The organism is Winogradskyella sp. SM1960 (genome assembly GCF_020179375.1).
Classification (GTDB): Bacteria; Bacteroidota; Bacteroidia; order Flavobacteriales; family Flavobacteriaceae; genus Winogradskyella; species Winogradskyella marina.
Genome location: NZ_JAICBG010000001.1, coordinates 288,358 through 749,730, shown reverse-complemented (window position 1 = coordinate 749,730; position 461,373 = coordinate 288,358). Strand labels below are relative to the sequence as shown.

The following is a 461,373-nucleotide window of genomic DNA, read 5'->3' as shown; positions in this document are numbered from 1 at the left end:
TAGGTATGTATGAAGTAGCACCAGAAGATTTTGCCTTAACAGAATTTGTATGTGTGTCAAAACAGCCGCATCAGCAAATTATTAGAGCAGGCTTAGATTTAATGTTAGAAGAAATCGGTTAAAAAATAGATAATGGGTTTAAAACAAAACTTACATAACATAAGAGAAAAATATAAAGGAACAAAGATGGCACCTGCCTTCAACGCCTTACATACGTTTCTTTATACGCCTAATGATACTGCACATGGTGGTACACACATTAAGGCGGCAGACGATTTAAAGCGTACCATGAACACGGTTATAATGGCATTAGTTCCGTGTTTAATTTTTGGTATGTTCAATGCAGGTTATCAGCATTACTTAGCTGTAGGAGAAATTGAAGCTGTAACTAGCGGTTTCTTTAGTAGCGAATTTTGGACCTTACAAAACTTTAGTTTAGGGTTTTGGAAGATACTTCCTATACTACTTATTTCTTATGGTGTTGGACTAGGAATTGAATTCCTATTCGCTGTAATTAAAGGCCACGAAGTAGAAGAAGGTTATTTAGTAACAGGGATGTTAGTGCCGTTAATTGTACCAATCGATATTCCATTATGGATGTTAGTGGTGGCTGTTGCTTTCGGTGTTGTTATCGGAAAAGAAGTCTTTGGAGGAACTGGGATGAATATTCTAAACCCTGCCTTAACCATTAGAGCATTCTTATTCTTTGCTTATCCTACTTGGATGAGTGGTGATAAAGTTTGGGTTGAAGGTGCTACAGAACGCGCTAAAGAAATAATTGCAGGATCTAATGCAGATGCCATTTCGGGAGAAACCATACTAGGTGGATTAGCACAATCACATCCTATTGACTATTCAGTAGCGGATATGTTTTTTGGGTTTATTCCTGGGTCAATTGGTGAAACATCGACACTATTAATATTATTAGGTGGTTTATTCCTAATCTTTACTAAGATAGGTAGCTGGAGAATCATGTTGAGTTCTGTAATAGGTGCATTAGTTATGGGGTATATTTTTAACCTTGTAGTTGCAGCAGGATGGATTACAGAAACAAGTAATTTTTACGGCTTAATGAATACGGAATTCTGGCATCATTTATTAATTGGAGGTATGGCATTTGGTATTGTTTATATGGCTACAGATCCAGTAACAGCATCACAAACAAATAAAGGGAAATGGATTTATGGTTTCTTAATCGGGTTTATATCGATTATGATTCGTGTATTTAATCCAGCCTACCCAGAAGGTGTGATGTTAGCAATATTGTTAATGAATGTGTTTGCACCTACTATTGATCATTATGTGGTTCAAGGTAATGTGAAAAGAAGATTAAAAAGAGGAAAATTAAAAACAGCTTAAGTTATGGCAATCGATACAGATAAAAATAGTTACACCGTTATTTTTTCTATCGTGATGGTAGTGGTTGTAGGCTCGATACTTGCAGGACTTGCTTCAGGATTAAAACCTTTAGTGGATGCTAATAAACGTTTTGAAAAACAACAAAATATATTGTACGCCATGGGTATTAATGCCAATGAAGGTACAAGTGATGTTGCTTTTATTTCTACCGATGAAGTAGAAGATAAATTTGAGAGTACTATTACAAAGCAATATGTAATTGAAGGTACAGAAGCTTCAGAAAACTCAGAAGCCTATTTAATAGATATTAAAAAAGAAGAGGCTAAAGCTAAAGACCCTAACTACAAACGAAAATTACCATTGTTTGAAGGTGAAAAAGACGGAGAACCTATCTATGTTATTCCAATTAGAGGAAAAGGATTATGGGATGCCATTTGGGGATTTGTTGCAGTAGATAAATCTATGACTGTTCAAGGCGTGTTTTTTGATCATGCAGGTGAAACACCTGGTTTGGGAGCAGAAATTAAACAACGTTATTTTATGGACGATTTTGAAGGAGAAAGCTTATTTGATGAGTCGGGTGCTTTTAAAGGTATTACTGTAGCTAAAGGTAATGCTGATCCTAAAAACGAAAGAAAAACGGATAATGCCGTTGATGCAATTGCTGGTGCAACGATTACTGGTGATGGTATAACCGCGATGATTAAGAAAGATTTAAAAATGTACGTGCCTTATTTCAAGACATTAAAATAAAAATGTATGGGACTTTTATCAAAAAAAGATAGTAAACTTATAATGGACCCCTTAGCGGACAACAACCCTATTACCATTCAGGTATTAGGTATCTGTTCTGCTTTAGCTATTACAGCGCAGTTAAAGCCATCAATAGTAATGGCCATTTCTGTAATGTTTGTTATGGGCGTTGGAAACGTGGTTATTTCGTTAATGCGAAATATCATTCCTTCAAAGATTAGAATTATTGTACAACTTGTTGTTGTTGCAACTTTAGTTATTATAGTGGATCAAGTGCTCAAAGCTTATGCGTATAGCTTAAGTAAAGAACTATCGGTGTTTATTGGCTTAATTATTACCAACTGTATCATCATGGGACGTTTTGAAGCTTTTGCTTTAGCTAACGGTACATGGAGATCCTTTTTAGATGGTATTGGTAACGCTTTAGGTTATGGTGTTATTCTTATTATAGTTGGGTTCTTTAGAGAGTTATTAGGATCAGGAACATTGTTCGGTTTCAAAGTCCTTGGAGATTCAGTTGAGAAAACAGGATTATACGCTATAGGCTACGAAAACAATGGATTTATGGTATTACCTCCAATGGCATTAATAGTGGTAGGTATTATTATTTGGGTACAACGTAGTAGAAATAAAGAATTAATAGAAGACTAAACGAGTTGGCAGTAAAACAGTAATCAGTAGGCGGTTTATGCTTGTACTGAAAACTGCGCACTGAGAACTGAAGACTTATAGAAAATGGAACATATAGAATTATTTTTTAAATCGATATTTGTAGATAACATGGTATTTGCATACTTCTTAGGTATGTGTTCATACTTAGCAGTATCTAAAAAAGTATCTACGGCTGTAGGATTAGGAGCCGCTGTTATATTTGTACTCGCAATAACAGTACCTTTAAACTGGTTGTTAGATCAGTATTTATTACAAGAAGGTGCCTTAACTTGGTTAGGTCCAGAATTTGCCGATTACGATTTAAGTTTCTTGTCTTTTATTATGTTTATTGCAACCATTGCTACGATGGTACAATTAGTAGAAATTATTGTTGAGAAATTTTCACCATCATTATACAATTCATTAGGTATATTTTTACCGTTAATTGCTGTGAACTGTGCGATTTTAGGGGGCTCATTATTTATGCAGTCAAGAGAGATTGAAACTTTAGGTTTAGCACTAAATTATGGTATAGGATCAGGAATTGGATGGTTTTTAGCGATTGTAGCTATCGCAGCAATTAGAGAGAAAATTAGATATAGCAATGTGCCACCAGCTTTAAGAGGTTTAGGAATTACCTTTATCATAACAGGTTTAATGGCTATTGGTTTTATGAGTTTTGGAGGTATGCTTACTGGAGGCGAAGAAGAAGCTACAGAGGAAACTGAAGAAAACACTGTTGGCATGGTGACTGCTATTGCTGATGAAAAAGACGAGGCATCTAGTCTTGTTATTAAAACAATTAACGATACGGATAAAAATTAATAAGGAATATGGTATTAGCAGCAAGCACAATAGGAACGGTCATCGCTACAGTTGTCGCGTTTTTAGTAGTTACTTTATTATTGGTATCGCTTTTACTTGTAGTGAAGCAAAAATTGTCTCCATCAGGACCAGTTAAAATCACTATTAATGGTGAACGTGAAATAGAAGTTGGATCTGGAGGAACGTTATTAAATACCTTAGGAGCTGAAAAAATATTCTTACCATCTGCATGTGGTGGTGGTGGTACATGTATTCAGTGTGAGTGTCATGTATTAGAAGGTGGAGGTGAAGCTTTACCAACAGAAACACCACATTTTAGTAGAAAAGAATTAGCTGAAGGTGCACGTTTATCTTGCCAAGTAAAAGTAAAGCAGGATATGGAAATTACCATTCCTGAAGAAGTTTTCGGAATTAAGAAATGGGAAGCAACGGTTGTACGTAACTATAATGTAGCGTCATTTATTAAGGAATTTGTAGTTGAAATTCCTGAAGATATGGGCTATAAAGCTGGTGGTTACATTCAGATAGAAATTCCAGAATGTGAAGTGAAGTTTGAAGACATGGATATTACAGCACATCCTGAAGAGCACGAAACACCAGATAAGTTTCAAGCTGAATGGGACAAGTTTAATCTGTGGCCATTAGTAATGAAAAATACAGAAACTGTAGAAAGAGCTTACTCTATGGCATCTTACCCTGCAGAAGGACGTGAGATTATGTTAAATGTACGTATTGCGACGCCACCATGGGATCGTAATAAAAATGGATGGATGGATGTTAATCCTGGTATTGCATCGTCTTATATATTTAACCAAAAACCAGGTGATAAAGTAATTATTTCTGGCCCTTATGGTGAATTCTTTATCAACGAGTCAGAATCTGAAATGCTTTACGTTGGTGGTGGTGCAGGTATGGCACCAATGCGTTCGCACTTATATCACTTATTCAAAACCTTGAAAACGGGTCGTAAAGTAACGTATTGGTATGGTGGTCGTTCTAAACGTGAGTTGTTCTATTTAGAGCATTTTGAAGCGTTAGAAAGAGATTTCCCTAACTTTAAATTTTACTTAGCATTATCTGAACCAATGGAAGAAGATAACTGGAAAGTAAAAGAAAATATCGATGCACCAGGAGATGGTTTCGTAGGATTTATTCACAACTGTGTTATAGATAACTATTTAAATCATCATGAAGCACCAGAAGATATTGAATTGTATTTCTGTGGACCACCATTAATGAACCAAGCGGTTCAGAAAATGGGTGAAGATTTCGGAATCCCAGATGAGCATATTAGATTTGATGACTTTGGAGGATAATATCCGATAAGTCTAGAATTAATTCATATTAAAAAAGCCAATACTTTATTAGAGTATTGGCTTTTTTTATTAGAGTAAAGGCGTTTAGAAATACGATGTAGTAAACACTATGAATTAGAACAGTACTTGTGGGACGCTAATGATGTCATGCTTAATTCTTATTTCAATCTTCATGATTAATTGAATGCTTATAAAAAGTATTTAAGTAAGTTAGAAGATATCTGTTTTAAACTATTAGTAGTTAGCAGCTGATTTTTTAAAAGTAAGAAATGAATTATAACACTAAGATTATCATTAGTACTGCAGGCGACATCAATCTGAGATGTGTTTTTTTAAATGGATATAAAATGTAGTGCCTTCATTAACTTGACTTTTTACTTCAATTTTTCCACCAATAGCTTCAATTTGATTTTTTGTTATAAACAATCCTATACCGCGTGCATCTTTGTGCTTATGAAAAGTTTTATACATGCCAAAAAGACTCTCACCATATTTATTTAAATCGATACCTTGGCCATAATCTTTTATTTTTAGAATAACAAAATCATTCTCCATGTCGAAGTTGATGTCAATCTTCGCTGGTTCGTTTGGCTTTTTATATTTAATAGCATTCGTTAAAAAGTTTAAAACAATACTATCTACATATGCCGGAACACCTTCTATATAAAGTTGTGGATCTATATGAATACTTATTTTGGTTTTAGATTGTAGAATAAGTGCGGATATATTTGAGAGCGCTTTATTTAAACTATCTAATACATTAATCGGTTCTGTTTTTAAATCCTTTTGAATGTTAATGGTTGCGACTTCATTTAAATGACCTACAGTTTCGCCTAGTTGGTCTACAGCAAGTTCTATGAGTGGGAAAATTTCATTCTCAGTAGTTTCAGGCAAATCCATTTTTACGATATCTAGTAACATATCTAAGTTACCATAATGTGACCTTAAATTATGTGATACGATATGCGCAAAATTTAACAAGCGTTTATTTTGGTTTTCAGTTGTAGCTAATAATTTAGATACCTTTTTGCTCTTTTTCTCAATTTCAGATAAGTCACTAATTTGAGCTACAAAATGAGACGGTTTCTCATTTCTATGTTTTATAATTGTCGTCGATAAAAGCGCTGGAATAACCTTGCCCTTTTTGTGAATATAGCTTTTTTCGGTCTGAAAATTATCGATGTCTCCGTTAAGCAATTCTTTCATAGCCTGACGTCCTTGTTCCACATCTTTGGGATGGGTAATATCTTGAAATGTTAATTGTTTTAGTTCTTTTTTACTATAACCAAGCATATCACAAAGACTTTGATTAACGTCTATCCAGGTGCCATTTAAATCTAAAATAGCCATACCCACTAATGCTGTTTCAAACGTTTTACGGAGAAGTTGTTCTTTATAAGCTAATGCTCTAGCAGTCCTTGTCTTTTCATCAATATCTTGAAAAAGCCCTTGTACTTTTATGCACTCATTATTTTCAACTATAGGTGTTCCAATAACTCTAACCCATTTATCTTTTCCTGTTGCGGTAACAATTTGGACTTCGACATCATACGCTTTGTGCTTTTCAATACAATCAGTAAATGCTTTAGAAATTAGATTTAAACTATCTCCAGTTTTGTAAAAATTAAGTCCCTGTTCAACAGTGGGTTCATAATCTTGAGAAACTCCATGAAGTTTTTTTGTTTGAGAACTCCAATTAACCGTATGTAGATTTGGGTCATATTCCCACGTGCCTATAGAAGCATGTTCTTGAATGAAATCGAACAGGTAAGATTCCTTTTTATTATGCGATATGTTAGTTTTATTAGTATTCAAAACATTTAGTTGTATTGATTACGGCTTAATAAATATAAGATTTAATCTTTAAATTATAGGTGATTTATATCAGGTAATGCGCTAAAGTTGATTGTACTCAGTAATTTTTTTCACTATTTATACTCCATAATCAAATATACGCTTGTAGTCTTGCCAATATTTAATACGTCATGTGAAGTTACGGAATCTTTGCTAAAAACATAACCCGTTGGCACATCTACATCGCGCGTACCTGCCTGATCTGTAATTCTAAATTTACCTCCAACTAAGGTATAGCCCACATGTGGATTGTGGTAGTGTTTCTCATGGCCAACACCAGGCTCAAAAGTGCATTTAAGAACACGTAGTTCGTCGTTGTCTTCTAAAACCTCGCAGACTGCATCACCTTTCCAACCCGCTTCTAATGGGTCTGGTAAAGGCTTGTTTTTTTTGCAACCAATAAGCAATATGATGATTCCTAAACATAGATTGAAATGAGCGAGTTTTAGTTTCATATTTGATATAAATTTATAAAGTTAATTTTGTTGTATAACAAATCTAATAAGTATAACGTTCTATGTAGTATGAAAAAGGTTTTACTTATCGGTTTAATATTAGTATCGGTGGGAGTGCTGGCATTTCAATTTCAGCCTATAAAAAAAGCAGTTACTATTGTTACATCTAGTATTGAAACACCAAGTCTTGTTAATAAAGATAGCTTATCTATTTTAACTCGAGTGAATGTTCCTGAAGGTTATAAACGTGTGGTTTATCCTGAAGGAAGCTTTCAAGAGTATCTTAGACATTATAAATTAAAACCTTATGGAAGCAAAGTCATTAATTACGATGATTCAGAATATTTCTGGCAAGGAGGCCATATTGGTGTTTTAGAAATACCTGTACCTAAAAATGGTTTGCAACAATGTGCAGATGCATTGATTAGAGTTCGAAGTGAATACCTCTGGGATAACAACAGAAAAGATGAAATAGGTTTTAACTTTACTTCAGGTCACTACTGCTCTTGGACCAAATACGCCGAAGGTTTTAGACCAAAAATTAATGGTAATAAAGTAACGTTTCATAAAACGGCAAGCGCAAATACTTCAAAAGAAAATTTCTATAACTACTTGAATTTAATCTACATGTATTCGGGAACTTTATCACTTTATAATGAACTTGAATCTGTAAAAGCCAAAGATTTGAAATTGGGTGATATGTTGATTAAAGGAGGAAGTCCAGGACATATTGTTATGATTTGTGATGAAATCATAAACGAAAATGGAGATAAGTTATACCTCTTATTTCAAGGTAATACACCTGCGCAATCAGTTCATTTAGTGAAGAATCTTGAAGATGCTACTATTTCTCCTTGGTATCAACTTAAAGATGATGCTGTAATTTCGGTGTCTAATTATACGTTTAGTAGTGCAAAGTTTGTTCGGTTTAAGTAACAAGTTTGTATTTTTGTAGTATGAGTAAGCCATTAACACCACAAGAAGTACATAATCTCGCCATGAACCATGTTGGTAAAGACCTTGAAGCTCGTGGTTTTGAGTTCGTAGCTATCAATTCTAAGCTAAAACGTCATCCTCAATTTGTGTGTATTGATAAAAATAGTCAGTATTATTTTGTTGTAGTAAGAGCTGTAATTTTACCAGATAATCCTAATAATTATGATGTGGTTTGGATGGAAACCTTCAAAAAACACGCTTTTGAAAAAGATGCTAAAGTCCTTTATGCTGGTGTTGGATTAGGAAATCCAGATGGTGAAGATTTGCCCATTTATTTAAACGAAGAATACCTTATTGAATATAACGGCATTCAAGTCATAGAAATGAATTTGAATTAACCAATTCCTGCAAAAGCAGGACTCTTATTAATAAAACACCAAGATTTTAGTTTTTAATATGAATAAAATTTTACTTTCATTTAGCCTTTTATTACTGGTTTTTTCTTGTCAACAAGAACCAAAAAACATCAAATTATCAGGTCCAGTTTTTGGAACCTCGTATAGCGCTCAGTACCATTCTGAAGATGACATAAACTATAAAGAACAATTTGATAGTCTTTTTAATGTCGTTAACGAATCCATGTCAACTTATATGCCTGAGTCAACGATTTCAAGACTAAATAAAGGAGAAGAGGTGATGGTGGACAAGCATTTTACACGTGTTTTTGAAAATGCAAAACTCATTTATAGAATGACCGAAGGTGCTTTTGATCCCACAATAGGAGCTGTCGTTAACGCTTGGGATTTTGGACCAGAAGGCAAAATAACTAACGTTGATAGTACAGCCATTGATAGTTTAATGAAGTCTGTTGGTTTTAATAGAATGGGGCTTAAAAATGGTAAGCTTATAAAGAGCAGTCCTTCGTTTTTAGATTTTAATGCCATAGCCAAAGGCTATGGTGTAGATGTCCTTGGTGAGTTTCTTGAAGCAAAAGGTGTTACCGATTATTTAGTTGAAATAGGAGGAGAGATTCGTGCTAGAGGAATTAATCTTGAAAAACAATCGCCTTGGAAAGTGGGCATCGATGATCCCAATTTTGAAGGCGAACAATCCTATTCTAAAGTGATTCCGCTTCAAGATGAAGCGATGGCAACCTCTGGAACCTATCGTAAATTTAAAGTTGATGAAAAAGGGAATCGTTATGCGCATATCATAGATACAAAAACAGGTTACCCTAGTAAAACCAATATACTAAGTGTTTCTGTTCTCGCAGAAGATTGTATGACGGCAGATGCGTATGCCACGGCGTTTCAAGCTATGGGAATTGAAAACGTAACAGAATTTTTATACAGACATTCAGAATTAAAAGCGTTTATCATTTTTGAGAATGATAAGAATGCGCTTGAAACGGTGTCGTTAAATGACTTTCCGGACTAGAAAAACCGCCATTCAGCAGTTAAAAACCCACTTTTAAAAGCTAATAGGCTTTCAGTTTGTATTTTATTGTAGTTTTATCTGCAATATTATGATGCTGAAGAAAATTCTCTTTTTTATATTATTTCAATTGTGCTTAGGTTATACGCAAGCACAAGAGCCCGTGTCTGTGCAGCTCACTGAAAAAGATGGCTTACCAGACAAAGAGTTCTATAATATTATCGAAGACCGTAATGGGTTTATTTGGTTAGCTGCAGATAAAGGACTTTTTAGATATGATGGAAAAGTATTTAAAAACTACAGCAATCGAGAAAAAAGAGGCTTATCTGTTTTTGAACCTGTAGAAGACCAATTAGGGCGTATTTGGTGTAATAATATTTCCGGACAATTCTTCTATGTAGAGAATGACCAACTTATTACGTTTATTGATCTCGGAAAAGAACTTAATGGAGAGCTTTCAAATTTTGTAGTTACAGCAGAAAATCTAATAGTTTTTACCAAATATAGGATTTATTATGTCAATTTATTGAGTAAGAAAGTCACCACAGCATATGAAACGGATTTCGTTTTTGGTATGCCTTTCGAGTATAATAATGACATTCTTTTTGGGGCGTTTGATAATTTATGTAAACTAAGCAAAGGTTATAAAAAAGAAAATCTTTTTAAGATCGAATTACCAAAGCCTAAAAAGAACGGCAACTTTAATGTTAGTGAAAAATCAAAGCTTTTTAAGTTAGGGGCTACGTTATTTTTGAGAAGGGAACATAACGAAAAAAATCGTTTTTTTAAGCTCGATTTAAATAAGAATCAATACACTGAAATCCATGATTTCGAGGTGCTTTCCGATCAGCGGTATCTCTCGTGTTTTGAAAATAATGGACAGTTATGGGTCGCTACAACTAATGGTGTTTTAGTGTATTCGTATAAAAATGACATATTCAAATTAGAAAAGCAATTTTTAGAACCTTATCACATTACCAAAATTATAAAAGATAAAGATGATAATTTTTGGTTTACGACGCTGAATAATGGTGTGTTTGTTATTCCTAATATTCATATTGAACGATTAAATATTTCGGAAAGTAATCGTAATATAAGTGGTCTAGAAAAGATAGATGATAACACCTTGTTTTTTGGTACTAAGAGTGGCGATGTTGGTTTCTATGATATAATAAATCATACAGAAGATATTATAGATTTGCCATCAACAGCGCGAGTTTCAGCCATAAAATACCATGCAAAAGAACAGTGGACTTTTATTAGCAAAGATGATGGTGGTTTTTTGTTAGATAACAACACAAAACAAGTTGCTGCCTTTAGTAATTTTCGAGCAGCAAAGAGTTTGTCTATTATAAATAATGAAAACCTATTATTTGTAAACTATGCCAATGTACGTTTATTAGATAGTGAGAATTTTAATAAAGAAGGTGAGGATATTTCTTCAAATAAAAGGACGTTTACCTCATTTTATGATCCAGAATACCAAAGTACTTATATTGGTTTTGTAGACGATTTAGTAATTTATGATAGTGATTGGATACCAAATCATATTAGGAATAATGATCAATCTATTTTTGCTACAACGCTAACCAAAACGACTAATGGAATGATTTGGGCTGCCACATTTAAAGATGGAATTTATGGTATAGCGCATGATAAAGTGGTGTCTCATTTTTCAACTGATAATGGTTTAGTATCTAACCGTATCGAAAACATTAAAGCGGATGACCATACATTATGGATAGCTACAGATAAAGGGATTCAATTATTAGATGTAGAAACCAAAAAAATAAAAACCTTAACGAAAAGAGATGGTATCGTGTCGTATGATATTTCTGGTATAGAAATTTTAGATAATACGGTTGTGTTTTCTTCTAATTTAGGATTGTTTAGAATTGATAAAAAGCTAGTATTTAAAGCACCAATACAACATAACGTCTATTTTAGTCAATTAGAAATTAATGAAGAACCTACAGACTTAAAGTCAAATTATGATCTGGATTACGATCAAAATACAATTAACATTGAATTTAATGTGAATGGGTTTCAATTTAATCAGAAGGGAACATATACCTATCGCTTATTAGGATTAAATACCGATTGGGTTTCAACAGAAACAGGAATTAATTCCGTTAAATACAATAGCTTGCCTGCCGGAAATTATACCTTTCAGGTAAAACCTGTACTTGATTTTGAAAGTAGTGATAACACGATAAAAGCACTTAAATTTTCAATTAAAAGACCATTTTGGAAAACATGGTGGTTTATTTCAGGCTTGTCAATTTTGGTATTGGGTTCAACAGTTGTGTTTTACCGAAGAAAAATAAAACAGAAGGAACAACAACGACAAATTGAAATAAAGCAACTGTCCTTAGACAATGAGTTGATTAATTTAAAATTGGAAAATTTACGGTCTCAAATGAATCCGCATTTTATATTTAATGCGCTTAATTCTATTCAAGAATATATTGTGTTGAATCAAAAAATATTAGCAAGTATATACTTGGGTAAATTTGCAGATTTAATAAGAACATACCTAAACCATAGCACCAAAGGACGCATTACCCTTCAAGAAGAAATTGATTGTTTAGAAATGTATTTAGAATTAGAGAAATTACGTTTCGAAGATAAATTAGAGTATGCTATTAATAGTTCTGGTAGTTTAACCAATGGAGAGGTTTATATTCCAACAATGCTCATTCAGCCTTATGTAGAAAATGCACTAAAGCATGGTTTATTACATCGTAAAACAGACCGTATTTTGAAGATTGATTTTATTATTAATGACAAAACAAAAACAGTTAAATGCGTCATTATAGATAATGGTGTTGGAAGAGATAAGGCAGAAGCGTTTAAAGCCCGAAAAAACAAAAAGCATAAATCCTTCGCTACAAAAGCCACACAAGACCGATTGGCATTATTTAATTATGGTAAACAAAAGCAAGTCGGTGTTACCATTACAGATTTGTTTGAAGATGACCAACCATCTGGAACACAAGTAGAAATTAATATTCCATTTACAACCTAAACCTAGAATTATGAACGTAGTAATTATAGACGATGAGCCAAAGGCTAGAAAATTACTTGAAATTTTAATAAGAGAAAACTGTTCTAAAATTACATCTATTTTTACGGCTGAAGATTTAATAAGTGGTGTAGACATTATAAAGCGAGAAAAACCACAAATCGTATTTTTAGATATTGAAATGCCTGAGCATTCGGGTTTAGAAATCTTTGATTTTATTGATAGCGCAAGCTCTAATTTTGAAATCATTTTCACAACGGCTTATAGCGAGTATGCCATTAAAGCCTTTGAGTTATCTGCTGTAGATTATTTATTAAAACCATTGCGAGTAGATAAATTAGTCGACGCTATTGAAAAAGCGATAGCTAATATTGGGAAATCTCATATTAATTTAAAGTTAGAAGAACTTCAGAAAAGCCTTAAATCTTCAAACTTCAAAAAAATAGCACTTCCAATAGAAGGAGGTATAAAGTTTGTCAATTTTGAAGATGTTATTCTCTTTAAGGCAGATGGTATGTATACAAGTGTACATATTCAAAATGCATCAGAATTATTAATCAGCAAACCACTGAAACATTTTGAAGAATTATTGGAAGCTATTCCTACATTTTACAGACCACATCGTTCTTACTTAATTAATCTTAAATACATCCACGAATACTCTAAAAGAGATGGTGGTTACATTGTTATGGACAATGGAGAAACTGTTTCTGTATCAAAAGATAAAAAAGAGGAGTTTTTAACTATTGTTCAGCATATTGGGTAGCATACTTAAACTATTGGTTTTGAGTAAGTGTTTTAGAAGTTGAAAACGGCATTTCAGAAGTTGACACCGTTTCATTACCCTCTCATAGTAGATATTTGTTTTCTAAATCTTAAAATAAATCTATTATGAAAAAAATTACATTTTTTCACGAACACATAATCTATAAATGTCCCGTGAGTAAAACAAAATTACTTATACTACTGCTTGCAGTATTTACAATGAGTGTAAATGCCCAGACCTTTGATTGGGAGACAGGTACATTACTAAGTTTTGGTTCATCTAATCAAAACATTATTGCAAAGCAAATTGTTGATGGTTACGAAGTTAACTTTTCGGCCAGTAGTAGTGGTACACCTATTCTGCTTGGTACTTTTAATCAAGGTACTACAGGCAAGGCTGTTATGAATCAGCAACCTCAACAAGTGGTTCGATTAGCTTTTTTTCCTGCAGTAGATATTCAAAGCCTCAAAGCTTTTTCTGCTAATGCTAGTACTGTTAACTGGACTTTTACACCAGTTAATAGCCCAGGTAATGTCGTTGTAACTGCCAATGTTGCTCAAAATGCTGTTACAGTGAACTTAAATTGGACTAATGTTAGTATAATAGATATAACAGCAACTAATGGAAGCTCACATAGTTTTGGAGTTGATGATATCGTATTTACACCTTATGCACCACCTTGCATAGTAAACATACCAGATGCCAACTTTAAAGCTGCCCTTGTTGCAAATACAGCAATAAATACCAATGGAGATACGGAAATACAATGTAGTGAAGCAATTGCTTATACAGGAACAATTAGTCTTTATAATCATTCTATTTCAGATTTAACAGGAATTGAATCTTTTGTTAACCTGACAAATTTAGCTTGTCAAAATAATTTATTAACTAGTGTAGACTTATCTCAAAATACCGCATTAACGGTTTTAAATCTTGCAGACAATTTATTAACAAGTTTAGACCTTTCTCAAAATACGGCATTAACAGGTTTTACTTGTGCTAATAACTCAATAACAAATTTAGATCTTTCTAGCAATATAGCTTTAAATACAATTACTGTACATAGTAATGCATTAGTATATTTAAATGTTGCAAATGGTAATAATTCATCTATTCCAGCAGGATTTGATTTTTACGCACTAAATAACCCAGATTTAACATGTATTCAAGTGGATGATGTTTCTTATAGCACAGCAAATTGGACTAATATAGATCCGCAAACTAGTTTTAGCACAAATTGCCCACCTTGCACAGTAAGCATACCAGACGCCAACTTTAAAGCAGCACTTGTTGCGAATACAGCAATAAACACGGATAACGATACAGAAATTAGTTGCGTAGAAGCAACAGCTTTTACTGGAACAATTAGTGTAAGTGGTCAAGGTATTTCTGATTTGACAGGTCTTGAAAGTTTTGTTAATCTGACTGAATTAATCGCTAACGATAATCAACTTACAACTATAGATGTTTCTAATAATATAGTTTTAGAAACTCTGTATGTTAGTTTAAATAATTTAACCTCTATAGATGTTTCTTCCAACACAGCTTTAGAACAGTTAAGTCTTTTTTCTAATAGTTTAACGAGTATTGATATTAGTGATAATGCGTTATTAACTTTCTTAGGTGTCGCTCAAAATAATTTAACCAGTTTAAATACTGCAAATGGTAATAACAGTAACTTTACGTATTTTGAAGCAACAGGAAACTCAAACTTAACCTGCATTCAAATAGACGCAGGTTTTACACCACCAGCAGCTTGGCAAAAAGACGCAGCAACAAGCTATAGTGATGATTGCGCAGCACTAAGCGTCAATGATTTTAATCTAAATTCAGTTTCTATAAGTCCAAACCCAGCAAATTCAATGTTAAACATAGAAATGAATCAAGCGTATAAGCAAGCCACTATCTTTACCGTTTTAGGAAAAGAAGTTTTAAAAACTCAAGATAAAACTATAAATGTGTCTGGCTTATCTAAAGGTTTATTTTTAATTAAGATTGAAAACGAATCAGGTAACGTTTTAATCAGGCGTTTTATTAAAGAGTAACAATTAATAGTAATTGTGTTTTTAATCTCGTAAGTGTAATGCTTACGAGATTTTTTTGCTTTAGAAGTTGAAAACGGCATTTCAGAAACTCACCCCATTTTAATGAAGCTTCATAGTAGATATTTGTTTTCTAAATCTTAAAATATAACCCATTATGAAAACAAAATTATTTTTTTTATTACTTATAACATCATTTTTTAGTTTTGCTCAAATACCAACAACAAATTTAGTTGCAAAGTATGATTTTGATAACGGAGCATTAACCGATGCTATTAATAATGTTAGTCTTACTAAAACAGGAACAGCATCAACGACCATAACAGATAGAAATGGAATTGCCAATGCTGCTATATCTTTAAATGGAGATGATTTATCAAGACCAGATATAGAGTTTGATATCAATAATGGTACTAATCCTTATTTACCCAAAACAATTAGTTTTTGGTTAAAAACAACAACCAATGATTCTAGCCAAAGAATTATTTATCATGATAATGACCAATCAAGCCTTACAGATTCAGATTATTTAGGAGTAAAAATCTATTTAGAGAACGGTCAGGTCAATGCTGTAAATAGAGCAGGATCTAACGGGAATGTTTTTACACACCCAGCAAATATTGCAGATAATCAATGGCACCATGTGGTAGTTCAAGCATTTTCAACTTATACAACGCCAATTGATTCGTATGCGGCTACTAGATTTATAACATATATTTATGTAGACAATGTTAAGATTGGATCTAGTGGGTATAATAGAAATGGTCCTAATGTTGCCGTTTTAAATAAACATGTTGGAGATATTGTTTTTTCGCGTTTAAGAGATACTTCTATTGCTTCTAATGATAAGTATGAAGATGGCATAGATGAGGTGTTAATTTATACGCATCTATTAACAGATTCAGAAGTGTCTCTATTAGGTGGATTTACTGGTACTTTATATGTTGATGCCAATGCTACAGGAACCAATACTGGCGCTTCTTGGGCAAATGCATTTACAAATTTACAAGATGCTCTAAACTCAAGTTCAGAGGGAAATATTTGGGTAGCCAAAGGTGTTTACAAACCAAGCGCCACAGATACAGATGCTAGTTTTATGGTTGACACCAGCATATATGGTGGTTTTGCTGGAAATGAAGTCTACTTTTTAGATAGAGATATGAGTCTTATACATACGACTAATGCAACCATACTAAGTGGAGATTTATCGGGTAATGATCCTACAACTTCTGTAGGTTATAATGACGCTACAAGAAGTGATAATAGTAAACATGTGGTTGAAGTATCGAGTAATGATATAGAAATTAATGGTTTTACGATCCAAGATGGGCATGCAGATGCGATAACTGGAGATGATAGATTTGGTGCAGGAATTTTTAAACCACTTTCAGTAACCAGTTTATCCATAAAGAATTGTACCATAAAAAATAATGTAGCGCTTTCAGGGGCGGGTTTATCGCTCAGTTGTAATGATACATCTAATATGATAATAGATGCTTGTGTTTTTGAAGGCAACTTAGCAAACACAGGTGCTGGGTTAGATTATCATATGTCTTCAACCAATAAAGATATGACCATTAGCATAACCAATTCAGTATTTAATAATAATAGAACAGATGATGATGCTGTAAAAAACAGAAAAGGTCAAGGAGCGTCAGCAGCAAGATTAAGAGCTTATTTTTCAGGAGTAACCTTAAATGCTACTATCGCCAATAATACATTTGTTAACAATAGTAGTTTGGGCGATTCGGGTAGCAGTATAGCAGGGAATTTCCCGGTTGTAGGTATTTCTTATTATGGTGGTGGTTTTGGAAATATTACTGTAGCAAATAATATATTTTGGGATAATATTACACATTCAAATCAAGTTGCTATAGCTATTGGTAGAATGCATAATGCATATACAGCATTACAATCAACTAATAGCCAAAGATTAGTTGAAAATAATACAGATGAAGATGGGTTTTCTACTTTTACAGGAACAACTAATACAAGTTCTTCAAATCCTAATTTGAATTCTAACTTTCAATTATCTACAGGCTCATCAGCTATCGACACAGGAAATAATACCTATGTCAATACAGCAACAGACTTATTAGGCAATCAACGTATTTTTAATACTACAGTAGATCGTGGAGCTTATGAGTACGATCCGTCTTTAGGGATTAATGATTTAATAGTTAATGAAAACGAAATCAAATTATACCCTAACCCAACCACGTCAATTTTAAATATTAAAATGACTCAAAACTTGAAACAAGTATCAATTTATTCTGTTTTAGGATCTGAGGTATTAAGAACTCAAAATGAAACTATTGATGTTTCAGGATTATCTAATGAAATATTCTTAATTAAAATCGAAGATGAAAACGGAAACGTTTCAACTAAACGATTTGTGAAGAAATAAAAGTGCTATTAATCAATTGAAGAAAGTTGGGCTAAATAATTTTAGTTCAACTTTTCTTTTTGTATGAAGTATTTAAAACAAAACAAACTAGAACTATTTCTTGTGATATTCTATTTCGTTATCGGGATTATAGTCATGTGGATTTTCTGAATCTATAACGCATTAATCAATACCAAGAGCCAACCCGTAACTAACAGCAAGCCACCAATCGGTGTAATAGGACCTAAAAACCGAAGTTTCTTTCCTTTAGCATCAGATAAAACCAAACCGTAAATACTAAACGAAAATAGTATAATCCCAATTGTAAAACACCAATAGGTTGCTGAGGTCGAGTTAGTTGCACTTAGACCCAGTGCTAATAATACGATAGCGTGATACATTTGATATTTCACACCAACTTCAAAACTATGCAATTGATCCGTAGATAAAATTTTCTTTAAAGCATGTGCACCAAAAGCACCAAAGATTACAGCTAACATACCGAATATAGCACCTGTAGCAATTATAATGTGTTGTGTCATTTTAATAAATTATTTTATTTATAAACTCTAAGGCCTGCGTTGTCATTTCGACAGAGCGAGGAACGCGTGACGAGAAATCTCATAATAATGCAATTCCTCTTCGTTAGGTGCGTTAAATATATACTTTTAATCTACAGTAGATTATTTAAAAACTACAGGAATAATTTCACCTTTAGCCAAACAGTATTTCGTTATCTCGTCTTCTGAAAGTTGAGACGTATAGTCTACTTCTTCAACCCTAAAACCAATAGAACGTAGCTTGTCAAAATAATCACGACCATACACACGAACGTGATCATATTGTCCAAAGATTTTAGCGCGTTCATCTCTGTCTGTTATAGAATCATCTTCAAAAGTCACCTCACGATTTAAATCTTGTGGAATCTGAAAAATACCATAACCACCAGGCTTCATCACTCTGTATAATTCTTGCATCGCTTTAGTGTCATCAGGAATATGTTCTAACACATGATTACATAAAATAACATCATAACTGTTATCCTCAAAAGGCAAATCGCAAATATCGGCTTTCACGTCTGCAATTGGTGATAATAAATCTGTAGTGGTATAATTGATATTTTTAAGATCTCTAAACCGTTTTAAAAAACATTGTTCTGGTGCAAAGTGGAGGACGCTTAATGCTGAACTTGATTCAGTATCTCGTGAAAAGAAATCCGTTTCATTATTAAGATACAACCATAATAAGCGGTGACGTTCTAAGCTTAATGTTGAAGGAGATAACACATTGTTTCTTTGGTTGCCATAACCATAAGGTAAAAAGGTTTTGAAACTTTTACCATCAATTGGGTCTGTGTAGGTGTTTCCCTTTAAGAAAAATGCTAAAATTGGGCGTGCTATGTAACTTAACCTTATGAGTAAAGGTCTTGGAATGGTGTTTAATATTATTTTGAAGAGTTTTTTCATTGTTACGCAGAGATTCACGGAGAGACAGAGAGGTTCACGGAGTGCTTACTCAGATGTGTTTATGAATCGTTTTATACCGTTTTTTAAAAGTTTAGTATTGAAATTGAATAATAGTCCAATAGGATAATCTCCTAATTTCTTGTAAGTCAGTATTTGAGTAGTATGTACATCTGTGAATTTTTCAACTGTTTTGAGCTCAATAACTATTTTGTTTTCTACTAATATATCAATTCTGTAACCGTGATCTAAAGTGATATCTTTATAAATAATAGGTCTTGAAACTTCTTTTTGAACTGAATAGCCTAGTGCTTTTAATTCATAAAATAAACAGTCCTGATAAGCGGATTCTAAAAGGCCTGGGCCAAGTTCTTTATGCACTTCTATAGCTGCTCCTATAATATTTTCCGTAATTTTATCGTATACCATAATATCAAAATTATACTCAAAACGCTCCGTGAATCTCCGTGAAAACTCTAAGTATCTCTGAGAAATAACTATTTGGTGATAGTAAGAAACAATACCGTTACTTAATTCAGAAAATAAAAATAATATTTACGCTTCTATCTGACTAGAAATTAAATTATAAATACCATCCCAAAGTGCAATTCTATGTTGTAAAGCCGCTTTAGCAACCTCTAAAACGTCATTCCATTTTTGTTTATCAGTACCACATAACTCTTCAATCATTTGTAATGATAAAGGTCCATGTTCATCACCATCTAATTCAATATGACGTTTTAAATAGTAAGTTAATTTGCTATAAGTGTTGTCACTTGTTTTAGATTGATTGATAATTTGAAAAAACATATCAGGAATAACATCTTCACGACCAAAAGTAAATGCCGAAGCTATTTTATGAGGTTCGTCTGTTGCAATCACTTGGAACGTATAGTCAATGAAATTTGAAGTTTCTGTATTTAATTCAACTTTATTAACGGTGTTTTTTATAGAAAAACCATTTTGAATATGACATACAAAATTCTCGATTTGTGTGGTGCTTGCATTAATTTGGTGCATCGCTTCTAGATACATTTCATAATGACTTTTAGGTTCACCTAATTCGTTGATATCGCTTTCTTCTCCAAGTACTATTTCATTTATAAAACGTGCAGTCGATGGATTTTGAACAGGGCTCCAAGGTACCGATGTGTTTGTTAGATGATTTTGAAGCGCTTTTAGTAAAGACATAAAATCCCAAACGGCAAACACGTGTTGCTCCATAAATGTTTTTACATCTTCAATAGAAGTTAAAGTACTATACAGTTTATGATTATTGAGATCTGCTCTTAAGCCGATTAATTCTTTTTCTATGTGTTCAATGCTCATAAAAATTATTGTTTAAAGCTCTAATGCCTTCTGTCTAAAAGCATCCTCTTCATCAGAAACAATCCCTAAAGCCTCATGTACATACTTAAAAGTCGATAAAATCTCAGGTTTTCCATCTACAATAGCCACATCATGCTCAAAATGAACACTTGGTTTTCCGTCTTGCGTCACAATCGTCCAACCGTCTTTTAATTGCTTTACTTTATGCGTTCCTAAGTTTATCATAGGTTCGATAGCAACCACCATACCTTCAATAAACTTTTTACCACGACCACGTCTTCCGTAGTTTGGCATTTCAGGATCTTCGTGCATTTTTCTACCTAGACCATGACCTACCAATTCTCTTACAACACCATAACCTTGCGCTTCCGTATATTGCTGTATGGCATAACCAACATCTCCAACACGATTGCCTACTTTTAACTGCTCAATACCTTTGTAAAGCGATTCTTTGGTAATCTTTATTAATTTTTTGGTCTCTTCGGCAACGTTACCAATTTCAAATGTATAGGCATGATCTCCATAAAACCCATTCATAAATGAACCACAGTCAATAGAAACAATATCTCCATCTTTTAATGGAACATCTGTTGGTAAACCATGAACAACAGCTTCATTAACACTACAAAGTAAGGAAGAAGGGCAGTCGTAAAGCCCTTTGAAACCAGGTAAAGCACCATGATCTCTAATAAATTCTTCGGCTATTTTGTCTAAGTGATTTGTGGTAACACCTTCTTTTGTTTCTTTCGCCAACATACCTAAAGTTTTAGATACGATAAGCGCACTTTGACGCATTAATTCAATTTCCTCTGCTGTTTTTACTATAATCATGTTTCAAAATATTGAGCGGCAAAGATAGGCAATCCCATTTCCTGATTAAAATTACTGCTAAAGAAAATGAGGAATATTTAGTTGATATTATATTGAATAGTCATGTGTAATGCTGTTATAATAAAACCGAAAGACCTATGTGGTGGTGTATGATCATTTCAAAACATGATAAATAACAGTTTTTAAATGACGACTTTACTATAAGTTTGCAGTCCAAAAATGTGTAGACCATGTATAAAACTGTTACCGCAGAAGAAGCTTTAAAAGTAGTAAAGTCTAATGATCGTGTATATATTCAAGCAGCAGCGGCAGCGCCTCAACTACTTGTAAATGCACTATCTGCAAGACATGAAGAATTACGAAATGTGGAAGTGTGTCATTTACATACCGAAGGAGAAGCTCCATATGCAAATCCTGAGTTAAGAGATAGTTTTCATGTGAATTCTTTCTTTATAGGGAAAAATGTAAGACATACACTAAAAGCAGGTAACGGCTCTTATACTCCTGTTTTTTTAAGTGAATTACCACGTTTGTTTCAACAACGCATATTAGATTTAGATGTGGTTTTAATTCATGTATCTGTTCCAGATCGTCATGGCTATTGTTCGTTAGGTGTGTCTGTAGAAGCAACATTAGCAGCGATTGATAATGCAAAAACAGTAATCGCTCAAGTCAATCCACAAATGCCAAGAACGCATGGTGCAGGTATTATACACTTGTCTGAAATTGATTATTTTGTAGAAGCCAACGAAGCGTTGCCTCAGCATCATATGGCAGAACCTAATGCTATAGAAAGTAAAATAGGAAATTTTGTCGCTGACTTGATTGAGGATAGAAGCACTTTACAAATGGGTATTGGATCTATCCCTAATGCCGTCTTAACGCGTTTAACAAATCATAAAGATCTAGGTTTACACACCGAAATGTTCTCAGATGGTGTTATAGATTTAATTTTGAATAACGTTATTACCGGTAATTATAAAAAAATTAATAGAGGTCGTGCACTGTCAACATTTTTAATAGGTTCAAAACGTTTATACGATTATGTAGATGACAATCCATTTGTAGAAATGCGCGCTTCAAATTATACAAATAATGCGGCTTACATTAAGCAAAACCCTAAGATGGTGGCTATCAACTCTGCTATTGAAGTTGATTTAACAGGGCAGGTTTGCGCAGATTCTATCGGTTCTGATATGTATTCGGGTGTCGGTGGACAAATGGATTTTATTAGAGGAGCGTCATTAAGTGATGGAGGTAAAGCAATTATTGCCTTACCATCTGTAACTAAAAAGGGCATTAGTAGAATTGTTCCTAGTTTAAAACAAGGAGCAGGAGTTGTTACCACGAGAGCACATGTTCAATATGTGGTAACAGAATATGGTATTGCTAACTTGTATGGTAAAACGATTAAAAATAGGGTGAAAGCCTTGGTAGATATAGCGCATCCAGACCACAGGGAATCTATTGATAGAACGTATTTTGATTTAATAAAATAATAAAAGGCTTAAAACTGCCACCACTTTTTTGGTGCTGGAGGAAGTTTTGGTTCCTCGTTGGTGATGATTTGATAAACTTCTCCCCAACCAAGAATACCACCTATATTTCTATCGTCTATAAATAAGTCTGCATGAATTTTTCTACTGCGACTATAATCGTATTTTTCCTCTGGAAAACTAGCATTTACGGCATAAAATTCTATACCATTTTCTTTACAGAAATCAACAGCTTCTTGTAATTTGGCACCACATCTATAGGTCCAAAGAATTAATCGGTGACCATCCTCTTGAAGCCGTTTTAAAGTTTCAAAAGCGAAGATGCGTGTTTTACCGATCTTCGGATAAGCATCATCTACTATGGTGCCATCAAAATCTACAGCTATTATTAATCTATTTTGAAAATTCATGCTATTTAAAGTATCTGGGTCTGGCGTAAAGTTACAACAATAAGAAAACTAAACAAGGCTTTCTCTAGTCATTGCCTTTGGTTGCGGTATGCCAATTAACTTTAAAATAGTAGGTGCAATATCCCCTAAAATACCATCTTTAATAGTTTTTAAATCGTTGTCTATTAAAATAACAGGAACAGGGTTTGTGGTATGGGCTGTATTTGGTGTACCATCTGGATTTATCATCGTTTCACAGTTACCATGATCTGCAATTAAAATGGTGGTGTAATCATTTTCTAAAGCTGTAGTCACAACTTCTTTGACACATTTATCTACATGTTCGCAGGCTTCAATAGCGGCTTGCATTACACCTGTATGGCCAACCATATCACCATTGGCAAAATTTAAACACACAAAATCAACGTCTCCTTTTTTAAGTTCAGGAACTAATGCATCTGTTAGTTCGTAAACACTCATTTCTGGTTTTAAATCGTAGGTGGCTACCTTTGGAGAGTTTCTTAGAATTCTAGTTTCTCCTTCAAATGGTTTTTCTTGTCCACCTGAAAAGAAAAACGTAACATGAGGATATTTCTCAGTTTCAGCAATACGAATTTGTTTTTTATCATGACTTTCTAAAACTTCACCTAAAGTTTCAGTAAGATTATCTTTATTAAAAACAACGTTTATACCTTCAAAAGTACTATCGTAATTGGTGATAGTCACATAATTAAGATTCATTTTGTGCATATTGTACTCATGAAAATCTTTTTGTGTTAATGCTTCTGTCAGTTGTCTTCCACGATCGGTTCTAAAATTGAAAAAGATAACAACATCATCCTCTTTAATGGTGGTTACAGGTTGGTTATCACTATCTGTAACAATTAACGGTTTAATAAATTCGTCAGTGATGTCGTTTTCGTAATTAGTCTCTATGGATTTTAAAACATTTTGAGTTTTTTCACCTTCACCATTGACTAATGCATCATAAACAGTTTTTACGCGTTCCCAACGTTTATCTCTATCCATAGCATAATAACGTCCTGAGACTGAGGCTAGTTTGCCAGAAGTCTTTTTGAGGTGATCTTCTAAATTAGAAATAAAACCAGCTCCAGATTTTGGGTCTACATCTCTTCCATCTGTAAAGGCATGAACATAGACATTTTCTAAACCATAATCATGTGTAGCATTGAGCAAGCCATAAAGGTGATTGATGTGCGAATGCACGCCACCATCACTAACCAACCCTAATAGGTGAACATTTTTATTGTTGGCTTTAGCATATTCAAAAGCTGTTTTTAAAACAGGTTCTTCACGGAGTGTATTGTTTTCAACAGCGAGGTTAATCTTAACTAAATCTTGATAAACAATACGACCAGCTCCTAAATTCATGTGACCAACTTCACTGTTTCCCATTTGTCCTTCTGGTAATCCTACATGGAGTCCATCAGTTCTTAGGCTGGCATTAGGGTATTTAGTGTACAGAGAATCTATAAATGGAGTTTGTGCATTGTCTATAGCTGAAACTTTAGGATCGGGTGATTTTCCCCAACCATCTAAAATCATTAAAATAACCTTTTTGTTCATGTGAAATTGTTTTGGGTATCAAAGATAATACATACATCACTACAACAAATCTGTAAGTTGAAAAAATTTAAAATGTTAACGCTAATTTAAGGTTTACTAAATGAATTGGAATGTATTGTTTATAAATAGACATGGTGTTAACAGAGTTGCTTTCAGAGTGTTAAATAAATGTTATAAAATATTTATTGTGTAACACTTCTGGTTATCGGTCGTCTATTTAGTATAATCAAAAAACAATCAATTAAATTTAAAATCTTTCATCATGAAAAAAACAGTAATCGTATTAGCCTTAGCATTAGGCTTTTCAATGTCCAATGTTAATGCATCTAATGACCTTTTAACTTCAGATTTGAATGAAGTCATTGTAAAAACTATTGAAGTAAGTCCTTTATGTAAGGCTGTTGCAACCGGTAATTTAGAAGAAGTGAATAAGCTTATAAAAGCGGGTGCAAATGTCAATGCCAAATCTAATGGTATGATGCCCATTCACTATGCCGCAAAATATAATCGTGTAGAAATTATTAAAGTATTAATCACGGCTGGTTCTAAAATTCACCAATCGTGTGATAAAGGCTATACAGTAGTAAGACACGCACAAAAATCAAATGCTAAAGATGCAGAAATGTTTCTTAAGCGTTTTAAAAACAAAGATGTCTAGGAGTAGACAATTATTTGAGTTAGTTAGTTGAAAAAAGCGTCCTAAGGGCGCTTTTTTGTTTGTGTAAATGAACTACTTTTATATTTTAATTATTCAATTTGACATACGAATTTAAAATAATTCCTAATAGTAATCTCGATCAAATTATCCCTTTAGTTTATGAACTAAACGAAGAGAAAGTAGATAAAGAATTACTAAAGTCGCGTTTTGATGATATGAAGCAGCAAAACTATAAGTGTGCAGGTGTATTTAAAGCAAATAAACTGGTTGGTATTTCTGGATTATGGTTTTCTACACGACATTATATTGGGAAATCCATAGAGTTAGATCATGTATACCTATTACCAGAACATAGAGGGAACGGTTTAGGAAAACAGTTTATGGCTTGGATATACAATTATGCTAAGGAGCATGGTTGTAGTTCAGTAGAATTAAATACCTATGTTCAAAATCATCCGTCCCATAAATTTTATTTTAAAGAGGGCTTTAAAATTTTAGGCTATCACTTTTTAAAAAAGCTATAGTTTATTTTAAAAATTCCAAATCAGAATTAGTTTCAATTTCATACGGAGCTTTATTGTATTCAAAAATTCGAGCTTGCAAAGTTCCTTTTAAAGTACGTTTGTTTCCAGTAACTGTAATCCAACTGCCTTCACGCAAACCAATTACGGGTTGATTATTGTATGCATGAAATTCCTTAATCCGTGTTTCTCTGGTTTCGCCCATATGCGTACTGCCTTCTATTGGATCTAGGTAATGCGGATTAATATTAAATGGCACCAGTCCTAAAGTTTTAAAACTTGGAGGATACATAATTGGCATATCGTTAGTGGTATTCATAGTTAAGCCACAGATGTTGCTGCCTGCACTTGTCCCTAAATAAGGCGTGCCATTAGTAACTGCCGTTTTTATAGGTGACAGTACGTTGTTTTTATACAGTTGAGACACTAAAACAAAGGTGTTGCCACCACCAACAAAAATGCCTTGAGCGTTTTCTATAGCATCTTCAGGACTACTACATTCGTGAATACCCTTTATTGTTTTGCCAATTTTAGCAAATGCTTTAGCTGCAGTTTTTGTATAGTCGTCATGCGAAATACCACCTGGTCTAGCATAGGGAATAAATAAAATTTCTTTAGCAGATTTAAAATGAACAGCGAGTTCGTCCAATAAATACTCTAAATAACCACTACCATGTATTGTAGAGGTACTTGCAATAATAATTGATTTCAAAATTTAATGTTTTAATTGTATATTTTACAAAGTAAGATAATCTTTCTTTAAAGTACTATTTTCTCATTTAACAAACATTTACCAGTATTTTCCTATGAGAACTGAAGAATAAATCCGAAATTTAGTACAAGAATTTAAATTCTCAAACAGCATGTTTAAATTATTTTCAATTTAGAGCCTAATAAATAACGAACAGCATGTGATAAGTCAACACCCTAAATACAACCACATGAAAAAAGTATTACTCTTATTATTCGCCATATCAACGTTAACCGCCTTTAGTCAAGATGTTGATAGAATAACCGTAAACGGAAGAATTGTGGTGGCTTCTGATGACAAAGAAGGTGTCGCTGTTTTTAACTCATCATCTAATCAAGGAACTTATACAGATAAGGAAGGTGATTTTGAAATCAAAGTTGCACTAAATGATGTGGTAGAGTTTGGTGCACTTCAGTTTAAAGATTTTAATGTTACCATTTCAGAAAAGGTATTAGCGTCTAAACGATTAACGGTTATCCTTGTAGAAGAAGTTAACAAGTTAGATGAAGTTGTTTTACTGCCATTTGACCTCACTGGAAACTTAGAAGCAGATTTAGAGAATGTAAGAACCTACAACGTAAGTTTAGATGATGTCTATTTTGGATTAGATAATATTGAAGATTTTGAGTTTTCTACAGATTACAAAACCGAAACCGATAATTTGGCTTTTAAGGAGTATAATCCTGGAATGGAGCATATGATTGACTTAGTGAATGTGGCAGGGTTTTTAATTAAACAAGTGGTTAATACAGATAAAGAAAGCGCTAAAAATAACAGAGCCTTACAATTAGAAAAAACACCCTTTAAGAAAGCACTAGATACTTACAGTGTTAATTATATTCATAATAATTTTGAAATTCCATTAGATAAAGTCGATGCATTTATTGATTACGTTGAGCAAGAAGGAATAGAAGCAAGCTTGTTTGAAGACAATAATGAGATGCAACTTTTAGAACGTATTTCTCAGTTAAGTAAAGCATTTTTAAAAGGAACTCGTGAAAAAGAGTAAAATTCTTTGTGTTTTTACGGCCTTATTATGCGTGTTTTATGCAAACGCACAGCGAAGTGAGTTAAATGGAAAATTAATTGCTAATGATGAGGTAGAAGGACTTCATATTCAAAATAAAACAGCAGCAAAATATACGATTTCTAATGAAGACGGTAGTTTCGTAATTCCGGCTAAGGCACAAGATACTTTAGTTATTTCGGGAGTTAAATATCAAACCCAAGACGTTATTATTTCAAAATCCATGGTCGATGCTGAAGCAGTATTTGTTCAGTTAATTGAGAATATTAGTGAGTTAAATGAAGTCATTGTTGGTAAGATTTTAACAGGAAGTTTAGAATCTGATATTGAAAATTCTGATGCAAAACCCGAAATTAATTTTTACGATTTAGGAATTCCTGGATATAAAGGAAAACCACTCACTCAAAACGAACGAAAATTGCATGATGCAGAATCAGGAGGTCCAATTTATACCGGATTAGGTGTCAATGTTCATAAATTACTCAATAGAATTAGTGGTAGAACAAAAAAGCTAAAAGCTACTGTTGAATTAGACAGTAGAAGTGCTTGCATTCAACATTTAAAAAACAATTTTGAATCCTATATTTTTGAAAACGATTCTTTAGCAGAAAACCTACGGACAGAGTATTTTTTGTTTTGTCAAGAAGACGACGAATTTTTAAAACTATGTCAACAAAATAACGATATTGCACTATTAGAATTTTTGCAAGCAAAGCTTAAAGTTTATCAAGAAAATAGAAAATCAAAAACTATAGATTAACTTTGGAATGCGTTTTGTAAATCTATAATTCACCCTTAAAATTCAACATGAAGTTAGTACCTATCCTAATCGTTTTTTTATGTCTTCCATTTTTAATTTCTAATAGCGATACTCACGAGTATTATGTTAGTGTAACAGAAATAGAATACGTAAAAGAGCAACAATCTCTTCAAATAATAAGTCAAATATTTATCGATGATTTTGAAACTTTATTGCGTAAGCGATACGATGAACAAATAACGCTCGCCATTAAAGATGAAGCAGAAATGGTAGATACCTATATGAATCGGTATTTGTCTGATAAATTAAAAGTTACTGTAAATGGTGAGGCTTTAAATTTCAAATTTATAGGAAAAGAATATAAAGACGATATTACATATTGTTATTTAGAAATAGAAAACGTTTCTAATATTGAATCTATTGCTCTAACCAATCAAATCTTATTCGATGTATTTTTGGACCAACAAAATATAGTGCGGTTAAAAATTCAAGATAGAAATAAGAGCTTTTTACTAGTTCCAGAGAATGATTCTTGCGTGTTAAATTTAAATTAAAAAACTGTTAAAGCCATCTTAAATTCATATTTTAGTCACCATTATAATAACAAAAACTTTTATGAAAATTTTTAAATTCTTTTTATGCGCTTTGTTGTTTGCGTCGTATAGTGCTTATGCTCAGGATGATGTAAAAACAGAACGTCAGCAAGGGCACACCAATGAAAACAAATTCAAACAACTATACGATGAGTTTTCTACTCCAAACGTATATAGAACAGGTTCTGGAGCGCCTGGGCCAGGTTATTATCAGCAGCAAGCAGATTATAAAATGGATATTGAAATTGATGACGAAAATGCAAAGTTATATGGAGATGAAATTATTACATATACCAATAATTCTCCAGACGAATTAAAGTATTTATGGGTGCAATTAGATCAGAATATGCGTGCAGAAGATTCTAAGACACCTCTGATTAGTGGTTCTGGAATTCAACCAGCAACAACATCTTCAAGAGCTGTAAGTTCTTATTTAAAAGCACCACTTGATAGAGGTTTTAATATTGAGCACGTAAAAGATGTTAATGGTAAAGATTTACCACACATGATTAACAGAACAATGATGCGTGTTGAGTTACCTAAAGTAATGAAAACAGGAGATAAGTTTTCTTTCAACATAAAATGGAATTACAATATTAATAATCACGTTACTGAAGGAGGTCGCTCAGGATACGAGTATTTTGAAGAAAACGATAACCGAATTTATGTTATTGCTCAGTTTTATCCACGTATGGCAGTTTATAATGATGTCGAAGGATGGCAGAATTCTCAATTTTGGGGACGTGATGAGTTTGCGTTACCATTCGGTGATTTTGATGTGAATATTACAGTGCCAGCAGATCATATTTTAGATGGAACAGGTCATTTAGTAAATCGTGAAGAAGTATTTACTAAAGAGATGATGAAGCGTTACAAAAAAGCTAAAAAATCTTATGATGAACCTGTGATGATTGTAACACAGGAAGAAGCAGAAAAAACTGAAAAATCTAAAAGTAAAGACAAAAAGACTTGGAAGCTTTCTGCACAAATGGTTCGTGATTTTGGTTTTGCAACCTCACGTAAATTCTTATGGGATATGATGGCTGTTAAATTAGAAACTAAGGAGGTTATGGCAGTGTCTTTGTATTCTAAAGAAGGAAACCCTCTATGGGGTAAATGGTCTACTAAAACGGTTGCCAGTACTTTTAAATCATTTTCTCGTATGACTTTTGATTATCCTTATCACAAATCAATTTCGGTACATGCACCAATGGGAATGGAGTATCCTATGATCTCTTTTAATTTTGGACGCCCAGATGAGGAAGGCAACTATTCAGACAGAACAAAATACGGAATGATTAGTGTAATTATTCATGAAGTAGGTCATAACTGGTTCCCTATGATTGTTAATAGTGATGAGCGTCAATGGACATGGATGGACGAAGGTTTAAACACATTTACCCAATACGTGGCAGAGCAAGACTTTGCGGAATGGTATCCGGAAGCATTGTCACCAGGCGATAAAACTTATCCTTCTAGACGTGGACCTGCTAAAAATATTGTGAGATATATGGGAGGTAATCAAGACTATATTGCACCAATTATGACTAAAGGTTTAAATACCTACCAATTTGGAAATAATGCCTATGGTAAACCAGCTACAGCATTAAATATTTTAAGAGAAACGGTAATGGGACGTGAACTTTTTGATTATGCCTTTAAAGAGTATGCTAACCGATGGAAGTTTAAACACCCAACACCAGAAGATTTTTTCCGTACCATGGAAGATGCCTCTGCATTTGATTTAGATTGGTTTTGGAGAGGTTGGTTTTATACAACAGATTATACTGATATTGGTATAAAAGAAGTTAAGAAATTTGCGGTAACTACAACGCCTAATGACAATGGGAAAAGACTAGCAGAACGCTACAATAGAGATCCTAATAGTTTAGTATATTTTATTGAAGAAGGAGCAGAAGGTTTTGATGATGCGATGAAAGCAAACACATCTATTAACGATTTACCGACAGTAAAAGAATACATAATGGATAACTTTACTCCAGAAGAGCAGAAGACAATGAAAACGGCTCCAAAGTACTTTTATCAAATTACATTCGATAAACCTGGTGGATTAGTTATGCCATTAATTGTAGAATTTACTTATGCTGATGGCACTACAACTAGAGAAACTTATCCTGCTCAAATATGGAGACTGAATGATAAGGAAGTACAGAAAGCTATTGCTAGCGACAAAGAAATTGTAGCTATCCAAGTAGATCCAGATTTAGAAACTGCAGATGTTGATACTACTAATAATTCTTGGCCTAGAGAAGTAGGAGAAAGCGATTTTGATAAGTTTAAAAATCAGGTAAGAGATTAATAATACAAGAGATTTAAATTTAAGTCAACCTTTTTTAGGTTGGCTTTTTTTTTATTTTTAATTTCAAGTGGGTTAATTCACAAACTCATTCTATATTTGCAACGTGATACATCAACAAACAATATTATTCATTGGAGGTGCCGAAATAATGGTAATACTATTAATAGTGGTATTAGTATTTGGTGCAGATAAACTTCCGGAGATAGCACGAGGCTTGGGTAAAGGTATGCGTCAAATAAGAGATGCGTCTAATGATATTAAGCAAGAAGTGACTAAAAGTGCAAAGGAGAATAACATCATAGATAAGGATGTTACAAAGAATGTGAAGGAAGAGATCGATAAAATTAAGGATGATCTTGAAGACTTTACAGGTTCCTTAAAACGAAACAAATAATTGTATATTTCATAAAATAGTATTCTAATTTTTGTTATTAGTACAATTTAACCTATCAATTAGTGTGATTTATTTAATATATTTAGAGAAATGATTAAATCTCTAAATTTTATTATATGAAAAAAATGTACACATTGGTAGTGCTTGTAATGGCAATTACCATAGCGTCTTGTTCTAAAGATGCTATTATTGAATCTGAAACTGAAGCAGTTCAATTCTCAAAAGACCCTTTAACCGTTGAGCAAATAAACCAACGTATTAGCGAAAGCATTAGAACCACAGGTGATTTTGATTGGAATAAAGAAGATGCTCATTTTTTATGGAGCGCATTAACTTATGGCCAAAATGTACTTACTGTTGGTTATGGAGAAGAAGGTCAGAGTTTTAGTGAAGAAGGAGATACTGATCTTGAAAGTAAAAAAAACAGTTTAATCGCTACGATTCTTAATGAAGAACAAGTTGCTAAAGAAGATTTTAAACTGAAGGAAGATGATATTCTAACCGTGTTTGATGCAGAAGTTACAAAGCTCGAAACCATTATTGCTTTAAGAGAAAGTGAGTATGTTAGGTATTTAGAGCCAAATGGCTATAATCAATATACTGATGTGCAACAAAAATCGAGTTCTGGCTGTGATACAAGTGGAGATTCAATTAATTCAGCACACTATTCTACCATTGCACCTAATAATGCTCAAGTATCATGGCATTTTGATGAGCATAACATTCGTGATGCATGGAATATTTCAACAGGTTCTGGTGTTACCATTGGATTAATTGATACTGGTGTTTCAAAGTCACAAACACTATTAAATTCAGTAGGGATTAATGATGGCTATTCATCAGGACGATTTGTTCAAAAATATGGCACCTTTATAGATTCCAATTGGTGGTGGTCTAGTAATTACGACGGTCCACATGATAAATGTGGTCATGGAACAGCAATGGGTTCTACTATGGCAGCACCTAGAAATGATAACGGAATGCCAGTAGGTGTAGCTTATAATTCCAACTTAGTGGCTTATAGAGCTACGGAAGATGTACTTTTAAATGATTATCATGAGCGAAAAGGTGTTTCTCAAGCCTTGAAAGATTTAGGTAATAGAAGTGATGTAAAAATAATTTCTATGTCAATAGGATATGTGTGGTCTATTGGTAATGTTAAAGATGCCGTGAGATACGCTTACAGTAAAGGTAAATTAATTTTTGCCGCAGGAGGAACTTCTACAAGTTTCACCAATGGTTATGGTGTTATTTTTCCAGCTACGATGAGTGAAACTGTAGCAGTCACTGGTGTTAATGATGGAAGTAATTATGAGCGTTGTGATACGTGTCATAGCGGAAGTAAAATAGATTTTACAATTATCATGGAAGGAGATAATAACACAAGTAAAGCTCCACCAGTATTGGGCTTTTATGATGGACAGCGTCGCTACACAGGCGGATCTTCAGTAGCAACAGCAACAACAGCAGGTATAGCCGCTTTAATATGGTCTAAATATCCAAGTTGGAGTAGAACACAAGTGCTTAATAGACTAAAGCAGTCTTCTGAGTTTTATCCTAACAAAAATAGCAGCTTCGGTTATGGAAATATTGATGCTTTAGAAGCTGTACAGTAATAGTTGTTAAATTTATTTAAACAAAAAACCTCTTCAATTTGAAGAGGTTTTTTTGTTAGGATACCGAAGATTTAAATATGTTAAGGTAGTAATTTACAATAGGTTGTTCTATAAGTTCTTTTTATTCATATTCATAATGGAATATTATGGCTTCTGCATTGGCGATGTCTTTTTCGGTAATTAATGCTTTACAACATTGAGCTAAATCAAGATCACTTTTAAAAACAGATCCTATTCTTAGTCTAAAAATATTTAAAGGTGTCTTGTCACCTAATAAATAGCAATTAATACAGTCGGTTCTATTTCCAATGAATGACAATTTTCTAAAAAACTCCTTTCAATAGCATTTATTTGTATTCTATTTTTAAAGTAGTGTTGAAGGATGAATCGTTTTTCTAACGTAATCATTGAGTTAGTGAAAAAATCTTCGTTGTCTTATATTGACAAAGCGAAATCCAATGGTTAAGGTTAGTATTAATTATTAGATCTGTGGTTCTTAAAGCGGTTTTAAACCTGCGAGTTTATATTTTTCTGCTAATTGTTAAGCCATCTCTTATCGGAAGAAGAACGGTTTCAATACGCTCATCATTTTTAAGAAGCGTATTATAATCTAAAACAGCTTTGGTCGATTTATCCTTCTTATCTAAAGGTTCTACAACTTTTCCATGCCATAAAACATTATCAGAAAGAATAACACCACCTGTATTTAGTTTATCTATTATTAGATGATAATAATTTGAATAGTTAGGTTTATCAGCGTCAATGAATATTAAATCAAAAGTTTCGTCTAATTGTGGAATAATATCTAGTGCACTGCCTGTGTGCTGAATTATCTGATGTCCATAGTCAGATTTATCAAAATAGTTTCTCTGAAAATCAACCAATTCTTCATTAATATCTATGGTGTGAAGCGTTCCGTTTTCTTGAAGCCCTTCAGCTAAACATAATGTAGCGTAACCCGTAAATGTGCCTAATTCTAAAATGGTTTTTGGTCTAATTAGCTTAGAAATCATACTCAAAATACGACCTTGATATGGACCACTAAGCATAATAGGTTGTAACACTTTCTGGTAGGTTTCTCTTGTGAGTTGTTGTAGTAGTTTGGGTTCTTGTTCAGAATGATCAACTACATATTTATCTAAGTTTTCGGGTAAGAAATGCATAGCGTATAAATTAAAAGTATAAGACTAAAGAAAGCGTTAAGATAAAATTCTATCTACTAATTTCTTTTTAGCAGCGTCATCATCTCCACATAACCATTGTATAACATTATCTTCCCAAATAGCATCACTTTCTGTTTCAGTTATAATTTTTCTATCTATCGCTAAATCTAAAATTTTTCCAGGATATGAGGACTGCTTTTCACTTTCCATTTCACCTAATGGATAAGGATCATCTAATCCCATTAAGACTTGTTTAGAGCCTTGGTTTCTAATTAAGAGTTCTAAGCCACCAGTATCATGTACTAAAGTATCAAAGAATATATTTTTATGACCAACGGCTTTTCTTGGGTGACTCTTACCTTCAAATAAATCTGGTCGTCCATCAAAGCCTTGGATGCGTCTTCCTAAATTAATTTGTGCCAATTGTCCACCATGAGCAAAACAAGTTCTCATATTTGGATATTTATCTTGGTAACCATTTAAAGTTAAAAAGTGATACGCATCTCCACATTGTGCTAACATCCAAATTAAGTGAAAACGCCAAGACGTGTTTTCTAATTTTATAAACTTCTCGCCATCATAAGGATGGATTTCTACAGCCAAATTATATTTGTTCGCCATCTCAAAAATGGGTTCATTTTCTTCATCAAAAATGCAACGCCAAGTACCTATGGAATCCATGTAATGCGTTGGTAAACACAATAATTGCATGCCTAAAACTTCTACGCAACGCTCAATTTCCCAACAAGCACTTCTTACAAATCCTGGATGAACTACAAAACCACAGGTAAATTTACTCGGATGATTATGTTGCACTTTGGCATTAAAATCATTCTGAAAGCGCAAGGCTTGCTTCATTTCTTCAACCCTTAAACCATTGCCATAAAGTTGAGATAAATTTAGAACAACAGCATGGTCTAGCTTGTTGCGTTCCATCCATTCTAACTTTTCATCTAAGAAAAAACTAGAATCTGTAATAGGACGATTCCAATCCTTTTGAAGCATGAATTTTCGGTCTTTATCTACCCAAAAAATACCTTTATCTTGCATAAACTGAGGTATTTCTTCAGGATAGGGAAGAAGGTGTGAGTGACCGTTGATTCTTAATTTACGTTTTGTCATATTTTATATGTCAAGCTGAGCGCAGTCAAAGCATCTCAGAATTTTTATTCATTTAACTTATTTACAAAGATAAAGTGTCTTCTTATTAATTCAGAATTGTATTATTCTTCCAATTGCACCTTCTTAGGTGGCTCCATTACAGTGCCACAATTAGGACATTCTCGTTTGGCTTTATCTCCATAATATTTATCGAATATTACAGGCATATCAGTTTCAATGTTTTCTACTGTAAAGTCTTCTTCGTAAAGTTTTGTGGTACAATTTTCACAAAACCAAAGTAACGCATCTTGTACACCTTTGTCTCTAGGGTATTCAATAACTAAGCCGACAGTATTAGCTCCACGCTGTGGTGAATGCGGCACTTTTGGAGGTAATAGAAAAATTTCACCTTCTTTAATTTGAATATCTTTAGGTTCACCATTGTCTATGATTTTAAGTACCATATCACCTTCAATTTGATGAAAAAACTCTGGTGTTTCGTTATAGTGATAATCTTTTCTATTGTTTGGGCCACCGACGACCATTACAATAAAATCACCATCTTTCCATACCACTTTATTACCAACAGGTGGTTTTAGTAAATGACGATTGTCTTCGATCCAGGCTTTAAAATTTATGGGAGGATATATTTTGCTCATGGTTATATTATTGCTTTTTGTCATAAAGTTACAAAGATTTTGTCCGTCCGCCATCTACAGGCAAATTAATACCATTAATATAAGCAGCGCGCTCACTTGCCAAAAAGGTTATAGCGTCTGCTAATTCTTCTGGCTTCGCAAAGCGTTTTGCAGGAACAGTACTTTTCATAGCATCCGCAGATTCTTCCTCTGTTTTACCTGATTTAGCCGATTTGTTTTTTATGATTTCAGACAGTCGGTCTGTTCCTGTAGCTCCAGGTAAAACGTTGTTTACCGTAATACCAAATTGACCAAGCTCATTAGCCAAAGTTTTACTCCAATTGGCAACGGCTCCTCTAATGGTGTTACTCACACCAAGACCATCTAAAGGTTGCTTTACAGACGTTGAAATCACATTCACAAGTCGTCCATAACCTTCTTCCTTCATAAAAGGAACAACCGTTTGTGCTAATACATGATTGCATTTTAAATGTTGTGTAAAAGCCGATTCAAATTCTTCAACTTCAGCTGAAAAAATAGGGCCACCTTTTGGACCACCTGTATTATTCACTAAGATGTGAAAACCATGATGTTTAGAAATATAGTCTGAAACCTTTGACTTCAATTCCATTGGATTCGAAAAATCAGCCACAATATAATCATGTGGTCGTTGCTGAGGTAATTCTGAAAGTGTCGCTTTTAGCTTGTCTTCGTTTCTTGCAATTAGTGTGATTTGTACACCTTCTGCAGCTAATGCCATTGCAGTTGCTTTTCCTATGCCTGCTGTGCTTCCACAGACTAGTGCGTATTTGTTGTTTAATTCTAGATTCATAATATTTGTTTTGTCTGGTCGAGCGCAGTCGAGACCTACTTAGTTTTCAGGATTATAATTTGAATGTGTTGCATTTCTACATTCTGATAAAATTTGTAACAAATCAAATTCTCCATTGGCTAAGGCATATTTCTTTTTTGCACTCCACTTTTTTATCTTCTTTTCAAAGTATATTGCTTGTTCAATATCGTTAAATTCTTGGTGAAATATTAGTTTTAAAGGTCTTCTTTTAAAAGTGAAACAATTTTTATTTAGACCTTTTTGATGCTCTTCAAATCGTCTAGAAATATTATTTGTAACACCTGTATAAGTTAAATTGTCTGAACACTGAAGTATATAAACATAATAGAGTTTCATAATAAAATTTGAATTTCATAAATAGGTCTCGACTGCGCTCGACCAGACAATATTCAACTATTTATCTGTCAGTATTTTATACAAACATTCTTAGCCTCCGTAAAAAATCGTAAGGCTTCAAATCCACCTTCTCTACCAACACCTGACGCTTTTACACCTCCAAAAGGGGTTCGTAAATCGCGCATCATCCACGTATTTACCCAAATAATGCCTGCTTGTAATTGGTTGCTTAACTTCATGGTGCGTTTTAAATTGTTGGTCCATAAGGTAGCTGATAAACCGTATTTCACTTTGTTTGCCATTTCTAAAACCTCGTCTTCTGTGTTGAACGGCATAATCGTAACCACAGGTCCAAAAATTTCTTCTTGGTTGACTCTACAGTCGTCAGACTCTACTTCGATAACCGTTGGTTCTAAATAATAACCGTTTTCAAATCCTGCAACAGTAACATCATTGCCTCCACATAGTACAATTCCATTTTCTGCTTTTGCAATGTTGATATAATTTTTTACTTTTTCAAGATGTGGTTTTGAAACTAAAGCTCCAATATTAGTATCAGCTTCAGATGGATGACCAACTTTTAAAGCTTGTACTTTTTGAACAAAGTCTTTTTTGAATTTTTCATAAATAGAAGCTTCCACAAAAATTCGACTTCCACATAAACAAATCTGTCCTTGATTGGCAAACGATGAACGAACCGTTGTAGTTAACATATCATCATAATCGCAATCGGCGAAAATGATGTTTGGGTTTTTTCCACCTAATTCTAGTGATAATTTTTTAAATAGTGGCGCAGCGACTTTGGCAATGTGTGCTCCTGTTGCTGTGCCTCCTGTAAAAGAAATGGCTTTAATATCTGGATGTTCAATAATCGCTTGACCTGTTGAGGTTCCAAGTCCATGAACAATATTAAGTACTCCTTTTGGTAAACCGGCTTCATTACAAATTTCGCCTAATAAATAAGCTGTCATTGGTGTGACTTCACTTGGTTTTGCAACCACACAATTTCCTGCGGCTAAAGCTGGAGCTATTTTCCATGTGAATAAATAAAGCGGCAAGTTCCAAGGACTGATACAGCCAACAACACCAATGGGTTGACGTAAGGTATAATTAATGGCTTGTTGTCCAACAGAATCATGACTTTCACTTGCAAATTGGGTAATCGCATTTCCGAAAAAACGGAAGTTACTTGCGGCTCTAGGAATATCAACAGCTTTTGCTAATGAAATAGGTTTGCCGTTGTCTTTACTTTCGGCTTTTGCAAAACGGTCTAAATTAGCTTCTAGTAATTCTGAAATTTTAATTAGAATCCTACTACGTTCTTCGAGCGTTGTTTTGCTCCATGTTGGAAATGCAGTTTTTGCAGCATTGTATGCATTTTCAACATCTTCTTTTGATGAGTTTGGAATTTGTCCGTAGATTTCTCCGTCTGAAGGGTTGTAGTTATCTATCCAATTGTCTTGAATTGGGTTATGGGAGTTTCCGTTTATGTAGTTTTGAATGTTCATTTATAATGCATCACAATGAGAAATCAATAAAATACTATCATTAGTAAGTTCCTCTCTTTTTTTCTTCAGAAAGTTGTTGAGCTCATCTTGGTTTTTGATTAGATCGATACTTAAGTCTCCTATTTTTTTTGAAATTTCGGTTTTATATTTTTCGAGATTAGAATCTGAATTCCAACTTAATAAAATCAAACTACAATTTTCTGCATATCGCTCATTATAAATAGAAACAGAATTCGGCTGTTTAATTTTTAATAAATTATATTCTTCATTAGAAAGTTCAAATATTCGTTCTGTAGCACCAAAATCTAAATAATCATTTATTCTTATTCGAGAATAATTAGTGAGATTTATCGTTTTTTTAAATTCGGTTTTAGTGAAGTCAAGAGAAAGTCCATCAATTAATACAGTAGAAATTGAAGAATATAAAGTTACTGTGTCCTTTTCTATAAATTCCTTAAACTTTGTATCACTGAGGTAGGTTTGTTCAATATTATTATATGTGTAATGATAAAGGTATCCATAAATTGTATCTCCAGAATTTGAGACCAAAGTTAGATTAAAGCGATATGCATTTCCAGCATCAGCAAAAGAAACTAATGATATTAATAAGAAAATAGACAACGCAATCTGTTTCATTTTACGATTTTTTATAAGCCATAACCTTTATCTCAACAACCAAATCTGGATGCGGTAATTGATGCACAGCAACGGTTGTTCGGGTTGGACCTGTTTCTTTTTCAAAGAATTCTGCGTAAGCTTTGTTGTAATCTGCAAAGTCATTCATGTTCACTAAAAAAGAGGTGACATCAACGACATCTTTTAAGGTAGCTCCAACTTTGGCTAAATTCTTTTCTATGTTTTTTAAGACTTCTTGCGTTTGGGTATATGCGTTTAAACGTTTTGTTCCCATCTCATCAATGATATCTACACCTGCAATTGTGTTGTCTGCGCGTCGAGAACTTGTTCCTGAAACGAAGATAAAATCTCCGACTTGTTTTACGTGTGGATATGCGCCTCTTGGTGTTACTCCTGTTCCTTTGGAAGTGGGTTTTGTATTGTTACTCATAATTTTGTGTTATCCGTCATTGTGAATCACGTTTTTTTTTTTTTTTTTCGTGATGTGGCAATCTGCTTATTTTCTTATTTTGTTCATTTGCCTTGATGCAAACGAACCAAAAATCACGATCAATCTGAGGAAATTCCTTCGGAACATTCGCTTTCGGAATTCCGTGCTTGAAGCTTCGCTTCGCATCTACATTCCTTCGCTCTTTATTTCTGCAGATTGATGTTCAATTCTTTGAATTGATTTGGGACATTAACTTTTATTAAATTTTGTTTTCTTCCCTAGTTGTTTTTAATTTTTCAGCTAACAGCTAACAGCTAACAGCTAACAGCTAACAGCTAACAGCTAACAGCTAACAGCTAACAGCTAACAGCTAAAGTCCCGCAATCCTATCATCTTCTAAAATCGCCTCAGTTTCTCTGATTACTTTTTCTAAAATCTCTTTTAAATCATCTTTGGATGAGATTATTTTATCGGTCAGCATGTTTAAAATAGCTTTGTCTTGTGCTCTACCCTTTAACATGGCATGTCTGTAGCCTATGTTTTCATTAAAGGTAACTAAACTATATTTTGAGGAATAGTTATCTGGGAATTCTTTTTCTAAAGCCATTTCAATTTTTCGTTTTTCTTGAAAAATCGGATTCGCCACATGACCTTTCATTTCATGGAAATTATCAATTGCTAAATCGGCAATAGCATCTGTATCTTTTTTCCTGTTTTTCTCGTAGGCTTTAAATGTTTCTTCCCAACTGTTCAGATTTTGGTCAAGAACCTTATCAAATTCTACAACATCTTCAAAAGAGGCATTCATACCTTGACCATAAAACGGTACAATGGCGTGTGCAGAATCTCCCATTAATAAGGTGTTTCCTTTGTAATGCCATGGCGAACACTTTACGGTTCCTAAGGCAGCGGTTGGGTTAGCGAAAAAGTCATCCACTAAATTGGGCATAATTGCTAAAGCATCTGGGAATTCTTTTTGGAAAAATTCAGTTACCACTTCAGGTGTGGTTAAATTATTGAAATTGTATTCTCCTTTATCATAACTTAAAAATAAAGTGACTGTAAAACTACCATCTAAATTTGGTAAGGCAATCAACATAAAACTACTTCTTGGCCAAATATGCAAAGCATTCTTGTAGGTTTTGTAATCGCCAGTTTCAGTGGGTAAAAAGGACAATTCCTTATAACCATGACTTAAATAATCTTGTGAAAAACTGAATAGGAATTTTTGACCTAAATAATAACTCTTTCGTAACGCTGAACCTGCTCCATCAGTTGCGATAATGACGTCTGCATCCTCTACAAATTCAGCTTTTGTGTTGTAATCTTTGAATAGAGCTGTGGTTTTTTCAAAATCAACGGATTGACATTTTTTGTTGAAATGAATGGTAACATTGTCGTGTTTTTCAGCTTCGTTTAATAGTAAACTGTTGAGTTCGCCTCTCGATATAGAATTGATGTATTCGTAATCTCTTCCGCTGTAATTAGATAGAATGGTGTTGCCTTCTTTGTCATGCAACATCCTACCATTCATTGGAATGCAGAGTGCCTTTACTTTGTCTTCTATGCCAACGAGTTTCATGGCTTTGTTGCCGCGATCTGAAAAGGCTAAATTTATAGATCGACCAGCTGATATGTCTGTGGTTCTTAAATCTGGACGCATTTCGTAAACGGTTACGTTGTAGCCTCTTTGTCCTAGTCGTAGTGCTAAAAGGCTTCCGCAAAGTCCTGCTCCTATGATTAGTATGTTTTGTTGTTTATTACTCATTCTATTTTTCTTGCTGTCACATTGAGCGCAGTCGAAGTGCTCTCAACGTTATGTTTTATGTTTGTTCATTTTGCCTTGATGCAAAACGAACCAAAAGATCACAATCAATCTGAGGAAATTCCTTCGGAACATTCACTTTCAAAGCTACATGCTTGAAGCTTCGCTTCGCAGTTACGCTTTTCGCTCATTATTTCTGCAGATTGATGTTCAATTCTATGAATTGATTTGGGATTTGAATGTTGAATTCCTTTTTTCTTCAATCCTAAATTAATTCTTTTTTTACAAATTTATTAGACTTTTATAATCTTGGTGATTGGTTTTTGTTTTCATTTTTGTCTGGTCGAGCGCAGTCGAGATTGAATTAAAACCTCTCGACTGTGCACGGAATGATATTTAGTTTTTATTCAAAATAGTTTTCATCTTTTCAACCATCATATACACATCTTCAAATGAATTATACAAAGGAACTGGTGCGCATCTAATGACATCTGGTTCTCGCCAATCGCTAATGACTCCGGCTTCGGTTAATTTATCATGTAAGGATTTGTCAGCATTCAAAACTTGAATTGATAGCTGACAACCACGTTCATCAGGACTTTCTGGTGTGATGATTCTAATGGTACCTTCTCCTAACTGTTTTAATAAAAATTCGAAATAACCAGTAAGCTTTTTTGATTTGTTAGTTAGCTTTTCAATACCTACTTCATTGAACATATCTAATGAGGCTTTAATTGCAGCCATGGATAAAATTGGTGGGTTACTGAGTTGCCAGCCTTCGGCACCAGGTAACACATCAAATTCATGCCGCATATTAAAACGTGTAGATTTATTATGACTCCACCAACCTGTAAATCGGTTGAGGTTTTTATCGTAAGCATGTCTTTCGTGAACAAAACAACCGGATAAACTTCCTGGTCCTGAATTCATATACTTATACGTACACCAAACTGCAAAATCGGCTCCCGAATTGTGTAAATCTAAATTCACGTTTCCTGCTCCATGTGCACAATCAAACCCTACTTTACAACCATAATTATGACCTAAATCAGTAATGCGTTTAAAATCGAAAAACTGGCCAGTATAGTAATTCACGCCTCCAACCATTATAAGCGCAATCTCATTTCCGTGTGCTTCTAGGATTTTTTCTAAATCTTCGTAACGTAATAACTCTTCGTCTTCTCTAGGTTTCCAAAGGATTAAACCTTCTTTATCATCATAACCGTGATGTCTTAATTGCGATTCTACAGCATACTTATCAGAAGGAAAGGCATCACTTTCAATTAAAATTTTATAACGTTCCTTGGTCGGTTTATAAAACGAGGCCATCATAAAATGAAGATTGGCCGTTAAGGAATTCATTGTTACAACTTCAATCGGTTTTGCACCAACTAATTTCGCGGTTGCTTCTGTAAGAAATTCATGATAAGGCAACCAAGGATTTTTGGCATCCGTATGACCTTCAACACCAAGTTTTGCCCAATCTTCTAATTCTTGATTGATGTATGCTTTGGTTGATTTTGGTTGCAATCCAAGTGAATTTCCACAGAGGTAAATAAGGTCGTTTCCATCGGTGTCTTTTGGAATGTGAAACTGATTTCTGTACTGAGATAATTCGTCTATTTCGTCTTGTTGTTTTGCGTAATCAAGACCATGTTTGTAGTTGGACAAAGTAAGATGTTTTTCGGATTGTAACAAAAATAGCATAATTAAATGATATTTTAATTATGTATCTAAGCTGTCATTTTAATATAATTAATTCAGAAGAAATAATTGGTATAATTGATTTTTTCTGAGTAGATTTATTGTAATCAATCAACCGAACAAATTATATATGCTGAAGAACCTTTGGTATTCATATCATCACTGGTATATTAAATACAGTCACTTCTCTAAAGAAGAAGGACAAGATGAATTATCATATTTCAGAAATAAACTATTTGTTTCTATATTGATCATCTTGTTGCCGATAGGTGTTTTTTCCTATATTTCTACTGCGATAACTGTTATAATTTTAGAAAAATGGTTTGTGTTTTATTTAGATACAGTTGCTATCGCTGTAATTTGTTTTCTGTTTTTTAATAATAAACTCAGTATTAACACTAAGAAAACCCTGTTTTCTATAAACTTATTTATACTAGCATTTGCATTAACTGCTTCTATTGGATTAAAAAGTAGTAGTGGACTCCTGTTATTTATGGTTTGTGTTTTAGTTACGCTGTACAGTGGTAAGAAAGCGGGTATGTTTACGGTGTTGGTTTCGAGTATTTGCTATGCGTTAATTCTTGTCTTCCATTATTTTAAAATTTTTGAATTTCCCATATTTAAAGATGAACTATTTAATGTATTATTAATTGTATTTATAAATAATATCCTATTTATTTTAGGGACTGTTTTTTCGGTTTCATTTTTAATAGACCATTTGCATAACGCACTTTTAAAAGAACACCAATTACAGGAAGAACTTTTGGAAAAGCATAAAAATGTAGTTCTTGCTAAAGAGCGAGCAGAGGAATCCGATCAATTAAAATCTGCTTTTTTAACCAATATGAGCCATGAAATTAGAACACCAATGTATGGTATTTTGGGTAGTGCGGAACTTTTAAAAGAATATCATAAACAAGATGAGGAATACCAAGAGTATGTTAAAGTAATTGAAGGTAGTGGTAATGAGTTACTCGATGTTATTACAGACATTTTAAACATATCTAAAATTGAAACGGGTCTAATGACCGTTAAAAACACCGTGTTTAATGTTAATGATATTATTGAAGGTTTGTATAAAGTGTTTTTACATGAAGCAGAATTAAAGAACGTTCAATTTAATTTGAATAATCAAATTCCGAAAAAAGAACAACTCATAAAGTCAGATAGAGAAAAACTTACTGCTGTACTTAAGCATTTAATAGAAAATGCCATAAAATATACTTCAAAAGGCGATAGTATTTTACTTTACTGCAATGTAAATTCTAATACGTCTCAAATAGAGTTTTTAATAAAAGACACGGGTGTAGGAATTCCGGAAGATAAAAAAGAAACTATTTTTAATCCTTTTTATCAAGTAGATGTTGGTAACAGAGAAGCACTTCATGGATCTGGTATTGGATTGTCTATTTCAAAAGCGTATGTTGAAATGTTAGGTGGACGTTTAGTTTTAGAAAGTGAAATAGGTGTTGGGACCTCTTTTAGGTTTTACATTTCAAATACCTCTGAAAATAATTAAACTAAAAAAACACTTTAACAGAATAGCTAAAGTGTTTTGTATATATAGACGCCCTAAGGCGGAAAATGTAAGCTATACGTATCAAAGTGAAACTCTGTACGTGAATCTTACATTATAGGTTACGAAAATACGGTCTTATTTCTGGTCGTCCAAAGTAATCTTAACATCTGTAAAATTTAGATTCCAATTACCACCTTCCATTTTATGGTTTGTAGCTATTTTAATACCGTTGTAATCGTTGTAGTTTTCAAACGTTGTGCTTAGTGATGGTTCTTCAGAGTTTCCTTTTCTATAAGCCCATTCTCGGATTATATAATCGTCGTCGTAATATATGTCATAAGCATCGCCAGGAGTATAACCTCCTTTCTGAGGATATGTTAACGTTATTAATTTTAGGGTTTTATTATAAATTGGGGATGTTACAAATTTTGGTTCTGATATCGTTGCTGTTGAATCCCATACCAGTTGAAAGGGTACAAGTAGCCAGAATTTATCATTAATAAATGCCTTATCAGTACTGATGTAACTGCTGTCTATTTTATGTCTAACATATGCAATGGGTGTTTCACTAGTTGACATTTTTACTTTATTTTCTTTAGGATTCCATGTCCATGAACGACCTTTTCCTTGAACAGAATCTCTATTTACTTGAAAGGTGAATTTTACTTCAGAGACATTTTGCCATTGTTCAAAACCATGTGCGTTGGCAATTTTTTCTGCGATAGATAATTCTTTAAACTCTTCTTTATGGTTTTCTTTTGACGTTTTTTGTTGGTCAGATTTACAATTTGAAACAAGAAGTAAACAAATGAGACTAAGATATATTGATTTCATATTAAAAAAGTTATAGTAATTTGCAGGCTAAATTAACCAACCATGAAAGACAAGCCTAACTATTTTGAAGTTAATAGAGCTACTTGGAACAAAAAAGTAGCCATACATGCACAAAGTGATATGTATAATTTAGAGGCTTTTAAAAAGGGAGAAACATCATTGATGCCTTATGAATTGAAGGCTTTAGGTGATGTAAAAGGTAAATCGTTACTGCATTTACAATGTCATTTTGGTCAAGATACACTGAGTTGGAGTAGAATGGGAGCAAAGTGTGTAGGTGTAGATTTAAGTGATGAAGGTGTAAAATTAGCCCAACAATTAAATAAAGAATTACAGCTTGATGCTGAGTTTGTGTGTTGTAATGTTTTAGATACTTCAGAACATATTAAGGAAACGTTCGATATTGTATTTACAAGTTACGGAACCATTGGTTGGTTACCTGATTTAAAACCTTGGGCAAAAATGATTGCTGAACGTTTAAAAGTTGGTGGGATGTTTTATATTGTAGAATTTCACCCTATCGCTTGGATGTTTGATTATACAAATGGCAAAGCCGAAATGAAATATCATTACAGTCAAGATGAGGTGATTTATGAGGAATATGAAGGGACTTATGCTAATCAAACTTCAAAAATGGTGAGTAAGGAATACGGTTGGAATCATGGATTAAGCGACGTTGTTAATGCTCTAATTGAAGCCGGATTACAAATCGATTACCTCAATGAATATGATGAAAGTCCATATGATGTGTTTCCAGATTTAATAAGAACGGAAGCAGGAATGTATACCATGAAGAATCAATTGTTTCCAATGATTTTTGAGTTGAAGGCAATAAAATTATAAAAACAAACCTGTCAAGTTTTAAAAACCTGATAGGGCTATTACGGTTATATTAATGCTTCTCATCATCCTTTAACAATTCAGGAAATTTAGCTTTAAATCGGTTTAGCCTTGGAATAGATACATTTCTAATGTAACCATTATTGGGGTTTCTACGCTCATAATTTTGATGGTAATCTTCACCAACCCAAAACTTTTGAAATGGATATACTTCAGCAGCAATAGTTGCATCTAAACTTTTAGATAGTGCTGCTTTTTTTTCTTCAATGATTTTCTTTTGTTCCTCGTTTTGATAAAAGATAATAGAACGATATTGTGAGCCATGATCTGGACCTTGACCGTTAACTTGAGTTGGGTTTTGAGATCCAAAATACACATCGACTAAGGTCGAAAAACTAACCACTTCAGGGTCGTAAATAATTTCGACAGCTTCGGCATGCCCTGTTCGTCCTGTGTTGCTTTGTTCGTAGGTTGGGTTTTCTGTAAATCCACCTGCATATCCTGAAATAGATTCTTCAACACCTTTCACGCTTTCGTAAATGGCTTCAACACACCAAAAACAACCACTTGCAAAATATGCTCTGGCTTTGCCATCTTTTAATGGAACTACAACAGGTTCTGCATCAATAACAGCTTGTTGTTTAGGATTTGTTTGTGCTTGGTTATGGCAATTGAATAATACAGTAAGTGCAATTATGCTGAGCAATTTTTTCATTTATGTTGAGTTTGTTTCAGGATCTTATTCATTACAACCCTGAGTTGATTTTTCTTTTTTTTAATAGTCGTAATAAGATACAAATCCTTAAAGCCAACTATTCTAAAATTAACATAAATAAAAAAAGCCCTTGCAAATGCAAAGGCTTAGATATATTATGTATTGAATGCTTATTTACTAAGTTTAGTAAATAATTTATTCATTTTTACTTTTTCTTCTTCTGCTAAATCAGCATCTACAAGAATACGACCACTATGTTCGTCAGTAATTACTTTTTTACGAGAAGCAATTTCTACTTGTATTTGAGGTGGAATCGTAAAGAAAGAACCACCAGAAGCACCACGCTCAATAGCAACAACAGCTAAACCATTTTTAACGTTGTTTCTAATTCTGAGGTATGCTTTAACTAAACGGTCATCAATTTTCTTTTGATACTTTTCAGATTCGTTGTTAAGAGCTTCTTCTTCTTTTTCAGTTTCCTTTAAGATTTCGTTAAGCTCACCTTTTTTGTGCTTTAAGTGTGCAGTACGATCTTTTAAACGCTCTTTAGTTTCAGAAATAACTTCTTTTTTCTGCTCTATCTGAACTTTAAATTCTTTAATGTGCTTTTCTGCCAATTGAATTTCTAACTCTTGAAATTCAACTTCTTTAGTTAGTGAGTTGTATTCTCTGTTATTTCTAACATTTTTCTGCTGCTCACTATATTTTTTGATTAAAGTCTTAGCTTCTTCGATTAAGTTTTTCTTAGCCTTAATCTCTTCATCAATAATAGTTAGGCTATCATTTAGCTTATCCATTCTTAAGTTAAGCCCTTCAACTTCGTCTTCTAAATCTCTAACTTCTAATGGAAGTTCTCCTCTGACATTTCTTATTTCGTCTACTCTAGAGTCAATTAATTGTAAATCATATAGTGTTCTTAATCGCTCTTCAACAGAAACTTCAGCTTTTTTTGCCATAATTATAAATACTTTATCGGATTTGTATTTGTCTTTGATAAAATGATTGCAAAATTAGTGATTTTTTTTGAGAGATAGTCTACTAAAAACGATTTTGTGAACTGTTCGCTTTCATAATGTCCAATATCTGCCAAAATAAGGTCGTTTTCGGCTCTAAAAAAATCATGATATTTTAAGTCGGCTGTGACTAAAATATCAGCATTGGCCGCTTTTGCAGCCGAAATAGCAAAACTACCTGAGCCACCTAAAACCGCAATGCGTTTAATCGGTTTATTTAATGATTTTGAATACCTAATACAATCTGTATTCATTTTGTTTTTTATAAAATTAAGACAATCCTCTGTATTCATAGCGTCATTTAGCTCGCCAATCATACCTATACCGATATGTTGATTGGTGTTTTCTAAGGTCGAAATTTCATAAGCAACTTCTTCATATGGATGTGCTTCAAAAAGCGCTTGTAATAGGTTTGGTTCTAAATGTTTTTTGAAAGTTACAGAAATGGCGACTTCTTTTTCAGTATGTAACTCACCTTTTTTACCAATAACAGGATTAGAATTTTCATTTCCTAAGTAAGTACCTTCTCCTTCAACATTAAAACTACACGATTCGTAATTGCCAATATTTCCTGCTCCAGCATTAAACAAGGCCGTTCTTAAGGCTTCTGCATTTACTTTTGGAACATAGGTTTGTAATTTTTTAATGGTACCAGATTGTGGTATGAGAATCTTTTTATTCGTTAATCCTAATTGATCACATATAATAGAATTAACCCCTTGAAACGCATTGTCTAAAGCCGTATGAATAGAAAATATAGCAATATTATGTTGAATCGCTTTTATAACCACACGCTCTACATATGTTTTTCCGGTTAATTTTTTTAAGCCTGAAAAGATAATAGGGTGGAAGCTTACAATAAGATTGCAATTAGTCTCAATAGCTTCATCAACAACAGCTTCGAGTGTATCTAATGTCACAAGAATACCTGAGACCTCTTGATTTTTATCTCCAACTAAAAGTCCGACATTGTCAAAATCTTCAGCATAAGCTAAAGGTGCTAAGTTGTGCAAGTGATTAATTACGTCTTGTATAATCATAAGTGTATATTTGTTTCAAAAATAATATAATTTAGTAACCGTGAAGATTATCCGCATCATATTGTTTCCTATTGTGCCAATTTATTACCTAATCACTAGGTTACGTAATTGGTTGTACGATGTTGGAGTAAAACCGTCTCAGTCTTATGATTTTCCTGTGATTTGCGTTGGAAACCTTAGTACAGGTGGAACGGGAAAAACACCAATGATAGAGTATTTAATTCGCTTGTTAAAAGACGAGAAATCACTGGCCACATTAAGCAGAGGTTATAAGCGTAAAACGAATGGTTTTATTTTAGCAGACGACAAGGCAAATGCAGATACTATTGGCGACGAACCTTTTCAGTTTCATAGAAAATTTAATGACCTTACTGTTGCTGTTGATGCAGATAGGCAAAATGGTATTGCAGAACTTATGACCTTAGATGATCAGCCCGATGTTATTTTATTGGATGATGCTTTTCAACACAGAAAAGTAAAGGCAGGATTCAATATTCTGTTAACCGCATATAACAACCTTTATTATAAAGATATTGTGTTGCCATCGGGTAATTTAAGAGAGCCAAGGTCTGGTGCAAACCGCGCAGATTTAATTGTGGTCACAAAGTGTCATAAAGATATTTCGGATGCAGAAAAGTTAAAAATTGCTTCAAAGTTAAGCCTTAAAGATAATCAGGAAGTATTTTTTAGTTATGTTGATTATGCGAAAAATGTAGTATCAGAATCAGCTGCTTTAGAGCTAAGTACACTACCAAAATTTACTTTAGTTACAGGAATAGCTAATGCACAACCATTGGTTCGTTTTTTAGTAGAAAAAGGCTTAAAGTTTGATCATTTGGAATTTGGTGATCATTATAATTTTAGAGCGTCTGATATTGAAAAATTGAATTCAAAATCATTGATAATTACAACTGAAAAAGATTATGTAAGATTAAGCAGTTATGGAAGTTTAAAAGATAAGTTGTTCTTTTTACCTATTGAATTAAAAATAGATAATGCGGCACAATTTAATGCAGCCGTTAAAGCGTTTGTTAACTAAAGAAACTAGAGACTATCTTTTCTCCAGAAAGTGCTGCGTGCAATTTGTCTTCAAAATCTTCTTGCTTGAATGGTTTAGAAATAATATCGTCAAAACCAGCGTCACCAAACTCATGCATTTTATCTTCTAACGTTACAGCTGTTAGGGCAAATATGGTGAGTTCTTTATCGAAAGTTCTAATGATTTTTGTGGCTTCTAATCCACTTATACCTGGCATATGAATATCCATTAAAACGACATCGTATGTTGTGTTCTGCACTTGTTCAACTGCAGCTTCACCATTGTCTACAACGTCACAATAAAGATCCATTTTATTCAGAATCTTCTTAGTAATCATTTGATTGATTTTGTTGTCTTCTACAATGAGAATCTTAACCTTGCTTAAATCCAATCCTTCCATCTTATTTGCTTTATTAACTTCTTCTACTTCGGTTTTGTCGACCACTTCATCATACTCTAAAGGAATTTCAAAATAGAATGTTGTGCCTTTACCAAGCTCACTCTTTAAATGAATTGTTCCTTTAAGGATTTGAATTAGTCCTTTTACAATAGATAAACCTAAACCAGTACCTCCATACTTTCTGTTAATCTGTACAGAACCTTGAGAGAAACTCTCAAACATGTGGTCTTGTTTTTCTTTTGTAATACCTATGCCATTATCTTCAATTTCGAAGCGTAGCTTGTACATGTTGTCTTTTAGATCAACTTTACAAGCTCTCACCCAGATGTCTCCATCTTTTGTGAATTTAATAGCATTTCCAAGTAGGTTAATTAAGATTTGGGAAATTTTTAATTGGTCACCAACAAATGTTTCTGGTAACCCTTTTTCATATTCTAAATGAATATTAGTATTCTGATCCTTAGCAGAATTGCTAAGTGCCGAGATAACATTTTCTAATTTGTTTTTAAGATTAAAATGTTCTGGATCAATTTCAACTTTATTGGCTTCAATTTTATTAATTTGAAGAATATCGTTGATAAAGGTTAATAGGTAATCTCCAGAAAACTTTAAGGATTTTAAGTGTGGCACTTGATGTTCTTTTGGATCTTCATCCAATAACATATTAGTAAGTCCTGTTACAGCATACAACGGTGTACGCAACTCATGTGTAACGGTAGATAAGAAGTTAGCTTTTGTTTTAGAGGCTAATTCTGCTTTTTCTTTTGCAACAATAAGTTCATCATTTTTTTTGTGAAGCATAGTGTTGGTGTTCAACCTAATATTATTGTTTTTATACAGCGATAAGGTTAACAACGATAAAATTGTTATTAATGCAATACTTAATATTGTAGTTATTCTGGTAAATGCACTTTCTGCACTTACTTCGTCTATTTGTGCTTTTAATTGCGCATTTTCGGCATCCTTGTAATTGCTGATAGATTCACCAGATATACTTGTTGTTATATTTTCTCGTTTTACATTTAGTATAGAGTCTGATAAATGAATATGCTTTTTAATGTACTCATGAGCACTTTTATAGCTTCCATTTTGTTCGTGAATATCACTTAAGGTTACAAAGGCTTCATTTATATTTTCTATTAACTTTTGTGACTGTGCAATAGTTAAACCTTCTTCGGTTTGTGCTAAAGCTATTTTTGTATTATGAAGTGCACTATATACTTTTCCGCTTTGAATCAAAGCACTACTCAGACGACGCTTTTGGTCGTACTTCTTAGCTATGATTATGGTTCTTTCGAGCTTTGATTTAGCATCTTCATAATTTTTTTGTGCAATAAGAGCTTTAGCTTCGTTCAGTGTAACTTCTGAGACATATTCTTCTAAATCTACTTGCTCAAAAAGGTTTCTTGCCGATTTGAAATACACTAAAGCTTTGTCGTATTCTTGTTTTGTACTTAAAATGACGCCTTTTATATTATAGGTAATGGCGAGATTGCCATAATCATCAATTTCGCGTTGAATTTTTATTGCTTTACTAAGAGAAATCGTAGCTTGATCTTCCTCTCCAACTAAAAACTGAACTTTGGCGATTTTGGTATGCGTTTTACCTTGGCTAGATTTATCGTCAATTGTTACTGCAATATCTAATGCTTTTACAAGGTTGTCTTTAGCACTATAATACTTGCCTCGATCACTGTCTAATTTTGCTTGATTTATATGTTCATTAAGCCTCAAAGACAGAATGTCCTCATCTTCTACACTGGCTTCTTGTGCAAAAATAAGACTACAAAAACATGCTAAAAAAACAAATATGTAATATTTGATCTGGGACATTCAGCTCACTTTAGGTTTGAACAAATATAATTATTTATTCGATAAAAGTGATTGTTTGTTCGATAAATCGCAAATTAAATCTAAAATTCTTGAACTATAACCAGTTTCATTATCGTACCAACCGACTATTTTTACCATGTTTCCTATAACAGAAGTCATTTGCGCATCAAAGATACATGAGCTTGGGTTTCCAACAATATCTATAGATACAATTGGGTCTTCGGTATATTCAATAATTCCTTTTAGGCCATTATTGGCTGCATTTTTAAATATTTCGTTAACTTTTTTAATCGTTGTTGGTTGTTCAACATTTATTGTAATGTCTGTTAATGAGCCGTTTGCAACAGGAACTCTAATACCACAACCACCTATAACATCAGATAAATCAGGAAATATTTTTGTCAATGCTTTTGCTGCTCCTGTTGTAGTTGGCACAATAGATTGTCCTGCAGCTCTTGCACGTCTTAAATCTTTATGAGGTTGATCGTGCAGACTTTGATCTGTTGTGTAAGAATGAATAGTTGTTATGTAGGCTTGTTTAATGCCAAGATGTTCTTTTATTAATGCAATCATTGGTGCTGCATTATTAGTTGTACAAGAAGCGTTTGACAATATGGTTTCTGTACCATCTATAGTTTGATCGTTAACGCCTAATACAATAGTTTTAATATCGTCTTCTAACGCTGGAACTGATAAAATAACGCGTTTGACTCCATTTGTAATATGGTGTTGAAGTTCTGCTTTGGTTTTGAACTTTCCTGTGGATTCTATTACAAAATCGGGTTGTACTTGCGACCAATTAATATTTTTGGGATGTGATTCTCCATATAGAGGAATGGGGTCTCCATTAACAATTAAATGATGTTCGTCGAAAGAAATGGTGTCTGTTAAAACGCCATGAATACTATCATATTTTAATAAATGACTTAAAGTTCTGGTATCAGCCAAATCATTTATTCCAACGACACGAATTTGTGGATGCTTTAAAGCTAGTCTAAATACACGTCGGCCAATTCTGCCAAATCCGTTTATGGCTATAGTTATCATTAGTTAATATGTTTTTGTGCTTTGTACGAAGATCTAACTAATGCACTACTTTCTACATGTCTAAAGCCTAGTTCTAAACCAATAGCTTTATATTCATCAAACTGATCAGGGTTTATAAATTGCTTTACAGGTAAGTGCTTTTTACTCGGTTGTAAATACTGACCAATCGTAACAACGTCGACATCATGAGCTCTTAAATCGTGAAGGGTTTGAATGACCTCTTCGCGCTCTTCTCCCAAACCCAACATAATGCCAGATTTAGTTCTGCGTTGCCCTTGTGCTTTTAAGTATTTTAAAACGCCTAGACTACGATCGTACTTTGCTTGTATTCTCACCTCTCGGGTTAATCTTCTTACGGTTTCAATATTATGAGATACTACTTCTGGCGCCACATCAATAATACGGTCAATGTGTTTTTCAACACCTTGAAAATCTGGAATAAGTGTTTCAAGCGTGGTTTCAGGATTCATCCGTCTTACAGCTTTTACGGTTTCTGCCCACATAATGCTTCCCATGTCTTTTAAGTCATCTCTATCAACACTGGTTAAAACAGCATGTTTAATTTGCATTAGTTTTATGGACCGAGCCACTTTTTCTGGTTCATCCCAATCAACTGTTTCTGGTCGACCTGTTTTTACACCACAAAATCCACAAGAACGTGTACATACATTTCCTAAAATCATAAACGTAGCTGTACCTTCTCCCCAGCATTCTCCCATATTAGGACAACTTCCCGACGTACAAATTGTATTTAATTTATACTTGTCTACTAAGGTTCTAAGTTCTGTATATTTTTTGCCTGTAGGTAATTTTACTCTTAACCATTTTGGCTTTCTTTCTGGTAAAATATTTGAAGCAACTTTCGTTTCCATGCAATTATCAATTTCAAGTCACAAAGATACAAAGTAAATAATAAAGATAGGGTATTGAATTGAGAGATGCCAGATGCTAAAGCCACTGATAAAAATGATTTTTAGCCTGGATAGAATATGAAGTTTTAAATGAGGTCTCTAGCTTTTTGGGGTGTATTTACTAGAAATTAATGTATAGTTGATTATGGCAAAAAAGGTGTTGTAGAAATAAATCGATAGTCGCAATGTTAATTAATAAACCCATTTACGGAGCAAATGCCAAATAGAATATATGGTACGGATTGTTAAAATTAAAATCTGCTCTAACTCTTGTAAATTCTACTAAGTACGAAACACCAATTACAACAGCGGCAAATAATAAACGGAGACCTAGTTTTTGAAAGTTGAAGACATTAGCTTTTAACTATAATTTCGGCTAATAATTTCTTGGCTCTCAAAAGTTTTACTTTCACGTTGTTAATGGGCTCGTTAAGCTCAATAGATATTTCTTTGTAACTCAATTCTTGAAAATACCGTAAATTAATAATTTCCTGATAATGTGGTTTTAATTTTTTGATGTCACGTAAAAGATTTGCAAGGTTTTGCTCAGTGATAATCTTATCTTCAGGTGTAGGTGAATTGTCAACAATATCTAAATAACGGTATTCGTTGTCCTTAGAGGTGTTGTTAATTGTGTTTTTCTGTTTTCTAACTAGATCAATATGAATATTTTTTGAAATAGTAATCAGCCATGTTTTAAACTTATAAGCGTCATTATAGGTGTCAATCTTATCGAATGCTTTAGAAAATGTCTGTATGGTAATGTCTTCAGCATCATTTTCATTCATGGTACGTTTAAGTTGAAACGCATAAACATCACTCCAATATGTGTCTAGCAAAAAATTGAATGCTATTTGATTATTGTTTTTCGCTTTATTTATGGCTTCTTTTACTTCCAATGCTTTGGCTTAGATATCAGATTAGCTATAAAGATACTTAATTGTGTAGTAATGAGAAATAATTCTAAAATTGGCATAAATAGAATGAGGTCTGATTCTTTAAACTTTTTTGCGGTAAACCCAAAGCATAACCATTGAATTATAAAGCGTAAACTAATTAATGCAACAATCCAAGGCCATGAAAACCCTATAATTAGTAAAGAACTACCTAAAATCCAAAATAGTAAATTGGTAATATAAAATAGCCCTAATAAATATTGATGCTTTAATTTGTAAAATTTAGCGGTACTAATATGTCTTCGTTTTTGAAGAATCCATGCTTTAAAAGATGTTTTCGGCTCTGAAATTGTAAAACTGTCATTTGTAAAACAAATTGATGTGTTAGACGCATTTGCGACTTCATTTATAAATAAATCATCATCACCAGATTTGATAGACATATGGTTGTTAAAACCATTATTATTGAAAAACAACTCTTTTCTATAAGCCATATTACGACCAACTCCCATATATGGTATTCCCATTTTGGTATAGGAGAAATACTGTAAGGCTGTCATTACAGTTTCAAATCTTATAAGCTTATTTAAGATTGAAAACTTCTTTTTAGAATAAGCTCCATAACCTAAAACAATAGAATTTTCATTTGAAAAATGACTGCTTATTTGTGCCAACCATTGATCAGAATTCGGTGAACAATCGGCATCTGTAAATACTAAAAAATCATGTTTAGAAGCTTTTATGCCTAAAGTAAGTGCGTATTTTTTATTTCCCCAAAAAGCTTCATTAGATTTTACATCAACAAGTTTAATGTTGGTGTTTTCCGCATCAAAAGATTTCATTGTTTCTAATGTATCGTCGTACGAACTATCGTTGACTAAAACAATTTCGAAATTTGAATAAGCTTGGCTTAATATGGACGGAATATTTTTCTTTAGATTCTCAGATTCATTTTTAGCACAGATAATTATAGATATTGGGATGTGCTTTTTTAGTCGTGTTTCGGCACGTTTAATACTAAAAGAAAATAGAAAACTAAGGTAATATGTTATTTGAATACTAACAACTGCAATAAATGCATAAAATAGTATTGAGGGAAATACCATTAATGCTTATGAATGTTGAGGTTCGCTACAGTCTTTATATTCTTCTGGTGATTTTCCGCAAAACCCACAAGCTTCACCTTCTTTATTAAGCATAGGGTTTTGGCTTGCACAAGTACCTGCAAATTTACCGTCTTTTTTTGCCCATATTTTAATGGCGATTCCGGCCACTGCAAGAGCTAATAATCCTAATGTAAGTAGTAGTAATTTCATCTGTTTTTGTCTGTTATTTTTTAATTGCCAGATGGAACATCTATAACAATTCCTTTAGTAAACAAGTATTGGATGTTAAGATGTTTCATCTTAAATGGAATGCAAAGATAGTGCTTTTACATTTATTTTCTTACTCATTTCGATGTGACTTAACTTGTTGATTATGTGTCATACTGCTAATACATATTTTTACTAACTAATTAATTTAAGAATTATGAAAAAATTATTCGCAGAGTTCTTCGGAACGTTTTGGCTTGTATTTGGAGGTTGTGGTAGTGCAATTTTTGCTGCAGGATTTCCTGAATTAGGAATTGGATTTCTAGGAGTTGCTTTGGCATTTGGTCTTACTGTATTAACAATGGCTTTTGCTGTAGGTCACATTTCAGGTGGTCATTTTAATCCGGCTGTATCTATTGGGCTTTGGGCTGGAGGAAAGTTTGAAGCTAAAGATTTATTGGGATATATTATTGCTCAAGTTATTGGAGCTGTTGCAGCTGCAGGTGTGCTGTATCTTATAGTTTCTGGTAAAGCAGATTTTAATGGAGTAGGAGGATTTGCTGCTAATGGCTATGATGATTTGTCGCCAGGAGGATTTAGTATGATGTCTGCATTAGTCGCTGAAGTGGTTTTAACGGCATTCTTTTTAATTGTTATTTTAGGTAGTACAAACGTTAGAGCTCCTAAAGGTTTCGCTCCTATTGCTATTGGATTAGCCTTAACCTTAATTCACTTAATTAGTATTCCTATTACAAATACATCTGTAAATCCGGCAAGATCATTAAGTCAGGCTATATTTGCAGAAGGAGCGTATATGTCTCAAGTATGGTTGTTTTGGGTAGCTCCTATAGTGGGTGCTGTTATTGGAGGTATTATCCATAAATCATTTTTTGAAAAAGAGTAAACTTTTTTAAATTTCAAGTAAAAAAAAGAGGCACAATTAAAACTGTGCCTCTTTTTTTTTAGGTAATTACCTTACTGCTTATCTTTTAATGAAATTTCAGCAACTTCTGTGTCATTTTCTTTGGCATTGTCTTTTTTGCCAATTTTAATACTAAGTGCTAATGCATCTTCCATATAAGGGATCTGCTTTAACTTACGGTCAGATTCATCTAAAATACCTAGATTAACCATTCTATCTTGCAACTCAGCCCAAATTTGGTACTCCTGCTCTTTTGGTAACTGAGGTAAAGTAATTACATCAATCATAGAGGTTTTTTCAATAGGGTTAATGTAGGCTACCGTTTTAAGATTCTTAGCACGATCGTTACCGTTAATAACATACTTCTTAGAATCTGGATTGTTGAGTTTTAGCAACTCTCTAGATAATTCATCTAATTTTGAATTGTTATTTTCAATATCGCTGCGTAAGTCATAAATCTCATCAACTACTACATTGTTTTCGCTATTCAATTCAATGTTTTTTTGATAGAGCATAAACGAAGTCGCTGCAAATAAAATAGCTGCTGCACTTGCTGCAATACTGTACCAAGGTGTTTTTCTGTCTTGTACTAACTGAATTACTTTAGTGTCATTTGTTTCTTCTAAGGCATCTAAAATGTCTTCTAAACTATTCTTTGGTACATCTACAGCACCTGCTTTTGCAATAATCTCTAAATTATCTTGAAGCTTTTCATAAGCCTGAGCTGCTTCTGGATACTTAGAAATGAAGTGTTCTACTTCTTTGGATTCTTCCAAAGAAATGTCTCCAACCAAATACTTATTAAGTAGGTCAGAATTTAAAAAGTGTTGTAATTTTTTTTCCATGATCAAATAATTTATGGATTGTAAACCTTTTTCAGTTCTCTTAATCCTATTTTTAATCTAGACTTAACTGTGCCAAGTGGAATATCTAATTCGTCGCTGGCTTCTTGTTGCGTCATCCCTTGAAAAAACAAGGCATCTAACACAATTTGATATTTTTCTTCTAGTCTCCCAACATGTTCTTTGATGTCCATGACATCTTGGTTAAAGTTTGTTGTTGGTAATATATATACGTTAGAAGTGTCAATTTGGACTTCTTTATGGTATCGGTTATTAAAACTACGCAGTTTATCAATGGCTGTATTTCTAGCAATACGAAATAACCAAGTAAAGAGTTTAGCTTTGGAAGCATCGTACTTTGAAGCGTTTTTCCACACTTTTACAAAGGTTTCTTGTAACGCGTCTTGTGCAACTTCTTCATTCACTGTTATTTTTAAAATAACACCATAAAGACTATTGGAATAATTGTCATAAAGCAAATTCAAAGCGCGTTTATCTCCTTGTTGGAGATATTCAATGATTTTTTTTTCTGTAGGTGTTATACTCAAAGTGTTAAAGTATTGTTTTTTGTAGGTTAAATAGTCTAAATCAGGTTTCTGAACGTAAATATACTTAAATACACCATATAGGTGCTTAATATATACTATTAGAATGATTTTTTCTTCATAAGAGGTTGATTAATAGCATTTTCAAAAGAATTATTCTAAATTCAAAAGTCACAATTCAAAATTGTGACTTTTGCTTTATATAATATTTACTTCAGTTTCTATTCTAATATTAAATATTCGTTTTACTGTTTTTTGAATTAATTGTGCTAAGTCAAAAATTTCCTTCCCACTGGCATTGCCGTAATTAACTAAAACTAAGGCTTGTTTATTGTGGACACCATAATCATTAAATCGCTTTCCTTTAAATCCAGCTTTTTCAATAAGCCATCCTGCAGGTACTTTTATAGCTTCATCTGATATTTTATAAGAAGGCACATCTGGAAAATTGCATTCTAATTCACTAAATTCTTCAGCCGAAATAATAGGGTTTTTAAAAAAACTACCACTATTACCAATCTCATTTGGGTCTGGCAGTTTACTTTGTCTAATAGCAATTACAGCATTTGAAACGTCTTGAATCGTTGGTGCTTTTATACCGTTAACATCTAATTCGTTTCTTATAACACCATAATCTGTGTGTAATTGATGTTTGGTCTTGGTAAGTTTAAGGTTAACACTTGTAATGATGTATTGATTTTTTAAGCCTTGTTTAAAAATAGACTCTCTATAGCCAAAGTTGCAATCAGAATTTGTAAATGTTCTTACGGACTGATCATCGATTTTTATGGCTTCACAACTCACAAAAACATCTTTAAGCTCAACTCCATATGCCCCAATATTTTGAATAGGAGCTGTACCTATATTACCAGGAATTAAAGATAAATTTTCAATACCTCCATAGTTGTGTTCCAAACACCAAAGGACAAAATTATGCCAGTTTTCACCAGCCATTGCTTTAATAATAACTGAGTTTTCAGTGTTACTAACGATTTCTATGCCTTTTAGGTTAATATGAAGCACCAAGGCTTCAATATCTTTAGTTAATAACATATTGCTTCCTCCACCTAAAACAAATAATGGCGTTTTGTAATGCTTTTTTAAAACATTATAAAGCGTGTCAAGGTCTTTAATATCACAATAAGACTGCGCCTTAGCATTGATACCAAAAGTGTTAAACGACTTTAGAGAAGCATTATTAATAATAGTCATTAGTCTTTATATGCCTTTAATGCTTTTTCTAGAATATTTACGGCAATTGTTAAACTCTCATTATTTAACACATAAGCGATTCGTATTTGGTTGAGTCCAACACCAGGAGTAGAATAAAACCCAGCAGCAGGAGCTACCATTACGGTATTGCCGTTATCATCAAAGGATTCTAATAGCCACTTTGCAAAATTATCAGAGTTTTTAACCGGTAATTCTGCAATACAGTAAAACGCTCCATTAGGTTTAGCCACTTTTACACCTTCAATTTTTTCTAAGGCCGAAATTACTGTGTTTCTACGTTTTACATATTCCTCTTTTACATCATCAAAATAACTTTGAGGTGTGTCTAAAGCTGCTTCGCTTGCAATTTGTGCTAAAGTCGGTGGACTCAATCTTGCTTGTGCAAATTTTAAAGCTGTTTTTATGAAGTCTTTATTTTTCGATACTAAATAACCAATACGTGCACCACACATACTATAACGTTTAGATACGGAATCAATAACTATAGCGTGTTCTTCTAATCCTGGTTCTTGGAGAACAGAATAATGTTCAATGCCATCGTAAACAAACTCTCTATAAACTTCGTCAGCTATTAAAAATAAATCGTGCTTTTTAACTATAGCAGCAAGTTGTTTTATTTCTTCTTTAGAATATAAATAACCAGTTGGATTACCTGGATTACAAATTAAAATAGCCTTTGTTTTTGGCGTGATTAATTTTTCAAACTCATCAATTGGAGGCAGTGCAAAATTATCTTCAATTTTAGAAATTACAGGCACAACATTCACACCAGAAGCTGTTGAAAACCCATTGTAATTAGCATAAAATGGCTCAGGAATTATAACTTCGTCACCGACGTCCATAATGCTTCCAAAAGCAAATAAAAGTGCTTCACTTCCTCCTGTGGTTACAATAATGTCGTCATGCGAAACCGAAATAGAATTGCGTTTGTAATAATCTGCAATTTTTATTCTGTAGCTTTCAGAACCTTCAGATCTACTATATGCTAATGTTTCTATAGTTGCATTTTTAATAGCATCGAGAGCTACTTGCGGAGTTTTTATATCTGGTTGACCTATGTTTAGGTAGTAAATGTTTTTTCCTTTTTTTTGAGCTTCTTCTGCGTAAGGAACCAATTTTCTAATTGGTGATTCTGGCATCTGGATGCCTTTGTTTGATATTGTTGGCATGTGGTATTAGTTTTAAATTGCTAAGTTCTGAAAATTCTTAAGGTTAATAGAAAAAATACATAAAAAAATGAGCTCTCAAATTGAAAGCTCATCTTTTATCTATTATTAATATACTAGATTATTGCTCAAGCATACTTTTACTTTTCTTTTCTAAAACACTAGTCTTATTAGGGTCAACTACTAATCCTTTTATTTTCAATGCTACTGTTGGTGTTTCAGCATTGGAAAAAACAGTAATTGTCTTTCTAATAGGGTTGACTCTTTTTGTGTCGTATTTTACTTCGATTTCCCCTGTTTCACCTGGCATAATTGGTCCTTTAGGTTTTTTAGGTACTGTACAACCGCAAGTCGATTTCACATTAGAGATAACCAAAGGAGCATCACCTGTATTGGTAAACTCAAATGTTCTTACTCCATCAGCACCTTTTTCTATGGTACCGTAGTCTATAACATCTGTCTTAAACTCTATTTTTGCAACTTTCTCTTGTGCAAAAGCACCAACGCTCATTAGTCCTACAAATAATACTGCTATTAAATTTTTCATCATTTTATTTTTAAAATTGATAATTCAAAACTACTTACTTTTTCCTTTCAATCAAAATTTATTAGATGTAATACACTCCATTTAACAGAAATTTTGGCTTATTACCCCATATTCTTACACTAATAATTTTTCGAAAAAGGAATTATAAGTACTTTTGCTCGTTATAATCTAAGTATTACAAAAACAATACCAAAATATGGAAATTCCATCTAAATATAATGCATCTTCAGTTGAAAATAAATGGTACAACTACTGGATGCAGCACAATTATTTTCACTCTACACCAGATGAAAGAGAACCATACACCATTGTAATTCCTCCACCAAATGTAACTGGAGTGTTACACATGGGACATATGTTGAATAACACGATTCAAGATGTTTTAATTCGTCGTGCACGTTTATTGGGTAAAAATGCGTGTTGGGTTCCTGGTACGGATCATGCTTCAATTGCCACAGAAGCTAAGGTTGTTGCCAAGTTGAAGGAACAAGGTATTGATAAAAATGATTTGTCGCGTGCAGAATTTTTAGAGCATGCCTGGGAATGGACTGATGAATATGGAGGAGTCATCTTAGAGCAACTTAAAAAATTAGGCTGTTCTTGTGATTGGGATCGTACGAAGTTTACAATGGATGACGATATGTCTGAAGCGGTAATAAAGGTATTTGTAGATTTATATAACAAAGGCCTTATTTATAGAGGTTACCGAATGGTTAACTGGGATCCTGAAGCTAAAACGACCTTATCAGACGAGGAAGTCATCCATGTAGAAAAACAAGGCTTATTATATTATTTAGAATATAAAGTTGAAGGAAGCGATGAAAAATTAACCATAGCAACTACACGACCAGAAACCATTTTTGGTGATACAGCGATTTGTATTAACCCAAATGATGAACGATTCACGCATTTAAAAGGTAAAAAAGCGATTGTGCCTATTTGTGGACGCGTTATTCCTATTATTGAAGATGAGTATGTCGATATTGAATTTGGAACAGGTTGTCTTAAAGTAACTCCTGCTCACGATGAAAATGATAAAGTTTTAGGGGATAGACACCAACTAGAAGTGGTTGATATTTTTAATGCTGATGCGAGTTTGAATAGTTTCGGAATGCATTACGAAGGTCAAGATCGTTTTGTCGTAAGAAAAGGAATCGTTAAAGAATTAGAAGAAGCTGGTATTTTGGTTAAAACTGAGAGCCACGTTAATAAAGTCGGAACTTCTGAACGTACAAAAGCAGTAATCGAACCGAGATTAAGCGACCAATGGTTTTTAAAAATGGAAGATTTAGCCAAACCAGCTATTGATGCCGTTTTAAAAACAGGTGATGTCAAATTGTTTCCTAAGAAATTTGAAAATACGTACAGACATTGGATGGAGAATATTCGCGATTGGAATATCTCACGTCAGTTACTTTGGGGACAACAAATTCCTGCGTATTTCTATGGCGATGGGAAAGAAGATTTTGTGGTTGCAGAAAGTATTGAGGAAGCGATTAAGCTTGCAAGAGTAAAAACTTCTAACTCCGAGCTTCAAGCTTCAGACTTAACTCAAGACACAGACGCACTAGATACTTGGTTTAGTTCATGGCTATGGCCAATGAGCGTGTTCGATGGTATTAGAAACCCTGAAAATGAAGAAATAAAATATTATTATCCAACAAACGATTTAGTAACTGGACCAGATATTTTATTTTTCTGGGTAGCGCGAATGATTATTGCTGGTTATGAATATAAAGACGAAAGGCCTTTTGAAAATGTGTATTTAACAGGGTTAGTTAGAGATAAGCAAAGACGAAAAATGTCTAAATCTCTTGGTAATTCACCCGATGCTTTAAAACTTATTGAAGAATATACAGCGGATGGAGTACGAGTAGGGTTACTATTAAGTTCTGCTGCCGGAAACGATTTAATGTTTGATGAAGCCTTATGTCAACAAGGTAAAGGTTTTGGTCATAAAATATGGAATGCTTTTCAGTTAACGAATCTTTGGGAGGTAGCAGATATTGAACAACCAAACTCTAGTAAGATTGCTTTAGAATGGTACGAAGCTAAATTTCAGTCTGTACTGGTCGAAATAGAAGATCATTTTAGTAAATACAGACTAAGTGATGCACTAATGTCAATTTACAAGTTGATTTACGATGATTTTTGTGGTTGGATGTTAGAAATGGTAAAACCGGCTTATCAACAACCTATAGATAGAACAACCTATGAGAAAGTGATGTCTATTTTTGAAGATAACTTAAAAATAGTTCACCCTTTTATGCCCTTCTTAACGGAAGATATATGGCAATATATTAAAGAGCGTTCTCCAGAAGATGCCTTAATTGTTGCAAAGTGGCCAGAAGCAAAACCGATTAATACCACATTAATATCAGAGTTTGATTTTGCATCAGAGGTTATTTCAGGAATTAGAAACATTAGAAAACAAAAGAACATAGCGTTTAAGGATGCCATTGGATTTTCGGTGGTAAATAACGAAAATGCTTCCACAACGTTTGATGCTGTAATTGCTAAACTAGGCAACTTAGAAAGCTTTGACTATGTGAAAGAACCTGTAGAAGGAGCTCTAACCTTTAGAGTAAAATCGAATGAGTATTTTATTCCGATGGAAGGTAGTATAGATGTTGAGGCTGAGATTACAAAACTAACGGAAGAATTAAAATATACAGAAGGGTTCTTAAAATCAGTACAAAAGAAATTGTCTAACGAGCGTTTCGTAGCAGGAGCACCGGAGCAAGTTGTAGCTGCTGAAAAGAAAAAAGAAGCAGATGCCTTAGCTAAGATTGAAACAATTCAAGCGAGTTTAACAAGTTTGAAGTAGAATATTTAATTCCAAACCTACTAGGTTTAAAAACCTAGTAGGTTTTAGTTTGTTGGTATAATAATTTCTTCATCTAGCAAAATAATACTAAAGTCTGGCTTTGCTTCAGAAATATTGACTTTAAAATATTTATTTAAATAATTTTTAGAATTATTACCAAGTGCTTTTGTGTCTTCGTATGTTCTACCTTCAAAAGTGTATTCATATCTAATATGTCTCGTTGATTTGCTGTTTCGATATTGGTCTATCACTTTACCAATGACTTCTATTTTATGTTTTTTTATTTCTGTCTTTTCAAAATAAGCATTTAGTTGAAAAATAAGAGAACCCAAAACAATTAAACCAAAGAGTACAAAGAAGAATGGTTTTGTAATTGGTTCATCAAGTTTCATACATCTACCACTCGTTAATCTTATTACTATCTAGCTTCACAAATATAAACAGCAAAATAGTAAAGCCCCAAAGTCCGGAGCCGCCATAACTAAAGAAGGGTAGTGGGATACCAACTGTTGGGATTAAGCCCATTACCATTCCAATATTTATCGTAAAATGCACAAATAGAATAGACGCAACTCCATAACCATACACACGACTAAACTGTGACTTTTGACCTTCAGCTAAGTATAAAACCCTAAGAATAAGGAGTACAAAAATGATAACCACAAAACTGGTTCCTAAAAATCCCCATTCCTCACCTACAGTACTAAATATATAATCGGTATGTTGTTCGGGTACAAACTTACCTGTGGTCCTCGTGCCTTGTAAAAAGCCTTTTCCAGAAAAACCACCAGAACTAATAGCTTGTTCAGATTGAATAAGGTTATAAGCTTCTGCTTTTTTCATACGTTCTAGTTTGGCTGGATCTTTTTCTAATCGCAACCAAAGACTAATTCTATTCTGCTGATGTGCTTTTAAGCCATGTTCATAAAACAACTTTACACCGTAAGAGAATGCTAAAGAGACTAGAAGTATAACAATATACTGTATGATGGAACCTCTTTTTTTCTTTCTAATAAAATAGAGACTCATAAGAATTATAGTAGCCACAATGGCTGTTATAACTATGCCAAATTTTAATGCTAAAACGGCTAATACAATTAGGGATAAAGCGATAATTAAGTATACTTGTTGTAAGCCTTCACGATAAAAAACAAAGAAAAATGCTAAATAAACAATGGTACTTCCGGCGTCATTTTGAAGTAAAATAAGTATGGCAGGAATAAGAATAATAGCGGCAACCTTAAGCTGATCTTTAATGGTTGTCATGTTAGTTTGTAAGTCACTAATATATCTAGCTACCGCTAATGCAGTGGCAAACTTAGCAAATTCACTAGGTTGTATGGTCATGCTACCAATACCATACCATGAGCGTGCTCCATTAACATCCTTTCCAAAGATAAATAAGCCAATTAAGGACAACATAGCGATGATGTAAATTATACTGGCAAACTGTTCGTAAAACTTAGCTTCTAAGGAAAGAATTATCACAATAAGTAAGAAGGTTAGACCAATAAATATGAGGTGCTTACCGTAGAGTTGACTCGTATCAAAATAACTGGTAATTTCTCCAACATGAGAAGCCGATAAAATATTAAGATACCCAAAAGCAAGTAATAGTAAAAATAGAATGATGGTAATCCAATCAAACTTAAAATGTCTTTGGTTTTCTCTTAACATGAAAAATTATAATTTAACGTCACTTTCGTTTTGGGTTGCTACCGGATAATTTTCTTCCGTAGCGTAATTTTCAATTACCTGAAGTGTTGTTTCACCGTTAATTTTAAAGGGTTCTCCAGAATACGGTTTTTTGTATTCATTTTCTAAACTATGCGTTAAAATCCACCGTTCTAAATCCGTTCTTGTAATATGGCCCTTAATGTGTTTTTCAATCATTAAACTTGCCATTCGGCCAGCAAAACGACTGCCCCAATATCCATTTTCAACAAAAACGGCAAGGGCTATTTTTGGGTTGTCTTTTGGTGCAAAAGCGACAAATATGGAGTGGTCGGTAAGTTGCGTTTTAACGCTGTCTATTCTTGTAAAGTTTTCTGCCGTACCTGTTTTTCCACAGATTTCAATATCTGGAACTTGAAGATATCGGGCTGTTCCATTGTTATAAACATCAAACATACCCTGTACTACTGGTTCAAAATGACGTTTGTCTATTGTGGTGTATTTAGGTGTTTTGTACTTTTTAGGAATAGTATCACCTTCAATATTTTTAATAATATGAGGCGTGTAATAATACCCTCGATTCCCAATAGCTGCCACCATATTGGCTAGTTGAATTGGCGTTGCTTCAACTTCTCCTTGGCCAATAGCATTAGACACAATATAGGTGGATCCCCAACGATTGTCTCCGTATGCTCTATCGTAGTAATCACCATCAGGAATTCTACCTGGTTGTCCCACAGATAAATCGTTATTCAAGTAATTACCTAAGCCAAAACTTTTTGCGTGCTCTGCCCAAATATTCATTCCTTCTCCTACATCATCATATTTATCAACAACACGGCGATAAACATTTATAAAATAAGCATTACACGATTGAGCGATACCATCATTCATAGCAATTGGGCTTCTGTGGTAGTGACAACCTGTAAGTTTTCTACTACCATAATAATATCCCATTCTGCATGGAAATGTTTCGTTAACTGTAACAACTTCTTCTTGTAATCCAATAAGTGCATTGATGACTTTAAATGGTGATCCAGGTGGATATTGAGCTTGTAAACCTCTATCGAACGTTGGTTTGTTTACTTTGTCTAGGAATAAGCTTGAAAAGTTTTTATTACGCTCTCTTCCCACTAATAAGTTAGGATTGTAACTTGGACCTGTGACCATGGCGAGAATTTCACCACTACTTGGGTCAATGGCAACGATACCACCACGTTTATGCTTCATTAACAATTCTCCGTAGGCTTGTAACTCTGAATCGATAGTAATTGTGATGTCTTTTCCTGGTTGAGGCAAGGTATCTAGTGTCCCTTCTTTAAAAGGCCCAATGTTTTTATTAAATCGATTTTTTTGAATGAATTTTATACCTTTAACTCCTCTTAAGGTGTTTTCGTAGGTTTTCTCAATGCCTTGTTTTCCAATAAGGTCTCCTAGCGAATAATAAGGGTCGTTTACAATAGTTTTACGATTAACCTCTCCAAGGTCACCAAGTACGTTAGCACCAATATTTGTTTGGTATGATCTCAGTGAACGTTTCTGAATATAAAAACCTTCAAATTTTCTCATTTTTTCTTGAAGAACAGCATAATCTCTTTTTGAAAGTTGTGGTACAAACGGAGAAGGAAGTCTAGGAGAGTAATGCGTGGCTTTTTCTAATTTACTATCGTAATCCTCTCGTGTAATTTTTAGAAGATTACAAAATTCTTGAATTTCCAAAGAATCTAATGGAGCCACTTCTCTAGGAATTACCATAACATCGTAAGACGGCTGGTTGGCAACTAATAATTTTCCATTTCGATCGTAGACGTAACCACGTTTAGGGTAATGGTATTCCTTTCTAATGGCATTGTCTTCAAAAACATTGTAGGCGTCATTATCATAGACCTGAAGATAAAACAAACGCGCAATAAAAACAAGACCAACAAAGATCACAGTTGTTAATAAAAGCAGTTTTCTCATTTTCGGTTTCGGCTAAATAAAATTATTATCAATACACTTAGAAGTGTCGTGAAGATACTAGAAAATAACGTCTTTTTTAAGGTTATTAGTATGTTGGAAATGTTAAATATTTCTAGAGAAAATAAAATTAAATGATGAATAACAGTCCCTAATGAAATATAAGTAATTAAGCTACCTATATCTGTCGTGCTAAACTTTATACTGTGGTGCTCGTATAACATTCCAAATGAGCTTTTTAAAAGTATAGGTCTAATATAAGCCAAACTTACTGCGGCTGCAGCATGTACTCCTCCAGAATCTGAGAATAAATCCACAAGTAAGCCTAGTAAAAAGCTAACAATTAAAAGCGCTAATCGTTCTTCTCTAATCGGAAATAGAAAGATGAAAATGATATAGATATAAGGATTTATATACCCTAAAAAATCGATATGATTACATATGACCACTTGTACTAATAGTAGTAGAATAAATCGTGTGATATTGATACCAGCAATACTATTCATTACTTTTATTTTCTAAGGATTGAATTTCGGTACGGTCTAAGTTTTCTAAAATATAAACGGTTCCGATGTTAGTCATGTCATTAAACAATTTTACTTGTATAGTGTAGGTATCTCCACTAATATCGGTTTCAAAACTAGTAATTGTACCAATGCCAATGCCTTTTGGGAAAATTGATGATTCACCTCCCGTTTCAATAGTGTCTCCAACTTTTACAGGTGCAAATTGCGATACATCTTCTAGCTGAACATAAACAGGAGATTTGCCATCCCAAGTTAAAGAGCCAATATGATTCGTGGTTTTAATTTTAGCATTAATCTGGCTTTTTACATTTAAAATAGATAATACTGTAGAATAGTTGTTAGACGTATTGTCGATAATACCAATTATGCCATTGGACGTCATTACACCAAAATCTTGCTTAATACTATCGTTTTTACCTTTGTTTAAAGTAAGAATATTATGAGATAAAGAGTAACTGTTTTTATAAAGTTCTGCAATTGTAACTCGGTATAGCCCTTTTGAATACGAACTGTCTATATATGTTGAGTCCTCAATACCAGCAGTATTAAAAAGCTGTTCTCTTAGAAGTCTATTTTCTTCAGACAGAATATCATTGGTTGTTTTTAAATCGAAATACTGATCTACAGAATTCATTGTTCTATACACTCCACCAGTTAAAAAATTGGCAGAATTAATGAATTTACTTCTGTGATAAGAATGCGATTGAATGGTTAGAGCTAAAGCAATACTAAAAAGCAATAAAAACAACAGAAATGTTTTGTTTCTTATAACAAAATTAATAATTTGTTGCATTATTTATGGCTTATTTAATCAATATGCTTTTGTATTTAGGTAAGTTTTTAAGCACAATACCAGTACCTCTAACTACAGCTCTTAACGGATCTTCAGCAATGTACACTGGTAAGTCTGTTTTTTGAGATAAACGCTTATCTAATCCTCTTAACATTGAGCCTCCACCTGCTAAATATATACCTGTGTTATAAATATCAGCAGCTAATTCTGGAGGTGTTTGAGATAACGTTTCCATTACAGAATCTTCAATACGTAAAATAGATTTATCTAAAGCTTTTGCAATTTCACGAAACGATATCTGAACTTGTTTAGGTTTTCCTGTTAATAAATCACGACCTTGAACACTCATATCCTCTGGCGGTAATTCTAAATCTTCAGTAGCGGCACCAATCTGTATTTTTATTTTTTCAGCCGTTCTATCCCCAACATATAAATTGTGTTGCGTACGCATGTAATAGATAATATCATTTGTAAAAACATCTCCTGCAACTTTTACAGATTTGTCACAAACAATACCTCCAAGAGCAATTACTGCGATTTCGGTAGTTCCACCACCTATATCTACAATCATATTTCCTTTCGGCTGCATAATATCTACACCAATACCAATTGCTGCTGCCATTGGTTCGTGAATTAAATAGACTTCTTTTCCGTTTACACGCTCACAAGATTCTTTTACTGCTCGCATTTCAACTTCGGTAATACCAGAAGGAATACAAACCACCATACGTAAAGCCGGATTGAAAAATTTCTTCTTCAACGCAGGTATGTTTTTTATAAACATACTAATCATTTGCTCAGAAGCATCAAAATCAGCAATTACACCATCTTTTAATGGACGAATTGTTTTAATGTTTTCGTGTGTTTTTCCTTGCATCATGTTGGCTTCTTTACCAACGGCTATGATTTTTCCGCTAATGCGGTCTCTTGCTACTATCGATGGATTGTCAACAACAACTTTGTCATTGTGTATTATCAGTGTATTTGCGGTTCCTAAATCTATGGCTATCTCTTCCGTTAGGAAATCAAAAAATCCCATGCGCTATTCTTAATTATTTGGGTTGTTCGTGTGTAATTCTTAAGACTATCTGTAAAAGTAGTAAAATATACGTTATTTATATGTTTAAAGATGTTTATTGCTGAATTTTTTTTATTTTTTCTTACTCATTATTAATAAAATAAATGAGATGAGGACTTTGGCAAAAAAAAAGAACCCAAAATTAAGATGATTTACATCTCTATTTTGGGTTCTGAAATGATGGTTCTAATGTTTAAAATGACGTGTTCCTGTCATTACCATAGCCACATTATTGTCGTTACAATAATCAATACTTAGTTGGTCTTTTATTGAGCCTCCTGGTTGAATTACAGCTGTAATTCCTGCATTATCCGCAATTTCTACACAATCTGGAAATGGAAAAAAGGCATCACTTGCCATAACGGCTCCGTTTAAATCAAATTTAAAGGACTGGGCTTTGTGAATCGCTTGGTTTAAAGCATCAACACGACTTGTTTGTCCTGTGCCACTTGCACATAATTGTTTGCCTTTAACAAGAACAATGGTATTAGATTTTGTGTGCTTACAGATTTTTGAAGCAAATATTAAATCGTCTAGCTCTTCAGTAGTTGCCGTTTTATTTGTTACCGGTTTTAAACCTTCAAGTGTGTCTGTTATGTTATTTCTATCTTGAACTAAAACACCATTTAAGCAACTTCTAACGTTGGTTTGTGGCATTTCAATATCATTCAAAATTAAAAGGATTCTATTTTTCTTTCCTTTTAAAATGTCTAAGGCTTCGGCAGAAAAAGAAGGTGCAATAACAACTTCACAGAATAGTTTATGAATTTCTTCAGCAGTGGCTACATCAATTTCCGAATTACTGATTAACACTCCGCCAAAAGCAGAAACAGGATCACCTGCTAAAGCATCTACATAAGCTTGATGTAACGTATCGCGTTGTGCTAATCCACAAGCGTTGTTGTGTTTTAAAACGGCAAATGTTGGTGCGTCGTTTTTAAATTCTAACATTAAATTAACGGCTGCATCAACGTCTAAAAGATTATTGTAGCTTAATTCTTTACCATGTAGTTTTGTGAAAATTTCATCAAAATCACCGAAGAAAAAGCCTTTTTGATGTGGGTTTTCACCATAACGCAATACCTTTCCGTTGTTTTCTGAGATTTTTAAAGATGGAATTTCTTGGTTTTTGTTGAAGTAATTAAAGATTGCAGAATCATAATGTGACGATACATTAAATGCTTTCGCTGCAAATTGCTTTCTGTCTTCTTCAGACGTCTCCCCGTTTTTAGTTTCTAATAGCTCTAAAAATTCAGCATAATCATCAACGGAAGATACACATGTAACGTCTGCATAATTTTTAGCTGCAGCTCTAATCAAAGAAATACCACCAATATCAATTTTTTCAATAATATCTTGGTTGCTTGCTCCAGAAGCAACTGTTTTTTCAAACGGATATAAATCAACAATAACCACATCGATTTGCGGAATGTCAAATTCTTTTAGCTCAGCAACATCACCATCGTGGTTTTGACGATTTAAGATACCGCCAAAAACTTTTGGGTGTAACGTTTTTACACGTCCACCAAGAATTGAAGGATAAGACGTTACGTCTTCTACAGGTACGACATCGATACCTAAGTCTTTAATAAATTTTTCTGTTCCTCCTGTGGAATATATCGTAACGTTGAGGTCGTTTAATTTTTTTACGATAGGTGCTAATCCATCTTTACTAAATACCGAAATTAGTGCCGATGAAATGGTTTTGTTGCTCATAATGTTGTGTTGTGTTTTTGATGCTGCAAAAGTACGCATATTCAAAAAGAAAAACTTAATCTAAAAATGAGTTTCTTTAAGTTTTTTGTAACAATATATTGTTGAAAACGTCCTATCTTTAAAATGTTATAAAACAAACCTTGCATGCTGGTCTATTTACGTTTATTAAAAGAGAGTTTTTCATTTGCGATAAATGCGCTTCGCACCAATAAACTAAGGACCTTCTTGTCACTTTTAGGAGTTACAGTTGGGATATTTTCTATTATAGCTGTTTTAGCTGCGGTTGATTCATTAGACAAAACGATACAAGGTCAACTGAGTTCTTTAGACAGTAATACCATGTATTTAGCGAATATGTCTTTTGGTCCAACAGACGTGCCGCGTTGGCAAAGAGAAACTTTTGATGAGGTCTCTTTTAATGAATATAGAAGTATAAAATCGTCTGTTGCAGAAGCGGAGCATGTAGCATTACAGTTGTTTGTAAAACGCGAAAATATTAGGTACGAATCTGAATTGGTAAGCAGTGTAAATACGGTTGTAGTTTCACATGAGTTTATTGATATACAAGTTATGGAATTTGAAAAGGGGCGTTTTTACAACGAGTCTGAATCTAATTCTGGTCGACCTGTTGTCGTTATAGGATCAGAAATTGCAAAATCTCTTTTTGGTGAGTTAGAACCCATCGGTAAAAAAGTACGCTTGTATGGTCAGAAGTTTACCGTTATCGGAGTCGTTAAAAAAGAGGGATCTGGTTTGTTTGGAGATAGTAATGATGTTTCAATATTTCTTCCAGCTAATTATGTGAGAAATCGATATGGTGATAATAACCCTTTTATGAAATATATTGTAATCATTAAACCTGAAAAAGGTGCAGATGTTGAAGGGGTAAAAGCCGAAATCACACAAGTAATGCGAACTAAACGAGGTTTGAAACCTGATGAAATTGACACATTTTTTATCAGTGTTTTGTCCGGATTTCAGGATGTTATTGATACTATAATAGGTAGTTTAAATCTAATAGGTTGGGTTATTAGTGGTTTTTCACTTTTAGTAGGTGGTTTCGGAATTGCCAATATTATGTTTGTAAGCGTTAAAGAACGAACGAATCTGATAGGAATACAGAAATCATTAGGTGCTAAGAATAAGTTTATATTGTTTCAGTTTTTATTTGAAGCTGTTATTCTTGCTGTAGTTGGCGGCTTAGTAGGTTTGGTTTTAGTATGGATAGGAACTATAATAGGAAGTAGTGCTGTAGAGGAATTTGAATTTGTACTATCGCCTCAAAATATGGCTCTTGGATTTTTTATATCTTCAATAATAGGCTTAATATCAGGTGTTATTCCTGCATTATCGGCTTCACGCTTAGATCCTGTAGAAGCGATACGTACAGGAATGTAGTTTTTCCTTTTAACAAAAGTAATCTGAGTACTTTTAGTTGAGTATACTTGCTACTTTTTTGCACACAAATTCTAAAAATCGTTCATCTGCTTCAGTAAATGGGTCCGGAGTGTTAGAGTCTATATCAATTTGACCTATATTTTCATCATTCACAAAGATAGGAATTACAATTTCTGCCTTAACGGTAATACTACACGCAATATAATTATCTTGTGCAGCCACATCTGGCACTACAAAGTTTTTGTTACTAATGGCAACTTGTCCGCAAATACCTTTACCAAACGGTATTATAGTATGATCTGTTGGCTCACCAACGTAAGGGCCTAATTTTAATTCGTTTTTGTCTCCGTTTTTAAAGTAAAACCCAACCCAATTATAATAACTTATATTAGCTTCTAGAGTTTCACAAATTTTTAATAAACGTTGATCTACAGAAAGGTTACTCTGTTCAATAATAGATTTTATTTCGGGCTTTAACTCTTGTAAATTCATAGGTGTAAAAAACTTTTTGCAAAAGTATCTAAAATACACTGTTTTAAAATACTGTTTTTATAAATTTAACACCAAACTAACATTAGAAACTTTTGAAGGCACTTTTAGTAAAATATAAATCTGTAATTCGTTTTATAGTCACTTTTTTGATTGTTTATGGTGTTTTAACTATAGGTTATAATCTCTATTTAAATGTGTCAGATGGTTCTCAGTTTTATCCGGATTACTTAACCCATTTAGTGGCAGAACAAACCAATGTTTTATTAAATGGTTTGGGTTATGAGTCTCGTATTATGCCACATCCCAATGAACCGTCAATGAAACTGATTATTAACGGAAAGTACTTGGCACGAGTTATTGAAGGCTGTAATGCCATAAGCGTCATTATTTTGTTTTTGTCTTTTATAATTGCTTTTGCAGGTAAAATTAAAACTACCGTATTATATGGCTTAGCAGGTAGTATAATTATTTATGCATTCAATTTAATTAGGATTGTAATTTTATCCATAGGACTTTATCATTATCCATGGAGAAGAGAAATTCTACATTCTGTAATTTTCCCATTGATAATTTATGGTACTGTTTTTCTGCTTTGGATGGTTTGGGTGAATCGATTTTCTAAAAAGTTGAATCAAAATGAGTAAAATAGTCACCTATATAATAGTTGGAATTCTGATCTTGCTTTTAATTTTAATAAGAGCTTTTGAAAACATTCTATTTTACGACCCATATTTGTCGTTCTTTGAAAATGACTATTTATATATGGATAGCCCAAGACGAGAAATTGCTAAACTTGTGTTGTATACAACATTGCGATTTGTTTTAAATACTGTGATTTCTTTAGGTATTTTATACATCATCTTTAAAGATAAAAGCATTGTTAAGTTTTCGGTTTTAATATTTTCCATAGCGTATGTTTTATTACTCATTCCTTTTTTATATTTTGTAATAAATCCTAAGCAAGAAGATTACTACTTGTTTTTTAATATTAGACGATTTTTAATTCAGCCAATTGGGTTAATTTTGCTTTTGCCAGCTTTTTATTACCATAAGCTAAATCGTTAAATGTTATTAAATCGTATGCTGAGAATTTAATAATTTTGTAGCTTTGCATCGTGAAATTTTCATACACATATAAAACATTTTCTGTAGTCCTATCGTTATTGGTGTTGTTATCAACCTTATCATTAACCATAGAAAAACACTTTTGTGGTGATGTTTTAATTGATGTTGCTATATTTTCAGAATCTGAAAAGTGCGAAGATGATATTGCTATCAATGATGATTTGAATGAATCAAAGACCATTATAAACGATTGTTGTAAAGATGAAATTGATGTTATTGAAGGACTTTCTGAAATAATCATTACATCGTTTGAAGACTTTGAGGTTATTCAACAACACGTTTTAATAGCTTATAGCTATTCTTACCTTAATCTTTTTGAAGACGTATCAAATCAAGTCATTCCTCACAAAGATTATGTTTCACCGCTACTCATTAAGGATATACAAGTCCTAGATGAAACTTACCTAATTTGATTTAAATATAACTTTTTGAAACATTAAAATAGTGCAGTTTATGCACGATTAAGTTATACTTATAAATCAAACAAATGAAAAGATATTTAGTTATTAAATTCTTGTTCTTGTCGCTTATGTTATCAGCACAAGACCAATTAAAAGGCGTTGTTTTAGAAACTAGCAGCGGAAAAGAAATGCCATTACCTGGTGCAAATGTTTACTGGTTAGATTCCTCAATCGGAGCAATTACAGCTGAAGACGGCACATTTACATTACCATATAAGTTTTCATATAACGAGTTAGTTATTAGTTATGTAGGCTTTAAAACAGATACGTTAATAGTTAATAAAAACAAGCACATAAAACATGTGCTTCAAGCTAGCGACGAGTTAGATGCTGTAGAAATCACATCGCGAAATCAAGCAACCCAAAAATCCTACTTAAAAGCCGCCAATACATTTACAGTTACTAGTGATGAGCTGCTAAAAGCGGCTTGCTGTAACTTGGCAGAAAGCTTTGAAACCAACCCATCTATTGATGTTAATTTTGCTGATGCGGTTACAGGAACACGACAAATAAAGATGTTGGGTTTAACCTCTCCGTATATTTTGATTGCAACGGAGAATATTCCTGCTATTAGAGGCGCATCTCAGGCTTATGGTTTAAGTTTTATTCCTGGTACTTGGGTAGAAAGTATTCAGATTACCAAAGGAACAGGAAGTGTGGTTAATGGTTTTGAGAGTATTGCTGGTCAAATAAATGCCGAACTTGTTAAACCTTCAACCGATGATAAACTTTTTGTAAATCTTTATGGAGCTTCTAGCGAGCGGTTAGAGCTAAACACGCATTTTAATACTAAAGTGTCTGAGAAGTGGAGTACAGGTTTGTACTTGCATGGTAATACGCATCAAGAAAAGCACGATGTTAATGACGACGGGTTTTTAGATATGCCACTTTACAATCAGATTAATGTTATGAACCGTTGGCAATATACCAACCCCGAAAAAGGCATTGTTACCTTCATTAATTTGAAATACCTAAATGATGAAAAACAGGCAGGTGAAGTCGATTTTGATCCAGATACGGATAGTGGAACAACTAATGCTTGGGGAAGCGAAATAAATTCTGAACGTTTTGAATTGACAACAAAATTAGGTTATGTTAATCCGGAAATTCCATATCAAAGCCTTGGAGCTCAAATGGCGTTTAGTCATCATGAACAAGATTCGTATTTTGGTTTGAACCAATATGATATTCAGCATAATAGTTTTTATTCTAATGTAATTTATAGTTCTATTATTTCAGATTCGCGTCATAAAGTCAAGACAGGTTTGAGTTTTACTTACGATCATTTTGATGAATTGGTGAATACAACGGATTATGAACGTACGGAAAATTCCGTAGGTGGATTTTTTGAGTATGCTTTCGATAACTTAGATAATTTAACAATGACAGCTGGCATACGAGCCGATCAGCACAATAGATTAGGCTTTTTTGTAACACCTCGTTTCCATTTGCGTTATACACCTTGGGAGAAATCAGCGTTAAGATTCTCAATAGGAAGAGGAAAACGAAGTGCTAATATTTTTGCTGAAAACCAAAATATGTTTGCGAGCTCTAGACAAATCAACATATTAAATTCAGGCGGAAAAGTTTATGGGTTAGATCCTGAAATTGCATGGAATTATGGAATAAGCTATTTACAAGGCTTTAACCTCTTTGATAGAAAAGCAGATGTTACTTTCGATTTTTATAGGACTGATTTTCAGAATCAAGTGGTGGTCGATTGGGAAAACCCCTTTGAAGTTAACTTTTATAATTTAGAAGGAGATAGCTATGCTAATAGTTTTCAGTTTGAATTTAATTATAACGCTTTTGAGCATTTTGATTTACGAATGGCATATAAGTATTATGACATACAAACTGATTATGAATCTGGTCAATTAGAAAAACCACTAGTGCCAAAGCATCGCTTATTTACTAATGCATCTTATGAAACGGAAATAAAGAATAATTCGCAGTGGAAATTTGATGCGACCTATAATTGGTTAAGTGCGCAACGTTTTCCGAGTACAGATTTAAGTGCGCCGCAATATCAATTGCCAGACGAAACACCAACGGTAGGAACGTTGAATTTACAAGTCACTAAAGTATTTTCTCCAAAATTTGAAGTATATTTAGGAGGAGAAAATGTGACTAATGTGCGTCAAGACAATCCTGTAATAGGCGCAGATAATCCATTTGGCTCAAATTTTGATAGTAATTTTGTGTACGGTCCAATTTTTGGCAGTATGTATTATGCAGGATTGCGTTTTAGGATAAAGTAACCAATTCTTACCAGCGCAGTCATTTAATAAACAGAAAAATTTAATTGTAAACAAATAGGTTTCTGCTTTGGCAGGAATGATAAAAATCAAATAATATGAAAAACGTAATTTTAATCTTTACATTATTAGTAACTACACTAGCATTTGCACAAGACAAAAACAAAAAAGCGACAATAGAAGTTGATGGTGTTTGTGGTATGTGTAAAGAGCGCATTGAAAAAGCAGCGATTAGAACCAAAGGTGTAAAATCTGCTGTGTGGACAATCAGCACACATGAGTTGAAACTTATTTTTGATGAGCGTAAAACGAATTTAAAAACCATTTCTAAAAAGGTAGCTTCTGTTGGTCATGACACCAAAGAAATTAAAGCTACAGAAGAACAATACAATTCAATACACGCTTGTTGTAAGTATCGCGATGAACAAGTTAGAAAAGACCATGACGTCGAGGAGAAAGAAGACGGTCAATAAAATTATTTTAGATAGGTTATAAAATAATTAAGAAAGCCCGAATGACAATTCGGGCTTTTTTTTATGTGGTGTTGTATGCTTTATAACTTCTAATTAAAACAAAAGCCTTTGATGAAAATCAAAGGCTTTTTTAACTTTATAGTGTTATACACACTGATGTTATTTGTACCAGTATATAATTTATGTGTTTGTTCTATACAAACTACATCATTCCTGGCATTCCGCCTCCACCCATTGGTGGCATAGCAGCAGGTGCATCTTCTTTAATATCTACTAAAGCACACTCCGTTGTTAAGATCATACCAGCTACAGATGCGGCGTTTTCTAATGCAATACGTGTTACTTTCTTAGGATCGATGATTCCAGCTTTAAGCATATCTACATAAGTTTCAGTTTTAGCATCGTAACCGAAGTCTTTTTTGCCTTCTAAAACTTTATTGATAACTACAGAACCTTCTCCACCAGCATTTTCTACGATAGTACGTAATGGAGATTCAATTGCTCTATTCACAATTTGTACTCCTGTAGTTTCATCTAAATTGTCAGTAGTTATTTTTTCTAACGTTTCCTTAGATCTCACTAATGCAACTCCACCACCAGCAACAATGCCTTCTTCAACTGCAGCTCGTGTAGCATGTAAAGCATCGTCAACGCGATCTTTCTTTTCTTTCATTTCTACTTCAGAAGCAGCGCCAACATAAAGTACAGCAACTCCGCCAGCTAATTTAGCTAAACGTTCTTGAAGTTTTTCTTTATCGTAATCAGAAGTTGTTGTTTCTATCTGCGCTTTAATTTGATTTACTCTAGCTTTAATATCAGCCGCTTTTCCTTCACCATTAACAATGGTAGTATTGTCTTTGTCAATCGTTACAGTTTCAGCCGTACCTAACATTGATAAGTCTGCATTTTCTAAAGAGAAACCTCTTTCTTCAGAAATAACAACACCACCAGTAAGGATAGCGATATCTTCTAACATTGCTTTACGTCTGTCTCCAAAACCTGGTGCTTTTACTGCAGCGATTTTAAGACCACCACGTAATTTGTTTACAACTAAAGTGGCTAAGGCTTGTCCTTCAACATCTTCTGCGATGATTAACAATGGACGTCCAGATTGTGCAACTGGTTCTAAAATTGGAAGAATTTCCTGTAAGTTTGAAATCTTCTTATCAAATAATAAAATGTATGGATTTTCTAAATCAGCAATCATTTTATCAGAATCGGTAACGAAGTATGGTGATAAATATCCTCTGTCAAACTGCATACCTTCAACCACGTCAACGTAAGTTTCCATGCCTTTAGCTTCTTCTACAGTAATTACACCTTCTTTACCAACTTTTCCGAATGCCTTAGCGATTAAATCACCAATAGTATCGTCGTTGTTAGCAGAAATAGCTGCTACTTGCTTAATCTTGTCAGAATCGCTACCTACTTTTTTAGATTGCTTGTCAAGGTCTTTTACAATGGCTTCAACAGCTTTGTCAATACCACGTTTTAAATCCATTGGATTTGCGCCAGCAGCAACGTTTTTTAGACCTTCTTTTACGATAGCTTGCGCTAAAACAGTTGCGGTAGTTGTACCATCACCTGCTAAGTCGTTAGTTTTAGAAGCGACTTCTTTTACCATTTGCGCTCCCATGTTTTCAAGCTCATGCTCAAGTTCAATTTCTTTTGCTACAGAAACACCATCTTTAGTGACTTGTGGTGCACCAAATGATTTACCAATAATCACATTACGACCTTTTGGGCCTAATGTTACTTTTACTGCGTTTGCTAAAGCATCAACACCACGTTTTAATCCGTCGCGTGCTTCAATATCGAATTTTATATCTTTTGCCATTTTTAATGTTTTTGTCATTCCTGCGAAGGCAGGAATCTATTTATTTAATTTTAGATTTTGGATTCCGCATCAAGTGCGGAATGACAGAATTTAAGTTTGTTATGGTTAAATAATTGCAAGAATATCGCTCTCACGCATCATTAAATAATCTTTGCCTTCTAACTTAAGCTCAGTGCCTCCGTATTTTCCATAGAGAACAGTGTCACCAACCTTTACCGTTAAAGGTTCGTCTTTTTTACCATTACCAATGGCAATTACAGTTCCTTTTTGTGGTTTTTCTTTTGCATTATCTGGAATAATAATACCTGAAGCTGTTTTAGTTTCGGCCTCCTTTGGTTCTACAAGAACACGATCTGCTAATGGTTTAATGTTTAAGCCCATTTGTTATATGTTTTTAGTTGTTTAATTATTAATGCTACTGTCCTTTGACAGGCAGGTTGGTTTAGTTCGAAAATTATGCCAAGGCAGAAAGTCTGACAAAGTTTCAGACCCTAATTGTCGAACGTTATAGAATAAAAAAAGCCAACTTAAAAAAGTTGGCTTCATGTATTTATGGAAATAACCTTGTTATTGTCCTGATGTATCTTCTGAGGTTCCTGCATCGTTAGTTGTAGGTGCTGGAGTCGACATTGGCATTTCTGTTGTTTCGTCTGCATCGTAAGCCTTAGATTCGATGTTTCCACCAGAATTAATGGTTAAATTAGATGCTAAGATTAAAACGATTAATGCTGTTGCTAAAAACCATGTACTCTTATCTAAAAAGTCACCAGTTTTTTGAACTCCACCCATTTGCTGTGTGCCACCACCACCAAAAGATGATGATAAACCTCCGCCTTTAGGGTTTTGTACCATAATTACTATAACAAGTAAGAAGGCAACGATTACGATTAGTATTAGAAAAATTGAAAATGCACTCATTTTATTTTGTATTATTATCTTTTAACTCTTGTACCAATTTTATTTGGTGTGCAAAGAAACTACTTTTTTCTGGATATTTCAAACTTAAAATTTTGTAAGATTGAATTGCCTTATCATAGTTTTTTTGTTCTAAATATATTCGTGCCAAAGTTTCAGTCATTAAACTGTCTGAAATAGCGTTGTCATTGTTAACTAGCTTAGGCTTTGGTGTGTTGTCAGAGATGGGTTTAATCTTTGGGTTTTCGGTTATAAACTTATCTATAAGAGCTAGTTTTTTGTCAAGTGGAGATTCGGTTTCGGGTTTTGAAACGTCATTTTCTGCCTCAATTTCTGTTTCAGATTCTAGTTCTGAATCAACTTTAGCTTCATTTTTATCTCTGTTTATAGGTTTAAAACTCGTAATTTTTAGCCATTCTGTAAATGAATGATTTTCAGTTTTATCAAATTCTAAAGGTTTCCCAATTTCGAGTTCTTTTTCTGGTGTTATGTTTTTAACATCAACAGCAATAATTGAATCTTCAATTTTTGGTTCTAATCGAGGTTTTGGTAATGGTTTTACCTCAAATAGTCCTGGATCTAAAACACCTTCTGTTGCCTTAATGTGTTCTTTTAAAGCATCATCTATAGTAACGCTTTTATTAACAGAAATATCATCTACTTCATTAACTTCTATAGCTTTTATATATTCTGTATTCTGTTTTATTTGTTCAGATATTTCATTTTGATTGAAAACAGCCGACGTAATATATTCGAAAAGCACACTGCGATCTGTAGTATGAGCAGCTGTGATTTTTAAAGCATTATTGTATTTATAACTTTCCTTCTGTTTTAAGCCTTTAAGGTATAAAGCTCTTAAAGGTTGAAAATAAGGATACTCTTTAATTGCCGAAGAAAGCGTTTCGGTCTGAGATGCTGTAATGGCTTCTGGGTGTTGTAATAAATATGTAAGGTCTTGAAGCTGCATAGTTTTACCAATCTGCTAATGTAGCGTTGAGAATGTCTTGTGTGAGTCGTTCTAAAATTTCATCGAAAGCAGTGTCTTTTATACTTCCTGAAAGCTGTGCTGCTGCAGGATAATCATAAAAAAAGGAAAAACGTTGCTCCAAATCTTTTTCTTCATCTTTAGTGTTAATATAACGTACATTGACACTTATAGTTAATCTGTTTTGAGCAGCTGTATTCTCAGCTGTAGCGGTCATTGGTGAAATACGGTATTCTACAATTTCACCTTCATAAATAACTTCTCCTCCTGAGAGTACGAGTTGAGCACTAGTTTGATTTAAAATACGGACTTGAAGTGCATCTGTAAAGTCTCTATCCAAACCAGGTTCTACCAAATCGGCATTATTCTGAAAGAAATTAACCTGAAACGTTTCTGGTGTTTCTGTAATTCCTGTAAAAGAATAGTTCACCTTACAACCAAAGGATAAAAGGCAAATGGCAATTATAAAAAGATATTTGAATGCGTTCATTTAATAGATGTTTGGTTTCTTTAGAGTTATCAACTTCAAAAAGATTAGTATCTTATTGTTGCTGTCATAAACTTTTCTTAAAGATCAAATTGTTTAATTTTTCTGTAGAGTGTTCGTTCACTAATGCCTAATTCTGCGGCAGCTAATTTACGTTTTCCGCTATGGCGTTCTAATGATTTTTTAATTAACTCTAATTCTTTATCGTGTAAAGATAAGGTTTCCTCTTCTTCAATTTCTTCAGCAAAATGATATTTGTCTTCCGTTTCGGGCTCAATTTCTTCTATAGTTTCTTTGTGTTCTGGAATTGATAATATTTCTAAATCTTCAACTGCAGCTTCAAACGCTTCATCCTTATCTTCGCCATATATTTTCTGAATTAAATGCTCGTTGTCTTTTTGAACATCGGAATTACTTCCTTTTTTCATAAGTTCCATGGTGAGTTTTTTAAGATCGCTGAGATCTCCTTTCATGTCAAATAAAACTTTGTATAAAATTTCACGTTCACTACTAAAATCACTTTCAGATTTAGACGTATTCACTATGGCTGGTAAATTACTGCCAGTGTTAGGTAAATAATTCTGAATTGTATTACCGTTTATAGTACGATCTTGCTCTAAAACAGAAACTTGTTCTGCCACATTTCGTAATTGTCTAATATTTCCATTCCACCTATATTTTACTAGTAAGCTAATGGCGTCATCAGTTAATTTAACCGTTGGCATCTTATATTTTAATGCAAAATCACTGGCAAATTTTCTGAATAACAAATGAATATCGTCTTTACGATCTCTTAAAGGTGGTAAGTTAATTTCAACAGTACTTAGTCTGTAATATAAATCTTCCCTGAATTTTTCTTTTTTAATAGCTTCAAACATATTAATATTTGTCGCTGCCACAATTCTAACATTGGTTTTTTGAACCTTACTAGAACCTACTTTAATAAATTCTCCATTTTCTAAGACACGTAATAAACGCACTTGGGTTGTTAATGGTAATTCACCCACTTCATCTAAAAAAATGGTGCCTTCATCTGCAACTTCAAAATACCCAGAACGCGTTGATGTAGCTCCTGTAAAGGCTCCTTTTTCGTGTCCAAATAGCTCACTATCAATGGTGCCTTCGGGAATAGCACCACAGTTCACTGCAATATATTTACCGTGTTTTCTGTGTGATAATTGGTGTATTATTTTTGGGATACTCTCTTTTCCTACACCACTTTCTCCTGTTACTAAAACCGAAATATCAGTAGGTGCAACTTGAATCGCTTTCTCAATAGAACGATTAAGTTTAGGGTCGTTTCCTATAATACCGAAACGTTGTTTTATGGCTTGTATAGATTCCATCTTTAATTAATATATGAAAATACTTCGTTGAACTCAAAAGATAATTCAGGGCCGAAATTATAAGCGATATCTCTACTTTTTATTCTGCCAGCAGTATTGTATTCTAAATCAAAATTAAACGCTGTACCATTGAATGAAGCTCCATTCCAATTGTTTGTAGAAAGAAATTGTGCAATTTGACCTCCAATTTCATCTGAATAATCATCCTTCAAAAAGGTTAAAATGTAATTGTCTTCATAAATGACTTGTAATGGGTTTGATTTATCGTCAAACTGATACGTTGTATTGCTTTGTGTTTCACCAGTAGTTGTGCTACTAGTAATATTACCTGCGGCATTGTAAGCAACTGTTTCAGTCTGAATAGAAAATTCTCCATCAAACGATTCTTTTTTAATAACACGATCTTGTCCGTCTACTGTAAATTGCGTAGAAATAGTAGAGCCAGGTTCTGTTCTTGTAATTATGTTTCCGTCGTATGTGAAGTTGTAGTTGTAATCGTCTTCGTCGTTATCATAATAATCATATGTTATATTAGAAACAACTCCATTGGTGTAGGTTATAACAGTTTCGTTTGTAGTAACTCCTGCTGAATTTACAGATTTATCGTTAATAATTTGTCCTGAACTATTTCGGGTTATAATGACATCTTCGTTTTCAAATGGGCTTCCATTAGCAGATAATGCGTTGGTTCCAGATGCAATTTTATTATTAGAAATATGTAATTCTGAATTGGTAATCGTTTCAATAGGAGCTCCAAAAAACACCACATTAATCTTTGTATCTAATTCATAAACCGACATGGATAAGTCAGCGCTCTCGCTACCTCCTCCTTGGTTACCACCTCCTTCTTGGTTGTAAGCCGAGTCTAAAGGCTCAATATTACAAGAGGTAATTAAAGTTAACGTGAATAATACTAAGGCTAATTTTTTCATTGATGTTTTATTTTTTTTACTTCTCATAGCTATAAGAATTTAGTTGTTGGTAATCTCTTTTTTATTTCGAATAACCTATCAATTAAATAGTTTTCTAAATTATTCAGTTATGCCTTGAAGCTAGTAATACGAATAGGTTATTGTGTTTGTAACTTCGCCTGTAACTGTATTCGTAATTGTTGCAGAAACAGGATAATTATCATTGTTGTATATATAAGTATACACGTCTGTGACCCCTTGAGCATCGGTTTTACTTAACACATTATTTGGTGACATGTCTACAATGTTATAGTCATCCATAAAGTAAAGTGCTAATTTGTAATTGTCCATAGTTTCAGCAATCGGATTTTTTTTGTCGTCATAGGTAAAAGTATTACTGTAATCAGCTTGAGAACCAAAATTTATGGTGGTATGACTTTCAATCATGTTGAAATTGGCATCATATTCATAATCTGTTATATTCCATACCGAGTTATCATTGTTTATCAAGGTGGACTTCTTTTGTGTTAAATACTTTAAATTATCTAAACTAAATGTCCATTGAATATTTAAATCATCTTCTTCTATACCTGATTCTAATAGGTCATTATAATTAATGGTGTTATTATCTATGATAATGTTAGCATCCGTTTGATAACCAAATGTGACATAGTGATAATTAGAAATATCAGTACTAGTATAGGTTAGGTCTGCAAATGACTCTTCAGTCCCATAGGTGTGATATGAACTTATTAATTTATCGTCGTTTGAATATTCAAATTTAGACAGAATATAATTATACGCAGAAAGCGCACTAGTATCTGTTATAGAATCTAACCTTCCGTTTATATCGAAATAAAAATTACGCTCATTATTGTCTCCAATATCTTTGATGTGTTTTATAATTAGCGTGTTTGGAGTTTCATTTTCAGAATCTTGAATGTCATCAGTGTTACATGAAAATAAAACTGCAAATAATACGATATAAAACGTGAATTTCATGTTAATTGTTTTTTGAATAACCTACGGCTTTTCCAATAAGCGTAGCACTTGTGCAATCTGTAATTAACACATTAACAAAATCTCCAACTTTATAATGTTCCTTAGGGAAAACAGCAACCGTATTGTCTGAGGTTCTTCCAGACCATTCTAAATCCGATTTTTTTGAGGCCTTTTCAATTAAGACTTCTACCGTTTTATTAAGGTGAGATCTAGTATTCATCGCGCTATACTTACGTTCTAATTGAATAATTTCGCTTAGTCGACGTTTTTTAATTTTTTCTGGGACATCATCTTCCATTTTACGACCAGCTAATGTTCCTGGACGTTCAGAATAGGTAAACATATAACCAAAATTATACTTTACATATTCCATTAAAGATAAGGTGTCTTGATGATCTTCTTCTGTTTCTGTTGGAAAACCAGCGATTAAATCTACACTGATTGAGCATTCAGGAATTAATCGTTTTATATTATCGATAATTTCAAAATATTCCTCACGCGTGTGCAAACGATTCATTTCTTTTAAAATACGATCGCTTCCGCTTTGTACAGGTAAATGAATGTGTTTACATATATTATCGTACTTCGCCATGGTTTCAATAACATCCATGGTAAAATCTTGTGGATTAGACGTAGAAAATCGGATTCGCATTTTTGGCTGAGCCTTAGCACATAACTCTAAAAGTTTAGCAAAATTTACAGCTGTAGCTTTTTGAAGATCAGAAGCGTTATTAAAATCTTTTTTCAAGCCTCCTCCATACCAAAGATAACTATCTACGTTTTGTCCTAGAAGGGTGATTTCTCTAAACCCTTTAGACCATAAATCATTAACTTCTTCAATAATACTTTGTGGATCTCTACTACGTTCTCTTCCACGTGTAAATGGAACAACACAGAACGTACACATATTATCACAACCACGAGTTATTGAAACAAATGCCGTTATGCCATTGGTGTTAAGCCTTACGGGTGAAATATCTCCATAAGTTTCTTCTTTAGAAAGAATAACGTTAATGGCGTCTCTTCCTTCTTCAACTTCGGCAAGCAAATTAGGTAAATCCTTGTAAGCATCTGGTCCTACAACCAAATCCACGATTTTCTCTTCATCTAAAAATTTCGTTTTTAGACGTTCTGCCATACAGCCCAAAACACCAACTTTCATTTTTGGGTTAATACGCTTTACAGCATTATATTCTTGCAATCGCTTTCTAACGGTTTGCTCTGCTTTATCTCTAATAGAGCAGGTGTTAACTAAAACAAGATCTGCTTCTTCAAGGGTTTGTGTTGTGTTGAAACCTTGTTCAGAAAGAATGGAAGCTACAATTTCGCTGTCACTAAAATTCATTGCACAGCCGTAACTCTCAATGAATAGTTTGCGTTGGTTGCCTTCTTTTTTGTCTATGACTAGGGTTTCTCCTTGTTTATTTTCGTCTATTATTTTTTCCATCAGTTATAGTGAATACTTCTAAATCTCAATAAGCATGCAAAGGTAATACTATTTTATTGATTGTGACAAAGTGGCAGTTATAATGTTTTATTAAACCTTAAAAGTCGTAAGGCTAAAGTTTTTTTGAATATGTAAAGAAAATAGATTTCTTTTGGCGAACTAACCAAATAAATAAAAATGAATAGTACAGAAATTAAAGGTCGAATTGACGATGCGAATGCTTTAGACTTTGGGCTTATATTTAATCAATCTATAGCGTTGTTTAAAAAAGTTTGGGTACAAGGCTTGGTGATTTTACTATTAAATATGGTGTTGGCCATACCAGTAATAATGATTGTTTATATACCGCTATTGTTCTTTGGTTTTGTTAGTGCTTTTACTTTTGATAGTAATTATGATTCTTATGGTCACGCAGGTATGAGTGTTGTTATGGTTATTGTGGTTGTGTTAGTTTATGCTTTTATGATAGTAGCCATGAGTGCCATTGGGCTTGGATTAAAAGCAGCATTTTATCGTATATGTCAACTTAAAGACTTAGAACAACTAGGTAAAGAAGATTATTTTTATTTCTTCAAAAAACCGTATTTAGTTAAAACGATTAAGTTGGGAGTTGCGTATTCAGGCATTTCGCTTTTAGCGGCTATGTTATGTTTTCTACCCATTCTATACGTCATAGTGCCACTATCTTTTGTCGTTATTGTCTATGCTTTTAATCCAGATTTATCCATATCGGAAATCATTAAATTGGGGTTTGATCTCGGTAATAAAAAATGGTTGCTTGCTTTCGGTCTTATGTTTATCTCTGGGTTTTTAGCAATAGTAATTGGTTTTTTAATGTGTGGTTTTGGTGTCTACGTCACAACTTCGTTTGTTCAGTTGCCATCTTATTTTATTTATAAGGACGTGGTTGGATTTGATAATGACAATGATCAAATGAGGCGAATTGAGCAATTATCTACCTTTTAACGCAACCCTTTATCAAATTATGCATCTATAAAGAAACAGTTTTATGAGTTTGAAAAAAATCACAGTATTTTCTTTGTTTTGTTTATTGTTGCTGAATTTTCAATGTGATGAAGATGATTTGTCAACGAAATCATGTGGATTAGTGGTCGTAAGTAATAATGAAACATATGACAATGCAGAATCGGATCATTATGATGTATTAGATGTTAACTTATATGGTCATTGTTTAGTGTTTAATATCAGTTCAAGTGGCTGCGATGGTAGTTCTTGGGATTTATCGTTAATAGATTCAGAAAATATTGCTGAGTCGATGCCTCCACAACGTTATTTAAAACTGACACTTACTAATAATGAAGACTGCTTAACAGTTATAGAAAAAACGGAGCCATTTAATTTAACACAGTTACAGGTAGATGGCTCAAATGAAGTTTTGTTAAACATTGAAGGTTTATCAGAACCTATTTTATATGTCTATTAAATAAGATTAAATATTTTTTTTAATCCTAAAAGCCTTGCAAATCGTAAGGCTTTTTCTGTGTTTTACATTCATTTAATTGCGTTAAAATGTATGGTATTTACGACCAAATTAGGTTTGTATCTTAATTTTCACATACATTTGTAAACGCAAAATTTTAAGAATGTCAAAAAATCTCGTTATTGTTGAGTCACCTGCAAAGGCTAAAACTATTGAAAAATTTTTAGGTAAAGATTTTAAAGTGGAGTCCAGTTTTGGACACATTGCAGATTTACCATCCAAAGAATTAGGGGTAGATGTCGAAGGAGACTTTATGCCTAATTATCAGGTGTCTAAGGACAAAAAGGATGTCGTTAAAAAACTAAAAGAATTAGCAAAAAAAGCGGATATTGTATGGTTAGCGAGTGATGAGGATCGGGAAGGAGAGGCTATTGCTTGGCATTTGGCAGAAACTTTAAAATTAGATAAAGATAAAACGAAGCGAATTGTATTTCATGAGATTACTAAAAGCGCGATTAATAAAGCCATTGAAAATCCAAGGAGTATAGATTATAACTTAGTAGATGCACAACAAGCAAGACGTGTTTTAGACCGTATTGTAGGTTATGAATTATCTCCGGTTTTATGGAGAAAAGTGAAAGGTGGCTTATCTGCTGGTCGTGTACAGTCGGTTTCTGTACGTTTAATTGTAGAACGTGAACGCGCTGTACAAGCTTTTGAAGCAAAAGCATCGTATAGAGTGGATGCAGAGTTTACAAATGAAAACGGCAATTCATTCAAAGCAAAATTACCTAAGAATTTTAGTTCAGAAAAAGAAGCCTTAAAATTTTTAAATGATAATATAGGAGCATCTTACGAAGTTTCAGATTTACAAAAGAAACCAGCAAAAAAATCACCTGCTGCGCCATTTACAACGTCAACACTTCAGCAAGAAGCGTCACGTAAATTAGGATTTTCTGTGAGTAGAACGATGCAAAATGCACAACGTTTGTACGAAGCTGGTCTTATTACTTATATGAGAACAGATAGTGTTAATTTATCTGATGAAGCTAAAAAAGGAGCGGAGAACGAAATTATTTCGGCCTATGGTTCTAAGTTTAGTAACCCAAAAAATTATAAAGGAAAATCTAAAGGAGCACAAGAAGCACACGAAGCAATTAGACCAACAGATTTTTCAAATCATACTGTTAATGCAGAGCGCGATCAGGCAAGATTGTACGATTTAATCTGGAAACGAGCTATTGCATCTCAAATGAGTGATGCAAAATTGGAACGTACCAACCTTAAAATTCAGATTAATGCAGAAAATAAGATTAGTGAGCAATTCACTGCAAATGGTGAAATCATAACATTTGAAGGATTCCTTAAAGTCTATTTAGAAGGAACCGATGATGAAGATACTGAGCAAGAAGGTATTTTGCCAGATTTAAAAGTAGGTGAGGCACTTCAAAATAAATATATTACAGCAACCGAACGTTTTACAAGACCTCCGGCAAGATTTACTGAAGCCTCATTAGTAAAGCAATTAGAAGAATTAGGTATTGGTCGTCCGTCAACGTATGCACCAACAATTTCTACCATTCAGAATAGAAACTATATTGAAAAAGGAACGCATGAAGGTGACCAGAGAACTTACAAGCAATTAGTTTTTGAAGATCAAAAGATAAAAGACAATACACTATCAGAACAAACAGGTTCTAATAAAGGTAAATTGGTGCCAACAGATATTGGTATGATTGTTACTGATTTCTTAGTGAATCATTTTGAAAGCATATTAGATTACAACTTTACTGCTAAAGTAGAAGATAAGTTTGATGATATTGCGGAAGGAAAAGAAGATTGGCGAGAAATGATGAAAGATTTCTATAAAGGCTTTCATCCACAAGTTGAAGATGTGCAAGAAAATGCTGAACGCGAGTCTGGAGAACGTATTTTAGGTACAGATCCAAAAACAGGTAGACAAGTTAGTGTGCGTTTAGGGAAGTTTGGGCCTATGGTTCAGCTTGGTGTTCAAGACGAGGAGGAAAAACCAAAGTTTGCGTCATTATCGCCAGACCAACAATTAAATTCCATTACGTATGAAGAGGCTATGGATTTATTTAAGCTTCCAAAAGCACTTGGTCATTATAAGGAGGAAGAAGTAGAAGTTAACAACGGTCGTTTTGGACCTTATGTTCGTTTTGGGAAAAAGTTTGTATCGCTTCCAAAAGGAGTAGATCCGTTGAGTGTTGATATGGATGAAGCAATGATATATATTAAGGAGAAAGAATTAGCAGATGCTCCTATATATATGTATAAAGATTTAGAGGTTACCAAAGGTAAAGGACGTTTTGGGCCATTTATAAAATGGAACAATATGTTTATAAATGTGAATAAAAAGTACGATTGGGATAATTTATCTGAAGAAGACATTGTAACTTTGATCGAAGAAAAGATACAAAAAGAAATTGATAAGGTTATTCATAACTGGGAAGATGAAGGTGTAAGAGTAGAGAAAGCACGTTGGGGAAGACATAACATTATTAAGGGTAAACAAAAAGTAGAGTTAGCCAAAACGGTAGATGTGAGTAAAATGACGCTAGAGAAAGCATTAGGCATTCTCGAAAAAAATGCGCCAAAAAAGAAAACTACCAAAAAGAAAGCAACAAAGAAGAAGACGGCTACAAAGAAAAAAACGACCACAAAAAAGAAGTAATTGAGTATGAATTTTAATTTCCTTACGCCTGTTTCAGATGCGATTTTAGCTCATAACGAACTAACAGCGCAACAAGCGCTAGGAAAAAAAATCAAGGTTCATTCGCGTCAAAACGGAATTCCAGATTTGGAAGACGTTCAAATGGCGATTATCGGAGTTCAAGAAAATAGAAATGATGTTAATTATATAGGTGCTCCTATTAATTTCGATACGATTCGAAAAACACTTTACACGCTATTTCCTGGAAATTGGCATACTACAATAGCAGACCTTGGTGATATTGAACCAGGCGAAACAGTTGAAGATACTTATTTTGCAATTCGCACTGCAATTACTGTTTTGGTAGAAAAAGGCATTATACCTATTGTGTTGGGAGGAAGTCAAGATTTAACGTATGCCAATTACCGTGCGTACGATTCTATTCTACCAATGGTTAACGTTGTAAGTGTAGATACAAATTTTGATTTAGGTGATGCCAACCTTCCTATAAAGAATAATAGTTATGTAGGTAAAGTCATTGTAGAAGAGCCCTATAATTTGTTTAATTACACAACAATAGGATATCAAACATACTTTAACTCCCAAGAAGAAATAGATCTCATAGAAAAGCTGTACTTTGAGGCCTACCGATTAGGAGAGATTTCTGGAGACATAAGTAGAGTAGAACCGTTAATGCGAGATGCGCATATTGTTTCAGTAGATTTAAAATCAGTTAGAGCTGCTGAGGTAAGTGAAAATCAGAAATATTCACCAAATGGTTTTTCAGGAAAAGAAATATGTGCTATTAGTAGGTATGCTGGTATAAGTAATAAGGTCACCTCTTTTGGTATTTATGAATATAACGTATCTAAGAATGATAGTGCAACCGCAATGTTGGTAGCACAAATGATATGGTACTTTATAGAAGGAGTTAATTGTAGAGTGAAAGATGACGATTTTAAAAATGAAAACCATTACCAAAAGTATAATGTATTAGTTGATAATGATGAATTAATATTTTATAAGAGTTTAAAAACAGGTCGTTGGTGGATAGAGATTCCGTTTTTGCCAAACGTTAATAATAAATTAAAAAAGCATACGTTATTACCATGCATGCATTCCGATTATGTGCATGCAACTCAAGGTGAAATACCAGAACGCTGGTATAAAGCTTACAGGAAAAATAGCTTTTGAAATGCGCATTTTATCGGATTTTAACATAAGTTTAATCGACGAAATGCTTATTTTAAGGGTGAAGTGTAAAAAAAAGAGAAAAAAAGTTGTTTATTCGGAAATATATAAATATGTTTACGACCTCAAAAATAATAAGGACTAATTTAACCTAGAGTTACTATGAATATTAAGAAGTTTATTTTACTAACCACAGTACTAGTTATGGTAGCCAGTTGTAATTCTGGTGATCGTGGACAATTGGTTGGTGTACAAGGTAAAAAATGGCACCCGGAAAAGCCCTATGGAATGACCTTGGTACCTGGAGGTGCTTTTATTATGGGTAAATCAGATGATGATTTAGCTGGAGTACAAGATGCCCCAACAAGAACAGCAACAGTTCGTGCATTTTACATGGATGAAACTGAGATTACAAATAGCGAGTATCGTCAATTTGTAGAGTGGGTAAGAGATTCTACTCTAAGATTAAAATTAGCTGAGATGGCTGACTTAGAAGGTAAAACACCAGGAAATGGAGATATTGGTGAATTTGCATATGTAGACGCAGATCCAGAAAATCTTAACGCTTACGAAAGCTACATGGTGAATACCTATGGTAATCAGCAAAGAAAAATTAATAGAGACGTAGATTTACACTTTAGCACGGATGACTATCCAGATGAATTGTATGCTGAGGTAATGGATGGTATGTACTTACCATTAGAAGAGTCATATAATGGTCAACGTACTTGGGATGTAAAGCAATTTAAGTTCCAGTATACCTATATGGATATTCAAAAAGCCGCTAAAAATAGAGGGTTAAAGCGATCTGAGGTTGTAGTTCAGCAAGAAGTTGAAGTATATCCAGATACAACAGCTTGGATTAGAGATTTTGCATATTCTTATAATGAACCAATGCATAACGATTATTTTTGGCATGATGCTTATGGAGATTATCCGGTTGTAGGTGTATCTTGGAAGCAAGCGCAAGCGTTCTGTCAGTGGAGAACGTTATATCACAATGCCGATAGAAAGAAGAGAGGTAGACAACCAGTAAACTCATACAGATTACCATCAGAAGCAGAGTGGGAATATGCTGCACGTGGAGGTTTACAAGGAGCATCGTATCCTTGGGGTGGACCATATACTAAAAACGACAGAGGTTGTTTTATGGCAAACTTTAAACCATTACGTGGAGATTATGCTGCAGATCAGGCATTATATACTGTAGAAGCAGATGCTTACGATCCTAATGATTTCAACTTGTATAATATGGCAGGTAATGTTTCAGAATGGGTAAATGGTTCTTACGATCCTGCATCATATGAATATGCTTCATCAATTAATCCTAATGTAAACGATCCTGATAATGCTCGTAAAGTAGTAAGAGGTGGATCTTGGAAAGATGTTGCTTATTTCTTACAAGTAAGCTCTAGAGATTATGAATATGCAGATTCTGCAAGAAGCTATATCGGATTTAGAACAGTTCAAGATTATATGGGAACTGAAGTCACTAAAAACGCAGCAACAAATTAACCTAAACTTAACTTAAAACTAAATATTAATCCTAAATGAGTATTAATTAACCAAGCTCATTTGAAAACAAAAACTTAAAAATCATGGCACAAAAGAAATTATCAACAATGAATATGGTCTACGGACTTGGAGCTGCAATTGTAATCCTTGGAGCGTTATTTAAAATTCAGCACTGGCCTTATGCATCCCTTATTTTAACTATAGGTATGATTGTTGAAGCTTTAGTATTTACAATTTCAGCATTTGAAAAGCAAGGAGACGACTTAGATTGGTCACTTGTATATCCAGAATTAGCTGGTGGACAAACCTTAGGAGCAAAAAAGAAAGCTGTTGAGGCACCAAAAGATGCTGAAGGAATGTTATCTAAAAAATTAGACAACTTATTAAAAGATGCTAAAATTGATGGTGCGCTTATGGCAAGCTTAGGAGATAGCATTAAAAACTTTGAAGGAGCAGCAAAAGGAATCTCTCCAACTGTTGATTCAATGGCAGCACAAAAGAAATACAGTGAAGAAATGTCTTTAGCGGCAGCTCAAATGGAGTCTTTAAATAGCCTTTATAAAGTACAAATGGACAGTGCAAACCGTCAAGCTGCAATTAATGAAGAAGCTGTAGAAAATGCTACTAAATTAAAAGAGCAAATGCAATCTTTAGCTTCTAACTTATCATCTTTAAATGGTGTGTATGGTGGTATGCTATCTGCAATGAACAAAAACTAATTGGTTTTTATAATCAAAATTAATTATTAACAATTAAAAACTAATTAGAAATGGCAGGAGGAAAACTATCCGCAAGGCAAAAAATGATTAACTTAATGTACTTAGTATTTATTGCTATGATGGCAATGAATATGTCTAAAGAAGTATTATCTGCATTTGGGTTAATGGAAGCAAAATTTGCTGATGCGAATGAATCTACGGCAGAACGAAATGATATGTTGTTGGCCGAACTAGAAAGAAAAGGAGAAGAAAACCCTGAAGCATTTAAGGCTTCAGCGGCAAGAGCACAACAGGTGAAAATAGCATCTGATAAGTTCTTTACTTATCTTGAGTCCCTTAAAAGAGATATTATCGAAACTGGTGAATATGAATTAGATGAGAACGGTAAATTACCTTTCGAAGCTATGGATAAAACCGATATTCTTGATGAAGCTTGGTTTACAGGAGATCGTCTTACTAAAAAAGGCGAAGAAGTAATGGCGAATTTAAACCAGTACAAAAGTGCAATCAATGATATCTTAGCTAAAGATGAGAGCTATAGAGGTAGAGCTGAAGCTTTTGAAAAAACATTTAGTACAGCACAAGAAGAGAATAAAGATGGTAAAAAAATCGATTGGTTAAACTATAACTTTCAAGGTTACCCAGCGATTGCATCTTATACTAAGTTAACAGCATTACAGAATGATGTTAGAGTTACAGAGTCTGATATGTTTAGTTTATTTCTAGGTAATATCGTTTCTGAAGCAACAACACTTAATAACTATCAAGCCATTGTATTAGCTGATAAGTCTGCATTTTTTGCAGGAGAGCAGTTTCAAGGTAGAGTTGTAATTGGTAAGTATGCTAATGTACCGCCAACAGCATTAACGGTTCAAGGACAAGAGGTTAACCTAAGTGAAGCAATTGATTCTACAGGTGCTGCAACATTAGGTTTTAATGTTGGTAATGTTGGTGAACATGAAATTAATGGTGAGTTTACTTTTATTGAAAACAATGAAGAGTTAAAAATTCCAATTAAAGCAAACTATGTGGTTGTACCAAGACCAAATTCTGCAACAATTTCTGCAGATAAGATGAACGTTGTTTATCGTGGTGTTGCTAACCCAATGACTATTTCTTTTGCTGGTGTACCAGACAATAAAGTAAGAGCTTCAGGTGCTGGACTATCACCTGCAGGTAGTGGTGGAAAATATGTTATGAATCCAGGTACTGGTAGAGAAGTAACAATTAATGTAACTGCTACTTTAGACGATGGTTCACCTGCTAGTGATCAAAAAACCTTTAGAATTAAAGATATTCCAAAGCCAACTGGTACTATTTCAGGACAAGATGGTATGGTAAGATTACCAAAAAGAAATATAGAAATTGGTACTGTTGGTGCTAAGTTAGACGACTTTGTATTTGATTTACCAATTAATGTAACATCATTCCAAGTTAAAGTTCCGGGTCAGCCTACAGTAAATGTTGCTGGTACTAAAATGAACAGTCAAGCTAAAGCAGCAATTGGTAGAGCACGTACTGGTGATGTAGTTACAATTTTTAATATTAAAGCGAAGATAACTGGAAATTCTAGTTATAATCTAAAGGGTGTATCTCCTGTAACAATTGAGGTATCTAACTAAGATAATTAATCGCAGTTAAAAAGAAAATCCCAAATTATAATAAACGACAAGATGAATTTAAAAAGCTTTTTATGTATAGGAATAGGTGTTTTAGCCGCAAACAGTATGTTTGCTCAGGCTAATATCCTAAATGCAAAAATACCAGAAGAAATTGGTATGAAAACTGAAGCGCAGTTACTTCTAGATAACGATAAGCCTTTAGAATATGGATATGTCGGAGACAGAGATATTTTGTTTTCTAAAATGACTTGGGAAAAAATTGTTCTAGATGAGCGTGCTAACTTTCCGTTATACTTTCCTATTGAAGATAACTTAGGCGATGATAGAAAATCATTGTATATGGTATTAAAGGAAAATATCGAGAATGGCACTATTCCAAAGGTATATGCAGATGCCTATTTTACTGAAGAACGTACCATGGAGGATTTGGCACCTGCTTTAGTAATGGAAAGAGTTCTTGATGTAGGAATTGATTGGATGAATGCAGAAGGTGTTACTGATACAGCTCTTGTACCAGAAGAATACAAAGTTCGTAGAGAGATTGGACCAGCAGACATTAAATCGTATTTAGTAAAAGGACTTTGGTACTTTGATAAACGTCAAGGAGAATTAAAATATCGTATTCTTGGTATTGCACCTGCAGCACCAGATGTGAATTTTATTGACTCTGATGATGAAATGAATAAAGAACCAATTGGTTTGTATTGGGTGTTTTTTCCAGAAATAAGAGATATTCTTCATGAGGCTAAAGCTTTCAATAATAAGAATAGCGCAGTGCCTTTATCTTTCGATCATTTATTAAATAGCAGACGCTTTAGTGGTATTATCTACAAAGAAGAAAATGTTTATGGTGATAGAGAAGTAAAAGAGTATGTGGCTGAAAATGCATTAATGCAACTTTTAGAATCAGAACGAATCAAAGATAAAATCAGAAACTTTGAACAAGATATGTGGAGTTACTAATTAGCTTCAACATAAAACAATATAAACGCTCACTTTTTAAGTGGGCGTTTTTTTTATATCGAAATGTTTGGGATATTATGATTGCACCAAACATAATTTGCGCCTTGCGACGTTAGGAATATAGATTTATTTACTTTTGTGCTAATGTTAAAAAAATGAAGGAAGTAGATTATATCATAGTAGGTTGTGGGTTAGCTAGTATAGCATTTTGTGAAGAATTGCGTGTACACAATAAAACATTTGTTGTGTTTGATGATAGCTCACAAAAATCATCTATAGTAGCAGCCGGATTATATAATCCTGTTATACTTAAGCGATTTTCAAAGGTTTGGAAAGCAAAAGAACAGTTAGCCTTAGCGCGTCCTTTATATTCTAAAATTGAAAACGAATTAAAGATTAAAATAGATTATGAACTCTCCATCTTAAGACGTTTCATATCAATAGAAGAACAAAATAAATGGTTTACAGCCTCAGATAAGCCGTCATTAGAGCCTTTTCTATCTACAAATTTGATTAAAAATTCGTCTGAATATATTGATGCGAATTTTGGGTTTGGTGAAGTGTTACACGCAGGCCGAATTGATACCGAAACATTAATCCTAAATTATAAAGCGTTTTTAAAATCCAATAACAGTCTGTTTGAAACATCATTTGTTTATAACAACATACAGTTTGAAAATGATGACATTCATTATGAAAATTTAAAAACGAATCAAATTGTTTTTGCGGAAGGCTTTGGTGTGAAACAGAACCCATATTTTAATCACCTTCCTCTTACAGGTTCAAAAGGTGAAATTTTAACGATAAAAGCACCAGATTTAAAAATTGATTACGCCATTAAATCTTCAGTTTTTGTTATTCCACTTGGAAATGATTTGTATAATGTAGGTGCAACTTATGATAATAACGATAAGTCTAATGTGCCTACAGAAAAAGCAAAAGAAGAGTTGCTATTGAAACTGGGAAAATTTTTAACATGTAATTTCGAAGTCGTAGATCATATTGCAGGAGTAAGACCAACCGTTAAAGATAGAAGACCTTTAGTGGGAAGACATTTTAAGCATAACAACTTATATGTGTTAAATGGGTTAGGAACACGAGGGGTTATGATAGCACCTTATGTGTCTAAGCAACTTTTCAAGTTAATTGAAACCAATGAATCTTTAGATTCTGAAATTGATATCAACAGATTTAATGAAAAATAGAACTAAATAGAAGAGCGATTTTTAGTCACGTGGTTCATTCAATTTTAGGATTTTGCCTTTGTACTTTTCTCAGCTAATTCTTTATCATAACTCATAAAGATATTAATCCAAATATTTCGAGATAGACGCATTATTACAGGGAAAAGCCCAATTAAGGTAGCCATAATAGCAACAAATGCAGTAATAAGCGAAGATCCTAAAATGTTATAACTAATTATAAACGCGGCTACGGCAAAAGCAATACCAACAGCATAACTCACATACATAGACCCATAGAAAAAGGAAGGCTCAATCTGATATTTTGTTTTACAGTGGGAGCAGGTCTTGTTCATTTTTATGACTTCAGTAATCGCATAAGGGTTTTTGTTTTGATACATAGATTCTTGGTGACATTTAGGACATACACCAAAAAGTATACTATAAAGTTTCATTCCTTTTCTAATCATAACTAAAACCTTTATTTTTGCGAATTATAACCATGCAAAGATAAAATTTTATTAGTTAAGCATTGTAACAATTGTAACGCAAAGTACAGTTGAAATTTTAAACTATTTATGTTAAATATTCATAACCTTTCTATATCATTCCAAGGAGAATACCTCTTTGAAGAAATTACTTTTAAGCTAGGTCTTGGCGATCGTATTGGTTTAATAGGTAAAAATGGAGCAGGCAAATCGACCATGCTTCGTATTTTGTCTAAAGAACAAGAAGCCGATTCTGGTCAGATTGCTGCAGACAAGGATATGAAAATTGGATTCTTAAAACAAGATATTGATTTCGATCTAGGAAAAACCGTATTAGAGGAATCCTATCAAGCATTTAAAGACATAAAAAAATGCGAAGCCCAACTCGAAGAAATTAACACACAACTGGCCGAACGTACAGATTATGAGAGTGATTCTTATCATCAGTTAATGGTTGATTTGAATGATGTACAACATCAATACGAAATATTAGGAGGTTATAACTACCAAGGTGAAACTGAGAAAATTCTTCAAGGTTTAGGATTTAAGCGTGAAGACTTTGATAAGCTAACAGATACCTTTTCTGGTGGTTGGAGAATGCGAATAGAGTTAGCAAAGCTTTTACTTCAAAACAACGATTTATTATTGTTAGATGAGCCAACCAACCACTTAGATATAGAATCTATTATTTGGTTAGAAAATTTCTTAAAAAGTTATAGTGGAGCAGTAGTAATCGTATCGCACGATAAAATGTTTTTAGATAACGTTACAAATCGTACCATCGAAATCTCTTTAGGTCGTATTTACGATTACAATAAACCATACACCAAATTTTTAGAGCTGAGAAAAGAAATGAAGGTGCAGCAATTGGCAGCTCAAAAAAACCAAGAGAAAAAGATTGAGCAAACCGAAAAACTCATTGAAAAGTTTAGAGCAAAAGCTTCAAAAGCTACAATGGCACAATCGCTAATAAAAAAATTAGATAAGATTGATCGTATTGAAGTAGATGAAGATGATAATAGTGTAATGGCTTTAAATTTTCCGGTGTCAATTACACCTGGAAAAGTGGTTGTTGAGATAGAAAATGTCTCAAAATCGTATGGAGATTTACAAGTGCTACACAATGTAAATTTAGCAGTTCCTAGAGATATTAAAACAGCTTTTGTTGGTCAAAACGGACAAGGAAAATCAACATTGGCTAAAATTATAGTTGGAGAAATTGAGCACGAAGGCCACTTAAATTTGGGTCATAATGTGCAAATAGGCTATTTCGCGCAAAATCAGGCAGAATATTTAGACGGTAATAAAACGGTTTTAGATACTATGATCGATGCTGCCAATGAAACCAATAGAAGTAAGGTTCGAGATATTTTAGGGTCGTTCTTATTTAGAGGAGAGGAAGCTGAGAAATATGTTAAGGTGCTTTCTGGTGGTGAACGAAATCGTTTGGCTCTGGCGAAACTATTATTACAGCCTTTGAACGTCCTTATTATGGATGAGCCAACCAACCACTTAGATATTAAATCTAAGAATGTTTTAAAAGAAGCTTTAACGAAATTTGAAGGGACTTTGATATTAGTGTCTCACGATAGGGATTTTCTTCAGGGTTTAACAGATACGGTTTATGAATTTAAAGATCAAAACATCAAAGAGTATTTAGGTGATATAGATTTTTACTTAGAACAACGTAATCTCGAAAATCTAAGAGAAGCCGAAAAAAGAACGGTCGTTGCCAACAAACCCAAAGAAAGCAATAAACAGAGTTACGAAGATCAAAAGAAATTAAAGTCTTTAAATAATAAGTTGAGTAATATTGAGTCTAAAATTAGTCAACTAGAAAAAGACATTAAAAATGACGATATTAAACTCGCTACAAATTATGATGAAACTGCTGCTAATCCAGCATTTTTTGATACGTATCAAAGTAAGAAGAAATCCTTAGGTAAGCTAATGGAAGACTGGGAGTCCATTCAGTTTCAACTCGATGAAATATCGTAGTCTACACTGCGTTTTTAAGTTTTTTTTAACGACTTGGCGTCAACAATTGAATATTTTTGTCTTCTATTCATTTAGTTTTAAAATTGCGAATAGAAACTAATTCATTAAAAACGAAACAATGAGAAAAATTCTTCTATTTGTAATTGGCGTCATTATAATTTTAGCAGCTAGTGTTGGTGCTTATTTTATTATAGAAAGTAATACAAAAGAAAAGCCAGAAGTTTCAAAAGTCGTAAAAACGGTTTTTGTAGATACGATAAAAAATAGCACTGTACCTGTTATAATTCCTGCAAATGGAAATCTTCTAGCTAAGAATAGGTTAGAGCTTTATTCTGAGGTGCAAGGTGTGTTTGAAAATAGTGCTAGTGACTTTAAAGCTGGTGAGACTTACAGAAAAGGACAATTACTTATTCGTATTAACTCTAATGAATACTACGCTTCAGTTCAATCTGCTAAAAGTGAGTTATACAATCTTATAACCTCTTTAATGCCAGATTTAAGATTAGATTATCCAAATGCTTTTCCTGTTTGGAATACGTATCTTCAAAATTTTGATATGAATAAAAGTGTGGCTGCTTTGCCAGAGTCTTCTGATGAAAAAGTTAATTATTTTATCACAGGTCGTGGAGTGCAATCAGCATATTATAATGTAAAAAATCTTGAGCAACGTTTATCTAAGTATAGGATCTACGCACCATACAATGGTATTTTAACCGAAAGTTTAGTTAACAAAGGAACGTTGGTTAGACCTGGTCAAAAACTTGGAGAATTTATTGATACTTCCGTTTATGAATTAGAATTAGCCATAGGTAGCACCTACAGTGATTTGTTGTCAATAGGTGAAAAAGTGAAACTTAATACGTTAAATAAACAATCTAATTATACTGGTGTCGTTTCTAGAATAAATGGTCGTATTGATCAAGCCACACAAACCGTTACAGTTTTTGTAGAGGTTGAAGGCGACAATTTAAAAGAAGGTATGTATCTAGAAGCTCAACTTGAAGCTGAAGAAATTCCGAACGCCATAAAAATTTCAAGAACACTCTTGGTAGATCAATCTAAAGTTTTTGTCTTAAGAGACAGTGTTCTAGATATAATTGATGTCAAACCTATATATTTTTCATCTAAGGATGTTATTATAAAAGGTGTGCCAGATGATGCCGTAATACTTTCAAGATCTATTCCTGGTGCTTATGCTGGTATGTTAGTGAAAGTAAATGAAGAATCTGTAAATACGACTCAATCAAACGAAACTGCACAATAGAATGAGAAAAATAATCACTTATTTTATAAAATACGATGTTGCAGTAAACGTCATCATTATAGCCATTGTCATTTTTGGTATTTTAGGAATGTCTCACCTAAAATCGTCGTACTTTCCACTACAAGACGCGGAGATTGTTTCAATAAATATTGCATATCCTGGTGCTGCGCCTCAAGAGATTGAAGAAGGTATTGTGCTAAAAATTGAAGATAATCTTAAAGGGCTTATTGGTATTGAGCGTGTGACATCGACGTCTCGAGAAAGTGGAGGTAGTATTACCGTTGAAATTGAAACCGACGAGGATATTAATAATATGCTTGCCGAAATTAAGAATGCGGTAGATCGTGTGCCCAACTTTCCTTCAGGTATGGAACCTTTGGTAGTTGCCAAACAAGAACGTGTAAGGCAAACCATAGATTTTGCAATTAGTGGAGACAACATTGAGCTTGCTACTTTAAAACAAATAGGACGAGACATAGAGAATGACCTTCGTGCTATGGAAGGTATATCGCAAATTGAAATAACGGGTTATCCCGAGGAAGAAATAGAGATTGCAGTTAGAGAAAATGACCTTTTAGCTTATAATATTACGTTTGGTGAAGTTGCGCGAGCTGTTTCACAATCTAATATCCTAACCACAGGTGGTAATATAAAAACAGATAGTGAAGATTATTTAATAAGAGCTAATAACCGATCTTATTATGGAGACGAACTGAATATTCTTCCTGTTAGAGCACGTGAGGATGGTACTGTTGTTAGACTACAAGATGTTGCAACCGTTAGAGATCGTTTTTCAGAAACACCAAATGCTTCCTTTTTTAATGGCAATGTTGCTGTAAATATTGAAATTACAAATACCAATAGTGAAGACTTAATTTCAACAGCCGGTAAGGTTAATACGTATATCGATGAGTTTAATCAGAAATATACTGGAGTTCAAATTGACGTCGTTAGTGATTCGTCTATTCGTTTAAATCAAAGAACAAAATTACTTTTAGAAAATGGTGTTATGGGAGTTATTTTGGTGCTCTTATTTTTATCAATATTTCTAAATACAAGAATGGCTTTTTGGGTGGCTTTTGGCTTACCTATTTCATTTTTAGGAATGTTTATGTTTGCTGCTCAGTTTAACGTTACTATTAATGTCTTGTCTCTATTTGGGATGATTATTGTCATCGGTATTTTGGTGGATGATGCCATTGTTATTGCCGAAAATATTTATCAGCATTATGAAGAAGGTAAACCTAGAGTCCAAGCTGCCGTTGATGGCACAATGGAAGTGTTACCTGCAGTACTTTCAGCAATTACAACAACGATTTTAGCATTTTCAACGTTCTTATTCTTAGAAGGTCGAATGGGTGAATTCTTCAGTGAAGTTTCTGTTATTGTTATACTTATATTAATCATTTCGTTGATTGAAGCATTAATTATTTTACCTGCGCATATAGCGCATTCTAAAGCTTTATTGAAAATATCAGCAGCAGACAGAAAAGAAAAAACAGGTATTGCCAAAGTATTTGTAAAACTGCGAAACCTCAATGAGTATGGTGATCAATTTATGGTGTATTGTCGCGATAAGATTTATAGTCCAACTCTAAAGTTTGTACTTAAACAACGCTTTATTACGTTTGCTATACTTATCGCTTTAATGATTTTAACCATTGCAGCAAATCAAGGAGGTGTTATAAAAACGTCTTTCTTCCCAAGTATTGCGAGTGATCGTGTAAGTATTAATTTATTAATGCCAGAGGGTACAAACCCTAAAATAACCGACTCCATTATCACTTTGGTTGAAGGTGCAGCATGGCGCGTTAATGAGGATTTTAGTAAAAACCAATCAGGAAACAAGCAAGTAGTAGAAAACATTACAAAACGTGTTGGTCCAGGAAACAACAAAGCAAGTATAAATGTTAACCTTTTACCAGGTGAGGAACGGGATTTTGGTTCGCCAGAAATTACAAATGCCATACGAGAAGAAGTAGGAGAAGTTTATGGTGTAGAGAGTTTAACCTTTGGTTCTGGTGGTAACTTTGGTGGTTCGCCTATTTCAATTTCGTTATTAGGAAATAATACCGAAGAACTTAAAAACGCTAAAACAGAATTGCGTAGGGTGTTACAAGAGAACGCATTGTTAGCTGATATTTCAGATACCGATCCAGAAGGAATTAAAGAAATAAATGTTGAACTTAACGAAACGGCATATGCACTTGGCCTAAACCTTCAGGAGGTAATGAGTCAGGTAAGAGCAGGTTTCTTTGGTTTACAAGCACAACGTTTCCAAAGAGGTCAAGATGAAATTCGTGTTTGGGTAAGATATGATAGAACCGATAGAGCGTCAATAAACAACTTGGACGAAATGCGTATTGTGTCACCATTGGGACAACGAGTACCGTTTGGAGAAATTGCAACCTATACTATAATGAGAGGTGACGAAAGTATAAAACACCTCAATGGGCAACGAGAAATACAAGTTAATGCTGATTTAAAAGATCCTAACGGAAGTTCTGCAGAAATTCTTCTTGAAATACAGAATACGGTTATGCCAGATATACTTTCAAAATACCCAACAGTTGGTGTGTCTTACGAAGGTCAAAATAGAGAAGCAGGAAAACTAACACGATCAGCAAAAACTGCTGTCCCAGTCATCATATTTTTAATCTATGTGGTTATCGCATTTACGTTTAGAAGTTATAGCCAGCCATTATTATTAATTTTTATGATTCCATTCAGTTTTATAGCAGTGGCTTGGGGACATTGGATTCACGATTTTCCTGTTAACATTCTTTCAGCGTTAGGTATTATAGCACTTATTGGTATTATGGTAAATGATGGATTGGTATTGATAAGTAAGTTTAATTCATTTTTAAAAATGGGATTAACATTCGATAACGCATTGTTTGAAGCTGGTAAAGCACGATTCAGAGCTATATTTTTAACATCAGTAACCACTATTGCTGGTATTGCACCATTACTGTTAGAAAAAAGTAGACAAGCACAGTTTTTAAAACCTATGGCAATTTCTATTGCTTACGGTATTGCTATAGCAACCGTTTTAACTTTAGTTATTTTACCACTTTTATTGTCTGCAACTAACAGTTTTAAAACGAATAAAAAATGGTTGATTACAGGCGATAAAATTTCAAAAGAAGAAGTAGAACGCGCCATAATAGAACAAAAAAATGATGATGAACATTAAAACCTATATTGTATTTAGTTTTGTTTTCTTCGGATTCATTGCAACCGCACAGGATGTGTTGACTACTGACGAAGCCATGAAACTTGCTTTAGAGCACAATTACGGTATCAAAATAGCCACAAATACTGTTGAAGTGGCAGACAATAATCAAGGCATTTTAAATTCTGGTTATTTACCAACACTTACTGGTAATGCTGGTGCTTCAATTGATGTACAAAACTCAGATGGTGAGTTGGCCAATGGAGAAACACGTGTAGCAGATGGAGCAGAGACGAGGCGTTATAATGCGTCAATTAATTTAAATTACACCTTGTTTGATGGTATGGGTCGTTTGTACAACTACAAGCGTCTAAAGGAAGAATATTTATTGTCTGAGTTAGAAGCGCGTCAAACCATTGAAACAACTATGGTGCAATTGTTTTCTATCTATTATACCATTGCACAGCTCTCTGAAAATTCAGATGTACTTGAAGAAACGCTTATTATTTCTAAAGATCGCTTAAGACGGTCTGGTTATCAGTTTGATTATGGACAAAATACCAAACTAGATGTTTTAAATGCTGAAGTAGATATAAATAACGACAGTATTAGTGTAATAAATATAAAACAACAATTAAAAAATACGAAGCGCGATCTCAATGTTGTTTTAGGCAATAAAAAATCCGAAGAATTCCGAGTTGAGACCGAACTTAATTTTCTACTTGAACTTAACAAGGAGACACTTTTAGAAAAAATGAAAGCTAATAATGTGTCGTTATTACAAGCTGAAAGTAATATAAATATTAGTGAATACGATATTAAAACAAGTAAAGCACAATTTTTACCAACGGTTGGTTTAGTGGGTTCTTACGGATGGAACGAGTCCACCAACAACAGTCCATTAGCCTTTACTTTGCAAAACACAAATACAGGAGTATCTGCAGGTTTAAATTTAACTTGGAATTTGTTTGATGGAGGTGGAACCATCACTCGTGTAAAGAATACTAAACTATTTCTTGAAAATCAGAAACTACAAAAAGAGCAATTAATTATAGATATTGAACGAAACTTTAATAATGCTTGGGACAATTACCAAAATAAATTATTGATTTTTCAAGTACAGGAAGACAATATTAAAACCGCACAAAATAATTTTGACCGTACTGAAGAAAAATTCAAATTAGGTCAAGTGACTTCTATCGAATTTAGACAAGCCCAACTCAATCTATTAAATGCAGAATTAAGCCGAAATCAAGCAAAATATGATGCAAAATTAGCTGAGTTAGATGTGCTTCAAATTAGTGGAGAATTGTTAAATGTTCAATTTTAATCTAAACTGGACTTATGGAAGAACACTTTTTTCAATGTCCATATTGTTGGGAGCAGATTTCTATGCTTGTAGATGTTTCTCTAAGGCATCAAAAATATATTGAAGATTGTGAGATTTGTTGCAATCCTATTCAAATTTCTATATCCGTAGAAAGCCAGGAAATCGTAAGCTTTCAGGTCGACGATATAGGTCAATAATTGTGTTTGTTTTACTTGTTTGTTATAGGTGCAAATTTTGAAATAGTGCATTTCGTCGAAAAAATTTGCAGTTTAAAGGATATATACTTAGGTTTGTATTGTTATTGTGTCCCTCCACAAAATCTTATCAACTATGAAGACACTTAAAATAACATTAGTATTCTGCTTAATTTCATTATTCTCATTTGCAGAAGTTTCACAAGAACAAAAAGCAGCACTTGTAGATTTATACAAGGCAACTAACGGTGATTCTTGGAGTCATTCTTGGAACTTGGAAGAATCTGTTTCAACATGGCATGGCATAACTATTGAAGATCAAAATGTTGTTGGAATCAACTTAAGTTTCAATGGTTTAAAAGGGGAACTTCCAGAGTCTATTTCAAAACTAAAACATTTAAAAATACTTAACTTATCATTCAATAAATTAAGTGGTGAATTACCCAGTTCTTTGGTATGCTTGAAAAAGTTAGAAGAGTTAAAATTATTCTCAAATATATTTAGTGGAACTATTCCTTCAGATATCGGAAAATTATCAAATTTAAAATCATTAGAATTGTTTAATAATGATTTTTCTGGGGAAATTCCGTTGTCTATAGGAAGCTTAACACGTTTAGAAAGCCTAATATTAAGTAGTAATAAATTGAGAGGTACGCTTCCTTCAAGTTTATCGCGATTAAAATCTTTAAAAGTATTAAGCGTTTTTGATAACCAATTATTAGGAAAGATTCCTTCATCTATTGGAGGGCTTGTAGAACTAGAAGAATTAGTATTATCTAATAATGCTTTTTATGGCGAACTTCCAACTGAGTTAGCACAGTTAACAAATCTAAAAACATTACTGTTGAGTGAAAATCAATTTAAAGGTAATTTTGCAGCGTTAAAAGATAAGCTTCCAAATATTGTTGATTTCGATTTAGACGATGTTAATAGTAAAGGAGCGTTAGCTACATTAGATACAGAGGATGACGACGACTAATTTTTGCCATATTATAAATTTATGATCATAGCGCTCAAATAAAAATTGAGCGTTATTTTTTGGTTTAGATTTTGGTATTCGAAAAAAAGTATTATCTTTGCAGTCCTAAAATGATATAGTCGGCATTATGAACCGAAAGTTAAGAGCTAAGTTTATCAATTTTTGAATTACATCGCGGGATAGAGCAGTAGGTAGCTCGTCGGGCTCATAACCCGAAGGTCACTGGTTCGAGTCCAGTTCCCGCTACTAGAAAAATCAAGCCTTCACAGAAATGTGGAGGCTTTTTTGTGTCTTAGACTCAACCATAGAGTAGGTTAATCAGAAGCATTAACAATCAAATGTTTTGAACTAAGTAAGGTTAGTTGTTATCCATAATTTTATCTCAAGAAAGTTAGAAGCAATTAGTTGCTGTTATAGGCTTTCTAAAAACAAAATGTTTAACCAAAAAAATAAAATTATGAAAATTAGAAATTTAATAGTAACGATAGCATTTATGTTCGTAACTGTATTCGCTTTTTCTCAAAATAAAGATGATATGCGTGTTATGAAAGATGCAGATAAGGCAATTTCAACTTTAAAAAGTTCAGATAAAGGATTAAATAAATTTTTTAGTAACGCTTCTGGCTATGTTGTCTTTCCTAATGTTGGTGAAGCCGCATTAATTGTTGGAGGTGCTTCGGGTAATGGTGTGGTATATGACAATGGTGTAGCCATAGGAATGTCTGATGTAAAAAAAATAGATGTTGGGCTGCAAGCCGGAGGTGAGGCTTATACACAAGTCATCTTTTTTGAAACAGATGATGCACTTAATGAGTTTAAACAAGGTAACTTTGAGTTTTCGGCTGAAGCAAAGGTTGTCATTGTAGAAGAAGGAGCTAGCAAAGCTGCTAATTACGATGATGGTGTTGTCGTTTTTATTCATCCTAAAGCAGGTGCAATGGCAGATGTTTCTATAGGTGGTCAGAAATTTAGCTACTCAGAATTTTAAATTAAACCAAAAAATTTAATATTAAAAAAAGCCGATTTTTATAGTCGGCTTTTTTGTATTTTTAATTCTTGTAATATCTCAAAACATTTTAGGGAGGAGATATGATATTGATGTGATGCTATTTTAATTAGAATAGACATTAATTATGTAATACATACCACGATGAAATTATTTTTAAAGTTTGATTACACTACGGTTTGTAATAGAGTTATTGAAGAACAGCTCAAAATGTTTAATTTTAAGTATCAGCAGACCGCTTTTGGAGAAATAGAACTGTTAGAAAAAGTAACGAGCAAGCAACTTCAAGAATTTAATAGTAGTATTGAAAATTACGGTATTTCTCTTATTGAAGATTCTAAAAAAATAATGGTCCAAAAAATTAAAGATGTTATAAGAGATATGGTCCTTAATAAAGAAAATGATGTCATTGTGAAAACGTCAGTATTTCTTTCCGAAAAATTGAATCACAACTATAGTTATTTATCCAATCTGTTTTCTGAAGTGACTTATACGTCTATAGAAAATTACGTGATTTTGCAAAAAATAGAATATACAAAAACATTACTGGTGAAGCAAGATTTATCGCTTACCGAAATAGCCTATAAACTCAATTACTCTAGTGTGGCGCATTTAAGTAAGCAGTTTAAAAATACAACAGGAATAACACCATCTGCTTTTCAGCGTATAGTAGCAAAGCGAAAAGAAAGCCATTTACAATAATTTATTAGGTTTTATAATTATGATAAAAGAATATATGAAAATAGCCTTAGCGGACGATGATGAAGATGACAGATTCTTTTTCACAGAAGCCTTCGATGAGTTAAAGGTAAAAAGTAAAGTCTCTACTTTTAAAGATGGCATTGAACTAATGCATTATTTAGAACAAGCCGAAAATGAACTTCCAGATTTGTTGTTTTTAGATTTAAATATGCCTAAAAAATCAGGGATTTCTTGCTTACAAGACATCAAAGCTAATAGTAGATTAAAAGATTTAGTTATTGCTATTTATTCCACATCTTCTTCTGAAGAAGATGTAGAACACACCTTTGTTCTTGGAGCTAATATTTATATAAAGAAACCTAATGATTTTGAAAAATTAAAGAAAGTACTTTCTGAAGTGGTCACTACAAATTGGCAATACATAACAAGTGGCTTAAATAAAGATAATTTTTTATTACGCTTATAAATGATAAGAATAACTCCTAGTAAACTTTTAAAAATTGTATTTGGTGTAGGCCTTTTTGTGATATTATGCATTGGTGGTTTTACATATAAACATATTCAAGAACTTTCAGAGTCTACTGAGGAGGTTAACGATACCCAAACTTTACGAACTGAGTTAGAACATATGGTATATAACCTTAAAGAAGCCGAAGTAGGTCATAGAGGTTTTTTGCTAACTCACGATTCTTTATTTCTAAAACCTTATCACGAAAGTCGATTAAAAATAGATCAAAACCTTAAAAGGTTAGATACGTTAATTGTTAAGGATAAAGCTCAGCGAGAAAATCTAAACCAACTAGAACAAGATATAGTTAAACGATTTATAATATTTAATAAATCTTTAAACATTGCCACAGACGATGAAATATTGACAAAAGACATCTTATTGTTGCTGCATGAAGGAAAAATAAAAATGTCGCGTATACGTAACGATATATCTGTAATGTTAGAATTAGAAAACAAATTACTACATGAACAACAGAAAAAAAATGAAGAAGCAATTGGTATTACACCTTTGTTTTTATACAGCATATTAATTCTTACCTTATTGCTTTTATTGTTGGCTTATGCTAAAATTAACAAAGATCTTATGGTTCTAAAAAAAACGAATAAGGATCTTAAAATATTTAAAACATTAACAGAACAGGCCGAAATAGTTAGTAAAAGCGGTACATGGATGTGGAAAATAAAAGACAATACATATCACTTTTCAGATAATTTGTATAAACTATTAGGTACAGAGCCGCAATCTTTTGAACCAAACTTAGAAAGTATTTTTAAATATGTACACGAAGATGATGCTGAAGATTTGAGGCAAGAAATAAGCAATATGATAAAAAACGAAGACTTACCTTTTGTAACCTTTCGTATTGTGCAACCAAACGGGGCAACTAAACATCTTAAAGCACATGCAAAGCTTATTGATATTGGGTTTGAAGAAAAACAATTATTAGGAGTTGCTGTAGATGTCACGGATGAGTTTGATAGTTTTAATCTTATTCAAGAACGCAACCAAGAATTAGAACGTAATAATAAAGAACTGTCTGATTTTAATTATGTAGCCAGTCATGATTTACAGGAGCCACTAAGAAAAATACAAACTTTTATTTCACGATTAGAAACTAATGATGGCGAACAAATTTCAGAAAAAGGACAATTTTACATATCTAAAATAAAGTCATCTTCAGCAAGAATGCGAATGTTAATCGAAGATTTACTACAGTATTCACGCACTAATAATGCCGACAAAGATTATGTGAATACCAACATAAATATGCTATTAGAACACGCTAAACACGAACTCTCTGATAGTATAGAAAGTAAAGGTGCTATTATTACTAATGATAACCTGCCAAATCTTGAAGTTGTTGCATTTCAGATACAACAATTGTTTATCAACCTAATTAGTAATTCTCTCAAATATTCAAAAGAAGGTATAGCACCTGTAATAAATATCACGCATCAAGAAGTGCGGACTAATACGGTTAAAGACATAGAGAAATCACTCTTCAAATATCACCATAAGATCTCATTTAAAGACAATGGTATTGGTTTCGAACAAGTTTACGCTAAGAATATATTTGAGCTTTTTAATAGGTTACATGGAAAAACTGAATATTCTGGAACAGGAATAGGCTTGGCCATTTGTAAAAAAATAGTCGAAAACCATAATGGTGTAATCGTTGCAGAAGCAGAACCAAACATCGGTACTACAATTACCATTTATTTGCCATTTTTAAAATAGTATAATATATTTTTAAAATTGTATAATAGAAACCACCTTCTATTACTGACATTTGTTCTAAGTAATTTAACAGTATTATATTCAGCTACTTCTCTTATTAAGTCCTCTGTTTTGTTAAAGCCTTAATTAAAATGTATACACGTCATGAAAACTTTTCTTAGCATTATATTGGTGTTATTAATAATTCTTTGGGCACTTGGTTATTTTGTTTTTATGTTTACATCGGCAATTCACTTTCTATTGCTAATTTCTGCCATTGTCTTATGGCTATTAAATAGGAAATTTAAAGACAATTAAAGCTCATAACTTCTCAATGCTTTAGTGATTACTGATTTCAATTACCGCTCTTAAATTGTAAGTCTCTTATTTTCAGAGCTCTTATAGGATGTTAATCAATCAAATAATCGATTTATTATGTTTTGTTTAACAATAAAACTGAATGTTGTAACAAAACCTCAGAATTGTATAACACATAACCTGCCTTTGTGTCTTTACTTTGTAGTATCAAAAACTAAAACTAAAATTCTTAATGAAAATTACAAAAACACACATCAAAAAGCAATTCGCTAAAGTGGGAAAAATATTCCCGAAACCAATTCTTGGCGGAGCTGTACTAGCGGATTCTAAAAAAAGTAAGAAATAAAGAATTTAACGCAACCGCAACAAACTACAAACTAATCAATGTCTAACCAAAAATCAGTACTCATGAAAACCATAGAAATTAAAGCAAATAATTTACAGTCAATGTTTACCACGCTAAAAAGAAAGATAGGAGGTACATTTACTTTACAACGTAATGAAGGTGAGCTACACATTGATAGCACGTTTGGAAAAGGTATCATTAGAGGTATAGAATTAGAGCGCAATACGACTTTTGTTGAGTTTGATCTGAAGTTTAATGAGGATGTTGAGTTTATTTTCGCGAGTCCACAACAATCAGTGGTTAATTTTCTGTATTGTGCAGAAGGTAAATTGGCTCATGCATTTAATAGTGACAAAACGAAAAAAACAGTAGAAACTTTTCAAACAGGAATTGCCGCAAATATGGTATCAGAAAAAAATCATATTTATTTTTATAAAGATGTATTTGTGAATTCTACATTAATTTCGGTGAATACTTCAAAATTAAGTACATCAAAACATCGTATTAATAAAATGGTATCTGAAATTTTTAATACAGATACATCCAATGACTATAGTTTTGTTGGCTCTTATAATTTAAAAATTGCAGATAGTATTAAGCAGTTACAAGCAATAAAACAACAGGGAGTTGTGAGAACATTGTTAATTCAAGGTTTAGTTAATCTTATACTAGCTTTAGAAATAGAGCAACATTCTTTAGATATGAAACGTGCAGCGCAGCCTAAAGGTTCGCTAACTGCTTACGAGTTAAAACAAGTAAAAGAATTGTCAGATTATATTAATAATTTCCCAGAAACTAATCTGAATGTCATTGAGTTGGCCGCAAAAATAGCTTTAAGTCCGGCAAAAGTACAAGAAGGCTTTAAGCTTATGCATGGCAAAACTTTAAATAGTTATATACGTTTTGTAAGAGTGAAAAAATCTGAAGAACTTATTAAAACGACAGATTTAAATATTTCAGAAATAGTGTACTCATTAGGATTCTCTAGTAGAAGTTATTTCTCTAAAATTTTTAAAGAGCAATACAATTGTTCACCAATAAATTACAAACAAAACATTAAGTTAGCTGCAACAGCATAATTATATATCCAAAAGTGGTTGTGAAAAATTATAATTTAAGATTTTTCACAACCACTTTTATTAAGAACGCATTTAAGCATTTAAATGAGTTCTTTTTTTATTTATAGGAATAGATATCGTCAAATTTATATTTTTGAATTATGAACGATAACTTTACAAATGAATTTTTCGGTATAGGAATCCAAAATGGTAAAACACCTGAAAATCTAGGTGTCCTTTGGAGATCTGCTCAAAACCTTGGAGCGAGTTTTATTTTTACTATTGGTAATCGCTATGCTAAACAAGCATGTGATACACACAATGCCGTAAAGTCAATGCCTTATTTTCATTACGATACTTTTGAAGATTTCTTTAATAATATCCCAAAAGGAGCAAGATTGGTGGGTGTTGAATTAACAGATGAGGCTGAGGCTTTAGAAACGTTTAAGCATCCAAGACGATGCGTGTACTTGCTTGGAGCCGAAGATCATGGTTTGTCTAAACAAGCCATTGAGAAAAGTCATTTTTTAGTTAAGTTTAATTCCCAATTAAGCCTTAATGTGTCCGTTGCAGGCAGTATTGTAATGTACGATAGAGGTATCGCTAAACCAAGAGTTTAATAGTAATCACTAGATACAAAACACAAAAAAACCTTGAACGTTCAATTCAAGGTTTTTTTAATTTATTTTTAGTTTAAAGTCTATCCATTCATAGAAATTAAGAACTCTTCATTATTTCGGGTTTGTTTAAAGCGATCATTAATAAATTCCATCGCTTCAACCGGATTCATATCTGCAAGATACTTACGCATTACCCACATTCTCTGAATAGTATTCTCGTCTAATAATATATCATCACGTCTTGTGCTCGATGATGTTAAATCAATAGCTGGGAAAATACGACGGTTAGAAATCTTACGATCTAACTGAAGCTCCATGTTACCAGTTCCTTTGAATTCTTCAAATATAACTTCATCCATTTTAGAACCTGTCTCTGTTAATGCTGTTGCAATAATGGTTAATGAACCACCATTTTCGATATTACGAGCAGCACCAAAAAAGCGTTTTGGTTTGTGTAGAGCATTGGCATCAACACCACCAGAAAGAATCTTTCCAGAGGCTGGTTGAACCGTATTATAGGCTCTTGCTAAACGTGTAATAGAATCTAATAAAATCACTACATCATGGCCACATTCTACCAATCGTTTCGCTTTTTCTAAAACGATATTAGCAATTCTAACATGCTCATGCGCTTCTTTGTCAAATGTAGACGCAATGACTTCGCCACGAACGTTACGTTGCATATCCGTAACTTCTTCAGGACGTTCATCAATTAATAAAATCATTTGATAAACTTCAGGATGGTTAGCCGCAATAGCATTTGCAACATCCTTAAGAAGCATTGTTTTACCTGTTTTTGGTTGCGATACAATCATACCACGTTGTCCTTTACCTATTGGTGAGAACAAATCCATAATACGTGTAGAAATCGTCGCTTGTTTTTCTGCTAAATTAAATTTCTCTTGTGGAAATAATGGAGTTAAATGTTCAAAAGCAACTCTATCTCTAACAACGTTAGGGTTTTGGCCGTTAATTTTACTGACCCTAATTAATGGGAAGTATTTTTCACCTTCTTTTGGAGGTCTTACATGCCCAAGAACCGTATCACCTGTTTTTAATCCAAATAATCTAATTTGAGATTGCGATACATAAATATCATCTGGAGATGACAAATAGTTATAATCCGAAGATCGTAAAAAACCATAGCCATCTTGCATGATATCTAAAACACCCTCACTTTCAATAATCGCATCGAATTCAAAGTCTGGCTCACGATAGCGATTTCTGCTATCCTTGTTGCCATTGTTTTTAGAATTGTTATTGTGTGAGTTATTATCTTTAGAACGTGATGGCCTGTTGTCCTTATTCTGTGAACGTCTTTTATCGTCCTTTCGAGGATTTGGCTTCTTTTGATCTTGAGATTTATTATTGGATTTATCAGTATTCGTTTTATCCTCTTTAGGTTTGTTTTCTTGTGGCTTACGCTCTTGAGGTTTGCGAGGTTTAGGCTTGTCTTTAGCTTGTGGTTTAGCTTTTGTGCCTTCCTCTTTATCTGTAAACTCTAAGGATTTTTGGTCCTTTTGGTCCTTAGTGTCTTTTGGCTTTTGTGGAACTCGAGCACGCTTTTTGGTCGGTTTATTCTCCGGTTGTTTTGGTGCTGAAGTAGTTTCGGTATCGACTTTGGCCTTTACTGCACTAGGATTTGCAGCTTGGTAATCTAAAATTTGATAAACCAAGTCTAATTTTTTTTGTGTACGGTATTTTGGTACCTTTAGTTGTTTTGCTATTTCCTGTAATTCTGGAAGTTTTTTAGCTTTTAACTGTGAAATTTCAAACATTCGTATGTTGTATATGTATTATAATTTTGATATTATTAATTCAATATTTTCTAAATGAAATAAAAAGAAAAAAAGTGAGATTAATTTGGAAGATTAGAACGATGCAACTCAGTATGTTACTTCTTTCTATTGCAATAATACAATTTTATTTTAAATTAATTTCTATCTTTTTAAAAAATAAACTACTAATTTTGCATTCGTTTTAGAGTTAAAGATATGATTCAACGCATTCAGACCTTATATTTGTTTTTAGCAGCTGTGATTTCAGCTGGCTTAATATTCGTGTTTCATTTGTGGACAAACAATGACGATGTAAAAATTTACGCACTAGATAATTATTTGTATTTAGGTTTATTTTTAGGATCGGCTTTATTATCTTTGGCTTCGATTTTTAGATTTAAAGACAGAAAATCCCAGTTTATTTTGGGACGACTCAATATAGTATTAAACTTTATTTTACTAGGAATCTTTGTATATCAATCGCTAAACTTATCTGGAGAAATTAACGTTTCTGAGAAAGGTATTGGGATTCTTCTTCCTATTTTTTCTATTGTGTGTTTAGTCTTGGCTAACAAGGCTATTAAAAAGGATGAAGAACTTGTAAAATCTGTAGATCGATTACGATAGACCTAAAATCTTAGTAGTATTAGTGTGAAAAACCCAAACGCTGCCGTTTGGGTTTTTTTTATTTTTATTTAACGCTTTTCAAACTCTATAACTTCTAAGTCTTTTATTTGTTTTCCATCAATCTTAAACCGTAACATGGTTCTTACGTTATGAAAGCCATGTTTGCCTACTGCGCCAGGATTCATGTGTAGTAAATTTAGCTTTTTATCTGGCATTACTTTTAATATATGAGAATGGCCAGTAATAAAAATATCTGGCGGATTGTTAAGTAATGCGTCTCGTACCTTGTTATTATATTTAGGAGGATAACCACCAATATGTGTAATCCAAACATTGACGTCTTCACACATAAATCTGTTATGAAGCGGAAATTCTACACGTACTTTGGTATCGTCAATATTGCCATACACTGCTTTTAATGGTTTAAGTTTTTTTATGCTATCAGTAACATTTAAATCACCAATATCACCTGCATGCCACACTTCATCTGCTTGTTTAACATGTTTTAAAATGGCATCGTCTATGTAACTATGTGTGTCTGATAAAAGGAGTATTTTTTTCAAGAAAATGTTTGATTTAATTCGAAATTACGTTTCAAGTAAGTATTACTATTGCTTTTTCGATTCTAAATAATACGTTAATGAGATTCCTGCGTTCACAGGAATAGAGTAACTTTGCACTTTAACAAAAGTAAGATTTCTATTGCGATTTTTCATTGAACTTTCATATAATGGTAAAGCCTATCATGGTTGGCAAAATCAACCTAACGCTATTTCGGTACAAGAAGTATTAGAAAAAGCATTGTCTACCATTTTGAAAACCGACATCTCAATTATGGGTGCAGGTAGAACAGATTCAGGTGTGCATGCCTCACAAATGTTTGCGCATTTTGATTATGAAGGTGATTTTAAGTCCATAGATATCGTTTTTAAACTCAATTCGTTTTTACCAAAAGATATTGCGGTAAGTGCTGTATTTGAAGTTAAACCAGAAGTACATGCTAGGTTTTACGCAACGAGTAGAACGTATCACTATAAAATTTCTACGTCTAAAAATGTATTTAACTACGATTTTGCATACCAAATACAATTGCCTTTAGATATAGATGCGATGAATGAAGCTTGTAAGATCTTATTTCAGTATAAAGATTTTCAATGCTTTTCTAAGACAAATACAGACGTAAAAACGTATAATTGTGAAATAAAAGAAGCGCATTGGACAAAAATTAATGACCAACTTGTCTTTACAATCACAGCCGACCGATTTCTAAGAAATATGGTTAGAGCGATTGTTGGCACTATGGTGAATATTGGTTTAGGAAAAATGAAAGCTGAAGAATTACACGCAGTTATTGCTTCAAAGAGTAGGAGTGAAGCTGGATTTTCAGTACCAGCACACGGCTTGTATTTAGTGAAAATTGTGTACCCTGAAAGTATAAAAAATTATTAAAGTGATTTCCGTTTTTACGGAAAGTAGATACCGAAAATAGTTCGGCATAAGATGGCAGAAAAAGGTAAAAAAATATTTGATGTTTCGTTGTTTAAACGATTATTGCAGTACATAAAACCGTATCGAACGGTTTTTATAGTGTCATTAATATGCGTAATTGGCTTGGCACTTTTTGGTGCTTTTAGACCGTATGTATTAAAGGAGGCTATAGATGTTAAAATAGCTAATAAGGAGTACAATGGGTTTGTGGTTTATATGCTCATAATGTTAGCCTTATTGGTGTTAGAAGTCGTTTCGCAATTGCTCTTTATTTATTATGCGAGTTGGTTAGGACAATCTGTGGTTAGAGATATTAGAGTTAAATTATTTAAGCACATGCTTAAATTTAAAATGACCTATTTTGATAAATCATCTGTAGGTGTTTTAATCACAAGAGCCGTTACAGATATGGAGCGTATTGCTGATATATTTGGACAAGGACTCTTTATGATTTTTAGTGATGTGTTAAAAATGTTGGTCGTTGCTGGTTTTATGTCTTTTATAAACTTAAAGTTAAGTCTTATTGTTTTTACGACCATGCCAATAGTTTTGTTTGCTACTAAAATTTTTCAGAAGTATATGAAAATTGCTTTTGAAGATGTACGTACCGAAGTTTCAAACTTAAATTCCTTTGTGCAAGAACGTGTCACAGGCATGAAAATTCTACAATTATTTACACGAGAAGATGTAGAGTATAAAAAGTTTAAAGCCATTAATGAACGTCATAAAAAAGGATGGTTAAAAACGGTTTGGTATAATTCTATTTTCTTTCCTATTGCTGAATTTTTAGCCTCTTTAACCATGGCCATGGTAATTTTGGTTGGTGGCTTTGATGCCATTTCAGGAAGTGGAGGAACCACCTTAGGCGAGTTAATTTCTTTCACCATGTTTATTCCTATGTTATTTAGACCTTTAAATCAAGTAGCGAATAAGTTTAATACCCTTCAAATGGGAATGGTTGCTGCAGATCGTGTTTTTAAAGTGCTAGATACAAGCTCTAATATTGATGATTCTGGTACTATTGAAGCCAATCACTTTAAAGGCACAATTGCATTTGAAGCTGTTCGATTCGCTTATATTAAAGATGAAGAAGTATTAAAAGGAATTTCGTTTAATGTTGAAGCAGGTGAGACGGTTGCCATAGTTGGTGCAACTGGAGCTGGAAAATCGACCATCATTAATTTATTAAATCGTTTTTACGATATTAATTCAGGAACCATTAAAATTGATGATACTGATATTAAGGATATGACGATTAGTTCGCTTAGAAGTCAGATTGCGGTTGTATTACAAGATGTGTTTTTGTTTGCAGATACTATTCTTAATAATATTACCCTAAATAGCGAGGATATTACCGAAGACGATGTGGTAAATGCGGCAAAGGCTATTGGAATACATGATTTTATTTCAAGTCTTCCAAATGGCTATCAATACAATGTGAAAGAACGTGGTGTCATGTTATCTTCTGGTCAGCGTCAATTAATTTCGTTTTTAAGAGCATATGTAACCAATCCTAGTATTTTAATTTTAGATGAAGCGACCTCTTCTGTAGATTCGCATTCCGAACAATTAATACAAGATGCCACCGATAAAATAACAAAAGGCAGAACTTCAATTGTAATTGCACACCGATTGGCAACGATACAACAGGCCGATAAAATTATTGTTATGGATGCTGGTGAAATTGTTGAAATTGGGACACACAAAACCCTTTTAGAAAAAGAATCGGGATATTACAAAAAACTATATGAAGTCCAGTTTCTGAAGGCTGAGGCGGTTTAATCTATTGATTATTTAGCGTGTTCTATCGAAGCTTTTTTGAACTTCAAAAATGTTTTGCATAAAGGCAGAATCTTTGTATAGTAATGCCACAACAACGTTAACAGTAGTCATCTTGTTCTTCAAGTTGCGTATGGCAGTTTTTACAATTCATTCTTATATTTTGAAATTGCCACTTAGATATAATATTAAAAAGAGTAACATTATTGCAATAAAATAGATAACCACGTATACGAACATTACCATTAAAAACTTGGCGAAAGTACTCCAGAAATCTTCATTAAATACTTTTTTTAATATGAAAGCCAAATAGATGAAGGTAGGTAAGCCAAGAAGACTAGATACAATTAGATAATTCATACCTGTCACTAAGAATAATATGCTTAAGACCGCAGTTATTATGATGATTTGAGCGGAGTAATATAGGTTTAAGACTAAATGTTCTGTGAAATTAAAACGTCTATCGCCTAAAATAAGATATACAAGCCATGTTGCTAACGCAGATACAGGAACACCTAAAATATATATTAAACCTTGATATTTTGTGAACAAGTCTGAATTAAAACCTGGTAAAGGATTAATGTCTTTTTCTGGATTGATAAAACCTGGCGTAAAATCTAATGCGTCTTTAAAAAATGTAGTTATTAAAAATACCTGAATACCAGCAAGAGTTAAAGAAATTGCAAAATACTGAAGAACATCAATATATTTTTTTCGTGTACCATTAATGTAACCAACAATTACAGATTCAGGTTGTTTAAATAGATCAAAGAAAGTGCGAAAAAATTTATTGTCAATCGAAATAAACTGTTCATTAACTTGTTGTGCAATTATTTTAGGCTGAAGTCGATTATTAATTATTTTTGCACCACATTCATCACAAAATTTTTGTGTGTCTTTAAGGCTGTTATCGCAGTTTTTACATCTCACTAGCCTAAATCTTCTTTAATTTTTTGAGTTAATTCGCTAGTGTTTTTAAAGATTACAAATTCACCATTTTTTATATATGAAATCTGACCTGTTTCTTCACTTACACAAAGTGCAATCGCATCTGTTTTTTCGGTAATACCAATGGCAGCTCTATGGCGTAAGCCAAAACGCTCTGGTATGTGTTTTTCGTTGTTAACAGGAAGAATAACACGTGTCGCTTTTACAACATTGTTGTCTATTATAATAGCTCCATCGTGTAATGGGCTGTTTTTAAAAAAGATACTTTCTATTATAGGTTGCGAGACTAAGATATTCATTTCGTCTCCTGTATTGGTTAGAAAGTCTAAGTTATTGTTACGTTCAAGTACAATTAAAGCTCCTGTATTTGAAGCTCCCATTTTGTTACAAGCATTAATAATGGCATCAACATCTGTTGTGGTTTGATCGTCGTTTTTAAGGAATTTAAAATTTTTAAAAAGATTACGTTTGCCTCCAATATTAGTAGAGCCAACCATTAACAGAAACTTTCTAATCTCAGGTTGAAACACCACGATTAGTGCAATAATTCCAACTTTCATAAAACCATCAAAAATGCTATAGAGCATGTACATGTTGAGGTAGTCGGTTAATCGCCAAGCAAAATAGATAATAAGAATACCAATAAAAATATTGATGGCAACGGTTCCTTTTACAAGTTTGTAAATGTAGTAGAGTAGGATAGCCACGAGGAAGACATCCACAAAATCTATAAATCTAAAATCCCAAAGTTGTAAGTTTTCCAAAAGGTAGGTGTTTCTGCTAATTTAAGAATTTATGTTTAGTAGTGAAGAAAAAGGTAGTCAATAATTCTTTTTTACTAGACCTTGCAGGTTTTTTATATTGGTTGAATGTAGTCGAAATCAAACTTAATTGAGTCTTCTCGTTAGTTTATGTATTCTTTGTTTGAAATAAGTTGACCAAACGATGCAAGTTCCTTTTTTACAGTTATATAATCTTGAAAAGTCATAGATTCATTGAAAATTAGAACAAATTTCACCGTGTTGTCATACTCTTTATAAATTTCGTTTAATGAAGACTTAAAGTTTTCTTTTGAAAATTCAAAATTAATATCAACAGAAGTACTTATATGGACATCTTTTAGACTTTCTATGGTTACATAGCAAAAATTCGCATCATTTAAAACAGGATAGTCTTCAATAAAATAGTAAACATCCGTAAACTCCAAAAATCCTAAATTCTGAATACTAGTATCATTACAAGTAAAATAATTTTTAGCATCCTCATTTTTATGCATTTTAGCGTTACGCTTTTTTTCTTGCATCATTATAATTTTAGGAATGGCTTGTTTTAATGTTAAGCGCTTATCCACATTCACTAACCAATTGGTAGTGCTAATTAAGTTTTTTCGATTTAATAACGTAGAATCTGGTTCTGTTTCATCATAAAATATATATGCAGGCGAAACGTCTAAAACTTCCGTGACTGTCGCATTTTCAATTTCAGGAAGTAATAAGGTGCGTTCGTTGTTGCAACTGAACAGTAAAAGAATAGTAAGTAAATAGATGTAGCGCATTTTTTTTGTAATAATTTAAGATTCTATTTTTTATTTCAGACAGACCTTCAAGGTTATGAAAACCTTCTAGACCTTAGGTTAAGACTTGTTTAGCTGATTAAAAAGGGTGACACATTCCATAGCTTCCTTCACATCATGCACACGTAAAATTTTGGCACCTTTCTGTAAAGCAACCATGTGCAAAGCCGTTGTTCCATTCAGTGCGTCTTCAGCGGTTGAATTTAATGTTTTGTAAATCATGGATTTTCTTGATACTCCAGCTAAAAGAGGTTTGTCTATTAGTTGAAGTAATTCCATTTGATTTAATAATTCAAAATTTTGTGTTCTAGATTTTGCAAACCCGAATCCAGGATCTATAATAATATCATTTATTTTGTCTTGGTGTGCAGCTGCGATACGTTCCGCAAAATAGGCGATGACTTCTTTGGTTAAGTCTTTATAATCTGTTTGTTGTTGCATGTTTTTCGGGTTTCCTCTCATGTGCATCATAATATAAGGAACTCCTAATTTTCCAACGGTAGACAGCATGTTATCATCGAGCTGTCCTGCAGAAATATCATTAATTAATGCAGCACCAGTTTCAATACTTCGTTTGGCGACGTCACTTCTAAACGTGTCTATAGAAATTAATGCTTCAGGAAAATGTTTCAGAATTAATTCAATTATTGGAAGTACACGTTTTAATTCTTCTTCTTTACTAACATCATCTGCATGTGGTCTAGAACTATAACCACCAATATCAATAAAAGTTGCTCCAGCGTTCAGCATAGTTTCAACTTGGGTCAAAACCTCAGAGTCGTTCTTGTATTTTCCACCATCAAAAAACGAATCTGGAGTGATATTCAAAATTCCCATCACTTTTGGAGTGGATAAATCGATAAGTTGGCCTTTGCAATTTATAGTCATTTCTTCGTTTAAGATTCAAAATTTAAAATTCAAAGTTGAACTAAATTCTTAAAAACTTTGAATTTAGATCGCAGAACTTTGAACTCTTAACTATTTGTCCGAAATTTACGGAAATTTACGCGATAATCGCGATTTGTAAATTTCTAGTGATTCGTTATGCTATTTATTTGGAAACGCAAATACTTAAGTAATACCTTACAAGAAAATATTTTTTAATAGATGCAAGATACTTCAAAACAATACGATACTATTATCGCAAAATGTAGAGCGCTTTTTGTCAATAAAATGAGTGATTATGGTAGTGCATGGCGTATTTTAAGATTGCCATCATTAACCGATCAGATTTTTATAAAAGCACAACGCATAAGAGGTTTGCAGCAAAATGCCGTTAGAAAAGTAGATGAAGGTGAAGTAAGTGAGTTTATAGGTATTATTAATTATTGTATAATGGCGTTGATTCAGTTAGAAAAAGGCGTTGTAGAACAACCCGATTTAAATACTGAAGAGGCTGCGAAACTTTATGATGAAAAAACGGCACTCACAAAACAATTAATGCTCAATAAGAATCACGATTATGGTGAAGCTTGGAGAGATATGCGTGTAAGCTCCTTGACCGATTTAATTTTACAGAAATTACTACGCGTTAAGCAGATTGAAGATAACGCAGGTAAAACAATTGTTAGCGAAGGGATTGATGCCAATTACCAAGACATGATTAACTATGCGATTTTTGCTTTAATTCACTTAAACGAAGCTAATTAATTTGTCATTCCTGAGAAGGCAGGAATCCAGTTAAATATAAACAACCTTAAAGTAGGTTTCTGCTTTGCAGGAATAAAAAGAAATTATGAAATACATAGTACAACTTAGTCGAATTTTTACAGGAATATTATTCATCATCTCAGGATTCATTAAATTGAATGACCCATTAGGCTTTTCGTACAAACTTGAAGAGTACTTTGGTTCTGATGTTTTAAATATCGAATTTCTAATTCCGTATGCACTTGGTATTTCAGTGATTGTTGTGGTGTTTGAAGTGGTCTTAGGTGTGTTCTTATTAATTGGTTATAAACCAAAATTCACAGTTTGGAGCTTATTATTAATGATTATCTTTTTTACATTCCTTACATTTTATTCGGCGTATTTCGATAAAGTAAAAGACTGTGGTTGCTTTGGTGATGCCTTAAAACTTACACCTTGGGAGAGTTTTACAAAAGATGTCGTCTTATTGGTGCTGACTTTAATTTTGTTCATTGGTGTTAAACACATTAAGCCTATTTTTTCAAAATTACCAACAACAGTAATTGCGCTGTTGAGTTTTATTGCATCGCTTTGGTTTGGATACCATGTGTTAATGCATTTACCGTCTATTGATTTTAGAGCGTATGCCATTGGCAAAAATTTACCAGAGCAAATGGAAACACCTGAAGATGCTCAAAAACCAATTTTGGAATATACTTGGACTTTTAATGTTGATGGCGAAGAACAAGAAATTGTGACTAATGGAAGTTATCCAACTGTTGATGGTGAGTTTATTGGTGTAGAAACCAAAACTATTGACGAAGGTTATACACCTGCAATTCAAGATTTATCAATTGAATCTGAAGACGAAAACTTAACCGATTATTTCTTAGGGAAAGAAAAGTTAGTGATGATTACTATGTATAATGTAACCAAAGGTGAAGCCGAAGGTATGGCGAAGTTAAAACCCTTCACTGACGAAGCCATTAAAAAAGGATACACTGTAATAGGTTTGTCTTCTTCAGGACCTGCAGATAAAGCTCAAATTAAAGCAGATTATAACTTAAATTTTGATATTTATTTATGTGATGAAAAGGTGGTTAAAACCATCGTGCGTGCGAATCCTGGCGTAATAGTGTTAAACACAGGTACTGTAACGCAGAAAGCACATTGGAATGACTTAGACGATATTGAATTGTAGTTGACATGTTGAGTCTGCTGTCTCATTTTACAGATAAAATTATTTAATCTGAATTTGAAAATTATAATAACTAACTTTTTTGATACGATATTTATTTAACAAAATAGGTTACGCTTTCATCACTTTATTAGGTGTTATAACTGTCATTTTCTTTTTGTTTAATAAACTTGGTGATCCTGCAAAAATGATGTTAGGGCAAAACCAATCAGAAGAGCAAGTTATTGCTGTAAAAAAGAAATATGGATTTGATAAACCAATAGGAACCCAGTTTTTATACTACCTGAACGATTTATCGCCAATTTCATTTCACTCTACAAGAACAACAGGTCATTATACGTCGTTAGGAATAAATAAATACACGTATTCTAAACTTTTTTCAACAGACAAAATAGCTGTCGTATTAAAGTTTCCATATTTAAGAGAATCCTTTGCGAAACAAGGAAAAAAGGTCAGTCAGATTATTGGTGAGACCATTCCCAATACATTTGTTTTAGCTCTTTCTGCTATTATCATTGCGATTATTTTAGGTGTTGTTTTCGGAATTATTTCAGCATTGTATAAAGATACTTGGATAGATAAAACCATTCAGGTACTAAGTACGTTTGGTATGAGTGTGCCATCGTTTTTTAGTGCTATTTTATTTGCTTGGCTATTTGGTTTTGTGTTACATAAATACACCAATTTAGAAATGACAGGTAGTTTATATGAACTCGATGATTTTGGTGAAAAAATGAGCATTCAATGGAAAAACTTAATCCTACCAGCAATCGTACTTGGCATTAGGCCATTAGCAGTTGTAATTCAGTTAATGCGAAATTCACTTTTAGAAGTGTTAAATCAAGATTATATAAGAACAGCAAGAGCCAAAGGATTGAGCGAGTTTAAGGTCATTAAAAATCATGCTGTAAAAAATGCATTGAATCCTGTGGTTACAGCTATTTCTGGTTGGTTTGCCTCTATGTTAGCCGGAGCCGTATTTGTAGAATACATTTTTGGTTGGAATGGACTAGGGAAAGAAATTGTAAACGCACTTAATACATTAGACTTGCCCGTAATTATGGGAGCTGTATTAGTCATTGCTATAATATTCATTACAATTAATATTTTGGTAGATGTAATTTACGCGTGGTTAGATCCTAAGGTGAAGCTATCATAACGAAATACTTACTGTAGTCAATTTACTTTCACCTTTATTATGTTATTTTTGTGTACTAAAATTAAAAATTCAATATACTTATATTATGAGAAAACATATCGTAGCCGGAAACTGGAAAATGAATAACGATTTACCTCAAACGGAGCTTTTAATAGCAGATTTATTAAAGCAAAACCAAACATCAGATGCTGAGGTGATGATTGCACCAACGTTTACCAACTTATGGCAGGCGTTTGAATCTTTAAGACAAGAGTCTGTAGAGGTTATTGCTCAAAATATGCACTTTGCAGAAAATGGAGCTTATACAGGTGAGATTAGCGCAAGCATGTTAAAAAGTATAGGTATTAAAACTGTTATTTTAGGTCATAGTGAACGTCGTGCTTATTTTAACGAAACGGATGAATCTTTGGCTAAGAAAGTAGATGCTGCTTTAGCTAATAATATGCGAACTATCTTTTGTTTTGGTGAAGAATTAGTAGATAGAAAAGCTGAAAACCATGAGTCTGTTGTTGAAGGGCAAATTAAAAACGCACTTTTTCATTTAGAAGCCGACGCTTTTAAAAGTATCGTTTTGGCTTACGAACCAGTTTGGGCTATCGGAACAGGTGAAACGGCAAGTCCTGAACAAGCACAAGATATGCATGCCTTTATCAGAAAAACATTAGCAAACAAGTATGGAAACGATGTGGCTGATTCTGTTTCAATATTATATGGTGGAAGTGTAAAACCAGGAAACGCCAAAGAGATATTTGGTAAGCCAGATGTTGATGGTGGATTAATTGGTGGAGCTGCCTTAAAAGCAGAAGATTTTTATGCGATTGTAAACGCATTCTAAAACCTTAATTTTATTCAGGCATAAAAAAAGTCCTTAAACAATTGTTTAATAGCAATTGCTTAAGGACTTTTTTAGTGTCTAACATCTCGTTAACTCAATAAAGGTTGTTATATCCCTATCTCAATCTGAAAACGTAAATACCAATCATTAGATGTGCTAGAATCTATATAAGAATATTCACTATTTGTAATTTCAGCTTGTAATTTTAAAGCGTGTTCCCAAATGTATTTGGTGACACCAAGACTATACTGATTAGTTTGTGGTGTTAAAGCTTCTATATCTTTATGAGGTTCTTGGTAAGAATACCGTCCTACTAGCTCGTAATTACTTAAAAACATATAACTTAATTGGGTGTCAAAACCACTACCAGTAAAGACATATCTAGATTCTGACATGTCATCTGGATTTACAGTAATAGGATCATCAGAAATTCTATTCATATAAGCCGTTTGAAATGCCCAACCATTATATTTTACTATAGCATCTAATAATACAGATTGCATATCGCGTTTTTCAAATAAGTCCTCACCAATTGTTCCACGTGTTCGTCGCGCATTGTTATTGTAATGGTAAACACCAGATAGCATTAATTTTGGGGTGTCTTCTCGTTTTAAATCCCCTTCAAATAATGTTCCATTACTTTTAAAAGATCCAAAAGGAAAAAGTTCTAATCGACCAGTAAATGCTAATCCGTTATCGGGTTCTTTCGTCCAATTTCTACCTTCACCTGTACTAATGGCTGTTTTTATGTTGTATGATAACTTGTCTTCAAGCTCATTTAAATAATAGACTTGTAATCCAAAATCTCTATCAATATTAAAGCGTGCATTGTTTATAGAGCGATCGGTGAGTTGTAAAGCACCAGATGAGTTTATACGTTGCCTATTTCCAGGGAGTTTGGTTTGCCCGAAACCAATGTTCCAATGTTCATTAGGTCTGTAAAAGACGATAGCATCTCTAATAATGTTAAGGTTGTCTCCATCTTCAATAGCACCAACATCATTTGGTGAAAACGATAATTGAACAACATAAATAATACTAGGATCACCGACATAACCATCAAAACGTAAGCGCATACGTCTTATCATAGCTTCGTAGCCGTCATCTTCCTCATCATTGTTTAAATAGGTTAATCTGTTTTGCATTCTAAAGCGAATGTTTAGCTTAAAAATACTGTCTGGTGATGTAATACCCAAACCTTTACCATAACTGTAATAAGGTAATGCAGATAATTTAATGTCGTTATTGTCTTGAGCAATAGCTATTTGAGATAACGCTAAAAATAGAATGCCTATAATATACTTGTTCATGTAAATGTTATTTTAATGCAAAAATAATAGTAACTAAATTAAGGATTAGTAAATTTGCAAAAAAAATATTAAATGTCTGAAATATATATTGGCTATACCTTTTGTGTAAAACCCTTACAGCCAGCTGTTGAGATTTTAATTGCTGAATTAGGATACGCAGGTTTTGAAAGTTTTGTTGAAAATGAACAAGGTGTAATAGCTTATATTCAAAAAGACGAATGGAATGAAAACATTCTAGATGATATTTATATTTTAAATTCAGACGAATTTGAGATTTCATACACGTTTGAAGACATAGAGCAAACCAATTGGAATGAAGAATGGGAGAAAAATTTTAATCCTATTGTCGTTGATGATGTGGTTTCCGTACGTGCTCCTTTTCATGAGAAACCAGATACTAAGTTCGATTTGGTTATTGAGCCTAAAATGAGTTTTGGAACAGGTCATCATGAAACGACACACATGATGATTCAACATATTCTAAAAAATGATTTTAAAGGTAAAACTGTTTTAGATATGGGTTGCGGAACAGGTGTTTTAGCAATTTTGGCAGAGCAGGTTGGTGCTCGTAAACTTGATGCTATTGATATAGATAACTGGTGTTATTTAAATAGTATAGAGAATGTAGAACGAAATGATTGTAAGCATATTTCGGTTTATGAAGGTGATGTTAAATTGTTAAAAGGTAAAAAATACGATACTATTATAGCAAACATCAATAGAAACATATTGTTGGCTGATATCTCAGAATATGCTAAGTGTTTAAATGAAAATGGGTCACTGTTTTTAAGTGGTTTTTACGAACAGGATATTCCAATAATTGAAGCAGAATGCAATAAACAGATGTTAAAATTAGAGGAAACTCTCCAAAAAGGGCAGTGGGTTTCATTAAAATTTATAAATTAGTAGTAATTAAAATAGAGTCTGTCAGACTAAGCGCATAAGAATTGCTTAAAAAGATATCTACTATGACTAAAGAAAAATATTCAGAAGAACTACTTCTGCAAGAAGAAGATTTAAAGCAAAACGAAATAGTATTATTTAATGACGAGGTCAATACTTTTGACCATGTTATAAATACACTTATTTATGCTTGCGACCACATGCCAGAACAAGCAGAGCAATGTGCCTTATTAGTACATTATAAAGGAAAGTGTACGGTTAAAACGGGGCCATACGAAGATTTAGAGCCACGGTGTTCCAAGCTTTTACAAGCCGGACTTAGTGCTGAAATAGTTTAAATAAAAATCCCACAATGCGTGGGATTTTTTATTTTTATAGACGGTTATATTCATATTCTCATATCAACAACGCGATTCTGGTAGTTACCCGAAACGTGACAAGAAATCTTATAAATTAAAGGTTGCCCTTCGTGTCTCACCGGAATGACAATAGGTGCTTTCATCGTCATTCTGCCAACAGCAAAACTCACAAAAAATATTGCCTTTTTAGGTAATGCGTATGCCTCTCCATTAGCTGGATAGCCTAATTGCAATAATTTATTTTTCACAGCTTTAAATCTGTTATCTGATGATGACTTAAAACTTACTTCGTCGGTATCGTTATCAACTTTAACGTCAGAAACACCATGTAATTTAGATAATTAGATGATGATAGTGTTTGCATAACCACCACATTTTAAGTGTGTTTTTGGAAATCCTTAAGTTTATAACGTAGTAGGACAAACAAAATCGGTTGTCTTTAAGTCCGTGTTTTGAATAGCTCCAAATCCACCAGCAACATCAATAAGTTTGTCATAACCTCTAGCTTTTAATATGGATGCAGCAATCACAGAACGGTAACCACCTGCGCAATGCACATAATAGGTTTTGTCCTTGCTTACTTCGCTCATCTTTTCATTGATAAAGTCTAATGATAAGTGTTGCGCATCGACAATATGAGATGATAAGTATTCACCATCCTTACGAACATCTAAAATATTAACAGAGTTTTCGTTTGCTCTTTTGGCAAGTTCTTCAGCCGAAATAGAATCTAATGTTTCAACATCTTTACCTGCTTTTCTCCATGCTTCTAATCCACCTTCAAGATAGCCTAAGGTGTTATCATAACCAACACGAGAAAGTCTTGTAACAGCTTCTTCAGATTTACCTTCAGGAACGACTAAAACAATCGGTTGCTTTATATCTTTAATTAAAGCTCCGACCCAAGGTGCAAACCCTCCATTCAATCCAATAAAAATAGAATTAGGAATGTGGCCTTTTATAAAATCGGCTTGCGTTCTAACATCTAAAACCAAAGCCGACTCATGATTTGCCATAGCTTCAAAAGCCTCAGGATTGAGCGCAACATTACCAGTTTTTAAAACAGTATCAAAAGCATCATACCCCATTTTGTTCATCATGGCGTTTTTTGCAAAATACTGTGGAGGTGGAGCGATACCATCTAAAACTTCTTTTACAAATTCAGCTTTAGTCATATCTTCTCTCAGTGCATAGTTTGTTTTTTTCTGTTCGCCTAAAACACCAACCGTTTCTTTGCTGAGGTTTTTTCCACAAGCAGAACCTGCACCATGAGCAGGATAAACGATAACGTCATCTGCAAGGGGCATAATTTTATTTCGAAGCGAATCGAATAACATGGCCGCTAAATCTTCCTTAGTTAAGTCTGACTTAATAGCTAAATCTGGCCGTCCAACATCACCTAAAAACAACGTGTCACCAGAAAAAATAGCGTGATCTTTTCCATCTTCATCAATTAATAAGTACGTCGCAGATTCTAAGGTATGTCCTGGTGTGTGTAACACTTTAATGGTCACATTACCTAATTTTAATTCTTCACCATCCTTAGCTGTATGAATGTCATATTCGGTCGTTGCTCCAGGACCAAATACGATAGTAGCACCAGTTTCTTTCGCTAAATCTACATGACCAGAAACAAAATCGGCATGAAAGTGTGTTTCTAAAATATATTTAATTTTCGCATTACTGTCTTTTGCCTTATCAATATATTGCTGTATCTCTCTAAGAGGATCAATGATAGCAACCTCACCTTCAGATTCAATATAATAAGCACCTTGTGCTAAACAGCCTGTATATAATTGTTCTATTTTCATTCTTTATGTATTTGTTTTACAAATTTACTAAACTTCATTTTTAGACATGTGATAATTATCACAAACTGTGTTAAAAGAGCTCTTTAAACAAGATGTATATTGCCATGACTATCGTAAAGTATCCAAAGCCTCTTTTTAAACGTTTGGCACTTATTTTTTTTGATAATGCTAATCCTATAAAAATTCCAATAATAGAAATAAGGGTAAACGTAATTAAAAATTCCCAGTTGATATTCAGGGTTTTTAAATCGCCTAAAAATCCTATTAGCGATTGTATGGCAATAATAAATAAGGATGTACTTATCGCTTTTTTAATCGGTAGTTTTACCAATAGAACTAATGCAGGTACAATTAAAAATCCGCCTCCAGCACCAACTAAGCCTGCTAATGCACCTATTCCAATGGCTTGTGTACCAATTGCAAAATAGTGTGAGCTATCAAATTGTTTAACGGTATCTTCACTAATAACGTTTTTGGATTTAATCATTGACCAACCTGCTAATAGCATCGTAATAGAAAATATCAACATAATTAAAAGTGAATTGGTAAGTGAAAAACCACCTAGAGTAAAAATCACTTCTGGTAAGTTAGGTATAACTAAGCTTCTTACCATAAAGATTGTAATTATGGAGGGTATGGCAAATATGATAGCAGTTTTAAAATCAATACTATTTTTCTTTATGTTTCTAACGGTACCGACTAAAGCCGTACTACCAACAACAAATAGTGAATAGCCAGTAGCAACTATTGGACTGAAATTTAAAAAATATACTAAAATAGGCACCGTTAAAATAGAACCTCCTCCGCCTATTAGACCTAAAACAAGTCCAACAATTAGTGCGCCGATATAACCTAAAATCTCAACGAGTTCCATTTTAATGTGGTAATTTATCTTTTAATAATCCGTAAACATAAGTGCCTAATAATGCTGCAGCAATAACAATTAGAATTGAAAAAGCTCCTGTGCCAATTAGAATGTACATTGGTCCAGGACATGCACCAGATAAAGCCCAGCCTAATCCAAAGATTATACCTCCTAGCATATATCGGGTAAAACCACGGTCTTTTAAAGGTACTCTCAACGATTTGCCTTCTGTGGTTTTAATTTTTTTATTTTTTGAAAGTAAAAGGATAATAATACCTGTTGTAACGGCTGTTCCTATGATGCCATACATATGAAAGGATTGAAACTTAAACATTTCAAAAATACGATACCACGATACAGCTTCAGACTTTACTAAAACAATTCCGAAGAAAATACCTACGCTAAAAAATTTTATATACTTACCCATAATTAAAAGAGAATTGGAAAAATAAGGTGAATCATAATTAAGCCTCCGACAAAGAAACCTATAACAGCAATAAGTGAGGGTAGTTGTAAACTACTTAATCCTGTGATGGCGTGGCCAGAAGTGCAACCACCTGCGTAACGTGTACCAAAGCCAACAAGAAATCCGCCAACAACAAGTATAGAAATGCCTTTAATACTAAAGACGGCATCCCAACTAAATAATTCTGGAGGTAATAAGCTTTGCCCAAAATCACTAAATCCAAGTGCAGACAAATCTTTTATAGTGGCTTCACTCAAATCCATATTTATGGGGTTTGACAATAGATAGTGGGCAATAAAACCGCCAACAATAGCGCCTAAAACGACGACTAAGTTCCATTTATGGTTTTGCCAATCGTAATTGAAAAAGGCAACACGTTTTCCGGCTCCTCCCATAGCACACATAGTTCTAAGGTTAGATGACATCCCAAAGGTTTTGCCAAAATAGAGTAGTAGATACATAACGATTGCAATACATGGTCCGGAAACATACCAAGGCCAAGGTTGTAAAATATAATCCATAATTTTAATTTGATTCAATAAATAATAGGGTTCTGTAGTTTAGACTGTGCGTTAAAAGTTACTAAAATTCTAAGACAAGAATTTTGTTTCTTCCAAGTTCAATTTTATTCTCTCGCTCTAATTGTTTTAATAAACGCGAAATGACGACTCGAGACGTATTTAAATCTTCCGCAATTTCTTGGTGTGTGATTTCTAAACTTGTGGATGCAGATAGTTTTACTTGATCTGTAAGGTATTTGAATAAGCGTTCATCCATTTTCATAAATGCGAGCGTGTCAATGGTTTCTAGCATTTCGTCAAATCGAATTTGATAACTTTGTAGTATGAAGTTTCTCCAGCTCTCATTAGAGTTAAACCACAATTTCATATTTTCAATAGGTATCATTATAACTGTTGCGTCTTCATCTGCAATGGCTCTAATTTTACTTACAGACTTAACCATGCAACAGGTTAATGACATGGCACATGTGTCTCCAGATTCTAAAACATACAGCAAAAGTTCATCTCCATCATTATCTTCGCGTAAAACTTTAATGTTTCCTTTGATTAAAAGTGGAATGAATTTTAAATCTTGACCAATATCTATAATAATATCTGCTTTTTTAAAAGATTTTAATAAAGCAACATTAGCTATATTATCGATTGTTTCTGAATCGAATAAGTAATGAAAAGGTTCGAGTAGTTCTTTTGAAATCATACTTCAAAAATAGTAATTTAAAAATTTGAATTAAATAGTTTGGCTATGATTTAATAAAAGTATTATATTTGCACCCACTTAAAACGGCCTCGTGGCGCAACTGAATAGCGCACTTGATTACGGCTCAAGAGGTTACAGGTTTGAATCCTGTCGAGGTCACTAGTGTTTATAAGGGTTTCAAGAAATTGAAGCCCTTTTTATTTATCTCTTTTTCACATTATTTGCCCAAAACATATAAAAAACCACGCAAGTCTAAAAAATGATTTACGTGGTTTTATAATGTATTTAGTTTGTGAAATGACCACTTATTCGTCTATCAATAAATTTAAATTTACTGTAATATTATCTCGTGTCGCCTTACTAAAAGGGCAAATTTCGTGTGCTTTTTCTACTAAGTCTTCACCTGTTTTTAAATCCACTCCTGGAATGTAACAATCTAAAGTGGCTTCTAAGAAAAAACCATCATCGTCTTTACAAAATCCTATGGTCGCAGATACACTTAATGCTTCGTTATCTATAGTTATCTTTTCGTTTTCAGCAATGGCTTGTATCGCTCCGCCAAAACATGCTCCGTAAGCAGCTCCAAAAAGTTGTTCAGGGTTTGTACCGTTTCCACCATCGCCTCCCATTGCTTTTGGCACGGAAAGATTATGATCTAAAGGACCATCTTCAGACGTAATATGTCCTGCTCTACCTCCTTCAGCTTTTGTGGTCGTTTCATATAATGTTTTCATAATTAATTGGTTTTTGTGTTAATGTACTAAAGATAATACGACAGAGCAGCCTAATAAAATCTATAGTCTTAAAGTTGTCTTAAACTTAGGATTGCAAATAAACGCTGTTTTGAGTATTCTTAATGCCTAAAGGCCGTTGTAAAGAAATACTTTTAATATTTATGAAATAATTGTTTAAACGCTGAGGTTGCCTTTATACAGAGGAGTAAAACGTTAAGTTTTAATTATGCAATGCATTTTTAGTAACATAAACGCGCCAACCTATTATAGCAAGTTGTAGTTTAGACGCTTTGCTAAGGTCTAATTGTTTTTTGGTATAAGATGGAAGTATGGCTTTGTTAAGTTTTGCCAGAAGTTTAAAGATTTTAGTTTTCATTGTAAGTTGAATTTTAAATCTTTAGCAAAAATAGTAAAACTTATTCTAGAACTAAGTTTTACATGTTTTGATTGGTGGTTTGGTTGAAATTTAGATTATTACTAAAATAAATTCAATAATTAGGTTTGTTAGTGTCATCATAATTTTTTTGGTTTTAAAGGTTAATAAAATACACTGTTTGTTTGATTGAGTTTTCAATATATAATCTAAACCTGTATTGTTCCAAATGTTTTAGTATAAATCAATGAAATTGAATTCTAATTTATAACTAAAAAGATTGTTTGTGTTTCGATATTTTATAAGCTGTCTATAGAAAAGTTTCATATTAAAACCTTATAATGTGTTTGTGGTTTCGATTTTATGGTTTTTAAGGGCTGTTTTAGGCTTGTTTTAAAAATCGTAGAGGTGTTTTGTGTCTAAAACACTCATTTTCTTATATTTCATTGTTTTTAAGTTTTGATAAACTGATAAATTTCATGTTTTAAGTCGTCTATTTTTTGTATTTAATTTATGCATAACAGTTAGACTTAATAATATTCTATCTTTGTAAAAAATATAGAGATGAAAAAAATTACGTTTGCAGTATTGTTATTAATTTCTGGGTTGAGCTGGTCTCAAGTTTTAATAATTAACGAACTAGAAGCCGATAGTCCTGGCATTGATACTCATGAGTTTATTGAGTTAAAATCTGAAACTCCAAACTTTTCAACCGATGGTTATATATTAGTTTTTTTTAACGGATCGAGTAGTGGTGGTGATCGCAGCTATTTTACATATGACTTAAATGGGTTAACAACAGATATTAACGGGTTGTTAGTTATAGGGAGTTCTAACATAACGCCTTTTCCGCAGGCCTTAATGTCTGAAAATGTGATTCAGAATGGGCCAGATGCTGTTGGTATTTATCAAGCTTCAATTTTTGACTTCCCAGAAGAAACATTAGCAACTCAAGACAATTTAATTGATGCGATGGTTTATGGGACAAATGATGCTGATGCTACTGGCTTATTAGATAAGCTTGGTGAAACTACGCAACACAATGACAGTGGTACTAATGCTAACCCAAAATCAATTCAGCGATTTGTAGATGAGATGGGAGTTGAAACATATGCGTCGGCAACTCCAACTCCAAGAAGAGAGAATGATGGCTCTGGTATTGCCATAAATGCGATTCATATTTCTGTATTAGAAACACAAATAGGTGAAGGGGATGATTTTGAGATCACATTCACAGCAGATACCAACATGACTTCGGATTTAAATTTCAATATAAGTTTAGATAATTACGGATTTAATACCTCCGATTATACAGGAAATACAAGTTTAACAATCTTAACAGGTGAGAATACGACAAGTACTACAATTACACTAATTGATGATGAATTAGATGAAGGTGATGAGGTTTTAAAAATTAGATTTTTAGATTTAGTAGAACCTATTGTCGCTAATAATGGAGATGTTGAAGTACGTGTTGTAGATAATGATTGGACAGTTGCCGCTTGGGGAACACCATTAGATCCTACATATGGTATTGTTGAAAGTACACAACCAAATGGTTACTATAATAGTTTAGATGGTTTGGAAGATCTTGCATTAAGACAAGCGTTACAAGACATTGTAGCAGACCCAAATGTGGTTAGAGCACAGACCTATGCAGATGTTAATGATATTTTAAAAGAGGCAGATCAAAATCCTGCTCATAGTAATCAGGTTTGGTTGGTTTATTTAGAGGAAGGTAGACCTAAGTTAGACATTCAATCGAGTTCATTAAGCACTGGGAAATGGAATAGAGAACATACGTTTCCGAGATCTCGAGGTGGCTTTTATAGTATAGAAGAAGATGAAATCGCAGATGGTATTGATATTTATTGGACAACAGAAGCAGATTCTTTACGTCATGGTAACTCTGATGTACACGCTTTAAGAGCTGCAGATGGTCCTGAGAACAGTAGTAGAAATAATCAGTTTTACGGTGAATATAATGGGCCAACAGGTACTGCTGGAATGTTTAAAGGTGATGTCGCAAGGGGTGTTTTTTATATGGCAGTGCGTTACAATGGGTTAGAAATAGTGAACGGTTTTCCGGAAGGGAATGTTGGACAGTTTGGTGATTTAGAAACATTGTTAGAATGGCACAGAAATGATCCACCAGACGATTTTGAAATGAATAGAAATAACGTAATTTATGAATGGCAGAAGAATAGAAACCCGTTTATAGACCAGCCAGATATGATAGAATATATTTGGGGAAATATGATTGGTGAAACATGGAACCAACCATTAAGTGTAGATGATGCTACAGCACTTAAAGTTGCTATTCACCCTAATCCTACAGCAGGACGTGTTTATTTTTCTGGTTTAAATGCTACAGCAGATATCGAAGTGTACGCTATGGATGGAAAACTTTTAAAGCGTGTTCAAGGAATTGAAGAGTTTGTAGATTTAGAGGTTGCTTCAGGAATATACCTTTTAAAACTAACGAGTGATAATCGTTCTGTGATTAAGAAGGTTATTGTAGAGTAATAAAAATCCTTAATACATTAGAAAGCCAAACTGAATGATTTTAGTTTGGCTTTTTATTTTTAATAGAAAAGAACTAGCTATGGTTGTTTTGTTCTAGCAATTAATGCACCATCAGACTTACCATATTCTATATTTGGAATACCGTCGTTTACTTTCCAGGTTGCGCTAGCTTTGCTACCGTCTTTATCGTCCAAACTAATTTTTATGCTGGTAATTTCTCCAGCTTTATTGCGTTTTAATTTTGAGTATTTAACAGTAATTCCATTGTTTTTGAGATTCATTTTATGATTGTCTAATACTTCATCTGTAGTGTATTTTGAAATATATGCGATAGAGGCATTTTTTGAAGCATCTTCATCATCTATAAAAGTTACACTTGTAATTTCAGATCTCGTAATCTGCTCTAGATTATCTTTCTTTGTGATGACGACATTTTCTTTTGTTGTTAATTCAATGACACCATTTTTACCTTTTTCGCCATATTTATGAATAGCTTTCTCGTCTTTTAAAACAGTTACGCTCTCAATATTTTCAGGAGAAATAGATTTTAAATAATCCGATGAAACTTCTTTGCCATTAAAAAGGACTAATGGTTTTGGGTTTTGAAAATAATTGTTTTGAGTACTATAAGTTTTTTTGTTTGTAGCATCATAGATTACAATGTCTTTACTTATGATTTCAGGTTGTGATCCATCTTCATAATAAAAATCAGATGTCTCATTAGTTAGACGTTTTACCTCTGAAGAATCTATAGAGAAATATATACTGTCTTGCGCATTCTTAGTGGTTTTCATATTCTTAAAGAATGTATTGTTTTTCGATGTTTGAGTTTTTATATATGTACTGTCTTCGACAATTACCACTATACTGTCTTGATCTATAGCTTGCTTTTGACCGCTTTGCGACTGATTGTGGATTTCTTCAACGATAAGCATTGTTTTTATATGATTGTCATCTTGAATTGCTCCAACACTAAAATTTCCATCATCAGTCACTTTAAATTCGAAAGGGTTAATACCTTCTGTGTCTTTAACACTATAATTTGCGGTGCCATTTGGTGTTTTAAAATCAATATTAATATTTGAAATTTCGTTTTGACTATTGCGCTTCAAACGTTTTATGGTCATAGTCACATTTTTAGACTTTAACCATGTTTTTATTTTGTCAATGCTTTTGTCAGTTGAGTTTTTTGTGAACTTTACCTTAATGGTTTCTGATGTAATAGAATCTTGTTTTGCTGCGGAAGTTTCTTTAGATTGTAAAGTATTGATTTGTTTAGAATCGTTAGTTTGAGTTTCAACATAAACAGTTTCTGAATTCATACTCATCATGAGTCCAGCTAAAAGCGGTAATACAAATACATATTTCCATTGATTTTTCTTGTTTGATCTCGATTTGTTTAACATAAGGATTCGTTTTTTGATTGATGAATTATAAAAGTTATTAGATAATATGCTGTGATGATTAGCAATACTAGTTTTTAACAATAAATGCTGATAGTCCTTTTTAGAATGAGAACTATTTAGACTTTTAAAATCAGCAATATATTCTAAGTTTTGGCGCACTTCTTTTCTGTATAACCAAATCAAAGGATTGAACCAGAAAACAACACAAGCTAATTGTGTTAACAGAATATCTATGGAATGTAATTGGTTAACATGAATTTTTTCATGCGTTAAAATAAGTTGAAGTTCTTTGTTTTCATATGTTTCAGGATTATAAATGATCCATTTAAAAAATGAAAACGGTGAGATGTTGTGGTTTACAATGACGTAAGTAAAATGTTGGTCTTTACGCTTTGGGTTTTTTAACAGCAGTGAAACTAAAGAACTAAACTGAAATACAAATTGAATGCTAAATACTACCAACCCAATACCATATAGTATAGGTATGAGGCTATACCAATCAAACGAGGTAGAAGGTTGTGCTGCAACAAAACTTGAAGGTGTAGATGGTATAAATGTAGTTGTTTGCGTTATGATAGGCTCAATAGGAACATAGATGGGAATTACAATTAACGGAAAAACCAATGCAAGTAGTAATCCCATTAAAAGGAACCATCTGTTGTGTTCAAAAAATGTTTCCTTCTTCAGAAAAACGTAAAAACACAAATACATTAAAATGATTACGGCTGAAGCTTTTAATAGATATTCCATAATTATTTTTTATTTTCTATTAATGCTATAATCTCTTTTAGCTCATCAACACTTATTTTTTCTTCTTTAGCAAAAAAGGAAACCACGTTTTTATAAGAGCTATTAAAATAATTTTCAATAGCGGTATTCATAAACTTGGTTTTATAGTCCTCCTTTGTAACTATAGGAAAATATTGATGTGTTTTTCCATAGGCATTGTAGCTAACATATCCTTTTTCTTCAAGATTGCGTATTATGGTAGACAAGGTGTTGTAATGTGGTTTGTCTGTAGTTATCTCTGCTAATACATCTTTCACGAAGGCTTTTTCTAGCCTCCACAAAATATGCATTATTTCTTCTTCTTTGTTTGTTAGCTTTTGCATAGGAATGAAGTCTATTATTAATAGTGTTCTTCAAAAGTACAACTATTTTTTTAGTTACACAACTATAAATATAGTTACATAACGAATAATATAGTTGTATTGAGTGTGAAAATGAAATATTATCTTTGCGCTTTTAACAGAAGTTGGGATATTAAAAAATTAGATAGAGAATGAGTGTGTTTCTTGTATTAGCTGGTTTAGCGTTGTTGGTTGTTGGTGGAGATTTTTTAGTGAGAGCGTCGGTTGGCTTATCATTTAAACTGAAACTATCTAAGTTGGTAATAGGGATGACAGTTGTGTCTTTTGCAACTTCTGCACCTGAGTTATTAGTGAGTTTACAAGCAGCTTTAGATGGAGTGTCAGATATATCCTTGGGTAATGTTATAGGTTCTAATATTGCAAATATTGGGCTAGTCTTAGGTATTACAGCAATCATCTCTCCATTGGCAGTAGATAAAGATTTCTACAAGTTAAATTGGCCAATGATGATGTTGATTTCCTTTGTGTTGTATTATTTCTTATTAAATGACAACATTTTAACCGCGTTAGAAGGAGCGATTTTGTTTGTAGCCCTAATTGTATTTTTATTTATTTTAATTCGGAGTTCTAGGAAATCTACGAAAGCAAATTTAGAGGAGGTAGACGATGCCTTAGCTGTAGTTTCTAATTTTAAAATTGGGATGTGGTTATTGATTGGTGCAGCCGGATTGTATTTTGGATCTGAGTGGTTAGTAAAAGGTGCTAAAGACTTGGCGGAAACTGTAGGTATTAGCGATTATGCAATTTCGGTTACTGTTATTGCAATTGGAACAAGTGTGCCAGAACTAGCAGCATCAGTAATTGCGGCATTAAAAAAGGAGAAAGCATTATCTTTAGGAAATCTTATTGGGTCCAATATTTTTAATATAGCATCTGTTTTGGGTTTAACTGCGATTATAAAACCAATTGCTGTGAATCCAGAAACTCCAGAAATACTATCAACTAACATTTGGTGGATGATTGCTTATGCAGCTATTTTAATACCGTTAATAATTATCCCAAAACGATTTGAAATAGGAAGAATAAAAGGCATGCTATTGTTTGGTGGCTATATCGTTTTTATATTTTTAGCTTTAAAATAAGCGATACATTTGCTTTTGTAATGTGAAAAAATGGTCTACAAAGTTGAGGTTTCTTATCGAATTGATTACGATATAAGTAATAGTTACAAAATGATTCTACTCTGATTTGAGAAGGTTTACTGCGGCCTAGTTATAACTAGTATGTTTTAACAACATCTTTACGAGCGTCTTTAATATAGACTGTGCTACACGCATTAAATTTCTGTATACTAATCCTATATGTTGAATGCAATAGCACTTAAATTGGTAGCCACTATTTAAATTTATGTATTGTCATAAAGAAAGCCACCTGAGAATTGAATCTCAGGTGGCTTTTTTATTTGTAAATAGAATTGCTATTTAAAGTCGGTATTTATTTAGTTACAACAAACTTCTTAGTAATACTTGTATTACCTGTTGTAATCTTATAAATGTATAAACCTGAAGCTAAACTACTAGCATTGAACTCAGCTTTGTACACTTTACCAGGATAAGCTTCTTCATTGAACACCTGACCAACATTACGACCATTTATATCAAATACTTCGATTAGAACGTCACCTGTTGCATTAGGCGTAAATTCAATATATGAAACACTGTTTGTTGGGTTAGGGTAAGTTCTAAATCCAATTTCTTCAGCATCTAATGTCTCTACATTTAGCGCATTGTAGTGAGCCTCAGCATAAGCTGCATAGTTAAACTCTTCGCAAGTTCCAACAGCAATTACACCATCTAAATCATAGCCATCGTGAGTTTTTGTTAGCTCATTATTGTTTACAATTTTCACATAGTTGATGAAGTCAAAATCGCCCGCATCTGAAATGTCAATTGCATTATTTGACTTACATACAGTACCTGCATAATGATAATTAATATTGTCAGCAGAAACTAAAACATCAGCATACTCTTTATAAGTATCACAACCCCAAGTGTTTTGGAATGTAGTTTCAATAACCACTAAGTCTGGTCCTTCTGTATTGTATACTGCGCCACCAAAAGTTAAAGTGATTTCGCCACCGTAACCAAGTGAAGTAAATACATATTCGTCAGTTTGTTCTGGAACACCAAGTACATTTTCTGGAGTTTCAGTTCTGATAGCGTCAATAACACCACCATTTTTTGTAGTTCCTTCAACATAGTTAAAATAAGCTACTGGGTAACAACCTGCTGGTGTTGGCTCTATTGGTTCGTTACAACCTGTTAAAGCTATAACCCCGTCTAAATCGAATCCGTCAGTAGAAATAGAATCAGTAGGTGTTGTGTCTATTATCTTTACTTCTGAAATATAAGTTAGTGCAATTGGGGCATCACTAATATCTAAATCTCCTGAATCACCTGTACGTACTGATCCTATTAAATAAAAGTCAATACCATTTTGAGAAACGTAAACATCAGCAGATTCTGGGTAAGCTGCGTACGAAGCATTGTCATAAGTAGTTTCAACAACTCTAATGTCTGAACCTTCGTTGTTATATACAACACCATCAAAGCTAATAGTAACTTCTCCACCGTGACCTAACGATAAAAAATTAACTGTGTCATCCATTTCTGGTTCTCCTAAAGCTTGGTTAGTGTCCATACGCTCTAACGTTTTTATAGTCTCTCCATTATCATCCTTTCCTGGTATGTAATCAAAAGCTTCTGAGCCATAACAAACTTCAGCAGGAATATCTTCACAACCGTTAACTGCTTCAATACCATCTAAATCATAGCCATCACCTGATCCAGTTGTCGTATCTGTAATTCTGATTTGTGTAATGTAATCTAAGTCAACAGCATCAAGGTCAATATCTCCATCACGGCATATTGTACCATATTCAACCCATGTTGAACCGTCTTGAGATAATTCAATTAAAGCTTGCTCATCATCACTAGAACCACAGTTATCTCCACTAAATGAAGTTTCATAAATTGCGATATCAGTTCCAGGTTGGTTGAATACTGCTCCACCTAACTCTAGCGTAATACTTCCGTTGATACCTAAAGAGTAAAAACCTCCAGGTTCGTTAGCTTTATCTGGTGCGTGTAATGCAGCATTTACATCTGAACGATCCGCATTAACAGCAGTTCCTTCTGATGTAGTTCCTTGTGTAGAAGTAATGACTTCAACGGCATTACAGTTTTCTTGTGGACTGTCTTGAGCGTTTAATCCCATTGTCATAAAAATAGCTGCTCCACATAAAACTGGAAGCACCTGTTTAGTAATTCTTTTCATAAGTACATAAATTTGGTTAATAACAAGCACGAAGTTAAAGTAGGAAAGATGTTTTGATGTAAATAAAACGAGGACTGTATTGGAATACTCGATGAAATGACAGAGTTTACCTTAAACCGTTAAAATAACCGATGAAATTTAGATTGTTGTGAGTTAGGTGTAAATAAGGAAATTACACTGTATTCATTTAGTTATATATATATATAAGGAGTGAATAATTATATATAGAGGAGTGTATTTTGCTGATTACTAAGAGTAAAATTGGTAGGGCAGCTATGGTATAAGATTATTGTAAGAAAAATATATCGCTTAATCAATGGAATAAATTGTGGTGCAAAGGACCAGCTATCGCTATTGTGTGTGGCTTTTATAAGAGATAGCTATAGACAAAAAAAGTCGTTTAGAATTTATAATCTAAACGACTTTTTGATATTTATAATAGGCTTAAGACTATTAAGAAATCTTAGCGTTATTTACGGTTTTAATAATTCTACCTGCAATCTTGTATGGATCACCGTTAGAAGCAGGTCGTCTATCTTCTAACCAACCTTTCCAGCCTTTTTCAACTGTAATAATTGGAATTCGGATTGAAGCTCCTCTATCAGAAACACCATAACTAAAATCGTTAATAGAAGCTGTTTCATGATCACCAGTTAATCGTTCATCATTAAATTCACCATATACATCCATGTGTTCATCAGTAACAGGTCTAAATGCTTCACAAATTTTCTCGTAAGTTTCTTTAGATCCACATGTTCTTAGAACGGAATTAGAGAAGTTAGCGTGCATACCAGAACCATTCCAATCTCCTTTTACAGGCTTAGGGTGATACTCAATATAATACTCATACTTTTCAGTTAAACGATCTAAAAGGTATCTGGCAATCCAAATTTCATCACCAGCTTTTTTAGCTCCTTTAGCAAATAATTGAAATTCCCATTGTCCTGGTGCAACTTCTTGGTTAATACCTTCAAAGTTTAAACCAGCATCTATACAAAGGTCTGCATGTTCTTCAACAATATCTCTTCCCCAAGTATAACGTCCTCCAACAGAACAATAATATTGTCCTTGTGGACCAGGAAAACCACCTCTAGGGAAACCTAATGGTAAATCTGTTTTAGAATCCATTAAAAAGTATTCTTGTTCAAATCCAAACCAGAAATCATCATTGTCATCATCAATTGTAGCTCTTGCATTAGATGGGTGTGGAGTTCCGTCAGCGCTTAAAACTTCTGACATAATTAAAAATCCATTCTTTCTTACAGGATCTGGATATATAGCAACAGGTTTTAACAAACAATCCGAAGCACCACCAGAAGCTTGCTCAGTTGAAGATCCATCAAAAGACCATATCTCACAATCTTCTAATTTTCCGCTAAAGTCTTCTACAACCTTAGTTTTGCTTCTCATATTTTGGGTTGGTTCATGGCCATCTAGCCATATGTACTCTAGTTTTGATTTACTCATTGTTGTGTTTTTATTAAAAATTTATTTGTTACAAATATTACTTTTATTTCTTTGTCATCAAAAAAATGAGGGTGATTTATGGTGTATTTGCTTAATTTTTATCAATGACCCTATTTTTGTGTGGGTGTGCTAACAATTTTTTAAAAAAATTGTATTTTTGACCTCTAAAAATAATAATATGTCAACACTTAGATTTCATGCTGTAAAAGCATCTTTAAAAAGAAAGCCACTAAAGATAAAAGATAAGAAACGTCGTTCTGAAATTTTCGGAGCAAATGTATTTAATGAGGTCGCTATGCGTCAGTATTTAACTAAGACAGCGCTAAATAGTGTTTTGGAAGCTATTGAAAAAGGGACTAAAATAAATCGTCATGTGGCAGATCATATTTCTACAGGAATGAAAGAATGGGCCATTTCTAAAGGAGCCACACATTATACGCACTGGTTTCAGCCATTAACGGGAGCAACTGCAGAAAAGCATGATGCATTTTTTGAAACTATTGGAGATGGTCTCGCCATTGAAAAGTTTGGAGGTAATCAACTTGTACAACAAGAGCCAGATGCTTCTAGTTTTCCAAATGGTGGTATTAGAAACACGTTTGAAGCAAGAGGATATACAGCATGGGATCCTACATCACCTGCTTTTATTTATGATAAAACTTTATGTATTCCAACTGTTTTTGTGGCCTACACAGGTGAAGCCTTAGATTTTAAAACTCCACTTTTACGTGCATTACAGGCTGTTGATAATGCAGCTGTAGCGGTTTGTAAATACTTTGATAAGAACGTAAAGCGCGTAAGTACATCCTTAGGGTGGGAGCAAGAGTATTTTTTAATAGATGCTGCTTTAGCAAGTTCTAGACCAGATATTCTATTTACAGGTAAAACATTATTGGGACACTCACCTGCCAAAGGTCAACAACTCGACGATCATTATTTTGGTACCATTCCAGCGCGAGCAATGTCGTATATGCGCGATTTAGAACACCAATGTATGTTATTGGGTATTCCTGTGAAAACAAGACATAATGAAGTTGCACCAAACCAATTTGAATTAGCTCCTATTTTTGAAGAAGCGAATCTGGCAGTTGATCATAATACGCTTTTAATGGATATTATGCAGAAAATTGCTAAACGTCATGGTTTTACTGTGTTAATGCACGAAAAACCATTTGCAGGTGTTAACGGTTCTGGAAAACATAATAACTGGAGTTTGTCAACCAATACAGGAGTTAACTTATTGTCTCCTGGAAAAACACCAATGAGTAATCTTCAATTTTTAACCTTCTTTATTAATACCATTAAAGCAGTACAGACACATGAAGAATTACTAAGAGCAGCTATTGCTTCTGCGAGTAATGATCATCGATTAGGAGCAAATGAAGCGCCTCCTGCTATTATTTCTATTTTTATAGGAAAGCAACTGACTAAAGTGCTAGGAGAGCTAGAAACGGTAACAAAAGGAAAGTTATCTCCAAAGGAAATTACAGACCTAAAACTTAATGTCGTTGGTAAAATACCGGAGGTTATTTTAGATAATACAGATAGAAATAGAACATCATCATTTGCTTTTACGGGTAATAAGTTTGAGTTTAGAGCGGTTGGTTCTACTGCTAACTGTGCTAATCCAATGACGGTTTTAAGTACTATTGTTGCAAAACAACTCAAGGACTTTAAAGTTGAAGTCGATGAATTAATCGATAAGAAAACAATGAAAAAGGATGATGCTATTTTTAATGTATTAAGAGAATACATTAAAACATCTAAAGCGATTCTTTTTGAAGGCAATGGTTATAGCGAAGCTTGGGAAAAAGAAGCCAAAAAACGAGGATTAAGTAATAATAAAACAACTCCAGAAGCCCTTAAGATTAAAAAAGCGAAATCTACAATAGAGCTATTTGATAGCTTAGGAGTTATGAATAAAGTAGAGTCCGAATCGCGCTATGAAATAGAAATAGAAGATTACAGTCTTCATATTCAAATAGAAAGTAGAGTTATTGCTGATATTGCTAGAAATCATGTTGTACCAACAGCTGTGAGATATCAAAATATTTTGTTAGAAAATGTTACAGGTCTTAAATCTATTTATGGTGAAAAATTTAAAGATTATGCAAAAGCACAATTAGTACTAATTGAAGAAATATCAGAACATATCGAAACAATTAATACTACTGTAACTAAAATGACAGAAGCCCGAAAAGTATGTAATAAAGAAACGAGTTTAGAAAAGAGAGCAGATGGCTATTGTAATATGGTAAAGCCATTGTTTGAAGACATTAGATATCATTGTGATAAGCTGGAGATAATGATAGATGATGAGCTGTGGCCATTAACCAAATATAGAGAGTTATTGTTTACTAAATAATATGCAGAATACAACTTAAAGTTAATAAGGTTACATGATGAAATACGTATTTATACGTACATTGAATGATGATTTATTTGCGTTTTGTGTAGTTTGTCGATTACATTAAACTAGTTGTCGAAAAGGTGGTGTTTTCATGTTAAATATTTCTGGATAGTCTGATTTACAACACGTTTATTTCGTATTTTTGTAGGGCTATTAATCAATATTTGTAAAAATGAAAAAGTTACTACTTAGTGTAGCTATTCTTGTTGGAGCAACTCTTATTTTATCACAAGACAATTCAGATGAATTGAAAAATGTTAATAATAATGATGTTGCGAGTGTACAGGTAGAGCTACCAACAGATCTTAAAAAATAAGATAAAATAATTAGGTGAAATTTACCTTTTATTTAAAAAGATAAAATCGATAATAATTCGGTTTTATCTTTTTTTTTGCTTCAATAGGCGTTAATTCCAACCTAATCATTCCTTATAATTAAACGCAATCCTTATTTTTGCACCACCAATACTAATAAATTGTACCATGAGCAATTCGGTGAGTAAAAGATATGCGCAAAGAGGTGTTTCTGCTTCAAAAGAAGACGTCCATAATGCTATTAAAAATATAGATAAAGGGTTGTTCCCTAAAGCGTTCTGTAAGATAGTTCCAGATTATTTAACTAATGATAACGACTATTGTCTAATAATGCATGCTGATGGAGCAGGGACAAAATCATCATTGGCTTATATGTACTGGAAAGAAACTGGAGATATCTCAGTTTGGAAAGGTATTGCTCAAGACGCATTAATAATGAATATTGACGATTTGCTTTGTGTTGGTGCAACAGATAATATAATGCTATCTTCAACCATAGGAAGAAATAAAAACTTAATTCCTGGAGACGTCATTTCTGCAATTATCAATGGAACAGAAGATTTAATTCAAGATTTAAAATCATTTGGTGTAACTATTCACTCAACTGGTGGAGAAACAGCAGATGTTGGAGATTTGGTGAGAACGATTATTGTAGATTCTACAGTGACAGCGCGCATGAAGCGTTCAGATGTTATTGATAATGCGAATATAGTAGCAGGTGATGTTATTGTTGGTTTAGAATCTTTTGGACAAGCCTCTTACGAAACCGAATATAATGGTGGTATGGGAAGCAATGGTTTAACATCTGCTAGGCACGATGTGTTTTCAAAGTATTTAGCCGAAAAATATCCTGAAAGTTATGATGCTGCTGTTCCTAAAGATTTGGTCTATTCCGGACAAACAAAATTAACAGACAGTGTTGAAAATGCTCCAATAGATGCCGGGAAGTTAGTGTTGTCGCCAACAAGAACCTACGCTCCAATTATAAAAGCGATTTTAAACACCTACAATAGTGATTCTGTTCATGGTATGGTACATTGTAGTGGTGGTGCACAAACTAAGATCCTTCATTTTATTGATGAGCTGCATATTGTTAAAGATAATATGTTCGAAGTTCCACCGTTATTTAAACTCATTCAAGAGCAATCTAAAACAGATTGGAAAGAAATGTATCAAGTATTTAACTGTGGTCATAGAATGGAGTTGTATGTAAAACCTGAGATAGCAAATGCTATCATTGAGATTTCAAAATCGTTTAATGTCGATGCTAAAATAATAGGTAGAGTAGAAGCCTCCGATAAAAAACAACTTACCATTTCTAGTGAATACGGAACATTTACATATTAATTTTATTTAAGCATGAAAATTTATTCTTGGTTTGTCTTTGGTGTATTTATCTTATGTTCTAGCGTGCTTTTTGCTCAGCCAGATTCTTTATACTTTCAAAAGAAAAAAAATGAACCTGTTCAGTTGGGTTGGAGAACAAAAAAAGAAGTTGGCTTAAACCTTAATCAAGTTTCTTTTACCAATTGGAATTCTGGTGGTGCTAATTCTATTTCGGGTATTGTAACAGGTAAAGCTGAAGCAAAATATAAACAAAAAAAATGGTATTGGAATTCGAACTTCAATATACGTTATGGTTTAAATAAACAAGAGGAATTAAATATTAGAAAAACAGAGGATGTTATTGAGGTGATTTCTAATGTTGGATTAGAAATTGACCCGAAAAGTAATTGGTTTTATTCTGCAAAATTTAGTTTTAATTCACAGTTAGCTAAAGGGTATAGTTATCCTAATAGAGATGATGCCATTTCAAAATTTATGGCGCCTGGTTATATGTTTTTTGGTGTAGGAATGGAGTATGGACGATTTATTGAGCGTTTATCATTCTACGCGTCGCCATTTACGTTAAAAACAACCTTTGTGTTAGATGATGATTTGGCTAATAAAGGGGCTTTTGGTGTAGATCCAGCTATATATGATTTGGAAGGCAACATTCTTAGAGATGGAAAAAAAGTAAGACAAGAATTGGGGATTTTATTTACCAATCAGTACGAAGAAGAAGTTTTTGAGAATATAAAAATCACTAGCCTTTTGCGTCTGTATACCGATTATATTAATAGTTTTGGGAATATAGATTTAGAGTGGGAATTAAACTTAGATATGAAAGTTAATAAATTTGTAAAAGCAACTTTAGGGTCGCACCTCAGGTATGACGATGATATCAAAGTAGAAGTAGAAACAAACGAGGTTACCAATGAAGAAAATGTTATTGTTGGTGCAAAATTGCAATGGAAGCAGATATTAGGTGTTGGTGTTGTTGTGGATTTGGATAACATTATCAGATCCAATAGATCATCTTAATTTAAACGTGTTACAAGCATCCTGTGCTTAAGTATTTGTAATCTTCCAATTCAGTAAGCTTATTAATCTTTTTAGTAGTACCATTTTTAAGTAAATAAATAGTGTCAGATGCCTCAATGATATGTTGATACATATGATCTGAAATAATGATAGCTTTCTCTTTTTTTTCGTCTTCAATAAGTTGTTTTACAGTCTCAATGTGTAGCGGTGATAAATGTGAAAATGGTTCGTCCAAAAACACGATTTCGCTTTTGGTTTTTAAAACAATATACGTTTCAATAATTCGGCGTTCTCCACCAGATAAATCATTGAATTTAGAACTTTTGTAGATAGAAAAGGCTTCAAAACCCTGAATAAAAGTTTTCCAATCGAGACCATGTAGTGTAAAAACAAAAGACAACTTCATTTCACCTGGAATAAAATTGTATTGTGGTAAATACATCACAATTCCTGTTGTGTGTAAAGGCTTTAAAAGTGGTTTTCCATCTAATCTAACAAGCATATACTTCGGCTTTAGATTTCCAAAGGCAATATTGAGTAAACAAGTTTTTCCACAGCCGTTTCTACCTAATATAGCTGTAACTTTTCCTGTTTCAGCTTTAAGGTAAATACCATTTAAAATACGTTTGTTTTTAAAGTAAAGTTCTACATTGTCTAATTCAAATATCATGTTGTTGTCAAGTGAATTCTTTAAGTATCGTAATAAAAATAATGGTAAAGATACAGTCTACTATAAATACAACAGAAAAAAGCTTAAGCGTAGAAATTCCTAAATTCTTGTAAAAAGTTAATTTTCTTTTATTATTAGTTTCGCTGACATAATACCATGCAAAAACCGTAAGAAATAATTTGGTTATTAAGGCAGGCGCGATAACTGGATTAAAAAAACCGATAATAGCATTAGCAATAAAAGACCAAACCACAAACTGTTTGTAAAAAGTGAGTATAGCTAGGAAACGATACATACTTATAATAACGTTAGTTATGTTCAATTTATTTTTAACAGAATAGGAAAACCCAAATATTTTAGAAAATAGAACCACGCAACAGGCCATAAGATGTATGATGAATAAGATTAGTTGTTAATTGGTTAAATAAAAATCACAAATTTAATCAGTGTGTTATACTTGGGGCTTAATTCTATATTCTAACAGCGAAGCGGTCTAATATCTTAAATTTATCGTATTTTTGAACTTCAATTTTTGAAGAGAGATGTTAGAGAAAATACAGATTATAAAACAACGCTTCGATGAGGTAAACGACCTTATCATTCAACCAGATATCATATCAGATCAGCAACGCTATACAAAGCTGATGAAGGAATATAAAGACCTTAAGCTTATTGTAGATAAAGGCGAAGTTTATAGAGAAGCACTTGATAATGTTTCTGAAGCCGAAGAAATCATTGCAGATGGTTCTGATGATGAAATGGTAGAAATGGCCAAAATGCAGCTTGAAGAAGCTAAAGAAGCAATTGAAAAACTAGAAGAGGAAATTCGCTTTATGTTGATTCCTAAGGATCCAGACGATGCTAAAAATGTTGTCGTTGAAGTACGTGCAGGAACAGGTGGAGATGAAGCTAGTATTTTTGCAGGTGACTTATACAGAATGTATTCTAAATATTGTAGTGATAAAGGATGGAAAGTCGATGTCGTAAGTCAGAGTGACGGAACATCTGGTGGTTTTAAAGAAATTATTTTCGAAGTTTCTGGCGAAGATGTTTATGGCACACTAAAGTTTGAAGCTGGTGTTCACCGTGTACAACGTGTACCGCAAACCGAAACGCAAGGTCGTGTGCATACAAGTGCTGCAACGGTTATGGTATTGCCAGAAGCAGAAGAGATTGATTTTGAACTCGATATGACCGAAGTGCGTATTGAGCGAACAACATCAACAGGTCCTGGAGGTCAGTCGGTAAATACAACCTATTCTGCTATTAAGTTACATCACGAACCAACTGGCATGATTGTAAGTTGCCAAGATCAAAAGTCGTCACACAAAAACTTAGAAAAAGCATTAAAGGTTTTACGTTCGCGTTTGTATGAAAGAGAACTAGAAAAACAACGAGAAGAAGATTCTGCTAAACGTAAAAGTATGGTAAGTTCTGGTGATAGAAGTGCTAAAATTAGAACTTATAACTATGCGCAAGGACGTGTAACAGATCACAGAATTGGATTAACACTTTATGATTTATCGAACATCATAAATGGTGATATTCAAAAAATAATAGACGAATTAATGTTGGCTGAAAACACAGAGCTGTTGAAGGCTAATGATGATGTAATTTAAATTGAAGCCTCGTTTTTGAGGCTTTTTTTATAATATGACAACACAACAACTCATTACCCAAATCCACAAAAAGAAATCCTTCCTTTGTATAGGATTAGACGTCGATTTAACTAAAATACCAAAGCATTTATTAAAAGAAGACGATCCAATATTTGCTTTTAATAAAGCTATAATTGATGCCACACATCATCTTTGTGTGGCTTACAAACCCAATACAGCGTTTTACGAAGCTTACGGCATTAAGGGCTGGCAAGCTTTAGAAAAAACCATAAAGTATCTCAATAAAAACCATCCTGAAATTTATACGATTGCAGATGCCAAACGCGGAGATATAGGCAATACAAGTACCATGTATGCCAAAGCATTTTTTGAAGATTTAGGGTTTGATAGTGTAACTGTTGCACCGTATATGGGGAAGGATTCAGTAGAGCCTTTTTTAGCCTTCAAAGACAAGCATACGATCCTTTTAGCCTTAACATCTAACCAAGGAGCTTTCGATTTTCAAACAAAAGAGATAGATGGTGTAGAGTTATACAAGCAAGTGTTAGAGACCTCTAAATCTTGGGAAAATTCTGAAAACTTAATGTATGTGGTTGGTGCAACTAAAGCTGAGTTTTTAGGAGATATTCGTAAAATTATTCCAGATAGCTTTTTGTTAGTGCCCGGTGTTGGTGCACAAGGAGGAAATCTTCAAGAGGTTTGTAAATATGGTATGAATGATGCTGTCGGATTATTAATTAATTCGTCGCGAGGGATTATTTATGCTTCACAAGATGAAAATTTCGCTGAAGCTGCTGCTAAAAAAGCTGAAGAATTACAGTTGCAGATGGCTTTTGAATTGTAGACCATCATTAACTAAAAGGATAGCTGCGTAAATTGTCCTCTTGAGGATTACTGAAAAACAAAAAGTTTTTTGTTTTTCAAGTACCTAGCGTAGCTCTTAGGGGTGTTCTTGAAGTAGCTTTTTAAGGTGCCTGATTTTATAATTTTCGATAAAGCTCTATGACGTACAAAGACCAACTCAAAAGAGACATCCAACTCAAAAATACACCCAAACGCATCATCTCGTTAGTACCATCGCAAACCGAGTTGTTAGTTGATTTAGGTTTGGAAGCTTCAATCGTTGGTGTCACAAAATTCTGTGTGCACCCAAAACATATGCGACTATCTAAAGCGGTTGTTGGAGGTACAAAGCAAATCCATATTGAAAAAATAAAAGCCCTTTATCCAGATATTATTCTATGCAATAAAGAGGAAAACACAAAGGAAATGATTTCGGAATTGGAAGATATAGCTCCAGTTCATATCAGTGATATTTATAACCTCGAAGATTGTTTTGAATTAATTTCCATGTATGGGGAAATTTTTAATATTACAAGAACAACGTCAACGTTAGTAGCAAATATTAAATTACAACGCGAAGCATTTCAAGTTCAACTTCAAAACAAAGACAAGTTAAAAGTTGCTTATTTCATTTGGAAAAATCCTTGGATGGTTGCAGCTTCAAACAACTTTATAGATGTTATGATCAAAGAAGCTGGGTTTATAAATGTTTTTGAAGATGAAACACGCTATCCAGAAATCGACTTAAATAATTCAACATTAAATGAAGCAGATCTCATCTTTTTGTCTAGTGAACCTTTTCCATTTAAGGAGGATCACATTATAGAATTTCAAAAGGAGTTTCCAGAAAAAACTATTAAAATTGTGGATGGTGAGTTGTTTTCTTGGTATGGTAGTCGGTTGTTACTGTCGTATTCGTATTTTCAAACCCTTCACGATAAGACATAAAAAAGTCGATACCTAACTACAAATACCGACTTCAAAACTAACTAATCTATAATCTAACTAACTCATTCTTTTGCACTGCAAAGATGGTAAGTTTACGCGTTTTGAAGGTTATGCTAATGTTAGGATATAATTAAGTATGAATTAATTAAGTTGGCTTGATTTGAGTTTCCGAGCTATTGACTACGAATCCTAATTTATTAATTTTATGAAGTACTTTTGTGGCTTGGTATTCAGAAAAATCACTTAAAGCATGATCGGTTTGTCTTAAATTGTAAGCATCTTCAATAAGTTGAATGTACTTTTTCTTAAGCTTTATCCGTCTTTTTAATAATTTACCTCTATAGTTCACAACTAAATTTTAATAAATACATTAGTAAATTACTAAAATTTAGCTAGAATTATTGTTTTTTATTAAAAAAATTAGAAAATTAATTGAAGACTTGTCATTTAGTCTTGTAGGGCAAATACCTTCTTTAGTAAATCTGATCCACGAGAAGAAACCTTCGTTCTAATTTCTTTTTCTTCAACGGCAATCATGGTATACACACCTTTTAAAGCTTCTTGGGTAACGTAATCCGTTAAATCCGGATTTACATTATTTGTTAATGGAATATTGTTGTATTTAGTTATTAGATTAGACCATATTTGATCGGCACCAACTTTACTAAACGAATTATTAATAACAGGCTTAAACTTGCTGTAAAGTTCCGTTTCAGTTTTTGATGTCAAATATGATGTTGCTGCATTATCTTCTCCTAATAGAATGTTTTTAGCATCATCAAAAGTGATGTCTTTTACAGCATTTACAAAAATTGGAGTTGCTTCAGAAACCGCATCTTCAGCAGCTCGGTTCAATACTTTTAACCCTTCGTCAGCTAAACTACTTAATCCAATTTTACGCAGTGCACTATCTACTTTTTGTAATTCTTCAGGCAAAAGGATTTTTACCAATTCATTTTTAAAGAAACCATCTTCAGCGGTTAATTTAGTTACTTGTTTCTCAATTCCTGTGTCTAAGGCTTCTCTTAAACCTGCAGCAATATCAGCATTTCCTATTACACCACCTGCGCCTTGTGGTAAAGAGTCTACAACCTGCTGTAATTCAGCACATGCTGTTAAATTGAAAATAACGAATAGGGCAAAAATTCTTTTAATCATAATTAAAGTCTTATTTTTTTTGTAAAGATAATTTATAAAGCCAAAACCATTTCAAATTTTAGTCTATAAATTAATAAAATGTATTACTCAGCGTAAATGTTACTTAATTAATAGACACCAATTAATACAATTAGTCACATTCAATTTATGAGAAAATAATAGTCTTATTATTGTACACCATAACTTTTCTATTCGCATGAAGTTTAATCGCATTAGACAATACAATTTTTTCCAAATCACGACCCTTTGCTATCAAATCTTTTATGGAATACGTATGTGATACATGTGCAATATCTTGTTCTATAATCGGTCCTGCATCCAATTCTTCAGTTATATAATGACTTGTAGATCCAATAATTTTTACGCCGCGTTTGTAAGCAGAATGATAAGGTTTTGCACCAACAAAAGCAGGTAAAAACGAATGGTGAATATTAATAATTTTGTTCGGATATTTATCAATTAAAGTTTTAGATACAATTTGCATATAACGCGCTAAAACAATAAAATCAATAGCGTGTTTTTCTAATAGTTCTAATTGTTTCTGTTCGGCCTCATGCTTCGTCGCTTTTGTTACTGGAACATGATAAAACGGAATATTAAAGTTATCTGCAATCGGTTTTAAATCGAGATGATTACTTAATATAAAAGGAATTTCTAAAAACAATTCACCAGAATTATAACGTCCTAAAATATCATATAAACAGTGGTCGTATTTAGACACAAATAAAGCCATTTTAGGTTTTCTCTCAGCAGAATACATGCGCCACTTAAGTTTATATTTTTCTACTAAGGTGCTTTTGAATAGCTCCTTAAATTTATCGAGAGAAAAAATACCAGATGAAAACTCACATGCCAATCGCATAAAAAAGATATTCTGTTCTCTATCAACATGCTGATCAATATAAACAATATTACCATCGTTTGAAGCCATAAAACTCGTTACCGAAGCAATAATATTCGGTTGATCTGCGCAATGAATAAGTAGTGTAATTTTATGCATAAATCTAATCTTGAATGAATTGATAAAATTAATTAAAATTGAAAGCATTACCGACTTTCTGTAAGTTTTAGATATTTTTCGATTGATGCCCTAAATTTTTGAATATTCCGTAAATTTGTCACTCAAATTAGCAAGATTTTTACGAATGGAACAAGTTGCACCTTATAACCCAAAACATAAAGTACGAATAGTAACAGCTGCATCACTCTTTGATGGACATGATGCTGCCATAAATATTATGCGTCGTATTATCCAATCTACAGGAGTGGAAGTGATTCATTTGGGTCACGATCGCAGTGTAGAAGAAGTGGTTAATACAGCCATACAAGAAGATGCAAATGCTATTGCATTAACCTCTTATCAAGGTGGACATAACGAGTATTTTAAATACATGTATGATTTGCTAAAGGAAAAAGGAGCAGAACATATCAAAATTTTTGGAGGTGGAGGAGGAGTGATTCTTCCAGAAGAAATTAAAGAATTAATGGATTATGGAATTACCAGAATCTATTCTCCAGATGATGGAAGAGCACTTGGTTTACAAGGCATGATTAACGATTTGGTACAACAATCTGATTTTGCCATCGGAGATAAATTAAACGATGAAGGTAAAACGCTTCATGAAAAAAATCCGAAGTCTATAGCAAGAGTAATTTCTTCGGCAGAAAATTACCCAGATGTTGCTAAAGATACTTTAGAAGCCATTCACGAAAAAAATAAAACATCAAAAACACCAGTGCTTGGCATAACAGGAACAGGTGGAGCCGGAAAATCCTCTTTAGTTGATGAGTTAGTACGTCGTTTTTTAATTGATTTTCCTGAGAAAACAGTTGGATTAGTGTCTGTAGATCCTTCAAAACGAAAAACAGGTGGTGCACTTTTAGGAGATAGAATTCGTATGAATGCCATTAATTCACCTCGTGTTTACATGCGTAGTTTAGCAACGCGTCAATCTAATTTAGCATTATCTAAATACGTCAATGAAGCTGTTGAGGTTTTAAAAGCGGCCGAATATGATTTAATTATTTTGGAAACATCTGGGATCGGTCAATCAGATACCGAAATTATAGAACATTCAGATGTGTCGCTTTACGTAATGACACCAGAATTTGGTGCTGCCACACAACTTGAAAAAATTGATATGCTCGATTTTGCAGACTTAGTTGCCATCAATAAGTTTGACAAACGAGGAGCGCTCGATGCACTTCGTGATGTGAAAAAGCAGTATATGCGAAATCATAATATGTGGCACGCAGATCCTAATACAATGCCAGTTTTCGGAACTATTGCATCGCAATTTAATGATCCTGGAATGAATACGCTTTATAAAGCGGTTATGGATAAAATGGCAGAGAAAACAGAAACAGATTTAAACTCAACTTTTGAAATATCAAAAGAAATGAGTGAGAAGATTTTTGTTATTCCACCATCAAGAACACGTTATTTATCCGAAATAGCAGAGAACAATAGAGCTTACGATAAAACAGCAAATGAGCAAGTTGAAGTTGCTCAGAAATTATATGGCATATATAAAACTATTTGTTCGGTTGGAAATGTCACCATGAGCACAGTAGAAAAATCATTTATTGGAAAATTAGGACTAAATGAAGAGGAAATTCTCAGTCAAGTTGAAGACGAAAGTTCAAAAGACTTTTTAGGACTTTTAATTAAAGAATTCGACCGTGTAAAACTCAACTTAGATCCATACAATTGGGAAATAATTACGGGTTGGGATGAAAAGGTCAATCGTTATAAAGATCCAATTTATACTTTCAAAGTAAGAGATAAAGAAATTAAAATAGAAACGCATACAGAGTCACTTTCACATACTCAAATTCCTAAAGTAGCTTTACCAAAATACCAAGCTTGGGGAGATATTTTAAGATGGTGTTTACAAGAAAATGTACCAGGAGAATTTCCTTATGCAGCAGGTTTGTATCCTTTTAAAAGAACAGGAGAAGATCCTGCAAGAATGTTTGCAGGCGAAGGTGGTCCAGAACGTACCAACAGACGTTTTCATTATGTAAGTGAAGGTTTGCCAGCAAAACGATTATCAACGGCTTTTGATAGTGTAACGCTTTATGGAAATGATCCGGATTTACGTCCAGATATTTATGGTAAAATAGGAAATGCAGGTGTTTCTATTTGCTGTTTGGATGATGCCAAAAAATTGTATTCTGGTTTCGATTTAGCACATGTAATGACGTCGGTTAGTATGACGATTAATGGTCCTGCTCCAATGTTATTAGGCTTTTTTATGAATGCTGCTATTGACCAACAATGTGAGCTTTATATTAAAGAAAATGGATTAGAAAAAGATGTAGAAAAGAAAATTGCGGCAATTTATAAAGGAAAAGAGCGTCCGCAATACAACGGAAAACTTCCTGAAGGAAATAATGGTTTAGGCTTAATGCTTTTAGGTGTTACAGGCGATCAAGTTTTGCCTGCAGATGTATATGCCGAGATCAAAAAGAACACTATTGCTCAGGTTAGAGGAACGGTTCAAGCTGATATTTTAAAAGAAGATCAGGCGCAAAACACCTGTATTTTCTCAACAGAATTTGCATTGCGTTTAATGGGAGATGTTCAAGAGTATTTTATTGAAAATAATGTGCGTAATTTTTATTCGGTTTCTATTTCTGGATATCACATTGCTGAAGCTGGAGCTAATCCTATAACGCAGTTAGCATTAACATTATCTAACGGATTTACTTATGTGGAATACTATCTTTCAAGAGGAATGGATATCAATAAATTTGGACCAAATTTATCGTTCTTCTTTTCAAACGGAATAGATCCAGAATACGCAGTTATTGGTCGTGTAGCTCGTAAGATTTGGTCTAAAGCCATGAAGCACAAATATGGAGCAAATCCTAGAGCACAAATGTTGAAATATCATATTCAAACCTCTGGTCGTAGTTTACATGCTCAGGAAATTGATTTTAATGATATCAGAACCACACTTCAGGCTTTATATGCTATTTATGATAATTGTAACTCATTGCATACCAATGCTTATGATGAAGCGATTACGACACCAACAGAAGAGTCAGTTCGCAGAGCCATGGCCATTCAGTTGATTATTAATAAGGAATTAGGATTAGCTAAGAATGAAAACCCAATTCAAGGGTCTTTTATTATTGAAGAGTTAACCGATTTAGTTGAAGAAGCTGTATTGTTAGAATTCGATCGTATCACAGAACGAGGTGGAGTGCTTGGCGCAATGGAAACCATGTACCAACGTAGTAAAATTCAAGAGGAAAGCTTGTATTATGAAACTTTGAAGCATAATGGGCAATTTCCAATTATTGGTGTGAATACGTTTTTAAGCAGTAAAGGTTCGCCTACGGTTCAACCAGCAGAAGTAATAAGAGCAACCGAAGAAGAAAAGAAATTCCAGATAAATACCTTAGAGAAGTTGCATGAGGCTTATGATTCGGAAGACATATTAAAAGAATTGCAAAGCAAAGCCATTAATAATGAAAATATTTTTGAAGCATTAATGGAAGTTTGTAAAGTGTGTTCGTTAGGTCAGATCACATCAGCATTGTTTGAAGTTGGAGGTCAGTATCGCCGAAATATGTAAGCAGAGAACCACATTTTGCTTTTCGCAAAAAGTGTGTGAATCGCTTATCCCAAATTGGTTTTGGGATCTCAGAGAACCACGTTTTGCTTTTCGCAAAATGTGTGTGAATCGCTTATCCCAAATTAGCTTTGGGATCTCAGAGAACCACATTTTGCTTTTTGCAAAATGTGTGTGAATCGCTTATCCCAAATTGGTTTTGGGATCTCAGAGAACCACGTTTTGCTTTTTGCAAAACAAGCAAACTAAAAATATATAATTTAAAAGCGTTTCGTTTATCGAAACGCTTTTTTTACATTCAATAAAAGTTTTACCAATGCATCATACTTTTAAAGCCCAAGTCAATTGGACAATCAACGAAGGAGAAAGCACTAAGAATCCCAGAACGTTCAGTAGAAACCATAAAGTAACAAAAGGGAATAAAGTTTCCGATTTACAAGTTTCAGCAGCAAAACCGTTTCGAGGTGATGATACATTATTTAATCCTGAAGATTTATTGTTATCAGCTTTAATATCGTGCCATATGATGTCATATTTATATGTTTGTGCACAGCATCAAATTGAAGTTTTGAGTTATACAGATACGTCAGAAGGCGATTTAGTAGTCGAAGCAAATGGCAGTGGAAGTTTTAAAATGGTAAGATTAAAACCTATAGTCACCATAAAAGATGGAAGCCAAAAAGATTTAGCTTTAAGTCTTCACAATAAGGCCAATGAACTCTGTTTTATTGCCAATTCTTGTAATTTTCCTATCTATCATGACGCTACTATTGTGGTAGAATAATTCCACTTAAAAAAAATAGTCACATTTTTTGCATCTTTTCAACAATCTCATCGTCTATTAGATGAACAATAAAACGTAATATCATGAAAAATAAAGATTGTACTTGCGACTGTGAAGGTTGCAAAAAAGGAAATTGCAATAATTGTACCTGTGAAAATTGCACTTGTACTAACTGTAATTGTTAAATCATTAAATCAGTTCGGATACAAATTTTGGTATTCGAGCTGATTCTTATTACCTTTAAGTATGACCACAAAACAGGTTTGGGATAGTTATGCAGATGATTTAAAACGCTTTATTTTAAGTAAAGTGAAACAGGCTTCTATTGCTGAAGATATTTTGCAAGAAACGTTTATAAAAGTCCATACTAAATTACATACGCTTAATGATGACAGTAAGTTAAAGTCTTGGCTGTTTTCCGTAGCGAGATATACGGTTTTAGACTATTTTAGAACAACGAAACAAGAGTTGCCAGTTGAAGATTTAGAAGTAGCAACTACACCGACTACGCAAGCACATTCCGAACACGACTGCCTTAGAGGCATTATAAAAAGCTTACCAAAAAAATACAGAGACCCATTGTTTTTGTCTGATATAAAAGGCATGAAGCAACAAGAGATAGCCAATCAATTACACTTGCCTTTAGCTACGGTTAAATCTCAAATTCAACGTGCAAGAAAACAAATAGCACAAGGCTTTATGGACTGTTGTGGCTTTAAAATGAATGATGAAGGTCATTTAGTTGGCGAAATTCAAGATAAAGCAGACTGTAAAGTTTGTCAATAATAGTATCTTTGAAAATTAAAAGCTAAATCATCAAATTAGCTGTTCTCATAAATTCCACAAATGTCTTTCAAAAAACTGCACCCTTTATTAAAAGAATCTTTAACTAACGTTGGTTATGAAACCTCAAATGCGTTTCAGAAAAAAGTATTACCTACATTAAAAAGTGGGTCAGATGCTTATATGATTGCTCCAAAAGAAAGTGGTAAAACGATAGCACTCATAATTTCTACTATTCATAAATTAAAGGCAGCAGCTTTTGAAGATTCGCCACGTGCCATTATAGTTGTAAAAGATAAAACCGACGCCTTAGCTTTAAAGGAGCAGTTTGAAGTTTTTACAAAGAACACCGATTTAAGAGTTTATGCGCTTTATGACGGTTATGATATTGAAAAGCAAAAAACGGAAGTTTACTATGGCCAAGATATCGTAATTGCATCTCCAGCACGTTTAAGTAAGCTCTATTTTTTAAATGGTATTCACTTAGGAGAAGTTCAGTTGTTTGCTATAGAAGATGCTGATTATTTAGGAAGACAAAACGCTTACAATCATATTTTGCGTCTTTCGGAAAGTATTCAAAAATGCCAATATATAATTATTGCAGACACGATGAATTCTAAAATTAAGAATTATCAGAACAGTTTTATGTGCAATGCGCACATTTTAAAAGGGAAATAATGCTTATAAAGTCAACATCCACGTACGTTGCAGTTTCTTGAACTTTTTTAATTCACCACGAAGAATAGGTAAATAATCTCTACCGTTACTATTCGATTTTTCAAGCCGTCTACAATTACTATACAAACGTGTCGTTAAGCGATCTAAACTTTCTAAATGTTTACTTTTTTTGTCTGAACAATTTTCTCGTTCAGCACTTATAATTTGTGGTGCAAGATTGGTAGATTGCTGAATAATATCACCAGTAAAATAGATATGTTCATCTTCTGAACCATCAGAATTTAAATAGGATAAGTCCTGATTAAGGTAAGTAGATATACTTCTGGATAGTACAATAATATCCATAGCCTTTTGATATATAGGCAAATCCGAAAATTGTGTAGGTAGATGGTAACTCATAATTTCAATAGCAATTGTAACGAAATTAAGGACTAAATTTGAAAATAAACTTTAATATTTAAAGTGAATTTATATATTTGCTTTAAATATTATGTTTTTTTAGTTAAATTTCTTTAAATGAGTATTGATAGTTTAAATTGGAAGATTTTAAAATGTTTGCAGCAAAATGCACGTATGTCTAGCGCAGAAATAGGACGACGTGTTGGTATTACTTCTCCTGCCGTTTCAGAACGTATAAAAAAGATGGAAGATGCTGAAATTATTCAAGGATATACCACGTTTGTTTCGCCTTTTGAAGCTGGTTATCAATTAAAAGCCTTAATCACTTTAAGGGCATTTATGGGCATGTTGAAACCCTTTTTAGAAAAGGTGAAAACCTATGATGAAGTAGTGAATTGCTACAGAATCACAGGAAACGAAAACATAGTGATGGAAGTGGTGCTTAAAAATCAGAAGCACCTTGAGATTTTTATAGATCAATTAATAAGTTACGGCGAAACCAAAACACAAATTGTGCTGTCTCATGTGGTGAAGTATAAAGAGATAAAACCACTTTCGTAGAGGCAAATCTTGATTTATTCCAATTTATTATAGAAATAATGTTCTCCAAATATTAATCAGCTTTATTTTCGATGGCTTTTGCGATCATCTTCGCATGAACTCTAGAGTTTTCAATAAACCATTTATGAGTTTCCATGCCTCCGCAAATCACACCTGCTAAATACAAGCCTTTTACATTAGATTCCATAGTTTCAAAATTATAAGTCGGAATATGCTTTTCATCCTCAGAAAATTCAATACCAGCGTTTGCTAAAAATTTAAAATTAGGTTGGTATCCTGTGAGTGCCATCACAAAATCGTTAGCAATAGTTTTTTCTCCTTCTGGTGTATTAATACTAATTTCTGTAGGTTTAATGGCTTTAATTTCAGAATTAAAATAGGCTTTAATGCTGCCTTCTTCAATTCGGTTTTCAATATCTGGTTTTACCCAATATTTTACGCGTTCTCCAATTGCTTCACCTCTTACAATCATGGTAACATGGCCACCTTTTCTATAGATTTCAAGTGCTGCATCTACAGACGAATTACTAGCACCAACAACCGCAACATCTTGTAAGGTAAACGGATGCGCTTCTTTGTAATAATGAAACACTTTTGGTAAATCTTCGCCAGGAACGTTCAATAAATTCGGTAAGCCATAAAATCCTGTAGCAATGATGACGTTTGTTGCAGAGTAGCTAGCTTTATCGGATTGTATTTTAAATCCGTGTTCTGTTTTGTTGAGGTCAGTAACGGTTTCATAGAGATTTATATTTAAGGCATTTGACGTAGTCACTCGCCTATAATATTCCAAAGCTTCGTTTCGTGTTGGTTTTGGGTTATTACTGATAAAGGGAATGTTATCGATTTCCAATTTTTCGGACGTAGAAAAAAAGGTCATATTTAAAGGGTAGTTGAATAATGAGTTGGTTAGTGCTCCTTTTTCAAGAACTACATAATTCAAATTTTGCTTTTTTATTTCTAAAGCACAAGCAATTCCGATTGGTCCTGCTCCAATAATTAAAACGTCTAAATGTAAGTTTTTCATAAGTGTTTAAAATTACGCTTAATGTCGATAATTATAAAATCTACGCTATTAAATATCTCTATAAAACCAAAATGAAAATCTATATGTTGTATTTTTGAAGTTTAAAATTTAATTGATATGCGAATTTTAATTGTCTTATTTACGTTAGCTCTTTTTGCGAGTTGTTCTGAAAACAAAAAAATGATTGTTCATGAAACTCCGTTTCAGGAAAAAATGAACACTGAATTTAAAGACGCTTCAGTATCACCTCTAAAATCTAAAGATTTAAAAGGTTTTAAAGGTTTAGATTTTTTTACTTATGATTCTACTTTTGTGGTGACAGCATCTTTAAAACGCACACCAAATACTGAATGGTTTGATATGAGAACAACCACAGACCGCATATCTAAAGAGCGCGTTTTTGGGATTGTAACCTTTGAGTTAAAAGGAAAAACATTTCAGTTAAACACGTATCAAGGTAAAGAACTATCAGAACAAGAAGGATTTGAGAATTATTTGTTTCTACCTTTTTTAGATCATACCAATGGGACTTCAACCTATAAAGGTGGGCGTTATATTGACTTAGAAATACCTAAAGGGAATACCATTGAAATAGATTTTAACTCAGCTTACAATCCGTATTGTGCTTATGACGAAAAATATTCTTGTCCAATAGTTCCAATGGAAAATTATGTAGCAGTTGACGTTGAAGCAGGTGTAAAGGCCTTTGTTAGCGTGTATGATGAAGATTAATGTGGTTTTTACGAATTAGCATTAATCCTTTATAGTGTTTTTTCAACCAAGTAATTTTCAAAAATTACACCTTTATGCGTTTTCTTTTGTTTTTTAATGACTTCAAAATAGTTGTTGTCAAAAAAAGGTAAAGCCGTTTTACTTACATCTGATTTTAGGATTTCAAAATCAGTCATCATTACTTGAGATTCTATAATTCGCAATAATTTTGAACCGATCCCTTGGCGCTGATAATCTTTATGTACAAATAGTCCGTCTAGGTAATTTCCATTTTTCAAATAGGCAAAACCAACCATATTCGATTCGATTTCAGCAATAATAAAATAGTACTTATCAATTCTTTTTTTCCACTCTTCCAGATCATCAGCACTAGAAGCCCATGCGTTAATCTGCTTTTCGGAATAATGCTTCTTGTTAATATGGGTAACAGTATCTCTAAAAAGTGACGTAATTTCAAGGCTATCTTCTAGGGTAGCAGGTCTTATTTGTATCATTATTTTAGTCTAAATATACTGCCAAAAGATAAAACGCGCTGAAAAAAGTAAAAACTTTGCTCTGCATGATCTGCCGAATCATTTGTTGTTCTTATGTTATTCATATCAATATAGCCACCTTTAGCATTTAATTGTATGAAAAAGTGTTTAAAGAATGTAAGATTTAAGCCAATATTAGCGGAAAGTCCATAACCAGACACATGAAATTCATCATATCTGTCCTTTTGTAATAATGTTGTATTGGTTCTAGGAAATAAAAGCCCTCCGCCAATACCTTCGGTTACATTTACTTGAAATTTATCCGTATTGCTGATATGAAATAATGATGAAATATCATCATATCTCGCAATTTCGGTATAGATGAAGTTGAGCCCGTCCGTATGTTCAAATTTCAATAAATCACTAGAAATAAATACATTTTCATTATTAAATTCACCATTGTAATTGCTTCCTGGTTCGTTGTCAGGTAAATTAATATAACCGTTTACATTTCTATTTCTGTCTCTATTCATAACATATTTCATATGGTCTAAACCAATTGAGATGGTGTAATGATCTGAGATAAAATATCCCAACTTAGCATTTGTTTGAGGAATGGTCATTCGAGACGGGTTAATATAATCGATATGCCAACCTTTAGGTTTGTCTTTTGCTGTAGCGTCACTTATGGTAAAATCATAGTCATCACCTTTAAATCGAATATCCGATTTTGAATAGGCGCCTCTATTTCCTCCCCAACTAATAAATAGTTTCCCTTTATTAGAGGATGAGTATTTTGGTATTTCTTGAATTTGGCTGTATGCAATTGTGCATAACAAAATGAATCCTAAGCTTAGAATTCTATTTAAATAGTTCATAAGTAACTTCCGTAAGGATATGGGTAGACGTTAATCTTACACCTTACTTACAATAACTAAGAAAATAGTAGTTATAATGCTGTAATTGTTTTTCTAATAGCCACTAAATTAGATAATAAACCTTCCAAATTATCCAAGTGCAGCATATTAGCTCCATCACTTTTAGCATTTGCAGGATCAAAATGGGTTTCAATAAATAAGCCATCAACATTATTAACCACACCAGCTCTGGCAATGGTTTCAATCATATCTGGTCGTCCGCCAGTAACGCCAATACTTTGATTAGGTTGTTGTAAAGAATGTGTCACATCTAAAACCGTTGGTGCATATTTACGCATGGTTGGGATACCTCTAAAATCTACAATCATATCTTGGTAGCCAAACATAGTGCCTCTATCCGTAATCCAAGCGTTTTCGTTTCCTGCATCCTTTACTTTTTGAACCGCATGTTTCATGGCTTCAGGACTCATAAATTGGCCTTTTTTTAAGTTTACTACTTTTCCTGTTTCAGCAGCTGCGACAACTAAATCGGTTTGTCGTACTAAAAATGCCGGAATTTGTAATACATCAACATATTCTGCAGCCATAGCAGCATCCGACGCTTCATGGATATCAGTAACGGTGGGTACATCAAAAGTTTCAGAAACTTTTCTAAGAATTTTTAAGGCTTTTTCGTTTCCAATACCTGTAAAACTGTCTATTCTGCTTCGGTTTGCTTTCTTAAAACTGCCTTTAAAAACATAAGGAATTTCAAGTTTGTCTGTGATAGTGATTACTTTTTCAGCAATACGTAAGGCCATGTCTTCGCCTTCAATAGCGCATGGTCCACAAAGTAGAAAGAAGTTTTTGGAATTAGTGTGTTTTAGTTTCGGAATTGTTATCAAAGCTTTAGACTTAAATTGTTAAGTGGCAAAGATACGATTCTGTAGGTTTAGTTGAAACTATGAATATGGATTATAGCGTTATTTTAATATTGTGTCTGCAGGTGTCGTCTAAATAGCAAGAAAAGTTAATAATTTCTATGAATTTATATATGGAAAATGAAACAAGTCTAACCTCTTGGACCTAAAAGCAAAACGGACTTATTTCTGTTTTTAAAACACCTTCTTAATACTATTTCTTACTATCCAAAGCGACATTACAAAGTTACCAACAACTAAAAGGCCTCCGTAAAACAATAAATTTTTCGATGTTTCTGTCCAATGAATAATGTTAAGCAAATCAGATAGATAAGCTAAAATGAGATAAGAGGATAGGCAAACAAAGACAATACCTAAAGAGAAATTTAATTTCCTGCTTGGTTTAATGAGTTGCCATAAAAACGGAATACCAAACAATAATATTGGGTAGGCAGAAATACCTTCTAATTTATTCATGTTTGTAAACCAATATACTATTATTGATAAAAAATAGAGGTAAGGAATGAATTTTGTGTACTTGCTTAGGGTATTCATCTGTTAATTTTTTAGGGTTCAAATTAATCTCGAAAAATATAGCTGTATTTTCTTAAATAGCGATAGGCATTGTAATACAAGCTTTAAGCTACTAATCAATTATTTAGCGTAAGATACAAATTCAAATTATGAGATAATGAAATAATAACATTTTATTAACGAAAAAAAAAGAATTAGCCGTACATTTGCACGCTTAAAAATTGGCATCAGTTATGACAAAGATTAAAAATATTGCAATTATTGCACACGTCGATCACGGGAAAACAACATTGGTAGATAAAATCATGTACCACTGTCAGTTGTTTCGTGAAAACGAAAACACAGGCGACCTTATTCTAGATAATAATGATTTAGAACGCGAAAGAGGTATTACAATTACGTCTAAAAACGTTTCTGTTATTTACAAGGACACTAAAATTAATGTTATCGATACTCCTGGTCACGCCGATTTTGGTGGAGAAGTAGAACGTGTCTTAAACATGGCTGATGGTGTTTTATTATTAGTAGATGCTTTTGAAGGGCCAATGCCACAAACGCGTTTTGTATTGCAGAAAGCCATTGACTTAGGTCTTAAGCCTTGTGTGGTTGTAAACAAAGTGGATAAAGAAAACTGTACACCAGATGAAGTACACGAAAAAGTTTTTGACTTAATGTTTGAACTTGGTGCTGAAGAATGGCAGTTAGATTTCCCTACAGTTTACGGTTCTGCAAAGAACAACTGGATGAGTGATGATTGGAAAAATGAGACTGAGAATATTGAGCCATTATTAGATATGGTGATAGAGCATATCCCTGAGCCAAAATTTGATGAAGGGACTACACAGATGTTAATTACATCTTTAGACTTCTCTTCTTTTACAGGACGAATTGCTATTGGTCGTTTAACTAGAGGTGGTTTAAAAGTGAACCAACAGATTTCTTTAGTAAAAAGAGACGGTTCTATTGTAAAGAGTAAGATTAAAGAATTACATACGTTTGAAGGTGTTGGCCGATTAAAGGTTGACGAAGTTCAAACAGGTGATATTTGTGCTATTGTAGGTTTAGAAGGTTTTGAAATTGGTGATACTGTTGCTGATGCTGAAAATCCTGAAGGTTTAAAAACGATTGCTATTGATGAGCCAACAATGAGCATGTTGTTTACAATTAACGATTCACCTTTCTTCGGGAAAGATGGAAAGTTTGTAACATCGCGTCATATTAAAGACCGTTTAACTAAAGAGCTTGAAAAGAACTTAGCATTACGTGTTGAAGAAACAGATAGTGCAGATAAGTTTATGGTTTTTGGTCGTGGTGTATTACACTTATCGGTATTAATTGAAACGATGCGTCGTGAAGGTTACGAACTTCAAATTGGACAACCACAAGTTATCATCAAAGAAGTAGATGGTGTAAAATGTGAGCCTTTTGAAGAGATGACTATCGACTTACCAGAAAACGTTTCTGGGAAAGCTATTGAAATGGTGACTTTGCGTAAAGGTGAAATGACAAGTATGGAAGCTAAAGGCGACCGTATGGTTTGTCAGTTCGTTGTACCTTCTCGTGGTATTATTGGTTTACGTAACCAATTATTAACGGCGACGGCAGGTGAAGCTATTATGGCACACCGTTTTGTAGATTACAGACCGCTTAAAGGAGGAATTCCAGAACGTCAAAATGGATCGTTAGTATCTATGGAAAACGGACAAGCGATTCCTTATTCTATTGATAAATTACAAGATAGAGGTAAGTTTTTCGTTGATCCAGGTGAAGATATTTACGAAGGTCAGGTTATTGGTGAAAACTCGCGTCAAGATGATATGACGGTTAACGTAACTAAAACTAAAAAGTTAAGTAACGTACGTTCTTCTGGTGCAGATGATAAAGCTAAGATTGTACCAGCAATTAAGTTCTCTTTAGAAGAAGCTTTAGAATATATTCAAAAAGATGAATATGTTGAGGTTACACCTAATCACTTAAGATTACGTAAGATTTATTTGAAAGAAGTAGATCGTAAGCGTAATAAGAATATGTAATAGATATTGTTAAGAATATAAATTTGAAAAAGAGAAATGCTGAAGGGTGTTTCTCTTTTTTTTTATGCGCCCTACCTCTTCTCGTTAATAATAGAAACATATCTTAATATGAACTAACTCAGCACAAATAATTAATAAGGTTTTACATAAATACTATTAGTTGATTAGATAAATCATTATAAATGAAAATCTAAATCTTTAATGGTTATTTAGTCTCTTCCAATATAAATTACCTTAATTTCTATATTTTTACCACTTTTACATATTAATATATCGTAATGCACCAAAGACTAACCAAACTGTCTTATTTTCTTTCATTAATCAGAGTTCAGCAATGGATTAAAAATCTTTTTGTCTTTTTACCCATGTTTTTTAATAAGCAGTTAGTTTCATTTGATAGTCTTATAAGTGCCACGATTGCTTTTTTTTTGTTTTCATTTATTGCTAGTTCTATCTACTGTTTCAATGATATTGTAGATTTAGAATTCGACAAACAGCATAAGTCAAAGAAAAACAGGGTTTTAGCAAGTGGATTGGTTTCAATAAACGAAGCCAGAATCTGTATGTTTGTTTGTTCATTATTAGGACTTGGTTTGTCATATTACTTGAGTGGATTCGATTTATTTTTGGTACTTACGATTTATTTTCTCATTAATGTTTTATATACCTTAATTTTTAAGAAAATTATGGTTTTAGATGTTATGTTTATTGCTGCCAGTTTTGTGTTAAGATTATTGGCAGGTGGAGTTGCTACGAATACTGAATTGTCTTATTGGATTATAATAATGGTAACCTTATTAGCCCTTTTTCTAGCTTTTGCTAAGCGAAGAGATGAGGTTGTTATATATATGGAAGATAAAATTCTAGTTAGAAGTAATATAGATAAGTACTCTCTAAAATTTTTGGATTCTATTTTAACGGTTTTATCTTTAGCGATTACAATGTTTTATTTAGCTTACACTTTTTCACCTGAGACTAAAGCTCAATTTAATAGTGATTATATATGGCTTACTTCAATATTCGTGATTTTAGGATTGTTTAGATATGGTCGGTTGATTAAATTAAGACAAAATTACGTCAATCCTACAAAAATTCTATTGAAAGATAAAGCAATGCAATTTATTGTATTCAGTTGGATTATTAGTTTTTATATCATCATATATACCTAAAATTTAATTGTGAAATTACTTAAAAAACTTTCAAACCTTTACAACAATTATACTTTAAGTACTAATATAGGGTTTATCGCAATTGTTATGTTATTGCTAGCATTGCAAGGTTTTGATGTTGTGGATGAAGGCTGGTACATGACTTTTTATCAGCAGTTTTTTAATCATCCAGAAACTGTAGAGTATAATTTTGTGTTTTATCTTACAGGGGTTATTGGCGGTGTTTGGTATGAGTTATTTCCTCAAGGTGGTATTTTATCCTTTAGGGTTTTAGCATTATTCTGTATTGTTTTAACCTTTGTTTTTTCTTACAAAATATTAATTCAATACATGTCTAAGCATTGTGTTGTCATCGGCCTGTTAATGGTTCTATTTGTTAACGATTTCGGTTATGTTGCCTTTTATTATAATCAATTATCTAGTCTAATTGCCATATTAACGATCTACTTTTTACTGAGAGGTTTAGATAGGAATAGTATAATTTATATAATTCTAGCAGGTTTTTTAACAGCAATCAATGTTTTCTCAAGACTACCTAATCTTACACTTTTTGCATTTAGCCTTGTGTTTCCTGCTCAATTATTATGGAATAAATATGTAGGCTTTAAGTATTGGTTTAAACAAACTATAATGTATGGAATAGGTGCTGTTATTGGTTTTTTAATCATGTATTTGATTATTTCGTCATTTGGGCATTTGGAGATTATGCAGAATTCAATTTTAAATATTTTAGATAAAGGACAAAATACAGGAAGCAATCACAATTTTTCGAAACTTTTAAATGTGTACTTTGCAGAATACCGCTTAATTCTTAAAGTATTTTTAAAAATACTTGCAGCATCGGTAGTTATAGTTTTAGCTAAAAACTTACTGTTTAAGAACATTATAGGTGTATACCTTTGGTACACAATGGCTATTCTATTGTTTATTTTTGTTTTTAGAGATAATTCAATATACACCTTATATGCACTAAGTTTAATTGGGTCCTTGAGTTTGTTAATGTTTAAAACAGTGACGTCAGATTATAAGTTGTTGAGTTTGTTAGCCCTTATAATGATGCTGTTTTTACCTTTAGGCAGTGACGGTGGTATTCATAATGTTGGCTACGTCTGTATTTGGGTTGCGTTACCACTATTTTTTTATGTGATTAATCACTCTGATGAGTTGTATTTTAAATGGATAAATAAGAAAATTCAGCCTAATTCATTGATTAGTAAAAAGATGTTATTAAGTGTTTTGCCTTTAATGGTTGTAGGCTATTTTGCGTATAAAGTGTACAAGATTTCAAATGAATCATATTTTGATTTTGGAAGTCGTTTTGATAAGGTATATGCCATTGATAATAAACTTGCAAATGGTGTTTATACAACTAAAGAAAGAGCGGAAATATTTAATGAATTATTATCTGTTCTTAAAAAATATGTTAGCAAAAACGATTACTTATTGGCGTATGATAAAATTCCGATGGTAAACTTTTTGACAGAAACAAAACCATATATGTATATCTCTTGGGTGTGGGTTTATGATGGGGTCATGTTTAAAAAACAATTAGAAAGAGCTGAAACAGAAATTGACATTTTGCCTATAGTAGTACAACAAAAATTTGAAACGATTGGTCAGTTTTCCACTCCAGATCCTTACTACATGTCAGAATCAAAAGAGGAGGATTATAGATATAATAGAAATCGCGTTAAAGCGATGAATGATTTTTTAGAAAGGAACAATTACAAGATAGTTTGGAGTAACGACTATTTCAATATATATCAATCAAACTAAAATCTATAAATGAAAAAAATTATTGCTTTTGATTTTGATGGAACTTTAACTAAAAAAGATACATTTATTGAATTTATAAAATTTTCTAAAGGAAGTTTAAGATTCTACATAAATGCACCATTCATTGGATTTGTGTGGTATTTATCAAAATTGAAAATAATAAAAACTCATAATGCTAAAGCATTTGTTTTTTCAATTTTTTTTAAAGGTGAAAGTTTAATAAAGTTTGATAAATATTGTTTTGATTTTATTAATAAAATAGAATCCAATCTTAGAGATGATGCTAAAGTTGTAATAGAAGATCATTTCTTAAAGGGGAATGAAGTAATAATAGTTAGTGCTTCAGTAGAAAATTGGATAAAGCCTTGGGCAAAAGCTAACGGGATTAATATGGTTCTTGCAACAAAGATTGAAACTAATAATCAAGGTAAATTAACGGGTAAATTCGCTACTAAAAATTGTATTGGAGACGAAAAAGTAAAACGTTTCTTAGGTGTATTTCCTAATAGGGAATTATATCATTTAACAGTCTATGGTGATAGTAAAGGAGATAAAAACTTAATGAGTATAGCTGATAAAACATTTTGGAAAACGTTGAAGTAATTTAGTTGTAAAATAAAATTTAGAACAATTGTACTTGAAATAGCAATCAGAGATACATTTTTAATTCTTTAGAGTTTTTCATTTTAAACAATAACCCATCATAAGTAACTTCACTCGTAGTTTTTTTATTTACTTTAGTCACAAATTAAACCTAAAGATTATTTTCTCAGTAAAAAAATATCAATCGAACTTACAACCAGAATGGGATGCGTTTGTGAAAACTGCAAAAAATGCGACGTTCTTGTTTCAGCGCGGTTTTATGGATTATCACAGTGATCGTTTTAAAGATTGCTCTGTAATGATTTATAAAGAAGATAAGCTTTATGCATTGTTACCAGCAAATAGTGTGGGAGATACAGTGATTTCTCATCAAGGGTTGACTTATGGTAGTTTTGTGCTTCAAGATAAATCCAAGTTTTTCTATGCTTTTGAGGCTTTTAAAGCCATGCTGTCATTTTATGAAAATGAAGGTTTAAAAACATTAGAAATAAAGGTGATTCCAACCTTTTATAATAGAATGCCTTCAGACGAATTAGATTATTTTCTGTATAAAGCCAATGCGCAGTTAGTAAAAAAGGATGTGTTGATGGTTATTGATTATACACATAAATTACGCTTTCAAAAAAACAGAAGAGAAGGGGTTAATAAGGCGCTACGTTCTGGACTAGAACTTAAGGTAGATACTAATTTTAAAGACTTTTGGATAGATGTTTTAATTCCTAATTTAGAAAGAAAACACGGCATTAAACCTGTACATTCCTTAGAAGAAATAGAACTATTATCGTCTCGTTTTCCAGAACATATTAAGCAAGTCAATGTTTATAAAGATGGAAAAGTTGTTGCCGGAACAACGGTGTTTTTAACTGAAACAACGGTTCATCCTCAGTATGTATCTGGTAACTTAGATAAAAATGCATATGGTAGTTTAGATCTTGCTTACGATTTTATCATTAACAAAATGTGTGATGATAAGCGTTATTTTGACTTTAATATTTCGAGTGAAGACAATGGAAGGAAAATAAATGAAGGTCTTATTTTTTGGAAAGAAAGTTGTGGCGCACGAAGTTTTACAGCAAATACGTTTAGTATAGCAACGAACGTTTATAAAACATTAGAGATTTCACGAACATGATTTTAGTTCGATGTTTTCAATATTAAAACCTATGATTAAATTCTTAGATCTACATAAAATTAATAACCGTTTTCGCGATGCTTTTCAAGCCTCGTTTAGTAAATCTATGGATGATGCGCATTTTGTTTTAGGTCAAAATGTTACAGCGTTTGAAAATGAGTTTGCTGCCTATTGCGGAACAGAACATTGTGTAGGTACAGCAAATGGCTTAGATGCGTTGACCTTAATTTTAAAAGGCTATGTAGAACTCGGAAAATTACAAAAAGGGGATAAGGTAATTGTTCCTGCAAATACCTTTATAGCGACTATTTTATCGGTTTTACATGCGGAATTAGTACCTGTTTTGGTGGAACCAGATGCTGATACTTATAATATTTCTATACACACAGATAAATCAATATTTATAGGCGCAAAAGCTATTATAATGGTTCACCTTTATGGACAATTGGCAGATGCCGAATACTTTAAAAAGATAGCTAAGGATTATAATTGCTTTTTAATTGAAGATGCTGCGCAGGCGCATGGAGCGGTTGCAAATTCCCAAATTCCAAATTCCAAATCCCAAGAACTAATTGTCAAATCCCAAAAGCCAAAAGCTAATAAAGCAGGAAACCTTTCCGACGCTGCAGCATTTAGTTTTTATCCAACAAAAAACTTAGGAGCGCTTGGAGATGGTGGAGCTGTGACTACAAGCGATTCAGAATTAGTTGAGGTCATAAAACTATTACGTAATTACGGAAGTATAGAAAAATACACAAATAAAATTATCGGCTTCAACAGTCGGTTAGATGATATGCAAGCGGCTTTTTTGAGGATAAAATTGGAGACCTTAGATAAAGACAATGAGCGACGACGCGACATTGCTAAAGCGTATTTGAGAGGTATTACAAATTCAAAAATAAAACTTCCGTTCTATGATGGTTCTAAAAATCATGTGTTCTATGCATTTGTGATCGAGGTTGATGATAGAGCGCTTTTCACTGCGTTTTTAGATAAAAATCAAATAGAATGGTTAATTCATTATCCAATTCCACCACATCAACAAGAAGCATTACAAGGTTTTTCGTATAATAATCTTCCGCTTACAGAAAAGATTCATAAAAGAATTATAAGTTTGCCTATGAGTCCTGTGATGACAGAACAAGAGATTCAAACGGTCATAGATGTTTTAAATACCTATTAATTGAAGAGACTTTTCCAATATATAAACAACGAAGTTCTGGTAAACGCAGCGCGTTTAAATGTAGCTAATCTTAGCCTTAGAATTGTAACAGGTATTCTGGTTTCAAAATTTATCGCCGTTTATATAGGACCACAAGGCATGGCGCTTATTGGTAACTTACGGAATTTTATGAGTGCCTTGCAGTCGCTATCTATTTCTGGACTTTACAAAGGTGTCGTTAAATTTGTGAGTAAAGTTAAAGACGATGTCGCTGAGCTAACCAAAACCTTATCTACCGTATTTTACTTAGGATTTTTCTCGTCTGTATTTTTGGCATTGTTATGTTATTACAATGCAGAGTTTATAAATGACTTCATTTTTTCTTCAAGTTATCGCTATACATATATCATTAAAACGCTGGCTATTGTACTGCCGTTCTATGCCTTAAATATGTTTACTTTTTCCATAATGAATGGGTTCTCTAAACATAAGTATCTACTCATTATTAACATTCTTGGTCAGATTTTAGGGCTTTTAGTCACATTATTATTAATCTACCAAGATAATATAGATGGTGCCTTACTAGCCATAGTAATTACGCCAGCACTTAATTTATTAATTACCATTGTTGGTATTGCGTTTAGACGAAGTTTAGTATCGCATATTAAAATCACCCAAGTTAGTTTTTCGGTTATAAATAAATTAAGTCCTTATATGATAATGGCGTTGGTTAGTGCTATTGCGCTGCCTATTGTAATGATTATTATTAGAAATTACCTTATAGATGAAACAGGCATAAAAGCTGCTGGTTACTGGACAGCCATGACACGTGTTTCAGATTATTATTTAATGTTTTTTAATTCATTAATGGCACTTTATATTTTGCCTCGTTTTTCGGAAATTAATACCAAAATCGCCTTTAGAAAAGAAGTGTTTAGTTTTTATAAAACGATTATGCCACCATTTTTAATATTACTTCTTGTTATTTATTTGAGTAGATCGCTATTGATAACTGTTTTATTTACTGAAGATTTTAGACCTGTTGAAGACTTATTCGGATTTCAAATATTGGGTGATATAGCACGTGTGCTTTCTATGGTGATTGTCTATCAATTCTTAGCTAAAAAGATGTTTGCGCATTTCTTGATTTTAGAAGTGTTTTTGTTCATTATGCTATACTTCTCTAGTGTTTATCTCATTGATGAATTTGGGCTAAAAGGTGCTGTAATGGGGCATTGTTTGAGTTATGTTATGTACTTCGGTATAATAGTATTACTTTTTAGTAGTTCTTTGTTTGGTGTAATAGACGAAGAAGGAACAGCCGATCATTAAAAGTAGCCGCGTGAAACTTCCAAAATTTATTAGTAGTAATATAGTGCTTAAGATCACCTCGCTTAACGCTGTGGTGATTACTATTCGATTAATAGTTTCTGCGTTTATTCAACGTTTACTTGCAATTACTGTTGGAGAAGCGGGTTATGCAAGTATTGGTCAGGTAAGGAACGTTTTAGCGATGCTCACCAGCACATCTACTTTAGGAACGTTTAATGGTGTTGTAAAATACGTGGCTGAATTTAAAAGCAATCAGCCAGAACTTTCTAAAGTGTTTTCTACAGTTTCCGTTTTTGCCATTATTGGTTCTTTAATTTCTGCAGCTGTTTTATTCTTTGGATCATCGTATTTGTCCGATTATCTTTTTCAGTCCCAAGATTATATTTATATTTTTCAGTTATTAGCTGTTATTGTACCTTTTATTGCTGTAGGTCGTGTTGTCAATGCTGTGGTTAGTGGTTTGTCAGATTATAAACGCTATGCTAAAATTGAATTAATAAGCTACCTTTTGGCCACAGGCGCACTGGTTATTGGATTGTATACATCTGAATTACAAGGAGTGATTATTGCCATTGCCTTGGCACCTGTTATTCAGCTCATCGTTTTAGCCTTCGTTTTTGGAAAGACATTAAATGCCCATGTAAAATTAAAGTCACTTAACTTAAATGTCTTATACAAAAATAAATTGTTGGCTTTTACCTTAATGTCTTTTATTTCTACGTTTTTATTGAATTATGTAGAATTGTTTATCAGAACCTTAGTAGCGGATGAAATCAGTATTAATGAAGCTGGTTATTGGACAGCTATAACATTTATTTCTAAAAATTATATGGTATTTGCAACTGGATTGTTTACACTATATGTGCTTCCAAAATTTGCGAGTATTCATAATAAGCATGAATTCAAGGTTGAGGTTTTCAATATTTACAAAACAATTCTGCCTATTTTTGGTATAGGTATGCTTTTGGTTTATCTTCTTAAAGATTACATCATTCTGCTTATTTATCCTGATTTCTCAGGAATGAAACCTTTATTTAAATGGCAATTGTTAGGTGATTTTGTGAGATTAGGAGCCTTAGTATTATCACATCAATTTTTGGCGAAACGATTGGTGAAAAGTTTTGTGATTACTGAGATAGTGTCCTTAACATTGTTTTTTGTACTGTCTAAAGTGTTTATTCAGTATTACGGAACGGAAGGCATTGTTATTGCACATTTCGTAAGATATATTATTTACTTTATCATGGTCTTTTTCGTCATAAAAATTTATTTTAGTAATCATAAAAATAAGTCTACAGATGGAGAAAACATGTAAGTTATTTATTGATAATAAACCTTTTGAATTTAAAGTGGAGGGTGATTTCTTTTGGGGAAAACCTGAATTACTTTATCAACAACAAGATAATGTTTTGTCTAAAATACCTTGGGAAAATGAGGGTTTTAATTGTGTTAAAGCATTTGAAGATCCTGATTTTTTAAAACTGCAGGAATCTGTAAAAACTATTATAATTGATGCTTTAAAAACGAATAATGTAGCTGCAGATCATAAATCATTTGACTTAAAGGATTATCACAATTATGTGACTACTGATGCACTACACAATCAAGTGATCTCTATAACACGTAGTCTTGAAACTTCAGATTTTGATTTTGATATAGACTTATTAGCAAAACGGTTTGGAAACATTTTAGGGTACAAACTAACTTCTTATGTAGAAGAGCTTAAAAAATCACATATTCAAATTAGAATAAGTAGACCAAACTCTTTAGATATAAATCCTCCGCATAGAGATGGTTATTTAAGCTTTTGGGAAGATATTGTTAATGTATGGTTACCTATTGCAGGCTGTAATGAAAAATCATCTTTGCCAGTAGTAGCAAAAAGCCATCTTATACCAGAAAACGAAATTTTAAGAACAGAAAGTAAGGGTGCAAAAATTAACGGTAATATTTATAATGTGCCTTGTATTTTAGAGACAAAATCTGGTGAGATTAAGATGACGAGACCCAACCCAAAGGAAGGTGAAGCCCTGTTGTTTTCTCCGTTTTTAATACATGGTGCTGCTGTAAACGAAAATGAAAATATTACAAGAGTATCTTTAGAACTTCGATTTCCAAAACAAAAGAATTAAGACCATTTTTCTAAAAATAACTTTGCATTCTCGGTATGATCATGATACTGTTTTACAAACTGACGTGCATTTTTTGAAATGTCAATTATTTTCTCAGGGTTTTCAATGAGCCATTCTAGTTTTGAAGCAATTTCTTGGGCGTCGGGTAGCGCATTTATAACAATTGTATTTGGTTTTACATTATAATAGGCTTCCCATTCCTTTTCAGCTCCCGTAAACACTACTTTTCCTTTTGCCATAGCTTCTAAGGCATTGTAGCCTTGATCGTATGCGTAGATTTGGTCTAATAGAATATGAGCAGTGTCAAAAGCTCTGATGTATTCTTTGTAAGGTAAATTTTCAACTTTAATTATATTGACTTTTGTTTTGTATTTGGCCTCAATTATATCTAATGCGGCATTAAAAATGTCATGTCCTTTTTTAAAATAACTGGCTCTATTTATACCATGAAAAATTGTTATTTTTTCCTCTAGATTAGGTTCCTGATACGGTATGCTATCAACATTTATAATATGAGGAATCATTCCTAAATGCTTTTCATTCTGTTTTAAAGGAATGTAATAATCGAGATCAGAACTAATAACACCTTCAACTTTATTGTAAATATGATGGTGTAATTTCACAAATTCGGGCGTTACATATTTTAGTCCTAGGGAGAAGTCTGTAGGCTTTACACGGCCTTCAAAATAAGGAGTATGTATTGAGTATCTGAATTTTTTGTCAAGCGAGAATTTTACACTAGAATAGTCTGTGCCACAAGATAAGATGTATGCCTTCTTGTTCCAACTCGTTAATAAGTCAAATATCTTTTGTTCATCTTTAGCAGAACAAAGAAATGATGACTCGTTTATAAATTGAATAATGTCATAGTTTTCAAGTCGGCTTTTATGCTTTAATAGCTGTTTTTTTAAGTGAATGAAATATAAATCAATATTTAATAATCGCATTATTAAAGCTCTTAACTTTTTTAGCGGTCCTATTCTAAATTTTTGATTTATTTCTATGTCAACATTTACTTTTTTAAAGCCATCGCACAAACCAACAACTACTGCTTCATGACCCAAGTTTTGCAGTCCTTCTTTTAAATATTTGTGAGATCTGTTGTATTCGCCAACTAATAAGATTTTCATGCGTAAATTCTAATTATTTTAAGCTAAATTATGGAACATTTTCAAGAATAATATAAATAGAGAATATCATTGAAATATAGATGTTACATTTGTATCAAAGATACTCGATAATGTTAAAAGCTTATAATAAAAAGATCTGTATTGTTGTGTCCTCTTTAGGAAAAGGTGGTGCCGAACGCTCTTCTGGCTTATTATCTCAAATGCTTTTTGACGTCGGTTATGATGTACATGTCGTTAGTGTACTTAATGATATTGAGTTTCCGTTTAAAGGTAAGTTGCTTAATCTCGGTGAATTAAAAGATAAGAATGATACTAGGCAAGGAAGGTTTCAGCGTTTAAAGGTTTTGAAAGCATATTTAAAAGCCAACGATTTTGATTTTATCATAGATAACCGAACCAGAATTGGTAGTATAAAAGAATTTATTATATCTCAATTCATATATAATCCTAAGAAAACAATTTATTGTGTTCGTAGTTATAATGTTGATTTATATATTAATCCTAATCGTGTTTTAGCAAGATTAATTTATGGTAATGCTTTTAAAATAGTGGGTGTTTCTAAGGCAATAGCAAACAACGTAACCGAACGTTTTAGTTTGGATAATGTAACATCGATTTATAACGCTGTATCCGCCGACAATAAATCGATAGTAACGGAAAAAAAAGAAGACTATATTTTATTTTTTGGTCGTTTAGATGATGATGTTAAAAATATTTCGTTGTTATTAGATGGTTATGCTAAATCTAAATTACCAAATTATAATATTAAGCTTAAAATCTTAGGTGAAGGTAAAGATTTTGAAAAATTAAGAACAAAAACTAAGGATTTAAACTTAACGTCATCAGTAGAGTTTTTACCTTATGTAATTAACCCTTCAACATTAGTTAAATCTGCTTTGTTTACCTTGTTAACAAGTAGGTATGAAGGTTTTCCGAGATCTGTTTTAGAATCATTAGCATTAGGAACTCCTGTAATTGCAGTAGATTGTAAATCAGGACCAAACGAAATTATTCAGAATCGTCAAAATGGTCTTTTAATTGAAAACTATAATCCTGAAGCTTTAGCAGACGCTATGAGCCTTTTGTACGAGGATAAAGGCCTATATTTACATATAAAAGAGAATGCAAAATCTAGTGTAGCACATTTTTCTGAAGCTTACATTGTAAAACAATGGCAAAAATTATTGAATTAAAATAATGACATGAATACTATAAATAACGTAAAAATAATTAATATCCCAAAAGTTCATGACGAGCGTGGTAATTTAGCGGTTATAGAAAAAGACACCATTCCATTTTCTATTAAACGAGTATATTATTTATATGATGTGCCAAATGATAGTTTTAGAGGTGGACACGCACACAAAGAACAAGAATCCGTTATTATTGCTTTAAGTGGGAGTTTTGAAGTCATAGTAGATGATGGAAAAACGAAGAAGCGAATCATGCTTAATAAGCCCAATCAAGGCTTGTATGTACCTGTACAAATTTGGAGAGAAATTGAAAACTTTTCTTCAGGGGCTGTGTGCTTGGTATTAGCATCTACAGACTACGATGAAAATGAATATATACGTGAGTATAGTAAATTTTGTAATCAATTTTTAGGATAAATTAACCATCCTCCTCCTAGGGATTGTAATTGAAGTAATAATAGAAGTATCCATTTTGGTGATTTTAAAAGTAAACGTTGTCTAAGACTTAAACTATTCACATCTAAATTGGAAGTGTAAAATATATAGTTCTTTTTATCATTTTTCAATATACTGAATATTGCCAATGAATATCTATTTCTATCCAAAAATGTTTTTAAATCAGAATTGTCTTTTTCCTCTTCAAAATACTTATTAAACTTTGGTTTTTTGTCTATATTAAAATTTGTATTAGATAAGCTATAATCATCATAATTATAGCAAGCCAAAGGTTTATTTATGAATAGTATCTTAAAATGAAGTCCAAATCTAATCCACATATCAGTATCTTCTCCTGTTGCAATTGATATATCAAATAGACCTGTTTTTTCTAGTACAGATATATTAAAAACAACACTCGAACTTGTAATTAAGGTATACTTCTTACTAGCTTTAAAATAATTATGTAAACCATAGGTTTCAGCTTGGTTAAAACTATACGTAACCGGAGTGAGGTTATTTTTATATTTCTGAACAATTCCTGTAGCGAAAATATTTGTTTTAGGAAATTTCTGAATCGCATCATACATATGTTGCAGATAAGTGGGATCCCAAGTATCATCGCCATCTAAGAGCGCAATATAATCTGATTTTGCTCCTTTTATACCAGTGTTTCTTGCATTTGAGGCTCCTTGATTCAGTATTGATATTAGCGTGATGCGTTTGTCGCTAAAAGCGTTTATAGTTTTTTCGCTGTTATCAGTAGAACCATCATTGACGACAATAATTTCAAAATCTTTGAATGTTTGATGTAATACACTTTCAATTGTAGCCTGAATGTGCTTTTCCTTATTATAAACGGTTATGATTACAGAAAAAAATGCCATTTACTTTTTTGAATTTAAACCGCAATAATAACTCAATCTGAATAGGTCAAAAATTAAAAGCGATGGATTTTTGCCAAGTAAGTTTTTCTTGAACCTATGGTTATATTTACGGTAAACAAATGAAAGTAATTTTGAAATACCAGTGTTTTTAATTTTAGAATACACCTTTGTAATCCGCGTGTAGTCTGCAGGTAGCAAATCTTGTTGAATGAATAAATCAATGGCTTTTACAGAGTCTAAGGATTTTTCTAAAAAGATTTTACTGTTTTCTAAACCTAGATGATAAACAGGATTTTCTATATGTTCAATTTTAACCTTCGATGCTTTTAAATGGTATGAAAACAACGTGTCTTCATGGCGTAAATTAGGTATGTCTTCATTAAAACGCACCGAATCAAAAACGCGTTTATGTATTAAGAAACTTAAAGTTAAAAAGCTTAAATAGGTATTTTTGTTTCGAGCATCGGCAGACAGGGCTTCTCTTTTGTTTCCGTAAATCCATCGTAAAAGTTGCGCATCATCCACACGTTTTTCTTGGTATAAAATACCTCCATATATAACCTCTGATTTTTCTGAGATTGCACTAAGATACGTGTTTATAAAATCATCAGTTTTAGGTAAGACATCTGCATCTAGAAAGAGACACCAGTCGTATTTGGCATCGTTAGCCAATTTATTTCTAATAGCGCTTCGACCAATATTTTGAGGTAGAATGCGATATTCACAATGAGAAAAGGTATTTATAATGCTGTTACTTTCTTGTAAATTACGATTGTCAGAACAGTCATCATAACATAGTATTTCGAAGGTGGTATCTGTTTTTGTTAACTGCTTATGTATTTCGGAAACTAGGTCTGAAATATTATAATTATAAACAGGAATTAGTACAGAAATCATAACTTTTTACAAGGGGTAAAAAAGGACTTAAGAAATGCTTTAACTTTTACGTTGTACCACTTCAAAGACTTTATTTTCGTCGCATTTCAAGGTTTTACTTGGGTATTTTAAAAGCAAGGCATAATCGTGAGTTGCCATTAAAATAGTATTACCGTTTTTATTGATATCTTGAAGCACTTCCATGACTTCAATACTGGTTTGAGGATCTAAATTACCGGTTGGCTCATCGGCTAAAATTAATTCAGGATCGTTAAGTAAAGCACGTGCAATTGCAATACGTTGTTGTTCACCTCCAGAAAGTTCATGAGGATATTTAAAGCCTTTAGTTGTCATGGCAACCTTATTTAAAACAACTTCTATTCGGTCTTTAATACGGTTCTTTTCTTTCCAGCCAGTAGCTTTTAATACAAATTCTAAATTGCCATTAATGGTGCGATCAGGTAATAATTTAAAATCCTGAAATACAATACCCAATTTTCGTCTTAAAAATGGGATGTCTTTTTCCTTCATGGTTTTTAAATTAAAATCAACAATAGAACCTTCGCCCTCAGTTAATTCTAAATCGCCATAAAGTGTTTTCATAAAACTACTTTTTCCACTTCCGGTTTTACCAATAAGATACACAAAATCACCCTTTTGCATTTTAAAGTTTACTTTAGATAGCACCATGCTATCACCTTGATAAATCGTTGCATCTTTAAGTTCTAAAACCGTTTCGGACATAGTATAGGTATAAATAAATTGGTAAGTGTAAATGTATTGCTAATAAACTAATTTCCAAAAACTAAATTCCACTTTCCAATCGCGAATTCTTGATGTAAACGCACATCTTATAGTTCAATTGTCTCTAAAGCTTAAAATAATCAATATAATTCTGTAAATCTTTATCACCACGACCAGATAAACTAATCACCACTACATCATCAGGTTTAAAGGTTTTATGTTTAAAAATGGCTAAAGCATGAGAACTTTCAATAGCCGGAATAATACCTTCTAACTGCGTTAATTCTAATCCAGAAGTCATCGCTTCATCATCTGTAGCCGAATAAAATTCACCACGACCAGTTTTGTATAAATGCGAATGTAAAGGCCCAACACCAGGATAATCTAATCCGGCTGAAATAGAGTAAGGCTCTGTAATTTGACCGTCTGTAGTTTGCATTAATAAGGTTTTACAGCCGTGAATAATACCTTCTTTTCCTAATACCGAAGTGGCTGCACTTTCTCCAGAATGAATTCCTTTTCCGGCAGCTTCTATAGCGATGATACCAACGTTTTCATCATCTAAAAAATGATGATAAGTTCCTGCTGCATTACTTCCTCCTCCAATACAAGCTACGACGTAATCTGGGTTTTCTCTACCTTCTTTTTCTTTTAATTGCCATTTTATTTCTTCTGAAATGACGGACTGAAACTGCGTCACCATATCTGGATAAGGGTGTGGTCCAATAGCAGAACCGATAATATAATGCGTATCCACAGGATTGTTTATCCAATCGCGAATGGCTTCGTTAGTCGCATCTTTTAACGTGCGACTTCCTGATAATGCAGGAACCACTTTAGCGCCCAACATTTTCATTCGAGCTACATTTGGTGCTTGTCTTGCAATATCAATCTCGCCCATGTAAACCACGCATTCAATACCAGTTAAGGCACAAACGGTTGCTGTAGCTACACCATGTTGACCAGCTCCTGTTTCGGCAATAATGCGCTTTTTACCGAGTCGTTTTGCCATTAAAATTTGACCAATAGTATTGTTGATTTTGTGTGCACCTGTATGGTTGAGGTCTTCGCGTTTTAAATAAACCTTAGTATTATATTTTTCGGAAAGTCGTTTGGCAAAATAGAGTGGTGAAGGACGACCAACATAATCTTTTAAAAGTTGATTAAATTCTTCTTGAAACTCAGGTTCAGCCATAACTTTTAAATAATTTTGGCGTAATTCTTCTACATTTGGGTAGAGCATTTCTGGGATGTATGCTCCTCCAAATTCTCCGTAATAACCTTTTTCGCTGATGTGATATGTGTTTTTCATAATCCTCTGTCATTCCTGCAAAGGCAGGAATCTATTTGTTTTAATTGTCATTGTGGATTCCGCTTCAAGTGCGGAATGACAAATGTGTTTTAAATTGTATTTGTCAGTTCGGGTGATTTCGAGTTTTGTGGAAATTGTATCGAGAACATTTGAAATTACTTCTCGATACAATTTTTTCATCCTTCAAAAATCACTCGAAGTGACCTGTGTTTTAAATTTTTCTAATGCTGCAATGTTCTTTAATCCTGGTTCAATTTCAAATTTGCTGTTTACATCAATAGCGTAACAATATTGTGATTCCGGTTTTTGTAGGAATGCCAAAACGCTTTCAACTTCATTTATTCCAATACCTCCGCTTAAAAAATAGGGTTTTGTAGATGGATAGTCTTTTAACACATTCCAATTGAACGTAAAGCCATTTCCACCTGGCAATTTACCTTTGGTATCGAATAGAAAATAGTCGATTACGTCTTCGTAGGCTTCTAATTGTTTAAAGTTGAATTCATCTTTAATGCTAAACACCTTGATGATTTCTATTACATCGTTTTTAGGCTTCAATTGAGATTCCGAAACAAGTTCGGCATGACAAACTTTTCTGAGTTTGTCACAATATTCTGGTGATTCATTTCCGTGAAGTTGCACTGCGTGTAGATTATGTTTTGATATCATGTCAACAATAAAATCTACTTTAGCATTCACAAAAACACCTACTTTTTTAATGGTTTTGGGTAATTCAGGAATGGTGGTATTAAAATGTCTAGCTGATTGATCATAAAATATAAAGCCCAAATAGTCGGGTTGCAAATTTGCAACAGCTTGGATATTGTCTTTATATTTCATGCCACAGACTTTTAGTTTCATTTTATTCTCGTGAAAGCGGGAATCACACCACGCTTTTTAATTTTTGTCATTCCTGCGAAGGCAGGAATCTATTAATTTAGTTGTTTATTATGGGTTCCGTATCAAGTACGGAATGCCAGTTTTCTTATTTAATATATTCCAGCGAAAGCGGAAATCTCATCACGCATTCGACTTTTTAAATTTTTAAATTGAGACCTGCTAGGTTTTATAAACCTGCTAGGTCTTTTATAAATATAGTAGCACTCTCTCCAGGATTATCTGTCTTCATAAAATTCTCTCCAATCAAAAAGCCTTTAAATCCGTAAGGTTGTAATTCTTTAATGGCTTCAACTGTGCTAATACCACTTTCAGATATTTTTACAAAATCGTCTGGTATTAATTGACTTAGTTGTTTTGAAGTGTCTAAACTGACTTCAAACGTTTTTAAATTTCTATTATTTACACCCAACATATCTAAGGAAGGCATAATGGATTTGTGTAATTCTTCTTCATTATGAACCTCTAATAATACATCGAGATTTAAACTTTTGGCGAGTTCTGAAAATAGTTTTATTTCAGCTTTAGTTAGAATGGCTGCAATAAGTAAAATAACATCCGCACCATAAGCTTTAGCTTCAAGAATTTGATATTCATCAATTATAAACTCTTTTCTTAAAAGCGGTAAACTAGCACTTGCTCGAGCTATTAATAAATCGTCTAAAGATCCACCAAAATATTTACCATCAGTTAAAATAGACATACCACAAACTCCTGCATTTTCATAACCAGAAGCCACATCTTGTACATTTAAACTGTAGTTAATAACTGATTTTGATGGCGAGCGTCTTTTGTGCTCTGCAATAATTCCCGATTTACTGTTTCTTAAATTTGAAGTTAAAGATATGGTTGCTCTATTGAACAATATGGATTGCTCAAGTTGCGAAACGGGAATTAATGATTTACGTAAATTAACCTCCTTACGTTTATCAACTACAATTTTATCTAAGATATTCATTTACTAAGTGCTATTAATGTATCTAAACTTTCTTTGGCTTTACCACTTTTTAAAGATTTTTTAGCCAATTTAAAACCGTCTTTATGTGATATTTGTTTTGCCGTCGCAATCGCTAACCCTGCATTGGCACAAACTACATTGTTTTGAGCTTCTGTGCCATTACCTTCTATGATTTTAACGAATAGTTTTGCAGCTTGTTCTACAGTACTTCCTCCAAATATTTCGGATTGTTCAATTTGTTTAACATCTAAAAAGCTAGGCTCAAATAAAGTTTCAGACGTATTAGTAACGACCTTGGTTTTTCCTGTTAATGAGATTTCATCATAACCATCTAAAGCATGAACAATAGCATAATTTTTATCTGATTCTTGATATAAATAACTGTATAATCTCAATAGTTCAAGATTAAAAACACCGACCATTTGATTTTTAGGAAATGCAGGATTGACCATAGGCCCTAACATGTTAAAAAATGTTTTTACACCAAGTTCTTTTCGGATTGGTGCCACATTTTTCATGGCTGGATGAAATAAAGGTGCATGTAATACACAGATACCAGCTTCATCGATACTTCGTTTTAAAAAGTCAGTATCATTAGTGAATTTTATACCTAAACTTTCCATAACGTTAGATGAGCCACAGGCTGAAGATACTCCGTAATTACCGTGTTTTGTAACATGAATTCCTGCACCTGCAGTAACAAATGAAGATAATGTTGAAATGTTGAAGGTGTCTTTGCCATCGCCTCCTGTTCCGCACAAATCTATAGTGTCGTAACCGTTTAAATCTACGGGAATACAAAGTTCTAAAAGGGCATCTCTAAAGCCTCTGAGTTCTTCAGTAGTTATGCTTCGCATCATGTAAACGGTTAGGAAAGATGCAATTTGACTTTGGTTGTATTTTCCTTCGGAAATGTTAACCAATACGTTTTTTGCTTCTTCACTTGAGATGCTTTCTTGATTGATGAGTCTGTTTAGTATTTGTTTCATATAAATGTTCCGTAAAGCGGAATATCTTTTTAAATGTAATTTCTATTCTTTCTTTTTATCACTGTTCATTTTGCCTTGTTGCACAACCCTTCGACTACGCTAAGGATAAACCAAGCCAAAAATCACGATCAAAATTAGGAAATTACTCATTGATTTTTATTTCTTCAATAAGGAATTCGTGGATGCGAAGCATTTGCTGCGCACCATTCGCTTTCAAAGCTACATGCTTGAAGCTTCGCTTCGCAGTTCCGCTTCTTCGCTCATTATTTCTGAAAATCGTTGTTTCCGACTATGTCGGAATTTGGGACATTAATATTTATTAAATTTTGTTTTCTTCCCAATTAATATTTTAAGTTTTCCAACTTCCAACTTCCAACTTCCAACTTCCAACTTCCAACTTCTAACTTCTCACTTCTAACCCTCATTCACCCAATTCTTCAAAATCTGCTTTCCATTTGGTGTTAAAACAGATTCAGGATGGTACTGAACCCCTTTCACATCATAAACCTTATGTCGCAATGACATAATTTGTCCGTTTTGGTCAAAAGAAGTGGCTTCTAAAGATTCAGGTAAATTAGTGTTAACTACCCAAGAATGGTATCTACCAACCTCAAATGTTTTATCTAAACCTGTAAAAAGTGATTCATCATCAACCGAAACCGTCACATGTGTTGCTACACCATGATAAACGGTATCTAAATTCTCTAGTGAACCACCAAAAACTTCACCAATAGCTTGTTGTCCTAAGCATACACCCAAAATACTTTTAGTTGGCGCATAGGTGGCTATAATTTCTTTCAGTAAACCTGCTTCATCTGGGATTCCAGGACCAGGTGATAAGACAATTTTATCGAAAGCCTCGACTTCTTCTAGTGTTAATTTATCGTTTCGTTTTACGGTGACATCACAATCTAAATCTTCTAAATAATGAACGAGATTATAGGTGAAACTGTCGTAATTGTCTATGACTAATATTTTTTTCATCTGAATGTTCCCATGCAAATGGGAATCTTTTTAATTATACTTTAATCTTTTAAAATGGATTCCTGCCTACGCAGGAATGACAAATTAACTAAATACTTTCTGCCTGTTCAATCGCTTTTGTTAAGGCACCAAGTTTATTATAAACTTCTTGTAATTCGCTTTCTGGATTTGATTTTGCAACTAAACCTGCACCTGCTTGCCAAAATAATTTATGATCTTGACTTAAGAAAGTTCTTATCATAATAGCGTGGTTAAAATTACCATTAAAATCCATAAAGCCAATTGCTCCACCATAGTAACCTCTACTGGTTTTTTCATATTTTTCAATCAACTGCATAGCTTTGTGTTTTGGTGCTCCACTTAGAGTTCCTGCCGGAAACGTATCTGCAACCACTTGCATGGTATCTGTATTTTCATGAATAGTTCCAGTAACCTTACTCACTAAGTGAATAACATGCGAGAAGAATTGTACTTCTCTGTAATTTTCAACAGTAACATTACTGCCATGTCTGCTGAGATCATTTCTGGCTAAATCTACAAGCATTACATGTTCACTATTTTCCTTTTTATCTTTTATTAATTCTTCTGCGAGTTCTGCATCTTTAAGGTCGTTTCCACTGCGTTTAAAAGTGCCTGCAATAGGATGAATTTCAGCTTTTCCTTCACTCACTACTAATTGAGCTTCTGGCGAACTTCCAAATATTTTGAAATTCCCATAATCAAAATAGAAGAGGTAAGGTGAGGGGTTAATACTTCTAAGTGCACGATAGACATTAAATTCGTCTCCACTAAATTGTTGCGAAAACTGTTTAGATAATACCAACTGAAATACATCTCCTCTGCCACAATGTTTTTTTGCGAGTTCTACATTCGCTTTATATTCGTCATCCGTGAGGTTAGATTTAATGTCGCCTTTTGGTTTAAAATCGTACGATGCATACTGACGCGTTTGTATTAATTGTAAGATGTCATCGATATTATTTTCGTTATGAAAACAATGTGCAAAAATATATGCTTCATTCTTTTGATGATTAATCGCGATTATATTTTGATAAACCGCATAATATATTTCTGGAATACTAACTGAATTATCTTTTTTTGAAATCTCAATGTCTTCAAAATATTTTACAGCGTCGTAAGCCGTATAACCAAAAATGCCGTTGTTAATAAATTTGAATTCTTCGTTAGCATCTACTTTAAAACGTTGCGTAAATTTGTGAATTTCTTCAACAACACCAACAGTTTCAACAAAATTACTTTTAGAACTACCATCTGGATACGTTTGGTAAATGGTATCGCCTTCCACTTTTATAGAAGCAATAGGATTACAACAGATATATGAAAAGCTATTGTCGTTGGCGTGATAATCACTACTTTCTAAGAGAATACTATTAGGAAACTTATCTCTAATTTTTAGATAGATACTCACAGGAGTAATTGTGTCTGCTAAAATTTTTTTATAATGTGTGTTTAAACTAAATGTTTTCATTTTATGTCAAATTCAATATCTCTTTAAACAGAGATGCGTTTCAATATAATAGCTTCTTAAGCCATGTTAAATTAAAAAAGGCTTGTCGTGAAGACAAGCCTTTTTTTATATAAGTATTACATACCAAGGATTAGTTCACGAACGTAAGTTTGAGAAATTCCACCACCAAGTATGATTTGTATTTGTTTTCATAATATGGTCAAATATAGAAATGATAATTTATAAATTCAAATATTTGTTTTAATTTTTATAAATTATTCAAAAGTGAAGTTGTAAATTTTTAAAATAACTGAAGTCTAAACGACTTTGAAACTACATTATATAGTCTGTTACACGAATTGTTTTCTGCGTTTTAGAAATAGTATAGATTTTATTTTAAGTTGAAATTTGTTAAATATTGAAGTTAGAATGTAACACTTCTCATTTTTTTTCGTCTATATCATAATGAAATGTTAATTTTGCTAAAAATATAGAATAGAAAAATGGCTGATTTATCACAAGAAGAATGGACAAAACAATTAGAAGCAGATACTAATGCTGTTGTTTTAGACGTTAGAACACAAGATGAAGTTGATCAAGGAATGATTCCTAATGCAATTCATATTGATATATTTAAAGGACAAGGTTTTATTAATGAAGTTGAAGAATTAGATAAATCTAAAAACTATTATGTGTATTGTAAGTCTGGGAATAGAAGTGGACAAGCTTGTGCAATTATGAATCAATTAGAAATTGAAAACGCCTATAACCTTTTAGGTGGATTTAGTGAGTGGGAAGGTGACGTTGCTTAAAACTATAATATTATTATAAATAACCATGAAAAAAGTCGTTACAATTTGTTGTTTCCTATTAATGGTCGGTCTTTGCACGAGTTGCTTAGATAAGGTCCTTAGTAATAAAGAGGTACAACTTGTATCTGCTGATGAAATGGAATCTATTTTAGAGCAAGAAGATGTGCAATTAATAGATGTTAGAACACCAAAAGAGTATGAAGAGATGCATATCGCAAACTCTCAGAATATAGACTTTATGTCACCTACGTTTGATGAGGATATTTCAAAACTCGATAAAAGTAAACCCGTAATTTTGTATTGTAAATCTGGTGGAAGAAGCGCGAGATGTGCAAAGAAATTAAAAGACGCTGGATTTGAAAAAATCTATGACCTTGAAGGTGGAATTTCAAAATGGAAACACTCAGATAAACTGAATATTAAAGTTAAATCATAATCTTACCAACCGAACTAAGTGTTCGGTTTTTTTATACTCTATATTATACTTCTTTAAATCTTAAGGTTTTTATAAATTAGACGACTGTAATCTGAAAACAGAATAACATCTGTTACATTTGCAAAATTAACCTGTCGTATATGGATTTTAAAAAAGTATTTCTGCTGTGCCTTTTGGCATTTTGTTTTTCATTTAATTTATACTCTCAAGTTTTCGACCCTGTAAAATGGGAGACTAAGGTTGAGAAAGTTTCTGATACAGAATACGATTTAATTTCAACGGCTACGATAGATGCTGGTTGGCATTTGTATTCTCAAAATGTACCAGAAAATGGACCAATTCCTACTGGTTTTTCATTTACAGAAAATGATAGTTTTGAGTTAGTCGGTGAAACAACTGAAGATGAAGGTGAAATTGTTGATGATCCTGTTTTTGAGATGAAAATTAAATTTTTTGATCATAAAGCAGAGTTTGTACAACGCATTAAGGTTTTAAACAACGAATTATCATTAGTAGAAGGAGAAGTAGAGTTTATGGTTTGCGACGACCAAAGATGTTTACCACCAACGTTTATAGATCTTCAATTTAATATAAAGGACGCTAAGGGTGTTGAGGACGATGCTCCACAACTGTCTTTAGGTTTACCAAGCTCTACTAATGTCGTTGGAGGAACACCTAGAATTTTAGAGCCTGTTAAATGGAGTACTTCGGTTGAAAAAATTTCTGATTCTGAATTTGTTCTGGTAACATCTGCAACCATAGATAATGGCTGGAAACTATACTCGCAGAGTGTTGATGAAGGAGGTCCAATACCAACAAGTTTTGAATATACATTGAAAGATGGTGTAGAATTAGATGGTAATACTGTTGAAGAAAAAGGTGAGAAAAGTTTGGATAAGGTCTTCGATATGGAGATTAAATACTTTAAAACCAAAACAAACTTTAGACAGAAAATTAAAGTTGTAAATGTAGATATTGCGTCAGTTACAGGTGAAGTTAGTTTTATGGCTTGTGATGATGTTGAGTGTTTGGCTCCAACGTATGTTGATTTAAATTTCGATTTAACGTCAACCACTGCAGAAACAAAAGGTATAGATGACAAGTATGAATCTGGTACAGCAGATTCTGAAGAAGAAGATTCTAGCAGAGGCTTGTGGTCTATTTTTATTATCGCTTTTTTATCAGGTTTTGTGGCTTTGTTAACACCTTGTGTGTTTCCTATGATACCAATGACGGTAAGTTTCTTTATAAAACAAAGTCAATCTAAAGCAAGAGGCATAAGAAATGCTGTAATTTATGGTTTATCAATTGTTGTTATCTATGTCTTATTAGGAACTATAATAACGGCTATTTTTGGTGCTGATGCCTTAAATGCTTTAGCAACAAACGTCTGGTTTAATGTCATTTTCTTTATATTATTAGTGGTTTTTGCCATCTCGTTTTTAGGCGCTTTCGAAATTGTGCTTCCAAATTCTTGGGCAAACAAAGCCGATAAACAAGCTGACAGAGGAGGTCTTTTAGGCATATTTTTTATGGCTTTAGCTTTAGCGATAGTCTCTTTTTCTTGTACAGGTCCTATAGTAGGAACTATTTTAGTTGAAGCGGCTTCAAAAGGCGGTGTTGCTCCTGTAATTGGAATGTTAGGATTTTCTTCGGCAATTGCCTTACCATTTGCTTTATTCGCAGCGTTTCCTGGTTGGTTAAATTCCTTACCAAAATCTGGTGGTTGGTTAAATACCGTGAAAGTGGTTTTAGGATTTCTAGAATTGGCATTGGCTTTTAAATTTTTATCACAAGCCGATTTAGTCTTACAACTACATTTCTTAGAACGTGAAGTATTTATCGCGATTTGGATTGCTATTTTTGGAACGCTTTCACTGTACCTTTTTGGTAAAATTCAATTGCCTCACGATTCGCCTTTAAAGCATATTTCCGTAGGGCGTTTACTACTAGGTTTACTCACATTAACGTTTACCATATATATGATTCCTGGACTTTGGGGAGCACCTTTAAAAATTATAAGTGCGTTTCCACCTCCATTAGATTATTCAGAATCTCCTTATGGTGTCGGAAATTCTAGAGGTGGAGGTGCCGCGAGTACCACAGATATTCCCGAAGGTGCACATTTATTAGCTCCACACGATATTTTAGCTTTTAACGATTACGAAACTGGTTTAGCATATGCTAAAAAAGTAGGAAAACCTGTGATGTTAGATTTTACAGGTTGGGCTTGTGTAAATTGTCGTAAAATGGAACAAAATGTTTGGGTAGATCCTAGCGTTTTATCTCACCTAAAGAATGATATCGTTCTTATTTCATTGTATGTTGATGAGCAAATTGATTTTCCTGAAGGTGAAGCACCAGACTCTAAATTACGACCAGGTAAAAAATTAAGAAATGTTGGGCAAAAATGGAGCGAATTCCAAACTATTAGATATAAAACCAATACGCAGCCTTATTATGTGTTAATGGATCATAATGAAGAAAATCTAAACGAACCAACAGCTTACACACCAAATATTGATGAATATGACGCTTGGTTAAAAGAGGGTATTGGGAATTTTAAGGATTAAAACACCAAACTAAAAACAGAACCTTCTCCTTCTACACTCTTAACGAGGATGCGACCTTTATGAAGTAACATAATTTGCTTACACAGACTTAATCCAATACCACTTCCTGCGGTTTTACTGGTAAAGAAAGGGACAAAGATGTTTTCTAAAATGTCTTGTGGAATTCCAGAGCCATTGTCATAAACTTTTATAACGATATCTCTATTTGGGTTTTGAGCCGCTTGAACTTTAATTTTGGCGTCATCTTTATGTTTGCAAGCATCAACCGCATTTAAAATAAGATTGATAAGCACTTGCTCAATAAGGTGTGTATCAATATCTAACTCTAATTTTGGAGTTGAAATATGGAAGGCGATGTCAATATTTTTAGCTTTTATTGACGGTTCCATCAGATGTTGAATGTTGGTAAACACCTCTTCAATCTTAACACGTTGTAAGTTAAGGTGTGTCACTTTACTCAAACTTCTATAGGTTTTTGCAAATTTTAAAAGCCCTTCACTTCGGTTTTTAATGGTTTTTACGCCAGCATTTAAGTCTTCTAACTCTAAACGTGTTTCTTCAGGGTGATTAATGGCGAGTTGTAAATTTTGTTGAAGTGTATCGGCTAAAGAAGAAATTGGAGCAATGGAATTCATGATTTCATGTGTCATCACACTTAATAATTTCTTCCATGATTCCGATTCATTTTTATTCAACGTGTTATCAATATCTTGAATAACAATTAATTTAAAAGCATCGTCCTTAACCTGAAAAACCGTATCTGAAATTAAAATTTTTATACTTTCATTTTGAAGCGCAATAGAAATAGAATCAGGTTCTCGATGATAGGTTTCAAAAACGGTATTGAAGAGTTCTGGTTTTCTGTTTTCAACAAAGCGTATATTTTTAAAAGACGGTACATCTAGAATATCTCCAAATGGTTCATTACTCCAGAGGACGTCTCCAGATTCTAGGTTGTATGCAATAATCCCAATATCTACCATTTCTAAAATCTTCTGAAGGTAAACGTATTGCGCTTCGTTCTGTGAATTAATTTCTTTTATAGTTCGGTTTATTTCGTTAAAACCAGTATATAAAAATCGGATGTCTTTTGGTCCTCTATCTTCCGGAAACCATCTTGAAAAATCACGGTATTTAACCGCTTCAAAAAAGTCGTCTATGACAACAAAACGACGTTTTACAAAGGAATAGGTGTTTATGAGTAAATACAGTAGAGCGATGCTTATAATGGCAATATAAGTCGCTTGGTCGTTGTAAATAAAATATACTAATGCAAGTATGACACCTACTAAAAGGAGCACTCTAAAAAAGAGCCAAAGAATGTAACTTCTATAGTTCATACTTTTCTAATCTTCGGTATAAAGCTGCTCTGGTAATCCCTAAATCTTTAGCCGATTTAGACACATTGCCTTTGTTTTTTTCAAGAACTTTTAAAATGGCATTTTTTTCTATAGCGTCTAAGTTTAAACTTTGAGTTTCAATATTTGTAGCTGTCGGCGAACGTTCTATGGTTGAAAAGACTAAGTCTTCTGGTTTTAAAACCGAACCATCAGTCATGATAATTGCACGTTCTAAAACATATTGAAGCTCTCTCACGTTACCAGGAAAGTCGTGTTTTTTTAATTTTGAAATAAATCCAGAATCAAACGAAAACGGACTCTTATTATATTTTTCGGCATATAAGGCCACAAAATGATGTGCTAATTCAGTGATGTCTGTGCCACGATCTCTTAGTGGTGGCGCAATAATATCAACCGTATTAATTCTGTAAATTAAATCTTTCCGGAATTTTTTTTCATCCGCTAAAACTTGTGGATTAATATTTGTCGCACAGATTAAACGGATATTAATGGAAATAGGTTCATTTGATCCCAAGGGAGTGACTTGTCTATTTTGTAAAACAGTAAGTAATCTTGCCTGCTGACTTAAGCTAATATTTCCTATTTCATCTAAAAACAAAGTGCCGCCATTGGCTGCTTCAAATCGGCCTTTTCGATCTTCTCTGGCATCTGTAAAAGCCCCTTTTTTATACCCGAATAATTCACTTTCGAATAAAGATTCTGTTAAAGCACCAACATCTACTTTTACAAAAGGTTGGTGTTTTCTATTGGAGTTATCATGAAGTGCACGCGCTATTAAATCTTTACCTGTGCCATTTTCACCAAGGATTAAAACATTAGCATCTGTTGGAGCCACTTTTTTAAGTTTTGTAAAAACATCAGTCATCACATCGCTATCTCCAATAATTTCAACAGAATTATTGTGAAGTTGATTCTTTTTAATGTTTTGAGATGTTTTCAGCTCAAGAATCGTAGTCATGGTTTCTACGATTTTTTCATTTTTCCAAGGTTTCATTAAAAAGTCGGAAGCACCTTCTTTTAAACCTCTAATCGCTAAATCAATATCAGCATAAGCCGTCATTAGAATTACAGAGGTTTCAGGTTTTTGTTGTCTAATTTTATTCAACCAAAAAATCCCTTCATTACCTGTATTCACTAAACCATTAAAATTCATGTCAAGAATAATAATGTCATAATTAGCCTGTTCTATTTGAGACGAAATATTACTCGGATTCTTTTCAGTAACCACTTCCTTAACCAATGGTTTTAATAGCAAGCGCAATGCTGTTAAGACATCAACATCATCATCGATAACTAATATTGTAGCGTTTTTTAATACCATCACTCGATAATCGAGATTTATTGATTAGGAAGTCCTTAGAAAGCCAACTGTCATTTTTTATAAATTACGTATAGAACTCATTCTAAGGCTGTGTTTACAATATTACGATTTTATCTTGGGCTTATAAAAATTACAAAACCTTAATTTAAAGTGTCTTAAAAAGTGTGCATTTTCGAACATAAAGTGTATCAAAAACGAACACTTTTAATTTTGGTTAAAATAGTAAATTCTTGAAAATCAATATTTTGAGTTTTTGGCATTATCTTCACTATATAAACAGTATAAATCAAAACATACAAATGGACGTTCCAATTCAAAAGAAGAAATTTTCAACTCAGAAACTAGGTTTAGCTTTAGCGATTTTATCAATTATAGCTTTAATCGTGTATGTTATTTTACAAACGTCAGGTGGTTCTAAATTGAACGTTGATAAAGAACGAATTTCAATTAATACAGTAAGCGAAAATGTATTTCAAGAAAATATTCCTGTGAATGGTATTGTACTACCTATTACCACCATTTATTTAGATGCCCTAGAAGGAGGAAGAGTAGAAGAGAAGTTTGTTGAAGATGGCGCCATGTTAAAGAAAGGAGAGCCAATTTTAAGATTGTCTAATACCGATTTAGAATTGAGTCTTATTAATCAGGAAACTTCGGTGTATAATCTATTAACGCAAATGCAGATTTCTCAAAATGCGGCACGTCAGAATACCATTAACCGACAGAATCAATTTACAGATGTTGAAAATAATCTTATTGAAGCCGAACGTGTTTACAATTTAAACAAACGTTTATACGAAAAAGGGGCGATAGGACGAATGGATTATGAATCGTCTGAAAATAATTATGAGTATCAAAAAGAGCGAATGAAGCTGGCCAAACAAGTCTTATCTGAAGATACTATTGCGTCTAAGTTAGAAGTTAACCAAGCTAAAAACTCATATGCTAGAACCCAAAGTGCTTTAGAATTAATGCGAAAAAAGGTGGGAGATTTAGTGGTTAGAGCACCAATTGATGGGCAGTTAACCTCTTTAGATGCTGAAATCGGACAATCCATAAATAAAGGCACGCGACTAGGTCAGGTGGATGTGACCACGGGTTACAAAGTAAGAGTGGATATTGATGAACATTATATTTCTAGAATATACACTGGTCAAACCGGAACCTTCACTTTAAATAATAAAAGCTACACTTTAGAAATTAAAAAAGTATTTACACAGGTTACTAATGGACGTTTTCAAGTAGATATGAAATTTCAAGGTGATGTACCAGAAGGTATTAGAAGAGGGCAAGATCTTCAAATTAGAGTGGCTTTAAGCGCGGAAAAAGAGGCGTTGTTAGTTGCTAAAGGTGGCTTTTTTCAAAAAACGGGCGGCAATTGGATTTTTAAAGTGAGCGAAGATGGAAACACAGCATACAAAGTAAACATTAGATTAGGCAGTCAGAACACAGAATACTACGAAATCTTAGACGGTTTAAATCCTGGAGATAAAGTCGTGACATCGAGTTATGACGCTTTTGGTGATACGGAAGAGTTGATTTTGAAATAGCAGATAAAAGAAAGTATAAAATTTACATAAAATAAATATCACATTATTACGCTGATGATCCTTATGTGGATTGTCCCCTTGAGGATTAGTGAGAAACAAAATGTTTTTTGTTTTGAAGCTACCGAGCCTAGCTCTTAGGGGTGTTATTTAGAGATAAAGTAGAATGCCTAAAATAATTTAAAACAAAACAGATTCCTGCCTTCGCAGGAATAGTAAAAACGAATATAATGATACAAATAAAAGACCTAGAAAAATTCTATAAAACTGAAGAAGTACAAACCATCGCCTTAAACAAATTATCATTTGACGTTAAAGAAGGTGAGTTTGTGGCTATAATGGGACCTTCAGGATGTGGGAAATCGACCTTACTTAATATTTTGGGTTTACTCGATGATCCAGATGGAGGCAGTTTTATGTTCAACGGAACAGAAGTCGCAGGTTACAATGAGCGTAAACGTTCCGAATTACGTAAACATAATATCGGTTTTGTGTTTCAAAGTTTCAACCTAATCGATGAGCTTACGGTGTTTGAAAACGTAGAATTACCATTAATCTACACAGGTGTAAAACCAGCGCAACGAAAAGAACAAGTGGAAGCCGTTTTAGAAAAAATGCAAATTATGCATCGTCGTAATCACTTTCCGCAACAATTATCTGGTGGTCAACAACAACGTGTGGCTGTTGCCAGAGCTGTGGTCAATAAACCAAAACTAATTCTTGCAGATGAGCCAACAGGAAATTTAGATAGTACCAATGGAAATGAGGTAATGGATTTATTAATCGATCTTAACGAAGCCGGAACCACCATCATCATGGTAACACACAGTGAGCATGATGCAAAATACAGTCATAGAATTATTAGAATGTTAGATGGACAAAAAGTAACAGAAAATATTTTGGCTTAATATAATAGACCTGTCAGGTTTTTAAAACCTGACAGGTCTGGAATCAATCAATCAATCAATCAATCAATCAATCAGGTGGAAATACTTCAGTACGTCATCAACCAACCAATTAACCAACCAATCTGTGCTGAAGTGTCAAAGCCAAATCAATCAGATGCTGAAACTAGTTCAGTACAAAGCGAACAGTAATTTATAGAAATCATGATTAAAAATTATTTCAAAATAGCCTGGAGGAACCTTATGAAGCATAAAGTGTTTTCTCTAATCAATATCATAGGTCTTACCATTGGTCTAAGTGCGTCTTTTGTAATTGGGTTAATGGTATATTACGATGCTACTTTTGATGACTTTCATAAAGATGGCGATCGTATTAGTAGAGTAGTTACTGATTTTTATGGTCCAGAAGGTAAGTATACCAATTCTGGTGTAACATTGGCACTTGAAGAAGCAATAAAGGACAATTCGAATTTTGAAATTATAAGTGGATTTTATATAGAGCGGCCTTCAAAAGTTGAAAATAAAACATTGAGTTCAGAATTCAAATGGCCAAACTTTGTTATTTATACCGATGCCAATTATTTTAAAATTTTTGATTATCACTTTTTAGCAGGAGATAAGGAAAGTAGTCTTACAAGTCCAAATAATGTTATTTTATCAGAAAAACGTGCTGCCGATTATTTTCCTAATACTGCCCCTTCAGACATCATAGGGAAAACCTTAGTTTATAACGATTCTATAAATGTTACAGTAACAGGAATTGTAGAAAATTTAAAAGGAAGAACAGATTTTGTTTTTGAAGAATTTATATCAAAACCCACACTTTTACAAACACGATTACGAGAAAATATTCTAAATAAAAATTGGAATAGTACCAATTCAAATTCACAACTTTTTGTAAAAATTAAGACCAACGCAGACATAGAGAGCATTCAAAATACCTTTGATAAATTAGCTAAAGCACATGCTGATGAAGAATCAAAAAAATATGGAGAAGAACGTAAGTTTGTATTACAACCTTTAGCTGACATTCATTTTAATGAAGCTTATGGTATTTATGATTGGAGTAGAGGACAAGCGAGTAAATCACTATTAATAAACCTAGCTTTAGTGGCTGTATTTTTGCTCTTATTGGGCTGTATTAATTTTATAAATCTAAATACTGCCCAAGCCTCACAACGTGCTAAAGAAATTGGGATTCGAAAAACTTTAGGCAGTTCAAAAAAACAACTTATTGGTCAGTTTATGGGGGAAACCTTTTTGCTGGTTGTTATTTCTGCTTTATTATCGCTGTTGCTTTCCGGATGGTTAATTACAGTATTTTCAGATTTTGTACCCGAAGGTCTAGATTTTGAGCTTTTTAAATCACCGTTGATTATAGCAAGTTGTATTCTTTTATTAGTCATTGTAACCTTTTTGTCTGGTTTTTATCCTGCTTTAGTACTCTCTAACTTTAATACGGTTTCGGTTTTAAAAAATCATTTAGCTGTTGGACAGAAAAAAGCAAGGCTTCGTAAATTTTTAACGGTATTTCAATTTACAATTGCTCAAGTATTTATTATAGCAACCTTGTTAGTAGGTAAGCAAATAAACTTTTTACTTACAAAAGATATGGGGTTTAAAACAGAGGCAATTGTTTCGGTTTATAGTCCTAGAAATGAACGAGGTATTGAAAAGAAAAAACGTTATGCTGAAACTTTAAAAAAAATTCCAGAATTAAAACAAATAAGTATTGGTGGTCCACCACCAGCGTCATATAATGTGTCTAGCTCGGTGATGACCTATATCGGAAAGGAAAAAGAGGTGAATACAGATATACAATTTTTATATGGTGATGAAAATTATTTAAAACTTTTTGAATTGGATTTGCTCGCCGGAAGAAATATCATCAACGATACTATTAAAGAACTCGTAATTAATGAAACCTGTAGAAAAATTTTAGGTTTTAAGAGTTCTGAAGAAGCTATTGGAAAAACAGTTAATATTGACGGAAATAACATTCCTATAATTGGAGTGATGTCCGATTTTTTTCAACGTTCTTTAAAAAATGATATTAAGCCTATGGCATTACGAGGAGATTGGTACCGACCAAATTACAGCCAGTTCGCAGGGGTTCATCTAGCATTTCAAAATGAATTTTCCGAAGGTTTATCGACCACGCTTTCTAAAATTGAAAATGCTTATAAATCGGTTTACACTGAAACTGATGATTATCGTGTAGAATTTTTAGATGAAACCATTCAGCGATTTTATAATAGAGAACAAAAGTTGTCTAAACTCTTAAATTGGGCTACAGGTTTATCCATTCTTATAAGTTGTTTAGGTTTATTGGGCTTAGTGATTTATACCACAAACCGTCGCGTAAAAGAAATAGGAGTGCGTAAAGTTTTAGGAGCGTCATTGTTACAAATTAATGCGTTGTTGTGTAAAGAATTTTTAATTCTAGTTGCTGTAGCTTTTATCATTGCGGCACCAATTGCGTATTACGGTATTCATCATTGGTTACAAGATTTTGCTTATAAAAGGAGTATCAGTTTATGGGTGTTTTTAGTCAGTGGATTAGCCATGATTTTCTTTGCGCTGTTGGTGATTAGTGTAAAAACGCTGCAGGCGGCAAATGCAAATCCTGTGGATTCTTTACGCTCGGAATAAAGTGTTCATTTACGAACAAAAAGTGTATCAAAAGCGAACAGTTTTAAAATTCAAAACAAATGTAAAGCACTGTTAAATAGGTTTTAGTGATTTCGGCATCATCTTAACTATACTGTAAGTAGATGTCATCAATCAAATTCAATAAATAATGTTTATGATTTTAAATTATATAAAAATAGCATTCAGAACCTTACGAAAAAATAAGGGTTATAGTTTTCTGAATATTTTCGGGTTGGCCATAGGAATTACATGTGCGAGTCTCATATTTCTTTGGGTTGAAGATGAGGTAAGTTACGATTCAAATTTTGAAAACCAAGATCAGGTGTATTACGTGCCAACCCATCAGGAATACGAGGGAGAATGGAGGACTTTTAATTCTACACCTGGACCACTCGCAGAGGTAATGAAAACCGAAATTCCTGGTGTTGCAAAAGCATCACGAACAAAACATAGAGATTTATTGTTTTCGGTAGGTGATAATGCTATTAATAGCAGAGGCCGTTATGTAGATGAAGATTTTATAGATATCTTCAGTTTAAAATTTGTTGAAGGCAATGCGAGTGACGCTTTTAGAAGCCCTGAAGCCATTGTTATTACACAAGACACTGCAGAACAACTTTATGGTAAAAACACCAAGGTATTAAGTAAGGTTTTAAGAGTAGATAACACGGATAATTATTTGATTTCTGGTGTGATTGAAAATTTCCCAAAAAACGTCACATTTCCTGTCAATTGGATTGCACCTTTTAAACGTTGGGGTTCCGATAAAGAATGGACTAATGAGTATGGCAGTTTTTTCGCAGATACATTTGTAGCATTAGCACCTGAAGCTGATTTTGAAACTGTAGATGTACAAGTCAGAGAGTTGCTTGAGAAAAAAACAGGAGATAACGATTCTAAAGCATTTTTACATTCCATAAAAGATTGGCATTTGCGAGACCATTTTGAAAACGGAAAGCAAGTTGGTGGTCGTATTGATTCCGTAAGATTATTTACGGTCATCGCTTTAATTATTTTACTCATTGCCTGTATCAACTTTATGAATTTATCCACAGCACGAAGCGAAAAACGTGCTAATGAAGTTGGCGTGCGGAAAGCCATGGGTTCTGGTCGCACACGATTAATGATTCAGTTTATAACCGAAGCCTTGATGTTAGCTTTTATAGCGAGTTTAGTAAGTGTGTTGTTACTTTTTGTGTTGTTACCGCAATTCAATTTACTTATAGAAAAAGATTTGATTTTAGGATTGTCTCAACCATTTCACATCATATTTTTATTAGGAATTACCTTGGTGTGCGGCATCTTCGCAGGCTTATATCCAGCATTTTATTTATCATCATTTAAACCCGTTGAGGTGTTAAAAGGATTGAAAGTTACACAAGGGTCTGCGAATTTTATTCGAAAAGGTTTAGTGGTTGGGCAGTTTACCATTTCCATCGTATTTATTATTTGTACCATTTTGGTGTTTCAACAAATTCAGCATGTAAAAAACAGAGCTTTAGGTTTTGATAAGGACCAATTGATTTCATTAAATGTTAATGGCACCATGATTGAAAAGTTTGATGTCATTAAACAAGATTTAATTAACTCAGGAGCAGTATCAAGTGTAGGCTTAAACAATTCAGGAATTTTAAATGGTGGCAATAATGGTTCTAACTTAACTTGGACAGGTGGTACAGACACAGAAGATGTTCTTATTTTCTTTAGATATATCAGTTCAGATTTCTTTGAAACTGCAGGTATGGAAATCGTTGAAGGTCGTGGGTTTTATGAAAACATGGCAAAAGACAGTACGAGTGTTTTAATTACTGAATCCTTTGCAAAACTCATGGGACAAGGCAGTGCTATTGGTAAAAAGATAGATAGAGGAGATGAGTATACCGTTGTAGGTGTCGTAAAAGATTACCTTTTTGAAGACATGTATGGACAAAGTGATCCTGTACTATTTTTTAACTACCATGGTGAAGCTAATTTTATGTATTTAAAAACAAATCCTAACATAACTGTAAATGAGGTGCTGTCACAAGTTGAAGCGATAATGAAAAAGCATAATCCAGCATTTCCGTTTGAATATCATTTTGTCGATGATGCTTACAATGCCAAATTTAAAAGTGAACAACTCATCGGGAAATTATCTCAGCTTTTTGCACTATTAGCGATTCTTATTTCATGTTTGGGACTTTTTGGATTGGCAGCTTATACGGCAGAACAGCGTAGTAAGGAAATTGGAGTTCGTAAAGTTTTGGGCGCAAGTGTCGCTGGAATTGTAAAACTATTATCAAAAGATTTTTTAAAACTCGTTGGTCTTGCTATTGTAATTGCCATTCCTATGGCTTGGTATGTTATGGATAATTGGCTCGGAAATTATGCATATCGTATAGAAATCAATTGGTGGATTTTTGTGATCGCAGGAGTGGTTGCGATATTAATAGCTATTGTAACCGTAAGTTTTCAGGCTGTAAAAGCTGCATTGGCAAATCCTGTAGATAGTTTGAAAACAGAATAAATAATATATGCTGAATTAGTTTCAGTAACGCAATCAAAATAAAATGAAAAACACACTATTAAGTATAAACGAAGCCTCACGAACAGTGAATTCCGGAAGCAATAAAGTCACATTACTAGATAACATTAATCTTAATGTGGAAGAAGGTGAGTTTATCTCACTTATGGGACCATCAGGTTCTGGGAAATCTACCTTGTTAAATTGTATTGGAATGTTAGATAGTTTTACCGACTGTGGCTATACGTTTCTTGGAGAACCGGTGCATCGCATGAAAGAAAAAAACCGATCTAAACTCTACAAAGAATATATAGGATTTGTGTTTCAAGCTTATCATTTAATAGATGAACTTACGGTGTACGAAAACATTGAAACACCATTGCTCTACAAAAATATAAAATCTTCGGAACGAAAAGCGATGGTGGCCGATATGCTAGATCGATTTAATATTGTTGGTAAAAAAGATTTATTTCCTATGCAATTAAGTGGTGGGCAACAGCAATTAGTTGGTATTGCGAGAGCCTTAATAGGACAACCTAAATTGATTTTAGCCGATGAACCCACAGGGAACTTAAACTCAAAGCAAAGCGGCGACATTATGGAACTATTTGCGCAATTGAATAAAGAAGGCGTAACGATTATACAAGCCACACATTCTGAACGAAATGCGGCTTATGGCTCTCGAATCATTAATCTTCTGGATGGTAAAATAGTTTCATAAAAGAGATATAGATAATAAAATCCTCATTGAATTTGTAACCCAAAAGTTGAATATTTAGATTGTCCCCTCGAGGGGACTTTAGGGGTGTTTTTTTAATAAAACAATAGTCATGATACATAAACTTGTAATACTAATCATCATTGTTCTAATGAGCTGGGCTGGTTTTGCTCAAAATAAAACGGATAAAAGCTATTCTTTAGAGGACTGTATTTCAATAGCCTTAGAAAATAATATCGATTTAAAATCAACCCATTTACAAGCCAATTCAGCGAAAGTAAATTATCAACAGTCTAAAGCTAATTTGCTGCCAAGTCTTAATGGAAACTTTAGTCTGGGTGTTAATGATGGAAGAAGTATTAACCCATTTACCAACGCTTATATCAATCAGGAATTAACCTTTTCAGACTTAGGTTTAAGTTTAGATATGACGATTTTTAATGGCTTTCGATTATTGAATTCGGCTAAACAAAACCGATTGAATAAAAAAGCTTCAGAATTAGAAATTGAAGCAGCGCAACAAGATTTAGTATTAAATGTAACCTTAGCATATCTTCAAGTTTTAAATGCCAAAGATGTTTTGGAGTTGGCCAAATCTCGATTGTCAACAACTCAAGAACAACTAACCATTCAAAAAGAATTTTTCGATAATGAATCTGGAAACCCAGCAGATTATACAGATGTTTTAGGACAAAAGGCAAGTGATGAAACCAATATTCTAGTATCTGAAAGTAATTTGAATAATGCAAAACTAAACCTTGCACAATTATTGAATATAGACGAACAATTAAACTTAGACCGACATAGTTTAATCCTAGATTTTGAAAAATACAAATTATCAGCAGATGAGGTATTTTCTGAAGCTTTACAAAATCTAGCCACTTTTAAAGCCAAAACATTACAAATCGAAGCCGCAAAAAAAGGAGTTAGTGTAGCGAAATCTCAATTTACACCAAAAATTTCCCTTTTTGGAGGAGTAAATACCAATTACTCAAGTGCCGCAGAGCTGTTTACAGCAACAGGATCAAATATTGTGGAAACTGGTAATTTCGTTACTGTAGATGGACAAAATTTACCCATCATGACAGAGCAAACTAGTTTTACGTCAGACGCTATTAGTTACAGTGACCAATTAGATAATAACTTAAATACCGTGGTTGGTATAGCTGTTAGTGTGCCGCTTTTTAACGGGTTTAGAGCAAAACATAATATGGCTTTAGAAAAAATTAAAGTAGAAGAATCCATCATGGAGTTAGAACGTACGCATGTAGATATTAAAAATGCTATAGCGCAAGTTCATTTTGATATGGAAGCGGTTTACAAACGTTATCAAAGTTTAGAAAAACAAGTGGAAGCTTATAAAGAGTCTTATAGAATTAACGATATACGTTTTAAAAATGGAGTATCTAATTTCTTAAATTATATTACTAGTAAAAATAATTTAGACAATGCAAAAGTAAATTTAGCAAATGCCAAATATGAATATGTATTGCATACGAAAGTATTAGATTATTATAGAGGAATAGTTTTTGGTAATTAATTCCATTCTAAGTTGCTGCGCTCCTCCCAATAATGTTCGGGAGAAACAGCTAGTGATTTTAAGGTATTAACTTCTTCTGTCGTTAATTTAAAATCTAAAGCTTTTAAGTTTTGTTTTAATTGATTAGAATCTGATGCGCCACTTAATACCAAATTAGGATTTAAATAATCCATGATGAAACGGATGGCAATGGCATCATTACCTACTTTATATTTGTTAGAAAGCGTTTCTAAGTAATCAAAAGCCTCAACATAATTCTGAAAGCTATCATTTCTAAATACACGTCCATTTGCTAAAGCTTCTTTAATTATTATCGTTTTTCCGTCGTCTAATAGAGCTTTTAAAACAGTATAGGTTGATGGTTCAAGAAGATTAAATGTCACTTGGAAACTGTCAAACAAATCTTCACCATTAAAACTAATTTTTCGAGCTTCTTCAATGATTTTTACTTGTTCTGTTCCACTCGATGATAGTCCGATTTTAAGTTGGTGTTCTTCTTTTAGTTCGTATAATCTAGCGAGAACAGCATCATTGGTTAAAACTCCACTATCTAAGGTAGCAGAATGAATTTGATAGATTTTTAAATTTGGTAAAAGTCCTTTGGAAACACCCCATTGTTCGTTTAACTTTTCAATAGAATGTTCTTTAATTTCATGCTTGCCAGAAAATCCAACCTCCCAATTGGCGACATAGGTATAACCAAATTTTGTAGACAGGCTCACGTCTTTATGGTTTCTAGAGGTATTCCAATCTAACAAAAATTGTTCGCCCAAACCGTATGATGGAGCAACATCAAAATCTCTAATTCCCATTTGGTAACTGTCATCTAAAACCTGAGTTGCATTCATTTTAAACGCAGCAACAGATTTATCAATATCATTTTTAGACCTAATATTAATATAATCTGGACGACCTAAAGCGGCTAAACCTAATCCTATTTTAGTAGTGCTCATTATTTTATGTGTGCTTTATTTTATTTGGGATGACATCAAAATTTACGTGATTTGAAAAATTCTTCAATAATAGTTTCAATTTAGGATTTATAAAGCGTTCGCAAAAAGGTTTTTCAGGATTTTTTTGATAGTAATTCTGAATGGCTTCTCGAGATGGTTTAAACACTGAAAACGGTAATACTTGTGTTATAATCGTATTTTCGAAATCTGCTTGGAGCATCTGCAATATATTTTCAATTTTAGCTTTTTGAATGTCTGAAAAATAATAAACTGCAGAACGGTATTTATCTCGCATAGCATGTGCAGACGTGCTTTTGTGTGTATATAAATGAATTTTAATTAAGGTTTGAAGAGAAATCGCTTCAGGATTAAAATGAACAACAACAGCTTCAGAAAATGTTTGGTTTTCATTTGTAGATGCTATAAAGCCTTGTGATACGTTTGTAACTCCTTTTAACGCTTGAAAAACAGCTTCTGTACACCAATGGCAACCACCTCCTAATGCTATTTTAGCTTCTGTATACATGTATTTAATTACGATGGATAGTGTTTTTATTATAAATCCAATTATCGTATGGTTTCTAAAAAGTCGATTGCAGAACTAGCATAGAGGTGAAAATCGTTATACAGCACATTGTTATGCGTATCTATAAAAATAAACCATGGTGTTCCGCCAGTTTTATAATTGGTTAAAATATTACTTTGTGATTTGTCATCTTTCCCAGCATCATGACCAAAAGGAATCTTTAAATCATATTGTTTTTGAGTGGCTAACATTTTATCGAAAGTATTAATTTCGTAACCTTCAAAAACAGTTTGAATGGCTAAAAATACAACCTTATCATTTCCTTCTAAAGCATCAACCATTGTTTTTAAATTAGGGAAACCCTTACTGTGGCAACCACGACACCAGCTTTGAAAACAGAATAAGACTTTAAATTTTCCTTCTAAATCTGATAGATTAATGGCTTTCGCTTTATTGCCATTGGCATCTACCCAATGATTAACATTAAATTCGGGTGCTCTAAACAATTCTTGAGTTCTAATTGACATCTTATGGTTTTTTGCATTAGACGTATTAACACTTCAGGCCATTCTATAACTGAATTGCCTGAGTGTTGTTTATTACCTAAGTTCAGTCTAAGCCGATTTTAATTTGTCGGCATGAAGCTTTCTTAGTTTCGCTATTTTTGGGTCAATGACAAAACTGCAATATCCAAAATCAGGATTGTTCTCATAAAAATCTTGATGTTCTTGTTCTGCTTCATAAAAAGTTGGAACAGCTGATAATTCAGTGACTATAGGATTCGGATAATGTGGTTCTAATTCTTTTATCACAATTTCTGCGACAGTCTTTTGTTTATCATCATGATAATAAATCACAGAACGATATTGTGTGCCACGATCAGCTCCTTGTCTGTTAAGTGTTGTTGGATCGTGTGTAGTCATAAAAATGATTAGAATATCTTCATAAGTTATTATGTTAGCATCAAAAGTAACTTGAACGACTTCTGCATGGCCAGTTAACCCAGAACAAATTTCTCTGTATGTAGGTCTGCCAGGTACATTGCCTCCAGAATATCCTGAAACCACTTTTTCTACACCTTTTACTTCCTGAAAAACGGCTTCTGTACACCAAAAGCAGCCTCCGCCCACTGTGGCGATTTGTAAGTTTTTAGTTATCATTTGGCAGTCTCCTTGTCTATAATCATAGATTCTGAATTAACGCAATAACGCAAACCACTCGGTTCTGGTCCATCTGGAAACACATGACCTAAATGAGCGTCGCAAGTATTACACATTACCTCTACACGTACCATTCCTAACGTGGTATCTCGTTCGTATTTAATGGCATTTTCTTTAATAGGCTGTGTAAAACTTGGCCATCCAGTGCCAGAACTAAATTTAATTGTAGAATCAAATAAGGGAGTGTCACAACAGACACAATTGTATTTGCCTTCGTCATAGGTGGTACAAAGTTCGCCACTGTGCGCTCGCTCAGTTCCTTTTTGTCTTGTGATTCTATATTGCTCTGGAGACAACTGGGCTCTCCATTCGGCTTCTGTTTTTTCAACTCGTCTGTCTGGAGTTGGGTTTCCTTTAACGGAAAAGTTGATGATATCTTTCCAAGTTAACATAAGTAAATGTCCTTTCTGGTTTTAATGAATTAATTTTTATGTTTAAGGTAACTGTAGTCGAAATGGTATTCAATTCCTTGCAGTTACAAATTCTATCTAATTTACCACTTTTAAATTACATTATAATAGAGCTAAGCTAATGATTCACGTTAAGTTTTTCTTAAATACTCATAAAACATAGTCCATCATTCTTTTTTCTGTATGATAAATAATAGTTTTGCAGCACATTTAAATGAAAATAAGAAGTTTATGAGTTTAGTAAAAGAAAATGATACAGTAAAAGTACATTATACTGGGAAATTAAAAAACGGACAAGTCTTTGATAGTTCTTTAGAGCGTGAGCCTTTAGAGTTTACATTAGGACAAGGTATGTTAATTCCTGGTTTTGAAAAAGCTGTTATCGATATGAAAGTGAACGATAAAAAAACAGTAGATATCCCTGTAACTGAAGCTTATGGTGAAGTGAGACAAGAGTTATTTCACAAAGTTGAGAATGCACAACTTCCTGAAGAAGTAAAGCCAGAAGTTGGTTTAGGATTAGTATCTAAAGATGCACAAGGTAATGAGCATCCATTCAAAATTGTTGAGGTAAATGAGGATCATATTGTTGTTGATGGAAACCATCCATTAGCAGGACAAGAGTTGGTATTTGATCTTGAATTAGTTGAGATTAAATAAACACGAATTGTTTAGCATATAAGAGACCTGTGATGTAATTTTCGCAGGTCTTTTTTTATTTATAAAAGGGCGAGCTCTTAGTTCTAAAATAAATTCATTTTATTTAAATCATTTAATTAATGCGCCATTTAATTACGTTATTTATAGGAATTGAGCTTTTTTCATACAGCTCCACAACACAAAATTCTGAAATTTCCTTTGCAGATAATCCTGTTGTTGCACATAGAGGTGCATGGAAAGCCAAAGACTTACCACAAAATTCAGTGGCAGCATTAAAAGAAGCCATTGACTTAAAATGTACAGGTTCTGAGTTTGATGTTCGTATGACGGCAGATAACATATTAATTGTAACGCACGATGCCGATTATGCTGGTTTAGATATTGAAACTTCAACCTATAACGAATTAGCCAAACACAAGTTGCCAAATGGTGAGATACTGCCAACTTTAAGAGATTATATTGTTGCAGGTATGACCAATAATAGCACAACAGCATTAGTGTGCGAATTAAAACCTTCTAAAATTGAAGGTCGTAATATACGTATTGCTGAAAAAACTGTAGCCTTAGTTAAAGAACTAGAAGCTGAGGCTTATATCTCTTATTATATAAGTTTTAGTTACGAGCTTATTAAACGTATTAAAGACATTGAACCTAAATCGAAAGTCTTATATCTCGATGGATCAAAATCTCCACAAGAATTAAAAACTGATGGTATAACAGGATTAGATTATGCCGTTTGGAAACTAAAAAATAATAAGCATTGGATTGTAGAAGCTAAAGTTTTAGATCTTAAATTGAATTCGTGGACTGTAAATAAACAAAATGATATCGACTGGTTATTAACAGAAGAATTTGATTATATAACCACAGATGAACCAGAATTAACCTTTGAAAGACTAAAGGTGATTTCTAAGAGTATTATTAAAGAGTAATATTCAGTATATTTAAGGTTTAGGTGAATTATTAGAAAAACGAATACATGAATCGAATTATATTAGTCACTCTTAGTCTTGTGGTTTTAGGTTGTAACCCAAAATTGTATCAACCGGAATCTAGAAATGATAACGATAGTCTCAAGGTAATGACTTACAATATACGCTTAGATCTCGCTTCAGATGGTGAAAATGCATGGCCAAACCGAAAAGATTTTTTAAACACTCAGGTGTTATTTCTAAGTCCAGACATTCTTGGAGTTCAGGAAGCGAGGCCAAATCAAATTTCAGATTTAAATGCTGCTTTACCAGATTATAACTTTATAGGTGAAGGAAGAGATGGAAATGGAGAAGGTGAATTTTCTGCTATCTATTACAATTCTAAAACACTTAAAGTTGAAGAACAACACACGTTTTGGCTGTCTTTAACACCTAACATTGTCTCAAAAGGTTGGGACGCTGCATACCCAAGAGTTTGCACTTATGGATTATTTTCGTCGGTAGAGAATGATGAAAAATTCTGGGTGTTTAATACACATCTAGATCATGTAGGTAGTGAAGCGCAACACCAAGGTATAAAACTAATTTTACAAAAAATAGCTTCAGAAAACACCGAAAATTATCCTGTATTTCTCATGGGTGATTTTAATGTTGAACCTAACAGTGATGTTGTAGCAGAACTATTACCAACCTTGTCAGATGCTAAAGAAGTAGCGGCCGTAAAGTTTGGTGCAGATGGTACATTTAATGGCTTTAATTATAACGAACCTGTAACAAGACGAATCGATTATATTTTCGTTTCAAAAACACCACATGTCAAGGTGCATAAATATGCTGTATTTTCTAGTGCAATAGATTTTAAGTTTCCTTCAGATCACTTTCCTGTTTATATTGAAGTTGATTTAAAATAGGTATTAGTTAACTGCAATCACTAAAACGATATGCTTTGTAAAAATTAAATACTATTGTTGTTCTTTGTCAACTAACACATCTACTGTGGCGACCGTTCTAAAGGCGGTATGATCAGATCTAGAATCTGCACTCGTTCCCATTTATGCTGAAATTCTATAACTTGCACAATAGAGTGCATGACATAGGAATGAACCACCTTTAATAATGTATTCAATTGCGTAGAACATAGGCCATCCGAAATTAAATTCGTCTTATGTTTTACTCACTTTAACTGCGTTGTTCACGTACACTCCAATCCTGTAAATACAACATTTTGTGCTTTCAGCCCAAGTACTTTTAAACAACAAAGCTCAACAAGTAAAACTTGTTGAGCTTCTTATGCTTAAAATCACAACCTAGTTGTGCTTAATTGTGGAGTCGGAGAGAATCGAACTCTCGTCCAAACAAGTAACCAAAGGGCTTTCTACACGTTTATTCTTTTCTTGGGTTTTCGACTTAAAGCTGGTTAAAGACAACCCACTTTAAGCTTAGCTTTTTAATCTCGAAAGGGCATCAAAGCACTACCCAATCTTAGTCAATTTTTACGATGCCTCATGCAGAAACGCCACTGACTAGGGCTTTTCGGAGACATTTAGCCTTCCTACCTAGTAGGAATGAGCACGAATCTTACTATAATTCAGATTATGCAGCTAAAGCGTAGTTATTCTCGCCGTTTAAAATTTGGTCTAGCCTTTTAGGTGTGTCAATGCCATTACACCACGTGCTTACCATTTAATTAATCTCGCTGTCAAAACCAGTCGACCCCATAAGTTTCTGCGAAAGCAGAAATCTTACTAAGATTTATTATCTGAATAAGGAATGCAAAATTAATGAAAATAATAATGCAAAGGCTATACCAAACTTGTTTTATAAATTTCTTAACTTATATGGTTTCAAATTTATTTTGAATTAGTCGATTGATTAATAAAAATTTTAAAATGAAAAACTCATTTGCTACCCTTGTGAGGTCCTGCTTGTGTTTAAGTTTAATGTATGAATAATTAAAGGTTGTCAATAAAAAAATCTTATTGTTTTTTAAAACAATGAATTAAAGATTTAATTACTTTATTGAATGCTTTTAGTAAGACCTCGTGTGATGATATTAGCTCGTTTCGTTGTATTAAGGTAAATCCTAAAAAAAAAATCAAAGAATATCAGATTTTGTTTAAAAGTTTTTCGAAACTCTTTCCGAAAAGTAAGAACATAATACTGTTACTATTTGCCTTTGTGTTTTTACGGATAATTGAAAATGCTTTAGTTATTTGTGCCTCTACCGTTTTAATTGAAACATTTAGGTATTCCGCAATTTCAATGTTCGTTAATCCTTCTTGTTTACTTAATAAAAACGTCTGTTTACATTTAGGAGGTAGATTTTCTATTTCTGTTTTTACTAAATCGATTAATTTTTCAAAACGAGGTTTATGATCTTCTTCCTCCAAAATAGTATCAAGTGCATCAATATATTTTTTTTCGAGTATAACTGTAGATTTCATTTTACGATATTGATCTATAAACTCATTATAAGTTAATTTATAGAGAAACCGCTGTATAACAAATTCGCTTTTAAGCTTATGGCGTTGTTGCCATGTGCGAATAAATACATTTTGCACTATATCTTGTGCCAAATCGTGGTCATGCGATAAGCTAAATGCATAAACACATAATTTTTGGTTGTACTGCTTCACTAAAAAAGTGTAGGCATTTGTGTTTCCGCTTTTTAGCGCTTCAATTAACTTTGTATTATCTCTTGAAAAATCTAGCATTATGTAATATTTCATTGGGAAATTAATAAAAATTTTAAGAATAAGTAAGGGTAGTGAAGATTTCCTTCGTTATAGTATAAAGAAGTTAGAATAGATGATTTCAAAAAAAATAAAAAAGATAATAGTAAAATACCTTACAAATGAGGCAACTTCAACAGAATTAGATACGCTAACATTATGGTTAGATAATCCTAAAAATGAGACGTTGTTTAATGATTTTGTAAAAGTTAATTATGCTATTAATTATAATATGAAAGCGTATGATTCTAAAACAACAGAGTTACAAGTTTTAAAGTTTATAAATAAAGATAAAAGGACTAAGCGTTTGGCTAAGAGAAAAGCATCTTTTTTAAAGTATGCTGCATTAATACTTGTTTTCTTAGCGTTAGGTTACGGTTATCTCGAATTGTATTCTAACAAAAACGATAAACTTGTTTTTCCAACTGAAGTTATAACGCTTAAGTTAGATAATGGGAAAACGAAGACTATTGATGACAATGATTCTAATGATATTGTGGATGACGAAGGTCATATTATAGGGATTCAATCTGGTAAAAAAATAGAGTATTTTACTCAAGAAAAAAAATCAGTATTGGTTTACAATACGCTAACGGTTCCTTATGGTAAAAAGTTCGAAATTAAATTAGCAGATGGTACCATTGTAAACTTAAACGCAGGCTCCTCGTTAAAATACCCCGTTAATTTTGTAGAAGGAAAACACCGAAATGTATTTTTAGAAGGTGAAGCATTTTTCAAGGTAGCAAAAGATGCTAAGCACCCATTTGTAGTTAATGCAAATGAAATAGATGTGCGGGTCTTAGGTACAGAGTTTAACATTTCGTCATATTCAGAAGATGAAAATATTAATACCGTTTTAGTCGAAGGCTCAGTCAGTGTTTATAAAGCTAATGCAGTCTATAATGTAGAGAATTCAACATTACTAAAGCCAGGGTATAAAGCGGCTTGGAGTAAAGTGGATCGTAAAATACAAGTTTCTAAAGCGGATGTTGAGTCTCATTTAGCTTGGCTAAATGGTAGACTTATTCTTAAGGAAGTAGAGTTTAAAGCTATTTTAAAGAAATTAGAACGACAGTATAATGTCAAATTTATAAATCATAATAAATCATTGGAAAATAGATTTTTTACGGCAAAATTTGATAATGAGGATATCGATCAAGTGATGGAAAGCTTGAGCTACTCAGGAAATTTCACTTATAAATTTAATAAAGATACAATCATCATTAACTCTAAAAAAAAATAAGGCCTATGCTATAAACTTAAAATGTAATTATTTCTATTTAAGTAGATCTACTTTTAATTTTATTATCGCGGCTCAATCTATACGCTATAATGAAAAAATCGGAAAATGTTGGAGCATTTCCCGATCTTAAAAAAGTGATTTACATGTCTAACACATTAAAATCAAATCAAAAGTATGCAAAAAAATATCATTGAGATAGGTAAAATGCTATATCTCCCTAAACTAAGTTTAAAAATGAAGCTCACTTCCATTTTGCTTTTTTTTACCTTATTGCAAATCCATGCAACATCAAACTCACAAAATGTTAAGATATCATTGGATTGTAATGAGATGAAATTAGAATCTATTTTAAGTCAAATAGAGAAAAAGACTGATTTTAAATTTTTGTATGAAAAAACTATTTTAGATAATGATAAGCTTCTAAATATTTCTACAAAAAATGAGAAACTATCACGTGTTTTAAAAACGATATTTGATAATACTGACATCGATTATCGTATTGTTAAAAAACAGATTGTCTTGCGAAGAGGTCAAGGAAATCCAATCCAATTGAATACGTCTGCAGCTCAGAGTCAGATTACAGGATCAGTAAGAGATAAAAATGGTACGTTATTACCAGGCGCAACAGTATTGGAAAAAGGGACAGATAATGGTGTTATTACGGATTTAGACGGAAATTACAGTTTAAATATATCTCAGAGTCCTGTAACAATTGTCGTGTCATTTGTCGGATATGAAACAAAGGAAATTGAAGCTAAGAATGGTGATGTTATAAATATAGTACTGCAAGAATCAATTACAGGGCTTGAGGAAGCCGTTATAATTGGTTATGGGAAAGTTAAAAGAGAAAGCTTAACAGGTTCAGTTGGTACTGTTGATATGAAAAATATTACAAGTCAGGCACCTACAGTAAATTTAGATAATGCACTGCAAGGACAAATTGCAGGGGTTAATGTTACAAGCTCTTCAGGACAGCCAGGTGCAGCGGCGAGAATTAGAATTAGAGGAACTACTTCTTTACTAGGATCAAACCAACCCTTATATGTTATTGATGGTATTCCTGTGGCTCCCAATAGTAATATTCCTTCAGGTGGATCAGAAGGCAATAATTTGGGGTCTGAATTAAACCAAGAAGGTATTAGTACTCCTATTGGTAATATCAATGCTTCTGATATTGAATCTATAAGTGTTTTAAAAGATGCATCAGCTGCTGCTATATACGGATCAAGAGCGGCCAATGGAGTTATTATAATAAACACCAGACAAGGGACATTTTCGAGTAAAACAAAATTTCAACTTAATATCTCTACAAGTACGCAAAGTGCGCAAACCTTAGATGTTCTAAATGCGAGTCAGTTTAGGAACGTTTTAACAACTGCTGTGGGTAATGGTACAAGAGATGATGCATTCACTAGGTCAGTATTAGATGGTTCTTATTTTGGTGACGCAAATACAAATTGGGAAGATGAGTTAAGTCCTGGGGCGCCAATATCTAGTAACTATAATTTAAATGTACGTGGTGGTTCAGAAAAGTCCAGATACTCTATGACTTTAGGTATTAATACACAAGATGGTGTTTATGAAAATACTGGGTTTAATAGGTATAATTTCTCGACTAATCTTGATACTAAGATTAATGACAATTGGACCATTGGATCTAAAATAAATTTATCTTCTTCTGATCAAGACGCGGTAGATGGAGGGCTAACACAGCTTATTTATGATTTTAGACCAGACGTGCCAGTTTTTGATACCGATGGAAATTATTCGTTTTCACCACAGTATACGCAAGAAAATCCAGTAGCCCGTTCTAAAGCACTTAATAATAATAAAACATTCTTATTATTAGGATCTATATATACAGAGTTAGAGTTGGCAGAGGGATTAAATTTTAAAACCTTATTCTCTTTAAATTATAATGATGGTAATCAAAAGAGTTTTTATCCCGAATTTACTTTTGTTGGCGGTTGGAACCGCAACTTTGGAAATGGAGATGGTTATGCTCAGGAAAGTAGAAGTCGTAGTACAAGTACGTTATTTCAAAATACACTATCCTATGATAAGCTAATCGGAAAACACAATATTAGTGCTGTAATTGGAGCTTCTTTTGAAAAGAATAAAAGTTCAAATGTAAAAGTTTGGGGTGAAGGTTTTTTTAATGAAGTATTAACAAATATAACTAGTGCCACTGTTTTTTCGGATGGATCATCATACGAAACCTATTCAGGGTTAGCCTCCTATTTTGGACGTGTTAATTATGATTTTGATGACAAATATTTGTTGACGTTATCTGCAAGAGTAGATGGTTCTTCAAAGTTTGCGAAAGATAATCAATATGCCTTTTTTCCTGCGGCTGCGGCGGCTTGGAGACTTTCAAATGAAGAGTTTTTAATGAATGTTGATTTTATTGACGAGTTAAAATTGAGGGCAAGTATAGGAACTACTGGCCAACAAGATTTTGGAGATTACGCGTGGAGAACGCTTTTTGAAGGAGAGGATTATGGGCCAGACCCATCTGTTATTATAACTCAATTAGGGAATGATAAATTAAAATGGGAGAGAACAGAACAAATAGATTTCGGGCTTGATTTTACCTTTTTTAAAGGTAGATTTAGTGGAGGTATTGGGTATTATTCAAAAGAAACAAAAGATGCATTATTTACCTCAATCACACCGGGGAATACGGGGTATAATAGGATAATTGCCAATATTGGTAATACCCAAAATTCAGGTGTAGAGTTAGAATTAAAAGGTGACGTTATAACTTCTAAGAATTTTAATTGGAATGTATCATTCAACATCAGTAAAAACGAAAACAAATTAACCAAAATATCTGATGATTTTAGAGATGAAGATGGTTTCTTAACCGGTTTTCCTGGTGGTGGACGCTTAAAAGAAGGAAGTCCAATAGGCTTAATATATGGTTATGTTGCCGAGGGGCTTTTTCAAGATCAAGCTGCTATCGATGCTTTAAATGCAAGTTCTCCTTCAGGAGTTTATCAAAATATCCAAACCGCTCCAGGGGATTTAAAATTTAAAGATTTAACGGGGCCAGATGGTGTACCAGATGGTATAATAACCAACTTAGATCAAACAGTTATAGGAGATACGCAGCCAGATTTCTTTGGTGGGTTTAATAACACTTTTCAGTATAAAGGGTTTGCATTATCTACCTTCTTTACATTTTCAGTAGGTAATGATATTGAAGCTTTTGGTTTAGCTAGAGGGACGAATTTTGGAAGTACATTTATTGGTGAGAATAAGGAGACTAGTGTTTTAAATGCATGGACTCCAGATAATAGAAACACCAATATCCCTCGATCGGTTTATTTTGACCCAAATAATAATGATAGAACATCTTCTCATTATGTTTATGATGCTTCTTACATAAGATTAAAAACGCTAAGCTTTAGTTATACCTTTTCAAAAAAGGATATTGAAACGCTTAATTTTTTAGATACAATGTCTATATTTTTCTCTGCTCAAAACTTATTTACAATAACAGATTATCCAGGTGCAGATCCAGAAGCTTCTAATTTATTTAATAATGATATTAGTTCTGGTAGAGATAATAATCGTTTCCCTATTTCAAAAGTATTCACAATGGGATTAAATATTGCATTTTAAAAACAATTAAATTATGAAAAAAATAATTATTTATAGTCTAGTTATATGTCTCTTTACATCTTGCGAATTAGTAGATGTTTTAGAAAATGATCCCCCAAACAATTTAGTAGAAGAAAACGTGGTGCAAAGTGAAACAGATGCAAGAGCACTACTAAATGGTGTTTATACAACTATAACTTCTAGAATTAATGATAAATATTATATGTTCTCAGAGTTAATTCCTAGTGCTATGATAGGATCTATGAATGGCTCAGGGACAGGAACAAGTCATATTCAGTTTTCCAATAACTCATTAGAATTTGATAATATCTACGTTAGAGATTATTGGTTAATGTTTTATAAAACAATGGATATAGCAAATAATACCATTAAACAAACCAATCAACTTTCTGGAAATTTAATTTCAGAGACTTCCAGAAAAGAAATAATTGGAGAAGCACGCTTTTTAAGAGCAATGTCTACGTTTGATGCCCTCAGATATTATGGTCAGTTTTTTGAAGAAAGTAGTAATTTGGGGATCGTATTACGAACAGAGCCTAGCAATTTTGTTACTAGAAATAAAGCAAGAAATACAGTTGCAGAATGTTATGAGCAAATACTATTAGATTTGGATGCCGCAATTTTAGATGCGCCAGATTATTCCGTGACCTATCGCGCCTCAAAAACAGCAGCAAAAGCTTTAAAAGCAAAAGTGTTGTTATATCAGGGTAAATATGCAGAAGCTGCAGCTTTAGCAGACCAGGTGATAAACGATGGTACAACAAGCTTAGCGCCCGACTTTGAATCTGTTTTTAGCCAGGGTTTAAATTCTTCAGAAATGATTTTAATGACGTACCGAGATGCAAATTCAGATACAGAAGATAACAATCGTAAACGCTTTTATTCTGGTATTCCTCCTACAGATAATTGGTTTACAGCTATCATGGATACAGATCCTAGAAAAGCCTATACTTACAACGATTCGGATATTTTAAAAACGAATAATGAGGAGGTCTTTAGACCAACTTATTTCTTACGTCTAGCTGAAATGTATCTTATAAAAGCAGAAGGCTTAGCTTTTAGTGGTGCATCTTTAGCAGACGCCAGTGCTCCTTTGAATATTATTAGAAATCGTGCAGGTATTGGTAATACTTCAGCAGCAAATATAGAAGCACTTAAAGAAGACATTTTTAATGAAATAGCAAGAGAACTTGCTTTTGAGAACGGAAGTGAATGGTTTGCAGCGATTCGGTTTAATAAAGCAATGCTACTTAAACCTTCTATAATTAGCTCTAACCAATATATTTTGCCTATTCCTGAAGAAGAAATAAATGGTAATGGCTCCATTACATTTACAGATCAGAACCCTGGTTACGAATAACAAATATTGGTTAGTCTCAGTAGATTACCCCTAGCAGAGTTTTAATTTTCTTTTTAAAGAATTTAAGACTCTGTTTTTAAAAATGATTTAAGATTTTACAATCATGGATACTTACTAATTAAGCTATCCATTAGAATAATATTGAAAAATTTTAAGACTTATAAATAATTTTAATAATAACAATTCATGAAAAACAGAACAGTAATTTTAATAACACTTTTGCTCTTTTTAAGTTTTAGTCTGCCGGCTCAAATAAAGGATTTAAATCGTAAAATACCTACAGACCCAACAGTAAAAATTGGTAAACTAGCTAATGGGTTAACTTATTACATAAAACAAAATGCAAAACCTAAAAATAAAGCAGAATTAAGATTAGTAATTAATGCAGGTTCTATTTTAGAAGAAGATGACCAGCAAGGGTTAGCACATTTTGTAGAACATATGGCTTTTAATGGAACTAAAAGTTTCGAAAAAAATGAACTTATTAATTATCTACAAGGCCTTGGTGTTGAATTTGGGGCAGACTTAAATGCACACACTGGTTTTGATGAAACGGTTTATAAATTATCAGTACCAACTGATGAAGAAACGTTTAATACCAGTTTACAGGTTTTAAGAGATTGGGCAGATGGTATTACTTTTGAAGATGAAGAGATTGATAATGAAAGAGGGATTGTGGCAGAAGAGCTTAGGGCTAGAAGTGGTGCTCCTATGCGTATGTATTATCAGTCTATTCCTAAAATAACCAACAATTCGAGATACGCTAAGAGGTTACCAATTGGTACAACGGATGTTATTTTAAATTCTGAATATGATGCCATGAAACGTTTCTACAAAGATTGGTATCGTCCAGATTTAATGGCTTTGGTATTAGTCGGAGATTTTGATGTGCATAAAACAGAGAAAAAAGTAAAAGAATTATTCAGTGGTATGCAACTTATTGATAACCCAAAAGAAAGAGTGTATTATGAAATTCCTGACAATAAAGAACCTGTTATAACAGTGATTACAGATAAAGAAGCATCGGGTGTGAGTATTTCTTTATTTAGCAAAAAAGACGAAACCGAAGTAATAACACTTAATGACTATCGTAACGAGGTTTTAAAATATTTATATTCAGCAATGTTACGCCAAAGGTTAAATGAAATTGGCTTACAACCTGATGCCCCTTTCTTAAGTGCCATTGCTGGTATAGGTGATTTTCTAGGAAATAAAGATGCTTTTTTATTAAAAGCAAGTCTTAAAGAAGATAAAATTACGGAAGGAATCGAAGCGTTATTAGTGGAAAGTGAACGCGTTAAGAGGTTTGGATTCACTAATACAGAGCTGGTACGTTTTAAAGAACAGTTGTTAAACGGTGCAGATATGCGCAGAAAAGAGAATGGAAAAATTAACACAAAATATTACGTAGAACAGTATATTGATAATTTTACAGATAGTAAAGCGATTCCAAGTGATGCGTTTATTTACCAGTTTTACAAAGAAGTTTTTCCAACAATTACCGTTGAAGAGATCAATAACTTAAGCAATGATTGGATAAAAACAGATAATGTGGCCGTAGTTCTAAATGCTATTGACAAAGAAAATTTAAAATTACCTACAGAGGAAGACATTGAAGCAATACTTAAAAAGGTTAGTTTACAGCCTCTAGAAGCTTATGAAGACGCGCTTAGTGATATTAAATTAATGACTAATGAGCCAACTCCTGGAAAGGTAATTAGTGAAACCTATAACGAAGATGTTGATGTTACGACGTGGAAACTAGCAAATGGAATCACTATAATTGCTAAGCCTACTAAATTTCAGAACGATTTAATTTCAATGAGTGGGTTTAGACCAGGAGGAAGTTCTTTGGCCCCAGATTCTCTATATATTTCAGCCAGAAATGCAGGAAATATTATTGGGTCTAGCGGTGTTAATGGCATATCTGAATCTGACCTTAATAAATTGAACATGGGGAAAACAGTGAGAGTTACCCCAAACATAACGTTCTACGATGATTTATTCTCAGGTTCAAGTTCGTCAAAAGACTTAGAGACAATGTTGCAAATGGTCCATTTGTATATCACAAGTCCGAACAAGGATGAAGGTGTGTTTAATTCGAAAAAAGCAAATTTAAAATCCATTTATAAAGATCAGGATAAAAGTCCAGGAAACTTTTTTGATAATCAGATAAGTGAAATTATGACCAAAGGCCATCTTAGAGGCGTGCCTTTAACAGTGCAACAGATTGAGGATGGACTAAACATCGATGATGCATTTAAGTTTTATAAAGAGCGTTTGGCATCAGCAAATGGGTTCACCTTTGTTTTTGTAGGGAGTATTGACCTTAAAAATTTAAGAGCGTTTACAGCAAAGTATTTAGGGAGTCTACCGTCAGACCTAGAAAAAGAGAGCACATGGAAAGATATAGGGATGCGTTATACTAATACGGTTGTTAAAAAGACGTTTCTCAAAGGAGTTGAAAATAAAAGTATTGTAGACATGCGATTTACTAATAATTTTGACTTTTCTCTTAAAGAAAAAAATAAACTAAGTTTACTTGGTAAATTGCTTAAAATTAAACTTACTGAAGAAATGCGAGAAAAAATGTCTGGTGTTTATGGTGTACAAGTTGCTGGTTATGCATCTGACATACCTTACGGTTGGTATAGAATGAATATACGTTTTACTTGCGATCCAAATAATGTAGAGAAATTAGTGCATAAAGTGTTGGAAGAAATTAAAAAAATCCAAAAAGATGGAGCTACTGAAGCAGATTTGTATAAAATAAAAGAGGCTGAATTAGCTAATCATAAAGAGTTCTTAGAAATTAACGCCTACTGGATAAATAAATTGAGAGAAGCCGTCAAATATGATTTAAAATTAGAATCTATTTTAGACTCTGAAGCAGAAATAAATAATATTGACTCTAATATGTTTAAAGATGCCGCGAATACATATTTTAATATGAATAATTATGCAGAGTTTGTTTTAAAACCAGAAGCTTCACAGCAAGAATAAAACCATTAAAAAACTATTTTATTATAAACCCAGTGCGCTTCATAAGCCACTGGGTTTTTCTTTATAAATGCTTTTATTTTAATCTTATTTTTTTTGTTATGTCTTGGAGAAACTCCCACTAGGTAGAGCGTAATGCTACAAATAAGAACAAGTAAAAGGGGGGGCTTAAGTTTATGTTGTATCAGTGCTTTAGTTGAATGTTAATCATGATTTTTTATTGAATTATAAAGTCTCTTTGTGCTTTTTATTTTTAGCTCAAGAAAATTCTAGAAGTTGCTTTAAAATTGAAATACATTACGGTAATTAGTATAAGATGTTAAATGATATTAATTTGCTCATAAATATTAATCACACTATTTTCGTGAAAACTATAATTTTCCCATTTTTTTGGGAATGATAATTCCATTAACATGACATTCGCCATCATAAAAGAACGTAAAAATCCGCCAGATAGACGTGTGGTCTTTTCACCTGAGCATTTAGCTGAAGCAAGAGCACAATTTCCAAAGGCTAATTTTATTGTAGAATCTTCGGATATCAGAATTTTTCCAGATGAAGCCTATAGTACACTAGGATTTGAAGTGTTAGATGATGTGTCTCATGCTGATGTAATGATTGGTGTAAAAGAAGTGCCGATTGAAAATTTAATACCGAATAAAAAATATTTCTATTTCTCTCACACTATTAAAGAGCAACCATACAACAGAAAACTGTTAGTAGCTATGTTAGAGAAAAACATAGAAATGTACGATCATGAAACCATTGTTAAAAAAAGTAATGCGCGTTTAATTGGTTTTGGACGTTATGCAGGTTTAGTAGGCGCCTATAATGGTTTTAGAGCTTTGGGATTACGAGACGGATTATTTGAATTACCTAAAGTTGAAACACTAGCCGATTTAAACGAAGTTAAAGCTGAATTAGATAAAATAACCATTCCTAATATTAAAATTTTATTATCAGGAACAGGCAAAGTGGCCTATGGAGCTAAAGAGATTTTAGATCATTTAGGAATAAAACAAATTAGTGATGCTTTGTATTTAACCTCTCAATTTACAGAGCCCGTTTATGTCATGGCTGATGTGATGGAATATGCCAAACGAACCGATGGTAAAGTAGGAGATAAGTTTAAATTTTATAAAGATCCATCGGGTTACGAAAGTAATTTTATGCCTTATGCTAAAGAGACCGATTATTTTATTGCAGGTCACTTTTATGGAAATAATGCACCGTATTTGTTTACAAGAGAAGATGCTAAACATCCGGATTTTAAAATTAATTTGGTAGCTGATATTTCTTGTGATATTGATGGTCCTGTGGCAAGTACCATACGACCGTCAACCATAGCAGATCCTTTTTATGGTTACGATCCTAATACAGAAAAGGAAGTGGCTTACGATGCTAAAGGTGCGATTACTGTTATGGCTGTAGATAATTTGCCATGTGAATTACCAAAAGATGCCAGTGAAGGATTTGGTGAAACATTTTTAGAACATGTCATACCTGCTTTCTTTAATAATGATGAACGCGACATCTTAAAACGTGCTAAGATTACAGAAAATGGTGAATTGACAAAAAGATTCAGTTATTTACAAGATTATGTAAATGGTAAATAAAAAAAAGAGGCATTCTTAATTAAGATGCCTCTTTTTTTTATGGTGATGATGTTAGTTTATGATTTCTATCATCGTATTAATTTTACTAACCTCTTTATCTGCAGAGCCACTAAAACCGACAGAAATAAAGTTGATTCTTCCACTTGGTCCTACGATGATTTTAGTTGGTATTCCAGTTATATCGTAAGCATTTGCTACAGTGTGATTTCCGTTTTCTTCTTTTGGATCAATAAGTACATTAAAATCATAGTCGTTATCTGATATAAATTTTGATACTTTTTCTATGCGATCTTTACCATCTTCAAGAGTGTCTATAAATAGAAATTCTATAGTCTCATCGTTTTTGTATTTAGTCACAGCTTTTTGCATACCTGGAAAAGAAGCGATGCAAGGGCCACACCATGTTGCCCAAAAATCTAAAATAACAGTTTTGCCTTTTAAAGATGATAAGGTAACGTCATCTCCATCTAGATTCTTTAAAGTAAAATCAGGTGCCTCTTTGTCTATAAGTGTTTTCTTTAGGGCTTCAATCTCAGCTGCCTTAGCTGTTTCTTCAAGTTTAGCCAACATCATATCCGCATCTTTGGTATCATCAACATTTTTAACAGCTTCTAAATAATAGGAATTTAATTTTGCAGTGCTTCGCCCTTCTTCAATAAACTCAGTAGCGTTTTCAACAACGGCTTCATATTGTTCATCAGCCATTAAATACTGAATATAACGTTCGTTCATTTCTCCGTTAGCATCATCTTCAACCGCAATAGATTGATATGTTATGGCTTCCTTTATATCATCATTTTTAAAAGCTAGTAAGGCATAAGTGTCTGCATACATACCATACGTTTGCTTTAAGCTGTTTTCGTATTGCTTAGGGCTGTAAAAGTCTGGCTTATTTGCAAGAGCTACTTGTTCAGCTTCAACCAAATCTAAAGATTGTTTTGATAATGCCATGGCAGCTTCAATATCTTCACCTTTTTCAGCTTTTGGCCAAGCAATGCTGTTATAAATCGAGGCTTTAGAATACGCATCATCCATTAGGTTTAAGTACTCGTGAAAAGCGTCTTCATTTCCGTTGTTGTAATTAGCTAAGGCAATATTTTGGATGATGTATTTACCATCTGAATGGTTTAAAATTGCTTCTTTGTGGGTTTTAAAAATAGTTTCTTTAGAGTCTAAATTTTTGGCATCAAAATAAGAATTGATTATTGGTCTAAATGCTAGACTACTATTGGGATATTTTTCTGAAATAATGTTGAGAATACTGTCATTTCGTTCAGAATCTCGTAGACCGGAATAAATACGAGATAACATCTCATAATCTTCAAGAGATTCAATTTTAGTGGTTTGATATTTTGAAAGATAGACGTCGCCAAGATCTGAAAGTTGACTAGCATCGACTTGCCTCGCTAAATAAAAGTGAGAATTAATCCAATCTTTAGTTAATTCTGGATACTTTTCAATAGTCGTCGCAATAGCTGACAAAGCATTTTCAGCATCTCCCGTTATACCAAAGTTTTTACCAGAAGAAAAGGCATAGTATTCTTTTGCAGCGTCCTCATCTTTTGCTACTTGTCCGTCACTGTTTACAACAGAAAAAAGGTAACCGTCCGCATTGTTATCGTCATAAGTATCGTCTACTTTAAAATTAAACGCAATAACCGAAATACTATCTGGAACCGTAATGGTTGCCGAATTATTTTCAAATTCTAAATCGTAAGGATAGTGTTTAGCATGATTAACTTGATAATAAAAACTGTCGTCGAGGTCGCCATCTCCAGTATAGGTGATTTTAAAAGGCTCATTAGCTTTAATAGTTGGAGATGTAAAACTAAAATCTCCAATGTCTACGGGCTGTACTTCTGTTTTTTTGTCGTCTTTACAAGCCATCAGTAAAAGTAATACAACAGCTGCGAGGTTTATTTTTTTCATGGTTACTTGTGGTTTTTATACATAAAGATAAGCACTATAACGAGAAATTTGACTGTTGCTTCAATTTAAATTTGAGTCGTGACGATAAAAATTCTTAAACACCCAAAAGCCTATGACTAAAAAGGTTCCAAAACCGAATGTGAATAACCACGCTTCAAAATGCTGAAATGGTGATACAATCATGCTTACAATATCCATAAATAAATAATGTGGTTCACTTATAATTTCCCACGAGTTATAACGAAGAAATCGGCCTAAATAAACGCCAAAACCACATAGAAAAAGAATTACAATGTTAAAGACTTCAACAGGACGCTTTTTGAATTTTGACACCAATAATTTTTGCATATCTAATATTGAGATGTAAAAGAGTAGTAAACCGCTCAATGCAAATGATAATACGACTAACACATCCAGCCATAAGAGCGCATCGTTTCCGATTCTAATATGAATGAGATCGGTAACGATATAAGGTGCATTAGGCAAAAAGGCTAACCAAACCAAAAACCAAAAGCCAAGTTTTAGTTTACTTAAACCTGAAACGCTATTGAGATATAGAGTTATAGCGTAAGGTATGATGGCTAAAAATAGATTCCAGATTAAAAATAAAAAGAAATAAGATTTATTGAGTTTTACACGAACCAAGAGTAAAACACCACTAAAAAATAGGGCTACGGTAATTAGCGATAGGGTTTTAAAACGATTCTGAATCATTGTTTTTATAGTTTCCATAGACTTATATTTTGTTTCTTTACGCGTTTAGAAATCGAAGATTCTACAGCCAAAACGGTTAAGATTCCTAGTGTATAGGCCAATAAATCTGTAACATGGAATGTGCTACCAAAAATAAGTTTAGCAGTAAAGCTATCTTGTAAATTAAAGTAGGTTAAAAATGGAGTAAGTTGAAGCAATTCTACGCCATAAGCAATTAAGAGGACGACTAAACTCGACGCCCTCACATTCAAGTTGGTGCATCCTCTAATAATTGCATATAGTAATATAACAACGAGATAATCGCCAAACGTATAGCGAATAAACCCTGTTTTGATAATAAAAGCAATGGCCAATTCTATAAGAAATAAGCTATGTGCTAGGACTAAATAATTTTTGTTGAGTTGAAATTTCATGATGATGTATTCTAATTTTATTTAATAGCGATTTTATCACCTAAAAACTTAGGTCCCACATTAAAAAGTAAGTCTAATCGTGCTTTGGTACGAGCTAAATATTCGCGTGGAGGTGTTTTGTAAACGTCTTTTGCATTAAAAGCTATGGCATCAATATCATAATGTTGAGCGATGTAAATGGCTCGTTGATTATGGAAACGTTGCGAAATCACTGTGAAGGCATTTTGACCAAAAATTTCTTTGGCTCTTACCATAGAATCTAAAGTTCTGAAACCTGTATAGTCTAAAAATATATGTTCGGTAGGAATACCTTTTGCTATTAAATCGTTTTTGAAATCTGTGGGTTCATCGTAGTCTTTTCTGCTATTGTCACCACTTACTAAAATGTATTTTATTTTTCCGGCTTTATAAAGTGCTGCAGCAGCATCAACTCTGTGTTTGTAGAATAGATTGATGTTACCATTTGATGCATGTTTGCTTGCGCCAAGAACGAGTCCAACGTTGTTTTTTGGAATTTTATCGATAGCGTCGTACGTAAGTCCTTTTGCTTTAAAGTTTACCCAATGAAAGGTGATAAACACACCATAAGCAATAAAAATACTAGTTAGAATTAAGATTTTTAATGTTTTCATATGGCAATGAGTTTTAGGTTTAATAATTCTTGTTTAGGAAAAATGGCAGCTCTAAAATCTGATATAGATACATTCATGAGTTTTCTATAATCAAAATGATGAAAGGGGTTTGCTGCCTTCCCAATTTTGAAGGAATTGTGGTAATACTTATAATAATCTGGTAGAATAGCGACTCCAAGAATTATGGCTCCATACAAATACGGACTGCGTTTTCCATTACCAAAACAAAGACATTGTAGTGCAATTTCATCTTCAACTTTAGTGCTATAGCCACAAAGTACATGGTAACAATCGTGACGTTCTACTTTAGGAATTAATTCAAAATTATTTTTATCTAAGAATTCACCTAAGTGTCTTCCGAAGGTAGGTTGTGGTAGATTTAGTAAATCCGTTTTGGTGATGTTCCATGGTTCATGATTTTTAAACATAGACGTATAAATCCGTTGAGAATGTTCAAACAACCAAATAATAAGTTGCTTTCGTTGTGCTTTTATAGTTTTTAATAATAGGTTGTTCATGGTAATTTGGGATGATGAGGTTCTATATTTTTGTTGTTGAATTGTTCTGATTTTCTGCCTTGTAATATTTCGTATCTCCAAATAAATAGTGACAGAAAGAAGACGAAGCCGAAATAATAATAAACCAGAAAACTGTCGCCTATCCATATAATAGCTACACTGCAAAGTGTAAATAAACTAATGGTGTAATACGGGAAATACGTGTTAACGACGCGCATTTTATCCTCTCGGTATTTTGAAACCCAAAAGATGCACGATATACTTAACCGAAGTATTATAAAGGTTAGTCCACCAATAATTAGTAATAAAAAAAAGGCTAATAGAAACATCTTATTTTGTGCTTATTTTAAAATTATCATACTGTAACTCTTGCCAATTATTCGTTTTGAGTTTGTGAACATAGGTGTTGTATTTGTTTTCAATAAGTTGAATTGAATCCGTGTTTAATGCTTTATTTTCTAACTGTTCGTTTAGTAAAAAGGTGTTGTTGTTAGATAAACCAATGACGTAGTTGTAATCCATTGATTGCGCATAATTAAAGTTGAAATTGGTAATGTGGTAATCCCAATTAATGGTACTAGAAATAATAAGAATGATAAATGCGGCTTGTGTGTTTATTCTGAATAAATACCAATTGTTTTTGGCTCCATTTATTTTTAAAAGGGTTGTTACTAAACCAATAGACGCAAGTAGAAGATAGATGATTACGCCAATTCGCTTATAGGTTAAACCAAAATAATAGATGTACTGACTGTTTTTAAATACAATGCTTGCTACCAATAGTATGTTTAAAACAATCCAAGTAAACGCAAGTCGTTTTAATGTTGTGTTTTCCTCGTAAAAATTCAAGTTACCTCTAAACACATATAAAAGAATTAATATGGCAATTACAATTGAAGCAATAAGAGCATTAATTCCGCTATGAACTTGAGCAGAATAAAGAGACGCTCTAATATCTTGTTGCGTGGTTAAAAAAGTGATATCTGTTAATAGATACATTACAATTAATGCATTTAAAAGTGCGATGAGAATAATACCAAGTTGGTTTTCTTGCTTTAACTTCGGAATGGAAAAAGTTGTCGTTTTGTATAAGCTATTGTCAGTTTGGAGATCAATTCCAGTAGCAGGTTCTACTTCAATTGGTGCATAAATATTACTGAATAGGTAGTAGCCTAAACCTGCCATTAATAGCCAATGAATGTTTATAAACCCAAAATCTATTTTTTCAATTAAGTTGCTAAAAACTGGATTACCTTCTTTGTAAAGTGCAATAAAGGTTATTACAATTACGGTCGGAATTAATATAAGTTTAGCCCAATGTAAATAATCAATCTCGACTTTCTTTTTTGGCTCTTCTTCAGTTGGTTTTGGTTGAATGACTGCCAAATTTCTATGAAATAATCCTGCAATTGTGGTGTATAAGCCATTTAGCCAACTAATGTAGATTGAAGATTTAGTTTCAGATAAATGGCCTATTAAAGTTAAAAAAGCTACCAAATTTGCAATTACAGATAAGGTAGAACTGTGAAAAAAGATGGTCAACCCTGTAGTGAGATAAGCTATGGTATAGATTTGGGTTTTCCGATTTTTAAAGTGCGATTTATTATTTATAAATAATATCACAACAGTAAGAATACTGAACAAAAAGAGGTTAAGTCCGATAGATTGGTTGTAGAAGAAAGTGCTAAATAAAATGGCGGCAATAAATAATGTTATTTTTTTCATGTTTCAGTATTTTAAAGTACTTTGAAATTCAAAGTAAGTGGGTAAAAAAAATTTTTTGATATTTAACTGTCACGTTGAGCGCAGTCGAAACGTCTATTTTAAGTTTTATTGATTAATTTTTCAAGGGCTTCAATATGTTTTTGAAATTCTAATTTTCCGAGTTTCGTCACACTATATCTAGTATTCGGTTTTCGACCTATAAATTGTTTTTCAACTAAAATGTATTCAGCCTTTTCTAGGGCTTTGGTATGGCTCGCTAAATTGCCATCTGTGGCGCCCAATAATTCTTTCAACATTTTAAAATCGGCATACTCGTTTACCATCAATACAGACATAATACCGAGTCGTATTCTATGATCAAAAAGTTTATTTATGTTGGTTATTATGCTCAAATTTCTGTGTTCAGTGTTCGTTTGAGAAATTAAAGTAATAGGTTATTGCGGTATTTGGTCAATTCCTTAATTCCTATACAATCTCTTCATAATTTTTTTCTTTGCGCCTTTCCGCCTTCGCGAGAATTTTTTATTTTTCTCTCATCTCTCATCTCTCATCTCTCATCTCTCATCTCTCATCTCTCATCTCTCATCTCTCATGTTCTCTACGAATCTCCGTGTAATCTCTGCGCATCTCTGTGTTATTTTTTTCTTTGCGCCTTTTGCGTCTTCTCGAGAATAATTTTCACTTCGCATCATATTTAAAATGCATCCAAGTGCCATAGACAATATGCATAATACCAAATCCAATCATCCAAAGCCAGAACCCATAACCAGGATAATAACTCGCGATTAAGCCTAATATAATTTGAATATATCCTAAATACTGAATGTCTCCAATACTATATTTGGAAGCACTCACCAAAGCTAAGCCATAAAAGATTAACATTAATCCTCCTGTTTGGCCGTAACGTCCTTGGCTTAGAATAATGAAACAATAAATTCCACCAACGGCTAATGGCACCAAGAAATTAAATAATAAACGTTTTGAAGAATTATCCCAAATTTTTTCACCTGTCTTTTTCGCTTTTCTAGTGGTAAGAATTATACCTGTAACAGCACTTAACAAAGCGATCATAGAAAGCACTAACATACAGGTCCAAAATACCCAACCATGGAATATATATAGAGTGCCACCACTGTAAGTCATAACCAACCAGTATGCAATTGCAGCTCCAATTAAAGCATAAACACCAGCGAGAATTCCAGACAGGCCACTCAAGGAAATAAATCGAGATGACTTATTCATAAGATTTTTAATCTCACTAATGTCTTTTAGATAATCTTTATCGCTCATATTAAAGTACTTTGAAATACAAAGTAAAATAATTAATTCGGTTTGAGCAAATTTATTTTCAAGATTTCGTTAAATTTATAAATCAACTTATAAATGACAGAACCACAATGATCGAATTACTTTTAGCTATAGCCAATATATCAGGAGGCATTTTATTAGGCCTGGCAATCCTCGATAAATGGGATGGTGAGCATAACTTTTTTAATAAAATTGCTGGATTTTTAGCACCATTTGACACCATTATCGGACTTGGACTTATCATTTTAGCCCTATTAGAATTTTGGGATGGTCTGTTATTTAATATTGTGAGTATTCTAGGAGGTATTTTATTGTTAACGCACGTATTCTATAAAGTACCTGCTTTAGAAGCGAGTTTAAGACAGCTATCTGCAAAGTTGATGCCTTTTAAAGCTATAATCGGAATTGCGCTAATTGTGATTGGAATTTTAGGTGTCTTTTAGTAGGGTGTAAGCCATGTCTTTGTTAAAGTGGAAACAGGAAAGGAAATGTTGCCTTGGTTTTAGCATAGCGAGCACTTCCATAGAAAAATTAGATTAGTTTAGACTGCAAAATTATCACATCAATGGTCGTCATATTATTTTCAGGATTTGGTGTATTTTTACTCCAACTTTTTTTTAAAATGATAAATCACTTAGAGTGATAAACCCTTAAGACTAAAACTAATTAATGTGAACCCAGCCGAAGCACACATCCTAAAACAACCCGAACCTTTCAAATCCATATTCATGCATTTGCAAGTGTTACTTGAACATACATTACCAGAAGCCGATTTGTTATACAAATGGCGAATGCCATGCTATTACATCGGTAAACGTCCAATCTGTTACATCAATAAAACCAAAGATTATGTGGACGTTGGTTTTTGGCATTCTGCACACTTATCAAAACAATGGGACGCGTACTTAATTTCCGAAAATCGTAAAGTCGTAAAATCATTACGTTACAAAACGTTGAATGATATTGATGATGCTATTTTTATTTCAATATTAAAAGAAGTCGAAGGTTTAAAAGAAAAAGGATTTTATAAGAAAGCTTGATTTCAGTCTCAGTGTTCAGTGATCAGTGTTCGGTGTTCAATGTTCAGTCTTAATTAAGAGGAAAAAGTTATTCGTTATTAAGTCGCTATCCAAAATTGCTCTGTGAATCTCCGCGAAACCTCCGTGCATCTCTATGTAATTTTAACTTTGCGCCTCTGCGCCTTTGCGCGTAACTTTTTAGTCTTTAGTCTTCAGTCTTCAGTCTTCAGTATGAGGGAAAAGTTATTCGTTATTGAGTTATTAAGTCGCTATCCAAAATTACTCAGCGCATCTCCGCGAAACCTCCGTGTATCTCTGTGTAATTACCACTTTGCGTCTCTGCGTCTTTGCGAGCAACTTTTCAGTCTTCAGTATGAGGAAAAAGTTATTCGTTATTGAGTTATTAAGTCGCTATCCAAAATTGCTCTGTGAATCTCCGCGATACCTCCGCGCATCTCCGCGTAATTCCACTTTGCGTCTCAGCGGCTTTGCGCGTAACCTTTTCAGTTTTCAATGTTCAGTCTTAATTATGAGGAAAAAGTTATTCGTTATTGAGTTATTAAGTCGGTATCCCAAATTACTCTGTGAATCTCCGCGAAACTTCCGTGCATCTCTATGTAATTTTAACTTTGCGCCTCTGCGCCTTTGCGCGTAACTTTTTAGTCTCCAGTCTCCAGTCTCCAGTCTTCAGTCTTCAGTATGAGGAAAAAGTTATTCGTTATTGAGTTATTAAATCGATGTCCCAAAACGCTCTGCGCATCTCCGCGTAATTCCACTTTGCGTCTCAGCGGCTTTGCGCGTAACCTTTTCAGTTTTCAATGTTCAGTCTTCAGTATGAGGAAAAAGTTATTCGTTATTAAGTTATTAAGTCATTATCCCAAATTACTCAGCGCATCTCCGCGAAACCTCCGTGTATCTCTGCGTAATTATTAAACTAAAACTTTGCATCTTCCCGCCTTAATAAGGTAATTTTAATCGGAATTTGTCATTTAAAATTTTGGAATATTATTTCACAAACCACATGCCCAAAAACACAGCCAAAAATCCAACCACAAAACTCGCCACCGTATAAATCGCAAAACTCATAAAATCACCCGATTTCAAAAACACATGATTCTCATAAGCAAAGGTAGAAAACGTTGTAAACCCACCACAAAACCCAGTTGCTAAAAGTAAGGTCTGACTCTGAGATAAGGTTTCGTTTTTAGCCGCTAAGCCAAGAATAAGTCCAATGAGTAAACTCCCCAAAATATTGGCCGCAAAGGTGCCATACGGAATTCCAGTTTCAGAATTGTTAAGCCATTTGCCAATAATAAAACGAAGCACGCTACCAAAGCCACCACCAAGAAATACGAGTATAAGTTGTTTCAATTTTTTTAAATTTTAGTTGGTAGTTGCGTATTGTTGGTTGATAGTTTGTTAGATGCGATCATTAGTTGTCAGTTTCAAAAATAGAGTTATTAAGGTATTCGGTAATTAAGTTATTTATTCATTTACAAATCAGTCTCTGTGCATCTCCGCGTTATCTCTGTGGATCTTCGCGTAATTTTTTTCTTCAAAATGTAGTGAGAATTTTTGAACTTCAAACTTCAAGCTTCACACTTCAAATCACTTCACTTCCACATAAATCTCAGTAATCCATTTCGCAGGGTTAGGCTCATTCATGGGATCGGTTAAATAGGTTTCAAGCATTGATCCAGCTTCAACCATTTCAAGATTATTAGTGCTTATATACGCCATCGTAGTGTCCCAAGCTTCTTTCAAATTATCATAATTACCTCTTAAAACTGTTTTTACAGCTCTAAAAGATTCCAAGTTACCCGTTAAAATTTCGGCTTCGTCAGTAATAATTCTAGAATTTGTTGGTACACATGTAGAGAACATTACTGTATCATTTTCTTCATCCCATTTGTGATATAAAATAAATGGTGGACCAGCCATAGTAACATTATGAGCTATAGCGTAGGCACCAACTTTTGGTAGCATTGTCGTCATGTTCTTTTCAAAATCACTGAATTTACAAGATGCCGTATTATAAAGATAATACCCTCCACTGTGTTGTGTGACTCCTTCAACAGTAATCGTATAAACTTTCATGTCGGCTTGTATTGCACTGTCTAAAAGCTCTAGGCTTCTTTCGTATTCAGGACCAATTAGCGCCTCCATGCCACCAGAAAAAGCAGCCCACATTTTAAAACCAAAAGGTAAATTGTCACCCGAAATAGTCCAAGTCACATCCGTTGAGCCATCAGTATTCGACTTAAAATCCCAATTTACATCAGATTTTGGATAGGTTGCAAATTGCATCTCTTGTGTAATCGACGTATCGGGATTAGCAGCTGTCGTGGTCATATAGCCTTCATCTCCATCCTCATTCCAATTGTATGACCCTCCAACACCTTTGGTCGTTTCGCCTAAAGTCATTACAATTTCAGGATTCGATTCAACCCATGAACTCCATGATTCCCAATTTTTAAAATCAATGACATTATTGTAAATCACAGAAGGTGGTGCTTTTATGGTTCGTGATCGCGTTACTTCGTACGAATTGGGTTGCACTGCAATATAAATTGAAACTCCAATGACAAGGATTAATAGTAATAAGAGGAAGGATTTAAAAGCTTTCATTAGCAGGGATTTTATTTTGTGTTTATCAAAGATAGTCATTTTATGATATGTGATATATACATTACATTTGTGTACAACAAATAAAAAACTCACATGAATTTAAAATCCTTATTTAAAATCTGTTTTCTTGCCCTTTTTATAGTGGCATGTAAGAATGAAGCAAAAGAAACACCAACTGAAACCGTCGAAGTTACTGAAGCGGAATTTAGTTATAATGTCGAAGAATTTGCTGACATTAAAATTTTACGATACCAAATTCCAGGTTGGGAAAATTTAAGCCTTAAAGAACAAAAATTAGTCTATTATTTAACGCAAGCAGGTCTTGAGGGTCGCGATATTATGTGGGATCAAAACTACAGACATAACCTTAAAATTAGACATGCGCTAGAAAATATATATACCAACTACACAGGGGACAAAACCACTGACAACTGGAAAAATTTTGAAACTTTTGTAAAGCGTGTTTGGTTTAGTAACGGAATTCACCATCACTATTCTAATGCAAAATTAAAACCAGCGTTTGATAAAGACTATTTAAACGAATTATTATCTGCAACCAACACCACTTTAGAAGGTGAAGCTTTTGAGGTTTTATTTAACGATAAGGATGCTAAAAAAGTGAATCAGGCAAAAGGCATCGACAACGTCTTAGAATCTGCGGTAAATTTTTACGGTCCAGATGTAACGAATGCAGATGTGGCTAATTTCTACAAAACGAAAGTATCTCCAGATCCAGAGAAGCCATTATCTTATGGTTTAAATTCACAATTGGTAAAAGAAAATGGAGAATTAAAAGAACGTGTTTATAAGTCAGGTGGCTTGTATGGTGCCGCTATCGATAAAATTATTTCGTGGTTAGAAAAAGCACAAGGTGTTGCCGAAAATGATGCACAAGGTGAGGCTTTAGGCTTACTAATTGAGTATTATAAAACGGGTGATTTACAAACTTGGGACGATTATAACGTCGCTTGGACAGCAGCAACCGAAGGTAATGTGGATTATATTAATAGTTTTATTGAAGTGTACAATGATCCTTTAGGCTATAGAGGGTCTTACGAAACGATTGTTCAGATTAATGATTTTGACATGTCTAAAAAAATGGCTGTGTTATCTGAAAATGCACAATGGTTTGAAGATAATTCACCTTTAATGGACGCACACAAAAAAGACAGTGTGGTTGGTGTAACTTACAAAGTAGTAAATGTGGCAGGTGAAGCAGGTGATGCGTCTCCAAGTACTCCGATAGGTGTGAATTTACCAAATGCCAACTGGATTAGAGCAGCCGTTGGAAGTAAATCCGTTTCTTTAGGAAATATTATTGGTGCTTACAATAATGCAGGAGGTTCTGGTCGTTTAAAAGAATTTGTTCACGATGAAGAAGAGTTACAACTCGAAGAAGAATACGGACAATTAGCAGATAAATTACATACCGCTTTACATGAAGTGATTGGTCATGCTTCAGGACAATTAAATCCTGGTGTTGGTGAAACTAAAGAAACCCTCAAGACGTATGCCTCTACTTTAGAAGAAGGTCGTGCTGATTTAGTCGGTTTATACTATTTATACGATTCTAAATTACAAGATTTAGGCCTCGTTGAAGACTGGAAAAAAGTAGGAAAAGCAGCTTATGACGGTTACATCAGAAATGGTTTAATGACCCAATTAATCCGTTTAGATTTAGGTGACGATGTTGAAGAAGCACATATGAGAAACAGACAATGGGTGTCTTCTTGGGCTTTCGAAAAAGGAAAAGCAGACAACGTAATAGAAAAAGTAACTAAAGATGGAAAAACCTATTTTAACATTAATGATTACGAAAAGTTGCACGAATTATTCGGACAACTATTAAGAGAAACACAACGTATTAAGTCGGAAGGAGATTACGCCGCTGTTGAAGCCTTAGTGGAAGGGTACGGTGTAAAAGTAGATCAAGATATTCATGCCGAAGTTTTAGAGCGTAACAAACAATTTCCATCTCCACCATACAGTGGTTTTGTAAACCCTGTGTTAGTGCCAGAACTAAATGATGCTGGAGAAATCACAACGATTAAAGTCACACAACCTAGTGCATTTGCAGAGCAGATGCTACATTACAGTAAGGATTACAACAATCTTCCTGATGTCAATTAAGGTTTAACATTTTTATACATTTTAAAAAGCACTTACAGTTTTGTAGGTGCTTTTTTTCTGGAATAGAATATATTAAAAACAAACAACAATTATCAATTAAGTTATAGTGTTGATTACTCTTAAAAATGATTATATTTAAGATAACGGATGTAGTAATCTTTAAACGCACGTGATAATGTGTGGTTAAAAACATTTTAAAGAAAAAGAGAGCAGTCTGCAGCGGAGCTAATGGAAAATATAAAATTTTATAACAAGCTAAAAAAGTCAACGGATACACTTACAGCATTATTAGAAAATGAATCTTATTTCTCTGATGTGCCAGGTACTTGGCATGTTGTCGTCGTTGATATTTTAAATTCTACATTAGCCGTAGATGAAGGCAAACACCATCAAGTTAATCTAACCGCGACAGGCTCTATAATTTCCGTATTAAATTTTATTAGAAAAGAAAAGCAAAACATAGAAATACCCTATTTTTTCGGAGGTGATGGCGCGACATTTATTATTCCATCGCTGTTCTTAAAGCCAATCATAAAAATCTTAGATAATTATAGTCTTCATATTAAGAATAATACCAATCTAATACTTAGAGTAGGTCATATTTCAGTGAGTTATTTGGATGGTCAGGATTATGGTTTAAAACTTGCAAAACATCAGATAACCAATCAATTATCGATCCCTATTGTGTTGGGTACTGGTCTGAAAAAAGCTGAAGTATTAATTAAAACCAATTTTGAAGAGAGCCGCACTAATTTCGAGAAATCCCTTTTAAATTTAGAAGGCATGGAGTGTCGTTGGAAGCAAGTTAAACCGATTCAAACCCAAAAAAAAGTGGTGTGTTTATTATTAGATGCGATACATGAAGGCGATCAAAGATGGATTTATAAAGCTGTTATTAGTGAGATGGATCGACTCTTTGGGACGTTTGATAACCGACAACCTATAAAATCAACTAAATTAAGATTAAATTTCAGTATTCGTAATATATGGGAGGAAATGAAGATTAGTCTCACGAGGCAAAATTTAAGCTACTTATTTAAAAAATGGATGTCTACACTAATCGGTAAATTCTATTTAAACCTATCAAAAGATGGAAAATACTATTTAAATCAAATAGGGCAACTGTCTCATACATTTATGCTCGATGGCATGATTAATACTGTTTTTACAGCCGAGCAATCTCAAATTAATCTTTTTATAACGTATTTAAATCAACTCGAAAACGACAATAAAATCGTTTATGGTATTCATGTCACGCACGCCTCAGTAATGTCTTGTTATGTGTTAGATAGAAAAACCAAACACTCTCACTTTGTCGATGGCACCGAAGGAGGTTATACGTCTGCCGCCAAAATGTTGAAACAAAAGTTGAAAAATCTTTAAGCGTTTTTTTTGAAACGCATCTCAACTAAAACCTATTCTAATGACTATCAAATTTCAAAAAATTCGTCAGTTCGAGTGCATTTTACGATTGAAAATGAGTAAAATGAGTATCGAGAACAAGAATTTGTCCGGAATCGAATTCACGATACAATTTTTATTACTAAAGCTCTACGAGATATACATCCCTCGAACTTGGGTTTTTAATGTTTCACCTAAAAGTCTATTCGGTTAGATTGTCCCCTTGAGGATTAGTGAGAAACAAAATATGTTTTGTTCAGAAGCTACCGAGCGAAGCTTATTAGGGGTGTTCTAATGAACATCAAATCTTAAAAAATTCGTCAGTTCGAGTGCATTTTACGATTGAAAATGAGTGAAAAGAGTATCGAGAACAAGAATTTGTCCGCAAACGAATTCACGATACAATTTTTATAATTAAAACTTTTCGAGATATGAATAATTCGAACTTAGGGTTTTTAATATTTTACCCAAAAGTTTATTCGATTAGATTGTCCCCTTGAGGGGACTTGAGGGGTGTTTTTTAAGAGCATCAAAATATAATATAATATAATATCAATGTCAACTAAAAACCAACCACCATCACACCCAATTTTAAAGAACCTACAAGCCTAGTTTCATAAAAACTTCCGCATCTTTGTGTCTAAATAAAACATTGTGAATTTTAAAGACAAAGACCTAATTATATTCGATTTCGATGGCACGCTAATTAACAGCATTCCAGATCTCACCTTGGCCGTAAATAAAATGTTGAAGCATTACAGTTTACATCCTTTAACCATAGAGCAAGTCACGCCTTATATAGGCAATGGCGCAAAACCTTTAGTGCGTAGAGCGCTCGAATATAGAACGCAAGATAAGCAGTTGCCAGAACCTTTGCTAAAAGAAGCCTTTGATATCTATTTGGCGGCTTATAAAAGTGCCATTTGTATCGATACGTTTATGTATCCTGGTGTTTTAGAAACTTTAAAAAGTTTAGATAAAAAAGGGTATCAAATGGCGATATGCACCAATAAACCTTATGGGTTTATAAAACCAATTTTAGACAGCTTAGAGATTACAAAATTCTTTAAATGTTGGATCGGTGAAGATTCCTTAGTTGAGAAAAAGCCAAGTGCTGCACCATTGTTTCACTTAGTAAAAGAACTGCATACCACCATAGACAAAAGCATCATGGTTGGTGATTCTAAAAATGATATTCTAGCCGCTCAAAATGCCAATATGGATAGTATTGGTGTGAGTTACGGTTATAACTATAACGAAAACATTGCGGATTATAAGCCAACATTAGTAGTTGATGAGTTTTCGGGACTTGCAAAGTTGTTTTAGAGACGTAGAGCTTAGAACTCATAAATTTTGAAAAAGCACTTACAGTTTTGTAGGTGCTTTTTTAGTTTAAAATAGTACGTGACTTTACGTATAGGTATTTGGAAATGTTTTCATAGTTTTATAGAATACAAATAGTGCCTTAAAGTTTTGTTATCCTGAAGTATAATATTGATAAGATTGCTATTTGTTTTTATATAACGAGTTATGCGCAATAAGGACAAACAAAATTAATGACTACAACAAGAAAATATTATGATTCCTTAATTGACGCTTTCATTCGAATTAACAAATCGAATGTAAACGAACCTAAAGAATACTTTGAAGCTAAGTCAGAACTAACACATTTAATTAATAGAATATTAAAATTCGATTTATTTCCATTAACATTCACTAATGACTTTTACGATTTGTTAGAGTCAGAATCAATAAAGGATTTTGATAATCAAAAAATCAAAATAGTTAATGAATTACATTTTGAATTGATTGAGTGTCTTTGGACTACTCGATTACGATTTGGTGGAGAGTTAATTCAATACATATCAAAAATTAAAATTGCTTTACTAAACCTAGACATTAAGGAAATAGAACTATTCGAAAAAATTAAGACTGAACCAATTCATAGTTATTTTCCTGAGAATTTTAGTTTCAAAAGCAACAAAGAGAAAACTCAAAAAATAAAAGAGATAAGGGCATTCTCGAAAACTGGACCTAAAAAGAAAAAGGTCATCATTAGGAAAAAGGATTACACTAACCTCGAAAACAAACTCGTTGCTGATATAAGTAACTATAGAGGATATATAATGGAACATTACCCTTCTTTATCAGAAAACTTTTCTTTCTGCAATAAAAAGGTTCTAGCGTATATTACTGAGGCAATGCCATCTGATATTTTTGAATTCAGAATTCACTCATATTTTACAACTAATGGTGATAACTCTGTTAAACTGCACCATCAATTTTATGATTTTTATCCCTCTTACTTTCATAACCTTGAAGAAATAACAGACAAATTTGCAGGAGCACATATTGCAAGTCTAAAAAAAGAAGACTTCAGTTTTCGAAATCCATTTTCAATAAGTAATATACATCGAGAATTAACCGAAATTTTTATTCAAAACTCTAGTGGATATGAAATCGAAGAGTTTTGTTCGTTCCTATTAAAATGCAAAGGATACAAGATAAATGAGGTGAATTTATCAAACGATATTGGATATGATATTTCTGCTACAAAAGAAAAAAAATCTTTCGCCTTCGAGATATTTCATCATAAATCAAGAAGTGTAGCAAAGATTAAATCTCGTATTGCGCGTATAAATAAAACTTCATTAGAAATGATACCTGCATTCATATTCACTTCATTTCCGGGAGACGAAATATATAAAATATTAAAAAACGAAAATATTAAAACGATTATTCTTCAAGATTTGATACGAGAACATTTTGAAGTAGAAAACAGTCAAATTATCCATTGGTATATTAAGTCTAAAATACCAAGCCTAAGAATTAAATCAAACAGTTTTGAATTGAAATTTCAAGGAGAAAATCTAATTTCAAGACTTAAAAAATGTATTCCTGGAGAAAAGAATTGGTCAGAATATGAATCTATAGGTATTGATATTTTTAGTTTTTTATTCAAGGATAATTTCAAAAAATATTTAAGTGAGGAACAAATAGAAAATAACTTAAAAAATCATAGACGAGATTTAATGGTAAATAACAATCCCTCTGATTTAACTTCTTTTTGGTCAGACATTAAGAGAAACTATAATTGTTCAGCAATAATAATTGATTTCAAAAATTATTCTAGTAAACTTAATTCAACGAATTTTTTCAGTGTTTCAAAATATACCAAAAAAAATGTTGGTGATTTTGCTATCGTTTTTTCAAGGAAAGGTATTGACAAAACAGCAAAAATTGAACAATCTGAATTATTTAAAAACGGAAAACTATTACTTGAATTTAGCGATAGTGAATTGATTGAAATGATTGGAGAAAAAATAATTGGAAAAGACCCAATTGACAGATTAGAATCAAAGAAATTTGAATTGGTTAAAAAATATTAAAGCGCATAACAACGTGTATAATTCATTGCTGGTCATAGCCTACTTACGAAAGTCCTCGCGGACTTTCTATCTGTGATTTATTTGCTAACTTTAGTGCTTAAACACGCAACGAAATCATACACAATCACGTTGCAAACTAAAATGAAATTTGAATGAAAACAATAAAAAAAATATCAAACAGAATTGCTTTAATTTTATCGCTCTTGCTAATGGTGAGCTGTGGATTAACAGGTGAAGAAGTAGCTAGGCTTGCAATTAATGAAGTCAGTAAAAGTGATGACAATTTGATTATAATAGAAGACCAAGTTGAACTTAAAAAAGGAGATGAAATCGCTTTTTGGTCGGATATGGATTATAATTATGAAGGACAAATTTCATTAAAATTTAAAATTGAGATTATAAAAAATGATGAGAAATTAGGTGTATTGGAAATCGACCCGACTGATAAAAATATTACAATCGGTGAATTGAAGACGTCAATTAACGGAAAAACTGATTGGAGTTTTACTGGCAAAAACACTGAACTTGATATTAAGGAGGACGGAAATTATACTTTTAGAGGACTATTGGTCGCATCTGAAAATTCTACATTGGAGATAAATAAAGCGGAATTGGTTATAAAAAAATAAAACCTTTACTAACAACCTGTATAATTCATTGCTAGTAATAGTTTACTTACGAAAGTCCTCGCGGACTTTCTATCTGTAATTGACCTGCCTATCGGCAGACAGGTTTGCTAACTTTAGTGCTGAAACACCTAATGAAATTATGCTAAATGAACTAAAAATTGTAGCTTAGACTCAACTTAAAAAAAGCAACGTTTGTTGCGTTAAAACCTTGAATGCAGCATGTTTAAAACACGAATTATAATAATATTTACTATTTTCTTTTTCTCAAATAAAATGACTTTCCAAGATTACCCATTATTGGAGGATATTCAAATTGAAATTACAGAAACAGAAGTTATACCTACAAAATGGAAATTAGGAATAGATAAAGATAATCTTGAAAAACGCATTCTTATTGGATTTAAAGCAAAAGTTTTAAATTACAGCAAAAGACAAACTATCGATTTCAATAATCTGTCTTTAGTTGATAAAGGCAATGGAGTTAGACACTTAGCTTTTCAGATTTCCCAATTAAAAACGCAACATTCAGTTTATCAAACCAGACTTGAAAACTTTAAAAGAGAAGATAATTTTATCAAATATTCACAAGATGGAATTACAAATTATAAGCAATATAGGACTTACTTTTATTCCGACAGAAATTTACCAAATACCGAACATAGATTTGACCTTGAATCTTTTCGTCCAAAAAGAAAAAAAGGTTACATCGAATTTCGTTTCCTTTTTCCTGCATTTAAAACTAAAAAAGATTCGGGAGAGTTTTTGATTTATTGGAAAGACAAATTAATTGGCGAATTTAATATTTATGAAGGCAAAACAAAAAAGTAAATACTTTTCACAACACTGTTTATAGTTTATTACTAGTTCTAGCATACTTATGTGAAGCCTCACGTATTTCCTATTCGGTTTTTATTTGCTAAATTAGTAACTTAAACACACCACGAATCATATACAAACAGGTTTCAGAAAAATAAAGAAATACCCAACATTGCAATCAAAACCAATAACCCCAAGACTGACCTGTTATAAATGTATGAGTCCTAAAAGCACCTGTATTTGTAAACACATCAGTCCATTACAGACGAAGACGCGTTTTATTATTCTGATGCACCCCAAAGAGTACAAGAAAGAAAAAAACGGAACGGGACACATGACCAAGCTTCAGCTCGAGAATTCAGAAATTATTGTAGGTGTCGATTTCACCAATAATAAGCGTGTTAATGACATACTGGCAAATGAAAATAATAGCTCTTTTTTATTGTATCCAGGAAAAGAGAATTTCAACTTATCGGTAAGAGAAAGTTCAGAAGTGACTTCATTTATGGGCAATAAGCCACACCTCTTCATTTTAGATGGCACATGGCCTTGTGCGCGTAAAATGCTAAAACTAAGTACGAACTTGCAAAAGCTACAACGCGTGAGTTTTGATAATGCCATTAAATCAAAATTTATCATCAAACAACAACCAGAATCCCTTTGCTTGAGTACTATTGAGTCTGTTTACACGGTTTTAAATTTACTAAACAAGGGAGATGTTGAGCACTGTGATACTACAAGTTTCCTTGTGCCTTTTGAAAAAATGATAGCCCATCAACTAGAATATCTGTGCAACCCAAAGCATAAAAATTACCATGCTACAGTAAAAAATACCTTTGTAGCTAAGAACCTATATAAAACGGAAAGAAATACTATTTTTGAAGTAGAGCGTTAAGTGTCTTTTTTGTGAATGTTAGTTGTTAGAAAGTCCACTTTTATAAAATCGTATGTGGACATGCTATTCAGTCTTTATTCACTACATTAGGTGCATAATCATATCTAAAGTTTTAGATGTCATTTTTATATGTCTTTAAGCATTAATAAGTTAAATTATGAAACTAAACCTACTATCTTGTGATGCGCAACGGCCAGACAAAAGAGCCATAGCCAACTGTATTACTGAGATTTCTGTTAATGGCAATGCATCCTTGCCTAATGAGCTTACCGATATATTATTAGAAGGAGATGCTGTAGATATTGAGGTGGATGATAAAAATTCCGGTTCTGCCTTAAGAGCTTTACGAAAACTAGATGTTGATTACGAGATTGTTGATTAAAATACAAAAACAAAAATGATTCACCTTATAGTAGGCAATACAGGTTCAGGAAAAACAACCTACGCTAACGAATTAAGAAAACGTATTAATGGAGTGGTATTTTCAATCGACACGTGGAATAACGTTTTGTTTCTTCCAGATAAAAAAGATACCGATGGTTTAGAGTGGTTTTTAGAACGCATTGAACGTTCTGAGCGTATGATGTTAGAACTCATTCATCAGTTAGAAACCATAAAAACGGATGCCATCTTAGATTTAGGATTGTCTAAATTTGGCCATCGTGAAAAATTCAGGAAGTTCGCGGAAATGAATGGCTATACCATAAAATTACATTTTTTAGACGTTTCTAAAGCGACGCGACTAGAACGTGTACTCAAAAGAAATACCGAAAAAGGCGATACGTTTGAGTTTGAAGTCACGCAAGACAACTTCGATTTTATGGAAACTTGGTTTGAAAAACCAACCGAAAAAGAGCTTAGTGACGCGTTTGTAATTTCAGAATAAATAGGGTTCAATGGCTGAGCTTGAAGCACTTTTGCTACGTAAAATGCGAAGGTGATAAACTTCAATATTATCATTTCGTTAAGATTCGCGACATAAATTATGTAACACATAATTTAATATCACATAATTTTTTGAAGTCGTAAAAGTGCTAATCCAGAGGTTTAAAACCTTTCAATCTTTTAGACTATGCACTATATTTAAAGAACACAAAACTTTAGATATAACATGCGAATAGGTATTATTATTGGACGAATTGGTGGTGTCGATGGTGTAGCACTCGAAACCGAAAAATGGATAGATGTTTTAAAAAAATTAGGTCATGAAGTTTTCATCATGTCTGGTGAATTCGAATCCTGGACCATGGATCGTGAGCATCATTATTTGTATCCTGCCTTATCATTCTTTTCAGTTGAAGCAGAATGGGGACAACGTAAAGCCTTTTTTGAACCCGATAAAAATCCGGATGCCTTATTAGAACATGTTGAAAAAGCGTCGAATAGAATTCATTTCGCTATGCGACAATGGATTACCGATAAGAAAATTGATGTTATTCTTTCTGAAAATGCCTCTGCATTGCCTTGCCATTTGTCCATGGGAGTCGCCATTAAAAAACTTGTTGAAACTACAAGTATACCTATTGTAACGCACGATCATGATTTTCATTGGGAGCGTGGTCAACGCTATGTGTCTTTCCACCCAGAGATCAACCACTATGTCGATAAGAACTTTCCATTATTGCTACCTAATGTAAAACACGCTGTTATTAATACATTCGGAGTAGAAACCTTTAAAAACCGATTTGATATTGATGCTACTTTGGTGCCAAATGTTATGGATTTTAATCGCGTATACGGAGTGCCAACACCAGAGAATGAATTTTTTCTGAGAGACGTTGGTGTTTTAAAAGATGAAATAGCCTTACTGCAAGTCACGCGTATCGTTAGACGAAAAGGGATTGAAACCGCCATTTCATTAATTGACCAACTAGATGACAAAAAGCTAAAATTAGTCATAACAGGAAATAATAATGACGATGAAAATAAGACCTATTACAATGAGTTAATCGACCAAATTCACGATTTAAATTTATCGCGTCAAATCATATTTGCAGCGCATAAAGTTTTAGATCATAAAGATTTATCAGATGTGTATGCACACGGAAGAGCAGCCACATATTTTAGTACCTATGAAGGCTTTGGAAATGCTTTTGTGGAAACCATCCTCGCTAAAAAACCAATTTTTGTAAATAACTACAAGCCTGTCTATATGCAAGATATAGGCAACAAAGGTTTTGAAACCGTAATGATAGAAGATAGCAATTTAACGCCAGAAAGTGTGCAACAAATGTCGGATATAATTTATAATCCAAAGCGTTGTAAAGAAATCGGAGAGTACAATTTCAGCATTGGTAAAAAACACTTTTCGTATGAGGTATTAGAAGAAAAGTTAAGCGAATTATTCACATTTTAAGCGTTAAAACATGACTGATAAAAAAACAACAAAAATCTCTACTATTTTAAATGAGTTAAAAAAAGAAAACATAAACACTTGGTTCGATTTAGGCTTGTTTATGGATAAGTTTAAAGAGAAAAATTTACCATCAGTATTTAAAGGTAATGCCTCTACGTTTGATACGCATCTGGAAAACGGAGGCATTGCGTTTTTAACCTTTTATTTCACCATTGATGGCATTACAGTTGAAACCGAAAAATATGCTAAAACCTTTAAGAGCATCTATCCCGATATTCCCATTCACTTTATAGCAGGTGAAATTAAACAGGAAGCTGATGAGCTTATTCCAAAAACTGCCTTTAGAAAAGTGATTCCAGAGATGGAAGCCTTTGATGCTTGGCCATTATATAAGGATTTCTTTCAAATTACTATGGAACGTGGAAGTGAAGCTTATAATAGCCTCATTGGTAAGTTTTGGAAAGAGGTTTTAGTACTTGTAGAGAAATTAGGAAGCTATATTGAAGAGCATGACATTTCATTATTATACCTTATTAATGTCTGTTCTAATCCTGGAAACGTGTCATTGGCTTTGGCAACCGTTTTAATTTCAGAATATTTAGGAATTCCTGTCATCAATAATAATCATGATTTTTATTGGGAAGGTGGAAACAGAGAAGTCGAAATTAAAAAGAAAGGCCTTAAAAAAGGACCAAGAGATTTCTTTTTTCACAATGCACATGTCGGCGAATTTTTCTCAATTATTGAAACCATTTACCCATGGGAAAGTCGCTCGTGGATGAATGTGAATATCAATAGAATTCAGCAAGATCATTTAATAAATGTTAATGGTCATAATCCGGCTAACGTAGCCTTGTTAGGCACAGCTGTTGATACTAAATTGCATCAGATGAGTAAGCGCGATATTATTAAAGCGTTTATGCAAGTGTCTACTATTTTTGCTAATAAAAAGGATAGTATAACGGTTCATACCGCTGCTCATCATACCGAAAGTAAGCGCTCTTTAAAACCTATTCTATTAGGTCATAAAACGATAAAAAACTTCGATTTTGTAAATAACAATATTGTGTTTTTACAGCCCACAAGAGTGATTAGTAGAAAATCTATTGAGTTGAATTTTAAACTCATCAAACGCTTGTTCTCTTATGATTCATTTGCTGAAAAATTTCATACCAATCCACAGCTAAAATTATCGTTAATTGTTTCAGGACCTATTCCACATGGTCAGCAGAATTATTATCACGATCTGAAAAAGGACTTTTCAGATTTTCTAAAAGAGCTTCCAAAAGCATTTAAATCGCGTGTATTGCTTGGGTTTTTATTTAGTGAATTCGATAAAAATGATTTTAAAAAGAAACACGAAAAACCATTAGATATTGAGCAGCTATTTGATGTGGCATCATTAATATTACTGCCAAGTCAAACCGAAGGACGTGGTTTGCCAATCATTGAAGCTGCTGCTTGTGGAACACCAATTTTTTGTAGACAGTATGAGCCAAGAGAAGTCTATGATGAGGTTATTGGTCGTCATCTAGACGAGTCGCTTCGACTTAATGTTTTAGAATTTAAAGGCTCAAAAGTCCCAAAGAAATTAGCAGAAAAAATCTGTGACCATGTGTTTTATCCTCAAAATAGAATGGTCGATGTAACGCACAATAGAAGTGTGATTAAAAAACGTTACAGTCTAGAGGCGTTGGAAGAGAATATGCGTTACATTTTGCAACGTATGTATTACCAGTTGGTCTCTGTTTCTATTGAAGATAATCCACAAGTCATTAATTTATTAAAGCAATATAAGGAGTCTGTAGATTTTGAAAACGAAGATCTTAATGCGATTCTCAATAAAAAGAAGCGCCATTATTTGCCAGGCTATGGTCGTTTGTCGTTTATGCACTATTTAAAATCCTTAATTGATCCTAGCTTTTTTAGAGTTGAAGAACAGTTGGTAAAAGGACGTGTCATGCGTTATGCTAGAACGATGGAAAATGATATTCCAGATTTAGTCAACACAAATCTCGAACTCATTCATAAATATTACAATGCAATTGATGATATATTTAAATATGTGGATGGTGAAATCTCTATTCGTCACGATCATGCGTTAGCATATCGTCATAGAAATAAAAAATCGTATGCGTATCAGGCCTTTACTTATCAAGAAGTCACTGGTTTGGTAAATATGATTTATACAGATGTTTTTAAACCAAAAAACTTACCAGATTTAACCTTAGCACCACAGTTTTTTGCGGATTGGGAATTAGCACTCTTTCAACTTACCAATAGTCAGTATTTGGGTATTGATGATCGTAAAATCTTAACTAAGAATTTAAAGAAAAATGTGCCTAAAGGCTATTTTCCTGGTCGTTTTATTAAACATGAATTAGAGTACTTTGTATTACAACCTATAAGAGCTCAGTTACAATTAACGATAGAGCAGGAGTTAACGTCAGACATACTTGAAGCCAATGTAGACAAATTAGAGAAAATCTACTTTTTTATTCACGAGCCAAGAATTACAAAATGGTTCTCTAGTGCAGATATTAAAGAGTATTTAGAAAGTGGGAAAGAGCCAGAACTAGGCTTGTTGTACAATGCAGGAGTTATTCAGATTGTAGAAACCAAGCAATGGTCAGAAGGAGTACATTTTCCACAAATGGGTGCTAAAGCCATTAAGATATTACGCGCTATAAAAGAGGCAGATGGTTTCATAATAACCAATGGGGAATATGCAGCTATGATGACAGATATTATTGAAATCGACCACTTTCATATTGGTAAGGTGATGTATCAAATGACAGCTAAAATAATGGGCATTCCAAAAGGCAGTGGTTTTATTCAGTTTGTGCCAGCAGGTGTGCGTACCACTTTAGCCTATCCGACTCCAAGTCAAACAGCGAAAGATTTTGATATGGTTCTTAAAAGTGATTTATATCAAGATTTAAAAGATAAGATAGGAGAGAAGGCATTATTAAATATGATGACTGAAGATGCCATTGAAAACGGCACTCCAATTGCCAAATTATTAACGCAGATTAAAGAAGATTTAGAACCTTCTAAAACGGTAGAAAAAGTAAAATCGTCGTTTGCAGGAGGTGTTTATGATGATGGCTTACCATGGAGTGGAATTCTAGCTGAAATTGATACCAAAAAACACCGTTGGAAGTTTGCGGCACATATTGCCAATAAAGAGCCTAAAAATGTGCCAGCACTTGTAAAAGAGTACAAGAAGAAAAGTAAAAATCCAAATAAGATAGAGCTAGCTTGGAATGGTGGTTATATTTTGAATCCGGAATTGGTTGGTAAACTAGGCTTGCCAGAAACCTATATTGGTTCGCCTTTAGGACTTTTAATTATGGATAATAAAGTGTTTTGTCCACCACTTTTCAATAAACCAGCATTTATTATTTATAAAAATGGTGATGTTGATATTCGAAAAGTAAACTGTAAAGCTGGTCTAATTATTAAAGGGAAAACCAAAGACTTAACATTTTCTGGTGCTCATTATAATACGCATAGCACAACAAAACCTTGTTTTTATGATTTGTCTTATACTGAAGACAGCTACAAAGGCAACGGCAATGTTATTGTAAGACTAGCAGGAAATACGGTGAAAGAAATTATCAAAACGAAGTCTAAGGAAGATGTGCGCGTGATTCCAGTTGGAATTACCTTGTCTATTCCTGAAGATGTGTTCTCAGAAACAATGTTTGTTGAAGGTAAATCATTAGATATTCAACTGTTAGAGCCAGAAGAAAACCCTTATAAATGGAATGAAATTTCTTATGCCATTGAAGCAGGACCAATGTTAATAGATGACGGTAAACAAATTCTAAACATGGAGGACGAAGGTTGGAAAACCACCAATTCTATAAAAACGCAAGCCGCACGATTAGATTTTACAGATATGCGAGGCCCAAAAATAGCCGTTGGAATTACCAAAGCTGGAAAATTAATGGTGTTAATGGTCAATGGTCGTATTAGAGAATCCGTTGGTGCGACGCATTTTGATATGGTCGATATTCTTTTAAAATACGGCATGGAAAAAGCAATGGGCTTTGATCCAGGAGGAAGTAGCACACTCGTTGTAGATGGAAACATCATGAACATATCACCTTACAATAAAAACTATGAAAAAGATATTTATGCGTTGCCACCAGAACCAAGGTTTGTAGCTAATGCGATTATGGGTTGGATTGAAGGCTAACATAAAATTGATTTCTTAATGTCAGGTTGAGCGCAGTCGAAACCACTTTAATACTATAACGTCACTTCGAGTGAAATTCTGTTTTTTTAAGAATTTTGTATCGAGAAGCTTATTTGTAGACACAAGGTTCTCGATATAATTTTTTCGTACCTTAAAAACCACTCGAACTGACGTTTTGTGGTAGTATTTATAAGTAATGTCAGGTTGAGCGCAGTCGAAACCTATTTGATAGCGTAACGTCACTTCGAGTGAAATTCCGTTTTTCAGGAATTTTGTATCGAGAAGCTTATATATGTAACTAAGGTTCTCGATATAATTTTTTCGTATCTCAAAAACCACTCGAACTGACGTTTTGTGGTAGTATTTATAAGTAATGTCAGGTTGAGCGCAGTCGAAACCTATTTGATAGCGTAACGTCACTTCGAGTGAAATTCCGCTTTTCAGGAATTTTGTATCGAGAAGCTTATATATGTAACTAAGGTTCTCGATATAATTTTTTCGTATCTCAAAAATCACTCGAACTGACGTTTTTTGGTCGTTTTAATACGTAATGTCAGGTTGAGCGCAGTCGAAACCTATTTGGTAGCGTAACGTCACTTCGAGTGAAATTCCGCTTTTCAGGAATTTTGTATCGAGAAGCTTATATGTAACTAAGGTTCTCGATATAATTTTTTCGAATCTCAAAAACCACTCGAACTGACGTTTTGTGGTAGTATTTATAAGTAATGTCAGGTTGAGCGCAGTCGAAACCTATTTGATAGCGTAACGTCACTTCGAGTGAAATTCCGTTTTTTTAGGAATTTTGTATCGAGAAGCTTTATGTCTAACTTAGTTCTCGATATAATTTTTTTGGTACCTTAAAAATCACTCGAACTGACGTTTTTTGATAGTATTTATTTTCAGGATATCTGTTTGATTGATGTTGATACTTATTTTAACAAATCCTCTAAAGCATGTTTTAAATTCACAAATTGAAAATTAAAACCTTCAGCTTCTACTTTTTGAGAGCTGACACGTTGACTTTCAAACAAAAGAATATGCATGTCTCCTAGTACCAATTTCATGACAAATTTTGGAATATTGGGTAAAATCAAAGGACGTTTTAAAATGCGAGCTGCAGCCTTGGTTAGCTCTTTATTGCTCACAGGATTTGGTGCAACTCCATTATAAATCCCTTCAAAATTATGTTGTACAGCATACACAAATAGTGATGCCAAATCGCTTACATGAATCCAGCTTTGCCATTGTTTACCACTACCAAAAGCAGCACCTGCACCAAATTTAATGGGTTTTATCATTTCGGGTAAAGCACCTCCATCTTTGGCTAACACTAAACCAATTCTGATTTTTGCCACTTTACATCCCAAAGCACTAAAGTCATCGATGGCAGCTTCCCAGTCGTGTACAACCTTACCCAAAAAGGTTTCTGAAATTTCTGTATTGGTTTCTTCGTAATAGTTGACTAAACTTGTTGGGTAAATGCCAATAGCACTTGCGGAAACGATTTGGTCAATCTTATAATTATGTTTTTTTATGGTGTCTTGCAGCAATTGAGCAGTTTCGGTTCTACTCTTAAGAATGATTTTTTTGTAATCGTCTGTCCAGCGTTTAGATATAGAAGCACCAACCATATTGATAATGGCAGAAACACCTTCAAAGCACTTGTGATCTACGTCGTTTTTGTCAGGATCCCAATAAAACCCTTTGTAATTCGATTCTTTTGTTAATTTAGATTTTGAAGTCGTTAAATAATGTACATTAATACCTTCTTCATGACATTGTTTTACGATTTCTTGCCCAATTAATCCTGTAGCTCCTGTAATTAAAACGGTCATTTTTCCTTTTTATATAAATATACAAAAGGTTAAAAGGGTACGTATGCGATTTAGATATGATTTAACGTTTGAGGAACAAAACTTTTAAATTGTAGTATTTTCAAATTAGCAACTTATCGTCAGTTCGAGTGTTTCGAGTGAGCGAGAAATGTAATGAGAACCTTGGTTACCTATAAGCTTCTCGATACAAAATTCCTGAAAAGCGGAATTTCACTCGAAGTGACGGAATTATAGTAGTGATTGGAAAGTTATAGAATTAGTGGTAATTATTACAATCCCTGTCTTTTTTTCTCCATGAATCTCGGTGTAATCTCTGCGTATCTCTGAGTAATTTTTCACGCAAAGTCGCAAAGAAGCAAAGGTGTAATGTTATAAACGTATCTGTTTCAATTTACCTCGGTCGTCAGTTCGAGTGTTTCGAGAGAGCGAGAAATGTATCGAGAACCTTGGTTACCTATAAGCTTCTCGATACAAAATTCCTGAAAAGCGGAACTTCACTCGAAGTGACGGAATTATAGTAGTGATTGGAAAGTTATAGAATTAGTGGTAATTATTGCAATCCCTGTCTTTTTTACTCCATGAATCTCTGTGTAATCTCTGCGTATCTCTGAGTGATTTTTCACGCAAAGTCGCGAAGACGCAAAGAAGCAAAGGTGTAATGTTATAAACGTATCTGTTTCAATTTACCTCCGTCGTCAGTTCGAGTGTTTCGAGTGAGCGAGAAATGTATCGAGAACCTTGGTTACCTATAAACTTCTCGATACAAAATTCCTGAAAAGCGGAATTTCACTCGAAGTGACGGAATTATAGTAGTGATTGGAAAGTTATAGAATTAGTGGTAATTATTGAAATCTCTGTCTTTTTTTCTCCATGAATCTCTGCGTATCTCTGAGTAATTTTTCACGCAAAGGCCCGAAGGCACAAAGAAGCAAAGGTATAATGTTATAAAAGTGTCTGTTTCAATTTACGGCTGTCGTCAGTTCGAGTGTTTCGAGAGAGAGAAATGTATCGAGAACCTTAGATACCTATAAACTTCTCGATACAAAATTCCTGAAAAGCGGAATTTCACTCGAAGTGACGACAGGTAAAGATTAATAATTTTAGGTTTAGCCTAATTAGTCAGGTCTTAACATTTAATATAATTCGTTTACTGAATATTTTGCTTTTCTCAACATTTAACTCATTACATGTCGCTGAATGTTACAAGCCTTTTTTTTGGGCTCTTAACATTTCACGTTTTCCAGGAGGTCCAGGTAAGCGTTCTACGGTAAATCCAACGGCTTGCATAGCACGTCTTACGCTGCCTTTTGCAGAATAGGTCACCAGAATACCATTAGGTTTAAGGGCTTTAAGCATAATTTTAAAAATGTCTTCAGTCCATAAATCGGGTTGCACACGGGCGCCAAAAGCATCAAAATAGATGATGTTAAAAGCGTTTTCAGCTGTTATGTCCTTAAAGAATTTTTCTTGTTTTTCTAATTGAAAATTCGAAGTGATTTCACAAGATTCTTCCCAAGGTGTATCATGTAGTTTTTCAAAAACAGCTTCATGTTCTTTAGAAATTAATTCAATATAATTAAGCTGTTTAATTTCTTCGAGTTGAACAGGGTAAGCTTCAACACCAACATAATTGATATTTAGCTTTAATTTTTCTGCATCGATAAGGGTTAAAAACGCATTGAGACCAGTACCAAAACCTATTTCTAAAATAGATACTTCGGCAAGCTCAGTATGACACTCATTTTCAACCTGAGATTTGTGTTCATTTTTTGATGCTGACACCATTTCAGGTGATGCTGAATTGAGTTCAGCGAAAAAGAAATGCAAACCATGCTTTAAAAACACATGGTTTGCTTCTTGTATGGCACCATGAATGGAATGGTACTGTTCGTTCCATTCTTCTATTTGGATGGTTTTAGAACCATCCGATGTGGTAATTATATTTCTTTTCAAATGTTTTTGACTATTCGATTGTTGTCACACGATGTATCTGATTTTTTTTAAACCAAATATTTCAGTTTAAATAAAAACACTTCTATTTATCATTTTGTTAGAATCAAGTCTTGGTTCTTGGTCCTAAAAGCGTAGCGATCTTATATTTTTTTTACTGAATCAGTAATTTTTTAATCTTTGGAATTGGTCCTGTGCATTCCGTTTTATGACAATTTAAACAGTTGGTAATAGCATTGTTATAACGCACTTTTAATTCGGTATTAGAAAGTGTATCAGCAACGGCTTCTTGCGACGCTATAAAAACATTTACAAAACTCTGCCAATTTTCCGTTCTACCTTTACCGTCAGTCATTTCTGCTGAATGTAATTTTAATAAATCTAAAGGCATTGAAGTTGGTGTTTCGCCAGCAACAATCTGAGCTTTTAAACTCAGGTTATAGGCGTACATAGCATTCATGAATATAGACATTTCAGAGGGCTTGTACATCTCGTATTCAACCGTTTTTTCAATCGGTTGTTCTTCAGCTAATTTTTCTTCATTTTTACAGTTATAAACCCATAAAAACAAAAGAAAGAGTAGTGTAAAATGCTTATTTTTTAAGTAAAACACCATCAGCTTCAAAGCCATATTCAAATTTAGGATCTGTAATCGCAGCAATTTCTTCTTCAGATTTGCCTGCATCTTCAGCGTAATGTCTTAATTCTTCAACTGGAGTTTCCGAAACGTATGCTTTTCCATTCATTACCACGTCACCTTCAGCATTTAAAGGCATAAAAAAGCCATAATCTTTAAATTTAACCATCACTTGGTTTTCACCATCCATATCTAAGGTCATCCAACAGCCTTTTTTAGAACACACCTCAATGATTTTTCCTTTTACTTTAGTATTAAGCGTATCACCAACTTTTAAGGTTTTATACTGTTCCATAATACGATCGCCAGATAAAGCGTCTGTATCGTTGATTTCTTTTCCAAAAGAAGCATAAGCAATTTCTTGATTGACCTCTTCAACTTTGTCTTCGGCAGTCTTAGAATCGTCTTTGCAAGAAAGGGCAACTAAGCTAATTGTAAAAAGTAAAATGATTTTTTTCATTATTAATAGGTTTTGATTTGAATGATTATATAATTACAAATTTAGTCAATTTAACGGAATATAACCTTTCATTTACCGTGCTGATTATGTATTTTTGCTTAAAAATCACAAATAATTATGGCCAATTATACAGATAAAGTCAGCATTGAAACTGCTGAAACATCTAAAATCAGTACAGTAGATTTTAGCAACTTAGACTTTGGTCGTGTGTTTACAGATCACATGTTTGTATGTGACTATAAAGATGGGAAATGGCAAGACCCTCAAATAATGCCATACCAAGCGATGACTTTTGATCCGTCTGCTCGTGTCTTTCATTATGGGCAAGCTGTGTTTGAAGGGATGAAAGCCTATAAAGACAAAGATGGAAAGATTTTTCTTTTTAGACCAAAACAGAATTTTGATAGAATTAATAAATCTTCTGGGCGATTAGCGATGCCAGCATTTCCTGAAAATTATTTTTTTGAAGGTTTAGAGGCCTTATTAAAATTAGATAGTGATTGGATAAAAGCTGGAGTAGGAAACTCACTATATTTAAGACCTTTTGTAATAGCTACAGAACCAGCCATTTCTGCATCGCCTGCAAATATGTATCGATTTATGATTATTTGCTCTCCTGCTCAATCGTATTATAACTCAGCAGTTAGAGTGTTAATTGCAGATCATTATAGTCGTTCGGCTAATGGAGGAGTTGGTGCTGCAAAAGCCGCAGGTAACTATGCTGCACAGTTTTACCCAACAAGTTTGGCACAAGAAAAAGGATTTCAGCAAGTCGTTTGGACAGATGCAGATACGCATACTTTTCTTGAAGAAGCTGGAACAATGAATGTGTTTTTTAGGGTTAATGATAAATTAATAACAGCACCGACAAGCGATAGAATTTTAGATGGTATTACGCGAAAAAGTATCATTCAAATTGCGGAAGATTTAGGAATTACTTGTGAAGTAAGGCAGGTAACAGTTGAAGAAATTAAAAACGCTGCCAAAGATGGTAGTCTTAAAGAAGTTTTTGGTGCAGGTACAGCTGCCGTAATTAGTCCGATTTCTGCCTTTGAGCATCAAGGTGAATTGTTTGAAATATCTGGAACTGATGCTGAAGACGCTTACAATAAATTGTTTAAGAAGACCTTATTAAATATTCAACATAATTTATCGGAAGATAAACATGGTTGGAGACATGAAGTAAAATAGAAATTATTAAAAATAATCGTATAAAAAAAAGCAGCCAATTGGCTGCTTTTTTTTATGATTCTAAAATAGCTTTTATATGTGGCTTAAAGTAATTAGGACCTTTTAAAACCTTACCATCTTCTCTGTAAATTGGTTCGCCATCAGCACCTAATTTACTCATATTACTTCGCTGTATTTCGTTAAATACTTCTTCAATTTTATGTTGCATACCATGTTCTATAATAGTGCCGCATAAAATATAAAGCATATCGCCTAATGCATCTGCAACCTCTACTAAGTCATTGTCATTGGCAGCTTCTAAATACTCTTCGTTCTCTTCGCGCATCAGCTTGTAACGCAGCATATTTTTTTCAATTCCTAAGTCTGCTTTTGGTGTTTCGCGATGCCCAATTTTAAAAGCAGTATGAAACGCTTTTACAGCATTAATTTTGTCTTGCATAGTTGTGGTTTTAATCCTTATTTTTGCATAAAAATAAGAAGATGTTTAGTACTGGTCAATTGATTTTTGGAATTTTATTTTTTATTGTCTTCGTTATCGTTATTGGGTATCAGTATCGTAAGGATCTTCAACTTCATAAAAAATATTATAGAGGAACGGTTTGGGTTCTTATTGCTTTTATCGGGTTCATAGGTATGATAGCTGCTATAAAGTATATTTTTATTTAACCAACTGTTTTTATACACTTATTATCAGATTAATTCGAAAGCTACCGATGTTTATTCGGGATTTGCATTATATAGATAATTCATATATTGATGAATATTGAATGTGTCAAATAAAAAAAGCAGCCATAAAAATGACTGCTTTTTTTATTTAAGCCTTAGTGTTATTAGATTTTACTAGCAGATAAAGTTATTTTTAATTCAATGTCATCGTTAATGAATTTATCACCTAAATCATCAAAAAATGATTTTGATTTATGCTTAACATTCCAGTTAGAACGATCTATTGTAAATGTTTCACTTGTCAAGGTTAAATTATTGTCATTAAAATCAATAGCTACCGGAAAACTTACATTTTTTGTACTTTTCTTAAGGGTTAAATTACCAGAAAGCATAGATTTTCCTTCAGTAGTTTCCATCCCTGTAACTTCAAAAATAGCATTTGGATGTGCGTCAACATGAAAAAAGTCTTCACTTTTAAGATGACCTGTTAATTTAGCGTTACTTTCTTCTTCAGCAGGAATATCATGAACTTCAATTGTGCCCATATCAATAACAAATTTTCCATTTTCTACAGAACCTCCATTAACACTTAATTTACCGACAGATAAATTAATAATACCATTATGAGAGCCTGTTGGCTTAAAACCTTTCCATTCTATCGTTGATTCATCTGTGTTTACAGCGTAATGAATAGCGTCAGATTTAGCAACAGCAGCATCTTTAGATTCTGTAGTGTTAGCTTCTTTGGCTTTTTCACCACAACTTGAAAATGTGGCTAAAGCAACAAGCATAAAAATTTTTAAAAAATTTGATTTCATATTTTCTGTATTTATTTGAGTTGTTAAAAACAAAGATATGAAATACTGAGCTGAAAGTATAATAAAAAATTGTTAATGACATTTTGACATTTTTATAATAATGGCAGTACTTTTGCCAATCTAATGGAAAGCAAAAAAAGAACTCAAAATGAGTAAAAAAGATATAGAAAATAAAGTAGAAGACTCACAAGTTGAGGGTCAGGCTACAGCTACTGAAGAAGTAGAAGGGCAAGAAGAGATTAAGTCTGAAGAAGATACTAAGTCTGTGGAAGAACAGTTGCAAGAGCAGGTGGCTTTCGAAAAAGATAAGTTTATTCGTTTGTTTGCGGAGTTTGAAAACTACAAAAGGCGTACAAACCAAGAGCGCGTATCGTTATATTCAACTGCAAATAGAGATGTTGTCATAGCATTGCTACCAGTTTTAGATGATTTTGAACGTGCTTTGTCACATATTGATGATGACAAAGAGGCCGAAGAATTAAGAAAAGGCGTATTATTAATTTACAATAAACTTGTAGATACTTTAGAGAAAAAGGGCTTGTCTAAAATCGAAGTAAAACAAGGTGATGCTTTTGATGCAGACCACCATGACGCGGTTACTCAAATTCCTGCACCATCTGAAGACCTTAAAGGGAAAATAATAGATGTTGTAGAACGTGGTTATAAGTTAGGCGATAAAGTTATTCGTTTTCCAAAAGTGGTTATCGGACAATAATATAGATACACAAATTTACGCAGTTCTGCGAAAACCAAGAATAGAGAATAAAATAGTTGATGAAAGAAGATTATTACGAGATATTAGGAATAAGTAAAGGAGCAACTGATGCCGAAATAAAAAAAGCGTATCGTAAAATGGCTTTAAAATATCATCCAGATAAAAATCCAGATGATACAGAAGCTGAAGAGAAGTTTAAAAAGGCAGCAGAAGCATATGAAATTTTAAGTAATGCTGACAAGAAAGCACGTTACGACCAATTTGGTCATCAAGCCTTTGATGGCAATGGTGGCTTTGGTGGAGGCGGCATGAATATGGATGACATATTCAGTCAATTCGGTGATATCTTTGGCGGAGGCTTCGGAGGCGGAGGCGGTTTTGGAGGCTTCGGTGGTGGCGGAAGACAACGTGTTGCAAAAGGTAGCAACTTGCGTATTCGTGTCACTTTATCACTAGAGGATGTAGCCAATGGTGTTGAAAAGAAAATAAAAGTAAAACGTAAAATACAAGCCGAAGGTACAACGTATAAGACTTGTAGTACTTGTAATGGTTCTGGTCAGGTAACTAGAGTTACCAATACTATTTTAGGTCGTATGCAAACAGCCTCTGCGTGTCCTACTTGTGGTGGTGCTGGCCAAAGTATAGATAAAAAACCAGCAGATGCAGATGCACATGGTTTAAAAGTTTCTGAAGAAACAGTTACGGTTAAAATACCAGCAGGTGTTGTAGATGGCATGCAACTTAAAGTTACAGGAAAAGGTAACGATGCACCAGGAAATGGTATTGCAGGAGACTTATTAGTTGCCATCCAAGAAGAAGAACATGCTACACTAAAACGAGAAGGAGATAACCTACATTACGACATGTATGTAAGTTTGCCAGATGCTGTTTTAGGTAACTCTAAAGAAATAGATACTGTTACTGGTAAAGTGAGAATAAAGATTGAACCTGGTGTACAATCGGGTAAAATATTAAGATTACGAGGTAAAGGTATTCCAAGTATCAATGGTTATGGTAAAGGGGATTTGTTAGTACATGTAAATGTTTGGACACCAAAGACTTTAAATAAAAAGCAGAAAGCGTTTTTTGAAAGTATGAAGGAAGATGAGCATTTTGAACCTAAACCAGAAAGCTCGGATAAATCTTTTTTTGAAAAGGTAAAAGATATGTTTTCATAAAGGGTGCCTGTTTAATAAAATTTAGTATATTTGATTCATCGCTAATCATTTTAGCGGTAATTTTTCTTTTTCATAGCAATTTTTTCCCATCCTTGTCTAACCATAAGGGTGGGTTTTGTTTTTATAAGTATTATGTTTTGATTTACAGGTTGTTGTTGCTGTATTTTTGGTGCGGCAGATTTCAGTTTAATCTATCATTACCTTCAACTTATCTGCCTAAACACCTTTTGAAATCTGAAAATCCATCAAAATTTGGTTAAATCATGGTCTAACCTTTTGTGTAACCGATGGGAATATTCAAAAAATAAACAAATAGTATCATATTCTTATTTTAGAATCTATAACATTTAATATATTTACGTAATAACCACATCCTAAAAATTTAGTTTCATATGAATGACTTATTAGTTGCTGATTCCGTTTCAAAAAGTTTCGGGAATTTTAAAGCACTAAATCAAGTATCTATTGCTGTACCAAAAGGTAGCATCTTTGGTTTACTTGGCCCAAATGGCGCAGGTAAAACCACACTGATCCGTATAATTAATCAAATTACTATGCCAGATGCTGGCGCTGTGCTTTTAGATGGACAGCCGTTAAAACCAGAGCATATTAGAGATATTGGTTATTTGCCAGAAGAACGTGGATTGTATAAATCCATGAAAGTTGGAGAGCAATGTTTGTATTTAGCACAGTTAAAAGGCTTAAGCAAAACAGAGGCAAAAGAAAGATTAAAATATTGGTTCGATAAGTTAGAAATTGGAGATTGGTGGAATAAAAAAATCCAAGAACTCAGTAAAGGACAAGCTCAAAAAATCCAATTTATTGTAACAGTACTTCATCAACCTAAATTGTTGATTTTCGATGAACCATTTTCTGGTTTCGACCCTATTAATGCTAATTTAATAAAAGACGAAATTTTACAGTTAAGAGATGAAGGAGCTACTGTTATTTTTTCAACCCATAGAATGGAATCTGTTGAAGAATTATGCGATCATATTGCTTTAATTCATAAATCTAATAAAGTCTTAGACGGAAAATTAAACGATATAAAACGTCAGTTTAAAACCAATACATTCGAAGTTGGATTAGAAAGCTTAAACAAAGACAAAGTATTTTCAGAAATTCAAGATAAATTTGAAGTGCTACCAGCCACGTTTAAAAATTTAAATGATGATATTAAATTGAATATTAAGCTCGGAGAACAGGCATCACCCAATGATTTGTTGTCATTTTTAACCTCTAAAGCAGAGGTGCACCACTTTGTAGAAGTGATACCTTCAGCCAGTGATATTTTTATTCAAACTGTAAAAAACAACTAATAATGAATCATTTACCATTAATTATAAAACGCGAGTATCTTACAAAAGTGAAGAATAAATCATTTATTGTAATGACGTTTTTGAGTCCTTTAATAATGATTGCACTTATTGCAGTTGTCGCATATTTATCGCAGTTAAACAATGATAAACAACGCACTATTTCTGTATTAGATGAGACAGGTTATTTAAAAGGAGAATTTCAGAATACAGAAAATACAACCTATACAAGTCTTGATGGCTTAAGCCTTGAAGATGCTATTGCCTTAGTAAAAGAAAAAGAGGATTATGGCTTGTTGTATTTTGGTAAAGCAAGCTCACTCGACGGAGTTGCCGGAAATGTGAAATTTTACTCTGAAGATTCCCCATCTTTAAGTGTCATCTCTAGCTTAGAACGAAAGATTGAAAAACGACTCAAAGAAAAAAAACTTGAATTAGATGGAGTTTCCATAGCACAGATTGAAGCATCACAAACAAATATAGAGATTGCACAAGAAAGTTTTGAAGGAGAAAAAAGTTCTAAAATAGATAATATTGTAAAACTGGCATTTGGTGGAGCAGCAGGTTATTTACTCTTCATGTTTATTATTATTTATGGAAACATGATTATGCGAAGCGTCATTGAAGAAAAAACGAGTAGGATTATTGAGGTTATTATTTCTTCTGTAAAACCTATTCAACTCATGATGGGAAAAATTATTGGTACCTCTTTAGCAGGCGTCACACAATTTGCGATTTGGGTTGTTTTAGGAGGTGTTTTATTATTTGTGGTATCCGCAATTTTCGGTATAGATTTAGCGCAAGTACAATCACCACAACAAGAAATGGTGAACCAAGCAATGCAGGCAGATGGCGCCCAAGCTATGGCAGAAAACCTAATTACAGCAATTAGTAATTTACCAATGACCAACTTAATTATTGCGTTTTTATTCTTTTTTATAGGTGGTTATTTATTGTATAGTTCACTTTATGCGGCCATTGGAGCAGCTGTGGACAACGAAACCGACACTCAGCAATTTATGCTGCCCATTCTTATGCCATTAATTTTGGCTGTTTATGTAGGTGTGTTTACAGTAATTGAAGATCCGCATGGAACCGTATCCACGGTATTTTCGTTCGTACCTTTAACATCGCCAGTGGTAATGTTAATGCGAATTCCGTTTGGAGTTCCACTATGGCAACAGGGCTTATCGTTATTGTTACTTATAGGAACATTTATTTTTGCCGTATGGTTTGCGGCTAAGATTTATCGTGTTGGAATTTTAATGTATGGTAAAAAGCCAACGTATAAAGAACTGTTTAAATGGTTGAAATACTAAAAAATGAGTCAAGATTTAGAATCATTTGAAAATACTATTACCGAAAGTAATACTTGGGAAACTATAAAAGGATTTCTAAGTCAAAATATGACTATTGGTAACGATATTAGTATTTCAATATTAGATATTTTAGTTGTAATCACGGCTATTTTTATCACTACAATAGTATTGAGAATTTTTCTAAAGCTAATTACGAGAAAGCTTCCTAAGGAAGATAAAAGTAAGTTTAATGTAGTCTATGGCTATTTTAGATGGCTTGTTTATATTATTATTCTCTTAATAACACTACATAGTGTTGGTGTCAATATTACTGCTGTTTTTGCAGCTTCAGCGGCTTTGCTAATCGGTATTGGTTTGGCATTACAAACCCTTTTTCAAGATATAATTGCAGGTATTTTTATATTAGTAGACCAAACCGTTCATGTTGGCGATATTATTGAGATAGAAGATAGGGTTGGTCGCGTTATTGAAATTAAATTACGAACCACAAGGGCCGTAACCATAGATAATAAAGTGTTAATAATTCCTAATCATTTGTATTTAGAAAACAGTTTGTATAACTGGACACAAAATGATACAACGACTCGAGAGAGTGTAATGGTTGGTGTGGCTTACGGAAGTGATGTGCAGTTGGTTAAAAAACTATTACTACAAGCAGCAAGAACCCACGACGCTGTTTTGCCAAGCCCTGAAGCTGTTGTGCTTTTTACTGACTTTGGAGATAGTGCTCTAAATTTTAAACTTATTTTTACTTTAGGTGATAGTTTTACAGCAAAATATATAAAAAGTGATCTTCGGTTTGAAATCGATCGTCTTTTTAGAGAAAACAACATTTCAATTCCATTTCCGCAACGCGATATACATATTATTGAAAAATAAAATATGCTAATACGTTCAGTGATTTAATGACATTGAATCACTTGTAACAAAAAAAAATAAAAAAAAGTTATGCCAAAAATATTAATTATAGAAGATGAAGCTGCTATACGACGCGTATTAGTAAAAATACTTTCTGAAGAAAATGATACGTACGAAGTAGAAGAAGCAGAAGATGGTTTAGCCGGAATCGAAAAAATAAAGAAAGAAGATTACGACCTTGTGCTTTGTGATATTAAAATGCCAAAAATGGATGGCGTCGAAGTGTTAGAAGCCGTTAAAAAAGTGAAGCCAGAAACACCTATGGTTATGATTTCTGGTCATGGTGATTTAGATACAGCTGTAAATACCATGCGATTAGGTGCTTTTGATTATATCTCTAAACCACCAGATTTAAACAGATTATTAAATACTGTTCGTATTGCATTAGACAGAAAAGAACTCGTCGTAGAAAATACAAGACTCAAGAAAAAAGTGAGTAAAAACTACGAAATGATAGGTGAAAGCGATGCAATAGAACGTATTAAAAACATGATAGATAAAGTTGCACCAACTGATGCTCGTGTTTTAATTACAGGTCCTAATGGAACTGGTAAAGAATTAGTGGCACATTGGTTACACCAAAAAAGTGAACGTTCTAAAGGAGCAATGATTGAGGTTAACTGTGCAGCGATTCCTAGTGAACTTATAGAAAGTGAATTATTCGGACATGTCAAAGGTGCGTTTACATCTGCCGCAAAAGATAGAGCAGGTAAGTTTGAAGCTGCCAACGGCGGAACCATATTTTTAGATGAAATTGGCGATATGAGTTTGCCAGCACAAGCTAAGGTATTGCGTGCGTTACAAGAAAGTAGAATTCAACGTGTCGGTAGTGATAAGGATATTAAAGTGAATGTAAGAGTTGTAGCAGCAACCAATAAAAACCTTAAAAAGGAAATTGAAGAAGGTAGGTTTAGAGAGGATTTATACCACAGATTAGCCGTTATTTTAATTGAAGTTCCTGCATTAAATGACAGACGAGAAGACATTCCGTTATTGATAGATTATTTTTCTAAAAAGATTTCAAAAGAACACGGAAGCGGCAAAAAATCTTTTTCTGATAAAGCTGTAAAACTGCTTCAAAATTACGATTGGAGAGGTAACATACGAGAACTACGTAATGTTATTGAACGTTTAATTATTTTGGGTGGAAGCGAAGTAAGTGAAAGTGATGTTAAGGCTTTTGCTTCAAAATAAAAACACACTATTAAATTGTTCTAAACTAGTTTAAGACCTATTTATTTTAGGAATGAATCGTGCGTTTTTTGTTGCTGAAATAGTTATATTCCTCGTTCTCTATAGATTAAAATTTAGATAAATATAAATACTATTACCATATGAAAGATATAGATATAGACGATTTTAAAATTTCTAATAAGGTTGATATAAAAGATTTACCAACCACTTTTGATCTCGATGCAAAAGAAAAGAAAATTGAAAAGAAATTAAGAAAAGTCAGTGAAGATCTCGCAGATATTCAGAATACAATGTATGCGCATGGAAAATACGCTGTGTTATTTTGTATACAAGGTATGGATACTGCAGGTAAGGATAGTTTAATTCGTGAAGTGTTTAAGGAGTTTAATGTAAGAGGAATTGTAGCGCATAGTTTTAAAAAGCCTACAGATTTAGAGTTGAAACACGACTACCTTTGGAGGCATATAAAAGCCTTACCAGCACGAGGTAAATTTGGAATATTTAACAGAACACATTACGAAAATGTATTGGTAACTAAGGTGCATCCAGAATATTTAATGTACGAGAATATGCCAGATATAAACAGCTTAGACGATGTAGATGAAGCGTTTTGGGATAGACGTTATAGTGAGATTAATAATTTTGAAAAGCATGTTGCAGATAGTGGTACCATCATTTTTAAATTCTTTTTGAATCTTTCAAAAGAGGAACAAAAAAACAGACTTCTTAGACGTTTAAATAAACCGAATAAAAATTGGAAATTTTCACCAGATGATTTAGATGAACGCGAACATTGGGATACGTATCAAGAGTGTTATGAAGAAGCACTAAATAGAACGTCTAAACCCAATGCACCATGGTACAATATTCCAGCCGATGATAAGCCAACAGCAAGATATATTGTGGCAAAAATCCTCTATGATACACTTAAAGAATACAAAGACATAAGAGAGCCAGAATTGCCAGACCATCAAAAAGAAAATATTGATACCTATAAAGCGCAGTTAAAAAATGAATAAGTTCAAACAAGTTGTTATAAGTCTTATAGTTGTAATATTGATGAGTGGAATGTGGAGTAGTGCAGCACAAAATAATGAAAAGTTACCTTTTTACGAAGTTCCTGAATATTCAGAATCGTTTACTGCTGGTACCATGGCAGCTCGGATGATTGAAGCATTAGGCTTTCGGTTTTATTGGGCAACAGATAGTTTAACTGAAAAAGATCTAGCTTACAAGGCCAATGTTGACGGACGAACTTCATTAGGAACTATTCAACATATTTACGATTTGTCTAAAACTATTGTAAATTCAACGTTAAAGAAATCAAACATCAACGAAAAGGAAGATTTATCATATTCAGAATTGAGAAGTAAAACCTTAAACAACTTAAAAGTCGCTGCCGATATTTTAAGAGAAAGTGACGATATTTCGCAATTCAAAATTATTTTTGGTGAACGCGAAATTCCATTTTGGAATCAAATTAATGGTCCAATTGCAGATGCAATTTGGCACTGTGGGCAATTATCTATTTACCGACGAACCACAGGAAATCCTTTAAATTCTAAGGTGAATTTTTTTACCGGAAAGGTGAAATCTTAAACTCGTGTTTTAAACCATTTGCGCTCTAATCTGGTTGTTAGCGTTAAGTATTCGGAAAACACTTCACTACTTCTATCTTCTGGTTTCATTTTAATAGTTAAATACAAGCCGCACTCCTAATCTTGCAAAAAGGTTTGCGGCAAATACCATTACAATATCAAATTCTGACATTAGATTTGATTAATTTCCTTTGGCAGGTTGTGGAAACGGAGGCGCTTTGACAGCCTTTTTTATACCCAATTGTTTCATTAATTCTTCAACGGCTCTTTCAAGTTGAGGATCTTTTCCGTTTGATAGTGCTTTTGCATCTTGTCGCACTTCAATATCTGGTGCTACACCTTTATTCTCGGCAATCCATGTATTATTTATAGGATCAAATACAGCATTGTCTGGAGCGGTTAATGAGCCTCCATCAATCAATGCATAATGTGTTGATGATTTTACTAAGCCTCCCCAAGTGGTCATGCCAATTAATTGTCCAACGTTTTGCTGTCTAAATACCCATGGAAAAAAGTCTCCACCGGATCCAGCAAGTTCATTAATCAATAATACCTTTGGACCTAAAATACCAGCAGGTAATGTTAGGGGGTTTCCGTTTGGTACCTCATTTGTTAATCCTGCTCTAAGGCTACGCGTCATTAAATCTACCATATAATCATCTAGCAAACCACCTCCATTAAAACGTTCATCTATTACAGCACCTTCTTTATCCTGTTGAGCAAAATAGTACCTGTTGAAGGATACAAAACCAGGGCCTCCTGTATTGGGCACCCAAATATAGCCTAATCGTCCGTTAGAGAGTTTGTCAACTAACCTACGGTTATCTTCAACCCAAGTGCGTTGTCTTAATGAATTTTCACTACGAATAGGTTCTACAATTTCTTGCCAATTACCTTTAAAATCTGGTTTATCATTAATGTGAAGTATGGTTTGTTTTCCTGAAGTGCCATCTAAATATTCATAAAAATTATCATCTGCTTTAATTTCGTTTCCGTTTATACCAACAATGTAATGCCCTTCTTTTATGTTTAATCCTGGTGCGTCCAAAGGTCCTGTTAAACCAGGATTCCAGCGTTCTGTTGTGTAAATGCGATCAATTTTCCAATGGCTTTTTACTGTAACGAGGTCAGCTCCTAATAGTCCTGTTGTTGATCTTTCAATATCTGGATAATCTCCACCACGAACAAAACTATGACCAACGGATAATTCACCATTCATTTGATCTAGAATGTAATATAAATCCGCACGATGTTTTATAAAGGGTACTAACGGAGCGTAACGTTTGTAAACCACATCCCAATCGCGACCATGCATATTTGGATCGTAAAAATAATCGCGTTCGTAACGCCATGCTTCTTCAAACATTTGTTCCCATTCAGCAGAACGATCTAATTTCATTTGTAGGTTTACTTTAAGTCGCTTACCTCCTTTAGCATTGCTGCCTTTTGTACTAATTACTTGCCAGTTTCCTTTAATTTGAGCGAGCATATGTTCACCATTTGTAGTTATAGAAACTGAGCGTACACCAGATGCAAACTCTTTGTGCTCTTGTTTTTTAAGATCGAATTTATGAAGTATAGCTGCTCTTGAGTTTGGAACATATTCTGAAATAAACATCGAACCTTTAGGACCAGAACTAATAAAACCATAGTTTCTAGAAGGAATTGGCAATGCCAGTGTACGGCGACCAATATTTTCAAAATCTATACGCATAGGTTTTGAGTCGTCGTCTTTCTTATCGTTAGAATCGTCCTTTTCTTTTTTGTCATCGTTTTTGTCGTCGTCCTCTTTTTGGGTGTTTTCTTCGTCACTTTTTGGTTTAAAAGGAGAATCATCGTTAGCATCTAAATTAATGACATAAGCCGCATAAGCCGGATCTGCTGTCATAGAACTTGTATTCGCCCAACCTGAGGCAAGAGCCACATCTGTACTGGCTAAAAAGTACAATTGTTTTTGATTTAAATCCCAAGCTGGTGAAAAGGAATCTGCAAAAGTGTCTGTAATTGGTGTTGACTTATCTGTCTCTAATGCGTAGATATAGATTTGTCTAAAATTATTAGAAGCTGCTTTTTCATACGCCAAATAATTACTGTCTGGTGACCATTTTAATTCTAGTCTATTACGTTCTAAATTTGTTCCACCAATAGCAATGGTTTTAATTTTTTTAGTTTCTAAGTTGATGAACCTTAAGCGTACATCATCATCTACAAAGGCGATATGCTTTCCATCTGGAGACCACGTAGGATTCCAAGCGAGTTTAGATTCACCAATGGAAATTGCTTCAGGTTGAGATAAACCATCTTGATCTGATATCATTAAAGCATAATTTTTTCTATCAGCATCAGAAAACCAAGCGATTTTATCCCCTTTTGGTGACCAAATAGGTCTGCGGTCTGCTGTACCAGAACTTTCAGTGATGTTACGCGCATCTCCAAACTCTACAGGAATTGTAAAAATATCTCCACGCGACTGCATTATGGCACGTTTTCCATTTGGTGACAAGGATGCGGAACGTGTAGAATTTGATACGTCTTCCCATTTGGTTTCAGACCATGGAAAATCCCCCACTACATCAATTGCTAACTGGGTTGATTTTCCTGTTAAAATCGATAAAGTATGTAAATAACCATCGCGTTCATAAACTAAAGTGTCATTATTACCACTTAACCATTTAATGTCAGCACCTTTAAATTTTGTGATTTGAGTAAGTGATTTTGTTTCAGGATTGAAAGCCCAAATATTAGACACTAAATCCCGATCTGATAAAAAATAAATGGTATCATCTAACCATAGCGGTTGAATGTCAGTTGTGTGTTCATTAGGCAATAAAACTTCGTTTTGTGTTTCTAAATCCAACACAATAAGTGGTGTGTTTTGTCCGCCTCTATAAGCGCGCCATTCTTCATCCCAACGGTCCATTTTATCAATAATCATTTGAGTGCCATCAGGCGAATAAGATCCGTTATTACTCCACTGTTTAGTAAGTAGTTTTGGCGCTCCTCCTTCAACAGAAATAGTGTAAAGTCTGTTATAAGGTCGTGGTGCTGTTTCTCTATTACTGGCAAATAAGATATGCTTTCCATCATTAGTCCATCCTCTTACGGTAGAACCGCTTGGATGCCATGTTAATCGCTTCGGTTCACCACCATGTTTTGAAACTACATAGACATTGTTGGTGCCAGCTCTGTTAGAACTGAAAGCAATCCAATTTCCATCTGGTGAAAAGTAAGGGTTAGATTCGATTGCAGCAGTAGAAGTAATGCGTTTGGCTTCATTAGAGTTTAATGCAGAAACCCAAATATCGCTACCATAAGTGTAGGTGATATGTGTAGCACTGATGTCTGGTTGACGCAGTAATCTGGTGCCTTGTGCAAAAGATAAAAAACTAGTTAATAAAAGAAATAAGGATACATAATAGAATTGATGATGTGATTTTGATTGTGAATTCATTAGAGAAGGTAGATTAAATTAAATAATGTTATAAAGTTACAAATAACTTAATTGTCATATTTAAAATCTAATAATATTCTTTTGAAACACAATCTTCTGATTAGCTTTCTACTGATTTACCATATTCTTTTGTATAGATTTTAACTAAAGCCATAAAAATACTAATGAGCAATGGTCCAAAAATTAAACCAATAAATCCAAATAAAGGAACACCAACAATAACACCAAAAAGCGTGACTAAAGGATGAACATCGTCTAGTTTTTGCAATACGTATAGCCTAATAATATTATCTGTGGAACCGACAACGACAATACCGTAAATTAAAATTCCCCATGCTTGAAATGAGTTTCCTGAAGATAAAGTTAGAATAAAAACAGGAAGAATACCAACGAAGGTGCCAATGAAAGGTATCATAGAACCTATAGTGACAATGACAAACCAAAACAACGAATCTTGAATTCCAAAAATTAGAAACCCAATCAGTGCAATAATACCTTGAGCAATAGCCACCAACGGAATTCCAACGGCATTAGATTTTACCATGGCTTGAACTTCCTTACCAATATCGGAAATGTTTTTATTACTCATGGGAATATAATCCCGTAGCGATTGTCTTAATGCTTTACGATTGGTCAACATAAAATAGAGCATAAAATACATAAGACCTATGGCAATAAGCAAATTGAAACTACTGCCAGCCATACTTTGTAAACTTTCAGATAGCCAAGTTGTAATCGATTTTGTATCAATTTGAGAATTAATATCAAAACCTGTTTTAAATTGTAATCTTCCAACCTGATCTTTAAAAGCATCAATCACCTTTTCACTATTACCAGCAACTTCAGAAATTTTATTGCCTAACATAATTCCGAAACCCGTAAGTGGAATCATAATTAAAATAAAAGAGCCTAGCATTAAAGTTAAAGCAGCTAAAGTAGCGTTCCAGTTATGCTGATTAACCAAGCGCGTCATTAGCTTTCTTAGTAAAATGTAAAACGTAATTGCGCCCAGAACACCAGTTAAATAAGGTAACATTTCAGTAAAAATCATAATTCCAAAAACTATGATTAATAGTAAAATAAAAATTTGACGGATTATTTTAGGAGCAATTTGACTCATAGGACGTTGATTGGTTTTCTCAAAGATAATCGCAAACCGTGTAGAGCGTTACTTTAATCCCACAAAATATTAACTCAGATAGCTTTGTTATATGGTAATTTCAACTTGGTTATGTAAGATATCTTCAAAAACCTCACGCTTTCTAATGAGTTGCGCTTTTCCTTTATATAGTAACACTTCAGCAGGTCTGTAACGCGAGTTGTAGTTGCTCGCCATAGAGTAGCAATAGGCTCCTGCATTTTTAAAACATAGAATGTCGCCTTCGTTTATTTCTGAAATTCGTCTGTTATTTGCAAATGTGTCTGTTTCACAGATATAACCTACAACAGAATAAAAACGTTCGCGGCCTTTTGGATTCGAGATATTTAAAATATCGTGCTGTGAACCATAAAGCATTGGTCGTATTAAGTGATTAAAGCCAGAATCTACCTGAGCAAAAACCGTTGAAGTTGTTTGTTTTACCACATTTACCTTAGCTAAAAAGACACCAGCTTCACTCACTAAAAATTTTCCTGGTTCAAACGCTAAAGTTAAATCTTTGCCGTATTCCTTACAGAATTCATTAAAACGTTGTGATAATTTTTCACCTAACTCATCAATATTGGTTTCAATATCACCTTTTTTGTATGGGACTTTAAATCCTGAACCAAAATCTATGAATTCAAGTGTTTTGAAGTTTTTAGCTGTTTCAAATAGAATTTCACTGGCATATAAAAAGACATCAATATCTAAAATATCACTTCCTGTGTGCATGTGAATACCGTTGATATTCATTTTAGTGTTCTCAACGATACGAAGTAAAAGCGGAATCTGATGAATCGAAATGCCGAACTTACTATCAATATGTCCAACAGAAATATTAGTATTTCCGCCAGCCATTACATGTGGATTTATACGAATACAAACCGGAGTTTTAGGATGTTTAGTTCCAAATTGTTCTAATATGGATAGGTTATCAATATTAATCTGAACACCTAATTTAGCGGCTTCTTCAATCTCTTCAAGTGAGACGCCATTTGGTGTAAAAATGATGTTTTCAGGTTTAAATCCGGCTTTTAAGCCTAATCGCAATTCTTGAATAGAAACGGTATCAATTCCAGAACCTAATTTGTTAAATAATTTTAATACTGAAATGTTAGATAAGGCCTTAACAGCATAATTAAGTTTCAGATGTTTAACCTTATTAAATGCTTTTGTTAAACGTTTGTACTGCGTTTCTATTTTTTCAGCATCATAAACATAAACAGGACTTCCAAAATCCTTTGCAATCTGTAATAAGGTATTATCCTTCATTCTTCTTAATTCTTAAAAGTTAGTTGGCGAAAGTAAATGTAATCGATATAAAAAACATAAAAATGATAAAATATTGCTATTTTTACACATAATGTTAAATAGTTAACAAAATGAAACGAGTATTAAAAAGTTAAATTATAATTTTAATTAATATTGAAGCTTTTTAATACGAGAACGAAGTGGTTCCACGCGTTCTCAATTTTAGAATTATTTTTTTTAAAATTATCAAAATTTAAACGTGTGAAAACCATAGCGTCCTGTGTTCAAGATATTATTGTGGCTAGTCCTTTTTTAGAAGAAGGCTTATCTAAAGAGATTATTAATTTTTCGGCCTTAGCAAAAGAGTTAAATGCACCGATTTCTAGAATGTTGCGGAAACCTGTAAAAGATGGTGCCATTATGATGGCATTACGTCGCTATCAACAACCATTGAATCTAGAAAACTCCAATAGTTTAAAGAAAGCTTTTAATCAAATTGGTGATATTACAGTGCGATCTAACTTGAGTGATTTTACTTTTCAAAATTCAAAGACTTTAATCCATAGTCATTCGCAAATTTTAGAAAAAATCAGTGAGAATCAACAAACATTTTATGCCTTTACACGTGGTATGTTTGAGAGTAATATTATTATTTCGACTGCTGAAAAGGATAGTGTTCTCAAAGCTTTTAAACATGAAACACAGATAGGATTACAAGAAAAATTATCTGCTATTAGTATTTATTTGCCCAAAGGGAATTCTAAAATCGTTGGCTTGTATTATCAGATATTTAAACGCTTAGCTTGGGAAAACATTACCTTGTATGAGGTGGTTTCTACGACTAATGAGTTTACAATTGTTGTTGAAGATTATTTGGTAGACAAAGCATTTTCGGCTATAAAACGCCTAATTGATTAAACTTTTAGAGTGTGCACTGAAATGGGATAAATCAATTTTAAAAACTATTGGTAAAAACTATTAGTATGCTTACTTTTGTCAGACCAATAAATTTCTGATTAAAAATGAATTTACACGAATATCAAGGAAAAGAATTATTAAGCAGTTTTGGTGTACGTATCCAACGTGGTATTGTAGCTCAAAGTGCAAAAGATGCTGTTGATGCAGCAAAGCAATTAACAGCTGAAACTGATACAGGTTGGCATGTTATTAAAGCGCAAGTTCATGCAGGTGGACGTGGTAAAGGTGGAGGCGTTAAGTTGGCCAAAAACCTTCAGGAAGTTGAAGATATCGCAGGACAAATCATAGGAATGGATTTGGTAACACCACAAACTTCTGCGGAAGGGAAACGTGTACACCAAGTTTTAGTAGCAGAAGATGTTTACTATCCAGGTGATGAAGAGCCAAACGAATATTACATGTCTGTATTATTAAATCGTGCAAACGGTAGAAACATGATTGTATATTCTACAGAAGGCGGTATGGACATTGAAACTGTTGCAGAAGAAACACCACATTTAATACATAATGAAGAGATTGATCCTGCTACAGGGATCTTACCTTTTCAAGCGCGTCGTATCGCGTTTAACTTAGGCTTATCTGGAACAGCTTTTAAAGAGATGACAAAGTTTGTTACCGCTTTATATACTGCTTATGATAAATCGGATGCGTCTTTATTTGAAATCAACCCTGTATTAAAAACTAGTGATAGTAAAATAATGGCTGTTGATGCTAAGGTAACTTTAGATGCTAACGCTTTATACAGACACAGAGATTTAGCTGAATTACGTGACTTACGTGAAGAAAACCAGATTGAAGTTGAAGCAGGTGCTTTAGGTTTAAACTATGTAGACTTAGACGGAAACGTTGGTTGTATGGTAAATGGTGCTGGTTTAGCAATGGCTACTATGGATTTAATTAAGCAAGCAGGTGGTGAGCCAGCTAACTTTTTAGATGTTGGTGGAACTGCAGATGCAGCTAGAGTAGAAGCGGCTTTTAAAATAATATTAAAAGATCCTGCTGTGAAAGCCATCTTAATCAACATTTTCGGTGGAATTGTAAGATGTGACCGTGTTGCTCAAGGTGTTATTGACGCTTATAAAAATATGGGTAACATTAACGTACCAATTATTGTGCGTTTACAAGGAACAAACGCTGACATCGCTAAAGAATTAATTGACAATTCTGGTTTAGATGTTATGAGTGCAACAGAATTCCAAGAAGCAGCTGATAAAGTACAAGAAGTATTGTCATAATTCAATTGTGACATGCTGAACTTGTTTCAGTATCTAACTAGATTGGGATTATATAAAATATAAAAGAGCAACATTAATTTGTTGCTCTTTTTTTGTTCAATATCTTCCTCATGCCGTAAAATGGTAAAAGAAGGTTATAATTTAATTTTTCTTCTTGTCCACGTTCTTCTTCTCTCCCTTTTTAGGCAAAGGTCCACGCAAATGAATAATTAATCCATTCAAGAAATTACGAAGAATCTGATCTCCACATTCCATATATTTTGGATGGTCTTCATTTCTAAACATAGCATTAAGCTCACTTTTAGAAATTCTGAAATCTACTAATTCTAAGATTTTTACGATATCATCGTCTCTTAGTTTATGTGCTACTCTTAGTTTTTTGAATATGTCGTTATTTGTCATAAAAAATGTATTTCTGTTCCTGTAAAAATAGGAATCGTTTATTAATATTAGTTGAGACTTCTCGTCTGCGCTCGAAGTGACAAAACGTTTTAGTCAATGATTAACCATTCATAAGCCGTACCAAAATGGTCAGCCCATAGTTTTTCGTTATGTTGTCCGCCTTTAATCTTAAGGCTTTTAAATTGTGTGTCCTTAACTCCTTTGGTTTTTAATAACTTTAGCATCTCATCTAATTTAGGAATCATGGTTTCCCCTTCATCAGTGCCTGCTAAAAAGTAGAATTTTGAAGTTTCTGGAATGTCAGTAGATTCTACAAAATCAAATATTTCAGGATTAATCCAAAATGCAGGCGAGAATACTCCAGCTTTGCCAAATGTTTCAGGATATTTTATCACAGCATAAAATGATAGCAAACCACCTAAAGACGATCCAAAGATTGTGGTGTCTTCTGCTTCTGGTTTTGTTCTGTACGTTACATCTATGTGTGGTTTTAATGTGTTTTTTATAAATGTTAAATAGGCATCACCTTTTCCGCCACCATGTTTTTCATGTTTATATGGTGTGAGTTCATCTATACGTTTTACATTGCCGTGTTCAATTCCAATAATTATGCTTTGATTATCTGTAAGCGTATCCATATATTCATCAACTTCCCATTCGCCAACATAGGATGTTTCTGTATCGAATAAATTTTGTGCATCGTGCATGTAAATCACAGGATACGATTTTTTAGTTTTTTTATAATTTGTAGGTAAATACACCCAAATAGTTTTTATTGTATCTAATTGAGGTGCTGCAATCAAAAATACTGAAACTTGCTTAGAAGCAGTGCTTTGTGCGTTTGTTGTGTTTAAAACAAATGCTGAAATTAGTAAGATTAAATACTTCAATTTCATGCTGTTCCTTGTCCTTTGAGTTGATAAACGTTTAATTAAATCGACTAAATACGTCTAATTTTTCGACAAGATACATTATATCAACGACAATAAAATAAACTACCTCTGTAACTTTACATTATAAATAATTGCCAGTGAATTATGATAAATAGAGCTGAAAAATTGAGCTTACTTTCCGAGATGATTGCCTTTGCTCAATCAGATGAAAATATAAGAACTATTGAGTATAATTTTTTATTCAGTATTGCTAAACAATTAGATATATCTAAAGAAGATTTTGAATATCTCTTTGAACACCCTGTAACATATGTGCATTTAAAATCGCATAGCGAGCGTATAGTACAATTTCATAGATTAGTACTTCTAATGAATTTAGATCACAAAGTGTCTCCTAAACAATTGGTGAAAATCCATAACTTCGGATTGCGAATGGGATTAAGTCATGAGTCAATAAATAGAGTTTTAGACTTAATGGATAGCTTTCCTAATAAGGTTGTACCACCAGATTTCTTGATTGATATTTTTAAGGTGCAATATAATTAAGCGAAACTCTAAATTGAAAAGCTATTTAGCGCATTCAATTTAGTTAGTTGAACTTATGCCGCTGAAAAGCGGTATCTTATTAAAATTAGTTTTTTAGATAAGCTAATTTTACACCTCAAGAGGACACCACTCAAACATTTAAACCTTCAACTTCTCTAACTTACTCTGATAAGCCGTAATCTCATCCCTAAAACGCGCTGCTTCTAAAAAGTCTAAAGCTTTAGCTGCCTGTTCCATGAGTTTGCGTTGCTCTCTAATTTTCTTTTCGAGTTCGCCTTTGGTTAAATAGTCGCTTTCTGGTTCTGCTGCTATTTGTGCATCGAGTTCTGTACGATATGTACTCACGGAATTTTTAGTTAAGGCACTATCTAAACTCTTGTTAAGTGCTTTTGGTACCAAATTATGTTTCGTATTGTACGCAATTTGTTTTTCACGACGGTAATTCGTTTCATCGATAGTTTTTTGCATGCTTTTGGTCACTTTATCAGCATACATAATTGCTTTTCCGTTGAGGTGTCTTGCTGCTCTTCCAACGGTTTGTGTTAATGATCTTGCCGAACGTAAAAAACCTTCTTTGTCTGCATCTAAAATAGCAACAAGAGATACTTCAGGTAAATCTAACCCTTCACGAAGTAAGTTAACCCCAACCAAAACATCAAAAACGCCTTTTCTTAAATCTTGCATGATTTCAACACGTTCTAAAGTATCTACATCACTGTGAATATATCGTGTTCGCACTGAAATTCGCGTTAGATATTTAGTCAATTCTTCAGCCATTCGTTTCGTTAACGTCGTTACCAAAGTACGTTCGTCTTTTTCAACTCTATTTTGAATTTCTTCGATTAAATCATCAATCTGATTTAAACTTGGTCTGACTTCAATAATAGGATCTAATAAACCTGTTGGGCGAATGACTTGCTCTACATAAACACCATCAGTTTTCTGCATTTCGTAATCAGCAGGAGTTGCAGATACATAAATCACTTGATTTTGAAGGGCTTCAAATTCTTCAAACTTTAAAGGTCTGTTATCCATGGCCGCAGGTAAACGAAATCCATAATCCACCAAATTTACTTTTCGGCTTCTATCCCCTCCATACATGGCATGGACTTGAGAAATGGTCACGTGACTTTCATCAACCACCATTAAAAAATCATCTGGAAAATAATCTAACAAACAGAACGGTCTTGTGCCAGGTAGTCGCCCGTCTAAATATCTAGAATAATTTTCAATACCTGAACAATAGCCTAATTCACGAATCATTTCTAAATCGAATTCGGTACGTTCTTTTAGACGTTTGGCTTCAAGATGTTTTCCTATGTCTTTGAAATAATCATATTGTTTTACTAAATCGTCTTGAATATCTTTAATCGCTCCATTCAATACATCTGGAGAGGTTACAAACATATTTGCTGGATAGATATTCAGTCTGTCGTAACGCTCTATAATTTCATTTGTTCTAGCATCAAACGCTTCAATTTCTTCAATTTCATCACCAAAAAAGTGAATTCTAAAGGCATGATCAGCATATCCAGGAAATACATCAACGGTATCTCCTTTAATTCTGAAGTTTCCATTTTTGAAGTCGGCTTCCGTTCTAGAATATAAACTTTGTACGAGTTGGTGTAATAATTTGGTGCGCGAAATAACTTGATCGCGTTCAATGGATATCACATTTTTTTGAAATTCCACAGGATTCCCAATACCATATAAACATGATACAGATGCAATTACAATCACATCACGACGACCAGAAAGTAGGGAAGAGGTAGTACTTAAACGCATCTTCTCAATTTCCTCATTAATAGATAAATCCTTTTCTATATAAACGCCTGACACTGGAATGTAAGCTTCGGGTTGATAGTAATCATAGTAAGAGACGAAATATTCTACGGCATTATCTGGAAAGAATTGTTTGAACTCTGAATACAATTGCGCAGCCAAAGTTTTATTGTGTGCTAAAACTAAGGTTGGTCGTTGCACTTCTTCAATCACATTGGCAACCGTAAATGTTTTACCAGAACCCGTAACACCTAAAAGGGTTTGATATTTTTCTTTTCCATCAACACCAGCAGCTAATTTTTTTATAGCTTGTGGCTGATCACCTGTAGGTTTGAATTCTGATTTGATTTTAAATCGCATACTGCAAAGTTACGATAAAGGGATTATAATTAAATGGCGTAGTGCGTTACAATTGCGTTAAAATGAAAAGGACTTCGAGATTTAAACCTTGACGTCCTTTTTATATATGATATGACAGGAATGCTTTTCTACGTCATGTAATCCTTACCCAGTTTAATGTTTTAAAGCAAAATGGCCTCTCAGTTCGTCACCATTTTTTAATGTGATTAAATACCAGAAGTCATTCGACTCTAGCATTTTTCCGTTGTAATAGCCATCCCAAGAATAATTTGACGGAATTAATTGTTTGATAAGTTTACCATATCTATTAAAAATAAGGATGTCTTTTACAATCTGATTTCTATCAATTACCGTCCAGTAATCGTTATAAGTGTCATTATTAGGAGTGAAAAATACAGGGATAAAAAGGTCTACTGTAATTTCAAAAGAAAGAGATTTAATGATACAGCCATTAAGATCAGTGACATGTAAAGTATGGATGCCTTCTGAAAGATTATTAAAAATATTAGAAGTCTGCGTGCTAGAATTATCTACAGCGTATAAATAGTCTAGAGTTTGATCAGTCATAGAAACTATAAGCATACTGTTGCTTATAGAAATATTAGACTCATCTAGTGTGAAATCTATCGTTGGATTTATCGTAATATTAAAACTACTTTCATTAGAGCAGGTATTTGGTGCTGTTCCTATTTCGTTATAAATATATATGGTTTGTGAATTTGTAATGATATCTCCTGCAAATAACTGAGTACCTGTACCGTTTGTGCCTGTGAAATAATTTCCATTGGTTAGGGAAGTCAGTGTGTATTCTACACAAATTGTTTCGTCAGCAATTGTATCTACATTTGGCGCACCTGTAATGGTAACCTCAAAGCTACTTTCGTTTGAACACGTATTAGGAGCTGTACCTATTTCATTATAAATATAAATGGTTTGTGTTGTTGAAATAACATCACCAGCATTAAGTGGTGTTCCTGTACCATTAGTGCCTGTATAGTAATTACCATCAGTTAGGCCAGGTAATGTGTAATCTGAACAGACCGTTTGATCTGAAAGTGTATCTACATTTGGTGTTCCACCTACGGTAACAGCAAAGCTACTTTCGTTTGAACACGTATTAGGAGCTGTACCAATTTCATTATAAATGTAAATGGTTTGTGTTGTTGAAATAGTATCACCAGCATTAAGTGGTGTTCCTGTACCATTAGTGCCTGTAAAATAATTACCATCAGTAAGCGCAGGTAATGTATAATCTGAACAGACCGTTTGATCTGAAAGTGTATCTACAGTTGGTGTGCCGCTTACAGTCACTTCAAAACTACTTTCGTTTGAACACGTATTAGGAGCTGTACCAATTTCATTATAAATATATATGGTTTGTGTTGTTGAAATAGTATCACCAGCATTGAGTGGAGTTCCTGAACCATTGGTGCCCGTAAAATAATTACCATCAGTTAAGGCAGGTAATGTATAATCTGAACAGACTGTTTGATCCGAAAGGGTATCAACATTTGGTGTGCCACTTACAGTGACGATAAAACTACTTTCATTAGAGCAGGTATTTGGAGCTGTTCCAATTTCGTTATAGACGTAAATGGTTTGTGTCGTTGAAATAGTATCACCAGCATTGAGTTGAGTGCCACCACCATTGGTTGCGGTATAATAGTCTCCGTTAGTTAAAGTTGGTAAAATGTAGTCTGAACATACACTTTGATTTGAAAAAACATCTACAGTTGGGTTAGAAACTTGAAGTTGTACTGCATTAGATACTAAATCACAATCTGTAGAGGTCATAATACAGTGGTATTGATAACCATTAAAACTAGAGGGTGCATTAGAAATAGTTAAAGTGTTAGATGATGCTCCAGCGTAATTACTGTTGTTAATGACATTCACCCAGTTTCCATAACTATTAAGGGTCATCCATTGGTAAGTGTATGAGCCAATATCTACTGAAACAGAAAAAGAAGTATTTCCATTTTCACATATGTCTTGAGACAGCGGATGGGTAATGTTTGGTGAGGTGCTTGTTGTATTTACGGTATGAGACCCAATGTCGCTACAGTCTTCACTACCATCACGATACCAATCGTTGGAATCAAAAGTACTTGCAGGTGCAATAGCATCAGAATTTCTGATTATAGTATAACCTCTTTCATCAATGGCTTGAACATTGTCTATTACAATGCCGTTTTTTTTAAGTTTAAATTCATCATTATCATTAAATCCAGCTCCTAGAGTAAAATCTACAGAGAATCCAGTACAAGCATCTGAACCATTACTTTGAATTATAAAGGTGCTTAGAGGAGGGATTGATCCCGTTAAAGGTATAACGGTAGCATCCGCGTCAGGTTCACCAATATTTCCATATCTGAAAATTTCATAAACTCCATCTAAGTTTACAGTTGTATTTGTTGGGTTGTAAAGTTCAATAATTCCAAAAGCATCACTCTGTGCATCATATAGTTCAGAAAAATAAATGTCACTAACAATACATGACGATTCTAACACCATAAAATCAGTGGACGAACTTCCTGTGCAGCCACCATTACTTATAATAGAAATGCCAGAAGTATCATTTGCACCAGCAGGTATAAGTGCTGTGATTTGAGTATCATCTATAATGGAAAAGGAGGTAGCAATGCCATCAATAGACACTGTTGCTGCAGTATTAAAGTTACTACCGTTAATTGTAATTAATGTGTTTTCTGGTCCAGTAGCAGGCGCAAACGTATTAATTATTGGTGCAGGACAAAAGTTATAGCCTTCATTAATAGCACCACTTACTGAGGCATAGGTGTTTGTTATAAAAATTAAACTTATGACGTAGGTATAGTGTATTAATAAACTAATGCGATTCATGCTTGCAAATTAAACGTTGAAAATTTTATTTGTTAAGATACACCCAACCTGTATGAGGTTTAGAGTTTGTGTTTGACTCATTTAAATATAATACATAAAAATAGGTACCTACTGGTAAAACTTTGTCCGTGTGCATAAGCCCTTTATTAGCTATTCCGAACCATTTTTTAGTGTTACTTCCTTCAAAAATTAAAGTTCCATAGCGGTTATAGATTTCTAATTTATGGCTAGTGTAAACATCATATAGACCTTGGATGTTAAACCAGTCATTCTTATTGTCATTATTTGGTGAAAATCCATTTGGAATAAATAAGTCATCTTCAGTAGTTTGTATTTCAAAAGATATAGATTTAGTAACACAACCATTAGAATCTTGAACATACAAAGTGTGTGTGCCTTCTAAGATGTTTGTAAATGTATTTTCACTCTGAAAATTAGACTCATCAATAGCATATTCGTAATCTATTGTGGTGTCTGGCATTGTGATGGCTATAGAATTTCCGTTAATTTCGATATTTGCCGCGTTTAATGTGAAATCTGAAGCAGGATATATGGTAATATCAAAGCTGCTTTCGCTAGTACAAGTATTAGGCGCAACTCCAGATTCATTGTAAATATATATCGTTTGTGATGTCGTTATGATGTCTCCGGCATTTAAAGGTGTTCCGTTTCCATTGGCTGCTGTAAAATAGTCTCCATTATCTATGACAGGTAGTGTAAACTCGGAACAAATAGTTTGGTCATCTAATTGACTTACAACTGGATCTCCACTAATAGAAACCGTAAAGCTAGATTCGTTTTGACAGGTGTTAGGTGGTGTGCCAGATGTATTAAAAATGTAGATAGTTTGAGACGTTGTTATGGTATCTCCAGCATTAAGTTGCGATCCTGTACCATTCGTATCTGTGTAATACGTTCCGTTAGTGAGTTCAGGAAGCGTATAACTTGAGCATACGGTTTGGTTTGATAAAATATCGACTTCAGGATTTAAGACTTCAAGTTGTGCTGCATTGGAAACAAGAGTACAACCTGGCGATGTCATGATGCAGTAATATTGTAACCCAGAAAAACTAACAGGCGTGTTTGTAATTGTTAAAGTGTTAGATGTTGCGCCAGAATAATTACTGTTATTATTTACGTTAACCCAATTACCTGATGTATTTAGAACAAGCCATTGGTACGTGTATGAGCCTGAATCTGTAGCTACTGAAAAGGTTGCTGTATTATTTTCGCAAATATCTTGGTTAATAGGTTGTGTAATGTTTGGTGTAGAACTCGTTGTATTTGATGTATGTGACCCTAAATTTGAACAATCTTCGTCCTCTAGCAATAACCACTCGTTAAGGTTATAGGACGAGCTTGGTGCTGATGCATCTGCATTTCTAATAAAGCTATAGCCAATTTCATCATCTGTATAGATGACATCAATGATAGAACCATTTTTTATTAACTGAATTTCGTCATCTTCATTAATACCAGCAGCTACCGTTGTGCCAGCAGTTAAACCGCTACACGTATTACCTGTTCCACCCATTTCAATGATATATGTACTAAGTGGAGCAATAGAGCCTTCTAATGGAATTGTTGCACTAGGAGTACTATTACCGATATCACCAAACCTTAGCACCTCGTAAACAGTCTCAAGGTTTATAGTTGCGTTGGTTGGGTTATAGAGCTCTATAACACCAAAACTTCCACCATCAGAATCATAAACTTCAGAAATATATATTTCATCGGCAGAATTACAGTCAGAATCTAACAAAGAAAAACTTGTAGAGGTTGTGGTGTCGCAGCCGCCAGAAGTTGTAAATGTTATATTGGAAGTTTCATCAATACCAGAAGGAACAAAAACAACCATTTCGCTGTTATTTATAATGTTAAAGGTAGCATCGATACCGTTAAAATCGACTGTTGTTGTCGAATCGAAATTACTTCCGTTTACTATGATTTCTGTGTTTATAGGTCCAGTTGAAGGACTAAAGGTGTTTATGATTGGAGCAGGACAAGCAATATAATCTGATTTGTTTGTCGTGTGATTTATGTTGTTGTGTAAAGAATAACCCTTTAAAATTGAAAGAAGGGAGAACAGTAAAAAGATGTAATTTTTCATGTAGCTTATATAAAAATAGTGGGCAAAAATATGTAATATATTACTTTCATTTGTTAAGTAATAGTTACGTTAATTTTTGCTAAAATAAAGTTTGAGTTAGTTAGCACAAAAATAGAATATTAAGTGATAATACAAAGCATGCCGTCCAATTGTTGTAGTGTCTAATCAGTCAGTAGCTTAGTAATTTCTTACTTTTTCTTTACGTCCTTAATATCGTAAAACTAGGTGTGAAAAATAGAGTTGTACTTATCTGTTTAATAAACAGTTGATTAGAGGGATTTAGAATAGGGAACAATAAGGATTATCGTCTCAGTGCAAAATGGCCAGTATATGTTTTACCTTCAATAAATGTAGCGATGTACCAATAATCATCACTCGGAAGCGGTTTTCCTTTTAGTGTTCCATCCCAACTACGATTTGTCGTTGTTAATATTGTCATCAATTTACCATAACGGTTAAACACCTGAATGGATTCTATTTGGTTATATTGCTCATTTGTTCCAATAACTTGCCAAGTAGGATTGTCTTCATCTCCATTTGGTGTAAAGAATTTAGGAAAGCCTAGAACAGAAATAGTTTCTTCAATTGTACCACAGCCATTTTTATCTCTTATATAAACAGTATGAAAGCCTTGAGGTAGGTTTGTAAATACAAAGTCATCTTGATAGATGCCGTTTTCATCATTTAAAGCTATTTCATAATCGCCATTGCCAGACACAGCAATGGTAACCGTATTATTTGGTGCCACACCATTGACGCTAACACTTTCTAAAATTGCTGTTTCAGAAGCTAAAACCGATATTGTTCTACTCGATGAACATCCATTAGGATCTGTAACGATAACATTGTAAGAACCAGGTTCTGTAACCTCATAAAACAACGTGTTTACTTCTGTTGTTGTGCCATTAAATTGCCATTCGTAGTAATAATTGTTAGGTAAGTCATTAAGAACACCTCCATAAATGGTTAATGGTTGTGATTCATTTGTACAATATATAAGGGTTTCGTCTGCTTTTAATAATGGCGTATAAAGCACATTTAAGTTTGCGGAAGAAATACCAAAACATTGATTGTTATTACTAACTTTTATATAAATAGTTTGGGTAAATGGAATCGTATTTTCGAAGGTGTTAGAAAGCGCATTTGTTCCATTAAGCGCATCTGCTTCTGTTTCGTAGTACTGAAAAGTCGCACCTACAGGAATTTGATTTAATATAGAATTTTCAATTTCTGATAAATCAAAAGTGGTAAACCCATCTGTAATGTCTCCATCACATGCTTCTAAATCAGGAATAATTAACGAATTGTTGGACGTTTGTAATTCTAATTCTGCAATGTCAAAGCAATTCGCTTGATTTGCAATACGAGCATAAACGATTTGAAAAGGATTGGTGTTTTGAAATGCTTCTGGATTTGTAATCGGGTTACTATTAGCCAAAGCATCTGTTTCCGATAAGAAAAAGTCGCTTACATATATATTTTGATTCCCATTGGTTAAATCAAAAGACGCATTAAATAAATTGTAGTTGGTTAAACCATCTTGATTGCTATCGCATTCTATTAGAACAGAATCTACACCAACAGGTGCTGGAGCATATTCAATGACAACTTCTCCATAAGAAACACAGTTATTTATTAAAGTCACTTCTACAGTATAAGTGCCAGGTTCCGTAACGGTGTATGATCCGCATGTACCACAACCAGGTGCTCCTTGCACTAAAACACCATCTCTGTACCAGTCATAAGTATTTTGACCATCTTGGTAGGCGTTAAGCTCAAGGGTTTCTCCTTCACATAGTGCATTATTTGTTGCAACCAGTAAATTAGGTCCTAGGTCTGAAGACATTTCAAAACTTCCGGCTTCTAAAAATACGGCTGAATCATATCTGTAATTATTCTCATCAGCAATGACTAGCTTTACATGATACGTAACATTGGGAACAATATTTGCCGTTGCTGTTAGGATATCTGTCTGTCCATTAAAATTAATTGGTGCATTGTTGTTATTAAAACTACCAAAATAGGTTTCGTTTTCGGGAGGACAACTACCAGGAACTCCAGGTGTAACCGTGGTTACTTTTACAGGTGTATCTGTATCTGGCACTAATGCTATATTTTCATATTGCTCTTGTCCACCAGCTGGTCTTATTAAGAAGCCAAATAAATCGGAGTATTGGCATGTATTAGAATCGTTTTCTTGGTATTCTTCTGAAGCAAAAAGATATCTAAAGCTTACTTGCGAAGCGACTGACGTAAACTCGAATTCTAAAATAGTTGCGTTTATGGTTCCCGATTCACTTAATGCATTTTCTAAATCAATATCTCCTGACCAACCAGGTGCATCATCATCACTTAAATTGTTATTTGGTCCTGGAACATTTACTAACCTTCCAGTACTTAAAACGATGCCACTTTCAAAAGGAAAATTAGAACCGTTGGCTTCAAAATAACCGTAACTTTGGTCTGAACCACTAAAATCACCTCCAACAACATTGGTTACAGTAACATTGTCTATACACTCACTATCAATTAAAATATCTTCTACGAGTTGTTGTGGTGTATAAGTTTGACTGTCTACTGAAATATTTTGAGCATAATTCAATAGGGGAAACAATAGGGTAATAGCTAGTAATGTTTGCTTCATTTTCATTATAAGGGATAGCAAAGATACACTTATAACTATTATTTGAATTGGAATAAGGTGTTAAAAAAGATAATCTGTTCTTATTAACGACGAAGCGCAAAGTGGCCTCTGACTTCAAAAGCAACATTCCCTTGTTTTATTTCGGCTAAAAACCAATAGTCGCTGGCTGGCATATTGTAACCGTTATACGTTCCGTCCCAACCTTGTGTGTTAGACCCTAACTGTTTTATGAGTTTTCCGTAACGGTTAAATATATAAACAATACTACCAGGTAAGGTTTCTATTCCTATAATATGCCAAGTGTCATTTTTTGTGTCGCCATTAGGTGTGAAAAAAGGAGGCGCATCTACCACAACAACTTCTTTAGTAACTTCTGCACAACCATTTAAATCAATAATTGTTACTGTATGATAACCTAATGATACATTTTCAAAAATATTAGAGTCTTGAGGATCACCATCGTCTAGAATATAAAGATAATTACCAATGCCGCTAATAGTGATTGTAATATTGTTTGGGTCCGAAAAATCAACGGTTTCGGTTAATTCTATAGTAGCAGATTCAGACGCTGTAACGTTAAATGTGCTTGTTGTAACACATCCATTTTCTGAAGTTACCGTAACCGAATAGGTGCCAACGTCTGTAATTTCAATATCAGAACCAGTTTGGTTTGTTGACCATAAAAAGGTGTCTGTAGGATAGAAGGTATTGGCAGAAACCACCAATGGTAAATTATCGATACAAACTACTTGATCTGGAATGCTTACATTCGGTTTTCGATGTACAATTAGTGAAAAATCAACAAGGCTGAAACACCCTGTTGTGTTATTTTCTATGCGTGCTGTAATGATTTCGTTATTACTTCCATGGTACAACGCTGCGGTAATTGGGTTTATGCCTTCTTCCGCTTCAAGATTAGAATTAAAATACGAAACACTATATTGGTTTGGGTTTTGAAAACCTAAAATAGTGGTTGTTTGTTGATTTAAGTTGAAATCATAATAACCATCAAAATCATCGTCACATGTGATAAGATCTGGTGGCTGATTTGCAATTGGTAATGGGTTGACACGAAGTTCAAAAGGATAAATAAAATAACAATGTGTAGTGCTAAATTCTATACGTGCATAAATGGTATCATTTGTGCTGGTATAGGTGTAATTTGTATCTAATGCATTTTGGTTAGCAATAGCATCTGCTTCTGTTGAAAAGTAACTAAAAAGCACATTGTAATTGGTGTCTACAATTACATCATTTATCGTAGTTAAATCGAAACTATTAGCTGCGTTGTCACAAGTATCAAATATATCGAATGTATTTATTCCTGGTGGAAGGTTAACTTCTAATTCTAAAGGCACAAAGGTAAAACAATCAGCAACCGAATTATATACTTTTATAAATACGGTTTGAGGATTGCTGGTATTGTAAAAATTATCTGGATTTAAAATAGGGTTATTGTCTATTTGTAAATCGTCTATGGATGTAAAATAGCTAATGGTATTATCTGGATTAGGAGTTGTAAACAAATCACCTACAGCCACTGTTAAATCGAAACGTGTGCTTCCATCGTAATTAGTGTCGCATTCTAAAAGTGGTTCGGGAATATTAGGATGAGGATTTACAACTAAACTAAAATCGGTTAAGCTGTAGCATCCTGTGTCATTATTTTCAATTCGGACTATAATCTGTTGTTGATGTGCTGATAAATAAGGAGATGATAAAGGATTGTCACCAGATTCAGCATCTGTGAGATTTATATGATAAGTTACTGTAAAATCATCAGGATTTTGTGTGCCTAAAACCGTGTTGGTTTGAGATTCAAGATTAAATGATCCGATGCCATCATTAGAATCGTCATCACAAGTTTCAATATCATTTGGTGTATTTGCTATAGGTACAGGGTTAATTTGAAGTATAAAGTCATACACGAAATAGCATCCTGTTTCGGGATGTTCTATACGTACAAAAACCGTGTCGTTTATACTTTGGTACGTATAGTTTAAATCTAGTGGATTGGTACTGTTTGCAGCATTATTAAAGGTGTCGTAATAGGAAAGGACCGCTTCAGTTTCTGGATTAATTAATACAGGTTCAATTTCTGAAAGATCAAAACTATTTGTTGGATTGTCACAAATCTCATAGACTTCAAAATCGTTAAAGGCAGGTGGCAGGTTAACGATTAATTCTAAAGGCACATTAACATAGCAGTTACTTAGAGTATTGTTTATTTTCACATAAGCCGTTTGCGGATTACTGATGTTATTATAATTTTCAGGATCTAGAATTGGGTTGGTGTTAGCTTCTAAGTCATCGATGCTTTCAAAATATGTGACTTCAATATTATCTTGTCGTACACCGAGTATTTCAATTTCTGAAACGGTTAAATCCCAGTTTAAAATGCCATCGTAATTATCATCGCATTGCGCAATTGGAGTTGCAGAATTAACCACAGGTGCAGAAACAACATTAATATCAAATGCAGACATACCTTTACAGTAATTTCCATTATCTACTCGAGCATAAAGCTCTTGTGGATTTGTTGAGTTGGTATAAATTAAAGGTACAGGATTACTATTGTTAGTGGCATCAAAAGCTGTTTCATGAAAGGTAATATCTAGAGTTTCTGGGCTGCCAGCCACCATTTCTGCAATTATATCATTCAAATCAATGGTTATATAACCGTCATTGCTGATATCATCACAGATAAAAATACTTTCTGCTGCATTAAAAATAGGAATAGAACCGACTTCAATATCAAACGATGAGGTGCCATAACAATCCGTATCTGTAATGTTTTCTACTCTAACATAGATCGTTTGAGGACTCGAGGTATTATTGTAAACTGAATACTTATCAATTGGATTAATACCAGCAATTGCATCTGCTTCAGTTTCATAGTATAGCACTTGTTTATCTGGCTGACCATTGAGTATCTCTTCATCTTTTAAATAGAAATAAAAATCGGCAACACCAGTAATGTCTGCTTCACAGTTTTCGAAATTAGTAATTGGAATAAATTCAGGTACTGTATTCACATAAATATAAAAACCAGACAGACTATAGCAGCCTGTCGTTTCATTTTCTACACGAGCATAGATATATTGTGTTGCAGTAGAATAATTCTCTGGGTCCGTAATTTCATTTTCACCTTCAATGGCAGCATTGTAATTATTGTAAAAGCTAATGTCTAAACCTGTAGTTGATGGCACTATTTCAGGAATTTTTGATTCTAAATCTACAACAGAAATACCATCATCATTATCATCGCAAATAATTATAGACTGAGGATACGAAATACTCGGAGCGCTAACAATATTGACTTCGAGTGTAGAGATATCATAACATTCGGTCTGCGCATTGGTAACTCTTATATAGAATAATTGCGGATTAGAAGTGTTGTAATGATAATCTGGTAGAATGTTTTCATTATTTATGGCGTCCTCTTCTGTGAGGTAATATTTAACGTTTCCGGCTTGAACTCCTTGTAATGCTACACTATTAAGCATATCCATTTCTAAAGTTGTATAGCCATCATCATCTTCGTCACAATAGTCTGTTGTTTGAGGAGTTAAAACTACAGGTGGCGAAATTTCTAACACCACATCAATATTTCCAGAACACTCTCCATCGGTAACCGAAGCGTAAATAGTTGTGCCATTATTTGAGACTGTAAAAGGGCTATTTTTGTCTATTTCATTTGTTTCATTTGTTCTGTCGTCTTCTGTAAGGTAGAAGGTGACTTCAAACTCAACGAAGTCACTGATTAGGTCTCTCTCCACTTCAATTAAATCAAAATCAGCGATGCCATCATTAGAAATATCATCGCAAACTATAATAACTTGGCCAGAGAGTTCTGTTATTATAATGTTGGCGTATAAGCCTAACTTAACAACGGAATAACAACCCGTTGTAGGATCTTGAACGCGAATATAAAGCAGTTGAAAATCTTGAACCGTGTTTTGATAATTATCTGGATTTTCTATAGGATTTAAATTGTTGAGAGCATCGTATTCTGAGACATGAAAACTTAAATCTAAACCTGTGCTTCCTTGTAAAACGTCAGCGGTGATACTTGTTAAATCAAAAGTCGCAAAACCATCTTCATCTTGTTCGCAGGCATTAATATATTGATCATCTGTGTTTATAGGAGGACTATCTTGAAACTCAACAGATAGCGTTGTTGTAGAAAAGCAGCCTGATAATGCATCGTAAATTCTTACATACAGTGTTTGCGATGTATTAAAATTGGTGTAGGGTGACAAAATAGGGTTGCTACCCATATCTGCTTCTGGTTGAGAAAAATGATAGGACACATACAAATTGGGATTGCCATTAGTAATTTGGTCGTTAGCCACAGTTAAATCTACATAAGTATAACCATCTAAAGCGGCATCTTCACAGGCTATAATCGGATCTGGATCTTCATAATCTGGTTTTTCATTTACAATTAAATTGAAAGTAGAATATGCTAAACATCCATTTGATGTATCTTCTATTCGAACAAAAATGGGTTGTGGAGAACTTGTATTTTGAATACTACCTAGAATAGGATTGGTATTGTTTTCGGCATCGTCATTTGAGTAATGATAACTAATATTATAATTAGAGGGAGGCACAGAAGCTAAAACTTCGTTGTCTTTAGTTGAAAGATCAAAATCTTCTACACCATCATTAGACGCATCATCACAATAAATCATATCTGATATTTGACTTGAAGATTGTTCAGAATCGAGAGTGATTTCTACGGTATCTTCAATAACACAAGAAGTTGCATTGAGTTGTATGGTGATTTCAACTTTATAGGTGCCAGAAGATAAAGCGTTTAATATTGGATTGTTTTCACCTGTGATTAGAACATCATCTTTATACCAATTATATGAGGCTTGTGGGTTTTGAATATCTCCATTAATAGTCACGGAATCTCCACATGTTGTAATATCTGGCCCTAGATCTACATTGGCATTAAAACTGTTTCCTTCTATAAACACTGCAGAATCAAAATTATGATCTGTTTGGTCAGCAATAATTAATTTAATTTGATATTCTACATTTGGCTGAATTGCCGCTGTTGCAGTTAATACAGTGGTTCTTCCATTATAATTAGTATCGCCAATATTATAGCCTTCAAAAAAAGCGTCGTTTTCGGCCGCACAAAAGCCTTCTATTTGGTCGTGTATAGTGTTTGTGTTCACTGGTGTATTAGAACCAGGAATCAACGCAATATTTGAATAGGCATCAGAAGAACCAGCTTCTCTTATTAAAAAGGCAAACCCATCGGAATAAAAGCAAGGAAATTCTTGTTGGTATTCTTCGGAGGCAAGAAGGTAATTAAACTGAATTTGGTTTGCTACTGATATGAAGTTAAACTGAATTGATGTTGCATTTAGCGTATTAGTAATCCCTAAAGCATTTTCTAAATCTGTATCTGTTCCCCAAGTGTCATCACCTTCATTTAGTGGGTTGTTGTTGAGTATGTTGCCGGCAGAGTTGACATTTCCAGTAGTGAGTAAAATACCATTTTCGAACGGGAAACTTGAATCTCCACGATCAAAATAACCGTAACTGTTAATACCATTTGTAGTACCATTGACACTAGAAGAAATGTTAGAAATTTCAACACAATTCTGTCCGAGGTTTTGTTGAATGAGTTGTTCTAAAGATGACGCGTCATCAGTTGTTATTTGTTGGGAGTAACTATAATTAAGTCCAATGAAGGAGGTAATCCAGAAAAATATTAAGTATAATCTCACAATAGTGTTTAAAAAAAGGATAGGTGAAACAAGAGTTTTTTTGCTTACGGTAAATTTTTAAGAGAAAAAAATACTAAAAAAACATCAATTACGTGATTTTTAGAGGATAAGTAACCTTTTTAATTGGATGAATGACAAATGAATAAACCGAGCTAACTTCGAGTTGAGAAATTTAGCATCTAAGCATAAAATGCCCTTCTATTTAAATTGTTTTCCATTTTTAATAACTTCTGCTACAAAGCAATAATCACCTGCTGGTATTTTTTTCAAAGTAACTTAGCGCAAATTAAGACCAATATTTAACAAATGTTATTCTTCTTTTTTCGTGTAACCACATAAAAAAAGTAAAGGGTTTAAATAAAAGACACTTTTATATACTAATAATGCTTATAGCTATGAACTATCGTTTTAGTGTAAAGTGCCCTTTAACTTCAAAAGCAATAGAACCACGTTGTATTTCAGCGACAAACCAATAATCACTCGTTGGCATTTTATGACCATTGTAATAGCCATTCCATCCTGGTGAACTAGAGGTTAACTGTTTAAGTTGTTTACCGTATCTATCAAAGATATTAATAATAGTGCCAGGTAAGGTTTCTATACCTACAATATGCCAAGTGTCAAAATCACCATCATTATTAGGTGTAAAGAATTTAGGAATATCAACAACTAAAACTTCTTTGGTAACATTAGCACAACCATTTAGATCTATGATTGTAACCGTATGATAACCCATGGCTACATTTTCGAATACGTTAGATTCTTGCGGTTCAAAATCGTCTAGTTGATAAAGATAGTTACCTATACCACTAATGGTAACTGTAATGTTATTTGGGTCTGAGAAATCGACAACTTCAGTAGTTTCTATAGTCGCTGTTTCAGATTCAGTAACTCCAAAATAACTTGTGCTTTCACAACCAAACTCTGTGGTTACTGTTACCCAATAATTTCCGACAACTGCGATATCAATTTCAGGTGTGGTTTCACCCGTTGACCATAAATAAGAGTCTGATGCAATATTAGTGTTTGCAGAAACTAATATTGGTGAATTATCTATACAAATAACTTGATCTCTAACATCTACCACTGGAAGCGGGTTTATAATAGCTGTAAACGAGGTAACAGAATAACATCCTGTTACATTGTTTTCTACACGAGCGTAGATTACTTCACTATCAAAAGCGATATAGTCAGTAGTGTCTAAAACTGAATTGTTTTCATTAGCCTGAAGTGCTGTGTTATGATAAGTTACCGTATATAAATTAGGGTTTTGACCTCCTAGTATACTTGCATTTTGTTGCGCTAAGTCAAAGTCTAAAAGACCATCAAAATCATCATCACAAGCTACTAAATCATTAGGCTGATTGGCGATTGGCACCGGATTAACCCTCAAGTTAAACTCGTAATACATAGCACAGTGCGTTGTGCTGTATTCTGCTCTAACAAATAGCGTATCATAGTTACTCTGATATGTGTAATTAGTATCTAAAGCGTTTGTATTAGCGATAGCATCGGCTTCATTAGAGAAATAACTAAATAAAACATTGTAAGTCACATCAGTTGCTATTTCATTTATTTCTGTTAGATCCACTGTATTAGATGCATTAGCACATGTTTCATACGTTTCAAAATTATTAATAATTGGTGGCTGATTTACAATCATTTCTATAGGAAGTGCCGCAGAACAATTCGAAACCGTATTGGTTACTTTCATATAAGCGGTTTGAGGATTTGATATGTTTGTGTAATTTGCAGGATTAGCAATAGGATTCACATTAGCTTCAGAATCTTCAAAATTAGCGAAATATTCTATTACAATATTTTGTTGTCTTACATCTGTAATGTTAGCTTCAGCTTCTGTTAAATCAAATTCAGAATAACCGTCAGTATCATCATCACATACAATTAACGGTTCAGGAAGTGTTACATCCGGAACTTTAATGACATTAACAACAAATGACGTAATAGATTGACAAATTGTACCATTATCTATTTGTACAAAAATTTGTTGCGGGTTTACCGTATTTGTGAATTGCAATGGAATTTCATTGGTGCTATTAATAGCATCATTTTCAGTGGTAAAGAATTTTACAGACTGTATATCAGAAATTCCAGCCGTAACTTCATCTACAACGCTAGAAAAATCAAATTCTTCAGATCCATCATTTGAAATATCATCACAAACAAACCAATTAGTTGGCTCGTTATAAACAGGATTTGTACCTACTTCAATTGTGAACGAAGAGGTGGTGTAACAAGATTCATCTGTAATATTATCTATTCTTACATGAATTTGCTGTGGGTTGCTGATGTTTTCATAAACGTTATTTTTGTCAATAACATTTGTTTTATTCTCGGCATCAGTAGCGTTAAGATAGTACGTTACGTTTTTACCGGTTTGGCCATCTAATGCTTCAGCATCTTTGTTGGCAAAAATGAATTGCCCTATGCCATCTGATATGTCTTCACAAAATGTATATTGGTGAATATAGTTAGATAGATCTCCAACATAAGGTAAGGTGTTAACGATTATATCTAGTTCTTCAATCGCGTAACAACCTGTTGTGCTATTCTCAACACGCATGTAAACAATTTCGGTTTGCGCATTGTAATTCGCTAAGCCTTGAATTTCATTGGAATCTGAACGTGCATCCTCTAAACTATTGTGGAAGCTAACACTACGATTTGGTGTTGCTAAAATAGAATTAGGAATACTATTGCTTAAATTTATTGAGGAAAACCCATCTCTATCTGCATCGCAAATAATAATGTCTAAAGGTTTTTCGCTTTCTGGTGCAGGTAAAATTGTGACTTCAAATGAGTTGTAATCATAACACCCTGTTTGAGACGCTGTAATTCTAGGAAATAACCTAAACGGATTAGAGGTGTTTGTATAAGAATTAGGAAGTGGATTGGTATTATCAATCGCATCTTGTTCTGTTAAAAAGTAAGTAACGTCGTAGCCTTCTTCGCCATTAGTTACATCATTGTTTAAAGATGATAAATCGGTTGTTGTAAAGCCATCTTGATCTTCATCACAAAGGGTTAAACTTACAACTGATTCAAATTGAACTACTGGGTTTAAAACCAAATCAAAATCTGCTACCTCAGTACAGGTTGGACTGACTAGTGTGATATAAATTGTTTGAGGGTTATCAGTAGAGCTGAATGATAATGACGGATCAATAGCATTTGTTCCATTATCTCTATCTATTTCAGTTTCGTAAAATATAACTTCTACATCAATTAAATCATTGATGATGCCTATTGCAATATTTTCAAAGTTGAATTCTTCGGTTCCATCACCACCGATATCGCATGCAGTTACATTTCTAATATTAGTTGCTGTTAATAATAGATTGGTGTGTAATTCAATTGGTGTTATAGAGGCACAACCCGTATTGTCATTTTCTACTCTAATATATACAAGTTGTTCTTCAATAATGGTATTGGCAAAATTAGTGTCGTCTGCAATAGGATTTAAACCAGAAAGTGCTTCTTCTGGAGACGTATGAAATGTAGCTGATACACCAGTTAAACCTTCTAAAACATTTGGGATTATTGTTGTTAAATCAAAAGTTGCAAAACCATCTAAATCAGCATCACAGGCATCTATATAGTGACGTTCTGTATTAATTATAGGACTTTCTATAACGCTAATATCTAGGGTTGTAGTACTTATACAACCTGTTTCGGTATTTTTAACACTTACAAAAACTTGTTCTGTAGTATTGGTGTTGGTAAAAGGCATAGAATATGCATTTATACCAGCAGTTGCATCTGCAGCAGAACTATGGTAGCTAACCACAAGATTAGGTTGGGAAAGTGTAATTTCAGTATCTTTATAGGCATTTAAATCCATAGCAACTCTTCCGTCTTCAGAGCCATTATCACAAACTTCTAATGGAGTAGGATTAGAAATAACTGGTAAAGAGTTTACAACTAAATTAAAGGTTGAAAAAGCCAAACAACCATTTTCCGTATCTTCAATTCTTACATGGATAGGCTGTGGGTTTGACGTGTTTTGAATAGCACCTGTGATAGCACTACTATTATTAACAGCATCAGAGCTGTTATAATGATAGGATATTGAATAGGTAGATGACGGTACAGAGGCTAGGACTTCTGCATCTTTAGTTGATAAATCAAAGGTTTCCACTCCGTCTTCGTTTAAATTATCACAAAGCTGATAGTCTGCAATTGGATCTGAAGTTTGCGTAGAACTTAAGGTAATATCAATATCATCTTCTATAACACAAGAACTTCCTGCGAGTGGTAGTTGAATTTCAACACGATAGTTTCCAGACTCAGTAGCGGTTAGAGTAGCATCGTTAGTTAATGGTATTTGAGTATCATTAAAATACCATGAATAAACAGCATTTGGGTTGTTAATATTACCGTCTAATTCAACACTACTAGCACAAGTAGAGAAATCTTCACCTAGGTTTACAGTAGCATCAAAACTGTTACCTTCTATAAAAACAGCCGAATCGTAATTTTGATCTGTTTGATCTGCAATGACTAACTTTATTTGGTATTGTACATTAGGTTGAACAGAAGCAGTTGCAGAAAGAACCGTTGTTCTTCCATTATAATTGGTGTCTCCAATATTATAACCTTCAAAATACGCTTCGTTAGACGCTGCACAAAATCCAACGATTTCATCGTGGATGGTATTTGTATTTACAGGGGTTGTAGTTTCAGGTATTACAGCGATGTTTGTATAAGGATCAGAGGTTCCCGCTTCTTTAATTAAGAAAGCAAATCCATCAGAGTAATTACACGGAAAGTTACCGAAATATTCTTCTGAAGCTAGTATATAATTAAATTGTATTTGATTTGAAATAGAAATAAATTCAAATTCTATAGAAGTTGCATTGACGGTTCCCGAAATACCTAAAGCGGTTTCAAGATCACTATCTGTTAACCATGTTGGATCTCCTTCGTTTAGGATGTCATTATTTAAACCATTACCAGCAGAAGTAGCATCTCCTGTAGATAGTACAATGCCGTTATCAAATGGGAAATTGGATGAGCCACGTTCAAAATATCCGAAACTACCTATACCAATAGAAGATCCGTTTGAGGGAGAGTTTATATTTGAAACTTCAACACATCCCTGAATTAATGTGTTTTGAATAAGATCTTGAGGTGAAACTGAATTATCTACGGTGATTTGTTGTGCGAATGAGATACTACAAATTAAGCCAATAAATATGCGGAGGGAACGATTTAAATACATCATCTGTATCGGTTAAGATTATAATTTTAGCGAAGGGTAGATTTGGAGTCAACTCAGACACTCGATTTAATATGGCCGAAATGTATATTAAAATAAGACGAAATACAAAATAATACGACGAAATACATTAAATGTTAACGTTTGGAGCTAAAATTCCTGCTTTTAGGCTCTAAAAGTTGAAAAATATTGAAGTTTTTTTTAATTTTAAGTGCAACGTATCGTCATATAAATTGAAAATTATTACACTATAAAATACATTATCAGTTCCTTAAAAGAACTTTTTTTATGGTATTACTCAGTTATCGTTTTGAGGGTTAAAATAAATTTTGGAGGGAATTATAAATTGCTAATGTTAGCAGATTATAAATTTACAAGAAGTCCTGAAAACTTACAAAAAAATAAGACGAACGAACTAAAATTTTAACAATTCTAATAATTTACATAGACCCAACCCATAAAAGGCTTATAATTTGGATCATTTAAATTCAATATATAATAATAAGTGCCAACAGGAACTTTATTTCCGATATTATTAAGTCCTCTATTTGTTGTGCCATCCCATGGTGTTTCATTGTTACCAACAAAAATAAGTTCACCATAACGATTATAGATTTGTAATTCGTGTTCTGTAAAGATGTCATATACATCTTGAATGTTAAACCAGTCGTTTTTAGTATCGTTATTTGGTGAAAAACCTTGCGGAATATACGGAGGACAGTTTTCTATAGTTAAATCGAATTGAAATATCTCATAGCAAGGTGCACTTACTATACGCGCATAAATAGTTTCAGGATTGGAGTCATTATTATAGTCCGATGGCATCAGTATTGCATTCGTTTCTGTTTCTAAATCGTCTAGTGATCGATAAAAGGCAAGATCGTCTTCATTATAATCAAGAGACCTTAAGGCGTCAAATAAATTATAACTCGATATTTCAAACCCTTCATTGCAACCTATAAGATTAGAGAGTAGTGTTATTTCAGGAATGATGAGTAGTTCAATTTCTGCAAACGTACTATTATTGTTCTCATTAGATTCTGTAACCACACCATTCATTGTGCCATCATCATCTACGATAGCAGTAATAGTCACATTTGGACCAATGTCTTCTGGTAAGTTGAGGTATATAGAATTGCTCTCACTTGCATTAATAGCAATGGTATTTTGCGTTTCACTTGTACCAATTAAGTCGCTATTACTATAAAATGCAATTGGTGTATTGGCAGGTAAAATATCTGTACTATTCGTGTTATGGACTGTGTAAAATACTTCAATGGTGCTATCTCCACAACCTACTGTGTTATTATCAATGGTAATTGTAGCATCTGGTAACTGGCTGTTTAGTACTGTGATAATGTTGTTTATCATTACAAAATCTTGACCAGAGGTCAGCGCTATAGTTGCGGACGTATCTCCAATACTTATATTATTTTGAATATTATACACATCAATATCCATATTGTATAAGTTGGTCGCTCCAGTAAACGAATTTGTACCATTAAAAGCATTGTTTGCAGGATTTAATGGATAATTACTAATGACATTGCCATTAATGGTCAGTTGCTCGTTAATGGCTATGGATCGATCACCTTCCCATGCAACGAAGCCTATTTTTGCATTTTCGTTATCTAATACATTTAAATTATCTAGTGTTATACTTAAAAAATCAGGAACACTTTGTAGACCGTCATAAACATTAAGTTGATTTAAAGGAAGACTACTATCTTCATAAATTATGGTAATTGCCCAACCGCCAAAATTTGTTCCGGTAGGACAATAGGGAGCAATATCAGCACTAAGATCAAAATTAGAAATGGTGTAATTTGTATTGCCTTGTTCTAAAACTATTGAAGTTACATCTGCAAAAGCAGCAAAAAACACACGATCGCTATCTAGGGCATCGCTAAATGTTCGTTCTGCAGTAATATCTATATTATTCAATGAAATATCGAAATCTCCTGTGTGTGAACCTGCCCAATACAAATAAGCGGCTACTATATTCTGCTCGCTATTAAGGTTTAAGTTTGCCGATGATGAAGTTAAAATGGTGCAAGGTCCTAAAGTTCCATTTTCAACTGTGTTCATCGTGTTACCGATTGCTGTATAATCGTATCTGCCATTAAATTGTTGGAACAAGGAAATGTCTTGGGCTAATACCGGAAAGGTTAAGCCAATCAATAGAAAAAAAAGTATGTAGAAATGTGTTTTCAATTCTTTCGGATTGGTCAAACGAAAATACAATTTTTAATATTACCGCTTTAACGTAAAATGGTTAGTAAAAGTTCGTCCATCTTGAAGTTTCACTTTAAACCAATAATCACTTGTAGGCATCAGTTCTCCATTAAATGTTCCGTCCCAACCTACACTTAAAGGGTCGAGCTCTACTAATAGTTTCCCATAACGATCAAATATGAATACAGATGAATTGGGTTGAAATAGAGAAGATATCCCTTTTACTTGCCAATAATCATTATTGTCATCGTCATTTGGAGTGAAAAATTTAGGAAAGCCTATAACTGAAACCAAAGTATCTGTGATACCACAATTATTTTTGTCTTTTATATAAACTGTATAAAGTCCAGGTTCTACATTTTCAAAAGTTGTGGAATTTTGGTAAGGTCCATTTATATCATCAAGTGCGTATTCATAGTCACCTTCTCCACTCACAAAAATGGTGATGCTATTATTCTGCGTAGCATCTACAACCTCTATATTAGTCACAGTTGCAACATTTGAAGGTAAAACCGTGATCGTTCTATCTTTAAAACAGCCGTTGGTATTTGTAACTCTAACGGTGTAAGTTCCTGGCTCGCTAACCTCTATGGTATTAGTGTCTTCGCCTGTGGACCATTCGTAGTAGTAATTATTTGGCAGATCATCAATTAGACCACCATTGAGCGTAATTGTTTCTGGAAAAAAGTTGAGACAGTATTGCGTTTCAAATGTGGTATCAATATTTGGGAGTTTAAAAACAGTAAGATCAATTGAACTAATACCATAACAGGCGTTTGCATTTTCAACACGTGCAAAAATCGTTTGGTTGTATGGAGTAGTGTTTGTAAATGTTGTACCAATTGGATTGTTTTCAATTAAGGCGTCTTCATACGTTTCGTAATACATTATATCTAATCCAGAAGGTGAACCGGCTAAGATGGTACCATTGGCATCGGTAAGATTAAATTCCATAAAACCGTCTTCTGTGCCATCTGTATCACATAATTCTAAACTAGTATTGTTAGATGCCGTTGTGCTCACTTCTAACGTAACTTCACTAAAATTAACACAGTTTGTAGTTGTATTTGTGACTCTAGTATAAATGACTTGAGGATTAAAAAAGTTCTCGAAAGCATTTCCATCTATAGCATTTTCTTCATTTTCGGCATCTATTTGTGACAGATAATAGGCTATGTCTAAATCTGGATCTCCACCTGTAATGTCATCGTTTATTTCTGTTATATTAAATGTTGTAAACCCTTCTGGAATGCCATCCTCATCACATTGCAACAGTGTAACATCATTTGCAATTGGTTTAGGATCTACGGTAATATTAAAAACCGTAAAACCAATACAACCAGAATCTAAATCTTGAATTCTAACAAATATTTCAGTTGGAGTAGGTGCTGCATTTCTATAATTTAAAGCTAAGGGAGCTGCAGATGACTCGGCGTTTGCTTGACTCAAATGATAGCTAATCGCGTAATTAGCACTTTCAAAGCCATCAACAATTTCTTGAGATTTAATATTAAAATCAAAAGTTGAAATACCATTTTGATCATCTCCATCTAAATCATCATCACAAACGTTATAATTTGAAGGTGTGTTAAATTCGGTGAGTGCGGAAACATTAATGTCCACATCATTAATAATATAACATCCTGTAGTTGTGTTTTCGATTCTAATATACACGGTTTCATTACGCGCTGTGTTATTGAAAGTAGTACCTAAAGGATTAATATTAATGTTAGCATCGCTTTCAGATGTATGGTAGGTGACTACGACATCAGATTCTCCATTAATAATTTCATCTGTTAAATCAGTGAAGTCAAACGCTGTGATATTATCATTAAAAGGAGCCGTTGAATCACAAACATTGATGCTGGGTAAACTTGTTGAAGTTATGTTTGATGTTATCGGGTTAGATGGAGCTTCAGGAAAGGTAGCAGTTCCTGTCCACTCTAGAGAAAATGGACTATTTCCAATTGGTCTATCGATAACAATAAAATAGCTTTCGCCTGCTAAGACATCGATAGCACTCACAAAACTATCTCCATCCTGACCTGGACCTTCTGAGGTTTCTGTAGATGTAGTGTTTAATCCTGTTCTGTTATTTCCTTGATTAGCAGCTGCAGGATTTGTAGTAGAACAACGAATAGCTTGTCCGATATTTCCACAACTCACATTTGGTCCAAAAATAAAAAAGTCGTAATCTTCATTAATATTAGAGCTACTAGGTGTTAATGTAAAAGCTAAAGTACCTGCTGTGGCAATATTAACTTCTAACCATATACTATTGTTTTCTTGACCTCCACAGGTATTAGAGTTGTTTAATTCTTGTGTGCCAACACCATTAACATCTAAGCTGAAATCTGAATTACCACAAACGGTTACCGAAGATTGGCAATCGTTAGGTTCTTGAGCTAAAATTAATGTGCTGTAAAACAAGAAACATACTAATAGTGTCGCTTTTATAATAAGGTTAGGGGAGTTTGTCATCGTTTTAAAGTAAAGTGATTTGTGTAAGTGCGTCCGTCTTGTAATGTGACTTTAAACCAGTAGTCGCTCGTTGGCATTTTTTCGCCATTAAAAGTACCATCCCAACCCGAACTTAATGGATTGAGTTTTATGAGTAATTTTCCAAATTTATCGAAAATATACACTTTTGAATTGGCTTGAAATTGTTCAGATACACCATAAACTTGCCAGTAATCGTTTACGTCGTCATCATTAGGTGTAAAAAACTTAGGGAAACCAATAACCGAAACTAAATCTTCTGCAATACCACAATTGTTTTTATCACGAACATAAACGGTGTATATGCCTGGTTGTACATTATTAAAAGTGGTGTTATCTTGATAAGGCCCATTGCTATGGTCTAAAGCATATTCATAATCTCCTTCACCATCGACTAACACAGTGATAGAATTATTTTCAGAGGCATCAGTAACCGCAATTTGTGTTATGGTTGCGATATTAGAAGGTGAAACTGTAATCGTTCGATCATTATAACATCCATTGGTGTTAGTAACTCTTACCGTGTAAGTTCCTGGTGCATCAATTTCAATTTCAGATGTATTTTCGCCTGTAGACCATTCGTAATAATAGTTGCTTGGAGAATCGTCATTGATACCTCCATTTAAAACCATAGGTTCTGGTGAGGAATTCAGACAATAAACCGTATCATATGCGATCTCTATATTTGGTAAACTAAAAACAGTGAGGTCTATGGTACTTATGCCATAACATGCATTGGCGTTTTCAACTCGTGCGTAAATAGTTTGTTGATAAGGTGTGGTATTAGCGTATGTATTAGATAAAGAATTATTAGCTAGTAAGGCATCATCATAAGTTTGATAATAGGTAATGTCTAAATCTGAAGGCGAATTTGCTAATATAGTCGCATTAGCATCAGTCAGATTAAAAGTCATTATGCCATCTTCTGTACCGTCAGTGTCACATAAGGATAAACTTGCGTTGTTTGTAGCTGTTGAGCTAATTTCTAAAGTAATTTCGCTAATGTTAGCACATTCAGAAGTTGTGTTTGTTACTCTTGCATATAGTGTCTGTGGGTTGAAGTAATTCTCAAAAGCATCAGCATTTAATGCGTTTTCTTCATTTTCAGCATCGGTTTGAGAACTGTAAAAATCAACTGTAGTATTTTCTGCGTTATTAGTAATTTTACTAATACTATTAGTTAGATTAAAGGTTGTGAATCCTTCGGAAATACCATCTTCATCACATTGAATAATAGTAATATCATTAGCTTCAGGAATAGGGTTAATACTTACATTAAAACTATCTGTGATAAAACAATCGGAATTTAAATCGTTTTCAATTCTAACAAAAATAGTGTCGTTAATTGCTGTTGTATTGGTATAATTTGGAGGTAACAAATTGGCTTTAGAGTCAGCATCATCTTGAGAGTTATGGAACGTAATATTAACGTCAGTTTGATTGCCTCTGATACTAGGCATTAAATCTCCAAGTGCTATGGTTGCAATACCATCAGTGACATCACCAACATTATCACAAAACTGAATTGGGTGTAACGCTGGAGTTTGAGGGGTATTAAAAACCTCGATCTCAAACGAATTAACAGCAAAACAATTGGTGTTATTTACATTATCTACACGCACATATATGGTTTGTGGATTAGCAGTGTTTATATATGGAAACGTCATACTATTTTCATTAGACTCTGCATCTTCAATCGTTTCAAAATAATTGACATGGTGTTGTGCAGGATCTTGGGTTAATAAGGCTTCTTCATTTTTAGTTGTAAAATCGAAGCTAGTAAATCCGTCGTTATCAATACTATCACAAACAGCAACATCAGAAAGAGGATGTGCAACAGGAATATCAAACACACCAACAACAGCACTACCTTCAATGGGACATTCTCCATTATTAGGTTCAATATAAACTTCATAATAACCAGGTGTATCTACAACCAATTGCGACGTGGTTTCTGCTAATAGAACTCCATCTAAAGACCAAACATAATCTGCACTAACAATGTCATCAGCTTCTAAAGTGTACGTGTCATTTGCACAAAGCTTTAGTTCGGTTGTGCTTACACCATTTCTAATAATATCAATTTCAGAATTAAATAACGATTGAATGAATGGAGGTAAACCAATCTGACTCAAATTCTGGTTGGTTCCATATACATCTAATAAAATGCCTTCTTCGTCAAAATTAGCAGCTAAGCCATCGGCTTCAGGGTTATTAATAACGCCTAAGTGTTTGGTAATTGTTGGATGGCCACTGTAACTCAAATTTGCTCTATAAATACGACGATCTATGCCTAATTGTAATGCGCCAGCTGTAACGGAATTAGAGGAGTGAATAACTTGTTGCGAATTTGGAATATCATCACTTTCTAAATCCCATTGCAATAAGTGGCTCGTTCCATCGCCTGCAGAACCTTCGCTTAGCGTCGCATATACTTTTCTGTTTTCTGCCGAAAATTCTACACCATAAGGACTATTTCCATTTTGCGAGCTATAGAGTTCTAATGGGTTAGAAACAATTCCGGTTTCATTATTAAAATCGTATAAAAAAACATTGCCAGGAGCATTGCCTCCTGTAACTGTTGCCTCTCCGAAATTGGCAGCAACTAACTTTGAAGCATCCGGTGAGGTTTTGATGTACCCTAAAGAATTTCGTCTATACCCTTCAATAGGAATATACGGCCCAACAGTTGAAATTACAGGTGTGGTTTGTACACCATTGACATCAATTTTAAAGGCATAAAACTTATCGCCAAAGTGTGTAATCACCCAAAATGAGGAACAATCTTCAGCACGAACTGCCGTAATTTTTTCAGAACTTTTATATTGAGTTTCTAGTAGAATTGAAGGATCATAAGTCACTAAATGCACATTCTTTTCAATGGGATCTACATCTCCTAATCCACCGTTTAAAGACATATCGACTAATGAATAATTAAACCCATTATTGTAACCATCATCAGCAGAAGGAATGGTGCCACCTCCTTCATAAGTTCCAGTATATTGGTTTGGATACGTGCTTGCATTGTTCTGATGCGGTTCATCTACTGTAAAGAGATAGTACTTATCAGGATCTTCTGGTTTGGGAACAATTAATCCAGAGGATGTACTAGACGGATCGCCTAAAAGTCCGGTGCCATTAAAATAATTACCATTTGCCATAATTTGATGGTTGCGGTTCCAAACCGTTCTTCCATCGGAGTAAAATAATAAACTACCATCAGCATCTGAAATAGACGTACAACCTTCGAGCGTATTAATTTGACCATTTGTTAATGGCGTAACACTTCCATTTTGCGCATTAAATTGTAAGCCAGCATTTCGCCCAAAATACCAATATGAGGCTTCATTTTGTGCAAAAAAATGGGTGCTTGTAAAGACTACGAATACAAATAAAAAGATCGTTTTCATAAGAGCAAAATGTGGGTCATTCACATTGGGCACACAATATAATAACTAGAAGGTAAACTATTCTATGTTTTAACATTGTATGGTTGTAAAGCTATTTTTACAAAGCTATTACAAATCTCTCTTTTTAAGAATTCTATAGGATGAAAAGATAAAAATTGCAGTCCAACCAAGTACTATGGCAACTTCATACCAATGTACTGCGTAATCGTACATAATATCTGTTTTGTCAGGGAATTTTGTCATTACAACCCTTTGCATCGGTTGGTTAATTAAATTCCACATGGATTCTAACGGGAAAAATTGTTTAACGTTAAATGCGATATCTAACGAATCAGCTTGCCAAGATACTAGGCCGAAAATAATCCATTCTAAAATATAAAGAATGAACAAGAAGCCCAATGCAAAAGCCGAACGTTTTACCAACATCCCAAGAAATAGACACAAGCTGAAAAAACCAACCAATTTTACAAAATAAGCAAGTAAAAACTCAGATTCCCTAAAGATGATGTTAGCTTCAGTATAACTGGAATAATACATGCCAATTGTAAATGTTGCCAAACCAATTAAAATAGTAGCACACAATGAAAAAAATACTATCGTGTAGAATTTAGAAAGGATAAATTCCTTTTTACTTAGGCCATCAATAAGGTTTTGTTTTAGGGTTTTGTTGCTGTATTCATTACCAATCATGCTCACTACAACAATCGCAAAAAAGAATTTGAATTGCGCTGCAAAAAAGGTCGTAATATGCCAAATAATAGGAAAATTAAAAATGCCCAATTCACCAAGTTCCAACGTAAAAAAACCAAAGAAATTAATTTTAATAGACGAAAGAATTAACACTGTAAATGGTAAAATAAAAGAGATAATTATTAATACTCTACTTGCTCTATTTAGCCAAAGTTTTTGTAATTCTAATTGTATAAGACGTAACATATAAGATTGGTTTTTCGTACTCTAATGATTTAAGAGTACAACTGGTTTTTTTTGATTGATTTATTGGTGATCTGTTAGTTGTAAAAATTGCTCTTCTAAACTTTCTTTTCGTTTTACAAGATGTGAAAGTAGAATGCCTTTTTCAAACATAACTTTATTAAAATCAGCGGCTGACATAGGCTCGTTTAGAAATGCAGTAATTAATTCACCTTCCTCTTTGACTTTTTCAATATTAGAATGGGCTTTTAAAACCGTTAATAATTCTTTGTGCTTTTCTGCTTTAAGTTCAAAGAAACCATGGCTATTAATCATTTCATCTACACGACCTGAATAGAGTTTTTCTCCTTTTCGTAATACCACAACATGAGTGCATACTTTTTCTACTTCATCTAATAAGTGCGATGCTAAAAGAATTGTTGTGCCATTAGCTGCAATCCCTTTTATGATTTCACGTATTTGATGAATTCCTTGAGGGTCTAAACCGTTGGTTGGCTCGTCTAAAATTAAAATTTCAGGATCATTAAGTAGAGCAGAGGCGATAGCTAATCGCTGTTTCATACCTAAGGAATAGGTTCTAAACTTGTGGTCTTTTCGGTCTAACAAGCCAACAACATCGAGTTTTTCGTTTATTTTACTATGATCAACGCCTTTTATTTTACAAACCAGTTTTAAGTTTTGTTCGGCTGTCATGTACGAATAAAAATTTGGTCGTTCTATAATAGCACCAACGTGTTTTAAGGCATCGTGTGTTGAGGTGTTTCCATCAAACCAATGAAAGTCACCTTGTGTTTTATTAACGACGTTTAAAACAATACCTAATGTGGTTGATTTTCCACTTCCGTTGGGTCCAAGAATACCGTAAACATTGCCTTTGTGTATGGTGAAACTTAAGTTTTTGACTGCTGTTAAATAGCCGAATTTTTTTGTAAGATTATTAATGGTAAGGATTGGCTCCAAAATAATTGGTTTTTGAAATGCTGAATTAAAGTCAGCAAAAGTTGGTTATACAGATAAGACGATTGATGCCTTTGTTTGTTACAGTATTTTTTCTTTTCTGACAAATTAAGTATTAAAATGATGGCCTGAATTAATCACTATTGCCTGGAAAAAATATTTTAATCAAATTTAGAAGTAACTTTTTATTATTCATTTTAAAACCCTTAAATTTAGCACATGAGTGACGATTTAAAAATATCAAAACGAAAACCTACTTATCCTATATCGGAAAAATTGGATACGTATTTATCTGAATATAGACGAAATATTGATTTACCAATTTTTTATTCAGATTTACTACGTTTTCAAGGTTCTATTGTTGTTTATGATAAAAATGATGAAGATACGCTTTGGGTACGTGTGTATTATAATGATTATGAACGTGAAGAAATAGATCGGAGTTTAAAACAAGTGTATTCTCACTTACTATCCGATGGAGGAAAAGGGATATTAAAGTTCCTCAGTGTAGATGCTATTGATTTTTGTACGTTTGGAAACTCCAAACCATTTAGAATTAAGGTGAGAAACATTCTTAATGATAACTTCACGCATTTTTATGTTAAAACAGCAGATGCGTCGAGAGTTTATGGATTGGAATTAGAGCAAATGTTATCTCCATATCAAATTAATTTTTTGGTTTGTAAGGACACATTGATTGAGGAGCATATTGCCGGTATTCCTGGCGATGAGTTTATTAAAAACATGTTGCCAGACTGTAGTCCGAAAGAAAAAGCGCAGATAGCCAAAGAGTTTGTAAAGTTTAATGAACGTTGTTTAATTCGGCTTTTGGGAGATATGCGTTCTTATAATTATGTGATTGTACCAACACACGATTTTGACCATGTTGTTTTTAAAATTAGAGCTATTGATTTCGATCAGCAATCGTATGAAGGCAACCTAAAGATTTATAGGCCACAATTTTTTAAAGAGAACTATAAGATGGTTGAGTTGGTACGTAAAAAAATTCAAAATGAATCCGTCGATCAGTATAAAATTGAAGAACGTTCTATTGTCGCTAAACGAATGATTAGTTACCACACACGTCTAAATGCATTATTAGACTGTATGGTAGAAGATGAGATTTCTATACCAAAACATATAGAAATGCTAAAAGAAGATATCTATGGCTATACCATGGATTTAAATTTTAGAAAAAGTAAAAACATGGGAGAAATCCTTAGAAATGCACTCGATTTTGTAAAGCGAAACTACGAAGATGTTAATTTGAGGAGGTTATAGTTAGTTCCAGTTTTCATCAAAATCTAAATCACTATAATCATCGATATCTAAATCATCTTCAAACTCGTTGTAGTCGTCATCGTCTTCTTCAGCTTCAAATGTTTTTTCTGGAGCTTCATCAGGTATTTGACCATGTACAAACATTAGATTTGGATAATCAGTACCTTCGGCTTCTTCAACAATTTCACCTAACTCAACATAAAATGTCCACATGTTCAAGAAATCATAGAGATAGATTAAGCGTGTAGATGCTTCATGAATTAAGTCTTTAATGATGGTAGTGCTCATCATTTTTACTTCATTACCGGCTTCACTCATATCCAACATGGCAATTTCTTCACCTTGATTCCATTGCTCATCGCTCAAGTAAAACGAAGCCATTTCCATACCATCAAACCCAAAAGATTGTGTAATAACATTATGTAAATCTTCCATAGTGTCATTTTCTCGGATTTCTATATCACGGAACACATCATCTTCAGTATCGTTGTCTAGGATAATTCTAAATCTATAAATCATGCTGCAAAGTTAAGGGATTTTTTAATTATTTAGTAAAGCGATGTAAGGTAAATGTCATGGCGCTTAAAAGAATAAAAGCTCCTACTTGGTGTAAAACACCTAACCAAACCGGAACGGCTAACAGTAATGTGAAAACACCTAATAAAAATTGTACACCAACCATAATTAAAAGTAGGTTAATGCCTTTGGTTTGTAGTGTTGTTAATGTCATTCGTTTTGCTTTATACCAGATAGCGAGAATAAAAATAACCACCACATAAGCTAAAGTTCTATGCACAAACTGCACACCACTTTTACCTTCAATAAAGTTGAGGTATGTAGGACTGTGCTCTATAAGAACGGTTTCGTGCATTAATTTGCCTTCATTCATTAATGGCCAATGGTTATGAATCCAACCTGCATCTAAACCAGCTACAAACGCACCATAAATAATTTGAAGGATGAGAACAGCTAAACCAATTCTAATAAAATTTCTAAATTTTTTGTCTATCACTTTTTTATCAGGAAACATTAAATCTAAAGCCACCCAAAACGTATATGCAAAGGTTAAAAATGCCGTAGTTAAGTGTGCTGCTAATCTAAAATGGCTTACGTTTGGCTTATCTACTAAACCAGATTTCACCATATACCAACCCAAAAACCCTTGAAAACCACCTAAAAACAATAGAACAAGCGATTTTTTAAATGTCGATTTTGAAAGTCGTTTTTTAATTAGAAAATAAATAAAAGGAATGATAAAGACCAAACCAATAAAACGCCCAATAACGCGATGAATCCATTCCCAGAAATAGATGTCTTTAAACTCTTCTAGTCCAAAGTGATTATGTAGTTTTTGATATTCTGGGTATTGTTTATACAGTTCAAAAGCTTCGTTCCATTCTACCTCATTCATAGGTGGAATAGTGCCAGAAATCAATTTGTAGTTTGAAATCGATAAGCCTGAATGCGTTAATCTAGTGATGCCACCTACAATGACCATTATAAAGATTAATATACAACCGGTTAGTAACCAGTAAATAACTGCTTTGTTTTCTTTTTTTTGACTAGCCATACAGACACTAATTTATTTAACTTCCAACTTCCAACTTCCAACTTCTAACTTTTCACCACCTCAAGTCCAAGGTTTTTTCCTTTTTCTAACATTAACTCAAAAGCTGCTTCATATTCATTAGGGATTTCACCTTCTAAAATGGCTTCTTTTATAGCTTCTTTTATCAACCCGATTTCTCTTGAGGGTTTTAAATTGAAGGTTTCCATAATTTCTTCACCTGAAACTGGAGGTTGGAAATTACGAACCTGATCACGTTCTTCAACTTCAATAATTTTAGCTCTTACTTTTTTGAAATTGTTATGGTATTTTTTGAATTTCTTAGGGTTTTTTGTAGTGATATCTGCTTCGCAAAGCGTCATTAAATCTTCTACATAGTCACCAGCATCAAACACTAATCGTCTTACTGCGGCATCCGTCACATCGGTCGCTAAAACGATAGGTCGAGAGCTCATAAATACCATTTTCTGAACAAATTTCATTTTGTCATTCAATGGCATTTTTAAACGTTTAAAAAGTTTATAAACCATTTTAGACCCTACAAATTCGTGTGCATGGAAGGTCCAACCTACTTTTTTCTGAAATTTTTTGGTTGGTGCTTTTCCAATATCGTGCAAGAGCGCAGCCCAACGCAACCATAGATTGTCTGTGGTTTTTGCTATGTTATCTACGACTTCTAGTGTGTGGTAAAAATTATCTTTATGGCGTTGCCCCTCAATCTCATCAATTCCTTTTAAAGCTGTTAATTCTGGAAGGATAAATTGTAACAATCCTGTTTGTTCTAAATGCATAAAACCAATGGATGGTGTTTTGCTTTCGAGAATTTTATGAAGTTCTACAACAATGCGTTCTTTGGTAATAATCTTAATGCGCTCTTTATTATCAGCAATAGCTTTTAACGACGTCGCTTCAATTTCAAAATTTAGTTGAGTTGCAAATCTTATCGCACGCATCATACGCAACGGATCGTCACTATAGGTGATATTTGGATCTAAAGGTGTGCGAATTATGCCTTTGTCTAAATCATTCAGTCCATTGAAGGGATCTAAAAGCTCACCAAAGTTCTTTTCATTTAAACTTAGAGCTAAAGCATTAATGGTAAAATCCCGACGGTTTTGATCGTCTTGTAACGTGCCATTTTCTACAATAGGATTTCTACTGTTTTCGTTGTAACTTTCTTTACGTGCCCCAACAAATTCAACTTCAATCTCTTCATAACGCAACATGGCTGTTCCGTAAGTCTTAAAAACTTGAACTTTAGGTTGATTTGGTAAATTTTTAGCAACTTGTTTGGCGAGTTCTATGCCACTTCCAACAGCAACCACATCAATATCTTTTGCATCGCCACGATCTAAAAGATAGTCGCGTACAAAACCTCCAATAACATAACTTTCTACTTGTAATTCTTCAGCAGATTGCGTGATGTATTTAAAAATATTGTGTTTTAATGCTCGTTTGTGGTTCATAGGATAATTGAAACTACAGTTGCTCTATAAATAAATAGAAAATGTAACTGTATTTTTTGCTGGGCAAAGATACGATAGATGGCTAATGTTTTAAAAGGAATATGAAGCTTTTTATGTTGGATATTTTATAAAGATATTATAAAATCGAATTCTAGAGTAAGACTATTTAATTTATGAATTACATTTTGAAGATGAAACGTATATAAATATTAAGTTTTTAATCTCTTTATCTGAGCTGATTTGTCGTCCTGCTAAGGCCGTAATATGGGTAATAAAGAGAACGGTAATTGCAATTTGTGCCCTTAGGTACAACATATGGCGTACCTAAAGGCACGCAAGTCAAAGTTCAGTGTTGATTTTACCAATATAATGTGCCTAATGGCACAAATTTTAACTAAGATTAAAATGGCTACAATGTTTCTAGTAGACTTGTTTGCGTTAAAAACATATTAAACTAAAATTTAATGTGTTTTATATCGTTTTGAGCTTTGTTAAAATCTTCAGGCTTTCCGATGTCTAACCAATATTCAGAAATGGAATAATTCGTAATTTTTTTATTCTTTTCTAACAGAATATTAATAAAATCTGTAGCATCAAAAAAGCTGTTTTTAGGAATATATTCTAAACATGCTTTTTTAAACATATAGATGCCTGCATTCAAGTTATAGCAAGACGCGTGATTTAATTTTAATTCAGTAACCAATCCATTTTCTATTTCTACAACATCATGAGGCATATCAACATCATAAGGAACCGTTGCAATTAGTGCGTCACTGTCTTGAGTTTTGAACCTATTAAAAACACATTCGAAATTTATATTTGTGAGTAAATCTGCATTCATCACTAAGATATAATCTTTATTAAAATGATTAAGTTTTAAAGCACCAATAGTGCCTAATGATTTTGATTCTTTTATATAATTAATCTCTATTTGATGCTTGTTATGGTTTTTAAAGTATGCCACAATTTGATCACTTAGATAATTGACAGTAATGTGTATTTTTGATATGCCATATGATGCCAAGTGATCTGTAATGTGTTCAATTACAGGTTTGTTTCCTATTTTTAAAAGCGGTTTTGGAGTGTTTTGGGTTAATGGCATTAAACGCTCACCTTTACCACCAGCCATAATGACAACATCTATTTTGTTATGCATCAGTTACATTTTATTATCTAAATAGTGACCTGTTTCACTGTGGTTAAAGTTCGGTAATGTATTTTGAAATACTTGCGTTATATTGTCCTTTGTCCAAGATTTTTTTGCTTTAAACTCTTTTATAGTTTCTGAAAATTTGTTGAGTTTATCTGCGTTATCAATTTCTACACCATTTTTAATCACACCAAGGCTATTAAATCGATTGAGGTCTAATACGTTTTGTTTTGTAAAAAACGCTTCTGTTTCTTTTTCTCCAGTTGTATCTGTTGTTGACAATAAATATGGCCATTTTCCCGATTGCGGTAAAGTCTTAGCCAATTGTCTTGCTTCATTTTCATTGTCACATAAAAATGGTATGTATCCAAGGGCAGTTATATAGTTTATAGCGATATCTGCGAAGCTAATGAGGTTTAAGTTTTTAGTCAGTTTAGGAAAAAAAATATCGTTATTCTTACCAAAAATACACGATAGTAAACAAAGCTCTCCCGATTCTTTAGGAGTAATAAAATAGCGTTTGATATCGTTTGGTGCAACGATAGGTTGTTGCTTTTTTATACGTTGCTCAAAACTATGTAATAAAGAGCCATCCGAAAATGCCACATTAGCAAAACGTGCTGTAGAAATTGCGATGTTTTTGCTGTTTTGCATTAAAAATAATTCCATTATGCGTTTTGAAGCTCCCATCATATTAATGGGATTGGTGGCTTTATCTGTAGAAACGCAAAAGTATTTTTTTACACCATTTGTAATGGATTGTTGAATGGTTTTTTCGGTATTAAAAATATTGACATCAATCATTCGCATTATCGTGAACGCGTCTTCTTCACTTCGTACGTGTTTTAATGCTGAAAGATTTAGTACATAATCATAACTACCATCTGAAGCGATAAAAGCATCGTATGCTACTGAGCCAATATCTAATGCAAAGGTTTTAAAATCACCATTAATATAACCGAAAGAACTTCGGATATCTCTTACCAATTCTACCAAATTATTTTCGCTAATATCTACAATATGAAGCTTTTTAGGGTGACGTTTAAATATTTCTTTGGTAACCGCTTGCCCAATAGTACCAGCACCTCCGAGAACCAAGAATTTTGAAGATGCAACAATAGTAGTGAGTTCGCTATGATGTGCTTTTATATCGTGTTCAAACAACGCATTTTCTCTGCCAATAAGGTCTAAAATATTTTGTTTGGACATTTTTTTGTGGTTCATAAAGTAATTAGCGAAACGAGGGTTCTTTTGGTTAAATTAAAAAACGGGATTCTTAGCTTTGTAAATATAAGGTTTACCAATTATGTTTAAAAATGGTTACATTTATTTCTTTACTTTTATTATCCTTAAAATAGTCATAGCATTGATTATTAAAAATTGTAATATTGCCAAATGAAAACGATTAGAGTTAGAGCTGAATACAAGGCTTTTCAAGAAAAACTTGATTATTTTATTCAAAATTTTGAAACTGAAGGCACTCCTTTTGGTAATCAAAAACGAAACGCTCTTAGACTCTTTAAGTTGAATGATTTTGAGGTGAATATAAAATCTTTTAAAATCCCTAACCTTGTTAATCAAATAGCTTATAATTTTTTTAGAAAAAGTAAGGCGCAACGTTCATATGAATATGGCTTAGAACTTAAAAAACGAGGAATTGGTACACCAGAACCAATTGCTTTTTATGAATTTAAAACCTTGTTACTATTTAAAAAAAGTTATTATTTGTCTGAACAAGTCGATTGCGATTTAACCTATAGAGAACTTACGCACGATTTTAATTATCCGGATTACGATACCATTTTAAGGGCATTTACCAGATTCACGTATCAACTGCACGAAAAGGGAATTAAGTTTTTGGATCATTCACCAGGAAATACCTTAATTAAAAAGGTAGGTGACGATTACCAATTCTTTTTAGTGGATTTGAATCGTATGGAGTTTAAACACATGAATTTTGAAGATCGTATAAAGAACTTCGACAGATTAACGATTCATAAATCTATGGTAGAAGTGATGAGTGACGAGTACGCGAAAGTTTCAGGCGAAGATTATAATAAGATTGTAACGTTAATGTGGGACGCGACTGAGGCTTTTCAGGCGAAGCATCATAGGAAACAACGTATAAAAAAGCGATTACGTTTTTGGAGACGATAATTACACGTCCTTTTGTTTTTCTAATTCGCGTAGCTTAGAATATTTTAAAAATGTAATGTTTGCTGTTTGTACACAGATTACAAAACCATTAAAGCCATCTAAAAATCCAAGTCTTAAGAAATAAGATTTAAAAAATGCCCAAGTTGGGTTCCAAATAACTTTCAGTACTGAGCTTTTTTTTCCAGAGTTGAAATAGGCTTTAGCAGCAATCGTTGAAAAATATTCTGTCTTTTGATTAAACTCTGAATAGGTTTGATACGTTTTATGCAAAATATCTCCTTTTAAATGTCCTGATTTTGCTTCAGTATTGTGTAATTGTACATTATCATGTGGATTAATACCTTTCCACTCAGCTTTTCGTCTATCGAAAATGCGTAGTTTTTTATTCGGATACCAATCAGAATGTTTAATCCATTGGCCACAAAAATTATTAAAACGGTTGGCGAAATAGCCATCAAATTTCCAGTTTGATTTTAGGTTTATAATGGATTGCTGTAATGTTTTCGATAAAGCTTCGTCACCATCTAAAGATACCACATGGTCATATTTGGCTTGTGCTAATGCAAAATTCTTTTGTTCAATATAGCCTAAAAACTCTTGTTCTATGAAGTTTACATTAAACCGTTTGCAAATAGATTTAGTTTGATCGCTAGAAAAGGAATCTACAACTACAATCTCATCTACAACATTAACTAAAGATTGTAAACATTGTTCTATGTTACGTTCTTCATTAAAAGTAATAATGACTCCAGACAGTTTTAGCATGTTGTTGATTTCAATGCTGTAAAAATAGTATTTTTGCTAAATGCAATCTAATCTACAGGCAACAATAATAATTAGTACTTATAATAAACCAGAATGGCTTAAGCTGGTATTACTTAGTTTTGATATTCAAACCACCAAGAATTTCGAAGTTATAATTGCAGATGATGGCTCTGATGAAAAAACAAAAGCTATTATAGATTACTTTGCTAGACATTCAGATTTAAACGTTATTCATGTTTGGCAGGAAGATGACGGTTTTCAGAAAACAAAAATCTTGAACAAAGCCATTATGGCTTCCAATTCAGACTATTTAATTTTTACAGATGGAGATTGCATTGCGCGTCAGGATTTTGTGGCAACACATTTAGAATTGAGACGTGTAAAGCATGCGCTTTCTGGAGGTTATTTTAAGCTGACAGATGACGTGTCTAAGAACATTAATGAAGATGTTATAAAAGCTCAAAAATGTTTTGAAAAGGATTGGCTTATATTTGAAGGACAGCCAAAGACTTTTAAAATGAACAAGCTCACAACATCAGACACAAAAGCAAAGTTTCTAAACTTTATAACACCGACAAAAGCAACCTTTGATGGTATGAATGTTTCGTGTTGGAAAGCTGATATTTTAGCCGTTAACGGTTTTGATGAACGCATGAAGTATGGAGGTGAAGATAGGGAAGTAGGAGAACGTATGATGAATAATGGTATCACGTTTTTACAGATACGCTATAGTGCTATTTGTGTGCATTTACATCATGATAGGCCTTATAAAAATGAGGATGCAATGACCTTAAATATGGAAATAAGACAACTTACAAAACGCGAAAAATCGGCGTATACCAACTATGGTATTGAAAAGGAGTGAACTATTTTTTTATAGTGTAAGGCTTAGAAAAACTCTTTAAAGTAAAGTAACCCAAACGCTTTCTTATTTTATACTTTCGAATTAAATTGAGCGGTTTATTTTTTAAATGGCTTTTATCTTCGTGTAAAAAAGAAATACAAGTTTCAACAACGCGTTTACTCGATTTACCATCAAAATAGGGATGTAGTTGATTTATAAATGTATCAATATTTGCAAGTAGTTTTTCAGGATAACTGAGAGCCTCATCAAACGCGCTTTCTATGGCATTTGCACTTTCTATATTGATTAAGTAATCGTGATTAAACGTATGTCTATAGGTGACTACAGGTTTCTTCTGAATTAAAAATTCTTGTATAGCAGACGTTGTATCTGCAAACATAATATCTGCTTTTTTAAACAGCGGAACTAAATCGGTTGTATTATAATAAGTGAAGTGATTGCCGTTTAAAGTTTTCCATTTGTTTTTTATTTCTTGAGGCAATTTAGGATGTAAAACCATTATAAAATTGTACTTTCCAGTTGTTGCTAGTTCTTCAATGGTGTTAAAAACATCATCGTGAAGCGCTAAGCTTAATCGCTTACTAAAAGTAGACGCAATCATTATGGTCGGAAGTTCGGCTTTTTCTTTTTTTACAATTGGAAACAAAGGATCTACTTTACTCCAACCTGTTTCTTTAACTTCGAAATGAGGATGTTTTTCTTGTTGCATTTGAAATCCAGCAGTACTAGATGGTCCTTGTGTACAATACAAATCAAAAAAACCACGAATTCTAAAATGAGCAAATTTATTGTTGCCTTTTGGTCGTTTTTGAGCATTGAAGCCATGGAAAATCTGTACTTTAAGTCCTGTTATAAAATCGGGTACAGTATCTGTAGCTGTTAATACAATATGTGGTTCAAATTTTACGACATCTTGTATGGTGTTGAGAACATTATCCTTTCCTTTTAATGCGTCTTTACCATCATTAAGATCGCTATACCACATGGCAGTATCACCTCGGCTTAGTATTTCTTTTTCCAACGGATTTCCTATCGGCAAAGCATAGCTGTAAGAAATGTATATTAAGAATTTATAAGACATGCTTTTAATTAATTTATGAGGTACGTTTCTCTAACCAGTTTAAAATATATTCTAAAATGTGTGATGGACTACGGTCTAAACTTTGAAGTCCTAAAAACAACTTTCCTTTCGATTTTACATTTAATTTGAATTTATACCAAATCAAAGGTTTTTTGTAGGACCTAAAGTACATCAGTTTTAAATCACTATCAAAATAACAGGTTTTATTCTTTATTTCTAAATGATTAGCCAAGCCTTGAGGAGTAAACTGACTCGTTTTTCTAAAACGATGTTTAATATTTTCTAGAAGTACATCTTCGTTGTCATTAAAATAGTTTTCAAAGGTCGATTTACGTAACGGATGAGGTGTATGCTTAAAATTGTAATATTTATCAAAACCTGCTAATCGAGCGGCATTTTGCTGAATAGATTTATGGCCAACTCTCGGTTTTTTAAATTTTTTATAAAATATATCTTTATCAAACTTTAGCCATTTACCTCTTAAAATGGGTAACCCATTTTTAAAGAAATCATTTGGTTTTGTGTCGTTTATAAGAAAGAAATCATCATTAAAATAGATAAAGTGTTCAGCTAAATCTGGAATTCTGAATAAACAGGTTTCAATTGGTCTACAATTAAAAGTTGGTAAATACTCTTCATAACCTTTAAAGACCACTTTATGGTCTACTATAGAAACGTTTTTATACGTGTCGTCAGAACTGTTTTGTAAAAATTCAGGTGTTTGGTTGTCGGTAATAATGTAAATGTTTCTTATATACGGAGCGTATTTGAGAATAGAATTAATAGTAAACTTTATTTCATTAACCTGATCGAAACGTGTTCTAAATTTCTCAGAACTAATTTTAGTTTTATCCTCTAAATAAGGTAGCATTTTGGCTTTGTGGTTTTCGTCTTCGCCATCTACCCAGAGAATTACAGCATCAATAGTATGTTGGTCAGCATTGTTATTCGTCATAATTCACATTCCAAATATGGTACAAATTACCTTTAAATATGTTATCGAAGTTAATCTAATTTAGTAATAGCTTGTTGTCCCGATTCTAATTTAGGCAGTATAATGTAATCGCCAATAATTTTGTTGTATTCATCAGGAATAAAATCTTTTCTTCCATCCGATGGGTAAAACGTCATTTCACCAAAGATAGTTTTCCCTTGGATAGAGTAAAAATCAACTCGCACAAAAGGAAAATTTCCAGACAAAATTTCAGCAAATTTTATCATTTCCTCTAGGTTCGTTGGTTTTTTAATTGCTGAAGAAATACTTTTTTCTAAAGAAACATATCTGTAAGGTAATGGTTTAAAATCGAAATCAAAAAAACCGCGTTTATGATTATCTGCTCTATCTAAATGTACTTCTAAAAATTTAGGAGTGCCATTAAAACAATAAAATTTATAATCTATTAGTGAGTTTTCTTCGTCATCTTTTAAAAATTTTTCAACAACTATTCGTGGTGGCACATCTTTATAAGCCCATTCTTGTCCGATTCTGTAGTATTGATTTTTGCTTAACCATTTGTGAAACGATTTTATAGCTTTTTTCTTATCGAGATTTGTTTTGTCTGTTACAATTAAATTGTGACTGCTTGTATGGGTTGCTTTAACGACAAATTTATTAGGTAACTCTTCAAATGGAATTGATTCAGGTTTGTCATAAACTCCATAAATATCATTAAGGTATTGCGCTCCTATTTTTTCTTCAACATAAGTTCTAACGGCATATTTGTCTACTAATAGGTTTAAGATTTTTGGATGATAAAACACCTTCATCCATTGGAGTTTTTCATTAAACTCAATAGGGTTTTCTAAATCTAATTTTTTGCCAGTGTAATACTCGTAAGAAATTGGTGTATAAATTTTAGGCGGTAAGGATCTCATTTTCCGTAAGTGCCTTAAAAAAAATCGACGTATTATACTTGGCATTATTATAATGTTTAAATATTAAAATTACAATCCTTGTTTTTGTTTCCAAAGATTATTCCAACCTAAATCCTTAAAGCATGGTCCTGTAGTTGCTTCACTAAACTTTATGCCATTATTGATGCCGTTCACTTCAATAAGTTGAATTTTGTCTAAATGGTCTACGGCTAAATCCCAACCTAAACAACCCATAAACGGGATAGTTTTATGCATTTCTATAGCTTTTTCTAGGCATTTATTGAAATACGGAATTGTTTTTTGATGAAATGAGACCTTACTATCTGGATGTTTATCAATTTCAGTCCAATTCATATAGCCTTTAGGATGAAATTCACCTGAGTTAATATCTATAGAAACACTGACCGCAGAATTTGATTTAATATGAGTGTCTTTTGTACGACCAAATCTAATATAAGATGCTCGGGCAGAAATATTGCCTAAGGGATCAGATACTGTAGTGACTCTTATTGTTGCAACAGAATTATCAGCAAATTCTGAAAAAAATGGATGTTGCTGAATAAACTTTTGAAAAACTCCGTTGCCATATCCATTTGATAAAAATGTTGAAATATCAAAATTATTTTTATCTAGTATAAAGACACCTTTACCTCGTTTAGAGTTTTCTAATTTAAAAACTAACTTATCATGTTTTTCAAATAGGTAGTCTTTAACTTTATTTGGGTTTATAATTTTGCTATCTATACTGCAAAATTTACCGTTAAGAATATAGGCGACATCTAATGTTTCAATATCGGAAAGCAAAAAAGGGATAATGAAGTTTCGGTCTGCTACTTTTCCGTAATCTCCATTTAACTTTGGAATTACTTCTTTTGCATAATAATTATCAGGAATCCAACCGTCTTCAAATCGATTTTGAAAAGCAGAATACACATACAGCCATGGGGCATAGGCTTTATTGCCAAGTACTTCCGAGGCATATTCATTGGATTGTTTTTTTAGTTTTGGTTGAAGCTTACCCTTATAACTTTCAATTATATTCAGCGCTTTTAAAGCACGACCGTTTGATCTTTTAAGTTTAAAATACCAATATATATCATACTTCAGTTGCTCCATATCTAATTTCAGTTATATCTAATTTTAGGTTTTACACCGCTACATCATACTCACGCAAAGCGTCATTTAAAGACGTTTTCTTATTAGTACTTTCCTTACGTTTACCAATAATTAAAGCACAAGGTACTTGAAATTCTCCAGCGGCAAACTTTTTAGTATAACTTCCTGGAATCACGACAGAACGTGCTGGTACAACACCTTTGGTTTCCACAGGTTCATCTCCAGTAACATCTATGATTTTTGTACTCATGGTTAACACCACATTAGCACCTAAAACCGCTTCTTTTTCAACTTTTACACCTTCTACAACAATACAACGAGATCCTATAAAAGCACCATCTTCAATAATTACAGGAGCGGCTTGTAAAGGTTCTAAAACTCCACCAATACCAACACCACCAGAAAGGTGAACATTTTTACCAATCTGTGCACAGCTACCAACCGTTGCCCAAGTATCTACCATAGTGCCTTCATCTACGTAAGCACCAATATTTACATAACTTGGCATTAAAATAGTCCCAGCTGAAATATAAGCTCCATGTCGCGCTACAGCGTGCGGAACAACTCTAATTCCCTTTTCTGCATAGCCTTTTTTCAATGGAATTTTGTCATGATATTCAAATATTCCAACTTCAAAAGTTTCCATTTTCTGAATAGGGAAATATAAAACAACCGCTTTTTTTACCCATTCGTTTACTTGCCATCCATTATCAGTTGGCTCTGCCACACGTAAGGTACCAGCATCAACGAGGTCTACGACGCTTCTAATAGCATCAATAGTTATTTGGTTAGTTAAAAGAGAACGATCTTCCCATGCATTTTCTATAACGGATTGTAATTGTTTCATGTTTTCAAATTGAATTTAGACATCAAAGATACTTTTATAATAATTGAAGCTAAAATACTTTTTAATAAAATGTGACCTTTTAAAAAATGTAGTGTCTTAATAGTAATTAAATGCTCTGATATTTTAAATATCAGCAAATTTAACTAATAGCTAGTTTTGAAAACTCCTCTCCCCATTGATTGAGGAGTTTTCTTTTTTTAATAAAAAAATGTGACCTACATAAAAAAGTAGTGTCTTAAAGAAAACAATCATATTGATTTATTTTTTAGAGGGAATAGCTCATTTGATTAGTTTGGTTAAATTGATTTTTAAAAACGCTTCTTTTTTTAAGGAAGCGTTTTTTAATGCGTTATCTTTGCAATTATGGGACGAATTTTAGCCATAGATTATGGTACAAAACGAACAGGGTTAGCAGTAACTGACGAGATGCAAATAATAGCTTCTGGACTTACTACAGTGGAGACTAAAGAGCTAATTCCGTTTTTAAAAAAGTATACTTCAACAGAAAGCGTTGAGAAAATTGTAGTTGGTTTGCCTAAACAAATGAATAATACAGCTTCGGAAAGTGAAGTCTATATTCAGAAGTTTTTAGTGCAATTAACAAAAGCAATTCCTGAAATTCCTGTAGATAGAGTAGATGAACGCTTTACGTCAAAAATGGCATTTCAAACTATGATTGATGGTGGATTGAAGAAAAAACAAAGAAAAAATAAAGCTTTAGTCGATGAAATTAGTGCGACACTAATACTACAGAGTTACCTTACAAGTATTCAGTAAGACGTAGAATAAAAGAAATGTAGCTTAAGTCGTGTTAAAACGACTTGGCTTAATAACTATGTGTAAAAACACCTAAGAATTTAGTTTTTTAAAATTGAATTATTATCCATGATTTTTGGTACTTTTGCACGCGAAAATAAATGAATTATGATTTTACCTATCGTAGCCTATGGCGATGCTGTTTTAAAAAAAGAAGCAAAGGAAATAGATAAAGATTACCCGAAGCTAAATGAGCTTATTGCTAACATGCGCGAAACCATGTATGGTGCGTATGGCGTTGGTTTAGCTGCGCCTCAAATTGGTTTAGCTATTCGTTTGTTTTTGGTAGATACAAGTCCTTTTGCTGAAGATGAAGAGCTATCTGAAAAAGAAAGAGAGCAATTGAAAAACTTTAAAAAGACGTTTATAAATGCTGAAATTTTAGAGGAAGAAGGCGAGGAGTGGGCTTTTAATGAAGGTTGCTTAAGTATTCCAGATGTTAGAGAAGATGTTTTTAGACAGCCAAAAATTAAGATTCAATATCAGGATGAGAATTTTGATACTCATGTTGAAGAGTATGATGGTTTAATAGCTAGAGTTATTCAGCATGAATACGACCACATTGAAGGCATTTTATTTACAGATAAATTATCTTCATTTAAAAAGCGTTTAATTAAAGGGAAGCTTACCAATATTTCAAAAGGTAAGATTAAAATAGATTACAGAATGCGTTTTCCTGCAATGAGCAAGAAGCGTTAAAAACATATAAACTATTGTCACCCTGAGCGCAGTCGAAGGGTTTTTTAATAACAAAATAATTGGGCTTCGACTGCGCTCAGCCTGACGATAAAAAAACAAGATGAGCTTAGATACAATTTTATCCATTTCTGGAAAACCAGGTTTATACCAAATCGTAACACAAACGAGAACAGGTGCTGTAGTAGAATCGTTAATTGATAAAAAACGCATCACTGTTGGTGCACACAGTAACATAAGTATTCTTAGTGAAATTGCTATTTATACCTTAACCGAAGAAGTGCCTTTAAGAGACGTACTTAAAAAAGTAAAGGAAAAAGAAGGTGGACAACAAACGTCTATCAGTCATAAAGATGGTAAAGACGTTTTAGAAGAATTTTTCTTTGAAGTGTTACCAGATTATGATGAAGATCGCGTGTATCCTTCAGATATTAAAAAAGTGGTACAATGGTACAATTTACTTCAAAAAAATAATCTTTTAGAGGCTCTTGAAGAGACTAAAGAAGGGAAAGATACTTCGGAAGAAGAAGAATAAATAATACGTCAGTTCGAGTGGTTTTGAGCTGAAAGCTTTCAGCTCAAAATTGTAGCGAGAACATATGATATAAAAAGTAATGTCTGATAAAACAGCCCAATTAAAAGCTTTTGAACGTTTGTTAACCATTATGGACGAGTTGCGTGAGCAATGTCCTTGGGATAAAAAACAGACGATGGAATCCTTACGTCATCTTACCATTGAAGAAGTTTACGAACTTGGAGATGCTATTTTAGATGATGATTTAGAGGAAGTTAAAAAGGAATTGGGCGATGTGTTACTTCATATTGTGTTTTATTCTAAAATAGGAAGTGAGACTAACGACTTTGATATTGCCGATGTTTGCCATAGTATTTGTGATAAACTTGTAGATCGTCACCCACATATTTATGGTGATGTAAAAGTTGAAAACGAAGACGATGTTAAACGTAATTGGGAGCAACTAAAACTTAAAGAAGGTAAGAAAAGCGTGCTCGAAGGAGTGCCCAAAAGCTTACCAGCAGTTGTAAAAGCCAGTCGAATTCAAGATAAGGTAGCAGGAGTAGGTTTTGATTGGGAAGAACCAGAACAGGTTTTTGAAAAAGTAGAAGAGGAGCTTGCCGAATTAAAAGCTGAAATTGCAAAAGGTGATCTTGATGCGATAGAAAGTGAATTTGGTGATGTAATGTTTTCTATGATTAACTACGCACGCTTTCTTAAAGTCAATCCGGAAAACGCCTTAGAGCGAACCAATAAAAAATTCATTAAACGCTTTCAATATCTTGAAGCAAAAGCCAAAACTCTTGATAAATCCCTAAAGGATATGACACTGTCTGAAATGGATGTCTTTTGGGAAGAGGCTAAATTATTGTAATGTTTTTTGTCATTCCTGCGAAGGCAAGAATCCACTTTAATTACGGTGTTTATGTTTACAGTAAATTTATAGAAATCTAGATGTCTAAATTGTTTTCTAAATTGTAATTAAAACCTTAAAAGTAGTCTTACCTTTAATTTGAATAGCGACTTACTAAAGTTCGAATTTCCATCTTAAAATGGAATGCTTAGGTGCAATTTGTTAAAGTTTTCAAAAAATCAAAATCCAAACATCCAAAACTAAACTTTGTGCGTAAATACTGTATATAAAAGTTAAACGCTTTTATAATCTTAGTAGGAAATCTTAATTATTATTTTAAGCGGTTGTAATTAAGGTTAATTTAGTTTAGTTAGGGCAAAACCCACTTGTAAAGCACAAGTGGGTTTTGATATTTTAAAAATCTAGCTGAGATTAAATTGAAATTTTTAAATGAGATTACGTATCCAAATAAGAATTTATTCGGTTACCTCTCCCCAGTTTTCTCCAGTTTTTATTCTGTAAAGCTGCATTTCAGAAATTCCAAATTGCTTCGCAATCATTTTTAGACGCGTTCTACGATTAGGATCATTTATTTTCCGTTTAATAAACTTAACTTTCGTTTCAGTAAGCTTGGTATTTGAAGGTTTTTTACGCTTTCTATTTTTGAATTCAGGATTGCTAAACTGATGTATTTCCTTTTCTCTTTTCGTTGCCCATTTTAAGTTTTCAACTCTATTATCGGTTTTGTCGTAATTGAGGTGAATGACATATAGGCCATCATTTTGTTCTAAGAAATGTTCGGCTACCAATTTATGAACATATCTACTTGTTAGCTTACCATTTTTCTTTTGCTTAAGTGGTAGATTTTGATAGCCATTTATAAAATATTTCTTAACTAGAAATTCAGTTTCTGTTTTACAGTTAATTAGTCTACCATAATTAGAAATTTTGAACTTTTCATCTTCAGCAATATTGTCATCAAAAACTATCTCTTTCCATTCTTCGTTCCAATGGTCTCGTATCATCGTATTCTCCCTTTCTTTTAAAAACTAAACTATAAATTTTAATTATACATGCCTCTGACCTTTGTTAACTTGGCCTTCCATGTATCTAATTCTTTTTTGTGGTTATCAATATTTTTATGGACATCCTTTACTAATGGGTTATCTGATTTTACATTAGAGAAAAACTGTAAATTATTTTCCAATTGATTAATTTCAGACTTAATATCACTAATACGCTTGCGAATAAAATTTTGTTCGTTGTCCAATAAGCGTGTGTCTTCTGGATCCGCTAAATTTTCAAGTTTACTTTCAAACTTAATCATTTCTAATTTCGACTTATCCATTTTTAGTTTGTCAAACTTATCGTCAATCGCTTTGTAGAATTTACCGTCGATATAACGTTTGTTTTGTGGTACGTACCCGATGTCCTTCCACTCAGCAATTTTATCTTGTAATGTTTTGATATCGGCTTTTGGATCTTCTGAAAGCTCCAATGCTTTTAAACCATCTAGAAGTTTTACTTTTTTATCAAAAGCATCATATAAATGTTGGTCTTTAGCTTTACGCTCAGCATGCATTTTATCAAAATAATGATTACAAGCAGACTTAAATTGTTTCCAAATTTTATCGCTATCGCGTCTTGGAACATGACCAATTTTTTTCCAATCGCTTTGAATTTTTTTCATCAACGGAGTTACCGTCGCAAAATCATCACTATCTTTATTGTCTTCTGCAATTTGAATTAGTTCCTTTTTCTTTTTAAGATTGTCGTACTGATCTTTCTTTAGATTTTTATAAAAACTGTTTTTACCACGATTAAAAGTTCTAACGGCGTTTTTAAATTTTGCCCAAGTACTTTCGTTGACCTTTAAAGGTACTTTTCCTGCTTTAAAAAAGGCATCCCTTAAAGCTTCAATTTCTTTAATCTTTTTCTGCCAAGCACTATGTGACGTTGCTTTGTCTTCTCCAATTGCAGTGATTTTTGCAATGATTTCCTCTTTTCGTTCAAGGTTTTTTTCATGTGCCTTATCCATGTCTGCAAAGTAAGCCTGACGCTTATCATGTATAGCCTTGGTTGCATTACTAAAGCGTTCCCAAATAGCTTCTCTATGTTCTTTGCCAACGGGTCCAAGTTCTTCTTTCCACAATTTATGTAATACTTGTAGTTCTCTAAACGAACGGTTAGTATTTTCATCTTCAGCTAACTCTTCTGCACGTTCTATGATTTTCAATTTCTGATCATAGTTATGCTTAAAGTCCATATCTCTCAAATCATTATTGAGATGTAAAAAGTCGTAAAAACGTTCTACATGATGGTGGTAAGTATTCCAAGCATTATTGTATTTGTCTCTTGGAATTGGACCTGCATTACGCCATTTTTCCTGAAGTTCTTTGAAGGTTTTATAGGTTGTACCCATATTTTCTTCAACACTAAGTAAACCTTTAATATCTTCAATAATTTGTAATCTATTATCAAGATTTTGTTTTAGGTTTTGCTCGCGCTCCTTATAGTAAGCGTTTATTGTTTGTTTGTATTCTTTATAATGAGCATTGAATTGTTTCTTGGCGTCGTTAGTGTAATAAAAGTCTATTTCGTTACCACCATCGTCAATGAATTCTTCCTTTTTTTCTTCTAGAAGTTCACTGAATTTAGCATTAAACTCACTTTTTATTTCATTAACATGTTTAGAAATGGTCTGAATTTTATGGTTTTTTAAGAGTCTGCTGATTTCAGCATTTAACTCATCCATAGACATAGCATGATAATCTTTCTCTTCTACTTCATGACGTTCAGCATTAGATTCGTCTTCAGCGTCTTCAGCATTGGATGCTTCTATTTCATCAACATGATTGTCTTTAGCGGCATCCGTTTTAGATGTGTTCTCAGTTGCAACCTCTTCTGCTTCTGTACTGCTTTTAGGTTCATTATCAGTTGATTCTGTTTCGGAATCTTGTTTAACTTCGGCTTCAACGTTGTTGTTGTCAACATCATTTCCTTCAGTTTCAGATTTTGCTTCCGTTTTAATTTCAGCTTGTTGCGTTGGAGTAGTATCTGTTGATTCTACTTCTTTTTTTCCATCTGCATTCTGCAGGTTATCATTCTCAGACATATGTCAAAATATTTATTATAATTGTTAAAGATACTAACTAGTAGTATAACTACAAAGGAATTGCTTGTAGAGCTTGTGTTTTAAGACTTATTCCAGATTTCCCAGGATTTTTCGGCTTGAAGTCGTAACATTTCTAAACCGTTAATGGTTGTGGCTCCATTTTGGCAACCTTGTTTTAAGAATTTTGTTTGATCAGGATTGTATATAAGGTCATACAATATGTGACTTTCAGAGATAGCATCATAAGGAATATCTGGACATTGATCGATATTAGGATATGTGCCAATAGGTGTGCAATTGATGATAATTGTATAATCTGAAATTATAGCATTAGTTAGATCCGAATACAAATAGGTGACGTTTTTCTTTTGCGATCGTGAGACAAAGTCATACTGAATTTCTAAGTTTTTAAGCGCGTATGCAATAGCTTTAGATGCACCTCCTGTACCTAAAATTAAAGCTTTTTTATGATGTGATTTTAGATGTGGTTGTATGGAGTTTTTAAAACCATAAAAATCAGTATTGTAGCCAATTAACTGATTGTTTTTAGCAAACCTAATGGTATTCACAGCTCCAATTTCTTCAGCTTTTTTATCCAGTTTATCTAGTAAGGGAATAACTTGTTCTTTATAGGGAATAGTAACGTTAAGCCCTTTTAAATTTGAAGTGTTTTTTATAATTACTAAAAGCTCGTCTATAGATTGTAAATCGAAATTAACGTATGTATTTTGCGAATTTTCAGTTTCGAATTTGGTTTTAAAATACCCTCTCGAAAACGAGTAAGAGATATCTTTACCGACGAGTCCGAATTTAAGCTTTAATTTGTCTTGTGCGTTTTCCATACCATTCTAATCCTAAAACTATGAGGATTCCAAGGGCAATATAAACAATTGCGATGTAAGTTTGGCTGTTGAATTCAGGTAAATACCGTTGATAATTGGCAATAATTTGTTTTCCAGTAGAATCTAAGATCGTTATGCCTTCCGAATTTGTTTTATATATGGTTTCTTTCCATGGCCAAACAACTCCAAGTGAGCCAATTATAAATCCCATGATGGTAGCCAAAGTAATGAATTTATAATGTTTTAATATGTAATTTAATATATGTGAAAAAGTAACCAAGCCAGCTACTGAACCTAGTGTAAATACCGCTAAAACTTTTAACATTCGAATACGATAGGCATCATATATAAAATCGAAATTACCACTAAAAACATCGATCATCGTATCATAAAGAGCGTTTACAGAGTCCACTAAGAGTAATACGTAATTGCCCAAAAGTATAAGAATAAAAGACCCAGAAAATCCTGGTAAGGTCATTCCAGAAACACTAATAATACCACAAAAGAAGACGAATAATAAGTTGTCGTTTTCTGTTGCTGGATCTAAAAAGCTAACACTAAGACCAGCGATGGCTCCAAGAACTAAAGCTAGTAATGTTGTTCTATTCCACTCTTTAAAATCTTTAGATATATAATAAATTGAACCCAAAATCATGCCGAAGAAAGTACTCCAAACATAGAGTTCATAGTGCACAATAAGATAATCTAATATTTTTGAAACACTGAAATAACTCACTATCATTCCTAAAAATAGCGAGCCCAAAAACTTACCATTGATATAGCGATAGAAGCTTCTAAATCTGCCATTAAATAAGAGTTTAAAAGCGGTTTTATTTACGCGTTGAAGAGAATAAATAAACTCTTCATAAAAACCAGCTACAAAAGCAACAACACCACCAGAAACACCTGGAACTTTGTTCGCGGCTCCCATGGCCAACCCTTTAATGACCAGGAATACACGGTCTTTAAACGATCTGGTGCTTTGCATTACACGTTATTTTTATGTTTACCGAGACTTTCTAAAATTAGAATTGTAGCAAAACCGATAACAATAAAAATGATGGCCATTACTAATTCGTTATCTCCGGCATACGCTATTGGTGAAATGCTTCTATCGAGTAAGGTAACCACTTCTCCTTCAGAATTAACACGTGTTTTTAAAACTTCTTTCCATGGCCAAATTTTATTTAATGACCCAATCATAAATCCGGTTAGGATGGCTAATGTAAGATTTTTATGATGTTTGAACATCCAATTTAAGGCTTTCGAAAACACTTTAATTCCAATAATGGCACCAACACCAAGTAATGCAAATTTTAGCAAGGCATCTTTAAAAAGATCCATGTTACCAGTCAATACTCCGTCTCTTAAATTATTAATAGTGTCAATTGCGGTTTGGTACGCACCAAGTATAAGTAATATAAATGCCCCTGAAACTCCAGGTAAAATCATAGCAATGATAGCTATAAAGCCACAGAATAAAAGATAAAATGGACTGTCTGGTGACGCAAATGGTTCGGCTTCAGTAATGTAAAACGATAAAATTGACGTCGCAATAATGGCAATAATCAACTTAATAGACCAGCCTTTAATTTGTTTAGCAATATAAAGAATACTAGCTAAAACGAGCCCAAAGAAAAAGGACCATAATAAGATAGTTTCGTTATGTAATAGCCATTTTATTAATTTGGCTAAGGACAATATACTAAATGCAACGCCAAAAAAGAGTGCAAATAGAAAGTTACCATTTATGGAATTCCAAGCTCTTTTAAAACCCTCTTGTTTCCACACTTTAAAAACTCCAAGGTTCACCTTGTCTATACTTTCAATAAGTTCTTCGTAAATACCAGAAATAAATGCGATAGTTCCTCCTGAAACTCCTGGAACAACATCTGCTGCTCCCATTGCAATACCCTTAAAAGTGATAACTAAGTAGTCTATAAATCGTCTTTGCATTTTATAAAAAATATGAAATGCTAAGGTATGGATTTTTTTAGTTTGACGCCTTTTTACCTTCTGAAATTATAGCTTTAATCATGGGTCTATCTGTAAGTTGAGGAAACAACTCTGAAATAATAAAGTTATAGTCAATATTAAGTTGCGTTGCATTTTTTAGGTGAAATCGTCCTTCTTCAGTTTGGTGAACTAAAAAATACAAACCTGCTAGTCGGTACTCTATTTCTGCATTTTCAGGATAAAATTCTGAAGCTTGAATTAAATTAAAAATAGCACCTTCATATTCGCCTAAAGTCGTTAACACATCAGACCTGTTTAGCCATGTGTCTAACTCGTAATTACCTAATTCTAAAGTGCGTTTGTAACCACGTTCTGCTTCTTCAAGGAAATTTAGGCGTTTGTTTATGGTCGCATAAACCTTCCAGTAATTAACATTTTCACCATCAATTATCACAGCTTTGTTTATGTAGTACAACGCTTTTTGATAGTTTAAGCGCTTCATATAAAACTTAGTAATTGCAATCCAACCTTTGTCTAAAATAGGATCTTCATCTATTGTTTTTTTGAAAAACTGAATGGCTAAATCATCGTGACCAAGTTTAGCGTAGCACTTACCAATTCGTAATAGAGCAAAAGATGTTGGATCTTCTAATGCCAATGTAATTTTGTAGTTTTCAATAGCTTCCTCGTATTTTTTTAGTTTCTCGAGGACCTTACCTTTTTCAATATATGCGCCAACAAAAGTATCATCTGAAATTATGGCAAAATCTAATGCAGAATTGGCTTTAGCGTATTCGTTAATTGTTAAGTATTGTCGTCCTAATTGATGCCATGCAACTTCGCAATACGGGTTCGTATTTAAGTACCAATTTAAATACTCTATAGCTTCAGAGTTCTGATTTAAGAAATCATAACAATACACAATATTATGTAATGCCGAATAATCTGAAGTATCACTTTCTAAGCACTTTTTAAAATAGATAATTGCATTTTCAAATTGATCTAAAAATAAATATTCCATTCCAACTAACGCATGTAAATCTGCGTCATCATGTGGTGTGCTAGACATTTCAATAGCAACAAGTAAGGTGTCTATGGCTTGCTGATGTTTATCTTGTTTAGACAAAACATTCGCTTTTTGAATAAAAATTTCTTCGTTGGTAGGCTCAAGGTTGTGAAGTCTATCTAATAAATCATCTGCTTCTTCAAATTTATTTTCAATCACTAATATTTCAACTTGAAATAATCTCAAATTAATAGAAGAAGGGTGTTGTTCTAAACCTAACTTAATGGCACGTTTAGATAATGCAATCTTGCCATTTTCAAGATAGTGGTGAATGATATTTTCAAACTCGTTAGAGTCAAAGAACAATATATTATTGGTCTTTAACATGGACTCAAATCGAGTGAGAGGAAAGTTTTCGTCGTCTTGACTGTACTGCATAAATTGATTAATAATTCGCTGAAATAAAAATACAGCTATCCTGTGCGTTACATAGATTTTTAAACTAATGTTCTTAACAAATTAATTAACATTTAAATGTTTGTTTATGTAAATGTGTTTAAGTTGCTTATATTTAGTGGTTTGGGGCTGTGTAAGTGAAATTAAATCTTATCTAGTATGGAAGTTATTAAATGACATCCTTCTATTATTTCTTCGTTAGAAATGGTTAAAGGAGGGGTAATTCGGATGGCTTTAGGTTCAAAAAGTAGCCAAAATAAGATTAATCCTTGGTCTTGTGCCTGCAAAATAACTTTACTTGTTAGTGCTTCATTTTCTGTAATTGCGGCTAACATTAATCCACGACCTCTAATTTCTTTGATGTGCTTATGTTGAAGGTGTTTTCGTATTAATTGTTCCTTTTCTAAGGTTTCAGGTATAAGTTGAGATTCTGTAATTTCTTTTAAATTTGCTAAAGCTGCAGCAGCAACTACAGGATTACCACCAAAAGTTGTGATATGACCAAGTTTAGGATTGTCACTTAAACAATCCATCATTTGTTTAGAAGCCGTAAAAGCACCAATAGGTAAACCACCTCCTAAACCTTTGCCTGTAACAACAATATTGGGTTGGCAGTTATAGTTTTCAAATCCAAATAATTTTCCGGTTCTACCAATTCCTGGTTGAATTTCATCTAATATAAAAACAGCACCTACAGCATTACAACGTTGTTGTACTTTATTTAAATAGTTATCTGTAGGTTCAATAAATCCTGCTCCTCCTTGAATGGTTTCGAGGATAACTGCAGCAGTTTTATCTGTGATTTTTTCTAAGTCTGATATAGCATTAAACTCAATATGCTTAATGTCTGGAATTAATGGCAAAAAGGGTTGCTTTCGTTCTTCGTAATCCATAAGACTTAATGAGCCTAATGTATTACCGTGATAAGCGTTTTTTGCAGCAATAATTTCTGAACGACCTGTAAAACGTCTTGCTAACTTTAAACTTCCTTCAATAGCTTCGGTTCCTGAATTTACGAGATAGGTAGATTCTAAAGGTGCAGGTAAATGTTTAGCTAATAACTTTGTTAATTCTAATGCTGGCTTTTGGATGTATTCTCCATACACCATAACATGAAGATATTTGTCTAATTGTTCCTTTACTGCAGTTACAACTTTAGGGTGCGAATGACCTAAACCACAAGCCGAAACTCCAGCAACAAAATCGAGATAAGATTTCCCTTTGGTGTCATAAATATAGGAACCTTTGGCATGACTTATTTCCATCGCTAAAGGATGTGGTGTGGTCTGTGCTTGATATTTTAGAAACTCGGATTTCAATTACTGCCCTTCTTTTTTGATAATTTGGTTTAAAGGTTTTATCTTAGTAGAGTCGGCCTTTTTTATTGCTGATTTTAATGGTTTTACTTCTGTCTTTTTAGGAAGGTTACGAGCCGCTTTATTCTCTTTTTCTGGAGTGTCTTTACCAGCTTCCTCTATGCGTTCGGTAACGTTGTCGTCAATGAATGCTTCAGGCGGAACATAATCGTCTAAACCTCTAATTACAGGTAAATCTAACGGAGGATCGTCTTTAAATAAATCATCTACCGATAGTAGTTGTTCGTCACCTCGCCAATCGAAACCTCTTAACTTCCTCGCATTTTTTGGGAATTCAGATTCAGGGAAAATATTGCCATCAATTTGATTGATAAAACGAACTTCGTCAATGGCTTTATCAATAATTTGAACATTAATACTTCCAGATTTCGATTTTTGAATACCTATTAATTCACCATCATCATTTCTTAAATAGCGAATGGTTTCAGCGTTTTTAATGATATCAACATTATAGAGTTCGTTATTTTCAAATAACCCTATTAATCGAAGGCCTTTTATTTGGTTATAACCATCTTCGCTTATGGTGTCTCGGTTTATTAAAAAGGCATTTTCAAACACTTTTAAAGAATCTAGTTGTTCGGTTTTTGGATTTGAAATTAAATGAATTGTATCTCCTGTCATTTGATTACCAATATTCCAAAGTACTGGTTTTCGTTTGATAGCAAAGGCATCACCAGAACTAAATTTACTTAAATTAATGAGTTGTGTAAGCCCTTCTTTGTGATTGACATGAATGGAATCTGCTTTTCCGGCCATATCACTTTTGTACAATTTGGCATTGTAAAATGCTCGTGTAATGCGGTTTTCGGGTTTGCCAGTAACCATTAAAGTATCTGCATGTATATAAACAGAATCTCTTTCTTGGACCGTTATCGCTAAGGCACGTTTGGTAATATACATGGAGTCTTTTGCACGCCAAACTTCGGCATAATGGCCTTTTACGATGCTTTTATTTAGCGTATCTGTTACTGTAATATTGTTGGTGGCAGAAGCGAAACGTTTGGTTCTATCAAAGTAAAGGCTGTCTCCTTCAATAGTTCTATTATCATAATCGATTTTTGCGTTCCGTTGAAAATGACCTATATTATTATTAGTATCGTAAAAACCACGTTCACTATAAATTTTACTCGTTTCACCAACAATGGTCGATGGTCCAAAAAGATAAGCAAATCCGTTTTCTGTAAAGAAATCAAGACGTTCGGTATTTAAGGTGTAATCTGGATTAACAAGAACAACATCTTGAATAAACTGATACTTACTGGCATTCATATAATAACGCCCTATTTGACTTGTAATTGTTCCGGAAGTGTCTCTTTCAACGGTGCCCTTTGTGTTATAGTAGGCTTGTTGTTTTATTCTGTCAAAATAAAGTGTATCGGTTTTAAGTACAGATTGTGGTTCTGTTAAAACGACATCTCCTCTGGCAATAGCTAATTGAGATTTTCCACTGTATTCTAGGTACTTAGCAACCATATTAATAGAGTCGCCTTGCTTCATTTCTACGTTACTAAAGGCTTCTATGAAGTCTTGATCTTCATAATAAATAGCCTTATCACAAAAAAGATCTGCTCCTTTGTGAATAAAATGGACTTGTTTAGACTTGTCTCTAAGAAATATTAATGCACCGTCTTTAATATCTGGCGACGATGACGTACTACCTGAATATTTTACAGTAATTTTCTGCTGCTCTTGTCCAAAACTAAAAAAAGCAGATAGCAAGCAAATGAAAAGTAAGAGATATTTAAATCGTTTCAAAGACATATATTTTTTACAAAATAACACTTATTAGATTTGCTTTAGTACGTGTTAACGTTTTTTTTAACAGAAATATATAGCTTACCAAGCTTAATCGTATATAAAAATATTGGTTTTTCTGTGAAATAGTTTAAAGTTAAGACACTAGATCTTTACCATAAATTTCACAAAAAAACCAATATTTTATTTAAGTCTAATTATATTTTCTTGCGAACAATAGTCTGCTTACGATCTGGACCTACTGATACAATTGTAATTGGGATATTCAATTCTTTTTCTAGGAATTCAACATAGGCATTGAGATTTTCTGGCAATTGCGACGCTTCAGTCATGCCTGTTAAATCTGCTTCCCAACCTTTTACTTCGGTATAAATAGGGGTGATGTTTTCTTCTTCAATATTATAAGGTAAATGCGTAATAGTTTCACCTTTGTAGTTGTAAGCTGTACATACTTTAAGGGTCTTAAAGCCAGAGAGTACATCGCCTTTCATCATAATTAATTCGGTAACACCATTAACTTGGCAAGCATAACGCAAAGCGACTAAATCTAACCAACCACATCGTCTTGCACGACCGGTAGTTGCTCCAAATTCGTTTCCTACTTTGGCCATGGTTTCCCCGTCTTTATCAAATAATTCTGTTGGAAATGGACCTGAACCAACACGAGTAGTGTAGGCTTTAAAAATACCGTAAACTTTTCCAATTTGGTTTGGTGCAACACCTAAACCTGTACAGGCTCCTGCAGCTGTAGTGTTAGATGATGTTACAAATGGATAGGTGCCAAAATCAATATCTAATAAAGACCCTTGCGCACCTTCTGCTAAAATGGATTTTCCAGATTGTTGCGCTTGGTGAACATATTCTTCAGAATCAATAAATTTTAAACCTTTTAAGGTTTCAATGGCTTCAAAGAAATCGGCTTCTAATTCTTTTAAATCGTATTGAATATCAACATTGTAAAATTCAATCATCGCTTCATGCTTGTCTGCTAAAGCTCTGTATTTGTCTTTCCAGTCTGATAATTCAATATCACCAACTCTAATTCCGTTTCTACCGGTTTTGTCCATATAAGTTGGGCCAATACCTTTAAGCGTAGATCCTATTTTTGCTTTTCCTTTTGAAGCTTCACTAGCAGCATCTAATAAGCGATGCGTAGGTAAAATAATATGTGCTTTTCGCGAAATACAAAGGGATTTTTTATAATCCACATTTTGCTCTGCTAATTTATCGAGTTCTTTTTTAAAAATAACAGGATCAATTACAACACCATTACCAACGAGGTTCACTTTGTTTTCATGAAAAATACCTGATGGAATCGTATGCAAAACATGTTTTTTGCCGTTAAATACCAAGGTGTGACCTGCATTTGGGCCTCCTTGAAAACGTGCAATAATATCGTAGTTAGAGGTAAATACATCGACAATTTTTCCTTTGCCTTCGTCTCCCCATTGTAATCCAAGTAGTAAATCTACTGCCATTTTAAATTTGAGTTAGTCGTCTTTTTTACGGTTACCGTAAAAATATAGTGAATGATTAGTTATCTGAATGTCAAAAACCTCTTCTATGGTTTTTTTGATGGATTGAATGCGTGGATCACAAAATTCTATCACTTCTCCTGTATCTGTAAGAATCACATGATCGTGATTTTTATCGAAATATGATTTTTCGTAATGTGCCTGGCTTTTCCCAAATTGATGTTTGCGTACCAAGGCGCACTCTAAGAGTAGTTCTATAGTGTTGTAAAGCGTCGCTCTACTTACACGATAGTTTTTGTTTTTCATTTTGATATATAAAGATTCTATATCAAAGTGCTCCTTACTATCGTAAATTTCTTGAAGTATAGCATAGCGCTCAGGTGTTTTTCTATGACCTTTATCTTCAAGGAATTGTGTAAAAACACGTTTTACAATTTCCTGATTACTTTCTTCTGTGGTTGCATTCATAATTAAAGCGCAAATTTACACAAATTTTATAGGATATGAATTATAAAGTTGGCGATTAAAACTGAAAGAAATGAACAAGTTTTAAATAATAGTTGATAACCTTTATACACGCGTTACTTTGTCAATTCCATTAATTTGTTTAAGCTTATCAATAAGCTTTTTAAGCATCGCTTGATTTTTTACTTGAACTGTTATTTTACCCGTAAATATACCATCATCACTTGAAAAACTAATGCTTTTCATGTTCACATGCATGTTTCCTGAAATGAGTTTGGTGATATCGTTGACAAGCCCCAAATTATCGATACCAGATAGAATAATCTGCGAGGTATACACTTGTTGAGACGAATCTATCCACTTGGCTTGCATAATTCTGTAGGCGTAGTTAGACTGTAAACTCACAGCATTAGGACAGTTTGTTTTGTGAACCTTAAGACCATCGTTTATAGTTAAAAATCCAAAGACCTTATCTCCAGGAATTGGGTTACAGCAATTAGCCAATGTGTAACTGAGTTTTTCTTCTTCTTTACCAAAAACGAGCATATCATATTTAGAAGTGATTTCCTCTTTATGAATGTCTTTTGGGACGTTTGGTTTGTATATTTTGTTTTTAAAATAACTTACAAACGCATTACTACGCGAGGAGGCAAAGGCTTTTAATTTGGTGTTATCAATGGTGCCAATACCTACACGATAAAATAAATCTAATGACGTACTCAGTTTAAAATAACTGACTAATTCATTAACTGAATTTTCGTTTAGAGTTATTTTAAGTTGTTTTAATTTTCGTCTTAAGATTTCCTTACCTTCTTGGGCAATTAACTTTGTATCTTCATTTAATGCCGATTTTATTTTGCTTCGCGCTCTAGCTGTGGTTGCATAATCTAGCCAGTTAGCATTTGGTTTAGCGTTATCGGATGTCATAATTTCAACACGATCTCCACTTTTAAGCTCGTGACTTAAAGGCATAAGTTTACCGTTAACTTTTGCACCACGCGTTCTCATACCAACTTCGGTATGAATGCTAAATGCAAAATCTAAAGGAGTTGCTCCTTTAGGAAGCGATTTTAAATCTCCTTTAGGCGAAAACACAAAAATCTCTTTGGAGTATAAATTGAGTTTAAATTGCTCTACAAAATCAACGGCATCAGCTTCATGATTTTCTAAAGCTTCTTGCAAACGATTAATCCACAAATCTAAATTGTCTTCTTTTGTATCTGCATTTTTGTATTTGTAGTGTGCCGCATAGCCTTTTTCTGCAATTTCATTCATGCGTTCACTTCTAATCTGAACTTCTACCCAACGGCTTTTTGGACCTACAACGGTAATATGAAGCGCTTCATAGCCTGTAGATTTAGGAGATGAAATCCAATCTCTAAGACGTATTGGGTTAGGAGTAAAGTGGTCTGTGACGATTGAATATATCTTCCATGCTAAAAATTTCTCGTTAGCTAAATCTGATTTGTAAATAATTCGAACCGCAAATTTATCATAGACTTCATCAAAGGAAACTCCTTGTTTGACCATTTTTCTACGAATACTGAAAATAGATTTTGGACGTCCTTTAATTTCGTAGTTTAATCCCTCTGTATTTAGTGAGTCTTCAATCACTTTAGAGAATGCTTTTATATAAGCATCTTGATCTTCTTTACTATCTTTTATTTTTTCAAGAATATCGTTGTAAACCTCAGGTTCTGTATATTTTAAGCCTAAATCTTCGAGTTCAGTTTTAATATTATAGAGCCCAATTCTATGGGCTAACGGAGCATAAATGTATAAGGTTTCCGAAGCTATTTTAACCTGCTTGTCTGACCGCATAGAATCCATAGTTTGCATATTGTGCAAACGGTCAGCGATTTTTATAATAATTACTCTTACATCATCATTTAATGTAAGGAGCATTTTTCTAAAATTTTCGGCTTGTAAAGACACATCCATGTCTTTTTTTAGCGATGATATTTTGGTGAGGCCATCAACTATTCTGGCAACTGTTTCTCCAAATAATTGTTCAATATCATCAATGGTATAATCCGGATTGTCCTCAACGACATCGTGAAGTAAAGCTGCAGCAATAGATGTAGCATCCATTCCTATTTCTTGAGCCACGATTCTTGCCACTGCGATAGGGTGAAAAATATAAGCTTCACCAGATTTGCGTCGTTGATCTTTGTGCGCATCAACAGCCACTTCAAACGCATGACGAATTAACTTCTTGTCTTTTGCACTTAAAGTCTGGTAGCTTACTTTTAGTAATTCTTTGTAAGCTTTGGCAATGGCTTTATTCTCTTTTTCTATAGCTTCATCAGTCATAGAACTAAAATAGTAAAACCATTGCTAATGAGCAATATTTTTTTCACGTGAAATATTAGAAATACTTATTCTTGATTATTGAAAAAAATATGGTGTTGCTTTGGTGAATGCTATTTTTTAACTTTTAAGGTTAAAAAGCGTCGTAACTTATGGATTAGTTGACCATAAAGATGCATTTGCCATCATTGCTCTTCGCGGTAGTTTTAAACCCGACACAATTAACTCAGCAAAATCCTCTGGTTGCAATACATGATCTTCAGAATCTTTTTTAGCAATACCTAATTCAATAGACATGTCTGAAGCAATTGTGCTTGGCGTCAATGTACAGACTCTTATGTTATTTTTTCGAACCTCTTTCATTAAAGATTGTGACATGCCAATAACCGCAAATTTTGAAGCAGAATAAGCTGATGTTGTAGCATTACCATTTAATCCGGCAGTAGAAGAGACGTTAATAATATCCCCTTCATTTTTTTCAATTAAATGAGGAAGAACTTCTTTTGTCACATAATACATACCCATAACATTGGTTTGTATAATTTGGTTCCACTGGTTAACTGGCATATCATTTAATGAGCCAAATGCTGCAATTCCTGCATTGTTAACTAAGATATCTATAGCGCCTAAGTTGTCAATTAATGATTTAATGCCTTTTTGTACAGCTTCATAGTTGCTAACATCAAAAACAGCATATATGGCATTTACACCAAATGCTTTTAATTCTGAAACAGTATCTTTTAATACGGCTTCATTTCTTCCTGTAATGGCAACGTCGATACCTTCTTTTGCAAATGCAATAGCTGTGGCTTTTCCTAGACCTCTACTTCCTCCTGTAATTATGGCTTTTTTATTCTTTAATTCTGTCATGTTTTAGATTTTCTTTGCATCAAAGTTAGAAATAAATGTGGTTCTATGATGTTATAAAATTGTGAATTTACTTCTTTAAGTTCCTTACGCGCTCTAATAGTGTAGGATGCGAATAATGCATAAATACATAGGCTTTATGTGGTGTTAAATTACTTAAGCTATTTTTAGATAATTTCTTTAAGGATGTAATTAGTGGTTCTGCTTTGTACGTGTTTTTAGCATAGTCGTCGGCTTGGTATTCAAAAACACGCGAAACATAATTCATGATTAAACCAGTAATTTCAGAAATAGGTGAATAGAGTAAGCCAAAAGCAATTAAACCCACATGGAAACTCTGTTCTTCAACTCCTATAGCATTTGATAATAATGGATTTGAAATAAAAATGGATAAAACAAATAGCGTTAATCCAGTTAGTAGGATAGAGGTGACTAAATTAAAAATAATGTGCTTCTTTTTATAATGTCCCACTTCGTGCGCTAAAACGGCAACGATTTCGTCGTCGTCTAAATCATTGACCAAAGTGTCATAAAGTGTTACTCGTTTTTCGTTGCCAAAGCCAGAGAAATACGCATTGGCTTTAGTGCTTCGTTTTGAACCATCGATGATAAATATTTTTTCGAGATTAAAACCTACGGATGCTGCATATGCGGAAATTTTGTTTCGTAAATCGCCATCTTCTAAAGGTGTTTGTTTATTGAATAATGGTACAATGAGTTTGGAGTAAAACATATTCATAAAGACCGTAAATACAGTTACAATACCCCAAGCATATAGCCAAAACTGATCGCCTGTAATTTGGTAGAACCAAACAATTAGAGCTATAAGACCTCCACCTATGACTGCCATCATAAGTAAACCTTTAAACTTATCTAAAACAAAGGTCTTTTTTGTGGTTTTATTAAATCCAAATTTTTCTTCAATTACAAAGGTTTTATAATAAGCAAAAGGTGTGGTGATAATATCACTGGCAATCATAATAATTCCGAAGAAAATTAGGGCGATGATAATGGGATTATCAGAATAACTTCTGGCGATGTTATCAACGTACTCAAAACCGTCTAAGAGCAAAAATCCTAGCGTTAAAATGAATGAAAAAAGGGACGTCCAAATTCCAAATTTATAATTAACGGTTTTATAGGCTTGCGATTTTTCGTATTCCGTTTTGTCGTAAACATCATTGAGTTCTTCCGGAATTGGGTCGTTGTAATGTTTGGCATTTATGGCATCGAGCACTTTGTCTTTTACAAAGTTGATGATGATAATAGCTATGATGATGTAGAATAGGGTTTGTGCTGTCATAAAAATAAAAATTCCAATATTTAAAATCCAAAATGCCAAGTTCTAATCAGTAGCATTCTGGAATTTGTGTTTTAGTGTTATAACTATTTTGTCGCTTCGAGTGAAATTTCCTTTTTGAAATTTTATATCGAGAAGCTTAAAATATACAATGGTTCTCGATACAATCATCGCGTTCCTCGAAAATCACGCGAACTGACGAAACTTAGTTATTTAAAATTGCGTTGTCGTTTGGCTTCAAAAATAAGGATTCCTGCAGCAACCGACACGTTCATAGAATCAATTTCGCCTTGCATGGGAATACTAATGTTTTTGATAGCTGCTGTTCTCCATGCTTCTGTTAAACCTGTGGCTTCGGTACCGACAACTATTGCTGTTGGTAAGGTGTAATCTTGGGTGTGATACGGTTCAGACTCTTGTAAAATAGCTGAATAAATATTGAAATTGTATTTTTTTAAATATGCAATCGCTTCCTCGGAACTCGCCATAGCAATTTCGGTAGTAAACACACAACCCACACTAGAACGAATAACATTTGGGTTGTATAAATCTGATTTTGGATTTGCAATAATAACCGCATCTACATTTGCAGCATCAGCGGTACGCAACAAGGCGCCAATATTACCTGGTTTTTCAGGAGCTTCGGCCACTAAAATTAAAGGGTTTTTAGAGGTGAGTTTTAAATCTTCAAGGGTATGCGTTTTGGAGTTTACCACAGCAATGACGCCTTCGGTGGTATCTCTATGGGCTAATTTCTGAAAGACCTCTTTAGAAATTTCAATAGTCTCAATACCGTGTTGCTCCATGGCTTTGGCTTCACTTTCTGAAAACAAATCTGTGAAAAACAGAAGAGACTCAATAGTGTAACCCCCTTTAATAGCTAAAGATAATTCACGTTTCCCTTCAATTAAAAATTGATTAGATTTTTTGCGAGCTCTAGACTTTTCTTTAAGAATTATGAGTTGCTTTATAAATGGATTTTGAATGCTAGAGATAAATTTACGCATAGTTATCGGGTTTAATCTAAATTTGAGAGATGCAAATTTAACTTTTTAAGAATGAATATTGGAGTTTAATTGTGGTAGTCTTGTTGGTGTTAGTAACCTGGCCTTACAGGGCTACGATGGGCCATATATGATTAGGTGCACATTACTGTAGTTTCAATATAAAAATATATAATTGGAGCATGTTTCTACAGCTGGTTTTAATTATTTTTTAATTTTTTTTATGAATTAGGGTAACAATTTTATTGTTGAGTTGATATCATACTATAAACCAAACATTAAAATCATGAAAACTAAAACATTTAAAATTTTGAAAAGAAACAGCTTTATTATCATATTAGCACTCATTTTAAATAGCTGTTCAGATGATAGTGGTAATACGCCTCAACCTTGCTTAGATTATAATTTCTATGGCTTACAAATTGGTGGTAATTGGAGCAATCCTACTGGACAAATCGATTTTATAAAAAATACCACAGCCAATCTGGCTAACCCTGGAATTCAAGTATTGTCGAGTGCATTAACTAGTGATAATTTGTATAGTAATCGTCCCGCATTTGATCGTACTAACGAAACGCTCTATTTTATTGATGAATTTAACGGAGGTCAAAAAATGTATGTGGCTACTCCGAGTGTTATTGATGAAATTAATATAAGTCCAAGTGCAAGTTACGGAGCACCTGTCTATGTAGGTAATCAGTTATACGCTTTAGAATTTGATGCCTCAGGCATATACTTATGTACAATATCTGCGACGGGAGCAGCTGTAAGACAGGGAGCTTCTATTGGTCCGAACGAATTTTACAATGATACCGTAGGTAATAAAGCTTATGGCGTTGCGAGTTTATCAGGAAGTTTACTGTTTTTAGTAGATCACCAACTCTATAATGTATCCACCTCTGGAGCGGTATTAAGTTCTATTTTTGCGAATACATCCGCTGGATATGCCATGTATAGTGATATTGAAATAGATCCAGAAACAGGAGGCTTGTTTTTACCAAAATCTGAAAATGGACAACGTTCTATAGTACATTGGGATTTTACAAGTGGGTCTGTTGTAGAAAGTACCATTGTATCAAATATAGATTTTAATCCCGAGTCTGTAAATTTAGCGTATAATAACTGTGGTGATCGATTACTAGTATTAAGTAATGGGACATATATCAATAACGCGCAAGAAAATTCAACCGTTTGGGAGCTTGAAATTCCAAACAGCCCAAATTCGGGTTCAATTCTTAATTCGTATTCATTTTCAGATATGCTATTAGGGCTTGTGTATTAGATTGTTTTAAACTATAAAAAGAATTAAAAGGCTACCTGTAAAAGGTGGTCTTTTATTTTTAAGTTTACTGTCCAAGAATCAGATCCTTGTGATAAGAATAAAAACGCTTTAAAAGGATTTAAAGGTTATATAAATTGAATCGTTTTTGTAATGCTTTACATTTAATTTCGTCAAAATATAGAACTTAAAACCTTATTATGAAAAAAGTAATTTACGTATTCCTTTTAGCTGCCATTACTGTGGCTTGCAAAAATGAAACAAAATCAGAATCTACAGCAGATGTAGAAGTGAAAGAATTGATCTCTAAAGATGTTAGTACAAGTATTTATCCAGAATCCATAACTAAAGTTTTTGACGCCCACGGAGGTATTGATCAGTGGAATAAAATGCATAGCCTATCGTTTTCCATAGTTAAACCCGAAGGAAAAGAGGTAATGACTGAAAATTTAAAAACGAGAGCCGAAATTATTGACACACCAACGTATACACAAGGTTTTGATGGAGAAACACTTTGGGTTAACGAAAAGGATGGTCAAGAATATAAAGGCAAACCAAAATTTTATAAAGGATTAATGTTCTATTTCTATGCGATGCCGTTTGTATTAGGAGATGATGGTATTTCTTATACAGAAACTGAGCCTTTAGTTTTTGAAGGAAAGACATATCCAGGTATTTTAATTTCTTATGAAGCTGGTGTTGGGGAATCTTCGGATGATCAATACAAGATATTTTATGATGCCGAAACAGGACAAATGGAATGGTTAGGGTATACGGTAACATTTGGTAAATCAGAAGCAAGTCCAGATTTTCACTTCATAAGATATAATAATTGGCAAACTATTAATGGCTTGGTATTACCGAAAAGTATAGATTGGTACAATTATGAAAACAACTTACCAACCGAAAAACGAAATACTGTTGAATTTACTGATGTTGTAATTTCAGAAAAAGCACCTGATAACACCATGTTTTTAAAACCTAAAGACGCTAAGGTGATTGAATAATCAACAGATATAAACATAAAAAAGCGAGCCAAATGGCTCGCTTTTTTTGTGTTAAGATGTTACGTAAACGTGCTGAGGTAAATAATAGATATTAATCCACTTGTTTAGGTTTCTCAGAATACCGTTTCCAAAGTTCCGTTTGGTGTGTTTCTAAACTTAGATTCCTACCATCAATAAACGCGTGTGTTAGTTGATTGGTTCTCATGTCTAAGGCATCACCTTCACTAATAAATAGTGTTGCACTTTTACCAACTTCTAACGTGCCGTAATTATCACCAATACCTAATATTTTTGCAGGATTTTGAGTGATTAATTGTAAGGCTTGTTCTTTAGTTAGACCATGTGCTACAGTAGTACCAGCGTAAAATGGAAGGTTACGAGAATTCATACGCTCCATTTGTCCACTTGGCTCTAAAGCCACTAAAACACCAGCATCTACTAATTTCTTAGCAAGCTTATAAGGTTGGTCATAATCATCATCTTCTAATTCTGGTCTTGAGTGTATTCGATTTAAAAGTACAGATACATCATTTTGTTTTAAAAAATCAGCAATTTGTCCAGCTTGATAGCCACCAACAATCGTAATTTTTGAAACCCCATGAGATTTCGCAAAGTTTACAGCGTCAGTAATTCCTTTTTCGTCATCAGCATTAATGTATAAGCGTTTAGAACCATCAAAAATTCCAGCTAATGCATTAAAAGGTAAATGAAGTTCTGTTTTGCTTCCTTTATTATAACTCTTAGATTCATTAAAATAATCCGATAATTCTTTAACTTGTTTGGCGTAATCCTTATTTGGTTTTAATCCGCGATCTTCACCCATCCACCAACGGCCACGTCTAAAACTATTTGGCCAATTTACATGAATACCATTATCCATTTTAATAGCTGCATCTTCCCAATTCCAGGCGTCGTATTGTACTACAGATGAAGTTCCCGAAATTCGTCCACCTCTAGGAACAACCTGTCCTAATAATACTCCATTAGGTCGCATAGATTCTATAATTTTAGATTCCGTGTTATAGGCAATAATACTTCTAATATGTGGATTATATGTTCCTAGTTCTTCAAGATCATCAGATGCTTTTACAGCATCAACTTCAACCAAGCCTAACGTACCATTTGCAACAATAAATCCAGGGTAGACATCTTTGCCTTTACCATCGATAAAATCCATTGCTTGTCTAGTGATTGGTGTTGTGGCTTCGGGTCCGATTGTTGTAATTTTTCCATTTCTAACAACGATAATACTGTTTTCTATTACCGTTCCATCTCCAATGTGAGCCGTAGCTCCGACGATAGCAAAATCTTTTATTTGCTTTGGCGCAGGTGTTTGTTGTGCGAATCCAAATGTGATACACAACAAAAACAATACGCTGTTTATTATATTTAAATTTTTCATTTATAACTGTTTTTTAGTAGTGTGAATCCATTGAATCACAATGCATTGTTTTTTCTTCTTTCTTTTTCACAGGCTGCGTTTTTAAGCCTTTGTTTTTATCTTGAAGCATTAAGTTAATCAGTTCGCTTTTCTCTTTTTTAATAGCTTCTCGCATTTGCTTGTCGCGCGCTAAATCGAAATACGTAACTCCTTCAATAATGGTTTTTTCGGCCTTAGCATAAATTGATAATGGATGGTCTGACCATAATACAACATCGGCATCTTTACCTACTTTCAGACTACCTACGCGTTTATCAAGGTGTAAAAGTTTTGCAGGATTTAACGTTACAAACTTCCAAGCCTCTTCTTCGCTTACTCCTCCATATTTTACAGATTTAGCGGCTTCTTGGTTTAAACGACGCGACATTTCAGGATCATCACTGTTTATCGCTACAGTTATACCAGCATTATGCATAATTGCTGCATTGTGAGGAATGGCGTCATTTACTTCGTACTTATAAGCCCACCAATCACTAAAAGTAGAACCTCCAGCTCCATGAGCTTTCATTTTATCAGCTACTTTATAACCTTCAAGAATATGCGTGAATGTATTGATTGTAAAATCGAATTGATCCGCTACTTTCATTAGCATATTTATTTCGCTCTGTACATAAGAGTGACATGAGATAAAACGCTCCCCATTCAGAATTTCTGCAAGGGTCTCCATTTCTGTGTCTTTTCGATACGGCTTACCGCTTTTCTTTAAGTCGTCATATGCTTTTGCTCTAGTAAAATAATCTACAAATACTTGTTCAACTCCCATTCGAGATTGTGGAAAACGTGTGTTTGTTCTACTTCGAGACTGCTTTACATTTTCACCTAAAGCAAACTTGATAAATTTAGGAGAATCCTCGTAGATTAAATCGTCTGCAGCTTCTCCCCATTTTAATTTTATAATCGCCGAACGACCACCTATTGGATTTGCAGAACCATGTAAAACTTGAATAGAGGTGACACCTCCTGCTAAATTACGATAGATCCCAATATCTTCTTCGTCTAACACATCTTCGATGGTTACTTCTGCAGAAGAATTTTGCCCTCCTTCGTTTATAGAAGCTGCAGCAAGATGCGAGTGTTCGTCTATAATACCAGCTGTAACATGTTTTCCTGTGGCATCGATGACTGTTGCTCTGTTGCTTGATAAGTCTTTTCCAATTTTTGAAATCTTACCATCTTTAATTAAAACATCGGTGTTTTCTAAAATACCTTCACTTTCGTTGGTCCAAACTGTTGCGTTTTTAAATAAGAGCGTTTCAGACTTCGGTTTTTCGGTAAACCCGTAGGCTAAGTTCGGATACGTAATAGGACTCATAAATGGTGCATCGCTAGACTTATCTCCTTTCTTTTTGTCCTTAGCTTCATCATTTGAGGACGCTGAGCTATTCGTTTTGTTCGCTACAAAAGTGAGCTCATTGCCATTTGGTAGAATAGCTTTTCCGTTTAAAGAAGTATGAGTTGTAGCATTAGCAACAATTCTAATGTATTCTTTTTTAGTGCTGTCTGGCGTTTTAAATGTAAGATTTACCCAATCATTTGAGTAATTCAGTTTTGTGCCTAAACTCTTGTTATTGCTTTCAAGTTTAGCATTTGATTTGCCTGTGCTTCCAGAAATTGAAAGTTTATAAGATTCTCCAGCTAACTTAAAGGTATAATCGCCATCAATGTCTTTTACAGTCATGTCTTTTATAACATGTGCTGTTCCTTGAACCCAATTTTCATAGAGTTTTGTTTTCTTTTCAAAAATATCTCCATCAGTAATTAAGAAGTTAGCGTAGCTTCCTGTTTTTAAAGTTCCTAAAACATCTGACTTGCCTAATAATGCAGCCGGAACTGTAGTTAAAGCTTCTAATGCTTTTTGTTTAGATAATCCATTTTCTACAGCTTTCATTAAGTTAGAAGAAAATGTTTTATTCGATTTTAAACCATGAGTGGTTAGTGCGAAATTAATACCATTTTCGGCCAATAATCTTGGGTTGTGTGGTTGTTGATTCCAAGATCGCATATCACTTAAAGAGAGTGTGCTTGCTAAAAACGGATCGTCTACATCGTAAGCCAATTGAAAATCTATTGGTAGAATAATGGTGGCATTGGTTCCTTTTATGTCATCAATACGTTCGTATTCATCACCACCTCCAACAATAGTATATTGTATGTTATAAGCATCTCCAACTTTATCAGCTCTCATAAGATTAGCTCTGCTTCCTGCTTCAAAAATTTGAAGTAAATTCTTGTTTTTATTTAAAGCTTCAAGCGATAAATCTTTAGTGTCTACATGACCTGCTTCGTACCATTTTGCATCATCATACATTTGACGCAATAATGCCATACTTCCCATGATCGATGATGGATAGCGTTGTTGAGATGTTACACTTTTACTAAATGATAAATGTTGCGTTGTTTTACCGTCAACAATACGCATCGCATTGTCTGCATTATTGTTCAGTGCAATTAAAGCACCTGTGCCACGGACAACACCATCTGGCATATGTGTATTTACAACTCCAAAACCTAATTTGTGAAGTTCTGATGCAGATTTTGCATCGTACTTAAAACTTGCCATTACATCTTGTTCTGGCATAACGTGATCATTCCAGTAGTAGCCACTTCGACTCGCTCCATATTGTGGACCATTGCCTCCTCGTTTTGGTTTTTCGACACCAAAAGTGGTGTACATATCAATAAAGGAAGGGTAAATGGTTTTTCCTGAAAGATTAATTTTTGTAGTGTTCTTCGGAATGTTTACTGATGTGCCAACACTAACAACTTTCCCTTCTTTAATTAAGAGTGTTGCATTGTTTAAGGTTTCAGTTGGTGACACATGGATCGTTGCATTTGTAAATGCCGTGTAGTTTGAGTTATTTGCAATGACGCCTGAATTGCTAGGGAAATAGTCTTGTGCAAATAATGAAAAACTGCACATAAAAATGAGCAGTCGTAAATGTACTTTAATCATATATTTTGGTTAGTTAGATTGAGTTTTAAAGATAGGAATTTCACATTAAAGAAAAATTGAATTTGAAAATTTTAACGTTTACTTCAATGCTGAAAATGTGATGAAATTGTAGGTATTATAAAGGTTGGTCTTCATAATAATTAACCAAAAGCGCAACGACGTAGCTATAACTCTTCATGCCTGCAGATTGATTGTTGGCTTTTAAAAAGTTATCGAATGTTTTTTCGAAGATAGGTTCAATTGGGTTTTCATGAGCTTCCCAAAATAATCGGACTTCATGGTAATTCTTTAAGATACCTATATTTACAGATGCTAATATTGAATCATAAAGTTCAGGATCTCGTTTAAAAACTTCTGCTAAACAATAGCGAAGCGCAAAGGTATAACCAGAATACTTAAAGTACATATCATCATTATGAATGGCTGCTAAACTACCTATAAAATTAGCTTCGTTTTCTGCTGCGTAGCCTAATTGATGTGCTGCTTCGTGACAAGCCGTTGTTGGAAATTTGTACGATGAAATTAAACCGTTTACCTGAGCTTCATTTGTAAAAGGATTTAAGTAACCCGAAAAACCCATATAAGTGAGCGGTAAGCTATATATAGATTTTTTAATGCTTTTAGGATGGTATTCAAGATGTGGATATTGCTCAGAAAGTGTTTTGTATCCGTCTTTTACTTTCCTTAATATTTCAGACTTCGTATAGGGCATCTCAACTTTTAGCGTATCATTTTTTGCTAGTTGAAGTTGTAATGTATTCGATTTTTGAATCAGTTGTTTTGTAAAGGTAACCAACTGTTCTGTGGTATAATCGGCTTCAAGATTTAGTGATTTATAAAGTGGTTGTCTATAATAATTAAATGCCCAAAGTATATGAAACGCAAAATAGGCAATGGATAAGGTAGCTCCAATGTCTAAGAGCCAATTTCTAGTGTCTTTAATAATTCGTTTTCGGTTTACGACAAACCACCTTATGAGGTAGATGCTTCCTAAAGTGTAAAAGATATCTCCAATAGAAAATGGAATCCAGCCAAAAACATAGCGCGATAATTTTGATAAAAACACGTAAAGTCCATTGCTGTAAAATTGCTCAACAAATTCAGGAAAGTGTTTTAATTGAGATATAAAAAGCACCTGAAGGATGAAGAAAAGAACAAGGATTAGTTTTTTGTTTTTACGCATGACTCAAAAATAGAGAAAAGTTTAGTTCGTTATCTTTTCTTCTAAGCATTTATAAACAAGTTATTACACCGAATACCAAATTTTATTATTTCTCTTTATGGCCTTTTAAATGAATAGTTTGCATAGCTCTTGGTGCAATTTGAGTGGTGTAAGTTTCAGTTTCTATGGTTAGTGATACGTCAAAAGGCTCTTCTTTATTATTATAAACAACCACAGCGATTGAGCCATCTGGATTTTTAGCTGCTGTATAAATCAATCCATTTACATTCTCACCTGTTAAGGCAATTCGGCGTGCATCAGGACGAATAAATTTACTAAAATGACTTAGTAAATAATAAAGTGGTGTGTAAATAACTTCATCAGTAACAGGATTGATGAGTACTGGAGCACTATTAAAATTGTCGTAAGGATTAGGTTGGCCTTTATGACTCAATATACTGCACCACTCAATGTAACCCTGAGTTCCGTGATTTAAATCTGTAATAATATCGTTAGCATAAGTTTCAAACGGTACAAACACACCTGCATAATCAGGACTTTCTCTCCAATATTGACCAATAGGATCATTCTCGTCTATATCTATACTTGATTCAGTATGAATCATCGCTTTGTTTGGCCAGTTTTTTTGTAATTCAGCTAACTCTTCCGCATACCAGTTGTTTTCTTTTAACTCAGAATTTGTGTACCAATGAAAAGCAGTTCCCCAAGCATATTTTGAAGCTTCAGGATCTTCATACGTTTTTGCGACATAGTCGTTCATTGTAGATTTGTTATGATCATAAATAAGAACACGTAAGCCAGACTCTAAATCATCGAGATTAAGATGACCATCTTTAACCAATTGTGGGCCAAGGTGATCTCTTAAGAAATCACGACCTTGCTCTGGTGTAAACCCATTACTATCCCAATGTGCATCATGAGCGTGAAGTGGTTCGTTTTGAGGAGTCATTCCCCAAATATCAATGCCTTGTTCTTTATAAGCTGATACATATTTTGACATGTATTCTGCCCAAAGACTATAATATTCTGGTAGTAAACTTCCGTTAGTCATTTTCGCTGTTTCACCAGCTTTCATCCAAGATGGTGGACTCCAAGGTGAAGCGATAATTTTAAAATCAGCACCAGGAATACTAGATGCTTCTAAAATCATTGGAATAATATCGTAACTAGGTTCTACAAGTTCAATACCACGTACTTGGTCGTTTTCGTCACCAGTAAAACCTTTCATGTCTTCATGTATGCTAAAGGTTGAAAGATCTTCGTCACCTTCTTCAATATAGGTGTAATGATTGTTAGAATAATCACTACTATTAATATGTGTTCTTGTAAGTGTGAATCCTGCTCCTTCTGTCGGACTAAATAGTTTGGTTAAAACATTTTTTCTAGATTCTACAGGAATGGTCGCCAAATTCCATGCTGAAGATTCTGTAAAGGAAGCACCAAAACCGTAATACTTTTGAAATTCTTCTTCAGGATGTAGTTCTAAAGTCACCTTTTTTATATCAGTGGACGTTTTAATAGCATCACTAGTTACTAATTTGAGGTTGTCGCCAGCTTGTGAAGTTTGGTAAACATCGGAAACATAGTTTTTATCAGAACTTTTAGGCGCACAGCTTGCCATTACACAAACTATCGCAAGTAGGTGTAATCCTGTGAATTTTTTAATATAACGTCTGTGATTTTCTGGAGTGTTTAAGTGTCTCATATTGTGTGCTGTTTTACCAATGTTTTCAACTTGTAAATATACAGATTGAATCTATAAATTTCTTACAAAAGTTGAGAAATCTATTGAAATGCCACTACTGTAATTGTAAAATATTGTTGTTAGAGTAACATTGTTTTTTGTATTTGAAACAAGTTTAGAATGCCCCAAAAGAGATAAATGGATTTTGTACCTTTGCAAATCTAAAAACAAGATTTATGAGTTCAGAAATAAGAGCCCTAGAGCCTACACAACTATGGAATAAATTCGCAGATTTAAATGCTGTGCCTCGACCTTCTAAAAAGGAAGCGCGTGTCATTCAATTTATGAAAGATTTTGGAAAGTCTCTCAATTTAGAAACCATAGAAGATGAAGTTGGTAATGTTATTATCCGCAAACCAGCATCAAAAGGAATGGAAGACCGAAAGCCCATTGTAATGCAATCGCATTTAGATATGGTTCATCAAAAAAATAATGATACGGTTTTTAATTTCGATGAGCAAGGTATAGACATGCATATTGAAGGAGATTGGGTTAAAGCGAAAGGCACAACACTTGGAGCTGATAACGGATTAGGTGTTGCTACAATTATGGCAATTTTAGAAAGTGATACTATTGCGCATCCTGCTTTGGAAGCCTTGTTTACTATTGATGAAGAAACAGGAATGACAGGTGCTAAAGGTTTAAAAGGTGGTTTGCTTAAAGGCGATATCCTTTTAAATTTAGATACCGAAGAAGATGATGAAATTGGAGTAGGTTGTGCAGGTGGAGTAGATGTGACTGCAACTCGAGATTATAAAGAAGAGGAAACACCTGAGTTTAAAACTGGTTATACTATTACAGTAAAAGGCTTACAAGGTGGTCATTCAGGTATGCAAATCCATGAAGGTTTAGGAAATGCCAACAAATTAATGAACCGTTTATTATTTGATGGTTTTGAAAATTTTGGACTTCGTATTGCTGAAATTGATGGAGGAAGTTTACGCAATGCAATTCCAAGAGAAAGCAATGCAATCGTTGCTGTTGATGCTGTGCATGAAGCGGCTTTTGAAGCTGAAATGAAGGAGAATGCAGATATGCTTAAAGTAGAATTTAAAACGATGGAACCAGATCTAGAGGTCATTGTTTCTAAAACAGAAACTCCAGAAAAAATAATGGATCTAGGTGTGCAAGAAGGTTTAACTAGAGCATTGTATGCGGCACATAATGGGGTTTACAGAATGAGTCCAGATATTGAAGGATTGGTAGAAACGTCTAATAATATTGCTAGAGTTATTGTAAAAGATGGTGCTATTAAAATTGGTTGTTTAACGCGTAGTTCTGTAGAAAGTACAAAACTAGATTTAGCCAATACATTACGTGCTACTTTTGAATTAACAGGTTGTGAAGTAGAACTTTCTGGTGATTATCCTGGTTGGGCACCAAATATGGATTCTGCGATTTTAAAAGTGATGGTGCCAATTTATGAGCGCTTAAATAATGGTGAGAAACCACATGTAGCTGCTTGTCACGCAGGATTAGAATGTGGTATATTAGGCACGCATTACCCAGAAATGGATATGATTAGTTTTGGTCCAAATATTAAAGGAGCACATTCGCCAGATGAACGAGCACAAATTTCATCTGCTCAGAAGTATTGGGAATTTGTATTAGAAATATTGAAAAACATTCCTAAAGCTTAATTTACATTAAAAGACCTGTCAGGTTTTTAAAACCTGACAGGTCTAATACATTATAAAAAAAGCAGCTATTCAAATCTCCGAATGGCTGCTTTTTTATATGTTATAATTATAAAACTACTTTATACTTACCAATTCAATATCGAAAATTAAGTTGGCTCTTGCTGGAATAACAGGTGGATTTCCTCTTTCTCCATAACCTAAATAATAAGGGATAAAAACTCTAGCTTTATCACCTATTTTCATGTTAAGCATAGCTTCTCTAAACCCAGCAATTAAACCTGCTGTTTCATTATATGGCATATCAAAAGGAACATAACGACCAGCTTTGTCAAACCCTTCGTCGTATTTGCCATTTTTCTCAGCAACATCCTTTAAGGTCGTCCAGAAGAGCTCTCCATTTTCTAAATAACCAGCACAATCAATATTAACACGTTGCGTTGCATTTGGTTTTTCACCATTGCTTTCATGTGTAAATATCATTGCCATACCTGTTGGAGATTCAATTTTACGGCCTTTTAATTCTTCATTCTTTTTTAAGAACTCAACTTTTGCAGCATCCGCTTTAGCTTTCGCTTCTGCTTTTGCAGCTTCTGCTTTTTTCTCTGCTTCTGCTTTTGCAGCCGCAGCACGTTCTTTAATTTTAGGTAATTCTTCAGTAAACACTTTTGGTGCATCAAACTTTTTTGCTGTAGTACCAATTCTAATAATGTTTAACTTATTAATTACAACGTCTTCTAGTGGTTTGTTAGTTCTAGGGGCAACTTTCACATTAGAAATAGTATCGAGCACATTAAGCCCTTTTACCAATTCGCCAAAAACAGCATGGCATGATACTCTTGGGTTATCACAGTTTTTTAAAATACCATTAGCATCATAGCCGTCTAACCATTGTGTTGCTTTTTCAGTAATATAAAATTGACTTCCATTAGAGTTAACACCAGAGTTTGCCATAGATAATATACCTGGTTTGTCATGTTTTAATTCTTGGACAAGTTCATCTTCAAATTTATAACCTGGATCACCAGAACCTGTTCCGGTTGGGTCACCACCTTGAATCATAAAATTGTTCATCACACGATGAAACGTTAAGCCATCATAAAAAGGTTTTCCTTTAAAGTCTTCTTTTACTAGAGGATGGTTTCCTTCTGCCAAAGCCACAAAATTTGCAACGGTTACAGGTGCTTTCTCATAAAAGAGTTTCGCTACCATGGTGTCTTTTGAGGTTATAAATTCGGCATAAAGTCCTTCTTCTAAATCGGGATATTTGTCCTGACAAGATGTACTCGATAATACTAATAATACAACAAGTGTTGCTAGTGCATTTTTAATCATTTCTTTTAGTTATAGTGTTTAAAGTTACTTCACAAATTAATGGAACATTAGTTCCTACTTTACTTTCATCTCCATAATAACCATAGGCTTTTTGAGATGGAAATATAAATGTTGCTGTTTCAGTAGGTTTTAAGAGTTTTAAACCTTCACGCAACCCTGTGAACAATTCTTCCTTGTCCATTACATAGGTTTTATTGGTGTTGGCATATATTTCATCTCCTTCAATATTTGAAACATCAAATGTAAATTGAACGACATCTCCAAATTGTGGTTGAATCGTATCATTTTCCATTTTAGTATTGTAATAATACCAAAAACCACTTTCTGAAGCGATGTAATTTTTATCAGGATTACTCTTTATTATATCTTGAATTTGTTCGTGTTCTAATTCGTTAAGCTTTTTATTGCGTTCTGCTGACGCTTTTAAGAAAGAACCAGATTGAACGGATTCTGGTAGTCGTGCTTCTGGCGGTTTACAGCTGAAACACAGTAACAGTACAATAGTGAGTATGAGTAGGTTTTTCATATTTTCATATTTTAATGATACCAATTTAGGGGTTTCATTGGCTCAAATCTTGTTTATATTGCGGTAATATACTAATAAATTTATTTATTGTTGTTAGCATATCGTCTTCACTTCGTCCTCCAGCAGCATTGGTATGACCTCCACCATTAAAATGTGCTCTGGAAAATTCGTTAACAGAGAACTCACCTTTACTTCGTAAGGATATCTTTATAATTTGGTCTTGTTGACTTTCAATAAAGATGGCTGCAAAAATAATACCTTTTAGTGATAATGCATAATTAACAAAACCTTCTGTATCTCCCTTTTTAAAATTGAACTCGTCTAACTCAGCTTGAGTCAGCGTTATATATGCGGTTCTTAATTCTGGAATGACTTTTAAATTCTGCATGGCTCTACCTAATAATTGTAAACGACTATAACTATTAGTGTCGTATATATTATTATGTATTTGAGAATTATCGGCTCCTTTTTCAATTAGATTTCCTATAACCTGGTGCGTTCTACTGGTGGTTGCCGGAAAACGGAAAGATCCTGTATCTGTCATAATTCCAACATAAAGACAGGTTGCTATTGTGGCATTGATTTTTGCGTCATCGCCAAGCATTTCTATGAAATTATAAACCATTTCACAGGTTGAAGACATGCGTACATCAGAATACATATATTTAGCATAGTCGTCTGGTTGCTGATGATGATCTATCATTACTTTAATTGCTGATGACTGCTCTAAAACGTCTGCCATTTGATGTCCTGCACGATGAAAGGCATTAAAATCTAATGTGAATATAATGTCGGCGTTTTCAATATGTGTATTGCTGTCCTCTTGTTGCGTTTCAAATTTTAAAACAGTTTCTTCTCCTGGTATCCATTTTAGGAAATCGGGATAGTCATTTGGTGCAATTACTATAACATTATGCTGGTATTGTTTAAGGTAGTGATATAAACCTAGTGTAGAACCCATGGCATCTCCATCGGGATTTCTATGCGGTACAATAACAATGTTATTTGGTGTGTTTAGTAGTGTTTTTAATTCTAAAATTTGTTCTTTTGTCATAGTGCGCGAAGATACAATTTAATAACATAAGCTTAAATTTATGTAAATGGTTTTTAGAGTATCTTTAACGCCAAAAATAATAAAATATGAATTACTCTAAATTTCTTATATGTTGTTTTATAGCTAGTCTTAGTTTTGGCTGTAAACCTACAGAAACCGTTGCTGTTGAAAAAAATGCTGATTCTGAGAATACCGTATTTTCTGATTATACAATCGCTTTTGGATCTTGTGATAATCAAAAGCTAGAAAACAAACTTTGGGAGCCCATTTTAGAGCATAATCCTGACGTTTGGATTTGGGGTGGCGACAATGTTTATGCAGATACGGATAACATGGATTTGCTTCGAAAGAATTATAGAACACAATCGCAAACAGAAGGTTATGTGACGTTGAAAGCATCTGCCAAGATTTTTGGAACTTGGGATGACCATGACTATGGTTTAAATGATGGAGGTGAAGAGTTTAGTGCTAAAAGCGAGAGTCAAATAGAAATGCTAGATTTCTTAGAGGTTGATGAAAACGATATACGACGAAAAAGAGCAGGTGTTTACCATGCAGAACTCATTAATCTTCCTAAAGGAACGCTAAATATTATTGTTTTAGATACACGTTATTTTAGATCGGGACTTACTGAAGCAAAAGGATCAAAGAAACGATACCAGCCAAACACGTATGGAGAAGGTACTGTTTTAGGAACAGCACAATGGGATTGGTTAGGTAAAGAATTAACCACATCGAAAGCAGATTTTAATATTATAGTAAGTAGTATTCAGTTTTTATCTAGCGAACATGGTTTTGAAACTTGGGGAAATTTTCCGCATGAAGTAGATAAATTAAAGTCCTTAATTGTAGAATCGAATGCCAAAGGTGTTATTTTGCTTTCTGGCGATAGACATATTTCAGAATTTTCTAAAATTGAAATAGACGGACTAGATTACCCTTTAATCGATTTTACATCAAGCGGATTAACCCATGCTTATCGAGGTTTTAGCGGAGAACCAAATCCATATAGAGTTGAGAAGGTCGTTTCAGTAGAGAGTTTTGGATTGTTAAAATTTGACTTTGATTCTAAAACAGTGTCTATGGAAATGCGAGGTGAAAACAATGTACTACAACAGAAGATTTTGCAAAAATATTAGTATTGTTTTTCCTTTAAAATATATTACTTTTGCACCTCATTAAAAAAAAATACATGGCAACTAACAGAACATTTACAATGTTAAAGCCAGATGCTGTTGAAAAAGGACACATTGGCGCAATATTAGAAAAAATTTCAGCTTCAGGATTTAGAATCGTAGCAATGAAATTAACACAAATGACTTCAGCAGATGCTGAGGAATTTTATGCAATACATAACGAACGTCCATTTTTTGGAGAGTTAGTAGAATATATGACTCGTGGTCCAATCGTTGCAGCTGTTTTAGAAAAAGAAAATGCAGTTGAAGATTTTAGAACCTTAATTGGTGCAACTAATCCTGCTGATGCAGCAGAAGGTACTATCCGTAAATTATATGCAGCTTCTATTGGAGAAAACGCTGTTCACGGAAGTGATAGTGATGAAAATGCAGCTATTGAAAGCGCTTTCCATTTTGCTGGTAGAGATATGTTTTAAGCTAAAACATGATATTATATTGAAAAAAAGACTGTCTTAATTGATGGTCTTTTTTTATTGGTACAATTTAGTTGAAAATTTGCTTTTTAAACATTCTGATGATCTAAACGTCCGTAGGTGTTTAATCTTTTTGTCTTAATAATAGGCACAGATTAATGCTGTTATAAAACGTTTGATGTTGTTACTCTAATTTGTCAAACCCTATTTTATAGATATTACCAAATCCGTTTAATGGACTATTAGAGAACTCTATTAGCTCCCCAACATTTTCTATTTTCTTATTGTTAAGTGTTTTTCTCTCACTAGTAAAGTAGAGATTACGTGACTTCCAATCTACAAACGGACAATAATCCAATTTATCAGAATTGATTAACTCTCCTAAGTTTTTGGATTTTGTCCATTTACCTGACTTGTCTTTACGACTTATATACAAATCACCACCACCATAACCATCAGACCTTCCAAATGAACTAAAAATAATCAAATTTTCTTCTGGATTTATGTAGGCATTAAATTCAAATGATAGTGTGTTTATTTCAGTAGGCAATGGTTTTGGTGATTGAAATTCTCCATCGATAAATTCAGAAATAAAAATATCTTCTTTACCAATTCCATTATCTCTTGTTGCTGTGAAATACAAATTTCCGTTATTACTTAAGGAAGGGAAAAACTCGTCGTTTCTGCTATTAATAATTGAATCTAATGCAATGGGTTCTGACCAACTATCGTTTATGCGGTCACTATACCAAATATTATAATCGTCTCTTGATTTATCATTGTAAATAGGTCTGTTTGATGCAAAATACAATCTGTTACCATTGTTGGTATAAAATGGTTCTATATCCTGGTATTTTCCTGAGAAATTTAGAATTTCAGCCTGTTTCCAATTATCGTTTTCTCGGTTTATGACAACTAAGCATCGTTTATTTTGTTTGTAATCACCCAATGTATAGATAAGCTCATTTCCTTGTGGGGAAATTGCTAAATCTCTTTGATATAATGGTGTTGAAATTACATTTTCTCCAAATAATGTTAAACTGTCTGCTGTTGTATGAATATCTATAGAATTTTCTTTTTCTTGTTTAGTGTTATTCTGACAGTTTATCAATAAAACTGACAATATAAGTGTTGCTAGATTTTTCATTTTTGTTCAATCTTTGTTAATCTCTCCTCCTTACATATGGCTACAGGTTAAAATTGAATTAAGCTGATAATTCATATGCCATATTAGATGTTTTTATAATTCAAAGATAAATGTAATCTTACCTCGACGTATAAATTAGTTGCATTTTTCTTGTTTTCAAAAATAAACGATGCTTTGTCTGGATTCCAAGCTAGACTAAACGTCGTATTCCTAAATTTTAATTCAATTCCTCCATCTATAATCCAAAGATGTATTTTAGGAAATTTCAAGTAAATCATTAGATGCAGTAACGGATTGAAATTGTTTTTCGGTAAGGCTTAGGTGCTGTTTCATCTATTGTAGGCGGCTCATAGAATGTAAAGTAAATGCTATTATCGCATTAAGCACAAACCAGTTTTTAATTCAGGTGTGAGTGCGCAATTCAGTTGTTGCTTCAAATTGTTTACATAGTCTAGCTACAACGTTTAGCGTAGAATTTTTAAGTCAAACTCTAATTATACGTTGCAGATAATTTTTGTTTTCTTCCAATAATAAAATATAAAAGTGCTCCTAAAACATTCCCTAGTAAAACCACTAAAACCCATGCAATTTTATTGTTTCCATAAAATTCATTTTTAAGAATATCAATTAGTGCAATAACCGTTGGTATAATTATAATAAATACAGTAATTAAGATTAAAATTAATTGCCAAGGTCCAATCATTAAAAAGTAGTTCATAGTCTTTTTAGCATTATAGCTAATGTTTAAGTGTGTGGTTAGTTCCGTAGATAAGCAACTAAGTTAGTAAATAAAAACCGAATAGAATGTCCGTGAGGACTTTCGTAAGTAGGCTATAACTAGCAATGAATTATACACGGTGTTGGCAACAGTTTTTATTATTCAGATTACAGTATGTCGTTTAAATCTTGTCTTCCGATAATTGCCATTATTTCAATAACGTCATTATTTATTTTATAGTAAATACTATCTGTTCCGCAAACACATCTTCTGTAGTCTTTTTTTATATAATCAACCGACTCGAATGAAAAAGGCCTTTGGGAAATAATTTCAAAATATTCAAAGAATGATTCAAAATATTTATCCGCTTGAGTCATTCCAAATTTTTTAACTCCATAGTGATGAATTCGGATTAAGTCCTTTTTAGCTTCGTTACTTAATCGATATTTAGCCATTCAATAAAGTTTTTGATTGAGCTAAAATTTCATTTTTCGATTCGCTTGTAAATCCGCTATTTTCAGCTTTTTCCAATTTAGTTCGAACCCAATCAATTTCGACTTGTTGTTTTCTCGCTTGTCTAATTAAATCGTTTACTAATTCGCTTTTGCTTGAATATTCTTTTCCATTGACTTGTGCTTTCAGCCATTCGTCGTTAGGTTCTGTAAATGATATACTTTGTCTTGACATAATTTTATTGTTTGGTGTAAATATACATCAATTACGAATCACTTCCAAATTGTTGCCAACTAGTAATACAGTGTCTTTTACTACCGATATCCTATATTAACCGCTGTTTACAGAAGTTTTAGTTACTAGTTGTAAAAAAATAAAATTACGGAATAAATTCAATTTATTTAGACGTAACCTTACGTATGCATTACTCTTTTAGCTTCCGTTTTGCGACAAAGGTACCATTAGGCTGAATAAATTTTACCTCATTAATACTTTTGTCGTCACTTTCTATGAATTCAATTTTAAAGCCTTCGAGTGTTTTAAAATTAAACTTATGCGTTGCGGTTGGGATAAGCGCATATTCGGGTTGGCCTTTAATAAAAACATAGAGTACGTTTTCGTCTTTAATGTAGGCATTAATTTCTGTGCCCATTAAATCATAATCGCCAACATATTGCTCTAAAGTTTCAGCATCTATAGCAATGGTATTTGGTGTTCGTTTAAAGGCTATAGGATCTAATAAACCTTCAAGTTCTATGCGTCCATAATCTATGTCGCCAGCTACATTGGTGCTAAAGTTTATTTTAGTTGAATGACCAATCGCTGTGGTATCTACTTTTCCATTTTTAATATCAATAAACTCAAAGGTGTCATAATGATAATGGTTTAAATATTGTTTTATACCATTGAGTTCAGTAAATAAGGAATCGTTTTCTGATTTAATTTCAAAGGTACCGTAACCTTGGTGTTTAAATGTACCTGTGTAATCTAATTGTGTATGTGATGGAGTTGTGTTTTTTACATTAGAAATCTCTAGATCATCTTTAGCGTCTTCCTGCATTTTTAATGCTTTTTCGGTGTCTTCTTTATGTTTTTTTGCCCATTCGGTTTTCGCTTCGTTTAGCATATAATCTGCTGCGATATTTCTAATTAATCTTGGTACAGCAGAACCATTTTGATTCGCTAAAACCACAATACCCAAACTATCTGATGGAAATATAGCCACGCTCGCTGAAAATCCGTCAATATTTCCGCCGTGTTCTACCATGTAATGGCCTTTATAAGAATGTAAAAACCAACCGTAACCGTAGTTGGCGAATTGCGCATCTGGTAATTCCTTAGAAGGTAGTCCTGCTGCAACAATCATTTGAGAACTCATAGCCTCTTTTATATAGTTTTCTGGTATAATTTGTTGGTCTTTGTATTTTCCGTCGTTAATCCAAGTCATTAACCAGTGACTCATATCATTAACAGAACTATTAATACTTCCGGCAGGTGACATGCCAGCAATATCGAAGTATGTCATTTTTGTGATATTTCTATCCTTGTCTAATTCGTAACCAAAGGCTGCATTGGTACTTGTTTTCATACCATCTATGGTGGTCTTTGAACGATTCATACCCAAAGGTTTAAAGAATTTGTTCTCAATGTTTTCTTCCCATGTTTTTCCAGTAATTCTTTCCGTAATTACACCTTGAAGCAAAAACCCAAAATTGTTATAATACCATTGTTCGCGAACTCCGGTAAATGGTTCGTGATATTTTACTTTTGCAACCATGCTGTCTTTACTATGGCTCGGGAAAAAATACCAGGAACCGTCGTGTCTTGGCAAACCTGTACTATGACGCATTAAATCTTTTATGGTGATGGTATTATCCATTTCATCATTATAAAATTCTAATTCCGGAATGTGTTGTCTCGGACGATCGTCAAAAGTTAATTGGTCTGCCTCTCTGTGTAATCCTAATAGTGCAGAGGTAAATGCTTTTGTTGAGGATCCAATAGCGAAAAGTGTGTTGGCATCTGCAGGAATTTTATTTTCGTAATCTGAATATCCAAACCCTTTGGCATAAATAATTTTGTCGCCTTCTACTATGGCTACAGCAAAACCAGGTGCTTTTGTGCTTTCTAATACAGAATTGAATTGTTTTTCTATGCCTTTTAAACGTTTGTCAGTTTGAGAAAACACTAATGTAGACACCAGTGTTAATGCAACTATAAATAGTCTGTTTTTCATTATTGGTTGGTTTTAAGGTTGATATTTAGCTTATTAGTATAAAAATGTTACTATTTGTTACTGTTTTTTCACTTTTATTTTAAAAAAAGACAATTCATCATTAGAAAATAACAATTCAGTAAAATCAGTTTTTAAAACCAACACTTGTATTCGATATTTGTATCAAACAAAATCAATTATCATGAATACACTTATAAGAATCATCATTTCGTCTTTAGTAACGTTAATGAGTTTTCAAGCGTCAGCTCAAAATAATTATACCATTACCGTAAAAGTTGAAGGTGCAGAAAGCAATGATGGTAAAATGTTTATTGCACTTTATGATACGGCAACTAATTTTTTGGATAAATCATATAAAGGCGAAGTAAGCGATATCAAAAATAAGTCTTGTACAGTTGTCTTTAAAGATATTCCTAAAGGCACTTATGCAGTTTCTATGTTTCATGATGAAAATGATAATGGAAAATTAGACACCAATTTTTTCGGATTTCCATCTGAAGACTATGGCTGTTCTAATGATGCAAGAGGCATTATGGGACCACCAAGATGGAAAGATGCAAAATTTGAATTAAACGAAAATAAATCAATCACAATACATCTATAATTTTAAAATCTAACACCATGAAAAAGCTTTTACTTATCATAGTTCTTATAACTACAGGAATTGCACAAGCACAAACCAATTTTGAAAAAGGCATGTCCAAAGCTTTTGATTTATGGCAAGCCAATAAAACAGATGAAGCCGAAAATATGTTTGAGCGCATTGCAAAAGCAGAACCCAAACAATGGTTGCCACATTATTATATAGCTCAAATTAACAGTTTAAAAAGCTGGGGAGCAAAAGACGAAACGGTTTTAAAAGCACAGTTAGATAAAGCACAAAAACATATAGATGAAGCAATGCTTATAAGTGAAAACAACGCAGAGCTTTTAGTGATGCAAGCACACGTATATTCTAATTGGGTAGCTTTTGATGGGATGACCTACGGTATGAAATATAGTGCAAAAATTGCCGAGCTTTATGAAAAAGCGTTAGCCTTAGATCCATCAAATCCACGAGCAGCATTTGGTAAAGCGGAATGGGCTATGGGAAGCGCTATATATTTTGGAAAAGATACAGCACCTTATTGTAAAGCCATAGAAGCATCCATTGAACTTTTTAATACCTTTAAGCCAAAGAGCAAGCTTCATCCAAATTGGGGAAAAGAACGTGCTGTAGCAGTAGCTAAAGATTGTAAAGCTTAATAACAACTTATATGAAGTCATTAAAAAAAATTAGTCTAACATTCGCCATAGGCTGTGTGGTATTTGTAATTGGGAACCTTTTATCAGATGGTTTTAAATACGATTCCTTTAATGACTTTTTAATTCAATTTGGGTTTTATCAATTATATGCCTTCGTCTTAGGGTATTCTAATATGGCGTTTTTTGATTATATGGAAAGACGAACATGGACCAAAGGTGATTACGTTAAGCGTATCATTATTGGTATTATTGGTAGCACATGTATCACCTTAGTTGGTTTGTTTCTATTACGAGCAGGAACTTCAGTGTTTTATTACGGTTATGACTTTAATGCGTTTGTAGAAAAAGAATCATGGAAAGCCTATTCCTTTGGTTTATGGATCACCTTAAGCATTGTGATTGTTTTCCATATTGTTTATTTCTATAATCGCTATCAAAAGAATAAGATAAAAGAACAGAAGGTTATTGCTGGTACAGCAAGTGCTAAGTTCGATGCTTTAAAGAATCAGTTAGATCCGCATTTTTTGTTTAATAGTTTAAATGTGCTTACGAGTTTAATTGAAGAAAATCCAGATAATGCTCAAAAATTTACAACGTCGTTATCTAAAGTCTATCGTTATGTTTTAGAACAGAAAAATAAAGAATTAGTAACCGTTGACGAGGAATTAAACTTTGCCAGAACCTATATGTCGCTTTTAAAAATGCGATTTGAGGATAGCATTATTTTCGAAATTCCCGATAAAGCTTCAAATCCTGAAAGTAAAGTAGTGCCATTGTCACTACAGTTGCTTTTAGAAAATGCGGTAAAACATAATATGGTCACATCGAGTAAACCATTACATGTAAAAATATATGAAGATGGCAATCATTTAGTGGTGATGAATAATCTTCAACCCAAACAAATTGTAAAGAAGAGTAGCGGAGTTGGTTTAGAAAACATAAAGCAACGGTACCAATTACTTTCTAATAAAAAAGTACACATCAATCAACGAGAAAAGGATTTTGCAGTTGCGATTCCTATGCTCACAAAACAAGTATCAATCATGACAACAGTTCAAAAATCACAAGAGCGACTTAACGACGATTATGTAAGAGCTCGCAAACGCGTAGAGGAATTAAAAGGTTTTTACTACAGTTTAATTGCATACGTATGCGTCATACCTTTTTTAGTATTTATATGGTATAAGTATTCTTATATGACCATTCAGTGGTTTTGGTTTCCAGCATTTGGTTGGGGTTTAAGTTTAGCTTTTCAGGCGTATAGAGTATTTGTAGATGATGGAGCTTTGGGAGCCAAATGGGAAAAGCGAAAAATTGAAGAGTACATGCGTAAAGAGGAGGAAACAAGACGTTGGAAATAAATTATAAAACTATGGAAGCAAACACATCAAGCTTAAGAAAAGCTAAGAATAAAGTTGAAAAGCTAAAACGTTTTTATACACATTTGGCAGTTTACATGGTAATTAACACAATAATTACAACAGTTAAAGTAATGAGTGGTACAAACAGTGGAGAAACATTTGAAGACGCTTTTTTTAGTTTCTCAACATACGCTTCATGGATAGTTTGGGGCTTGGTAATTGCTATACATGCGTTTTCTGTATTTGGACTGCCACTTATTGTTGGCGACGATTGGGAAGAACGAAAGATACAGCAGTTTATGAATGAAGAATTAGAACATAATAAAAAGTAAGAGTTATGGAAAAGTATCATATAGAATCCTACGAAGATCCTAAGGAAACCACAGATTATAGAAACGAAGAAGCTTATTTAAGAGCCAAGAAAAAAGTAGATGCTATCGTTGGATTTTACTGGCATTTGGCGGTTTATGTGATTGTGAATTTGTTTCTAATTATACTGATAGCTGTTAATTCTAGTGCAGGATTTTTAAGCTTTGGACCGTATGCAACAGCTCTTTTTTGGGGAATAGGATTGGCATTTCATTTCTTAGGCGTTTTTGGCACCAATTTTCTATTTGGAAAGAAATGGGAAAAGCGAAAAATTGAAGAGTTTATGAAAAAGGAAGAGCAGAATTGGGAATAGGTTTTTATACGTCTGAAGCATTCAAAATAGCCAGTAAAACATAGAAAATGACTAACGAAGAAAAACAGCAGCTAATAAGAGCTAAGAATAAAGTAAGGAGAATTAAACTTTTTTACATTCACTTGACATGTTACCTAATCGCTGTAGCACTTCTGTTGTATAATTTATATATTGTTGCAGGTCCTTATAAAAACAACATCATAAGCTTAAATTTAAGTGTTATTGTCGCTTGGACAGTCTTTATTATTATCCACGGATTGAATGTTTTTAAAAACAAAAAATTATTTAAAAAGAGTTGGGAAGATCGTAAAACAGAAGAATTCCTGAAGGACAAAGAAAAAGAAACCACGTTTTGGGAATAAGGTAATTAGTAGTTAATCATAAATTAGAAATATTAAATCAATGAATGTAATTATTATAGAAGACGAAAAACCATCTGCAAGACGGTTACAACGCATGTTAAAAGCTTTAGATATGAATGCTGAAACCATGCTACATTCTGTTGAAGAATCTATTGAATGGTTTCAAAATAACGAGCATCCCGATTTGATTTTTTTAGATATACAATTAAGTGATGGTTTGTCTTTTGAAATCTTTGATGCTATTGATATTAAATCGGCCGTAATTTTTACAACCGCTTACGATGAATATGCCTTACAAGCCTTTAAACTCAATAGTATTGATTATTTATTAAAACCCATTGATGATGAGGATTTAAAAACAGCTGTTGAAAAATACAAAGGAAGAACACCTCAAAAACAGTCGGTCACTCTAGATTTTAATGATATAAAAAACCTACTAGTCAATCCGATTGAGCGCGAATATAAAAAGCGCTTTTCAGTAAAAGTTGGTCAGCATTTAAAGTTGATTAATATTGAAGATATAGAATGTATCTACAGTGAAAACAAAGGTACTTATGCTGCAACGTCTGAGGGGCGTAATTACCTTTTAGACGCGACTTTAGATGAATTGGAAGCCGAATTAGAACCTGATGTGTTCTTTAGAGTGAGCCGAAAATTCTATGTGAATATCAATGCGATAAAAGATATGGTGAGCTATACCAATTCCCGACTTCAAATAAAACTAAACCGTTTTAATGAGCAGGATATTATTGTGGCTAGAGAACGCGTGAAGGATTTTAAAAACTGGTTAGAATAATATCGGATAGATTCATTTTTGTAGTTATCCGATAAAAAGTATATCTTTGTGATATGTGGGATGTTAACACAATATATCGCAAAGATTTAGACGCAACATTTAGTAGGTTGTTAGACAAGGTTCAGGTTTTAAATGCTGCCAGACCGTTGCCCAATATTGTATTGCAAAATATTAAGGAAGCCCTTCTTATAGAGTGGACTTATAATAGTAATAGTATTGAAGGTAATACACTTAGTTTACGTGAAACTCAAATGGTGTTACAAGAGGGGGTTACCATTAAAGGGAAATCTCTTCGAGAGCATTTTGAAGCTAAAAATCATGAAACCGCAATTCATAAGTTTTATGCATTAGTTAGAGATGATTATGTCTTAAATGCTAAAGATATTTTAGAGCTTCATGGTTTGGTTCTGCGTTCTATAGAAGATGATTATGCTGGTCGTTTGCGTAACTCAGGTGTGCGTATTTCTGGTGCTAATTTTGTGCCACCTAATGCTCGTAAAGTTTCAGAGTACCTAGATTCACTAATAAGTTATATCAATGAAAATTCACAAGGGCTTAATCCTATTGAGTTGGCTACGGTGTTTCATCATAAGTTTGTGTGGATTCATCCATTTTTTGATGGTAATGGCCGTACCATTCGGCTTGCTATGAATTTATTATTAATGCGTCATGGTTTTCCTCCAGCTATTATTTTAACCAATGATAGAGCCAAATATTATGCAGCATTAAACCAAGCTAATAATGGTAATTACAGTAAACTGATGCTGTTAATGGCTCAAGCTTGTGAACGGTCGTTAAACATATATATGAGTGCTATTCCAGGTTCTGATAAAGACTATCAGGCTATTTCTAATATTGTTGAAGAACCAGAGGTGCCTTACAGCCAAGAATACGTAAGTTTATTAGCGCGCCAAGGCAAAATTGATGCACATAAAGAAGGTCGTAATTGGTACACAACCAAAGAAGCAGTTCTTAGTTATATTAATGCTAAAGGAAAATAATGATATGAAGACAAAGACATTACATCGTTTTTGTCTTCACTTTTTTATTCTATCACACGCTCTTTATACAATTCAATCGCTTTTAAATAATTTTGAGCACCTTTCAGGCTTAAATCATGAACAAAGCTATCTAATTCTGGATGATTTACTTCAATCCAGCTGACAAGGGTTTCTACTTCTTTAGCCCAAATTTTCCAGTCCACATTGCTACAATCTAGCTCTTCAATATTTGATATTTTTCCAGATTGAAACTGAAATTTGCGTCGACATATCATGGGATTATTCTTCAGAAATTCAAATTTTGAACAACTTATGGAAATTGTCGCAATAAATTTATTGTTGTTTTGCTCAGTTGAAATCAATTTGTATTCAGGTCTAAAAACAGAATCCCATTGAAATTGCTGATAATACGTCTCAGGTGTGAACACCGTTGTGTAATCGCCAGATATTGTAGTAAGTGTATCTGATATTACATTTTTTATTTGTTCGTAATTAGACGTTTTAAAACCTACGAAATATTCAGTTACAAGTTCTAATTCTGTAGGTTGTTTTTCTGAACAACTTACACATAGTGTGAAAATGAAAAGGTATAAAGTGTATTTCATTGATTGATATCTTAAAAAAAAACAATAGCTAATACCATACACTTAACTTTCTAACTTCTAAATTGTTTTTTCTTTGCGACTTTGCGTCTTCGCGAGCATTTCTTTTTTTTGTCTAACCTCTATTTCTCAGAATCCTCTATCCGATTATCATCAAAGGCCGATGGCAATAACTTAGGTATAAATTTTATAAACAAGGGTAGAAGTAGCATACCACCTGGTAACATAAATATTGCTAAACTCGGTATAGACTTAAAGATATCTAGGAGTTGTGTTTGAACTTTCTTTTGTTCTTCGTCAGTAAGGCTGCGTTGCGTCGATTGGGTTAATAAGTATAAAGCTTCTTTACTTTCCGATAATTCTTTAATTAAACGTTTACTGTTTCGCTTAATTAGTTTTGAAACCACTTTACTACTATTATTATAAAAACTCTGTGCTAGATTTTTAGAAGTTAAAAACGAAACGTCGTGCTTATGCTCGTCATAAAAGAGGTTAATATCATTTACAGATCGTACTATAACTGTATGATCGACATCTAAATCTATTTTTAGTTGCTCTAAAAAATCGCGTTCCTCTCGGTCTATAACTTTATCTGTCCAAGATGCCATACAGACTAAATCTATAATATAGAACTTCTCTAAAGGTTGATTAATTAAAGCAATAGCGTCATTATAAGTAAAGCTTTCAGCATTTTTATGACGAATAGAGCCTTCAAACAACTTAATAAGGTTTTCATCATATTCAGATTTTTCGGTCTTATTTTCAATTACCGAGAATACAATGGTTTCTAATGCCGATTCAAGATTGGTGACATAGTCTCTAATCTTATTTTCATTTTTTAAAAACCTTTGATACCCTAAAACATCAACAAACAGAAGGGCATTAATTAAAAAATAACTAAAGCTTTTAGAAATAAAATTATCATCAATATGAATTCGTTTATGAATCACTTGTTCTAATAAGTAATCGGGTTTATTGTTACCAAATAACTCTTCAAAAAATGAACGCTTTTGGTCACTGATAGCTTTATAATATCTAATAAGACTGTCTGTAAATTGTTCCTCTGTCGCTTCCTTATTAAAGATGTAGTAAAAGGTAAGCAGTAAATTGGTTTTACAGCGTTCTTCCTCACTAAGTTCAAAGGGTTTAACGATATCTAGTACGACCTTAATATTACTTCCATATATGAAACCAGCATGTTTTAGGTTATTATAAAACACATCATACTCAGTCTCAGAATACATCGTTTCAGAAACTTGATTAAGTAATTTGTTTATCCAGCCATTAGCTGATGGATTCATACGGTACGATTTGAGTGGGCAAAGTTAAATTTTTATCCTGAAAAACCTCAATTTATTTCATTAACAAAATTTTAACAAAACCGCTATTTGTATTTTTTCGTAGGTAGACCAGAGACAATAAAACTAACAAAATCTCAGAAATTATGAAGAAAACAAAAATTTTAATCGCAACAGCAATTTTAGGAATTGGAACATTCGTTGCTATTGCAGCAGATCACATCGATGCTCCGGCTGTACAAGGTGGTACAAGTGATATCACAGACTTTTATGCCTTTAGAGGTGAAAACACATCAAATTTGGTATTGGTTGCCAACGTACAAGGACTTTTAACTCCTGGTAATACCGCAGCGGCTTCATTTGATGAACGTGTATTATTAGAGTTTAATATTGATACCGATGGAGACAATGTAGAGGATTTAGTCATCCAAGCCACACCAAGAAATGGTAAAATGTATTTCTTTGGGCCAACGGCTCCAGCGTCAACGGGTTTAAACAGTACAATTCTTTCAACAACAACGAATGCAGGTGTTGTAGATATTACTAATTATGGGGAAACTGCAATGGTTGAAGAATTTGCAGGTATGAAATTTTTTGCAGGACCAAGAGATGATCCTTTCTTTTTCGATTTTAACAAATACACAGAAATTATTGCTGGTGATGCTTCCGGATTTGCAAGTCCGGGTGATGATACGTTTGCAGGGTCTAATGTGTTATCTGTTGTAGTTGAGGTGCCAAAATCTATGATAGGTGGATCAGGTACGATTAACACGTGGGTAGAATCTAAAAGAAAACAATAATTAAAAATAAAGAGTCATTCTGAAAACCTTGAGGTTTTAGGTTGAAGCATACTGCATTCAACACCAAAAGGTATCCAATGATAATAATTAATACTAAAATTTAAATAACATGAAATTCAATAATATAAAACTATTTGCAGTTGCCATTTTAGCGTCAATGACCGCTATTAACTGTAGTGACGATGACGATAATGTAACAGGTCCAACAGGTCCAAACTTTACAGGAACTTATATTCAGGAAGACCAAATGGGACGACCAGCAATTAATACCGTATTTGTAAATGACGGGATGAAAGATGCTTTTAACACGACGATTCCATCAAATATGGGAGCGATGTTCCAAAGTGCGTTTCAAACAAAATTAGAAACGTTGAGTCCTGCATACGATCCTGCAAATCCAGATGATGCTAATGCTTTAGGTTTTACAGCAGCACAATTTACAGGAGTCTTAGCAACTGATGTTCTTACGGTTTCTTTAGATGATCCAACAACATTTTTTGATGGTACAAATATTTTAACTGGTAGAAATTTAACCGATGATGTTATCGATGTAGAATTGATATTAATTTTTGGAGGTGAAGAAGGTTTATCAAATCCAGAATTCCCTGGATTAGTAAGTGATAACGTCGCGTCTAATGACAAAGAATTTTTGACGTCTTTCCCTTATTTAGCATCTCCTTGGTAAGTGATTGATTAGTAAACTAGAATGAGGTCGAAAGATCTCATTTTAGATTATTACATCTTGCCTAAACACAAATTAACAAAACTCAAAAAACTTATTATGAAACTCAAGATTATACTTCCCATATTTATCGGTTTAATCATGCTTAGCTGTGATTCTAAAATTACAAATGAAGCCGATTATAGCCCATACCTCACCACCCAAATTGACCAAACCCAACTTTTAGAGGATGTCGAATTTTGGACTAATAGAATTGAAAATAGTTCTAGTACGTATTCCTATTTAATCAGTCGTGCTAATGCTAACACAGATGTGTTTAATGTTACAGGTGACATTGACTATTTAATAAAGGCTGAAGAGGATCTTCTTGAAGCCAACACCATTATTAAAGATAGTGATGCAGGACTCTTAAAAAATATAGCTGCAAATTACATTTCACAACACCGTTTTAAAGACGCTTTGGTACTACTTAAAAAAGCAGAAGCTAATGGTGCAAAACTTAATGGAACTAAAAAAATGCTGTTCGATGTACATTTAGAATTAGGAAATTACATTGATGCCGAAGCTTATTTAAAAGACTTAAAGAATATCTCTAGTTTTGATTATCTCATTCGTTTATCAAAATTAGAAGATCATAAAGGCAATTTAGATGGCGCCATTGAAAACATGGAAAAAGCCATGGTCATTGCTGAAGACTCCAACTTAAAAGGTATGAAACTATGGTCATACACTAACATCGCAGACTTTTATGGTCATGCAGGTGACATTGATAAGTCCTATGCTTATTTCTTAAAAGCTTTAGAATTAGATCCTGATAATGCTTATGCAAAAAAAGGTATTGCTTGGATTGTGTATTCTCATGAGAAGAATCCAACGGAAGCTTTAAACATCTTAAATCATGTTACGTCGTATCACAATACTCCAGATTACGATTTACTAAAAGCAGAGATTGCAGAATTTAATGACGATTTAAAATTGAAAGCAGCTTCATTAACAAATTATCTAGCGGCTGTGAAAAATGAATTGTACGGAGACATGTATAACAAATATGATGTGATGGTCTATTCTGATGATTTATTAATTCCAGAACGTGCTTTAGAAATTGCCATGCAAGAAGTTGAAAACCGACCAACGCCACAGTCTTATGATTTATTAGCGTGGAGTTATTTTAAACTTGGAGAAATAAAAAAAGCCAATCAAATTATTGAAGAATTTGTAGACGGTAAAACCTTTGAGCCAGCTGTATTGTATCATGTAGCTGAAATTTATAAAGCAGTAGGTAAAACTGAAGACTTGCAACCTTTAAAAAAGGAATTAGTAGCGAGCTTATACGAATTAGGACCATTAATGGAACAAAAAATTAAACAACTATAATTATGAAAAATCAAATTTTAGCCCTGCTTATTTTTGGATGTTTCTCATTAGTTGTAACAGCCCAAAATATAAAAGGAATAGTAAAAAACGAGCTTAATCAACCTTTAGAAGCTGCTTATATTTATAATCAAAACTCAGAATCTCATGCGCATACTTCAGAAAATGGAGTCTTTGTAATTACCAATACCACATTAGGTGATACATTAAGAATCGGGTTATTAGGCTATAAAACGCGGTTTATTCCTTTAGAATCTGCCGATAATTTTCAAATTATTCTTGAAGAAAAAGCGTTTCAGTTAGATGAAATGATGATTACCGAAGAGTTAAATACAGTAAGTACAATTTCGAGATTAGACTTAAATGTGACGCCTGTAAATTCATCACAGGAAGTCCTGCGAAAAGTACCTGGTTTATTTATAGGTCAGCATGCAGGAGGTGGAAAGGCTGAACAGATATTTCTTCGTGGGTTTGATATTGATCATGGTACTGATATCTCCCTTTCAGTCGATGGCATGCCAGTGAACATGGTATCTCATGCACATGGTCAAGGCTATAGTGATTTGCATTTTGTAATTCCAGAAACGGTAAATAAAATTGATTTTGGTAAAGGTGGTTATTATGCGCAAGAAGGTGATTTTAATACGGCTGGCTACGTTAATTTTAAAACCAAAGATTATCTAAAAGACAGTGAGATTTCATTTTCGGCAGGTCAGTTTAATAGTTTGCGAACCGTTGGTTTATTTAATTTACTAGAAAACACAACCAACCAAAACGCCTATGTTGCTATGGAATATATTGCTACCGATGGTCCATACGATTCACCACAGAATTTTAATCGCTTAAACCTCTTTGGTAAATACGTGATGTTTTCACCAGAAAATGATAAACTGACGTTGACAGCTTCGCATTTTACAAGCCGTTGGGATGCTTCAGGGCAGATTCCACAGCGTGAAGTGGATAACGGAAATATTTCAAGATTTGGAGCTATTGATGATACAGAAGGTGGGCAAACAGAACGTACTAATCTTAACATCACTTTTGACAAGTACATTAATGATCGTACCACATTGACTTCAAATGCTTTTTATTCACATTATGCATTTGAGTTGTATTCTAATTTTACGTTCTTTTTAGAAGATCCTGTAAATGGAGATCAAATCTTTCAAAAGGAAGATCGACAAATTTTCGGAGCTAATACTGCTATTTCGCATACCACATATTTGGGTGATACGGAATTGAAATTGACTTCTGGTTTAGGGTTAAGACATGATGTTGCTGATGATGTAGAATTATCTCGAACATTAAATAGATCCACAACCTTAGAAAATATTCAACTAGGTGATATTAACCAAACCAATATTGATGCTTTTGTGAATGCTGAATTCGAGTTTGGAAGATTTAAAGTGGCACCAGCGTTGCGTTTAGACTATTTCAAGTTTATGTATAATGATGCGCTGCAGACCAATTATCAAACGTTATCAGAAACTAAAACGATTATAAGTCCGAAGTTGAATTTCTATTATAACGCACAAGACAATTTACAGTTGTATTTAAAATCAGGTTTAGGATTTCATTCCAACGACACCAGAGTTGTGGTTGCCAATGGAGGCGAGGATATTTTGCCACGTTCTTACGGAGCAGATTTAGGGACCATATGGAAACCCTTGCCGAAATTGGTAGTGAATTCTGCACTGTGGTATTTGTTTTTAGAGCAAGAGTTTGTCTATGTAGGTGATGCAGGTATTGTAGAGCCAAGTGGCAAAACGAGACGTTACGGCTTGGATTTAGGTTTGCGTTATCAGTTAACGGATTGGTTGTTTTTAGATACAGATGCAACACTTACTAATGCAAGAAGTATTGATGATCCGGAAGGTGAAAACTATATTCCTTTGGCGCCAGACTTTACTTTAGTTGGTGGTTTGTCGGTGGATGATCTTAACGGGTTTTCAGGAGGTTTACGATTTAGATATTTAGATGATAGAGCAGCGAATGAAGATAACTCTATTGTTGCAGAAGGGTATATGGTAACGGATTTTAACGTGAATTACAGTTTACAAAACATCACTTTTGGTATTGCTATAGAAAACCTGTTTGATGTGGATTGGAATGAAACTCAATTCGCAACAGAATCACGATTACAGAATGAAGCACAGTCTGTTGAAGAAATACATTTTACACCTGGTACACCTTTCTTTTTAAAAGGAACGGTTAGTTATAGGTTTTAAAAAGCTTTCAACCACTTAATTTGTGGGGAAGCAGATTAAGTTTAAGTTGATTGGTTGCTAGCAAAAAAGATGAATCTAAGGTTAGGTTTAGATTTATCGTGTCATGAGCTATTCATGATGTTTTTTGAGTTTTTTTGTTAGATAAGACACCTGCTCGAAAGAGTGGGTGTTCTTGTTTATATATACCAACGATACACTGTTGGCTACGATGCTATCGACATATTTTGAGTTTTATTCAAGAGCTATCAACTGAATGGTATTATTAGCACTGTGTTTAAAAGTCCCAACGACTATATCTTGATTCTCTAATAATTCATCTAATGTATCACATAAAGTATTGCAGTCAATATCAATTTGATTCAGTACTTGATAACCAGAATCGGTAGTAATGAAAACGTAGTCGTTTAGTTTTAAATTGATGTCAAATTCAGTTTCCGCTGGTACCTCTTGTACTGCGATAACCTCTAGAAGTGTGTATTCGTATGAGCCAGCATCAGCAGCAGGATTGCCGATTTGATCAATTCTTACAGAAATATCATACATATATCCAGGAACATAATCAAAACCATCAATGGTAGCGTAAAGGTTGTTCCAGTTCTCTGTTCCTATGTCATCATCATATTGTACAAGCAAGGATAATACTGGGTCTAAGGCCATCGCTGTATTTTGATAATGGTTAATGCGCATGGTCGTTGTTCGAGAAGACGTGATATCATCGTCAGAACAAGACCATAGTAGACTAATAGTCATTAATAGTAGCAGGTGTTTTTTCATAATGGTGTTGGTTGGTGGCTTTTAAGATAGATGCAAACATGATCTAATGGTTGCGTCAAAACCTAACTTTATTCAACCATACATTTTGGATTAGTCTGTTGTTCTATTTACTATTTTTCTTGAAAACAATCTTTTGCGAATTATGTCTGATAATTTTTCAATTCTTATTTTTTTTATATCATATTCTGCAGGTATCAAATACTGGAAGCTCTTGTAGTTTTTTAGTATAAAAACTGTTGTTATTTTTTTTTCCGAATCTAAATTATAATCAATGACTTCTGTAAAGCTTTTCTGTTCAGGTTTGCCAGTATAAGTCTTCAACTCAACTCTCTCTGGTTTTAGCCTTAGAATTGAATCTGACAATTCATATTTACCATAGTGTTTTTCAAATGTGCTTTTTCCCCCATAATCACTAATGTTATTTTCTATTCTAATAAAATCAGCATTGTGTAATAAAATAATTTCACGATAATTATTAAAACCGATACTCTTGTATGAAATAGTATCACTTTTTTTAAGAAAGTTGTTACCCAATTCAGTTGGCTGCCCATTTGAAATGTAAATTCCTAAAACTGCAATTACTATATTGAACAGGTTTTTCATCTAAAGTGCTAACGATTTTGTGTGTGATTTCGTTGTGTAGTTTCAGCACTAAAGTTAACAAATAAATCACAGGTAGAACGTCCGCGTCTCGATAGCTATCGGAATTCGTAAGTAGGCTATAACTAGCAGTGGCTTATTCTCGTTGTTGACATTACTTTTTATCAATTTCCATTTTTGCAAAGTATATTAGAAAAGCGGTAAACACATTGGGTGAAATTAGTTTGAATTTTGTAGCATGAAAAACATATCAAACTTCGGGATTTTTACATTACTATTTGTTAGTAGTTTAACCATAATGGTTGGAACCGTTATAGCTCCTTCATTATCTGGAATTGTAGCACATAAAAATTTAGGATTTTCACCTAGTTGGCTGATTACATTACCTTCTTTAGGAGTTGTGCTTTTTGCGCCTATTATAGGAAGATTACTTAATAAATTAGGGACTCTTAAATTATTGAGTTTAGGACTTATACCTTACGCTATTTTAGGTTTTGTGGGCGCATTTATAACTAATGATTATATATTGATTGCTGACAGAATATTATTAGGGGCAGCAACAGTTGCAATACAAGTATCCGTTACAGCTTATATAGCAGAGTTTTTTAGAGGTGAAGCACGAATGAAAATGATTGCTTGGCAGGGCATGTCTATAGAGTTAGGTGGTGTGGTGTTTTTGGCTGTTGGAGGTCTTTTAGGTGAAATAAATTGGCAATTTCCTTTTTACATCTATCTGATTGGTTTGCTATGTTTAATTTTAGTAGCGTTATCATTACCAAAACCTGAAAACCAGTCTATTGAAAATAAAGTTGAGCAAACAACCCATCCTAAAAATACAAAAGTAACACTCATTTTTATAGTATCATTTTTAGCTATGATGTCATTTTTTGTTGGTTTTGTAACCTTACCATTATACTTACCTGAAACTTTCGGTTTTACGGAATCTGAAACAGGTTATTTAATGGCTTTTATTTCTGTCATAGCAATTATAACAGCTAGTCAGATGCCTAAAATGGTAAAAGCATTTGGTGATGGTAAAACCGTTGCTATTGGATTCTTATTTTTTATGCTAGGTTATCTAGTATTAGCAATATCAGGAAGCGTGCTTTTTTTAGTGTTAACCGCAATTTTTATTGGCATAGGATTTGGGTTTACAATACCATTATTAAACCATATGATGCTAGAAGCAAGTACAATTCAGAACCAAGGAAAGAATTTAGGGTTATTTTCAATGGGGGTTTTTGGTGGTCAATTTCTCTCTACATTTATTGAATATGTATCAAATAATTATACCGTAATATATGCTATGTCAGCTGGCTTAACGCTAATGATTGGAGTGGGTGTTTATATTATGTTTCAAAAGGAATCAATGAAAAACTAACTAAATAAATTCTTCTTATTTTTGAGGTAGACCTTAAAAATAGATGAATAAAGAACATTTTAGTAAAAATTTTCAAATCATTGAAAACTTTCGAAATAACTCAGCTTTACTTTCAGCGAATTCTATGGGTATTTATTTTGAATTTAATTCAGAATGTAATTTAAAAGTTCATTTTAAGCCATTAAACGAAGTTTTTAATACGGATGGATTTACAAATAATAAAGGCATTTTATTAAATTTTGAACGCGAACTTATAGATGAAGATGATATTGAGTACGCCTTAGATGTCTTTTCGCTTTTTAATAAATATCCGCAATTTGAAATAACAGAAGCATCAAAAATAAAACAGATAAGCAACGTATTTCAATTACTTAAAAATGAATTTTATAGTAATGAAATGTCTCATATAATGCTTAAAACCTTATTGAAAGTGTTGTTGTTGCATTTAATTAGATATCAAAATAATAATTTTTTAAAACAAGATTTAAATCAAAAAAGAGTTTTTCAATTTTTAGAATTAATGGAAAAACACTTTTTAGAAAATACTAAAGCTAGTTTTTATGCCAATGAAATAGGGATTAGTTTAAAGCGCTTAAATCAAATTTTAAAAGAAAAACTGAATCTAACAGCAAAGCAAATTATACAGCAGAGACAAATAACAGAAGCCAAACGAAGACTTGTTAGAAGTAAAATAACAACTAAAGAATTAGCCTTTATATTAGGGTTTGATTCAATTAGTAGTTTCTCAAGATTTTTTAAAAAACACATAGGTGTTAGTCCATCTGCTTTTAGACAACAACATTAATCTAAAACTTATGATTTGTTGTGTAACGTTTTTAACTGAGAACGGTTTTGCATACTCACAATAGTCTCTGCTGGCTTTTTTAATTCGCAAAATTTATTTTTAAAATAATTTAAAAGCGACTTACTACTTTAACGCCTCAACTTTGAAGCCTTTACTTTTTATTATAGCAACGACTTCTTCTTCACTAATACCCTCTGATTTTACAGTAAGGATTTTGTCTGTATTGTATGTGTCCACATTCCAATTGCAAATACCCTCTGCGTTATCTAAATCAGACTGAACTTTTGAAACACAACCTCCACAATTGAGGTTTGTTTTGAATTTTAACTCTTGGTTTTCCATGTTTTTATTTGTTTTGAAAAATTTATTTATCATTTGTGTTATTACTTTTTCCATTTTAATCGCAAACTATTACTTACCACACTTACACTACTCATTGCCATAGCAGCTCCTGCAATCATTGGATTGAGTAAAAAACCATTAATGGGGTATAAAATTCCGGCTGCAATCGGAATCCCAATCAAGTTATAAATAAAGGCCCAGAACAAATTTTGTTTAATCGTCGCTACGGTTTGTTTGGATAGCTTGATGGCTTGTGGTATTTTGGTTAAATCCGAAGAAATAATAGTCATTTTAGCCACATCCATTGCAATGTCTGAACCTTTTCCCATAGCAATACTTACATCTGCTGTTGCCAAAGCTGTACTGTCATTGATACCATCGCCCACCATAGCGACTGTTTTTCCTTGCTCTTGCAATTCTTTTACAAATTCGGCCTTGTGTTGTGGCAATACTTCGGCTTTGTAATGTTTAATGCCTGTTTGCTTGGCAATGGCTTTTGCCGTGGCTTCATTGTCACCTGTAAGCATATACAAATCAATGTCCATATCTTGCAATTCTTTAATAGCCTGTATAGATGTTTCTTTGATTTTATCAGAAATAGCAATTACCGAAAGCGCTTGTTTACTATCGGAAAACCAAATTATGGTTTTGGATAGTTTGCTCCAGTCATCCGCTTGTTGTTGCAATTCTTCGGGAATACTGATGTTATTTTCAAATAACAACGTTTTGTTTCCTATATAATAGGTTTCATTCTTATAATCTGCTTTTGCCCCTTTACCGGTAATACTGTCAAAATTGGAAAGTGTCGTTGGATTAACTTCTGCCAAATAATTTACAACTGCTTCTGCCAATGGGTGTTCAGATTGCTTTTCAATACTCAACAATATGTTTCTTGTGCTGTTATCATTATGTAACCATTGGATATCTGTAACTTGCGGACGACCCTCGGTAATGGTTCCGGTTTTGTCTAAAATAATAGCATTTACCTTTTTGGCTAACTCCAAACTTTCAGCATCTTTAATTAAAATACCTTGTTCGGCACCTTTACCAACGCCCACCATAATTGCCGTAGGTGTAGCCAGTCCCAATGCACACGGACAAGCAATAACCAACACCGTAACGGCTGCCAATAATCCCTGAACAATGGCATTATCACCGCCAAAAATCATCCAAACGATAAAAGTAAGTAATGCAATACTCATTACCACAGGCACAAATATACCTGCTATTTTATCCACCAATTTCTGAACAGGGGCTTTACTGCCTTGTGCGTCTTGCACCATTTTTATGATTTGGGAAAGCATTGTTTCCTTACCGACTTTTAACGCTTTAAATTGGAAACTCCCTTTTTGGTTTATCGTTCCTGCAAATACTTTTTCGTTTTCATTTTTTAATACGGGAAGGGGCTCTCCACTCAACATACTTTCATCCACATAAGAATTGCCCGAAACGACCATACCATCAACTGCAATTTTTTCGCCTGGCTTTACTAAAATGACATTTCCTTCAATAACGTCTTCAATGGGTGTTTGTTTTTCTGTTCCGTCTGCTTGAATAACAATAACCGTTTTTGGTTGTAAGCCCATGAGTTTATTAATGGCAGACGAGGTATTGCCTTTGGCTTTTTCTTCCAATAATTTACCCAACAATATAAAGGCGATAATGACGGCTGCGGCTTCAAAATAAACGTGAGCGTCTAACCCTCTTTGATGCCAAAAATCGGCCAGCAACATGTTAAACACACTAAACACATAGGCAATACCTGTACTTAAGGCTACTAAGGTATCCATATTGGCTTTGCCGTGTTTGGCTTGTTTCCACGCATTTACGAAAAAATCGCTACCCAACCACAATACAACAGGTGTTGAAAACAGCCACATAATTTCATTCGCGTAAGGCATTTCCATAAAGAACATTCCTATTATAACAACCGGTAAAGAAAGAATGACCGCCCAAATGGTTTTGTTTTTGAGTGCTTTAAATTTCTTTTTGTGTATACTTTCAAGGGATTCTTGCTGTTTGGATTCCTCTTCAATTAATAAATCATATCCTGCACCTTGAACTGCTTTTCGTAGTTTTTCTGAATTGGTTACGTTGGTGAGATATTCAACCTTGAGATTACCCGTCGCATAATTGACAGATGCATTTACCACGCCTACCTGCTGTGTTACGATACTTCCTGCACTACTCGCACAAGAAGCACAGGTCATTCCTAAGACAGGGTAAGTCTGCGTAACTGTATTTTTATTTGTTGTTTCCATAATATCGACTGTTTCAAATTACAATACAAAGTTGGCAATAATGGATTGGTTTTCTATTGTGGAATTTTGCAAATGATTTGTAAGATTTACTTAAACTTCATCCAAAGGCTTTCTTCTATCTTTGCGTATGTTTTTAAAATGACTGGGAGAAAGTCCTGTTACTTTCTTAAACTGATTACTCAAATAAGCAACACTTGAATAATTGAGACGGAATGCGATTTCGCTCAAAGACAATTCATCATACACTAATAGCTCCTTTACTTTTTCTATCTTTTGAGCAATAAAATATTTTTCAATAGTAGTACCTTCTACTTCAGAAAATAGGTTGGATAGGTAGTTGTAATCGTGCAAGAGTTTACTGCTTAACATTTCTGAAAGCTTGGTTTTATTTTCATTATCCTGATGATGCACCAAGTCTATGATTATAGTTTTAATCTGCTCAATTAGGCGACTTTTTTTGTCATCAATCATTTCAAACCCTAATGCCATAAAGGCTTTACTGAATTTTTCTTTTTCTTGTGTTGTGAGTTCTTTTTCAAGTATTACTTCTCCCAATTGTACATCAACAGGTTCAATTCCTGAATTATCTAATTCATTTCTTACCGCCATAATACAACGGTTGCAAACCATATTTTTTATAAAGAGTGTGGTCATAATTTTTACGGATGTTTATTGTTTGCAGAGAATGTGTGTGTGAAACGTAGTAGTTTAAAAACAAAGATAGCAGAAATGAACCAAACTTTGAATTTTGTTCTTAACTGCTATTTTTTTATATATGTTGTTGTATCTAGTTGTTTTTCAGTCAACTATTAATATTTAATCAATATATCTGCTATTTTCTGTAAATCTGTTTCTACAATTTCGGTTTTTGGGTGCTAATAATGGGAATATTTGCTGTTCTTGTCGACTGCTAGTGCGACGCTCCAGCATCCCAACCATGTGCTGCAATTAACATTGCTTCATTTGGTTGTATTCCCATTATTCTTGCTCCCCATTCATAAGTTGCTTTAAAGGGCTTGAATTTTTCAACATCCTTATTACTAAATTGTTAAAAAAGACACTTTCAAACTATTAACTTTAATGTTCTAGTTATAAGGTGATTATTTAGTTTCTGGTTTCCAAGCGAATTTTTGAAATGGTGCATCTACAGGTGTATTTGCAATATGATTGGTATAGTTACTAATCACTTTTTGAGATAAACCTAATATGATTTCTAAAACTTGTCTTTCTTCATAACCTGCTTTGTAAAACGTATCCAAATCGTCTTGTGTTACGTGTCCACGGTTACGCGCAATCTTTAAAGTAAAATCGTGTAAGACTTGTAATTTTTCGGTTGGCATAGCAGTTTTGTTTCGCAAGGCATCGCTTAAAGATGAATCTACTTTCATCATATGAGCAATACCTGTATGTGCAGGTACACAATAATGACATTCGTGCTCTACATTTATGGTTTGCCAAACCACAGTTAATTCTTCGTTGTTAAATGAAGATTGTGTAAACAGTTTGTGCAAGGTTTGATATGCCTCTAATATTCCTGGTGCTCCGGCTAATACTCCGTGTAAACCTGGAATCATTCCATTTTGCTTTAGAGATTGTTCTAATAACGCTTTGCTACCTTCTGGTGCTGTTTCGATGTTGTGAATTTTTAATGTTGTCATGTTTTTAAATTTTAAGATTCTGTTTTTATTGCTTTTTTTATAATTAAAATGTTTGCTATTGATACTAGCACAATGCCAATAGCAATATATACTAGTAACGATTTTGGTTGTACTCTTAATGAAAACTCGGCTATAAGTGCACCCATCATTGTAAGAAAACCAAGAATATTGGTGTAAGTTGCCCATTTTGTAAAAGGAACTGTAGCGTTATTTCTAATTACTTTATTTAGTAAACTAAACATTGCGGTTGAAAAATATCCTATCACTACAATCGTAATTAGTATTCCTGTTGCTATTCTAAAAAATGTAGGGTCGATACCTACAGGCTTTGCCATTTCTATAAATGCTTGTACTGAAATCTCCCATCCTGCTAATTTTGAAATAGCAAATCTCGATAAGATAACTGCCATTAAGATGTTGGTTATAAATAATAATTTCCTCATAATAATTTGTTGTCTATAACTAAACTATCGTTTAGTTATAGATTAAAAAAAATGTTTATAAATTTTTGAAGGTCATTTCAATATAATCTTCTATCTCTTCTTGGGTATTTACCCTTGCAGCTACTGCTAAGCCGTGTTTTGCTAATACTAAATAATTAGCCTGTTTGGCTATGGTTTCTTCATCTTTGCCTGAATTTATTCTCAACTTTTCGGTAAATAGTTCTTTTAAATTGGACATAAACGCATTTATTTTTAGACGAACTATTTTATCTTGCTTGTCTGCAAACTCATGATAGGTATTGGTGTACAAACAGCCTTTTTCAAAGCCTTTTTGTGTACAGACGTTCACTGAATTATAAAAGAAACTCTTAATATCTTCAATACCATTATTAGCTTGTTCAAACTCTTCGAAAATGAAGCTCATTTTTTTACGATAACTCTTTAAGCTTTCAAGAAATAAACCGTGTTTGTTACCAAAACTTGAATAGATAGAAAATTTATTAATTCCCATTTCTTTCTCAAGCGTTTGCATAGACGTGTTTTCGTAACCATTTCGCCAGAATAAGTTCATAGCTTTTTCGATTACTTCAGATTCGTTATATTTCTTTATTCTTGGCATTTTATATTTTATAACAGGACAAAACTAAACAATCGGTTAGAATTAAAAAAAAGTTTAACTTTTATTTTTGATTTTCTGTCAATTGGGTTGGGATTGATTAGGAAAGTTGCGGTTTTTGATAATTGGCAACGGTTTTATATACGTTGTTAGCAATAGTTTTTGTGCGTTATACCTTTTTATTGTTTGGCTAAAGAATCTAATAATTCATCTAATCTTTCTAAAGTTGAACTTAATCCGTCTTTCATTCCCATTTCGATTACGGTTTCTAAATCTTTAAGTGAATTATAAGATACTACAGTTTCAACATTTGATTTTTCGTTCAAATCGGTAAAAGTCACGAGCCATTTTGCCCTTGGCATATCTGGATTTAAGTTTCCGTTCTCATCACAGAATCCATCTAAAGATTTGTAATAGTCGATTGGTTTAATTTCGGTAAAATCCGTCCTTCCCCAATGTTCCGTTCCATTTGGTTCTATCATTGCGTACAGCCAATGTCCACCAGCTTTAAAGTCCATTTTTTTTGTTTTGGCAGTTAAAGGTTTTGGTGCAAACCATTTTTCTAAAAATTCACTCTTCGTGTAGCAATCCCAAACAAGTTCGCGTTTTGCTGCAAAATCTCTTTTAATTGTTAACGTGTTGCTTTCTCTGTCTACGATAAATTCTGTTTTAGTCTTATTTTCCATTTTTTTTCATTGTTAATAATAAGTCGTCAAGTTGATTATAACGGTCTTCCCATATTTTTCGGAACTCTTCCAGCCAATTGTCAATTTCTTTCATTTTGTCGATTTTTAATTGATAGAAAATTTCTCGCCCTACTTTCTGCTGTTCCAACAATTCACATTCGTTTAATATTTTAATGTGCTTTGAAACTGCTTGTCTTGAAACGTCAAATTCCTCTGCTAAAGCGTTTGGTGTTAATGCCTGTGTAGCTATTAGCAATAAAATTGCTCGTCTTGTTGGGTCTGAAATGGCTTGAAAAATGTCTCTTTTCATAAAATTGAATTCAAATTACGCAATCATTCGGTTGCTAATATACGTGCAACTATTCGGTTTCGCAATATTTTTCTTTATTTATTTTCTAAAATGTAGAAATTCAGAATAGAAGTTTGTTGGTTGTTCTTAAATTGTTGCTAACGTTGCTGTGTATAGTTAGTCTCGTGGTTAAGCAACTAATTTAGTAAACAAATACGAACCCGATAAAATTCTGAAGGAATTTTACAGATAAGCACTTACCAAAGCAATTAATTAGACACCGTGTTGTATACCGTTTTTTTATTTAGAATTCAGTTTTTTAATTTCTTCTATAAAGCTATTATAGTCAAATTTCCTTTTTAAAACTATATTTTGCAATAGATGATAACCATCCAATTCTTTTGCAATTTTTTTCTTGTTTTTAAGTTTTTGAAAAGTATAAAACTTGAAAGTAATAATCTGATTGTTAAATTCTAATATCAGAATAGAGTTTTGTGAACTTGAGTATTGTTCTGTAGTTTCGTATAAATTAAACTTGCCTTTATCTATTAATTTACCAAATTTATAATAACCAAAACTTCCAATTTTTTTAATGAACTTTTTTTGGTATAGATAATCTGTGGTTTGATATCCTTCAATTAATTCAGGTGTAAGATGTTCAGTGGGTTCATCCAGATTCTTCTTGAACTTAACACTATCAAAAGAAATGCTATTTGTTTTAACAAATCCTTGAATGGTGTCAGTTTTAGTGAATATGGTTGCCTTAATCCATTTTTTGTTTTCTTGTGAAAATCCTATTTGATTAAAGAATAAAAATATTAAAATAAATGTTCTAAATATTGTTTTCATAAATGGTATACAACGTGTTATATAAATCAAAACACATCTCATATCTCATCCTATTTTCCAGATATCAATAATTTTTATGTTTTGCTAGGCTTTAAAATTACCTAAAATAAATTGGTCCTATATACGTAAAGTCACGTATTTTATTTGGTATAAAATAAATACGTTTCAGAAATTAATATAGTATGAATCAATTTATGATTTAAGGGGTTCTCAAAACCTTAAAAATAACACGGTTTTAACATATTACTCGTTTTATTTCACCTTAAATTTTCAGTACTTTTATCTCCATATAAAAACAACTAAAAATATGAAGAAATTATCCCTTACAATTATTGCCTTTATTATTTCATTTTCGTCTGTTATGGCTAATGAAGGTATGTGGTTTCTAATGCATATAGAGCGTTTAAATCATCGCGATATGCAAAAAATGGGTTTACAATTAACTCCTGAAGAAATCTATAGTATTAACAATCAAAGTTTAAAAGATGCTATTGTGCAATTCAATGGAGGCTGTACCGCTAGTATCGTTTCAGATAGTGGTTTAGTTCTAACAAATCACCATTGTGGTTATAGTGCTATTGCAGAATTATCTACTGCAGAACAAAACCATTTAAAAAATGGATTTTGGGCAGGTTCTAAAGCAGAAGAATTAAAGCCAGAAAGCTTATACGTTCGCTTTTTTGTGCGTATGGACGATGTGTCTAAACGTATGTTGGCGCAAGTTAATGACAGTATGAGCGAAAAAGAACGTGAAGCAGCATTGAACAAAGAGATTGCTAAAATAGAACAAGAAAATAGCGAAGGTGGAAAATACACGGTTTCTGTGCGTTCGTTTTACCAAGGTAATGAGTTTTACTACTTTGTTTACGAAGACTATAAAGATGTGCGTTTGGTAGGAACACCTCCAGAAAACGTAGGTAAATTTGGTGGTGACACTGATAACTGGGAATGGCCAAGACATACTGGTGATTTTTCATTATTCAGAGTGTATGCGGATGCTGAAGGGCAACCAGCCGAATATTCTGCAGATAATGTGCCTTTAAATGCAAAATACCATTTACCTGTTAATATTGATGGAGTAGAGGAAGACGACTTTGCTATGATTTTAGGATATCCTGGTCGTACTAACCGATGGATGCCAGCACAAGGTGTTGAGCAAAACGTAAAATTTGCATATCCTGCTTGGGTTGAAGGTTCAAAATTAAGTATGGATGTGATGAAAAAATACATGGATGCAGACGAGTCTGTTAACCTTATGTATGCATCTGGTTATGCAGGTATTGCTAACTATTGGAAGAATAGAGCTGGAATGATTGACGCTTTAACGGAGCATAAAACTGTAGAGAAGAAGAGTAAAACTGAAGCTAAATTTGATAAGTGGGCGAATAAAAAAGCTAACAAAGCGATGTACGGTGATGTGATTAAAAACATCAATAATTATTATAGCTTAACGAATGAAAAAGCGAGACAAACCAACTATTTATTAGGTATTTTACGTTCTAGTAAATTTGCTGTTTTACCGTATAGAGTAGGATCGGCATTAAAACAATATGTTGGTGCTAGTGAAGCTGAACGTAAAAATCTTTTACCACGATTAGAGGCTTATATAGAAAGCAACTATGAAGATTATCACTTACCTTTAGAGAAAGAAATTCTAGCAAAACAATTAGGCTTGTTGGCTTCAAAATCTAACTATTCCTTACCAGAACTAGTTGCAGAGGTAGGAGAAAAAAATGACAATGACTTTACAGCCTATACCAATGCTATTTTTGATTTGAGTTTATTTTCTTCAAAAGAAGGTGCTTTAGCGTTTTTACAATATCCTGATGAAGCGATTCTTGAGAATGATCCTATGTTTAAATTATCGAATCAATTATTGGATAAGTATAGAGAACAACCAGAATCTTTAGAGCAGCCAACAAATGATTTTGAGGCGTCTTTTAGATTATTAGTAAAAGGCTTACGTGAATCTGGATTGAGTGATATTCAATATCCTGATGCGAATTCTACCTTACGATTATCTTATGGAAAAGTGAGAGCTTTACCAGCCGATAAACGCAACGATGCTAAAGTGAATAATTATACCACTTTTCAAGGTATGATTAATAAGTACAAACCTAATGATAGTGAGTTTGATTTAGACCAAAGCATGTTAGATAGTTTTGAAAAGAAAGATTATGGTCGTTATGCGAATGAACGTGGCGAATTATCTGTAAACTTCTTAACCGACAATGATATTACAGGTGGAAATTCGGGATCTCCAGTGGTTAACGGCAATGGAGAATTGATTGGTTTAGCGTTTGATGGTAACATTGAAGCCATGGCTGGTGATGTTATTTTCGATAAAGATTTACAACGTACTATCAATGTAGATATTAGATATGTATTGTGGTTAATTGATAAGTACTCTAATGCAAAGCATATTGTTGATGAGTTAACAATTGTTACCAAGTAGTTATTCTTAAAACTAGTGCTACTAAAAAAAGCGACCTGAAATTCAGGTCGCTTTTTTTTTGCACTATAATAAACGGTGTTGTGGTGCTTAAGAGGTTTTATCGATTTTCATTTCGTGCTTTCAACTTGTGCTTAAACGATAAAAGAAGATGCCTATTTCTTAAGAAACTTAACCGTATCGTAAGCTCCTATAGTTAGGAAATAGGTGCCTTTCGTTAAATTGCTAATGTCAAGAGGAGTTTGATTGTTAGATTTTCCTCTCAATACTAATTTTCCTGAAATGTCATAAATTGAATATTCAAATGCCTCTAAATTACCATTGACTTGAATAAAATCTGCAGATGGGTTAGGGTACACGTTAATGTTTAGAGTCGGTGTTTCAATGTGGACTACACTAAGCGTTTCATTTCTCGCTTGAATATTATCAATGTCTAATACGGCATCAATAGGATCTCCTTCCCAGTTTGGTGTGTCGTTATGAAGCATTCGAAATTCTCTAACATCGTCAAACGTACTATTGTACCCAAGACCAGAGGTTGTGATGTTCGTTAATGAATTTTCGTCAATAGGAAATACAATAGTTTGCCAGCCTTGTCCTGGGATGACCGCTATAGGATTGGTAGAACTAAACCTTCTACTGGTTGAAAAGCCTTCAAAAGCCAATCTTAAAAGAATAATTGATGAGCCCGAATTCCTTACATCCATAGAAATATAAGTCACGCCAGCAGCATTATAATCTCCTTGCCATTGCGCATTATTGAAGGTAACTAATTTAGAATCTGAACCGCTACCACCATTAGATTGTACCCTTAAGAAGTTATCATCACTTCCGTTAGGTCCATCGGTTAAAATGTTTTGGTTTGGTACGGTGGAGTTGCTTCCTTTGGTCCAGTTTTCAGTGGTTACACCTTCAAAATCATCAATAAGACTTAAAGCTATTTTGGGTTCGCCTGTATCAGCTAAGCCCATATCGTCATTTCTCGCTGTAATATTGTCAATGTCCAATATGGCTTCAATAGGATCTCCCTCCCAACTTGGTGCATCGTTATGAAGCACTCGAAATTCTCTAACATCGTCAAACGTACTATTGTACCCAAGACCAGAGGTTGTGATATTGGTTAATGAATTTTCGTCAATAGGAAATACAATTGTTTGCCAGCCTTGTCCTGGAATAACCGCTATCGGATTGGTAGAACTATATCTTCTACTGGTTGAAAAGCCTTCGAATGCTAATCGTAAATAAAGGGTTTCAGAACCCGAATTTCTCACATCCATAGCAATATAAGTCACGCCTGCAGCATTATAATCTCCTTGCCACTGTGCATTATTGAAGGTAACTAATTTAGAATCTGAACCGCTTCCACCATTAGATTGTATCCTTAAGAAGTTATCATCACTTCCGTTAGGTCCATCGGTTAAAATGTTTTGGTTTGGTACGGTGGAGTTGTTTCCTTTGGTCCAGTTTTCAGTGGTTACACCTTCAAAATCATCAATAAGACTTAAAGCTATTTTGGGTTCACCTGTATCAGCTAAGCCCATATCGTCATTTCTCGCTGTAATATTGTCGATGTCCAATATGGCTTCAATAGGATCTCCCTCCCAACTTGGTGCATCGTTATGAAGTATTCGAAATTCTCTAACATCGTCAAACGTACTATTGTACCCAAGACCAGAGGTTGTGATGTTGGTTAAAGAACTGGCGTCAATAGGAAATACAATAGTTTGCCAGCCTTGTCCTGGGATAACCGCTATAGGATTGGTAGAACTAAATCTTCTACTGGTTGAAAAGCCTTCAAAAGCTAATCGTAAAAAAAGGGTTTCTGAACCCGAATTTCTAACATCCATAGAAATATAAGTCACGCCAGCAGCATTATAATCTCCTTGCCATTGGGCATTATTGAAGGTTACTAATTTAGAATCAGAACCGTTACCACCATTAGAGTGTACTCTTAAAAATTTATCATCAGTTCCGTTAGGTCCGTCGGTTAAAATGTTTTGGTTTGGTATTGTTGAATTGTTTCCTTTAGTCCAGTTTTTAGTGGTGTAATCTTCAAAATCATCTGTTTGATTAAGGGTTATTTGAGATAAAGCAAATAAGGGTAAAAGTAACAGTGTAATACATGTAAAGAATTTCATTTTGTAATAAGTTTATGATTGATAGAGTTGGTTGGCTTTGCCTATGCTTGGTGCTCGGCGCAGCTTGTTTCAGCGCCTAATTTAATAAATTGAACTTTAATATACCCTGTGCGTTATGAACTAAAAATGTAAAATTCGTGAGTGGTTTTGTAAGTGGTTGACGTTTAGGTATTATTTTTATAAGGCGATGCTATTTTTTTTGTAGTACTTTGTAGTGCATCGCATGTGTTTAGTTTATAATTCCTTTTGAAGATACACCAGCTACAAATGCTCAAATGCTCAAATGATTACTACTCTGAGTTTTAAATTCTAACTACATATATGTCCGTGTATAGTTGTCAGAATTTCTAAATCTGTAACTTTCTTGTTTGATCGTTCAATTTCGTATTTGCTACGGTTTTTGTCAAATTGTTTCAAACATGTTTATATATGGTCTCTTGCAGGTTTGAAGCAACTAATTTAGGTGCTAAATACCGTATAGAAAATTCATGAGAATTTTTGGAAGTAGACTATAACTAGCAATGAATTATACACGCTTAAATTTGCAATAGTTTTTTAAAAGCAAGCATTAAGTTTTTCATCGATTTGCTGCATCAAAGCCCAAATATATATATGATAATCTTTCATATGAAAATCGCCCTCGGTAAAGATAATAGGGCTTTGTAAATTTTCTAATTCGTTAGGTCGTTGGTCCGAAATGTTTGGGGTGTAATTTACAGCCAAGCCTATTCTATGATTAGATTCTCTTTTTAATCGCGCCGTATACATATCATCAAAAGCTACAAAATTTGCGCCATTACTAAAATTATACTGAATACCTGGTGTGATATAACGCATTGGATTATTTTGCGAATTAAAAATTAAATTATCATGAAAAAACGTATCACTATTCAGATCAGTTGTACGATATACCAATCCGCTATTTACTAAAGTTTCACTAAACGAGGGAAAGGTTGTAATCGGTTCTGGAATGGTCTGGTCATTTTCATAACTTCTCCAGTAATGAACACAACCACACTCATTGGTGGTAGTACAGAGTCCTATGTTTTCCCACCAACCACCTAATGTTGAGTTGTCTAACCCATAAACGTAGCCCATGCCGCCTAATGCAGCAGTTACTAATTTTTCTCGTAGTTCTGGATTAGTGTCAAAGAGGTCTCTCACTAACATGGCTAAAAGAAACGACCCTTGAGAATGTCCTGCAAGAATAATCTTATTACCATTATTATGGTTGTCTAAGTAATTTTGAAAAGATGCTCTTATATCGGAATAGGCTTCCAATAAACCTGTTGCTCTTTCTTCTTCTGTATGAGAAGCACTTAGGAAAGATGCAGGTGTAGCTTGCCTATATTTTGGTGCATAAAAGCGACCATATTTTGCCAATAATGCTCCTTGAGCTAAAATGGTTAGACCAATATAACTTGTGTCTTGATTATCAATAGCTACTGTGCTTGGAATTAGTGGTGGATTATCAAGATGTGTTGGATGTACCCAAAATACATCAATACCTGTATTTGTGGTGGCATTATTATTAATCTCAATGGTAGAACTTAGGCTTAAACTTTCATCAATCACTGCAATATCTAAATCATAAGATTCTAAAAAATTTAAAGGTTGATTGGGATGAAAATACCAATGATTCACTGTGCTATAGTCCGTTGTTGAAATAGGAATGTCTATAACATTAGAGTCAGGTTCTTGTTCTTCTTGAACAGTAGAACAAGAAAATAAGAAAAGTAGAACTATAAATAACCCGAAGCATTTTATTATTTTCATGCTTTTTTGACTATTGTAATCTTAAAAGGTTTAATAGGTATTTCGAATTATTTTTAAGTATAATTTTGTGTTTGTTGCGTTACGTTATTGAATAGAGCTTTAGTTTAGCTGCATTACAGGCCACTGTTTTATATATGAAAAACAGCAGATTTTAAGCCCTATATTTTCAATGTAATAACGTCTTGTAACAATTCGTTTTTTAATTGTTTAATAGGTGGAATCGCTGTTTCTGATATACGTTTTTAGCTATAGTATTTTTACTGGTTTCTTAGTATCGTCAATCGCCACAAATGTAAATTCTCCGGATACTGCTTTTTCTCGGAAATCGGTGTACATTTCCTCTACGAAAATATCTACTCTCACTTTTAAACTCGTATGTCCTACGTGGGTAACATATCCATCAAGTTCCACAATAGTTCCTGCAGGAATAGGCTTTTTAAAGTCAATTTTATCACTACTAACAGTAACCATTTGTTGTCGACTAAACCTTGTTGCTGTTATAAATGCCGTTTCGTCCATTAATTGCATTGCTGTACCTCCGAAAAGGGTGTCGTAATGGTTCGTTGTATTAGGAAAAACCGCTTTAAAGATTTTCGACCTTGATTTTTTTATTTTTTGCTCTACGTCCATTAAACTACTTGTTTTTCTAATGCTATAAAATGCGTTGTTTCTTTGTGGTAAAGTGGTATAATCTTTACCTCACATTTGTAAATTGATTTGTCTTTTCGGTGATTGACTATGACTTCCTTGAACGGTTTGTTAAGTTCAATTTTAGACTTAATCTTTGCTTTAGTTCTTAATGAGGTTTTCTCGCCTTGTAAAAACCTCGGTGTTTTGTTTAGAGCAAATGATTTTGAATAACCAGTCATAGACGTAAAACCATCATTTACCCATATTATTTTCTGATTTATATCAGTAATAATCAAGGCTTCGTAATCATTTTCAGCAAAAGCAATTTCAAGGTCATTTTGCCAATTAAATTGTTTTGCAAAAGAAAGAACTTTTTCCAATTCAATTTTCTTTTTGGCTTCAGTCATTCGTTTATGATAACCATCCCTATAAATATCCCAACTCAATAATGGCATCGATTTTGATTTTCGAGTACCAATTTTATGTTTGATTTTGTCGTATTCCTCATTGGTCAGATTTGATAAGTAAATATCCAAAGAGTTCATTGCAGCAAGATCATGTTTCATAATATCGTTTTTTTATATTGTAGCCAATGTATTTGTGTATGATTAGTGACGTGTTTAAACCCGCAATTTAGCACACTTGTTTGCGCAACAGGTAGGTAAAAACCGACTAGAAAATCGGGATTCGTAAGCCAGTCCTGAACGTAGTCGAAGGGTAGGCGAGGATTAGCAAGAAATTATATATGCTGTTAGCCACTGGTTTAATTTAATTCCGTTGAGGTATCATCTATGTATTTTTTAATAATATCGAGTAAAAGATCTATCTGTTGAAGATGCGTTCTAAATTGAACAATGGCTATTCGTATCCAAAAGACATTATTTATGTTCGTAGATGATAGAAATATACGTCCATCAGTTTGAATGGCTTCAATTAACTCTCTGTTGAATACGTTTGAATCTCCATCTTTAGGAACGTACCTAAAAATAGCCACAGAAAGTTCTGGTTCTGGGCCTACTTCAAACCCAGGTAATTTTTGTATTTCATCATAAAAATATGTTGTGAGGTTTAGTTTTTCTTCTAATGCTGCTCTAAAAGGTTTTAAGCCAAATAATTTTAAGGGTAGCCACATTCTCATCCCTCGAAAGTGCTTTGTTTGTTCGGCAGATATATCTGCAGGTGAAATTTCATCTTCTTTACCAACAGTATCTTGCATATAGTCCGCTAGACAGTGATAGGCTTTTAATAAATTCTCTTTGTCTTTTATGAGTACAGCACCTGTTCCATAAGGAAGAAAAAGTGTTTTGTGCGGATCTAGAGTTATGGAATCCGCTTCTGTTATGCCTTTAAATTTTGAATCTAATTTTTTAACTAATTTAAAGAAACCACCATAAGCTCCATCGACATGAAACCATAGTTTGTGTTTTTTAGCGATCTCTGCAATGGCTTCTAGAGGATCAATTGTTCCTGTATTGGTGGTACCAAATGAAGCATTGATATAGAAAGGAATCAACCCCTTTTCTTTGTCTTCAATAATGGCTTTTTCTAAATGTTCTGCGGACAGCTTTAGGTTGTCGTCTAAAGGTATATATCTTAATTGCGCTTCAGATAATCCTGAAATTCGGATGGCTTTTAATATAGAATGATGTGCTTGTTTTGTAAGATAAATTACGGATTTTTCAAAATCTCGAGCTTTAAGGTTATAAGCTTCACGTGCTGTTACTAAGGCCATTAAGTTAGCAATGGATCCACCTGAAGTTAAATTCCCAAAGGCAGTAGTAGGATAACCCATAAGGCGACACATCCATTTAATAATCATATTTTCTAAACGAACGGCTCCTGGTGCAGCATAAAATACTCCAGCATAACGATTGCTAATGGCTGCCATATAATCTCCAAGCGCAGAAGGGTAAAGTCCACCACCAGGAATGTAACCCATGTGTCCGCCAGAGGCAGGATTTATACCTACGCCGTCAATATTTTTTGTTGTACTATCTAATAATGAGGTTAATTCAACTGCTTGCTCTTCAATATCTAAATTATAGATAGCCTTTCCATTTTCTTTAGACTGAATAAAAGCTTTTGAAGTGTCTAAGTTGTTTATGAATGTATTGGAATACTCTAAAACCTCAGCGTTCCATTGTTCTCTTATGCTTTCTTTAGGGTCTAAAAGACGTGATAATTTCTCTAACTCTTTAATCGTATTAATCATGGTTAAATAATAGTTGTGAATGTTATTATAAACTTGCGGCTAACTCGTAATATCATATATTTTCATAAGTCCTATCCATAAATTTATCAGGATATAACAAAGGTTTCTTATCATAAAAATTATGAGAAACGAAGTTAATTATATTTATTGATATAGCGAGATGTAATTGTACGTATAAATCCCTAAATCACAGGCCAAGTTAAAACCTTTTATGCTATATAACGTTCGTTAAGCTGTAATGTTGTGAAATACAATATCTTATATATTGAAAAGCACAAGGCTTGCGTTCAGTAGTTTTTAAACTGATATTAAGAAAATTATTATCGGAATAAACTATCAGCGTCCCGATTGCTAGGGATTCGTAGGTAGGCTTGCACTAGCAATGAACTATACACGTTAATAGCTTAGATTTTTTTTCAGTTCGTCTTTATCTATTAATATTAAAATACCTCCAATTACAAATCCACTTATTAATCCGCCAAAATGAGCTGCATTATCAATTCCTCCTAAAAACCCGAATAGCAGACTTACTCCAGCATAAAGTCCCAACAACATCCAAGTCATTCCACGCATATAGTCTGGATAAATCTTGAAAACGGTAAAAGCTAAAATCAGTCCATAAAGTCCAAAAATTGCTCCAGATGCTCCAACGCTAACTGTATTTTCGTGCCAATAAATACTCGCTAAACTTGCTAGTGTTCCGCAACCAATGTAGATAATTATAAGTTTTAAAGAACCTAGAGCCTTTTCCAACAAACTACTGCCAAGTCCAAGTCCGATTAAATTCATAAACAAGTGTAAGAGTCCACCGTGAATAAATAAAGAAGAAAATAATCTCCAATATTCTCCATTCATAACTTCAAATCGTCTATTTCCTCCAATTTCGAGTAATTCTCTTGGTGTAGGAGAAACGATGTTAAGTCCGTTAAAGGTCATAATTAGGAATACAATAATATTTAGAAGTAATAAAATTGCTGTAGCTTTATTTTCGCCTATTGGATTTAAAAGGCTTATCAGATCTTTTAAATGATCTTCTTTTAGTGGTTTATTTTTCTTAAAATCGTTTAATTCCTTTTCGTCAATTTTAGGAATTACTACCATTACTAAAAGGGCTAGTGCTCCGATACCAAAAGACCCAAAAATCCAGGAAAACGAATTACCAAGTCTTTCTTCAAAAACATCTTTTTTAGGTACAAGTATTATTTGTTCCTTTTCGTTTAGATTAGCGTTTCTTTTTTGTATTGCTTCTATAAATCCATCTCTGTCGTCTGAATATCCTAGTCGTTCAAAATATTCTACATCGTGAAAATTATATGTTTTAAATTCTTGTTCTGATGTATTTAAAAAAGTTCTGTATTCTGATTTTTTTCTTTGTTCATTAATACGATTACTTAAATTCTTTTTATACTCAACTCCATACCAAATAGAACTCGTTTCCTTAAAAGGACAGGCGAGATATAAGTAAAAGTTTAGATTATCATTATTTCGACCAGAAGTTCTCGCAGTTACATATGGAAGGCTTGAGTTATGGTCAATATCAAATGAGTTTATTTTAAAATATTTTTCGTTTTTTAATTCTTTAACTTTTGATATTGAAGGTATTTCGTTTAAGTCAAAAGAATTTTTCTCAATGTAGTGTTGACTTATTATTAATGGCACAGCGATTGCTACGGCCATAGCAAATTGATATGCAAAATAGCCGTTATCTGTTTTGCCTCTAACATTTAAAATTCTAATTCTTCTTCGTAACCAAATAAGTATTGGAATGCAAGGAAGAGCGAAAGGAATCCAAAAATTCAATAGGTTTTCCTTTAAGGGTAGAATTCCGAGTTTGATATCTAAAGTCCAACGAAATATATTGTAAAAAAGAATTGTTCCTATCGAAACTATTAAAAATGGAACATATACGTCTTTAATTTTTGTTTTTATAGTGTTCAATAATGAGATGTTGGTTTTAAATGCAAGCTAACATTTTTGTATATGGTTTGTTGTGTGGTTGTGTAACGTTTTTTATTTAGTACCATCTTATTTGATATGGATACTTTGCATAAGTCACATTGTCTTCGTTTATTGTGTTTCCATTTCGACCATTAATCTCTCCTAATTTCTGTAATTCGTGTGCCTCTGCTGTTTTTCCAATTCGTCTTAAACAATCCGATTTGAAAATTTGGACTTCTGAAAAGTTAGGGTAAATTTCTAAAGCCTTGTCGAAAATTTCAATTGCTCCTAAATAAACTTTTTGCTCATATTTACTAATACCATAATAAAACAAGTCTAAATGGTGAAGCCAATCTTTGCCTTTATCTTTTAGTTGGTATTCGTAATCTTGTTTAAAAATCTGTTCCGCTTTTTCAAATTCATTTAATTGTAAGTAGGAAAGCCCAATGTAAAAGTCATAGGAATGGTCCATAACATAGCTATATCCAAACCTTTTTTTGCAATCTTTAAAATCTGTAATCGCATCTCTATACGTTTTAGCAAAAATACATTTTATGAATGCTCGATAATCTTGCCAACCTTGTCTGTCGTATTTTACAGCCTTATCAATAAAGTCCATTCCAACCTCATATTTTCCTTGTTTGAACATTGGCATTGCCTTTTGTTGCCATAAATATGCGATAGTGCTATCTTTTGCAAGTCCTTTGTCAATTTCTTCTTGCTATTCTCTTGAAAATAGTTCGTGTTTCCACGCTCCGTTTTTCAGATGTTCATTTATTATTTCTTTCTGCTTTTCTTTCTGCGGACTTAATGCTATCACTTTATTTTTTGCTAAATCTTTGTCAGATGTATCAGATTGGCCACAAGAAGACATTGTAGCAAATAATAAAATGGTCAATATTTTGATGTCACTTATCAATTTTTGGTCAAATGTTGCCTAGCGGATTAGCGTATGATATCATGGCGTGGTTATGCCCTAAAGTTTTCAATTATAGAAGACACATCTTCTATCTTTTTCCATTCAGTAGGTCTTTCAAAGTCCTGTCCTGACTTTAGAACTTTCGCATTTGGATAATTATCTCGAATGTTTTCCCAAGTCGTATCGCTCCATTTGTCGTTATCCATCTCAATGAGTTTTACATTCTTTAAGGGACCAGAAACAGCTTTACCAATCAATGGCCACCACAAGCTTTCTGTTTCTCTATCCCAAAGTACAAATCCATCTAACCCATTCCATACGTCTTTATCATAGTAGGTATATCCACTTAATGCAAATGTTAGTTCTTTATTTCCATAATTTCGCTCATAAATAGCACCTAAATCAGCCAATATACAATAAGCCGCCATTATAGGTTTACCATCCAGAACGTCGTTAACAACTTCGTGTCTAGTAAGGTCTTTAACAGAGTAAGCTTTAATCTCATTACCAGATTGTGCTAGCAAAAATCTTGTACTGTCTGCCCAAACTTGGTTAGCTTCTGTGACAGAAATAAATTCTGGTTTTAATAAGGCTGGAAATTTTTCACGACCAATTCCATAATGAAACTGTTCATCTTTAAGTAAATAGTCACTTATGTCGAAATGTTGATTTTCCAATTCTCCACCATACAACATTTTCTTTCCGTCAACTTCAAAAAATTTACCATCTTCTAAAGCAACAGGTCGTTTCTTTTTTACAATTTCTTTTTTGTCTACTGATTTAACGTCTTCTTTTTTTGACTGCTCTTTACATCCTATAAAAAGAATCGTCAGACATAGAAAAATGATTTTTTTCATTATTGTTTGTTTAATGTTCGCTAACGCTCTTGTATATGGTTAGTTACGTGGTTAGGCAACTAAGTTAGCAAACTTTTACGAACCTAATGAAATTTCGGCATTATGTTTCGTGGTTTTCAGCATCTATTTTAGAGACTTCTAGTTAAACGGCTAATAGTGCTAATCCAATTTTCTTAAAATGTGCTTGAATACTTTCTACTTTTTCAGCTTTAATATCGAAATAATAATGCTCGTATTCATATCTTATGTTTTCCGCACCAAAATTTACTATCATTTTACGATGTATTGTTTTTAATTTTTTGGAGGTTTTAAATTTGTACCTTTTCATTCTATCGTTTGTTCTTTCAGTTTTATTTTCTCAGTATATTTATTTTCAGCATTCTGCTTAGATATTATGGCCTAGGTGTTTCTTTGGTTTGTCATAAATTATACACGCTGTTGAATCCTGTTATTTAATTCCAAATTTCATTCGATTCTGTTAAAATGACAGGATATTTATCAGTTACCAGTATCGTTTGTTCGTGTTGAGTTACATAGCCACCTTTATTGCCTACTAAAGTCCAACCGTCATTTAATTCTACAGCAACAGTTGAATTTGTTGAAATAAAAGTTTCTATTGCTACTGTGGTGTTTTTTTTGAATCGTTCTCTGTTACTTTTAACTCTGTAGTTTAAAATATTTTCAGGCTCTTCGTGTAAACTTCTTCCGACTCCGTGGCCAGCCAAATTTTTAATAACTTTAAACCCTGACTTTTTAGCTTCAGTTTCTATTAAATATCCAATTTCAGAAATTTTCACTCCGCCTTTTATATTGTTTATAGCTTTACGTAGAATGTTTTTAGAAGCATCTACAAGCGGTTGGTGATTATAAATGTCTTTTCCAAGAACAAAAGAGCCACCATTGTCAGACCAAAAACCGTTAAGTTCCGCAGAGACATCAATATTAATTAAATCTCCTTCTTTCAAAATCTTTTTATTTGATGGTATTCCGTGTGCTGCTTCTTTGTTTATACTTATACAAGAATAACCAGGAAATCCATAGGTTTCATAAGGTGCAGATTTAGCACCATAACTCTTTAAAATTTCACCTCCATATTCATCTAATTCTTTAGTAGACATTCCAACTTTAGCATATTCCCTCATTAATTTTAGTGTAGTTCCAACAACTTCACTAATTTTTTTCATTCCGATTAATTCAGATTCTTTTGTTATTGACATTTCGTAATTTTTATTAATCTTTTATTTTCATTAGTTGACTATACAATTCATCTAAAAATCTTTGTTGATTTTTATCTTCCTTAAAGTACCTTTGATTATTTACACCGCAAGATTCGATATCCAGAATGTTTTTTTTGTTAAAAGACCAATCATTTGTGTTCTCTACAGTTATTCCCAAATTATCATTACAACGTAACCATAAATTAGAAAATTGTGTTTTTTTAGTATTATTCAGCTTATCGAAATCGGCATTAACAGAAAACCCTTTCATTTTTGAGTTATAAAATTTATGAATAGAAGTTATCGGTACTCCTCCCCAATCTATTGTAACTCCTTTCTTAAAAGAAATATCAGTAACATTGTCTTCATTTAGTAATTTTTCTTGCTCGTATTTCTCCCAAAAAAAACGTTTTTTATATGTAATCTTCGTTCCTTTTGGTAAAGGTATATTTTTAATAGTTATGGATTCAGTAGTTATAAAATAAGGACTTTCATCTGGCTTATTGAGGACCCACATTGAACCAAGTGCATTCATATAAGCATAAATAGAACCAATCAATAAAAGTAGAATAATACTAATTATGATAACTAATTTTTTTCTTTCCATTCTTGTAATGCGTTCCAATTCTTATATTACAGGCAAAATGTCTGTGTACGGTTAGTTGCGTGGTTTAGGCAACTAAGTTAGTAAACTTTTACGAACTCGTTAAAATTCCGAAGGAATTTTTGTAAGTAGGGAAGACTCTAGCAAATTAATTAAATGCGGTGTTGTGCGTAGTTTTAGTCCTTATTTAAAATTCTCCACGTATTATCTGTTTCTTTTAAACCATTTAGAATACCACTAAAATGACCTTTTCCGTAAATTATTGCAATTTTTACTTTTGCTTCTTTTGCAACTTCATTAACAACAATTTGATTCCTAAATTCAACAACTGTGTCATCGTATTTTTTTTTATCTTTAAGCTTGTTTTCACAAGTTGATTCTTGAAATATAGAGGTTTCAAAGTCACAAGGTTCTAAATGTATAACTTCATACTTTTCTTCATAGTAATTTACCATATCTTTTAAGGTCGTATCTACGTTACGACTATTTAAAGAATCAAGACCTAATTCTTTATTAGAAGGTTGATTGACTAACTCTTTTTTTAGTTTAAATTTAAACTTCTTTTTTAATAATGAATCTATTGAACCAGTATAGCCATTTTCTGAAAATGGGATATTTCTCAATTTTCTAACCTTCCTTAAAATTGTGTCTTCTTTTTTATGAGCAATTACATTTTCATAATAGAAATAGTACCCTTTTTGGTTTAAGGAATCAATTTTATATTTAATATCTTCATAAAGGTTTTTTGTTCCGACATGGATCATTGGAAAAAATATAACCTCTTTAGAATCACTTTTTAATTTTATTAATTCAATTTTTTCATCGTATGCACCATATTTTTTTAGTGCCGTATTAAAAATTATGCCTTTACAGCTAATGCAAGTAATTAATAAAAATAAAAGTGAAATTTTTTTCATGAAGATTGGTTTTTATTTGCGTACAAGGTGTTTGTATATGGTTTGTTGCGTGGCTTAAGTACCTAATTTAGCAAATAAAAACCGATAGAAAATCCATTAGAATTTTGTGAGTAGGCTAGAACCAGCATTAAATTATATACAATGTAACCACCAGTTATTTTATCAGTTTAATAATATTCGGATATAAATTTTCCGTATGTCCTTTGTTCGTTTTAATAGCAAAAGTTATCGGTAATATGATATTCAAAGCATAAAGTGCGATAAATATATAAAATAGAATTTCATAAGTTCCGTAATGCATTAGTTTAAATAGAGCAAAAGTCGTTATAGAAATAAAAGTCAAAACTGACCAAACTATCTGAAAATTTAAAAGATTTGCTCCAATCTCTTTTAGTCCAATTATCTTATCTTTTTTGTTCATCCATAAAATGAGAGGAACAATTATGTTTCCAACTGGTATTGCCAAAAATACTATTACTGAAAGATGAAAAACTATTAAATAATTTTTATCCGTTTGTTTTCCGTAATCTAAAATATCTTCTGTATTTATGTTTAGAGCTTCGCAAATCAAATTCAAGGTTTTTCCACGTGGTTCACTTTCATTGTTTTCAATTCGTTGAATTGTCCTTAAATTCACTTTAGCAGATTCAGCCAATTCTTCTTGAGAAAGTCCTTTTTTCTTTCTTACTTCTCTAATTTTATTTCCGATTTCGTTCATAATTAATTTTGATTTATTGTTTGGACAAAACTACTTATGAATCTATCATTTTGATAACGGTTTGTTTGCGACATTTGTACGACATTCTTGTCAATATGTTGATTTTGTTGGGTTTTTCTAATTCGTGGCAGCGTTTATGTATGTTTAGTTGTGTGGTTTAGCAACTAATATAAGCAAGCTCAAACAAGCCATTAATTACACACGTTCTACGCAGTTTTTATTCGTGTTAATTTTTAATTTCAGTTGTTAATTCAGTCGGATTATATTCAAAAGTTCCATTTCCGCTTGGGCAGCAATTCGCATCTTCTTCTGACCAAGCAAAATATTCTCCAATAATTGTTTTTCCAAGCCCTTTATAATGAATATATATTTTGGAAACATCATTAATCTTAATTTTTGCTAATTCAGTTTTTATTCCGTTTTCGATTGTTTGAGTGATGTTTTTATTCGTAAGGAATTGACCATCATTTGAATAAACTAACATTCCAAAATCGGAACCAGTTCCGCTTCCACCAACACAATTCTTGGCAGGAAAATAAAAAAGCCCATCTCTAATTCCATCAGAATTAAAATCAGATTCACTTGATTGAAATTCTTGCAGTCCAAAATATGCTTTTGGGTTTTCTTCTTGCCACTTCTGCCAATCATTATCCTCTCTACAAGGATTTCCGACTTCGCCACTTGCGACTAGTTCTTTTTTCCATTTTTCGGTTTCAATTTTAAATTCAAATGTCTTTTGTTGTGCGTTACAACTGTAGGTCATAAGTCCAATTGCAAGAATTGGGAAAATAGTTTTTTTCATAAAATTTGTTTAATTTTTCTAGTTTGTTGTTTTGCCAATTTCGTAGAGCGGTCTCGTGTATCCGTCAGTTACGGGTTTAAAGTTACTGTTTTTCGGTTAATCACAGGCTTTAGCAATTCCGCGCGGATTTGACTATGTCTGAATCCACGCGGAATTGTGCTTATACATTGTTGGCTGTAATGTTTTTTCAATCCCATATTTTTGGTCTTTCAATTTTCATTGCTCTTAAATACGACAAAAATTGTCCTGCGTGAACTGATTCGTGATATCCAATCCGCAATAAATATGTTCCAAGTATTTTCTTTTCTCCGTTCCCAGGATGAATGATTTCGGTTTCGTTTAATTCCGTATCCGAAAATTGCCTTACACGTTCTATAAATGTTTTTCTATACGGTTCGGCAAATTCAAGTTCATCAGTAAGGTTAATGAATGGTCGATTTTCCCAAGGTGTTTTATAATTCGTCATATCACCTTGATTAATAATAAGGTTCCATCCATAATCAGCCTCCAAAACGTGTCTTATCATGTCTGACGCACTCATTGCTTTTTCGTCAGGTTTCCAATTATAATATTTCTCAGGTAGTCCATTCCAAAGTTTTATACTTCTTCTCCTTATTTCTTTAAAATTTAAAATTATAAATTCAGATTGGGTCATTTTCTTTGTATCGTGTTTCAAACAACTTATTTAGTAAATAATTACCGACTAAGAAAGACCGCGAGGACTTTCGTAAGCTAGCTAAAACTAGCAATTAATTTTATACGGTGTTATTTGCAGGCTTTACTTCATGGATTTTAATATATAGTTAGGTATCATTTCGTTTGGCGGTGTACTTTTACCATGCAATTGATAAGAATTATAGTTTCCACCTGTAAATACTGTAATCATATCGAGTTCAGGCCAAATGTTGATTTTTTGTCCGCCATTTCCCGAAGCTAAATATGAGTTATATGTTTTTCCGTCAATTATAAAATATTTATGTTCCCACAGATAACCGTAATCTCCTTTGTCCATATTAAATGTTTTATCAATCCAACTTTTTGATATTATTTGATTGCCTTTCCATTTACCACCATCTTTAAATAATTTTGCTAATTTAATTAAGTCTCTTGATGTAAAATACGTTTGACTAAAATCGTCTTTACTCGTTTGATTTGGTTCGAAAGTCCATTTGTAATTTGAAATATTTAAAGGTTCAAAAAGATTTTCTTTTGCAAAATCCTCAATTTTCTTATCTGTTGCTATTTCTATTAAACTGCCTAAAGTCAAAGCACATCCTGTACAATAAGATGATGATTTACCAGATTCTTCAATCATTGGTAAATTGAGCGTGTATTTTACCCAATCTTTACTTTGCATCATTTTTAATTCATTTCCTTTACTTGCAGGATTATTGTTTTCACAATCCATTCCGTGGCGATACATTAAGAAATTTTCTATTGTAATTTCTTTTTTTCTTTTGTCTAAATTGGTAATTTCTGAATATTTAGAATTAAAATAGGGTAATAGTTCATCTTTTTCGCTTTTTATAAATCCTTGGTCAACCGCTATGCCGAGAATTCCGCCAATGAGTGGTTTTGTGGCAGACCTTAATTGATGTGGTGTATTTTTATCATAACCGTAAAAATATTACTCAAGTACTAATGTGTTGTTTTTATAAATCAAGATGCTATGGACATCGGGAAAATTACCTTTAATGGTTTCTTTGACCATATCGACTATAAGTTTGGGGTTTTTAAATTCATCGTCCAAATTGCCCGTTAAAAGTCCATCATCAGTTTCTATCGGTTGCTTATACACGTAATTTTCTGGATTATCGAAAAGTTCTTTTCTCGGAAACATATTCGATTTATCAATAGCTCTTGTAAGTAATTTAAATTCATGACCGTCAGTCTTATAGTTTATTACTTTATTTGAGTTATCCCTTTCAAAAATTACAGAACTTCCTTGCATATCTATAAAACTATCCAAAGCAATAAATTTTAAAGGATATTTTGCATTATCTATAACAGCATAAAGCGTGGTGTCCATCGCCGAAACTTTAAGTTCTAATGTCGTATTATCAACATACTCGTATTTGCCTTCATAATCTAAAAGACTTTGGTATTCCGATTTCTCTTTCGTTACCGAACAACCAATAAATAAAGGAATTAATAAAAGTAAATATTTCATTTAAATTCTGTTTTTGGATAAGCAAGATTGTTTTTTTGCTTGCACATACCGGGTTTGTGTATGTCTAGTTGCATGTGTTAAACACTAAAGTAAGAAAATAAATGACAGCTATAAAGTACATAAGGACTTTCGTAAATTGGTTATAACTAGCAATTAATTTTATGCGTTGTTGGCAAGCGTTATTTCTCCGTATGTTTAAATCAGAAATTACTATTTGTTCAGTTGCCCTAATTTTTCAACTTTTTTCAACCATTTAGCTCTAAACTCTTCGGTAGAAAGCCGTATAGGTCCAATGGCTGTAATTCGCACTTTTTTTACACCAATATAATGCAATGTTCCTTTTTTCATTGCATTGTGGCTAGGGCTTTTATAAACAAATTTGTAAAACCAAGTTGGTTGATCCATTGTGCAAATTATTCTGGCAGATTTACCTGTTAGGCACTTATCCGAAAGCAATGCGTTTTCTCTTTTTTTAAAAGCAAACCCAGGAAGTAAAACTCGGTCTAAAAAACCTTTCATAATTGCAGGAACTGAACTCCACCAAACAGGATATACCCAAACTATATGGTCTGCCCATTTTAATTTATCTTGTGCATCTAGTAAATCTGGTTCTAGTTCAGTCCGTTTTCTATATCCAAATTCTAGGTTTGGATTGAAGTTCAATTCTCGGATATTAATTTCTTTTATTTCAGCATTTGATTTTTTTGCTCCTATTTTATAGGCTTCTGAAAGTGCAAAACTGAAACTTTCCTTGTCAGGATGTCCGTTTATAATGAGTATTTTCTTCATCTACTTAGAGATATTTTTTGATTTTTGATTCAAATTGTGTTCCTGATAAAGTTTCTGTATTGAGGAATTTATAGAGTATGAAAGTAGCAGGAACGGTCAAAAAGAAGCTACAAATTGCAAAAGTGGTAATGCTACAAAGCACAGCTAAGATTTGTGAGCTAAGTTCTCCCAAGTAATTTTGTGCGATAAAAAAAAGATAGATGGCTTCTGAATAGTCATAAAAGCGAACGGTGGTTTCGTAGATAAGCCAAGTAGGATAAAACCATTTTCTAATAGGTTCCCACCATTTTCCCCAAATTGACTTTAGTTGTTTGTTGTTTTCTTCCATTTTTAAACTTTTTTACAAAGTTTATTTTAATGGAAGATGTATCATTTGATATAAATCAAATTCGTTTTTTTGGATTTCTTATTCTGCTTAATGTTTCAAGTGTAATTCCTAAATATGATGCAATGTGCGTAAGAGGTATTCTTTGGGTTATATTTGGATAAATATTTAAAAGGTGTTTATATCGTTCTTCTGCCTTGTTGAACTGAATTGTGTATAATCTTTCACAGAGTCCCAACATAGTTTGAGTCACAACTTTACTGATAAAACGTTCAAAATCGTGGTGCTTTTTTGAAAGGCAATCCACTGTATCTTTTGAAAATTCAAGGACAACGGAATCTTCAATAAATTCAACATAATGAGGACTTGGCTCTTCGCTGAAAAAACTGATAATTGCAGCCATTATTTCATTTTCAAAAGTGAACCAGTCAGAAATGTCCTTTCCGTCTTTTAAATAATATGCTCTTGAACAACCTTTTACAATTAAGTAGGCTTTTTTAGAAAATTGTCCCTCACGAACTACAATCTCACCCTTTTTATAACTTACAATTTTTGAATTCGCAATTAACTCTTGTTGACATTCATTGGTAATAGGATAATATGTTTCTCCAATTTTATTTAAGATATTTTCAATGTTCATTCTTTATTGACTGAAATTTTACGCTTTAGTACAGAGGTTCGTTTTAATGTTTGCCAACGTTTATGTATAAGAAAAGTTGCGGTTTTGTGTGCGAGGATTTTCGGAAATAAAATCAGACGTAACAAAAGAGCAACGATCTTTGTTTAAGCCTAAAATAGCAATTATTTTAATACTGTGTTGGGTACAGTTATTTTTATCGGTTTAATATTTTCATATGGTTCTTTTTCGTTCGCAAATTGTAAATTGTCAAAAGCGATTGCAGATTTACCTTTTTCTATTTCAGTATTAATTAAATTTTCCAAAAACTCAATTCCCATTGCGTCAACTCCATAATAATCTAAAAGGATAGAATCGTTTTTTTCAAAACAGGCTTTAATGATTAGTGCTTTTTTGTTTTTGAAGCTCAAATATTCAAATTTCTCATTTAAACTAATTCCGATTTCTTCTGCGATTCTTCTTGCTGTAAGTTTGTCAATCTGCATTTTATTAATCAGATATTTATTTACAGTCAAAGGGTTTAAAAATTCCGTAACAGTATTTTGTCGGTAGTTTTTTGCCCAAGGAAAATCAGTTTTTTGATTTTGGAACCGTTTTATCAATTCGATAGTTAAGTCAAAACCTAATGGTAAGTTTTCAAGATTGAAATTCGGAATATAAATTCGGATTAGATTTCCGCTTTTTAATTCAAATTCAGGCACAGAAATTCCGTTTATCTCAAACTCTTCGTTATGAAAAATACTGTTCGTCATAATTGTACTCAACGGTCTCGTATAACCGTCAGTTACGGGTTAATATGCGTTAATTTTCGGTTTAGCACAGACGTTAGCAATTCCGAGTGGATTCGGACGTAGTCGAATCCGCCGTAATTGCGGTTATACATTGTTGTGAGCAGTACTTTATTCACAATATTCAGTCAGTTTTATGCTTTTTAATGCTTTAAAAAATTCAGTTTGCGTTGAGTCAGATAGATTGTTTCCATAAAAACTCAAACTTGTTTTGTTAGAATTCGGTCTACCGTTTTTTAAGTTGTCAATGTAAATTCCGCTTGCTCCAAATCCTTTATTTTTTGGCTTTATAAATTTAGCTACAAAGCAGTCAATACTGTCCAATTTGTATTCGTACTTAAAGTAATCTTTTGCGTCATATTCAGCGGTTAGAAAGTCCTCGATAACTAAATGCTTTACATTTTCTAATTGCTTTTTTTGCTTGTCGCTAAATTCTGCATATTCAGATTGCTCAAATACCAACACCTCTGGGTTTTTAGTCAAATCAGGTGAGTACCAACCTAAATCAAAAATCAGCGTGTCGTTTTTGTCTGTTATCAATCCGCTAACATAGCTGTCAATTCCTTTTATTTCATATTCCGACCAACTTTTGGGAACTGTTATTTCAAACGCTCCGTAGTCAATCGTTTTGTTTTCCGACTTATCACACGATAAAATCAGAAGTAAAATAAGTATCGATAGCGTTTTTCTCATATTGCTCACAACGTGTATTATAACAGCTAAACACATCGTTACCCAATTACATTCTCGGGATAAGGTTTGTTTTTACGCTATTATATATCGTAAATCTAACAAAAAGAAATCAATTTTTTCTACGATAAGTAACCTAGCAGCCACAAAAAAACCACCAAGTTGTCACATGGTGGTTTTTTTAAGTTTCTAATATTTTTATTAAGATTCGGTATTTACGACACCAAGTGTATAGAGTTGTTCCATAGTTGGTGACACGCTTCCTCCTTCGGGTTCTAAAGTGATACCAAAGGCTTGGCTTTCATTAGTGTTGGCAATGGTAAAGATTTTATTATCGTCGGTATTAAAATCGTCTATTGTTCCTAAGCTTGTTGGTGTTAACGGATTTAGTGTAAGCGACCAAACTTGCCACACTTTTCCTTCTGGTGCACTTGGTAATCCTTCACCATCGACATAAATGGTATTATCTGCTTTGTTCCAATATACTTTAGCATAGCTAGTAGCAAACTCTCCTTGGCCACCAAGTGGTACGGCAATAATTTCTCTATCTCTAATAACATCTAATAGGTTTTTAGTGGCTGCCAAATCGGTTCTGGCATCTTCTATTTGTGTTTCGAGATATTGGTTTTCTATGTCAGCCGTTTGCAATTCTTGTTCAAGGTCTGAGTTCTGGTTTAATGTCCAAACTAAACCAGCTGCCAACAAGATAGATGCAGCCCAACCTGTATAACTGATCCAATTAGTCTTTCTTGGTTGTAGTTCTACCACTTTAGAGTCTTCGGCATTTAACCTTGCCTTAATAGACGCATAGCCTTTTGCTCTTGGAGATGCTGCTGCGGTTAATTTAACCACAGCGCTTTCTATTGCTTTAACTTCTTGTAACAACTCAGGGTGTTGTTTTAAGCGTTGATAGATCTCTTCATTTTCTGTTTCAGGAAGTTTTCCGGCTACATATAGCTCTAAAATACCTGATTCTATGTAAGCGTTTATATCCATATTACAATACCATATCTCTTAATTGTTGAATACAATTTCGGTTTCTTGTTTTAATAGTACCTAATGGCATTTGTAATTCTTCCGAAGCTTCCTTTTGTGTGAATCCTTTAAAATACAGGAGTTCTATCACGGCTTTACATTTTTCGCCTAATTGCGTTACAAAGGTTTTAATACCAATGGCATCCGTACTGTTATCTAAATTATCATGGCTGGCTATAATATCTACGAAATAATCCGTATTCAGGTTTTTTCGAGATTGTTTAAATGCCTTAGATCGTGTTTTATCAATCGCTGCATTCCTAGCAATGTTAAGAATCCATGTAAAAAATCGCCCTTTTTTTGAAGAGTAAGTATCGGCCTTATGCCACGCTTTTATAAAAACATCTTGCATTAGCTCGTCTGCAATAGCCGTATCTTTAACGATATTGTAAACGACACCATGTATGCTTTTGTGGTACATCCCATAAAGCTTTTCAAAAGCTACATGGTTTTTATCTTGAAACTGTTTTACCAGTAATTCTAATTCCATTTATTCGCGATTTTACTTAGAATATTTCGCAGAAATGGGGAAGAAAATCGCCGCAATTGTTCTAACAATGTAATTGATGTAATATGTTTTAGGAGTTATTCAATAATACCTGCACAACCGATACGTGCACCAGCAGCTCCTGTAGGCTGCGTTTTTAAATCATCTTCACCTATATGTACAATAATGGCTTTACCTAAAATATCTTTGGTTTCATCTCCACAACCAATACACCATTCATCTGTAGTTTTGGTTATAGTTGCGCGACCGTTAGCATTAGCTTCCAAGTTTCCAATGTCTCCTTTGTGATAGCCAGCTTCATCTCCCCAAGCACCATGTGGTTGACCTGTAGGATTCCAGTGACCTCCAGAAGATGTACCATCATCAGCAGAACAATCTGCTTTTTCATGAATATGAATAGCGTGTTTACCTTCTTCTAAACCGGTAACTGTACCAACCATAGTTACCATTCCGTTTTTATCAGAAAAGTTAACTGTGCCTTCAACGTTACTTCCACTCTTTGGTGATAAGGTTATTGATAGTTTTTTTGGTGTCGTTTCAACTTCTTCGATGTCTTCGACTTCGGTTTCAATTACCGTTTCATTTTCTTTTTTTGTGTCCTTACATGCTGTGGCTGCAGATAATACAATAAAAGAAAATATAATTAATTTTAAATTTTTCATAATATACTTTATTAAATTATTTAATGCTGTTAAAAATTCTTCTAACGGATGGTTTATTAATCATCACTAATTGAACTTGGTTCAATGCTAATTTTTAAAATTACGTTAGATAGAAATGATTATCAATCAATGCACACAAATTAATGAAGTAAAAAGTACTTTTGATGCTCAATCACAACGATTATTAATTCATTTGATAATCGTTAAAATACGGTTATCAGATTTTAAAATTAAAAGGGGTTTACTTGTCGCGTAAATAAGTACTTACTTCTATTGCGACATCTTCCCAGGTTTTACTCACTCCGTCAGCACCTTTGTGCAGATCAAAGCAAACTTTATTTAAAGACTCTAAAGCCCCTAATGCGTCCCAATCTTCAAGATTCATGGTAGCTTTCATACTTACACGTCTTTCATCTGTAATATTTACTTCTAACGGTAGGTCTTTAGTAACGCCATTCATTGTAACTTCGGCAGAATAGGCCTCGTTAGCATATTTAATTTTTCCTGTTAAAAATTCAGGATTTAGCATCACACCAAAAAATGAGTTCTTTAGCTTTTCATCTCTAATATCATCCATAGTAAATAAACTACTTACAGGAATAGAAAACTCTAAGTTATTTAAAGCAGCTTCTGGTGTCGCACCTTCTTTGTCTTCAAAATTGAGCGTTGCAAATTCACCAGCTACGGGAACTTTGTCGGTTGTTTTATAAGCTGTCCATTTTACATTGGTAGCTTCAGACTTAACAATATATTTAATAGTGTTCTCTGTAGTTTCTTTAGTATCGGCTTCTTTTTTTTCTTGTTTACAAGATGAAAGAACTAAGCTAATAGAGATTAAAAGTGATAAGAATTTTATGCTTTTCATGATTTGTTTATTTTGAGTAAAATTAATGATATAACTGTATTAATGCAAGTAACACGTACGAGTTAACCAGAAATTTTTAACCTGTATGATATAAATCATGTTTTAAGAGTAACGATACGGTTACTTTTGCCTCTAAACTTATAGTTATGAGCCAACCCTTAATTACTAAATACAACGTTGCAGGTCCTCGTTATACGAGTTACCCAACGGTTCCGTATTGGAACTTAGAGTCGTTTTCGTTGGCAAACTGGAAAGCATCTCTACAGCGTGCTTTTAAAGAAAGTAACGCTACCGAAGGTTTAAGTTTGTACATTCACTTGCCTTTTTGCGAAAGTTTGTGCACTTTTTGTGGTTGCCATAAGCGTATTACAAAACGGCACAGTGTAGAATCTCCATACATACAAGCGGTTTTAAAAGAATGGAGTTTGTACTTGGCATTATTAGAAACAAAACCAATAATAAAAGAATTACACCTTGGTGGAGGTACACCAACCTTTTTCTCAGCAGAGAACCTTAATATATTAATTTCTGGACTTTTAGAAAACGCTGAACTCGCTGAAGGTTACGAATTTAGTTTTGAAGGCCATCCCAATAATACGACAGAAGCACATCTTAAAACCTTATATGATTTAGGGTTTAGACGTGTGAGTTATGGCGTTCAGGATTATAACCTTAGCATACAAAAAGCCATTAATAGAATTCAACCTTTTGAAAACGTAAAACGGGCTACAGATTTGGCGCGTAACATTGGTTACACCTCTGTTGGGCACGATATTATTTTTGGTTTACCGTTTCAGACCGAAGCAGATGTTATTGAAACCATTGAGAAAACAAAAGCCTTAATGCCAGACCGTATTGCATTTTATAGCTATGCGCATGTGCCATGGATAAAAGGAAATGGACAACGTGGTTTTAGTGAGGCCGATTTGCCAACACCAGCATCTAAACGTCAACAATACGAAACAGGCAAACAACATTTTGAAGCTGCAGGGTATGTTGAAATTGGTATGGATCATTTTGCCCTAAAAAGCGATTCACTATATAAAGCGATGGAAAATAAAACTTTGCATCGTAATTTTATGGGGTATACGGCTTCTAAAACACAAGCTATGATTGGTTTGGGAGTGTCTTCTATTAGCGATAGTTGGTATGGTTTTGCTCAGAATGTAAAATCGAATACGGAGTATTATCGTTTGTTAGAGCAGGATATCATTCCGGTGTTTAAAGGTCATATTTTAAATACGGAAGACCTTATCATTAGAAAACACATCTTAAATCTGATGTGTAATTTTGAAACGGCTTGGACAGATGACGCCTTAGTATTTAAAGAATTACCAGAAGTACTCATAAAACTAAAAGAATTTGAATCGGATGGCTTACTACAATTTGGATCAAAACACGTTGTTGTCACCGAAAAAGGGAAAGCCTTTATTAGAAATATATGTATGGCTTTCGATTTGTTATTACAACGCAAAAAACCTGAAACTCAATTGTTTTCAATGACCATTTAATATCGAAAAAAAATGAAAAAAATAATCGTACCTGTAGACTTTTCAGAACATTCAGAATTTGCGCTTGAAGCTGCAGCAGGTTTAGCACAGAAATTTGAGTCTGAACTCATTGTGTTACATATGTTAGAATTGTCTAATGCTGTTATTTCATCTGCAAGCGAAGCATTAAATCAAGAAGCTATTTTCTATTTAAAATTAGCCGAACAAAAGTTTGAATCGTTTTTAGATAAACCGTATTTAAAAGATGTTAATGTGATACCAATTGTGAAGCATTTTAAAGTTTGGAGCGAGATCAATAAAGTAGCAGAAGAGCAAAATGCCGATTTAATAGTTATGGGGTCACAAGGGGCTAGCGGCATAAAAGAAGTGTTAATTGGTTCTAATACTCAAAAAGTAGTAAGGTTTTCAGATATTCCGGTTTTGGTTATTAAGCATAATCCTATTCTATTAGATTTTGAAAATGGTGTTTTTGCCAGTGATTTTACAGAAGAAGCAATTCCGCCTTATTTAAAAGCAAAAGAAACGTTTGAAGCACTTGGTATTTCTATGCATTTGGTATATGTAAACTCACCCGATGGCAATTTTAGAAGTTCTTCGGAAATAGATAAACGTGTCTCTCACTTTTTAGAAAAGGCAGATGGTGATTTAAGACATTTAGAAGACATTAATATTGTTTCAGATTATTCTATAGAAGCTGGTATTCTAAATTTTGCTAATGTTATTGGAGCAGATTTAATTGCTGTCGCTACACATGGTAGAAAAGGATTATCTAATTTTTTTGAAGGTAGTGTGTCAGAGGATATTGCAAATCATTCGACCTTACCTGTGATGACATTTAAGATATAGTAGTCGATATTATTGGTTAGTTAGTGTTTATAATATCGCCTAAACGAACGTCAAAGGTTTTTTCTTTGGCGTTTTTTATTTATCTCATTAAACGTCTAAATTCTTGATCTTGTTCAGCATTGAGTTTTAAATCTTCTTTCATTTGAGAAGCTGAAGGTTTTAGCATTACTAAATACGCTAGAAGCACAGCAGAAATAATTAAATAGATGAGATTTGAAGTCATTAAAAATATAACAATACCAAAAAACGCTGGTGCTTCAATCATTGCATATTGTATAAGTTTAGAAGTTTGTAAGTGAATTAATTTGTCTTGAATTGCAGGTTTTTCTTGAACCTGATTTAGGTTTTTTTGAAGAATAGTAACACTTAAAACGGCTGCAGCAATAGCAAATACAGGAACTAGATAAAGGAAAATATCATTAGCGTCAGATACATTTAAAAAGGCGTTTTCTGCAGTGAAGAACGTTACAGTACCAAATAAAAGTATAGTTGCGCAGAACGCAATATGTATAAACGTTATGTTTTTAAAAACACTTTTAGGACTTAGTGGTTGGTTATTTGTGGTCATTATTAAATTGATTGGACAACTAAAATAAAACAAAAGCTTTAATAGTCTAAATAAAAATTAAAAACCCCTTGATTTTAAAAACGATACCCAATTCTTAAATGTAGGTTTATAGCGAAACCATCAGAATCACTTAAATAGACGTTTTCTTCTTTAATATAGTGTATATATCCTAAGCCTATACCAGTTTCATAAGTGAAATGTTTACCGACGTTACGTCGTATTCCCCAAGTAGGAATAATAGAAATATCACTAATAAAATTCAAATTATTAGCGACAGAATTAATAACGATATCTGGATGATATGTGGTTTTTATAGCAATAAAATTACCGCTATTACCATCTATTCGTCGCGATTTGGATACGCGTTTATTAAGGTTGTAGTACCAACGCGGTTCAAAAGTAATTGCTGGTACCAAGACAAAACCACTACTTCCAATAAAGCTGTTACTATAAAAACCTGCATCTATACCCAGTTCAGAGCGTAAGGCTATAGAATTTGAAAGTTTAGATTCGTTATGTCCCCAAAATCCTAAAAATCCAAATTGGATGCCATAAGTAGATTGTTCTACACTAGCATCTTGTGCAGTAGCTGTTAAAATAGATAGACTGAAAATGAATAATAAGAGGCTTGTTTTCATGGTTATATCGTTGTAATTGGTCCGTAGCGAATATATCAATAATTAGACCACTTTGTAGGAAATCTTTTATATTTTAATGACACTCAATAGCGCTTGCTGCTGTTTCAACAATTGGAGCAGGAGAGAGGTAGGGTATGCCCAAGCCTAAGCCACGAAGAATAAATAACACTCCTATAACTACGACAAAAACAGGAATCGCTTTTTGAATGCGTTGTTTTATAGTACTGTTAAGAAACTTACCTAAATAAATAGCAGTGGTCATTAACGGAATTGTTCCTATCCCAAATAAAACCATGTAAAAACTGCCTTCAGCTAAACTGCCTGTGGCAACAGCGCCAAATACCGCCATATACACTAAGCCACATGGTAAAAATCCGTTGAGAAAACCAATAGTTAAAAACGTATCTGCTGTTTTCTTTTTTAAAGCTGAACCTAAGGATGATTTTACTTTAGAAATAATTTTATATAATGGTTTTGTAAGCGTGAATTTTCCTGTGATGTTTTGTGGTAAAAGCACAATGATAATCATTAAAACCCCAACAACAATAGACAATTGTTGTTGTAGCCCAAACAATGAAAAGCTTTTGCCCAGTAAGCCAAAAACCAATCCTATTATACTGTAAGCTAAAATCCGACCAAAATGGTAAATAGCAATCTGACTGACTTTTTTAAGAGAGTTTGAGCGATCTACAGGTAACATAAATGCAATAGGACCACACATGCCAACACAGTGTAAACTTCCTAATAATCCTAATATGAATGCTGATGCTAACATGTATTTTTCTCTATTGGAATGCTTTCGATAATTATTGGAAAAAGTCCTATTTATAGGGTTTTGGTTAAACGTCCTCTCGACTCAGCTCGAAAAGACAACAAGGTAGTTTAATAGGTGATTTCAGTTTTATAGATATAAGATTCGGTGTTGTATGTCCAATCTACAGTAATGTTCCATCGACCACCTAATAAACGTTTGTCAGGTATGAGCAAATTGTGGTTAGATAATGAAATTGGTATTTCAAAATCAAATTGCTTATTAGATGGCCTGTATAGGAACACTTTACCTTCTATGTTTTTAAAATCAATATCCTTAGGAAAGACGAGGTTTATACCGTCTTCTGTTTTTTTCCAAGTGATATTTGTTTTTAATGTTTTTGAATGTTCTTCTTTATTTAAGTCTTCTTGAAACTCTAATTCTTGTCCATAGTAATCTTCTGTTACTAAATCAAAATCATATTTAGCATCTGTACTCATTGTGATAATAAAGTACATGATAAAGCTAATGAATGCTACAAATGCGATAACTATTCCTGTTCCCCAATTTATTTTCATGGCAAATTTTATTTTGATTACCTGAACTTGTTTCAGGATCTTATATTTTAATATTAACAGTCACACTGTGCACAGTGGATGTGTCTTTTTTAAACCTACATGGTTTTTGATTCCGGTAGCTATCGAAACTTGCAGGATTAATAAATTATGTTTTCTGTTCAGACCTGCTAGGTGAATACTATAAAAGGCTTCAACGTTATGCTTTTAACTTCAATCTTCATGCTAAGTTAATTATAACTACGTGGTCCTAAAAAGTTGACCGTTGTGGTTTCAATTAACTCGTCTTTACTATAGACCTCTAGAGTTAATTTGTTTTTGTCGCCAGATAAATCACCTTGATCAATTTCGATAAACAAAGTACCTTCTGCTAAGTCTTGTGCTGGAACCATAAAATTATTTGTGACACCTACTATCTTAATTGTTCCATCGAATTTTCTTAGTTTAAAACTAATGTCGTTGATGTCTCTAGTGGTTTTGTTAACCAATTTATACGTGTAAACGTTACTTATAATAGTGCCTTCTTTGTGTTCGTATAATTGGCCAGGAAGTTTAAGTACAGTAGCTTCAACATCATTTCTTAATAATAGTAAGCCAGAAAATAATCCGATTAGAATGGTTAAAACGGCTATATAGCCTTTCATTCTTGCGGTTAGTTTAAACTTTTCTTTCTTTTCTATTTCATCTTCACTAGCATAACGAATTAATCCTTTTGGCAGATTAATACTTTCCATAATATGGTCGCACTCATCAATACACGCAGTACAATTAACACACTCTAATTGTGTACCGTTCCTAATATCAATTCCGGTAGGACATACATTTACACATTGCAAACAGTCAATACAGTCACCATGTCCTAAAGCTTCGCGATCTTCGTTTTTTCTAAATTTCTTTCTGCCGTTTTCTGCTTCACCACGTTTATGGTCGTAAGCGACAACGATAGATTTATTATCTAAAAGTACACTTTGTAATCTGCCATAAGGACAAGCAATAATACAGACTTGTTCTCTAAACCAGGCAAATACAAAATAGAAGACTGCCGTAAAAATCAGCAGTGGAAAAAGTGTGCCTAAATGATCTAACGGATTACCAGTAATGTAGCTTATTAGCTTATCACTGCCTATTAAATACGCCAAAAACACATTAGCAATTACAAACGAAATAATTAAAAATATGAACCACTTAAATCCTTTTTTTCTGATTTTTTCAGCGTTCCACTCTTGTTTATCTAATTTTCGTTGTTTGTTTCTGTCTCCTTCTATCCAATACTCAATACGACGAAAAACCATTTCCATAAAAATGGTCTGCGGACAAATCCATCCACAAAACACACGTCCAAAACTCACCGTAAATAGCGCAATAAATACAACGCCAATAAGCATTGAAATCACAACTAAATAGAAATCCTGAGGCCAAAACGGTAATCCAAAAACGTTAAAGCGTCGTTCAAGAATATTTAGTAATAAAAACTGATTTCCATTTACTTTTATAAACGGTGCCGCCAATAAAAACGCGAGTAAGCCATAACTAACGTATTTACGGTATTTGTAAAGTTTACCACTAGGTTTTTTAGGGTAAACCCAAGCGCGTTTACCGTCTTCGGTTAATGTGCCAATGGTGTCTCTAAACGACTCGTTATTTGGTGTTTCCACGTGGTTTTAATTTTATTAGGCAATTATTCTTCTTTCCAAATTTCGCCTTCTGCCTCTTTAGGCTTTTCGGGTGTTGTACCTTGGAATTGTAATACATAACTGGATACTTGCGCCATTTCTACTGGTTTTAAATCATTCTTCCATGGCACCATTCCTTTTCCAGCTCGTCCTCCTTCAGACACTGTATTAAATACATTTTTTATACCTCCTCCTAAAATCCAATATTCATCTGTTAGGTTTGGACCAATTCCGCCACCACCATCTGGCATGTGGCATGCTACACAGTTATTTTCAAAAATTGCTTTACCAGCATTTAAATCTGATTCTTCCGTTAATAGCTCAACAGTGTTAACATCTACTAAATTTTTAGCTGTTTTTTTGTATTCTTCAATGGCTATTTTAGCCTCTGCTAATTCGGTTTGTAACTCGTCATACTGATTATCTCCATCAAAGATTTCATATTTCACTAAATAGATTGCGGCAAAAATAATAGACGCGTAAAACCCATAAAGCCACCATGGCGGAAGATCGTTATCTAATTCTTTAATACCATCATAATTGTGGTCGAGAATAATTTCATGTTCTTCTTGAATAGGTTTTGAACCTAAAGATTTTTTATACGTTTCTTTTATCCAGGCAACAACTTTAGATTCTTCATTAGCTTTAGCATCATAACGTGCTTTACCTGCCTCATCTAAACTTTGATAAAGAATATTTTTTAATGATCCTGAAATAGCTTCGATTGCAATTAATACAAGTAGTATTAACAATAGAAACAACAAAACTACGGGTTGTTCTATAAAAGCTGGCTGGTCACCAGATTCTACAAAATATTCTACTAATAATACGAGGGTAAAAAATACAACAGGTACTCTTAACCAAGATGGAATAGTGTTTCTCATAGTTCTGTTTCGTTTTGGTTATCTAATTCTAATGGTATATTGCTGACTTTATTGATGTAATCTTTTTTAGCAGTGAAAACCCACCAAAAAAGGATGACGAAAAAGCCAAAAAATATAAGTAATGATATAATTGGGAATACTTCTATTCCAGAAATACTGTCCATATGGTTTTTTACAAATTTTAGCATAATTCTAATTTTGAGGTGTTTCTAGATCTGTAACTTTAATATCTGTTCCTAAACGTTGTAAGTATGCAATTAAGGCTACAATTTCTCGATTACGCATTTCAACAAAATCATCACCACCAGCAGCTTTATCAGCTTCATAGGCTTCTACAAAATCGGGATCAGTATAAAGGTTTTCTTCAATTTGAGTCCCTTGTTCTAACATGTGTTGCTGTGCATTAGCAATCTCATCTTCTGTGTATGGAACTCCTAAGTTGACCATCACTTCCATTTTTTCCTCAGTTTGCGATTTATCTAATGGATTTCTTATTAGCCATTGGTACGTAGGCATAATAGAATTTTGATTCATGGCCTGAGGATCATACATGTGGTTAAAGTGCCATGTGTCTGAATACTTTTCGCCGATTCGATGTAAATCTGGTCCTGTACGTTTACTTCCCCAAAGGAATGGATGATCGTAAACAAACTCACCGGCTTTAGAATACTCTCCGTAGCGCTCTACTTCACTTCTAAACGGACGTACCATTTGAGAGTGACAACCGACACAACCTTCTCTTATATAGATATCTCTACCTTCTAATTCTAGAGGTGTATAAGGTTTTACACTCGATAATGTAGGAATATTAGATTTTACCATTATCGTTGGTACAATTTGTACGATACCACCAATTAAAATAGCAATGGTTGCATAAATTGTTAACTTTATTGGCTTACGTTCTAAAACGGTATGCCATCCTTCACCTGCAGCTCTGTGTTTTGATACACGTTTTAATGCTGGTGCTTCTGCTAATTCATCTTCTACCGCACTTCCTTTTCTAATGGTAACGTAAACATTGTATATAAGAATTAACATACCTGCAATGTATAAGGTTCCACCTATGGCACGCATCCAGTACATTGGCATAATTTCCGTTACAGTTTCTAAGAAGTTACCGTATTTTAAGGTTCCTGCTGGGTCAAATTGCTTCCACATAGTTGCTTGTGTAAAGCCAGCAACATATAATGGTAAGGCGTAGAATATAATACCTAAGGTGCCAATCCAAAAGTGGAGATTCGCTAATTTAGTTGAGTATAATTTTGTTTTTACTAGTCTTGGAATTAACCAATAAATCATACCAAAGGCTAAGAAGCCATTCCAAGCTAAGGCACCAACGTGTACGTGTGCAATAATCCAGTCGGTAAAGTGACCAATCGCATTTACGTTTTTAAGCGATAGAAGTGGCCCTTCAAAAGTCGCCATACCATAACCAGTTAATGCGACAACCATAAACTTTAAAACAGGGTCAGTACGTACTTTATCCCAAGCACCACGCAAGGTTAAAAGTCCGTTTATCATACCTCCCCAAGATGGCATTAGTAGCATTACTGAAAATGCAACACCTAAGTTTTGAGCCCATTCTGGTAAGGCTGTATATAATAAGTGGTGAGGTCCTGCCCAGATATAGATAAAGATTAATGACCAGAAGTGAATAATAGATAATCTATAAGAATAAACGGGTCTGTTGGCTGCTTTAGGAACAAAATAATACATTAGTCCTAAAAACGGTGTTGTTAAAAAGAAGGCAACCGCATTATGGCCATACCACCATTGCACTAAGGCATCTTGTACACCTGCGTAAACAGAATAACTTTTCATGCCAGTAAGACTCACTGGAAGCGCTAAACTATTAAAAATATGAAGTACCGCAACGGTTACAAAAGTTGCAAGATAAAACCAAAGCGCCACATATAAATGACGTTGTCTTCGTTTTACCATGGTTCCTATTAAATTCCATCCAAAAACGACCCAAACAACAGCAATAGCTATATCAATTGGCCATTCTAATTCGGCATATTCTTTAGAAGTAGAGTATCCTAATGGTAAGGTAATTGCAGCAGCAACAATAATAGCTTGCCAACCCCAAAAGTTTATTTTACTCAACACATCGTTATACATTCTTGCTTTTAGCAATCGTTGTGTAGAGTAGTAAACACCAGCAAAAATGGCATTTCCAACAAAAGCAAAAATAACAGCGTTAGTGTGTAATGGTCTTAATCGACCAAAACTTAACCATGAGACACCTCCTGGAAAAATTTCATCGATCATGTTTGGGAAAACAAACATAAATGCTAGTAGTAATCCTACAGCCATACCTATTACACCCCAAAATATTGTAGCATATAGGAAATTTTTTACGATCTTATTATCGTAATAGAATTGTTGTACTTCCATAGTAATTAATTGGACTTGTTAGTTTTAATCTTTGGTTTTGGTTCTTCTTTTACTAGTTCGTCTTCAAAAAGCATGCGTACTGATGGTGTGTAGTCATCATCATATTGACCCGACTTTACTGCCAAAATAAAAAGCACAAAGAAAGTAACGCCAATAACGACGCTAACGGATAATAAAATATAAATAACACTCATACCTACTGAAGTTATGGCTCAAAGGTAGTGCTGAGCCTATTTTTAAAACATGACATTTGTCATATTTTGTTATTTTGATTCATTCTAATCGTTTACCTAAAAGGTTTGTGGCGATTGTTGTAAATATAACAATACTAATTGAACTCAAAGGCATTAATATTGCCGCAACTACAGGTTCTAACTGTCCTGTTGTAGCAAAATATAACCCTATTATATTATAAAAAAACGACAATACAAAGCTCCACTTAATAATTTTTATAGCTGATTTTGAAGCTGAGATGTATGAAAATAATTGTTCAAATTTTGAAGCATCTAAAATAGCATCGCAAGCTGGTGAAAACACATTGACATCTTCAGAAATAGCAATACCAACTTCACTCTGAGCCAATGCTCCAGCATCATTTAATCCGTCACCAATCATGAGTACTTTGGCACCTTCAGATTGATGATATTTTATAAAATCGAGTTTATCCTCGGGTTTTTGATTAAAGATTAATTTGGTTTTTGCTGGTAATAGTTTTGTTAGGTTCTCACGCTCTCCTTCATTATCTCCAGATAAAATAACCAAATCAAATTGCTGCTTTAATTGATTAAACAATTTTGAAACTCCTTTTCTGTAACTGTTGTAAAAGGTGAATTTCCCTTTATAAACATCATTGCTACTGACATGTACAGTTGTATTTAGAACGGCATTTTCATCAGGATTACCAACAAAACTTGCCGAACCGATTTTCATGTTTAGGTTGTTGTGCTTTACTTCAATACCTTTTCCTATGTGTTCTTCAAAAGTATCTAATGTAATAATGTTGTTTTCTTTTAAAATGTCATATAAGGTTCTGCTTAAAGGATGGTTAGAACCACGAAGCGAATTCTTTAAAACGAGATTTTCAGAATCTGAAAGCGATGCACCATCATATTCAGCATTACTATTTTTATTGGAAGTAATGGTGCCGGTTTTATCAAAAATCACTGTGTTTATTTGTGCTAACTGTTCTATTACTGTAGCATTTTTGACATAGAACTTTTGTTTGCCAAAAATCCGTAATAGATTACCAAATGTAAAAGGTGCAGACAATGCAATAGCACAAGGACACGCAATTATTAACACTGCTGTAAATACATTCATGGCTTTACTCGGATCTACAAGCAACCAAAATGTCGTAGCAATGGCAGCAATGGTTAAAATAGTAATTGTAAAATGTTTACTGATGGTATTTGTTATATTGGTAAAGCCATCCTCTTTATTTTTGTTGAATACATCGTTGCTCCAAAGTTGTGTAAGGTAACTTTGCTCAACCGATTTAAGAGCTTCCATTTCAATAACTCCGTTGGTTTGTTTCCCTCCTGCAAACAGCTTATCTCCAGATTGTTTTGAGATGGTTTGCGATTCTCCTGTAACAAAACTGTAATCGATTTTCCCTTTTCCATTAATAAGAATACCATCTACAGGAATTAATTCTTCATTCCGAATTAAAATACGGTCTCCTTTTTCTATATCGTAAACCTGAATGGAGTTTTCGTGACCGTTGTTATCTATTTTAGTAATAGCAATTGGAAAGTAAGACTTATAATCGCGTTCAAAAGATAGGAAGTTGTAGGTTTTTTGTTGGAAGAATTTTCCAGTTAATAGAAAGAAAATTAAGCCAGCTAAACTGTCAAAAAATCCAGAACCAATATCGAACATAATTTCGATAGTACTTCTAATAAACAATACTGCAACACCTAAGGCAATAGGCACATCAATATTTAAAAGCTTTGCTTTTAAACCTTTATATGCCGATATAAAATAATCTTGAGCCGAGTAAAAAACAATTGGTAAAGACATGGCAAACATTAACCATCGAAAGAAAGGTTTGTATTGTTCTAACCAAAACTCATTGACCTCAAAATACTCTGGAAATGATAAAAACATAATATTACCAAAGCCAAAGGCCGCCACACCAAGTTTATAAATTAAACTGCGATTTATATGTTTTTTACCAGAATTAAAATCGTCTAAGCTTATATACGGTTCATAGCCAATGGAACTCAATAATAAGACTACGGCTTTTAAGTTGGTTGCATCAGAATTATAAGTAACTCTTACGGTTTTCTTGCCAAAATTAACTTGAGAATCTGAAATATTTGGATTGAGTTTGTTGAGGTTTTCAAGAATCCAAATACAAGAACTACAATGAATATGCGGAATGTAAAGCGTTGCAACTTCAATAGAACCATCTCTAAATTCGGTTAGCTTCTCGATAATATTTTCTTGAGAAAGGAAATCGTATTTACCTTCTATTTCCTTAGGAATGGCTCCTGGTGAATTTTGTAGATCGTAATAACAGGTTAAGTCATTTTCGTTGAAAATTTCGAAAACAGTTTTACAACCATTACAGCAGAATGATTTCTCCTGAAATGAAATGACATGATTACCGCAGTCGTCACCACAGTGAAAACAACTTTCGTTTTTCATTCTTAATATGCTCTTATTTACCTGACAAATATTTTAAACTTCAAAATAAGAATAAATTAATTGTGAAGCTTAATTTTATGTCACAAAAGTCATAAAACTACTTATTAAAATATATGATATTTGTCATGTTTTAAGTAACTTTGAATTTAAGAGTTTTATACTATGAGCACGTGCCAACAATGTATTATTAAACAGTTTAACGCTTTAAGAGCTTTAGGAAAAGATGACTTAATTCGAATATCTGGTTGTAAAACTTCAAAATACATCACTAAGGGTGAAGTTTTATTTAGAGAAGGTGAAAGTATTAATGGTGTGTACTGTATAAAAGACGGTATTTGTAAGTTAACAAAGTTGAGTGCTAATGGTAAAGACCAAATAGTAAAACTCGTTGTTACAGGTGATTTATTAGGCCAACGCTCATTGGTGTCGGATGAGAAATCTAACCTTACAGCTATTGCTGTAAATGATATGGAAGTTTGTTTTATTCCTAAACGTGAAATTCTTCACGATTTAACTAGAAATGCTAGTTTTTCTTTAGATATGCTACAAGAAATGGCTAAAGAACTAAGAATTGCAGACAATATCATTGTAGATATGGCTCAAAAATCTGTAAGACAACGTTTAGCGGATTTACTACTTTATTTACATACCACGTTTGATGTTGATGAAGGTGGTTTTTTAAGCGTTATATTATCTCGAGAAGATTACGCTAATCTTGTAGGAACAGCAACGGAATCTGCCATTAGAATTTTATCGCAATTTAAAAAAGAAGGGTTGATTTCTACGACCGGAAAACAAATAAAAGTTGTTGATTTTGATGGTTTAAAACGTGTTGAGTAATTACCTAACACCTCGACTTTTGATGTTAGCATCACATAGTTTAATAATCTCCTCGATTCTTTTTTGTTTTGTTTGTTCGCGTTTGGCTTGGTTTAACCAATATAAATAACTTTTTCTATAACTAGGTGCAAAGTTGAGGTAATTGCTATAGGCGTTTTTATTTTTATTAAATGCTTTTTGGAGGTTTTCTGGAATAATGCCCTTTTCTACAGTATCTAAAGCCGTCCAGCTGCCATTTTCTTTAGCAATCTTAATGGATTGAATACCTTTTGGGTGCATTAAATTGTCTTTTTGTAGCTCCTTAATGTAAGTTTTGTTTACCGCACTCCAAACACTTTTAGGGTTTCTAGGACAGAAGTATTGTCTCCGTTTTCCGTTTCCGAGACTTTTTACTGTAGAATCTATCCAACCATAACAAAGGGCTACTTTTACGGCTTCTTCCCATCGCATGGAATCATTTTCATGTTCTACTTTGAAGAAAATTAAGTATACTCCTGTTATGGAATCGTGGTTGTTGTGTAACCATTCTCGCCATTCGGCATCTGTTTTAAAATAGAGTTCAGGTAATTTCATTTGTTACATTTAAATACTGTCATGTCGAACGTTACCGAGAAATTTCAAATAATACAATCGAAGTTTAAAATATTTACTGAACGGCAATTTTAACCAACCTTGTACGTCTTGTTCTTTTCCCGAGAAAACGGAATCTTTTGTTTTAAAACCTGATAGGTCTTTTCTATAGTTTAGTTGCGTAAACGTAAAAATCACGATCAATGGTAATCTCATCAGCATTAATCGTTTTAGTCTGCCATTCCGCTTTAGGAAACAACCATTGCGTTTTTCCATCAATGTCAACTTGAATTGGCATGTCAAAGTCACTGACAATATCTGTCCAACGGTATTTTAACTCACCGTTATCAATTGTATATTCTAAAGTGGGAATTTTAGTGGTTCTTAAATACTGATTAAAAAATGCGCTTAAATCAATACCTGTGTGTTTACTGAGGTAATCTTCAATCTGTTTTGTAGTCACTGTTTGATGATAGAATTCAGAATTTAAACCACGAAAGATTTGTCTCCATTGATCGTCATCTTCAACTAATTGACGAAGTGTATGAAGTAAATTTGCACCTTTGTAATACATATCGCTAGAGCCTTCGTTGTTAACGTTGTAATGACCAATTAAAGGCTTATCGTTTTGAATGTTTTTTCGCGTGCCAATCACGTAATCGGCAGAAGCTTTTTTACCGTAATAATAGTCGAGAAAAAGATTTTCTGAGTAGGAGGTAAAGCCTTCATGAATCCACATATCTGCAATGTCTTTATTGGTAATATTATTGGCGAACCACTCATGGCCAGCTTCGTGGATAATGATAAAATCGAATTTTAAACCCCAACCTGTGCCAGATAAATCGCTTCCTAAGTACCCTTGTTTATACTGATTGCCATACGTTACTGAACTTTGATGCTCCATACCTAAATAAGGGACTTCAACGAGTTTAAAACTGTCCTCATAAAATGGATATGGACCAAACCAATGCTCAAACGCTTCCATCATTTTTGGTGCGTCTTTAAAGTGTTCTTTTGCGAGTTCTAGATGATCTTTTAAGACCCAATAATCCATATCTAAATCGCCTTTTTCACCTGTATAAACTTCAGAAAAATTAGCATAGTCACCAATATTTACATTCACACCATAATTGTTAATCGGATTATTAACAAACCAGTGCGATGTCACCGTGTTATTATCATTTTCAACTAGTTCTCTAAGTCGACCGTTAGAAACATTCATTAAACCCTTTGGATTTGTTACGCTGATGAGCATACTGTCTACTTCATCGTACATGTGATCTTTGTTTGGCCACCACACACTTGCACCTAATCCTTGACAAGACGTAGCTATAAAGTGTTTGCCGTTGTTGTCTTTTTTCCAAGAAAATCCACCATCCCAAGGTGCATTTTTAGCTTCTTTTGGTTCACCTTCATAGAATACTTCTACGGTATGGACTTCTCCAATATTCTGATTGGAAATAAGATTTATAAAGTATGCATTTCCATCTCGATTAAATGTTAGTGATTTTCCATATTGCATCACTTTGGTGATTTTTAATGGTTTCTGTAAATCGATTTGCATTACGGTATGAAGACTTAAAACTTTATAGGTAATTAGGTTTTTTCCAGAAATGTATTTCTCTTCAGGTTGTATGTCTACATCTAAATGATAATAGGTTAAATCCCACCATTCGCGTTCTGCAGTGATGCTTCCTCTTAGCGTGTCTTGTTTGGTGAACGTTTTCTTATTTTGAAGTAGTTGGGCCTGTAATGTTGAAAATGCCAGAACAAAAACTATGAGTAACTTGTTTTTCAATTTTTAGTGGTTTTTAATTTCAAATATTTAAAGAACATAAATCCTGCCAGTATTAAGTTTATTCCAAGAAAAATGGAACCAAAAACAATGAGGTCGTTCCAACCTTGTGTAATTCCATTAAATTCTGATAATTCTGAAAATAATGCTAATATTAAGACTAAGGAGAGGCAGAAAAATACAGATGAAATAATTAAGCCGAGTGTAATATTTTTCTTGATAATTTGATATATAAGAAGTGCCAATAGTCCAATGGCCATAGGATTTAAAGTATGAGCAGTTAAAGACCAATAATACAAAACTGAAATGATTAAGAACACTTCTGGAATGTAGAATATTAGTTTTTTAAACATATGTATAATATGGTTTTTTGATTCATACCTGAGCAGGATTGACAGAACTATTATCTTAAAATTTTATTCGGAAAAACCACAACACTTTCATGGCCATTAGCACTTACAGCCGCTATTCCAAAAAAAGAATTATCAATAACAATACCATCTAAAGTAAATTCAGTAATATCTTCAACATAGCGACTATGATCCCAAGTTGGAGAGGTGGTCGCTCTCCAGTATATTTTATAGCCTTTAGCACCTTCAACTTCCGTCCATTTTAATTTTGCAGATGCTTCAACAATACCTCCAATACTCACTTCAGTTGGTGACGGTGGAGCAGAGGCAAGGCTTGCCATAGTGATGGCATTTACTGCAGTTAATTTTTTACAATATGGAAAGTTAACATGCTCAAAAGTATCACCATAATCTATTCCATTTTCAGTTCTAATATCTTGATGTTGTTGTGTGTAATTTTCGTGCGCTTCCATAATTCTAATACCAGCAAAACCGGCATCATTAAAAGGTCTGTGATGTCCGCCGCGACCAAATCGATCTAAACGATAGACTAGCATCGGATTCATTTCAGGCATATACGTTTGAGTAGTTTCATATACATAGCGTGCTAACTGACGCGAAATACCATCAACCTCTCCACCATAAAAACGACGTGCTCTAGCTTGGCTTGCTAATGCTTCGGGATCTGTTTCAGCTGTTGTAATGGGTTCTGAGAAAATTCGGAAGGTTCTATTGTCAATCACTCCATCGACACCAGAAATATTTCCAATCATATCATTATTCAATACTCCAATAATGTCCCAATTATTCTCTTGGGCATATTTAGCTAATCCTTTTCCTCCAAATAAGCCTTGTTCTTCACCTGAAAGTCCAACGTAAATAATACTATTTTCAAATTGATATTGTGATAAAACACGTGCGGCTTCTAAGGCTCCTGCCATTCCGGTAGCATTGTCATTAGCACCTGGCGCATCTGATGTGAAATCAATAGGGTCTGAAACTCTAGAATCGATATCACCACTCATTATAATAAACCGATTGGGATATTTAGTGCCTTTTTGTATGGCAACCACATTAACGACCATAACATCTTTAACGATACGTTGATTTTCTCCTTTTTTGACTAAATCTTTCTGATAAAAAACGTCTAAACAGTTGTCGCAATCATTTGAAATGGTTTCAAATTCAGATTTTATCCAACGACGTGCGGCTCCAATACCTCTTGTATCTGAAATAGTATCACTTAATGTGTGTCTTGTTCCAAAATCGGCTAAAGTTTTAACATCTTGTTTTAAACGATGTTCTGAAACCGCATCAATTATATCGTAGATTTTTTGATCGGTTTGGGCATGTGATGTGAATGAGAACACAAGGACAATAAGGGCTAATAAATATTTCATAAGGTTTAATTTCTTAGTTTTAAAGTTCCGAAAATATTAGCATCTATCCAACCTCTATTTTTATCTTCACCTTCGACATAAAAAGAACCTATAAAGTTCTCTCGTGTTTTACTCGTATCATTATCGCAATAGGCTAGAGCGAATCCCATCACTTTGCCTACTTGTAACTTTAATGGTGTGTTTTTTGCATCATCTTTATAACTGTCATCAAAAATAGATATTTTTACTTCCCAAATAGATGTGTTTCCGGTTGTAATTCGTTTAGATTCGATATGAGAATTATAGAGTTTGCCCGTTTTTTTTGTTGACATATCTACCACATTTCCATCTAAAGCAATATGATAGGCAAAAGCATTATGGTTGTATTGATGCTCGCCACCACTATTGTCCTCGTCTATAAAAATCTCTAAACAATCGTCGTCCCACCATGCTTCTAATGGATCTGGATTATTATCTACAAGAACATCGTCCGTGATTTCAGCTAAAAGATAAAGACCGTCTTCTGCCCAAGATAATTTATAACGACCAGAAAAGTCATCTTCGGTATAAGGGTCACCAAGCCATAATTGATCTAAAGGTAACCAAACGGTATCAGACCAAATAGCATCATTTGCTTTGCCATCAATTATAGGTTTTACTTTTGCTTTTTTTACAATGTTCAGTTGATTGATGTGTTTTGGTTCTTTTACTTGCTTTTTATAATTAAATGTAACCGTTTCTGTTTTTCCGTTTTCTTCGATATCAACATGGACATTCATTTCGGTTGGACTTACTTTTTCGAACACCATACCTTCAAAAACCACTTTATTTTCTGTGATTTCTATTAATGGAAAATCAACGGTCTCATCTTTAGATTCCCAACCTTTTAAATCGGATCTAAAATGCTTTAATTGAAGTAATAATGTGTTTTCTACTTCTCGAATAACTTCGATTTCGTAAAAAGACACTCTGCCATCATTTATAAACTTAAAACTTGCCATCATACTGCCAGCCGAAGGTTCACTCCAAATTTCTTCTACTAGGCCTCCAAAAGCTTCGCCATGCCATGTACCCGAAATCCATGCGATGTTTTCTAGTTTTGGTTCTAAAACGTTTTGGGCTTGTGTTGCAGAGGTTAAAGAATAGGCGAGTAGCAGGATGAGTAGTTGTTTCATGTAGTGGTACTTAGTTGTAATGAATGGCTAGTTTTAATTGGTGAAAAAGTTATTTTATATAAGTGACAGCAGAAATCAATCCGTTTTCAATTTCATAAATCGCTACGGTATATTCAATGGTATCGTTTATAGTTGTTTTTATTTTGTCAATTACTTTGTTTCCAATTATTATTCTGTTTACAATTTCGGCATATAAATTGGGTGTTGTGTCTACTAAAGAAATATACTGATCGCGTAAAGCAGGTCTACCATCTATTGAGAGTTCATGCGGAAAATCATAAACCTTAACATCAGTAGAAAATGTTCTTCCATAGGGCTTCACATCTTTTTTATTATACATTTCTATTTGTTCATTTATTAAGACTTCTTGCTTCTTTTTTAATTTAGAATTTTCAATAAATGTCATTGTGGTTATTTCATCATCGTCTGTTTCATAAATGGTAACTTGTCTTTTTGTGGTATTATTAAGTGTAACAAGTTCTTCATCTATAACCACATTTTTTAATGTCATTCTATTTACAACCTTAACGCTTGATTTCTCGTTATTCTCATAAAATAATTTGTAATGTTCTATGAGGTTATCTCTACCATAATACATGATTTCAGCAGGAAAACTCTTTACAATAACATTGATATTAAAAGCGTTTGAAAATTCTTTTAAATTTCGATTGTTAAAAGGATCAATATGTTTGTCAACAATTTGTGCTGCATGCTCTTCAATTAATTGAAGTTTTGAATCCATAATACTTAATAGACTATAATCTTCTGCGACATCACCAGCAAGCAATAATTTTGAACCTTTTGAATTAACAGCTAGGCGTGTAATATTTTCAATACCATCATCAGATACATCTTTAACTTTTTTCCAATTATAATCCTTTTGAAGCGTTAGCTTATATAGCACACTCCCTTTACTCGATAGAAGAGTTTTGCTATTTAACCAACATATATCTTCTACACCTTTTATTGTGTTAGCGATAAGCTTTATCTCACCTGTTAAAGGATTAAGGGATTTAATTTGCCATAAATTACTATTCGATTTTGAAATGAAACTAACTAAGTTAGCGTTTGGAATTTTATGAAATGAACGCCCAACTTTAGAAGCGTATTTTTTATTGGTGCCATTTTTTATATCATGAACATATAAATTTAAATCGTCATTTTCTATGACAGCGGAAACAATTATGCTTTCATTGAACCATGTATAATAAGCCACCACGACATCTTTAATGAGTTCAGTGGATTCGCCTGTAATCATATCATAAGCATATAGACGTTGTTTTCCGTCTTTATCTAACCGAACGGCAGATACACCATTTTTATTCGGCATCTGTAATGGTGTGTATTCTCCTCCTTCTGTAGAACTGATCCATGTTTTAGAAAAATCTGATGTGTTGTATTTTAAAATATCTGTTTGTTCATTTTTTGTTGAAGCAAATAGAATAGTGTGATCATCTACAAACGAAGGCTGATTATCGTAGCCTTTATTGTTTGAAAGGTTTTTACCAGTATTGATTTCAATTTTTGAATGCTTAGTATTGATATCAAAAAGGAATATTTCGGTGTTGGATTGTGAAAAACTAAGAAATGGTATGAAGCATATAGAAATTAAGAGATAGCGCATAACGAATCATTTTTTTTTAAAGATAGAAATTTTGCGGATGATTTGCACCATTTAAATTTATTACTACATTTGTAGTATTAAAACTATATTTGTGGATATAAAACAGTTAAACAAATCCGAATTGCAGATTATGAAGTACTTATGGATGCTTGAAAAAGGATTCATGAAAGATATTGTTGAGAAATTTCCTGAGCCAAGACCAGCTTACACAACAATTTCAACATTATTAAAACGGATGACGGATAAAAATTATATTGGGTTTAACCGTTTGGGAAGAGACAAAGAATATTATCCAATTCTTAAAAAGAACGATTATTTTACAAAGCAAGTTAATGGAATGATTCAACATTTTTTTAACGATTCAAAAGCGCAATTCGCTTCGTTTTTTACTAAAAATGCTGATTTGTCAATGGAAGAACTACAAGAGCTTCAAGAATTATTAAATGAAAAAATGACTAAAAAGAAAGGTAAATGATGAGTTATTTTATGTATACAATTATTAGTTTAGGTTGTTCTTATACAGTTTATTTCTTGTTGCTAAGAAAACAGAAAACTTTTTAATTCAACCGCTACTTTCTTTTGGGGTCTTTGGTACTTTGTTTGTTGGCACCATTATTAGAGATTGAAATATTCAAGACAATTCCGAGTATTACAGAGATTCCTATTCAGTCATTTTCAGATTCAGTTGCCGAATCTCAAAATATTGACGAGGTTACTTATAAAAATGTTGAAACGGTCAGTCCATCAGCAAGCATTTGGATCTATATTTATTTAGCAATTAGTCTTTTTCTTGTTTTTCGATTTTTGAAGAATAGTTTTGAAATATATCAATTGACCAAGGGGAAGCATAAACGTATTGGAAAGCTCAAAATAATAAAGAATAATGATTCTGAACTGGTATCGAGCTTTTTTAATTATATGTTTATTAGTGAAAATCAGGTTTTAAATACGGAAGATTTTGAAAGCATTATTAAACATGAAACAGTGCATTTTGAAGAAAAGCATACCTTAGATATCATTATGATAGAACTAATTATTTGTGCATTTTGGTTCAATCCATTTGTATGGTTGTACAAAAAAGCTGTACTTCAAAATCACGAATATATTGCTGATGATAAATCAGTCTCTTCAGGTATTGACATTGAAAATTATTCTAATACCATTATAAATTTAGGACATAAGGAATACCGCATTCCTTTAACTAGCGGATTTAATTTCATTCAAATCAAAAATCGAATTATTATGTTGCATCAATCAAAATCATCAGTATTAAAACAAACCCTAAAAATTACTTCTGTAATCTTATTATTTGCAGGCATCTTTGTGTTTAGTTCTTACAAAGATTTAAAAGCACCACTTGTGGTTGTTCTCGACGTTGGACATGGTGGAATAGATCCGGGTAATTTATCTGATAGTATTTTAGAGAAGGATGTTGTATTAAATATTTCAAATTTACTAGCTTCATTGAGTGATGAAAATGTTGAAATTATATTAACACGTCATGAGGATGAATTTTTAGAATTAAGTGAACGTGCAGAATTTATAAATATTAAAAATCCAGATTTGTTTTTAAGTTTACATAGTAATGCACATCATGATGAATCTATAAGCGGAACAGAGGCCTATTACAATTCAGAAAATGAGCATAGTGATATAAGTCTTAAATATGCTAACATTTTAGTTGAACATCAAAAGAATTATTTTTCAAGTAGAGGAATCAAGAAAGCAAATTTATATTTATTAAGAAACACTTCTGTTCCTGGTGTTTATTTAGAATTAGGTTTTATGACGAATAAAAGTGATAGAGTAGTGCTTACAGATAAAGACCAACAAATAAAAATTGCACAATCCATTTATGATGGCTTATTAGAAATTAGAAACAATAAATAAAAATAAAAAAGCCAATTCAACCCAAATCATGAAAGGGAAGAATTGGCTTTTACCATTCAACTTAACTAAATTTTAGAAGCAGTATTTATTCTCTGCTTTTACTTTTTCCGCTACTTCAATACGTAAATCTACGATATCTGGATAGTTTTGATATTTCGTAAAACGTTTCAATCCCATTAACATCATACGTTGTTCATCGCCTTCGGCAAAAGAAATAATACTTTCTTTTCCTTTTTCTTCAACGATATCTACAGCGTGGTATAAATATAATTTCGCCATAGCGATCTGAGCAGATTGCTCTTTTTCGCTCGTGCGTTTCACATTTTTTTCAGTTCTTAAAATGGCTGATTCTGCCATATAGATTTCAATTAAGATATCTGCAGCAGCAATAAGTAGTTGTTGGTGTTCTTCTAAATCTTGTCCAAATTTTTGAACAGCACCACCAGCAACCATTAAGAATGTTTTCTTAAGTTTTGCAATCATTTCCTTTTCTTCTGAAAATAATTCAGAATAATCTGGTGTTTCAAAAGAAGGAATACCCATTAATTCTTCCTGAACTTTTTGCGCAGGACCTAGTAAATCCACATGACCTTTCATGGCCTTTTTAACTAACATTCCAACACATAACATTCTGTTGATTTCATTAGTTCCTTCGTAAATTCGAGCAATTCTCGCATCTCTCCAAGCCGCTTCCATAGGTGTTTCTTCAGAGAATCCCATACCACCAAAGATTTGAATGCCTTCATCGGCACTGTTTTGTACATCTTCTGAAACAGCTACTTTTAAGATTGAACATTCAATAGCGTATTCTTCAACGCCTTTTAGTTCTGCTTCTTGATGTGAGTTTCCGGCAGCTTCACGTAACGCGATTCTGTCTTCAATATTTTTAGCAGCTCTATACGTTGCAGATTCACCAGCATACGCACTTGCAGCCATTTCAGCTAATTTGGTTTTAATAGCACCAAAGTCTGCAATTGGTGTTTTAAATTGTTTACGTTCATTAGCATATTGCACAGCAGTCGTTAGAATTCGTCTTTGAGAATCTAAACAAGCCGCCGCTAATTTTATACGACCAACATTAAGGGCGTTCATTGCGATTTTAAAACCTTCACCACGACCAGCTAACATGTTTTCTACAGGAACAACCGTATCATTAAAAAATACCTGACGTGTAGAACTCGCACGAATTCCTAATTTGTGTTCTTCTTCACCTAAAGTAATGCCGTTTGGACTGTCCTTGTCATATTCTACGATAAAACCAGTAATATTTTTATCATCTTCAATACGTGCAAAAACAATCATTAAACGACAGAAACCTGCGTTAGAGATCCACATTTTTTGACCGTTTATTTTATACGATTTACCATCAGCAGAAAGTTCTGCTGTAGTTTTACCTGAATTGGCATCAGATCCAGCTCCAGGTTCCGTTAAACAATACGCACCAAACCATTCGCCTGTAGCCAATTTAGGAACATATTTTAGCTTCTGTTCTTCGGTTCCGTATAAGGTAATTGGCATGGTGCCAATTCCTGTATGTGCACCAAAAGCCGTACTAAAAGAACCCGTTCCGCTCGAGATGTAATCACAAGTTAACACCGTAGATACAAATCCCATTCCAAGCCCTTCATAAGCTTCAGGAACAGCAACACCTAAAAATCCCATGTCGCCAGCTTTACGCATTACTTCTTCCGTTAGTGCATAATCTTTAGCTTCAAATCTTGGTTTGTGTGCAATGATTTCACGTTCGTTGAATTCCATCACGGATTCCTTCATCATGTTTTGTTCTTCACTAAAATCCTCAGGAGTGAAGACGTCTTCGCAGTTGGTTTCCTTTACTAGGAATTGACCGCCTCGAAGGATGTCTTTGTTTTGTGTTTCAGCCATAATTTTATTAGTTTTAGTCTTTGTCAAATTTATCTAAGAAATGAGAGATTAGAATTAAGAGGTTAGACAGCTATAGTTTTCCCATAAACCCAATTGTCATTCTTTGAAATTCGTTGTTTTTATTGTTTAATTGTTCGAATTGTATTTCAGTAATATATTTAGCATGTAAAGCCGCTATTAATTGTGTTCCTAGCTCAAATGAAGAGCCTAATGAATAATCCAAAAAAGTGCTAAAAGCTTTATCGGTTCGTGCAGAACCTTCAGCGATATTAGAGGGCATTGATACTGCACATCCTGTTAATTGAGAAGTTAGCCTAAAATCTTCTTTTTGCGGAAATGTTGAAGTTAAATCATAAACATCTTTCATAATCTCTGTGCCTAATTGCCAAATTTTTAAATTTCGATGATTATGTCGCTTTCTAATACTCATGCTTCAGCTCTAATTTCTAACATCTCATCTCTAATTTCTTTTTACGAAAGAAACTCAAACACCCCACAAGCCCCTTGACCTGTACCAACACACATGGTTACTGCACCATATTTACCTTTCATATCGCGCTTTCGCATTTCGTCAAACAATTGAACTGATAGTTTTGCTCCTGTACATCCTAATGGGTGACCTAATGCAATGGCACCACCATTGACGTTTATAATATCTGGATTTAAGTCTAATTCTCTGATGACTGCTAAGGATTGGGAAGCAAAGGCTTCATTCAATTCAATAAGTGACAAGTCATCTTGTTTTAAACCTGCTTGTTTTAATGCTTTCGGAATGGCTTTAACTGGGCCAATTCCCATAATACGAGGTTCAACTCCTGCCGCTGCATAGTTCACCATTCTAGCAATTGGCTCTAAACCTAATTCCTTTACCATATCTTCGCTCATGACCATAACAAAAGCAGCACCATCACTCATTTGAGAAGAGTTACCGGCTGTTACACTACCTCCTGCTGCAAATACAGCTCGAAGTTTTGCTAAGGCTTCTTTACTTGTGCCTTTTCTTGGGCCTTCGTCTTTAGTAACTGTATATGATTTTATTGCTTTTTTTCCATTGGCATCTATATAAGTCTGTTCTATTTCTATAGGTACAATTTGATCCTGAAAACGATCTTCAGCTTGTGCTTTTAATGCTTTCATATGAGAATTATAGGCGAATTCATCTTGGTCTTCACGAGACACGTTGAATTTTTGAGCTACGGCTTCAGCCGTGTTTCCCATGCCCCAATAATAATCTTCGTGCCCTGCTTTTACAATGGCATCGTAATTTAATTCGGGTTTAAAACCTGTCATTGGTACAGCACTCATGCTTTCTGCACCACCAGCGATGATACAATCTGCCATTCCTGCTTGAATTTTTGCTGTTGCCATTCCGATCGTTTCAACTCCCGAAGAGCAAAAACGGTTGACGGTTACGCCTGGCACATCAACAACATCTAATCCCATTAAAGAGATTAAACGCGCCATATTTAAACCTTGCGAACCTTCTGGCATAGCGTTACCAACAATGACGTCGTCAATGCGTTTTGGATCTAAATTAGGCAGTTCCTTCATCATGTATTTGATGGTTTCTGCTGCAAGTTCGTCTGTTCTTTTAAATCTGAACACGCCCTTAGGTGCTTTACCAACGGCTGTTCTGTATGCTTTTACGATGTAAGCTTGTTTGCTCATAATAGTATTAAGATTTTTAGAATTAAGTATTAAGACTTATTAAGCGTTCTCTGTAAAGCGTAACTCATTTTAGTTACTTGTACAACTTCATTTATAATTGGTCTTACTTTTTCTTCCGTAATTAAGTTTAATCTTTTAGATAAATATAATTGTGTTAATAATTCATAAGAAGAACCATTCGCAATTCCTAAAAACTGTCTGAATTCTCCATTTGTATTTCGTCCTGCACCTTCAGCAATATTTGAAGGAATTGAAACTGCACTTCGTCTTAGTTGTGATGTTAATCCGTATTTTTCTTCTTTTGGAAAACTATCGGTTGCCCGATAACAATTTTCTGTAATGTCCATTGCCTTTTGCCATATTTTTAACTCTTCGAATCTGTGCATGGTAATTGATATTAAGATTGTAAGTATTTTGTTTTTCAGAATTTAATATCAAGATTCTAAACATTTTTATAGATTGGTTGAACTTATCTATAGTTTCAGTCTTAATACTTAATACTGATTACTTAGTACTTTTTTAATTTCTCAACGGTTTTCCCTTAGTCAACATATGCTGAATTCGTTCCAAAGTCTTACGTTCTGTACATAAACTTAAGAAAGCTTCACGCTCTATATCTAATAAATATTGCTCACTTACTTTTGTTGGCTCAGATAAATCTCCACCAGCCATTACATAACCCAATTTATTAGCAATCTTACGATCGTGTTCACTAATGTAATTGGATGCTTCCATAGAGTCTGTTCCAACCATAAACATACTAAGTGCTTGTTTACCTAGAACTAAAACGTCTTCTCGTTTTACAGGTTGTGTATAACCCATATCTGCCATTAATTTAGCATGTTGTTTGGCAACTGCTATTTGACGGTCTTTATTCACAACGACAACGTCTTTGCCTTGTTGAAGCAATCCTAAATCGAAAGCTTCATAAGCAGATGTTGACACTTTAGCCATTCCAATCGTTAAGAAATATTCTTGTAATACATTTAACTGAACATCGCCTTTTTTAAAGGTATCTGATGCTCTTAAGGCCATTTCTTTAGAGCCGCCACCACCAGGAATAACTCCAACACCAAACTCTACAAGTCCCATGTAAGTTTCGGCTGCTGCAACTACTTTATCGGCGTGTAATGATAATTCGCAACCACCACCTAAAGCCATGCCGTGAGGTGCAGAAATTGTTGGAATTGACGAGTATCGCATGCGCATCATGGTATCTTGGAAATATTTAATAGCCATATTAAGCTCGTCATATTCTTGTTCTGCAGCCATCATAAAAATCATACCAATGTTAGCGCCAACAGAGAAGTTTGCGGCTTGATTCCCGACTACCAATCCGGCGAAATCTTTTTCCGCTAAATCAATGGCTTTATTTAAGCCTGCAAGTACATCACCTCCAATGGTATTCATTTTAGATTGGAACTCTACGTTAAGTATACCATCACCCAAATCTTCAATGACAACACCAGAATTTTTAAATACTTCGTTGGTTTTTCTGATATTATCTAAGATGATAAATGCATCTTGACCCGGAATTTTTTCTTGTGATCTCTTAGGAATATCATAAGCGTAAGATGCTCCATCTTTAACGGTGTAGAAAGAAGAATTTCCGGAAGCTATCATTTCATTTACCCAAGCGTTAGGCTCTAAACCTTCAGCTTTCATCATCTCGATTCCTTTTTCTACTCCAATAGCATCCCAAATTTGGAAAGGACCATGTTCCCATCCAAAACCAGCTTTCATGGCATCATCGATTTTGTATAAATCATCGGTGATTTCAGGAATTCGGTTAGAAACGTAAGCGAATAAGGCTGAAAAACTCTTTCTGTAAAATTCGCCTGCTTTGTCTTTTCCTTTTACTAATATTTTGAAGCGGTCAACAACTTTATCAACTGTTTTTGTAAGTTCTAAAGTTGCAAATTTTGCCTTCTTAGACGCTCTGTACTCTAATGTGTTTAGGTCTAAAGATAAAATCTCAGTTTTACCTTTGTCATTTTTAGTTTTCTTGTAAAAACCTTGACCCGTTTTACTACCCAACCATTTGTTTTCCATCATGGTATTGATGAAATCAGGTAATTCAAACAATTCTATACGTTCGTCTTTTGGACAGTTTTCTCTGATACCGTTAGCTACGTGAACCAAAGTGTCTAAGCCGACAACATCAACAGTTCTAAACGTGGCAGATTTTGGACGACCAATTACAGGACCTGATAATTTATCAACTTCTTCAATAGTGAGATCTAAATCTTTAACAGTGTGAAATAAACTTTGAATGCTAAATATCCCAATTCTATTGCCTATAAAAGCAGGTGTATCTTTAGCGATTACAGACGTTTTTCCTAAGAATTTTTCGCCATAATCATTTAAAAAATCTAATACAGCCTGATCTGTTTTTGGACCAGGAATAATTTCGAATAATTTTAAGTATCGTGCAGGATTAAAAAAGTGAGTCCCACAGAAATGTTTCTGGAAATCTTCACTTCGTCCTTCACTCATAAACTTAATAGGAATACCTGACGTATTAGAAGTTATTAAGGTTCCTGGCTTACGATGTTTTTCTAGCGTTTCGAAAACTTGTTGTTTAATATCTAGTCGTTCTACAACAACTTCCATAATCCAATCCACGTCAGCAACTTTTGCAATATCGTCTTCTATGTTTCCTGTAGTAATACGATTTGCAAATTTTTGACTATAAATAGGTGAGGGCTTAGATTTTAACGAGGCTGTTAAAGCATCGTTTACTAATCTATTTCGCACAACTTTATCTTCTAAAGTTAAACCTTTAGCTTTCTCTTTGTCGTTTAATTCTCGTGGTACAATGTCTAACAATAAAACATCAACACCAATATTGGCGAAATGACAAGCGATACCGCTTCCCATAATTCCAGATCCAATAATTGCTATTTTTTTAATTCTTCGTTTACTCATCTTATTTTAAAATGTGTTCGTTTTTATTATATATCTGTTTGTTAGAAATCATATTATTAATGATTTCGGCAACCTTATAGAAATTTGACAGTTCTTCTGGTGAGACGTTGTTTTTTATAGTATCATTAAAAGTGAGCACTTTTTCTTTTGATAATTCTCTTTTCTCTCGACCAAAATCCGTTAAGAAAATAAGTACACCACGTCCATCTTCAGGATTTGGTTTACGTACTATTAAACCTTTTGTTTCCATAGTTTTTAAGGTTCTGGAAAGACTTGTGGCTTCCATTCCCATTTTTGGACCTAAGGACGTTGAAGGTGTTCCTTTCTCAGGATCAATACTTAACAATGCAAACCCAGTTGCCATAGTTGTTCCAAAAGCGGAGGCTTCTTCGTTGTACATTTTGTTGACTGCCAACCATGTGGTTCTTAAGACATAGTCAATGGTTTTATCTTTCATGGATTGTATTTGAAAACCAAAGATAGTAAAAAAATACTATGCACGCATAGTATTTTTGAAAAATTATTTCATTATGTTAAAAATAAATCTTCTAATCTGAATATTACGCTGTTTAAGAGGGTAAATTTTGTGAATATATCAATATATTGACTGGTCGTACTAATAGTAACACTAATTGTTTCATCTATAAAAAACTAATCAGAGATTGTTTTTAAAGAAAAACAGCCGCAATTATTATTTGCGGCTGTTACTTTTATTAAGATCGTTAAATAAATGACTTATAATTATACGCGATAGATTTTATCATAAAGATCTTGATAAATATCCTTAATTATGGAGCGTTTCATTTTCATGGTAGGAGTAAGGTGTCCACCTTCAATTGACCAAGCATCTGGCGTAAGTTCAAAACGTTTTATTTGTTCCCATTTTCCAAAGTGTTTATTATACTTGTCTACTTCTTGCTGGATACGGTTAATCACAATTTCTGAGTTAGCTATCTCAACATCAGTTTTGCCTACGTTATTTTTCTTCAGGTCAATCCAATCACGAATAAAATCGAAATTTGGTTGAATTAAAGCTGCTGGCATTTTTTCGCCTTCACCTACAACCATAATCTGCTCTATAAACAACGATTGTTTCATATCATTTTCTAAGAGCGGCGGAATAACATATTTTCCACCAGAGGTTTTAAACATTTCCTTTTTTCGACCTGTGATTCTTAAAAAACCATCGGCATCAACTTCCCCTTTATCTCCTGTGTGAAAGTAGTCTCCTGTCATTACTTCAGCTGTTTTGTCAGGATCTTTATAATAACCCATCATTACATTTGGGCCTTTTATTAAGACTTCACCATCATCAGCAATTTTTACGTCTACGTTGTCTATTACTTTTCCGACAGTACCAACTTTATACATGTTATCTCTATATAAACCTACAGAAATCACAGGTGATGTTTCTGTTAAGCCGTAACCTTCCATAACTCTCATTTTTGCTGCTCCAAAAATTCGAGCAAGTCGTGGTTGAAGCGCTGCACTTCCCGAAACCATTGTTCCTAATTCTCCACCAAGTGCTTCTCTCCATTTACTAAAAATAAGTTTATCCGCGATTTTTAGTTGAAATTCGTACCATGCTCCATTTGCACCGTAAGGTTCCCAACGTTCTCCTAAACTTACTGCCCAATAGAATAATGACCTTTTTATGCCAGAAAGATCATCACCTTTCAGCATAATTTTATCAAAAACTTTTTCGAGTAGTCGCGGAACAACACTCATTAAGTTTGGTTTAATTTCTTTGGCATTTTCACCAATTTTATCAATGCCTTCTGCAAAATAAATGGAAGTTCCTGCATATTGATACACATAGATTAACAAGCGTTCAAAAATGTGACAAATAGGTAAAAAGCTTAAAACACGCGTTTCTCCTTCTTTTAATGGCACTCTAGGAGAACTATCTAAAGCATTACTTGTTATATTCCAGTGAGAAAGCATAACACCTTTAGGTTTTCCTGTTGTACCAGACGTATAAATTATAGTTGCTAAATCGGTTGACTTTACAGCATCTTTTCTTAATTCTACTTCAGGTTGATTGCTGTGGTCTTCTCCGAGTTCTAACAATTCGGAATAGTGTTTACAGCCTTCAATATGATCAAAAGAATACACTTCTTTTATTTTGGTATTCGCTTGTACTTTTCGAACTTTTTCTAGGACTACTTCATCGGAAACAAAGCAATACGTAGATTCACTATGATTTAATACATACTCGTAATCTTCAGCACTAATAGTTGGGTATATCGGTATATTTTGTGCACCGAGCTGAAGAATTCCAATATCCATGATATTCCACTCTGTTCTATTTGTAGTTGAAATAACTGCAATTTTATCATTCTTCTGAACACCTAATCGCAATAAAGCTCTGCTCATTGCATTGGATTTATCTATGTATTCTTGCGTTGAAGTCGGTTCCCACTTTCCATTGTATTTGGTAACTAGCGCATTAGACGTTGGTTTGTGTTTTAATTGGTAGTAGGGGAAATCAAAAAGTCGTGTTACTTCTGTCATATTTATGGACGCTTATTTAGTAAGTGATTACGAAAATATAAAAATTAAAGTTAAAAATTATATAATTAATATCGTAGGTGATAATAAATTAGGAATTATTTATTGAATCAAGAAAATGGTAACGTACTAGCATGCGTTTAACTATTAGTTTGATAACAGTATCGTTTTATTATTAAAATGATACTTATATGGTTAACCAGATCGTTGAACCGATTGTTTAAAGCAATAATCTCTACATAAATGAAAACAATTTACTTGTTAATGTCTGCCATTTTTGTTTGGAATATTAAACTTAGTTTAGTTAATCTCACCATCATAAATACAAAAAGGTCAAGATAAAATTACCTTGACCTTTTTAATTATTGAATTAATATTACAATTTACTAATCCTTTTAGTTGTATTTCCTATTGCTGAAGAAAATTTAATCAAATAGCTGCCTGAGGATAGATTATCTATATTGATATAATTTTCAATGTGGTTAATATCCATCACTTTTCTACCTATAGCATCATAAATTTCAATTTTCTCAAGATTGATGTCATCTGGAATTTCAAGATTAAGTCTGCCATCTCTATTTGGGTTTGGATACAGTTTAATACCATCTAATTTCGTGGCTTCATCTATACTCAATGATGGTTCTACAGTAACTTGCGCCACACAGGAATCTAAATTGTTGTTTTCGTCTTCTACTGTTAAAGTAACATCGTAAACTCCTGTTGCCGTAAATGTATCTTCCGAAAGACTAAATGTTAAGTCTTCAACTTCTGCACAGTTGTCAGTAGTTCCATTATCTAAATCTTCTGGAAGTATAGTTACTGAACCTGTCGTTTCATCTAACGCCACAGTTATATGCTGACACGCTATTGTTGGAAGTTCAGTATCTGTTACAATTACGCGTTGTTGTTGTGTAGCTTGATTGCCATTACCATCGTCGTAAACCCAAGTTACCATATAGTCGCCAGGTTGCGTATAGGCTGTTGCATCAGTTGTTGTTGCAGTAATAGTACCACTACAGTCGTCTGTAGCACTAGGCGCATTAAGTGTAACGCTACATGCTGCCTCAGCAACTGGAAGTACGCTTAAATCTGGAGTTGGCGCTGAATTAGCATTAAATACTGTGATTACAAAGCTTTTTTCATCAACACCTCCTTTATCGTCGGCAACATTTAAGATGACTTGGTGTTTACCAATTTGATCAGCGGTTGGAGTCCAGTTTATGGTGTTTCCTGCTAAGGTCATACCCTCTGGATGCGTTGGCATTGTTAATTCTAAAATATCTCCAGTGTCAGGATCTGAATAGTTAACCGTAAATGTATATGGACTACAAGGATCTGTTACAGGAGCTAAGCTTTCAGTTTCTAACTTTGGAATGTTGTTAACATCTGGGCTTATAAATTCAAATTCTATAATATTAGATAGATTGGATTCTGTATATGAACCATCTAATTCTTCACGCATTGCAGTTACACCAAATTTATACGTACGTCCTGGTGCAATATCTTTAAAATCGAAAGCGGTTACATCACCAACACCTTGGCTACTACTGTAACGTGTTACCAATTCTTCATCGATATACATGACGTAGTGATCAGCATCATTTACAGGGTTCCAAGCAAGTTTAAAAACATTATCTTCTAAGGCACCAATTAATGTTGGTGTAACTACAGGAGATTCGTTTACAACAGTAAATGTGGTTGTTGCATATGCATATTCTGCTGGGTTAGATTCATCTTCAATCTTTGCATAAACAAAGTAGGTACCACTAATTAAATTAGACGCATTAAAGGTATATTGGTTTGTAGTATCGTTTTCAGATATACCACCTACAATTTGCTTACCATTAGCACCTTTACCATCAATGTCGTAATAGAGTGCTATAACTGCATCGCTATCTAAATCTTGATCGTTCCAAGTAATGGTTACATCTTTAGTGCTATTGTCATAGTTTACGCTTGTAATTTCTATTTCTGGTGCAAATCCAGCACCAAATAAATCGATTTCATAAGGTCCAGCTCCTTCAACATTAATTTCGTATTCACCAATTTGAGTGTCTTTTAGTGTATAAAACACTCTAAAGTTTTCGTTACTTTCGGTATATAAAGCATCATTGGTTTCTGCAGATGTAGGTGTAATTACAGTGCCATCTGGTAAGGTTAATGTGGCATCTGGATATGCATTATCACCTTCTATTCGCACAATAACGTTGCTGTAGTTTTGTGACAAGTTAAATGGTATTTGAGAGTTACTATCGCGAGAAGCAACTACTAAACTGCCACCTTCTAATTCATTTATTGCTTTTGCATTTTCATCATTTTCGATATAGAATTCCGAAAAGTTGTTTTCTGCAGATCTCCCACTGTCGCCAAAAGGAATTATTCCAAACTTTCCGCCTACTTTAACATCACCACCAAACTCAACACCTATATCTAGAGTTAACACATCTGCAATGGTTGTACTTGCTTTAAATCTATCGTTGTTGATTTTTGCTTTAAGTTCTGCAATAGTATATGGTAAATAGCCATTTACGGCTTCACATATCGCGCAATCTGCAGCAGGTATTTCAGGGATGGTAAGCGACATATCTGCCATAGCTTCTGCAAAAAGACCAGACGTTCTGTTTTCTACAAGTAAGGAAACATCACCTCTAAATACACCGTATAAATTAACATAAGCTTCTGCTGTTAATCCTAAATTGTTTACTAAGATACTTCCTCCACCTACAGTTTGATTAAGGACCAATATAGTACCACTAGCCTCTAATGATGTACCAAAGGTATATGCCAATTGCATATTATCTAATTTAAGAATGTCTATAGGTGCTATAGGCTTTAAATCTACACCTAAACCGATTGACAATGGAGGTACTTGAATACCATTAATAAATCCATTACCACCAGAAAGTTCCCATCCTGTGTTTGCTAAAGGAATGCCTGGACTGATTTCTACTTCTAAAGAAACCGAATCCAAACCACCATTAATGATCTGTACGCCTCCAGCAATAGAAGTTGTTTTACCTAATAATGAAAGTCTTATGGCTGCATTCCCTCCAAATGAGTTTTCGAACGTATTGAAGTTAACTCCTGCTTCTTGAAGCTCAAAAGTATTAAGAACCTTTACGGCTGGGTTTCCACTTATACTTGAAGAGCCTTCAAGATTCACTCCAGATTCTACAATTCGCAATCGATCTATGGTAACGTTTACATCGGGACCAAAAATATCAGCAGGTAGATCTAGTGACCCACCAACCTCAATACCAGGATCATCACCTGTGATGAGTTCAAATTTTGAAAATTCTATAGGAATGTCTACCAAATTTAAAAATGTATTTACACCTGTTAAACCAGAATCGATGGCTGCATTTATATACGGAGTACCATCTTCTGATTGTTCTACTTTAAAAGTAATATCTCCTTCCATTAAATCGACTTCTTCTCCGCCATATTCGCCTACAGGTGTTATATTTGTGGTGTAAACTTTACATTGGCAACTTACATTGTTAGAGCCTAAATTTATAGTTACATCTCCACCAAATTCCATTTTTCCCGCGTGTACATTTCCGCTTAGAATGTATTTTCCGTCTCCCAAATCTATTTTCGTATCTGCTTCAAAAGTTAATCCGTTGACCACGATTTCATCAGGTTCTTTAGCTTCACCAGTCGCATTTACGATTACAAATTGACTTTGTACATTAGTATCGAAACCAAAATAACCTTCTACAGTACCTAAGGTACTAGGGTTAAATAAAATTTCAAAATCCATAGTGTTTCCAACACCCAAGGTAATATTGGTTAAACTACCTTGGTCTTTAAACATATAAGTACCGTCTCCATAGGTGTTATTTATAATAAGGTCGGTTGTTCCAGTGTTTTTTATGGTAACGATTTTTGAGTTAGATCTTCCTATACTTGTGAGCGGGAACGTGATAGGTTGTGCTTCTATTGTTGTTAATGCAGGTAATAATGCACCACCAGATGCTTTAATTATTGCAGAATACTCAAAACCACCTTCGTTAGCGTTATTTAAAATTGGTCCGGTTTTTAATGCAATTTCACCATATGCAGAGGTTGTAGAGGGTGAATAAGCAATTATAATATCATTGCTATCTCCAGGGTCTAAAGTAAAAGGAAAGTTATTGTATGAATTCCATTCTGTCGGTAGCTCAGATTGATTTGGTATTGTGAACGTTCCTCCAGCTTGATATAAAGCTGCATGCTCACCATATACCACCATAGTTGCCTCACCAGTATTGGTTATAGTATATGGTGTATATGAGGTTTCTCCAATGCCAGCATCTGTCATTTGTTTAACGTTTTCGCCTTCAAAATAGGCGAGATCTAAAACGTTGTAAGACCACAACAAAGGATCACCCGTTATGGCTCCAGAAACTGTATTTGTAGTAAGTTCTAACTGTACATTCTTATAGCCTGTAGATATTGGGTTGGCGACAATTTGTAAGGTTCTAGTTTGTCCTTGAGCAATATTATATGGCAGCGTGATATCCAAAGTGAAATCGGGTTCGTCATCAGCATCAATTCCCACTTCTACAAGTTCAAAATCCGAGATCTCTAAAGTACCTACACCATTATTTGTTATTGTAAATGCTCTTGTAATACTTTCACCTATCCTTATATTCTCTGGAAATTCTTCATTTTTGTCAACATGGGCACTAGGTGCAATAGCTGTACCACTTAAAAATATACCTATGTCGCCATCATTAGTAGCTAGGTTTAATCTCCCCGTATAACCTCCAATATTTGATGGATTAAATTTTACAGGAATAATGTAAGATTCACTGGATGGTATAGTTACTGGTAGGGTAAGGGGTGATGATAATTCAAACTGAATGGGGCCAAATGAACCAGGACTGTTTACAATGTTAGCATCGTTAAGTATTAAATCGCCAGTGCCGTTGTTTTGAATAGAAAGTATCTCGGTACGACCATTACTATCCAATGCGGTGTTTAAGAAAAACATTTGAGTTCTACTTAACTGAATTTCTGGAGTAACACCAATACCCATTAAGTTAATGCCAATTGAAGCTTTATCGTCATTGCTTTCTACGATCAATGGAGCATAAACATTTCCTGTTTGTTGTGGATTGCATTGTACCTGAAAACTGCTTTCACCTCCAGCTGCAATGGTTAATGGTGTCGTAATGCCACTCACTGTAAAGTCTGAACTAGGCAAAACTATATTTTGTATCTCCACAGCATCTGTACCAAATTCGTTAGAGAGTGTTACGGTTAATGGAGTAGTAGACGAGCCCACCAAAACTTCTGGGAATTCTAATTCTGCAGGACTTACTCTTAATTTGGAATTGGTAATATTTGCCAAAAGATTAATACTATGTGGACTGCTATCGACATTACTAGTAAAATTTATTTGAGCTGTTTTGCCACCAGCTGTATCGCTTGAAAATTCAACGCTATAATCTACAGAACCACCAGCAGGTATGGTTTGTGGGCTACTACCAGTAATAGAAAAAACATCAGCATTTGTACCACTGATTTCTAAAGCAGAAATTTGGGTCGCTAGTGTGCCAGGATTTTGAATTTCTAAGGTGTATGTTTCAGATTCTCCTTTACGCACATTCCCTGCATTAATATCAGTTGGAAATGAAATTTCTGACTGCACGCCTACACCTTCAATAGTAGGACTTATTACTGAACTTGTATGGTTTCTAGCGGCATAACGCATATACACACGTCTGAAACTTAAATCATTTGGAGTAAACTCGATATCAACGGTAAGTGATTGGCCTTGAGCTAAAATTACTGGAAATGTCGGTGGATTTATTAACGAAAAATCTGCCGTTGCATCTGCGCCAATATGATAAGTATCGAAATAAACATTGTCTATAAAAAGTTCACCTTCACCGTTATTGGTAATGGAATTGCTTCCGGATACGGTTTGTCCAATCTCAACATTGCCAAAGTCAGTGTCTGTTTCTACTGGGTTACTTGGGAATACATTTCCTGTAACATTTATAGCTGTCTCATATTCAAAATAGTTGTTGCTAGTTATGGTAAGGGTTGTTGACCTATTGAATACACTTCCGGAAGAGCCACCATCTAATGGTAAAGGTGAAAAAGTTATAGGAATTGTATAGGTGTTGCCAGGAGTTATGGTTAATGGCGTACTGGGTTGAGTATATGTAAATGTAGTATCGGATGAGTTATCGAGATTAAAGTTGTCGATTACCAAATCTTCGTTTCCGCTATTGCTTAAAATCAAATCTTGCGTTGTATTAGTATTAACATGTATGGTGTTAAAGTCTAAGTTAGAGGCTGTTAATTCTGGGTATGAAGCTGGTATAACTGTGGCCGTAATTGGTATTTGATAGATTTGTGTGCCGTCTGTTTCATCTACCTCTACATTTAATGTTGCGGTATATGTACCTTCATTTATAGGGTTTATGCCAACACCTAGATTTCCAAAACCTACATTATCATCATAATAATAATTGCCACTAACAAATATGCCTGCTGTGTCATTGGTAATAAAAACATTAGATATGTAATTTGCATTGGGTTCAGCTACTGGATCAGAATCTGAAATATCGACAAAAGCTTCAAACATTTGACCAACCTCTATATTACCCATGTCTATTGGGTTGGGGTTGAAGGTGAGGGCTTGTGCATTAAGGTCTTGATTGCTTGCCAATAATAGAAAAGCTGTAAAACATAGCATTACCAAATGTATAATGGGATTTTTTTCGCGACAATAGATGCCATATAATCTGGATGACCAACATTCTGGGAGCGTAAATTTTTTCATAATAGGTTAGATTTAAATTTGGTTGCAAGTTAGTAGACCGATGTATCTAAACATATACGTAGGTCTACGTAGCTACTGATTAAACTTATAAAATTTTGTAATTGGTCGTTAAAATATGTCTTTTGGCCGGTGTTCTGTGGTATGAATGCGAACATAATCGGCTAATAGTCTTCACATAGTAAAACAGATGTTAGATTGGATTTAGAAGATTTGTACTTAGAGTAACTTACGCCTAATAACGACTTTACTGTCTTTGAGAAATGTGAATGATCATAGTAATAATTAAGTATTGTAACATCTGCCTCGCTTTTAATTGTAATTTCCAATTCTAATAAAGTGTAATAGAGTTTTGCAAGGTTTAGATAAACTTTCGGTGTAATACCTATGATAGATTTAAACTGTTTCTGAATATATCGCGAACTGCAAGAATAACGTTGTGTGAGTTCCTTTATACTTATTTTGCCTTTACAGGCGTGAATATATAATACAATATTGTCTAGTATGGTTTTATGTATGGTTTTAAAATTGAGTTGAGATAATATTGAATTAAAAAGCTGTATACGCAAATAAAGGTCTGAATTGGAATTAAACAATTGTTTGGACCATCTGGAATGTTTTGATGATATGAGATGGTTTAAATTGTAGATGCGTTTTTGTTCATTATTAATTATATATCCAGCATATGTAGGAATACATTTTGCAACAATAACCGTTGTTGGCTTATGGCAATCAATAGACACAACTTTTTGCGTAGGCTTAAAACACGCTATCGTGTCTCTAGTGATGTTTTTTGAATTTATTGAAACTTTATTTTTGGCAATACAGAGTATATATGAATACCCATTAGGCACTATAATATGACTGTCTACGTGAGGTTTCAGATCAATGCTATAGATGTCTAGGAGCCAATGGTTAAATGGAAGTTTGTGTCTAACCAGCATAATACGTTTCTTTCTTATAAAAGTATATTGCTAGATTAGAATCTAAAATACGTAGGTCTACGTAGTGAAGAGTTCTTGGTGTTTCTGAACCCAGATGACAAGAGCATTTTGGCTTTTGTCTAATTTGAGCTTTGAGATAATATTACTGCGATGCTTTTCTACTGTTCGTTTCGAAATAAATAAAGTTTCAGCAATTTCAGAACTACTTAGATTAGAGGCCAAGTATTTCAATATTTTTAGTTCTGTTTTTGTTAAGGATGAAATATCTGTATTTCCAGATTTTAAATATACTTTGTCCTCTAGTGCAGGGCTCACAAAGTTTTCATCATTCAATACTTTTTTTAAACAGGTTTCTAGTTCACTTAAAGCAGATTCCTTTAAAACATAAGCATCAATTAATTTTCCAATTTCTTTAATAATGCTTTCTTGTTTGTGTAAAGTGAGGATAATAATTTTAGTAGAGCTGTTTTTTGACTTTAAGGTTTTTGCAACCTCAAGACCATCAATAATTGGCATGTCATAGTCTAAAATGGCAACATCTGGTTGTAGTTTTATAATCTTGTTGTAAGCATCATTACCGTCATTTGCTGTGGCAATTACATTATACCAGTTTTTTTCTAAAAAAAGTTTATTGCCTTCTAATAGTAAAGGGTGGTCATCTGCTATAATTACGGTAGGCTTCATTTTTTAGGAACTTTAATAATTACAGTGGTGCCTTTGCCTTTGGTTGATGAGATACTTAACTGTGCATTAATAATTTTAGCGCGTTCTTTTAAAGTTTGCATCCCTAAACTATTTAGCTGATCGATACCTTCGGTAAGGTCAAATCCAATACCATTATCTTTCACCTCAAAAGTAACGGCATCAGCAACTTCTTCAATATTTAATTGACATGCTTTGGCCTCTGAGTGTTTTTCTACATTATTAAGACATTCTTGTATCATTCTGTACACAAAAATGGTTTGTTCTATAGGAATTTCATCTTTTAACTCATCGATATCTTCTGAATAGAAAATGTTTGAATTGTTTTGTAGTTTTTCAATAAGATATTTTAAGGATTTTATAAGTCCTAATTTTTCAAACTGAAAAGGGTGTAGATCTTGGGAAATGGTGCGTACTTCATGTATGGCATTATCTACTAAAGACGTATTTGAATTTTCAACATCATCATTAAGCACTATTTTGTTTCTTATTAATAACAAGCTTTGCCCAATGCTATCATGCAATTCACTAGATATGCGACTGCGTTCGCGCTCAATATTTCGTAATAAATCTTGTGCAAATACTTTTTGAAGTTGTTCTTTTTTCTTTAAAAACTGTTTTGAACGATAAAGATAAACGATACTGAAAAGGCCTAGCAAACCTAAGGATCCAAATATTAGCCACTGATTTTTAACTCTGTTTTTAGAATCGAGTAATAAAATATCAGATTCCTGGGCTTTAATCATGGCATCTCTTTTCTCAGTCTCATAAAGTGTTTGGTAATAGCTTAAAGCTTTAGTTTTTTGTATGTTATAAATGGAATCTTCTATGTGTTTCGCATTTTTATAATGAAAGAAAGCTTTGCTATCGTTACCTAAGGAATCATAAACTTGAGAGAGAAAACGTTCAGCATGTTCAATATTATTTACATTGTTACTGTTGTTTACAATTGTTAAATAGGTTGTACCAAGTTGCAATGCCTGGTTGTAGTTCTTATCTGCTAATTCAATTTGTTGTTTAGATTTAATATAGCTCGACTCATATACACCTTGGGTATAATTTTTATCTGAATTTTCTATTTTCTTTAAGTAAAATTTCGCTCTATCAAGACTGTCTGTATTTACATAAGCCAAAATAAGAGGGTTTACTATTCTGGGATATAAATCATCTGCAAATCTTGATTGTTTAGAAGCTGCTAATGCAGTTTGTAGGCTTTTTATCTGCTTTTCATAATCTTTTGTTTTACGAAAATCGGCAGCTGCATTTACTTCTAAAGTTGCAATTTGTCCAATGCTATTGGTTTTTTTAGCTAGGACCAAAGCTTCATTACGTTCTGTGTTTGCTTCTTCTAAAAACCCATTCTTGCTATAGACTATTCCTAAAGAATTTTTAGCTCCAATAATGTTGAATGTGTCTTTAACGTTTTCAAAAATTTTAACAGCATTGATTAGCGTTTTAGAAGCTTCAACAAATTGGCCTTCGTCATTGTAGGCATAGCCTTTGTATAAAATTGCAAAAGCCTTAATACGTTGATTGTTGTCTTTGTCAGCATAAAAAATAGCTTTATCGTAATGTTCTATAGATTTGTCAACTTTACCTATATAATAATAGCTATCTCCGGAATCAATATATAAACTTGCTTTATTACGAAGCGATATATGCGTTTCTAAGATGGGATAATATTTATTAAATAAACTGACGCCTTCTTTTGGGTTGCCTACAAAATTATTATTGTAGTTAATAAGATTTGCAGTGTGATATGCAGCCAAATTAAAGGAGTCTAGCTGTATGGAGAAGTCAATAGTTTCTCTTGCAATAGAGTCGTATTTAAACCCTTTGGTATCTCTAATTAAAGTTAAAAGACTATCCATCCATTTAAGTTGGATGGTTTTCTTAGATTGATTTATGTTTTGTTTTATTGTATTAACAGCTTCAATATTGACATCTTGTTTTTGGCCATGTACTAATTGAAGTGAAACAATGATAAAAATACCACAAATAATGTTATTTAATTTTAGGGCTTTAGCCACCATAAGGAAATAAGTTGGTTGTGGTTTTAAAATTAAGAATTTTTTTCAATCCATAATCTTGCATTCACAAAAGCTTCTAACCAAGGAGCTACGTCGTCTTTTCTACCTTCCGGATAATATGCCCAATTCCATTGAAAAATAGAACGCTCTATATGAGGCATTGTAGCTAAATGTCTTCCGGTTTTATCACAAAGCATTGCCGTATTAAAATCAGAACCATTTGGATTTGCAGGATAGTCTGCATAACCATATTTGCCAACAATATTATATTTGTCTTCTGAATAAGGCAGGTTAAATTTTCCTTCTCCATGTGAAATCCAAACCCCTAAAGTACTTCCTGCTAAACTCGATAGCATCACCGAATTATTTTCTTGAATCTTAACAGATGTAAAGCCACTTTCGTGTTTTTTTGAATTGTTATAAGTTAACTTACCGTGTGTCTCGTGCTCTGGATTTACTAAATCGAGTTCCATCCAAAGTTGTGCACCATTACATATACCAACAGAAAGCGTGTCTTCTCTTTTAAAGAAATCGCTAATAACTTTATTTGCTTTTTCGTTGTATTTAATGGCTCCAGCCCAACCTTTCGCAGAGCCCAAAACATCAGAATTACTAAAACCACCAACAGCACCTAAAAACTGAATATCTTCAAGAGTTTCACGACCCGAAATTAAATCCGTCATATGCACATCTTTAACATCAAAACCAGCTAAATACATGGCATTAGCCATTTCTCTTTCTGAGTTTGATCCTTTTTCACGTAGGATTGCTGCTTTTGGACGAGATTTCTCGGCTTCGCTCGAAATGACAGGTAGTTTTCCTGAAAAATGCGTTGGAAATTTAAAATCTAAAGCCTGATTTTTATAATTATCAAATCTATGCTTCGCTAAACCATTAGCGGTTTGCTTTTGGTCGAGTAGGTAAGAGGTCTTAAACCACATGTCTCTTAATCTTGAAACTGTCATGGTAAAAACTTCATTTCCATTCATAATGCCTAAAACATCACTTTCAATAACGTTTCCTAATTTATGGAAATCAATGTTAGCGTTAGATAATTCTGTTTCAATGGTGTCATCTTCAGATTGAAAAACAAGACCTGCATTTTCGGCAAATAACACTTTAAATGCATCTTTTTCGTTGAGGTTTGTAATATCTAATTCGGCTCCCAAGTTAGTATCGGCAAAACACATTTCTAATAAGGTTGTAATCAATCCACCCGAAGCGACGTCGTGTCCTGCAACGATTTTATTGTCTTTTATTAAATTTTGAATCGTGTTAAAAACAGTTTTAACGTAAGCTGCACTTTTTACACTAGGTGTTGTATTTCCTATTTTATTGTTGATTTGCGCAAAAGAACTTCCTCCCAATTCATAAGAATCTTGAGATACGTTGATATAATAAATAGATCCTTTTCCTTTTTGGAACACAGGTTCTACGACATTAGAAATATCATTACAATTTCCGGCAGCCGAAATTATCACGGTTCCAGGAGAAATCACATCACCATCAGGATATTTCTGTTTCATGGATAAGGAATCTTTTCCTGTTGGGACGTTAATACCTAAGTCTATTGAAAATTCTGAAATGGCTTTAACAGCTTCATATAGTCGTGCATCTTCACCTTCGTTTTTACACGGCCACATCCAGTTTGCAGATAATGATACACTTTGTAAACCGTCTTTTAAAGGAGCCCAAATGATATTTGTCAACGCTTCAGTAATTGAATTACGGCTTCCAGCTATTGGATTAATTAATCCCGAAATAGGTGAGTGGCCAATACTTGTAGCAATACCTTCTTTACCTTTAAAATCAAGTGCCATTACGCCAACATTGTTTAAAGGAACTTGCAAAGGACCAACACATTGTTGTTTGGCGACTTTACCACCAACACAACGATCCACTTTATTAGTCAACCAATCTTTACAAGCTACAGCTTCGAGTTGTACTACTTGATCTAAATAATCGTAAAATTTAGTGGTGTCGTATGAAATGCCGTTGTAATTTTTTTCAACGGTAACATCATTCATGATGGTTTTTGGAGAACTACCAAACATATCTTCTAAGGCTAAATCCATTGGTTTTTCTCCAGTAGTTTTAGACTCAAATGTAAAACGGTGTTTTCCGGTAACTTCTCCGACATCGTATATTGGAGAACGTTCGCGATCTGCAATTTTATGTAAAGTTTCTAAATGTTTGTCACCAATGACTAATCCCATACGTTCTTGAGATTCGTTACCAATAATTTCTTTTGATGATAATGTTGGATCACCAACTGGTAATTTATCTAAATCGATTTTTCCACCTGTATCTTCAACCAATTCAGATAAACAGTTGAGGTGTCCACCAGCGCCATGATCGTGAATAGAAACAATGAAATTCTCATCACTTTCTACCATACCTCGAACAGCATTTGCAGCACGTTTTTGCATTTCTGGGTTAGAACGTTGTACGGCATTTAGTTCAATTCCTGAAGCCAAAGCACCAGTGTCAGCTGAAGAAACCGCAGCTCCTCCCATACCAATTCTATAATTATCTCCACCTAGAATGACTATTTTATCGCCTTCTTGAGGTGTGTCTTTTAATGCTTGTTCTGCTTTTCCATAACCGATGCCTCCAGCTTGCATAATTACTTTGTCGTAACCAATCTTACCATTTTGATCTTGATGTTCAAAAGTTAAAACAGATCCACAGATTAAAGGTTGTCCAAATTTGTTTCCGAAATCAGAAGCTCCATTACTGGCTTTTATTAAAATATCCATTGGAGTTTGGTACAGCCATTTGCGTTCAGGAAATGCTTTTTCCCATGGTCGCTCTTCTTCTAATCGAGAGTAGGAGGTCATGTAAACCGCTGTTCCTGCTAATGGCAACGAGCCTTTTCCGCCAGCTAATCTATCTCTAATTTCTCCACCAGAACCTGTTGCTGCTCCATTAAATGGCTCTACAGTTGTTGGAAAGTTATGTGTCTCTGCTTTTAATGATATTACAGATTCGTAATCTTTAGTCGTATAATAATCAGGAACATCTGCACGAGAAGGAGCAAATTGTTCTACAATTGGGCCTTTTATAAATGCGACATTGTCCTTGTATGCCGAAACTATATCGTTTGGATTTTGCTTCGATGTTTCTTTAATCAATTTGAAAAGCGACGTTTCTTTCTCTTCTCCATCAATCACAAATGTGCCATTGAATATTTTGTGTCTACAGTGTTCTGAATTCACTTGTGAAAATCCGAAAACTTCAGAATCGGTTAATGGTCGTCCTATTTTTTTAGACACACCTTCAAGATACTCAACTTCTTCGTCACTTAATGATAAGCCTTCTTGTTGGTTATATTCTGAAATGTATTCAATATTAAGAATGGCTTCAGGTTGAATATCGATAGTAAAAATCTCTTGATGTAAACGTTGATATTTTTCAGAAATCATAGGATCGAAATCTTTGAAGTCTTCAGTTATTGAAGAAAACTCTTCAATTCTTAGAATGCCTTCAATTCCCATGTTTTGGGTTATTTCAACAGCATTTGTACTCCAAGGAGTAATCATTGCTGCTCTTGGTCCAACAAAAAAAGCATCGATTGATGCTTGTTCTATTTTTGGTTGGTCGCCAAATAACCATGTCAATTTAGAAATGGTTGCTGTTGATAATTCTTTTGTTGCTTGAACAGCAAATACCTTACTGTTTTGGTTTCCGAAGAAATGAATCATTTATATGGGATGTTAGATGTGAAAAATAAAATGCAAAGTTAATTCATTTTGTGATATTCTCTATAGTATTTGAATTTCAAATTGCGAAGTATTCAACAAGTTTTAAACATAAAAAAAGCAGCTACACTTAGACTATGCTCAGAGATTAGCTGCTTTTTTGTTGCTATATTGAAAACTATTGCTTTACAAGTTTCCTAGTGATCTTAGAATTACCTTGTGTAATTTTTACAATATAAATTCCTTTATTTAAAGCTTGAAGATTTAAAGTGCTTGTTTTACTTATAGTATTTTTTAAAACACGCTTTCCAAGAATATCAAAAATTTCGATATTAGTATCGACGTTTGATTTTAAATCTATAGTTAGATTATTTTTAACCGGATTTGGAAATAATTTTACAGAATCTATATCAAAGTCTTCAATACTTAATTCTGAGTAGCACGTATAAGACAGGTCGTCGAACATAACCCTGTTTCCAGCACCACTATTATTATCGAAAACTACAGAAACATTATTTTCTATGTTTATATTTGGAATTGTAATTGTTTGTTCGTCGACACCATAAGCAATTGTTCCAACAAATGTTCCGTTTACATTTACATCAAATGTTCCATCACCTCCACTAAAAACACGTTTTGTTGTTACGGTTAATGATCCAATTCCTCCAGAGGTTGTAGGTAATGTTAATGCGCCATCTCTAATGGTAATCGCAGCATTATTTAAGGTTTGATCCGTTCTGGCCTCTGTTGCATTCCAAATACCACCATCGTCGCCAGTCCAAGTTACGTCAGAATAAGACCCGATGTTCGTTTCTAAATTTTCAAAAGTTTCTGTGAGGCAGTCCGAACCAATAGTTCCGTTATCAGTTGTTGTTTCACAATCTTGGTTACTAAATCCAGAAGTATTATTAGCGGCATCTTTAGCTTTTACCGTAAAGCAATATTCTGTTTCAGGTGATAGTCCAGCTATTGTTGCTGTTGTATTAGTTGTGTTAGATGAAAAAGTTCCATCAGTATAAACATCATAAGAAACCACGCCAACATTATCCGTTGAAGCAGTCCAACTTAAAGCAATAGAATTGTCAGTTGGATTAGAAGCTACTAAATTCGTAGGATTTGTAGGTGCTTCAGTATCTGGAGTAGGATTCCAAATCATATTTGCATATTCTGGGTGGTCAACAAATGGGTTTGCATTGCCTTGAAAATCATAGGCAGCATCATTTCTATCGCGTTCTCTTTGATCTACAGGATCCACATTGTAATGCCAATCTAATAACATATCAACGGCCCAATCTTCTAATGCTTGATTTTCAGTCCCATTAAACATATCAAAGCTGGTATAACCATCAACACCATTTTCATAACGTGTTACAAAATAAAGTATGGCTCTAGCGATATCTCCTTTAAACTCATCTATCGGTTCGAAAACTGTTCCTGAATATCCAGGTACATTACTTGATCCTAATTTAGATCCATTTAATGATGTCCAAGTTGCAGAGCCAACGGTTCCAAAAGGATAACTACTGCGTTTACCATTGGCATAACCATCACTTGGTACCACATGGAAAATGTCATTTTTCATTGGTGAAGCGCTTCCAAAAGAACTTTGTGGTACTATATGTTCACGATTATAACAATCATTTTCAGAATTATAGTTTCCACATTGGTTAGTGCCAAGGAAAAAAGAATAAGGGTCTGGTCCATTTGGGTTTTCTGTGTAATACATTAAAAGTGATCCATCATTTTCATAACCACTTTCTTCCATATTGTCAACATATACTGTTGCATAACCAGTATACAATCCACCATAACCTTGATCGTTATGACCATTGGTAATAATAGATTTTAATTCTGTTTTTAATTCAAAACCAGTTAATCCATCTGCGCTATCGTAATAATTTGAAGGAATTTGAGCAAATGTAATACTTGTAGCAAGTAAAAATAGAAGGTATAGGTGTTTCATTTGTCGTGTTTTTTTTAGTAAATTGTATAGGGTTATTTCTTTTCAAGTAATGCCATATAAAATCCGTCAAAACCAGATTTGTAGGCTAATACTTTTTTATCTTTTACAAAGGTGAATTCTTTTCCTGCTTCTGAAGTTAAGAATTTTTCAACTTGTTTCTGATTTTCTGATGGCAATACAGAGCAGGTTGCATATACCATTTTTCCGCCAGACTTAACCATTTTAGAGTATTGTTCTAAAACTTCAGCTTGCGTTTGTTTAATATTCTCAATGAATTCTGGTTGGAGTTTCCATTTGGCATCCGGATTACGTCGTAAAACTCCTAATCCAGAACAAGGTGCGTCAATTAATAATCGATCGGCTTTTCCGTGTAATTTCTTAATCGGTTTTGTAGAATCTATGACTTTCATTTCAATATTATGAACCCCATTTCTACGTGCTCTAATTT

The 461,373-nt window shown here is 33.4% G+C and carries 404 protein-coding genes, 2 tRNA genes, 1 other RNA gene and 1 pseudogene (2 of these 408 cut by a window edge); 166 read left to right on the top strand and 242 right to left on the bottom strand.

Annotation, left to right across the window (positions count from 1 at the left end; genetic code table 11):
• The 6 genes from K1X16_RS03420 to nqrF form a co-directional block, all read left to right on the top strand.
• On the top strand, positions 1-122 hold the 3' portion of the coding sequence (locus tag K1X16_RS03420; protein WP_195869752.1) for a Na(+)-translocating NADH-quinone reductase subunit A. Its footprint begins 1,231 nt before the window's first position; only the last 122 of its 1,353 coding nucleotides appear in the window; the start codon falls outside the window, past its left edge; its stop codon occupies positions 120-122.
• Between the two features lie 10 nt (positions 123-132).
• Complete coding sequence (locus K1X16_RS03415) at positions 133-1,359, top strand: NADH:ubiquinone reductase (Na(+)-transporting) subunit B (RefSeq protein ID WP_225035039.1); 1,227 nt, start codon at positions 133-135, stop codon at positions 1,357-1,359.
• A 3-nt stretch (positions 1,360-1,362) separates the two neighbouring features.
• Positions 1,363-2,112 carry a Na(+)-translocating NADH-quinone reductase subunit C gene (locus K1X16_RS03410; RefSeq protein ID WP_195869750.1) on the top strand — a complete coding sequence of 250 codons (750 nt, stop codon included), beginning with the start codon at positions 1,363-1,365 and terminating at the stop codon, positions 2,110-2,112.
• Between the two features lie 6 nt (positions 2,113-2,118).
• Positions 2,119-2,763, top strand: coding sequence for an NADH:ubiquinone reductase (Na(+)-transporting) subunit D (locus K1X16_RS03405; RefSeq protein WP_179351539.1), 645 nt, complete (start codon positions 2,119-2,121; stop codon positions 2,761-2,763).
• Between the two features lie 84 nt (positions 2,764-2,847).
• Positions 2,848-3,588 carry an NADH:ubiquinone reductase (Na(+)-transporting) subunit E gene (nqrE, locus tag K1X16_RS03400; protein ID WP_195869749.1) on the top strand — a complete coding sequence of 247 codons (741 nt, stop codon included), beginning with the start codon at positions 2,848-2,850 and terminating at the stop codon, positions 3,586-3,588.
• 8 nt (positions 3,589-3,596) lie between these two features.
• Positions 3,597-4,904 carry an NADH:ubiquinone reductase (Na(+)-transporting) subunit F gene (gene nqrF / locus K1X16_RS03395; protein WP_195869748.1) on the top strand — a complete coding sequence of 436 codons (1,308 nt, stop codon included), beginning with the start codon at positions 3,597-3,599 and terminating at the stop codon, positions 4,902-4,904.
• Between the two features lie 312 nt (positions 4,905-5,216).
• Here nqrF and K1X16_RS03390 read toward each other — a convergent pair whose 3' ends face one another.
• Positions 5,217-6,719 carry a PAS domain-containing sensor histidine kinase gene (locus K1X16_RS03390; RefSeq protein ID WP_225035038.1) on the bottom strand — a complete coding sequence of 501 codons (1,503 nt, stop codon included), beginning with the start codon at positions 6,717-6,719 and terminating at the stop codon, positions 5,217-5,219.
• 113 nt (positions 6,720-6,832) lie between these two features.
• Complete coding sequence (locus K1X16_RS03385; RefSeq protein WP_195869746.1) at positions 6,833-7,213, bottom strand: cupin domain-containing protein; 381 nt, start codon at positions 7,211-7,213, stop codon at positions 6,833-6,835.
• A gap of 69 nt (positions 7,214-7,282) precedes the next feature.
• Here K1X16_RS03385 and K1X16_RS03380 point away from each other — a divergent pair, with 69 nt between their 5' ends.
• From K1X16_RS03380 to K1X16_RS03350, 7 genes are all read left to right on the top strand, one after another.
• Complete coding sequence (locus K1X16_RS03380) at positions 7,283-8,149, top strand: DUF4846 domain-containing protein (RefSeq protein WP_225035037.1); 867 nt, start codon at positions 7,283-7,285, stop codon at positions 8,147-8,149.
• A gap of 20 nt (positions 8,150-8,169) precedes the next feature.
• Positions 8,170-8,547: a Na(+)-translocating NADH-quinone reductase subunit F gene (locus K1X16_RS03375; protein WP_195869744.1), complete on the top strand. Its 378-nt coding sequence runs from the start codon at positions 8,170-8,172 to the stop codon at positions 8,545-8,547.
• A gap of 58 nt (positions 8,548-8,605) precedes the next feature.
• On the top strand, positions 8,606-9,586 hold the full coding sequence (locus K1X16_RS03370; protein ID WP_225035036.1) for an FAD:protein FMN transferase: 981 nt from the start codon (positions 8,606-8,608) through the stop codon (positions 9,584-9,586).
• Between the two features lie 88 nt (positions 9,587-9,674).
• Positions 9,675-12,611, top strand: a complete 2,937-nt coding sequence (locus tag K1X16_RS03365; protein ID WP_225035035.1) for a histidine kinase — start codon at positions 9,675-9,677, stop codon at positions 12,609-12,611.
• 10 nt (positions 12,612-12,621) lie between these two features.
• Complete coding sequence (locus K1X16_RS03360) at positions 12,622-13,374, top strand: LytR/AlgR family response regulator transcription factor (RefSeq protein ID WP_225035034.1); 753 nt, start codon at positions 12,622-12,624, stop codon at positions 13,372-13,374.
• 125 nt (positions 13,375-13,499) lie between these two features.
• A complete protein-coding gene (locus tag K1X16_RS03355; protein WP_225035033.1) occupies positions 13,500-15,419 on the top strand; it encodes a T9SS type A sorting domain-containing protein in 1,920 nt (639 codons plus the stop codon).
• Between the two features lie 154 nt (positions 15,420-15,573).
• Positions 15,574-17,823 (top strand): T9SS type A sorting domain-containing protein, encoded by a 2,250-nt coding sequence (locus tag K1X16_RS03350; protein ID WP_225035032.1) that lies wholly within the window; start codon positions 15,574-15,576, stop codon positions 17,821-17,823.
• 152 nt (positions 17,824-17,975) lie between these two features.
• On the opposite strand, the gene K1X16_RS03345 is transcribed toward K1X16_RS03350, so the two are convergent.
• From K1X16_RS03345 to map (K1X16_RS03325), 5 genes are all read right to left on the bottom strand, one after another.
• A complete protein-coding gene (locus K1X16_RS03345; protein ID WP_225035031.1) occupies positions 17,976-18,344 on the bottom strand; it encodes a DUF423 domain-containing protein in 369 nt (122 codons plus the stop codon).
• A 141-nt stretch (positions 18,345-18,485) separates the two neighbouring features.
• Complete coding sequence (locus K1X16_RS03340) at positions 18,486-19,268, bottom strand: class I SAM-dependent methyltransferase (protein WP_225035030.1); 783 nt, start codon at positions 19,266-19,268, stop codon at positions 18,486-18,488.
• Between the two features lie 45 nt (positions 19,269-19,313).
• A complete protein-coding gene (locus K1X16_RS03335) occupies positions 19,314-19,694 on the bottom strand; it encodes a GxxExxY protein (RefSeq protein WP_225035029.1) in 381 nt (126 codons plus the stop codon).
• Positions 19,695-19,820: 126 nt separating this feature from the next.
• Entirely contained in the window at positions 19,821-20,594 is a 774-nt protein-coding gene (locus K1X16_RS03330) for a DUF3050 domain-containing protein (protein WP_225035028.1), read from the bottom strand.
• 12 nt (positions 20,595-20,606) lie between these two features.
• Positions 20,607-21,425, bottom strand: coding sequence for a type I methionyl aminopeptidase (map, locus tag K1X16_RS03325; protein WP_225035027.1), 819 nt, complete (start codon positions 21,423-21,425; stop codon positions 20,607-20,609).
• A 230-nt stretch (positions 21,426-21,655) separates the two neighbouring features.
• On the opposite strand from map (K1X16_RS03325), the gene K1X16_RS03320 reads away from it, so the two are divergent.
• The gene (locus K1X16_RS03320; RefSeq protein WP_225035026.1) at positions 21,656-22,924 is read left to right on the top strand and encodes an acetyl-CoA hydrolase/transferase family protein; all 1,269 of its coding nucleotides are present in this window, start codon (positions 21,656-21,658) and stop codon (positions 22,922-22,924) included.
• Between the two features lie 8 nt (positions 22,925-22,932).
• Here the strand turns inward: K1X16_RS03320 and K1X16_RS03315 are convergent, their stop codons facing one another.
• Together K1X16_RS03315 and gpmI are read right to left on the bottom strand one after the other, a co-directional pair.
• Positions 22,933-23,331, bottom strand: a complete 399-nt coding sequence (locus K1X16_RS03315) for a BT0820 family HAD-type phosphatase (protein ID WP_195869733.1) — start codon at positions 23,329-23,331, stop codon at positions 22,933-22,935.
• Between the two features lie 48 nt (positions 23,332-23,379).
• Positions 23,380-24,897 (bottom strand): 2,3-bisphosphoglycerate-independent phosphoglycerate mutase, encoded by a 1,518-nt coding sequence (gene gpmI, locus K1X16_RS03310; protein WP_225035025.1) that lies wholly within the window; start codon positions 24,895-24,897, stop codon positions 23,380-23,382.
• Positions 24,898-25,159: 262 nt separating this feature from the next.
• Between gpmI and K1X16_RS03305 the strand changes: the two genes are divergently transcribed.
• Together K1X16_RS03305 and K1X16_RS03300 are read left to right on the top strand one after the other, a co-directional pair.
• Positions 25,160-25,555 carry an ankyrin repeat domain-containing protein gene (locus K1X16_RS03305; protein WP_225035024.1) on the top strand — a complete coding sequence of 132 codons (396 nt, stop codon included), beginning with the start codon at positions 25,160-25,162 and terminating at the stop codon, positions 25,553-25,555.
• A 98-nt stretch (positions 25,556-25,653) separates the two neighbouring features.
• The gene (locus tag K1X16_RS03300; protein ID WP_225035023.1) at positions 25,654-26,079 is read left to right on the top strand and encodes a GNAT family N-acetyltransferase; all 426 of its coding nucleotides are present in this window, start codon (positions 25,654-25,656) and stop codon (positions 26,077-26,079) included.
• 1 nt (position 26,080) lies between these two features.
• Here K1X16_RS03300 and pepE read toward each other — a convergent pair whose 3' ends face one another.
• On the bottom strand, positions 26,081-26,788 hold the full coding sequence (gene pepE, locus K1X16_RS03295; protein WP_225035022.1) for a dipeptidase PepE: 708 nt from the start codon (positions 26,786-26,788) through the stop codon (positions 26,081-26,083).
• A gap of 229 nt (positions 26,789-27,017) precedes the next feature.
• Between pepE and K1X16_RS03290 the strand changes: the two genes are divergently transcribed.
• The 6 genes from K1X16_RS03290 to K1X16_RS03265 all read left to right on the top strand — a co-directional run bounded on the left by K1X16_RS03290 (position 27,018) and on the right by K1X16_RS03265 (position 33,537).
• Entirely contained in the window at positions 27,018-27,836 is an 819-nt protein-coding gene (locus tag K1X16_RS03290) for a carboxypeptidase-like regulatory domain-containing protein (protein WP_225035021.1), read from the top strand.
• Positions 27,823-28,614 (top strand): carboxypeptidase-like regulatory domain-containing protein, encoded by a 792-nt coding sequence (locus tag K1X16_RS03285; RefSeq protein WP_225035020.1) that lies wholly within the window; start codon positions 27,823-27,825, stop codon positions 28,612-28,614. Before K1X16_RS03290 ends, K1X16_RS03285 begins: the two co-directional genes overlap by 14 nt.
• A 47-nt stretch (positions 28,615-28,661) precedes the next feature.
• Positions 28,662-29,168 carry a DUF6702 family protein gene (locus K1X16_RS03280; RefSeq protein ID WP_225035019.1) on the top strand — a complete coding sequence of 169 codons (507 nt, stop codon included), beginning with the start codon at positions 28,662-28,664 and terminating at the stop codon, positions 29,166-29,168.
• 61 nt (positions 29,169-29,229) lie between these two features.
• Positions 29,230-31,527 (top strand): M1 family metallopeptidase, encoded by a 2,298-nt coding sequence (locus K1X16_RS03275; protein WP_225035018.1) that lies wholly within the window; start codon positions 29,230-29,232, stop codon positions 31,525-31,527.
• Positions 31,528-31,630: 103 nt separating this feature from the next.
• Positions 31,631-31,921, top strand: a complete 291-nt coding sequence (locus K1X16_RS03270; protein ID WP_195869724.1) for a twin-arginine translocase TatA/TatE family subunit — start codon at positions 31,631-31,633, stop codon at positions 31,919-31,921.
• Between the two features lie 116 nt (positions 31,922-32,037).
• Positions 32,038-33,537, top strand: coding sequence for a S8 family peptidase (locus K1X16_RS03265; protein ID WP_225035017.1), 1,500 nt, complete (start codon positions 32,038-32,040; stop codon positions 33,535-33,537).
• Positions 33,538-33,658: 121 nt separating this feature from the next.
• On the opposite strand, the gene K1X16_RS03260 is transcribed toward K1X16_RS03265, so the two are convergent.
• From K1X16_RS03260 to kynU, 11 genes are all read right to left on the bottom strand, one after another.
• The gene (locus tag K1X16_RS03260; protein WP_225035016.1) at positions 33,659-33,856 is read right to left on the bottom strand and encodes a hypothetical protein; all 198 of its coding nucleotides are present in this window, start codon (positions 33,854-33,856) and stop codon (positions 33,659-33,661) included.
• Between the two features lie 202 nt (positions 33,857-34,058).
• A complete protein-coding gene (locus tag K1X16_RS03255) occupies positions 34,059-34,700 on the bottom strand; it encodes an O-methyltransferase (RefSeq protein ID WP_195869719.1) in 642 nt (213 codons plus the stop codon).
• 36 nt (positions 34,701-34,736) lie between these two features.
• Entirely contained in the window at positions 34,737-35,822 is a 1,086-nt protein-coding gene (locus K1X16_RS03250; protein WP_195869718.1) for an amidohydrolase family protein, read from the bottom strand.
• A 101-nt stretch (positions 35,823-35,923) separates the two neighbouring features.
• Complete coding sequence (locus tag K1X16_RS03245) at positions 35,924-36,460, bottom strand: 3-hydroxyanthranilate 3,4-dioxygenase (RefSeq protein ID WP_195869717.1); 537 nt, start codon at positions 36,458-36,460, stop codon at positions 35,924-35,926.
• A gap of 28 nt (positions 36,461-36,488) precedes the next feature.
• A complete protein-coding gene (locus K1X16_RS03240) occupies positions 36,489-37,271 on the bottom strand; it encodes an SDR family oxidoreductase (protein WP_195869716.1) in 783 nt (260 codons plus the stop codon).
• Positions 37,272-37,310: 39 nt separating this feature from the next.
• Entirely contained in the window at positions 37,311-37,628 is a 318-nt protein-coding gene (locus K1X16_RS03235) for a GIY-YIG nuclease family protein (protein WP_195869715.1), read from the bottom strand.
• Between the two features lie 68 nt (positions 37,629-37,696).
• Positions 37,697-39,136 (bottom strand): aldehyde dehydrogenase, encoded by a 1,440-nt coding sequence (locus K1X16_RS03230; protein WP_225035015.1) that lies wholly within the window; start codon positions 39,134-39,136, stop codon positions 37,697-37,699.
• A complete protein-coding gene (locus tag K1X16_RS03225) occupies positions 39,137-39,772 on the bottom strand; it encodes a hypothetical protein (RefSeq protein WP_225035014.1) in 636 nt (211 codons plus the stop codon). It abuts the gene before it with no gap.
• 1 nt (position 39,773) lies between these two features.
• On the bottom strand, positions 39,774-40,202 hold the full coding sequence (locus tag K1X16_RS03220) for a RidA family protein (protein ID WP_225035013.1): 429 nt from the start codon (positions 40,200-40,202) through the stop codon (positions 39,774-39,776).
• A gap of 370 nt (positions 40,203-40,572) precedes the next feature.
• Positions 40,573-41,970 (bottom strand): FAD-dependent oxidoreductase, encoded by a 1,398-nt coding sequence (locus K1X16_RS03215; RefSeq protein ID WP_225035012.1) that lies wholly within the window; start codon positions 41,968-41,970, stop codon positions 40,573-40,575.
• A 393-nt stretch (positions 41,971-42,363) separates the two neighbouring features.
• Entirely contained in the window at positions 42,364-43,638 is a 1,275-nt protein-coding gene (gene kynU, locus K1X16_RS03210; protein ID WP_225035011.1) for a kynureninase, read from the bottom strand.
• A gap of 163 nt (positions 43,639-43,801) precedes the next feature.
• Between kynU and K1X16_RS03205 the strand changes: the two genes are divergently transcribed.
• Positions 43,802-45,190 (top strand): sensor histidine kinase, encoded by a 1,389-nt coding sequence (locus K1X16_RS03205; RefSeq protein ID WP_225035010.1) that lies wholly within the window; start codon positions 43,802-43,804, stop codon positions 45,188-45,190.
• A gap of 135 nt (positions 45,191-45,325) precedes the next feature.
• Here the strand turns inward: K1X16_RS03205 and K1X16_RS03200 are convergent, their stop codons facing one another.
• Positions 45,326-46,024 carry a hypothetical protein gene (locus K1X16_RS03200; RefSeq protein WP_225035009.1) on the bottom strand — a complete coding sequence of 233 codons (699 nt, stop codon included), beginning with the start codon at positions 46,022-46,024 and terminating at the stop codon, positions 45,326-45,328.
• A gap of 42 nt (positions 46,025-46,066) precedes the next feature.
• Here K1X16_RS03200 and K1X16_RS03195 point away from each other — a divergent pair, with 42 nt between their 5' ends.
• Complete coding sequence (locus K1X16_RS03195) at positions 46,067-46,867, top strand: class I SAM-dependent methyltransferase (protein ID WP_225035008.1); 801 nt, start codon at positions 46,067-46,069, stop codon at positions 46,865-46,867.
• Positions 46,868-46,916: 49 nt separating this feature from the next.
• On the opposite strand, the gene msrA (K1X16_RS03190) is transcribed toward K1X16_RS03195, so the two are convergent.
• The 3 genes from msrA (K1X16_RS03190) to K1X16_RS03180 all read right to left on the bottom strand — a co-directional run bounded on the left by msrA (K1X16_RS03190) (position 46,917) and on the right by K1X16_RS03180 (position 49,632).
• On the bottom strand, positions 46,917-47,579 hold the full coding sequence (msrA, locus tag K1X16_RS03190) for a peptide-methionine (S)-S-oxide reductase MsrA (RefSeq protein ID WP_195869707.1): 663 nt from the start codon (positions 47,577-47,579) through the stop codon (positions 46,917-46,919).
• A gap of 170 nt (positions 47,580-47,749) precedes the next feature.
• Positions 47,750-48,535 carry a zinc ribbon domain-containing protein gene (locus K1X16_RS03185; RefSeq protein WP_195869706.1) on the bottom strand — a complete coding sequence of 262 codons (786 nt, stop codon included), beginning with the start codon at positions 48,533-48,535 and terminating at the stop codon, positions 47,750-47,752.
• A gap of 2 nt (positions 48,536-48,537) precedes the next feature.
• On the bottom strand, positions 48,538-49,632 hold the full coding sequence (locus K1X16_RS03180; RefSeq protein WP_225035007.1) for a Nif3-like dinuclear metal center hexameric protein: 1,095 nt from the start codon (positions 49,630-49,632) through the stop codon (positions 48,538-48,540).
• 40 nt (positions 49,633-49,672) lie between these two features.
• On the opposite strand from K1X16_RS03180, the gene lpxK reads away from it, so the two are divergent.
• Entirely contained in the window at positions 49,673-50,671 is a 999-nt protein-coding gene (gene lpxK / locus K1X16_RS03175) for a tetraacyldisaccharide 4'-kinase (RefSeq protein WP_225035006.1), read from the top strand.
• Here the strand turns inward: lpxK and K1X16_RS03170 are convergent.
• From K1X16_RS03170 to K1X16_RS03145, 6 genes are all read right to left on the bottom strand, one after another.
• The gene (locus K1X16_RS03170; protein ID WP_195869703.1) at positions 50,664-52,904 is read right to left on the bottom strand and encodes an ATP-binding protein; all 2,241 of its coding nucleotides are present in this window, start codon (positions 52,902-52,904) and stop codon (positions 50,664-50,666) included. The two genes, lpxK and K1X16_RS03170, sit on opposite strands and share 8 nt — an antisense overlap.
• 30 nt (positions 52,905-52,934) lie before the next feature.
• On the bottom strand, positions 52,935-53,951 hold the full coding sequence (gap, locus tag K1X16_RS03165) for a type I glyceraldehyde-3-phosphate dehydrogenase (protein WP_225035005.1): 1,017 nt from the start codon (positions 53,949-53,951) through the stop codon (positions 52,935-52,937).
• Positions 53,951-54,823, bottom strand: coding sequence for a lipoyl synthase (gene lipA / locus K1X16_RS03160; RefSeq protein ID WP_195869701.1), 873 nt, complete (start codon positions 54,821-54,823; stop codon positions 53,951-53,953). Before lipA ends, gap begins: the two co-directional genes overlap by 1 nt.
• A 392-nt stretch (positions 54,824-55,215) precedes the next feature.
• Entirely contained in the window at positions 55,216-55,761 is a 546-nt protein-coding gene (locus tag K1X16_RS03155; RefSeq protein ID WP_195869700.1) for an RNA polymerase sigma factor, read from the bottom strand.
• On the bottom strand, positions 55,752-56,864 hold the full coding sequence (locus K1X16_RS03150; protein ID WP_225035004.1) for a glycosyltransferase: 1,113 nt from the start codon (positions 56,862-56,864) through the stop codon (positions 55,752-55,754). Before K1X16_RS03150 ends, K1X16_RS03155 begins: the two co-directional genes overlap by 10 nt.
• Positions 56,865-56,870: 6 nt before the next feature.
• Entirely contained in the window at positions 56,871-57,074 is a 204-nt protein-coding gene (locus K1X16_RS03145) for a membrane or secreted protein (protein WP_178983597.1), read from the bottom strand.
• 214 nt (positions 57,075-57,288) lie between these two features.
• Between K1X16_RS03145 and aqpZ the strand changes: the two genes are divergently transcribed.
• Complete coding sequence (gene aqpZ, locus K1X16_RS03140; protein ID WP_225035003.1) at positions 57,289-57,975, top strand: aquaporin Z; 687 nt, start codon at positions 57,289-57,291, stop codon at positions 57,973-57,975.
• Between the two features lie 71 nt (positions 57,976-58,046).
• On the opposite strand, the gene K1X16_RS03135 is transcribed toward aqpZ, so the two are convergent.
• The 5 genes from K1X16_RS03135 to K1X16_RS03115 form a co-directional block, all read right to left on the bottom strand.
• Positions 58,047-58,838, bottom strand: a complete 792-nt coding sequence (locus K1X16_RS03135; RefSeq protein ID WP_195869697.1) for an RNA polymerase subunit sigma-70 — start codon at positions 58,836-58,838, stop codon at positions 58,047-58,049.
• 11 nt (positions 58,839-58,849) lie between these two features.
• On the bottom strand, positions 58,850-59,383 hold the full coding sequence (locus tag K1X16_RS03130; protein ID WP_195869696.1) for an RNA polymerase sigma factor: 534 nt from the start codon (positions 59,381-59,383) through the stop codon (positions 58,850-58,852).
• A gap of 195 nt (positions 59,384-59,578) precedes the next feature.
• Positions 59,579-60,592 (bottom strand): UDP-N-acetylmuramate dehydrogenase, encoded by a 1,014-nt coding sequence (gene murB, locus K1X16_RS03125; RefSeq protein WP_225035002.1) that lies wholly within the window; start codon positions 60,590-60,592, stop codon positions 59,579-59,581.
• Positions 60,592-61,782 (bottom strand): pyridoxal phosphate-dependent aminotransferase, encoded by a 1,191-nt coding sequence (locus K1X16_RS03120; RefSeq protein WP_195869694.1) that lies wholly within the window; start codon positions 61,780-61,782, stop codon positions 60,592-60,594. Before K1X16_RS03120 ends, murB begins: the two co-directional genes overlap by 1 nt.
• A gap of 118 nt (positions 61,783-61,900) precedes the next feature.
• Positions 61,901-62,326: a DUF1573 domain-containing protein gene (locus K1X16_RS03115; RefSeq protein WP_195869693.1), complete on the bottom strand. Its 426-nt coding sequence runs from the start codon at positions 62,324-62,326 to the stop codon at positions 61,901-61,903.
• A 196-nt stretch (positions 62,327-62,522) separates the two neighbouring features.
• Between K1X16_RS03115 and K1X16_RS03110 the strand changes: the two genes are divergently transcribed.
• On the top strand, positions 62,523-65,153 hold the full coding sequence (locus K1X16_RS03110; RefSeq protein ID WP_225035001.1) for a valine--tRNA ligase: 2,631 nt from the start codon (positions 62,523-62,525) through the stop codon (positions 65,151-65,153).
• 44 nt (positions 65,154-65,197) lie between these two features.
• Here the strand turns inward: K1X16_RS03110 and K1X16_RS03105 are convergent, their stop codons facing one another.
• From K1X16_RS03105 to purH, 7 genes are all read right to left on the bottom strand, one after another.
• Complete coding sequence (locus K1X16_RS03105) at positions 65,198-65,545, bottom strand: hypothetical protein (protein WP_225035000.1); 348 nt, start codon at positions 65,543-65,545, stop codon at positions 65,198-65,200.
• Positions 65,546-65,549: 4 nt separating this feature from the next.
• Positions 65,550-66,830 carry a rod shape-determining protein RodA gene (gene rodA, locus K1X16_RS03100; RefSeq protein WP_225034999.1) on the bottom strand — a complete coding sequence of 427 codons (1,281 nt, stop codon included), beginning with the start codon at positions 66,828-66,830 and terminating at the stop codon, positions 65,550-65,552.
• 6 nt (positions 66,831-66,836) lie between these two features.
• On the bottom strand, positions 66,837-68,789 hold the full coding sequence (mrdA, locus tag K1X16_RS03095) for a penicillin-binding protein 2 (RefSeq protein WP_195869689.1): 1,953 nt from the start codon (positions 68,787-68,789) through the stop codon (positions 66,837-66,839).
• Entirely contained in the window at positions 68,786-69,292 is a 507-nt protein-coding gene (mreD, locus tag K1X16_RS03090) for a rod shape-determining protein MreD (protein WP_225034998.1), read from the bottom strand. Before mreD ends, mrdA begins: the two co-directional genes overlap by 4 nt.
• A complete protein-coding gene (gene mreC / locus K1X16_RS03085; RefSeq protein ID WP_225034997.1) occupies positions 69,285-70,106 on the bottom strand; it encodes a rod shape-determining protein MreC in 822 nt (273 codons plus the stop codon). Before mreC ends, mreD begins: the two co-directional genes overlap by 8 nt.
• A 10-nt stretch (positions 70,107-70,116) precedes the next feature.
• Positions 70,117-71,145 carry a rod shape-determining protein gene (locus tag K1X16_RS03080; RefSeq protein ID WP_195869686.1) on the bottom strand — a complete coding sequence of 343 codons (1,029 nt, stop codon included), beginning with the start codon at positions 71,143-71,145 and terminating at the stop codon, positions 70,117-70,119.
• Positions 71,146-71,370: 225 nt separating this feature from the next.
• Positions 71,371-72,900 (bottom strand): bifunctional phosphoribosylaminoimidazolecarboxamide formyltransferase/IMP cyclohydrolase, encoded by a 1,530-nt coding sequence (gene purH / locus K1X16_RS03075; RefSeq protein ID WP_225034996.1) that lies wholly within the window; start codon positions 72,898-72,900, stop codon positions 71,371-71,373.
• Between the two features lie 144 nt (positions 72,901-73,044).
• Here purH and K1X16_RS03070 point away from each other — a divergent pair, with 144 nt between their 5' ends.
• Positions 73,045-74,298, top strand: a complete 1,254-nt coding sequence (locus K1X16_RS03070) for an ABC transporter permease (protein ID WP_195869684.1) — start codon at positions 73,045-73,047, stop codon at positions 74,296-74,298.
• Between the two features lie 33 nt (positions 74,299-74,331).
• Here K1X16_RS03070 and K1X16_RS03065 read toward each other — a convergent pair whose 3' ends face one another.
• Positions 74,332-74,790, bottom strand: a complete 459-nt coding sequence (locus tag K1X16_RS03065) for a GAF domain-containing protein (protein WP_195869683.1) — start codon at positions 74,788-74,790, stop codon at positions 74,332-74,334.
• Positions 74,791-74,882: 92 nt separating this feature from the next.
• Between K1X16_RS03065 and xrtF the strand changes: the two genes are divergently transcribed.
• From xrtF to K1X16_RS03040, 5 genes are all read left to right on the top strand, one after another.
• Positions 74,883-75,434 (top strand): exosortase family protein XrtF, encoded by a 552-nt coding sequence (gene xrtF, locus K1X16_RS03060; RefSeq protein ID WP_225034995.1) that lies wholly within the window; start codon positions 74,883-74,885, stop codon positions 75,432-75,434.
• Positions 75,427-75,855 carry an exosortase F system-associated membrane protein gene (locus K1X16_RS03055; RefSeq protein WP_225034994.1) on the top strand — a complete coding sequence of 143 codons (429 nt, stop codon included), beginning with the start codon at positions 75,427-75,429 and terminating at the stop codon, positions 75,853-75,855. The genes xrtF and K1X16_RS03055 overlap by 8 nt, the downstream gene beginning before the upstream one ends.
• A gap of 50 nt (positions 75,856-75,905) precedes the next feature.
• Positions 75,906-76,328: an HYC_CC_PP family protein gene (locus tag K1X16_RS03050; protein WP_195869680.1), complete on the top strand. Its 423-nt coding sequence runs from the start codon at positions 75,906-75,908 to the stop codon at positions 76,326-76,328.
• Positions 76,329-76,402: 74 nt separating this feature from the next.
• Positions 76,403-78,637 (top strand): TonB-dependent receptor domain-containing protein, encoded by a 2,235-nt coding sequence (locus K1X16_RS03045; protein ID WP_225034993.1) that lies wholly within the window; start codon positions 76,403-76,405, stop codon positions 78,635-78,637.
• 95 nt (positions 78,638-78,732) lie between these two features.
• Complete coding sequence (locus K1X16_RS03040; protein WP_195869678.1) at positions 78,733-79,107, top strand: heavy-metal-associated domain-containing protein; 375 nt, start codon at positions 78,733-78,735, stop codon at positions 79,105-79,107.
• A 202-nt stretch (positions 79,108-79,309) separates the two neighbouring features.
• Here the strand turns inward: K1X16_RS03040 and groL are convergent, their stop codons facing one another.
• The 9 genes from groL to miaB form a co-directional block, all read right to left on the bottom strand.
• Positions 79,310-80,944: a chaperonin GroEL gene (gene groL / locus K1X16_RS03035; RefSeq protein WP_195869677.1), complete on the bottom strand. Its 1,635-nt coding sequence runs from the start codon at positions 80,942-80,944 to the stop codon at positions 79,310-79,312.
• A gap of 105 nt (positions 80,945-81,049) precedes the next feature.
• Positions 81,050-81,325, bottom strand: coding sequence for a co-chaperone GroES (groES, locus tag K1X16_RS03030; protein ID WP_195869676.1), 276 nt, complete (start codon positions 81,323-81,325; stop codon positions 81,050-81,052).
• A gap of 186 nt (positions 81,326-81,511) precedes the next feature.
• The gene (secG, locus tag K1X16_RS03025; RefSeq protein ID WP_195869675.1) at positions 81,512-81,862 is read right to left on the bottom strand and encodes a preprotein translocase subunit SecG; all 351 of its coding nucleotides are present in this window, start codon (positions 81,860-81,862) and stop codon (positions 81,512-81,514) included.
• A 1-nt stretch (position 81,863) separates the two neighbouring features.
• Positions 81,864-82,826 (bottom strand): hypothetical protein, encoded by a 963-nt coding sequence (locus K1X16_RS03020; protein WP_195869674.1) that lies wholly within the window; start codon positions 82,824-82,826, stop codon positions 81,864-81,866.
• A 4-nt stretch (positions 82,827-82,830) separates the two neighbouring features.
• Complete coding sequence (locus tag K1X16_RS03015; protein WP_225034992.1) at positions 82,831-83,334, bottom strand: LptE family protein; 504 nt, start codon at positions 83,332-83,334, stop codon at positions 82,831-82,833.
• A gap of 77 nt (positions 83,335-83,411) precedes the next feature.
• Complete coding sequence (locus K1X16_RS03010) at positions 83,412-84,677, bottom strand: sigma 54-interacting transcriptional regulator (protein ID WP_195869672.1); 1,266 nt, start codon at positions 84,675-84,677, stop codon at positions 83,412-83,414.
• A 2-nt stretch (positions 84,678-84,679) separates the two neighbouring features.
• Positions 84,680-85,609 carry a hypothetical protein gene (locus K1X16_RS03005; protein WP_225034991.1) on the bottom strand — a complete coding sequence of 310 codons (930 nt, stop codon included), beginning with the start codon at positions 85,607-85,609 and terminating at the stop codon, positions 84,680-84,682.
• A gap of 120 nt (positions 85,610-85,729) precedes the next feature.
• Positions 85,730-86,590, bottom strand: a complete 861-nt coding sequence (locus K1X16_RS03000; protein WP_225034990.1) for a hypothetical protein — start codon at positions 86,588-86,590, stop codon at positions 85,730-85,732.
• 1 nt (position 86,591) lies between these two features.
• Complete coding sequence (gene miaB / locus K1X16_RS02995; protein WP_195869669.1) at positions 86,592-88,037, bottom strand: tRNA (N6-isopentenyl adenosine(37)-C2)-methylthiotransferase MiaB; 1,446 nt, start codon at positions 88,035-88,037, stop codon at positions 86,592-86,594.
• Positions 88,038-88,214: 177 nt separating this feature from the next.
• Here miaB and K1X16_RS02990 point away from each other — a divergent pair, with 177 nt between their 5' ends.
• From K1X16_RS02990 to K1X16_RS02950, 9 genes are all read left to right on the top strand, one after another.
• Positions 88,215-89,003, top strand: a complete 789-nt coding sequence (locus K1X16_RS02990) for a hypothetical protein (RefSeq protein WP_225034989.1) — start codon at positions 88,215-88,217, stop codon at positions 89,001-89,003.
• Between the two features lie 43 nt (positions 89,004-89,046).
• Positions 89,047-89,481 carry a hypothetical protein gene (locus K1X16_RS02985; protein WP_225034988.1) on the top strand — a complete coding sequence of 145 codons (435 nt, stop codon included), beginning with the start codon at positions 89,047-89,049 and terminating at the stop codon, positions 89,479-89,481.
• Between the two features lie 160 nt (positions 89,482-89,641).
• Positions 89,642-92,173 (top strand): type I DNA topoisomerase, encoded by a 2,532-nt coding sequence (gene topA, locus K1X16_RS02980; protein WP_195869666.1) that lies wholly within the window; start codon positions 89,642-89,644, stop codon positions 92,171-92,173.
• A gap of 6 nt (positions 92,174-92,179) precedes the next feature.
• A complete protein-coding gene (locus K1X16_RS02975) occupies positions 92,180-93,346 on the top strand; it encodes a formimidoylglutamase (protein ID WP_225034987.1) in 1,167 nt (388 codons plus the stop codon).
• Between the two features lie 159 nt (positions 93,347-93,505).
• Positions 93,506-94,858: a gliding motility lipoprotein GldK gene (gene gldK / locus K1X16_RS02970; RefSeq protein WP_195869664.1), complete on the top strand. Its 1,353-nt coding sequence runs from the start codon at positions 93,506-93,508 to the stop codon at positions 94,856-94,858.
• Between the two features lie 83 nt (positions 94,859-94,941).
• Complete coding sequence (gene gldL / locus K1X16_RS02965; RefSeq protein ID WP_195869663.1) at positions 94,942-95,577, top strand: gliding motility protein GldL; 636 nt, start codon at positions 94,942-94,944, stop codon at positions 95,575-95,577.
• Between the two features lie 50 nt (positions 95,578-95,627).
• Positions 95,628-97,199 (top strand): gliding motility protein GldM, encoded by a 1,572-nt coding sequence (gene gldM, locus K1X16_RS02960; protein WP_195869662.1) that lies wholly within the window; start codon positions 95,628-95,630, stop codon positions 97,197-97,199.
• A gap of 51 nt (positions 97,200-97,250) precedes the next feature.
• The gene (gene gldN, locus K1X16_RS02955) at positions 97,251-98,162 is read left to right on the top strand and encodes a gliding motility protein GldN (protein WP_195869661.1); all 912 of its coding nucleotides are present in this window, start codon (positions 97,251-97,253) and stop codon (positions 98,160-98,162) included.
• A 155-nt stretch (positions 98,163-98,317) separates the two neighbouring features.
• The gene (locus K1X16_RS02950) at positions 98,318-99,367 is read left to right on the top strand and encodes an NAD(P)/FAD-dependent oxidoreductase (RefSeq protein WP_225034986.1); all 1,050 of its coding nucleotides are present in this window, start codon (positions 98,318-98,320) and stop codon (positions 99,365-99,367) included.
• Positions 99,368-99,411: 44 nt separating this feature from the next.
• On the opposite strand, the gene K1X16_RS02945 is transcribed toward K1X16_RS02950, so the two are convergent.
• A complete protein-coding gene (locus K1X16_RS02945) occupies positions 99,412-99,813 on the bottom strand; it encodes a DUF983 domain-containing protein (RefSeq protein WP_225034985.1) in 402 nt (133 codons plus the stop codon).
• Positions 99,814-99,921: 108 nt separating this feature from the next.
• Here K1X16_RS02945 and K1X16_RS02940 point away from each other — a divergent pair, with 108 nt between their 5' ends.
• The 14 genes from K1X16_RS02940 (at position 99,922) to K1X16_RS02875 (ending at position 115,048) form a co-directional block, all read left to right on the top strand.
• Positions 99,922-101,829, top strand: coding sequence for an ABC-F family ATP-binding cassette domain-containing protein (locus K1X16_RS02940; RefSeq protein ID WP_195869658.1), 1,908 nt, complete (start codon positions 99,922-99,924; stop codon positions 101,827-101,829).
• 118 nt (positions 101,830-101,947) lie between these two features.
• Entirely contained in the window at positions 101,948-103,093 is a 1,146-nt protein-coding gene (locus tag K1X16_RS02935; RefSeq protein WP_195869657.1) for an efflux RND transporter periplasmic adaptor subunit, read from the top strand.
• 1 nt (position 103,094) lies between these two features.
• Entirely contained in the window at positions 103,095-106,289 is a 3,195-nt protein-coding gene (locus K1X16_RS02930; RefSeq protein ID WP_225034984.1) for an efflux RND transporter permease subunit, read from the top strand.
• A complete protein-coding gene (locus K1X16_RS02925; protein ID WP_195870156.1) occupies positions 106,279-107,598 on the top strand; it encodes a TolC family protein in 1,320 nt (439 codons plus the stop codon). Before K1X16_RS02930 ends, K1X16_RS02925 begins: the two co-directional genes overlap by 11 nt.
• 14 nt (positions 107,599-107,612) lie before the next feature.
• A complete protein-coding gene (locus K1X16_RS02920; RefSeq protein WP_225034983.1) occupies positions 107,613-107,795 on the top strand; it encodes a CPXCG motif-containing cysteine-rich protein in 183 nt (60 codons plus the stop codon).
• A 133-nt stretch (positions 107,796-107,928) separates the two neighbouring features.
• Positions 107,929-108,771, top strand: coding sequence for a Two component regulator three Y domain protein (locus tag K1X16_RS02915; RefSeq protein WP_225034982.1), 843 nt, complete (start codon positions 107,929-107,931; stop codon positions 108,769-108,771).
• A gap of 173 nt (positions 108,772-108,944) precedes the next feature.
• A tRNA-Met gene (locus K1X16_RS02910) sits at positions 108,945-109,017 on the top strand.
• Positions 109,018-109,228: 211 nt separating this feature from the next.
• Positions 109,229-109,759, top strand: coding sequence for a YSC84-related protein (locus K1X16_RS02905; protein ID WP_195869653.1), 531 nt, complete (start codon positions 109,229-109,231; stop codon positions 109,757-109,759).
• 162 nt (positions 109,760-109,921) lie between these two features.
• Positions 109,922-110,479 (top strand): helix-turn-helix domain-containing protein, encoded by a 558-nt coding sequence (locus K1X16_RS02900; protein ID WP_195869652.1) that lies wholly within the window; start codon positions 109,922-109,924, stop codon positions 110,477-110,479.
• Positions 110,480-110,498: 19 nt separating this feature from the next.
• Positions 110,499-110,945 carry a response regulator gene (locus K1X16_RS02895; RefSeq protein ID WP_195869651.1) on the top strand — a complete coding sequence of 149 codons (447 nt, stop codon included), beginning with the start codon at positions 110,499-110,501 and terminating at the stop codon, positions 110,943-110,945.
• Positions 110,946-112,727, top strand: a complete 1,782-nt coding sequence (locus K1X16_RS02890) for a sensor histidine kinase (protein WP_225034981.1) — start codon at positions 110,946-110,948, stop codon at positions 112,725-112,727.
• A gap of 144 nt (positions 112,728-112,871) precedes the next feature.
• Positions 112,872-113,024: a DUF5670 family protein gene (locus K1X16_RS02885; protein ID WP_225034980.1), complete on the top strand. Its 153-nt coding sequence runs from the start codon at positions 112,872-112,874 to the stop codon at positions 113,022-113,024.
• 408 nt (positions 113,025-113,432) lie between these two features.
• Positions 113,433-114,449 carry a helix-turn-helix domain-containing protein gene (locus K1X16_RS02880; protein ID WP_225034979.1) on the top strand — a complete coding sequence of 339 codons (1,017 nt, stop codon included), beginning with the start codon at positions 113,433-113,435 and terminating at the stop codon, positions 114,447-114,449.
• Positions 114,450-114,589: 140 nt separating this feature from the next.
• Positions 114,590-115,048 carry an RNA methyltransferase gene (locus K1X16_RS02875; RefSeq protein WP_225034978.1) on the top strand — a complete coding sequence of 153 codons (459 nt, stop codon included), beginning with the start codon at positions 114,590-114,592 and terminating at the stop codon, positions 115,046-115,048.
• An 80-nt stretch (positions 115,049-115,128) separates the two neighbouring features.
• Here K1X16_RS02875 and rho read toward each other — a convergent pair whose 3' ends face one another.
• Positions 115,129-116,826, bottom strand: a complete 1,698-nt coding sequence (gene rho, locus K1X16_RS02870; RefSeq protein ID WP_195869647.1) for a transcription termination factor Rho — start codon at positions 116,824-116,826, stop codon at positions 115,129-115,131.
• Positions 116,827-117,042: 216 nt separating this feature from the next.
• Between rho and K1X16_RS02865 the strand changes: the two genes are divergently transcribed.
• Positions 117,043-117,453: a DUF4293 domain-containing protein gene (locus tag K1X16_RS02865; RefSeq protein WP_195869646.1), complete on the top strand. Its 411-nt coding sequence runs from the start codon at positions 117,043-117,045 to the stop codon at positions 117,451-117,453.
• 68 nt (positions 117,454-117,521) lie between these two features.
• Here the strand turns inward: K1X16_RS02865 and K1X16_RS02860 are convergent, their stop codons facing one another.
• On the bottom strand, positions 117,522-118,016 hold the full coding sequence (locus K1X16_RS02860; protein ID WP_225034977.1) for a metallophosphoesterase family protein: 495 nt from the start codon (positions 118,014-118,016) through the stop codon (positions 117,522-117,524).
• Positions 118,017-118,155: 139 nt separating this feature from the next.
• On the opposite strand from K1X16_RS02860, the gene truA reads away from it, so the two are divergent.
• A complete protein-coding gene (gene truA, locus K1X16_RS02855; RefSeq protein ID WP_225034976.1) occupies positions 118,156-118,902 on the top strand; it encodes a tRNA pseudouridine(38-40) synthase TruA in 747 nt (248 codons plus the stop codon).
• A 51-nt stretch (positions 118,903-118,953) separates the two neighbouring features.
• Complete coding sequence (locus K1X16_RS02850; RefSeq protein WP_225034975.1) at positions 118,954-120,723, top strand: ABC transporter ATP-binding protein; 1,770 nt, start codon at positions 118,954-118,956, stop codon at positions 120,721-120,723.
• A 153-nt stretch (positions 120,724-120,876) separates the two neighbouring features.
• On the opposite strand, the gene K1X16_RS02845 is transcribed toward K1X16_RS02850, so the two are convergent.
• The 4 genes from K1X16_RS02845 to folP all read right to left on the bottom strand — a co-directional run bounded on the left by K1X16_RS02845 (position 120,877) and on the right by folP (position 124,129).
• Entirely contained in the window at positions 120,877-121,650 is a 774-nt protein-coding gene (locus K1X16_RS02845) for a DUF3667 domain-containing protein (RefSeq protein WP_225034974.1), read from the bottom strand.
• Positions 121,650-122,432, bottom strand: a complete 783-nt coding sequence (gene cdaA, locus K1X16_RS02840) for a diadenylate cyclase CdaA (protein WP_195869641.1) — start codon at positions 122,430-122,432, stop codon at positions 121,650-121,652. Before cdaA ends, K1X16_RS02845 begins: the two co-directional genes overlap by 1 nt.
• A gap of 140 nt (positions 122,433-122,572) precedes the next feature.
• Complete coding sequence (locus tag K1X16_RS02835) at positions 122,573-123,223, bottom strand: hypothetical protein (RefSeq protein ID WP_225034973.1); 651 nt, start codon at positions 123,221-123,223, stop codon at positions 122,573-122,575.
• A 78-nt stretch (positions 123,224-123,301) separates the two neighbouring features.
• A complete protein-coding gene (gene folP, locus K1X16_RS02830; protein WP_225034972.1) occupies positions 123,302-124,129 on the bottom strand; it encodes a dihydropteroate synthase in 828 nt (275 codons plus the stop codon).
• A 219-nt stretch (positions 124,130-124,348) separates the two neighbouring features.
• Here folP and K1X16_RS02825 point away from each other — a divergent pair, with 219 nt between their 5' ends.
• The 4 genes from K1X16_RS02825 (at position 124,349) to tpiA (ending at position 128,062) form a co-directional block, all read left to right on the top strand.
• Complete coding sequence (locus K1X16_RS02825; protein WP_195869638.1) at positions 124,349-124,891, top strand: DUF1599 domain-containing protein; 543 nt, start codon at positions 124,349-124,351, stop codon at positions 124,889-124,891.
• A gap of 85 nt (positions 124,892-124,976) precedes the next feature.
• Positions 124,977-126,071: a BT_3928 family protein gene (locus K1X16_RS02820; protein ID WP_225034971.1), complete on the top strand. Its 1,095-nt coding sequence runs from the start codon at positions 124,977-124,979 to the stop codon at positions 126,069-126,071.
• A gap of 79 nt (positions 126,072-126,150) precedes the next feature.
• On the top strand, positions 126,151-127,227 hold the full coding sequence (locus K1X16_RS02815; protein ID WP_195869636.1) for an ABC transporter permease: 1,077 nt from the start codon (positions 126,151-126,153) through the stop codon (positions 127,225-127,227).
• An 85-nt stretch (positions 127,228-127,312) separates the two neighbouring features.
• Positions 127,313-128,062: a triose-phosphate isomerase gene (tpiA, locus tag K1X16_RS02810; RefSeq protein WP_225034970.1), complete on the top strand. Its 750-nt coding sequence runs from the start codon at positions 127,313-127,315 to the stop codon at positions 128,060-128,062.
• Positions 128,063-128,169: 107 nt separating this feature from the next.
• On the opposite strand, the gene K1X16_RS02805 is transcribed toward tpiA, so the two are convergent.
• On the bottom strand, positions 128,170-129,372 hold the full coding sequence (locus tag K1X16_RS02805; protein ID WP_225034969.1) for a porin: 1,203 nt from the start codon (positions 129,370-129,372) through the stop codon (positions 128,170-128,172).
• Between the two features lie 72 nt (positions 129,373-129,444).
• Between K1X16_RS02805 and prmA the strand changes: the two genes are divergently transcribed.
• Positions 129,445-130,278, top strand: coding sequence for a 50S ribosomal protein L11 methyltransferase (prmA, locus tag K1X16_RS02800; RefSeq protein WP_195869633.1), 834 nt, complete (start codon positions 129,445-129,447; stop codon positions 130,276-130,278).
• 62 nt (positions 130,279-130,340) lie between these two features.
• Entirely contained in the window at positions 130,341-130,613 is a 273-nt protein-coding gene (locus K1X16_RS02795; RefSeq protein ID WP_195869632.1) for an ATP-dependent Clp protease adaptor ClpS, read from the top strand.
• Positions 130,614-130,663: 50 nt separating this feature from the next.
• Here the strand turns inward: K1X16_RS02795 and K1X16_RS02790 are convergent, their stop codons facing one another.
• From K1X16_RS02790 to K1X16_RS02765, 6 genes are all read right to left on the bottom strand, one after another.
• Complete coding sequence (locus K1X16_RS02790; RefSeq protein ID WP_225034968.1) at positions 130,664-130,867, bottom strand: hypothetical protein; 204 nt, start codon at positions 130,865-130,867, stop codon at positions 130,664-130,666.
• A gap of 171 nt (positions 130,868-131,038) precedes the next feature.
• Positions 131,039-132,445: an MBL fold metallo-hydrolase gene (locus K1X16_RS02785; protein ID WP_225034967.1), complete on the bottom strand. Its 1,407-nt coding sequence runs from the start codon at positions 132,443-132,445 to the stop codon at positions 131,039-131,041.
• Between the two features lie 70 nt (positions 132,446-132,515).
• On the bottom strand, positions 132,516-133,319 hold the full coding sequence (locus K1X16_RS02780) for a sulfite exporter TauE/SafE family protein (RefSeq protein ID WP_225034966.1): 804 nt from the start codon (positions 133,317-133,319) through the stop codon (positions 132,516-132,518).
• Position 133,320: 1 nt separating this feature from the next.
• Positions 133,321-133,737, bottom strand: a complete 417-nt coding sequence (locus tag K1X16_RS02775) for a DUF6691 family protein (protein WP_195869629.1) — start codon at positions 133,735-133,737, stop codon at positions 133,321-133,323.
• A 2-nt stretch (positions 133,738-133,739) separates the two neighbouring features.
• Positions 133,740-134,297 (bottom strand): YeeE/YedE family protein, encoded by a 558-nt coding sequence (locus K1X16_RS02770; protein WP_225034965.1) that lies wholly within the window; start codon positions 134,295-134,297, stop codon positions 133,740-133,742.
• 61 nt (positions 134,298-134,358) lie between these two features.
• The gene (locus K1X16_RS02765; RefSeq protein ID WP_195869627.1) at positions 134,359-134,994 is read right to left on the bottom strand and encodes a Crp/Fnr family transcriptional regulator; all 636 of its coding nucleotides are present in this window, start codon (positions 134,992-134,994) and stop codon (positions 134,359-134,361) included.
• Positions 134,995-135,079: 85 nt separating this feature from the next.
• On the opposite strand from K1X16_RS02765, the gene K1X16_RS02760 reads away from it, so the two are divergent.
• Positions 135,080-135,153, top strand: a tRNA-Arg gene (locus K1X16_RS02760).
• A 146-nt stretch (positions 135,154-135,299) separates the two neighbouring features.
• Here the strand turns inward: K1X16_RS02760 and K1X16_RS02755 are convergent.
• Positions 135,300-135,728, bottom strand: coding sequence for an organic hydroperoxide resistance protein (locus K1X16_RS02755; RefSeq protein WP_195869626.1), 429 nt, complete (start codon positions 135,726-135,728; stop codon positions 135,300-135,302).
• Positions 135,729-135,948: 220 nt separating this feature from the next.
• Positions 135,949-136,104: an SsrA-binding protein gene (locus tag K1X16_RS02750; protein ID WP_195869625.1), complete on the bottom strand. Its 156-nt coding sequence runs from the start codon at positions 136,102-136,104 to the stop codon at positions 135,949-135,951.
• A 561-nt stretch (positions 136,105-136,665) separates the two neighbouring features.
• Here K1X16_RS02750 and K1X16_RS02745 point away from each other — a divergent pair.
• On the top strand, positions 136,666-138,627 hold the full coding sequence (locus K1X16_RS02745) for an endonuclease (RefSeq protein ID WP_225034964.1): 1,962 nt from the start codon (positions 136,666-136,668) through the stop codon (positions 138,625-138,627).
• Between the two features lie 77 nt (positions 138,628-138,704).
• Here K1X16_RS02745 and K1X16_RS02740 read toward each other — a convergent pair whose 3' ends face one another.
• Positions 138,705-140,783: a M56 family metallopeptidase gene (locus K1X16_RS02740; RefSeq protein WP_225034963.1), complete on the bottom strand. Its 2,079-nt coding sequence runs from the start codon at positions 140,781-140,783 to the stop codon at positions 138,705-138,707.
• A 2-nt stretch (positions 140,784-140,785) separates the two neighbouring features.
• A complete protein-coding gene (locus K1X16_RS02735) occupies positions 140,786-141,145 on the bottom strand; it encodes a BlaI/MecI/CopY family transcriptional regulator (RefSeq protein WP_195869622.1) in 360 nt (119 codons plus the stop codon).
• Between the two features lie 170 nt (positions 141,146-141,315).
• Between K1X16_RS02735 and K1X16_RS02730 the strand changes: the two genes are divergently transcribed.
• Positions 141,316-142,266: a calcium/sodium antiporter gene (locus K1X16_RS02730; protein WP_195869621.1), complete on the top strand. Its 951-nt coding sequence runs from the start codon at positions 141,316-141,318 to the stop codon at positions 142,264-142,266.
• 352 nt (positions 142,267-142,618) lie between these two features.
• On the opposite strand, the gene K1X16_RS02725 is transcribed toward K1X16_RS02730, so the two are convergent.
• Positions 142,619-144,460, bottom strand: a complete 1,842-nt coding sequence (locus K1X16_RS02725; RefSeq protein ID WP_195869620.1) for a T9SS type A sorting domain-containing protein — start codon at positions 144,458-144,460, stop codon at positions 142,619-142,621.
• 453 nt (positions 144,461-144,913) lie between these two features.
• Positions 144,914-145,927 (bottom strand): glutamine synthetase beta-grasp domain-containing protein, encoded by a 1,014-nt coding sequence (locus K1X16_RS02720; RefSeq protein ID WP_195869619.1) that lies wholly within the window; start codon positions 145,925-145,927, stop codon positions 144,914-144,916.
• 178 nt (positions 145,928-146,105) lie between these two features.
• On the opposite strand from K1X16_RS02720, the gene K1X16_RS02715 reads away from it, so the two are divergent.
• The 4 genes from K1X16_RS02715 to K1X16_RS02700 all read left to right on the top strand — a co-directional run bounded on the left by K1X16_RS02715 (position 146,106) and on the right by K1X16_RS02700 (position 151,015).
• Positions 146,106-148,292 (top strand): glutamine synthetase III, encoded by a 2,187-nt coding sequence (locus tag K1X16_RS02715; RefSeq protein ID WP_195869618.1) that lies wholly within the window; start codon positions 146,106-146,108, stop codon positions 148,290-148,292.
• 217 nt (positions 148,293-148,509) lie between these two features.
• Positions 148,510-148,653, top strand: a complete 144-nt coding sequence (locus K1X16_RS02710) for a hypothetical protein (protein WP_195869617.1) — start codon at positions 148,510-148,512, stop codon at positions 148,651-148,653.
• 166 nt (positions 148,654-148,819) lie between these two features.
• Positions 148,820-149,998, top strand: a complete 1,179-nt coding sequence (locus K1X16_RS02705; protein WP_225034962.1) for an AIR synthase related protein — start codon at positions 148,820-148,822, stop codon at positions 149,996-149,998.
• 12 nt (positions 149,999-150,010) lie between these two features.
• Positions 150,011-151,015 (top strand): DUF3078 domain-containing protein, encoded by a 1,005-nt coding sequence (locus tag K1X16_RS02700; RefSeq protein ID WP_195869615.1) that lies wholly within the window; start codon positions 150,011-150,013, stop codon positions 151,013-151,015.
• Between the two features lie 10 nt (positions 151,016-151,025).
• Here the strand turns inward: K1X16_RS02700 and K1X16_RS02695 are convergent, their stop codons facing one another.
• Positions 151,026-151,685 carry an ABC transporter ATP-binding protein gene (locus K1X16_RS02695; protein ID WP_195869614.1) on the bottom strand — a complete coding sequence of 220 codons (660 nt, stop codon included), beginning with the start codon at positions 151,683-151,685 and terminating at the stop codon, positions 151,026-151,028.
• Between the two features lie 542 nt (positions 151,686-152,227).
• Here K1X16_RS02695 and prfA point away from each other — a divergent pair.
• From prfA to K1X16_RS02680, 3 genes are all read left to right on the top strand, one after another.
• On the top strand, positions 152,228-153,304 hold the full coding sequence (gene prfA / locus K1X16_RS02690; RefSeq protein WP_195869613.1) for a peptide chain release factor 1: 1,077 nt from the start codon (positions 152,228-152,230) through the stop codon (positions 153,302-153,304).
• Positions 153,305-153,338: 34 nt separating this feature from the next.
• Positions 153,339-154,148: an orotidine-5'-phosphate decarboxylase gene (gene pyrF, locus K1X16_RS02685; RefSeq protein ID WP_195869612.1), complete on the top strand. Its 810-nt coding sequence runs from the start codon at positions 153,339-153,341 to the stop codon at positions 154,146-154,148.
• A gap of 158 nt (positions 154,149-154,306) precedes the next feature.
• Entirely contained in the window at positions 154,307-155,095 is a 789-nt protein-coding gene (locus tag K1X16_RS02680) for an ABC transporter substrate-binding protein (protein WP_225034961.1), read from the top strand.
• 145 nt (positions 155,096-155,240) lie between these two features.
• Here K1X16_RS02680 and K1X16_RS02675 read toward each other — a convergent pair whose 3' ends face one another.
• From K1X16_RS02675 to purU, 3 genes are all read right to left on the bottom strand, one after another.
• The gene (locus K1X16_RS02675; RefSeq protein WP_225034960.1) at positions 155,241-155,444 is read right to left on the bottom strand and encodes a Lacal_2735 family protein; all 204 of its coding nucleotides are present in this window, start codon (positions 155,442-155,444) and stop codon (positions 155,241-155,243) included.
• 98 nt (positions 155,445-155,542) lie between these two features.
• Positions 155,543-156,253, bottom strand: a complete 711-nt coding sequence (locus K1X16_RS02670; protein ID WP_195869609.1) for a DUF4197 domain-containing protein — start codon at positions 156,251-156,253, stop codon at positions 155,543-155,545.
• Positions 156,254-156,398: 145 nt separating this feature from the next.
• On the bottom strand, positions 156,399-157,253 hold the full coding sequence (gene purU / locus K1X16_RS02665; protein WP_225034959.1) for a formyltetrahydrofolate deformylase: 855 nt from the start codon (positions 157,251-157,253) through the stop codon (positions 156,399-156,401).
• 145 nt (positions 157,254-157,398) lie between these two features.
• On the opposite strand from purU, the gene K1X16_RS02660 reads away from it, so the two are divergent.
• The 4 genes from K1X16_RS02660 to K1X16_RS02645 all read left to right on the top strand — a co-directional run bounded on the left by K1X16_RS02660 (position 157,399) and on the right by K1X16_RS02645 (position 163,081).
• On the top strand, positions 157,399-160,839 hold the full coding sequence (locus K1X16_RS02660) for a methylmalonyl-CoA mutase family protein (RefSeq protein ID WP_225034958.1): 3,441 nt from the start codon (positions 157,399-157,401) through the stop codon (positions 160,837-160,839).
• 313 nt (positions 160,840-161,152) lie between these two features.
• On the top strand, positions 161,153-161,620 hold the full coding sequence (locus tag K1X16_RS02655) for an OsmC family protein (protein ID WP_225034957.1): 468 nt from the start codon (positions 161,153-161,155) through the stop codon (positions 161,618-161,620).
• A 246-nt stretch (positions 161,621-161,866) separates the two neighbouring features.
• Positions 161,867-162,406: a sigma-70 family RNA polymerase sigma factor gene (locus K1X16_RS02650; RefSeq protein WP_225034956.1), complete on the top strand. Its 540-nt coding sequence runs from the start codon at positions 161,867-161,869 to the stop codon at positions 162,404-162,406.
• Between the two features lie 60 nt (positions 162,407-162,466).
• Positions 162,467-163,081 carry a DEAD/DEAH box helicase gene (locus K1X16_RS02645; RefSeq protein ID WP_225034955.1) on the top strand — a complete coding sequence of 205 codons (615 nt, stop codon included), beginning with the start codon at positions 162,467-162,469 and terminating at the stop codon, positions 163,079-163,081.
• Positions 163,082-163,084: 3 nt separating this feature from the next.
• Here K1X16_RS02645 and K1X16_RS02640 read toward each other — a convergent pair whose 3' ends face one another.
• Positions 163,085-163,480, bottom strand: coding sequence for a hypothetical protein (locus K1X16_RS02640; protein ID WP_195869603.1), 396 nt, complete (start codon positions 163,478-163,480; stop codon positions 163,085-163,087).
• A 117-nt stretch (positions 163,481-163,597) separates the two neighbouring features.
• Here K1X16_RS02640 and K1X16_RS02635 point away from each other — a divergent pair, with 117 nt between their 5' ends.
• The gene (locus K1X16_RS02635) at positions 163,598-164,041 is read left to right on the top strand and encodes an Lrp/AsnC family transcriptional regulator (protein WP_195869602.1); all 444 of its coding nucleotides are present in this window, start codon (positions 163,598-163,600) and stop codon (positions 164,039-164,041) included.
• Between the two features lie 52 nt (positions 164,042-164,093).
• Here the strand turns inward: K1X16_RS02635 and K1X16_RS02630 are convergent, their stop codons facing one another.
• Positions 164,094-165,068: a YpdA family putative bacillithiol disulfide reductase gene (locus K1X16_RS02630; RefSeq protein ID WP_225034954.1), complete on the bottom strand. Its 975-nt coding sequence runs from the start codon at positions 165,066-165,068 to the stop codon at positions 164,094-164,096.
• 117 nt (positions 165,069-165,185) lie between these two features.
• On the opposite strand from K1X16_RS02630, the gene K1X16_RS02625 reads away from it, so the two are divergent.
• Positions 165,186-165,800: a DUF1684 domain-containing protein gene (locus K1X16_RS02625; RefSeq protein WP_225034953.1), complete on the top strand. Its 615-nt coding sequence runs from the start codon at positions 165,186-165,188 to the stop codon at positions 165,798-165,800.
• A 29-nt stretch (positions 165,801-165,829) separates the two neighbouring features.
• Here K1X16_RS02625 and K1X16_RS02620 read toward each other — a convergent pair whose 3' ends face one another.
• From K1X16_RS02620 to K1X16_RS02605, 4 genes are all read right to left on the bottom strand, one after another.
• Positions 165,830-166,294: a GNAT family N-acetyltransferase gene (locus K1X16_RS02620; protein ID WP_225034952.1), complete on the bottom strand. Its 465-nt coding sequence runs from the start codon at positions 166,292-166,294 to the stop codon at positions 165,830-165,832.
• Positions 166,294-167,151, bottom strand: coding sequence for a hypothetical protein (locus K1X16_RS02615; RefSeq protein ID WP_195869598.1), 858 nt, complete (start codon positions 167,149-167,151; stop codon positions 166,294-166,296). The genes K1X16_RS02620 and K1X16_RS02615 overlap by 1 nt, the downstream gene beginning before the upstream one ends.
• A gap of 71 nt (positions 167,152-167,222) precedes the next feature.
• A complete protein-coding gene (gene kdsA / locus K1X16_RS02610; protein WP_195870155.1) occupies positions 167,223-168,026 on the bottom strand; it encodes a 3-deoxy-8-phosphooctulonate synthase in 804 nt (267 codons plus the stop codon).
• A 219-nt stretch (positions 168,027-168,245) separates the two neighbouring features.
• Positions 168,246-168,527: a hypothetical protein gene (locus K1X16_RS02605; RefSeq protein ID WP_225034951.1), complete on the bottom strand. Its 282-nt coding sequence runs from the start codon at positions 168,525-168,527 to the stop codon at positions 168,246-168,248.
• A gap of 290 nt (positions 168,528-168,817) precedes the next feature.
• On the opposite strand from K1X16_RS02605, the gene typA reads away from it, so the two are divergent.
• The 9 genes from typA (at position 168,818) to K1X16_RS02560 (ending at position 179,923) form a co-directional block, all read left to right on the top strand.
• The gene (gene typA, locus K1X16_RS02600) at positions 168,818-170,617 is read left to right on the top strand and encodes a translational GTPase TypA (protein ID WP_225034950.1); all 1,800 of its coding nucleotides are present in this window, start codon (positions 168,818-168,820) and stop codon (positions 170,615-170,617) included.
• 278 nt (positions 170,618-170,895) lie between these two features.
• Positions 170,896-171,786 (top strand): UbiA prenyltransferase family protein, encoded by an 891-nt coding sequence (locus K1X16_RS02595; protein WP_225034949.1) that lies wholly within the window; start codon positions 170,896-170,898, stop codon positions 171,784-171,786.
• Between the two features lie 9 nt (positions 171,787-171,795).
• On the top strand, positions 171,796-173,562 hold the full coding sequence (locus K1X16_RS02590) for a glycosyltransferase family 39 protein (RefSeq protein ID WP_225034948.1): 1,767 nt from the start codon (positions 171,796-171,798) through the stop codon (positions 173,560-173,562).
• A 9-nt stretch (positions 173,563-173,571) separates the two neighbouring features.
• Positions 173,572-174,165, top strand: a complete 594-nt coding sequence (locus tag K1X16_RS02585; protein ID WP_225034947.1) for an HAD-IB family hydrolase — start codon at positions 173,572-173,574, stop codon at positions 174,163-174,165.
• 214 nt (positions 174,166-174,379) lie between these two features.
• On the top strand, positions 174,380-175,297 hold the full coding sequence (locus tag K1X16_RS02580; RefSeq protein WP_225034946.1) for a GNAT family N-acetyltransferase: 918 nt from the start codon (positions 174,380-174,382) through the stop codon (positions 175,295-175,297).
• A 31-nt stretch (positions 175,298-175,328) separates the two neighbouring features.
• Positions 175,329-176,480 carry a DegT/DnrJ/EryC1/StrS family aminotransferase gene (locus tag K1X16_RS02575; protein WP_225034945.1) on the top strand — a complete coding sequence of 384 codons (1,152 nt, stop codon included), beginning with the start codon at positions 175,329-175,331 and terminating at the stop codon, positions 176,478-176,480.
• Positions 176,481-177,791: an O-antigen translocase gene (locus K1X16_RS02570; RefSeq protein WP_225034944.1), complete on the top strand. Its 1,311-nt coding sequence runs from the start codon at positions 176,481-176,483 to the stop codon at positions 177,789-177,791.
• A gap of 10 nt (positions 177,792-177,801) precedes the next feature.
• Complete coding sequence (locus tag K1X16_RS02565) at positions 177,802-179,106, top strand: O-antigen translocase (protein ID WP_225034943.1); 1,305 nt, start codon at positions 177,802-177,804, stop codon at positions 179,104-179,106.
• A complete protein-coding gene (locus K1X16_RS02560; RefSeq protein ID WP_225034942.1) occupies positions 179,090-179,923 on the top strand; it encodes a phytanoyl-CoA dioxygenase family protein in 834 nt (277 codons plus the stop codon). The genes K1X16_RS02565 and K1X16_RS02560 overlap by 17 nt, the downstream gene beginning before the upstream one ends.
• Here the strand turns inward: K1X16_RS02560 and K1X16_RS02555 are convergent.
• A complete protein-coding gene (locus tag K1X16_RS02555; RefSeq protein WP_225034941.1) occupies positions 179,920-181,053 on the bottom strand; it encodes a glycosyltransferase in 1,134 nt (377 codons plus the stop codon). The two genes, K1X16_RS02560 and K1X16_RS02555, sit on opposite strands and share 4 nt — an antisense overlap.
• A 110-nt stretch (positions 181,054-181,163) precedes the next feature.
• On the opposite strand from K1X16_RS02555, the gene K1X16_RS02550 reads away from it, so the two are divergent.
• Both K1X16_RS02550 and K1X16_RS02545 read left to right on the top strand, forming a co-directional pair.
• The gene (locus K1X16_RS02550) at positions 181,164-182,246 is read left to right on the top strand and encodes a glycosyltransferase (protein WP_225034940.1); all 1,083 of its coding nucleotides are present in this window, start codon (positions 181,164-181,166) and stop codon (positions 182,244-182,246) included.
• Positions 182,247-182,255: 9 nt separating this feature from the next.
• On the top strand, positions 182,256-182,663 hold the full coding sequence (locus K1X16_RS02545; protein ID WP_225034939.1) for a sugar 3,4-ketoisomerase: 408 nt from the start codon (positions 182,256-182,258) through the stop codon (positions 182,661-182,663).
• Here K1X16_RS02545 and K1X16_RS02540 read toward each other — a convergent pair.
• The 9 genes from K1X16_RS02540 to K1X16_RS02500 form a co-directional block, all read right to left on the bottom strand.
• Entirely contained in the window at positions 182,648-183,568 is a 921-nt protein-coding gene (locus K1X16_RS02540) for a glycosyltransferase family 2 protein (protein ID WP_225034938.1), read from the bottom strand. The genes K1X16_RS02545 and K1X16_RS02540 overlap by 16 nt on opposite strands.
• Positions 183,569-184,465, bottom strand: a complete 897-nt coding sequence (locus K1X16_RS02535) for a glycosyltransferase family 2 protein (protein ID WP_225034937.1) — start codon at positions 184,463-184,465, stop codon at positions 183,569-183,571.
• Positions 184,466-184,504: 39 nt separating this feature from the next.
• Positions 184,505-185,188 (bottom strand): cell division ATP-binding protein FtsE, encoded by a 684-nt coding sequence (locus tag K1X16_RS02530; RefSeq protein WP_225034936.1) that lies wholly within the window; start codon positions 185,186-185,188, stop codon positions 184,505-184,507.
• 124 nt (positions 185,189-185,312) lie between these two features.
• The gene (gene trpB / locus K1X16_RS02525; protein ID WP_225034935.1) at positions 185,313-186,500 is read right to left on the bottom strand and encodes a tryptophan synthase subunit beta; all 1,188 of its coding nucleotides are present in this window, start codon (positions 186,498-186,500) and stop codon (positions 185,313-185,315) included.
• Positions 186,501-186,683: 183 nt separating this feature from the next.
• Complete coding sequence (locus tag K1X16_RS02520) at positions 186,684-187,361, bottom strand: phosphoribosylanthranilate isomerase (protein WP_225034934.1); 678 nt, start codon at positions 187,359-187,361, stop codon at positions 186,684-186,686.
• A 205-nt stretch (positions 187,362-187,566) separates the two neighbouring features.
• The gene (trpC, locus tag K1X16_RS02515) at positions 187,567-188,355 is read right to left on the bottom strand and encodes an indole-3-glycerol phosphate synthase TrpC (protein ID WP_225034933.1); all 789 of its coding nucleotides are present in this window, start codon (positions 188,353-188,355) and stop codon (positions 187,567-187,569) included.
• The gene (trpD, locus tag K1X16_RS02510; RefSeq protein ID WP_225034932.1) at positions 188,352-189,344 is read right to left on the bottom strand and encodes an anthranilate phosphoribosyltransferase; all 993 of its coding nucleotides are present in this window, start codon (positions 189,342-189,344) and stop codon (positions 188,352-188,354) included. The genes trpC and trpD overlap by 4 nt, the downstream gene beginning before the upstream one ends.
• A gap of 414 nt (positions 189,345-189,758) precedes the next feature.
• Positions 189,759-190,328, bottom strand: coding sequence for an anthranilate synthase component II (locus K1X16_RS02505; protein WP_195869582.1), 570 nt, complete (start codon positions 190,326-190,328; stop codon positions 189,759-189,761).
• A gap of 88 nt (positions 190,329-190,416) precedes the next feature.
• On the bottom strand, positions 190,417-191,817 hold the full coding sequence (locus tag K1X16_RS02500) for an anthranilate synthase component I family protein (RefSeq protein ID WP_195869581.1): 1,401 nt from the start codon (positions 191,815-191,817) through the stop codon (positions 190,417-190,419).
• Between the two features lie 482 nt (positions 191,818-192,299).
• Between K1X16_RS02500 and K1X16_RS02495 the strand changes: the two genes are divergently transcribed.
• From K1X16_RS02495 to K1X16_RS02485, 3 genes are all read left to right on the top strand, one after another.
• Complete coding sequence (locus K1X16_RS02495; protein ID WP_195869580.1) at positions 192,300-192,608, top strand: rhodanese-like domain-containing protein; 309 nt, start codon at positions 192,300-192,302, stop codon at positions 192,606-192,608.
• Between the two features lie 25 nt (positions 192,609-192,633).
• Entirely contained in the window at positions 192,634-193,044 is a 411-nt protein-coding gene (locus K1X16_RS02490; protein WP_225034931.1) for a rhodanese-like domain-containing protein, read from the top strand.
• Between the two features lie 140 nt (positions 193,045-193,184).
• A complete protein-coding gene (locus K1X16_RS02485) occupies positions 193,185-195,617 on the top strand; it encodes a protein-disulfide reductase DsbD family protein (protein ID WP_225034930.1) in 2,433 nt (810 codons plus the stop codon).
• Here K1X16_RS02485 and K1X16_RS02480 read toward each other — a convergent pair.
• Positions 195,614-196,957 carry a sensor histidine kinase gene (locus tag K1X16_RS02480; RefSeq protein ID WP_225034929.1) on the bottom strand — a complete coding sequence of 448 codons (1,344 nt, stop codon included), beginning with the start codon at positions 196,955-196,957 and terminating at the stop codon, positions 195,614-195,616. The two genes, K1X16_RS02485 and K1X16_RS02480, sit on opposite strands and share 4 nt — an antisense overlap.
• Positions 196,947-198,299, bottom strand: coding sequence for a sigma-54-dependent transcriptional regulator (locus tag K1X16_RS02475; RefSeq protein ID WP_225034928.1), 1,353 nt, complete (start codon positions 198,297-198,299; stop codon positions 196,947-196,949). The genes K1X16_RS02480 and K1X16_RS02475 overlap by 11 nt, the downstream gene beginning before the upstream one ends.
• Before the next feature lie 299 nt (positions 198,300-198,598).
• Between K1X16_RS02475 and K1X16_RS02470 the strand changes: the two genes are divergently transcribed.
• The 6 genes from K1X16_RS02470 (at position 198,599) to K1X16_RS02445 (ending at position 208,164) form a co-directional block, all read left to right on the top strand.
• Complete coding sequence (locus tag K1X16_RS02470; protein ID WP_225034927.1) at positions 198,599-199,849, top strand: efflux RND transporter periplasmic adaptor subunit; 1,251 nt, start codon at positions 198,599-198,601, stop codon at positions 199,847-199,849.
• A 227-nt stretch (positions 199,850-200,076) separates the two neighbouring features.
• Positions 200,077-200,754 (top strand): ABC transporter ATP-binding protein, encoded by a 678-nt coding sequence (locus K1X16_RS02465; protein WP_225034926.1) that lies wholly within the window; start codon positions 200,077-200,079, stop codon positions 200,752-200,754.
• Between the two features lie 201 nt (positions 200,755-200,955).
• Positions 200,956-203,403: an ABC transporter permease gene (locus K1X16_RS02460; protein WP_225034925.1), complete on the top strand. Its 2,448-nt coding sequence runs from the start codon at positions 200,956-200,958 to the stop codon at positions 203,401-203,403.
• A gap of 154 nt (positions 203,404-203,557) precedes the next feature.
• Positions 203,558-205,909, top strand: a complete 2,352-nt coding sequence (locus K1X16_RS02455; protein WP_225034924.1) for an ABC transporter permease — start codon at positions 203,558-203,560, stop codon at positions 205,907-205,909.
• A 43-nt stretch (positions 205,910-205,952) separates the two neighbouring features.
• On the top strand, positions 205,953-206,627 hold the full coding sequence (locus K1X16_RS02450) for an ABC transporter ATP-binding protein (protein ID WP_225034923.1): 675 nt from the start codon (positions 205,953-205,955) through the stop codon (positions 206,625-206,627).
• Between the two features lie 109 nt (positions 206,628-206,736).
• The gene (locus tag K1X16_RS02445; RefSeq protein WP_225034922.1) at positions 206,737-208,164 is read left to right on the top strand and encodes a TolC family protein; all 1,428 of its coding nucleotides are present in this window, start codon (positions 206,737-206,739) and stop codon (positions 208,162-208,164) included.
• On the opposite strand, the gene K1X16_RS02440 is transcribed toward K1X16_RS02445, so the two are convergent.
• The 5 genes from K1X16_RS02440 to msrB form a co-directional block, all read right to left on the bottom strand.
• The gene (locus K1X16_RS02440) at positions 208,161-209,117 is read right to left on the bottom strand and encodes an aldo/keto reductase (protein WP_225034921.1); all 957 of its coding nucleotides are present in this window, start codon (positions 209,115-209,117) and stop codon (positions 208,161-208,163) included. The two genes, K1X16_RS02445 and K1X16_RS02440, sit on opposite strands and share 4 nt — an antisense overlap.
• Before the next feature lie 4 nt (positions 209,118-209,121).
• Positions 209,122-209,643, bottom strand: coding sequence for a peptide-methionine (S)-S-oxide reductase (locus K1X16_RS02435; protein ID WP_225034920.1), 522 nt, complete (start codon positions 209,641-209,643; stop codon positions 209,122-209,124).
• Between the two features lie 41 nt (positions 209,644-209,684).
• Positions 209,685-210,170 (bottom strand): peroxiredoxin family protein, encoded by a 486-nt coding sequence (locus tag K1X16_RS02430; RefSeq protein ID WP_225034919.1) that lies wholly within the window; start codon positions 210,168-210,170, stop codon positions 209,685-209,687.
• Between the two features lie 87 nt (positions 210,171-210,257).
• Positions 210,258-210,803: a peptide-methionine (S)-S-oxide reductase MsrA gene (gene msrA / locus K1X16_RS02425; RefSeq protein ID WP_225034918.1), complete on the bottom strand. Its 546-nt coding sequence runs from the start codon at positions 210,801-210,803 to the stop codon at positions 210,258-210,260.
• Positions 210,800-211,255: a peptide-methionine (R)-S-oxide reductase MsrB gene (gene msrB / locus K1X16_RS02420; protein WP_225034917.1), complete on the bottom strand. Its 456-nt coding sequence runs from the start codon at positions 211,253-211,255 to the stop codon at positions 210,800-210,802. The genes msrA (K1X16_RS02425) and msrB overlap by 4 nt, the downstream gene beginning before the upstream one ends.
• A gap of 249 nt (positions 211,256-211,504) precedes the next feature.
• On the opposite strand from msrB, the gene K1X16_RS02415 reads away from it, so the two are divergent.
• The 3 genes from K1X16_RS02415 (at position 211,505) to K1X16_RS02405 (ending at position 213,776) form a co-directional block, all read left to right on the top strand.
• Positions 211,505-211,933, top strand: coding sequence for a peptidylprolyl isomerase (locus K1X16_RS02415; RefSeq protein WP_195869573.1), 429 nt, complete (start codon positions 211,505-211,507; stop codon positions 211,931-211,933).
• Positions 211,934-212,052: 119 nt separating this feature from the next.
• Positions 212,053-212,865 (top strand): glycerophosphodiester phosphodiesterase family protein, encoded by an 813-nt coding sequence (locus K1X16_RS02410; RefSeq protein WP_225034916.1) that lies wholly within the window; start codon positions 212,053-212,055, stop codon positions 212,863-212,865.
• A gap of 47 nt (positions 212,866-212,912) precedes the next feature.
• The gene (locus K1X16_RS02405; RefSeq protein ID WP_225034915.1) at positions 212,913-213,776 is read left to right on the top strand and encodes an endonuclease/exonuclease/phosphatase family protein; all 864 of its coding nucleotides are present in this window, start codon (positions 212,913-212,915) and stop codon (positions 213,774-213,776) included.
• A gap of 410 nt (positions 213,777-214,186) precedes the next feature.
• Here K1X16_RS02405 and ssrA read toward each other — a convergent pair.
• Positions 214,187-214,582: a transfer-messenger RNA gene (gene ssrA, locus K1X16_RS02395) on the bottom strand.
• Positions 214,583-214,970: 388 nt separating this feature from the next.
• On the bottom strand, positions 214,971-215,594 hold the full coding sequence (locus tag K1X16_RS02390) for an RNA polymerase sigma factor (RefSeq protein WP_225034914.1): 624 nt from the start codon (positions 215,592-215,594) through the stop codon (positions 214,971-214,973).
• A gap of 79 nt (positions 215,595-215,673) precedes the next feature.
• Here K1X16_RS02390 and K1X16_RS02385 point away from each other — a divergent pair, with 79 nt between their 5' ends.
• The 5 genes from K1X16_RS02385 (at position 215,674) to K1X16_RS02365 (ending at position 226,443) form a co-directional block, all read left to right on the top strand.
• Positions 215,674-216,840, top strand: coding sequence for a FecR family protein (locus K1X16_RS02385; protein WP_225034913.1), 1,167 nt, complete (start codon positions 215,674-215,676; stop codon positions 216,838-216,840).
• Between the two features lie 174 nt (positions 216,841-217,014).
• Positions 217,015-220,467, top strand: coding sequence for a SusC/RagA family TonB-linked outer membrane protein (locus K1X16_RS02380; RefSeq protein ID WP_225034912.1), 3,453 nt, complete (start codon positions 217,015-217,017; stop codon positions 220,465-220,467).
• 13 nt (positions 220,468-220,480) lie between these two features.
• Complete coding sequence (locus K1X16_RS02375) at positions 220,481-221,827, top strand: RagB/SusD family nutrient uptake outer membrane protein (RefSeq protein WP_225034911.1); 1,347 nt, start codon at positions 220,481-220,483, stop codon at positions 221,825-221,827.
• A gap of 186 nt (positions 221,828-222,013) precedes the next feature.
• Positions 222,014-224,830 carry a M16 family metallopeptidase gene (locus K1X16_RS02370; protein WP_195869559.1) on the top strand — a complete coding sequence of 939 codons (2,817 nt, stop codon included), beginning with the start codon at positions 222,014-222,016 and terminating at the stop codon, positions 224,828-224,830.
• A 410-nt stretch (positions 224,831-225,240) separates the two neighbouring features.
• Positions 225,241-226,443, top strand: coding sequence for an NAD(P)-dependent oxidoreductase (locus K1X16_RS02365; protein WP_225034910.1), 1,203 nt, complete (start codon positions 225,241-225,243; stop codon positions 226,441-226,443).
• Positions 226,444-226,494: 51 nt separating this feature from the next.
• Here the strand turns inward: K1X16_RS02365 and K1X16_RS02360 are convergent, their stop codons facing one another.
• From K1X16_RS02360 to K1X16_RS02325, 8 genes are all read right to left on the bottom strand, one after another.
• Complete coding sequence (locus tag K1X16_RS02360) at positions 226,495-228,372, bottom strand: TlpA family protein disulfide reductase (protein ID WP_225034909.1); 1,878 nt, start codon at positions 228,370-228,372, stop codon at positions 226,495-226,497.
• Between the two features lie 60 nt (positions 228,373-228,432).
• Positions 228,433-229,104, bottom strand: a complete 672-nt coding sequence (locus K1X16_RS02355; RefSeq protein WP_225034908.1) for a DUF1361 domain-containing protein — start codon at positions 229,102-229,104, stop codon at positions 228,433-228,435.
• Positions 229,092-229,499, bottom strand: a complete 408-nt coding sequence (locus tag K1X16_RS02350) for a DUF2809 domain-containing protein (protein ID WP_225034907.1) — start codon at positions 229,497-229,499, stop codon at positions 229,092-229,094. Before K1X16_RS02350 ends, K1X16_RS02355 begins: the two co-directional genes overlap by 13 nt.
• Before the next feature lie 17 nt (positions 229,500-229,516).
• Positions 229,517-230,131 (bottom strand): vancomycin high temperature exclusion protein, encoded by a 615-nt coding sequence (locus K1X16_RS02345; protein ID WP_225034906.1) that lies wholly within the window; start codon positions 230,129-230,131, stop codon positions 229,517-229,519.
• Positions 230,128-230,649 (bottom strand): Coq4 family protein, encoded by a 522-nt coding sequence (locus K1X16_RS02340; protein WP_225034905.1) that lies wholly within the window; start codon positions 230,647-230,649, stop codon positions 230,128-230,130. Before K1X16_RS02340 ends, K1X16_RS02345 begins: the two co-directional genes overlap by 4 nt.
• A gap of 330 nt (positions 230,650-230,979) precedes the next feature.
• The gene (locus K1X16_RS02335; RefSeq protein ID WP_225034904.1) at positions 230,980-232,374 is read right to left on the bottom strand and encodes a DUF4153 domain-containing protein; all 1,395 of its coding nucleotides are present in this window, start codon (positions 232,372-232,374) and stop codon (positions 230,980-230,982) included.
• A gap of 98 nt (positions 232,375-232,472) precedes the next feature.
• Positions 232,473-232,766 (bottom strand): winged helix-turn-helix domain-containing protein, encoded by a 294-nt coding sequence (locus tag K1X16_RS02330; protein ID WP_092444317.1) that lies wholly within the window; start codon positions 232,764-232,766, stop codon positions 232,473-232,475.
• Between the two features lie 286 nt (positions 232,767-233,052).
• Positions 233,053-233,664: a hypothetical protein gene (locus K1X16_RS02325; protein ID WP_225034903.1), complete on the bottom strand. Its 612-nt coding sequence runs from the start codon at positions 233,662-233,664 to the stop codon at positions 233,053-233,055.
• 107 nt (positions 233,665-233,771) lie between these two features.
• Here K1X16_RS02325 and K1X16_RS02320 point away from each other — a divergent pair, with 107 nt between their 5' ends.
• Both K1X16_RS02320 and K1X16_RS02315 read left to right on the top strand, forming a co-directional pair.
• On the top strand, positions 233,772-234,125 hold the full coding sequence (locus tag K1X16_RS02320) for a hypothetical protein (RefSeq protein ID WP_225034902.1): 354 nt from the start codon (positions 233,772-233,774) through the stop codon (positions 234,123-234,125).
• Positions 234,126-234,353: 228 nt separating this feature from the next.
• Positions 234,354-234,722 (top strand): DUF1801 domain-containing protein, encoded by a 369-nt coding sequence (locus K1X16_RS02315; RefSeq protein ID WP_225034901.1) that lies wholly within the window; start codon positions 234,354-234,356, stop codon positions 234,720-234,722.
• Positions 234,723-235,706: 984 nt separating this feature from the next.
• Here the strand turns inward: K1X16_RS02315 and crcB are convergent.
• Entirely contained in the window at positions 235,707-236,072 is a 366-nt protein-coding gene (crcB, locus tag K1X16_RS02310; RefSeq protein WP_225034900.1) for a fluoride efflux transporter CrcB, read from the bottom strand.
• 237 nt (positions 236,073-236,309) lie between these two features.
• Positions 236,310-237,329 (bottom strand): SRPBCC family protein, encoded by a 1,020-nt coding sequence (locus K1X16_RS02305; protein WP_225034899.1) that lies wholly within the window; start codon positions 237,327-237,329, stop codon positions 236,310-236,312.
• Between the two features lie 93 nt (positions 237,330-237,422).
• Here K1X16_RS02305 and K1X16_RS02300 point away from each other — a divergent pair, with 93 nt between their 5' ends.
• The 11 genes from K1X16_RS02300 to K1X16_RS02250 all read left to right on the top strand — a co-directional run bounded on the left by K1X16_RS02300 (position 237,423) and on the right by K1X16_RS02250 (position 253,149).
• Positions 237,423-239,459, top strand: coding sequence for a dipeptidyl peptidase 3 (locus K1X16_RS02300; protein WP_225034898.1), 2,037 nt, complete (start codon positions 237,423-237,425; stop codon positions 239,457-239,459).
• A gap of 228 nt (positions 239,460-239,687) precedes the next feature.
• Positions 239,688-240,842: a DUF3095 family protein gene (locus K1X16_RS02295; protein ID WP_225034897.1), complete on the top strand. Its 1,155-nt coding sequence runs from the start codon at positions 239,688-239,690 to the stop codon at positions 240,840-240,842.
• A 672-nt stretch (positions 240,843-241,514) separates the two neighbouring features.
• Positions 241,515-242,186 carry a phosphoglycolate phosphatase gene (locus K1X16_RS02290; RefSeq protein ID WP_225034896.1) on the top strand — a complete coding sequence of 224 codons (672 nt, stop codon included), beginning with the start codon at positions 241,515-241,517 and terminating at the stop codon, positions 242,184-242,186.
• 230 nt (positions 242,187-242,416) lie between these two features.
• Positions 242,417-244,249 (top strand): hypothetical protein, encoded by a 1,833-nt coding sequence (locus K1X16_RS02285; protein WP_225034895.1) that lies wholly within the window; start codon positions 242,417-242,419, stop codon positions 244,247-244,249.
• A gap of 152 nt (positions 244,250-244,401) precedes the next feature.
• The gene (locus tag K1X16_RS02280; protein WP_225034894.1) at positions 244,402-244,878 is read left to right on the top strand and encodes a hypothetical protein; all 477 of its coding nucleotides are present in this window, start codon (positions 244,402-244,404) and stop codon (positions 244,876-244,878) included.
• Positions 244,879-245,097: 219 nt separating this feature from the next.
• Positions 245,098-245,706 (top strand): hypothetical protein, encoded by a 609-nt coding sequence (locus K1X16_RS02275; RefSeq protein ID WP_225034893.1) that lies wholly within the window; start codon positions 245,098-245,100, stop codon positions 245,704-245,706.
• Between the two features lie 205 nt (positions 245,707-245,911).
• A complete protein-coding gene (locus tag K1X16_RS02270; RefSeq protein WP_410529962.1) occupies positions 245,912-246,589 on the top strand; it encodes a tRNA-uridine aminocarboxypropyltransferase in 678 nt (225 codons plus the stop codon).
• A gap of 157 nt (positions 246,590-246,746) precedes the next feature.
• Positions 246,747-246,971, top strand: coding sequence for a hypothetical protein (locus K1X16_RS02265; RefSeq protein ID WP_225034891.1), 225 nt, complete (start codon positions 246,747-246,749; stop codon positions 246,969-246,971).
• A 15-nt stretch (positions 246,972-246,986) separates the two neighbouring features.
• Positions 246,987-247,475, top strand: coding sequence for an AAA family ATPase (locus K1X16_RS02260; protein WP_225034890.1), 489 nt, complete (start codon positions 246,987-246,989; stop codon positions 247,473-247,475).
• Between the two features lie 225 nt (positions 247,476-247,700).
• Positions 247,701-248,945, top strand: coding sequence for a glycosyltransferase family 4 protein (locus K1X16_RS02255; RefSeq protein ID WP_225034889.1), 1,245 nt, complete (start codon positions 247,701-247,703; stop codon positions 248,943-248,945).
• A 10-nt stretch (positions 248,946-248,955) separates the two neighbouring features.
• Positions 248,956-253,149 carry a phosphodiester glycosidase family protein gene (locus K1X16_RS02250; protein ID WP_225034888.1) on the top strand — a complete coding sequence of 1,398 codons (4,194 nt, stop codon included), beginning with the start codon at positions 248,956-248,958 and terminating at the stop codon, positions 253,147-253,149.
• A 929-nt stretch (positions 253,150-254,078) separates the two neighbouring features.
• Here the strand turns inward: K1X16_RS02250 and K1X16_RS02245 are convergent.
• From K1X16_RS02245 to K1X16_RS02230, 4 genes are all read right to left on the bottom strand, one after another.
• Positions 254,079-254,984: a TIGR01777 family oxidoreductase gene (locus K1X16_RS02245; RefSeq protein WP_225034887.1), complete on the bottom strand. Its 906-nt coding sequence runs from the start codon at positions 254,982-254,984 to the stop codon at positions 254,079-254,081.
• 1,200 nt (positions 254,985-256,184) lie between these two features.
• Positions 256,185-256,937, bottom strand: coding sequence for a tRNA (5-methylaminomethyl-2-thiouridine)(34)-methyltransferase MnmD (gene mnmD / locus K1X16_RS02240; RefSeq protein WP_225034886.1), 753 nt, complete (start codon positions 256,935-256,937; stop codon positions 256,185-256,187).
• 151 nt (positions 256,938-257,088) lie between these two features.
• Positions 257,089-257,565 carry a hypothetical protein gene (locus tag K1X16_RS02235; RefSeq protein WP_225034885.1) on the bottom strand — a complete coding sequence of 159 codons (477 nt, stop codon included), beginning with the start codon at positions 257,563-257,565 and terminating at the stop codon, positions 257,089-257,091.
• On the bottom strand, positions 257,528-258,031 hold the full coding sequence (locus K1X16_RS02230) for a DUF4920 domain-containing protein (protein WP_195872739.1): 504 nt from the start codon (positions 258,029-258,031) through the stop codon (positions 257,528-257,530). The genes K1X16_RS02235 and K1X16_RS02230 overlap by 38 nt, the downstream gene beginning before the upstream one ends.
• 117 nt (positions 258,032-258,148) lie before the next feature.
• On the opposite strand from K1X16_RS02230, the gene K1X16_RS02225 reads away from it, so the two are divergent.
• Positions 258,149-259,222 (top strand): branched-chain amino acid aminotransferase, encoded by a 1,074-nt coding sequence (locus K1X16_RS02225; RefSeq protein ID WP_225034884.1) that lies wholly within the window; start codon positions 258,149-258,151, stop codon positions 259,220-259,222.
• A gap of 52 nt (positions 259,223-259,274) precedes the next feature.
• Here the strand turns inward: K1X16_RS02225 and K1X16_RS02220 are convergent, their stop codons facing one another.
• Positions 259,275-259,661, bottom strand: a complete 387-nt coding sequence (locus K1X16_RS02220; RefSeq protein WP_195872741.1) for a nucleoside triphosphate pyrophosphohydrolase family protein — start codon at positions 259,659-259,661, stop codon at positions 259,275-259,277.
• Between the two features lie 391 nt (positions 259,662-260,052).
• The gene (locus tag K1X16_RS02210; RefSeq protein WP_225034882.1) at positions 260,053-260,706 is read right to left on the bottom strand and encodes a YceI family protein; all 654 of its coding nucleotides are present in this window, start codon (positions 260,704-260,706) and stop codon (positions 260,053-260,055) included.
• 148 nt (positions 260,707-260,854) lie between these two features.
• Between K1X16_RS02210 and K1X16_RS02205 the strand changes: the two genes are divergently transcribed.
• The 8 genes from K1X16_RS02205 to K1X16_RS02170 all read left to right on the top strand — a co-directional run bounded on the left by K1X16_RS02205 (position 260,855) and on the right by K1X16_RS02170 (position 268,945).
• Positions 260,855-261,421 (top strand): nucleotide exchange factor GrpE, encoded by a 567-nt coding sequence (locus tag K1X16_RS02205; RefSeq protein ID WP_195872744.1) that lies wholly within the window; start codon positions 260,855-260,857, stop codon positions 261,419-261,421.
• A 59-nt stretch (positions 261,422-261,480) separates the two neighbouring features.
• Positions 261,481-262,599 (top strand): molecular chaperone DnaJ, encoded by a 1,119-nt coding sequence (dnaJ, locus tag K1X16_RS02200; protein ID WP_195872745.1) that lies wholly within the window; start codon positions 261,481-261,483, stop codon positions 262,597-262,599.
• Between the two features lie 392 nt (positions 262,600-262,991).
• Entirely contained in the window at positions 262,992-263,918 is a 927-nt protein-coding gene (locus K1X16_RS02195; protein WP_195872746.1) for an ABC transporter ATP-binding protein, read from the top strand.
• A gap of 2 nt (positions 263,919-263,920) precedes the next feature.
• Positions 263,921-265,234, top strand: coding sequence for an ABC transporter permease (locus tag K1X16_RS02190; protein WP_195872747.1), 1,314 nt, complete (start codon positions 263,921-263,923; stop codon positions 265,232-265,234).
• Positions 265,235-265,237: 3 nt separating this feature from the next.
• Complete coding sequence (locus K1X16_RS02185; protein WP_195872748.1) at positions 265,238-266,113, top strand: mechanosensitive ion channel family protein; 876 nt, start codon at positions 265,238-265,240, stop codon at positions 266,111-266,113.
• Between the two features lie 69 nt (positions 266,114-266,182).
• Positions 266,183-267,346, top strand: coding sequence for a sigma-54-dependent transcriptional regulator (locus tag K1X16_RS02180; protein WP_225034881.1), 1,164 nt, complete (start codon positions 266,183-266,185; stop codon positions 267,344-267,346).
• A 140-nt stretch (positions 267,347-267,486) separates the two neighbouring features.
• Positions 267,487-268,365, top strand: a complete 879-nt coding sequence (locus tag K1X16_RS02175) for a PPK2 family polyphosphate kinase (protein WP_195872750.1) — start codon at positions 267,487-267,489, stop codon at positions 268,363-268,365.
• Entirely contained in the window at positions 268,358-268,945 is a 588-nt protein-coding gene (locus K1X16_RS02170; RefSeq protein WP_225034880.1) for a hypothetical protein, read from the top strand. Before K1X16_RS02175 ends, K1X16_RS02170 begins: the two co-directional genes overlap by 8 nt.
• Positions 268,946-269,125: 180 nt before the next feature.
• On the opposite strand, the gene K1X16_RS02165 is transcribed toward K1X16_RS02170, so the two are convergent.
• The 3 genes from K1X16_RS02165 to lysA form a co-directional block, all read right to left on the bottom strand.
• Positions 269,126-272,395: a S41 family peptidase gene (locus tag K1X16_RS02165; protein WP_225034879.1), complete on the bottom strand. Its 3,270-nt coding sequence runs from the start codon at positions 272,393-272,395 to the stop codon at positions 269,126-269,128.
• Positions 272,396-272,495: 100 nt separating this feature from the next.
• Positions 272,496-273,515: an AI-2E family transporter gene (locus K1X16_RS02160; protein ID WP_225034878.1), complete on the bottom strand. Its 1,020-nt coding sequence runs from the start codon at positions 273,513-273,515 to the stop codon at positions 272,496-272,498.
• An 87-nt stretch (positions 273,516-273,602) separates the two neighbouring features.
• The gene (lysA, locus tag K1X16_RS02155) at positions 273,603-274,808 is read right to left on the bottom strand and encodes a diaminopimelate decarboxylase (RefSeq protein ID WP_195872754.1); all 1,206 of its coding nucleotides are present in this window, start codon (positions 274,806-274,808) and stop codon (positions 273,603-273,605) included.
• Positions 274,809-275,048: 240 nt separating this feature from the next.
• Between lysA and K1X16_RS02150 the strand changes: the two genes are divergently transcribed.
• Together K1X16_RS02150 and sucC are read left to right on the top strand one after the other, a co-directional pair.
• The gene (locus K1X16_RS02150; RefSeq protein ID WP_225034877.1) at positions 275,049-275,705 is read left to right on the top strand and encodes a hypothetical protein; all 657 of its coding nucleotides are present in this window, start codon (positions 275,049-275,051) and stop codon (positions 275,703-275,705) included.
• Between the two features lie 104 nt (positions 275,706-275,809).
• Positions 275,810-277,000, top strand: coding sequence for an ADP-forming succinate--CoA ligase subunit beta (sucC, locus tag K1X16_RS02145; RefSeq protein WP_225034876.1), 1,191 nt, complete (start codon positions 275,810-275,812; stop codon positions 276,998-277,000).
• Positions 277,001-277,141: 141 nt separating this feature from the next.
• Here the strand turns inward: sucC and K1X16_RS02140 are convergent, their stop codons facing one another.
• Together K1X16_RS02140 and K1X16_RS02135 are read right to left on the bottom strand one after the other, a co-directional pair.
• The gene (locus K1X16_RS02140; RefSeq protein ID WP_225034875.1) at positions 277,142-277,402 is read right to left on the bottom strand and encodes a DUF1456 family protein; all 261 of its coding nucleotides are present in this window, start codon (positions 277,400-277,402) and stop codon (positions 277,142-277,144) included.
• Positions 277,403-277,491: 89 nt separating this feature from the next.
• Positions 277,492-278,298: an alpha/beta hydrolase gene (locus tag K1X16_RS02135; protein ID WP_225034874.1), complete on the bottom strand. Its 807-nt coding sequence runs from the start codon at positions 278,296-278,298 to the stop codon at positions 277,492-277,494.
• A gap of 141 nt (positions 278,299-278,439) precedes the next feature.
• On the opposite strand from K1X16_RS02135, the gene K1X16_RS02130 reads away from it, so the two are divergent.
• The gene (locus K1X16_RS02130; RefSeq protein ID WP_195872759.1) at positions 278,440-278,841 is read left to right on the top strand and encodes a TerB family tellurite resistance protein; all 402 of its coding nucleotides are present in this window, start codon (positions 278,440-278,442) and stop codon (positions 278,839-278,841) included.
• A 138-nt stretch (positions 278,842-278,979) separates the two neighbouring features.
• Here the strand turns inward: K1X16_RS02130 and uvrB are convergent, their stop codons facing one another.
• The 11 genes from uvrB to K1X16_RS02075 form a co-directional block, all read right to left on the bottom strand.
• Positions 278,980-280,983, bottom strand: a complete 2,004-nt coding sequence (gene uvrB, locus K1X16_RS02125) for an excinuclease ABC subunit UvrB (protein WP_225034873.1) — start codon at positions 280,981-280,983, stop codon at positions 278,980-278,982.
• A gap of 153 nt (positions 280,984-281,136) precedes the next feature.
• Positions 281,137-283,845, bottom strand: a complete 2,709-nt coding sequence (locus K1X16_RS02120) for a T9SS type B sorting domain-containing protein (protein WP_225034872.1) — start codon at positions 283,843-283,845, stop codon at positions 281,137-281,139.
• Between the two features lie 25 nt (positions 283,846-283,870).
• Entirely contained in the window at positions 283,871-285,955 is a 2,085-nt protein-coding gene (locus K1X16_RS02115; protein ID WP_225034871.1) for a gliding motility-associated C-terminal domain-containing protein, read from the bottom strand.
• A 301-nt stretch (positions 285,956-286,256) separates the two neighbouring features.
• Complete coding sequence (locus K1X16_RS02110; protein ID WP_225034870.1) at positions 286,257-288,599, bottom strand: choice-of-anchor L domain-containing protein; 2,343 nt, start codon at positions 288,597-288,599, stop codon at positions 286,257-286,259.
• 83 nt (positions 288,600-288,682) lie between these two features.
• A complete protein-coding gene (locus K1X16_RS18040; protein ID WP_225034869.1) occupies positions 288,683-294,349 on the bottom strand; it encodes a T9SS type B sorting domain-containing protein in 5,667 nt (1,888 codons plus the stop codon).
• A 400-nt stretch (positions 294,350-294,749) separates the two neighbouring features.
• Positions 294,750-299,594 carry a T9SS type B sorting domain-containing protein gene (locus K1X16_RS02100; RefSeq protein ID WP_225034868.1) on the bottom strand — a complete coding sequence of 1,615 codons (4,845 nt, stop codon included), beginning with the start codon at positions 299,592-299,594 and terminating at the stop codon, positions 294,750-294,752.
• Between the two features lie 426 nt (positions 299,595-300,020).
• Positions 300,021-301,802: a gliding motility-associated C-terminal domain-containing protein gene (locus tag K1X16_RS02095; protein WP_225034867.1), complete on the bottom strand. Its 1,782-nt coding sequence runs from the start codon at positions 301,800-301,802 to the stop codon at positions 300,021-300,023.
• A gap of 39 nt (positions 301,803-301,841) precedes the next feature.
• A complete protein-coding gene (locus K1X16_RS02090; protein WP_225034866.1) occupies positions 301,842-304,304 on the bottom strand; it encodes a T9SS type B sorting domain-containing protein in 2,463 nt (820 codons plus the stop codon).
• Positions 304,301-307,732 carry a T9SS type B sorting domain-containing protein gene (locus K1X16_RS02085; RefSeq protein WP_225034865.1) on the bottom strand — a complete coding sequence of 1,144 codons (3,432 nt, stop codon included), beginning with the start codon at positions 307,730-307,732 and terminating at the stop codon, positions 304,301-304,303. The genes K1X16_RS02090 and K1X16_RS02085 overlap by 4 nt, the downstream gene beginning before the upstream one ends.
• Before the next feature lie 108 nt (positions 307,733-307,840).
• Positions 307,841-308,668: an ABC transporter permease gene (locus K1X16_RS02080; protein ID WP_195870751.1), complete on the bottom strand. Its 828-nt coding sequence runs from the start codon at positions 308,666-308,668 to the stop codon at positions 307,841-307,843.
• Between the two features lie 60 nt (positions 308,669-308,728).
• Positions 308,729-309,625 (bottom strand): ABC transporter ATP-binding protein, encoded by an 897-nt coding sequence (locus K1X16_RS02075; RefSeq protein WP_225034864.1) that lies wholly within the window; start codon positions 309,623-309,625, stop codon positions 308,729-308,731.
• Positions 309,626-309,841: 216 nt separating this feature from the next.
• Between K1X16_RS02075 and K1X16_RS02070 the strand changes: the two genes are divergently transcribed.
• The gene (locus K1X16_RS02070; RefSeq protein ID WP_195870749.1) at positions 309,842-310,903 is read left to right on the top strand and encodes a hypothetical protein; all 1,062 of its coding nucleotides are present in this window, start codon (positions 309,842-309,844) and stop codon (positions 310,901-310,903) included.
• Here the strand turns inward: K1X16_RS02070 and K1X16_RS02065 are convergent, their stop codons facing one another.
• The 5 genes from K1X16_RS02065 to K1X16_RS02045 form a co-directional block, all read right to left on the bottom strand.
• Entirely contained in the window at positions 310,904-311,422 is a 519-nt protein-coding gene (locus K1X16_RS02065; protein WP_225034863.1) for a plasmid pRiA4b ORF-3 family protein, read from the bottom strand.
• Positions 311,423-311,447: 25 nt separating this feature from the next.
• On the bottom strand, positions 311,448-312,473 hold the full coding sequence (locus K1X16_RS02060) for a COX15/CtaA family protein (RefSeq protein ID WP_195870747.1): 1,026 nt from the start codon (positions 312,471-312,473) through the stop codon (positions 311,448-311,450).
• Between the two features lie 44 nt (positions 312,474-312,517).
• On the bottom strand, positions 312,518-313,936 hold the full coding sequence (locus K1X16_RS02055; protein ID WP_225034862.1) for a CCA tRNA nucleotidyltransferase: 1,419 nt from the start codon (positions 313,934-313,936) through the stop codon (positions 312,518-312,520).
• 454 nt (positions 313,937-314,390) lie between these two features.
• A complete protein-coding gene (locus tag K1X16_RS02050) occupies positions 314,391-315,092 on the bottom strand; it encodes a sugar phosphate nucleotidyltransferase (protein WP_225034861.1) in 702 nt (233 codons plus the stop codon).
• Positions 315,093-315,095: 3 nt separating this feature from the next.
• A complete protein-coding gene (locus K1X16_RS02045; RefSeq protein WP_225034860.1) occupies positions 315,096-316,295 on the bottom strand; it encodes a UDP-N-acetylglucosamine 4,6-dehydratase in 1,200 nt (399 codons plus the stop codon).
• 186 nt (positions 316,296-316,481) lie between these two features.
• Here K1X16_RS02045 and K1X16_RS02040 point away from each other — a divergent pair, with 186 nt between their 5' ends.
• Positions 316,482-317,243, top strand: coding sequence for a lipopolysaccharide kinase InaA family protein (locus K1X16_RS02040; protein ID WP_225034859.1), 762 nt, complete (start codon positions 316,482-316,484; stop codon positions 317,241-317,243).
• Here the strand turns inward: K1X16_RS02040 and K1X16_RS02035 are convergent, their stop codons facing one another.
• Positions 317,244-318,008, bottom strand: a complete 765-nt coding sequence (locus tag K1X16_RS02035) for a glycosyltransferase family 2 protein (protein WP_225034858.1) — start codon at positions 318,006-318,008, stop codon at positions 317,244-317,246. It lies immediately after the preceding gene.
• A gap of 40 nt (positions 318,009-318,048) precedes the next feature.
• Here K1X16_RS02035 and K1X16_RS02030 point away from each other — a divergent pair, with 40 nt between their 5' ends.
• A complete protein-coding gene (locus K1X16_RS02030; RefSeq protein WP_225034857.1) occupies positions 318,049-318,873 on the top strand; it encodes a glycosyltransferase family 2 protein in 825 nt (274 codons plus the stop codon).
• A 1-nt stretch (position 318,874) separates the two neighbouring features.
• Here K1X16_RS02030 and K1X16_RS02025 read toward each other — a convergent pair whose 3' ends face one another.
• The 5 genes from K1X16_RS02025 to K1X16_RS02005 all read right to left on the bottom strand — a co-directional run bounded on the left by K1X16_RS02025 (position 318,875) and on the right by K1X16_RS02005 (position 323,792).
• Entirely contained in the window at positions 318,875-319,954 is a 1,080-nt protein-coding gene (locus K1X16_RS02025) for a UDP-N-acetylglucosamine 2-epimerase (protein WP_225034856.1), read from the bottom strand.
• Between the two features lie 13 nt (positions 319,955-319,967).
• Positions 319,968-320,909 (bottom strand): hypothetical protein, encoded by a 942-nt coding sequence (locus tag K1X16_RS02020; protein ID WP_195870739.1) that lies wholly within the window; start codon positions 320,907-320,909, stop codon positions 319,968-319,970.
• A gap of 50 nt (positions 320,910-320,959) precedes the next feature.
• Positions 320,960-321,829: an ATP-grasp fold amidoligase family protein gene (locus K1X16_RS02015; protein ID WP_225034855.1), complete on the bottom strand. Its 870-nt coding sequence runs from the start codon at positions 321,827-321,829 to the stop codon at positions 320,960-320,962.
• Between the two features lie 69 nt (positions 321,830-321,898).
• Positions 321,899-322,945, bottom strand: coding sequence for a sugar-transfer associated ATP-grasp domain-containing protein (locus tag K1X16_RS02010; RefSeq protein ID WP_225034854.1), 1,047 nt, complete (start codon positions 322,943-322,945; stop codon positions 321,899-321,901).
• 31 nt (positions 322,946-322,976) lie between these two features.
• Positions 322,977-323,792, bottom strand: a complete 816-nt coding sequence (locus K1X16_RS02005) for a 2,3,4,5-tetrahydropyridine-2,6-dicarboxylate N-succinyltransferase (RefSeq protein WP_225034853.1) — start codon at positions 323,790-323,792, stop codon at positions 322,977-322,979.
• A 363-nt stretch (positions 323,793-324,155) separates the two neighbouring features.
• On the opposite strand from K1X16_RS02005, the gene ruvX reads away from it, so the two are divergent.
• The 4 genes from ruvX to mazG all read left to right on the top strand — a co-directional run bounded on the left by ruvX (position 324,156) and on the right by mazG (position 326,692).
• Positions 324,156-324,569: a Holliday junction resolvase RuvX gene (ruvX, locus tag K1X16_RS02000; protein ID WP_225034852.1), complete on the top strand. Its 414-nt coding sequence runs from the start codon at positions 324,156-324,158 to the stop codon at positions 324,567-324,569.
• A 147-nt stretch (positions 324,570-324,716) separates the two neighbouring features.
• On the top strand, positions 324,717-325,307 hold the full coding sequence (gene def, locus K1X16_RS01995; protein ID WP_225034851.1) for a peptide deformylase: 591 nt from the start codon (positions 324,717-324,719) through the stop codon (positions 325,305-325,307).
• Between the two features lie 100 nt (positions 325,308-325,407).
• Positions 325,408-325,839: a DUF5606 domain-containing protein gene (locus K1X16_RS01990; RefSeq protein ID WP_225034850.1), complete on the top strand. Its 432-nt coding sequence runs from the start codon at positions 325,408-325,410 to the stop codon at positions 325,837-325,839.
• Positions 325,840-325,918: 79 nt separating this feature from the next.
• The gene (mazG, locus tag K1X16_RS01985; protein ID WP_225034849.1) at positions 325,919-326,692 is read left to right on the top strand and encodes a nucleoside triphosphate pyrophosphohydrolase; all 774 of its coding nucleotides are present in this window, start codon (positions 325,919-325,921) and stop codon (positions 326,690-326,692) included.
• Positions 326,693-327,147: 455 nt separating this feature from the next.
• On the opposite strand, the gene K1X16_RS01980 is transcribed toward mazG, so the two are convergent.
• From K1X16_RS01980 to K1X16_RS01915, 14 genes are all read right to left on the bottom strand, one after another.
• Positions 327,148-327,696, bottom strand: coding sequence for an HNH endonuclease (locus K1X16_RS01980; protein WP_195870731.1), 549 nt, complete (start codon positions 327,694-327,696; stop codon positions 327,148-327,150).
• Between the two features lie 38 nt (positions 327,697-327,734).
• A complete protein-coding gene (locus K1X16_RS01975) occupies positions 327,735-329,786 on the bottom strand; it encodes a DUF349 domain-containing protein (protein ID WP_225034848.1) in 2,052 nt (683 codons plus the stop codon).
• 80 nt (positions 329,787-329,866) lie between these two features.
• The gene (locus K1X16_RS01970) at positions 329,867-330,628 is read right to left on the bottom strand and encodes a shikimate dehydrogenase family protein (RefSeq protein WP_225034847.1); all 762 of its coding nucleotides are present in this window, start codon (positions 330,626-330,628) and stop codon (positions 329,867-329,869) included.
• Complete coding sequence (locus tag K1X16_RS01965) at positions 330,597-331,616, bottom strand: DUF368 domain-containing protein (RefSeq protein WP_225034846.1); 1,020 nt, start codon at positions 331,614-331,616, stop codon at positions 330,597-330,599. Before K1X16_RS01965 ends, K1X16_RS01970 begins: the two co-directional genes overlap by 32 nt.
• The gene (locus tag K1X16_RS01960; protein ID WP_225034845.1) at positions 331,616-332,584 is read right to left on the bottom strand and encodes a DUF368 domain-containing protein; all 969 of its coding nucleotides are present in this window, start codon (positions 332,582-332,584) and stop codon (positions 331,616-331,618) included. Before K1X16_RS01960 ends, K1X16_RS01965 begins: the two co-directional genes overlap by 1 nt.
• Positions 332,585-332,621: 37 nt before the next feature.
• The gene (locus K1X16_RS01955; RefSeq protein ID WP_195870726.1) at positions 332,622-334,028 is read right to left on the bottom strand and encodes a tetratricopeptide repeat protein; all 1,407 of its coding nucleotides are present in this window, start codon (positions 334,026-334,028) and stop codon (positions 332,622-332,624) included.
• A gap of 161 nt (positions 334,029-334,189) precedes the next feature.
• Complete coding sequence (locus K1X16_RS01950) at positions 334,190-335,365, bottom strand: aspartate aminotransferase family protein (protein ID WP_225034844.1); 1,176 nt, start codon at positions 335,363-335,365, stop codon at positions 334,190-334,192.
• Positions 335,366-337,183 carry an OstA-like protein gene (locus K1X16_RS01945; RefSeq protein WP_225034843.1) on the bottom strand — a complete coding sequence of 606 codons (1,818 nt, stop codon included), beginning with the start codon at positions 337,181-337,183 and terminating at the stop codon, positions 335,366-335,368.
• 191 nt (positions 337,184-337,374) lie between these two features.
• On the bottom strand, positions 337,375-338,655 hold the full coding sequence (locus K1X16_RS01940; RefSeq protein ID WP_225034842.1) for an adenylosuccinate synthase: 1,281 nt from the start codon (positions 338,653-338,655) through the stop codon (positions 337,375-337,377).
• A gap of 12 nt (positions 338,656-338,667) precedes the next feature.
• Positions 338,668-339,120 (bottom strand): Fur family transcriptional regulator, encoded by a 453-nt coding sequence (locus tag K1X16_RS01935; protein WP_195870722.1) that lies wholly within the window; start codon positions 339,118-339,120, stop codon positions 338,668-338,670.
• 102 nt (positions 339,121-339,222) lie between these two features.
• A complete protein-coding gene (locus K1X16_RS01930) occupies positions 339,223-341,430 on the bottom strand; it encodes a RelA/SpoT family protein (protein WP_195870721.1) in 2,208 nt (735 codons plus the stop codon).
• A 147-nt stretch (positions 341,431-341,577) separates the two neighbouring features.
• Complete coding sequence (locus K1X16_RS01925; protein WP_195870720.1) at positions 341,578-342,297, bottom strand: 3-ketoacyl-ACP reductase; 720 nt, start codon at positions 342,295-342,297, stop codon at positions 341,578-341,580.
• Between the two features lie 67 nt (positions 342,298-342,364).
• Positions 342,365-343,597 (bottom strand): M48 family metallopeptidase, encoded by a 1,233-nt coding sequence (locus tag K1X16_RS01920; RefSeq protein WP_225034841.1) that lies wholly within the window; start codon positions 343,595-343,597, stop codon positions 342,365-342,367.
• Between the two features lie 206 nt (positions 343,598-343,803).
• Positions 343,804-344,601, bottom strand: coding sequence for a TrmH family RNA methyltransferase (locus K1X16_RS01915; protein ID WP_225034840.1), 798 nt, complete (start codon positions 344,599-344,601; stop codon positions 343,804-343,806).
• Between the two features lie 283 nt (positions 344,602-344,884).
• On the opposite strand from K1X16_RS01915, the gene K1X16_RS01910 reads away from it, so the two are divergent.
• Positions 344,885-345,880, top strand: coding sequence for a hypothetical protein (locus K1X16_RS01910; protein ID WP_225034839.1), 996 nt, complete (start codon positions 344,885-344,887; stop codon positions 345,878-345,880).
• 197 nt (positions 345,881-346,077) lie between these two features.
• Positions 346,078-346,884 carry a DUF6503 family protein gene (locus K1X16_RS01905; RefSeq protein WP_225034838.1) on the top strand — a complete coding sequence of 269 codons (807 nt, stop codon included), beginning with the start codon at positions 346,078-346,080 and terminating at the stop codon, positions 346,882-346,884.
• Positions 346,885-346,975: 91 nt separating this feature from the next.
• Here K1X16_RS01905 and K1X16_RS01900 read toward each other — a convergent pair whose 3' ends face one another.
• From K1X16_RS01900 to K1X16_RS01885, 4 genes are all read right to left on the bottom strand, one after another.
• Positions 346,976-348,286 carry an amidohydrolase family protein gene (locus K1X16_RS01900; protein ID WP_225034837.1) on the bottom strand — a complete coding sequence of 437 codons (1,311 nt, stop codon included), beginning with the start codon at positions 348,284-348,286 and terminating at the stop codon, positions 346,976-346,978.
• 13 nt (positions 348,287-348,299) lie between these two features.
• The gene (locus tag K1X16_RS01895) at positions 348,300-351,278 is read right to left on the bottom strand and encodes an amidohydrolase family protein (protein ID WP_225034836.1); all 2,979 of its coding nucleotides are present in this window, start codon (positions 351,276-351,278) and stop codon (positions 348,300-348,302) included.
• Positions 351,279-351,393: 115 nt separating this feature from the next.
• Positions 351,394-352,461 carry a DUF3810 domain-containing protein gene (locus tag K1X16_RS01890; RefSeq protein ID WP_225034835.1) on the bottom strand — a complete coding sequence of 356 codons (1,068 nt, stop codon included), beginning with the start codon at positions 352,459-352,461 and terminating at the stop codon, positions 351,394-351,396.
• Positions 352,462-352,546: 85 nt separating this feature from the next.
• Positions 352,547-354,166 carry a glycoside hydrolase family 30 protein gene (locus K1X16_RS01885; RefSeq protein WP_225034834.1) on the bottom strand — a complete coding sequence of 540 codons (1,620 nt, stop codon included), beginning with the start codon at positions 354,164-354,166 and terminating at the stop codon, positions 352,547-352,549.
• Positions 354,167-354,381: 215 nt separating this feature from the next.
• On the opposite strand from K1X16_RS01885, the gene K1X16_RS01880 reads away from it, so the two are divergent.
• Positions 354,382-355,845 carry an aminoacyl-histidine dipeptidase gene (locus K1X16_RS01880; RefSeq protein ID WP_225034833.1) on the top strand — a complete coding sequence of 488 codons (1,464 nt, stop codon included), beginning with the start codon at positions 354,382-354,384 and terminating at the stop codon, positions 355,843-355,845.
• A 114-nt stretch (positions 355,846-355,959) separates the two neighbouring features.
• On the opposite strand, the gene K1X16_RS01875 is transcribed toward K1X16_RS01880, so the two are convergent.
• From K1X16_RS01875 to K1X16_RS01865, 3 genes are read right to left on the bottom strand one after another with little or no spacing between them, the layout of a single operon-like run.
• Positions 355,960-357,177: a peptidylprolyl isomerase gene (locus tag K1X16_RS01875; protein ID WP_195870711.1), complete on the bottom strand. Its 1,218-nt coding sequence runs from the start codon at positions 357,175-357,177 to the stop codon at positions 355,960-355,962.
• The gene (gene gldI, locus K1X16_RS01870; protein WP_195870710.1) at positions 357,170-357,703 is read right to left on the bottom strand and encodes a gliding motility-associated peptidyl-prolyl isomerase GldI; all 534 of its coding nucleotides are present in this window, start codon (positions 357,701-357,703) and stop codon (positions 357,170-357,172) included. Before gldI ends, K1X16_RS01875 begins: the two co-directional genes overlap by 8 nt.
• A gap of 34 nt (positions 357,704-357,737) precedes the next feature.
• The gene (locus K1X16_RS01865) at positions 357,738-358,757 is read right to left on the bottom strand and encodes a DHH family phosphoesterase (RefSeq protein ID WP_195870709.1); all 1,020 of its coding nucleotides are present in this window, start codon (positions 358,755-358,757) and stop codon (positions 357,738-357,740) included.
• An 86-nt stretch (positions 358,758-358,843) separates the two neighbouring features.
• Between K1X16_RS01865 and K1X16_RS01860 the strand changes: the two genes are divergently transcribed.
• Together K1X16_RS01860 and K1X16_RS01855 are read left to right on the top strand one after the other, a co-directional pair.
• The gene (locus K1X16_RS01860) at positions 358,844-359,896 is read left to right on the top strand and encodes an alkaline phosphatase D family protein (protein WP_225034832.1); all 1,053 of its coding nucleotides are present in this window, start codon (positions 358,844-358,846) and stop codon (positions 359,894-359,896) included.
• A 53-nt stretch (positions 359,897-359,949) separates the two neighbouring features.
• Entirely contained in the window at positions 359,950-360,369 is a 420-nt protein-coding gene (locus K1X16_RS01855; RefSeq protein ID WP_195870707.1) for a nucleoside-diphosphate kinase, read from the top strand.
• Positions 360,370-360,550: 181 nt separating this feature from the next.
• Here K1X16_RS01855 and K1X16_RS01850 read toward each other — a convergent pair whose 3' ends face one another.
• The 6 genes from K1X16_RS01850 to K1X16_RS01825 all read right to left on the bottom strand — a co-directional run bounded on the left by K1X16_RS01850 (position 360,551) and on the right by K1X16_RS01825 (position 364,920).
• A complete protein-coding gene (locus tag K1X16_RS01850; protein ID WP_225034831.1) occupies positions 360,551-361,513 on the bottom strand; it encodes a TolB family protein in 963 nt (320 codons plus the stop codon).
• An 83-nt stretch (positions 361,514-361,596) separates the two neighbouring features.
• Positions 361,597-361,791: a hypothetical protein gene (locus K1X16_RS01845; RefSeq protein ID WP_225034830.1), complete on the bottom strand. Its 195-nt coding sequence runs from the start codon at positions 361,789-361,791 to the stop codon at positions 361,597-361,599.
• A gap of 212 nt (positions 361,792-362,003) precedes the next feature.
• Positions 362,004-362,231, bottom strand: coding sequence for a PLDc N-terminal domain-containing protein (locus K1X16_RS01840; RefSeq protein ID WP_225034829.1), 228 nt, complete (start codon positions 362,229-362,231; stop codon positions 362,004-362,006).
• Between the two features lie 167 nt (positions 362,232-362,398).
• Positions 362,399-362,686, bottom strand: a complete 288-nt coding sequence (locus tag K1X16_RS01835) for a type II toxin-antitoxin system RelE/ParE family toxin (RefSeq protein WP_195870704.1) — start codon at positions 362,684-362,686, stop codon at positions 362,399-362,401.
• The gene (locus K1X16_RS01830; protein ID WP_036578964.1) at positions 362,679-362,918 is read right to left on the bottom strand and encodes a type II toxin-antitoxin system ParD family antitoxin; all 240 of its coding nucleotides are present in this window, start codon (positions 362,916-362,918) and stop codon (positions 362,679-362,681) included. Before K1X16_RS01830 ends, K1X16_RS01835 begins: the two co-directional genes overlap by 8 nt.
• A 190-nt stretch (positions 362,919-363,108) precedes the next feature.
• Entirely contained in the window at positions 363,109-364,920 is a 1,812-nt protein-coding gene (locus K1X16_RS01825; RefSeq protein ID WP_225034828.1) for a serine hydrolase, read from the bottom strand.
• Between the two features lie 181 nt (positions 364,921-365,101).
• On the opposite strand from K1X16_RS01825, the gene K1X16_RS01820 reads away from it, so the two are divergent.
• The 8 genes from K1X16_RS01820 to K1X16_RS01785 are packed head-to-tail and all read left to right on the top strand — an operon-like array spanning position 365,102 to position 370,367.
• Positions 365,102-365,524 carry a DUF2141 domain-containing protein gene (locus K1X16_RS01820; RefSeq protein WP_225034827.1) on the top strand — a complete coding sequence of 141 codons (423 nt, stop codon included), beginning with the start codon at positions 365,102-365,104 and terminating at the stop codon, positions 365,522-365,524.
• A gap of 17 nt (positions 365,525-365,541) precedes the next feature.
• Positions 365,542-366,165, top strand: a complete 624-nt coding sequence (locus K1X16_RS01815) for a tetratricopeptide repeat protein (RefSeq protein WP_225034826.1) — start codon at positions 365,542-365,544, stop codon at positions 366,163-366,165.
• An 11-nt stretch (positions 366,166-366,176) separates the two neighbouring features.
• Positions 366,177-367,526, top strand: a complete 1,350-nt coding sequence (locus tag K1X16_RS01810) for a histidine kinase (protein ID WP_225034825.1) — start codon at positions 366,177-366,179, stop codon at positions 367,524-367,526.
• Positions 367,527-367,537: 11 nt separating this feature from the next.
• A complete protein-coding gene (locus tag K1X16_RS01805) occupies positions 367,538-367,858 on the top strand; it encodes a 2TM domain-containing protein (RefSeq protein ID WP_225034824.1) in 321 nt (106 codons plus the stop codon).
• A 5-nt stretch (positions 367,859-367,863) separates the two neighbouring features.
• Complete coding sequence (locus tag K1X16_RS01800) at positions 367,864-368,208, top strand: 2TM domain-containing protein (RefSeq protein WP_225034823.1); 345 nt, start codon at positions 367,864-367,866, stop codon at positions 368,206-368,208.
• A 47-nt stretch (positions 368,209-368,255) separates the two neighbouring features.
• Positions 368,256-368,570 carry a 2TM domain-containing protein gene (locus K1X16_RS01795; RefSeq protein WP_225034822.1) on the top strand — a complete coding sequence of 105 codons (315 nt, stop codon included), beginning with the start codon at positions 368,256-368,258 and terminating at the stop codon, positions 368,568-368,570.
• 40 nt (positions 368,571-368,610) lie between these two features.
• Positions 368,611-369,366 carry a LytR/AlgR family response regulator transcription factor gene (locus tag K1X16_RS01790; RefSeq protein WP_225034821.1) on the top strand — a complete coding sequence of 252 codons (756 nt, stop codon included), beginning with the start codon at positions 368,611-368,613 and terminating at the stop codon, positions 369,364-369,366.
• Between the two features lie 53 nt (positions 369,367-369,419).
• Entirely contained in the window at positions 369,420-370,367 is a 948-nt protein-coding gene (locus tag K1X16_RS01785) for a Fic family protein (protein ID WP_225034820.1), read from the top strand.
• Positions 370,368-370,411: 44 nt separating this feature from the next.
• Here K1X16_RS01785 and K1X16_RS01780 read toward each other — a convergent pair whose 3' ends face one another.
• The gene (locus tag K1X16_RS01780; protein ID WP_225034819.1) at positions 370,412-370,972 is read right to left on the bottom strand and encodes a hypothetical protein; all 561 of its coding nucleotides are present in this window, start codon (positions 370,970-370,972) and stop codon (positions 370,412-370,414) included.
• A 119-nt stretch (positions 370,973-371,091) separates the two neighbouring features.
• Positions 371,092-372,270, bottom strand: a complete 1,179-nt coding sequence (locus tag K1X16_RS01775) for an LETM1-related biofilm-associated protein (protein WP_195870693.1) — start codon at positions 372,268-372,270, stop codon at positions 371,092-371,094.
• 143 nt (positions 372,271-372,413) lie between these two features.
• Between K1X16_RS01775 and K1X16_RS01770 the strand changes: the two genes are divergently transcribed.
• The 4 genes from K1X16_RS01770 (at position 372,414) to K1X16_RS01755 (ending at position 377,348) form a co-directional block, all read left to right on the top strand.
• Entirely contained in the window at positions 372,414-373,067 is a 654-nt protein-coding gene (locus K1X16_RS01770; RefSeq protein WP_225034818.1) for a DUF4331 family protein, read from the top strand.
• 109 nt (positions 373,068-373,176) lie between these two features.
• On the top strand, positions 373,177-373,752 hold the full coding sequence (locus K1X16_RS01765) for a DUF4331 family protein (protein WP_225034817.1): 576 nt from the start codon (positions 373,177-373,179) through the stop codon (positions 373,750-373,752).
• 96 nt (positions 373,753-373,848) lie between these two features.
• The gene (locus tag K1X16_RS01760) at positions 373,849-375,123 is read left to right on the top strand and encodes a tetratricopeptide repeat protein (protein ID WP_225034816.1); all 1,275 of its coding nucleotides are present in this window, start codon (positions 373,849-373,851) and stop codon (positions 375,121-375,123) included.
• 2 nt (positions 375,124-375,125) lie between these two features.
• Positions 375,126-377,348 (top strand): TonB-dependent receptor, encoded by a 2,223-nt coding sequence (locus K1X16_RS01755; RefSeq protein WP_225034815.1) that lies wholly within the window; start codon positions 375,126-375,128, stop codon positions 377,346-377,348.
• A gap of 231 nt (positions 377,349-377,579) precedes the next feature.
• Here K1X16_RS01755 and K1X16_RS01750 read toward each other — a convergent pair whose 3' ends face one another.
• Together K1X16_RS01750 and K1X16_RS01745 are read right to left on the bottom strand one after the other, a co-directional pair.
• Positions 377,580-378,122 (bottom strand): DUF4377 domain-containing protein, encoded by a 543-nt coding sequence (locus K1X16_RS01750; RefSeq protein ID WP_225034814.1) that lies wholly within the window; start codon positions 378,120-378,122, stop codon positions 377,580-377,582.
• Positions 378,123-378,212: 90 nt separating this feature from the next.
• Positions 378,213-378,725: a hypothetical protein gene (locus K1X16_RS01745; RefSeq protein WP_225034813.1), complete on the bottom strand. Its 513-nt coding sequence runs from the start codon at positions 378,723-378,725 to the stop codon at positions 378,213-378,215.
• Positions 378,726-378,960: 235 nt separating this feature from the next.
• Here K1X16_RS01745 and K1X16_RS01740 point away from each other — a divergent pair, with 235 nt between their 5' ends.
• Both K1X16_RS01740 and K1X16_RS01735 read left to right on the top strand, forming a co-directional pair.
• Entirely contained in the window at positions 378,961-380,103 is a 1,143-nt protein-coding gene (locus K1X16_RS01740) for an MFS transporter (protein ID WP_225034812.1), read from the top strand.
• Positions 380,104-380,146: 43 nt separating this feature from the next.
• The gene (locus K1X16_RS01735; RefSeq protein ID WP_225034811.1) at positions 380,147-380,908 is read left to right on the top strand and encodes a helix-turn-helix domain-containing protein; all 762 of its coding nucleotides are present in this window, start codon (positions 380,147-380,149) and stop codon (positions 380,906-380,908) included.
• A 123-nt stretch (positions 380,909-381,031) separates the two neighbouring features.
• Here K1X16_RS01735 and K1X16_RS01730 read toward each other — a convergent pair whose 3' ends face one another.
• The 9 genes from K1X16_RS01730 to K1X16_RS01690 form a co-directional block, all read right to left on the bottom strand.
• Positions 381,032-381,250 carry a heavy-metal-associated domain-containing protein gene (locus K1X16_RS01730; protein WP_225034810.1) on the bottom strand — a complete coding sequence of 73 codons (219 nt, stop codon included), beginning with the start codon at positions 381,248-381,250 and terminating at the stop codon, positions 381,032-381,034.
• Positions 381,251-381,291: 41 nt separating this feature from the next.
• Complete coding sequence (locus K1X16_RS01725; protein ID WP_225034809.1) at positions 381,292-383,511, bottom strand: heavy metal translocating P-type ATPase; 2,220 nt, start codon at positions 383,509-383,511, stop codon at positions 381,292-381,294.
• Between the two features lie 90 nt (positions 383,512-383,601).
• The gene (locus tag K1X16_RS01720; RefSeq protein WP_225034808.1) at positions 383,602-384,165 is read right to left on the bottom strand and encodes an AraC family transcriptional regulator; all 564 of its coding nucleotides are present in this window, start codon (positions 384,163-384,165) and stop codon (positions 383,602-383,604) included.
• A 446-nt stretch (positions 384,166-384,611) separates the two neighbouring features.
• Positions 384,612-385,169, bottom strand: coding sequence for a carboxymuconolactone decarboxylase family protein (locus K1X16_RS01715; protein ID WP_195870682.1), 558 nt, complete (start codon positions 385,167-385,169; stop codon positions 384,612-384,614).
• An 11-nt stretch (positions 385,170-385,180) separates the two neighbouring features.
• The gene (locus K1X16_RS01710) at positions 385,181-385,579 is read right to left on the bottom strand and encodes a hypothetical protein (RefSeq protein ID WP_225034807.1); all 399 of its coding nucleotides are present in this window, start codon (positions 385,577-385,579) and stop codon (positions 385,181-385,183) included.
• An 88-nt stretch (positions 385,580-385,667) separates the two neighbouring features.
• On the bottom strand, positions 385,668-386,231 hold the full coding sequence (locus K1X16_RS01705) for a TetR/AcrR family transcriptional regulator (RefSeq protein WP_195870680.1): 564 nt from the start codon (positions 386,229-386,231) through the stop codon (positions 385,668-385,670).
• 176 nt (positions 386,232-386,407) lie between these two features.
• Positions 386,408-386,914: an SRPBCC family protein gene (locus K1X16_RS01700; protein ID WP_225034806.1), complete on the bottom strand. Its 507-nt coding sequence runs from the start codon at positions 386,912-386,914 to the stop codon at positions 386,408-386,410.
• Positions 386,904-387,224 carry an ArsR/SmtB family transcription factor gene (locus K1X16_RS01695; protein WP_225034805.1) on the bottom strand — a complete coding sequence of 107 codons (321 nt, stop codon included), beginning with the start codon at positions 387,222-387,224 and terminating at the stop codon, positions 386,904-386,906. Before K1X16_RS01695 ends, K1X16_RS01700 begins: the two co-directional genes overlap by 11 nt.
• Before the next feature lie 279 nt (positions 387,225-387,503).
• Positions 387,504-388,052, bottom strand: coding sequence for a hypothetical protein (locus K1X16_RS01690; protein WP_225034804.1), 549 nt, complete (start codon positions 388,050-388,052; stop codon positions 387,504-387,506).
• 307 nt (positions 388,053-388,359) lie between these two features.
• On the opposite strand from K1X16_RS01690, the gene K1X16_RS01685 reads away from it, so the two are divergent.
• Positions 388,360-390,507 (top strand): S46 family peptidase, encoded by a 2,148-nt coding sequence (locus K1X16_RS01685; RefSeq protein WP_225034803.1) that lies wholly within the window; start codon positions 388,360-388,362, stop codon positions 390,505-390,507.
• A 152-nt stretch (positions 390,508-390,659) separates the two neighbouring features.
• Here the strand turns inward: K1X16_RS01685 and K1X16_RS01680 are convergent, their stop codons facing one another.
• From K1X16_RS01680 to K1X16_RS01555, 27 genes and pseudogenes are all read right to left on the bottom strand, one after another.
• Positions 390,660-392,642, bottom strand: coding sequence for a T9SS type A sorting domain-containing protein (locus K1X16_RS01680; RefSeq protein WP_225034802.1), 1,983 nt, complete (start codon positions 392,640-392,642; stop codon positions 390,660-390,662).
• Positions 392,643-393,197: 555 nt separating this feature from the next.
• The gene (locus tag K1X16_RS01675; protein ID WP_225034801.1) at positions 393,198-394,418 is read right to left on the bottom strand and encodes a DUF3089 domain-containing protein; all 1,221 of its coding nucleotides are present in this window, start codon (positions 394,416-394,418) and stop codon (positions 393,198-393,200) included.
• Between the two features lie 246 nt (positions 394,419-394,664).
• Positions 394,665-395,048 (bottom strand): acyl-CoA thioesterase, encoded by a 384-nt coding sequence (locus K1X16_RS01670; RefSeq protein ID WP_225034800.1) that lies wholly within the window; start codon positions 395,046-395,048, stop codon positions 394,665-394,667.
• Positions 395,048-395,614: a PAS domain-containing protein gene (locus K1X16_RS01665; protein WP_195870672.1), complete on the bottom strand. Its 567-nt coding sequence runs from the start codon at positions 395,612-395,614 to the stop codon at positions 395,048-395,050. The genes K1X16_RS01670 and K1X16_RS01665 overlap by 1 nt, the downstream gene beginning before the upstream one ends.
• 197 nt (positions 395,615-395,811) lie before the next feature.
• Complete coding sequence (locus K1X16_RS01660) at positions 395,812-397,260, bottom strand: pyridoxal phosphate-dependent decarboxylase family protein (protein WP_225034799.1); 1,449 nt, start codon at positions 397,258-397,260, stop codon at positions 395,812-395,814.
• Between the two features lie 396 nt (positions 397,261-397,656).
• Entirely contained in the window at positions 397,657-399,198 is a 1,542-nt protein-coding gene (locus K1X16_RS01655) for a rhomboid family intramembrane serine protease (protein ID WP_225034798.1), read from the bottom strand.
• Positions 399,199-399,274: 76 nt separating this feature from the next.
• On the bottom strand, positions 399,275-399,847 hold the full coding sequence (locus tag K1X16_RS01650; RefSeq protein ID WP_225034797.1) for a tetratricopeptide repeat protein: 573 nt from the start codon (positions 399,845-399,847) through the stop codon (positions 399,275-399,277).
• A 72-nt stretch (positions 399,848-399,919) separates the two neighbouring features.
• Positions 399,920-400,117 (bottom strand): hypothetical protein, encoded by a 198-nt coding sequence (locus K1X16_RS01645; RefSeq protein WP_225034796.1) that lies wholly within the window; start codon positions 400,115-400,117, stop codon positions 399,920-399,922.
• Between the two features lie 50 nt (positions 400,118-400,167).
• Entirely contained in the window at positions 400,168-400,974 is an 807-nt protein-coding gene (locus tag K1X16_RS01640) for a DUF3179 domain-containing (seleno)protein (RefSeq protein ID WP_225034795.1), read from the bottom strand.
• Between the two features lie 142 nt (positions 400,975-401,116).
• The gene (locus tag K1X16_RS17970) at positions 401,117-401,248 is read right to left on the bottom strand and encodes a hypothetical protein (RefSeq protein ID WP_262897289.1); all 132 of its coding nucleotides are present in this window, start codon (positions 401,246-401,248) and stop codon (positions 401,117-401,119) included.
• Between the two features lie 178 nt (positions 401,249-401,426).
• Positions 401,427-402,191, bottom strand: coding sequence for a type I methionyl aminopeptidase (gene map / locus K1X16_RS01635; protein ID WP_195870668.1), 765 nt, complete (start codon positions 402,189-402,191; stop codon positions 401,427-401,429).
• A gap of 13 nt (positions 402,192-402,204) precedes the next feature.
• Positions 402,205-402,798: a hypothetical protein gene (locus K1X16_RS01630; protein ID WP_225034794.1), complete on the bottom strand. Its 594-nt coding sequence runs from the start codon at positions 402,796-402,798 to the stop codon at positions 402,205-402,207.
• A 173-nt stretch (positions 402,799-402,971) separates the two neighbouring features.
• Positions 402,972-403,712: a hypothetical protein gene (locus K1X16_RS01625; protein ID WP_225034793.1), complete on the bottom strand. Its 741-nt coding sequence runs from the start codon at positions 403,710-403,712 to the stop codon at positions 402,972-402,974.
• Positions 403,713-403,866: 154 nt separating this feature from the next.
• Positions 403,867-404,430, bottom strand: coding sequence for a helix-turn-helix domain-containing protein (locus K1X16_RS01620; protein WP_225034792.1), 564 nt, complete (start codon positions 404,428-404,430; stop codon positions 403,867-403,869).
• A 226-nt stretch (positions 404,431-404,656) separates the two neighbouring features.
• The gene (locus K1X16_RS01615; RefSeq protein WP_225034791.1) at positions 404,657-405,232 is read right to left on the bottom strand and encodes a hypothetical protein; all 576 of its coding nucleotides are present in this window, start codon (positions 405,230-405,232) and stop codon (positions 404,657-404,659) included.
• 187 nt (positions 405,233-405,419) lie between these two features.
• Positions 405,420-405,908 carry a DinB family protein gene (locus K1X16_RS01610; RefSeq protein ID WP_225034790.1) on the bottom strand — a complete coding sequence of 163 codons (489 nt, stop codon included), beginning with the start codon at positions 405,906-405,908 and terminating at the stop codon, positions 405,420-405,422.
• 102 nt (positions 405,909-406,010) lie between these two features.
• Positions 406,011-406,835, bottom strand: a pseudogene (locus K1X16_RS01605) (serine hydrolase domain-containing protein); the annotation flags it as partial.
• A 24-nt stretch (positions 406,836-406,859) separates the two neighbouring features.
• Positions 406,860-407,402, bottom strand: coding sequence for a hypothetical protein (locus K1X16_RS01600; RefSeq protein ID WP_225034789.1), 543 nt, complete (start codon positions 407,400-407,402; stop codon positions 406,860-406,862).
• Between the two features lie 210 nt (positions 407,403-407,612).
• On the bottom strand, positions 407,613-408,191 hold the full coding sequence (locus K1X16_RS01595) for an NAD(P)H-dependent oxidoreductase (RefSeq protein ID WP_225034788.1): 579 nt from the start codon (positions 408,189-408,191) through the stop codon (positions 407,613-407,615).
• Between the two features lie 4 nt (positions 408,192-408,195).
• Positions 408,196-408,519, bottom strand: coding sequence for a hypothetical protein (locus K1X16_RS01590; protein WP_225034787.1), 324 nt, complete (start codon positions 408,517-408,519; stop codon positions 408,196-408,198).
• A gap of 55 nt (positions 408,520-408,574) precedes the next feature.
• Positions 408,575-409,156 carry a Crp/Fnr family transcriptional regulator gene (locus K1X16_RS01585; protein WP_225034786.1) on the bottom strand — a complete coding sequence of 194 codons (582 nt, stop codon included), beginning with the start codon at positions 409,154-409,156 and terminating at the stop codon, positions 408,575-408,577.
• A 161-nt stretch (positions 409,157-409,317) separates the two neighbouring features.
• Complete coding sequence (locus K1X16_RS01580; RefSeq protein WP_195870660.1) at positions 409,318-409,905, bottom strand: hypothetical protein; 588 nt, start codon at positions 409,903-409,905, stop codon at positions 409,318-409,320.
• 147 nt (positions 409,906-410,052) lie between these two features.
• Positions 410,053-410,634 (bottom strand): hypothetical protein, encoded by a 582-nt coding sequence (locus K1X16_RS01575; protein ID WP_195870659.1) that lies wholly within the window; start codon positions 410,632-410,634, stop codon positions 410,053-410,055.
• 198 nt (positions 410,635-410,832) lie between these two features.
• Complete coding sequence (locus K1X16_RS01570) at positions 410,833-411,627, bottom strand: anti-sigma factor domain-containing protein (RefSeq protein WP_225034785.1); 795 nt, start codon at positions 411,625-411,627, stop codon at positions 410,833-410,835.
• Position 411,628: 1 nt separating this feature from the next.
• Positions 411,629-412,156 carry an RNA polymerase sigma factor gene (locus K1X16_RS01565; RefSeq protein ID WP_195870657.1) on the bottom strand — a complete coding sequence of 176 codons (528 nt, stop codon included), beginning with the start codon at positions 412,154-412,156 and terminating at the stop codon, positions 411,629-411,631.
• Between the two features lie 95 nt (positions 412,157-412,251).
• Positions 412,252-412,836, bottom strand: a complete 585-nt coding sequence (locus K1X16_RS01560) for a superoxide dismutase family protein (protein WP_225034784.1) — start codon at positions 412,834-412,836, stop codon at positions 412,252-412,254.
• Between the two features lie 241 nt (positions 412,837-413,077).
• Positions 413,078-413,701, bottom strand: a complete 624-nt coding sequence (locus tag K1X16_RS01555; RefSeq protein WP_225034783.1) for a YceI family protein — start codon at positions 413,699-413,701, stop codon at positions 413,078-413,080.
• 146 nt (positions 413,702-413,847) lie between these two features.
• Between K1X16_RS01555 and hemN the strand changes: the two genes are divergently transcribed.
• Together hemN and K1X16_RS01545 are read left to right on the top strand one after the other, a co-directional pair.
• Positions 413,848-415,212, top strand: coding sequence for an oxygen-independent coproporphyrinogen III oxidase (gene hemN / locus K1X16_RS01550; RefSeq protein WP_225034782.1), 1,365 nt, complete (start codon positions 413,848-413,850; stop codon positions 415,210-415,212).
• Positions 415,213-415,224: 12 nt separating this feature from the next.
• The gene (locus tag K1X16_RS01545) at positions 415,225-416,058 is read left to right on the top strand and encodes a universal stress protein (protein WP_225034781.1); all 834 of its coding nucleotides are present in this window, start codon (positions 415,225-415,227) and stop codon (positions 416,056-416,058) included.
• Between the two features lie 79 nt (positions 416,059-416,137).
• Here the strand turns inward: K1X16_RS01545 and K1X16_RS01540 are convergent, their stop codons facing one another.
• From K1X16_RS01540 to K1X16_RS01495, 10 genes are all read right to left on the bottom strand, one after another.
• Positions 416,138-416,626, bottom strand: a complete 489-nt coding sequence (locus K1X16_RS01540) for a hypothetical protein (protein WP_225034780.1) — start codon at positions 416,624-416,626, stop codon at positions 416,138-416,140.
• Positions 416,627-416,700: 74 nt separating this feature from the next.
• The gene (locus K1X16_RS01535) at positions 416,701-417,264 is read right to left on the bottom strand and encodes a hypothetical protein (RefSeq protein ID WP_195870651.1); all 564 of its coding nucleotides are present in this window, start codon (positions 417,262-417,264) and stop codon (positions 416,701-416,703) included.
• Positions 417,265-417,337: 73 nt separating this feature from the next.
• Positions 417,338-418,039 (bottom strand): sulfite exporter TauE/SafE family protein, encoded by a 702-nt coding sequence (locus K1X16_RS01530; RefSeq protein WP_195870650.1) that lies wholly within the window; start codon positions 418,037-418,039, stop codon positions 417,338-417,340.
• Between the two features lie 107 nt (positions 418,040-418,146).
• Entirely contained in the window at positions 418,147-418,593 is a 447-nt protein-coding gene (locus tag K1X16_RS01525; protein ID WP_195870649.1) for a FixH family protein, read from the bottom strand.
• A 227-nt stretch (positions 418,594-418,820) separates the two neighbouring features.
• Positions 418,821-420,245, bottom strand: coding sequence for a cytochrome c oxidase accessory protein CcoG (gene ccoG / locus K1X16_RS01520; RefSeq protein WP_195870648.1), 1,425 nt, complete (start codon positions 420,243-420,245; stop codon positions 418,821-418,823).
• A gap of 23 nt (positions 420,246-420,268) precedes the next feature.
• Complete coding sequence (locus tag K1X16_RS01515) at positions 420,269-421,147, bottom strand: cbb3-type cytochrome c oxidase N-terminal domain-containing protein (RefSeq protein ID WP_225034779.1); 879 nt, start codon at positions 421,145-421,147, stop codon at positions 420,269-420,271.
• Positions 421,144-421,335, bottom strand: coding sequence for a CcoQ/FixQ family Cbb3-type cytochrome c oxidase assembly chaperone (locus K1X16_RS01510; protein WP_225034778.1), 192 nt, complete (start codon positions 421,333-421,335; stop codon positions 421,144-421,146). The genes K1X16_RS01515 and K1X16_RS01510 overlap by 4 nt, the downstream gene beginning before the upstream one ends.
• Before the next feature lie 4 nt (positions 421,336-421,339).
• Positions 421,340-423,544, bottom strand: a complete 2,205-nt coding sequence (ccoN, locus tag K1X16_RS01505; protein WP_195870646.1) for a cytochrome-c oxidase, cbb3-type subunit I — start codon at positions 423,542-423,544, stop codon at positions 421,340-421,342.
• Between the two features lie 5 nt (positions 423,545-423,549).
• The gene (gene ccoS / locus K1X16_RS01500; RefSeq protein ID WP_195870645.1) at positions 423,550-423,738 is read right to left on the bottom strand and encodes a cbb3-type cytochrome oxidase assembly protein CcoS; all 189 of its coding nucleotides are present in this window, start codon (positions 423,736-423,738) and stop codon (positions 423,550-423,552) included.
• A 79-nt stretch (positions 423,739-423,817) separates the two neighbouring features.
• Entirely contained in the window at positions 423,818-426,193 is a 2,376-nt protein-coding gene (locus K1X16_RS01495; RefSeq protein WP_225034777.1) for a heavy metal translocating P-type ATPase, read from the bottom strand.
• Positions 426,194-426,355: 162 nt separating this feature from the next.
• Here K1X16_RS01495 and K1X16_RS01490 point away from each other — a divergent pair, with 162 nt between their 5' ends.
• The gene (locus tag K1X16_RS01490; protein ID WP_225034776.1) at positions 426,356-427,033 is read left to right on the top strand and encodes a Crp/Fnr family transcriptional regulator; all 678 of its coding nucleotides are present in this window, start codon (positions 426,356-426,358) and stop codon (positions 427,031-427,033) included.
• On the opposite strand, the gene K1X16_RS01485 is transcribed toward K1X16_RS01490, so the two are convergent.
• The 6 genes from K1X16_RS01485 to K1X16_RS01460 all read right to left on the bottom strand — a co-directional run bounded on the left by K1X16_RS01485 (position 427,034) and on the right by K1X16_RS01460 (position 433,926).
• Entirely contained in the window at positions 427,034-427,606 is a 573-nt protein-coding gene (locus K1X16_RS01485; protein WP_225034775.1) for a YdeI/OmpD-associated family protein, read from the bottom strand.
• 163 nt (positions 427,607-427,769) lie between these two features.
• Positions 427,770-429,401, bottom strand: coding sequence for a M1 family metallopeptidase (locus K1X16_RS01480; protein ID WP_225034774.1), 1,632 nt, complete (start codon positions 429,399-429,401; stop codon positions 427,770-427,772).
• Positions 429,398-429,751, bottom strand: coding sequence for a hypothetical protein (locus tag K1X16_RS01475; RefSeq protein ID WP_225034773.1), 354 nt, complete (start codon positions 429,749-429,751; stop codon positions 429,398-429,400). The genes K1X16_RS01480 and K1X16_RS01475 overlap by 4 nt, the downstream gene beginning before the upstream one ends.
• 50 nt (positions 429,752-429,801) lie before the next feature.
• Positions 429,802-431,148, bottom strand: a complete 1,347-nt coding sequence (locus K1X16_RS01470) for a M28 family peptidase (protein ID WP_225034772.1) — start codon at positions 431,146-431,148, stop codon at positions 429,802-429,804.
• A 5-nt stretch (positions 431,149-431,153) separates the two neighbouring features.
• Positions 431,154-432,302, bottom strand: coding sequence for a DUF6265 family protein (locus K1X16_RS01465; protein WP_225034771.1), 1,149 nt, complete (start codon positions 432,300-432,302; stop codon positions 431,154-431,156).
• 49 nt (positions 432,303-432,351) lie between these two features.
• Complete coding sequence (locus K1X16_RS01460) at positions 432,352-433,926, bottom strand: steroid delta-isomerase (protein WP_225034770.1); 1,575 nt, start codon at positions 433,924-433,926, stop codon at positions 432,352-432,354.
• Between the two features lie 130 nt (positions 433,927-434,056).
• On the opposite strand from K1X16_RS01460, the gene K1X16_RS01455 reads away from it, so the two are divergent.
• Positions 434,057-434,401: a BlaI/MecI/CopY family transcriptional regulator gene (locus K1X16_RS01455; RefSeq protein WP_230080237.1), complete on the top strand. Its 345-nt coding sequence runs from the start codon at positions 434,057-434,059 to the stop codon at positions 434,399-434,401.
• Positions 434,402-434,529: 128 nt separating this feature from the next.
• Positions 434,530-435,816, top strand: a complete 1,287-nt coding sequence (locus tag K1X16_RS01450; protein WP_225034769.1) for a M56/M15 family metallopeptidase — start codon at positions 434,530-434,532, stop codon at positions 435,814-435,816.
• A 72-nt stretch (positions 435,817-435,888) separates the two neighbouring features.
• On the opposite strand, the gene K1X16_RS01445 is transcribed toward K1X16_RS01450, so the two are convergent.
• From K1X16_RS01445 to K1X16_RS01380, 14 genes are all read right to left on the bottom strand, one after another.
• The gene (locus tag K1X16_RS01445) at positions 435,889-437,700 is read right to left on the bottom strand and encodes an acyl-CoA dehydrogenase family protein (protein WP_225034768.1); all 1,812 of its coding nucleotides are present in this window, start codon (positions 437,698-437,700) and stop codon (positions 435,889-435,891) included.
• Positions 437,701-437,770: 70 nt separating this feature from the next.
• The gene (locus tag K1X16_RS01440; RefSeq protein ID WP_195870635.1) at positions 437,771-438,130 is read right to left on the bottom strand and encodes a four helix bundle protein; all 360 of its coding nucleotides are present in this window, start codon (positions 438,128-438,130) and stop codon (positions 437,771-437,773) included.
• Between the two features lie 41 nt (positions 438,131-438,171).
• The gene (locus K1X16_RS01435) at positions 438,172-439,368 is read right to left on the bottom strand and encodes an acetyl-CoA C-acyltransferase (protein ID WP_225034767.1); all 1,197 of its coding nucleotides are present in this window, start codon (positions 439,366-439,368) and stop codon (positions 438,172-438,174) included.
• Positions 439,369-439,397: 29 nt separating this feature from the next.
• The gene (locus K1X16_RS01430; protein ID WP_225034766.1) at positions 439,398-439,754 is read right to left on the bottom strand and encodes a four helix bundle protein; all 357 of its coding nucleotides are present in this window, start codon (positions 439,752-439,754) and stop codon (positions 439,398-439,400) included.
• A gap of 133 nt (positions 439,755-439,887) precedes the next feature.
• Positions 439,888-442,296, bottom strand: a complete 2,409-nt coding sequence (locus tag K1X16_RS01425; RefSeq protein WP_225034765.1) for a 3-hydroxyacyl-CoA dehydrogenase/enoyl-CoA hydratase family protein — start codon at positions 442,294-442,296, stop codon at positions 439,888-439,890.
• 1 nt (position 442,297) lies between these two features.
• Entirely contained in the window at positions 442,298-442,753 is a 456-nt protein-coding gene (locus K1X16_RS01420; RefSeq protein WP_195870631.1) for a MarR family winged helix-turn-helix transcriptional regulator, read from the bottom strand.
• Positions 442,754-443,037: 284 nt separating this feature from the next.
• Positions 443,038-444,810, bottom strand: a complete 1,773-nt coding sequence (locus K1X16_RS01415) for an AMP-dependent synthetase/ligase (RefSeq protein ID WP_225034764.1) — start codon at positions 444,808-444,810, stop codon at positions 443,038-443,040.
• A 373-nt stretch (positions 444,811-445,183) separates the two neighbouring features.
• Positions 445,184-451,588 carry a choice-of-anchor D domain-containing protein gene (locus K1X16_RS01410; RefSeq protein ID WP_225034763.1) on the bottom strand — a complete coding sequence of 2,135 codons (6,405 nt, stop codon included), beginning with the start codon at positions 451,586-451,588 and terminating at the stop codon, positions 445,184-445,186.
• Positions 451,589-451,749: 161 nt separating this feature from the next.
• A complete protein-coding gene (locus tag K1X16_RS01405) occupies positions 451,750-452,529 on the bottom strand; it encodes a hypothetical protein (protein ID WP_225034762.1) in 780 nt (259 codons plus the stop codon).
• A 57-nt stretch (positions 452,530-452,586) separates the two neighbouring features.
• Entirely contained in the window at positions 452,587-453,213 is a 627-nt protein-coding gene (locus K1X16_RS01400) for a response regulator transcription factor (protein ID WP_225034761.1), read from the bottom strand.
• The gene (locus K1X16_RS01395) at positions 453,210-455,264 is read right to left on the bottom strand and encodes a sensor histidine kinase (RefSeq protein WP_225034760.1); all 2,055 of its coding nucleotides are present in this window, start codon (positions 455,262-455,264) and stop codon (positions 453,210-453,212) included. The genes K1X16_RS01400 and K1X16_RS01395 overlap by 4 nt, the downstream gene beginning before the upstream one ends.
• A 29-nt stretch (positions 455,265-455,293) precedes the next feature.
• Positions 455,294-458,965, bottom strand: a complete 3,672-nt coding sequence (purL, locus tag K1X16_RS01390) for a phosphoribosylformylglycinamidine synthase (protein WP_225034759.1) — start codon at positions 458,963-458,965, stop codon at positions 455,294-455,296.
• A gap of 175 nt (positions 458,966-459,140) precedes the next feature.
• Complete coding sequence (locus K1X16_RS01385; protein ID WP_225034758.1) at positions 459,141-460,925, bottom strand: endonuclease; 1,785 nt, start codon at positions 460,923-460,925, stop codon at positions 459,141-459,143.
• A gap of 32 nt (positions 460,926-460,957) precedes the next feature.
• Positions 460,958-461,373 carry the end of an RsmB/NOP family class I SAM-dependent RNA methyltransferase gene (locus tag K1X16_RS01380; protein ID WP_195870623.1) on the bottom strand. 796 nt of this gene lie beyond the right edge of the window, so the window shows 416 of its 1,212 coding nt (coding positions 797-1,212); its start codon lies beyond the right edge, outside the window; it ends in the stop codon at positions 460,958-460,960.

What these genes read in the sequence shown, in the direction of transcription:
- K1X16_RS02110 (WP_225034870.1), bottom strand. Translation starts at nt 288,599, where the DNA reads ATGAAGCAAACATTACTAGCTATTACCCTATTGTTTCCCCTATTGAAT.
- K1X16_RS01660 (WP_225034799.1), bottom strand. Translation starts at nt 397,260, where the DNA reads ATGATTAATACGATTAAAGAGTTAGAGAAATTATCACGTCTTTTAGAC.
- K1X16_RS01540 (WP_225034780.1), bottom strand. Translation starts at nt 416,626, where the DNA reads ATGACCACAAATAACCAACCACTAAGTCCTAAAAGTGTTTTTAAAAAC.
- msrB (WP_225034917.1), bottom strand. Translation starts at nt 211,255, where the DNA reads ATGTTAACTTGGAAAGATATCATCAACTTTTCCGTTAAAGGAAACCCA.
- K1X16_RS02160 (WP_225034878.1), bottom strand. Translation starts at nt 273,515, where the DNA reads ATGAGTCAAATTGCTCCTAAAATAATCCGTCAAATTTTTATTTTACTA.
- K1X16_RS02605 (WP_225034951.1), bottom strand. Translation starts at nt 168,527, where the DNA reads ATGAATAAATTAGAAGGTATTTCTGCCTACCCAATATTATTGTTTGGT.
- K1X16_RS02430 (WP_225034919.1), bottom strand. Translation starts at nt 210,170, where the DNA reads ATGTCAATTAGAACTCAAGAATTGTTTAGAGCACCCGAATTTAATGTT.
- K1X16_RS02895 (WP_195869651.1), top strand. Translation starts at nt 110,499, where the DNA reads ATGATAAAAGAATATATGAAAATAGCCTTAGCGGACGATGATGAAGAT.
- K1X16_RS02975 (WP_225034987.1), top strand. Translation starts at nt 92,180, where the DNA reads ATGAATTTTAATTTCCTTACGCCTGTTTCAGATGCGATTTTAGCTCAT.
- K1X16_RS03185 (WP_195869706.1), bottom strand. Translation starts at nt 48,535, where the DNA reads ATGGCAAAAAAAGCTGAAGTTTCTGTTGAAGAGCGATTAAGAACACTA.
- gldN (WP_195869661.1), top strand. Translation starts at nt 97,251, where the DNA reads ATGAATTTAAAAAGCTTTTTATGTATAGGAATAGGTGTTTTAGCCGCA.
- K1X16_RS01820 (WP_225034827.1), top strand. Translation starts at nt 365,102, where the DNA reads ATGAATACACTTATAAGAATCATCATTTCGTCTTTAGTAACGTTAATG.
- K1X16_RS02530 (WP_225034936.1), bottom strand. Translation starts at nt 185,188, where the DNA reads ATGTCCGAAACGGTTTTAGAACTTAAAGATGCAACGATTTATCAAGGT.
- K1X16_RS01845 (WP_225034830.1), bottom strand. Translation starts at nt 361,791, where the DNA reads ATGATTTACTTGAAATTTCCTAAAATACATCTTTGGATTATAGATGGA.
- K1X16_RS02250 (WP_225034888.1), top strand. Translation starts at nt 248,956, where the DNA reads ATGACTGATAAAAAAACAACAAAAATCTCTACTATTTTAAATGAGTTA.
- gap (WP_225035005.1), bottom strand. Translation starts at nt 53,951, where the DNA reads ATGATAACTATAGCCATAAACGGATTTGGCAGAATTGGCCGACGTGTA.
- K1X16_RS01685 (WP_225034803.1), top strand. Translation starts at nt 388,360, where the DNA reads ATGAAGAAATTATCCCTTACAATTATTGCCTTTATTATTTCATTTTCG.
- K1X16_RS01990 (WP_225034850.1), top strand. Translation starts at nt 325,408, where the DNA reads ATGAGCTTAGATACAATTTTATCCATTTCTGGAAAACCAGGTTTATAC.
- K1X16_RS02010 (WP_225034854.1), bottom strand. Translation starts at nt 322,945, where the DNA reads ATGGAGCAACTGAAGTATGATATATATTGGTATTTTAAACTTAAAAGA.
- K1X16_RS02850 (WP_225034975.1), top strand. Translation starts at nt 118,954, where the DNA reads ATGGCAGAAAAAGGTAAAAAAATATTTGATGTTTCGTTGTTTAAACGA.
- K1X16_RS02715 (WP_195869618.1), top strand. Translation starts at nt 146,106, where the DNA reads ATGTCAACACTTAGATTTCATGCTGTAAAAGCATCTTTAAAAAGAAAG.
- K1X16_RS01775 (WP_195870693.1), bottom strand. Translation starts at nt 372,270, where the DNA reads ATGAATCCATCAGCTAATGGCTGGATAAACAAATTACTTAATCAAGTT.
- K1X16_RS02130 (WP_195872759.1), top strand. Translation starts at nt 278,440, where the DNA reads ATGATAAATAGAGCTGAAAAATTGAGCTTACTTTCCGAGATGATTGCC.
- K1X16_RS03375 (WP_195869744.1), top strand. Translation starts at nt 8,170, where the DNA reads ATGAGTAAGCCATTAACACCACAAGAAGTACATAATCTCGCCATGAAC.
- K1X16_RS02140 (WP_225034875.1), bottom strand. Translation starts at nt 277,402, where the DNA reads ATGACAAATAACGACATATTCAAAAAACTAAGAGTAGCACATAAACTA.
- K1X16_RS03290 (WP_225035021.1), top strand. Translation starts at nt 27,018, where the DNA reads ATGAAAAAAGTATTACTCTTATTATTCGCCATATCAACGTTAACCGCC.
- K1X16_RS03370 (WP_225035036.1), top strand. Translation starts at nt 8,606, where the DNA reads ATGAATAAAATTTTACTTTCATTTAGCCTTTTATTACTGGTTTTTTCT.
- K1X16_RS03280 (WP_225035019.1), top strand. Translation starts at nt 28,662, where the DNA reads ATGAAGTTAGTACCTATCCTAATCGTTTTTTTATGTCTTCCATTTTTA.
- K1X16_RS01445 (WP_225034768.1), bottom strand. Translation starts at nt 437,700, where the DNA reads ATGGCTGAAACACAAAACAAAGACATCCTTCGAGGCGGTCAATTCCTA.
- K1X16_RS01810 (WP_225034825.1), top strand. Translation starts at nt 366,177, where the DNA reads ATGAAGTCATTAAAAAAAATTAGTCTAACATTCGCCATAGGCTGTGTG.
- K1X16_RS02060 (WP_195870747.1), bottom strand. Translation starts at nt 312,473, where the DNA reads ATGGCTAGTCAAAAAAAAGAAAACAAAGCAGTTATTTACTGGTTACTA.
- K1X16_RS03330 (WP_225035028.1), bottom strand. Translation starts at nt 20,594, where the DNA reads ATGAGCATTGAACACATAGAAAAAGAATTAATCGGCTTAAGAGCAGAT.
- K1X16_RS03070 (WP_195869684.1), top strand. Translation starts at nt 73,045, where the DNA reads ATGCTGGTCTATTTACGTTTATTAAAAGAGAGTTTTTCATTTGCGATA.
- K1X16_RS03240 (WP_195869716.1), bottom strand. Translation starts at nt 37,271, where the DNA reads ATGAATCTAGAATTAAACAACAAATACGCACTAGTCTGTGGAAGCACA.
- K1X16_RS01400 (WP_225034761.1), bottom strand. Translation starts at nt 453,213, where the DNA reads ATGAAGCCTACCGTAATTATAGCAGATGACCACCCTTTACTATTAGAA.
- K1X16_RS02885 (WP_225034980.1), top strand. Translation starts at nt 112,872, where the DNA reads ATGAAAACTTTTCTTAGCATTATATTGGTGTTATTAATAATTCTTTGG.
- K1X16_RS02100 (WP_225034868.1), bottom strand. Translation starts at nt 299,594, where the DNA reads ATGATGTATTTAAATCGTTCCCTCCGCATATTTATTGGCTTAATTTGT.
- groL (WP_195869677.1), bottom strand. Translation starts at nt 80,944, where the DNA reads ATGGCAAAAGATATAAAATTCGATATTGAAGCACGCGACGGATTAAAA.
- K1X16_RS01670 (WP_225034800.1), bottom strand. Translation starts at nt 395,048, where the DNA reads ATGGACGTAGAGCAAAAAATAAAAAAATCAAGGTCGAAAATCTTTAAA.
- K1X16_RS01425 (WP_225034765.1), bottom strand. Translation starts at nt 442,296, where the DNA reads ATGAGTAAACGAAGAATTAAAAAAATAGCAATTATTGGATCTGGAATT.
- K1X16_RS03170 (WP_195869703.1), bottom strand. Translation starts at nt 52,904, where the DNA reads ATGTCCCAGATCAAATATTACATATTTGTTTTTTTAGCATGTTTTTGT.
- K1X16_RS02655 (WP_225034957.1), top strand. Translation starts at nt 161,153, where the DNA reads ATGCATCATACTTTTAAAGCCCAAGTCAATTGGACAATCAACGAAGGA.
- purU (WP_225034959.1), bottom strand. Translation starts at nt 157,253, where the DNA reads ATGCATAAAATTACACTACTTATTCATTGCGCAGATCAACCGAATATT.
- K1X16_RS02615 (WP_195869598.1), bottom strand. Translation starts at nt 167,151, where the DNA reads ATGAACTATTTAAATAGAATTCTAAGCTTAGGATTCATTTTGTTATGC.
- K1X16_RS03110 (WP_225035001.1), top strand. Translation starts at nt 62,523, where the DNA reads ATGGAAATTCCATCTAAATATAATGCATCTTCAGTTGAAAATAAATGG.
- K1X16_RS03205 (WP_225035010.1), top strand. Translation starts at nt 43,802, where the DNA reads ATGCTGAAGAACCTTTGGTATTCATATCATCACTGGTATATTAAATAC.
- K1X16_RS03120 (WP_195869694.1), bottom strand. Translation starts at nt 61,782, where the DNA reads ATGCCAACAATATCAAACAAAGGCATCCAGATGCCAGAATCACCAATT.
- K1X16_RS03015 (WP_225034992.1), bottom strand. Translation starts at nt 83,334, where the DNA reads ATGAACGCATTCAAATATCTTTTTATAATTGCCATTTGCCTTTTATCC.
- K1X16_RS02210 (WP_225034882.1), bottom strand. Translation starts at nt 260,706, where the DNA reads ATGAAATCAAATTTTTTAAAAATTTTTATGCTTGTTGCTTTAGCCACA.
- prfA (WP_195869613.1), top strand. Translation starts at nt 152,228, where the DNA reads ATGTTAGAGAAAATACAGATTATAAAACAACGCTTCGATGAGGTAAAC.
- K1X16_RS03180 (WP_225035007.1), bottom strand. Translation starts at nt 49,632, where the DNA reads ATGATTATACAAGACGTAATTAATCACTTGCACAACTTAGCACCTTTA.
- K1X16_RS01460 (WP_225034770.1), bottom strand. Translation starts at nt 433,926, where the DNA reads ATGCGCTATCTCTTAATTTCTATATGCTTCATACCATTTCTTAGTTTT.
- K1X16_RS02660 (WP_225034958.1), top strand. Translation starts at nt 157,399, where the DNA reads ATGGAACAAGTTGCACCTTATAACCCAAAACATAAAGTACGAATAGTA.
- nqrF (WP_195869748.1), top strand. Translation starts at nt 3,597, where the DNA reads ATGGTATTAGCAGCAAGCACAATAGGAACGGTCATCGCTACAGTTGTC.
- K1X16_RS01765 (WP_225034817.1), top strand. Translation starts at nt 373,177, where the DNA reads ATGAAATTCAATAATATAAAACTATTTGCAGTTGCCATTTTAGCGTCA.
- K1X16_RS01730 (WP_225034810.1), bottom strand. Translation starts at nt 381,250, where the DNA reads ATGGAAAACCAAGAGTTAAAATTCAAAACAAACCTCAATTGTGGAGGT.
- K1X16_RS02725 (WP_195869620.1), bottom strand. Translation starts at nt 144,460, where the DNA reads ATGAAAAGAATTACTAAACAGGTGCTTCCAGTTTTATGTGGAGCAGCT.
- K1X16_RS02890 (WP_225034981.1), top strand. Translation starts at nt 110,946, where the DNA reads ATGATAAGAATAACTCCTAGTAAACTTTTAAAAATTGTATTTGGTGTA.
- K1X16_RS01920 (WP_225034841.1), bottom strand. Translation starts at nt 343,597, where the DNA reads ATGACAGCACAAACCCTATTCTACATCATCATAGCTATTATCATCATC.
- K1X16_RS03065 (WP_195869683.1), bottom strand. Translation starts at nt 74,790, where the DNA reads ATGAATTTACAAGAGTTAAAGCCCGAAATAAAATCTATTATTGAACAG.
- K1X16_RS02535 (WP_225034937.1), bottom strand. Translation starts at nt 184,465, where the DNA reads ATGATTTCTGTACTAATTCCTGTTTATAATTATAATATTTCAGACCTA.
- K1X16_RS02185 (WP_195872748.1), top strand. Translation starts at nt 265,238, where the DNA reads ATGAGTCAAGATTTAGAATCATTTGAAAATACTATTACCGAAAGTAAT.
- miaB (WP_195869669.1), bottom strand. Translation starts at nt 88,037, where the DNA reads ATGGAAAAAATAATAGACGAAAATAAACAAGGAGAAACCCTAGTCATA.
- K1X16_RS02730 (WP_195869621.1), top strand. Translation starts at nt 141,316, where the DNA reads ATGAGTGTGTTTCTTGTATTAGCTGGTTTAGCGTTGTTGGTTGTTGGT.
- K1X16_RS02295 (WP_225034897.1), top strand. Translation starts at nt 239,688, where the DNA reads ATGGAAAATATAAAATTTTATAACAAGCTAAAAAAGTCAACGGATACA.
- prmA (WP_195869633.1), top strand. Translation starts at nt 129,445, where the DNA reads ATGTCTGAAATATATATTGGCTATACCTTTTGTGTAAAACCCTTACAG.
- K1X16_RS02345 (WP_225034906.1), bottom strand. Translation starts at nt 230,131, where the DNA reads ATGAAAACATTAAAAATCTTAATTCTAACTAGTATTTTTATTGCTTAT.
- groES (WP_195869676.1), bottom strand. Translation starts at nt 81,325, where the DNA reads ATGGGCTTAAACATTAAACCATTAGCAGATCGTGTTCTTGTAGAACCA.
- K1X16_RS03230 (WP_225035015.1), bottom strand. Translation starts at nt 39,136, where the DNA reads ATGAACATTCAAAACTACATAAACGGAAACTCCCATAACCCAATTCAA.
- K1X16_RS03245 (WP_195869717.1), bottom strand. Translation starts at nt 36,460, where the DNA reads ATGAGCAAAATATATCCTCCCATAAATTTTAAAGCCTGGATCGAAGAC.
- K1X16_RS03350 (WP_225035032.1), top strand. Translation starts at nt 15,574, where the DNA reads ATGAAAACAAAATTATTTTTTTTATTACTTATAACATCATTTTTTAGT.
- K1X16_RS01675 (WP_225034801.1), bottom strand. Translation starts at nt 394,418, where the DNA reads ATGAAAATAATAAAATGCTTCGGGTTATTTATAGTTCTACTTTTCTTA.
- K1X16_RS01710 (WP_225034807.1), bottom strand. Translation starts at nt 385,579, where the DNA reads ATGGCAGTTATCTTATCGAGATTTGCTATTTCAAAATTAGCAGGATGG.
- trpB (WP_225034935.1), bottom strand. Translation starts at nt 186,500, where the DNA reads ATGAAAAACACATATCACATCAGCGAAAAAGGTTATTACGGAGAATTT.
- K1X16_RS01580 (WP_195870660.1), bottom strand. Translation starts at nt 409,905, where the DNA reads ATGACGAACAGTATTTTTCATAACGAAGAGTTTGAGATAAACGGAATT.
- K1X16_RS02595 (WP_225034949.1), top strand. Translation starts at nt 170,896, where the DNA reads ATGCACCAAAGACTAACCAAACTGTCTTATTTTCTTTCATTAATCAGA.
- K1X16_RS01945 (WP_225034843.1), bottom strand. Translation starts at nt 337,183, where the DNA reads ATGTCTTTGAAACGATTTAAATATCTCTTACTTTTCATTTGCTTGCTA.
- K1X16_RS03045 (WP_225034993.1), top strand. Translation starts at nt 76,403, where the DNA reads ATGAAAAGATATTTAGTTATTAAATTCTTGTTCTTGTCGCTTATGTTA.
- K1X16_RS02370 (WP_195869559.1), top strand. Translation starts at nt 222,014, where the DNA reads ATGAAAAACAGAACAGTAATTTTAATAACACTTTTGCTCTTTTTAAGT.
- K1X16_RS02780 (WP_225034966.1), bottom strand. Translation starts at nt 133,319, where the DNA reads ATGGAACTCGTTGAGATTTTAGGTTATATCGGCGCACTAATTGTTGGA.
- K1X16_RS02465 (WP_225034926.1), top strand. Translation starts at nt 200,077, where the DNA reads ATGATACAAATAAAAGACCTAGAAAAATTCTATAAAACTGAAGAAGTA.
- K1X16_RS01840 (WP_225034829.1), bottom strand. Translation starts at nt 362,231, where the DNA reads ATGAACTACTTTTTAATGATTGGACCTTGGCAATTAATTTTAATCTTA.
- K1X16_RS02585 (WP_225034947.1), top strand. Translation starts at nt 173,572, where the DNA reads ATGAAAAAAATTATTGCTTTTGATTTTGATGGAACTTTAACTAAAAAA.
- K1X16_RS01830 (WP_036578964.1), bottom strand. Translation starts at nt 362,918, where the DNA reads ATGTCAAGACAAAGTATATCATTTACAGAACCTAACGACGAATGGCTG.
- K1X16_RS02935 (WP_195869657.1), top strand. Translation starts at nt 101,948, where the DNA reads ATGAGAAAAATTCTTCTATTTGTAATTGGCGTCATTATAATTTTAGCA.
- K1X16_RS03335 (WP_225035029.1), bottom strand. Translation starts at nt 19,694, where the DNA reads ATGGTATACGATAAAATTACGGAAAATATTATAGGAGCAGCTATAGAA.
- K1X16_RS02470 (WP_225034927.1), top strand. Translation starts at nt 198,599, where the DNA reads ATGGACGTTCCAATTCAAAAGAAGAAATTTTCAACTCAGAAACTAGGT.
- K1X16_RS01690 (WP_225034804.1), bottom strand. Translation starts at nt 388,052, where the DNA reads ATGAAAACAATATTTAGAACATTTATTTTAATATTTTTATTCTTTAAT.
- K1X16_RS02380 (WP_225034912.1), top strand. Translation starts at nt 217,015, where the DNA reads ATGCAAAAAAATATCATTGAGATAGGTAAAATGCTATATCTCCCTAAA.
- K1X16_RS02120 (WP_225034872.1), bottom strand. Translation starts at nt 283,845, where the DNA reads ATGAATCGCATTAGTTTATTAATACACTATACCTACGTCATAAGTTTA.
- ccoS (WP_195870645.1), bottom strand. Translation starts at nt 423,738, where the DNA reads ATGAGTGTTATTTATATTTTATTATCCGTTAGCGTCGTTATTGGCGTT.
- murB (WP_225035002.1), bottom strand. Translation starts at nt 60,592, where the DNA reads ATGACTATTATTAATAATGCTTCTCTAAAGTCGTTTAACACTTTTGGT.
- K1X16_RS02415 (WP_195869573.1), top strand. Translation starts at nt 211,505, where the DNA reads ATGAGTTTAGTAAAAGAAAATGATACAGTAAAAGTACATTATACTGGG.
- K1X16_RS01680 (WP_225034802.1), bottom strand. Translation starts at nt 392,642, where the DNA reads ATGAAATTCTTTACATGTATTACACTGTTACTTTTACCCTTATTTGCT.
- K1X16_RS01940 (WP_225034842.1), bottom strand. Translation starts at nt 338,655, where the DNA reads ATGGCAGTAGATTTACTACTTGGATTACAATGGGGAGACGAAGGCAAA.
- K1X16_RS02880 (WP_225034979.1), top strand. Translation starts at nt 113,433, where the DNA reads ATGAAAACCATAGAAATTAAAGCAAATAATTTACAGTCAATGTTTACC.
- K1X16_RS01590 (WP_225034787.1), bottom strand. Translation starts at nt 408,519, where the DNA reads ATGGAAGAAAACAACAAACAACTAAAGTCAATTTGGGGAAAATGGTGG.
- K1X16_RS02490 (WP_225034931.1), top strand. Translation starts at nt 192,634, where the DNA reads ATGAAAAAAGTCGTTACAATTTGTTGTTTCCTATTAATGGTCGGTCTT.
- K1X16_RS02620 (WP_225034952.1), bottom strand. Translation starts at nt 166,294, where the DNA reads ATGATACAAATAAGACCTGCTACCCTAGAAGATAGCCTTGAAATTACG.
- K1X16_RS03405 (WP_179351539.1), top strand. Translation starts at nt 2,119, where the DNA reads ATGGGACTTTTATCAAAAAAAGATAGTAAACTTATAATGGACCCCTTA.
- K1X16_RS01575 (WP_195870659.1), bottom strand. Translation starts at nt 410,634, where the DNA reads ATGAGAAAAACGCTATCGATACTTATTTTACTTCTGATTTTATCGTGT.
- K1X16_RS01455 (WP_230080237.1), top strand. Translation starts at nt 434,057, where the DNA reads ATGAAGTACTTATGGATGCTTGAAAAAGGATTCATGAAAGATATTGTT.
- K1X16_RS02460 (WP_225034925.1), top strand. Translation starts at nt 200,956, where the DNA reads ATGATTAAAAATTATTTCAAAATAGCCTGGAGGAACCTTATGAAGCAT.
- hemN (WP_225034782.1), top strand. Translation starts at nt 413,848, where the DNA reads ATGAGCCAACCCTTAATTACTAAATACAACGTTGCAGGTCCTCGTTAT.
- K1X16_RS01470 (WP_225034772.1), bottom strand. Translation starts at nt 431,148, where the DNA reads ATGAAATATTTATTAGCCCTTATTGTCCTTGTGTTCTCATTCACATCA.
- K1X16_RS02475 (WP_225034928.1), bottom strand. Translation starts at nt 198,299, where the DNA reads ATGGTATTAAAAAACGCTACAATATTAGTTATCGATGATGATGTTGAT.
- K1X16_RS02455 (WP_225034924.1), top strand. Translation starts at nt 203,558, where the DNA reads ATGATTTTAAATTATATAAAAATAGCATTCAGAACCTTACGAAAAAAT.
- purL (WP_225034759.1), bottom strand. Translation starts at nt 458,965, where the DNA reads ATGATTCATTTCTTCGGAAACCAAAACAGTAAGGTATTTGCTGTTCAA.
- K1X16_RS02550 (WP_225034940.1), top strand. Translation starts at nt 181,164, where the DNA reads ATGTTAAAAGCTTATAATAAAAAGATCTGTATTGTTGTGTCCTCTTTA.
- K1X16_RS03150 (WP_225035004.1), bottom strand. Translation starts at nt 56,864, where the DNA reads ATGGTATTTCCCTCAATACTATTTTATGCATTTATTGCAGTTGTTAGT.
- K1X16_RS02950 (WP_225034986.1), top strand. Translation starts at nt 98,318, where the DNA reads ATGAAGGAAGTAGATTATATCATAGTAGGTTGTGGGTTAGCTAGTATA.
- K1X16_RS01415 (WP_225034764.1), bottom strand. Translation starts at nt 444,810, where the DNA reads ATGACAGAAGTAACACGACTTTTTGATTTCCCCTACTACCAATTAAAA.
- K1X16_RS02260 (WP_225034890.1), top strand. Translation starts at nt 246,987, where the DNA reads ATGATTCACCTTATAGTAGGCAATACAGGTTCAGGAAAAACAACCTAC.
- K1X16_RS02720 (WP_195869619.1), bottom strand. Translation starts at nt 145,927, where the DNA reads ATGAGTAAATCAAAACTAGAGTACATATGGCTAGATGGCCATGAACCA.
- K1X16_RS02280 (WP_225034894.1), top strand. Translation starts at nt 244,402, where the DNA reads ATGAAAACAATAAAAAAAATATCAAACAGAATTGCTTTAATTTTATCG.
- K1X16_RS01880 (WP_225034833.1), top strand. Translation starts at nt 354,382, where the DNA reads ATGAGTTCAGAAATAAGAGCCCTAGAGCCTACACAACTATGGAATAAA.
- K1X16_RS02405 (WP_225034915.1), top strand. Translation starts at nt 212,913, where the DNA reads ATGAATCGAATTATATTAGTCACTCTTAGTCTTGTGGTTTTAGGTTGT.
- K1X16_RS02025 (WP_225034856.1), bottom strand. Translation starts at nt 319,954, where the DNA reads ATGTCTTATAAATTCTTAATATACATTTCTTACAGCTATGCTTTGCCG.
- K1X16_RS03315 (WP_195869733.1), bottom strand. Translation starts at nt 23,331, where the DNA reads ATGAATTTTCAAAATAGATTAATAATAGCTGTAGATTTTGATGGCACC.
- K1X16_RS02230 (WP_195872739.1), bottom strand. Translation starts at nt 258,031, where the DNA reads ATGAAAAAAATCATTTTACTTTTTACAATTAGCTTAGTTGCCCTTTCT.
- K1X16_RS02045 (WP_225034860.1), bottom strand. Translation starts at nt 316,295, where the DNA reads ATGTCCAAACAAAATATTTTAGACCTTATTGGCAGAGAAAATGCGTTG.
- K1X16_RS01410 (WP_225034763.1), bottom strand. Translation starts at nt 451,588, where the DNA reads ATGAAAAAATTTACGCTCCCAGAATGTTGGTCATCCAGATTATATGGC.
- K1X16_RS01545 (WP_225034781.1), top strand. Translation starts at nt 415,225, where the DNA reads ATGAAAAAAATAATCGTACCTGTAGACTTTTCAGAACATTCAGAATTT.
- mazG (WP_225034849.1), top strand. Translation starts at nt 325,919, where the DNA reads ATGTCTGATAAAACAGCCCAATTAAAAGCTTTTGAACGTTTGTTAACC.
- K1X16_RS01760 (WP_225034816.1), top strand. Translation starts at nt 373,849, where the DNA reads ATGAAACTCAAGATTATACTTCCCATATTTATCGGTTTAATCATGCTT.
- K1X16_RS03345 (WP_225035031.1), bottom strand. Translation starts at nt 18,344, where the DNA reads ATGACACAACACATTATAATTGCTACAGGTGCTATATTCGGTATGTTA.
- K1X16_RS03040 (WP_195869678.1), top strand. Translation starts at nt 78,733, where the DNA reads ATGAAAAACGTAATTTTAATCTTTACATTATTAGTAACTACACTAGCA.
- K1X16_RS01465 (WP_225034771.1), bottom strand. Translation starts at nt 432,302, where the DNA reads ATGAAACAACTACTCATCCTGCTACTCGCCTATTCTTTAACCTCTGCA.
- K1X16_RS01595 (WP_225034788.1), bottom strand. Translation starts at nt 408,191, where the DNA reads ATGAAGAAAATACTCATTATAAACGGACATCCTGACAAGGAAAGTTTC.
- K1X16_RS02265 (WP_225034891.1), top strand. Translation starts at nt 246,747, where the DNA reads ATGAAACTAAACCTACTATCTTGTGATGCGCAACGGCCAGACAAAAGA.
- K1X16_RS02070 (WP_195870749.1), top strand. Translation starts at nt 309,842, where the DNA reads ATGAGTGACGATTTAAAAATATCAAAACGAAAACCTACTTATCCTATA.
- K1X16_RS01395 (WP_225034760.1), bottom strand. Translation starts at nt 455,264, where the DNA reads ATGGTGGCTAAAGCCCTAAAATTAAATAACATTATTTGTGGTATTTTT.
- K1X16_RS01850 (WP_225034831.1), bottom strand. Translation starts at nt 361,513, where the DNA reads ATGAAAAATCTAGCAACACTTATATTGTCAGTTTTATTGATAAACTGT.
- K1X16_RS02020 (WP_195870739.1), bottom strand. Translation starts at nt 320,909, where the DNA reads ATGACGAATAACAATGCTGACCAACATACTATTGATGCTGTAATTCTC.
- K1X16_RS02900 (WP_195869652.1), top strand. Translation starts at nt 109,922, where the DNA reads ATGAAATTATTTTTAAAGTTTGATTACACTACGGTTTGTAATAGAGTT.
- K1X16_RS03010 (WP_195869672.1), bottom strand. Translation starts at nt 84,677, where the DNA reads ATGGAATCTATACAAGCCATAAAACAACGTTTCGGTATTATAGGAAAC.
- K1X16_RS02235 (WP_225034885.1), bottom strand. Translation starts at nt 257,565, where the DNA reads ATGGCTTTGAAGCTGATGGTGTTTTACTTAAAAAATAAGCATTTTACA.
- K1X16_RS02275 (WP_225034893.1), top strand. Translation starts at nt 245,098, where the DNA reads ATGTTTAAAACACGAATTATAATAATATTTACTATTTTCTTTTTCTCA.
- K1X16_RS01960 (WP_225034845.1), bottom strand. Translation starts at nt 332,584, where the DNA reads ATGCAAAGACGATTTATAGACTACTTAGTTATCACTTTTAAGGGTATT.
- K1X16_RS01435 (WP_225034767.1), bottom strand. Translation starts at nt 439,368, where the DNA reads ATGAGCAAACAAGCTTACATCGTAAAAGCATACAGAACAGCCGTTGGT.
- K1X16_RS02245 (WP_225034887.1), bottom strand. Translation starts at nt 254,984, where the DNA reads ATGACCGTTTTAATTACAGGAGCTACAGGATTAATTGGGCAAGAAATC.
- map (WP_225035027.1), bottom strand. Translation starts at nt 21,425, where the DNA reads ATGATTATAGTAAAAACAGCAGAGGAAATTGAATTAATGCGTCAAAGT.
- K1X16_RS01665 (WP_195870672.1), bottom strand. Translation starts at nt 395,614, where the DNA reads ATGAAACATGATCTTGCTGCAATGAACTCTTTGGATATTTACTTATCA.
- K1X16_RS02985 (WP_225034988.1), top strand. Translation starts at nt 89,047, where the DNA reads ATGAGTTTGAAAAAAATCACAGTATTTTCTTTGTTTTGTTTATTGTTG.
- K1X16_RS02085 (WP_225034865.1), bottom strand. Translation starts at nt 307,732, where the DNA reads ATGAAAACGATCTTTTTATTTGTATTCGTAGTCTTTACAAGCACCCAT.
- rho (WP_195869647.1), bottom strand. Translation starts at nt 116,826, where the DNA reads ATGTTTGAAATTTCACAGTTAAAAGCTAAAAAACTTCCAGAATTACAG.
- K1X16_RS03235 (WP_195869715.1), bottom strand. Translation starts at nt 37,628, where the DNA reads ATGAAACTCTATTATGTTTATATACTTCAGTGTTCAGACAATTTAACT.
- K1X16_RS02705 (WP_225034962.1), top strand. Translation starts at nt 148,820, where the DNA reads ATGAGCAATTCGGTGAGTAAAAGATATGCGCAAAGAGGTGTTTCTGCT.
- K1X16_RS01650 (WP_225034797.1), bottom strand. Translation starts at nt 399,847, where the DNA reads ATGTTCAAACAAGGAAAATATGAGGTTGGAATGGACTTTATTGATAAG.
- K1X16_RS02795 (WP_195869632.1), top strand. Translation starts at nt 130,341, where the DNA reads ATGACTAAAGAAAAATATTCAGAAGAACTACTTCTGCAAGAAGAAGAT.
- K1X16_RS02270 (WP_410529962.1), top strand. Translation starts at nt 245,912, where the DNA reads ATGAGTCCTAAAAGCACCTGTATTTGTAAACACATCAGTCCATTACAG.
- K1X16_RS02365 (WP_225034910.1), top strand. Translation starts at nt 225,241, where the DNA reads ATGACATTCGCCATCATAAAAGAACGTAAAAATCCGCCAGATAGACGT.
- K1X16_RS01835 (WP_195870704.1), bottom strand. Translation starts at nt 362,686, where the DNA reads ATGGCTAAATATCGATTAAGTAACGAAGCTAAAAAGGACTTAATCCGA.
- K1X16_RS03385 (WP_195869746.1), bottom strand. Translation starts at nt 7,213, where the DNA reads ATGAAACTAAAACTCGCTCATTTCAATCTATGTTTAGGAATCATCATA.
- K1X16_RS01755 (WP_225034815.1), top strand. Translation starts at nt 375,126, where the DNA reads ATGAAAAATCAAATTTTAGCCCTGCTTATTTTTGGATGTTTCTCATTA.
- K1X16_RS02545 (WP_225034939.1), top strand. Translation starts at nt 182,256, where the DNA reads ATGAATACTATAAATAACGTAAAAATAATTAATATCCCAAAAGTTCAT.
- K1X16_RS01980 (WP_195870731.1), bottom strand. Translation starts at nt 327,696, where the DNA reads ATGATACGAGACCATTGGAACGAAGAATGGAAAGAGATAGTTTTTGAT.
- K1X16_RS02030 (WP_225034857.1), top strand. Translation starts at nt 318,049, where the DNA reads ATGCAATCTAATCTACAGGCAACAATAATAATTAGTACTTATAATAAA.
- K1X16_RS01965 (WP_225034846.1), bottom strand. Translation starts at nt 331,616, where the DNA reads ATGCAAAGCACCAGATCGTTTAAAGACCGTGTATTCCTGGTCATTAAA.
- K1X16_RS03225 (WP_225035014.1), bottom strand. Translation starts at nt 39,772, where the DNA reads ATGAAACAGATTGCGTTGTCTATTTTCTTATTAATATCATTAGTTTCT.
- K1X16_RS02635 (WP_195869602.1), top strand. Translation starts at nt 163,598, where the DNA reads ATGAGTATTGATAGTTTAAATTGGAAGATTTTAAAATGTTTGCAGCAA.
- K1X16_RS02350 (WP_225034907.1), bottom strand. Translation starts at nt 229,499, where the DNA reads ATGAAATTTCAACTCAACAAAAATTATTTAGTCCTAGCACATAGCTTA.
- K1X16_RS02005 (WP_225034853.1), bottom strand. Translation starts at nt 323,792, where the DNA reads ATGAAACAATTACAATCCGTTATAGAAAATGCATGGGAAGATCGTTCT.
- dnaJ (WP_195872745.1), top strand. Translation starts at nt 261,481, where the DNA reads ATGAAAGAAGATTATTACGAGATATTAGGAATAAGTAAAGGAGCAACT.
- aqpZ (WP_225035003.1), top strand. Translation starts at nt 57,289, where the DNA reads ATGAAAAAATTATTCGCAGAGTTCTTCGGAACGTTTTGGCTTGTATTT.
- K1X16_RS01430 (WP_225034766.1), bottom strand. Translation starts at nt 439,754, where the DNA reads ATGCACAGATTCGAAGAGTTAAAAATATGGCAAAAGGCAATGGACATT.
- K1X16_RS02445 (WP_225034922.1), top strand. Translation starts at nt 206,737, where the DNA reads ATGATACATAAACTTGTAATACTAATCATCATTGTTCTAATGAGCTGG.
- K1X16_RS02175 (WP_195872750.1), top strand. Translation starts at nt 267,487, where the DNA reads ATGAAAGATATAGATATAGACGATTTTAAAATTTCTAATAAGGTTGAT.
- K1X16_RS03195 (WP_225035008.1), top strand. Translation starts at nt 46,067, where the DNA reads ATGAAAGACAAGCCTAACTATTTTGAAGTTAATAGAGCTACTTGGAAC.
- K1X16_RS01900 (WP_225034837.1), bottom strand. Translation starts at nt 348,286, where the DNA reads ATGAAAAATTTAAATATAATAAACAGCGTATTGTTTTTGTTGTGTATC.
- K1X16_RS02650 (WP_225034956.1), top strand. Translation starts at nt 161,867, where the DNA reads ATGACCACAAAACAGGTTTGGGATAGTTATGCAGATGATTTAAAACGC.
- K1X16_RS01725 (WP_225034809.1), bottom strand. Translation starts at nt 383,511, where the DNA reads ATGGAAACAACAAATAAAAATACAGTTACGCAGACTTACCCTGTCTTA.
- K1X16_RS02695 (WP_195869614.1), bottom strand. Translation starts at nt 151,685, where the DNA reads ATGATATTTGAATTAGACAATGTAGAACTTTACTTTAAAAACAAACGT.
- K1X16_RS01930 (WP_195870721.1), bottom strand. Translation starts at nt 341,430, where the DNA reads ATGACTGATGAAGCTATAGAAAAAGAGAATAAAGCCATTGCCAAAGCT.
- K1X16_RS02390 (WP_225034914.1), bottom strand. Translation starts at nt 215,594, where the DNA reads ATGAAATATTACATAATGCTAGATTTTTCAAGAGATAATACAAAGTTA.
- K1X16_RS02560 (WP_225034942.1), top strand. Translation starts at nt 179,090, where the DNA reads ATGGAGAAAACATGTAAGTTATTTATTGATAATAAACCTTTTGAATTT.
- ruvX (WP_225034852.1), top strand. Translation starts at nt 324,156, where the DNA reads ATGGGACGAATTTTAGCCATAGATTATGGTACAAAACGAACAGGGTTA.
- K1X16_RS02480 (WP_225034929.1), bottom strand. Translation starts at nt 196,957, where the DNA reads ATGAACTATAGAAGTTACATTCTTTGGCTCTTTTTTAGAGTGCTCCTT.
- K1X16_RS01475 (WP_225034773.1), bottom strand. Translation starts at nt 429,751, where the DNA reads ATGTTTAAAAAACTAATATTCTACATTCCAGAAGTGTTCTTAATCATT.
- K1X16_RS02770 (WP_225034965.1), bottom strand. Translation starts at nt 134,297, where the DNA reads ATGGATTATATTTTACAACCTTGGCCTTGGTATGTTTCCGGACCATGT.
- folP (WP_225034972.1), bottom strand. Translation starts at nt 124,129, where the DNA reads ATGACTATAAATTGCAAAGGCCAACTTATCGATTTATCCACTCCAAAA.
- K1X16_RS03320 (WP_225035026.1), top strand. Translation starts at nt 21,656, where the DNA reads ATGTATAAAACTGTTACCGCAGAAGAAGCTTTAAAAGTAGTAAAGTCT.
- K1X16_RS02220 (WP_195872741.1), bottom strand. Translation starts at nt 259,661, where the DNA reads ATGCAAGACAAAATTAATGCTGTAAAAGCGTTTCATACTGCTTTTAAA.
- K1X16_RS01615 (WP_225034791.1), bottom strand. Translation starts at nt 405,232, where the DNA reads ATGAAAAAAACTATTTTCCCAATTCTTGCAATTGGACTTATGACCTAC.
- K1X16_RS01795 (WP_225034822.1), top strand. Translation starts at nt 368,256, where the DNA reads ATGACTAACGAAGAAAAACAGCAGCTAATAAGAGCTAAGAATAAAGTA.
- K1X16_RS02320 (WP_225034902.1), top strand. Translation starts at nt 233,772, where the DNA reads ATGATCGAATTACTTTTAGCTATAGCCAATATATCAGGAGGCATTTTA.
- K1X16_RS02195 (WP_195872746.1), top strand. Translation starts at nt 262,992, where the DNA reads ATGAATGACTTATTAGTTGCTGATTCCGTTTCAAAAAGTTTCGGGAAT.
- K1X16_RS02255 (WP_225034889.1), top strand. Translation starts at nt 247,701, where the DNA reads ATGCGAATAGGTATTATTATTGGACGAATTGGTGGTGTCGATGGTGTA.
- K1X16_RS02920 (WP_225034983.1), top strand. Translation starts at nt 107,613, where the DNA reads ATGGAAGAACACTTTTTTCAATGTCCATATTGTTGGGAGCAGATTTCT.
- msrA (WP_225034918.1), bottom strand. Translation starts at nt 210,803, where the DNA reads ATGATAACTAAAAACTTACAAATCGCCACAGTGGGCGGAGGCTGCTTT.
- K1X16_RS02180 (WP_225034881.1), top strand. Translation starts at nt 266,183, where the DNA reads ATGCCAAAAATATTAATTATAGAAGATGAAGCTGCTATACGACGCGTA.
- def (WP_225034851.1), top strand. Translation starts at nt 324,717, where the DNA reads ATGATTTTACCTATCGTAGCCTATGGCGATGCTGTTTTAAAAAAAGAA.
- K1X16_RS01735 (WP_225034811.1), top strand. Translation starts at nt 380,147, where the DNA reads ATGAATAAAGAACATTTTAGTAAAAATTTTCAAATCATTGAAAACTTT.
- K1X16_RS02915 (WP_225034982.1), top strand. Translation starts at nt 107,929, where the DNA reads ATGAAGACACTTAAAATAACATTAGTATTCTGCTTAATTTCATTATTC.
- K1X16_RS01895 (WP_225034836.1), bottom strand. Translation starts at nt 351,278, where the DNA reads ATGATTAAAGTACATTTACGACTGCTCATTTTTATGTGCAGTTTTTCA.
- K1X16_RS01510 (WP_225034778.1), bottom strand. Translation starts at nt 421,335, where the DNA reads ATGCTAAAATTTGTAAAAAACCATATGGACAGTATTTCTGGAATAGAA.
- K1X16_RS02450 (WP_225034923.1), top strand. Translation starts at nt 205,953, where the DNA reads ATGAAAAACACACTATTAAGTATAAACGAAGCCTCACGAACAGTGAAT.
- K1X16_RS02875 (WP_225034978.1), top strand. Translation starts at nt 114,590, where the DNA reads ATGAACGATAACTTTACAAATGAATTTTTCGGTATAGGAATCCAAAAT.
- K1X16_RS01530 (WP_195870650.1), bottom strand. Translation starts at nt 418,039, where the DNA reads ATGTTAGCATCAGCATTCATATTAGGATTATTAGGAAGTTTACACTGT.
- K1X16_RS01740 (WP_225034812.1), top strand. Translation starts at nt 378,961, where the DNA reads ATGAAAAACATATCAAACTTCGGGATTTTTACATTACTATTTGTTAGT.
- K1X16_RS17970 (WP_262897289.1), bottom strand. Translation starts at nt 401,248, where the DNA reads ATGATAGTAAATTTTGGTGCGGAAAACATAAGATATGAATACGAGCAT.
- K1X16_RS01815 (WP_225034826.1), top strand. Translation starts at nt 365,542, where the DNA reads ATGAAAAAGCTTTTACTTATCATAGTTCTTATAACTACAGGAATTGCA.
- K1X16_RS02765 (WP_195869627.1), bottom strand. Translation starts at nt 134,994, where the DNA reads ATGATTTCAAAAGAACTACTCGAACCTTTTCATTACTTATTCGATTCA.
- K1X16_RS01620 (WP_225034792.1), bottom strand. Translation starts at nt 404,430, where the DNA reads ATGAACGAAATCGGAAATAAAATTAGAGAAGTAAGAAAGAAAAAAGGA.
- K1X16_RS01695 (WP_225034805.1), bottom strand. Translation starts at nt 387,224, where the DNA reads ATGAAAAGAGACATTTTTCAAGCCATTTCAGACCCAACAAGACGAGCA.
- K1X16_RS01955 (WP_195870726.1), bottom strand. Translation starts at nt 334,028, where the DNA reads ATGCAGTACAGTCAAGACGACGAAAACTTTCCTCTCACTCGATTTGAG.
- K1X16_RS02495 (WP_195869580.1), top strand. Translation starts at nt 192,300, where the DNA reads ATGGCTGATTTATCACAAGAAGAATGGACAAAACAATTAGAAGCAGAT.
- K1X16_RS02945 (WP_225034985.1), bottom strand. Translation starts at nt 99,813, where the DNA reads ATGATTAGAAAAGGAATGAAACTTTATAGTATACTTTTTGGTGTATGT.
- K1X16_RS03365 (WP_225035035.1), top strand. Translation starts at nt 9,675, where the DNA reads ATGATGCTGAAGAAAATTCTCTTTTTTATATTATTTCAATTGTGCTTA.
- K1X16_RS02820 (WP_225034971.1), top strand. Translation starts at nt 124,977, where the DNA reads ATGAAATACATAGTACAACTTAGTCGAATTTTTACAGGAATATTATTC.
- K1X16_RS01785 (WP_225034820.1), top strand. Translation starts at nt 369,420, where the DNA reads ATGTGGGATGTTAACACAATATATCGCAAAGATTTAGACGCAACATTT.
- K1X16_RS02485 (WP_225034930.1), top strand. Translation starts at nt 193,185, where the DNA reads ATGGATTTTAAAAAAGTATTTCTGCTGTGCCTTTTGGCATTTTGTTTT.
- K1X16_RS03275 (WP_225035018.1), top strand. Translation starts at nt 29,230, where the DNA reads ATGAAAATTTTTAAATTCTTTTTATGCGCTTTGTTGTTTGCGTCGTAT.
- uvrB (WP_225034873.1), bottom strand. Translation starts at nt 280,983, where the DNA reads ATGCGATTTAAAATCAAATCAGAATTCAAACCTACAGGTGATCAGCCA.
- K1X16_RS02775 (WP_195869629.1), bottom strand. Translation starts at nt 133,737, where the DNA reads ATGGGTAAGTATATAAAATTTTTTAGCGTAGGTATTTTCTTCGGAATT.
- K1X16_RS02300 (WP_225034898.1), top strand. Translation starts at nt 237,423, where the DNA reads ATGAATTTAAAATCCTTATTTAAAATCTGTTTTCTTGCCCTTTTTATA.
- K1X16_RS03220 (WP_225035013.1), bottom strand. Translation starts at nt 40,202, where the DNA reads ATGAGTAACAATACAAAACCCACTTCCAAAGGAACAGGAGTAACACCA.
- mreC (WP_225034997.1), bottom strand. Translation starts at nt 70,106, where the DNA reads ATGCAACAAATTATTAATTTTGTTATAAGAAACAAAACATTTCTGTTG.
- K1X16_RS01865 (WP_195870709.1), bottom strand. Translation starts at nt 358,757, where the DNA reads ATGACAAAAGAACAAATTTTAGAATTAAAAACACTACTAAACACACCA.
- K1X16_RS01885 (WP_225034834.1), bottom strand. Translation starts at nt 354,166, where the DNA reads ATGAGACACTTAAACACTCCAGAAAATCACAGACGTTATATTAAAAAA.
- K1X16_RS02990 (WP_225034989.1), top strand. Translation starts at nt 88,215, where the DNA reads ATGAATAGTACAGAAATTAAAGGTCGAATTGACGATGCGAATGCTTTA.
- K1X16_RS02710 (WP_195869617.1), top strand. Translation starts at nt 148,510, where the DNA reads ATGAAAAAGTTACTACTTAGTGTAGCTATTCTTGTTGGAGCAACTCTT.
- K1X16_RS01780 (WP_225034819.1), bottom strand. Translation starts at nt 370,972, where the DNA reads ATGAAATACACTTTATACCTTTTCATTTTCACACTATGTGTAAGTTGT.
- K1X16_RS02540 (WP_225034938.1), bottom strand. Translation starts at nt 183,568, where the DNA reads ATGGCATTTTTTTCTGTAATCATAACCGTTTATAATAAGGAAAAGCAC.
- K1X16_RS02640 (WP_195869603.1), bottom strand. Translation starts at nt 163,480, where the DNA reads ATGAGTTACCATCTACCTACACAATTTTCGGATTTGCCTATATATCAA.
- K1X16_RS02575 (WP_225034945.1), top strand. Translation starts at nt 175,329, where the DNA reads ATGATTAAATTCTTAGATCTACATAAAATTAATAACCGTTTTCGCGAT.
- K1X16_RS01970 (WP_225034847.1), bottom strand. Translation starts at nt 330,628, where the DNA reads ATGGAAAACGCACAAGACAAATTAAAGCTTAAATTCGGACTCGTCGGT.
- K1X16_RS01485 (WP_225034775.1), bottom strand. Translation starts at nt 427,606, where the DNA reads ATGAAATTACCTGAACTCTATTTTAAAACAGATGCCGAATGGCGAGAA.
- K1X16_RS01405 (WP_225034762.1), bottom strand. Translation starts at nt 452,529, where the DNA reads ATGCTGGTTAGACACAAACTTCCATTTAACCATTGGCTCCTAGACATC.
- K1X16_RS01535 (WP_195870651.1), bottom strand. Translation starts at nt 417,264, where the DNA reads ATGAAAACAAGCCTCTTATTATTCATTTTCAGTCTATCTATTTTAACA.
- K1X16_RS03255 (WP_195869719.1), bottom strand. Translation starts at nt 34,700, where the DNA reads ATGCATTTCTTACCCGAAAACTTAGATAAATATGTAGTTGATCATTCT.
- K1X16_RS01805 (WP_225034824.1), top strand. Translation starts at nt 367,538, where the DNA reads ATGGAAGCAAACACATCAAGCTTAAGAAAAGCTAAGAATAAAGTTGAA.
- K1X16_RS02805 (WP_225034969.1), bottom strand. Translation starts at nt 129,372, where the DNA reads ATGAACAAGTATATTATAGGCATTCTATTTTTAGCGTTATCTCAAATA.
- K1X16_RS02305 (WP_225034899.1), bottom strand. Translation starts at nt 237,329, where the DNA reads ATGAAAGCTTTTAAATCCTTCCTCTTATTACTATTAATCCTTGTCATT.
- K1X16_RS01490 (WP_225034776.1), top strand. Translation starts at nt 426,356, where the DNA reads ATGAGCACGTGCCAACAATGTATTATTAAACAGTTTAACGCTTTAAGA.
- K1X16_RS02505 (WP_195869582.1), bottom strand. Translation starts at nt 190,328, where the DNA reads ATGAAAAAAATATTAGTCATAGACAATTACGACAGTTTCACCTATAAT.
- K1X16_RS03005 (WP_225034991.1), bottom strand. Translation starts at nt 85,609, where the DNA reads ATGAAAAAATTAGCCTTAGTATTATTCACGTTAACTTTAATTACCTCT.
- K1X16_RS03410 (WP_195869750.1), top strand. Translation starts at nt 1,363, where the DNA reads ATGGCAATCGATACAGATAAAAATAGTTACACCGTTATTTTTTCTATC.
- typA (WP_225034950.1), top strand. Translation starts at nt 168,818, where the DNA reads ATGACAAAGATTAAAAATATTGCAATTATTGCACACGTCGATCACGGG.
- tpiA (WP_225034970.1), top strand. Translation starts at nt 127,313, where the DNA reads ATGAGAAAACATATCGTAGCCGGAAACTGGAAAATGAATAACGATTTA.
- K1X16_RS01715 (WP_195870682.1), bottom strand. Translation starts at nt 385,169, where the DNA reads ATGACAACATTAAAAATTCACAACATCGAAACAGCACCAGAAGGTAGC.
- K1X16_RS01585 (WP_225034786.1), bottom strand. Translation starts at nt 409,156, where the DNA reads ATGAACATTGAAAATATCTTAAATAAAATTGGAGAAACATATTATCCT.
- K1X16_RS01570 (WP_225034785.1), bottom strand. Translation starts at nt 411,627, where the DNA reads ATGGATATAAACGCTTACATAGAATCAGGTATTTTAGAGCTATATGTA.
- K1X16_RS02520 (WP_225034934.1), bottom strand. Translation starts at nt 187,361, where the DNA reads ATGAAACTAAAAGTCTGTGGCATGAAATATAAAGACAATATCCAAGCT.
- K1X16_RS03360 (WP_225035034.1), top strand. Translation starts at nt 12,622, where the DNA reads ATGAACGTAGTAATTATAGACGATGAGCCAAAGGCTAGAAAATTACTT.
- rodA (WP_225034999.1), bottom strand. Translation starts at nt 66,830, where the DNA reads ATGTTAAGAGAAAACCAAAGACATTTTAAGTTTGATTGGATTACCATC.
- K1X16_RS03020 (WP_195869674.1), bottom strand. Translation starts at nt 82,826, where the DNA reads ATGCAGCTTCAAGACCTTACATATTTATTACAACACCCAGAAGCCATT.
- K1X16_RS02630 (WP_225034954.1), bottom strand. Translation starts at nt 165,068, where the DNA reads ATGAAAAACTTACATTTAGACGTTTTAATTATTGGAGCAGGACCAATC.
- K1X16_RS01600 (WP_225034789.1), bottom strand. Translation starts at nt 407,402, where the DNA reads ATGAAATATTTACTTTTATTAATTCCTTTATTTATTGGTTGTTCGGTA.
- K1X16_RS02745 (WP_225034964.1), top strand. Translation starts at nt 136,666, where the DNA reads ATGAAAAAAATTACGTTTGCAGTATTGTTATTAATTTCTGGGTTGAGC.
- K1X16_RS01640 (WP_225034795.1), bottom strand. Translation starts at nt 400,974, where the DNA reads ATGAAAAAAATCATTTTTCTATGTCTGACGATTCTTTTTATAGGATGT.
- lysA (WP_195872754.1), bottom strand. Translation starts at nt 274,808, where the DNA reads ATGAAGGATAATACCTTATTACAGATTGCAAAGGATTTTGGAAGTCCT.
- K1X16_RS02385 (WP_225034913.1), top strand. Translation starts at nt 215,674, where the DNA reads ATGATTTCAAAAAAAATAAAAAAGATAATAGTAAAATACCTTACAAAT.
- K1X16_RS01705 (WP_195870680.1), bottom strand. Translation starts at nt 386,231, where the DNA reads ATGCCAAGAATAAAGAAATATAACGAATCTGAAGTAATCGAAAAAGCT.
- K1X16_RS03080 (WP_195869686.1), bottom strand. Translation starts at nt 71,145, where the DNA reads ATGGGATTTTTTGATTTCCTAACGGAAGAGATAGCCATAGATTTAGGA.
- K1X16_RS02340 (WP_225034905.1), bottom strand. Translation starts at nt 230,649, where the DNA reads ATGAACAACCTATTATTAAAAACTATAAAAGCACAACGAAAGCAACTT.
- K1X16_RS03305 (WP_225035024.1), top strand. Translation starts at nt 25,160, where the DNA reads ATGAAAAAAACAGTAATCGTATTAGCCTTAGCATTAGGCTTTTCAATG.
- K1X16_RS01630 (WP_225034794.1), bottom strand. Translation starts at nt 402,798, where the DNA reads ATGGAAAGAAAAAAATTAGTTATCATAATTAGTATTATTCTACTTTTA.
- gldI (WP_195870710.1), bottom strand. Translation starts at nt 357,703, where the DNA reads ATGAAAAACCTACTCATACTCACTATTGTACTGTTACTGTGTTTCAGC.
- K1X16_RS02825 (WP_195869638.1), top strand. Translation starts at nt 124,349, where the DNA reads ATGCAAGATACTTCAAAACAATACGATACTATTATCGCAAAATGTAGA.
- nqrE (WP_195869749.1), top strand. Translation starts at nt 2,848, where the DNA reads ATGGAACATATAGAATTATTTTTTAAATCGATATTTGTAGATAACATG.
- gldK (WP_195869664.1), top strand. Translation starts at nt 93,506, where the DNA reads ATGAATATTAAGAAGTTTATTTTACTAACCACAGTACTAGTTATGGTA.
- K1X16_RS02190 (WP_195872747.1), top strand. Translation starts at nt 263,921, where the DNA reads ATGAATCATTTACCATTAATTATAAAACGCGAGTATCTTACAAAAGTG.
- K1X16_RS02500 (WP_195869581.1), bottom strand. Translation starts at nt 191,817, where the DNA reads ATGAAAACATTTAGTTTAAACACACATTATAAAAAAATTTTAGCAGAC.
- K1X16_RS02440 (WP_225034921.1), bottom strand. Translation starts at nt 209,117, where the DNA reads ATGAGCACTACTAAAATAGGATTAGGTTTAGCCGCTTTAGGTCGTCCA.
- K1X16_RS01440 (WP_195870635.1), bottom strand. Translation starts at nt 438,130, where the DNA reads ATGAGTATTAGAAAGCGACATAATCATCGAAATTTAAAAATTTGGCAA.
- K1X16_RS01925 (WP_195870720.1), bottom strand. Translation starts at nt 342,297, where the DNA reads ATGACAGAATTAAAGAATAAAAAAGCCATAATTACAGGAGGAAGTAGA.
- K1X16_RS01890 (WP_225034835.1), bottom strand. Translation starts at nt 352,461, where the DNA reads ATGCGTAAAAACAAAAAACTAATCCTTGTTCTTTTCTTCATCCTTCAG.
- K1X16_RS02170 (WP_225034880.1), top strand. Translation starts at nt 268,358, where the DNA reads ATGAATAAGTTCAAACAAGTTGTTATAAGTCTTATAGTTGTAATATTG.
- K1X16_RS02115 (WP_225034871.1), bottom strand. Translation starts at nt 285,955, where the DNA reads ATGAAAAATTACATCTTTTTACTGTTCTCCCTTCTTTCAATTTTAAAG.
- K1X16_RS03200 (WP_225035009.1), bottom strand. Translation starts at nt 46,024, where the DNA reads ATGAAATCAATATATCTTAGTCTCATTTGTTTACTTCTTGTTTCAAAT.
- ccoN (WP_195870646.1), bottom strand. Translation starts at nt 423,544, where the DNA reads ATGGAAGTACAACAATTCTATTACGATAATAAGATCGTAAAAAATTTC.
- K1X16_RS03380 (WP_225035037.1), top strand. Translation starts at nt 7,283, where the DNA reads ATGAAAAAGGTTTTACTTATCGGTTTAATATTAGTATCGGTGGGAGTG.
- gldL (WP_195869663.1), top strand. Translation starts at nt 94,942, where the DNA reads ATGGCACAAAAGAAATTATCAACAATGAATATGGTCTACGGACTTGGA.
- K1X16_RS02925 (WP_195870156.1), top strand. Translation starts at nt 106,279, where the DNA reads ATGAACATTAAAACCTATATTGTATTTAGTTTTGTTTTCTTCGGATTC.
- K1X16_RS01525 (WP_195870649.1), bottom strand. Translation starts at nt 418,593, where the DNA reads ATGAAAATAAATTGGGGAACAGGAATAGTTATCGCATTTGTAGCATTC.
- K1X16_RS01855 (WP_195870707.1), top strand. Translation starts at nt 359,950, where the DNA reads ATGGCAACTAACAGAACATTTACAATGTTAAAGCCAGATGCTGTTGAA.
- K1X16_RS03135 (WP_195869697.1), bottom strand. Translation starts at nt 58,838, where the DNA reads ATGGAAAAAAAATTACAACACTTTTTAAATTCTGACCTACTTAATAAG.
- K1X16_RS03145 (WP_178983597.1), bottom strand. Translation starts at nt 57,074, where the DNA reads ATGAAATTACTACTACTTACATTAGGATTATTAGCTCTTGCAGTGGCC.
- K1X16_RS01560 (WP_225034784.1), bottom strand. Translation starts at nt 412,836, where the DNA reads ATGAAAAATTTAAAATTAATTATATTTTCTTTTATTGTATTATCTGCA.
- K1X16_RS03415 (WP_225035039.1), top strand. Translation starts at nt 133, where the DNA reads ATGGGTTTAAAACAAAACTTACATAACATAAGAGAAAAATATAAAGGA.
- K1X16_RS02680 (WP_225034961.1), top strand. Translation starts at nt 154,307, where the DNA reads ATGACGTACAAAGACCAACTCAAAAGAGACATCCAACTCAAAAATACA.
- K1X16_RS01800 (WP_225034823.1), top strand. Translation starts at nt 367,864, where the DNA reads ATGGAAAAGTATCATATAGAATCCTACGAAGATCCTAAGGAAACCACA.
- K1X16_RS02555 (WP_225034941.1), bottom strand. Translation starts at nt 181,053, where the DNA reads ATGAAAATCTTATTAGTTGGCGAATACAACAGATCTCACAAATATTTA.
- K1X16_RS02750 (WP_195869625.1), bottom strand. Translation starts at nt 136,104, where the DNA reads ATGAAAACTAAAATCTTTAAACTTCTGGCAAAACTTAACAAAGCCATA.
- K1X16_RS02015 (WP_225034855.1), bottom strand. Translation starts at nt 321,829, where the DNA reads ATGAGATCCTTACCGCCTAAAATTTATACACCAATTTCTTACGAGTAT.
- K1X16_RS03000 (WP_225034990.1), bottom strand. Translation starts at nt 86,590, where the DNA reads ATGAAATTCACGTTTTATATCGTATTATTTGCAGTTTTATTTTCATGT.
- msrA (WP_195869707.1), bottom strand. Translation starts at nt 47,579, where the DNA reads ATGAAAAAATTGCTCAGCATAATTGCACTTACTGTATTATTCAATTGC.
- K1X16_RS02940 (WP_195869658.1), top strand. Translation starts at nt 99,922, where the DNA reads ATGTTAAATATTCATAACCTTTCTATATCATTCCAAGGAGAATACCTC.
- K1X16_RS02700 (WP_195869615.1), top strand. Translation starts at nt 150,011, where the DNA reads ATGAAAATTTATTCTTGGTTTGTCTTTGGTGTATTTATCTTATGTTCT.
- K1X16_RS01790 (WP_225034821.1), top strand. Translation starts at nt 368,611, where the DNA reads ATGAATGTAATTATTATAGAAGACGAAAAACCATCTGCAAGACGGTTA.
- K1X16_RS01555 (WP_225034783.1), bottom strand. Translation starts at nt 413,701, where the DNA reads ATGAAAAGCATAAAATTCTTATCACTTTTAATCTCTATTAGCTTAGTT.
- K1X16_RS03115 (WP_195869693.1), bottom strand. Translation starts at nt 62,326, where the DNA reads ATGAAAAATTTAATAGCAGTATTATTTGTAGGACTAATGAGCGTTGGT.
- K1X16_RS02135 (WP_225034874.1), bottom strand. Translation starts at nt 278,298, where the DNA reads ATGAAATTGAAGTATTTAATCTTACTAATTTCAGCATTTGTTTTAAAC.
- K1X16_RS02375 (WP_225034911.1), top strand. Translation starts at nt 220,481, where the DNA reads ATGAAAAAAATAATTATTTATAGTCTAGTTATATGTCTCTTTACATCT.
- K1X16_RS03055 (WP_225034994.1), top strand. Translation starts at nt 75,427, where the DNA reads ATGAGTAAAATAGTCACCTATATAATAGTTGGAATTCTGATCTTGCTT.
- K1X16_RS02755 (WP_195869626.1), bottom strand. Translation starts at nt 135,728, where the DNA reads ATGAAAACATTATATGAAACGACCACAAAAGCTGAAGGAGGTAGAGCA.
- K1X16_RS01385 (WP_225034758.1), bottom strand. Translation starts at nt 460,925, where the DNA reads ATGAAACACCTATACCTTCTATTTTTACTTGCTACAAGTATTACATTT.
- K1X16_RS01875 (WP_195870711.1), bottom strand. Translation starts at nt 357,177, where the DNA reads ATGATTAAAAATGCACTAGCAACACTTGTTGTATTATTAGTATTATCG.
- K1X16_RS02905 (WP_195869653.1), top strand. Translation starts at nt 109,229, where the DNA reads ATGAAAATTAGAAATTTAATAGTAACGATAGCATTTATGTTCGTAACT.
- K1X16_RS01565 (WP_195870657.1), bottom strand. Translation starts at nt 412,156, where the DNA reads ATGGAATTAGAATTACTGGTAAAACAGTTTCAAGATAAAAACCATGTA.
- K1X16_RS01860 (WP_225034832.1), top strand. Translation starts at nt 358,844, where the DNA reads ATGAATTACTCTAAATTTCTTATATGTTGTTTTATAGCTAGTCTTAGT.
- K1X16_RS02055 (WP_225034862.1), bottom strand. Translation starts at nt 313,936, where the DNA reads ATGAACCACAAACGAGCATTAAAACACAATATTTTTAAATACATCACG.
- K1X16_RS02355 (WP_225034908.1), bottom strand. Translation starts at nt 229,104, where the DNA reads ATGGAAACTATAAAAACAATGATTCAGAATCGTTTTAAAACCCTATCG.
- K1X16_RS01905 (WP_225034838.1), top strand. Translation starts at nt 346,078, where the DNA reads ATGAAAAAAGTAATTTACGTATTCCTTTTAGCTGCCATTACTGTGGCT.
- K1X16_RS01495 (WP_225034777.1), bottom strand. Translation starts at nt 426,193, where the DNA reads ATGAAAAACGAAAGTTGTTTTCACTGTGGTGACGACTGCGGTAATCAT.
- K1X16_RS01915 (WP_225034840.1), bottom strand. Translation starts at nt 344,601, where the DNA reads ATGCGTAAATTTATCTCTAGCATTCAAAATCCATTTATAAAGCAACTC.
- K1X16_RS02165 (WP_225034879.1), bottom strand. Translation starts at nt 272,395, where the DNA reads ATGAATTCACAATCAAAATCACATCATCAATTCTATTATGTATCCTTA.
- trpC (WP_225034933.1), bottom strand. Translation starts at nt 188,355, where the DNA reads ATGAATATCTTAGATAAAATTGTAGTTGATAAACGTAAGGAGGTTAAT.
- K1X16_RS02050 (WP_225034861.1), bottom strand. Translation starts at nt 315,092, where the DNA reads ATGCATAACAAAATAGATGTTGTCATTATGGCTGGTGGTAAAGGTGAG.
- K1X16_RS01420 (WP_195870631.1), bottom strand. Translation starts at nt 442,753, where the DNA reads ATGAAAGATAAAACCATTGACTATGTCTTAAGAACCACATGGTTGGCA.
- K1X16_RS01720 (WP_225034808.1), bottom strand. Translation starts at nt 384,165, where the DNA reads ATGACCACACTCTTTATAAAAAATATGGTTTGCAACCGTTGTATTATG.
- K1X16_RS03340 (WP_225035030.1), bottom strand. Translation starts at nt 19,268, where the DNA reads ATGAAAAAACTCTTCAAAATAATATTAAACACCATTCCAAGACCTTTA.
- gldM (WP_195869662.1), top strand. Translation starts at nt 95,628, where the DNA reads ATGGCAGGAGGAAAACTATCCGCAAGGCAAAAAATGATTAACTTAATG.
- K1X16_RS02285 (WP_225034895.1), top strand. Translation starts at nt 242,417, where the DNA reads ATGACTACAACAAGAAAATATTATGATTCCTTAATTGACGCTTTCATT.
- K1X16_RS03250 (WP_195869718.1), bottom strand. Translation starts at nt 35,822, where the DNA reads ATGACAAAACGTAAATTAAGAATCAACGGTCACTCACACCTTCTTCCC.
- gpmI (WP_225035025.1), bottom strand. Translation starts at nt 24,897, where the DNA reads ATGAACAAAAAGGTTATTTTAATGATTTTAGATGGTTGGGGAAAATCA.
- K1X16_RS02735 (WP_195869622.1), bottom strand. Translation starts at nt 141,145, where the DNA reads ATGCAAAAGCTAACAAACAAAGAAGAAGAAATAATGCATATTTTGTGG.
- mreD (WP_225034998.1), bottom strand. Translation starts at nt 69,292, where the DNA reads ATGAATAGTATTGCTGGTATCAATATCACACGATTTATTCTACTACTA.
- lipA (WP_195869701.1), bottom strand. Translation starts at nt 54,823, where the DNA reads ATGGAAACGAAAGTTGCTTCAAATATTTTACCAGAAAGAAAGCCAAAA.
- K1X16_RS02670 (WP_195869609.1), bottom strand. Translation starts at nt 156,253, where the DNA reads ATGATTAAAAGAATTTTTGCCCTATTCGTTATTTTCAATTTAACAGCA.
- K1X16_RS02335 (WP_225034904.1), bottom strand. Translation starts at nt 232,374, where the DNA reads ATGAAAAAAATAACATTATTTATTGCCGCCATTTTATTTAGCACTTTC.
- K1X16_RS02040 (WP_225034859.1), top strand. Translation starts at nt 316,482, where the DNA reads ATGAAAACGATTAGAGTTAGAGCTGAATACAAGGCTTTTCAAGAAAAA.
- K1X16_RS01975 (WP_225034848.1), bottom strand. Translation starts at nt 329,786, where the DNA reads ATGTCTGAGAATGATAACCTGCAGAATGCAGATGGAAAAAAAGAAGTA.
- trpD (WP_225034932.1), bottom strand. Translation starts at nt 189,344, where the DNA reads ATGAAACAAATACTAAACAGACTCATCAATCAAGAAAGCATCTCAAGT.
- K1X16_RS01770 (WP_225034818.1), top strand. Translation starts at nt 372,414, where the DNA reads ATGAAGAAAACAAAAATTTTAATCGCAACAGCAATTTTAGGAATTGGA.
- K1X16_RS02410 (WP_225034916.1), top strand. Translation starts at nt 212,053, where the DNA reads ATGCGCCATTTAATTACGTTATTTATAGGAATTGAGCTTTTTTCATAC.
- topA (WP_195869666.1), top strand. Translation starts at nt 89,642, where the DNA reads ATGTCAAAAAATCTCGTTATTGTTGAGTCACCTGCAAAGGCTAAAACT.
- K1X16_RS02835 (WP_225034973.1), bottom strand. Translation starts at nt 123,223, where the DNA reads ATGCGCTACATCTATTTACTTACTATTCTTTTACTGTTCAGTTGCAAC.
- K1X16_RS02865 (WP_195869646.1), top strand. Translation starts at nt 117,043, where the DNA reads ATGATTCAACGCATTCAGACCTTATATTTGTTTTTAGCAGCTGTGATT.
- K1X16_RS02205 (WP_195872744.1), top strand. Translation starts at nt 260,855, where the DNA reads ATGAGTAAAAAAGATATAGAAAATAAAGTAGAAGACTCACAAGTTGAG.
- K1X16_RS02035 (WP_225034858.1), bottom strand. Translation starts at nt 318,008, where the DNA reads ATGCTAAAACTGTCTGGAGTCATTATTACTTTTAATGAAGAACGTAAC.
- secG (WP_195869675.1), bottom strand. Translation starts at nt 81,862, where the DNA reads ATGAGTGCATTTTCAATTTTTCTAATACTAATCGTAATCGTTGCCTTC.
- K1X16_RS01515 (WP_225034779.1), bottom strand. Translation starts at nt 421,147, where the DNA reads ATGAGAAACACTATTCCATCTTGGTTAAGAGTACCTGTTGTATTTTTT.
- K1X16_RS02360 (WP_225034909.1), bottom strand. Translation starts at nt 228,372, where the DNA reads ATGAAAAAAATAAACCTCGCAGCTGTTGTATTACTTTTACTGATGGCT.
- K1X16_RS03265 (WP_225035017.1), top strand. Translation starts at nt 32,038, where the DNA reads ATGAAAAAAATGTACACATTGGTAGTGCTTGTAATGGCAATTACCATA.
- K1X16_RS02435 (WP_225034920.1), bottom strand. Translation starts at nt 209,643, where the DNA reads ATGTATACAGAAGCTAAAATAGCATTAGGAGGTGGTTGCCATTGGTGT.
- K1X16_RS02645 (WP_225034955.1), top strand. Translation starts at nt 162,467, where the DNA reads ATGTCTTTCAAAAAACTGCACCCTTTATTAAAAGAATCTTTAACTAAC.
- K1X16_RS01750 (WP_225034814.1), bottom strand. Translation starts at nt 378,122, where the DNA reads ATGAAAAAACACCTGCTACTATTAATGACTATTAGTCTACTATGGTCT.
- K1X16_RS01935 (WP_195870722.1), bottom strand. Translation starts at nt 339,120, where the DNA reads ATGAATGCAACCACAGAAGAAAGTAATCAGGAAATTGTAAAACGTGTT.
- map (WP_195870668.1), bottom strand. Translation starts at nt 402,191, where the DNA reads ATGTCAATAACAAAAGAATCTGAATTAATCGGAATGAAAAAAATTAGT.
- K1X16_RS02625 (WP_225034953.1), top strand. Translation starts at nt 165,186, where the DNA reads ATGCGAATTTTAATTGTCTTATTTACGTTAGCTCTTTTTGCGAGTTGT.
- K1X16_RS02065 (WP_225034863.1), bottom strand. Translation starts at nt 311,422, where the DNA reads ATGATTTATAGATTTAGAATTATCCTAGACAACGATACTGAAGATGAT.
- K1X16_RS02080 (WP_195870751.1), bottom strand. Translation starts at nt 308,668, where the DNA reads ATGTTACGTCTTATACAATTAGAATTACAAAAACTTTGGCTAAATAGA.
- K1X16_RS02740 (WP_225034963.1), bottom strand. Translation starts at nt 140,783, where the DNA reads ATGGAATATCTATTAAAAGCTTCAGCCGTAATCATTTTAATGTATTTG.
- K1X16_RS01700 (WP_225034806.1), bottom strand. Translation starts at nt 386,914, where the DNA reads ATGGAAAATAAGACTAAAACAGAATTTATCGTAGACAGAGAAAGCAAC.
- K1X16_RS01910 (WP_225034839.1), top strand. Translation starts at nt 344,885, where the DNA reads ATGAAAACTAAAACATTTAAAATTTTGAAAAGAAACAGCTTTATTATC.
- K1X16_RS03355 (WP_225035033.1), top strand. Translation starts at nt 13,500, where the DNA reads ATGAAAAAAATTACATTTTTTCACGAACACATAATCTATAAATGTCCC.
- K1X16_RS01745 (WP_225034813.1), bottom strand. Translation starts at nt 378,725, where the DNA reads ATGAAAAACCTGTTCAATATAGTAATTGCAGTTTTAGGAATTTACATT.
- K1X16_RS02325 (WP_225034903.1), bottom strand. Translation starts at nt 233,664, where the DNA reads ATGAGCGATAAAGATTATCTAAAAGACATTAGTGAGATTAAAAATCTT.
- K1X16_RS02785 (WP_225034967.1), bottom strand. Translation starts at nt 132,445, where the DNA reads ATGAAAATAGAACAATTATATACAGGCTGTTTAGCACAAGGTGCTTAT.
- K1X16_RS03215 (WP_225035012.1), bottom strand. Translation starts at nt 41,970, where the DNA reads ATGAGTAATAAACAACAAAACATACTAATCATAGGAGCAGGACTTTGC.
- sucC (WP_225034876.1), top strand. Translation starts at nt 275,810, where the DNA reads ATGAATTTACACGAATATCAAGGAAAAGAATTATTAAGCAGTTTTGGT.
- pyrF (WP_195869612.1), top strand. Translation starts at nt 153,339, where the DNA reads ATGACAACACAACAACTCATTACCCAAATCCACAAAAAGAAATCCTTC.
- K1X16_RS02090 (WP_225034866.1), bottom strand. Translation starts at nt 304,304, where the DNA reads ATGACAAACTCCCCTAACCTTATTATAAAAGCGACACTATTAGTATGT.
- K1X16_RS02225 (WP_225034884.1), top strand. Translation starts at nt 258,149, where the DNA reads ATGGCCAATTATACAGATAAAGTCAGCATTGAAACTGCTGAAACATCT.
- K1X16_RS01625 (WP_225034793.1), bottom strand. Translation starts at nt 403,712, where the DNA reads ATGAAAAAAATTTCACTTTTATTTTTATTAATTACTTGCATTAGCTGT.
- K1X16_RS01825 (WP_225034828.1), bottom strand. Translation starts at nt 364,920, where the DNA reads ATGAAAAACAGACTATTTATAGTTGCATTAACACTGGTGTCTACATTA.
- K1X16_RS02930 (WP_225034984.1), top strand. Translation starts at nt 103,095, where the DNA reads ATGAGAAAAATAATCACTTATTTTATAAAATACGATGTTGCAGTAAAC.
- K1X16_RS03105 (WP_225035000.1), bottom strand. Translation starts at nt 65,545, where the DNA reads ATGAAACTTGATGAACCAATTACAAAACCATTCTTCTTTGTACTCTTT.
- mrdA (WP_195869689.1), bottom strand. Translation starts at nt 68,789, where the DNA reads ATGAGAAAACTGCTTTTATTAACAACTGTGATCTTTGTTGGTCTTGTT.
- purH (WP_225034996.1), bottom strand. Translation starts at nt 72,900, where the DNA reads ATGAGCAACAAAACCATTTCATCGGCACTAATTTCGGTATTTAGTAAA.